The organism is Plantactinospora sp. BC1 (assembly GCF_003030345.1).
In the GTDB taxonomy this organism is placed as follows: Bacteria; Actinomycetota; Actinomycetes; order Mycobacteriales; family Micromonosporaceae; genus Plantactinospora.
Genome location: NZ_CP028158.1, coordinates 3845248 through 4306620 on the forward strand (window position 1 = coordinate 3845248; position 461373 = coordinate 4306620).

The following is a 461373-nucleotide window of genomic DNA, read 5'->3' on the forward strand; positions in this document are numbered from 1 at the left end:
GCGGCGGGCCGCCGCGTAGTCGCCCTGGTGGTAGAGGCAGTTGCCGAGGTTGATCCGGGCGGCCAGCGTGTACGGGTGGTTCGCCCCGGCGACCGCGGTGAACCGCTGCACCATGTCCTTGTTGAGCTCGTACGCCCCGGCCGTCTCCCCGGTCTTGCGGAGGAAGATCGCGACGTTGCTCCCGTACGCGAGCGTGAAGAGGTGGTTGTCGCCCATGATCCGCCGGTACCACTCGTAGACCGGCTGGGCGCGGCGCAGCGCCGCCTCGTCGTTACCGAGGGCGGAGTCGTCACAGGCGAGGTTCATCGCGCAGGCCTGCACGTCGGGATGGTCGGGGCCCTGGAAGAGTCGCCGCGACCGGGTCAGCGTCTCGGCGCTCAGGGCGTGTGCCTGCTCGAACTCCCCGATCTTCCGCAGTGTCACGGCGTAGTTCTTGATCGCCCGCAGCGTCTCCGGGTGCTCCTCGCCGAGCACCTCCCGGTGCGCCTCCACGGTCTGCTCCAGCACCCGGCGCGATTCGCGCAGCTCGCCGGTGTCGCGCAGGTCGCGCCCGTAGTTGCCGGCGCTGTAGAGCGTGTTGGGGTGCCGGTCGCCGAGTACGGCTCGGCGCCGGTTGAAGGTGTCCTCGTCGAGTTGCAGGGCCCGGCGCAGGTCGCCGACGAGTCGCAGCGACACGGCGAGGTTGTGTGCCGCGTTCAACGCCAGCGGGTTGAACTCGCCGAAGACGTCCCGGGCCAACGGCTCGGTCTGCTCGTCGAGGTCGCGCGCCTCGACGAAGCGGCCCAGCGCGCGGAGGTCACCGGCAAGGCTGCCGGCCGCCATCAGCGTGTAGGGGTGGTCGCCGCCGAGGGTACGGAGCAGCCGCTGGTGCACGTCCTGGTCGATCTCGTGCGCCGCCGGGTACTGCGCCCGCAGCCGCAGCGCGTTCGCGAGGTGGAAGCGCATCAGCAGCGTCTGCGGGTCGTCCGCGCCGAAACGCTGCTGCCACTGGGCGATGCTGGCGGTGGCCAACTCCTCGCAAGTGGTGTAGTCGACGCGTTTCCACAGGTAACGGGCCATGTCAAGGAGCAGTTGGCGCACCTCGGGCTGCTCGGAGTCCATCGTGCCCGGCGGCACGATGTGCGGCCAGAGGTCCGAGTAGAGGCTCCAGTTCTCCGGGCGGTCCGGGTCCTTCCGGTTCGCCGCGGCGAGGATCGCGTGGACGTGCTCGCGGTTGCCGGCCGCCTCCTCGGACGGTAGCGAGGCCCGGATCACCGCCTGGACCAGCGGGTGCAACTGGATGCTCGTCTGCCCGGAGTCGTCGGATTCGCCGCCTCGCCGCCGCTGGTCGACCCGTACGCCGGACCGCCCGGCCTCGATACGGGCCAGCGCGTACCGGCCGACCTCCCGGATCGCCCGCGCCATCAGCACCGGATCGCGCAGCGTCGGGTCGTACGGCACCAGTACCGAGACGAACCGTTCGCTGTATACCAGCCACATCGGGATCGGCTCGGCGGCGAAGAACGCGCAGACCTCGAGCAGCTTCGCCGAGGCGGGGCTCCGCTCGCGCAGACTCTCCAGCGAGACCAGCCACGGCTGCGCGCCGGTCTCCTGGTAGTCGGGTGGCAGCTCCTCGGAGAGCATCTGCGGCAACTGGCGTTCGAGCCGGTCCAGGTACTGCTGCACCGGCTCGACGGTGGTGGCCAGCCAGGCCCCGGCCTGCTCGACGGCGAGCGGCAGGTCGCCGAGGCGCTCGGCGACCACGGAGGCCTCGGACTCGGAGAGATGCTTCGCCCGCCGACGCAGGAAGGCGATGCTCTCCATCCGGCTGAAGACCCCGACCTCCACGGTCTTCGCCTTCTCGGCCCACGCCTGGTTACGGGTCGTCACCAGGGTGTGTCCGGGACCCTGCGGAAGGATCTCCCGCAGCTCGGCCGGATCCTCCGCGTTGTCGAAGACGATCAACCACCGCCGGTACGGCTGGCCACGGCGGAGCGCGTTCAGCACGTCGGTCACCCGCTCGGAGACGCTGCTGCCGGCCGCCACGCCGAGCTGCTCGGCGAGTTCCGCCAGTGAGGCGCGGACCACGCTCGGCTGCCGGGCGGAGATCCACCACACCACGTCGTAGTCGGCGCGGAACCGGTGCGCGTATTCCAGGGCGGTCTGGGTCTTGCCGACGCCGCCGAGGCCGTGCAGCGCCTGCGGCATCACCACGGTCTCCGCGGCCGACAACCGGTTGCGAATGTCCTCCAGTAGTGCCCGGCGGCCGGTGAAGGCGACGTTGCGCGGGGGTACGTTCCAGATCGGCGGCTCGGAGTTGGGGAAGCGGTGCCGTTGCGCGGCACCCGCCTCGGGTAGGGACTCGTCCCGGCGCCGCGGCCGGGGCCGGTCGAACGCCTCCATGAGCTGCTCGCGGGCCCGCTCCTCGCCCAGCCCGGCGAGCTCGATCGGGTCGCGTTCGACGAACGGCACGGGCACCCGGGCGTTGTCGAGCCGGACCGCGACGAGGTAGCGGCGGCTGTCCATCGGCTCCCGGTCGATGGTCTTGTTCCACAGCTCGGCGGCGTTGGGGGACTGCACGTAGTCCTGGGAGAGCAGCACCATGATCTGCCCCGCGCCCTCCGGCCCGCTGACGTCCGCCTCCGCGCCGACGGAGGAGAAGTCCACCTCCCGCATGACCACCCGCAGGCCGGTCTCGGTCAGCTCACCGGCGATCCACTCCGCCCACATCCGGTCGACCGCCGCGTAGCTGATCAGCAGGTCCGTGCCGGTGCCGGCGCGTACCCGCTCGAAGGCCGGCAGCCAGCGTCGGCGCTGACGCTCCTCCATCGGGGTCAGCTGCGTCACGCGGCCGTTGCTGAGTTCCCGGGTCAGCCGCTCGTACGCGGCCAGCAGGGTGCCCTCCTGTCGGGGCCGGTCCCCGAACGGCGCGAGGATCTCCTCGTAGGCGTAGAAGGGCTTGTACGGGATTTCGATGTCACCCCAGTACCGGTCGCTCTCCTCGGCGGTCAGCCGGGGCAGGAAGGGCGCGAAACTGCGCCGGGCGTGGTCCCGGCCGGCCTCGAGCTTGACCTGCTCGGCGTCCTCCACCCGCATCGGCACGGGCAGCAGCCGGATCGCCCCGTCGTCGCGCTGGCGCATGATCGAGCGGGCCACCGCGACCGCACCGTCGATGCTCTGCTCGTTCATCGTGAAGGAGGCGACCACGGTGTCGGGCAGCCGGATGGTGCAGATGCCGGCGCCGTCACCGACCCCGGTGCGGCTGTCGACCAGCACGTAGTCGTAGTTGTCCCGCATGCTCCTGGCGAGCGCCGCGAGGAAGGCGTTCCCGCCGAGCCGCTCGAAGAAGGCGGACCAGTCGAAGGTGCCGACCGCCGTCGTGTACGTCGGATCCTGCCGTCCGGCGGGCAGCAGGTCGAGAAAGCCGGCCTTGCGGCGCGCTCCGCCCGGCCCTGGCGGCGGCTCGAAGTTCCAGTCCAGGGAGACCGCGTAGCGCAGCACGTCGGCATAGGTCGAGACCCAGTCCGGGTCCTCGTTGTCGGCGGGTGATTCGAGCATCGCGTCGGCGTAGTCGCGGACCATGTCGATCACCCCGCGCGACGATCGCAGGTGTTTGTCGAGCAGGAAGGGGTGGAAATAGCGGTGCAGGCCCGGCGATTCCAGGTCCCAGTCGACGACGAGGACCCGCTGGCCGGCGCTGGCGAGGATCCAGGCCACATTGGCCAACGCCATCGTCCGGCCGGCACCGCCCTTGTAGGAATAGAACGTGATGATGCTGCCGGAAGGCTTCGGACCGGTCTCCGGCGTGGTCGTGTTCGCGGATGTCACCTGCACACCTTCTGTCAGCTCGGATTCATCCAGGGGCCGTCCACCCGTGCGTGTTCGGTGCTCACCGGTCCCTCCAGCGTGCGTTTCACCGTACCGACGCTGTGCACGCGGTTCCGGGCGGCTTCGAGGACATCGGGAAGTGCGTGGCCGAAGGCCATGTGGGTCGGAATCGCCGAACGGTAGAGTTCGTCGTCGTTGGCCAGCTTTCCGAACAATTCTCGGCACGCCATCGACAGATCCGGCCACCGGCGCCGGGTTTCCGGATCGTCCCGGCTGTTCGGAATGAGCACGGCGGTGATCGGCACCCGGTCGCCGCCCCTGCTCGTCAGGGCCCGCTGCACCTCGTCGACCTGGGTCACCCAGGCGTCGACGAGCAGCACGATGATCTGGTTGTGCTGGTGCGCCTGCGCCGCCCGGACGGCAAGCTCGTTCAGGTCGGCCACCCGGGAACGGAAACTGTGCGTCTCCGCGATGTTGCAGGCGTATTCCACGAGGGGGCTCAGCAGCGGTGGCCGGTAGGGAGCCCAGTCGAGGGCCTGGTCGCCGTAGACGTCGAGTTCGGTGCGTACGGCAGCCATGTCGGGACGGGGCAGCGCCACCACCACGATGTGCGTGGTGAACGGCTTGTCGTCCAGACCGGAGTCGCCGCCGGGCTCCGTGACGTTGCGGTGGAAGGCGCTGGGCAGGGCGGAGAAGTCGGCCGCCGCCACGCCCTCGGTGAGCTGGTGCGCCTCGACGCTGTTGACGACCTGCTCGGCCAGTTCGAACGTGAAGGCGCGGTAGTCGTCCTCGAGCCGCCGGAGTCGCATGAGCTGTCGGATGCCCAACTGCCGGTAGGTGTCGCCGAGCCGGTCGGAGAAGTATTGGATCGGCTCGGCGACCCGGTGCATCTTCGGCGGGGCGGTGGGGACCCACATGAGTGGTTTGAGGAGCGACGAGTCGACCTTTGCCGCCGACTCGTAGCGGTGCGCCCGGTCGGCGAACACCTGCCATTCCTGACCGCAGGACCGGCTCTGGAAATAGCGCGGCGACATCAGTGCGAGAAAAGATCGGCATGTGGAGAGCGCCTCGGAGAGCTGCCTCGGCCAACGCTCGCCGACCCGGATGCTCCGGTCGACGAAGCCGACCACTTCGTCCCGGGGCAGACCGGCCAGTAGCCGCACTTCGGTGCTCAGATCTTGAAAGAAGCGCTGAACAAGTTCATCCTCGTCACCTCGGGCGTAACTGAGGAAGAAGTAGAGCACTTGACCTCCGAGGTGCTTGGCCCGTGGCCGGGCGGATCTGGATTGGTGATCCATCCTTGTGTACTGGGGAGGGTCGTGGCGCCGAGTATAGAGGGTCCGGTCACCGGGTACGGGTACACGAATTGATCAATGACGGCTGGTGAAAGAACGAACTGAAACGGATCAAGAAGAGGTTGATCGGCGGGATCAGGAATCGCTCTTGCGCCGGACCGATGTGGACCTTCCGGGTGATCCGTGGGATGAGGCATACCCACCCGTGGCATCCGGCTGCGCCCCGCCGGATCCCTCGATCGCGTCGCCGACCGGCGCCGCCCGCGCAGTTCGCCGGGCTCACGGCCAGACCGCTACCTCGACCGCCACTATTGCCATAGTGTGGCAGGAGCACTCTCTTGGCAGAACTGGGAAGGAAGCTCCGGATGGCCGTCTACACGCTCCCCGACATGCCCTACGACTACGGCGCCCTCGAACCCGCCATGTCCGGCGAGATCCTGGAACTGCACCACAGCAAGCACCACGCCGCGTACGTCAAGGGCAGCAACGACGCCCTCGACCAACTCGCCGAGGCCCGCGACAAGGGCGACTACGGCACCCTCGTCGGGCTGGAGAAGACCTTCGCGTTCAACCTCTCCGGCCACGTACTCCACTCGATCTTCTGGAACAACCTCTCCCCCGACGGCGGCGACCGCCCCGACGGAGACCTCGCCGCCGCCATCGACGAACACTTCGGATCCTTCGACAAGTTCTCCGGACAGCTCTCCGCCGCCACCAAGAGCGTCCAGGGCTCCGGCTGGGGCGTCCTGGCCTGGGAACCACTCAGCCGCCGCCTCATCGTCGAACAGGTCTACGACCACCACGGCAACGTCGGCCAGGGCTCCACCCCGATCCTCGTCTTCGACGCCTGGGAACACGCCTACTACCTGCAATACCGCAACGTCCGCCCCGACTACGTCGACCGCCTCTGGAACCTCGTCGACTGGACCGACGTCACCGCCCGGTTCGACGCCGCCCGAACCAGCCAACCCAAGATCTGACCACCGGTGGGCCACCCCGACCCGGTCCACGCCGCCGAAACGGTCCAACGCGCCGCCGGAGTCATCGCCGCACGCCGACGCGGCGACCTCGACGGCGCCGAAGCCCTCCTCGCCACCTTCCCCACCGAAACGGCGAAAACCCTCGGCTTCTATCTCCTCGCCGACCTCGCCCTCGGACTGTTGCAGGCCCAGTCCGGGCAGTCAGTGGACGACCTTGTCCGGGAACTGGCCCTGCACCTCGCCACCGCCGCCGAGCAGCCACCGTCGGGAAGCCGGTAGCGGCGGGCGGGCAGCTCACGGTCGTGTACGGGCCGGAAAGGCTCCCTTTCCGGCCCGTCGGGCGGGATCTCAGGTGGCCGGGTGGGTAACGGGAACGCGCGGACGCCTGCGCTGGCGTTGGTCGTGACCTGCGCGAATATTCGAGCGCGTAGAGCAGCGTCCCGAATCCGCCACCAGGACAGCCACCAGGGAGGCGCATTTGCCTGCTCGTCGCCTCCCCGGTCCGCGTCGGGCGCCTTCTCGGCTCGACGACAGCCGGGGCGCTACCGTGGCACGGTGACCCGGAACTTCTTCTCAGGCGGGCGGCGGTCGGCGGCATCGACCGGGTCTTCGAACCGCCTGCTCGCCATCGCTGCCGCTCTGCTCGCCTCGATGCTCGTCGTCGTCTCACCGGCGAGTCCGGCCCACGCGCACACGGAACTGAGCCGTACGTCGCCGGCGGCCAGGAGCACGGTCAGCAAGGCGGTGACCGCGGTGACGCTGACCTTCAGCGGGCTGATCAAGAAGCCCGGGACCACCGTGGTGGTGACCGGCCCGGACAAGGTCTCCTACAGCGACGCCGACGCGCAGGTGCTGGACAAGACGATCACGCAGAAGGTGAAGCCGCTGCCCGTCGGTGCGATCACGGTCGTCTGGCGTACCGTCTCGGCCGACGGTCACACGATCAAGGGCAGCTTCACCTTCACCAACAGGGTCGCACCGCCCACCCCGACCGCTGCGGCCACCCCGACGGCCGAGCCGACGCCGACCGTGGAACCGACGACGCCACCTGCCGCGTCGCCCGCCGCAGTGACCAACACCGATGGTGGTGGATCGTCGCCCGCGGTCTGGTGGGCGGTGGTTCTCGGCGCCGTGCTCGCGGTCGCGGTGCTCGGGGGCCTGCTGCTGCGTCGCCGGCGATCGACCGGCGCCTGACGCCGTCGCACCCGACACAGCCGGCAGGCGTGTCCGTCGCCTGCACGAGGGTCCTCATCGGGCAGCCTTCTCGGCGGCGCGGGTGGGTGGCGTCAGCGGCGGTCTCGGCGTCGGCGCGGCGGGCACGACGCTCGCCGCCGACTGATCCCTGCCAAGGGCACGGGAGCCGGCGCCGGCCACGGCGGCGGCCAGGGCAGCGAACCCGGCGGCGATCGTGAACACGACCGCCGCCGACGCGTCGGCGGCGGAGAGCAGACCGGCGACGAGGTTGCCGAGCGCCGACCCGGCGAAGGTGGCGGTGATTCCCCACGCGAACGCCTCGGTGAGCGTTCCCCTCGGCGCGCACCGGCCGATGAGTTCGAAGTTGCAGATCACCAGCGGGGCCAGGAAGAGGCCGGCCGCCACCGACAACCCCACCAGCACCGGCACGGTCGGGGCCAGCGCCAGTGACGCGACGCCACAGGCGTACCCGGCGATGATCACCCGGATCCGTACGGCCGCGTCCGCCCGCCAGGAACGGGCACCGTAGAGCAGCCCGCCGAGCAGACTCCCGGCGCCGAACGCTGCCAACGCCAGGCCGCCGGTAGCCGGCGTGGATTCGCGATCGGTGAACTCCACGAAGCCGAGCCGGAGCATTCCCAGCAGCGCCCCGGCCAGGACGGAGACGGCCAGCAGCACGACTATGCCCGTCGAGCGCAGCGGACCGGCCAGACTGCCCCGGCGGCGGGCCGGAACCCAGGACCGCGACGGCGGCAGAACACTGAACCACAGCGTGCCGCCGAGCAGCACCACGGCGCAGCCGGCCAGGGCCCAGCCCGGCCCAGCCAGCACGCTGAGGGCACTGACCAGCAGCGGACCGACCACCAGGGCGAGGTCGAGGACCATGGCGTCCACCGCCAACGCCGTGCGGCGGATGTCGTCGTCGGGGATCGCCTGCGACCACAGCGCCCGGGCTGCGGCGGCCACCGGGGGCAGCGACAGCCCCACCGCCGCCGACCAGACGGTCAGGGCCACCGTCGTCGGCCGTACCTGGGCGGTGACGAGCAGTCCGGTGAACGCGACAGCGTTGGCTCCGGCGGCGAGCAGCAGTGGCCAGGTCTGGCCGTACCGGTCGACGAGCCGTCCGTGCACCGGCACACCGACCGCGTAGCCGACCCCGGTCGCGGCGGTCACCACCCCCGCCGCCGGGTAGGTGCCGGTCCGGTCCACCGCCAGCAACAGCACCGCGAAGACGTACGCCTGCAGCGGCACCCGGGCGCAGACGCCCACGAGCAGCAGTGACGGCACCCACCGGTGCCGCCACAACCGCCGGTACGCCGACACCGAACCGCTCACCCGCTGGTGCCGCCGGCGCGCCCGTCCGTCGGATGTGGCGCGACGAGGCGGGCCGGGTCGGTGAGCCGGGCCCGGGTGATCCCCGCCGGCATCCCGGTCTCGGCCAGCACCGGCACACCAGCACCGAACATGTAGAGGGATCCCTCGGCGAAGCCGTCGACGCCGAGCGCGGCGTCGAGTTCCTCGTCGCGGAACGCGGCACTCTGCCACCCGCCCAGCCCCACCGCGGTCGAGGTGAGCACGAACGTCTGCCCCAGATGCCCCGCCGACAGCAACGTCACCCGCAGCGCCCGGGAGTGCCGGTACTTGTACATCGTCCGCGCGAACACGACGGTCACGAAGCAGACGAACGCCGACGGCGTGCACATCTCCGACTCGTACGTCAACCGGTGCAGCCGGCCCCGGTCGAAGTCGGGATCGACCAGTTCGAGCGCGTGCGCCTCGGCGTTGTAGTGGTACAGCCCCGGCGGCACGTCCTGCACGTCGAGGACGGCGACGTAGCCCTCCAGTTCGTGCCGGGCGCCGCCGCACGGGCTGGTCCGCAGCATCAGCGTGCCCAGGTCACCGGCGTCGTAGAGCTGCATCGGCGCGAAGGTGTAGAACAGCACCGTCGACAGCTGCGCCAGGCTCGTCGGCTCGCCGGTGAACACCCGGTGCGTACGGCGGCGGGTCAACACCTCCCCGAACGGGTCGGCCAGCGGCAGGAACGCCCTCGGCAGGTACACCCGTGGCGCGTCCGGGTACGACTTGAAGATCGCCGGAGGGGTTCCGCCGGTCTCCCGTACCCAGCGGGCGTCGCTGCGGCGTTGCTCGAGGCTGTCGCCGGTGTAGATCGTGTTCCGGGTGCCGAAGTGGAAGAAGCGGGCCTCCTCACCCCAGTTCTGCCAGGCCCGCAGGAACTGCTCCTCCCGCTGCGCGCCGACCCGGTCGAGCAGCAGGCCGGCGTCGACCAACGCCCCGACCGCGTCCTGCACGGACTCGCGGTCGTACTCGCCGAGGCCGGCCGCGACCTTCTGCACCGTCGACCAGTCCGTGAAATGCTCCAGCAGTTCCACCGCCTGCCCGTCGACGGCCACCGCGTTGTCGGCTTCGGTGTCGGTGGAGCGACTCTCCAGGTAGTTCTCGGCCGTCAACTCCCCCTCATGCCAATACATCATCAACGTCTGCGCCCGCCGGAACTCCGCCTGCGTCATGCGTTCTCCCTGCCGAAGAAGCCGCGATCGTTCTCTCTGCCGAAGAAGCCGCGATCCGAATCCGCTCGGTCGCCGCCGGAGGAGCAACTCCGGCGGCGACCTTCTTGCCTGCTGGCGACCTGTCAGCCGTGGTTGTTCAACAGCCGGCTACGGGTCTTCTTCCGACGCACCACGATCTTGAGCGGCTTCTTGACCATCGTCGGTCCTCCTCCCCCGGAAGCACCTCGGCTCCCGGATCTGGACAGCAGTTGATCCAGTAGTCGCCCCGCAACAGATAGTAGTTCCCGGCAATTCTGGAATGTCGATATCTGATCAATCCAGAGGCCGATGCGGATCAGTCGGACGCTGCCCGCACGCCGCCGTAGAACAGCGCCGGTACGCGGCCATCGGCGTAGCTGGAGAGGTACTGGTGGAACTACAGGTACCGGTGGCCACATCGAGTTCGAGCCACGGGCGTTGGATGGCCACGACCCAGGCGACACCCTTTGTTCGAAAATCATCGATGGAACGTCGGGAACCAGACCGATGTCCCGGCCGACTATCTCCCTGGCGTGTCACGACTGTTCGGGAGGTGGGACGGATGGAACACAGGCACTTCGTGGTCGGGGTCGGGGTCGACGCGACGACGGCCGACACAGGGCGGCCCGCCACCCCAACAGTGACCCCGGCGCCCTGGTCACCGCGGCCGGCATCGCGTTCGGCCTCGGACTCGCTCTGCACATGGTGCGGCGGGAGGCGAACGCCGACATAGCCGTCCGCGCCGAGGGCGTACTGGAGTACGAAGCCCGCGACGCCGTCTGGATCCGCTGACCATCACCCCATCCTCTTGGAGCCTCCCGTGTCAACAACCGCGACGCCGGCGTCGGAGCCGGAAACCCCGCTCGCACCAGTCGCCGCCGGCGCACCGCCGGGGACATCGGCCGGACGGCGGCGGTCGATCGGGCCGCTGGTGCTGCGGCTGCACTTCTACGCCGGAGTTCTGATCGCGCCGTTCCTGGTCGTGGCCGCGCTGACCGGTCTCGCGTTCGTCTTCACACCACAGCTGGACAGCCTCGTCTACGCCCACGAGCTGCGCGTCGACGCGGGTACCGCACCCGCCCGCCCGTTGGCCGAGCAGGTGGTGGCGGCCCGCGCCGCCCATCCGGACGGCGAGCTGGCGTCGGTGCTCCCACCGGTGGAGGCGACCGACACCACCCAGGTGGTGTTCAACCTGCCGTACCTGGGGGAGAAGCAGCACACCGTCTACGTGGACCCGTACACCAACGAGGTGCGCGGCACCCTGACCACCTGGTTCGGCGAGACGCCGCTGATGACCTGGCTGGATGACCTGCACCGCAACCTGCATCTCGGTGTGGTGGGGCGGCACTACTCCGAGCTGGCGGCGAGCTGGCTGTGGGTCGTCGTCCTCGGTGGTCTGTTCCTGTGGCTGCGCCGCCAGTGGACCGGTCGACGCAAGCTGCGCCGCACCGTGCTGCCCGACCTTGCCGCGAACGTGGGTGTGCGCCGTACCCGCAGCTGGCACGCGGCCACCGGGGTGTGGTTGGCGATCGGGCTGCTCGCGCTCTCCGCGACCGGGTTGACGTGGTCGCGCTACGCCGGCGGGAACTTCGACATCGTCCAGAACGAGTTCAACGCGCACAGCCCCACCCTCGAAACCGCCCTGCCCGGCGCCGCCCCGGGCGGTCACGCCGATGGTGGCGGGCATCACGGCGGCGGTACCACGACCGGAGATTTCGATCCGGCCGACGTGGACAGGGCCACGTCGATCGCCCGCGAGGCCGGCGTGGACGGGAAGGTGATCGTCACGCCACCCGCCGAGCCCGGTACGGCGTGGGTGGTGGCGCAGGACGACCCCTTCTGGCCGTACGGCTGGGACCGGGTCGCCGTCGACCCGGCCGCCGGGAGCGTCGTGGCGCGCTCCGACTTTGCCGACTGGCCGCTGCTGGCGCAGCTGTCCAAGCTGGGCGTCGCGTTCCACATGGGTTTCCTGTTCGGGATCGTCAACCAGATCCTGCTCGCCGCGCTCGCCGTCGGGCTGCTCTGCGTCATCGTCTGGGGATACCGGATGTGGTGGCAGCGCCGTCCCACCCGCGCCGACCGGCGCGCACCCCTGGGTACCCCGCCCGAGCGCGGCGCGTGGCGGCAGACCCATCCACTGGTCGCGATCGTCGCGCTGCTGGTCGCGGTGGCGGTGGGCTGGGCGTTGCCGACGCTCGGTGTCACGCTCGCCGCGTTCCTCGTCGTCGACGTGATCCTCGGCGTGCTCCAACGCCGGCGGGCGCGGCGGGCGATACCGACCTCGCCCGCACCGACCCGAAACTGACGACCGGCCGGCCGGCATCGACGTGCCGGCCGGCCCGACTCACCGTCCGACCATCCGCTGGCATCTACCGCAGCAGGGTGACAGCGGCGAACCGGCCGACGAGGAGCGCGAGATGGGGCCAATGCCCAACGTGTACGCGGAGTCTCGGCGTTGACCGGACGTTCCTGCGGGCCGGGTGTCTCACCGCCCGGTCAACCATTGACTATCCTCGATGCGCCGGGTTTCCTGGAGCCCACCCCTCGGCCGCGAGGGCGGCCGAAACACGTGAGAGTTCCGCTCCGTTGGGTGCCACGGCGCCCGTGGACATGGGCGAAATGAGGGATCACGGCGCGATGACCAGTATCAGCGGCGACCCGACCGTCACCGAGTTGGCCCTTGCCGCCGCCCGTGGGGATCGGCAGGCGGCTGCGGCGTTCGTGGCGGCGACCCAACGGGACGTGTGGCGTTTCCTGGCCCACCTGTCCAGCCCCGCCGAGGCGGACGACCTGACCCAGGAGACCTACCTGCGGGCGCTACGGAGCCTGCCGACGTTCGCCGGCCGGTCCTCCGCCGCCACCTGGCTATTCACGATCGCCCGCCGGGTCGCGGTCGACCAGGTCCGCGCCGCCGCGGCCCGGCCCCGGCTGGTCGCCGGCAGCGACTGGCAGAAGGCCGCCGACACCGACCGGGCCGACGAGACGTCGCGGTTCGAGGAAGGCGTGATCCTGCGCCACCTTCTCGACGGCCTGGCGACCGAGCGGCGGGAGGCGTTCGTCGCCACCCAGGTGCTCGGACTCTCGTACGAGGAGGCGGCGCGGGTCTGTGACTGCCCGGTGGGCACGATCCGGTCCCGGGTCGCCCGCGCACGGGAAGACCTGGTCGCCGCGATGGCCGAGCCGCCGCGCAGGCTTCGCGCCGTCTGACCTCAGGCGACCCGGCGTACGTCGGCACGAGTCTGCGCGGTTCTCGTTGACCGGGTCCGGCCGGGAACCAGCCGCAGGGGTGGCACCGGTGACGGGTCGGCGTCGAAGGTGGCCCGCCAGCGCCGCCACGGCTGCTGCCGACCGGCCAGTGGCGCCTCGGGGTCGCCACCGATCCGAGCCATGATCAGGATGACGATGTAACCGACGGCGATGATGCCGTGGCTCAGCACCCGGGCGATGTCGACCCGACCGGCGATCAGATCGTTGACGGTGAGCAGGCTCAGTACGCCGACGAAGACGGTGAGCATGGGCACGAGCCCGGCCGGGCGGGTGCGTCGCAGGGCGATCCAGGCGAAGCCGGCGCCGACCGCGACGTTCCAGGCGGCGGACTCGTGCCAGAGATGGCCGCCCGCGCCTACGCCCGCGCTGTGTAGGTGTCGCGCGGCGGCGGTGCCGCCGATCTGCGCGGCGCCGAGAAGGAACTGGGCGATGCCGAGCACGCCGAGGAGGATCCGCAGCGCGGCCGGCAGTCGGGCCGGGGTCGGAAGCGGTGCCGCGTCGAGGACCGCGTCGTCGACCCGGGCCCCTGCCGGGGCGGGGCTGGTGCGGGCCACGCGGGTGACCATGGCGGCGGCCTCGTACCAGCGGCGGCAGTCGGGGCAACCGGCCAGGTGGCTGTCGGCGGCGGCGCGTTCGGCCTGACTGTCCTCACCGTCGAGACACGCGGACAGCGACTCCCGGAACTGCTCACACCCCATGCACCGGTAGTCGGCCGACAACACCACCGGGTTCCCACCACCATCGTCGGATGCCGGACAACCAGCGGCAACGCCGAAACCGCCCACACCGCGGACCGCCCGCCCGCGCCCTGGTGCGGACGCTGCCCGGCCCGAGCGGCGGAACCCGACGGGAACCAACCACCAGTCCACGACGACCAGTAGTAGAACGAGGATCGAGCAGCGGAGGACGTGCACATGCGCAGGTCGGCATCATCCGGCGTACGGGGCTGGGCGGCGAGGTTCGGCGTGACCGTGGTGGCGGTACTCGCCGTCGCAGGTTGCGGCGGGGCCGACGACACATCGGGGGCCGCGCCCAGCCCGGCCCCGTCGGCGACCACCGACAGCGCCACGTTCACGGTGCGGGACCCGTGGATCAAGGCGGCCGACAAGGGGATGACCGCTGCCTTCGGCACCCTGGTGAACAACACCGGCGCCGACGTCACCATCACCGGCGTGAGCACCTCTGTCTCGCCGATGGAGGTGCACGAGATGACGATGAAGGACGGCAAGATGGTGATGCAGCCCAAGACCGGCGGCATCGCGATCAGGGCCGGCGGCAGTCACGTACTCGAGCCCGGCGGCGACCACCTGATGCTGATGGACCTCACCAAGCCGGTCCGGGCCGGCGACGAACTGAGCTTCACCCTCACCTTCGCCGACGGAAAGACCACCGAGTTCACCGCGGTGGCCAAGCCGTTCACCGGTGCCGAGGAGAGCTACGACCCGAGTTCGGGCATGCCGATGAGCCCCGGGCACCAGCCGACGCCGAGCCCCGCGTCGTGACCGACCGTGCCGCAGCCCGCCCGGTGAGCAGGCGTCGGCTTCTCACCGGTGGTGCCCTGGGTGTCGGCGGCGCCGTCGCCGGTGCGGCGGCAGGGGTCGCCGCGACCGCCGCCGGCCGGCAGCCCTCGGCACCGGCCCCGGTCGACCTGGGCGCCGCGACCGCCGTCGGTACCGATGTCGTGCCGTTCCACGGCGCCCGGCAGGCCGGGATCGCCACCGACCCGCAGGCGCACGCGTCCTTCGTCGCCCTCACCCTGCACCGGGGCGTCGACCGGGCGGCGTTGGGCCGGCTGATGCGGCTGCTCACCGACGACGCCGCCCGGCTGACCCAGGGCCGGGCTCCGCTGGCCGACACCGAACCGGAACTCGCCGTGCTGCCGGCCCGGCTCACCGTCACCTTCGGGTTCGGTCCCCACCTGTACGCGGCGGCCGGCCGGGACGACCGCCGCCCGCCATCCGTCGCCCCGCTGCCCGCCTTCGGGATCGACCGGCTGCAACCGGCCTGGTCCGGGGGTGACCTGCTGCTCCAGATCTGCGCCGACGACCCGCTGACGGTCACCCACGCGCAGCGGATGCTGGTCAAGGACGCCCGGCCGTTCGCCGCCGTCCGCTGGGTGCAACGCGGCTTCCGCCGCAGCCGGGGCGCCCAGGCCGACGGGCACACCCAGCGCAACGTGATGGGACAGCTCGACGGCACCGCCAATCCCCGCCCCGGCACCGCCGCCTTCGAACAGTCGGTCTGGATCGGCGACGGCCCGGACTGGCTACGCGACGGCAGCACCCTGGTACTGCGACGCATCCGGGCCGAGTTGGAGACCTGGGACAAGCTCGGCCGGGCCGACAAGGAACTCGCCGTCGGGCGGCGGCTGGACACCGGCGCGCCGCTGAGCGGCCACCATGAGCGGGACGAGCCCGACTTCTCCGCCCTCAACGAGGCCGGGCTGCCGGTGATGCCGGACTTCGCGCACGTGACCCGGGCCAGGGTGATGGACGACCGGCTGAAGATCCTGCGCCGGCCGTACAACTACGACGCGGCGCCGGACGCCGCCGGACGGGCCGACAGCGGCCTGATCTTCGCCGCCTACCAGGCCGACATCACCCGGCAGTACCTGCCGATCCAACGCCGGCTCGCCGAACGGGACCTGCTCAACGACTGGATCACCCCGATCGGCTCCGCCGTCTTCGCCATCCCACCCGGCTGCCAGCCCGGCGGCTGGATCGGTGAACAGGTACTCGGATGACCGGCACAGTACCGCGCAACCCGGAAGGACGGTCGGTGCGGCGCATCGGAATGCGGCTGGCGACGGTGGTGGCCGCACTCGCGGTCACCACCGCGTCCGGCGGGCTGCTGAGCGGCAGCCCGGCATCCGCGCACGCCCAGCTACTGGGCAGCGACCCCCGGGCCGACTCGACCGTCACCACACCACTGGACGAGATCACCCTCACCTTCAACGAACCGGTCCGGGGCAACTTCAGCACCATCGTCGTCACCGGACCCGACGGCACCCGGCACGGCGCCGGCCAGCCACGGACGATCGACAAGCAGGTACACCTGGCCGTAGAGCCGGTGCGGTCCGGCGGCTACCGGGTCGCGTACCGGGTCGTCTCCGCCGACGGACATCCGATCCAGGGACAGTTCCGGTTCACCGTCACGCTGTCTCCGGCGCTGGAACCGACGGCCGCCCCGGTCGCTCCGGCCGCATCCGACGGACCATCGGCGTCCCCCGCCGCTGGAGCGGCGAACGGAGACACCGGCGGCGCCGGGCTGCGGCAGGTCGGTGCGGTCGGGCTCGGCGTCGCCCTGGTCGGCGCCGGGTTCCTCCTGCTACGCCGACGGCGCCGGACCGCGACCCGGTGACAACCGGATCACGGCCGCGCACGGCCGTTCCCGCTCCGCCCGACGCCGGCCCGACCCGCCGGGTTCACTGGCTTCCCGTCGCTGCGGGGGTGGCCGGGCTCGGCGTGCTCCTGCTCGCGCTCGGCGCCGGGAACGGTTTGACCAGTACCACGGTCACCGGCCTGCCCGACCCGGGCCCGGTCACCAGCTACGGCCTGCCGGTGATACGACTGCTGCTCGACGTACTGGCCACCCTTACGGTCGGGCTGGCGGTGACCGCCGGGTTCCTGCTGCCCGGCGACGGGCCCAGCGTCTCCGCACCGGGATACCTGTTGCTGCGCCGGGTCACCGCCTTGGCCGCCGGCTGGGCGGCCACCGCCCTCGTCCTGATCGTGCTGACCGTCTCGGACCTGCTCGGCGCCCCGCCGTCACAACTCGGCGTCGCCACCGTGGTCAGCTTCGCCACCTCGATCTCCCAGGGACAGGCGCTGCTGCTCCAGGCCGGACTGGCCGGGCTGGTGGCCGCGCTGTCCTGGGTCGGGGTGTCCCGAGCGGCCGCCGCGACCACCGCCGTACTGGCCCTGCTGGCGGTGCTGCCGCCCGCGTTCACCGGGCACGCCGCCGGTGCCGGCAACCACCAGGTCGCCGTGACCAGCCTGGCCCTGCACGTACTCGCCGCCACCGTCTGGGTCGGCGGGCTGGCCGCACTGCTGATGGTGCGCCGGCACCGCCTGCTCGCTGGCACGGCCGCCCGGTACAGCCGGCTCGCCCTGGGCTGCTGGGCCGCCGTCGCGGTCAGCGGCCTGACCAACGCCTGGGTACGCCTCGGCGCCTGGGACCAGCTCTGGCAGTCCCGCTACGGCTGGCTGGTCGTCGGCAAACTCGCCGCCCTGCTGCTGCTCGGCGGACTCGGCACCGCACACCGCCGCCGTACCCTCCCCGCGCTGCACGCCGGGCGGCGCGCCGCGTTCACCCGGTTCGCCGCCGGGGAACTGGTGCTCTTCGCCGCCACCTTCGGCCTGGCGGTGGCGCTGTCCCGCAGCCCCACCCCGATCCCGACCGACCCGGTCGAGGCGGACCCGCTGGTCGAACTGCTCGGCTTCACCCCACCCGCCCCGCCCACCCCGGCCCGACTGCTCGGCGACCCGCTGCCCGACCTGTTCTTCCTCACCGTCGGCGTCCTCGCGGTGGCCGGATACCTGGCCGGGGTGTGGCGGCTGTACCGCGTCGGACACCGCTGGCCGCCGTCGCGCACCGCGAGCTGGCTGGTCGGGGTACTGCTGCTGACCGCGATCACCAACCTCGGCGTCGCCCGCTACGCCTACGCACTCTTCAGCGCGCACATGGTGCAGCACATGGTGCTGTCGATGGCGGTGCCGATCCTGCTCGTCGGCGGCGCCCCGATCACCCTGGCGTTACGGGCACTGCGCCGCCCCGCCGACCGGCAGATGCGCGGCGCCCGGGAATGGCTGCTCCTGCTCATCCACAGCCGGCCACTCCGGCTGCTCACCCACCCACTCGTCGCGCTCGGCATCTACACCGCCAGCCTCTTCGGCCTGTACTTCAGCGACCTGCTCGGCACCCTGATGCGCTACCACCTCGGCCACCTGGCCATGTTGACCCACTTCGTCGTCGCCGGATACCTGCTCTTCTGGGTACTCATCGGCATCGACCCCGGGCGGCCACGACCCGCCCCACCCCTGCTGGTGATCATCCACTTCGCGGCCATGATGGCGCACGGCTTCTTCGGCCTGGTCCTGATGCAGTCCACCACCGTCATCGCGCCGGACTGGTACACCGCCGTGCATCCCGACTGGGCGTCGCCCCTGCTGGTCGACCAGCGCCTCGGTGCCGGCATCGCCTGGGCCTTCGGCGAACTCCCCGCCGCTGTTGTCATGATCATCCTGGTCCGGCAGTGGATCCGCGCCGACCAGCGTGAACAGGCCCGACTCGACCGGGCCGCCGACCGCGCCGACGCCACCGGCGAGGAGGACGACCTGGCCCGGTACAACGCCTTCCTGCACGCCACCGCACAGGTCGACGGCGGCCAGGGCGACGACGGCCAGGCTCCCGGCCGGAACGGAGGCGTTGGCCGGGAGCCGCACTAGCGGGCGTTCGCCGCGTGACCAGGATCCGCCCACGTTAGGCAGAACGCGGAGGCCCGTTCCTGACGGCTACCGGGCGGCGTCGGCGAGTAGTTTGAGCGCCAACTGCTGGAGTTCCGGCCCGGCCTTCTCCGGACTTCCGGTGTCGTAGGGCGGCTGCGGGTCGTACTCGACCCGTCGTAGAGCAGGGTCGCGATCCGCAGTCCCTGCCGCGCAGGAACGGTCAGCATCTGGGTGCCGGCCGCGCTGGAGACCGTCTCGGGGCGGTGGGATCATCCGGGCTGCGGAGGTCGGGACGTCGCCGGGCCGGTCGGACAGGCCGGTCCGACTGACCGCACGCGTTCCTAGGCGCTGCTGACGAGGTCACGGCGGCGGAATGCCGCCACGGCGGTCTGGACGAGCAGCCCGGCGAGTAGCGTCAGTACCAGGACCGCGACCACGTTGACATCCTGCAGTGGGTACTCGCCGATGTGCTCGAACGGTGAGAGGCGCAGCGCCGTGTCGGGGATGTCGAGGATCGGGGCGAAGTAGCCGGCGATCAGCCCGTAGCCGAGCACCACCCAGATCGCCGGCAGCGTTCTCGGCGCCGCAGCGTAGAGCAGGGTGGCGGTGGCGAGGACGAGCCAGACCGCCGGGGTGTGGGCGAGGTGGCCGAGCAGCAGCTCACCGATCAGCGTCCCGTCGCCCGTGCTCGCCGCTGCCCCGATCCCCATGCCGAAACCGCTGACAAGCAGCAGCCACGGTACGCCGACGGCCGTCACGGCGGCGTGGCTGCCGATCCACCGTGGGCGGCTCACCGCCGTGGCGAGGACCGGTTCGAGGCGTCCATCGGCTTCCTCGGCGCGGAGCGCCTGCACGGCGAGCACCGCGTACACCCCGACGGTGAGGGCCATGGTCAGGCCCATCATGCCAAGGTAGCCGGCCAGGAGGTTGTCCGAGCCTCCCATGATGGCTATCAGGTCGTCGGGTGCGTCGGCGAAGCCGTCGAGCAGTGGCTGGGTGAAGGAGCCGTAGGCGAGGCCGGCGACCAGCAGCGCCGCGCTCCAGCCGATCAGGCTGGCCCGTTGTAGCCGGAACGCGAGGGCGAACGAACTGGCCAGCCAGGCGGCGGCTCGTGGCGCGCCCGGTCGGGGCGGCACCAGGCCGGCGCCGAAGTCCCGGCGTGCCGACAGGGCGTAGCCGGCGGTGGCGGTGGCGGTGGCGAACGTCAGTGAGATGACCAGTGGCCACCAGCGGTCGTGGACGAACGGTGCGGTCTGCTGGGACCAGCCGATCGGGGACAGCCAGGACAGCCAGGACGGGCCGCTGCCCTGCACCGCTGCCATGTCCCCCAGTCCGCGCAGCACGAACGCGGCCCCGAGCGCGGCGCCGGCCATTCCGGAGGCGGCTCGGGGATATTCCGACAGTTGGACGGTGACCGTGGCGATGCCGGCGAAGGCCAACGCCACCGCCCCGATAGAGACACCGAACAGCAGCGATCCGCCGGCGTCGAAGCCCCGACCGATCATCATCGCGCCGATCAGCATCGCGACCAGCACCGCCATCACGGCGGTGAGCGTCAACGCGGCGGTGAGCTGGGCGTACCGGCCGACGACATTGGCCCGGATCAGCTCGGCCCGGCCGGTACGTTCCTCGACGCGGGTGTGTCTCACCACGGTGAGTAGGCCCATCAGGCCGGCGCCGATCGCGACGTAGAGGCCGTACTGGCCGGCGAGGAACCGTTCGATGGTCAGGTCGTCGAAGCCGAAGCCCGGTCCGCCGAACAGCGCCCCGGCCGGGCTGCCGGAGAAGCCGCTCAGCCCTTCCAGATCCTCCGGGCTCTGCACGATGGCGTCCAACGCGGTGGCGAAGTACGTCATCAGCAGCGACAGGCCCAGCGTCCACGCGGGGAAGCGGATCCGGTCGCGGCGCAGCATGAACTGCAGCAGAGTCCAGGTCCCGGTGACGGTGGTTCCGTGGCTGGCCAGGGCGGACGTCGGCCGGTTGACTGTCGTCGTGGTCATTGCGCCACCTCCGCCGCACCGTTGTGCGCGCGCTGGTCGCCGTAGTGACGCAGCAGCAGCTGCTCCAGGGTCGGCGGCCGGACCGCCAGTGCCTGCACGCCGAGGTCGCCGAGCTGGCGGACCACAACGGCAAGGTGGTCGCCGTCGACCTCGAAGCGGATGTGGCCGTCCTCGGACCGCAGTCCGTGCACGCCGGGCAGGTCGGCCAGCGCGTCCGCCGGCCGGTTGGTGACGGCGTCGACCGAGGTACGCGTCAGGTGACGCAGATCGGTCAGGGAGCCCGTCTCGACGATCCGTCCCTGACGGATGATCGAGATCTGGTCGGCCAGCACCTCGACCTGGGCGAGGATGTGGCTGGACAGCAGCACGGTGCGGCCGGCGTCCTTGGCCTCGCGGATGCACTCCTGGAACACCGCCTCCATCAGCGGGTCCAGCCCTGCGGTGGGCTCGTCGAGGAGCAGCAGTTCCACGTCGCTGGCGAGCGCGGCGATCAGGGCCACTTTCTGCCGGTTGCCCTTGGAGTAGGTGCGGCCCTTCTTGCTCGGGTCGAGGTCGAAGCGTTGGCACAGTTCGTCACGGCGGACCGGGTCGGTGCCGCCGCGGAGGCGGGCGAACAGGTCGATCGCTTCGCCGCCGGTGAGGTTGGGCCACAGTTCCACGTCGCCGGGGACGTACGCGAGCCGGCGGTGCAGGGTCACCGCGTCCGCCCACGGGTCACCGCCGAGCATCCGGGCGTGGCCGGCGTCGGCGCGCAGTAGTCCGAGCAGGATCCGGATGGTGGTGGACTTGCCGGCGCCGTTGGGGCCGAGGAAGCCGTGCACGGTGCCGGTTTCGACCTGCAGGTCGAGCCCGTCGAGGGCCTTGACTCGGCCGAAGGACTTGTCGATGTGTTGGATGTCGATTGCAGGCGTCATCGTCGTTGACCTCGTTTGAGGAAAGCCCAGGTCAGCCTGGGACCCGATGTCGTGGAGCCGCGAAGGTTCGCGGAAGGAGAACGGCCCCGCCGAGGGGGCGCGGTGGCTAGCGTGCGGCGTTGCCTGCGTCGCCTGCCGTCGGCGGATCCGGCACGTACATCAGGTATTCGTCGAGCATCGACCGGTCGACCAGCAGACCCTGCGTGAACAACTCCAGCGCCGGCAGTGCGAGATCCTCCATGTACCGGCGGAAGAGGATCGGGAACTCTTGCGGCGTGGCGGCGGCCCCGTGCAGGGTGAACCACAGCACCATGCTGCCCGTCGCCTGATAGGCCAGGTACCGCGTCCGGGCGGCCCGGTCCCGGCTCGGCCGGATCACTCCCGCCGCCTCACCCGCGGACAGGTACTCCTCCGCGTCGGCGATCATGTGATCGATCAGGCTGAGCGCCAGATCCCCGCCCGCCTGCATGCTGCGCAGCACGTACTGCACCATCGGCGCGAACTTCTCAACCTCGGCCATCTGCGCCAGCAGCATCGCGCCGGTGCCGTCGGTCAACGCCTTCGCCTTCTCCTCACGCATCACTGCGAGCACGTGCTCGTCACAGCCGCGACGCAGCCCGTCCTTCGAACCGAAGTGGTGAACGACCAGACCGGCGGTGACACCAGCGTCGGCGGCGACGGTACGCAGCCCGACGCGAAAGCCGTCCCGAGCGAATCGTGCGATGGCGGCGTCACGGATTCGGCTCACGGTGGTGAAGTCACCATCGTGACTGTCCGACCTCACGCCGTTCGACGCCACGACACCAGATTAAACACTCGTTCAACGTGCGCGCAACGCCCTGTCCGTCGGCCTGTTGTCGGGGCCCGCACTGCCCACACAGCCGTTCGGCCCGAGGCCCGCGCCAGCGGAAGACGTCCGGCGAGGTGCCGTCGGGCGGCCAGCGGATGACGACCAGCGCCGACCGCCGCCTCGTGTGCCTGGGACGAGTGCTGGGGTTGTGCCCGGCGGCTCGTCCGCTGGTGCCGGCTTCCACCCTCTGATGGACGATTGTTGCGCCGAAGGCGTTGGCGGCGGGGTCGGTACTTCGTCATGCACTCGAGGGAGACGTCGAGCGCGATCGTGCCGGCTCTGGGGACGCATCGACGCCGGCCCTGGTGGTTGCCAGGGCCGGCGTCGGGTGTCGTGGAGTCACGGGGTCGCCGCGATGCCCTCCATCCCGTTGAGGATGCCGCCGTTGTTGGTTGCCTGGGGGAGTCCGGTCGTGGTGTTGACCAGTTTCAGGGAGCCGTCGTCGAGGACGTCGAAGCCCTGGACGGTACCGGCGGCGCCGTTCTGCACGTAGAGGAAGCCCCCACTGGTGGTCATGTCGATCGTCCCGCCGTCGCCCTTGGCGGCGACCGCGGCGACCAATACGACCTGTCCGTCCTCGTCAATGCGGTAGCTGCTGAGGGTGGAGCTGCCGGCGTTGGCGACGTAGTAGTAGTCGCCGACCCGCTGGATCCAGCAACTAGCCATCTGGCCGTTCGGGACCGCCGGGCCGACCGCGGTCAGTTTGCCGTTCTCCTCGTCGAGCCGGTAGCGGATCACCGCGTTCGTCGCGGCCAGGGTGACCATCAGGCCCCCGCGGTGGTCGAAGGTGAAGCCGAACGGCATGCCCTCAGCCGGGTTGCTGACCGGCTCCTCCGACAGGCGACCGCCGCGCTCGATGCGGAACGCGTCGATGATGTTGTGGCTCTTGGTGCTGACCAGAACCACCTCGCCCTCCGGGTCGATGCCCACCTGGGCCGGGGCGTCGCCGAACGGCGGCGGGTTGGGGTTGTCCAGGCCGAGCGACCGCTGGGCGCCCCGAATCGGTTCCAGTTCGTAGTCGTCGAGGCGGTAGCCCTGGACGACGCCCTCGCCGCCGGCGTTCAACACGTAGACCAGGTCGTCGCGCACATCCAGGCTGACCGGCAGCAGGCCACCGGACCAGATCACCTGGAGGCGTTCCAGTTCGGAGCCGTCGACCCGGAACAGGGTCACCGTGTTACTGCCGGCGTTCACCGCGAAGAGCAGCCCGTCGCGGTAGACTAGGGAGCTCTGTGAGGCGAGCGGGTCGACCGGTGGGTTGAGGGTGGAGCCACCCAGTCCGCCGGTCTCGAACTCGCCGGCGAGGCTCAGTTCGCCGCCGTCGCCGCGCTGGTAGACCCGGATCGTGTTGCCGAGCGGCTTGTTCGTCTGGACGAAGACCAGGCCCTCCACGCGTTCGTGTCGGTGTGGTTCGTCGCTGGCGGACCCCGGAGCCGCGGCGACGGCGCCGCCGATCAAACTGACGAGGGCAGCCGCCAGTATCATCCTCTTTCGAAGCATGATTACCCTTCTTCCGCTCCGCGAGTAATACGAGTATTTTTTCCCATTTGGGAGGCTACCGAGCCGCTGCGGCGGTCGGCGCCATTTGCGCTGCTCCAGCCCTGCAAACACCCGTGCGGCGGAACTAGCCGGAAGATGCCGCCCACAGACGGAAAGGCGTGCACCCGAAGGGTCTCGTCGCCTGCCTGCCCGCCCTACTTCCTCGCCCGGGAGGCAGACGGCCTGGCGTGGCGGGCCAGCAGCGGAGTAACGCCCTGCGCGGTAGCACCCGAAGGGCAGGCCGGCTCTCGCGGACGGGGGTTGATCCAAATCGGCGAGGGGTAGGCGGTGGTGTGCCGGGAAGTCTGGTCGGCGGCTCATTTCCCGACCGCCTCGGAGGCACTCGATGGTCCAGCCCGGCAGCGGCCCGCCGCATCGCGGTCATCGCCCTCAGGTGGGTGAACTCCCCGTGGGCAGAGGCTTACCGGTCATTGGGCGCCTTCCAGATCGGCCCTACCGCCCTGCATCTGGATCTGACGCTGGCGCAGTGGGCCGCCGACGGCCTGCTGGCGATCTTCTTCTTCGTCGCCGGACTGGAACTCAAGCGGGAGTTCGTCGCTGGCGATCTGCGTGAACCTCGCCGGGCGGTGCTGCCGGTCGCCGCCGCGCTCGGCGGAATGATCGTCCCCGCCCTGATCTACACCCTGGTCAACGCGGGCGCCAGTGGGGCGTTGACCGGGGTGGGCGATCCCGACCGCGACGGACATCGCGTTCGCACTGGCGGTACTCGGCGTGATCAACACGCATCTGCCGGCGGCGATGCGGACGTTCCTGCTGACCCTCGCCGTGGTCGACGACCTGCTCGCGATCGTGATCATCGCTGTGTTCTACACCAGAGCCCTGCACTTCCTGCCACTGTTGTTGGCGCTGCTCCCGCTGGCGGTGTTCGGGCTGCTGGGGCGGCGGGGGTCCGGTCCTGGCGGCTGTTGCTGCCGCTGGCGGTGGTCACCTGGGCATTGGTACACGCCTCCGGGGTACATGCCACGGTCGCCGGAGTGCTGCTCGCGTTCACGGTTCCGGTGATTCGCCGCAAGCCAGAGCCCGGCCCCGGGCTGGCCGAACGTTTCGAGCACCGGTTCCGACCGTTGTCGGCCGGTGTCGCGGTGCCGGTGTTCGCGTTCTTCGCCGCCGGAGTGTCGGCCGTCGGCGCGGGTGGGCTCGGGGCGAGCACGACCGACTCGGTCACCGTGGGGATCGCCGTCGGGTTGGTCGTCGGTAAGACGGTGGGTGTGCTGGGCGCAACGTGGCTGGTCCAGCGGTTCACCCGGGCCCGCCTCGCCGAGGGGCTGAGTTGGTGGGACGTGTTCGGGCTGGCACTGCTGGCCGGGATCGGGTTCACCGTGTCGCTGCTGATCGGGGAACTGGCGTTCGGGGCCGGCAGCGAACGCGACGAACACGCCAAGATCGGCGTCCTGCTCGGGTCGGTGTTGTCGGCGGTGCTGGCCACCCTGTCCTGCGGGCCCGCAACCGGCACTACCGACAGATCCGCGCCGTCGAGGAACGCGACGCCGACGCCGACGGGGTGCCGGACGTGTACGAGGCGGACGCGTCGCGGGGGTGACGCCGGCAACGCCGCTTGTGACCCACCGCCTCCTGCTCGTCGGATGGGCTGCCGTCGAGGAGATCCGTACGCCGATCGGTCAGATGGCGCCGATCCGACGGGTGACCGGCGGCCTTCCTCATATCGACGGGTGGGCGTAGGCTCTGCCCTGGTGCGCCGGGAAGTCTGGTCGGCAGTCGTGACCGCTGTCGATCTCGGAGGCTTCCGTGGATACCCCTGCCATTCGCACCGCAGCCCTGACCAAACGCTACGGCCGAGTGTCCGCGTTGGACGCGCTCGATCTCACCGTCCCGGCGGGCGAGGTGTTCGGATTCCTGGGCCCCAACGGCGCGGGTAAATCCACCACCATCCGGCTCCTCCTCGGCCTGGCCCGACCGACCGCCGGCCACGCCTGGATCTTCGACACCGACGCGAGCGACGTGGCGGTAGCGCACCGGTCGATCGCGCACGTGCCTGCCGATGTGGCGCTGTGGCCCACGTTGACCGGCGCGGAAACACTGGAGTTGCTAGGTCGCACCGGCCCTGGCGTCGACCGCGCCTATCGCGACGAACTGGTGGACCGGTTCGCGTTGGACCTGTCGAAGCCCGGGCGAGCGTACTCGACCGGGAACCGACAGAAGGTCGCGCTGGTCGCCGCGTTCGCGGCCCGAGCCCCACTGCTGATCCTGGACGAACCGACCAGTGGCCTCGATCCGTTGATGGAACGCGAGTTCCAACATGCGGTCGGGCACGCCCGGCAGCGCGGGCAGACGGTTTTTCTCAGCTCTCACCAGCTGGCCGAGGTCGAAGCGGTGTGCGATCGAGTGGGGATCCTGCGCGCGGGGCGCCTGGTCGAGGTCGCCGGTGTGCCGGACCTGCGTCGGTTGCACCGCAGTCAGGTGGAGGTGACCTTCGCCGGCACGGCACCGGAGGTGTCGCAGGTGCCTGGCGTCGAGGGTGTCGAGGTGGTGGGACCGTCCCGGCTCCGGTTCACTCTCACCGGCCCGCCGGCACCGGCGCTGCGGGCGCTGGCCGCGGCGGAGGTGACCGCGTTGCAGGTCCACGAGCCGACCCTGGAAGAGATCTTCCTCGACTACTACGCGCACGGTTCGCGGTGACCGCCGTCGGAGCCCGCATCGGACAGACCCCGGTGGTGCCCGCGACTCGAACGGTGGGTTGGGCGATCACTGGGCTCGCCGTACGGCAGGTCCGGCCTGGTGGCATGATCGTCATCGCGGTGCTGGCCGGCATGTCCGCCATGGTGGCCGCCACCTACACCAGCACCGTCGGCAACGCGCTGGACGCCGAGGCGCTCGCCGCGCTGGCCGACAACCCGGCCATCCGCACCCTGTTCGGTGAACCGGTCGCCCTCGACGATGCGGGCGGGTTCACGGTCTGGCGCACCGGCACGGCCCTCGGCGTGCTCGTCGGCGTCTGGGCGCTCCTCGTCGCCACCCGGATCACCCGTGCTGAGGAGGACGCCGGCCGGTGGGACCTGCTGGCCGCGGGCCGTCTCTCGCTCGCCTCGATCGTGGCGCGACACCTGACCGTCGTACTCGCCACGGCGCTGCTGGCCGGGTTGGCGGCGACGGGGACCCTCACCGCGGTCGGTACCGCACCCCAGGGTGCCCTGCTGCACGGGGCAGGACTCGCGTTGACCGGGATGGTCTTCGCCACCACCGGCGCGCTGACGGCTCAGGTCTTCGCCAGCCGCGGCGCGGCAACCGGCGCGGCGGTCACGACGCTCGGTGCCGGCCTGATCGTGCGGATGATCGGCGACGGCGTCGACGCCCTGGGATGGCTGCGTTGGCTGTCACCGTTCGGGCTGGTCGCACTCTCCCGACCGTACGAGGCGAACCGTGCGCTGCCGCTGGTGGTGCTGGCGGTCGCCGCCGCGACACTGATCGCCGCCGTCACGGCGATGGCAGCCCGCCGGGACGTCGGCGGCGGCTGGCTCGCCGCCTCGGCGAGCCGGCCGCCACGGCTGCGGCTGCTCGGCTCGGTACCCGGATTCGCGACCCGACGCCTGTTACGCCCCCTCCTCGGGTGGGCGACCGGAGTAGGCGCCTACTTCCTGCTCATCGGCCTGCTCGCGGTATCCATGACCGGGTTCCTCGCCGACAATCCACGATTCGCCGACCTCGCCGCGCAGGCCGGATTCGACGCTCTCGGGTCGATCGAGGGCTACGTGGCGGCACTGTTCGCGCTACTGGCGATCCCGGTCGGCGTCTTCGCGGCCATCCGTATCGCCGCCCTCGCCGCCGACGAAACAAACCGGCGGCTCACCCTCCTGTACGCCCAGCCCGTCACCCGCACCCGACTGCTCACCGCCGAGATGACCGTCACCGCCTGCGGGACAGCGATCCTCACCATCGTCACCGGCCTTGCCACCTGGGCCGGGGCGACCACCGTCGACGCACCCCTGCCGCTCAGCGCCGCCCTCACCGGCACGGCGAACGTGCTCCCCATCGCTCTGCTCTGCCTCGGCGCGGCCGTACTCGCCCTCGGCTGGCTACCCCGCGCGGTCGCGCTCGTCGGCGCGCTGCCCGCAGCCAGCGGATTCCTCCTCCAGGTCACCGCCGACAGCACCGGCGCACCGCCCTGGGTCGGCCGGCTGTCCCCGTTCGCCCACCTCGCCCCGGTCCCCGACCAGCCACCGAACTGGCCGGCCACCATCACCATGCTGATCCTCGCCGCCGCGCTCACGGCCCTAGGCGCCATCGGCTACCACCGTCGTGACCTGCGCGGATAGCCATCACGCACCACAGGACACCCCATCGCGCCGGGATACGAGGACATCGCATGCGACCGCCATTGGGGCCATCTGCGTGATCCCGAAGCTTGCGCAACAGAAATTGAAAGGTCGAGGGTTGTTGTGGAGGCTGCTCGGCGTGTCGTGCCGAATCGGCCGGGTTGATCTACTAGACCGGTAAAGTGAGTTATCCCGATCGCGGTGGTCTGAGTGCGGGCCGCCCGGCAGCGCCGAGAAGCGGTAGGTCGCCAGGCGGCCGAGATGCTCGCCCAGGGTGAGCCGACCGTAATCGCGCAGCGGTTGCGGGTGTCGGAGAATTCGGTACGGCAATGGCCGCAGGCGTGGAGTACTGGCGGAGACGAGGTGTTGGCCTCGACCGGGCCGGGCGGGTCAACGTGCAATTTCACCGACGAACAGCTTTATGCCGCCGCCCCCGCCCTCGCCACCCATGTCCCGCTGAGTGCCACCACAAACACGAGAGCGGCAAGCATCCAGGCGAGCCAGGAAGGACCGCCAGGACGCACCACGGTCCATACAACGATCAAGGACCCGATCACCACGACCGTCAGGGCTACCAAGAAACCGATGCCGGCAACGCTGGCCGGGACAGGCAGACGAGTTCCCGAGGCTTTGCCCGCGAGGCGGCTAGTAATTGCCACGAGTAGGGCTGCGGCAGTGAGAGAGGGACCTGCGATCTGCTGCGGCAGAAGAGCAGTCGCCGCGACCGCAGCGCCTGCGATTACGCCGGTTATCGCGTGGTACCACCACGAAACAAAGATCCGGCGGTTAGTCACATTCGACCGGGCTAACGATTCTTGTTCTTCTGCTGAGGTCATATCCGTAAGTCAACATCGGGCCCCTTGCTCTGTCAAGCGCCCTAGTAGCGCAAGCCAATCGAGCAGCCTCTACAACAGAGGCCGTCCTTTTCTAACTTTGTATCGCTGTCAGAACTGTCCTGTCGCCAGCAGATGCGCTGCTCATCGTCCAGGGCGGAACAGCCTCGCGGACCTGTCTGGCTCGTCCGGGTCCACGGTGATCAAAATTTCGTCTCCCGACCGCAGGACGGTGTCCCGGTTGACCGGGACCGCTTCGCCGTCGCGGGTCAGCAGGCTCACCCACACGCCCTCGTCGCGGCTCAGGTCCCGTACCGAGCGTCCAACGGCCGGCGAGCCCTCGCCAACGTGGTACCGGTGGGTTCCCTGTGGCTCGTTCCGAACCCGCAATCCGACCGTCCACGGCTGTAGCGGCAGTGCCCGCATCGGCACCCGGCACAGTCGGGCCACGACGGTCACCAGCCCGCCCTGCACGATCACCGAGAACGCCACGACCACGAAGATGATGTCGAACAGCCGCAACTGTTGAGAGAGATCGCTAGTCAGGATGAAGGTGCCGAGCAGGATCGGCACCGCACCCTTCAAGCCGGCCCAGGCCACGAAGATCCGCTCTCCCCACCGCAGCCGGGCCGGTAGCAGCAGCGTCCCGACGACCAGCGGCCGCACCACCAGGGTCAGCAGCACCGCCAGGACCAGCCCGACGAGCCAGGCGTTGCCCTCCGGCAGGCTCCGCAGCGACACCACCAGCCCGAGCACGGAGAACGCGACGATCTCCCCGAAACTCGCCAACACCTCATGGAACCGCTCGATCTCCCGCTTGTACGGCGCCCGCGCGTCACCGACGAGGATGCCGGCCAGGAACACGGCGAGAAATCCCGACCCGCGAGCGACAGTGGCCAGGCCGTAGATCGCCAGGCCGGCGAAGAGCACCTGCAACGGGTAGAGGCCCTCGCCTGGCAACGTGACCCGACGCATCAGCAGCACCAGCAGATACCCGCCGATCACACCGACCAGCAACCCGACGACGATCTGTAGGGCGAACTCGCGTATCCCCATGCCGATCGCACCCCAGCCGCTGGCCGAGCCGGCGGCGAGCAGGCTGAGCATCAACGCGATACCGACCGGGTCGTTCGCCCCCGACTCCCCCTCCAGCAGCGTGCCGGTCCGGCCCAGGATCTCCCGCCGGCCCAGCACCGAGAAGACCGCCGCCGGATCCGTCGGCGCCAGCGCCGTACCGATCAGCAGCGCGGCCAGCCAGCCAAAACCGAAGATCCAGTGAGCGAGCCCGGCGAGTACCAGCGCGGTCAGCACCGTGCCGAGCACACCTAGCCAGAGCACCGGCGCCAGCGCGCCGCGTAGCCGGCGCCAGCCGATGTTCATGCCGCCGTTGAACAGCACCAACACCAGCGCGACGGTCACGACGTGCCGCACGGTCCCGGTCGACAGCTTGCCGAGCTGGGGGAAGAGATCCGACAGTGCCGCGGCCACGAGCAGGAACACCACCGGCGCGGGCACGTGCAACCGGTCGCTGACCCGATGCGACAGTACTGCGGCGATCGCGGCCAGCGACAGCAGGGCGACTACCCAGGCGAAACCGATCATCCCGGGTCCCCTCCAGCACACGCGACCCGCGATGGCCCTACCCGACAACAGGACCGACAAACCGGTCCCACTGGCGCCACGGTTCTGCGGCTGTGGTCATGATTCGGAAGACTCCCGAACGCCGTACGCGCCCGCTGGCAGAAGCTCGGCTCGCCAGGCCCCGGGACCCGGAGCAGGCAGGAACGAGACGATCAGCTACAGACAGTTGGCGGCCGGTGGTGCGGTCAGGCACGGCGCCTACATCCCCCGTTCGATCACGCCGTAGGTCAGTGGCTCGGGGGCCGTAAGGGTTTTGCAAGATGCGTTGGGCGTTTCCGCAGGTGCAGTCCCCGTAGATTCGACGCATGTGGAATCGGGTCTTCAGATCACCGTTCGCTTGGGCTGGTGTGGTGGTTCTCGGCATCGTGGCGGCGTTCGGCCTGTACTGGTTCCAGCCGTGGAAGCTGGTCACGGACAGCCGTGTCGATGACGCCCTTCCCGTCGCGCCCGTGACGGCATCGCCGGCACCGGACGCTTCCGGTGCGACTCCGGCCTCTGCCGGATCCGACCCGCCAGCGTCGAACCAGCTACTGGCCGCGGGTATCTTCATCACCCACGAGCACACTACGACGGGACGAGCGGAGATCATCCGACAAGCCGACGGTCGGCATCTGCTCGTGCTACATGATCTCGACACGTCGAATGGGCCGGACCTGCGGGTCTGGTTGACCGACCAGCCGGTGGTGGCGGGTACGGCAGGGTGGCGGCTGTTCGACGACGGGAAGTGGTTCGAGGTGGCGCGGCTCAAGGGCAATCGCGGCAACCAGGTGTACGAACTTCCGCGCTCGTTCGATCCGGCGGACTTCCGCAGCGTCTCGATCTGGTGCAAGCGCTTTGCGGTCTCGTTCGGGGCAGCGGAACTGCAAGCCACCTGACCTGCGACATCTTCACGACCTAGACGGCCGGCGGTCGGCCCCGGTTGATGGATCAGGCGGCCGGCAGTCGGACGACGAAACGACACCCGTCGGCGGTGTTGTGTACCTCCACTCGGCCGCCGTGCGCATCGACCAACCCGTGGACGATCGCCAGTCCCAGTCCGCCCGAAGCGCCCGCGTTCGTCTGCCGGGGAGTGCGGGCCGGTTCGCCCCGGAACGCCACCTCGAACAGGCGGGGCAGATCCGCCGGTGGGATGCCTCCGCAGGTGTCGGAGACCGACAGCCAGGCGGATCCACGTTCGCGGCCTGCCTCGATGCGGACGGTACCGTCCTGCGGGGTGTAGCAGACGGCGTTGACCAGCAGGTTGGCCACCACCCGGGTCAGTTCCGGTTCGCTGGCCGACACCGTCGGCCAGCCGGTTTCGGCCGCGACCAGCCGGATCCGTCGTGCGGCGGCCAGCGGCGCCGTGCTGGACAGCACGTCCGAAACGACCTCGCGGAGCGAAACCGCGGTCAGGGACAGGGCGAGCGCCCCGGCGTTGATCCGGGACAGTTCAAACAGGTCGTCGACAAGGCGGGTCATCCGGTCCGTCTCGGTTCGGATTCGTCGGTGGTACTCGCCGGTCGTCGCCGGGTCGCTGACGACGCCGTCCTCCAGCGCCTCCGCCATCGCCCGCAGCCCGGCGAGCGGGGTGCGCAGGTCGTGCGACACCCAGGCGATGAGGTCGCGGCGCCCCTTTTCGAGGTGCCGTTCCCGATCGCGGGCCTGGTTCGCCCAGATTGCCGCGGCGGCCAGTCGCCGTCCGAAGTGCCAACCCACGGCGAGGCTCACCGTCGCTGCCGCCGCGACGGTGATCAGGACCACCTCCAGGTCGTGCGGTGACAGAAACATCGCCTCCGCGACGGCGGCCACGCCAACGACGACCGCGATGACCGTGACGGTCAGCAGGACACACAGGTGCACGGTGATTGAGCTGCGCCGGAGCAGACGAAGCAGGACCGCGCCGGCTGTACCGACGACGACCGCGGCGCCGAGGGCGATCACGAAGATCAGCGCGAGGTCACGCATCGGCGGGATCGTAGCGGTAACCGACGCCCCACACGGTCACGATCCGCCGCGGCGCTGCCGGCTCGACCTCTATCTTCTCCCGGAGCCGCCGTACGTGCACCGTGACCGTCGAATGGTCACCGAAGTCCCATCCCCAGACCCGCTGCAGCAGTTCGGCACGGGTGAACACCTGAGCCGGTTGCCGCAGGAAGTGCGCGAGCAGGTCGAACTCTCGTAGGGTCAGCGCCAGCTCGGTGTCGTTCAGGCGGGCCACCCGAGGTCCGGTGCGCAGCACCAGGCCGCCGTCGGTCAGGACCTCCGACCGCCCGAGTGGTGGTTCCCCGCTGGCGCGGCGGAGCACGGACCGCACCCGGAGCACCAACTCCCGGGGCGAGAACGGCTTGGTCAGGTAGTCGTCCGCGCCGAGTTGCAGGCCGAGGATCCGGTCGGCTTCGTCGCCGAGCGCGGTCAGCATGATGATCGGCAGGCTGTCCGGTCGTGCCCGCAGCTCGCGACACACCTGAAGCCCGCTGACCTTGGGCAGCATCAGGTCGAGTACGACCAGATGTGGTGCCTGCCGCGCGACGGCGGTCAGGGCCGCAGCGCCGTCCCCGACGTGGTTGACCTGGTAGCCGGCGTGCTCGAGGTAACGGCAGATCACATCACTGACGGTCTGGTCGTCGTCGACCACCAGGACCCGGTGTGTCACCGATGGTCTCCACGCACGCCTGTCCGATCGACCGTGTTCGTCGCCATCGGGCCAGGGTAGCCACCGGCCGGCAGAAAGCAGAGGCTGCGGACCCTTTCGAAGTGCTTACGGCGATCGGCTTCCGGAGCCCGTCAAAGGTCGACCAGCGGAATCGGTCGAACCGGCGACCGGCCGTTGACTGTTGCAGCCCATCAGCTGGCTGGGGCCTGGTGGGACCGCAGATGTCCGCGCGTGGCGGGTGACAGACCGGTCGGCCCCTGCGGATGCGCCCTGAGATTACGAGGGCCTTACGGAAAGGCCCGCGTCCTCGCGATCCCCGCCGGAGGCGTCGACGCTGATCCCCATCGACCCACCAGGGAACTGTGTTCGTGAAGGAGTATCCATGAGGATCTCGATGCGACGCCGGACGCGCGTCATGGCGCTCGGGGTGGTGCTGGTCAGCCTGGCCGGGGCGACACCGGCCCAGGCAGCCCCGAACTGGCGGGTGGCGGCTCTGCCGCAGTTGGAGCTTTCGAGCCGGCTCGTGGACGTGAGCGCGACCGGCCCGGACGGCGCGTGGGCCGTCGGCTACCAGGGCGCCAGCTACGGCGCACCGCCACCGCCCCGGCCGTACGCGTTGCTGCAGTGGAACGGAAACAGCTGGACCGAGCGGCTGCTGTCGGATGACGTCAGCACCCTGTCGGGGGTGAGCGCGACCACCGCATCGGACGTGTGGACCGTCGGACAGGACCGGCAACTCGCCCCGTACGCCGCACGATGGAACGGCTCGGCCTGGCAGGGATACCGACCGCTGGGCCAGGACACCGCCTCGACGCTATTCGACGTGGCCGCCGACGGTGGGCGGGCCGTGCTCGTCGGCGGGAACGCCCATCCACTCATCCTGGAATGGGACGGCCAGCGCTTCACCAGGGCGACGGTGCCGGGCGCCGACGCGTGGCCCGGCACCCTCTACGGAGTGACGACCGCCCCGGACGGTGCCACGTTCGCCGTCGGAGCCTGGCACGTCGAGGACGCCGCCTACCCGGAACCGATGATCGTGCAGCGCACCGGCTCGGCATGGCAGGTGGCGACCCTGCCGACGGTGCCCAGCGCGCGCCTGCTCGGCGTCTGGGCCCGCTCCGCCACCGACGCGTGGGCGGTCGGCACCGCCGACTACGACAGCGCACCGAAGCCGCTGATCATGCGCTGGAACGGCACCACCTGGCGGCGGGTGACCGCACCGGTAGCCGCGGGCAGCCTCGGCGCCGTGGCCGGCGACCAGGCCGGCAACCTGTGGATCAGCGGAGCGAACCCCGTACCGCCGTACGTCGAGTATCCCGGGTCGCTGTTCCTGCGATACACCGGCGGACGGTGGAGCGCGGCCTACGGACCGAAGGTCAACAATGCCGACCCGTACCTGTCGGCGTTGACCAACATCCCGGGCACGTCGACGTTCTGGGGCGTCGGCGCCGTCTGGGACCCCGTTGCGGAAAGCAGGGCACTCATCGAACGCATCGGTTGATGACAGGGGCGGAGCTGCGACCGAACGCTGTATTGGAGGCAGCTCCGGCAGCCGAACTCCTCGCCTGCGGAACAACCGGAGTCAGGACGACGAGAGCCACGAGCACCAAAGCGAGGACCAAAGGGGCCGGCCAGGAACGCACCAGCAGCTGGTAGGCGACCCGCCTGTCACCCCACATCGACCCGTACTTCACCTTTGCCTCGAGACCCGGCCCCGCGACGGACCGGCAGTCCGCCTCGCTCCCAACAGCCCGGCCGAGAATGTGACCAGCGCTCACATTTCATCGGATTCCGGGCAACAGGGAGACGCCATGGCCGGTTTAGGCAAGACCTACAAGCGCTGCGGCTGCCGCGCCACCAGCACGAAGAAGCGGCTGGAGAAGGACTGTCCCCGACTGCCGCAGCGAGGCCACGGCACCTGGTACTTCGACTGCTCCGCCGCCGACGCGTTCGGCAAGCCCGCCCGGGCGTGCCGAGGCGGCTTCCCGTCCAAGGCCGCCGCCAGCAGAGCCCGGGACGAGTGGCTCACGTGTTTACCCGAAGCGACGGTCTGCCACTGCACTCCGGCTACGCCACACTTCACTTCGCCCGGCTCGTCGCACGCGTCGACCTGCCGCCGATCCGTCCCCAGTATGATTACAGAGAGTAACGACACCATATGACAGCCAGACGGCACCAGGGTCCACGCAGGACGAGCAACAAAAAACGCCTGACCGCGTTCCCGCAGGTCAAGCGTCTTTGATCTTGCGCGCCCGAAGGGATTCGAACCCCTAACCTTCTGATCCGTAGTCAGATGCTCTATCCGTTGAGCTACGGGCGCAGGTGCCGGGTCAGTCTACACACCGACCTAAGCGCGGAGACTCCGGGATTCGAACCCGGGAGGGGCTTTAAGACCCCAACCGCATTAGCAGTGCGGCGCCATAGACCAGACTAGGCGAAGTCTCCCCGTGGTCTCACCAGACCACGTCGGTCGAGGATACAGGGCGGCCACCCGGCGGAGCAAAACGACTTCCCGGGTACGCCCGGCCCGCGTCGGCCCCGCCCGCCAGACCGGCGTTACGACCTCCGCCGATTCCTGTTCGGTGCCAATCAGCCACCGAGACTAGGCTCACATGGTATGGAGGAGCAGCCACCCACCGAGCCGCCACGACGCCGCCCGGAGCCGAGGTCCACGCGCCGCTCCGGCCCGACCAAGGCCACCTTCACCCCTGCTCCGGACCCGGAGACCGCCACAGAGGCGGAGACGGGCGACCGGCCTCCGACGCCGCCCCGCCCCCGCGCCCGCAAGACGCCTCCGACGGTGCTCTTCCAGCCGCCTCCCGAAGTCGAGCCACCGACGTCCGGGCGACCGCCCACCCGACCCGCCCGGGCTGCGGAAAGCCCCGCTCAGACGTCGGGAAGCCCCGCTCAGACGTCGGGAAGCCCCGCTCAGACGTCGGGAAGTCCCGCTCAGGCGCCGGGAAGCCCCGTGCGGGCCCCCGAAACGCCCGCACAGCCGGGTCCCGCCGCACCGCCCTCGGCCGCACGACGGGCCGACCGGGTTCCGTCGGCCACGGTGCCACCGCCGACCCACCCGCAACCCACCGACCCGGCTCCGGCTCCGGCTCCGGCTGAGGGATCCGGCGCGGAGACCACGAACGAAGGGGCCGTCCCGGCACCCGAGCATGTCGCCAGCACAGGCAGGGACACCACCGTCGACGGGGAGACCACGGCCGACGCCGGCCCGCAGGGCGGCACCGCGAGGGCAACCGCCGCGTCCAGGGCCGCCGTCAGGAAGACGGCCGGGATCAAGGCCACCGCGCAGAAGATCGACGCGGCGAAGAAGGCAGCCGCCAAGAAGGCCAGCACCGCCAAGAAGGCCGCCGCAGCGAACGAGGCACCCGCCAAGAAGGCCGCCGCAGCACGCGAGGCACCCGCCAAGAAGGCCGCCGCAGCACGCGAGGCACCCGCGAAGAAGGCCGCCTCCGTGACGAAGGCCACGGCGAAGAAGGCCCGTACCGCGAAGAAGCCCGCAGCCGAGGAAGCCGCCGCAACGCCGTCGCCCGAGCCCGCCACGACGGACCCCGCCGGGAGTACGAGTACCAGTACGCCGGTACTTGCCGCCGCCACCGCGCCACCGACGACGACGGCACCGCCCCCCGCCACCGACGCCGTCGACCCCTCCGTGAACAGAATCCCGACTCCCGAGCCGACCGGCATCGGTACGTCACAGCCGGGTGGCGCACCCGACGAAACCGTCCCGGCCGATCGGGCGGCTTCGGGGCGTACTCCTGGGCGGGAGGGTCGCCGCTCGACGGTCCGGCAGCTTCTCGACCACCCGGGGTACGCACCCGAGCTGCTCGCCCTGGCCGCCGTACGCGGATTGGGCCCGGAGGCTCGCGCCTGGGCGGACTGGGTCCGGGCCACGTACCCGGGTGCCACCGCCGACGGCCTGGTCCGGCTGGCCACCCGGCGGTACGTCCGGCTCGCCGCTACCGGCGCCGCCCTCTCCACGGTGACCGGGCTGCTGGCGCCGCTCGCCGAGCTGGCCGCCGTCACCTGGGCGCAGGCCGGCCTGGTGCTGCACCTGGCCGCCGCCCACGGCCATGATCCGACCGGGCCGGAGCGGGCCGCCGACGTGCTGGTGCTGACCCGGGTCCACCCGGACCTGGCCAGTGCCCGGGCCGCGCTGGCGGCCGCCGAAGCCGCGATCGCGGAGGGCGGCCACGACCCAGACCGAGCCACAGCGGCCACCCCACCCGCAACGGACAACACCCTGCCCACGACCGACGACGCCTCAAACGAGGACGAGGAGGACGCCGACGCCGACGTCGACGCCGAGCTGGGTCGGCTGGTCGAGGCGGGCTGGCGGCTGGGGGCGCCGATCGTCGCCCGGACCGCGAACTGGCTTGTGCTGCGGCTGGCCGTACGGCGCCTGCCCGGGGCGATAACGCTGGCCGCCGCGATGCTCGGTTCCGCCGACACCGAACGGCTCGCCGCCCGGGCCGTCGGGTACTACCGCTCGGAAGCGGGCCGGTCGGATCTGGCCGTACGTCCGGCGGTGGCCGTCGGGAACGAACAGGCCACCTACAACCAGTCGAACCATTCCCGGGGCAGCAGCGCGTAGCCGACGAAGGCGACCACGTCCAGCAGGGTGTGCGCCACCACCAGTGGCAGCACCCGCTTGGTACGCAGGAAGAACAGCGCGAAGAGCACTCCCATGACGGCGTTGCCGACGAACGCCCCGAAGCCCTGGTAGAGGTGGTAGGAGCCGCGTAGCAGCGCGCTGGTGGCGATGACGGCGCCGACCCGCCACCCCAGGTCCCGGAGCCGGGTCATCAGGTAGCCGACCACGACGACCTCTTCGAGGATCGCGTTCTGCGCGGCCGAGAGGACGAGCACCGGGACCGCCCACCACAGGTCCGGCAGGCTCGCCGGGACGACACTCGCGTTGACGCCGAGATGCGCGGCGATCCAGAAGAGGCCGAGCCCGGGCAGGCCGATCGCGGCGGCCAGCGCCGCGCCCCAGGCGAGGTCCGGACCGGGCCGGCGCCCGTCCAGGCCGAGTACCTCCCGGGCACCGCCCCGACGCTGCCCGGGCAGCGCGTCCGGGGCGAGCAGCCCGTCGCGGTCCAGGGTCCGGTCCCGGTTCAACAGGTGTACGGCGAGCAGCACCGGCACGAGGGCGAAGAAGATCCCGAGGAGCTGGTACGTGAGGTCGAGCCAGGGCCGCGCCGACTGCGAGGCGTTCAGCGTGGCGGTCTGCTGGGACAGCGGCCGGTCGGCGGTGAGCCGGGCGATGATCGTCACCGCCGAGTAGACCGCGGACTGTCCCAGGGACAGGCCGAGGACCAGGAGCACCTCGGTGCCGAGTACGCGGCGGGAGAGCGGGCGGGCGAGATCAACCGTCACCCGACAACTGTGCCCGATCGGCGATCACATTTCCGGCCGGTTCGCAGCCATTCCGGTGCCGACCGGAGTCGGTTCTCCGACAACGGCCGATCGACAGTCAATCGCACACTCTGTGCGACCGACACTGACTCACGGTATTCATTCTTATCCGCGCAGTGGCCCCGACCGAGAAGGTGTCATGGACAACCTCGCGCAGCTGTTGAAGGAGAGCTGGACCCTCGTCGAAGACCGACGGGACAAGATCGGGGGATACTTCTACGCCCGGATGTTCCTGTCCGACCCCGCCCTGCGCACATTGTTTCCGGTGCAGATGAGCGGCCAGCGGGACCGCCTGCTGGAGGCGATCGTGACCGCCGTCCAGACCATCGACGACCCGGAGAACTTCGACGACTATCTCCGGTCGCTCGGCCGTGACCACCGCAAATACCACGTCCGGCCGGCGCACTACGACACCATGGGCACCGCGCTGCTGGCCGCGTTGGCGGAGGTCGCGGGTGAGCAGTGGACCGTCGAGTACGACCAGGCGTGGCGGGACGCCTACCGGGTGATCGCCGAGCGCATGCAGGCGGGCGCGGCCGACGACCCGAACCCGCCGTTCTGGCACGCGGAGGTGGTCGGCCACGAGCGCCGGGGCAGCGACGTCGCCGTACTCACCTGTCGGGCGCTCCAGCACCCGTTGCCCTACCGGGCCGGGCAGTACGTCAGCGTCGAGGTGCCGCGGTACCAGCCGCGCCTGTGGCGGACGTACTCGATCGCCAACGCCCCACGCCCGGACAACACGCTCGAGTTCCACGTCCGGGCGGTCGGTGCCGGGTGGGTCTCCAGTGCCCTGGTACGCCGGGTCAAGGTCGGTGACCTGCTGCGGGTGGCCGCCCCGATGGGCGGGATGACCCTGGACCGGGCCTCCACCCGGGACGTGCTCTGCGTGGCCGGCGGCGTCGGTCTCGCCCCGATCAAGGCGCTCGCCGAGGAACTGGCCGGATACAACCGCACCCGTTGGATGCACGTCTTCGTCGGCGCGACCAACCGGGACGAGCTGTACGGGCTGACGGAGCTGCACCAACTCGCCGCCGCGCACCCCTGGCTGTCGGTCATCCCGGTGTGCAGCGCCGATCCCGGCTTCGACGGCGAGCGGGGCGAGATCACCGACGTCTTCGCCCGGTACGGCCCGTGGACCACCCACGACTGCTACGTCTCCGGATCGGCCACCCTGGTCCGGTCCGCGCTCCGCGCGCTCGCCGCCGACGACGTGCCCCCGGAGAACATCCGGTACGACGCATTCGGCGACCTCTAGACACCCTCCCTCTCCCCCCAAAGCCGGGTCTCCGTGCCCTCCTCTCCGTAGGGCACGGGGACCCGGCCCCCGTTTCGAGGGCTGCCGCCGGGCGGGGTCAGTAGCGCCAGGGGTTGCCGGTGTCCCGGTATTCCTCGATCGGCACCAGCGGGACCTCCGGGTCCATCCGGTCGACGTAGAGCCGGCCCTCCAGGTGGTCGATCTCGTGCGCGACCAGTCGGGCCATGGCGAGTTCGAACGACGTGATCATGCGCCCGCCGTCCCAGCGCGCGTGCTCGACGTCGAGTCGCAGCGGCCGGGCGACCAGGCCACGGAGGTCGAAGAGGGAGAGGCAGCCCTCGTACTGCTCGTCGGTCTCCAGGGCGGCGTCGACCACCCGGGGGTTGAGCAGTACCACCGGTTCGGCGTCCCGGTCCGGTGGGCGTACCACGGCGGCGGCCCAGGGCAGCCCGATCTGCGGGGCGGCGAGCCCGACCCCCTTGCTGAACGGGTGCAGCTCGTCGAGGCGTTCCAGGGCGGCCCGGAGCCGGGCCACCACGTCCCGGGCGTTGGCGTCGTCCCGGGGCAGGTCGAAGTGCCGGGCCGGCTGGCGGAGCAGGTCCGCGCCGAGCTGCACGATGCCGGCGGCCCGCATCCGGTCGCTGGCCCGGCCCTCCGCCGATTCGGCCGGCGGGGTCGCGGGGGTGGCCGGCTGGGCCCGGTAGCGCCACTCCAGGCGGTAGCGGGCGTTCAGCGGCGGGTCGTCGGTCGACCACTCGAAGAGGGCCCGGCCGCCCTCGTCGTGCCGGACCAGTGGCGTACGCAGCGGCCCCTCCTCGGCCGAAAGCGACGTCTCCACGCCCCAGACCTGCGGGTCGAGGTCGAGTGGCAGGTCGAGCCGGAGCGCGAGGCGGCGGGTGGGCAGCCGTACGGCGCGCTGAAACCACTGCCCCCACTTGTCCTGGTTGACCCGGTAGGAGTATTCGGTGGTCACCCGCTCGCCCGGGTACAGCGGAAACCGGCCGTCGCCGTTCTCGAAGAGCAGCCAGACCTCCTTGAACGCGTCCCGGTCGTGCTTCTTGCGCCACTCCATCGGCTCGCGGCTGCCCTGGTCGTCGCAGAACGCCTGGAGGTCCAGCTCGGCGAAGGTCAGCGGGTTCTCCCGATGGTGCCGGTTGGACCGGGCCGGGTCGTTCGGATAGCGGTCCACGGCTATCCGCACCAGGTAGCGGGTCACCGGCTCCGTACCGGCGTTGTAGAGCGCCCGCCGGATCACGCAGCGGTACGCGCCGTCGTGGTAGGCGAGCGTCGCGGTCTCCTGCTCGACGATCAGGCCGGTGCCGGGCGGCATCCACTGCTCGGGTACGGGCGGATCGCGGTGCGCGACCGCGCTGGAGCGGGCCTGCCGCAGCTCGTCGTACTCCTGGAAGCGCTGCCAGATCGCTCCGGCGGCACCGAGTACGGCCTCCGCGCGCCGGGCGAAGTCCTCGGTCGGCCGGTGTCGCCGACCCTCGACATGGCTGACGTAGGAAGGGTCGAACCCCATCCGGGCCGCGAGCTGTTTCTTGGTCATGCCCCGCTCGACCCGCCGACGGGAAAGCTCGGCCGCGAACGAGTCGGCAGCCCGCTCGATTGGCGTGGTCATCAGGTTCCTCTGGCCGGGAATCTCAGTTTGCTGGCCGAGCCGGCCAGTCTGACAGAACTGGCGCGTTAACGACAATGGCTTGACATTCCGGTCTCCGTGGATGATCCTCCCTCGCCCACCCGTGGCGTACCGGTCAGATCTTCGACGCGTCGGGGCGAACATGGCGGGTCGGGATGCGCGGGTCCCCAACTCTGGTTAGCCTTGCCTTAGTAGGCTATGGTGACGGTCGGTGTCAGACATGGGGGGTTGATCCAGGTGTTCCCGAGGCAGACCAGTCCGGTTGCGGCCGTCGTGCCGGGCGCCTGCCCGTCGGCCGGAACGCCACGAAACGGCAACCCAGCGTGACCATCCTGATCGGCGACCGCGCCGCCGCACCACTGGCTCCGGTCACCGCGACCCTGCGGGCCGCCTTCGGCACCGACGAGCTGCCCGGCCTCGCGACCGGCCTGCTGGTCTCCGACGAGACCGGCTGGGCTCCGGCCACCGAACTCGTCGACGGCACCCGGCTGCCCGAGCTGCTGGCCGTCACCCGGCAGCGCTGGGGCGCCACCTCGCACGCCGCCGCCGCACTCGCCTGGAAGTCCTACACCTACTGGCTCCTGCTGCCCGTGGTGCTCGGTTGGGCCTCCGCACGCCGGGTGCCGCTGCTGCGCCCCTCCGACGTGCTGGTCCGGTTCGAGGAGAACCGGCCGCTACTCACGCTCGGCATGCGTCGCAGTACCGAGATCGCGGTGCTCCCCTCGGACCCGCTGGCCCTGCACGGCCTGCCCGAGGTACGGGTGGTGCTCGGCGAGGCCGAGCTGCTCGCCGCGCTGCGCGCGTCCCTGCTCGACGCGCACCTGACCCCGATGCTCGACTCGCTGCACCAGCAGGTCCGGGTCGGCGCCCGGACGCTGCTCGGCTCGGTCGCCTCCGGCGTGGCGCACGGCGTGCTCCGGGCCGCCGACGCGCTGCCCGGCGGCTCGGCCGAGACGATCGGGGCGCTGCTGGAGACCCTGGGCGTGGCCGACCTGGTCGACCTGGTGCCCGGTCCGACCGGCGAGCTGACCGTGCAGCGCAAGACCTGCTGCCTGGCCTTCACCCTGCCACAGCCGAAGGTCTGCGCCGGCTGCTGCATCCGCACCCCCTGAGCACACCGTCAGCGCTCGGAGCCACGTTGCACCGCATCCGACGATCCGCGGCGTCACCGACGGATTCCACAGCGTGGCGGACGGCCAGGAGATCGACACTGGACTGTTATCCCCGCGTCACGTCCGCCCAACGTCCTGGGGCTATGTTCGGGTGGTCTGTAACGAAAACGCCCCCGAACTGGTCACAACCGATGCCTGAAGTCACGAGTTCGGCTCGCACGAGTGCCCCAATTTCCCTACGGTCGTCGTAGATGGTTCACTCTGTCGGTCCAGTGCAGGTCGAGTCAGAGCGTGAGGGATCTACGCATGGCAGAAATAACTGGAGATCAACGCATTCAGGAAGAGGTGCTCGAGGGCCTCGCCACCGCCGTCAACCACCGACGCTGGTTCGTCGAGCTGGCCCTGCCCTACCTGGGCAACAACCCGATCGAGATCGGCAGCGGGCTGGGCGACTACGCCATCGAGTGGGCGCCGTTCCTGGAGCGCTTCACCGCGACCGAGGCTGATCCGGACCGGCTGGTCGCGCTGAAGGAGCGCCTCGCCAGCGAACCGACCATCGAGGTGCGGCAGATGCTGCTGCCCAACACCGAGCAGGGCGACTACAGCGCCGCCGTCTCCTACAACGTGCTGGAGCACATCGAGGACCACGTCGGTGCGCTGCGGAGCATGCGCAACCTGGTCCGGCCCGGCGGAGCGATCGTGCTGATCGTGCCGGCCTTCCAGTTCGCGATGAGCCCGGCCGACATCGCCACCGGGCACGTCCGGCGCTACACCAAGAAGACCATGCGGGCCGCGCTCGAAGAGGCGGGCCTGGAGGTCGAGACGCTGCACTACGCCAACGCGCTGGGCCTGATCGGCTACTACATGGCGACCAGCGTCTTCCGGCTGATGCCGAAGGAAGGGCCGATGGTCAAGGTGTACGACAGCCTCGTGCTGCCGGTGACCAAGGCCGCCGAGCGGGTGGTCCGGCCGCCGTTCGGCCAGTCGGTCTTCGCGGTAGCCCGAGTGCCCGCCTGACGCCACCGCGGGCCCACGGGCCGGCATCATCGGCTCGAATCGCCGGATGCCGGCCCCGTCGCCAGCCTCAGCCCTTGACCTGGTACGTCGGTCGGATCACCGCTCGGGCCAGGGTGTGGAAGGTCAGGTTGAACCCGACGTACGCCGGGCTCGCCTCCGGGGTGAGGTCGAGCTTCTCCACGTCCAGGGCGTGCACGGCGAAGACGTACCGGTGCGGGCGGTCTCCGGCCGGCGGCGCGGAACCGCCGTACGTCTGCTCGCCGTAGTCGTTGCGCACGCTGAACGCCCCCTGGACGCCCGCCGACGACTCCTGCCCGGCCCCCCTGGGCAGCTCGGTCACCTCGGCCGGCACGTTGACCAGCACCCAGTGCCAGAATCCGCTGCCGGTGGGCGCGTCGGGGTCGTAGCAGGTGACCGTGAAGCTCTTGGTCTCGGCGGGGAAGCCCGTCCAGGCGAGTTGCGGCGAGAGGTTCCCGCCGCCGACGCTCGGGTGGGCGAACTCGGCCGCCATCGGCTCGCCGTTCTGGACGTCGTTACTGGTCAACGTGAATGCCGGAACGCTCGGCAGCATCTCGTACGGGTCGGGTGGAACGGGTCGGTCGAGAGTCATCGCGATGTCCTTTCCGCACAGCGGGTGGCTCGGGCCGGGCAACCGGCGCCGTGCCCTTTCTACCCGTTCGACGGGTAACCACCCGTGCGGACCTCACCGGGCCGGTACGCCGGCCGCCGGTGCCGCCGCTACGACTCGGCGTCCTGCGGCACCGCGTCGGCGGCGATCCGCAGCGCGGTGGCGGTGATCCCGGGCGGGGGTACCGCCGCGCGGCGGTGGATCTCGACCACCATCGGGCGCCGCGGCTCCTCGACCCGGGCCAGATAACCGCGTGCCGCCGCCAGCGCCTCACAGTGCAGGACCCCGCAGATCCGGCAGATCCCCTCGGCGTCCGAGGCATGGTCGGCGACGATCCGCCGGGCCACCAGGATCAGTCGGTTCCGCACCTGCACCGGGGTGAGCCGCAGCTCCATGGCGCCCTCGCTTCACTCCGTACGCCCACCCGGGCGTGACTGTCGCCAGCGGCCCCGTACCGCCGATTTCCGCAGAAGTTGTGCACGCATAATCACCGTGCGATTACTACGCGTAGAGCGTAGGGGTACGCCCCGCGTAGCCGTCAACAGAGTGTGGGACATCTCCCAGGTAGCGGACCAGACCCCGCACGGACAGATCCACAGCGGCAAACACGGAGACACTGGTGGGGAGTCTCTCCGCCGCCGAGTGTGTACCGTCCGAAGTGGTGCCCCCGCAGGTCAGGCCCGAGCCACCACCCACCCAGCTCCAACCTGGGACGGTCCCCATGTACGACGTCGACCCGTACTTCGGCCCGCTTCTCCGCCGACCGCGGCAGGAGCGAGGACTCTCGGTCCGCGCCCTCGCCCAGCTCGTGGACGCGACCGACGTCAGCGCCGAGGTGCTCAGCGCCGTCGAGTTGGCCGTCGATGACCTGGCGAGCGCGTACGCGACCAGTCCGCCAGGCGAGCTGCTCGACCCGATCCGGCAACAGCTCGCCCGGATCGGCCGGCTGCTCGACGCCCGGGCGACGCTCGACCAGCGCAGACGCCTACTGGTCGCCGGTGGGTGGCTCAGTCTCCTGCGGGCAACCGTGCACATCGATCTGCGCCACCGCGCCGCCGCAACCGCGCACCTGGCGATCGCCGAGCAGTTGGCACAGCAGACCGAGCACCGGGAGATCCAGGCGTGGTGCCTGGAGACGGTGGCGTCGGACGTGCTCACCGCAGGCGACTACCGACGGGCGCTCAACCTGTCTCGCCAGGCTCAGGAGGTGGCGCCGCGCGACAGTTCGGCGTACATCCAGGCGACCGCGCAGGAAGGCCGGGCATGGGCCCGGATCGGCGACCAGCGGGAGACGCGCCGCACGTTGTCCCGACTGTCCCGGCTGGTGTCCCCGCTGCCGGTGCCGGACCGGCCCGAGCACCACTACCGGTACGACCCGGCGAAGGCGCTCTCGTACACCGCGACGACGCTCGCCTGGGCCGGTGAACCGGCTGCCGAGGACTATGCCCGAGCGGCGGTCGCGGAACTGAACGGATCTGCCCGGCCCCGGCGCACCGCGTCGGCGCGGCTGGACCTTGGCCTGGCGCTGGTCGCTGCCGGGAAGCCAGACGAGGCCAGCGTCACGGCTCAGGCGGCGATCACGTCCGGCCGGGTGGTGGCGTCGAACTGGTGGCGGGCGTCCGAGGTGGTTGCGAGCGTCGAGGCGACCGGCATCAGCGAAGCCCGGGACCTGCGTGACGCGTACGAGGCGTACCGGCCGTTGCCGGAGTAGCGGAGAGCGCGGCGTCGCAGCGGACTTCGGCCTACTGGACCGCTCCCGCCGTAGTCGCGGTTCGGCTATCGGGATGGTGTGACGGAACAGGGACGATGGCGTGTTCCTGCCTGAATGTCTGTCACGTCGCGCGGAGGGCGTGGGATTCGAACCCACGAAGAGGATCACTCCCCTTACCGGTTTTCAAGACCAGCGCCATCGGCCACTAGGCGAGCCCTCCGGGGCCGTGGTCGTCGATCCAACGGCGGTCACGGCCGTGCCTAGTGTGCCATGACCGGCGGTCGGCCGGGCGTATCAGCCCGGGGACCGCCGACGGATCGACGGGCACAGCCGGCCGAGAGCCATGGGACCACCGGAACGATCACGGGATCGCGGGTCGGGGCTTGGGGCGGAAGGGAGATCGGGTAAGACTGGAGCGATGAAGGCGATCACGATTCCCGAGCCGGGTGGACCCGACGCGTTGGTCTGGGCCGACGTGCCCGAGCCGACTCCCGGACCGGACGAGGTGACGCTCGACATCCGGGCGAGTGCGGTCAACCGGGCGGACCTGCTGCAACGCCAGGGGCACTATCCGCCGCCGCCGGACGCTCCGCCGTACCCGGGTCTGGAGTGCGCGGGCGTGGTCAGCGCGGTCGGCGCCGAGGTGACCGGCTGGAGCGTCGGCGACCCGGCCTGCGCGCTGCTCAGCGGCGGAGGCTACGCCGAGCGGGTGGCGGTGCCGGCCGGGCAGCTCCTGCCGGTACCGGAGGGGGTCGACCTGGCCGACGCGGCGGCGCTGCCCGAGGTCGCCTGCACGGTCTGGTCCAACGTGGTGCAGCTGGCCCGGCTCGGCATCGGGGAGACGCTGCTCGTGCACGGCGGCGGCAGCGGTATCGGCACCTTCGCGATCCAGCTCGGCGCGGCTCTCGGCGCCACCGTGCTGGCCACGGCCCGGGGCGGCAAGCACGACCAGCTCCGCGAGCTGGGCGCCAGCGGTCTGGTCGACTACGCCGAGGAGGACTTCGTCGAGGCGACGAAGCGGCTCACCGACGGCCGGGGCGCCGACGTGATCCTGGACATCATGGGCGCCTCCTACCTGGGGCGTAACGTCAAGGCGCTGGCCACCGGCGGTCGGATCGTGGTGATCGGCCTCCAGGGCGGCCGCAAGGGCGAGCTGGACCTGGCGGCGCTGCTGGCCAAGCGGGGTTCGGTGGCGGCGACCGCGCTGCGCTCCCGGCCCGCCGCCGAGAAGGCCGCGATCGTCCGGGGCGTACGCGAGGAGGTCTGGCCGCTGATCGAGTCGGGCTCGGTCCGCCCGGTGATCTACCGCCGGCTGCCGATGTCCGAGGCGGCCGAGGCGCACCGGGTCGTGGAGTCCAGCGACCACGTCGGCAAGGTGCTGCTCACGGTCGACTGAATCACAATCACCCGGTCCCGTCGGCCGGGCCCGGCTCCAGGAGCGGGGACGGGGACGGGGGTGCGGGCGGCTCCGGGTGCACCACGGCAGGTGGCGGGGCGGGCAGCATCCTGCGCGGGCCGGTGCCCTGGGCGGCCAGTTCGTCGCCGGGGTTGTAGAGGTTGCAGCTACGCAGCGACAGGCAGCCGCAGCCGATGCAGTTGCTCAGGTCGTCGCGGAGCCGGGTCATCAGCTCGATCTTCTCGTCCAGCCGGCGACGCCAGCGCGCGGAGAGCCGCGCCCAGTCGGCCTTGGTCGGGGTACGCCCGTCCGGCAGCTCGGCGAGCGCCTCCCGGATGTCCTCCAGTGAGACGCCGAGCTGTTGCGAAATCCGGATGAACGAGACCCGGCGCAGTTCGGCCCGGTCGAAACGTCGCTGGTTGCCTCCGGTACGCCGGGCCCGGATCAGCCCGAGCCGTTCGTAGTAGCGCAGCGCCGAGGTCGCCACGCCGGAGCGGGCGGCCAGTTCCCCGATGGTCAGGCCCTCCTGACGCACGTCGATCCTCCCCTGTCTCCGAAGGGCTTGAGTTGAAGCGCACTTCAACTTGCAGGGTAGAGGCATGACGACCACAGCCACCCCGCCGGGGCGTACCCGCCGATCCGCGCCGCAGCCACGGCGCTCCGAACTTCCGGCCGAACTCTGGCCGCTGCTTCGCCGGCTGACCGGCGACGAGAAACACGCGCCCAGTGCACATTCGACCCTCGACGTGCTCTGGGTGCTCTACGACCGGGTCCTGCGGGTCTCCCCGGCGACCGCCGACGAGCCCGACCGGGACCGCTTCCTGCTCTCCAAGGGGCACGGACCGGCCGCCTACTACGCGGTGCTCGCCGCCAAGGGTTTCATCCCGGAGCACTGGCTCGACGACCTGGCCGGCCCGGAGAGCCGGCTCGGCCACCACCCGGACCGGGTACTGGTCCCCGGGGTCGAGATCGGCACCGGCTCGCTCGGCCACGGCCTCGGGCTGGGCGTCGGCACCGCGCTCGGGCTGCGCGCCCAGGGCCTGGACCGACCCCGGGTGTACGTCCTGCTCGGCGACGCCGAACTCGACGAGGGGTCGAACCACGAGGCGATGGCGTACGCCGGGGCGACCGGGCTCGGCACGCTCACCGCGATCGTGATCGACAACCGGTCCGCCAGCCACGGCTGGCCGGGCGGGATCGCCAGCCGGTTCACCGTGCACGGCTGGACCGCCAGCACCGTCGACGGCCGCGACCACGACGCGATCGAGGCCGCCCTCACCGCAACCGGATCCGCCACCGGATCCGCAACCAGGACCGCCACCAGATCCGCCGCCCGACCGGATCGGCCGCACGTGGTCGTCGCGGTCGTCGAGCCCAAGGAGTGACGGACGATGCGGGACACCTTCATCGACACCGCCACCGCGCTGCTTGACGACGATCCGCGTACCGCCGTCGTGCTCGCCGACATCTCGGCGTCGAGTTTCGCGCCCGCCGCCCGGACGCACCCGGATCGGGTACTCAACGTCGGCATCCGGGAGCAGTTGATGGTCGGAGTGGCCGGCGGGCTCGCCCTGACCGGGCTGCGCCCGATCGTGCACTCGTACGCCACCTTCGCCGTCGACCGGGTGTACGAGCAGCTCAAGCTCGACCTCGACCACCAGGGGGTGGGTGCGGTGGTGGTCAGCGTCGGCGCGTCGTACGACGGGGCGAGCATGGGCCGCACGCACATGTCCCCGGGCGACGTGGCCCTGCTGGACACCCTCACCGACTGGACGGTGCACGTGCCCGGGCATCCGGCCGAGGTGCCCGGGCTGCTCCGGGCCGCCGCCCGGCACGACGACCGGGTCTATCTGCGGCTCTCGGCCCAGGTCAACGAGGCGCCGCTGCCCGGGGCGGGACGGCTGACGGTGCTTCGCCGGGGCTCGGCCGGCTCCGCCCTGGTGGTGGCGGTCGGCCCGATGCTCCGGCCGGTGCTGGCGGCGGTCGCCGGGCTGGACGTGACGGTCGCGTACACCCACACCCCGCGCCCGTTCGACGTGGTCGGGCTCCGGGAACTGGCCGGTACCGCCACCTCGGCCGGCGCCGCCCCGGCGGTGGTACTGGTGGAGCCGTACCTGGCCGGCACGTCGAGCGCGCTGCTCGGCGCGGCGCTGGCCGGGGTACCGCACCGGTCGCTCTCGCTCGGCGTGGGCCGCTCCGACCTGCGGCGGTACGGCGAGCCGGCGGACCACGCCCGGTGGCACGGCCTCGACCCGGCGGGCCTGCGCCGGTCGATCGTCGAGTTCCTGGACTGACCACCCGCCACGGCCGCGCCCCTGACCCGTCCCCGGGTCGGGGGTGGGGCCGGGCGGCCGGTCAGCGCCGGCCGGCGCGCTCCCGCCGGCGGGTACGCTCCCGGCCGAGGATCAGCAGCGCCTCGACGCCGTCCTTCCAGGTGATCTTCTTGCCCTCTTCCCGGTTGCGGGCCCGGTAGCTGATCGGCACCTCGTAGGGGCGGATCCGGCGGCGCAGCAGCTTGCCGGTCACCTCCGCCTCCATCCCGAAGCCCCGGGAGCGGACGTCCAGCGAGCGGTAGAGCGCGACCGGCATCAGCTTGAAGCAGGTCTCCAGGTCGCCGATGTAGGAGTTGAAGAGCACGTTCGCGGCGGTGGTGACGGCCTTGTTGCCCATCACGTACCAGAAGCTGTAGGCGCTGTGGCTGCCGAAGGTCCGATTTCCGTAGACCACCGTGGCCCGGCCGTCCAGCACCGGGGCGAGCAACTTCGGGATGTCCTGCGGGTCGTACTCCAGGTCGGCGTCGAGGATCACCATGTACTCGCCCTCGGCGTTGTCCACCGCCGTCCGGATCGCCGCACCCTTGCCGGCGTTGCGGGGATGGGTGATCACCCGGAGCCGGGTGTCGTCGGCCCGGTCGAGGATCTCTCCGGTACCATCTCGGCTACCGTCATCGACCACGACGAGTTCGATCTCGCACGGATAGTCGACCGCGAGGGCCTGCTTGAGGGCGTCCGCGATGCGTTCTTCCTCGTTGTAGACCGGCATGAGGATCGAGAGCTTCACGGGAGTCTCCACGGTGCCGACGACAAATCGGCCCTAGCCTAGCCTGATTACCGGCCTGGGCCATGCCTGGCATCCGCTCCGGGCCTCGCCGGTCACGCGCGTTCGGCGGGATCGGCGTGGGCCGGCGGCGGGGTCGCCCGGGCCGCCGGCGGGACCGCAGTAAGGGGCGCCGACCCCTGCGACCGGTGACCGGTCCAGGGTCCGGCCGGTAGCCAGACGGTGAACCGGGCACCACCCTCCGGCGCGTGCCCGGCGGTGATCCGGCCGCCCAGCCGGCGCACCAGACCGGCGGCCAGGGCCAGCCCGAGACCACTGCCGACCTTGCGTACCCCCTGGTAGCGCTGGCGCAGCGCGCCGCGTTCGAAGGCCACCGCGAGATCGTCGTCGGTCAGTCCCGGCCCGCCGTCCCGGACCTCCAGCACCCCACCCGGCGCTTCGGCCGGCCCCGCCGGGCGTACCGCGAGCACGATCGCCGCGCCCGGCGGTACGACCCGGAGCGCGTTCTCCAGCAGCCCGTCCACCACCTGCCGGATCCGGCCCGGATCGGTGTGCACCGAGGTCGGCCCGGCCGGCACCTCGGCCCGGAGTACGACGCCGAGCGCGGCACAGCGGGCGCTCCACACCTGCGCCGCGTCGGCGGTCAACTGGTTGAGGTCCACCGGCACCGGCTCCAGGGCGAAGTCCGCCGCCTCCAGCCGGGCCAGCGACAGCAGGTCGCCGATCAGCCGGTCGAGGTGTTCGGCCTCGGTCAGCATGGTCTGCCCGGCCCGCTGGGCACCCTCCGGACCGACCACCCCGTCGGCGAGCGCCTCCGCGTAACCCCGGATCGCGGTCAGCGGGGTGCGCAGCTCGTGCGAGACGGAGAGCAGGAACTCCCGCTGCCGCCCCTCGCTCTGGGCCAGCGCGGCGGCCAGCTCGTTGAGCGCGTACGCCAGGTCGGCGGCCTCCTCCGGCGGCTCCACCGGCAGGCGTACCGCCCGGTCGCCGGAGCGCAGCCGGGCCGCCGCCGTGGCCGCGTGCCGGATCGGCCGGGCGAGCCGGCGGGCCAGCAGCGCCCCGGCCACCACCCCGGCGGCGAGCCCGGCGAGCAGCGGCAGCCAGAGCAGCCCGGCGACGTCGCCCCAGAGCCCGGTGGTGGCCGGCCGGGCCAGCACGACACCGTTGCCGCCGGGCAGCCAGCGCCCCTCGACCATCGCCGGCTGGCCGGCGACGGTCCGCCGCCCGGAGAAGTTCCGGCCGGCGGCGACTCGCTCGACCACCTCGGCGGGCAGGCCGGGCCGGTCGGGGCTGCCGGCCCTGATCAGGTACGCGTCGATGCCCTGGTTGCGCAGTTGCCGGACGATCCGCTCCTCGTCGGCGGCCCGACCCCGGTCCAGCCGGTTGCGCAGCGCCTCGGCGGCGAGCCGGGCCTGGGCGGTCAGCGCCTCCCGGGCCTGCCGTTCCGCCGAGCGGGCGGCCAGCGGTACCGCGACGACGGCGGTCACCAGTACCGACACCAGGGCGACAGCACAACTGACCGCGACGGCGCGGGCGGTCAGGGTACGCCCGAAGCGGCGGGACCGGTTCCGCTCCGGTGCGCCGCCGGCCGGGTCCGCCGCCGGCCGGTCCGCCCCGGGCGCCGGGTCAGCCGGCACAGGCGTACCCGACGCCGCGATGGGTGCGGATCACGTCGGCGGCCGGGCCGAGCTTGCCGCGTACCTGCGCGACGTGCACGTCGACGGTGCGGGTGCCGGTGTGCGCGGCGTACCCCCAGACGCTGGCCAGCAGCTCCTCCCGGGTGAAGACCCGGCCCGGCCGGCCCATCAGGTGGGCGAGCAGGTCGAACTCGGTCGAGGTGAGCTGCACCGGGTCGCCGGCCACGGTGACCTGCCGGCGTACCGGATCGAGGGTGACCGGGCCGACCACCCGGGGTTGCTCGGCGGCGTCCGGCGCGCCGCCGGTGCGACGCAGCACCGCCCGGATCCGGGCGACCAGCTCGCGCGGGCTGAACGGCTTGGTCACGTAGTCGTCGGCGCCGAGTTCCAGCCCGACGATCCGGTCCACCTCGTCGTCCCGGGCGGTCAGGAAGATCACCGGCGTCCAGTCCCCGGCCGCGCGCAGCCGGCGGCAGACCTCGGTGCCGGGCAGGCCGGGCAGGGCGATGTCCAGTACGCAGGCGACCGGCCGCAGCCGGCGGGCCGCGGCGAGTCCGGCGTCGCCGTCGTGTTCGACGTGTACGCCGTAGCCGTCCCGGGTCAGATAGAGCCGGACCAGGTCGGCGATGGACCGTTCGTCCTCGACCAGCAGGACGAGGCCCCGGTGCGGGGAGGTGCCGGGTTGCGCGGTGTCGACGGCCACCGGCCAATGATGTCCGATCGCCGGCCCGGTGCCCCCGCCGGCAACGTTCGGATCCGGTACGGGTCCGCCGTGGCCCGTCGGGAGGCTGGTCGAGCGGCCGGCCCGGCCGGCGACCGTGGTGCTGACCGGCGGCTCAGACGGCTACGACGGGGCTCAGTCGCGGGGCGCGGGCCGGGGCGGTCAGCCGGGCCGGCGGGGTCGCCGCCGCCACCGTCGGGACCGGGTGCTGGTGCGGGGTGCCGGGCACGGCCGGGCGGTCGAGGGGTACGGCGGGGTCCGCCACCCGGGACCGGGCCGCCATCTTCGGCCGGAACACCTGGCTGAACAGGGCGTCGAGCTGCCACATCTGGCTGGGCCGGTCGGCCCGGATCAGAAACCGCTCGCGTACGCCGTCGACGGCGGTCGCGGCCAGCTCGACCATCGAGGCCCGGGGGTCGGGGTTCCAGGCGACGTTGTTGAGGTGCCGCAGCTCGGTGTTGAGGTGCAGCCGCAGCCGGTGCAGCAGCCGGGTCTGCTCGGTCACCACCAGCCGGCGGGTGGTGAGCAGCAGCAGGCAGCCGTTCGCGGGCTGTTCCGGACGGGTGCACCGGGTCACCAGTACGGTGACGTCGCCGGCCGGTACGCAGTTGCGCAGCACCGGCAGGTGCCGACTCACCGTCGGGCTGGCCACCCCGGTCTCGGCGGCGGCCGGCAGAAACGTTCGACAGAACACATCCACGCCTTCTCCAACGAGATCCGGCCGGGGATGACGCGGCCGAGGCATGGATGAGAATGAAATTATAGAAGTTCCACGATGGTTGCGTTGGCCATCCCGCCGCCCTCGCACATCGTCTGGAGGCCGTACCGGAGGCCGTGGTCGCGCATGTGGTGCAGCATCGTGGTCATGATCCGGGCACCGGAGCCGCCGAGCGGGTGACCGAGGGCGATCGCCCCGCCCCGGGGGTTGAGCCGGGCCGGGTCCGCCTCGGTCTCGGCCAGCCAGGCGAGCGGCACCGGGGCGAACGCCTCGTTGACCTCGTACACCCCGATCTCCTCGATGCCGAGCCCGGCCCGGCGCAGCGCCCTGGCGGTGGCCGGGATGGGTGCGGTGAGCATCAGCACCGGGTCGTCGGCGGTGACCACGGCGGTGTGGATCCGGGCCAGCGGTCGCAGGCCGTTGCGCCGGGCCCACTCGGCGGTGGTCACCGCGAGCGCGGCGGCACCGTCGGAGATCTGCGAGGCGGAGCCGGCGGTGACCACCCCGTCGGCCCGGAACGGGGTCTTCAGCCCGGCCAGCCGCTCCAGGCTGGTGTCCCGGCGGATTCCCTCGTCGGCCTGCACCTTTGCACCGTCCGGTACGACCACCGGGACGATCTCCGCGGCGAAGGCACCGGCGTCCTGAGCGGCGGCCGCCTTCTCGTGACTGGCCAGCGCGTACTCGTCGAGCTGCCGTCGGGTCAGCCCCCACCGCTGGGCGATCAGCTCCGCGCCGACGCCCTGGTTGAACGGCACCGGATCGTCGGCGGCGAAGCCGGGCGTACCCCGGTAGCGGTCCCGGACCAGGTCGCCGTAGGGCAGGCCGGTGCCGGTCGAGCCGCCGGGGGCGATGCTGCTGCCCATCGGCACCCGGGTCATCGACTCCACGCCGCCGGCGACCACCAGGTCGGCCTGGCCGGAGGCGACCGCCGCCGCCGCGAAGTGCAGCGCCTGCTGGCTCGACCCGCACTGCCGGTCGAGCGTGGTGCCGGGCACCGACTCCGGCCAGCCGGCGGCGAGTACGGCGTTGCGGCCGACGTTCCAGGCCTGCTCGCCGACCTGGGAGACGCACCCCCAGATCACGTCGTCCACCTGCGCCGGGTCCAGTCCGGCACGTTCGGCGAGCGCAGTGAGCACCCGCGCCGACAGGTCGACCGGGTGTACGGCGCCGAGTGCTCCGCCGCGCCGCCCGACCGGGGTGCGTACCGCACCGACGATGACCGCGTCCGCCATGTCTACTCCCCAGTAACTTGGCTACCCTCGATACTACGTCGTCGCCGGCCGTCCTCCCGAAGAGGTCCCGCTCCGCCTCCCGAAGAGGTCCCGCCCGGCCTCCCGAAGAGGTCCCGCCCGGCCGCGCCGGTGGCCCGGTGACCGAACCCCGGGCGGTCGCCCCGGCGGCGGAACCGGTGGCGGTGGCATCCTGGACGCGTGCACTCCGAACCGGACACTTCCGTACGGCACTGGCGGGTCGAGACCGCGCTGCCGGTGTGCAAGCTCGGCGTCGCCGTCCTCTTCGTGGCGCTCGGCGTCCTCTTCGCCGACGGCGACCCGGTACGCCTCGGCGCCGGACTGCTGGTCGGGGCGGTCCTGCTCGGCTGGGGCGTACGGGACCTGGTGGCACCGGTCCGGCTCGCGGTGGACCCCGGCGGGGTCACCGTGATCCAGGGCTTTGCCGGACGGCGGCACATCCCGTGGTCGGAGATCGACGGGATCACCGTGGACACCCGGTCCCGCCTCGGGCTGGCCACCGAGACGCTGGAGATCGACCGGGGCGCCTCGCTGCACCTGTTCAGCCGGTACGACCTCGGGGTCGCGCCGCGCGAGGTGGCCGAGGTGCTGCACGCCGTACGCCCGGGTGGCCCGTCCGGCGGCGGCCCGGCGTACTGAGCCGCCGGGCCGACCGGGTCAGGCGAGCAGGGCGGCGGACTGCATCAGGGTCAGCCCGGCCAGCACCAGGCCGATCAGCGCACCGCCGCCGATCTGGAAGAGCGTGCGGCGGGACCGGGGCGCGTAGGCGAGCACCACGGCCATCGCCGCACCGGCGGTCAGCCCGCCCAGGTGGCCGGCGATGGAGATCCCGGGTACGGCGAAGGTGAAGACCAGGTTGATCACGAGGATCGGGATCACCGACGAGGTGTCCCGGCCCAGCCGACGCATGATCACGAAGAGCGCGGCGAAGAGCCCGAAGATCGCGGTCGACGCGCCGACCGTCCTGGCCTGCGGCACGCTGAACAGGTATGCCGCGACGTTGCCGCCGAACCCGGCGACCAGGTAGAGCGCCAGGAACCGCAGCGGCCCGAGGGTGGCCTCCAGGGAGCGGCCCAGCACCCAGAGCGCCCACATGTTCATCAGCAGGTGCAGCAACCCGTAGTGCAGGAACATCGCGGTGAAGAGCCGATAATATTCACCGGCCGCGATGCCCTCCTCGACGCCGAACGGGCCGACCCGGTCCAGGCCGAGCACGGCACCCCAGTCGGTCAGCGGCGTCGCACCGCCGAGCAGGCCGCCGAAGCCGGCCCCGGCCACCGCGTCGCCGCCCCGGGCGGTGTAGATGGAGAGCAGGATCAACGCGACGTTGATCGCGATCAGCGCCTTGGTGACGTAGCCGCGGTGGCCGGCGGCACCGCCACCGAAGACGGTGCGCGCCGGCCGCTGCCCGCGGCGACCCACCGCGACGCACTCCGGGCACTGGTGCCCGACCGATGCCTCCCGCATGCAGTCCGGGCAGATCGGCCGGTCGCACCGGGTGCACCGGACGTAGGTCTCCCGGGACGGGTGGCGGTAGCAGACCGGCGTGGTCGGCGGAGACTCGCTCATGCCGGCACTCCGCGCAGCCGCGCGCCGGTATCAGACGCGTCGACGCGCAGCCGCCTGATCCGCTCGCTCATGCCGGATCCCCGCCGCGCCCGTTCATTCCCGACCTCCGCCCGCTACGAGTCATGCAGGCAAAGGTACCCGGGATCGACGTCAGCCGTCCTTACGCTCGATCTCGACGCGCTCGATGACCACATCCTGGAGCGGTCGGTCCTGGGCGCCGGTCGGGGCGTTGGCGATCGAGTCGACGACCTTCGCCGACTCCTCGTCCGCGACCTGGCCGAAGATGGTGTGCCGGTTGTTCAGGTGCGGGGTCGGCGCGACGGTGATGAAGAACTGCGACCCGTTGGTGCCCGGCCCGGCGTTCGCCATCGCCAGCAGGTAGGGCCGGTCGAACCGCAGGTCCGGGTGGAACTCGTCGGCGAAGTTGTAACCGGGACCACCCCGGCCGGTGCCGGTCGGGTCACCCATCTGGATCATGAATCCGCTGATCACCCGGTGCGAGATGGTGCCGTCGTAGTACGGCCCGCTGCCCGGCTGGCCGGTGCGCGGGTCGGTGTACTGCCGGGTTCCCTCGGCGAGTTCGACGAAGTTCCGCACCGTCTTCGGGGCGTGGTTGGGAAACAACTCCAGCCGGATCGGACCGGCGTTGGTGTGCAGGGTTGCGTAGGCGGCCTCGGCCACGGGTACTCCTCGCTCGACAGGCCGCCGGCCGCGAGGTGCCGGCCGGCGGGGCGGTCCGCCGGCCAGGAGGCGCAGGCCGGCGCTGGTAGGTGGTTCTATGCGGATCCTCCCATGTGCCCGTTCTGGCAGTGCGGGCGCATCCGAAGGTGCAGGATGACTGGGGAACAACACCCAAGGAGGTGGGGACCGGTGTTTGGATTCGGGGGGCGCAGATCCCACAGGAAGCTCGTCAAGGCCGAACTGGGCGAGAGCTTCGATCACCTGATGCGCGCGGCCACCCACGCGGCGTCCGGGGTCGGGGCAACGGTGGGACCGCGGGCGTACGCCGCCCAGGCCTATCTCGCGCCGACGGCGACCAGGGTACGGGCGACGGCGTCGGACGGCTGGGAGTCGGCGATGACCAGGTTTGCGCCGCTGGCGACGGCCGCCACGGACGGCGCCCGCCAGGCCGGCTCGGTCGCCCGCAAGGCGAGGTCGAAGAAGATGAGAGCGATGCGGAAGAAGAACTCGATGATGCGTCGACGCTGGCCGGTCCTGACCGGGCTGTTGGTCGCGGGGGCGGTGGCCGGCGCCATGGGCGCGGTCGTGGTGCGGCGACGCGGGCAGCGCCCGTGGGACGAGTACGACCCGGCGGCCACGCTGGACGCCGTACGCGACGACGCCGCCACGATCATGGACAGCTCGGCCGGCGGCACGACCCGGGAGACCACCGGGGACAAGTCCGTGCCGACGGAGAAGGTGAAGGACCGTACGGCGACGGCCGGCGAGAAGATCTCGACCGGGCCGATCACCGACGGGGCCCGGAAGGTGTCGACGAAGAGCGGCGACCGATCCGACGGGTTGCTCGGTACGGCCGCGTCCCGCAACAGCGGCAACTGAGCGGCGACCGCGGGTCGACGTTCGGGGACCGTCACGGCGGTGTGGGGCCGGAAGCGCCCCGCGCCGCCGTGACCGTCTCCGGCGGCGGGCTCAGAGCCAGCGGTTGCGGCGGAACCAGCGGTACAGGCCGAGCGAGATCGCCAGCATCAGCGCGAGTACGACCGGATAGCCGTACTTCCAGCCGGTCTCCGGCATGAAGTCGAAGTTCATCCCGTAGATGCCGGCGATGGCGGTCCAGACCGCGGCGATCGCGGCCCAGGCAGCGATCTTGCGCATGTCGTTGTTCTGGTCGACCGTCACCTGGGCCAGCCGGGCCTGGAGGATCGAGTTGAGCAGGTCGTCGTAGGAGTTGACCTGCTCGACCGTGCGGGTCAGGTGGTCCTGCACGTCCCGGAAGTAGCGCCGGATCTCCTTGGGGATCTCCCGGTTGACCTGGGCGGTCAGCGTCATCATCGGCCGTTGCAGCGGCACGACCGCCCGCTTGAACTCGACGAGTTCCCGCTTCATCTGGTAGATCCGCTGAATCCGGCCGTGCGCCTGCCGGGCGAAGACCTCGCCCTCGAGTATGTCCAGGTCGTCGCCGACCTGGTCGGTCACCTCCAGGTAGATGTCCACCACCCGGTCCATCACGGCGTACGCCACCGCCCACGGTCCCTGGCGGAGGATCTCCTGCCGGGCCTCCAGCTCGGAGCGGACCGGTGCCAGCCGGCAGGCGTCCCCGTGCCGGACGGTGAGCACGAAGTTCGGCCCGATGAAGAGCATCATCTGGCCGGTCTCGATCACGTCGGAGTTCTCGGTCAGCTCGCCGTGCCGGACATACCGGACGGTACGCAGCACCAGGAAGCTGACCTCGCCGAAGCGCTCCAGCTTGGGGCGCTGCTCCGCCTTGACGGCGTCCTCGACGGCGAGTTCGTGCAGCCCGTACGCGGCCGCGATGCCGGCCATCTCGGCCTGGCTCGGCTCGTGCACGCCCAGCCAGACGAAGGCGCCGGGCTGCTGCCGCGCCGCGTCCAGCGCCTCGGCGTAGCCCGTCTGCCCCGGCTGGCGTACCCCGTCGACGTAGAGCCCGCAGTCGACGATGCCCAGCCCGTCCGGCCGGGAGTCGGTCGGGGTCCGCCCTCCACCGGCCTCGGTGCTCAGCATCCGGGTCACCGCCGCCCGGACCGGCGCCGTCCAGGCCCGGGGTCTCGGTCGGCTGTTCCCACTGACCGCCACTCGGTCGGAATCGGTTTGATCCGGCATCGCCACCGCCCCCTTTCGGCCCGTTCGGGTGCGCGTTGCAGCGTACGCCGCCGATGCTCGGCACCGGACATGTCGCGGATCACCCCTGGTGGCGCCGCCGGTGGCGGCACGGCCCCCTGGATGGCGCGGTGAAAAGTGGCGCCGGGTGGACCGTCCACGTCGGGGGGTAAGGTGCGGACGGCCCACCCGGCGCCGTGGGGGCGGGGGTTCTGCTCGTGGGCGCCAGCCACGGCCGGAGACTCGCCGTCCGGTGCCGGAACGGGTCGCCTCCACGCGAGTGGCGCTCGCAGCATTGTGGGCCGGCTACCGGCACGTAGGAAGCCCCGAATTCGCCATCCGCCACTATTGTCAGATATCTGACAGAAGGTTCCCTTGAAGGGCCTGGTCAGCTAAGCGGCGGTTACTCCCGCACCGCCCGTACCGCGTCGGCGAGCCGGCGGACCCCCTCCTCGATCTGGTCGGTGGTGACCCCGGAGTACGCCAGCCGCAGCGCGTGCCGACCCCCCTCGACCAGGAAGTCGCTGCCCTTGACCACCGTGACGCCCCGCTCGGCCGCCGCCGGTGCCAGCCGGTCCACGTGCACGTTCTGCGGCAGCTCGATCCAGAGGAAGTAGCCGCCGTTCGGCTCGGTGAACCGGGCGTCCGGGATGTGCTCCCGCAGCGACGCGGCCAGCGTGGCGGCCCGCTCACCGAGGGCGGTGCTGACGGTCCGGATCGAGCGCTCCAGGTCGCCGTTGACGCAGAACTGGTGCACGATCCCCTGCGCCACCAGGCCGGGCGAGATGTAGAGGTTGGTCGCCTCCTTGGCGATGTGGGCGATCAGCCGCGCCGGCCCGACCAGGTAGCCGACCCGGACCCCCGGGCAGACCGTCTTGGTGAAGCTGGAGGCGTGCACCACGGTGCCCTCCCGGTCCAGCGAGAGCATCGAGGGCAGCGGCTCGCCCCGGAACCGGACGTCCGCGTACGGGTCGTCCTCGAAGATCGTGAAGTCGTACTCGGCGGCGAGGTCGAGCAGGGCCTGCCGCTTCTCCTGCGACAGGGTCACCCCGGCCGGGTTCTGGAAGTTGGGGATGATGTGCGCCAGCTTCGGGCGTACCCCGGATTCGAGCAGTTTGCCCAGCTCGTCGGTGTCGATCCCGTCCGGCTGGATGGTGACCGGGTGCAGCTCGGCGCCCTGGCGTTGCAGGTTGAGCAGGGTCCGGTCGTAGGTCGGCCGCTCCACCACCACCGGGTCGCCGGAACGCACCAGGTGCTGGAAGAGGAAGGCGTCCGCCTGGAGCGATCCGTTGGTGACGAGAACCTGGTCGACCTCGACGCCATGCTTGTCGGCGATCCACTTCCGCAGGGGCGGGTATCCGACGGATGTCCCGTACCCGGTGATGCCGGCCGGATCGGCGTCGAAGGCGCGTACGGCCGCAGCCTTCAGCCCCTCGATATCGACGATGTCCAGCGACGGCGCCCCACGGGCGAAGGAGATCAGCTGCTCGACAGTCATGACTACCCAGCGTACGGGCGCCGCCAGCGTCCCGGGCGGAGGCACGACAATGTCCGTATCTTGGACGGCTGAAACCGCCGGGCGGGCGATCCGCCGGGTTGTGGCCGATGGCGACGGCCGCCGGACGGGGGGACTCCGGTCAGATCGAGGCGACCGCCGGGGCGCCGACCCAGACCCGGACGATGTCCCGGACCGAGATCATCCCGACCACCTCGTCGTCGTCCAGCACCACGAGGTGCCGGAAACCGCCCCTGGACATCGCCTCGGCCGCCTCGTGCACGGTCCAGTCCGGTCCGGCGTAGACCACCTCCGGGGTGAGGTGCGCGGCGGTCCGTTCGACGTCGACGTCGAGGCCGGCGCCGACCGCCTTCAGCACGTCACGTTCGGTCATGATGCCGACGCCCTCGGAGTCGGGGTCGACGACGACGGCGGAACCGACCCCGCGCTGCGCCATCATCTCGGCGGCCTGTCGGAGGGTGTGCTCGGGACCGACTATCAGGACATCGCCGGACATCGCTTCACGTACCCGCATCACTCATCACATCCCTGGGACGGGGACACCGGTCACGGACAGACTGGACGCTCCCCGGGGGAACCACAAGCGGCGGTGTGGGCGGCGGGACCGGGGTGGCTAGTCTCGACCCGTGTCCACAGAGCCCCTACGCTGCGCCGGAGCCCTGATCGTCGACGACGAGGGCCGGATCTTCTTCCAGCGAAGGTCCCCCAACCGGAAGCTCTTTCCCAACACCTGGGACATCGTCGGTGGTCACCTCGAAACCGGCGAGACGGTCGAGGAGGCGCTGTTCCGTGAGGTCACCGAGGAGACCGGCTGGACGGTCTCGCTGGTGCTGGGCACGGTCGGCGAATACCGCTACACCCCCGACGACGGCATCGAGCGGATCGAGACCGACTACCTGGTCCGGGTCGACGGCGACCTCACCCGCCCCCGGCTGGAGGCCGGCAAGCACACCGAGTTCCGCTGGCTCGCCGAGGACGAGATCGCACTGCTCGACGAGCACCGCGACGTCAACGACGGGCTGATCCGGCGGATCGCGGAGGACGGTTTCCGCGCCCTGCACCTGATCGGCCTGTGAACGACTCCGTCCCGCTCGCCCCGCACCAGGCCGCCGCGCTGGTCTGGCCGGCAGTCGACCGGGTCTTCCGCGGTGTCATGGCGACCGCCCGGGTGCGGGGTGGCGCCGAGCTGGTCCAGAGCTACGGCGGCCCGGCCGCGACCGGCTTCCTGATCGACTTCCGGACCAGGCTCGCGACCCCCGGCGGCACCATCGACAGCGTCGCGCTGGCCGCCCTGCTCCGCTACGGCGACCCGGCCGAATGCCAGCGCGTGCTGGACAAGCAGGTCGCGCACGGGATGCTGCACCGGCAGCCGGACGGCGGCATCCTGGCCACCGAACGCGGCCGGGCCTTCCTGGCCGAGCTCGCCGAGGTGCACGCCGAGGTGACCGGCGAACTCTGGGCGGCACACCCCGAACGGGTACGCCGGCTCGTCGGCACCCTCGGTCTGCTGCTCTCCGCCGCGCTCGACGAACTGCGTCCCGCCCAGATCCCGGCAACCGGCGTCGGGCAGGGTCACCTGCCACCCGCTCCGGTCGAAACCGGCCCGGTCGAGGGGCCGACCGACGGACGGGCCTTCGAGGCGATGGCACCGCCGTACGAGCCGGACGGCAGCCCGCCGGGCGTACTGCTGCTCAACCGGCTCGGCACGCTGCGCTACCACCGGGCCGACGCGCACGCCGCCGCCTGGCAGGCCGCCGGGCACACCGCCCGGAGCATCGCCGAACTCGCGGCCGGGCCGGAACGGATCGCCATCGAGCTGGAGACGGATCGCCGGGCGGCCGGCCCGTACGCCGTACTGACCCCGGCGGAGCGGCTGCGGCTCCTCGCCGACCTGGCCGCACTGCCCGGCTGACCTCCCCCGGTCCGGTAACCGCCCGCCTGGGCGGTTCGCACCCGGGCACCCGCCGTCGCATCGACATGGGTTGGCCCGGCGTTCTCCGGGAATTCGTACTCCGGACACGCGGCGCTATCCTCCCTGCGTCGGACGTGTCGCGAGGAAGGACCCGGAATGATCGGTGTGGTACTGGCCGCGGGGGCGGGTCGCCGGCTGCGGCCGTACACGGACACCCTGCCCAAGGCGCTCATTCCGGTCGACGGCGAGACCACGATCCTCGACATCGCGCTGCGCAACCTGGCCGAGGTCGGGCTGACCGACGTGACCGTGGTGGTCGGGTACGCCGCCGAAGCGGTCGAGTCCCGCCAGGCCGACCTCCAGAGCCGGTACGGGGTGCGGCTCACCCTGGTGCACAACGACAAGGCCGAGGAGTGGAACAACGCGTACTCGCTCTGGCTGGCCCGGGAGCACTTCGCCCAGGGCGCGCTGCTGGTCAACGGCGACACCGTGCACCCCGTCGACGTGGAGAAGACCCTGCTCGCCCGGCGCGGCCCCGGCATCCTGCTCGCGGTCGACACCGTGAAGAAGCTCGCCGAGGAGGAGATGAAGACCGTCTTCGACGACTCCGGCCAGCTCGTCCGGATCAGCAAGCTGATGGACCCGGCGCAGGCGTACGGGGAGTACATCGGGGCGACCGTGATCGAGTCCCGGGTCGCCGGTGAGCTGGCCGACGCCCTGGAGGCGACCTGGCGGCGCGACCCGAACCTCTACTACGAGGACGGCTACCAGGAGTTCGCCCAGCGCGGCGGCGAGGTGCGTGCGGCACCCATCGGCGACCTGCCGTGGGTCGAGGTCGACAACCACGAGGACCTGGCCCGAGCCCGGGAGATCGCATGCCACTACTAGCCCGTACCGTCAACACCCCGCTGGTGATCGACGTGCGCCGCGGCGCGGTCGCGGACCTCGGCGCGCTGCTGGCCGACCGCCGGATCTCGGCCGGCGGCGAGGTGGCGGTGGTGGTCGGCCCCGGGCAGGGCGAGCGGATCGCCGAGCTCTGCCGGCCCGGCCTCGGCAACGCCGACGTCTTCACGGTGACCGGCGGCACCCTGGACGCCGCCCAGGAACTCGGCGAGCACCTGCACCGCCGCTCCTACGACGCGGTGGTCGGGATCGGCGGCGGCAAGACCATCGACACCGCCAAGTGGGCCGCCTCGCGCTACGGCATCCCGATGGTGACCGTGGCGACCAGCCTGGCGCACGACGGGATCGCCTCGCCGACCGCCTCGCTCGACCACGACGGCGGCAAGGGCTCCTACGGGGTGCACATCCCGATCGCCATCGTGGTCGACCTCGACTTCGTGGAGAACGGCCCGGACCGGCAGACCCAGGCCGGCATCGGGGACGCGCTGAGCAACCTCAGCGCGATCGCCGACTGGGAGCTGGCCCATCGGGTACGAGCCGAGCCGATCGACGGGCTCGCCGTCACGCTGGCCCGCTCCGGCGCCGAGGCGCTGCTCAACCACCCCGGAAAGATCACCGACGACGCCTTCCTCACCACCCTGGCCGAGGCGCTGATCCTGGGCGGGATCGCCTCCTCGATCTGCGGGTCGAGCCGGCCGGCCAGCGGCGGCTGCCACGAGATCTCGCACGCGCTGGACCGGCTCAACCCGGGTACCGGCTCGCACGGCGAGCAGGTCGGGCTCGGTGCCCTCTTCTGCACCTTCCTCCGCGGCGACCTGGAGCGGTTCGGCCAGCTCGCCTCCTGCCTGCACCGGCACGGCCTGCCCACCACCCCGGCCGAGCTGGGGTTGACCGACGAGGAGTTCGTGGCCGCCGTCCACTATGCCCCGCGTACCCGGCCGGACCGGTACACGATCCTGGAACACCTCGACCTGCCTCCTGCCGCGATCGGTGAACGGCTGGCAAACTACGTCGATGCAATCCGTGAACATCTCGGCTGACCCGGTGTCCCCGCCCACCACCGCCGACTTCTACCGGGTCAACCGGGGTGGTGGGCTGTTCAGCGAGGCGATCAGCCAGCGGATCGGTGCCGCCCTGGCCCTGGCCGCGCACCGGACCGGCCTGCCACCCACCGCGCTGACCATGGCCAACCTGGTGCTCGGGCTGGCGGTCTCGGTGACCGTGGTGACCCTGGCCGGGCCGGTCGCCGCCGGGGACGTGCCGGCCTGGGCGGTCGGGCTCGCCGCGCTGCTCGGCTGGCAGCTGGCGTACGCCCTGGACTGCGCCGACGGGCAGCTCGCCCGGGTCACCGGCCAGGGCAGCCCGGCGGGCGCCCGGGTGGACATCCTCTGTGACGTGGCGGCGCAGATCGCGCTGGTCACCGCGCTGTCGGCGACGGCGGTGGCGCAGCGGCCCTCGGCGCCGATCTGGCTGGTCGCGGCCTTCGCCGGCACCTGGATGGTCAACCTGGTGACCTCGGTGATGGCGGCCGGCCCGAACGCGGCCAGCATGGTCACCTCGACCTCGCTGCCGGTACGGCTGGTGAAGCTGATCCGGGACTACGGTGCGGTGATCTTCGTGGCCGGGCTGGTGCTGACCGTCGTGCCGGAGTGGACGACCTGGCTGGTCGCCGCGTTCACGATCGTCAACGGCGGCTTCCTGCTGGCCAGCATCGCCTTCTCCGCCCGCGCCTCACTCCGCTGACTCCGGGCGGTGCTGACTCCCGGCGGTGCTGACCGCGATCGGCGGGCGGGTCAGCGCCGGGCCATCCCGGCGTAGACGTCCAAGAGCTGCTTGGTGACCACGTCCGGGTGGAAGGTCCGCTCGTAGCGGGATCGGGCCAGCGGGGCGACGGCGGCGGCCGCCTCCCGGGCGGCGGGCAGCGCCCCGGCCAGCGCGGCCGGGTCGGCCGGTACCAGCCAGCCGGCCGCACCGGCCGGGTCGTCCGCGCCGACCAGGTACGGGATGCCGCCGAGCGCGGTACCCAGCACCGGGCGGCCCGCGGCCAGCGCCTCGATCACCACGGTCGGCAGCACGTCGTGCCAGGTCGGTACGGCCAGCACCACGGCGGTGGCCCGGAGCGCGGCGGCCACCCCGGCCCGGTCCAGCGGGCCGAGGAACTCGACGTCGGCGCGTTCGGCCGCCGCTGCCTCGGCCAGCGGCCGCAGCTCGCCGTCCCCGGCGATCCGCAGCGGCCCGAGCGCGCCGTCCGGGTGCCGGCGCCAGGCGTCGAGCAGCAGCCCGACCCCCTTCTCCGGGGAGAGCCGGCCGAAGAAGAGGAAGCCCTCGCCGAGCGGGGCCGGCACGCCGGGGTCCGGGATGCCGTTCGGCTTGACCACGATCCGGTCGGCCGGGATGCCGTAGTCGCGCAGGTGCGCGGCGATCCCGGAGGTGAGCGCGATGTAGCGGTCCACCGAACGCCAGGTCGGCCGGTGTACGGCCAGGGTGGTCGCCATCAGCGCGCTCTGCGCCCGGGAGCCCCGGTAGCAGCGGTGCACGATCGCCGGCACGCCGAGCGCCCGGCCCCGGCAGTCCTGGCAGATCTTGCCGTCCCGGAAGTAGAGCCCGGAGGAGCAGACCTGCCGGTAGTTGTGCACCGTCTGCACCACCGGCACCCCGTGCCGGTGCGCGGTCCGGACCACCCAGGGCGAGAGCAGCGGGTACGGGTTGTGCAGGTGCAGTACGTCCGGCCGGTGCTCGGTGATCAGCCGGCTCAGCTCCTGCTGCGCCTTCGGCGCGTAGATCGGCGAGACCGGCAGCAGCGCCTTGGCGGCCGGGGAGAACTCCGCGATCTCGTCGGAACTGCGCAGGAAGGGATGGACGGTCACCCCGGCGGCCCGGAGCTGGATGATCTCCTGGTCGACGATGGTGTTCTCGCCGGACGGCTGCGCCTCGCGGTAGCGGTTGTGCGCCACGATCACCTGCACGCCGGTCGCCCCTCCTCCATGATCGCGTCCTCCCCCGTTCCGCGCGTTCCGCGCGTGGCCGGGATTGAACGCTACCGTTTATGTCGTGCCCGAGTTACCTGAGGTGGAGGCGCTCGCCGGTTACCTGCGCGAGCGGGCGGTCGGCCGGCGGGTCGACCGGATCGAGGTCGCGGCGATCAGCGCCCTGAAGACGTACGACCCGGCGCCGACGGCGGCCGCCGGGCGGGAGGTCGTGGACGCGGGCCGGCACGGCAAGTTCCTCGACGTGACGCTGGCCGGTGACGGCGGGCCGGAGCTGCACCTGGTGACCCACCTGGCCCGGGCCGGCTGGCTGCACTACCGGGAGTCGTTCAACTCGGCGGTGCCGCTCAAGCCCGGCAAGGGCCCGATCGCGCTGCGGGTACGCCTCGACGACGGGTCCGGTTTCGACCTGACCGAGGCCGGTACGCAGAAGAAGCTCGCCGTCTACCTGGTGACCGATCCGACCCAGGTGCCCGGGGTGTCCCGGCTCGGGCCGGACGCGCTCGCCGCCGACCTGCCCACCTTCGCCGAGCGGCTGCGCGGCCGGAAGGGCCAGGTGAAGGGCGTGCTCACCGACCAGGAGGTGCTGGCCGGGGTCGGCAACGCGTACTCGGACGAGATCCTGCACACGGCGAAGCTGTCGCCGTTCGCGCTGACCAACCGGCTCACCGACGCGCAGATGGCGGCGCTGCACGAGGCGACCCGGCAGGTGCTCGGCGATGCCGTGGAGCGGTCGCTGGGGCAGCGGGCGGCGGAGCTGAAGGGGGAGAAGCGGGCCGGGTTGCGGGTGCACGCCCGGACCGGGCTGCCCTGTCCGGTCTGTGGCGACACGATCCGTGAGGTGTCGTTCGCCGACTCCAGCCTCCAGTACTGCCCGAGGTGCCAGACCGGCGGCAAGCCGCTCGCCGACCGCCGCCTCTCCCGGCTGGTGCGTTGACGCGTTGAGTGATCGGGTTCGCCCGCTGCGTGGTCGTGCTTGTAGGTTGAGCGATCCTGCTTGTACGTTAAGTGATCCCGGCTCGTACACCGGGTCAAAAACGCCCACTGGGCAAGAAACCGGCAACCGCCGGGCTCTACCGCCACGGTTGTCCGTCGGTATAGTGACCCCGGTCTGCGACTCCGCGGCCTCCGGACCGAATGAGGATCGGGGCCTGCATGGGAGAGACTGAGACGGTGGGCGACCCGAGCCCTTACGGCAAATGGGCGGCACGTGTCACGCGGGAGGACGTGGGTGAGGTGACGACAAGCCTCCAGCGCCCGGTAGGCAGCGGCCGACCGAGTACTCTGCGTCACGTCGACAGCTTCGAGATCCAGCCACCGACCACTCCGCAGACGAACGGGGTACCCCGTTCGGCGTGGGCGCGGGCGCGGCGGCGGGTCTCCCGTTGGCACCGGCCCTACATCGCGATCCTGCTGCTGCTCGACTTCGGGGCGGCGGTGCTGGCGAGCTGGACCGCGATCCAGTGGTTCGACCAGGCGGCGGCCGGCTTCACCGACGCGGACAAGGACCCCACCTGGTTCCACACCGTCTCCTATCTGCTGCTCCCGCTCGGCTGGCTGATCGTGCTCTGGGCCAACGGCGCCTACGACCGCCGCTACCTGGGGCTCGGCACCGACGAGTTCAAGCGGGTCACCCGGGCCGGGGTGGCGGTCGCGGCCAGCGTCTCGTTCCTGGCCTTCGCCACCAAGACCGACCTGTCCCGGTGGACCGTCGGCACCGCGCTGCTCGGCACCCTGCTGCTGGTGCTCCTCGCCCGCTCCGCCGCCCGCCTGCTGCTGCACACCGTGCGACGCCGCGCCGGCCAGGCCGCGCAGCGGATCGTGCTGGTCGGCACCCTGCCGGAAGCGCTGGAGGTCTACACGGCGATCAACCGGGTGCCGGCGGCCGGGCTGATCCCGGTGGCGATCCATCTCACTGACGGTTACGCCGCGGCCCGGGGCATCGAGACGCCGATCCCGGTCTACGCCGGCCGGGACATCCTCTCGCTGGTCCGCGAGGTCGGCGGCGACACCATCGCGGTCTGCGGCTCGGCCAGCACCGAGCCCGGCGAACTGCGCCGGCTGGCCTGGCAGTTGGAGGGCTCCGGCGTCGACCTGATCGTGGCGCCGCAGCTCACCGACATCGCCGGCCCCCGGGTGCACATCCGGCCGATCGAGGGCCTGCCGCTGCTGCACGTCGAGGAGCCGACCCTCTCCGGCCCGGCGCTGCTGGCGAAGAACCTGCTCGACCGGTTCGCCGCCGGGCTGGGGCTGCTGCTGCTGGTCCCGCTCTTCGCCGCGATCGCGATCGCGATCCGGATCTCCGACCCCGGCCCGGTCTTCTTCCGGCAGCCCCGGGTCGGGCACGAGGGCCGGACGTTCCGGGTCTGGAAGTTCCGCACCATGTACGTCGACGCCGAGCAGCGGCTCGCCAGCCTGGTCGACCAGAACGAGACCGACGGCATGCTGTTCAAGATCAAGGAGGATCCCCGGGTCTTCCCGGCCGGGCGGTTCCTCCGGGCCAGCTCGCTCGACGAGCTGCCCCAGTTGATCAACGTGCTCTGGGGCGAGATGTCCCTGGTCGGTCCCCGCCCGCTCCCCGCCGACGACGGCGACTTCCTCGGCGACGTACGGCGCCGGCTGCTCGTCCGGCCCGGCATCACCGGGCTGTGGCAGGTCTCCGGCCGCTCCGACCTCTCCTGGGACGAGGCGGTCCGGCTGGACCTCTACTACGTCGACAACTGGTCGCTGGCGTACGACCTGAGCATCCTGTGGCGGACCGTCGGGGTGGTACTGGCCCGCAAGGGCGCGTACTAGGCGACATCGGGACCGGCCGGTGACGGATCCGGCCGGATCGGTGGCTTGGCGAACCGGTCGACCAACCGTCAGGATCTCTGGGTGGGGTGGCCCAGTCTGTCCACGGCGGTCGCCGTGGTGGCGATGATCAGTGCGTTGGCGGCTGCCCTCTTCGCCGTCGTCCGGCTGCGGGCCCGGCAGGGCATCGCCACCGCCACCCAGCGGGCCACCTACGACGTACTGCACACCGCCGGACTGGCCGCCGAGCCGCTGCGCGCCGGACTCACCCCGGCCGGCGCGGCCAAGGCGGTACGCCACCTGCGTACCCTGGTCGGCTCGGCCGGGCTCGCGCTGGCCGACCGGAACCGGCTGCTCGCCCTCGACGGGCGCGGCGGCCACCACGGCGAGCAGCTCCTCGCCGCCGCCGTCAACACCATCCGGACCCGGCGGTCGACCGTGCTCGGCGAGTCGGAGCTGCGCTGCGACCGGGTCGACTGCCCGGTCCGGGGCGCGGTGATCGCACCGCTGACCGGGCCCGACGGCCGGGCCGGGGCGGCGCTGGTGGCGATCGCCGACGACCAGCCGGCGCCCGGGCTGGTGCAGGCCGCCCTGGAGACCGCGCACTGGGCCGGCGCCCAACTCGCGCTCGCCGAACTCGACTCGTCCCGGGAGCGGCTGGCCCGGGCCGAGGTACGCGCGCTGCGGGCCCAGATCAGCCCGCACTTCATCTACAACGCGCTGACCGCGATCGGTTCGTTCGTCCGGACCGACCCGGAGCGGGCCCGGGAGCTGATCCTGGAGTTCGCCGAGTTCACCCGCTACTCGTTCCGGGCGCACGGCGAGTTCACCACGCTGGCCGAGGAGCTGCGCTCGATCGACCGCTACCTGACCATCGAGCGGGCCCGGTTCGGTGACCGGCTCCAGGTGAAGTTGCAGATCGCCCCGGAGGTGCTGCCGGTCAGCCTGCCGTTCCTCTGCCTGCAACCGCTGGTCGAGAACGCCGTCCGGCACGGGCTGTCCCGCAAGCCGGGAGTGGGGATGGTCAGCATCGAGGCCCGGGACGCCGGGGCGGAATGCCACATAACGGTCGAGGACGACGGGGTCGGGATGGACCCGGCCGTGCTGGCCGCCGGCATCGCCGACGCCGCCGCCGACCCGGCCGACGACTCCGGCCAGCACGTCGGCCTCTCCAACGTGGACGAGCGGCTCCGGTCGGTCTTCGGGGACCAGTTCGGCCTGGTCGTCGAGACCGACCTCGGATCGGGTACGAAGGTGAGCATGCGGATACCGAAGTTCCACCGCCACGTCCGGGCGAGCGCGTGACCGGCTGCCCGCACCCGCACGCGGACGGGCGAGCGACCCGGAGGGGTGCCCCGTGACCGGTTTCCTGCGCGTCCTGGCCGTCGACGACGAGCCACCCGCGCTCGACGAGCTGGCGTACCACCTGCGGGCCGACCCACGGGTCTCCCGGCTGCACACCGCCGGGGACGCCACCGAGGCGCTGCGGGTGCTCCGGGACGCCGACGTCGACGTCGTCTTCCTGGACATCCGGATGCCCGGCCTCGACGGCATGGAGCTGGCCCGGGTACTCCGCCGGTTCGCCCGGCCACCGGCGATCGTCTTCGTCACCGCGTACGACGACGGGGCGGTCGACGCCTTCGACCTCGGCGCCACCGACTACGTACGCAAGCCGGTCCGGGCCGAACGGCTCGCCGAGTCGCTGCGCCGGGTGGTCGGCTCCCGGGTCGTCGCCACCCATCCGGCGGCACTGGCCCGGGCCGAACCCGACCCGACGATCCCGGTCGAGCTGGCCGGCACCACCCGGATGCTGCCCCGCTCCGCCGTCCGCTGGGTCGAGGCGCAGGGCGACTACGCCCGGCTGCACACCGCCGACGGCTCGCACCTGGTCCGGGTGCCGCTGGCCACCCTCGCCGAGCGGTGGGCCGACGCCGGTTTCGTCCGGATCCACCGCTCCTACCTGGTGCAGCTCCGGCTGATCGCCGAACTCCGGCTCGCCAACTCCGGGTACGTCGTGGTGGTCGACGAGACCGAGCTGCCGGTGAGCCGCCGGCACACCCGGGAACTGAAGGACAAGCTGGTCCGGGCCGCCAAGCAGGACTGGAACCGCTGACCCGTCGACGCGTACCCGGTCAGGGGCGCCGCCGGGCGTCCAGCTCGGCGGCCCGGGAGGTCAGGTGGCGGCGCTCGGGCAGGCTCGCCGTGCGCCGGGCGGCCTCCCGGTAGTCGGCCGCCGCCCCGGCCGGGTCGCCGGAGAGTTCCCGCAGTCGGGCCCGGGTGGCGAGCAGCCGGTGGTGGGTCGCCATCCGCCGGTCGGCGGCGAGGGTCTCCAGCAGGGCCAGCCCGGCGGCCGGGCCCTGCACCATGGCGACCGCGACCGCCCGGTTCAACGTCACCACCGGGCTCGGCGCGAGCTGTTCCAGCAGGTCGTAGAGGGCGAGGATCTGCGGCCAGTCCGTCTGGTCGACGTCTTCGGCCTCGTCGTGCAGCGCCGCGATCGCCGGCCGCGACCCCCGCACCGCGCACGGCTGCCGCTGGCTCCACTACGACCGCAGCCCGGCCGGCCGGAGCCGATGGTGCACCATGGGCATCTGCGGCAGCCGGGCCACGACGCGCGCCCACCGGCAACGGGCCCGCTGACGGCCGCACGGAACACGGGCGGCCCGCCGCCCGCGCAACTCAGCAACGGGGGAAAGAAGAATGGCACCATCGCGTCCGACCGTCACCCGCCGGGCCCTGCTCGGCGCAGTCGCGCTAGCGCCGCTGACCGGCTGCGCGAGGGGCACCACGACAGCACCGCCGCACGCCTCGGCTCCACCGCCCAGCACGGCCCCGGCCAGCACGTCTCCGGCCACCGCCGCTCCGCCACGCCGGCACGACCAACTGCTCCGGTTGGAGCGCGAGTTCGACGCGCGGCTCGGGGTGTACGCCCTCGCCACCGGCACCGGCACCGTCGTCGCGCACCGGGCGGACGAGCGGTTCGCGTTCTGTTCCACGTTCAAGGGACTCGCCGCGGCGGCGGTACTGGCCCGCAACCCGCTGACCCACCTGGACACCGTCGTCCGGTACGCCAGGCGTGACCTGACGGCGAACGCGGTCATCACCAGGCGACACGTCGACCGGGGGAGGATGACGATCCGGCAACTTTGCGACGCCGCGGTCCGGTACAGCGACGGTACCGCCGGGAACCTGCTGGTGCGGGACCTCGGCGGGCCGGCCCAGTTGACGGCGTACGCGCGCAGTCTCGGCGACACGGTCACCCGGATGGACCGGATCGAACCGGCGATCACCCAGGCGACCCCGGGAGATCCGCGCGACACCACCTCCCCCCGGGCGATCGGCACCGACTACCAGAAGATCCTGCTGGGCGACGCGCTCGTACCCGAAAAGCGCGCCTTCCTCCGCGACCTGCTGGAACGCAACGCCACCAGCGTCGGCGCCCGGCGCATCCGGGCCGGTGTGCCGAAGGGTTGGACGGTGGCCGACAAGACCGGGACCGGCGGCTACGGCACGGTCAACGACATCGGCGTCGTCTGGCCACCGAACTCCCCGCCGCTGGTCATCGCGATCATGTCCAGCAGGGCCGCCCGGGACGCCGACCACGACCAGGCGATCATCGCCAGGGCCACCGAGTACGCCGTGGCGACCCTGACCCGAGGCTGAGCCGGCCGCCCGCCGGCTCGCCGGCCCGACCGGGCGGTTGCCGCGCGGTGCGACAATGCACTACTTCGACCGCGCGATCTGCTGCCCCGACCTGCCGAGGCGCACCCGGCGCGGCGAAACCGACAGCAGCGCACCGGCCGCGCCGTGCGGCGGGCCGGCGCGCCACACGGGGGGAATCTTCAGCGATGCTCGACTCCGCGACGACCCAGGTACTCGAACCTGTGCCGCCTCCACCGCCGAAGCGGCGTCGCACCCGCAGCCACTGGCTACTGATCAGCGGACTGCTGATCGTGCTCCTGGCCGGCGGTACGCTCTTCGCGATCGCGCCGCTGCGCGACCCGCTGCCCGCCGCGGCCGTCACCCGGACCCTGCCCGAGTCGACCACCATTCCCGGCAGGGCGCCGGTGGTGCCGTGGCCGAGGACCGGGCAGGCGGCGCTCTCGGTCGATCCGGTCGGCTCGCTCGGCACGTCGGGCGGCAGCGAACCGGTGCCGATCGCCAGCGTGACCAAGGTGATGACCGCGTACGTCATCCTCAGGGAGCACCCGCTCGACCGGGGCGAACACGGGCCGAAGCTGACCGTCAGCGCCGCGCAGGCCGCCGCGTACCCGGCGGAGCTGGCCCGGGGTGAATCCCTGGTGCCGGTCGTCGCGGGCGCGGTCTTCACCGAACGCCAGGCACTCCAGGCGGTGCTGCTGCCCTCGGCGAACAACATGGCCCGGATCCTCGCCGCCTGGGACGCCGGCAGCGTCCCGGCGTTCGTCGAGAAGATGAACGCCACCGCCGACGCCCTCGGGATGAAGGACACCCACTACACCGACCCGTCCGGCCTCGATCCGGGCACCGTGAGCACCGCCGTCGACCAGGTGATCCTGGCCCGCGCCGCGATGGAGCTGCCGGCGTTCGCGGAGATCGTGGCGCAGAAGAAGGCGACCCTGCCGGTCGCCGGCACGGTGCAGAACTACAACTCGCTGGTCGGCCGGGACGGCGTGGTCGGGATCAAGACCGGCTCCACCGACGAGGCGGGCGGCTGTCTCGTCTTCGCCGCCGTCGTCAAGGTCGGCGGCAAGAAGATCACCATCGTGGGCGCGGTCCTCGGGCAACCCGGCGCGAACACCCCGGTGCAGCTCGATCGGGTGTTCAAGGCGACCCGTCCGCTGGTGCGCACCGCCACGGCCGCGCTCGGGGTGCATCCGGTCGTCCGGGCCGGCGACCAGGTCGCCACCGTGCGGGGGCCGCTCGGCACCGGCACCACGATCCACGCCGGCAAAGACCTGGCCGTGGTCGGCTGGCCCGGCATGCGGGTACGCCTGGACGTCGACGTGCCGGCCGTACCGGCCCGGCTGCCGGCACAGACCGCGCACGGCCAGCTGACCGCGGTCGCCGGTGAGGGTGCTCCGGTCACCGGCGCACTGCACAGCGGGGCGCGGTTGGCGCCGCCGAGCAACTGGGAGCGGATCCGCCGGCACCGCTGACCGGCGCCGTACCGTCCCGGTCGGTCACTTGGTGCGATCCGGTCTGCGAACGTCGAAGGCCCCGGTCGGGACGCGTGTCCCGGCCGGGGCCTGCCGTGGATGGCGGATGGCGGCACTATTTCGACTGGGTGAAGCGGATGCTGTTGCCGAAGGGGTCGCGCAGGCCGCAGTCGATGCCGTACGGGCGCTCGGTCGGCTCCTCGGTGAACTCGACCCCCCGGGCCAACAGCGTCTCGTACGTCTTTCGGCAGTCGTCGGTACTGAAGATGAGCCAGCCGCCCGTGGCCCCCTTGGTGACCAGCTCGCGGACCTGCTGCGCCGTCTCCTCGCTCAACACCGGCGGGCCCGGCGTCGTCAGCAGGATCTGCCGCTCCGGCTCGCCGGGGATGTTGACGGTGAGCCAGCGCATGAATCCGAGATCGGTGTCGGTGTTGACCTCCAGGCCGAGCTTGCCGACGTAGAAGTCAAGGGCCTCGTCCTGGTCGAGGACGTAGATCTGCGAGTGCGTGATGCTGTTGAACATGTCCCTCACGCTACGGCCGGGGCCGGCCGAAAACTTATCCAAAACTGATCAGTGTGCGGGGGCGTACCGGCAGGTCAGCGCGGTCAGGAACTCGGCCGCATCCAGGCCATCGTGAAGCAGGTCGGGACGTCGACCGCCACCGTCTCCTTCCGGTACGCCCTCGGCGAGCGGCCGACGATGTCCCGGAACGTACGGCTGAAGGTGCCCAGGCTGCCGAAGCCGACATCGAAGCAGATGTCGGTCACACTGCGCTCGGTCTCCCGGAGCAGGAACATCGCCCGCTCGACCCGACGCCGCTGGAGGTAGCGGTGCGGCGTCTCGCCGAAGGTCGCCCGGAAGGTACGCGCGAAGTGCGCCTCCGAGACGTGCGCGATCCGGGCCAGCGCCGGTACGTCCAACGGCTGCGCGTACGCCCGGTCCATCGCGTCCCGTGCCCGGAGCATCCGGCGGTTGCTCTCCTCCACGGCACGGCGCACGGCTCCATCACACCACGGTGCTGCCCCGTGACGTCCGGCAGCCCGCGATCGGACCCGCCTCGTCAGCGCATCCGGCCCGGTATGTCGATACCGAGCCGCTCGGCGAGTTCGGCCGACTCCGGTACGCCCAGCTCCTGGTAGAGCCGATACGCGTCCATCAGGAGTCCCCGGGCCGCCGGATCGCCCGTCGACTCCGCCGCGGCGGCGAGGGCGACGAGGGCCCGCGCCCGCAGCACCGGCACCTGCTGGTCGGTCCAGTAGCGCAGGGATCGGCGGAGACGGCCGACAGCGTCTGCCCCAGCACGGCGTACCTCGATCTCGCCGAGACTCAACTCCGCCAGGGCGAGGCCCCAGTCGTTACCCCGGTCGCGGAAGATGACCACCGCGCTGGCCAGCGCCTCCTGGGCCTCGGCCGCGCGGCTGGCGTCGTGTGCCAGCGCCTCCCCCACGGCGCGCAGGCTCTGCGCGGTACCGATCGGATCACCGATCCGCGCGAAGAGTTCGGCGGCCTTCCTGGCCGGCTGTTCCGCCTCGCCGTCCCGGCCGGCGGCCAGCAGCGCACCGGCGAGGCCGCGCAGGCCGCACGCCTGGAGAAACCTGTCCCGGCACGACCGGGCGATCGCGATCGCATCCCGGATCACCCGTAGCGCCTCGTCCGTGTCACCGCGTTGCCGCAACACGAACCCGAGACTGGTGAGGGTCAGGGCCCTGGTCCGGCGCTCGCCGACCCGTCCCAGTGCCGCCACGGCAGCGCGCAGCTCGGTCTCGGCCTCGGCGAGCCGGCCGGTCAGGCCGAGGACGAAGCCGATGTCCCTACCCGTCATCGCGGCCCCGGCCTCGTCGCCGAGGTTCGCCGCGGCCCCCCGTGCCGCCCGCAGCGTCGACAGCGCCGCGTCGGGATCGTCGAGTTCGACCAGGCAACTGCCGAGCCCGCGGAGCACCACCGCCTCGCCGGGCCGGTCGCCGACCCTCCGGCAACAGTCCAGCGCGGCAAGCATCCCCCGACGCCAGTCGTCGTAGTAGCCACGTAGCTGGTAGAAGTCGGCGCTGCATCCGGCGAGGGCCCGGGTGACGGCGGCCAGGCCGGCCTCGGCGGAGGCGGGCACCAAGGCAGCCAGCGCTTCCCGTTCGGCCTCGAACCACTCGACGGGCCGGCCGGTGGCGACGGCGACGGCCCGCTGGTCGACGTCGACCGCCGGATGGCTCCGGTCGTCGAGGTGGAATCTCCGGCAGTCGAGTCGGTCCTGGGCGTTGCGGGCGAGAGCCAGCCAGCCCGACACGGTCCGCTCCAGCGCGCCCGCCCATTCGGCGCGGCTGATCCGGTCCTGTTGGCGCTCACGCGCGAACAGCCGGGTCAGCTCGTGGAACCGGTACCGCAGCTGACCGGCCTGGTCCGGACCGAGCGCGTCCAGCAACCGGGCGTCGAGCAACTCTTCGAGTACGGCGGCGCCGACGTCCGGGGAGGAATCGAGCAGAGTGGCGACCGGCCAGCCGGGGAACGTCGGCACGTTCAGCCCGCCGAGCAGTGCGAACGCCCGGGCGGCGGCCGGCGTCAGCCCCTGGTAGGCGAGCTGGAGACCCGGCCGTACGGCGAGGTCACCGTGCCGGAGTTCGTCGAGCCTGTGCCGCTCGTCGGCGAGCCGCTTGCCGAGCATGCCCGCCGTCCAGTGCGGGCGAGCGGCGAGCCGCGCCCCGGCGATCCGGATCGCGAGTGGCAGCCCGCCACAGGCGTCGACGATCTCGGCGGTGGCTGGTTCGTTCCGCACCCGGTCCCCGCCGGATACCCGGCAGAGCAGGTCGATCGCGGCGGCGGTGGGGAGTGGTCGCAGGTCGATCGCGGTCACGCCGGAGAGTCCGGTGAGCGAAAGACGGCTGGTCACCATGACCGCCGTGCCCTCGGGGGGCAGGAACGGCTCGACCTGACGGTGGCCGTGCGCGTCGTCGAGGAGGAGCAGGACCCGTCGCCCGGCCAGCCGCGTTCGGAACAAACCCGCTCGGGCGTCCAGCCCGGTCGGCAGTGCCGAACCGTCGGCGCCGAGCGCCCGCAGCAGAGAGGCCAACACCTCGGCAGGATCGACCGGTTGGCCCTGGGTGTCCCGCAGCGCCGCGTAGAGCTGTCCGTCCGGGAAACTACCGGCGAGCGAGTGCCCCGCGTGTACGGCCAACGCCGTCTTACCCACACCCGACGGCCCGGAGATGACGACCAGCCTCGCGGCTCCGGATGTCGGCGCGAGCACCCGGCGGAGCAGGCCGACCTCGTCCTCGCGGGCGACGAAGTCGGAGAGGTCGGCGGGTAGCTGCCGCGGTGCGGCGGTGGCGATCGGGGCAGCTATCCGCGACCGGCCGGAACTGGGCTGTCCAGGGTTGGGCTGGCCGGCGTTGAGCTGGCCGGGGTTGGGCTGGTCGGGCCTCGGCTGGCCGGTGTTGGGCTGGCCGGGTCTCGGCTGGCCGGGCCGATTGGCCCAGAAGAGCAGACGTCCGGCGAGGACGAACTCGTCTCGGGCGGTCCCGGTGAGCGCAAGTGCCGTCGCCAGCCGCTCGACCGTCCGTGGTCGCGGGCTGCGCCCCCGGCCGCGTTCCATCTCCCGGACGGAACGGGAGCTGATCCCCGACCCTTCGGCGAGCTCTTCCTGAGTCAGCCGGCGGTCGAGCCGGTGCTGCCGGAGCAGCGCAGCGAACTCCGTCTCTGGTGCCATCTGACCCCCGTCCAGTCACCAGTAGCACAACCGTACGTCCGGCAGAACGTCCGGTTCAAGATCCTGGACCGGCGGGGACCGGCCGCCTTTGATGAATGCACTGGTCAGCACTCTCACGGCCAGCCCTCCGGAGGAGGTCGATGCCGACAGGACGTCCGCGCCGGCTGCCGACCGGCCGCCGAAGACGCTGTGATCGCCTCCGCCAAGGCAGCTCACCCCCGGGCCAGTCAAGGAGCACAGATGCTAGAAACCGCATGGGCGACCCTGCGTTTCGGTACCTCCATGGTGTTCAACAGACCCTTCCACCGGCGCTCCCTCGACCGAATCATGACGGCCATGCGGGCCACGTACGAGGAACTCGGCCCGATCACGAGCACCGGCGGGGACATGCTCGGCGGACCTTCTCTCGACGAGGAGACCCGGAAGGTCGTACAGAGTCGGCGGTTCCGTGAGCAGGCGGTGCGGGCCGCCCGGGAGACCTCGTACTACGCCGAGGTGTTCCAGCGCACCGGGCTCGATCCGCGCCGCATCCAGTTCGACGACATCGCGTCGGTGCCGGTCACACCGAAGGAGGCGCTCCGGGACGACCCCGAGGCTTTCGTCCGCAGTGGAGCCCGGCCGCATCACCGCAGCACCACCACGGGTACCACCGGCTGGCCCACCACGGTGTGGTTCTCCGACGACGAGTACCACCTGATCGGCGTCCTCTCGGCCATCACCTTCCTCAACCGGGAGATCATCACTCCCGAGGACTTCGTACAGGTGTCGATCAGCACCAGGGCGCGGCTCGGCGTACACGGGGTGTCGTTCGCCGCCGGGGCGATCGGCGCGGTGATGCACGCCGCCGGGCTGGTCAGCCCCGAGCACACGCTCGCGCTGCTCTCCGAACGGCACCGGTTGCCCCGGCACAAGCCGTACGTGAGCGTGATGTCCACGTACCCGTCGTATCTCGGCCAGTTGATCGAGGCTGCCCGGGAGGGCAACTACCAGCCGAACGACTTCGGTCTGGAGCGGATCCTGATGGGCGGCGAGATCATCACCGCCGGCCTGGAACGTCGCGCCCAGGAGGTCTTCGGCCCGATCACCCTGCTGCAGAACTACGGGATGACCGAGTTGATGCCGTTCGGCGCCAATCTCTGCAACCAGGCTCACCTGCACTACGAGCCGGCGGTCGGACTCGCCGAGTTCCTCGACCTGGAGGGCACGGGCAGGCCGGTGGGGGCGGACGAACCGGGGGTGGTCGTCGCCACCCCGCTGCCGCCGTTCCGGGACACCACCGTGCTGCTGCGCTACAACACCGAGGACGTGGTCCGACCGGTAACGGGTCCGTTGACCTGCGACATGCGACGCATTCCGGCCAGTACCAATCTGCTCGGCAAGCTCAAACTGGCCGTCCGGCACGACGACGGTTGGGTGTTCGTCCGGGACGTGGTGGAGGCCCTGGACTCGGTCGACGCGGTCGTGCTGCCCGCCCGGTACGGCTTCTGGGCGGTCCCCGGCGGCGTCGCCGTCGAGGTGGTGGCCCGCGCCGACGACGCGGCCACCCGAGAGGCCATCGGCACCGCGCTGGAGGAGCGCGGGGTGCCACTGCGCGACCTCCGGGTCATCACCGACCGCGCGGACCTCCAACATCCGCGACCGCTGCGCTGTGACCTGCGGGAGGGGTCGATGGCCAAGCTCGCGGAGAAGCCGAAGGCCCCGACCCGGAAGCCGGTTGCCCAACCGGCCCTCGCGGGCGCGAACGGGAGGCCGTGATGCCTACGTCGTTCTACGTCGTCATCGGCATCGTGGCCGCCACCGCGTTCGCCGGCTGGTGGTTCTACCGACGCTTCACAGTGGACCGACCCCCGATCGGCGTGGTCACGCGCAGCGACATCGCGATCCTCCTCGCGCTCCTCGTCCTGCTGCCGTACCTCTACCTGAACCTGCCGATCGCCGTGGTGACCGTGGTGCTCGCCGTCGGCACCCTCGCCACCATGTACGTCACCCTCGAGCCGATGCTGCGGTACGGCTGGCTGGCCCTCACCGTCGGTCTGGTGCTGATCGGGGCCGACATCGCACTCGGCGTCCTCGACGGGGTCACGGCCACGTCGTTCCTGGTCGTGAACAACCTGGTCATGGTCATCGCCATCGTCGGGGCGACCAACCTGTGGGCGCAGAGCGGCGCGAAGGCCCGGGACATCGCGCTGCTGGCCGCCGCGCTGACCGGGTACGACGTCATCGCGACGTGGCAACTCTCCGTCATGACCGACGTGATGGAACGGCTCGCGACCGCACCGCTCGTACCGATCATCGGCTGGGACCTGGGCAACCTGGCGACGGGCCTGCGGATCGGGCTCGGTGACGTCCTGATCCTGACGGTCTTTCCACTCGTGATGCGCAAGGCCTACGGGCGGGCGGCTGGACTGGTCGCGCTCGTCCTCGGCCTGACAATTCCGCCGATCCTCTTCGCGCTGCTGGTCACCGGAGTGGTGACGGCGACCATCCCGGCGATGGTGGTCATCGGTCCGCTCGTCGTCGGCCAGTACTTCTGGTGGCGGCGGCGCGCGGGTGGTCGGGAGCGAACGACGGTCGAGTACCTGCGGGCCGAACCCCTCACCTCGCAGGCCGCGACATGACCGCGCCCCCGCCCATGAACGGCGACCACCAGGTCGCCATCGGACTCGGAGACTGAGGGAGGTGTAAAGATGATCAAGGTGCACCTGCAGTACTGCCGGTACGCGCTCACCGCGCTCTCGGCGGTTGGCTTCTCGCTCTGCAAGTCGACCTGAGACCGGTAATGGCCCGGACAACAGACGCCGGTTGCCCGCAGGGTGCGGGCAACCGGCGTTCGCCATGCGCGGGCTCGGCGACGGGTTCGACCGCCTTCCGTCCGGCAACGCGCCACGGGTAGCTTCGGTTCGATGATCGTGTGGCTCAACGGCACCCACGGCGCAGGCAAGACGACGACCAGTGCACTCGTGCAGCAACTGCTCCCGGACTCACGGGTGTTCGACGCCGAGAAGGTCGGCGAGACACTCATGGACATCACGCCGGGGCTGCCTGCGACGGACAACTTCCAGCACTGGCCGCCATGGCGACAACTCGTCGTCGAGACTGCCCGCCGCGTACTCGACTACACCGGCGGCACCCTGGTGATTCCCATGACTGTCCTGGTCGAGCAGTACTGGCGCGAGATCACCACAGGCCTCGCCCACCATGCCATCCCGGTGAGGCACTTCGTCCTCCACGCTGACCAGGACACCCTCCGTCGGCGGATCGCGGGGGAACACGCCATCCCCTCCCCGTTCCGCCTCAGATACCTTGAGCCGTACGCGGAGGCGGCTCGCACGTGGCTACACGACGAGGCCGAGGTCGTCGACACCGCGCACCTCACGCCCGCCCAGGCCGCCCTGCAGATCGCAGAGGCCGTGAGGAGTTGAGCCTCGGCCTACCCGCCAGACGCCCGCCGATCCGGCCGGCGACACGACGGAGGACAGGGAAGGGTACGCGGGGCGACGACATTGGACCGGGCTGGGTCCTGGTACGGCGTTTCCCCTGGTCGACGCGGTTCTGGGATGGAGCTGGTTCGGCCTGGAGTCACACCGGCTCATGGCCCGTGGATGGCCCGGCGCCTTCGTGCTCCTCGTCGGCAGGTCGCAGGTGCTCCCACTGAGGGTCGTAGCAGACAAGACCGTGCTCAGCGGCCAGTCTGGCAGCTTCGGCTGACAACTCCCTCGATCTGCCGTAGGGCATTGTCAGATAGATCATCAGCCCGGAGGCGTCGTCGAGCAGGGGACCCCACTCAGACGTCGCACCGCCAGTCAGCTCGGCCCAGCGCTCGGCCAGCACCGCAGCGTAGACCCGGATGCGCGGGGTCGGATCGAACGCCTCGTCCTCCATGAACTCCTGATAGAGCCGCTCGTACACAACGCCGCCGTCGACATCGTCAGCCGGAGGAGCGCCTTCCCACACCGCAAGGTCGTAGCTCATGCCGGCAGTGTGCCGCCCTGTGCCGACATCAAGTCGGTCGAGGGTCCACGCATTGGATGAGGGCCGTCTTTTGTCAGCGACCGCCTATCGCCGACGCGCTGAGCAAGCTCGTCGAGGACGCGCGCAAGCCCACCGACGGCACCGGCAACGGGGACCAGAACCAGGCGCCCGCCGACCCGGCCGGCGACGCGACGGAGGGCGCGGAAGGGCACGCGAAACCGGAGGGGCACCCAGGGGCACGACGCCCGGATAGAGATCGAATACGACGAAGGCCCAGCGTCAGGAGTTGTCCTCTGACCTAGGCCTTCGAGTTGGAGCGGGTGACGGGAATCGAACCCGCACTGTCAGCTTGGGAATTGCCGATGGGCGCCAGGTCGTGGGGCCGGCGGCCTGGTCACGGCGGTCCCTGGTGGCCTGGGTTGACCCCGGCTGTCCTGCCCTAATGGCACGCTAATGGCACGGGCTACCCGTCCTCGAAGGGCTCGTCGTGCCAGCGGAACCCGGCCTCGTCGTCCTCGATGCTCAGCAGGAACTCGGCCACCGGGCGGCCGTCCGGGTGGGTCATCGTGAGGGCGGCCCGGATCTCGTCGTCGATCCGGATCATGGCCTCGTCGTCGTTCGCATCGAGGGCGGCGCTCCGGGCGACGAACAGCGGGCGTAGCGGCTCGAACCCCGGCAGCGGGCGGAACCGGCCGTACGTCCAGGGAAAATCGTGACTCTGCTCGTCGATCTGGCCGACCAGCTCGCCCCGGTGGTACAGCCGCCACACCCTGCCCGCGTCCATCGCGACAGCGTAGGCGGACCCGGTGTTGGTCGGCTCCGGCGCGGCGCGGGGTGGCCTGGGAGGACCGAGGGCAAGCCGGCGAAGCCGGCGCGGCAGCCGATCGCCAGAAGCTCGACGGCGGCCAGCCACGCTGGCGATCGTCACGGCCTGGTCGTGGTCGTCATCCGGATTCGGGATGCTGCAGGCGCGGCAGCCCGTCGGCTGTCGGCGGCTTCCCGCCCCGGCGTCGCAGACGGCCGGGGCGGCTTGCCGCCGGACGGGGCCACCGCGCCCACACCGCGCGCAGCGCGGTGCCTTGATCCCACAACAGGGCTATTCGGCAGTTGCCGATCAAGCATCGGTTGACGACAGGCAGAACGCGGAGCCGTGCCTCGACCTCTCGCTTACAAGCTCTGTGCGCCTTGTGCAGTGATGTCTACCCCCGTCCGCGACGTCGGACGTTCGTCGACGCGCCGCCGTCGCCCGCTGTCATGGTCCCGGCTCGTTGCTGTCAACGCTGTCGCTGGCCCCACCGCAAAGGGTTAAGAAGGGGCTCGCGCCACCGGCGCTGCCTTGCGTCCTACCAGGACGTACGTTGAACGACCCCACACTGATGCACCTGATCATTTGGCGCATGTTCCGGATCTTGCCATACGGACGACTGACCACTTGGCAAGGCCTGTGCACTCATCGACAGACACAAACCCGGTGATCGCTGGTGTCAGATCCTTGACAATGGCCAAGCCCTGCGCAGTACAGTGGACAATGATCGACTCCACGCAGCGCGCCGGCGAGGGAGTGGTGTATGACCTACAAGAATTTGCGACCGGCCCAAGTCGTCCTCGATTCCCGGAATCCACGGCTTCCTGATGGAACCTCAAGTGACCGTGACGCGATCAACCGTCTTCTAGACGAAGGTGCGGACGCTCTAATCAATCTCGCGCGCGACATGGCCAAATCTGGACAGACCAACCCCGCAGAACTTCCCATTGCCATTAAGGATGGATCGAAGTATATCGTCCTTGAGGGAAACCGTCGCTTTGCCGCGCTTAAGCTGCTGAACGATCCAGCGCTAGCCAATAACGAGGAGCATGAAGCAGCGTTTCGACGTGCTCGCGCCCTCGGCGCGCCGCCGAAAACAGTCTTTACACTAATTTCTGACAGCCGGGAAGAGGCAGACCATTGGATTGTGCTTCGGCATACGGGCGAGAACAACGGCCGGGGCGTTAAGCGCTGGAGCACGGCTCAGGCCGCAACCCATGCGCGACGCGCAAATAAGTCGTCAATCGATAGTGGCACATTGCGGTCTATTGCCATCGCGGACGAGGTAGAAGCAGCTTACGCGGGAGATGCAGAGCTAGTTGCACTGGTTCGTCAAGTGCGTAGGGAGAAGCTGACGAATATCGGTCGACTATTCTCGTTGGACGTGCTGAATCGCCTGCACTTCTCGGTGCAGGTTGATGAGGGAAGCGCGCTCCGTGAACGAATCTTGCTAACGAGGCACACTCGCGGCGACCTGAGAGACTTATTCGTTTGGGCGTTCTCGCTAATCCTAGACAAGTCTGTTGACGTCTTCAAAAATCCGGAGAAGCGCCGCGAGCTATTGTTAACAATCCCGCACCTTCTTCCCAATGACGCGGATGCGTCCGCGACGCCATTTCGACTTGCGGAAGACTCGGTCAACACTTCTTTTTCCGCTGCCAACCGTTCGAACGAGCCTGACGACGAACGGACCGAATTCGACGGCGAGAACGATGCCGATGATGGATCCAATTCGGGCAATGGGGATTCCGGACAGGCCGGCACGACGTCGAGCGGCACGACTACGAGCGGGACAGGCGACGCATCCCGTTCGAGTTCGAAGCGACGGGAGTCGCGTCCGGAAAGATACTTGCTGCAAGGTTTAAAGCTCCCCAATCATCCGGATCGGATACAGAAACTCTTGCAGGAATGCAGGCGACTGGAGATCGAGGTATTTCCGAGCATCGCCTGCGTAATGATGCGAGTAATAGTCGAGCTGTCGGTGTCCAGCCCTTCGGCCCTCGTCCTTACGGGCAAGAGGGAGGGTGACCCCCTAAAAGACAAGATCGTTAGTATGCTAAAGTTCCTTGACCCAGATATCGAGCACAGCCGAAGGCGGGACAAGGAATTGGAGCAGGCGTATATCGAGGTAACGGGCGATTCGACTGCTTCGAACGCCCCGGCAGGACCCGGCATGCAGTACTTGAATGGCTTCGTTCATAACCCAGGAGTCAACCCGGATCCACACCTTGCGCGCCGCTTCAGCACGGCATTTCGTCCGCTCCTCATTCAGATCGACAACAAGCTGTGAAGACGGCATTCATCTCGCCTTTGAGGTATCCGGGCGGCAAGGGCAAGCTCGGCCCCTACTTTGCTCGACTGCTAGCTGATCAGACAGCTCGGATCGACACTTATGCCGAACCTTATGCTGGTGGAGCCGGCGCCGGGTTGTACCTTCTGTCGGAAGGTTACATAGATAAGCTCCTGATCAACGACCTCAACCCAGGTATTGCCGCATTTTGGCGAGCCGTGCTTTATCGGAACAAAGAGTTTGCTGAGAGAGTCCACGAGGCCGATGTAAGCATCAATGCTTGGCATCGCCATAGGCAGGTCTACCTAGACCCCGGAGAGCATGACGACTTCGAACTCGGCTACTCAACCTTCTTCCTCAATCGGTGTAACCGGTCTGGCATTTTGACTGCTCGACCTATTGGCGGTCTTGATCAGGCAGGCAAGTGGAAGATTGATGCACGGTTCAATAGGACGAACTTGTCCCAGCGGATTCGAAAGCTAGAGGCACTAAGCGACTCGATTCAAGTTACCCAAAAGCCTGCGCTTAGCTTCTTAGGCTCTCTATCCAAATCAATCAAACCCATTCTTCTGTATGTCGATCCTCCCTATCTTGTCAAAGGCGAGGAATTGTATATGAGCGCCCATTCGTGGAGCGACCATGAAGAACTTGCGGAGACGCTTGCGAAATTGCGCCATCCGTGGGTTCTGACTTACGACGTCGACGAGCGCGTCCGCAATCTATACCCGCTGAACCGCTGCATCCAATACAGCATCTCGCATACGGCGCAGACTCAGAAGGTTGGTCGCGAGTTCATGCTCTTCAGTAGAGGTCTCCGGATTGGGGACTTAGCTGTATCGTCTAATCGTCATGGCGTCTGGATCGCGTGAAGCCCAGCCATGCAAACGTCCACCGAGCCATCCCGTCTCCCATCGACCCGCCCATTGTGGGAGCGGGCTGCCACCCGGCCCGCCATGTCAAGCTGACCTTGACGGCTCGTACCGACGCCTCCGCGAACTAACGGCAGTCGCGGAGCTGCGGTATTGCGCCCCCGGCAGGCCGACGTCCGCTTCCCTACGCCGCACGGGCTCGTGGCCGTGCGCCCGGCCGGCAACCGGCCCACACTCGTCAATGCCCTGTCGTTCTGCGGTGGCCCCTTGGGCTTCCCGCTTCCGCGCCAGCCGCCGGGTGTACCCGTGACGGCCACGTACGACACGTCACGCGCCCAGGCGGCCGCGTACGGCCCGTTGTGCGCCGCCTTGAAGGCGTCTAGAAGTCTGGACGGTTGGATATGGAGAGCTATGCCCGGATCTCGTACTCCAAGGCGACACGGTCCGCAGGGAGCACCATGCTGCTGGCAACCTCGACTATTTGGGCTTGAGCGTACGTCCGGCGGATCACGGTGAGGACCGGCACGCCTATTGGTAGGCGGAGGGCCGTGACCTCGTCGATTGTGGGCACACGTGCCCGTACAACTTCTTGTACCTTCGTCACCGCGACGCCGAGTGACTGCAGCTGTGCGACATGGCCACCTGGCCATGGTTCACGGCCTGGATCGGCAACTGGTGTCCCGGCGACCATGTTGAGCAGGTAGTACGCGATGGTCAGCTGCTGTGGCACCCCGTAGGCGCTGGTCAGTAGACGGCGTTTGAGCAGCCCACTTCCAGGTTCGACCTCGAACATCTCGGCGAGTTCGGGATCCGCCGAGACTTCGTGATACTCGGCGTCGACCTGCTCATCGGAAAGTCGATCACTTTCCGGCCCGGTGCCCTCGTCTCCTGGCTGCGGGAGTCGGTTCAGGTAGCGCTCGGGGCCGAGTCGACGTATGGGCAGGTTGGGACGAGCGTAGGTCCCTCGACCGTGTTCGGTGACGACCAAGCCCTCACTGCGAAGCACGTTGATGGCTTCGCGAATGGTTCCTCGGGCGACGCGGAACTCTGCGGTAAGTGCGCTCTCGGAGGGGATGAGGGCGCCGGCTGGGATCGCACCTGCGGTGATGCGGCGTCTGAGTTCGTCTGCGATGGCACGGTACCGGGGCTGTCTGTGCGGGGCTGGCACGGGCATCACCGTACCTGTCTGCCGTGTTCTCGGCGGCCATTCATCGCCATCATGGATGTATAGACAAGCTGCCTGGTTGTAGGTACCTTTCAGGGGTGCGGTCGGGGTGGCTGGTCTGGCAAGGGGTTGGCATGCCGTCGCCCCGGCCGCACATGCAAAGTGCACTGACGCGCTGAGCAGTGGTTCGACGCGTCCCCACGCGTGTGCCTGAGCGGGCACGGCAATACCCGACGCCGCTCTCCGGGCGGTGCGCCGTGCCGTCATCGGGCCGGTGGCCGGTCCAGCCTCCGCCAGGAAGCCGGCCATCGGCTCTCTCAATCACCCTGCAAGGAGGTCGTGATGCGCCGTGTTCGCTTACCTGTCTGGCTCGCGTTCTGGCGGTCGCCTGAGCGCCACAGTCGACGGCCAAGGTCGGCGCCGTCCACACGCCGAGTCGTGGCCTACGCGACTCCTCGGCCCGCTGTGCCGTCCTGGGCTACGGCTCGAACGCGTGAGTACGTCTGTTGGCGAGAGGTGCCGTTGTTGACGCTCGGGCAGGAGTTCCGGGGACGTGGCGGGAGGTGGTCCCGGTGAGCAGGGCGCCTCGACAGCGGCCCGAGGTAGCACATCCGTCGTGGTGCGTGCCTCAGCGGTGTGAGTTCGTGGTGCCGCCGCAGACGCAGCACCCGCTTCGCCACCACAAGGGGCCGGTACGGAGCTTCGGCGACCGGCGCGGCGGTGGCAACGTCGTCGTGTACCTGTTCGCCGGGCAGGCAGGCCAGCCGATGATCGGGCTTCATGCTGTCGGCCGGTGGCGGGGATCCGGCGGGGCGGTGCTTCGGCTGGCCGAGGTATGGCGCCTCGCTCGGCACCTGGACGAGCTGCTGCACCAGGCCGGATTCACTCCCCCACGGAAAGACGACGATGGCCGGGAATGACCACAACGCCGCAGGGTTGCCGTGGACGAGGGACCTGCGGCGTGACGCCTGCCCCGTCTGGTGTCAGGGCTGCGTGGCGGCGGACACGAGGCACCGTAGCCGGATGGCGACCGTCGGCCGGGAGGGCAGCGGCTGGCTCAGCGTCCAACTCGTCGCCGATCGCGGCGCCGCGCACGCTCCGCTGTTGAAGGTCGACGTCACGCGCCACGGGTCTACCGAAACCGTGCTGCTCACGTTCGCGCAGACCGGCCGCATCCTCGCCGAGATCATCCACCTCTCGCACCCGGTCGGAGCCTGGCAGCTTCGAGAAGATCCGCTGCTTGGGGACGAGGGCGGTGACTGACCGGCGCGACAGGTCGACGGCCCGGCAGACGTATCAACGTCTAGGCGGTAGCGTAAGCGCCGTGAACTCTCGTGACTGGCGTCCGCGCTACCTTCAGCTTGCGGAGGATCTGCGCGCCCGGATCGAGAGCGGCGAGCTTCCCCGGGGTACGGCCATGCCGAGCGAGACGGAGTTGGCCGACTCGTCCGGCCTGTCCCGGACCAGCGTGCGCAACGCCATTCGGCAGCTTCGGGAATGGGGCCTGGTCCGGGCCGAGCAGGGTCGGGGCACCTACGTGCGGGCGCCTCGGCAGCGGGTCCGCCGGCGCAACACCGAGCGCTACCAGTGGGAGAAGGACCGGGTACTACTCGACGAGGCCGAACGGCGACGGACCGGCGGCACCGAGCATGACACCGGCCTGACGGTCGATGACCTAAAGTTCCACGCCGAGTACTCGCAGGTGAAGGCCGACGAGGAGATGGCGGCAGCGTTCGGGTTGCCGGTCGGTGCGCCACTGCTGCGCCGGGTCTACTGGACCAGTTCCCGACACGAAACCGCGCCGCTGTCGGCGTCGTACTCCTACCTGCCGTATGACCTGGTGAAGGGCAACAAACAACTACTGTCCGCCGACTACGAACCCTGGCCCGGCGGCACCCAACATCAGCTCTCCACCGTCGGTATCGAGCTGGACCGGATCGAGGAGGTCGTACAGGCCCGGCCTCCGCTGCCGGACGAGGCGGAACTACTCGACATCGAAGCCGGGGTTGCCGTCCTGGACGTGCGCAAGACGTCCTACGACATTCGGGATCGCGTGGTGGAGATCGCGGACATCGTTTTCCCAGGTGACCGGACGGAACTCTGCTTCACCACGAAGCTGAAGCGGTGGAACGCTTGAGTCGACTCGTCTCGGTCGTCACTCCGGTTCACTGGCCCAGCGTCGGCTACCTCGCCGACGCCTACGGGTCGTTGGCCGGGCAGAAGATGCCGGACGGGTGGGACTGGCAGTGGCTCGTCCAGGAGGACGGGCAGGACGGGCTACTGCTCGACCAGCTCCCCGATGATCCCCGAATCCTTGCCGGCAGCGGCCGGCCCGGCGGCCCAGGCGTCGCCCGGACTCTCGCCCTGGCACGGGCGGAAGGCGAGCTCGTCAAGGTCCTCGACGCCGACGACCAACTCACCCCGGACGCACTCGCCCGAGACATCGCCACGCTCACCGACAACCCACACCTCGGCTGGGTCACGTCACGCGTCCTGGACCTACACCCCGACGGGTCAACACACGGATGGGACAAGGACCCACCCGACGGACCCATCAGCCGCGGTGCTGTCCTCGCCTTCTGGAAGGCCAACGACTACCGGGCACCCGTACACCCGGCGACCCTGTGCATGCGCCGGGATCTCCTCCTGGCCCTCGGCGGCTGGATGGCCCTACCCGCCTCCGAGGACACCGGCCTGCTCATCGCGGCCAACGTCGTCAGTGACGGCTACTTCATCGCCGAACCCGGGCTGTACTACCGCAAGTGGCCCGGCCAGATGACCGGCCAAGCTGCGCACCGCGACCCGGCCGAACACACCGCACGAATGCGGATCATCGAAGCACGGGCCGAAGCCCTGCGGTCGCTCCTGTCGGCCTCGCCGTCGTCGTCCGCCTCGGGCCTGCCGACTTCCTGACGTCCCGCCTCCGCCGGGCTCGGCCTCCCTCGACGCGCCCGTAGGGACTTTTCTGTCCAAAGCAGACGACTTCCGATCGACTTGTTGACTTGTCTGCCAAGTCGCCATACCTTCGAAGCTCATACATGGCAGCCAAGTTGATTACTTGGCAGACAAGCTTCGGAGGTCTGGGCAATGGCTCTGCGTGGTGGGACCCGGTTCGCGGTCCGGTGTGAGGACGTGTTCCCGGCGGGGTGCGCGTTGGTGCCCGAGTCGCTGGGTGAGGTGGAGGACTACGACGAGAAGACCGGGCGGCGTACCCCGGCAAAGGACAAGGTGACGGGTCAGCGGGTGTGGCAGGTCCGGGTGATGGACCTTGACCCGGAGCTGGGCAAGCGGTCGCGGGAGACGACGGTCAAGATCTCGGCCGACGTTCAGCCGGTGCCGCCGACGGGCGTGCCGTTCGAAGCGGTGGAGTTCGACGGCATGACCGTCACGCCGTACGTGACGAACAACAACCGGATGGCGTACTCGCTGCGGGCGACCGGAATGCGTGCCCCGGCCGGCGTCAGCCGTGACTCGTCGTTGACGGCGGCCTGACCGCTGCTGGGTGGGCGGGGCTGTCTGGTCTTGGCGGACGGCAGCCCCGCCCCTCTTTGCCAAATCCCCCTGCTCATGGTGAGAGAGGCACTTGACGTGTCCAAGCGTAGGCGCCGTACGGCCCAGGTGCGGTCGCGGTGTGGTGTGTGTCAGTCCCGATTCGACCCGACCGACAGCGCGGACGGCCGTTGCCCGTTGTGCGCGGATCAGCTCGTCCTGCCGCTGCCGGCGGTCCGGGACGCGTCGGGCCGGTTCGTGTCGCTGCGGGGTGTCCGATGATCGGGCGGCCTCGGGGTGAGGTGGTGATGACCTCGGCCGGTGACCTGATGGTGATCCGGCCCAAGCGGCTCGAATTGCCCTTGTGGCTGGTGATTCCCGGCCTGCTGCTCCGCTGGGGCTGGCGGGCGCTGTGGTGGTGCTTACGCCACCCCGTCGCACCGCGTCGACAGCGTTCCTCCTCGCCGTCTACCTCGACCACGGCTGGCAAGGTCTCGTCAGCCTGCTGGTCCTCGTCGGCGGGGTGTCGGCGGTGTGGCGATGGCGGCACGAAGCATCGTGGTGGACCTGGTTCGCCGGTCCGCTGCTCGGCTGGTTCCGCCGGGTGACCGTCTACCGCCGAGTGTGGCGGGAGGCTATGACCCTGTGCGGGCTGGCCGAACGGTTCGACCATCAAACGGTCCTGCCCCGGCTGCTGTCGGTGCGCTCTGATCCGGCGTTGGACGTGCTAGCGGTCCGGATGGTGCGGGGTCAGACGCCGGAGGACTTCCAGCGGGTCACGTCGAACCTGGCGTACGCGTTCGGGCGCCGGCATGCCCGGGTCTACTCCGAGCACCCTGAGGACCGGCCAACCCGGTCGGGGCGGTGGGCGTGGCTGCTCCGCCTGGTCGATGCCGTTCGGTTCCGCGACCGGCCCAGCGTCGTCTACCTGGTCCTGGTCCGCACTGACGCGCTCCGCGCTGTCGTCCCGCCGTTCGACGTCCCGGCCGTGCCGGACTTCACCGCGTTGCCGCTGGCCAGGCGGGATGACCTGAGTACCTGGTGCCTGCACCTGCTGGCGACTCACGTCCTGGTCGGCGGCGCCACCCGGCGCGGCAAGGGCTCGGTGCTGTGGTCCCTCGTCCGCGCACTCGGCGGCGGGATCGCCTCCGGTCTGGTCCGGCTCTGGGTCATCGACCCGAAGGGCGGGATGGAGTTCGCCATCGGCCGGCCGATGTTCGCCCGGTTCGCCTGCAAGTCGTTCGAGGCCATGGCCGACCTCCTGGACGAGGCAGTCACCGTCATGCGGGAACGGCAGGCCCGGCTTGCCGGCGCCGTCCGGATCCACACTCCGACCGTCGCCGACCCCCTGGTCGTGGTCGTCATCGACGAAATGGCCGCGCTTACCGCCTACCTCCAAGACGTCGAGCTGCGCAAGCGGATCGCCGCGTCGCTCGGACTCCTGCTGTCCCAGGGTGCCGGGGTCGGCGTCCTGGTCGTGGCGGCGTTGCAGGACCCGCGCAAGGAAGTCCTGCCGTTCCGGGACCTGTTCCCCACCCGCATCGCGCTCGGCCTCACCGAGGCGTCGCAGGTCGACATGGTGCTCGGCGACGGTGCCCGGGACCGGGGCGCGCTGGCCGACCAGATGCCGCGCTGGGCCAAGGGCGTCGGGTACGTCATCCTCGACGGTACTCCCGAACCCGCCCGGGTCCGCTTCTCCTACATCTCCGACGACGAGATCCGGGCCATGGCCGCGCGCTTCCCGGCTCCGGTCGATGCGGCGGACATCCTGGCCCAGGTCGGCCGGGAAACCGCCCCCGAACCCACCCGGCCGTCGCTGCCCCGGCCGCGCTCCTCCGGGCCGCTGCTGCCTGACGCGCTCCTCAACCTCCTCCGGCAGGACCCGGACAAGGACGGGGGTGAGCAGGCATGACCGAGCCGACCGGGCGGCGGTTCTACCGCCTCCGCACCCCGAACGACAACGGGCAGAGCACGGCCGTATCGGTCCGCGTCGACCCGGACCGGCCGGACCCGTACCCCGTCTACCTCGCCGTAGGCGCCGGCCGTCGCCGCATGTACCTCACGCCCGATGAGGCGTGGGCGCTGTGGCGCTGCCTGTCCGAAGCCGTCGCCACCCTCGGCGAACCGCCCGACAACATCCGCACCACCATCCGACCGGCCCGGAGGTGACCAGCCATGACACCCCTCAACCGCATCGCGGCTGCGTTCCGCCGGCCGCTACGCATCCGGCTCGTCGCGCCGCCCGACAAGGCGGCGGCTGCCCTGCGCGGCCTCGCTGCCTTCCTCCACCACCGCACCGAGCTGCGGTACCGGCGCATCCGCATCGACCTGACCATCCGGCCCGACGAGGAGGGCAACCGATGAACCCGTGCACCCTCCACCCCGGCGAGTCGACCTGCGACCGGTTCGGCCTGATCGAGATCGAGCACGGGACCAGCGGCCGTGCCTGGACCTGCGTCGAACACGCAATCCGCGCCATCTGGACCATCGACGGTGCCCACGTCGTCCGCGACCTGCGCACCGAGCAGACGGGGGCGGGCCGATGACGCGGGTACGCCTCGAAGCCGCTGCCCGGCTGCTGATCCTGCTCGCCATCGGCGGGATGGCCGGCGCAGCCGCGTTCACCCACGTACATGACCTGACCGTCGCGCACGGCCAACCCGACTGGATCGGCTGGGCCAACGCCGTAGCCGTCGAGCTGATGGCCATCTACCTCGGCCTGGAGATCCGTGCCCGGCGTCGCGCCGGTCGTCCAGTCGGGTTCGTCGCCGTGCTCCTCGTCGGCTTCGCCATCCTGTCCCTCGCCGCCCAAGTCGCCGAAGCCGAACCCTCGGTCTGGGGCTGGATCGTCGCCGCGGTTCCCTCCCTCGCCTTCCTCGCCCTGGTCAAAGTCGTCCTGTCCAGCGCACCGGCCACCATCGCGGCCACCGAAGACGAAGCGCCGGCCATCGTCGACGAACCCGAACCGGAACCCGTCGCCGTCGACCCCGAACCGGTCCAGGACCGTACGCCGGTCGTCTACGCCCCGGTAGCGGCATCGCGGCCGGGATCGTCGGCGGTACTGCCTCCGCTCGGCGTCGTCCACCCCACCCGTACCGCCGGGGTCGCCCGATGACGGCACCGACCCTTCCCGGCCTCGACCCGTCCGCCCCGACTCCGGAGCAACCTCGTCCGGGGTCGCGGGCGGCACGAATGGGCCTACCCCGCGCCGTCGACGTCCTCAAGGACGTCGCCACCGAATACGGCGTCTGCATCCGCCCTCTCGCCATGCGCCGAACCGACCTGAACACCGGGCAGACCGAGGTCATCGACCTGCCCTGCGGCGCGACCCGGGAGGACAAGTGCCCGGCCTGCGCGAAGAAGAACCGCCGGCTCCGGCAGGCACAAATCCGGGAAGGCTGGCACCGCACGGACGAACCCCTACCCGGCCCGGAACCCGCGACCGAGGAGCAAAAGGCGCTGATCGTGCTGCGGGCGCACCTGGAGTACGGCCGCGACGAAGCGGCCCGCGCCTCCGAGTGGGAGCAGATCGAAGACCTCGACGAGGCCATCCGCGAGGTGGAAGAGGCGATCACGGCCGAAGGGCTGCGCGGTCGGGTCGGTCCGCCTCACCAGTCCGGCGACGACGCCCAGGGCGACGAGGACACCGGCCGGCGCCGCAAGCGGTCCACCAGGCGGCGGCAGGACGCACCCGACCTTCCCCGACGCAAGGTCGAGCGGCGCACCGTCGGTAAGGTCTACACCGCCCCGGACGGCTCGACCTACCGGCCGTCGATGTGGCTCACCCTCACTCTCGACTCGTACGGGCCGGTGCTCTCCGACGGCACACCGGTCAACCCGGACCGATACGACTACCGGCGGGCGGCCTGGGACGCCGTCCACTTCCCGCGACTCCTCGACCGGTTCTGGCAGAACCTCCGGCGCTGTGAGGGCTGGAACGTCCAGTACGCGGGCTGTGTCGAGCCGCAACGGCGACTCGCCCCACACGCGCACTTCGCCATCCGGGGCACCATCCCCCGTGACGTGCTGCGCACCGTGGCAGCGGCCACCTACCACCAGGTGTGGTGGCCGTCCGTCGACGTTCAGCTCTACACCCGCGACCGGCCACCGGTCTGGGACGAGCAGGCGGCGGCGTGGGTAGACCCGGCCACCGGGCAGCCGCTGACCACCTGGACCGAAGCGCTCGACGCCATCGACCAGGACCCGGAAGCCGAACCCGTGCACGTCGTCCGCTTCGGCAAGCAGGTCGACGCGCGCGGCGTCATGCCCGGCACCGACGACGCAGAACGCACCATCCGGTACGTCACGAAGTACATCACCAAGGCCACCGGCGACTGCCACAAGATCGCCACCGACCGGCAGCAACGCCACCTCGACCGGCTCTGGCAGCAACTCCAGATCACGCCGTGCACGGACCGTTGTGCCAACTGGCTGCTGTTCGGCGTTCAGCCGAAGAAGGCGCACGCGAAGCTCAAGCCGGGTCGGTGCAAGGGCAAGGTGCATCAGCGGGAAACCCTCGGCATCGGCGGCCGGCGCATCCTCATCTCCCGCGACTGGTCCGGCAAGACCCTCGCCGACCACAAGCACGATGCCCGTGCCTGGGTGCGGGCACTCCTGGGCGTCACCACCGACCTTGCCGGCGTCGACGACGCCCAGGGCGCCACCACCGAACCCGTACGCCACGCCTGGGAACTGGCCCGGCCCGACGACCCGGACGTCGGCCCGATGGCGCACCGGCTCATGCGCGCCATCTCCGAACGCGCCCGATGGCGTACCGAACTCCTCGCCGCGAAGGACCGGGCGGCCCAGGGAGCGACGCCCGACCTTTCGGCAACCGCAGACAGCACAACAGTCAACGGGGAGGACTGAGCACAGTGGATGAGGTTCTGACCATCGAGCAGGCGGCGGCCCGAATCCAGATGAGTGAGCGGTACGTGCGGCGGCTCGTCGCGGAACGACGCATCCCGTTCCACAAGCTCGGCCGGTGCGTTCGCATCAAGGCGGTCGACCTGGCGGCGCACGTCGAGTCCGGTCGGGTCGAGTCGATCAGCCGTACCGACGTGTGGCGCGGCCTCGGTCGGGTGGCGTGATGGCGGCCGGTCGTCGGCATTTCGGCAGCATCCGCAAGCGGGAATCCGGCCGCTACCAGGTGCGCTATCCCGGACCGGACGGGCGGCAGCGGAATGCGCCCGACACCTTCGCCCGGAAGAGGGACGCCGACCAATACCTGTCGATGATCGAAGCGCAGATGATGCGCGGGGAATGGATCGACCCGGAACGCGCGAAGGTCACCCTTGGCGACTACGCGGAACGGTGGATCGCCCAACGGCCGAACCTTCGTCCCCGGACAGTTGCGCTCTACCGGTGGTTGCTCGGCAAGCACATCGCGCCCTACCTCGGCGACACCGAACTCGGCCGGCTGGACACGCCGCTGATCCGGGAGTGGCGGGCGGAACTGCTCGGCAACGGCGTCTCGGAGAGCATGGCGGCGAAGGCGTACCGGCTGCTGCGCGCCGTGCTGATGACGGCGGTCAACGAAGACGAACTACTGCGGAAGAACCCGTGCCGGATCCCGGGTGCCGACCAGGAGAAGGCGCCGGAACGGCCGGTACTGACCATGGCCCAGGCGCTCAAGCTGGCCGAGCTGATGGAGGACCGCTACCGCGCCCTGGTCCTCGTCACCACCTTCGCGTGCCTGCGCTGGGGTGAGGTCTCCGCGCTGCAACGGCAGGACATCGACGCCGACGCCGGGCTGATCCGCATCCGGCAGGCGTACACCGAGGTTCGGGGCATCGGCCTGGTCCTCGGCCCGCCGAAGTCCCGGGCCGGCGTGCGTACCGTCTCGGTGCCGGCGGCCGTCATGCCGGCGCTGCGCGACCACCTGGCGGCGTTCGTCGACGACAACCCGAACGCGCTGGCCTTCACCGGGCCGAACGGGCGGCCGATCTGGCGCGGCAACCTCAACAAGCTCATCGGCTGGTCGGCTGCGGTCAGCAAGCTCGGCGTGCCTGGGCTGCACTTCCACGACCTCCGACACACCGGGAACACCCTCGCCGCCCGGACCGGCGCCAGCACCCGCGAGTTGATGGCGCGGATGGGCCACGACTCGCCGCAGGCGGCGATGATCTATCAGCACGCCACCGCCGAAGCCGACCGAGCCATCGCCCAGGCGGTCAACGTCGCGATGAAGGCCGAGCGGAAGAAGGCAAATAAGGCGGCGGCCGGCGACGCGCCCGCGAAGTCGAAGGGCAAGGGCGGCAAGCCGAAGAAGAGCGACGCATCGAAGAAAAGCGACGGGTCGAAGAAGGCGGGCAAGGGCAAGCGGCGCGGCGACGACCTGGACGACGGGATGGCCGGCGCGGTGGCCCGGCGGCGCTAATGGCCCGTGGATGGCCCGAAGCATGATCGCGGCCCGGAACACATCGAAGGCCCTGGCTGGGACTGATGTCCTGACCAGGGCCTCCGGGTTGGAGCGGGTGACGGGAATCGAACCCGCACTGTCAGCTTGGGAAGCTGATGTTCTGCCATTGAACTACACCCGCGAGCGGACCCCACTGTACCCGGTCGGGTCCGATCATGCACTCACCCTCCCCCCGGGTACGGCTGAACCGGCCTGTCGCGCCTTCAGATCCCACGCGAACCACGCCGCGCCGCCTCGTTTGCAACGCTGACCGCAGCTAGTAACGTCCGCCTCACCTGCAACTATGGCTCTGTGTCATCGCAGAGCCACTCTCCGAAAGCAAAGGGTGTGGCAATGGCGTTTCGTGGACTGTGGTTGTCGTCGCGTTCCGGCTTGACCGGCATGGCGAGCATGTTTCTCGTCCTGCTGCTCGGAGCCGGCCCGGCGGTGGCGGCGCCTCCGGGCTCGGCCGGACGAACCGGCGCACCGGACTGCGCCGAGACGACCAGCGGCCACCCGAACGCCGCGATCCCGAACGCCAAGGCCAGACCCGGGGCGCCGCACGCCGCCGAGCCCAACGAGCTGACCCCGGCCGAGGCCGCCGAACTGGACCGAGCGGTCGACTCGGCGTACGCGCAACGGGTCGGGGTGGCGCCGCTGGGCGTACCGGGCAGGCTCAGGATCACCATCGACGTGGTGTTCCACGTCGTCAGCGAGAAGCGGAGCCGGGCGGACGGGGACATCCCACTGTCGCTGATCCAGGCCCAACTGAGGGTGCTGAACGACGCCTTCGGTGGGCGTACCGGTGGGGCCTGGACGCCGTTCCACTTCAGGTTGAAGAAGGTGAACCGGGTGGTCAATCCGGCCTGGTACCCGATCGTGGCGGAGAGCCCGGCGGAGACGCAGATGAAGCGTGCGCTGCGGGTCGGCGGCAAGCACACCCTGAACATCTACACGGGGCTGCTGGACGACGAGTTGCTCGGCTGGGCCACTTTCCCGCAACGCGAACTCGACCCGTACGACGGGGTGGTGGTGCTCGCCGAGTCGCTGCCGGGCGGCACGGCGGCGCCGTACAACGCCGGTGACACGGCGACGCACGAGGTCGGGCACTGGCTGAACCTCTACCACACCTTCCAGCAGGGCTGCTCCGGTCAGGGCGACCACGTCTACGACACGCCCGCCGAGGCGGAGCCGGCCTTCGGTTGCCCGGAGCGACGGGACACCTGCACGACGAAGCCGGGCCTCGACCCGATCCACAACTTCATGGACTACTCGGTCGACGCCTGCATGTACGAGTTCACGTACGGTCAGGTGTTCCGGATGCTCAAGGCGTGGAAGGCGTTCCGGGAGCCGTAGGTCACGGTGTCGGGACCGGTTCCGCCTCGACGGCCCGGCGCCGGCCGCGTCGCTTCGGCCCGGCGGCGGTGCCCCCGCCCGCAACGCCCTCGCCAGTGGTGACGGCGCCGGCCGGGTCGAGCCAGACCTGCACGGCAGGGCGCTCGGACCGGTCTCCGGCGGCGAGCGGGGTGGCACCGTTGCTGCCGTGCCGGGCCACCATCGCCACGTCGACGGTGAACTCGAAGAGCCGCCAGTCGACCTGCGGTGCGGCCCGCAGGTTGCCGGCGAGCTGGTCCACCCGGGCCTGGTCGGTCACCGGGCGGGCCCGACCGGCGACGTAGGCCTCGTCGTCGCTGTCCTCGGGTGGGAAGGAGTGCAGCGCGTAGCGCCCGTCCCGTTCGAGGTCGCGCCGCTTCGGGGAGTCGACGACGAAACAGAAGAGTCCCTCGTCGGTGATGACCGGGGACACCGGGTGCACCCGCGGCCCACCGTCGGCGCGCACGGTCGCCAGGTAGCCGAGACCCGGACCGTACTGCTGGATGAGGACGCGGATCGCGTCGGCGAGTCGAGGCTCGTCAGAGGCGAATTCGGACCAGGATGCCATGGGTACATTCTATCGAACACATGTTCGATCACCTACCCCGAACCCACCCCGATCCCACCCTTCGGCGAGGTCGCGGCCAGCCGGCCGCACCCGACCGCTAAGGTGATCCGGTGCTGCTCTCCGACCACGACCTAGTGATCGAGATCAAGGCGGGCACCCTCGCGCTGGAGCCGTTCGAGCCCGCGCTGGTGCAGCCGTCGAGCATCGACGTACGCCTGGATCGGCTCTTCCGGGTCTTCAACAACCACCTCTACACGCACATCGACCCGGCCGTGCAGCAGGACGAGCTGACCTCGCTGGTCGACGTGCCGGACGGCGAGCCGTTCGTGCTGCACCCGGGTGAGTTCGTGCTCGCCTCCACCCTGGAGGTGATCTCGCTCGGCGACCAGCTCGCGGGCCGGCTGGAGGGAAAGGCGTTGGCCGTGGACACGCCCATCCCGACTCCGGCAGGGTGGCGGGAGATGGGCGACCTGAGGGTGGGCGATCTCGTCTTCGATGATCGGGGCCAACCGGTACGGATCGTGGCTGCGACTGACGTGATGACCAACCGTCCCTGCTTCCGGGTCAGTTTCTCGGACGGTGAGTCGATCGTCGCCGACGCCGATCATCGGTGGATCACCACCACGAAGCTGGAGCGCAAGTACATCGCCCGCGGCACGCTCGCGGCCGGCTCGGTTCGGACGACCGCCGAGATTGCCGGCGATCTTCGCTACGGTGACAAGGAGCGAAACCACCATATCCACGTCACCGAGCCGGTCCATTACCCCACCCGTGACCTGCTCGTGGACCCCTATGTTCTCGGTGCGTGGCTCGGCGACGGCACATCGGCCAGTGCCGAGTTCACCTGCGCCGACGAATCGATTCTCGACGAGATCCGACGTGCCGGCTACCCGGTCTCGAAGGTCAGCGGTCGCTACCGGTACCGGATCGGCGGGGTAGGCCACACACGCGACGCCAGCAGCGGTCGGTATTCGGCGAACGGGTCGTTGTCGAGCCTGCTCAAACAACTCGGCGTCGTCGGCAACAAGCATGTGCCGGCCGAGTACCTCACGGCCGATGTCGACCAGCGCACCGCGCTGTTGCAGGGCCTCATGGACACCGACGGCCACATCGACGATCTGGGCCGCTGTGAGTTCGTCAGCACCAGGGAAAGGCTTGCGGACGCGGTGGTCGAACTCGCCGCAAGTCTCGGACTGAGGCCGGTGAAACGGAAGAAGCGGGCGGTCCTGAACGGCGTGGAGTGCGGGGTGGCGTTCCAGGTCAAGTTCACGCCACACCTACCGGTCTTCCGGCTGCCCCGGAAGCTCGCACGACAGAAGGCTGGCCGGTTCCACCGTTTCCGTGCGGTCGACGACGTGCGGCCCGTGGAGTCCGTCCCGGTCCGCTGCATCCAGGTGGCGGATCCGCGTGGGATGTTCCTCGCCGGCCGGACGTTCGTGCCGACCCACAACTCCAGCCTCGGCCGGCTCGGCCTGCTCACCCACTCGACCGCCGGCTTCATCGACCCCGGGTTCTCCGGGCACGTCACGCTGGAGCTGTCGAACGTGGCCAACCTGCCGATCCGGCTCTGGCCCGGGATGAAGATCGGCCAGCTCTGCATCTTCCGGCTCTCGTCGCCGTCCGCCCACCCGTACGGGTCGGCGGTCTACGGGTCGCGCTACCAGGGGCAGCGCGGCCCCACCCCGAGCCGCTCCTGGCAGAACTGGCGCACCTGGCCCACCCGCTGACGCCCCGCCCGCGCGGCGGCGACACGGACCGAACGGAGGAACCCCCGCCGCAGGTGCGCGACGGGGGTTCCTCCGTTGACACGGTCGATCGGGGAGAGGTCAGCCGGGTCTGCCGAAGCTGTGGATCTCGCCGTCGTCCATCCGCTTCATCTTCACCGGTTCGCCGGCCCGGGACGCGTGCACGATCCATCCGCCGCCGACGTACATGCCGACGTGGCTGAGGTCGGCGTAGTAGAAGACGAGGTCACCGGGGCGGAGCTGGGAGCGGCTGACCGACTTCACCTGCCCGCGCTGCGCCCGGGCGTTGTGCGGCAGCCCGACGCCGCCCTTCGCCCAGGCGGCCAGGGTCAGGCCGGAGCAGTCGTACGAGCTGGGGCCTTCCGCACCCCACTTGTACGGCTTGCCGATCTGGGCGCAGGCGAACTTGACCGCCTGGCCGGCCGGGCCGCCGGGGTAGGTCGCCGGGCAGGGCGCGGGCCGCAGCGGGCCGGCGGAGCCGTTCCCGTACGCCTGGATCCGCAGCTTCTGCAACCGCTCGACCTCGGCGTCGATCTCCTTCTTCTTCGCCGCCAGCTCCGCCTCGGTCTTGGTCAGCTGGCTGACCAACCGGTCCAGCGGGGCCTTCTGGGCGGCGTACTTGTTCTTGAGGTCGACGACCGCCTGCACCTCGCGCTGCTGCTGCCGCGCGAACTGGTCGAGCACCGAGAGCTGGCCGACCAGCGCGGTCGGCGACTTCGTGGTGAGCAGGGCGTTGACCGCGGACGCCTTGTCGCCCTTGTACGCCTCCACGGCGAAGTCGCTCACCCGGTTCATCGCGGCGTCGATCTGCGACTGGAGCGGGGCGATCTTCTTCTGCAGGGCGGCGGCCTGCTTCTTCTTCGCGGTCAGGTCCTGCCGGGTGGCGTTGTGCCTCTCGACGACCGGCTCCAGTTTGCGCCAGGCGGTGTCGATCTGCTGCTCGATCTCGGCCACCGACGGTTCGGCGAGTGCCGGCGTCGTGCCGGTGAACAGCACGGCGGCGCTGGCCAGGGCCGTGAGCGCGATGGCGAGAATGGACCTTCGAGGGCGCGGTTTCGCGTTCCCGGCGTCGGCGGAGGCCGATCGGAGGGATGGCGACCGCGGCGGGGCAGGGGGAGCCACCGGGGTCCGTACTCCTTCTTCCGTAGCCCGCCTACCGGGTTAGCTGACGGGTTCGGGCGGGAAGATTGTCGCCCTACCGCGTGAGACGCGGATTCACCCCATGAAGCTCGGGTCCCCGGTTCGCTGAGTGTGACGATTCGGCGGTGTCGAGACGTCGCCGCCCGGCTAGGCGGCCTGCCGTCGGCTCGACGGTCCCCAACCTTAGAGAAGGGTGTTATCCAAACGCAACCCCGTGATCTGAGTCGATTCGTTATGTATCGGATCGGTCGCTGACGGTGGGAGCATTCGAACCCGCGAACCGAAGGATCGAACCCGCCGATCACACTCGGTATATGTGAAAGATTCCTACATAGTGACGACCTTGGCCGGCAGGTATTGACCAGCACCGGTCCCGGGTGGAGGGTGATCACCAGGCCCACCCCCGGCTCATGGAGGTTCGATGCTTCCCACGAAACAGCCGCTGAGCAGGAGAATCGCGATCGGGGCCGCAGTCGTCGGCGCCGCCGCGCTGCTGCCGGCCAGCCCCGCGCCCGCCACCGCCACGTCCGCCGACAGCCGGCAACAGGAGTACGCCGCCGCAGCGGCCGAGTTCGGCGTACCCGAGAGTGTGCTGCTCGGCGTCTCCTATCTGGAATCCCGCTGGGACACGAACGCCGGCACGCCGAGCACCACCGGCGGGTACGGCCCGATGCACCTCACCGACGTCGCCGGGCTCGCCACCGGGCCGGAGCACCCCGAGCACGGTGAGGACCGACGCGGCGACCCGGCCCGACCCGCCCGCCCGGCACCCGGACCCGCCGGCCCACACCTCGACCGGAGCGCCGACGCGCCGCCCGGCGGGCAGACCCTCGACGCCGCCGTCGCGCTGACCGGAGTCGACGAGCACCTGCTCCGCTCGCAACCGGCGGCGAACATCCGGGGCGGGGCGGCGCTGCTGGCGTCGTACCAGAAATCGCTGGCCGCGCCGACGGGCCCGGCCAGCGACCCGGCGGCCTGGTACGGCGCGGTGGCCCGGTACGCCGGCAGCGACCGCGCCGACGCCGCGGCGGCCTTCGCCGACGAGGTGTACCGGACCATCGCCGAAGGCGCCAGCCGGACCACCGACGACGGCCACCGGATCACCCTCCCCGGCCGACCGGGGATCGCCCCGCAGCGCTCCTGGCTGGACCGGCTCGGCCTGCCCGGCACCCCCCGCCCGGACGGGCTGGAGTGCCCGCGCGACATCTCCTGCGAGTGGATCCCCGCCCCCTACCAGGCGTTCGGGGACGGCGACTACGGCAACCACGACCTCTCCGACCGGCCCGCCCGACAGAAGATCGAATACATCGTCATCCACGACACCGAGGGCAGCTACGACACCACGCTGCGGCTGGTGCAGGACCCGACCTACGTGAGCTGGCAGTACACGCTCCGCTCGGCGGACGGGCACATCGCGCAGCACGTCAAGGGCAAGGACGTGGCCTGGCACGCCGGCAACTGGTACGTCAACGCCAAGGCGATCGGCCTCGAACACGAGGGCTTCGCCGCCCAGGGCACCTGGTACACCGAGGCGATGTACCGGACCTCCGCCAAGCTGGTCCGCTACCTCGCCGACCGGTACGACATCCCACTCGACCGCGACCACATCATCGGGCACGACAACGTACCCGGCATCCTGCCGGCGAACGTGCGCGGCATGCACTGGGACCCCGGCCCGTACTGGGACTGGTCGCACTACTTCGACCTGCTGAAGGCACCGTTCCGGGGCATCGGCATCCCGGCCGCCGGCCTGGTCACCATCGACCCGGACTTCGCCACCAACCGGCCGGCCTTCACCGGCTGCGACACCGCCGGGGTGCCCTGCCCGTCGCGCGGCTCCTCGTCGGTGATCCTGCGCAGCGCCCCGGCCGTCGACGCGCCGCTGGTCAACGACATCGCGCTGCGCCCGGACGGCACCCCGAACACCATGCACATCTCCGACCACGGCGCGCGGGCCTCGGCCGGGCAGACCTACGCGCTCGCCGGCCGGCAGGGCGACTGGACCGCGATCTGGTATCTCGGGCAGAAGGCGTGGTTCCACAACCCGAGGAGCAACCCCACGGCGAAGTGGACGGTCGGGCTGGTCGCGACGCCGAAGCCGGGCCGGGCCACCATCCCGGTGTACGGCCGGGCGTACCCGGAGGCCGACGCCTACCCGGCCGGCGTGCCGGTGCAGGCGGTCACGCCGTTGCAGTACACCCTCGCCGCCGGGCAGCGCTACGCCGTCGGCAACATCCTGCCCAGCGAGTACTACCGGGCCACCACCTTCGACGGCTCGTCACCCGGTGACTGGACGGTGATCCGGGGCGACCTGCGGTACGTCCAGATCCAGTTCGGCCACCGGATCATGTTCGTGAACGCCGACGACGTACGACTGCTGCCGTCGCCGATCGGCGCGCCGGGCTAGACCTGACCGGCGGCCGGCGCCGGCTGCTGCGCGGTGCCGGTGGGGTCGGTGGCCGCCCCGACGACGGCGGTGAGCACGTCGTCCAGGGTGACCACCCCCATCGGCACCCGCCCGTCGCTGACCAGCACCATGTGCCGGCGCTCCCGGCGCATCGACAGCAGCAGGTCGGCGAGGCTGCGCTCCGGCGGCACCACGGCCAGCGGCCGGAGCAGCTCCGTCGGCACCGGCGCCCGGCGGGCCGCACCGGAGTACCCGAGGACGTCCTTGACGTGCACGAAGCCCAGCACCCGGCGGGTGGCCCGCTGCACCACCGGGAACCGGGACCGGCCGGTACGGGTCGCCAGCACCTCCAGGGAGGCCGGAGAGACGTCCTCGGCCACCGTGGTGACCGTGGCCCAGGGTCGCAGCGCGTCGGCGGCGGTACGCCGGTTCAGCGCCAGCGCGCCGGTGATCCGGGCGTGCTCCTCGGAGCCGAGCAAGCCCTCGGTACGCGCCTGCGAGACCAGCCCGGCCAACTCCTCGGCGGTGAAGACCGTCTTCACCGCGTCGGCGGCCTCGATCCGCCACAGCCGCAGGATCCGGGCCGACGCCCACTTCATCGCCAGCAGCAGCGGCTTGGTCGCCACGCAGAACGCCAGCATCGCCGGCCCGAGCCAGAGCGCGGAGGGCTCCGGCCCGGCCAGGGTGATGTTCTTCGGCACCATCTCACCGATCACGGTGTGCAGGAAGACCACCACGCCGAGCGCGATCACGAAGGCAACCGGGTGCACCGCGCGGTCCGGCAGCCCGACGGCGTGCATCGGCTCCTCCAGCAGGTGCGCCAGGGCCGGCTCGGCGATGGCGCCGAGGCCGAGCGAGCAGATGGTGATGCCGAGCTGGGCGCCCGCGATCATCAGCGGGATCTGGTTCATCGCCGACAGCGCCCACCGGGCCCGCTTCGACCCGGCCGCCAGCGGTTCGAGCACGGTACGCCGGGACGCGATCAACGCGAACTCGCTGCCCACGAAGAAGGCGTTGCCGAGCAGCAGCCCGAGGGTGACCAGCAGGTTCATTCGGCGGCGTCCTCGGGCCGGACCACCCGGACCTGCTCGATCCGGTGCCGGACCACCTCGACCACGGTGAACTCGAAGCCCTGCTCCTCGACGGTCTCGCCGGCCACCGGGATGTGGCCGAACCGGGCCAGCAGGAACCCGGCCAGCGTCTCGTACGGGCCCTCGGGCAGCCGGAAGCCGACCTGTTCGACCAGCTCGTCCTCGCGCAGCACCCCGTCGACCAGCACGGTGCGTTCGCCGCCCGGCACCGTCAACTCGACCGGATCCTCCACTCCGGACCCGGCGGAGCCGGCCGCGTCCGGGGTGAACCCGTCGACGACCGGGTCGAACTCGTCGGCGATCTCCCCGACCAGCTCCTCGACCAGGTCCTCCACCGTGACCACGCCGTCGGTGCCGCCGTACTCGTCGACCACGATCGCCAGGTCCGCACCGGCGCCGCGCAGCGCCGCGAGTACCCCGTCCAGGTCCAGGCTCTCCGGCACGTACACCGGCTCCCGGGCCACCGCGGCCACCGTGGTGAAGGACCGCCGGTTCGGTGGTACGCCGAGCGCGTCGACGACCCCGGCCACCCCGGTGACCAGGTCGACGGTCTCCTCGTAGACCGGGAACCGGGTCCGGCCGGTCTGCTGGGACAGGGCCAGCAGCTCGGCGACGGAGGCGCTGGCCCGCAGCGCGACCACGTCGACCCGGGGCGTCATCGCCTCGGCGGCCCGCTTGTCGCCGAACCGGATCGTCCGTTGCAGCAGCATCGCGGTCTCCCGGGGCAGCGCCCCGGCCTGCGCGGAGATCGCCGCCAGCAGGCCGAGTTCCTCCGGCGACCGGGCGCTGGCCAACTCCTCCTGCGGTTCGACGCCGAGCCGGCGGACCAGCCAGTTGGCCGAGTTGTTCAGGGCCCGGATCAGCCAGCCGAAGATCCGGGAGAAGGCCCGCATCGGCCCGGCGGTGGCCAGCGCCGCCGGCATCGGCCGGGCCAGCGCGGCGTTCTTCGGCACCAGCTCGCCGAAGAGCATCGACAGCAGCGTCGCCAGCGCCAGCGCGAGCAGCGGGGTGACCCGTCCGGTGTTCTCCCCGGCGACCGGCCGGAGCAGCGGGGCGAAGAGCTTCGCCAGCGCCGGCTCGGCGAGATAGCCGGTGAGCAGGGCGGTGATGGTGATCCCGAGCTGCGCGCCGGAGAGCTGGAAGGAGAGTTCCCGCAGCGCCTTGCGGACCGTACCGGCCCGCCGGTCGCCGCCGGCCACCCGCCGGTCGAGTTCCGCCCGGTCGACGGTGACCAGCGCGAACTCGGCCGCGACGAAGAACGCGTTGCCGCCGGTCAACAGGACGAAGCCGGCCAGCGGCAACAGGGTGCTGAGGAGTAGAGCGTCGATGATGGGTTCACCTCGACCGTGGTTGCGTCCCGCCCGCGAATATCGAGCACAGTACCGGCCCGACCAGGCGACGGCTGCCCGGTGCGCGGGGCGGTCGGCCCCCGGGACTCAGCGCCGGAAGCAGCGCCAGCCGAACGGGTCCCGGCCCTCCCGGTTTTCCGCGAACGCGCCGTCGCCGTAGGTGTCCCGGCAGGCCCGGTCGATGTCGATGGTCCGGGACGACAGCAGCAGCCGCTCGCACTCCCAGCCGTCGCCACGGGTATCCGCCCAGCTCGCCCCGCCCACGTGCTCGTCGCAGTAGCGGTCCATCATCCGGGCCAGCCCGTCCCGGCCGTCCGGACCGAGCAGCACGGGCTGGGCGGGCGGCGGGGGTGGCGGCGGTGCGGCCGGCGAGGACGGCGGGGCGGTGGTCGGGGGCGGCGTCGGTACCGCCGCTCCCGCTTCCTGAAGCGGTGGCCGCGCCGGCGTCGACGGTGCGGGTGGGGGCGACGCCGGAGCACCGCCGGCCCGGGAGGTCGGGCCGGGAGTCGCCGTCGGGGTCGCGCCGGGGGTACCGGTCGGCAGCGCGGCGTCCGGGGTCGGCTCGGCCACCGGCGATCCCGGTGCCGGCGGGTCGGCCACCGCCACCGGTACCCCGACCTCCGGCTCGGTCCCGCCACCCCAGAGCGTCGTGCGGAGCGTCTCCGCCCCGAACGGGATGGCGAGGAGCAGCAGCCCGACTCCGAGCCCCACGGTGGAGATCAGCCGGAGCCGCCGGCCCGACCGGTCCCGCCGGTCGGCCGACCCGGTCCTGCGGTGCCGTCCGCTCGACTCCGCCGCCATCCGGTGTGGTGCGCTTTCCGCCACGCGGCGCCCGCCTCCTCGCGGTCTGAGGGGCCGTCGTCGGCCACCATCGCCTGGTTGGAGACCGCCGCGCGGCGGTCCAACATCGACAGGTACGAACGAACGCCGTATGTGGTTCACCGCAGTCCGTGACTGTGGCGGCCCGGCGGATCATCGGGCGCCGCTCCACAGGGTTTGGACAGGTGGCACCGGCTAGCGTCGGATTCATGATCGATGATACGGCTCCGATGGCCGCCGAACCCACCCCGCTGAGCGGGATCGCCGAGTGGGCGACCGACCTGATGGACACGCTCGGCGCCCCCGGAGCGGGCCTGGCAGTGGCGCTGGAGAACCTCTTCCCGCCGCTGCCCAGCGAGATCATCCTGCCGCTCGCCGGCTTCGCCGCCAGCCGGGGCGAGATGAGCCTCTGGTCGGCGATCTTCTGGACCACCCTCGGCTCGGTGGTCGGCGCGCTGGCGCTCTACTACGTCGGCGCGCTGCTCGGCCGGGAACGTACCCGGGCCATCGCCGCCCGGCTGCCGCTGGTCAAGCTCGCCGACGTGGACCGTACCGAGGCGTGGTTCGTCCGGCACGGGGTCAAGACGGTCTTCTTCGGCCGGATGATCCCGATCTTCCGCAGCCTGATCTCCATCCCGGCCGGCATCGAACGGATGCGCCTCGGCACCTTCCTGCTCTGCACCGCCCTCGGCAGCCTGATCTGGAACACCGCCTTCGTGCTGGCCGGCTATCTGCTGGGCGAGAACTGGCACCTGGTCGAGGAGTACGCCAGCCTCTTCCAGAAGGTGGTGATCGTGGCCGTGGCGCTCGCGGTCGGCTGGTTCGTACTCTCCCGGCTCTCCCGGCTCTCCCGGCGCGACCGGCCGCGCAGCCGCCACCGGATGTGACCGGCGCCCGGCCCGGGTCGTCCCCGCCCGGCGGCCCGGGTCCGGTCAGCCGCCCAGGTAGCGGAGCACCGCCAGCACCCGCCGGCTGTAGCCGGTGACGTGCGCCAGGTCGAGCTTGTCGAAGATCGCGTTCACGTGCTTCTCGACGGCGCTCTGCGAGACGTGCAACTGCGCGGCGATGGCGGCGTTGGTGTGCCCCTGCGCCATCAGGTCGAGCACCGCCCGCTCCCGTACGGTCAGCCGGCTCAGCGGGTCGGTGTGGCTGGTCCGGGCGAGCAGTTGGCGTACCACCTCGGGGTCGAAGGCGGCCCCGCCGTCAGCCACCCGGGCCAGCGCGTCGAGAAACTCGCCGACCTGGGCCACCCGGTCCTTCAGCAGGTAGCCGACCCCGCCGCTCTGGCTGGTCAGCAGCTCCACGGCGTAACGCTTCTCGACGTACTGGGAGAGCACCAGGACCCCGACGGCCGGCCAGCGGCGGCGGATCTCCAGTGCGGCGCGCAGCCCCTCGTCGGTGTGCGTCGGCGGCATCCGTACGTCGACCACCACCGCCTCCGGTGGATCGGCCGTGACGGCCGCGACCAGGGCGGTCGCGTCCCCCACGGCGGCGGCGACCCGGTGCCCCTCCTCGGCCAGCAGCCGGACCAGCCCCTCCCGGAGCAGGGTCGAGTCCTCGGCCAACATCACCCGCATGGCAGCTCCGCGACGACGGTGGTGGGGCCGCCGACCGGGCTCGCCACCCGGAGGCGGCCGTCGAGGGCGGCGACCCGGCGGGCCAGCCCGGAGAGGCCGCCGCCGGTCGGGTCGGCCCCGCCGACGCCGTCGTCGACGACCGTCACGACCAGCCGGTCGTCCCGGACCGCGACCTCGACGTCGACCCGGCTGGCCCGGGAGTGCTTGGCGGCGTTCGTGACCGCCTCCGAGACCACGAAGTAGGCGGCCGTCTCGACCGCCCGCGCCGGCCGGGCGGTCAGCCGGTGCTCGATCCGGACCGGCAGCCCGGCGTGCTCGGCGACCCGGGCCAGCGCGTCGGCCAGCCCGAGGTTGTCCAGCGCGGTCGGATAGACCCGCCAGGCGACCTCGCGGAGGTCGTCGATCACCCGGCCGGACTCCTCGTGCGCCTGCCGCAGCAGCTCCGCCGCCCTGGCCGGGTCGGTGGCCCGGCGGGCCCGGCCGACCAGCATGCCGAGCGCGACCAGCCGCTGCTGTACGCCGTCGTGCAGGTCCCGCTCGATCCGGCGCCGCTCCGCGTCGACCGCCGCCACCACCCCGGCCCGGCTGGTGGCCAGCTCGGTGATCCGGCGTTCGAGCGCCTCCCGGCCGTTCGGCCCGAGGAACCGCCGGGCCAGCCGGCGGTCCAGCGCCGCGACGCCGAGCACCCCCTGCACGGCGAGGAAGAGCAGGACCAGGGCGAAGACGCCGAAGTACACCACGATCAGCGGGGTGGCCTCGATCCCGTCGACCGGGCGTCCGATCGCCCAGCCGACCACCACGGCGCAGGCCACGACGGCGCCGTACAGCATCATCCCCAGCACGATCCCGCCGAGTACCCCGACCGGCAGCCGGGCGGCGAGGTAGCCCACCGCGCGGGCGTCGGTGATCACACCTGCGGGGCTGTCGCCGAAGTACCGCTCGACCCGTCGCCGGTCGTACTCGGCGAGCCGGCGGGCCAGCCCGCCCAGCCACCGCCGGGGTCGCGGAAAGCGGGCCGGCACGGCGTGGCCGAGCAGCGTGCCGACCAGGTGCCCCAGGCTGACCGTCGCGGTGACGGCGCCGAGCAGCACCCCGGTGGCGACCCGCAGCCAGGCACGGAACGACCACCAGGACGGGCGGCTTTCCGGACGGTCCCACGACGGCACCCGGCCGGCGGTCTCCTCCGACCCGCCCGGCAGCGCGTCCGTGGTCCCGATCCCCTGCTGCGGCACGTGTCGAAGGCTACCGTTGTGGTTTTCCACAGCCTGCCGGCGGCGGAACTCCGCAGCCACCTGGCCGACCCGGGACCACCGACCGGCGGTCGGCCGGCCGGGCGGGTGGTCAGGCGCCCGGCTTGACCGAGCGGAGCAGCACGGTGGCGACGTCGACCACCTCGACCTGGTCGCCGGCCTCCTTGCCGTTCACCCCGTCGTTCAGCATCGTCGAGCAGAACGGGCAGCCGACCGCGACGGTCTTCGCGCCGGTCGACATCGCCTCCTCGACCCGGTCGACGTTGATCCGCTTGCCGATCCGCTCCTCCATCCACATCCGGGCACCACCGGCGCCGCAGCAGAAGGAACGTTCCTGGTTGCGGGGCATCTCGGTGATCCCGTCGGCCGCCGCCGCGCCGAGCACCTCACGGGGCGGGGTGAAGACCCGGTTGTGCCGGCCCAGGTAGCACGGGTCGTGGTAGGTCAGCCCGCCGTCGACCGGCTGGACCGGGGTGAGCCGTCCCTCGGCGACCAGGTGGGCCAGCAACTGGGTGTGGTGCACGACCTCGAACTGGCCACCGAGTTCGCCGTACTCGTTGCCGAGGGTGTTGAAGCAGTGCGGGCAGGTGGCGACGATCTTGCGCTTCGCCGGCTCGCGGTCGCCGAAGGCCTCGTTGAGGGTCTCGACGTTCTGCTGGGCGAGCATCTGGAAGACGAACTCGTTGCCGATCCGCCGGGCCGGGTCACCGCTACAGGTCTCGCCCTCGCCGAGGATGGCGAAGTTCACCCCCGCCTCGTGCAGCAGGGTGGCCACCGCCCGGGTGGTCTTCTTGGCCCGGTCCTCGAACGCACCGGCACAGCCGACCCAGAAGAGGTACTCGAAGTCCTCGACCTCGCCGACCCGGGGCACCTCGAAGTCGAGGCCCTTGGTCCAGTCCTCCCGGGTGTTCGGCGGGGCGCCCCACGGGTTGCCCTTGTTCTCCAGGTTGCGCAGCATCACGCCGGCCTCGGAGGGGAAGCTCGACTCGATCAGCACCTGGTAGCGGCGCATGTCCACGATGTGGTCGACGTGCTCGATGTCGACCGGGCACTGCTCGACGCAGGCGCCGCAGGTGGTGCAGGACCAGAGGACGTCAGGGTCGACCACCCCGAGCTCCTCGGCGCCGCCGATCAGCGGCCGGTTCGCCTCGGCCAGCGCCAGCACGTCCAGGTGCGCCAACTGGGCCTCGGTCGCCTTCTCTTCACCGGTCAGGTCCTTGCCGCCACCGGCGAGCAGGTACGGCGCCTTGGCGTACGCGTGGTCGCGCAGCGACAGCACCAGCAGCTTCGGCGAGAGCGGCTTGCCGGTGTTCCAGGCCGGACACTGCGACTGGCACCGCCCGCACTCGGTACAGGTGGTGAAGTCCAGCAGCCCCTTCCAGCTGAACTGCTCGACCTGGGCCACCCCGAACTGGTCGGACTCCGGGTCGGCCTCCTCGAAGTCGAGCGGCTTGCCGTTGCTGGTCATCGGGCGCAGCGCGCCGAGCCCGGAGCCGGTCCGGCCGGGGTCGCGCTTGAAGAAGATGTTGGGGAAGGCGGCGAACCGGTGCCAGGCGACGCCCATGGTGACGTTCAGCGAGATCACGATGACCCAGGTCATCGAGATCGCGATCTTCACCAGGGCGGTGACGCTGGTGCCCGCGTCCCAGGCCGGCAGCAGCGCGCCGACGGCGTGGCTGACCGGGGTGGCCCAGGCCGGGAACTCGAAATGGTCGGTGGCGACCTTGAAGCCGCGGATCAGGAACCCGCAGACCAGTACGGCCAGCACCACGGCCTCGACGAAGTAGCCCTGCCACATGGTCGAGCCGGTGAACCGGGAGCGCCGGGCGGGGTTGCTCGGCCGGTTGCGCAGCCGGATGCCGATCAGCACCAGGATCCCGACCACCCCGAGGATCCCGATCAGCTCGGTGACCAGTCCGTAGCCGACCCAGTGCCCGATCAGCGGCAGTCCCCCGGTCGGGGTGACCACCTCGAAGTACGCCTCCAGCACCAGCAGGGAGAGGACGAGGAAGGCGACCATCACGAACCAGTGCGCGGCGCCCACCACGCTCCAGCGCAGCATCCGGGTGTGGCCGAGCGTCTCGACCAGCATGTTCCTGGCCCGCAGACCCCGGTCGGTGAACCGCGTCGGGTCGGGCTGGCCGAGCCGGATCACCGCGGTCATCCGCAGCACCGCGCGCGTCGCCAGCCACACCGCGACCGCGGTGATGCCGGCGGCGAGGATCGTGGTGACGATCTGGACGCTGCCCATGCCTGTTGGCCCTCCCCGTCCTGCTGTCTGACCTCGTCCGCCGCCGGCCGGCCGTCGACCGGCGGCGCCGATGCACGAAGCCTACGCGGCGAGGTTACTCGTTGGTAACGTGACTATCCTCGCATCGACAGTCAGCAGGGCCGAAATGGGCGGCGAGGCGTTCGCCACCGGCAGCCGCCCCGGGGTGCGGGACCGCCGGGGTGGGATGTCGGACCGGAGTCAGCGCCAGCGGGAGAGCAGGCCCAGCGAACCGACCATCGCGCCGAAGCCGATGGCGAGGTTCCAGTACCGCCAGGTGGCGACGGGGTATTCCATGTCGGACAGGTAGAAGACCACCAGCCAGCCGATGCCGAAGACGATCAACCCGACCGCCGTGGCCGGCAGCCACACCGGGCTAGGCTTACGGGTCGCCGCGGTGGACGTCGGACGGACGTCCGTCGGCGGGGTGTACACCTTCTTCTTACGTACCTGAGACTTGGGCACGGCGCTCTCCTGAGGGGGTGGTGATCCTCGTCCGGCCTGACAACCGGACGCAAGGGCGACGGTCCATGGCCAATAATGTTCGACAGCTAGCGTAGTCGCGAGAACCCGTTCAGGCCACGGACCCGGGCATCTGGGTACGGACGGTTGAACGCCCGGATCGCCTCGGTAATTCCCGCGATTAGGACATAATTACCAGATCGGTATGATCGTGAGGGAGAAGGCTCGATGGAGTACACCTCCGGCGTCGCCTCCTGGCGGAAGGTACTCCGCCGCGCCGCCGTGGGGCTGCTGCCCCGGCGGTCGGCCGAGCGCCGCCCCGGGTGGTCCGTGGGCGTACCCCTGATCGCGCTCGCCGCCGGACTGCTCTTCACCACCACGGCGACCACCGCCGGGGGCACCTCGCTGCGCGAGGACCGCCGCCCCGAACTCGCCCAGCTCATCGAGGACCGCCGCGACCAGGTCGCCTCCGGGCAGGAACGGGCCGCCGCACTCCGCGACGAGGTGGAGAGCCAGGCCGAGGCGCTCGGCGGCTCCGACGGCCGGGTGGCGGCCCAGCGGGACCGGGCCACCGGCAGCCGGGAGGCGGCCGGGTTCACCGCGTTGGCCGGCCCCGGCGTCACGGTCGAACTCGACGACGCACCACAGCAGGGCGACGGCAAGCTGCCGGCCGACGTCAGCAACGACGATCTCGTGGTGCACCAGGGCGACGTACAGGCCGTGGTCAACGCGCTCTGGGCCGGCGGCGCCGAGGCGATGACCATCATGGGTGTCCGGGTCCTCTCCACCAGCGCGGTACGCTGCGTGGGGAACACCCTGCTCCTGCACGGCCGGGTGTACTCACCACCGTTCAAGATCACCGCCATCGGCAATCCCGCCGCACTACAGCGAGCGCTCGCCGCGTCCGAGGGGGTCCGGTTGTTCAGGGACGCGGTCACCCACTACCACCTCGGATACCGCGAGACAGTGGAGCCCAGCGTGACGGTTCCCGCGTACGACGGTCCCGGCGGACTCCGGTCGGCCAAGGTTCCGGGGTGACTCCGGTGGCCGGCGACCCGAACTCCGCCCGCAACGGTCGGCACCGCGCCCCGGACGGCGACGACCCGACGATGTTCATCCCGCGACTGCCGGAGGACGACGAGCCACCGGCGGCCGACCGGGCACCGCGGTCGGCCCGCCCGGAGCCGGCGGAGCCGGTCGGCCGCCGCCCCCGGATCACGGTCGACCACGTCGTGCCGGCGCCGCCGGGCCGGGGACCGCGCACACCCGAGCCGCCTCCGCCGGCCGCACACGACACCGTCGGCCCGCCCGCACCGGAACCCCGTCCGGGAGAGCACGGTCGGTCCGGGGACCGTCGCGGCCCGGCCGACGGCTACCGACCGCAGCCCTACCCGCCGGCCGACTCCGAGTTCCGGCAGCCCTACCAGCCGGCCGAGCCGGAGTTCCGCCAGCCGCACCAGCCGGTCGAGCCGGAGTTCCGCCAGCCGCACCAGCCGGTCGAACCCGAGTTCCGGCAGCCCTACTCGCCGGTTGAGCCGGAGTTCCGGCAGCCGTACCAGCCGGCTGAGCCGGAGTTCCGGCAGTCGTACCAGCCGGCCGAGCCCGAGTTCCGGGTCGCCGGTCCGCCGTCGGAGCGCCGGGAGCTGGCGCCACCGGCCGGCCGACCCGTCGCGTCCGCCGAGCCCGAACCCTGGTCGCCGGCTCCGGAGAGCGTCCCGGAGCGGCGGGAACCGGCGCCCGCCGTCCGACCGGGCGCCTGGGAGCCGACCCCGGCCACCGCCGAATCCGATCGCTGGCAACCCGCCGAGCCCGGCCACCGGCAGCCGTCCCCGGACGACCTCGGCCGTCGGGCCAACGGGGCGGGTCGCGTCGACAGCCCGACCGCGCTCATCCCGACCGTCCCCCCGGCGGACCCCGAGACCACCGCGCCGATCCCGCCGATGTCGCAGCGGGCCGCCGGCACGCCCGTACCGCCGCACCGCACCGCCGCCGCCGAGGCCACCACCGCGCTGCCGCAGGTCCGGCCCGCCGCAGTGCCCCGCCAGGACGACATCGAGGCGACCGCGCTGATCGGCGCGATCCCACCCCCGCCGGCCAGCGACGACGCGGGCGGCTCAGCCGACCCGGACGGCGCAGCGGACGCCGACCAGCGCCCCCGGCGCGGCGAGCGGGTCGTCCAACTCCGCCCGGAACAGACCGGCGAGGGCTACAAGAGCGTCTACTCCGAGCTGACCCGGCCGTCGCTCGGCTCCCGGATCCGGACCGGCATCCGGGCCACCGGCGAGGTGCTGATCACCTTCGGCCTGGTCGTCCTGCTCTTCGCGGCGTACGAGGTCTGGGGCAAGTCCACCATCGTCAACGCACACCAGGACGACCTCGGCCAGCAACTGGCACAGCAGTGGGACGAGCCCGACCCGACGGTCGGCCCGACCCCCACCGCCACCCCGAAGCCGGCCAAGCCGGTGCAGGGCAAGCCGATCGCCGGGCTCTACATCCCCAAGCTGGACAAGCACTGGGTCGTGGTCGAGGGCGTCACCCAGAAGGACATCCGGTACGCCCCCGGCCACTACCCGACCAGCGCCCTGCCCGGACAGGTCGGCAACTTCTCGGTCGCCGGCCACCGGAACCGGGCCACCTTCTGGCGGCTCGACGAACTCGACGACGGCGACTCGATCGTCGTGGAGTCCAAGGAAGCCTGGTTCGTCTACCACGTGTCGGAGACCCGGATAGTCAGGCCGTCCCAGGTCGAGGTGGTCGCCCCGGTCCCCGGCAAGCCCGGTGCGAAGCCGAAGAAGGCGATGCTGACCCTGACCACCTGCAACCCGAAGTTCGACAACTACCAGCGGTTGATCGTGCACGCCGAGCTGATCCGTACCGAGCCGAAGACGGTCGGCTCGCCCCGCCCGCCCGAGTTGGACGGCTGACCCCGCCATGTACGCGTGGATCTGGCGCAAGCTGCCGTTCGGGGTACCGGGCAAACTGATCGGCTCGCTGCTGATCGTCGCGAGCCTGCTCGCCCTGCTCTGGTACGTCGTCTTCCCGTGGGCCGAGCCGCTGCTGCCGTTCGACGACGTCCAGGTGACCCAGGACAACGGAGTCCCCGGGGGGCCGGCCGATGAGCCCGGGGTCGAGGGCGAGGATCCGGGCGTCGGCGGCGAACCCTCCGGTGACGAGCACGAGCTGCCGTACGACACCACCCGGAACAACACTCCGCCCCCGAGCCCCACCAGGTAGGCCCGATGCGCGTCCTCGTGATCGACAACTACGACTCGTTCGTCTTCAACCTCGTGCAGTACCTCGGCCAGCTCGGTGCCGACTGCGAGGTACGCCGCAACGACGAGATCGACCTCGCCGAGGTGGGCCGGCTGGACGTGGCCGGAGTGTTGCTCTCGCCCGGCCCCGGCACTCCGGACCGGGCCGGCGTCTGCCTCGACGTGATCCGCGAGTACGCCGGCCGGCTGCCGATCCTCGGTGTCTGCCTCGGTCACCAGGCCATCGGCGCCGCCTTCGGCGGGACGGTCGAACGGGCACCCGAGCTGCTGCACGGCAAGACGTCCGAGGTCCGGCACCGGGGTGTGGGCGTACTGGCCGGGCTGCCGGACCCGTTCACCGCGACCCGCTACCACTCGCTCGCCGTACCCCCGGAGACCCTGCCGGCGGAGATCGAGGTCACCGGCTGGACCGAGTCGGGCGTGGTGATGGCGATGCGGCACCGCGAGCTGCCGGTCGAGGGGGTGCAGTTCCACCCCGAGTCGGTGTTGACCGAGGGCGGTCACCTGATGCTCGCGAACTGGCTCGCCGGCTGCGGCCTGCCGGCGGCACTGGACCGGGCTCCCGCGCTGGCCGCCGAGGTCGACGCCCGACGTCGGGCCGCCTTCGTCACGGTCTGAGCCGACGTGACGCCCCGAGAAGGGGCGTCACGGTCCGAGCCCGGGCGTGCGGCCCTGGAACTGGGCGTCACGGTCTCAGGCTGGCCGGCCCGGCGCGTGGTCGCCGACGACCCCGGGCGACTCCGCCGGAGGGTGGTGCGGGCGCGGCGAGGTCAGCCTCGCCGCGCCGCCGCGATCACCGTGATTCGGGTCGGGTGACCGGCGGGTTCACCGGTGGGAACAGTCCGCCACCGCCACCGCCGCCGCCGTCGCCCGGCCCGGTGGGCGTGGGAGTGGGGGTGGGGGGAGTCGGTTCGTCCTCCTGCGCCACGCTGACGGTGATCGTCACGGTCGTACCGGTCGGCTTCTTCTCCCCGGCGGACGGGTTCTGCCGGGTCACCTCGCCGGCCTCGGCCGGCGGCACCGGCTCACCGTCGACGACCCTCACGTCGAAGCCGGCCCTGTCCAGCCGCTCCCGCGCCTCGTCCTCCTGGAACCCGAGGACCCTCGGCACCTCGACGACGTTGCCCCGGGAGACCGAGACGGTCACCGTGCTGCCCTTGGCGACCTTCCTGCCCTCGGCCGGGTCGACCTCGGTGACGGTGCCCTTGTTCCTCTCGCTGTTCACGTCGGTGCGCTTGACCGTCAGGCCCTGCTCCTTGAGCCGGATCTCGGCGGACTCGAAGGTGCCGCCGACCAGGCCGGCCGGGACGGTGACGGTGCCGGGGCCGGTGCAGACCCGGATCTCGATCTCGGTACCCGCATCGACCTTGGTGGTCGGCGGCTGACTCTGCGAGGTGACCTGTCCCACCTTGCACTCGTCGCTGGTGTCCGGGTCGCCGACCTTGGCGGTCAGCTCCGCCTGTTCGAGGGCGTTCCGGGCCGCCGCCTCGGTGCTGCCGACCACGTTCGGCACCTCGACGCTGGCCGTGGCGCCCGGGTCCTGGTCGTTGTTGAGCATCAGCGCGGCGACCAGGGCGATCACCGCGAGCACCCCGAGGCCGCTCAGCGTGGCGATCACCCAGGCGGAGGCCTTGCGGCGCCGCGCGTCACCGACCCGGGCCGGCGGCATCGGCCGGCCTCCGCCGGCCTGGATCTGCCGGGTGGTGGCGGTGTGCGACATCGCCATCGTCTCGTCCTCGCGCAGCACCGGGGTGGCCATCACCGGCCGGCCGGCCGCCGCACGGAGCAGGTCGGCACGCATCTCGGCCGCGCTCTGGTAGCGGTTGAGCGGGTTCTTCGACAGCGCCTTGAGCACGATCGCGTCGATCGGCGGGGTGACGTCCGGGTTGAGGTCGCTCGGCGACGGCGGATCTTCCCGGACATGCTGGTAGGCGACGCTGACCGGGCTGTCACCGACGAACGGCGGATGGCCGCAGAGCAGCTCGAAGAGGACGCAACCGGCGGCGTAGACGTCCGACCGGGCGTCCACCGCCTCGCCCCGGGCCTGCTCGGGGGAGAGGTACTGAGCCGTACCGATCACCGCGCTGGTCTGCGTCATCGTGGTGGCGCCGCTGGCCAGCGCCCGGGCGATGCCGAAGTCCATCACCTTGACCTGGCCGGTCTGGGTCATCATCACGTTGCCGGGCTTGATGTCCCGGTGGATGATCCCGTGCCGGTGGCTGAACTCCAGCGCGGCGCAGACGTCGGCGGTGATCTCCAGGGCCCGACGGGGCATCAGCCGTCCCTCGGCGGCGAGCACCTCCTTGAGCGTCCGGCCGTTGACGAACTCCATCACGATGAACGGCAGGGTCTCGCCGGTGGGCGCGATCTCCTCGCCGGTGTCGTAGACGGCGACGATCGCGGGGTGGTTCAGCGAGGCGGCGTTCTGCGCCTCCCGCCGGAAACGCATCTGGAAGGTGTCGTCACGGGCCAGATCGGTACGAAGCATCTTGATCGCGACATCGCGGCCGAGCCGGAGGTCGCGCCCGCGGTGCACCTCGGCCATGCCGCCGTAACCGAGCAGCTCGCCGACCTGGTACCTGCCACCCAGCAGGCGGGCCTGCGCCGTCATCTCGTCTGTCGTCCTTCGCTCATCTGGTCACCCCGCCGGGGTATCCGGTCCGTTCCACCTGACGGTACGGCGCACCGGGCGGTGCGTCGCGTCCGGCTTCCGGCCGGAATTCCGATATCGCCGTCTGGGGCGCTGACATGCCGCTGTTGTTCTGGTTCTCTTTCCAGTTGAAGGCAACCACGCCCGAGCAGATCAGTACCAACAGGCCCAGCACAACGAAGAGCGCGATCAGCAAGGAGCGGTTCCCGGGCGACGGCGGCGGTACGGCCGGACGCCCCGGATACGAGTATGCGGCCTCCGGGCGAGGCCGGACCGGCTGCGGCACCGGGGCCGCGCCGCGGTTGTAGCCGGCGGGCCCGACCGGCGCCGTACCGGCCGGCGGGCGGGCCACCGGCGCGACGGCCGGCGAGTGCGGCGCCACCCGCGCGGCGGCGGGTGGCACCCGGGGCGCGGGCGGCACCGAGGTCGGCCGGGGCGGCATCACCGGCGCGGCCGGCGGCGGCGCGGGACGCTGCGGCGGCACCGGCAGCGATCCGACCGGCCGGCCGGGCTGGTTGGCCATCCCGATCGTGGCGGCGGCCTGCCGGGACACCGCGGCCAGCTCGGCCGCGCTCTGCCAGCGGGCCTTCGGGTCCTTCGCCATCGACCGCTCGACGATCGCCCGGATCGCCGGTGGGATGTCGCCGGGAAGCTGCCGGGGAGTGTCCCGGACGTGCTTCATGGCGATCTCGATCGCACTGTTGCCCTCGAACGGCCGCCGGCCGGCGAGGCACTGGTACGCGACCACGCCGAGCGCGTACACGTCGGAGCAGGCGGTGGCGACCTCGCCGGCGGCCTGCTCCGGCGAGATGTACGACGCGGTGCCGAGTACCGAACCGGCGGCGGTGAGCTGGCCGACCAGGGCCGAGCGGGCGATGCCGAAGTCGGTCAGCACCAGCGTGCCGTTCGGCCGGACCAGCAGGTTGCCCGGCTTCACGTCCCGGTGCACGATGCCCTTGTCGTGCGCGGCCTGCAACGCGTCGGCGGCCTGCGCGACGAGTGCCATGGTGCGGGCCGGGGTGAGCCGGCCGACCCGGCTCAGCGTCCGGGAGAGCGCGTCGCCCTCGACGTACTCCATGACCAGGAAGGCGATCTGCTGGTCACTGCCGTAGTCGTAGACGTCCACCACCCCGGGGTGGTTGATGGTGGCCATCGTCCGGGCCTCGCCCCGGAACCGCTCGGCGAAGCCCGGCTCGTCCAGCAGCGCCGGCAGCAGGATCTTGACCGCCACCGTACGGCCGAGCACCTCGTCGGTGCCCCGCCACACGTCGCCCATGCCGCCACCGGCGATCCGCTCGTCGAGGCGGTACCGGTTACCAAGCAGCACTCCGGGCTTCAGCATGTCAGCGGCCTCCCCGGTCCTGGATGACCGCCCGCATGATCTGCTGGCTGATCCGCGCCGCCTCGCCGCTGCCGCCCGAGCCGGCGTTCTCCAGGAAGACGCAGACCGCCGAGACCGGCTTGCCGGCGCTGTTGATCGCGAACCCGATGAACCAGCCGTGGTCGGCGTTGTCTCCGCCGTTCTCGGCGGTTCCGGTCTTGCCGCCGACCCGGTAGCCGTTGATCCGCGCGTTGGTGCCGGTGCCGTTCTGCACCACGCTGACCATCATCTCTTCGAGCTGGCTGGCCACGTCGGCGCTGATTGGCTCGCGCAGCTCCTTGGGGACCGCGGTGTAGTAGTCGGTGGTGCGGTCCGGGCCGAGCTGCTGCTGCACCAGGTAGGGCCGCATCTGCCGACCGTCGTTGGCGACGGTCGCCGCGATCATCGCGCCCTGGAGTGGGGTCATCCGGACGTTGTTCTGCCCGATCGAGGACTGCGCCACCTGCGGTGGGTCGTCGTTGCCGTCCGGGGTGGCCATCTCGCCGGTACGGCTGGCCGCCGCCTTCTGGCCCGAACCGTTCAGCCGGCCGACGCTCAGCTCGTCGTCCTCGAAGCCGAACTGCCGGGCCTCGTCCTTGAGCTTGGCGGCGCCGAGCTTGACCCCGAGCTGGGCGAAGCCGGTGTTGCAGGACTCGGTCAACGCCTGGGTCAGCGTGACCTGGGCCTCCGGGCAGATGCCCGGCGACGCGTTGCGGATCGGCGCCCCGGCGGTCGGCGCCAGATAGCTCGGGCCGGCCGGAATCCGGGTGCCGGGGTCGTACCCGTTCTCCAGCGCCGCCGCCGCGGTGATCACCTTGAAGGTGGAGCCCGGCGGGAAGGTCTCGGAGAGCGCCCGGTTCTTCAGCGGCCCGTCCTTGGCCGCGTCGAGCTGGTTGTACGCGGCCTCGGCCTTCTTGGTGTCGTGGTCGACCAGCGGGTTCGGATCGAAGCTCGGCATCGAGACGAGCGCCTGGATCGCCCCGGTGGTGGGGTCGAGCGCCACGGCCGCGCCCTTGGTCACGTCGTTGCGGTTGTTGGTCAGCTCGCGGTAGGCGGTCTCCTGCGCCCGGGGCGAGAGGGTGAGCAGGATGTTCCCGCCGGCGGTCTGGTTGCCGGTGAAGAGGTCCCGCACCCGGTCCCCGAAGAGCTGGTCGCTGGTGCCGGCGAGGAACTCGTTCTCGCTCTTCTCGATGCCGGTGTCGGCCAGGTTGACCGGCTTGTAGCCGAGCGCGTGCGCGTACACCTCGCCCTTCGGGTAGGTGCGGAGGAAGTTCAGCTTGCCGCCGGTCTCCTTGCTGGTCGCCAGGGGCGTACCGCCGGCCTCGATGATTCCGCGCTTGCGCTCGTACTCGGCGACCTGGACCCGGCCGTTGTAGTCGCTGTTGCGATATTCGTCGGCCTTGTACGCCTGTACGTAGTTGAGGTTGACGAAGAGCAGGCCGAACAGGACCATCACGACGACGCCCACCTTGCGCAGGGGTGCGTTCACGGTCTGATCACCTCCGTCGTGGCGCCGTGCAACTGTGCCGGTGGACCGGCGGGAACCCCGCTCGGCCGGGCCGGTGACGCGGTGTCAGCCGGCCGGCGCGCGGCGTCGGAGATCCGGAGCAGGGCGGCGACCAGCAGCCAGTTCGCCATCAGCGACGAGCCACCGGCGGAGAGGAACGGCGTGGTCTGGCCGGTGAGCGGGATCAGGCCGCTGACGCCACCGATGATCACGAAGAGCTGGAGGCAGACCGTGAAGGAGAGACCGCCGGCGAGCAGCTTGCCGAACGAGTCACGCACGGCCAGCGCGGCCCGCAGCCCCCGCTCGATGATCAGCAGGTAGACCACCAGCAGGGCGGAGAGCCCGAAGAGGCCGATCTCCTCGCCCAGGCCGGCGAAGACGAAGTCCGTGTGCACCTCGGGAATCTCGGTCGGCTGCCCGGCGCCGGGGCCGGTGCCGAAGAGCCCACCGGTACCCAGGCCGAGCAGCCCTTGCAGGGTCTGCCAACCGCTGCCGTACGGGTCGCCGTACGGGTCGAGCCAGATGTCGACCCGGGTGTAGAAGCTGGCGAACGGGCCCCCGACGGTGCTGCCGAGATACCAGGCGAGCACGGCACCGCCGAAGAAGAGCAGCAGACCGATGATCAGCCAGCTGACCCGTTCGGTGGCGATGTAGAGGGTGACCACGAACATGCCGAAGTAGAGCAGCGAGGTGCCGAGGTCCTTCTGGAAGACCAGCACCGCGAGGCTGATCAGCCAGACCACGATGACCGGACCGAGGTCCCGGCCGCGCGGGAAGTCGATGCCGAGGAAGCGCCGGCTGGCCAGCGAGAGCACCTCGCGCTTGCGGACCAGGTAGTAGGCGAAGAAGACCAGCAGGGCCAGCTTGGCGAACTCGCCGGGCTGGATCGTGAACCCGCCGAAACTGATCCAGAGCTTGGCGTCCGACTGCGGGTTGACCTGCGAGTACTTCGCGGGCAACAGGGCCGGGGTGATCACCAGCACGATGCCGGCCAGCACCAGGGTGTAGGCGTACCGGCTGATCGCCCGGTGGTCCCGGATCAGCACCAGCAGTCCGGCGGCGAGCGCCACCGAGAGCAGCGTCCAGGCGAGCTGCCGTCCGCCGGTGCCGGAGAACATGGTGAGGTCGGCCCGCTCGTCCGGGGTGGCCCTGGCCAGGTCCAGCCGGCGCAGGAAGGCGACGCCGAGGCCGTTGACCAGGGCGACCGCCGGCACGAGTACCGGATCGGCGTACGGCGCCAGGAACCGGACCACCACGTGGATCGCCAGGAAGACGGCGGTGATCGAGGCGATCGGTACCCAGAAGTCGAAGGTCACCGTGTCGAGCAGGTTCGCCTCGGCCGTCGCCGCGTACGCCGCCACGACGACCATGGCGAGCAGCAGCAGCGCCAACTCGGCGTTCCGCCTGGACCTGGCGGCGACTCGGACACGTGGCAACTCGCCCGTGGGTGCGGGCGTCGATGCCGATCCAGGCGGGGCGGTCACGTGAGTTCCCTCGGATCGTCGGAGCTGACGCTCACTCGATCGACCGGCATCCCGCAGGGTCGGTGACCGGCGGGATCGGGTCGGACGGTGGCGCGTCGGGCGTGTCCGCCGGAGTGGCGGTCGCCCGCACGGTCTGGCCGGGGGTAGGAGTGGGTGTGGTCGGGGTCGCCGGGGTGGCGCTCGGCGTGGGGGTGGGGCCGGCCGTGGCGCTCGGCTGGCAGAGCGGCTTCAGGTTGGGGTTGCCGGGATCCTCGTTCGTCAGCTCCGCGAGCCGGCGTTCCGCGTCCGGCTCGTCGTCGGCCTGGATGCCCTGCTTCACCTGCTCCTGGGCGGCGTCGGTCAGGTCGTCCAGCTTCGTCGGGCTGGTCGCGTGCACGTTCGACAGTTCGAGCCCGGCGATCCGGCCCGGAATGCCCTGGAAGACCGCGAGCTGGCCGTCGTCGGTCGCGCCGACGTAGTACTGCCGCTGGGTGTAGTCCCAGCCGAACCAGAGCCCGGCGCCGACCACCCCGAGCAGCGCCACCACGAGTACGGCGGTGCGCAGCGGGTGCCGGCGGGGCCGCTCGGACTCGTCGTCGGCGGAGGACTCGGGCTCGGCCGGCTCCGGACTGGCCGGACGCGGCGGGGAGAGCGCCGAGGCCCGGGCGGCCGGTGTCGAGTCGTCGGCCGAGGTCGCCATGCCCCGGTCCCGGGAGGCCGCGCCGCCGACGATCGGGGCCGCCTCCAGGATGTCCTGGTCGCTGGCGTCCGCGATGATCACGGTGATGTTGTCCGGGCCGCCGCCGCGGAGTGCGAGCTGCACCAGCCGCTCGACGCACGCCTGGGGATCCTTGACGTTGCGCAGCGTCTCCCCGATGGTCTCCGCGCTCACCACGCCGGAGAGACCGTCGCTACAGATCAGGTAGCGGTCGCCGGTGCGCACCTGACGTACGGAGTATTCGGGGTCGATGTCGCGGCCGTCCAGCGCCCGGGTGAGCAGCGACCGCTGCGGGTGGCTGCTCGCCTCCTCCAGGCTGATCCGGCCCTCGTCGACCAGCATCTGGACGTACGTGTCGTCCTTGGTGATCTGGGCGAACTCGCCGTCGCGGAGCAGGTAGGCGCGGGAGTCACCGATGTGCACCATGCCGATCTTGCTGCCCGAGAAGAGCAGGGCGGTGAGCGTGGTGCCCATCCCCTCGAGATGCGGATTGGCGTCCACCGTGTCGCGCAACTGTTGGTTGGCGGTGTCCACGGCCGATCGCAGCGCGTCGACGAGGGCGTCACCCGGGACGTCCTCGTCGAGCGGGGCCATGGCACCGATGACGATGTTGCTGGCGACGTCACCGGCGGCCATCCCGCCCATGCCGTCGGCCACGGCGAGAAGCCGCGGCCCGGCATAGACGGAATCCTGGTTGCCGTCTCGGATCAGCCCGCGGTCGCTGTGCGCCGCGTAACGCAGGGTCAGAGTCATGGCCGTAATTCGAGAGAAGTGCGGCCGATCCGGATCGGCACGCCGAGGGGGACGGGGGTAGGTCCGGTGACCTTAGCGCGATCGAGGTAGGTCCCGTTAGTCGAGCCGAGATCTTCGACGAACCACTTCCCGGACCGGGGCACGAGCCGGGCGTGCCGGGCCGAGGCGTAGTCGTCGGTGATCACCAGCGTCGAATCCTCCGCCCGGCCGATGGTGATCTGTGCTTCGCCGAGCGTGATCCGTGTGCCGGCGAGTTGGCCCCCGGTGACGACCAACTGGTGCGCCGCCCGGCCCCGTTTGACCTTCGCCGGTTTGTTCTGTCCCAGCGCGGCCCCCACCCCGCGCGGCGCGGCGACGAGGCGACTCGACCTCGCGCCTGCGAAGAGGTCCCGACGGATCACCCCGACCACCGTGAAGACGAAGATCCACAGCAGGACGATGAAGCCGATCCGGGCAACGGTGATGACAAATGGGGGCAAGGTGGTTAGCCGTCCACGCGGAAGGTCAGGGTGGTGGTGCCGAGCTGGATCATGTCGCCCGGGTTGAGCGCCACGGCGGAGACCCGCTGCCCGTTGACCATGGTGCCGTTGGTCGACCCGAGGTCGGTCAGCACCACCTGGGCGCCGTCGAAGTCGAGCCGGGCGTGCCGGCGGGAGATGCCGACGTCCGGCAGCCGCAGGTTCGCCTGGTCGCCCCGGCCGATCACGGTCGAGCCCATCTGCAACGGGTAGGTGCGGCCGTCGCCGGAGACCAGCCGGATGTTGCGACCGCCCGCGCCGTGCCCCGGCGGCGGGCCGTAGCCGCCACCCTGGTCGTACGGCGGGTAGCCGCCGGGCTGCTGGTCGTATGGCGAGGAGTGCACCGGCGCCACGTCGCCACCGGTGTAGACCTCGGCGGTGACCCGGAACATCCCCGTGTCGAGGCCGTCCCCGCGCTCGATCTCGACGATGACGTCGCCGTAGACCGTCCACGCCTGCTCGCCGATGAACTCCGCCTGCGACTGGGCCAGCTCCTGGGCCAGCGCGGCGGCGTACGGCGCCAGCCGACTGTGGTCGTACGGTGAGAGATCGATCACGTAGCGGTTGGGTACCAGAGTGCGCCCACCGGCGAGGATCGCCTTGTGCGCCTCTGCCTCCCGCTGCATCGCGTTGAGGATCTCGACGGGGTGCACGACCCCTTTGAACACCTTTGCGAAGGCCCCCTCGACCAGGCCCTCCAGACGCTTCTCAAAGCGTTGCAGCACGCTCACCGGCTCCTCCTCGGGTTCCGAGGACATGATGGTATCCGGCCGCCGCACGTGCGGCTCGCACGCCGCTCGGCCGCCTGCATCCGGCCTCTCCTCAGTGGCCGGGGATAGTCGTGCTACTCTTCCATCCGCTGCGAGCGGTAACGCCCGCAGCGGCAGTAGGGACAGCGTAGTATGTCCCGGCACATGCCGAAGAGTGGGCTCCGGACATGATTGTTATTGTCCTGTGGCGCGCTCGGGGGATGAGTCGGGTTGTCCCGGGCCTTTCGTCGGGAGGGCACGGGGCGACGCGGGTCACGCCTCGCAAGGGGAAGTGGCGGAATGGCAGACGCGCACGGTTCAGGTCCGTGTGCCCGAAAGGGCGTGGGGGTTCAACTCCCCCCTTCCCCACCGCTTCGAGGGGCTCCGTGGTGACACGGGGCCCCTCGTTCATATCGGGGCAAAGGCGCCATCGCGCTATGCTCCGGTGGTTTTCCGACCCGAGGGCAGACCAGGAGTGCGTGTGACAGTCGCGTTGGTGACCGGATCCGGCGGCCTGATCGGCTCGGAGGCGGTCCGGCACTTCGCCGGGCTCGGCCTGGACGTGGTCGGAATCGACAACGACATGCGGCGGCGCTTCTTCGGTGCCGAGGCCTCCACCGCGTGGAACGTGCTGCGGCTCACCAGTGACCTCGGTGACGCGTACACCCACCACGACGTCGACATCCGCGACCGGGACGCGCTGGCGGGGATCTTCCGGCGGTACGGCCGGGACATCGGCGTGGTGATCCACACCGCCGCGCAGCCCTCGCACGACTGGGCCCTGCGCGACCCGTTCACCGACTTCGACGTGAACGCGGGCGGCACGCTCAACGTCCTGCAGAACGTCCGCGAGCACTGCATCGACGCGCCGGTCATCCACTGCTCCACCAACAAGGTCTACGGCGACCGGCCGAACAGTCTCCCGCTGATCGAGCAGGAGACCCGCTGGGAGCTCGCGGCCGACCACCCGTACTTCGACGGCATCAAGGAGGACATGTCGATCGACGGCTCGCTGCACTCGGTCTTCGGTGCCTCCAAGGTCGCCGCCGACGTGATGGTGCAGGAGTACGGCCGCTACTTCGGCATGAAGACCGCCTGCTTCCGGGGCGGCACGCTGACCGGCCCGGCGCACTCCGCCACCGAGCTGCACGGCTACCTCGGCTACGTGATGCGCTGCAACATGGAGCGCCGGACATACAAGATCTTCGGGTACAAGGGCAAGATGGTCCGGGACGCGATCCACAGCCACGACGTGGTCGCCGCCTTCGAGGCGTTCTTCCGGGAGCCCCGCTCGGCGGCGGTCTACAACCTCGGTGGCGGGCGGCACTCGAACTGCTCGCACCTGGAGGCGTTCGCGCTGGCCGAGCAGATCACCGGGCAGGAGATGGTCACCGAATACCACGAGGCGAACCGGGTCGGCGACCACCAGTGGTGGATCGGCTCGAACGCCGCCTTCCAGCGCGACTACCCGCACTGGAAGCAGATCTACGACGTGCCGATGATCCTCCAGGAGATCTACGCCGCCAACGTCGACAAGTGGATACCGCAGGGCGGGGAGAAGGCGTGATCTCGCGGGGTAAGCGGAACGTGCTCGGCGTACTGGTCGACGCGGTCGACTACGAGGCCGCGACCGAGCAGGTGGTGGCCGCCGGGCGGGAACGCCGGCCGATGGCGCTGACCGCGCTGGCCGTGCACGGCGTGATGACCGGGGTGCTCGACCCGGCGCACAACGCCCGGCTCAACGCCTTCGACGTGGTCACCCCGGACGGGCAGCCCGTGCGGTGGGCGCTCAACCTGCTGCACCGCGCCGCCCTGGCCGAACGGGTCTACGGCCCCGACCTGACGCTGAGCGTGCTGGCCAGGTTCGCCGACGAGGGGATGCCGGTCTATCTCTACGGTTCCACCGACGCCACCCTGGCCCGGCTGATCCCGGAGCTGGAGCGGATGTTCCCGGCGCTGAAGATCGCCGGGGTGGAGTCGTCGAAGTTCCGGCCGGCCCGACCGGGCGAGGACGCCGAGATCGCCGACCGGATCCGTGCCTCCGGGGCCCGGCTCGTGCTGGTCGGGCTCGGCTGCCCCCGGCAGGAGGTCTTCGCGTACGCGATGCGGCCGCTGCTCGACATGCCGCTGATGGCGGTCGGGGCGGCCTTCGACTACCACGCCGGTCTGCTCCGCAAGCCTCCACCGTGGATGCAGCGGGTGGGCCTGGAGTGGCTGTGGCGGTTCGGGCTGGAGCCGAAGCGCCTCTTCCACCGGTACATGGTGCTCAACCCGGCGTACGTGGCCCGGCTGACCGCGCAGCGGCTCGGCATCTGGAAGGCCACCCCGCCGGCTCCGGCGAACGACCGCCCCGCCACCTTCGCGGTCTGACCGGCCCGTACCCGGCCGGGTAGGGCGGGCCCCTACCCGGGAAAGGCCGGCCGCCGGGAGTGTTTCGGGGTGCCCGGTCCGATTGACTCGCTGCCATGGACGCGGTGCGGCTGGCGGAGGTCAGCAGAGGGTACGGTTCGGGCGAAGGCGCGGTGACCGCGCTGGACCGGGTGACCCTGGGCTTCGCCAGCGGCACCTTCACGGCGGTGATGGGTCCGTCGGGTTCCGGCAAGAGCACGCTGTTGCGGTGCGCGGCCGGCCTGGACCGGCCGACCGCCGGCAGCGTCACGATCGGCGACGTCGACCTGGGCGGGCTCTCCGAGACCCGGCTGACACTGCTGCGCCGGGACACCATCGGCTTCGTCTTCCAGTCCTTCAACCTGCTGCCCGCGCTCACCGCCGAGCAGAACGTGGCACTGCCGCTGCGGCTGGCCGGGCGTCGGCCGCACCGGGGCGACGTCCGGGCCGCACTCGCCGCGGTGGGGCTGGCCGGACGGTCCGGGCACCGGCCGGCCCAGCTCTCCGGGGGACAGCAGCAGCGGGTGGCGATCGCCCGTGCGCTGATCACCCGGCCCCGGGCGGGCCGGGTCGCGCCGTGCTGACGCTCGCCGGCCAGACGTTCCGGAGCCGCTGGACCGCGTTCGTGGGTACCTTCGTCGCGCTCTGTCTCGGCGTCTGCCTGCTCGCCACCACCGGGCTGGCCCTGGCGTCCAGCGTCGGCGGGACGGACCGGGCCAGCCGGTGGTACCGGAACGCCGACGTGGTGGTGGCCGGAGCGGATTCGGTCAGCGTCAGCACGGGTACCGGCGACGAGCGGTACACCTCGACCACGGACACCCGGCATTCCCGGCCGGTACCGGCGGAGTTGGCGGCCCGGCTGGGCACCGTGCCGGGGGTCGCGGTGGCGGTACCCGACCGTCAGGTCCCGGTCGACCTGGCCGGTACGCCCGGGATCGTCCGCCCCTGGTCCGCCTCGGCACTGGGCGGGTACGGCGCACTGGTGGGTGAGCCGCCCACCGTGGACGGTGAGCTGGTCTCCACCTCGCCGCCGCGCCCGGTTCCGGGTCCTCACCGGTGACTACCGGCGGGCGGCCGAGCCGGATCCGGACGACGACGCGCTGGCCCTCGCGGCGTCGTTGCTGGGTACCACCGCCGGGGTGGCCACCTTCGTCTCGGTCTTCGTGGTCGCGGGTACCTTCTCGTTCGCGGTCGCCCAGCGTCGGCGCGAGTTCGCCCTGCCTGGTCGCCCTGCTCGGTGCCGGGGTGGCGGCCCGGCGGGCGGCCCGGGTACGCCCGGTCGAGGCGCTGCGCGAGGCGTCGGTCGACACCCGGGTGATGGGCTGGGGACGGTGGCTCTTCGGACTGCTCTTCCTCGGCGGCGCCGTGCTGCTGCTCGCCGCGCTGCCGGAGATCGGGGTCTCGGACGGCCTGGCCATGGTGATGCTGGTCGCCCAGCTTGCCCTGGTCGCCGCCGGGCTGCTCGCGCCGGTGCTGATCCGGGTGCTGGTGCCGCTGCTCGGTGCTCCGCTGCGCGGGCAGACCGGTGCGATCGCTCGGGCGAGCGCGCTGAGCGCGCTGCGCCGCACCTCCGCCACCGCCGCGCCGATCCTGGTCACCGTCGGCATCGCGGCCACCACGCTGCCGCTGACCGCGACGCTCTGGCAGGCGGAGCAGAGCGCCGCCCGGGAGCGGGTCACCGCGAGCGCGGTGGCGACCGCGAGCGGTCCGGTGGGGTTGGCCGAGCCGACGGTCGCGGCGCTCGGCCGGGTCGCCGGGGTGCGCGCCGCCGTGCCGAGCCGGCAGACCGAGGTGTACGTGCGCAGCGACGACTACCCGGAGGAGTACTCGGCCCGGTACGTCGGTGCGGGGCTGGACCGGGTGCTGCGGCTGCCGGTGGTGGCCGGTTCGCTCGACGGGTTGACCGGTACCGACACGGTGGCGGTGAGCCGGTCGATGGGCTGGCGGGTCGGTGAGCGGGTCCAGATGTGGCTCGCCGACACGACGAAGGTGCGGCTGCGGGTGGTGGCCGTACTCGACGACTCGCTCGACCTGGACCGGACCCTGCTGCTTCCCTGGGAGCTGGGTCGGGCGCACCAGCCCGGTGGTGCCGACGTCGTCTATCTGGACGGCGGTGACCCGGCGGCGCTCGACGCGGCGGCCGTTGCCGGCGGTGGGCGGGTGCTGCCGACCGCCGAGCACCTGGTGGCGGGGGACGCGGTGCAGTACGAGCAGAACCGGGTGGCCCTGCTGGCGGTGCTCGGGATGGCGCTGCTCTACACCGGCATCGCGGTCGCGAACACGCTGGTGATGGCGACCAACGACCGGCGCCGGGAGCTGGCGGTGCTGCGGTTGACCGGGGCGACTCCCGGGCAGGTGCTGCGGATGGTCGGCCTGGAGGCGGTGCTGGTCGGGCTGGCCGGCACGGCGCTGGCCGGGCTGGTGGCCGCCGCGATGCTGGCGGGGCTGCGGGCCCGGTTGGCCGAGCTGGTGGCGCAGCCGCAGATCAGCGTGCCGTGGACGCCGATCGCGCTGATCGCGGCGGGCTGCCTGCTCGCCGCGGTACTGGCCAGCCTGGTGCCGACGGCGCTGGCGCTGCGTACCCCGGCCGCCCAGCTCGCGGGGATGCGGGAGTAGGTGTGGTGGCCCCCTGTTGCTCGGGATAGCGCTTTCCTATGCTGGGCCGATGATGAGGATCGACCAGGGCCTTACCCCGTCCGCGCTGCTACCCAAGATCGAACGACTCTGGGAGGCCTCCGCCCAGAAGATCGACTCGATCGAGAAGACCTGCCCGCCCGGCGCCGCCTCGCCGGTCTTCACCGTCGACGGGCAGTACACCGCGCGGGGCTGGACCGAGTGGACCCAGGGCTTCCAGTACGGCGCCGCGCTGCTCCAGTTCGACGCCACCGGCGAGCGGCGGTTCCTCGACTCCGGCCGGGAGCAGACCGTGGCGGTGATGGCCAGCCACGTCAGCCACATCGGCGTACACGACCACGGGTTCAACAACGTCAGCACGTACGGGAACCTGTGGCGGCTGATGAACGAGGGGCGGATCCCGGCCGACCGCGCCGAGCGGGACTTCTACGAGCTGGCGCTCAAGCTGACCGGCGCGGTGCAGGCCGCCCGCTGGCGTACCACGGCGGACGGCACCGGCTACGTCTACTCGTTCAACGGGCCGCAGTCGCTCTTCGTCGACACCATCCGGTCCTGCCGGGCGCTCGCCGTGTCACACCTGCTCGGGCACGTGCTGATGGGCGAGCGGGACGAGCGGATCTCGCTGCTGCGCCGGCTGGTCGAGCACGCCGGGAACACCGCCCGGTGGAACGTCTACTACGGCGAGGGCCGGGACAGCTACGACATCCTCGGCCGGACCGCGCACGAGTCGATCTTCAACGTGAACGACGGAAGCTACCGCTGCCCCAGCACCCAGCAGGGGTACTCGCCGTTCAGCACCTGGACCCGGGGGCTGGCCTGGGCGATGCTCGGCTTCCCGGAGCAGCTCGAATTCCTCGCGACCGTGCCCGACGACGAGCTGGCCCCGTACGGCGGCCGGGCCGAGATCGAGGCGACGATGCTGCGGGCCGCCACCGCCACCTGCGACTTCTACCTGGCGCACACCCCCACCGACGGCGTGCCGTACTGGGACACCGGCGCACCCGGCCTGGTCCAGCTCGGCGACTACCTGGACCGGCCGGCCGACCCGTACAACGCGCACGAGCCGGTGGACTCCTCGGCGGCGGCGATCGGGGCGCAGGGGCTGCTCCGGCTCGGCCGCCATCTGGAGCGGGCCGGCCGGACCGAGGAGGGCCGGAAGTACTGGCAGGCCGGGCTGACCGTCGCCGACACGCTCTTCGGCGAGCCGTACCTGAGCACCGACGCCCGGCACCAGGGCCTGCTGCTGCACTCGGTCTACCACCGGCCGAACGGCTGGGACCACGTACCGGCCGGGCAGCGGGTGCCGAACGGCGAGTCGAGCATGTGGGGCGACTACCACGCCCGGGAGCTGGCCCTCTATCTCCAGCGGGTCGCCCGGGACGAGCCGTACTACACCTTCTTCGGCCCGGTGCGCGGCGAGGTGGCGGCGTGAGCGGACGTCCGGTGGCGGTGGTGACCGGCGGGTCGCGGGGGATCGGCCGCGGCGTGGTCCTGGCGCTGGCCGGTGCCGGCTACGACGTGGTGGTCAACTACGCCAGCAACGCCGACGCGGCGGCGGAGGTCGGCAAGGAGGTCGAGGCCCGGGGCGGTCGGGCCCACCTGGTCCGGGCCGACGTCTCCCGGGCCGAGGACCGGCGGCACCTGGTCGACGAGACGACGGCGGCGTTCGGCCGGCTCGACCTGCTGGTCAGCAACGCCGGGGTGGCGCCGAGCGTCCGGGCGGACCTGCTGGAGGCCGGGGAGGAGTCCTTCGACCGGCTGGTCGACATCAACCTCAAGGGGCCGTACTTCCTGATCCAGCTCGTCGCCAACACCATGATCGCGCAGCAGGCCGCCGGCCGGGTGGAACGGCCGAAGATCGTGGTGATCTCGTCGATCAGCGCGTACACGGCGAGCGTGAACCGGGGCGACTACTGCGTCACCAAGGCCGGACTGGCGATGACCGCCCAGCTCTACGCCGCCCGGCTGGCCGAGCACGGGATCAACGTCTACGAGATCCGGCCCGGCGTGATCGAGACCGACATGACCGGCCCGGTCAAGGCCCGGTACGACGATCTGATCTTCAACCAGGGCCTGACCCCGATCCGGCGCTGGGGGCAGCCCGACGACGTCGGCCGGGCCGTCGTGGCGGTCGCCACCGACCTGCTGCCGTTCAGCACCGGCCAGGTGATCGACGTGGACGGCGGTTTCCACCTGCGTACCCTCTAGCCGCCCCGACGACGAAGCGGGCCCCCTCCCAGACTGGGAGGGGGCCCGCTCGCGGTGGGTCAGCGCACTAGAGGGTCAGGGTCCAGGCGTTGATGTAGCCGGTGTCCCCGGAGTAGACGTCCCGCACCTGCAACCGCCAGAGACCGTTGGCGGTCTCGGCGGAGAGGTTGACGGTGTACGTCGCGTTCACGTTGTCGGCACCGTCGACGATGCTGCTGTTCTTCAGCCGGTAGCCGCTGCCGTCCGGAGCGATCAGGTCGACGACCAGGTCACCCCGGTAGGTGTGCACGATCTCCACGGCCACCGTGGAGGTGTTGGAGGCGCTCCGGTTGCAGCCGGAGATGGTGATCCCGCTCGTCACGTTGACGTTGGTGTCCGGGATGGCCACGTCGGCCGCGTTGCTGGCCGTGCAGCCGGTGCTGCTACCGGTCACCGTCAGCGTGAACGGGGTGCTCCGGGTGGCCGACGTCCCGCTGCCGGTGATGGTCAGCTGGTACGTCCCCGGCGGGGTGGCGGCGGAGGTGGCGATGGTCAGCGTGGCCGAGCCGCCCGAGGTGACCGTGGCCGGGCTGAACGTGGCGGTGGCGCCGCTCGGCAGGCCGCTCGCCGAGAAGGTCACCGACTGCGCCGAGCCGGCCGTGGTGGCGGTGGCGACGGTGGCCGACACCGAGCCGCCCGGCGTCGTCGACCCGGTGCCCGGCGAGACCGAGACCGAGAAGTCGTTGGCCGGCGCCTCGTTGACCACGTAGAGCAGCCGGTTCGGGGTGCCGGTGCCCACGTTGGTCACCACGTTGGGGGTCGAGTTGTTCACCAGGTAGTCGCGGACCTGCTGCGGCGACCAGGTCGGGTTGGTGGAGAGCACCATCGCCGCCGCGCCGGCCACGTGCGGCGACGCCATCGAGGTACCGCTGATGGTGTTGGTCGCGGTGTTGCTGTTGTACCAGGCGGAGGTGATGCCGACACCCGGCGCCAGGATGTCGACGCAGGTGCCGTAGTTGGAGAAGCTCGCCGCCGCGTCGTTGCTCTGGGTGGCGCCGACCGTGATGGCGTTCGGCACCCGGGCCGGGGAGTAGTTGCAGGCGTCCTGCCGCACGCCGAGCGTGTTGCCGTTGCCGGCCGCGACCACGTAGGTGATGCCGGCGTTGATGGAGTTGTTGACCGCGGTGTCGATCGCGCTGTCCGCCGAGCCGCCGAGGCTCATGTTGGCCACCGCCGGGCGTACCGCGTTCGCGGTGACCCAGTCCATCCCGGCGACCACCTGGGCGGTGGTCCCGTTGCCGGAGCAGTTCAGCACGCGTACGCCGTAGATCCGGGCCGCCTTGGCCACCCCGTACGAGGTGCCGCCGACCGTACCGGCGACGTGCGTGCCGTGCCCGTGGCAGTCGTCGGCCGTGCCGCCGTCGATCGCGTCGTACCCGCTCACCGCCCGGCCGCCGAAGTCGTTGTGGCTGAACCGGATACCGGTGTCGATGACGTACGCGTTCACGTTCGACGCCGTGTTCGGGTACGTGTACGAGCTGTTCAGCGGCAGGTTCCGCTGGTCGGTCCGGTCGAGGCCCCAGGACGGGGGGTTCGGCTGCGTACCGCTGACCTGGAACGTCTTGTTCTGCTCGACGTACGCCACGCTCGGGTCGGCGGCGATCCGCCGCGCGGCCTGCGCGGAGGCGCTGATCTCGAAGCCCCGCAGCGCGGCGCTGTAGGTGCGGCCGACCTTGCCGCCGTGCTTGCCGATCAGGCTCCGGGCCGTCGTCGACACGTTGGTCCGGGCGACGGCGGTGTCCTTGAACACCACGATGTAGCTGTCGGCGACGGCGTTCGCGCTGCCGACACCCCGGACCGGCGCTTCCGGTGGAGCCGCGACGGCCGGTACGGCGGCAGCGGCAATCATGGCCAGAGTGGACACTCCGACGACAACGGACCTACGAGGGAGACTCATCTCCCCTCCTCCCCTCCGATCGGTGCACGACCGCCCGCCCCCGTTGAGTGGCGGGTCAGCACGACCGATCGAGCTGACACTAGTCAGAAGCCTTGCGGAACAGTAGATCCCGAACGTTCTATCTCAACGGAAAGATGGCCGTCGTTGCCTGGACCGCCGGCTCCGCGCCCCCTACGGGTGACTTCTCCGGGAATCGGTGGGGGCGGGCCCGGATTCGCCGAAACGGAAAACGGGCAAGGCTGTTGGCATGGACACCGACCTCGTCATCCTGCTCGCGATCGCCGCCGTCTGGCTGGCGGCCGGTCTCGTCGTCGAGGGGCTGCCACAGCTGCGGGCGGCGCGACCGCTGCGCCGGCGTACCGGACTGCTGCTCGGGCTGGTCGGGTCCGGCCTGGCCGGGCTGGCCGGGGTACTGCTGGCCGGGCTCGTGCAGGCGGAGCCGACGCTCGCCGACCGGACCTCGGTCGGGCTCGCGCTGCCGGCGGTGCCCGCGGTGGTCGTCGCGGCGGTGACCGTACGCCGGCTGCGACAGCTCTGGGGCGGCGCGGGCGCGTTCGCCTCGGCGCCGGAGACCCCGGCCCCGCCCGCGCTGCGCGCCGCCGCCGCGCACCCGATGATCGCCCTGCCGGTGCAGGTGACCGGTCTGGTCATGCTGCCGGCACTGGTCACCGCCACCGGTCTGGTGCCGCTGACCAGCCCGGGGATGATCGGCCTGGTGCTCACCGTGGCGGTGCTCGCGGTCGGCACCATCGGGGTACGGCACGCGCTGCGGCACAGCCGCCTGCTGGAGCGGGCGGTCACCGTACGGTCGCGCTCATCGCGTACGGCTGGCGTCCTGCACGTATAGCAGTTCCAGGATCGCCCGGGCGGCCTCGAACCAGCGGTCGAGCCAGAGCGAGTTCGGGATGCTGCCCTTGGGCGGCAGTTCCAGCAGCAGTCCGCGCAGTAGCGGATGGTCGACGAGCGGCTCGGTCGGCGGCACGTCCGGCCAGCCGGCCGGCGGGAAGACCGGCTCGGTCAGGCCGCCCATGTCCAGCGACGGAAGCGTCGGCGTACGCTCCGGCGGGCTCGCCGACGTCAGGCCGGTACCCAGATCGGTGACCCGATCCGCCGGGGCACCCTCGGCCGGGCCGAGGTCGGTGTCGACCGGCGCCTCCTCCACCGTGGCGCCGCTGTCCCGGCGGGCACCCCGGTACTTGCCGCCGAACCGTTCCGGCTTGCCGGTGCCGTTGCCCAGATTCTCCGACCCGATCGTCATCCGTCTCGCCTGCCTCGCTCGGTTTGCGAACCCCCTGCGGCGGCCGGTCATGCCGACTCTCGCCGTCTGGTACAACGACGCGGCCGGTCACCGGCGACGGCCGGCCGGACCCGCCGCCCGGCCGGAAGCTCCACCGACGCGGGCCAGCGCGGCCATCCGGGCAGCTTCGCGGGCTGGCCGGGTGACCGCGCTGGGTTGTCCGGGACCGTCAGGTCAGGTCGAATTCGCCGTCCTTGGCACCGCCGACGAACGCGTCCCACTCGTCGGGCGTGAAGATCAGGGCGGGCCCGCTCGGGTTCTTCGAGTCGCGTACCGCGATCGCGCCGCCCGCGAAGGCCACCTCGACGCAGTTGTCACAATTGGGTCCGCTACGCGAACTCTTGTGCCACGCTGCCCCGCTCAGGTCGACGCGGTACCCCTTTGTCTCCACTTCCACAATGGCTCCTCTGCCAACTTCGAAATCAGCGCGACGGACTCCTCCGGGCGTAGGGCTGCCGCTCGGATATGATCGAAGATGAATATGTATTTCTGCAGCTCATCCCGCTTCTCCAGAAAAAGCCCGCCCGTGGCATTTTCGGCGTACACCACATCCGGATCACCCGGTTCCGGGAAGCCGAGGATGGTGAAAGTGCCGTCCATGCCGGCGTGCGCACCGGCGTCGAACGGCAGGACCTGGAGCGTGACGTTCGGTAGGTCAGCGGCCTCTACCAGCCGCTCCAACTGGGCCCGCATGACCGCGTCGCCGCCCACCGGCCGGCTGATCACCGCCTCATCGAGCACCACCCACAGATCGATCGGATCGTCCGGGTCAAGTAACGACTGACGACCCAACCGGACACGGACCCGCTGGTCGACTTCCTCGGCGACCCAGTCCGGCCGGGCGGACCGGATCATCGCCTGGGCGTACTCCTCGGTCTGCAACAGCCCCGGCACGGTCTGCTGCTCGTACGCCCGGATCGAGGCGGCCGCCGCCTCCAGCCCGACGTACGCCCCGGCGAGCACCGGGCTGTACGGATGCCACCAGCCCTTCTGCCGGGCCTCCCGGGCGATCTGGATCAGCTCGTCGCACTCGGCGCCCGTCACGCCGTAGATGCCGAGCATGTCCCGTACGTCCCGGACGGTGGCCGTGGTGTGGCCGGTCTCGATCCGGGACACCTTGGACGCGGAGCACTCCAGCAACTCGGCGACGGCCTCGATCGTGACTCCGGCCTTCTCCCGGCGCTGGCGCAGCTCGGCGCCGAGCCGACGGCGGCGGATGGTCGGGCTCCGGCGCTCGGTCACCGGGTCACCTCCGGACGATCAATTAGAGAGTCGGGACCGCCGCGCCTTCGAGACCGCCGATCGGCGGGGGATCATTCGCGGCGGATGGAGCGATGACCCTGTCGGCCACAGGGGCCGAAACCGGGTCCAGTCTGCCGGTTCCACGCGCGGCGCATCAAGCGCCGTACGACCCACTATCGCCATGCCGGAGCAAAGGGCAAACTGCAACTTGCATTGATCATGTTCTTGATGCACCCTGTCCGTATGGCTCGGGCTACGCAGCGTTCCCCTCTGGTCAGGCGACGCAATGCTCCCCCATTCTCGCCTGACCGTGGAGACGGCCGTGCCGGCGGTACGGCAAGAAGCCCCGCTCCGGGGTAAGAGCCCCCGCCGCTGTATGCCAGGGCCGCTACGGCGGCTGGCGCGTCCCGGAGTCGACAGGTGTCGGCCGGGGCGATGTGATGGCAACGACACATCGCCCCGGCCGACGCCCCACTCCGACCGGCCCTGGTGCGCGCCCGAACGACCGCGTCAGGCCCCACCACCAGACCCCCGCCCGCCACTTTCGCCGGCCCCCCGGCGCCAGTCGGACAGGAGCTGATGTGCCCCTTCCCCGCTCCGGTGACGTGCTCCATGTGACCCGCGCGGCGAGCGTCCAGTTCGCCGAGCCCATCTACTTCCGGGTGATCCGGGTGCACGACTGGCCGACCTACCACGGCTGGGTCTGGCTCGACGGATACGAACTCAACCCGAGCGGCGACGCGGTCGAGCGACGGTCGATATTCGTGCAGATCAACGGGTTGCGACACCTCCAGACCAACGCCGGGCGGCACAACTATCCCCAGGCCCGCAGGCCCGCGCTGACCAACTCCAGCACGCTGGCCGCGCGGGTCCGGGTCGGCTGAGGGGATCTGCGGCAAAGGTCGGGCGACAGCCCCGGGCACCGCCCTAGACTGGGCGTATCCACCCCAGGGTTGACCAACCCGCACGTCGTCGAGGGCCCCGAACCTGGGAGCCGCCGATGGCAGTTGAGACCTCCGACCGACACCGGACGACGTGTCGGAGCATGCGGGTCAGCGTGCTGCTGATCCTGATCACGGTCGGCCTGCCCGGCTGCGCGAGCGCCACCGGCAGTGGCCGTCCACCATCCGTACGACACCCGGTCGCCAACCCGACGTCGCCGGCCGAGGCGGGGGGTAGCGAGCCCGACCCGGGGCTCGTCGACCCCTCCGGACACGGCGCGGCGGCCGTACCCGCATCTCCCACCGACGCCGAACGGGGTTGGCCGGGGCGGCGCTTCCAGCCCTGGCACCGGCTGCCGGCTCAGGGCGACCGGGAGGAACCGGACGGCGTCAACATCCCCGACCCGGCCACCGACCCGGCCGGTGCACCGGAGCACGACCGGGAGGGCTACCCGACGCCGACGAGCCCGGACCGGTCACCGGCCGGCACCGGGGAACAGCGGGCCGGCCCGGCGCCGCGCACCGACGGACCGCCGCCGGGCTATCAGCGCTCGCTTGCGTACTCCGGCCTGTTCGGCCTGGTCATCTCCGCGGTCGGGCTGGTCATGGTGGGCACCAGACGCCGGTACTGGTGACCGCCGGCCCCGGCCCGGGTTCGGGTACTCCGCCGTCCCGCCCCGCTCCGGCACCGGCCCCCGCCGGTCCCCGCCCCGGCAGACCCGTTCCCGAGTCGTGCCGGTGCCGGACGGTGAGATCAGCCCTCCGGGGTGGGCTGCGGCGGGCCGGTCGGACCGGGCTCGGTGCTCGGCGGCGGGGTCGGCGGCTCGGCGACCACCAGCAGGACCTCGCTGCCCGGCTCCACCTCGGTACCGGTCGACGGCTCGGTGTCCAGCACCGTCCCCGGCGGCCGGGCGGAGGTACGCGGCTCGATCCGGGCCACCAGCCCCAACCGTTCCAGTTCCGCCACCGCCTCCTGCTGGGAGAGCCCGACGAGCGGGGGCAGCGGCACCGGCGCTCCGGTGGTGGCCGCCGGGGTGGGGCTCGGTGTGGTGGCGGCGGTGGTCGGCGCGGGCGTGGTCGGCGCCGCCGAGGTGGTCGCCACCGGTGTCGGCGAGGTGGGCGTGTCGCGCCGACCCGCATCGACGATCGCCCAGCCGGCGACGACCAGAGCGCCGAGCAGGAGCAGCGCCACCGTCCCGATCAGGATCGGCATCCACCAGCGCCGGTCGTCCGCCTCCGGGCCGTAGCCCCAGTCGGGCTGCGGCTGCCGGGGCGGGGGCGAGCCCGGGGGCGGCACTCCGGCCCGGCCGGACCAGGCCGGCTCGCGCGGCGGCATCGGCCTGGTGGCATCCGGTGCGCCGGGTTGCCGGTGACTCCCGGCGACCCGGGTGGCATCGTCCCGGCCCGCACCGGCCGCCGTGCGCGGACCCGGTGCTGTGGGCGGACCAGCGGCCGTCGGCGGACCGGCCGCCGTGGGCGGACCGGCTGCCGTGGGCGGAGCGGGGTCGCCGGCCCTCGGCCCGTCATCGGGTACGCCCCGGTCTCCGTCCACACCCCGGTCGTCCGGAGGCTGCCGCGGATCGTCGGCCATGCCACGTCCTCTCGCCATCGGATGGGACCGGGCGAACCGCCTCAAACCTATCCGGCGGGACGTGCCGCGGCCATCGTCGCGAGTCCGGGCGTGTCTGCCCGATCGGCGCCGCGTCTGCGGGCTATGGCGTCGGCGTCCCGCCCGGCGCGGGACCGTCGGAACAGTAGAGCCGGACCCGCTCGTTCCAGTGCAGCACCGTCCCGCCGGGCGGCTCCTGGCTGCGCACCTCGCCCCGCTCGCCGGTCGGATAGTTCGGATAGAGGCCGTCGTCGACGAGCCGCCGGGCCGCCTGCTTGCAGGACTCGCCGACGAGCGCGGGCACCACCACCTCCGGTGCCGCACCGACCACGGTGACCCGTACGGTGATGCCCCGCTTCACCGCCGTACCGCCCCTCGGGTTGGTACTGGCGACAGTGGGGTCGTCACCGACCCTGCCGAAGACGAACTGCACCCCGAGGCCGAGTCCGCGCAACTGCTCCCGGGCCTTCTGGAAGTCGTCGCCGACCACGTCCGGCAGGATCATCTGGCCGATCGGCGGCGGCGTGCTGCTCGGTCGACGGCTCGGGGTCCGGCTCGGCGTACTCCGTGGCGATTTGCTCGTGGCCTCCACCGTCGGGGTGGTGGTGGCCCCGGCGTCGTACGGCCCCTCCCGCTCACCGCCGTCGCCGGCCAGCAGGTAGCCGCCGAGGGCACCGACGACGGCACAGACGACCAGCCCGACCGCCGCGCCCGCGAACAGGCCCGTCCGGTTCGAGGGACCGCCGCCCTGGTCCGGGTGTCCCGCCACAGCCTCATCCGTCATGCCGACCCTGCCTCACCATCCGGCGTACGAAAGCCACGCCGTTGTTCCGTCCGCCCGGTGCACGTGTGTGCCCGACAGCATCGGTGGCCCGGCCCTCGGAGCGCAACCGGCCACGGTTCGTGTCGGGACGGCTCCCCCCGGTTGACGGCTCGCCCCCGGCGTCGGATGGACGCTACGCTGCCCCGCATGGCCGCACGAGGCTGGGGAGGATCCGTCGCGACGGCGGTCGGCGTGGCCGCCGGCGCCGGCGCCGCTCAACTGGGCTTCGGCTACGGGCTCGGCATCATCGCCTGGGTGCCGGCGGCCGGCGCCAGCGCCGAGGCGGCCTGGGTGGCCAGCCTCACCTGGGCCGCCTGGATAGCCGCCACCTCGACCGTGGCCGGCGCGGTCTGCGCGCACCGGCTCGGCGGGGGCGGCCGGCGATCCACCGGGCGTGCCGGCGATCCGCCGCCGACCCTGGCCACCCTGCTCTGGCGGGCCGCGCTCGCCGTCTCCAGCGCGATCGGCGCGCTGGTGACCGTGGTACTGGTCGCCGTGCCCGCCCGGGCGGCGGTCCGGGTCGACACCTCCGCCCCGCAGACCGTCGCGGCCGGCTACGCCATCCTCGGCGTACTGCTCGGGCTGGTGGCGGCGATCTGGGCGATCTCGTCACCGGCCGTCGCCAGCAACGTGCTCGGTACGGTCTGCTGGCTCTGGGCGCTCGCGGTGATCTCGGTCGTCGACGGCGTACTCTCCGGGCGCGGGCTCTCCGCCGCGCAGCTCGGGGTGTGGCAGTTGACCTCCGACGGCGAGCGCTTCTGGTTCCGCGAGTACTTCTACTGGCCCGGTGCCGCCCTCTCCCTCGGTTCCGCGCTGCTGATCGGCGCGCTCGCCGCCCGCTCGGCGGCACGCCGGCCGGCGACCCGGGTCGGTGCCGCCGTCTCGGGGATCAGTGGGCCGTTGCTGGTGGCGGTCGCCTACTTCCTCGCCGCGCCCCGGCTGGTGGGCATCCGTCCCGAGCAGGTGTCGGCGCACCTGATGGCGCCGTACGCGGTGGTTGCCGGTCTCGCCGGGTCGGCGCTGGTGGCGGCGCTGGCGCAGCGCGCGGAGACGATGGCCCGGCAGGCCGAGACCCCGGAACCGGGTACCGCACCGCACTCCTCCGGTACCGGGCCGGAGGCGCGGCCGACCGACCGCGGCCCGGCGGCGCGACCGGCCGAGACCGGCGGCTCGGCAACCGGTGTCCGGCACCGAGCGCGACCGACCGACACCCCCGACCGGATCGCCGACACCGACACGTCCCGAGACCCGGACCGGACCGCCGACCTGGCCAGCGGACAGACGAGCGGCGGACCGACGGAGAGCGGACCGGCGGAGAGCGAGTCGGCGGGCAAGCGCGGCCGGTCCGGGCGGCTGCCCGCCCAGCCGACCCGCGCGACGCCGCGCGGCGGTGACGAGTCCGACACCGCCACCGGCGGCGATTCGACCCCGGCAGCCGCCAACGCCGACACCGCGGCCTCGAACGGATCCACCGAGTCGGAGGAGCCGGCCGAGCAGTCCGAGCAGTCCGCCGAGGGCGGTGCGAAGGGCCGGCTCGGCCGCCTCGGCCGCCGCTTCCGCTGAGCGCGGGCGCTCGCTCGTCCGACGCTCCAAGCCGAGGAGAGCCACCGCCGACGCGGTGCTGGACGAGCGGCCGGTGTTCCGGACTCCGGCGCTGGACACGGCTCCCGCCGACCGTGGCCGCTCCCGTCGACGGGTGCGGTCAGTCGACCGGCCAGGTGTGCACGGGCTGGTCGGTCCGCTGGAGTTCGCCGTACCGGCGCAGCATGTGGTGCAGGGCCTCGGACCGGTTCATCCCCCGACCGCGTTCGGCGGCCTGCACCGCCTCGACCTGCCACACCGCGCCGTTGCGGCGGGTACGGCAGCGCTGCTCGATGATGCCGAGCAGCCGGTCCCGGTGGTCGGCACCGACCCCGAACCGGTCCAGCCCGGCCGCCGCCCTCGGCAGCAGTACGTCGAGGACCAGCTCGGTCACCTTCACCTCGCCGAGCCGGGGCCAGGTGACGGCGGCGTCGATGCCCCGCCGGGCGGCGGCGTGGAAGTTCTCCTCCGCGGCGCTGAAGGTGAGCTGGCTCCAGAGCGGCCGGTCGCCCTCGGCCAGGTCACGGGCGAGCCCGAAGTAGAAGGCGGCGTTGGCCAGCATGTCGACCACGGTCGGGCCGGCCGGGAGTACCCGGTTCTCCACCCGCAGGTGCGGGCGGCCGTTCATGATGTCGTAGACCGGCCGGTTCCACCGGTAGACGGTGCCGTTGTGCAGCCGCAGCTCGGAGAGGCGGGGGATGCCGCCGTTGTGCAGTACCTCGACCGGGTCCTCGTCGTCGCAGATCGGCAGCAGCGGCGGGAAGTACCGGACGTTCTCCTCGAAGAGGTCGAAGATCGAGGTGATCCACCGCTCGCCGAACCAGACCCGTGGGCGTACCCCCTGGGCTTTCAGCTCGTCCGGGCGGGTGTCGGTGGCCTGTTCGAAGAGGGCGACCCGGGTTTCGGCCCAGAGCTGCCGGCCGTGCAGGAACGGCGAGTTGGCGCCGAGCGCGACCTGCACCCCGGCGATGGCCTGGGAGGCGTTCCAGTAGTCGGCGAAGCTGTCCGGTGCGACCTGGAGGTGGAACTGCAGACTGGTGCAGGCGGCCTCGGAGACGATCGAGTCGGTGTGGGTCTGCAACCGTTCGACGCCCCGGATGTCCAGCTCGATGTCCTCGCCCCGGGCGGCGACGATCTGGTCGTTGAGCACCTGGTAGCGCTCGTTGCTGGAGAGGTTGTCGCGGACCAGGTGCCGGGGGGTGAGGGTGGGGAGGATACCGATCAGGATGATGTTGGCGTCGGACTTGACCGCCAGTTCCTCCGCCCGGCCGAGGCTGGCCCGCAGGTCCTGCTCGTAGTCGGCGAAGCCGGCGCCCTCGATCAGCCGGGGCCGGGCGTTGAGTTCCAGGTTGAACTGGCCCAGCTCGGTCTGGAAGCTGGGGTCGGCGAGGTTGTCCAGCACTTCCGCGTTGCGCATCGCCGGCTCGGCGTCCGCGTCCACCAGGTTCAGTTCGATCTCCAGCCCGGTGGTCGGGCGGTCGGCGTCGAAGCCGAAGTCGTCCAGCATGAGCGCGAAGACGTCCAGACAGCGGCGTACCTTCTGCCGGTATCGGATCCGGTCCTCCCGGGTGAAGGGGACCTCCGACACGTCCTCGCCCATCGACCCCTCCCGCCGTGCGGCGCTGTCCGCGCAATCCGGAGGGGCTTGCCCAGCGGAAGCGTGTTCCAATCATCACCGTGGGAGCGCCTCGCGCACGCGCGGCCACGGTCACGGCGCCCGCCGACCCCTCGGTGAGCGGGCAACGGCGCCGCGTCCACGATCGCACACGATCGAGCTGCTCTTTCCATCGGGAGCATTACCCAGCGAGGCGCCCCGGTCACCATGTGATCGGTGACCGGGGCGTCCTGGTGCCGACCCGGCGGGTGGCCGGGCGACGGAAGTCAGGCCTGGCGGATGGCCTCGCCCTCGATCTCAATCTTGATCTTCTTGCCCACCAGTACGCCGCCGGTCTCCAGCGCGACGTTCCAGGTCAGCCCGAAGTCCTCGCGGTCGATCTCGGTGGTCGCGGTGAAGCCGAAGATGTCCTGGCCGAACGGGCTACGGCCGGCACCCTCGAACTCGACCTCCAGGTCGACCTGCTTGGTGACGTCCTTGATCGTGAGGTCACCGGCGAGCACGAACCCGTTGCCGCTGTGCGACTTCACCCCGGTGCTGCGGAACTCCAGGGTCGGGTACTTCTCCGACTCCAGGAAGTCGCCGCTGCGCAGGTGGTTGTCGCGGTCATCGGCGCCGGTGTCGATGCTGGCGGCCTGGATGGTCGCGGTCACCGCGGACTCCAGCGGGTTCTCCGCGACGGTGATCGTCGCCTCCGCCTCGCGGAACTGACCGCGGACCTTGCTCACCATCATGTGCCGGGCCACGAACCCGACGCGCTTGTGCGCCTGGTCGAGCAGGTAGGTGCCGGCGGTGGGGATCGTCAGCCCTTCCCACGTACGGGTGGTGGCGGACTCGGCGCTGCTGGTCATGGTGATGCCTTCCCAGGAGATAGGTTGTGTGACCGATGACTGACTCAGCAACTATAGACATAGCAATATTCCCCGTGTCAATCACTGCTACGATGGCAGCGTGACCAAGAACCTGTACGACGACGCCCGGATCACCGCGGTCGGCCTCGTCATGGAGGTGTACGCGGGGCTCGCTGGGAGATTCGCCGCCCAGTTCGAGGAGCACGGGCTGTCGACGGTCGAGTTCGAGGTCCTGATGCGGCTGGCCCGGTCGCCCGAGCACCAACTCCGGATGACCGACCTCGCCGCGCAGACCTCGCTCTCCACCAGCGGCGTGACCCGGGTCGTCGACCGGATGGAGCGGGACGGCCTGCTCTGCCGCCGCGCCTGCCCCTCCGACCGACGCAGCGCGTACGCGGTGGTGACGGAGTCCGGCATGGCGCGACTCGAGGAGACGCTGCCCGGCCACATCCAACTGATCCAGGACTGGTTCATCGGACAGCTCGAACCGGCCCGGCTGGAGAACCTGCTCGACTCGCTGCGGATCGTCCGGGACGCGGTCCATCCCGGCGCCACCGCCGGCAGTCTGGGCGCGACCGCCGGGGCGACCACCGGCTGTTGATCTCCAGACACGGAGTGCCAACAATCGCCACGGATCCTGATTATCACCTCAGGAGCGGACGAGCGATACCTCCGGGGACCACCGGCAGAAAGACCGGCAGAAGTCAGCCGCATATCGGCACGTCATGCGTTAATAAGAAAAAACGGGCACCGGAGCCTGGTTAATCTTCAGGCAGCCGGGGGGCTCTGGGGACGTGGCGCGAGCGGGGATCAGTGAGGGCTCTGTCGGGGGGCTGTCCCGCTCGCGCCACGGCCCCAAGGTGACGGAATCCCCGAGGCCACCACCCGGTCAACTCTCCGCCGGGTCCACGCCCGCCGCGTCGACCAGCGCCCGCTCCCGGGGCAGCAGGACGATGGCGCCCTCCCGGCAGACCTGGTCGAGACGCCGTACCGCCGCCGCCCGCGCTGCCGGCTCGTCGGTGCTCGCCACCAGCCCGACCAGCGCCTCGGCCACGTCCCGCAGGTCACGGGAACCCTCGCAGGCGCGTACGGCCGCCGCGTACCACTCGGCGGCCCACTCCCGGTCACCCCGCCACATCGCCAGGCTGGCCTCGATCAGCGCGCAGATCCCGTCGTCCCGGGGCGGCACCTCGTCCGCCCGAGGGGAGCGTCCGGACTCCAACTCGGCCGGACCGGCACCGTCGACCGACTTCCGGGCCCGCAACTCGGCGAGTACCGCCGTCGCCTCGTCGATCCGCCCGTCCTGGGCGAGCGCCAGACCGACCGTACCGAGCGCCCGCCGACGGTGTCCGGGGTCGCCGAGGTCGGCCGGCGCGGCCACCACCTGCCGACCGTGCCGGACCGCGTCCGCGTACCGGCCCTCCAGGCGGGCCGCCTCGGCCAGGTTCGCCCGGGCGAGCACCCGGAGCCGCTCCTCGCCGCACTCCCCGGCGAGCCGGTCCACCGCCGCCAGCCGGCGTCGGGCGGCCGCGAGGTCGCCGACCCTGATCTCGTGCCAGGTCAGGTTGTTCTGCGCCACCGCCATGTCCCGGATCCGTCCGGCACGGGTGGCCAGCTCCAGAGCCGCCTCGCCGTGCCGGCGCGCCTCGTCGTGGCCGCCGATCGCGGTCCAGAGTCCACAGAGCACGTTCCGGGCCGCCAGTTCACCGGATACGTCGGACAACCGCTGGAACGTCGCCACCGCCGCCTCGGCAGCCGGCAGCTCCTGCGGCCCGGCGCCGTGCTCCTGGGCGAGCTGCGCCACACCGACCTCCGCCCACGCCCGGGCCGCCGGGTCGGCGTCACCGGTACGCGGATCGTCCAGCAGCCGGCGCAGCCACTGCCGGCCGGCGACGTCCCGTCCCCGGTAGCGCCACCAGCGGGCCAGGTTGCCGGCCAGCCGCAGCGCGGTGTGCGGATCGTCGTTCGCCGAGTACGCCAGCGCGGTCCAGAGGTCACCGGCGACCTCGTCGAGCCGGCCGACCGCCTCGACGAGCCGGGCACCGGCCAGGTCCGGCGCGACCCGGGCGGCCAGCGCGGCGAAGACCGAGGCGTGCCGTCGGCGGATCGCGGCGAGTTCACCGTTGGCGGTGGCCCGCTCGGCGGCGAAGTCCCGCACCACGTCCAGTACCCGGAACCGCAGCGGTCCGGTACCCCGTGAGTTGATCAGCCCGTGCGCCAGCAGCCGGTCCAGGAGACGTACCGGATCGACCGGGCCGCTCCGCTCGTCACCGGCACCGGCACCCCCGGCATCCTCGGCACCGGACGGTGCGTCGCCGCCCTCGGCGAACCCCGGTCCACCGGGCGGGGTCGGGTCCTCGGCCGGTACCGGGTCGGGGGCGAGCATCGCCTCGGCCAGCTCCACGGACCAGCGGTTGCGCAGCACCGAGAGGCGGCGCAGGGCGGCGCGCTCGTCGGCGTCGAGCAGCCGGTAGCTCGCGGCCACCGTGTCGCGCAGGGTCACCACCGCCTCCCGACCCACCGGCGGCCGGCCGAGGTCGAGCAGGCGGTTGCCGTACCGGTCGAGCAGCTCGTTGAGGTTGAGCACCCGGCCGTGCGCAGCGGCCAGTTCGATGGCGAGGGGCAGCCCGCCGAGCCGGCGTACCAGCTCGACCAGCGCGACCACCTCGTCGGGCTGCGGCGGCTCGCGGCCGATCTGACGCAGCCGGGCGAGCAGCAGCGCGACGGCCGGATAGTCGGCCACCACCGCGAGGTCGGCCGGTACGTCGGCGGGCGGCACCTCCAGCGGGGTGACCGGCCGGACCCGCTCGCCGGAGAGCCCCACCGGGTGCCGTCCGGTGGTCAGCACCCGCAGCGTCGGCGCGATCTCGGCGAGCCGGTTCAGCGCCTCGGCGGCCGCACCGGGAGCCCGCTCCACGGCGTCCACCAGCAGCAGCGACGGCGTGTCCGAGAACCGGCCGGCGAGGTCGCTGGCCCGGCCGACGCCGAAGACGGTGGCGACGACCGACAGGACGTCGCCCTCGGTGGAACCCTCGATCATCACGATCCCGCTGGTGCCGCCGGGAAAGTCGTCGGCCACCTCCCGGGCCACCTTGAGGGCCAGCCCGGTCTTGCCGACTCCGGCGAGACCGACCAGGCTGACCACGCCGCGCGCCACCGGTGGCTGCTCGGTCAGCATCGCGGCCAGGTCGGCGACGTCCCGGTCCCGACCGATCAGCTCACCCGGCTCGGGGAGCCCGAAGCCGCGCGGCGGCCAGCGCCGGGACGGCGGAGCCGGTGCCTCGCCGCCCGCCTCCACCGCCGGACCGGCCTGGCCCCGGGAGAGCGCGACGAAGTCGGCCCGGTCCTGACCGGCCAGACCGAGCGCGGCCGCGAGCAGCTCGACCGTCGTCCGCTGTGGACGCGACGCCCGGCCCCGTTCGAGGTCACGGACTGTACGGATCCCGACGGCGGCCCGTTCGGCGAGTTCGGCCTGGGTCAGCCCGGCCGCCAGCCGGCGCCGACGGAGCAACTCGGCGAAGCCACCCGGAACCCGGTCAGCGCCATGATCCGGAGTCATGGGCAGGAAGACTACGCAGCCCGGTACGGCCCCGGCAGAGATACGTCGCGCTACCGACGGAAGAGGACATAGATATCCGACAGATCACTGATGCCCGATCCGGCCGGTAACCGAACCCTCACCGTTCGGCGGAAACCGGTACCGGAGCGGCCGGCGATCCGGCGGCCGGCGATCGCTCAGCGTCACCGGAGTACCGCTGGTGCAGCCGGCGCAGCGGGGCCGGCGCCCACCAGTTCCACTCGCCGAGCAGGCTCATCACCGCCGGCATCAGCAGCCCGCGCACGACCGTGACGTCGAGGAGTACCGCCACCGCCATGCCGAAGCCGATCTCCTTGACCGCGGTCAGGTCACCGAGCAGGAAACCCAGGAAGACGATGGTGATGCAGACCGCCGCCGAGGTCACCACCGGACCGGTCCGGGTGATCCCGGCGAGTACCGCCCGCTGCCCCGCCCGGGTCCGGGCCGCCGGGGTACGCAGTCCCGACCAGCGGCGCCACTCCTCCCTGATCCGGGCCAGCAGGAACACCTCGTAGTCCATCGACAGCCCAAAGACGAAGACGAAGAGCAGTACCGGGGTGGTGAGGTCGATCGCCCCCCAGGACTCCACCCCGAGCAGGGCCGCCCCGACACCCCACTGGAAGACCACGACCAGTACCCCGAGGGTGGCGAGCAGGGTCAGTACGTTCATCACCAGCGCCTTGACCGGGATGACCAGCGAGCCGGTGAGTACGAAGAGCAGGACGGTGGTGACCAGCAGCAGCACGAGCACGGCGTACGGCAGCCGTTGCGCGACCGACGACCGGTAGTCGACCAGTTCGGCGGCGGCCCCACCGACCAGCAGCGGCAGTGGCTGGTCGAGGGCGCGCACCGCGCGTACGAGTTCCCGGGACTCAGGGCCGCCGGTCGCGCCCTTCGGAGTCAGGTCGATCACCACCGCCGGGCCGGGTACGTCGGGGCGGGGCTGCATCCGGATCACCTGGGGCAGGGTGTTGAGCTGGTTCATCAGGTCCCGCACCTCGGCGCTGGCCGGATCCGCCTCGACGACGACGGTGACCGGGGCGGCCCGGCCCGCCTCGAAGTCGCGCAGCAGCACGTCGTGCACCTGCCGCGCCTCCATCGACCGGGGCAGCGCCCGGGCGTCGGAGTTGGCCAGGTTGGCGCCGGCCAGGAAGGGCAGGGCCAGCAGCAGCAGGCCGGCGGAGACCCCGAACGCCACCGGTCCGGGCCTGCGCTGCGCGTACCCGGCGAGCCGGCCGAGCAGGCCGGGGCGGGCGGCGGGGCTACCGGAGCGTCGGAGGGCCGGGACGATGCGGCGGGCCGGGCGGGCGGCGGCGCCCAGGGCCCGGCGCACCCAGGTCCGGGCGCCGGGGGCCGGGATGTGCCGGTGGGCGACGGCGACCAGCGCCGGCAGCAGGGTCAGCCCGGCCAGCGTGGCCAGGGCCACCGCGAGCGCGCCGCCGAGCGCCATCGCGGCGAGCAGCGGCTCCGCGAAGGCGTAGAGGCCGACCATCGCGGCGGCGACGGCCAGGCCGGAGATCAGCACGGTACGGCCGGCGGTCGCCATCGTCCGGGCCAGCGCCTCGGCGGGATCGCCGCTGCCCGTCCCGCCGCCGCTGCCCGGCCCGCCGCCGCGCTCCTCGCGGAACCGGGCGATCAGCAGCAGCGCGTAGTCCACGGTCAGGCCGATGCCGAGCAGCGTCACCACGTTGACGGTGAACTCGCCGACCCCGGTGACCGCGGTCAGGCCGTAGAGGCCGAGCAGGGTCACCGCGACGGCGGCGAGCGCGGCGAGCAGCGGCAGTACCCCGGCCAGCAGGCCGCCGAGGATCACCACCAGCGCCACCAGGAGTACCCCGAGCGCGATCGACTCCCCGACGGCCGCGTCGTCGATCGCCTGCTCCGCGAAGGCCCGCTCCGCCAGCTCCTCGCCGCCGACCAGCACCTGCGGGGCGTCGATGCCGCGCAGCAGGGCGGCCACCCGGTCCTCGGCCGCCTCCCGCTCGGCGGTGGGCAGTCCGTCGGCCAACTCGACCCGGACCAGGGTGCTGCGGTTGTCGGCGCCGATCCGGCCGCCCGCCGTGTTGTAGAGGTCCTCGACCTCGCTGACCCCCGGTACGGCCTGGACCTCGGCGCGTACCCGGTTGACGCTGGTCACCAGCGCCGGGTCGTACGGGTCCCGGTCCCGGACGATCGCCACCACGGTCGGCCCCTCGGGCAGGAGTTCGGCGATCCGACGGTCGGCCCGCTGCGACTCGGCGTCCGGACGGAGGTTGTCGGTGTCGACCAGCCGGTCGAAGACCTGCCCGCCGAGGGTCGCCCCGGCGAGTACGAGTCCCAGCCAGCCGACCAGTACCGGCCAGCGCCACCGCCACAGCCACCGTCCGAACCCAGCGAACATGCCCCGAACCTCCCCTGAGGCGACGCCCGCTCGTCGCCCTCGGCGCACATGCAAACACCCTGAGCAGTCGGGCGTCAGCCGCTATCCGGTCAGAATCGACTGTCCGGTGTGCCGGGTCGGGCCCGGTCGGCGCTCCGATGTGCCGGGTCGAGACCGGGACCGGGGGCGAGTCGAGACCGGGACCAGGGGCGGGTCGAGACCGGGACCGGAGGGCGGGAGCAGCCGGGCTCGGTGGCCGGGTCAGCCGCGTCCGGTGGCGCGGCGGGCCCGGAGGCGTTCGGCGAGCGCGCCGAGGGCCGGGGCGGCGTCGGCCAGTTCGGCCCGCTGCTCGTCGCTGATCTCGGCCATCGCGTCGGCGAAGATCCTGGCCCAGGCGTCCTCGATCCGGGCCGAGCCGTGCGCCGCGTCGACGGTGGCGTGCAGCCGTACGGCCCGTCGGTCGTTCGGGTCGGGTTCGCGGCGGACCAGGTTGCGGGCCACCAGGGCGCGGACGGTCGCACTGACGTTGCTGGCGTGCAGGCCGAGGTCACGGGCGAGGGTGCTCACCGAGACGCCGGGGCTGTCGGCGACGTACCGCAGCACCTCCAGCTCGGAGGGGGGCAGTTGGCCGAGCCCGGCCGCGTCGACGCCGTGCAGCCGCATCACCCGGCTCAGTTGGTACAGAACTGGTACGAGTGTCCTCGCCTGCCGGAGAACCGTCTCGTCCGCCATGGTCACTCGTTTCACTTCACGAGAATAACGCTAGACATAGTTATATAGGTATAGTAATTTGCGGTCGTGACTTCCGCCCCCTCCCGGACCGACGAGTCCAGCCCACCCCCACCGCCAGAGACAACCGGCGAGCCGCCCGGCAGGAAACGCCGGCTGCTGCTCCCCGCCCTGGTGCTGCTGGCCTTCGTGCCGCCGATGGGCATCGACATGTACCTGCCGGCCTTCCCCCGGATGGCCGACGAGTTCCGCACCGACCCCGCCGGAATCCAGCTCACCCTCACCGCGTTCGTGATCGGGCTGGCCCTCGGGCAGCTCGTGCTCGGCCCGCTCTCCGACCGGTACGGCCGCCGGCTGCTCATCCTCGCCGGCACGGCGGTCTGCGCCGCCTCCGCCGCCGCCTGCGCGTTCGCGCCCACCCTGGAGACCCTGACCGCGCTCCGGTTCGTGATGGGATTCAGCGCGGCGGCCGGGGTGGTGGTCGGCCGGGCCGTCATCTCCGACACCGCCCAGGGGCCGGCCGCCGCCCGGATGTTCGGCATCCTGATGGCGCTCAGCGGCATCGCCCCGATCACCGCACCGCTGATCGGTGGCGTGGTGACCAGCGCCGCCGGCTGGCGCGCGGTCTGGGTCACCCTCGCCGTCGGGCTGCTGCTCACCCTGCTGGTCGCGCTGGTCGGCGTACCCGAAAGCCTGCCGCCGGACCGCCGGCACGCCGGCGGGCTGCGCGCCACCCTGGCCACCGCGCGGTCGTTGCTGACCGACCGGGTCTATCTCGGCTACATCTTCGCGTTCGGCTTCGGGTTCGCGGCCCTGTTCTGCTACATCGCCGCCTCACCCTTCTTCCTCCAGTACGTCCTGGAGCTCTCCGTCCGGCAGGCCGCCGTCGCCTTCGCCGCCGGTGCGTTGGTCGCCACCCTGAGCAGCGCGGTCAACGCCCGGGTCGTCGGCCGGGGCGCCTCACCGGCGCTCCTGCTCCGGATCGGCCTGGCCGTCATGCTGGCCACCACCGGCGGCCTGCTCGCCGTCACCCTGGCCGGGCGCCTCGACCGGGCGTTCGCGGTCGTGCTGCTGCTCTTCTTCGTCGGGCTCGGCATGATCATGGGGAACGCGACCGCGCTGGCGATCCAACGGGTACCGAAGGCGGCCGGCAGCGGATCGGCGGTGCTCGGCACCCTCCAGGGCGTACTCGCCGCGGTGACGGCGCCGCTGATGGGGCTCGGTGGCCGGGACAACGCCGTGGCGCTCTTCCTGGGCATGACCGTCTGCGTCACGGTCGCCTGCCTCGCGCTGCTGCTCACCCGGGGCCACCGCCCCGCCACCTGACACTGGCATCCGCTCCTCCGGAGCGTGCGTCCACCAAGATTCTTGGCGAGTTATGGTTCGGCACGCGCCATAATTCGCCAAGAATCTTGGCGAACCTGCGCCGCGCGGCGAGTGCCGGGCGTCGGGCGGGCGGGTCCGATATCCGAACCTGCCACCCGTACGGATGACGACGACTACTCTCCGGAGTATGACCCGACGGTTGCTCGTACTCAGAGTAGCCAGTGCTCTCCTGGTGCTGCCGTGGGTAACGCTGGGCGGCGCACCCGGAGCCGCGATGGCGAGGACTCCGACCCAGGCCCGAGCGGCTACGCCGGCCCCAGCCCGAGCGGGTACGCCGGCCCGGCCCTGCCCGACGCCGAGCCCGCCGGTGCCCCGCCCCACCCGGCCCGCCCCGCCCCCGCTCGATCCGGCGAATGCGGCGGTCGGCGGTCCGGCGCTGGCCACCGCCGGTCTGGTCACCCCGTCCGGCGTCGCCGAACCGCCCAGGGTCACCGCCACCTCGTGGCTGGTCGCCGACCTGACCAGCGGCGCCGTACTCGGCGGCTGCGGCCCGCACGAGTACGGCGTGCCGGCCAGCGTGCAGAAGCTGCTGCTGGTGGCGGCGGTGCTGCCGCACCTCGACCCGCACCAGGTCGTCGAGGTGACCGAGTCGGACCTCGACTTCGAGCCGGGCAGCTCGGCGGTGGGGCTGGTCCGGGGCGGCCGGTACTCCGTCGAGACGCTCTGGCTCGGCCTGATCCTCAACTCCGGCAACGACGCGGCGAACGTGCTGGCCCGGCTCGGCGGCGGTGCCGCAGGCCAGGCCGGCGGGGTCGCGGCGATGAACGCCGAGGCGGCCCGGCTCGGCGCGCACCAGACGCACGCCGCCACACCGTCCGGGCTGGACGGTCCCGGGCAGTACACCAGCGCCTACGACCTGGCGCTGATCGCCCGCGCCTGCTTCGGGCACCCCGACTTCCGGCGGTACGCCGGCACGAAGATCGCGCAGGTACCGGCGCAGGCGGCGAACAACACCAAGGGCTATCCGATCTGGAACGACAACCAGCTGCTCCACCGCTATCCCGGCGCGCTCGGCGGCAAGACCGGCTACACCGACCTGGCCCGGCACAGCTTCGTCGGGGCGGCCGAGCGGAACGGGCGTACCCTGCTGGTCACCCTGCTCGGTGCGGAGTCGCAGCCGCAGCGCGGCTGGGAGCAGGGGGCCGCACTCCTCGACTGGGGATTCGGTCTGCCCGCCGACGCGACGGTCGGCCAGCTCGTCGCGGCGGGTCAGGACTCCCGCGGCCAGATCTCGTCGCCGGCGGCCGGCGCCACCCGGGTACCCCCGGACCGGGGTTCCCGCACCGACTGGCTGCTCGGCACGGCCGCCCCGGTGATCCTGGTCGGTACCCTGCTGGTGCTCCTGGTCCGGCAGCGGCGCCGGGCCGCCCGCCGACACGACGGCGGTGACCCGGGTTCCCGCTAACCCGCCGCAGGTGGCGGTTGGACCTCGGAGACCTCCAGGACCCGGGCGGCCAGCTCGACGCCGGGCAGCTCCTCGGCCCGGTACGCCGCCCGGCGCGGATCGGCCAGATAGGAGTCGTAACCGTCCCGCCCGGTGAACGACAGCAGGTGCACCTCGGTCCGGCCGTCGCCGGTACGCAGCCGCTGCTCCAGCCGGCCACCGTGGCCGGCCAGCAGGGCCAGCACCCGCTCCTCGTAGCGGGCGAAGGCGGCGAGGTGCTCCTCGGGGACGTCGAGCACCGCGACGACCCGGATCCGGGACCGGGGTTCCGAGCCGTCCAACCGCTTGATGAAGTGCAGGTCGGCGTACCCGCCGGGGAAGCCCTCGCTGCGACCGACCTGGACGTAGCCGTGCCGGCGGTAGAACGGCGGCGCCTGGAACTCGAACGACGAGACGATCATCCGGTCGCAGCCGCGCCGCCGGGCCTCCTCCTCGGCGGCCCGCAGCAGCCGGCCGCCCACGCCGCGCCGTCGGTGGTCCTCGCGGACCCAGAGCATGTTGATGCCGCCGCAGCCGCCCCAGGTCCAGCCGGTCAGGCCGCCGACCAGCTCGCCCGCCCCGTCGGTCGCCCGGACCGAGAGGTCGGCCTCGTCGTCGGCGCCGGTCGCCGCGTTGTTGAAGGTCGTCAGCTCCGCGCTGAGCCGCCCGGAGAGCTCCGGGTCCTCCCCGCCGACCGCGACCGCCAGCCCCGCATCAGGTTCCGTCGTCATCCGGGCAGTATCCGCAACGTGTGCCGGGCGCCGCGTCCCTATTCCGGCCCGGCCGGGTACGGTCCGCCCGGGTGTTCCGCTGCGAGATACGCTGCTGACCGTCGGGCAGGGTCGACCGGGGAGGCGGGGATGGGCCGGTACGCCGCACTCCTGCGGGCCGTCAATCTCGGCTCCCACAACCGGATCGGCATGGCCGACCTGCGCCGGATCGTCACCGACCTCGGGTACGACGACGTCACGACCTACCTACAGAGCGGGAACGTCGTCTTCGGGGCCGGCGACGACGCCGGGCCGGAGCGGCTGGCCGACGAGATCCGGCGGGCCCTCGCCGACCAGTTGGGTCTGGACGTGGCGGTGATGGTCCGGAGCGGACCGGATTTGGCGGCGCTGGCCGACGGCAACCCGTACGCGTCCGGGCAGCCGGACGAGGTCAAACTGCTGGTGGCCTTCCTGGCCGAACCGCCCGGGGCCGACCGGGTGGCCGAGTTGTCCGTGCCCGGGGCCGAGACCGCCGAGTTCACCGTCGCCGACACCGGTCGGGACCTCTACCTGCACTACCCGGACGGGTACGGCCGGAGCAGGTTCAACAACGCCTACCTGGAGAAGCGGCTATCCGTCGCCTCCACCACCCGGAACTGGAAGACCGTCCGCGCCCTGGCCGGGCTGACCGCGACCGGTTGAGCGGCGGGCATCGCGGAAACCAACCGGCCGTCGCGGAAACCGGCCGACCATCGCGGAAACCGGCCGACCATCGCGGAAACCGGCCGACCATCGCGGAAACCAACCGGCCGGCCGACCGAGCCGTGCATGGGCCGGCCGGAGTCTTCCGGGCGGCTAGAGTCCCAGGTCGCGGGCGATGATCATCCGCTGCACCTCGGAGGTGCCCTCGCCGATCTCCAGGATCTTCGAGTCCCGCCAGAACCGGGCCACCGCGAACTCGTTCATGAAGCCGTACCCGCCGTGGATCTGGGTCGCCTCCCGGGCGTTGTCCACCGCGCACTCGCTGGCGTGCAGCTTGGCGATCGCCGCGTGCCGCTTGAAGTCCTCGCCGGCCAGCATCCGGGCCGCCGCGTCGTAGTAGGCGAGCCGGGAGGTGTGCGCCCGCCGCTCCATGTCGGCGATCTTGAACTGGATGGCCTGGAAGTTGCCGATCGGCTGCCCGAAGGCGTGCCGGTCCCTGGCGTACCGGACGGACTCGTCGACGCAGCCCTGGGCGAGGCCGACGGCGAGCGCCGCGATGGCGATCCGCCCCTCGTCGAGGATCCGCAGGAACTGGGCGAAGCCCCGACCGCGCTGGCCGAGCAGGTTCTCCGCCGGTACCCGGCAGTCGTCGAAGGTCAGCTCGTGGGTGTCCGAGGCGCACCAGCCCACCTTGGAATAGCCGGGCGCGACGGTGAAGCCCGGCGTACCGGACGGCACGATGATGGTGGAGAGTTCCTTGGAGCCGTCCGGGTTGGTGCCGGTGACCGCGGTGACCGTGACCAGGGCGGTGATGTCGGTACCGGAGTTGGTGATGAACGCCTTCGAGCCGTTGATCACCCACTCGTCGCCGTCCAGTACCGCCCGGGTCGCCGTGCCGCCCGCGTCGGAGCCGAAGCCCGGCTCGGTCAGCCCGAAGCCGGCCAGCGCCTCGCCGGTGACCAGCTTCGGCAGCCAGCGGGCGCGCTGCTCGTCGGTGCCGAACCGGTAGATCGGCATCGCGCCGAGCGAGACCGCCGCCTCCAGGGTGATCGCCACGCTGGAGTCGACCCGGGCGATCTCCTCCAGGGCGAGGCAGAGCGCGAAGTAGTCGCCGCCCATCCCGCCGTGCTCCTCCGGGAACGGCAGGCCGAACAGCCCCATCTTGCCCATCTGCGCGACGATCTCGTACGGGAAGGTGTGCCGCTCGTAGTGTTCGGCGATGGCTGGCGCGACGACCTCGCGGGCGAAGGACCGCACGCTCGATCGCAGCGCCTCGTACTCGTCGCTGAGCCGGAAGTCCATGGGTTCCTCCATCGGGTCGGTACGCCGGGAACGCTCGTGGCGCGCCGGGCGGGGCGGTCGGGGCGGGGTCGCGGACGGGCCGCTAGACGGGTGTGACGCCGTGCCGGCGCCGGGAGAAGCTGCGGTCCTTGCCCCGGGCGGCGGCGAACCGCCGGACCAGTTCGGTCCGCAGGTCGGCCGGCTCGACGATCGCGTCCACGACCAGCTCGCTGGCCAGCCGGACGACGTCGATGTCCTGCTCGTAGGCGGTGCGCCGCTCCGCGACGAAGGCCGCCCGCTCGTCCGGGTCCTCGATCGCGGCGATCTTGTTGGCGTAGACGGCGTTCACCGCCGCCTCGGCGCCCATCACCGCGATCTTCGCGGTGGGCAGCGCGATCGTGGCGTCCGGCTCGAAGCCGGGCCCGGCCATCGCGTAGAGGCCGGCCCCGTACGCCTTGCGGACCACGACGCAGATCTTCGGTACGGTCGCCTCGCTGATCGCGGTGATCATCTTGGCGCCGTGCCGGATGATGCCCTGCTTCTCCACCGCCGTGCCGACCATGAACCCGGGTACGTCGGAGAGGAAGAGCAGCGGCACGTTGAAGGCGTCGCAGAGCTGCACGAACCGGGTCGCCTTGTCGGCGGAGTCGACGAAGAGCACCCCGCCCTTGAACATCGAGTTGTTCGCCACCACGCCGACGACCTGGCCGTCGAGCCGGCCGAAGCCGACCGTCAGCTCCTTGGCCCAGAGCGCCTGGATCTCCAGGAAGGAGTCGGCGTCGAGCAGGCCCTTGACGTACCGGCGCATGTCGAACGCCTGCCGCTCGCTCGCCGGCACCAGCGCGGCCAGGTCGACCTTGTCGGAGGCGGCGACGGCGGGGGCGGCCGGCGGCGGCTGCGTCCAGTTCGCCGGCAGGTACGACAGGTAGCGGCGGACCACGTCGAGCGCGTCCGCCTCGGTCTTGCAGAGGAAGTGCCCGACGCCGGACTCGGCGCAGTGCACCCGGGCCCCGCCCATCTCCTCCAGTGTGGTCTTCTCCCCGGTGACCATCTCGACCATCCGGTCGGAGCCGAGGTACATGCTGGCGTTGCCGTCCACCATCGCGACCACGTCGCAGAACGCCGGAATGTACGCCCCGCCGGCCGCGCTGGGTCCGAAGAGCGCGCAGACCTGCGGGATCGAGCCGGAGGCGCGTACCTGGTTCCAGAAGATCTTTCCGGCGCCGCGCCGGCCGGGGAAGAGGTCGACCTGGTCGGTGATCCGGGCGCCGGCCGAGTCGACCAGGTAGACCATCGGCTGGCCGTTCGCGTACGCCCGCTCGATGATCCGGATGATCTTCTCGACGGTACGGGCGCCCCAGCTCCCGGCCTTGACCGTCGAGTCGTTTGCCATCAGGCAGACGGGTCGGCCGTCGATGCTGGCCTGGCCGGTGACCACGCCGTCGGCGGGGAGCCCGTCGGCGAGCGCGTTGGCGTAGAGCCCGTCCTCGACGAACGATCCCTCGTCGACCAGCAGCGCGATCCGTTCCCGGGCGAAGAGCTTGCCCTTGGCCGCGTTGGCGGCGTGGTATTTCTCCGCTCCGCCGGCCCGGACCCGCTTGCCGAGTTGTTCCAGCGCCGCACCGTCGAGTGTCACGCCGACCCCCTCGCCCGCGGCGGGACTTCGCGCCCCGCGCCAACCGACCTGAACGATCGTTAGGCTACTGCATCCGACCCACCCGGGCCAGCCGACCACCCGTCATACCGAACGACCACGTATCCGGACAGGATGTTGTAATAGACATTTGTCTATAACTACGCTGCTGGCACCCCCAACGGACCACCGGATCGGAGAGTGAGCCATGACCTCACGCATCAGCCGGCTACTGGTCGCGTTCGTCGCGACGACGGGTGCCACCCTCGGCATCACGCTGGCCAACCCCTCGCCCGCGTCGGCCGCCATGACCATCTGCTACAACACCAGCCAGGCGCCCAGCTACGCCAGCATCGCCAACCAGGCCGCCTCGATCTGGAACAACGCCACGTCGAACCTGACGCTCTCGGCCAACTGCGGCACCAACCTGCGGATCTACCAGATCACCGGCGGCGGCTCGTACGCCGTACGGACCAGCCTGGGCAACGGCCGGGTCTACATCGACACCCGGCAGGCGGCGCAGTACAGCCCGCTGCGGATCATGACGCACGAGATCGGGCACATCCTCGGGCTGCCCGACAACTACAACGGCAACTGCTCGCTGCTGATGTCCGGCGGCAGCGCCGGTACGAGCTGCACCAACCCGTACCCGAGCACGGCCGAGGCCAACCGGGTCACCCAGCTCTTCGCCGGTACCCGGGTCGGGCCGGCGCGGACCGCCGACGTCGACAGCCAGATCTTCCGGGACAGCTGGCCGGCGACCACGATGCTCGCCCCGATCGGCTGAGCCGCCGCCCCGGCGGCGACGCGTGACGGAGGGGCCGGTGGACGCCGGCCCCTCCCGCCGTCCACCCGGCCCGGTCACGACGCAGGCGGGCGGGGCCGGTCAGTCGAAGGTCACCGACTGGCCGGGCGGGATCCGGGCGTACTCCGTCTCGGCCTTCTGCTCGAACCAACGGTCCACGATCGGCGCCCCGCGCTCGCTGACCACCGCGTCGTGGATCGAGTACGCCCGGCGAGGCTTGACCGCCCGGACGAAGTCGAGCGACTCGGAGACCTTCAGCCACGGCGCGCTGGTCGGCACCAGCAGGGTCGCCACCGGCAGGTCCGGCACGAAGAACGCGTCACCCGGGTGGTAGAGCCCGCCGCCCGTCGATCCGACGTCGACCACGAAGCCGAGGTTCGGGATTCCGGGCAGCCCCTGGTAGATCTCGGCGTGGTCCCGGCCGACCGCCCGCACCCGGAACCCGCCCGCGTCGAACTCGTCGCCGGAGGCGACCGGAACCAGCGCCGGACCGAGGTCGGCCAACTGCCCGGCCACGTCGGCGTGGGCGTAGATCCGCAGCGCCGGATTGGTGGCCACCGCCCCGCTGATCCGCTCGGTGTCCAGGTGGTCGGGGTGCTCGTGCGTGACCAGCACGTGGTCGACCGAGTCCAGCGCCTCGGCCTCGGTCCAGATGCCCGGATCGATCACCAGCGACCGTCCGTCCGCCTCCAGGCGTACGCAGGCGTGGGTGTACTTGATCAGCCGCATTTGCCGAGCCTATCCCTGTTCGGCGGCGCTCACCGCCGTTACGCCGCCAGTCCGCCGCGCGGTCGTCTTTCGGTGGCTATCCCCTCGACCAGGGCACCATTCGGTACGGGAAGAGCCGGTCCACGGTCGTCGGCGGGCGGACCGACTGACGGCTGGCCGACGGCTCGGCAGGTGGCTCGACAGCCGGGCAGCCCGCCCCGCGCGCCGGGAGCGTACGGTCGATCAGATACCGCTCGATGGCGTCGTCGGTGCACTCGCTGCGGCCGTACACGCCGTGTCCCCAGCCGTGATAGCTGAACAGGACCCCGTCCCGGCCAAGCTGCCGGGTCACCCCGAGCGCCTGGTTGTATCCGGTCGCCGGGTCGTGCAGCGCGTTCGTGACCAGCAGCGGGGTGGCGCTGTCCCGGACCCGGAGCGGGTGTTGCGGGTTGGCGATCCGGGCGGGCGAGCCGAGGCAGGCCGCGGTCAGGGCGGCGGCGGCCGGCGAGTAGCGCAGGTCCGGCGCGATCCGTTCCGTCCGGCGCAGGTGCCGGGCCCACTCCCGGTAGTCGCGCACGGGCAGGCTCCAGTCGTTGCAGAAGATCGCGACCTGCGGGTACTCGGTCTCCTCGGGCAGTTCCGGACCCGGCTCCCACGGCTGCGCGTCCCCGGAGTCGAGGTCGACGAGGAAGTCGGCCAGGAAGGACCACTCCGGCCCGTAGAAGGCGCGGAAGACGAACCAGATCAGAATCTCCGGCCGCAGTGCGACGTCCGGGACGAAGGGGGACGGGATCTCACCCCGGTCGACCCGGTCGAGCAGCCGGTGCCAGAAGGCCCGCACATCCCGGCCGTGCAGCGGGCTGGTCGGCGTCCGGTCACTCCACCTCACGAACTCGTCGAAGGAGTCCTGGGCACTGGCCGCCTGGGTGTCGAGGAAACCGGTCGTGCCGAGGCTGTGGTCCAGGTTGCTGTCCGAGACGATCGCGCGTACCCGGTCTGGAAAGAGTTCGGCGTACTGCTGGGCGTTCAACGAGCCGTAGGAGAGGCCGTAGAAGGTGAGTTGCCGGTCCCCGAGCACCGCCCGGACGTGATCCATGTCGCGGACCACGCTGAGCATGTCGGCATGGTCGACGATCGGGCCGCTGCGCGCCCGGCAGTCCGCCCGCAGCCGGGCGTTGAAGGCCAGCCTGGCGTCGAAGTCGGCCTGGCTGCGCATCACGAACGACGGCTCCTGGTCGAGCAGGTCCTGCGAGCAGCGGATCGGGGTGCTCAGACCGACGCCTCGGGGGTCGATGCCGACGATGTCGAAGCGGCTGCGGATCTCCTCGCCGAACCGGTCCGCCCCGAAGATGGCCATCAACCTGCCGGAACCACCGGGACCGCCCGGGTTGATCTGCATCGAGCCGATCCGGCGGCCCGGATCGGTGGCCGGGCGCCGGGCCAACGCCAGTTCGATGGTCGGTCCCGACGGATGCGACCAGTCGAGGGGCACCCTGAGCACGCCGCACTGGGCGGTCTCGTCCTCCGGACACGGCGACCAGTCGATCGTGCCCGGCCGATCGGTGGACGGGGTTGCCGCCGCGACGTCCGGGACGGCGACGGGCAACCCGAGTGTGGTGACGACCAGCGCGGTGCTGAACAGCGACTGTGCGGTCCGCACGAATCCTCCATCCGTCGCGGCGACCGACGCGGCCCGACCCTTCGCGTCTCCGCGAGGCCCCGTCGACGAGACGAGTGACGTGACGGATGCAAATCTAGCAATGCGTCTCGAATGTGGGGAGGTTTCGGCGCGGGGGTTGGGCACCTCCACCAGGGTGCTTGCCGAGGCACACGTCCGCCCCCCGAGCGGGTCGACCCCGGCGACGACCCCGCCCGGCTCAGACCAGCCGGCTACGGCTCAGACCAGCCGGCTACGCGGGCCGGCCCGGAGCACCCCGGAGGGCAGCTCCCGGCCGACGAGCCGCTCGGCGTAGGCCGCCGCCTCCAGCAGCGCGTCCAGGTCGACACCGGTCTCGATGCCCATGTCGTGCAGCATGTGCACCACCTCCTCGGTGGCCACGTTCCCGCTCGCACCCGGGGCGTACGGGCAGCCGCCGAGCCCGCCGACGCTGGCGTCGTACTCGGTGATCCCGAGTTCGAGCGCGGTCAGCAGGTTCGCCAGCGCGGTACCCCGGGTGTTGTGGAAGTGCAGCAGCACCGGGATCTCCGGCTGCCGGTCCCGGACCGCGGTGACGAGTTCCCGGACCCGGCGCGGCGTCGCCATCCCGGTGGTGTCACCGAAGGCGACCCGGTCCGCCCCGTCGGCCACCACCCGGTCGACGATGCCGGCCACCCGGGCCGGGTCGACGTCCCCCTCGTACGGGCAGCCGAAGCTGGTCGCCACGATCACCTCGGCGGTCGCCCCCGCCTCGTGCAGCAGCGAGATCAGCCCGGCGATGTCGTCCAGCGACTCGGCGGTGGAGCGGTTGACGTTGCGCCGGTTGTGGGTGTCGCTGGCCGAGACCACCACCTCGATCTCGGTGAAGCCGGCGGCCAGGGCCCGCTGGGCACCCCGGGAGTTCGGCACCAGCGCCGAGTAGCGCACCCCCGGCACCTGCACGGCCTGCGCCCACACCTCGTCGGCGTCCGCCATCTGCGGAATCGCCTTCGGATGCACGAAGGAGACCGCCTCGATCCGGCGTACGCCGGTGCTGCCGAGCAGCTCCAGCAGGCGTACCTTCCCGTCGGTCGGTACCGGCTCCTCGTTCTGTAGCCCGTCGCGCGGTCCGACCTCCCGGATCGAGACCGCACTCGGCAGGTCGGCACTCACTTGTCGGCTCCCATCCGCTGCTCGGCTCCCATCCGCTGCTCGGCTCCCATCCGCTGCTCGGCTCCGATCGGCCCGGTCACTTCTTCGCCCGCATCCGGCCGACGATGCCGGTGTCGTAGTCGCCGCCGAGGAACTCGGGGTTGTCGAACAGCTCGGTGAAGAACGGCAGGTTGCACTTGGGTCCGGCGATCTCGAAGTCGGCCACCGCCGTACGGGCCCGGTCGATCGCCTCGGCCCGGTCGGCGCCGTACACGATCAGCTTCGCCAGCAGCGAGTCGTAGAACCGGGTGACGGTGGTGCCGAGGGAGTATCCGGAGTCGACCCGTACCCCCTCGCCGGTCGGCTCCGTCCACCCGGTCACCGTGCCCGGGCCGGGCAGGAACCGCAACGGGTCCTCGGCGTTGACCCGCAGCTCGATGGCGTGCCCGCGCGGGGCGAGCGCGTCCGGGTCGAAGTTCGGCGCCAGCCCGGCGGCCACCCGCAACTGCTCCTCGACCAGGTCGACGCCGTAGACGAGTTCGGTCACCGGGTGCTCCACCTGGAGCCGGGTGTTCATCTCCAGGAAGAAGAACTCCCCGGTGGCCGGATCCAGCAGGCACTCCACGGTGCCCGCGTTGCGGTAGCCGACCGCCTCGCCGGCCCGGACCGCCGCCGCCAGCATCCGCTCCCGCAGCGCGGCGTCGACGGCCGGCGACGGCGACTCCTCGACCAGCTTCTGGTTGCGCCGCTGCACCGAGCACTCCCGCTCGCCGAGCGCCACCACCCGGCCGTCGGCCAGGCCGAGGATCTGCACCTCGACGTGCCGCACCCGGGGGAAGTACCGCTCGATCAGCACCGAGCCGTCCCCGAACATCCGCTCGGCGAAGGCGCGCACCCTGTCGTACTCGGTGCGCAGGCCGGCGGAGTCGGCGGCGACCGCCATGCCCATCCCGCCGCCCCCGGCGGCGGCCTTGACCATGACCGGAAAACCGATCTCCTCGGCGGCGGCGAGCGCCGCCTCGACCGTGCCGGCCGGCTCGGTGGTGCCGGGCGCCACCGGCACGCCGGCGGCGGCCATCAGGTTACGAGCATTGATCTTGTCGCCCATCGCGCTGATCGCGTCGGCGCCGGGACCGACCCAGACCAGGCCGTTCGCCTCGACGGTACGGGCGAAGTCCGCGTTTTCCGACAGGAAGCCGTAGCCGGGGTGGATCGCCCGGGCACCGGTCGACTTGGCGGCGGCGAGGATCGCCTCGGCGTTGCGGTAGCTCTGCGCCGGGTCGGCCGGCCCGACGCAGACCGCCTCGTCGGCCTCGCGGACGAACGGCAGGTCGGCATCCGCCTCGGAGTGGACCGCGACCGTCCGTACGCCGAGTCGCCGGGCGGTCCGGATGATCCGGCGGGCGATCTCACCTCGGTTGGCGACGAGCAGAGACTCGATCATGCGCTACCTCCCAGTACTCGACCGGCCGTACCTCGTCGTACGGTCGTCCGCGACCCCGCTCGGTGAACCGCTGCCAACCTCCCCCGCCGGCACGGCGGACCGGAGGGTCGGACGCGGCGCCCGAGCGCCACGCGGCTAGGTTAACGAACGTTCAGTCGTCCGGGAACTACGGTTCGGTCGCCCGGGAACGACGGTTCGGTCGTCCGGGGAACGACGGTCTAGTCGTCCGGGTCGGCGAGCAGCGCAGCCAGGGTGGCGGCCCGGAGCAGCGCGGCACGGCGCTGACGGTCCACCTCGCCACCGAGGAACGGCGTGGAATTCATCAGACCGAACGCGGCATGGGCCAGCACCCGCGCCTCGCCCGCCGACAGTTTCGGGTGCAGCGCGGTCAGCACCCCCACCCACTCCTCGACGTAGAGCCGCTGGAGCCGCCGGATCTGCCGCCGGGGCTCCTCCGGCAGCCGGTCCAGCTCGTGCAGGTGCAACGCGATGACCGCCGGGTTGGCCAGGGCGAAGTCGACGTGGAAGTCGATCAGGGATTCGAGAGCCGCCCGGGCGTTCTCCGGATGCTCCGCGACCCGCTGCCGGCCGCCGGCCAGCAGCCCGTCACTCACCGGCATCAGCGCGGCGATCAGCATCGCCTCCTTGCCGGCGAAGTGGTGGTAAAGGGCCGGACCGGTCACCCCGGCGGCCGACCCGATGTCGTCCATCGAGACCCCGTGATATCCGCGGGCCGCGAAGAGGCCGACCGCGATCTCCAGAATCTCCTCGCGCCGGGACCGCCGTCGCCGCACGCCGCTGGCGGGCGCGCCGGCCTCCGTCGCCATCACCTGCTCCTTCACCGTCACCCGACCAGCCTAGTCAGCTGTCAATCGCTGACCCCCCGCCGAGTGTCGGCCGCCACTGGGCGGACAGACCCCCGTCCGACCGGGGCGGACAGGCCGGGCCGATCCGCACCGAAGCGGAACGGGCCGGACTGGGCCGGCAGCGCCGCCCGGTCGGGCGGGGACCCGCGCCGGCTACTCGTCGTCAGGGTCCAGGGAGTACCTGGCGCGCAGGGCGTCGGCCTCCGCCGTACGGCCGAGGGCGCCGAGCGCGACACTGAGCAGCCAGGCTGCCCGGAGTACCGCCTCAGAATGCTCCGGCAGGCTGTTCAGGGTGGCCCGGAGCAGTGGTTCGGCCTCCGCCGGCCGGTCCAGCCGGAGCAGTAGCTCCCCGGTGAAGAGCTCCACCAGGAGCGCCTCACCGAAGGCCTGGATCGACCGCAGCGCGTCGGCGACGCCGTCCAACCTGGTCAGCGCCTCCTCCGGCCGGTCCGCGCCGAGCAGCGCCCGGGCCGCGACGTCGGCCAGCATCGCCCGCTCCCACCGCACCGCCGGCTCCACCTCGGCGTCGTCCGGCTCCGGTCCCGCCGACCCGTCGGGCAGGGCCGCCGCCACCCGGTCGGCCACCTCCAGCGCGGCCAGCGCCGCCGCCGGGTCGCCGGCCCAGTGCCGGGCGGCCACCTCTCGACGCCGTACCCGCAACTCGTCCAGCGGCAGCCCGGCGAGCCGGAACGCGGTCGCGGCGGCGGCGAACCGCTGCGCCGCGAGGTTGTCCCGGTCCTGGGCGTAGAGCAGCTCGCCGGCCTCCTCCAGCACCCCTGCCCGGGCGGGTAGGTTGTCCGGGCCGTCGAGGTTGTCGGCAAGCTCGTCCAGCAGGGTCAACGCCAAGCCGTCCTCGCCGAGCGACCGGTAGACGGTGGCGAGCAGGTGCCGGCACTGGTCCGCGTCGGCCTGCCGGCCGAGCCGGTCCAGCTCGCCCACCGCCTCCTCCGCCGCCTCGGCCGCCTCCACCGCCCGGTCCGCCCGCCGGTAGGCGTCGGCCAGCTCCCAGCGCAGGTAGGCGGCCCCGTCCACGATGCCCCGCTCCACGCAGAGGGCGACCGCCTCCACCAGGTCGTCGACCGCCTCGCCGGGCCGGCCGGCGGCGACCAGCGCCCGGGCCCGCCCCGTCCGGGCCGGCAGCGCGAGCTTCTCGGTGGCCAGCCGCACCGCCTCGTCGTACGCCGAAACCGCCCGCTCCGGGTCGTCCAGCGAGTTGGCGTAGCCGAGACTGGCGACCGCCCGGTGTTCGGGCAGGCCGAGCTCGTCGTAGAGGTCCCGGGCCCGCAGCGCCGCCTCGCCGGCCTCGGCACCCCGGTCCAGCGACTCCAGCACCCGCACCCTGGTCAGCGCGATCCGCGCCACCAGGTGCCGGTCGTCGGCACCGGCCGCCTCGGTCGACGCCCGCTCCACCGCCGCCAGCGCCTCCGCACCCCGCCCCCGCTCGGCGTACGCCACCGCCAGCCGGTCCTGCGCGGCGGCCCGATACCAGGGGTCACCGTGCGCCATCAGGTAGTCGGCGGACTCCTCGACCAGCGGCAATCCCTCGTCCGGCTCGCCCGACATCACCAGCAGTACGCCCAACCGACCCGCCACCACCTGGGCGCGAAGCGGATCCGGGAGCTGCTGGTACAGCGCCAGCGCCTCCCGATTCGCCGCCACCGCCCCGGCCAGGTCGCCGGCCACCTGCCGCTCGACCGCCCGGAACTCGCCCCGGCGGGCGACGACGGACCGCTCCTGCGGCTGCCCGCCGAACCGTTCGTCGAAGACCGCGAGTACGGCGAAGAGGTCGTCGTCGCGCTCGGTGCGCCAGGCCGCCTCGGCCAGGTCGAGCAACCGCTCCGGGCCGGCGTCCGACGGTATGTCGAGCGGAGCCGGCGGCCGGGCCGACACCGACGGTACGGACGCGGCCCCCGATCCCTCGCCGACCCCTTCCGGCTCGACGGACGGACCGGATCCGGGCTCGGTGGATGGGACGGCCCCCGGCTCGGTGGGCGGAACCGCCCCCGGCTCGGTGGGCGGAACGGATCCGCCCGGGGCCACCTCGACGGTGCCGGATGCTGGGGCGGTGCCGGATGCCGGGGCGGTGCCGGTTGCTGGGGCGGGGGTGGGGCGGCGGCGGGCGGTCGGCGACAGCGGCAGGTAGCCACCGATCGGTTCCCGGCCGAGCAGCTCGGCGACGGCCGCCGACTGCGCCCCGGTGCCGTTGCGGGCGTCGAACCGGGCGGCCAGTTCCCGGGCCGTGCCGGCCAGCTCGTCGGCCAGCGCCGCCACCGGCACCTCGGCCGCCGGCCGATCGAGGTGCCCGGGGCGCTGCACCGGCAGCTCTCCGTGGCCCTCGGCGGTCAGCCGGTGCAGCAGCAGCGCCCCGCTGGCGGCGAAGGTCATCGCGTCGGCCGGCGACGGCGGCTCGTCCAGCCACCCGAGATGCCGTTCCAGCAGCTCCAGCCCGCGCGCCTCGTTGCCGGTCAACGCGCAGAACGTCAGGTGGTCACCGACCAGCGACATGTTCGCGATGTTCGTCCGGTGCCGGCGGTACGCCCGCAGGTGCGCGTCCCGCGCCTGCTCCCGCCGGCCGGTGTGCAGGTACGGCAGCAGCAGCGCGGTGAGTACGCACTGCGGCTGCTCGACACAGCCCAGCCGGCCGGCGAGTACCGGCTCGGCCAGCGCCACCGCCTCCTCGTACCGGCCGAGCGAGGCGAGGTATTCGATCTGGTCGGTCGGGTCGCAACCGGCACAGTCGGAGAGTTCGTCCCGGGGTGCGGTGGTCCACCGGCGGTACCACTGCGCGGCCTCGTCCGCCGCGCCGACGTGCACCGCCACCTGGTGCCGGTATTTGTAGACCATCTGGAGGCTGTGGCCGCCGCTGCGATAGCGCCTCTCCATGTCGTCGAGTACCGCCATGGTGCGGTCCAGCGGGATCTCGGGAAACTCGAGCAGGCCGCTGACCATGTGCTTGAAATACCAGAGCAGGGTGTGCAGGTGCCGCTGCTGGTAGGGCCTCGGGTTGCGGTCGAACTCGGCCAGGCACCAGGAGAAGGTGACGAACGACCGGGCCGGCTCGCCGCCGTAGTAGTAGGCGGCGGTGGCGAGCATCCGGGCCGCGAACCCGAGCTGCTCGTCGCCGGTGGCGTCCACCTGCCGGAGCAGTGCTTCGGCGGCGGCGACCTGACCGCTGTCGTACGGCATCTCGCCGACCCGGTCGATCGTCCGCCAGAGGTCGTCGGTGTCCCGGCCCATCGTCACTCCTGTCCTGGTACGGCGCGGCCGAGCAGGCCGAGGAACGAGCTGTTCAACAGGGCGGCGTCGGCGGGGCGGATCGGGTGGTAGCCGAGCAGCAGCGCCTGACCGTACAGGGCCTCGACGGCGAGCCCGACCAGCGCCGGGTCGCCGAGCGCGCTGACCCGGCGGACCAGCGCGTTACGGTGGTTGAGCACCAGCTGCGGGCGCTCGGCCGGGCCGGAGGCGGCGAGCGCGTCGAGCACCCCGGCCCAGGTCTCGTCGGCCCGCTCCCGGGTCGACCGGAGCTGCTCCTCGAAGGCCGCCGACCGGCTCACCAGATAGAGCGCCGGCAGCGACGCCGGGGCGTACGACCGGAGCACCACCTCGACACCGAGCCGGTCCAGGGCACGCTGCGCGGCGACGACGAACGGCCGCAGCGCCAGCTCCGTCCCCGGGTCGAGGGCGTCGAATCGGGTGGTCAGGTCGTTCGGCTCCAGCCGTTCGACCAGCACCGACCGGTCCACCGTCGGCAACCGCTCGATGATCTCGGTGTCGTACGTGTAACCGGCGTTGACCACCGCCAGGTCCTGCGCCGCCGCCACCCCGGCGAGCTGGCGGAACTCGTCGATGCTGGCCGCGTAGCGGATCAGCCCGTGCCGCTCGCGGAACTCGGCCAGCGTGGTCTGCCCGGTGTTGGTCTCCATCGGCCACCAACGCTCGACCAGCCGCAGCATCTCGTCGTCATGCAGGGCCAGCGCCTTCACCCCGAGATGGTGCACCTGGAGGAACTCGGCGAGCCGGCGCGGCGCGCTGCCGGCCAGCCGGACCAGCCAGCCCCGAAGCTGGTCGCCGAGCGCCTCCCGGGTCGCCTCCAGCAGACTGTCCTCGTAGAGCGCCTCCCGGCTGGCCGTCGGGCGCAGCTCGGTGGAGTCGACGACGCAGCGGGCGAAGAACGCCCAGTCCGGCAGCAGCCCCTCGGCGCCCTCGGTGAGCAGCATCCGCTTCAGGTAGACCCGATGACCGGCCCGCCCCGCCGGGTTGACCGGGGTGGGCAGCACGAACGCCGCGCCGGTCAACCCCGCCTCCGGCACCGACAGCGGTACGACGTCGAACGGGGTGCAGCCGAGCGCCTCGCGGGCGTACCCGACGAGGTTGTCCCGGCGGGCGGACGGCGAGGTGCCGGCGGTGGCCGACCACGGCGGTGGCCCGGTGGTGGTCTCGACGTCGCCGACCAGCACCCGGATCGGCAGCAGCGAGCCGAAGAGCCGGGCCAGCTCGGTCACCGTCGGCCGGGTCAGCCACTGGTCGGCGTCCCGGCGCGGGACCAGCGTGACGCTGGTGCCCGGCTCGGCGCGCTGGTTGTCGGCGGCGGCCAACTCGACCCGGTAGCGGCCGTCGGCGAACCCGGTCCAGAGCACGGTCGGCTCGCCGCCGTGCCGGGTGCACACCCGGACCTCGTCGGCGACCAGGAAGCAGGAGAGCAGGCCGATGCCGAACTGGCCGAGGAACTCGTGGCGGGCGAAACCCAGCTCGTCCCTTTTGGAGCTTCGTCCGATGGTGGCGAGCAGCTCGTGCACCTGGGACTCGGTCAGGCCGATCCCGGTGTCGTGCACCCGCAGCGTGCCGTCTCCGGTCAGCTCCGGCGGCTCGATCCGGACCACGGCCGGCGCGCCGGGCTCGGTGGCCCGGCGGGCGGTGATGGCGTCCACCGCGTTCTGCAACAGCTCCCGCACGTAGACCCGGGGACTGCCGTAGAGGTGATGGCTGAGCAGGTCGACCACGCCGCGGAGGTCGACCTGGAAGGTCCGGTCCACGATCTCTTCACTCACTCCCGTCCGGTGACGGCGCTCACGGTACCGGCCCCGGGCGACACGCCGCTTCCGGCTTTTCCGCCGACTTTTTCCGGCATCCGGCGGGCGTTCGGCTTGACCCTCGACCCGATCGAGACCGCAGGCTCGCCCGGTCGTCCGGTGCCGCGACGGCGAATCGAGCAGAGACGCCGCTACGGCGCGAGCCGAGGAGAGGTGGTCACCCCGATGTCCGGAACGACGGCGAGGTCGGTTGTGGGCTCCGCCCGGCGTACCCGGGTCGGCGGGTTCTGGACACTGTGGACGGCGACCGTGCTGTCGCGGCTCGGCGACGCGCTGCGTACCCCGGCCCTGGCGTTGCTCGCCGCGTCGGTCAGCCGCGATCCCCGGGTCGTCGCGTCGGTGGTGGTCGCCGGCCAGCTCCCGCCGCTGCTCTTCGGCCTGCTCGGCGGCGTCTACGCCGACCGCTGGGACCGGCACCGCACAATGGCCACAGTGGACGGACTGCGTGCCGTCCTGGTCGCCGGCTTCGCGCTGCTGGTCGGCACCGGCGACGTCGGGATCGTCGCGCTCGTCTGCTGTGCCCTCCTGCTCGCCACCCTCGGCGTCGTCTTCGACGCGGCGGCGTTCGCCGTACTGCCCGGCATCGTGCCCGCCGACCGCCTGGCGGTGGCCAACGGCCGGCTCCAGGCGGGTACGGCGGTGGCCGGCGGCTTCGTCGGCGCACCGCTGGCCGGGGTGCTCTTCGCGGTCGCCGCAGCCCTGCCGTTCGCCGTCGACGCGGTCACGTTCGCGGTCGCCGCCCTGCTGGCGCTGACCCTCCGCCCCACCCCGCCAACACCACCGGGCCCGATTCCCACCCCGCCACCGACCCCGACTCCCACTCCGATCTCGCCGCCGCTGCCGTCCACGCCGCACCCGATGGCGTCCACGCCGCGTCCGCTGCCGTCCACGCCGCGTCCGCTGCCGTCCACGCCGCGTCCGCTGCCGTCCACGCCGCATCCGTTGCCGTCGACGCCGCGTCCGCTGCTGTCCATGCAGCGTCCTGTCGGGGGGCGGGGTGCCGCCTGGCGAGCGGCCGGGGACGGGCTGCGCTGGATCTGGCGGGACGCCACCCTGCGCCGGATCACCGGGCTCACCGTGGTCACCAACCTCGCCACCAGCGGCCTGATCGCGATCATCGTGCTCTACGCGCTGGAGGTACTGGCCGTGCCGGCCGCCGGCTACGGACTCTTCATGGCGGCGGCGGTGTTCGGCGCACTGGTCGGGGGACTCTGCGCCGGCCGGCTCGCCACCCGGCTCGGCACCCTGCCCGGGTTGCGCTGGGTGCTGGTGGCCGAGACGCTCGCGGTCGCCGCGCTGGCCATGGCCCGGCACCCGGTGCCGGGAGCGATCGCACTCGCCCTCTTCTCCGCCGGCACCGCGACCTGGAACGCGCTCTGGTCGGCGTACGGGCAGCGGAACGTCCCCGCCGAACTGCTCGGCCGGGTCGGCAGCGCCCAGCGTACGGTCGGACTGCTGGCCGCCCCGGTCGGCGCGATTCTGGCCGGAGCGCTCGGTTCCGCCGCCGGCCTACCCCCGGTGCTCTACGCCGCCACCGCCATCTTCGCCCTCACCACCGTCGCCTCCTGGCACTCCCTCCGCCCCACCCCGAGAACCACCGTCGAGGCGGAGCGTTCGGCTCGCCATGATCTGCCGAACGCTACGTCCTGACATGATGCGCGGGTGCGTGCGTCGGTGGGGGTGGTGCGGGAGCTGGTGACCGGAGTCGTGCCGTGGGACGAGGTGGAGGCGGAACACCGGTCGGCGACGCTGCACTGGCTGAGCGGCACCGACGACGTGTTCCGACGGGTCAAGCCGGCAACCCCGCCCCGGCACCTCGTCTCGTACGTCGTACCGGTCGATCCGGCGGACGGCAGCGTGCTGCTGGTCGACCACGTCAACGCGGGGCTGTGGCTCCCGCCGGGCGGGCACGTCGACCCGGACGAGCATCCCGCCGAAACCGCCCGTCGAGAGGCGTGGGAGGAGCTGGGTGTACCGGTCGTAGCTGGCCTCGTCGGGGAGGAGCCGGTGTTCGTCACCGTGACCCGTACCGTCGGGATCGACGCCGGGCACACCGACGTGAGTCTGTGGTTCGTGCTTCGACTCGACCGGCAACACCCGCTCACACTGGACAGCGGCGAGTTCCGGGAAGCCCGCTGGTGGTCACCGGCAGAGCTACGCGACGCCGATCCCGCCCGCTTCGACCCACATTTCACCCGCTTCTGCGCCAAGCTCCAGCGGATGCACTGCTGAGGGGGCGGGTAGGGCGCCGACCGTCAGCGGGCCCGAGCCTGCCGGACGAACGAGCGCCACGCCTGCGGGGCGAAGACCAGGGCCGGACCTGTCGGATCCTTACTGTCCCGAACCCCGACCACCCCCGGCAAGTTGTCCGCCACCTCCACACATGCGCCGCTGGCCCCATTGCTGCGACTGCTCTTGCGCCAGACTGCTGCTGTCGTCAGCTCCATCGCTCCGCCACTTCTGAGATCAGCTTGGTGGACTGGTGGTGTGGTAGCGCCTCGCTCCGGATGGACTCCCACACCTTGGCTATCCACATTACGTCGGCTGCGTCCTGCACCAGTTGGCCGCGCAGATAGTTGTCCAGGAAGGCGATGTTTTCGTCGCCGGGCAGCGTGGCGACGATGAACGGCCCGGTGAGGCCGCCGTAAGCACCGACCGAGGTCGGCACAACCTGTATCCGAAGGTGCGGCATCGCGGCGGCGATCCTCACCAGGTGCGACAACTGTTCTCGCATGACTTCCGGGCCACCAACCGGCCGGTGCAGCAGACCTTCGTCCAGTACCGCCGTCAGCTGCGGAGGTTTCTCCTGCGTGAGCACGGTCTGTCGCTCGATACGAGCGGCAACCCTGGCAGCCACCTCGTCGGCGGTGAACACTCCCATGCTGACGAAGATGGCCCGCGCGTATTCCTCGGTTTGCAACAGTCCCGGTATCACCGCGTTCTCGAACCAGCGGAACGACTCGGCTTTGCGTTCGATCTCGATCCATTCGCGCAGCCAGGAGGGCTCGCCGTCGAGCTTGAGCTTGATCACCATGCGTTCAAAGAGGCCGCCCGTCTTCAACGCCTTGTCGGCGCCTCGGACGTATTCCCGGGTCAGCGCGCGGGTACCGGTCTCGACGGCACTCACCTGGGACGCCGAGAAGCTGGCGCCTCGACCAAACCTGTCCTGGGTCATTCCGGCGGTCACCCTCGCTCGGCGAATCTCGTCGACGATGAATTCGATCATCGATTGCCGCGCCTCTGTCATACAGCCCTCCACAGGTCAATGGATCGACTCCACAGCTCGCCTCGGTTCGCCACCACCGCCGGGACGTTCATGCAGGTCATGACGGGTGCGATGCACGCCTATCGAGGTTAGGGGGCAGCCGTCCAGAGTGGAAGAGAGCGGGACCGCACCCCCGCAAATCGCATTCCGGGAACGAACAGAGAGGGAAGGCCGATGTCCAGACGTCATCGCCCAGCCATCCGGCATTACCGTGCCTGGTACTTCCTCTGGATCTTCTGTTCCTGCGGCCGCCGCTGGCGCTGCCCGCGTACCCTTCCGACACCGCATCGGCCGGGACCACCGCCGGCTCCTCGTCCGACGCTGGTCCGAATCCCGCCGGACCCGCCACCGGCCCGGGCCCGACACCGCAACACCCGACCGGCCTGGGAAACGCCTGTCCGGGCCGAACACCGTGACCGGAGCGGGCGGACCCGGCAGGTCGAGTACCGATGACTGGTCAACCCCGATGTACGGCCCTCACGCGCGGTTCCGTCCGCACACACCCGCCCGCCCGTCGTTCCGGTGCCGGACCTGCGGCGCGCCCTGGCCCTGTCAACCGGCCCGGCTCAGCCTGCTGCACACCTACCGCGACGACCGGATCGGGCTGCTGGTCTATCTCGCCAGCCAACTCGACCGCGCCCTACAGGATCTGCCCAACGCCGACCCCAAGGAACTAGCCAGCCGAATCCTCCACTGGCCGAACCGCCGGAGCCATCAAGATTCTTGTTGAATTGAGGCGCGCTGCTAACCACGGTTCTACAAGAATCTTGGGGGACACCTGCACGACGGCGCCGGAACCGGCCCGAGGCGTCACGCCTCTACCCGGCATGACGACGACGAGGCGGGACGTGTTGCGGATGACCGGCGCGCTGCTGGCCGGCTCCGCCGGGATCGGGGCGGTCACGGCCAGCGGCGGCTGCAAATTCCGGGCCGACGACCGGGCCGACGACCGGGCCGACGACCGGGCCGACGAGGACGCCCGCCGCGGGCTGGCCCCGGCTGACGCGCTGGTGGTGGAGCTTGCCGACGGCAGGTTGGCGGTGGTCGACGCGGCGACCGGCCGGATGCTGGTCCAGCCCGCCCCGGCGGTGGTCAGCGGCGACGGGCGGCGGCTGGTCCGGGTCGAGCGCCCGGACGGCGGTACCAGGTTGACCAGTCATCAACTGCCGGACGGCGCGGCTGTCAGCGCCGGCACCCTGACCGGGGCGCTCACGGTCCGGACCACCTCGGCCGACGGCGGCCTGGTGGCACTCGCCGACGACGCCGGTCCGGGGCACACGCCGTACCGGCCGGGGCCTCGGGAGCGGACGACGATCGTGGTCGCCGACGGTGCCGGCCAGCGGCGTCGGCTGGAGTTGCCCGGCAACCTCGAACCGGAGGCGTTCGACACGACGAACCAGGCGCTCTTCGTCCTCGACTATCTGCCGCCGACCGCACCGGACCGGTACCGGGTGCGGGTCGTCGACCTCGCCTCCGGTCGGGTGGAGCCGCTGCTGACCCGGGTGAAGGCGGTGGTGCCGGCGGGTGCCGAGGAGGAGATGCGCGGCGAGGGCCGGCAGGCGGTCTACGACCGGCAGCGCAACCGGCTCTTCACGCTCTACACCCACCAGCCGGACCACGTGCACACCCGGGACCGGATCGCCGCGACGGCGGACCCGAACGGTGCCGGGGCCCGGGACGACGCCCCGCACGTGCACGCCTTCGTGCACACCCTCGACCTGACCGAACGCTGGGCGTTCTGCGTCGACCTGCCGGCACCGTTCGGCGAGCGTGCGGCGACCGGGCACACGATCGCGCTGAACCGGGACGGCAGCCGGCTCTACGTGGCCGACACCGGCACCGGTGCGCTGGCCACGATCGACCCCGACGGGCTGACCGTGCTGGAGAGCATCCGGTTCGACGCGCCGGCCGGCACCGCCGGCTCGACCGGCGCCGCGCCGGCCGCCGCGGCCTTCGACGGCGCCGGGACGCTGCTGGTCGGGGCCGGCCGCGAGGTGGCCGGGATGGCGGCCACCGCTGGCGACGGCGCGGTGCCACGCTGGTCGACCCCGGCCGAGGTACGCGGCCTCGCCGGCCCGCCCGACGGCTCCCGGCTCTACGTCGGCCAGCCCGACGCCGTACTCCGGGTCGACCCCGGCAGCGGGACGGTACGGCAGCGTATCGACGTACCCGGGCTGGTGGCCCTGCGACAGGTGGTCCCCGCCGGGCGGGAGAACGGGCGGTAGGACTAGCCGAGGCCGCCCGGCTGGTCGCCCTGGACCACGGGTGCCCGGACCAGGTTGCCCCACTCGGTCCACGAGCCGTCGTAGTTGCGCACCCGCGGATAGCCGAGCAGGTGCCGCAGCACGAACCAGGTGTGGCTGGACCGCTCGCCGATCCGGCAGTACGCGATCACGTCGTCGTCCGGCGAGAGCCCGAGCTGGTCGGCGTAGATCGCCCGCAGCTCGTCGGGGCCCTTGAAGGTGCCGTCGTCGTTCGCCGCCGACTTCCACGGCTTGCTCAGCGCACCCGGGATGTGGCCGCCGCGCAGCGCGCCCTCCTGCGGGTACTCCGGCATGTGGGTCAGCTCGCCGGTGTACTCCTTCGGCGAGCGGACGTCGACCAGCGGCCGGGCCGCCGCGATGTGCGCCAGCACCTGGTCCCGGTACGCCCGGATCGGCGCGTCGTCCCGCTGCGGCGTCGGATAGTCCGCCGGAGGCCGCTCGGTCTTCTCCCGGGTCAGCTCCCGCCCCTCGGCGACCCACTTCTGCCGGCCACCGTCGAGCAGCCGCACGTCGGGGTGCCCGAAGAGGGTGAAGACCCAGAGCGCGTACGCCGCCCACCAGTTGAAGTTGTCGCCGTAGAAGACGATCGTGTCGTCCCGGCCGATCCCCTTCGCCGCACAGAGCTTGGCGAACGCCTCGGCGTCGAGGTAGTCCCGGGTCACCTGGTCGTTCAGCTCCAGGTGCCAGTCGACCTTGACCGCGCCCGGGATGTGCCCGGTCTCGTAGAGCAGCACGTCCTCGTCCGACTCGATCACCACCAGCCCCGGCTGGCCCAGGTGTTCGGCCAGCCACTCGGTGGTGACCAGGCGCTGCGGGTCGGCGTAACCCTGGAGGCTCGGTGCGGGATCGCTCGGCATCGGCATGATCCCCACCGTACGCCGGGCCGTCGGTGGAGGAGGCCGGCTCTCCTCGGTTACCGTCGTCACATGGCGGAGCCGACCCGGACAGGCGTACGACACGAGGGTCGGACCTTCCGACGCGAGGACTGGTACGGCGACGAGTTCGTCGAGCACGAGTACGTCGACTGCGAGTTCTTCGACGTCGACCTGACCGAGGCGACCCTGGAACGAACGAGCTTCACCAACTGCGCCTTCGGCAACGTACGGTTCAACGCCTCCCGGCACACCGACTCGGCGTTCCTGCGCTGCACCTTCACCCGGTGCAACTTCTTCGAGGCCGAGTTCGCCGGCTGCAAGCTGGTCGGCAGCACCTTCGTCGAGTCGTCGGTGCGGCCGCTCACCGTGCTCGGCGGGGACTGGTCGTTCGTCGGCCTGCCCGGCGCCGACCTGCGCGGCGTCACCATCCAGGGCGTACGGATGCGCGAGGCGGACCTGACCGGCGCCAACTGCACCGACGCGATCCTGACCAACGTCGACCTCTCCGGCGCGCAGCTGCGCGCGGCCCGGTTCGTCCGATCCGACCTGCGCGGCAGTGATCTCAGCACCCTCGACCCGACCACCGTCGAACGCTCCGGCGCGATCGTCGACCAGAGCCAGGCGATCGTGCTCGCCCAGGCACTCGGCTTCCAGGTCGGCTGAGCACCGCCCCGGCGGAGGTCAGTCCACGAAGGGCTGGCGTTGCCGGTACGGCTCCAGCACCGGCCGCTTGGCCGTGATCGTGTCGCCGGACGACCGGCCGGTGATCCGGCGCCTGATCCAGGGTGCGAAGTGCTGCCCCACCCAGCGCAGGTCGGCGCCCCGGGCCGCCAGCCACGGCGTCGGCGCGGGCCGGGGCGGCACCACCAGCCAGCCGTCGTCCGGTACGACGTCGAGCGCGGCCAACACCCGGGCGGCGACCCGGCGGTGCCCGGCGGCCGACAGGTGCAGCCGGTCGGGGCTCCACAGCGCCGGGTTGTGGAAGACCTCGTCGGCGAAGAGGTCGACCAGCTTGGCCCCGTGCCGCTGTGCCGTCTCGCCGACCGCCCGGTTGAGCATCGCCACCCGGGGGGCGACCAGCCGCTGCCCGGGCAGCCGGGCCATCACGTCGGCGAACCGGAACAGCAGCACGTCCGCCCCGGTGGCGCGGAACTCGGCGACGACCTTGTCGAAGCGCTCGATCAGGGCGTCCGGGTCGAAGTTGCGGCGTAGTACGTCGTTGCCACCGGCGGCGAAACTGACCAGCTCGGGGCGCATCGCGAGGGCGGCGGGCACCTGCTCGGCCACGATGTTGCCGAAGAGCCGGCCCCGGATCGCCAGGTTGGCGTACCCGAAGTCCGGCCCGGCCTCGGCGGCCAGCGTCGCGGCCACCAGGTCGGCCCAGCCGCGGAAGCTGCCGTCCGGATACGGGTCGTCCAGGCCCTCGGTGAAACTGTCCCCGACCGCCACGAAGTTGCGCCAGCGCACGTCGCGCCTCCCCTGCACCGCTCTGTCCACCCGATCGACCCTCCCCGCCCGATCGACCGGGAGCCAGTCTGTCAGCCCGGCACCGTCCCGGGTACGCCCGGCGCGGGAAGGTGACCGGGACCGCACGATGCGCGGCGAGGGCGCCGCCGAGCAGACGCACCCGTCGGCGGACAATTCCGGTGCTTCGCTCCCGCCTGCGGGTCTACGCTGCCCGGATGCTGCTACGGATGTCCACGCTGTTTCTGCGTACGCTGCGCGAGGACCCGGCCGACGCGGAGGTGCCGAGCCATCGGCTGCTGCTGCGGGCCGGTTACGTCCGTCGCGCCGCCCCGGGCGGCTACACCTGGCTCCCGCTCGGCCGGCTGGTGCTGGACCGGGTCACCGAGGTGGTCCGGGAGGAGATGGTAGCGATCGGCGGCCAGGAGGTGCTCTTCCCGGCCCTGCTGCCCCGGGAGCCGTACGAGACGACCGGCCGGTGGACCGAGTACGGCGACGACATCTTCACCCTCACCGACCGGCGTGGCGCGGAGTACCTGCTCGGGCCCACCCACGAGGAGATGGCCGCCCTGCTGGTGCGGGACACCTTCACCTCGTACCGGGACTTCCCGGTCTCGATCTTCCAGGTGCAGACGAAGTACCGCGACGAGGCGCGGCCCCGGGCCGGGCTGCTGCGCGGGCGGGAGTTCCTGATGAAGGACTCCTACTCCTTCGACCTGGACCGGGCGGGGCTGGCGGCGGCGTACGACCGGCACCGGGCGGCGTACCAGCGGATCTTCGACCGGCTCGGGTTGACGTACACGATCGTCGCCGCGACCTCGGGCGCGATGGGCGGCTCCGCCTCGGAGGAGTTCCTCGCCTCGACCCTGGTCGGCGAGGACACCTTCGTCGGCTGTACCGCCTGCGACTACGCGGCCAACACGGAGGCGGTGACCACCCCGCCGGCCCCGGCCGGCGACGTGCGGGCCCACCCGCCGGCGCAGGTGTACGACACCCCGGACACGCCGACCATCGAGTCGCTGGTCGCGCTCGCCAACGACCGACGGCTCGGCGGCCGGACCGACTGGACGGCCGGCGACACCCTGAAGAACGTCGTCGTCGAGCTGCGCCGGCCCGGCTCGGACGAGCCGGAGTTGCTGGTCGTCGGCATCCCCGGGGACCGCGAGGTCGACCTCAAGCGGCTCGGCGCGGTGTTGAGCCCGGCCACCGTGTCGATGTTCGACGGCTTCGCCGACCGGCCCGAGCTGGTCCGCGGCTACCTCGGCCCGCAACTGCTGGCCAAGCTCGGCATCCGCTATCTGGTCGACCCCCGGGTGTCGCCCGGCACCGCCTGGCTGACCGGCGCCAACGAGCCGGGCCGGCACGCCACCGACGTGGTCTGCGGGCGGGACTTCACCCCGGACGGGACGATCGAGGCGGCCGAGGTCCGGGCCGGTGACCGCTGCCCGGCCTGCCGCCCCGGGGTGTTGACGATCCGCCGGGGTGTCGAGATCGGGCACGTGTTCCAGCTCGGCCGCCGCTACACCGACGCGTTCCGGGTCGACGTGCTCGGCCAGGACGGCAAGCCGGTCCGGCTGACGATGGGCTGCTACGGCATCGGGGTGTCCCGGGCGGTGGCGGCGATCGCCGAACAGCACCACGACGACCGGGGACTGGTCTGGCCGGCGGCGGTGGCGCCGTGCGACGTACACCTGGTGGCCGCCGGCAAGGGGCCGCAGTTGGAGGCGGCGCTGGAACTCGGCGGGCAGCTCGCCGGGCGTGGCCTGCGGGTGCTGGTCGACGACCGGACGCACGTCTCGGCCGGGGTCAAGTTCGCCGACGCCGAGCTGATCGGCATCCCGCGCGCCGTCGTGGTCGGCCGCCGCTGGTCCGACGGGTACGTCGAGTTGCGCGACCGCGCCACCGGGGACCGTACCGAGCTGACGGCGGCGGACCTGCTGGCCCGGCTGACCGCTCCGGACGGCGTCTAGTCCGTCGGCCGGACGGCCCGGCCGGAGCGCTGTGCCTGATAGAACCGCTGGCACTCCGCGTAACTCGGCAGCAGGTCGGCGGCGCGCAGCTCGGCCAGGCCGGGCGCCTCGGCGTCGCGTTCGGAGAGGATCGGGTCGAGGTCGGTCGGCCAGGGCAGTGCCAGTTCCGGATCCCGGACGTGCACGACCCGCTCCCGGGCCGGGGCGTACCGGGCGGAGCAGAGGTAGCTGACGATGCTCTCCTCCTCCAGCGCGACGAAGGCGTGGCCGAGCCCCTCGGGCAGATAGACGGCGCGGTTGTCGATGGTGTCGAGCCGGGTCACCTCGTGCCGGCCGAAGGTCGGTGAACCGACCCGCAGGTCGACCACCATGTCGAGTACGGCGCCGCGTGGGCAGTAGACGTACTTCGCCTGGCCGACCGGCACGTCGGCCCAGTGCACGCCCCGGATGACGCCGCGCCGGGAGACGCTCTGGTTGGCCTGCGCGACGTGGAGTTCGAAGCCGAGCGCGTCGGCGAAGACCTCCGCGTCGTACCAGACGAGGAGCCGGCCCCGGTCGTCGCCGAACTGCTGCGGGAGGAACTCCCAGGCGCCGGGTATGGACAGCTCGGTGGCCTTCACTCGCACCTCACAGCGTCGCTCGGATCTCTCCGGCTTATCGGGGCCAACCGCACGATACCGTTCAACAACCCAGAGTGGCCGATCGGAAACCCGACATGGTGTTAGCGTGCCGGCCAGGGGGTAGCAGGTGGTATCGGGAATTCGGGGGTTCGGAGGCACACCGTGACTGAGGTCAGAGTCCGTGACGTGATGACCAGGACGATCGTCTATCTGCCCGCGGCCACCACTCTGGACGAGGCCGCCCGCGCCATGCGGGACGCCGACATCGGCGACGTGGTGGTGACGGACGGGCCGAGCCTGTTCGGCATGGTGACCGACCGGGACATCGTGGTCCGGGCCGTCGCCGAGGGCAGTGACGCCCGGCAGACCACGATCGGCTCGGTGACCTCCCGGGAGATCGTGATGATCGAGCAGAACTCCACCGCCGCCGAGGCAGCGGCGCTGATGCGGGAACGGGCCGTACGCCGGATCCTGGTCTGTGACAGCGACCGGCAACTGGTCGGCATCGTCTCCCTCGGCGACCTGGCCGTACGCCTGGACCCGTCCTCGGCGCTGAGCGAGATCAGCGAGGCCAGCCCGCGCCCGTGAGGCACCTCGGTAGCCTGGGGTCCATGCCGCAGTCGATGCCACCGAAGCTCGCCGAGATCGTGGCGGAGTTCGCCGCCGCTCCCCGGGACGTGGTCCTCGAAATGCTGCTGGAGTTCGCCGACGCGGTGCCACCGCTGCCGGCGGAGTTCGCCGGCCACGCCGGGATGGAGCAGGTCCCGGAGTGCCAGACGGCGTTCTTCCTGCGTGCCGAGGTGGCCGCCGACCGGACCGTGACCACCTGGTTCGACTGTCCGCCGGAGGCGCCCACCACCCGGGCCTTCGCCGGGATCCTCGCCGAGGGGCTGGCCGGGGCGAGCGCCGACGAGGTGTTGGCGGTGCCGGACGACCTCTACCAGCGGATGGGGCTGGCCCAGGCGATCAGCCCGTTGCGGGTACGCGGCGGCAACGCCATCCTGGCCCGGCTGAAGCGGCAGGTCCGGGAACAGCTCGACTGAGCCGGGATCCGAGGGCCGGCAGGGTGGCCCGGGAACGTTTCACGTGCAACGGTATCGACGGTCGTCTCTCAGGCTGTCGCTCCGGCCGCCCGTTCCACCTCGGCCAGCATCAGCCGCAGCGACAGGCTGTGCCGCTCCGGCGGCAGCCGGTCCAGCGCCCGCCGGGCATAGCCGAGACCACCGGCCGCGTCCCCGGCGGAGGCCATCATCAGGCCCCGGTGCAGCTCGATGTGCGTGGCGAACCGGGGCAGGCTGGCCGGCCGGGTCCGGTCCGCCGCGTCCTGGGCGGCCACCGCTCCCGGGTGGCCGAGCCGGGACAGCAGCATCGACTCGAAGGTGTGGAACCGCCACAGCGGCACCGCGAAGTCGGAGATCTGCTCCGCGCTGCCGGCCGTGTCGAAGACCCGCCGGGCATCGTCCAACCTGGCCAGAGCGGTGCCGGTCTCGCCCCGGCAGGCGGCGACGTGCGCCTGCGCGGTCAGCGCGTTCAACCGGCCCAGGGTCGGCCGGTCGGAGAGCCCGGCGGCCTGCTCGGCGAAACGGGCGGCCACCGGCAGGTGCGCACCCTCGTACGCCAGCGCCAGGGCGGCCCGGCCACGTACCCAGACCCGGGCCTCCAGGTCACCGGAGCGGTCCGCCGCGATCGCGGCCATCTCGTACGACCGGATCGCTCCCCGACCGCCGTCGTTGCCGGGCAGGGTCTTGCCGTGCACCGTCATCAGCCGGGCGGCGACGCCCCACAGGTGCGGACTGTCCAGCTCCTGTTGCAGTACCACCAGGTCGGCGGCGAGCCGGCCCTGCAACTCGGCGGCGCCGAGCGACATGTAGTCCTGCCCGTACCCCTCGGCCCGGGCGACCCACTCGTCGACGTCCCGGCGTGGCCCGATGGCGGCGGCGAAGCCGTGCTGCACCAACTCGGCCACGGCGGACGAGACGACGACGGTCGCGGCGATCGCCAGGGCACCTCTGCGGTTCACGCTGTCTCCCAACACCCGCTCGTAGGCGAGGACCAGGTCCGGGGTGGCCGGCCGCTTGCCGAGCTCGACGTTGCACAGATGACTCTTGCTGTAGTTGGTGCGGGCCGCCATCTGGGTCAGGGTGACCTGGGCGTCCGTACGCGCCACCCTCAGCCTTGCGCCGACGTGATCCATCCGTCTACCGCCTGTGCGCTCCGGAAAACACCTGAAAACCGCGCCTACTATCGGTAGTTCTCTGGTTACGGGAATGTGGGGATGTGGATCGCTTCAGTTCGATGTGGCACCGATCAATGTTTACCGCTTCCGGGCGCAGATCGTAAGCCTGGGGTGACCTCGGGATCGATGCCCGGACCGGAGTTCCACGGCCCGCGGGTATGACACGGCTCGACCTAATCGGCCTCCAGGTCGGCTCGTGATCGGTCCACGCGGGACCGGGGCGCGTACCCCGCTGTCTTCCCCTGGGAAGCGGGCGGCGCCCTGCCGGGTGCGGCGGCCGTGCCGGCGGCCGCCGCACCTCCCGGGCAGCTCAGGAGGCGACTCGTGCCTGCGAGTACGGCGGTGCGCACCCCCGGCGGACGCCGGAGGCGTGGCGGGCGGAGATGACCGGGGCCGCCGCGCGCCGGATACGGAATCGGATGGCGCTCTCCGCCCGACTCATCGTGATCGACCACTGGCCGCGCGACGACGGCCGTTGCCCTATTTGCAAACTGCCGTCCTGCCGGGCACTGGCGACGGCACGCGCTTATTTAGAAATGGTGAACGATCCATTCGTACCCACGCATCCGCTCGTCGATGTGGTAGACATCGACAGCCGTGCCACCCCAGCGGAGGGGACGACCAGCGTCGAGCCGGTCGGCGGGGGCGAAGGGGAGTGTCCCGGATGACCGAGACGACGCTGTGCCTGCCGTGCGCGCTCGCCCTGCGCCCACCGGTCACCGAGCCGCCCCACCACTGCCCCGGGCAGGTACGCCTGGTCTCCGGCACCGGCCAGGTCCGGGTCGTCCTCTGCGAATGCCGGATCTGCTGGCCGGACCGCGCCAAGGAGCAGCCGCCGCGACAGCCGCTGGAGCAGTCGCCGCAGCAGCCGGCGCGACAGCCGCTGGAGCAGTCGCCGCAGCAGCCGGCGCGACAGCCGCTGGAGCAGTCGCCGCAACAGCCGGCGCGACAGTCGCCGGAGCAGCCGCCGGAGCAGTCGATCGACCGGTCGGCGGGGTCGTCAGCCGACCTCTCGGGCGAGCCCCTCGACGACCTCGGCGTTCGGCAGCAGCCCGAGGGCGGCACCGGGTAGCGCGATCTTGCTGTGCCGGACCCCCGACCCGACAATCACGTACGGGGTGTCGAGCACCCGCGAGTCGACCAGGATCGGCCATGAGCCGGGCAGCCCGATCGGGGTGATGCCGCCGTACTCCATGCCGGTCAGCTCGACCGCCTCGGCCATCGGGGCGAAGCTCGCCTTGCGTACGTCGAGGTGGCGGCGTACCACCCCGTTCACGTCGGCCCGGGTGGTGGCCAGTACGACGCAGGCCGCGTACCGGACGCTCCCCTCCCGCTTGCCGGCCACCACCACGCAGTTCGCCGAGACGTCCAGCCCGACGTCGTAGGCGGCACAGAAGGCGGCGGTGTCGGCCAGGGTGGCGTCGATCGGTGCGACCAGGATGTCGTCGACGCCGACCGGGGAGTCGGCGGGCCAGCGGTGCAGGGCCTCGGTCACCGGCGGTGCGAGCAGATCCTGGCGGGTCCGGGCCGGCTCCGTCTTCAGGGTTCCCATCACGCCCGTGATCCTCGCACCGCCCGTGCCGGCCGGGCACACCGACCGCGCCACGAGGTGTCGATCCGGCGGGGAGGGGAGTCGCCCACCGGCGACGGGCGCACCCCTGAGCGGCTCAGCTGCCGGCGAGGAAGGCGTTGTCCGGCACGAGGGTGCGCTCCCGGAGCCGATCCCGTTCCGGTGCCTCGGCGGCCCGCTCCCGCCGCAGCTGGACATCCTCGATGCCGTGCCGGACGGCGAACCGGATCACGCCGTAGAGGAAGACGAAGCCGCAGACGTACATCATCGCGGCCAGAGCCATGTAGATCATGCGTTCGAGAGTAGGCGGTGGATCCGGAGATTTTTCGCGTTCCGGGCGCGGTCGCCCGGTCGGGTGGCGGGTACCCCGATCAGTCGGACCGGGCGGGCGGCTCCGGCGCCGGATGCCGCAGTACGGCGTCGAAGACCTGGGCCAACTCCGCCGCGTCCTCGCCCGCGTGGTGGGTGTGCGGGATGCCGGTCAGGCCGAGCGCGTGCTTGATCCTGCCCTTGTGCGTACCGGCCCACTCGGAACCGGTCCGGCCCATCCAGTAGCTGCGCAGGTCCACCCCCGACCCGGTCGCCCCGAACGGGCTCCGGCCGGTGAACCGGACGAAGTACCAGTGCACGAACATCCCGTCCCAGACGGCGGGCGCGGCCAGGAAGACGGGGCGGCCCTGCTTGCGTAGCCCGTTGACCCACCTCGCCGCGGCGGTCATCGCCTCCTCGGCCGGCGGCGCCTCCCGGAGCAGCCGCTCCCGGTCCAGTCCGGAGACGGCGAGCGCCTGGGGCACGAACTCGTCGGAGATCGGGCGCAGTTCGGTGTAGAAGGTCAACTCGGGCCGCCCGGCCACCGCCATGCCCAGCGAGATCATGCTGTACGGCCCCGGGATCGGCCCGTCCGCCTCGACGTCGACCGCGACGTACAGCTCGGGAAGATCAGCCACGGGATCAGCTTGCGGTCGCGGGCCGACCGGGTCCACCGAATTCCGCCCGCCGACCACCGGATGCGGGACACGCCACACCTGAACATTAGTTGAGGTACCGGAGCTATCCTCGACCGGTGACCGAACCCGCACACACCCTCACCGTCGGACAGCTCGCCGAGCGCAGTGGTGTCGCCGTCTCGGCCCTGCACTTCTACGAGGCCAAGGGGCTGATCACCAGTACCCGGACCAGCGGCAACCAACGCCGCTACGCCCGCGACGTCCTGCGCCGGGTCGCCTTCATCCGGTTCGCCCAGCGGGTCGGTGTGCCGCTGGCCCAGATCCGGGAGGCGCTGGCCAGCCTCCCCGAGGAACGCACACCCACCCGGGCGGACTGGGCCCGGCTCTCGGCCGGCTGGCGCGGGCAGCTCGACGAGCGGATCCTCGCCCTGCAACGGCTCCGCGACGACCTCTCCGACTGCATCGGCTGCGGCTGCCTGTCGCTGGACCGGTGCGCGCTCTCCAACCCCGGCGACGTGATGGCCGGCACCGGCCCCGGTCCGCGCCACCTGCTCGCCGGCCTCACCGGCCCGACCGCACCGGAGGACGCGGCGACGGCGGCCGACAACCCGGCCGCGACGCGGGCCCCGGCGGCACCGGACCGCCCGGCCGCGACGCACGCCCCGGCCGGCGGGGGCGCGAGCTGCGGTGGGCCGGAGGTCTGCGCCCCGGACGGCTCCGTCGATCCGGCCATGGCCCGGGTCTGACCCGGTCACGCCGGTCGGCGGCGGGTCGGAGATCTCGCCCGGAAAGGCGCATAAGGCCGCGCCGACCGGGAAGGCAGGGCCGATCCACGGCTCTGGGAGGGTGAGATGCGTTACCCGAGTGCGGCCAGCGACAGCGGCCCCGCCGCACGGCGGACCGGCCGGCCTGCCGGCGGCTCCGGTCGATGACACCACTCGGGCTGAGGATCCCCGGCGTGGATCTGCGCCGCCTCCAGCTGCCCGCCCTGCCCGCCCTGCCGGAGGCGCTGTCGCCTCGCAGCGTGCCGCAGCTCGTCGCCGGGGTCGCGCACAACGCCGAGTCGATGGTGGGCCGGGCCGCCCGGGCCGCCGGACTCAAGCGCCGGGCGATCTGGTCCCGGCCCGGCCGACACCACATCGAGGTGCACGGGATCGCCCAGCCCGGCGGCGAGCGGCTGGCCGCACAGATCGAACAGGCACTGGAGGGGCTCTCCGGGGTCGAGTGGGCCCGGGTCAACGCCCCCTCCGGGCGGGTGGTGGTGGCGGTCGGCACGCCCGCGCCCCGACTGCGGGCGCTGATCTCGGTGATCGCCGCCGTGGAGCGTGCCGACGGACGGGAGCCCGACCCGGACTGCGTGGAGCCGCATCCCCCGGAGGAGGGTCCGCGTACCCGACGGGCGATGACCAGGATCGCGACCGACGCGTTCGGGCTCGGCCTGTCCGCCGCCGTCCGGATCCTGCCGTTCACCCGGGCACCGGGCGAACTCGCCGGCCTGCTGCGGGCGGTGGACCTGCACCCGAGGCTGCACGCGCTCGCCGGGCGAGGGCTGCGCGGTGACCACCGGGCCGACTCCTGGCTGCCGCTCGCGACCGTACTGGCGCAGGGCCTTACCGGCGGCTGGGCCGGGATCCTGCTGGACAGCGCCCACCGGATCCTCCAGTGGGGCGAGGCGCGGGCCCAGTTGGCCGCGTGGGAGCAGGCCGAGCCGCTGCTCGCCGGCACCCCGGAACGGGCCCGGGCGGCACCGCCGCAGGACGAGCGACCGCGCGCCAAGCCGGACGGCCCGGTCGAACGGTATCTGGCCCGGGCACTCGAGTCCGGCACCGTCGCCGGTGCCGCCGCGCTCTCCCTGGCCGGGCGCAAGCGGGCGGCCGCGCTGGCCCTGTCCAGCATTCCGAGCGCGGCCGTCGCCGGCCGGGAGGCGTACGCGGCCCGGCTCGGCTGGCTGCTCGCCCGTCGGGGCGTGATCGCGATGGACCGTACGGTGCTGCGCGAACTGGAGCGCCTCGACGTACTGGTGCTGGACGCCGCCGCGCTGCGCTCGGCCCGGGGCGTCCTCGCCGACCTGGCACCGCTGCCCGGCGCGGATGCCGAGGAGGTGGCGGCACGGGCGTTCGACCTCTTCGACCCGGAGACCCCGGACCGGGTACGCGACGCCGACGGGTGGAAGCTCGGCCCGCTCGCCTCGCTGCGCCTGCCCGACGGGGTGGGTGCCGAGCAGATCGACCGGCTCGGTACGGACGGCGGAACCTTGCTCGGGCTGACCACCGGCGGCCGGCTCGCCGCGGTGGTACGGGTGGCCGCCGAACCCGCCCCGGGCATCGACGCGCTGCCGGCAGCGGCCCGGCGGGCCGGCCTGCGCCTGCTGGTCGCCGAGGACGACGCCAGCGACACCAGCGACGCCGGCAACAGCGGTAGCGCCAGCGACGCCAGCAACAGCGGCGGAGAGCACGACTTCGCGGACGGGTTCCTGCCCGGCGGGCCACGACTCGCCGGGTCGATCCGGACGTTGCAGGCCGAGGGGGCGATGGTCGCGGTGGTGTCCAGCGATCCGCGCGCGCTGGCCGCCGCCGACTGCGGCCTCGGGGTGTGGCGGCCCGACGGACGGCCGCCGTGGGGCGCGCATCTGCTGGTCGGCTCCGACCTGACGGTGGCGGCACTGGTGGTCGAGGCCGTCGGCATGGCCCGTACGGTGGCCCGGCAGAGCATCGCGCTGGCCGCCGGCGGCAGTGCTCTCGGCGCGCTGACGGCGTTCACCGCGGCACCGGCGCAACTGCCGGCACGGTCGATGACGGCGGTCAACGCCGCCGCCGGACTGGCGATCGGGCACGGCGTCTGGCGGGCGGGTCGGCTGCCGCCCCGGCGTACCTCGACCGCCGCCCCGCCTACCCCGTGGCACCTGATGCCGGTGCGGACCGTACTGGAGCGGCTCGGCACCGACCGGGCGGGCCTCTCCACCGATGAGGTGGGTCGGCGCTGCCGGCCCACCTCGACCGGGTCGGCCGAGAGCCTCGACCTGCCCCGGGCGTTCGTCGAGGAGCTGGCGAACCCGCTCACCCCGGTGCTGGCCGGCGGTGCCGGGCTCTCCGCCGCGGTCGGCTCGGCGGCGGACGCCGCGCTGGTCGGTGGCGTGATCGGACTGACCGCGCTGATCGGTGCCGCGCACCGGGTCTCCACCGAACGGTCGCTGGCCGAACTCCTCTCCCGGTCGGCGGTGACCGCCCGGGTCCGGCGGGACGGCACCGAGCGGGTGGTCGCCGCCGGTGAACTGGTTCCCGGCGACGTCGTCGCGCTGGATCCGGGCGACGCCGTCCCGGCGGACTGCCGGGTGGTCGAGGCGGTCGGCCTGGAGGCCGACGAGTCGTCGCTGACCGGGGAGTCGCTGCCGGTGACGAAGACCAGCCAGCCGGTGGTGGCCGCCGCCGTGGCGGAGCGCCGGTCGATGCTCTACGAGGGGACCACCGTCGCCGCCGGTCGGGGCCTCGCCGTGGTGGTGGCGACCGGGGCGGACACCGAGGTCGGCCGGGGCATGGCGCTGGCCGGCGAGGCCGCACCGACCAGCGGGGTGGAGGCCCGGCTCGGCCGGCTGACCAAGCTGTCGATCCCGCTCGCCGCGAGTTCGGCGGTGGCGGTCGCCGGGGCCGGGCTGCTCCGGGGCGTACCGCTGGTGGAGTCGGCCGGCACCGCCGCCAACCTCGCGGTTGCCTCCGTACCGGAGGGGTTGCCGTTCCTGGTCAGCGCCGCGCAGTTGGCGGCCGCGCGCCGGCTGGCCGAACACGGCGCGCTGGTGCGCAACCCGCGCACCATCGAGGCGCTGGGCCGGGTCGACGTGCTCTGCTTCGACAAGACCGGCACGCTGACGGAGGGCGAACTGATGTTGGCCGGGGTCGGCGACGGCGAGCGGTACGCCGACCTCGACGGGCTGGACAAGCCACTGCGTGGCGTACTCGCGGCGGCGCTGCGGGCCACCCCGGCGGCCGAGCGTCCGGAGGAGGTCAGCCAGCAGACCGACCGGGCCGTACTGACCGGGGCCCGGCGGGCCGGCGTCGGCACCGGTACCCGGACGCACCCGTGGCACCAGGAGCACGCGCTGCCGTTCGAGCCGTCCCGGGGCTACCACGCCACGGTCGGCCGGCACCGGGGCCACCATCTGCTCAGCGTGAAGGGCGCACCGGAGACGATCCTGCCCCGGTGCACCCGGCACCGCGACCGGGATCTGGACGAGGCAGGCCGGCAGGCCCTCCAGGAGACGCTGGACCGGCACGCCGGGGCCGGTCAGCGGGTACTCGCGGTCGCCGAACGGGAACTGCCGGCCGACACGGTCACCGAGGACGACGTCGACGGGTTGACCTTCGTCGGCTTCCTGGCCCTCTCCGACGGGGTACGCGAGAGCGCCGCCCCGGCGGTGCGGCGGATCCGACAGGCCGGGGTGCACACCATCATGATCACCGGTGACCATCCGGCCACCGCCGAGGCGATCGCCGCGATCATCAGTACCGACGACACCGACCAGCGGGTGGTGACCGCCGCCGAACTCGACCGGCTCGACGACGACGCCCTCGCCGATCGGCTGGCCCGGACCGACGTGGTCGCCCGGTGCACGCCGACGCACAAGGTACGGATCATCCGGGCGTTGCAGAAGTGCGGGCGTACGGTGGCGATGACCGGGGACGGTGCCAACGACGCGCCCGCGATCCGGCTCGCCGACGTCGGCATCGCGCTCGGCCAGCGGGGTACCCCGGCCGCCCGGGCCGCCGCCGATCTGGTGGTCACCGACGACCGGCTCGAAACGATCATCGCCACCCTGGTCGAGGGCCGCGCCATGTGGTCCTCGGTACGGCACGCGCTGAGCATCCTGGTCGGCGGCAACCTCGGCGAGATCGCGTTCAGTGTGCTCACCGCCGCGCTGACCGGCCGGTCCGCGTTGAACGGCCGGCAGATGCTGCTGGTCAACCTCCTCACCGACCTGGCTCCGGCGATGGCGATCGCGGTCCGGGCACCCCGGGCGGAGAGCATGGACGGCCTGCTCACCGAGGGGCCGGAGACCTCGCTCGGCGCCAGCCTCACCCGGGAGATCGCGCTGCGGGCCGGTACCACCACCCTCGGCGCGACCACCGGCTGGACGCTGGCCCGCTACACCGGCACCCGGCGTCGGGCCGGGACCGTCGCGCTCGCCTCGCTGGTCGGTACCCAGCTCGGCCAGACCCTGCTGGACGGCGGGGCGAGCCCCGGCGTGCTGGCCTCGACCGCCGTCTCGGTGGCGGTACTGGCCGGGGTGATCCAGACGCCGGGGCTGAGCCACTTCTTCGGCTGCACCCCGCTCGGGCCGGTCGGCTGGGGGATCGCCGCCGGCAGCGCGCTGAGCGCCACCCTCACCAACACCGCCGTCGACCGCCTGATCGCCCCACCCGCCGCCGACGGCAACCCCGACGGAACCGACGGAACCGAAACGACCGGCAACAACACGGATCGGGCCGGCAACACGGATCGGGCCGGCAACACGGACGGGGCCGGCGGTGCGTCGACGGCCGGTGGTGCCGTCCCGGATCGGGACGACAGCACCGCCTCCCGGCCTCCCGGTGGCTGAGTCCGGCCGTCTTTCGCCAGCTGCGGTCAGGAGCCCCGGGGCCAGACGAACTCCGCCGCCCGGGCCCGCGCCGGCAGTTCGGTGACCGTGTTGACGGCACCGGTCGCCGGATCGAGCACCTGGAGCGCGTCACCCTGCCCGTCGGCGGTACGCAGCCGCAGCAACACCCCCTCCGGCAGGTAGCCGAGCGGCTCGGTCCACCAGTCCCGAGCCGCCGCCGGGCTCGGGCTCGCCGCCGCCGGACCTGGCCGGTCGGAGTGCGGCAGCGGGATCCGGCGTACTCCCTTGCTGGTCAGGTCGACCCGGATCAGGTCGCCGCCGTGGTCCAGCCCCGGCATGCCCTGCTCCGGATCCGCCACCTCGACCACGCTGAACAGCAGTGCCCGGCCGTCCGGAGAGATCCTCGGCGTCTCGGAGCCCAGGCTCTCCGCCGACCGCAGGTGGCGGCGCAGGTTGAGCTGGAGAAGGGTCGGCTCGGTGCCGCCGACCACCTCGAGCTGTCGAAGATCGACGTCGGTCCGCCGGACGGGTTCGTCGGAGGTCCCGAGGAACAACACCTCGTCGCCGGGTAGCACCGCGAGCGGCTGCCAGCGCTCGCCGTCGAGGCCGGTCACCGGCCGCTGGTCTCCGGAGGTCACGTCGAGCCGGACCGGCGCCGCCTCCTCGTGCAGGTTGTCGGCCAGCAGCAGCCAGCGGCTCTCCGGCGACCAGGCGACCGGGGAGAATCCGTCCGGGAGCCGGTGCCGGGTGGTGCCGGTCAGGTCGCGGACGACGTACCGCCCGTCGCGCTGTTCACCGAGCCAGCGGCCGTCGGGTGAGAGGGTCGGCCGGGTGTGCGACAGGCCCGCCGCCGAGGTGACCGGCTCGGCCAGCCGGTGCTGCCGGCCGTCCTCGGTGAGCAGCACCGGCGGGGGCGCGCCGGGACGCAGGTCGGCGTAGACGAGGACACCCGGGCCGACCGGGCCGCTGGCCGGCAGGGCATCCGGCCCGGACGCCGGCAGGTCGAGCCGGTCCGGCAGCCAGTCGACGGTCGGTACCGCGACGACCGTCTGCGCGACGGGCGGGTCCGGCCGCAGTCCGACGACCGCGACGGTGCCGAAGGCGACCACGGTCGCTGCCGCGGCCACCGGGGCGAGCCGGGCGGCCCGGCGGCGGCGCCGGGCGACCCGGACGGCACGGCCGGTGACGTCGTACACCTTCGCCTGCTCGGCGATCTCATCGAACATGTCCCTCAACCCGCTCATCCGACACCTCCATCGGTCCACTCATCAGGTCGGCGAGTTCGGGGGCGAGGGTCCGCAGCCGACCGAGGGCATGGCTGGTCTGGCTCTTCACGGTGCCGGTCGAGCAGCCCAGCACCGCCGCCGTCTCGGCGACCGAGAGGTCCTCGAAGAACCGCAGCACCAGCACCGCCCGCTGTCGCCAGGTGAGCCGGGCGAGGGCGCGTTCCAGGAGAAGCCGGGAAACCACGCCGTCGGCCGCGTCCCCGGCCGGCCCGATTTCGGGTACGCCCTCGGCAGGCTGCACCACCTGCCGGCGCCACCTGCGCCAGGACAGGATCCGCTCGTTGTACATGACGCGCCGGACGTACGCCTCGGGGTCGCCGGTCGCGGCGACGCGCCGCCACCGTGCGGCGACCTTGACCAGCGCGGCCTGCAACAGGTCCTCGGCGTCGTGGTGCCGCCCGGTCAGCAGGTAGGCCACTCGGGACAGTCGGACCAGCCGTGCCTCGACGAACTCCCGGAAGCCAACCTCGTCCTCCACGATTCCTCCCACGACAACTCGCTCTGCCGGATACATGCCGGCCAGGCGCGACAGGTTGGAACCGACTCTGGAAAACAACCGACAGGCGTACTCAGATATGTCGCTGCTTCTATTAATTTCCCTTCGAGATCAGTAGCGTCACGTTAGCCATCGGTGGCGGGGGCCACCGGAGTGATGGCATGACGGAGGGGGATACATGCGTCGAACGATCGCGATCCTGGCCGCCGGAACATTGGCGGCGACAGGGTTGACAGCGACCGGCGCCCAGGCTCGGCCGAGTACGGACGAGCGCAGTGCGGGCGTTGTCACCAGCGCCCCGGCCATCGGCCTCGCCAAGGTGAAGCCGAGCGCCGCCAAGCAGCCAGCCGGACCGAACCCGTTCCTCGCACTGCTGCCGGACCCGGCCAAGGCGGACTACGTCGGGTGGAAGAACTGGCTGGCCAAGCAGGGCGACCAGCGGGCCGGGCTGCGGGCGCAGCAGCGGGCGGCGGCCGCCGCACCGGTACTGGCCGACGAGGAGGAACCGGCCGGCATCCGTGGCGGCAACGACACTCCGGCGAACGCACAGCGGATCACCGGATTCGGTACGGGCGGTGAGGACAATCCCCGGCTGCGGATCGTCGGCAGCCTCTCCCCGGAGCAGGTGGACGCGACCGAGATCGGGCCGAACCCGGAGGACGACGGCGCCATCCCGCTGGCCGGCGAGACCGGGGTCGGCACCACCGAGCAGGCCGTCACCACCACGGCCGCGATCGGGGACGGCCCGCACGGCAGCGCGGCCAGCGGCAGCGGCGACTTCGACTTCTACGAGGTCACCGGCGTCGCCGGCCGGACCCTGACGGTCGACGTCGACACGCCGGCCGGTGAACTCGACTCGGTCGTCCTGCTCTACGACGCCGAGGGCGAGTTGATCGCGCTCAACGACGACAGCCCGGAGGGACTGGACAGCCTGCTGGTGCACCAGTTCGCCGCCGACGGCACCTACTACGTGGCGGTGATCGGCTTCCCGACCCTCCCGGCCGACCCGTTCGACTCGGCCAGCGGCGGGGGTGCCGGCAGCGAGGGGCCGTACCAGGTCACCATCGGCACCGCCGAGCAGGACACCGACTTCTTCGCCGTGAAGCTGCGGCCGGGTGACGTGGTCGGCGCCTCGGTCGAGGGCTCGGCCGCCAAGATCACGGTCTACGACCCGGACGGCCGCGAGGTGCACGGGTCCGACCAGGACGCTTCCTCCCTCTACCCGCCGAACAGCCCGCTGCCGGGCGGCGGCAACGCGGTCACCGAGCACGTGGCCGACAAGGCCGGCTGGCACTACGTCGGGGTGAGCCTCGGCGACGGCATGTACGACATCACGGTCGAGGCGTACCGGTCGGGGCAGCAGCCGCGGCAGACGCTCTTCCTCGACTTCGACGGTGCCCGGATCAACACCGCCATCTTCGGCGGCCCGGGCGTGCGCACCCTGAGCCCGATGCGGGCCTTCCTCGGCCGGTGGGGGCTGACCGCCGCCGACGAGGACGCGGTGATCGACGGGATCATCGCCGGGGTACGGGAGAACCTCCGGCACGACATGATCGAGAGTGGGCTCAACCCGCGCTTCGACATCCGGATCCTGAACAGCCGGGACCACGCCGACCCGTTCGGGCAGGCGAACGTCAGCCGGATCATCATCGGCGGCAGCATCGAGGAGTCGGGCGTACCGACCATCGGTGTGGCGCAGTACATCGACCCGGGCAACTTCGGCACCCAGGACTCCGCGCTGGTACTGCTGGACGTGCTGAGCGACCCGGCCGGTGAGGAGCCGTCGCTGAACACGTACATCACCGAGGCCAGCAACCGGGTCGAGTTCGTCGGCCGGGCGGTGGGCAACGTGACCGCGCACGAGGCCGGGCACTTCTTCGGCAACTGGCACGTCGACCAGTTCAACGAGCAGGCGAACATCATGGACCAGGGCGGTAACTTCCCGCTGATGTTCGCGGTCGGCCCGGACGGCGTCGGCGGCACCGCCGACGACCCCGACGTCGACTTCGGCGAGGACACCTTCAACCCGGGCGAGGGCTTCACCGGTACCGAGGACACCCTCAGCCGGATCGTCTTCGGCGTCACCCGGTGACCGACGGCTAGCTCGTCGACCGTTCACGGCGGCCCCTTCCGGTTGCACCTCGACCGGGAGGGGCCGCCGGCCGTCCGGGGGAGTGCGCCGGTCCGGGCTCGCTGACCGGATCGTTCCGGAGCCGGGCAGGATGGTGTCTGCCGTCGTCGACGTCGAGCGGAGAGGATCGGTGGCATGTCATCCCGTGCACTCGTCGTCATCGACGTACAGGAGTCGTTCCGGCAACGGCCGATCTGGGCGGCCACCTCGAACCCAGACCTCGTCGACCGGGTACGCCGGCTGACCGAAGCGTTCCGGGCCTCCGGTGATCTCGTGGTCTGGGTGCTGCACACCGAGCCCGGCACCGGCACCGTCTTCGACCCGGCGCTCGGTCACGTCCGGCTGATCGCCGGCCTGGAGCCCGAGCCCGGTGAGCCGGTGCTGCACAAGACCTCGCACAACGCGTTCACCACCACCAACCTCCAGCAACTGCTGACCGGGGCGGGGGTGGTGGAGGTGGCGGTCTGCGGGATCCGTACCGAGCAGTGCGTCGAGACCACCGCCCGACTCGCCAGCGATCTCGGCTACCGGGTGACGTTCGTGACCGACGCGACCGCGACGAATCCGATCGAGCATCCCGACGCCCCGCCCGGCCGTACCCTCGCCGAGATCCTCGCCGACCCGCGCACGCTCGGCGTCGACGAGATCGTCGCGCGTACCGAGTACGCGCTCGCCGGCCGCTTCGCCACCATCCGTACCGTGGCGGAGCTGACCGGCGGGAGTACCGGAGGCGACCCGGCGGTCGTCGACCGGGCCGCCGTGCCGGAGCCGGCCGGGTGACGAACGTCCTCTTCCTGCTCGCCGCCCGGCTGCACCTGCTCGACCTGGCCGGCCCGGCGCAGGCGTTCTCCACCGCCGCCGACCTCGGCGGCGGCTACGTCCTGCACTACGTCGGCGAGCAGGAGGAGGTCGACACCACCCAGGGCGTACCCCTGCGGGCCCGGACCGACTGGCCGGAGCTGGGCCCCGACGACCTGATCGTGGTGCCCGGATGGCGGCCCGCCGACCGGCCCGGCCGGGCCGGTCGTCCCGGGTTCACCGCCGCGACCCTGGAACGGCTGGTCCAGCACCACCGCCGGGGCGGCACGGTGGCCAGCGTCTGTGCCGGGGCGTTCGCGCTGGCCGGCGCCGGGCTGCTGGACGGCCGGCGCTGCACCACCCACCACGACCTCTCCGACGAGCTGGCCCGTCGGCATCCCCGGGCCGTCGTGGTCCGGGACGTGCTCTACGTCGTGGACGACCGCGTGGTCACCTCGGCCGGCATCGCCAGCGGGATCGACCTGGCCCTGCACCTGCTCGCCGTGCGGCACGGCCCCGGGTTCGCCGCCCGGGTGGCGCGGGAGATGGTCGTCTACGCCCGGCGCAACGGCGACGAGCGGCAAACCAGCGCGATGCTGCGACACCGGGGCCACATCAGCGACGTGGTGCACCGGGTGCAGGACGTCATCGACGCCCGCTTCGCCGACCGGCTGGCCCTGGCCGACCTGGCCGCCGCCGTCGGGGTCAGCGAACGGACCCTCACCCGGGTCTTCGTCCGGGCCGTCGGGGTGACGCCGCTGCGCTACCAGCAACTGCTCCGGGTCGAACGCGCCGAGCACCTGATCGGGCACGGCGCCACCGTCGAGGCCGCCGCCCGAGCGGTCGGCTTCGGCGACGCCCGGATGCTGCGCCGGCTGCGCGGCCGGGCCGGGTCCGCCCCGGCCGGCGGCTAGCGCGGGCGTCCGGGGTTCCCCGGTGACCCCGCCCGCCGGTACGTTGCCGGGGCCCGGTGCGCGCGTCGGGCAGGACGACGGACGAGGCGAGGAGTAGAGATGCGGTACGTACGGCTGGGCGGCTCGGGGCTGGAAGTGTCGAGCGTCGTCCTCGGATGCATGAGCTTCGGCGACCCGCAGCGCGGCACACACTCCTGGTCGGTCGGCCTGGACGAGGCGCGCCCCTTCTTCCGGCAGGCCGTCGAGGCCGGGATCACCACCTTCGACACCGCCAACGTCTACTCCCTCGGCACCAGTGAGGAGATCACCGGCCGGCTGCTCGGCGAGTTCGCCCGGCGGGACGAGGTGGTCATCGCCACCAAGGTGCACGGCCGGATGGGTCCGGGTCCGAAGGGCGGCGGGCTGTCCCGGGCGGCGATCTTCACCCAGGTCGACGAGAGCCTGCGCCGGCTCGGCACCGACTACATCGACCTCTACCAGATCCACCGGTACGACCCGGAGGTGCCGATCGAGGAGACGATGGAGGCGCTGCACGACCTGGTACGGGCCGGCAAGGTGCGCTATCTCGGCGCATCCTCGATGTGGACGTGGCAGTTCGCGCAGGCGCAGTACACCGCCGACCTGCACGGCTGGACCCGGTTCGTGTCCATGCAGGACCAGTACAACCTGATCATGCGGGAGGAGGAGCGGGAGATGCTGCCGTTCTGCCTCGACCAGGGCGTCGGGGTACTCCCCTGGAGCCCGCTGGCCCGGGGCCGGCTGACCCGGGACTGGGACGTCAACACCGCGCGCAGCGAGACGGACATCTTCGGCGGCACGCTCTACAAGCAGGCCGAGGAGGCCGACCGCCTGGTCGTCGGCGCCGTCGCCGAGGTCGCCGCCGAACTCGGGGTTCCCCGGGCCCAGGTCGCGCTCGCCTGGCTGCTGCACCAGCCGGCGGTGACCGCCCCGATCGTCGGGGCGACGAGGCCGGAGCACATCACCGACGCCGTCGCCGCAGTCGAACTGGCGCTCGGCGAGGACGAGCTGCGCCGGCTCGGCGAGCACTATGTGCCGCACGCCCCGGAAGGCTTCTGACCCTTCCGCCGGACGCCGGGCGGCGGTCGGCACCGTCGACCCGACCGACCCGGCGACCGGTACGGTGATCAAATGCTCTCTCCGGGAGTCGTGCTCAACGACCGCTACCTGCTCGGGAACCGGGTCGCGACCGGCGGCATGGGAGACGTCTGGTCGGCCACCGACACCCTGCTGAAGCGGCGGGTCGCGGTGAAGGTGCTGCTCCCGGCGCTGGTCTCGGACACCGAGTTCATCACCCGGTTCCGCACCGAGGCCCGACTGATGGCCGCGCTGCGGCATCCCGGCATCGTCGGCGTCTACGACTACGGCGAGGACGCGGTGGTCGACGGTCGCCGGGTGGACTACCTGGTGATGGAGTTCATCGACGGGATGTCCCTGGCCAAGCGGATCAAGGCGGTGGGCCGGCTCGGTGTCGCCGAGACCCTCTCCGTGCTGACCCAGGCCGCGCAGGCGCTGCACGTCGCGCACCAGGCCAGCATCGTGCACCGGGACGTCAAGCCGAGCAACCTGCTGGTGCAGCCGGACGGTTCCGTCGTACTGGTCGACTTCGGGGTGGCCCGGTCGGCGAACGTGACCAGCATCACCGCCAGCAACATCGTGCTCGGTTCCGCGCACTACATGGCCCCGGAGCAGATCGCCGGCCGTCCCGTCTCGGCGGCCACCGACGTGTACGCGCTCGGCGCCGTCGCGTACTGCTGCCTCACCGGTCGGCCGCCGTTCACCGGCGGCAACCCGCTGCACATCGTGACCCAGCACCTCCAGGAGGCGCCGCCCGCACTGCCGCCGGACGTACCGGCCCCGGTGGCGATGCTGGTCAACCGGGCCCTGGCAAAGGAGCCGGCCGACCGGTACCCGAGTGCGGCGGCGTTCGCCGAGGCCGCCCGCGCCGCCGGGTATGCCATCTCGTCCTCCTCCACGGTGCCGCTGCCGTCGCCGGGCCCGCTGCCGGTGTCCAGCCCGCCGCCGCCACCGTCGACCACGCCGCTGCCTGCCGGCGCCCTGCCGCCACCCGGGACCCAGTCGCCCACTGGCGCACAGTGGTCCGCCGGGACCCTGCCGTCGGCCGGTGACCGGTCGCCGGGCGGGTCGCCCGGCTGGCCGGCCGGGCCCGGTCACACCGGGCCGACCCTGCCCGCCGCCGGCCCGGCCGGCCCACCGACCGGCGGCGGCAGGCGGCGCCGCGTGGCGGTGCTGGCCGGGGTGGCAGCCACCGTCGTCGCGGTGGTCGGCCTGGTCGCGCTGCTGATCGGGCGCCCCGGACCGGAGCAGACGGGGGCGGAGCCGCAGAACCGGGCACGAATCGCCACGTCCAGCGGCGAGGCCTCGGGCGGCGAGGTCGAGGAGACCGAACCGGCGGCCCAGGCGAGCGCGAGTGCCGGGCCGAACCGGCCGGCGAGCACGGCCGGCGGGCCGGGCCGCTCACCCGAGGCCCAGCCCGCCGAGCCGGGCGGCGGCGGAAAGCCGGCTCCGGGGCCGGGCACCACCCGTCCCGCGCCGGAGAAGAACCCGCACACCCCGGGCAAGGTCTGCGGCGGCGGCTACCAGGTCGTCGACTCGGCGACCCTGACCGGCCCGAACGGCGCCCAGCTGGCCCGGGTGTACCTGCTCTACAACAACAGCAACGGCAACAACTGCACGGTCGCCCTCAAGACCAGCTCCGTCGGCGTCGCCAGCCAGGTCTCGGTGTACCTGGAGGTGCAGGGCGCGAGCCGGCGCACCGACAGCGGGGCGTACGAGTACTACGCGGGTCCGGTACGGGCCAAGGCCGCCGGGGTCTGCGTCAGGTGGGGCGGGTCGGCCGGCGGAGTCAGCTACAACAGCTCCTTCGAGCACTGCGGCTGAGCGCCCGCATTTCGTACCCATCCGGCTCGGCCTCGTCCGCGCGATGCTGGACGTCGGCAGGTGGCAGGCTGGTCAGACCGCCGAGTTGCGGGCCGGGTCGGCAGAATTGTCGAGGCCGGATGCTCCGCTCCGATCTCTGGGAGTCGCGCGGGTGACCGACGCCGGACTCTGCCGGTCGCTGCCCGGCCGGGCAGCGACCGGCCGGGCGGTGGGATCGGCCGGGGCTGCGATCGGCCGGGTGGCCCGGGTGACCGGGCGGCGCGGGCGGGTGGTCGCGGGCGGGTGGTCGCGTCGACGCATCGGAGATCGCGATCGGAGAGGTGAGGAGTCGGGGATGAAGTACATGCTGCTGATCCACAGCAACCCGCAGAACTGGGGTCATCCGACCTTCCTGCACACGGCGGAGGCGCAGGCGATGTCGCCCGAGGAACGGGCCGAGCTGTCCCGGCAGTTCGAGACGCTGCTCGCGGAGATCGTCGAGTCCGGGGAGCTGGTGACCGCGGAGGCGCTGCCGGATCCGGCCCAGACCCGGACCGTCCGGGCACCCGACGGCGTACCGGCGGTCACCGACGGGCCGTTCGTCGAGGCCAAGGAGCAGTTCGCCGGCTACTTCATCGTCGACTGCGAGAGCCCGGAACGGGCCACGGAGATCGCCGCCCGGTTCCCGGACGTCCGCTTCGGCGGCGCGGTGGAGGTACGCCCGATCATGGAGCGGTCCGGCCAGGAGATGTGAGGACCGGACACCGCCGTGCAGGCTGAGGAAACCACGGAGGACCTGCTGCGCCGGCTGGCGCCGCGGGTCCTCGCCGCGCTCGTCCGGCACTACGGCAACTTCGAGGCCGCCGAGGACGCCGTCCAGGAGGCGCTGCTCGCCGCCGCGACACAGTGGCCCGGCAGCGGGGTACCGGAGAGCGCGCTGGGCTGGCTGATCCGGGTCGCCTCCCGCCGGCTGACCGACGAACTGCGCAGTGACCTGGCCCGGCGGCGCCGGGAGGCGACGGTGGTGGCCCACACCGGGCCGGGCCAGCTCTTCGCACCCGCCGCCGACGTCGCCGACCCGCAGGGCTCGGACGACACGCTGACCCTGCTGCTGCTCTGCTGCCATCCGAGCCTCACCCCCGCCTCGCAGATCGCGCTGACGCTGCGGGCGGTGGGCGGTCTGACCACGGCCGAGATCGCCAGGGCCTTCCTCGTCCCCGAGACGACGATGGCGCAGCGGATCAGCCGTGCCAAGCAGCGGATCAGGGCGGCCGGGGCCCGCTTCCACCTGCCGCCGGAGGAGGAGCGGGCGGAGCGGTTCCGCGCCGTGCTGCACGTGCTCTACCTGATCTTCAACGAGGGCTACACCGCCACCGCCGGCCCGGACGTGCACCGTGCCGACCTGGCCGCCGAGGCGATCCGACTGGCCCGGACGGTCAACCGGATCCTGCCCGACGACGGCGAGGTCGCGGGACTTCTCGCGCTGATGCTGCTGACCGACGCGCGGCGTCCGGCGCGTACCGGCCCGGGTGGCAGCCTGGTGCCGCTGGCCGAGCAGGACCGGAGCCGGTGGAACCGGGAGTACGTCGACGAGGGGATCGCACTCGTCACGCGTACGCTCTCCCGCGCGCCGATCGGGCCGTACCAGGTCCAGGCCGCGATCGCCGCCGTGCACGCGGAGGCGGAGCGTGCCGAGGAGACCGACTGGGCGCAGATTCTCGCGCTCTACCAGGTCCTCGAACGCCTGGCGCCGAACCCGGTGGTGACGCTCAACCACGCCGTGGCGGCGGCGATGGCCCGGGGTCCGCAGGTCGGACTGGCTCTGCTGGCACCGCTCGACGCCGACGAGCGGGTCGCCGGTCACCACCGTCTGCACGCCGTCCGAGCCCATCTGCTGGAGATGGCCGGCGAGCCCGAGAGTGCCCGGGAGAGTTATCTGACCGCTGCCCGGTTGACCACCAGCCTGCCGGAGCAGGAGTACCTACAGAACCGGGCGGCCCGGCTGACCTCGCCCGACGGGTAGGCCCGACGAGGTTCCCGGTGCTGGCCGTGCGCGGCATGTCGAGACGGCACGGCCGGCTCCGATCTCCGACGAAGTCGTACGCCCAGGGAGGGGATCGCGGATGGATCCGGAGAAGATCTTCGAGTGGACGGTCGCGGAACGGCTCAGCCTCGCCGACTTCCTCGACGGCCTCGACGAGCACGAGTGGCAGGTGGCGTCGCTCTGTCCCGGATGGACGGTGCATGACGTACTGGCGCATCTGACGCTCGGCACCCGGACCACCGTCCGCGACCTGCTGGTCGGGTTGGTCCGCTCGGGTGGCGGCTTCAACCGGATGGAGGCCAGGATGGCCCGGGACCGGGCCGCCCGGTTCAGTCCCGCCGAACTCGTCGCCCAGTTCCGGTCCAGTGCCGCCTCCCGCCGACGTTCCCCCGGCTCCGGGCCGCTGGATCCGCTCGTCGACGCGCTGGTGCACGGCCAGGACATCGCCCGGCCGCTCGGCCGGATCCGGAAGATGCCGCCGGAGCCGGCGCTCGCCGGCCTCGAGTCCGCCCGGAAGAGTTCCTTCTACGGTGCCCGCAGGCGCTTCCGGGGGATCCGGTTGGTCGCCACCGACCTGGAGTGGTCCGCCGGAGACGGCCCCGACGAGGTACGCGGCCCCGTCGCCGACCTGCTCATCCTGGCCACCGGCCGGTCAGCCGGCCTCGCCACGCTCTCCGGCCGGGGCGCCGAACGCCTCGCCGGCACGAGGTGGCCGACGGCGCCGGTGGTACTGCGCCGGTGGTACTCCGTCCGGCGGCCGTAGTCTCGACCCCGTGCCGGAGGACGACGTCAGGATCACGCTCACCCACGACCAGGCCGCCGTACTCTCCGACTGGCTCTATCGCATGATCGGCACGGCGCGGTTCGACGCCCTCGTCGACGAGGACCCTGCGGTCTGGTCGCCCCTGCACACCATCGGTGGCGTACTCGAAACCAGCCTCCCGGAGATCTTCGCCGCCGACTATCCGGTACGGCTGGACGCGGCCCGGGGACGTCTGCTGGAGTCCCTCGGCGACGGGTTCGTGGAGTCGGTGGCCGAACGACGTGCGCGGGCCGCGGAGCGGGGCGACGGACGGGTCCGGCGGGACGAGGTGTGAACGACGCGGCGGGTTCCGGCGCTACGACCCGGGGACTCGGCCAAGGTCAAGAGGAATCCGGGGTCGAGAGGAATCCGACGTGGAGAGGAATTGGTGCTGCTGGAGAGGAATTGGTGCTGGTGGAGCCGAGGGGACTCGAACCCCTAACCCCTGCCTTGCAAAGGCAGTGCTCTGCCAGTTGAGCTACGGCCCCGGGCGGGACGATGCCGCCCCGGGGATGGCGGTCCGGCCGACGTCCTACCGCAGGTCGGGAGCGGTGGTGGCCTCGTGCCAGAGGGCGCGCTCGTCGTTGGACTCCCTGACCTTCTTGTAGACCAGGGCCGCGACGCCCACCACGCCGACAACGAGCAGGATCTTCTTCAACATGGACGTATCCTCACGCTCGACGAGCCGTCGGACGGTATGAAGTGGGGCTAGATGGAATCGAACCATCGACCTCAGAGTTATCAGCTCTGCGCTCTAACCGACTGAGCTATAGCCCCCCGTTGCGACGAGCAAGGTTACCGTACCTCCGGCGCCGAACCCAACTCGGGGGCGGCGGTTCGGGACCGGACCCGTCGTACCAGCTATGACGCAGACCGTACCCGAACGGCGAACGCCGGGGCCACCGCTTTGCGGCGCCCCGGCGTCGGCGAGGTTGCTGTGCTGTCGTTCAGTCGCGCTCGGCGAGGGTCAGCTCGACGCCGCCGACCAGGTCGGCGCAGACGTTGTAGATGAACGCACCGAGGGTGGCGAGCGCGGTGAACAGCACCACGTTCACCAGCCCGATCAGTCCGGAGGTGAGGATGACGCCCTTGGCGGTGATCTGGAAGGTGCTGCCGCCCTGGCCGCCGCTCGCGCTGATCATGTCGGTCAGGGTGCCGTTCACGCTGTCGAAGACCCCCATGGCGTCGAGCGCCAGGTAGAGCACGGAGGTCGCGACGATCACCACGATGAAGAGCACCAGCGAGACGGCGAAGGAGAACTTCATCACAGACCAGGGGTCGATCCGCTTGAGGTTCAGCCGGGCCCGCCGGGGGCCGCGCGAGGCGGCGGAGCTGACGGTACTGCGGGCGGCGCGGACCGCCTCGGTCACCCGGGCCGCACCGACCGCGCCGGTACCGGCGGCCGCGCCCGGGCCGGCAGCGCCGACACCCGCGCCCGCGGCTGGGGGAGCACCGGTCGCGGTACGCGCCGCCGCGCCGCCGAGACCGAACCGGTTCGTACCCGACGTCTGGGCAGCGCCACCGGCCCGCCCCGGCCGGAACGCGCTCTGCGCAGCACCGCTGGAGATCGGTTGGGTCGCCTCGGCGCCGGTCGTGGCACCGGTGGAACCCGGCCGGCCGGGAATCCGCTCGGTACGGTTCGCCTCGCCGGAGGGTTCCAGCCGGCTCGTCACGGTCGAATCGCTCTTGCCCGTCTGACTGTTGCCCGCCTGATCGGAGCGGTTCACCCCGGAGCTGCCTCGGGAAGCCGCGCCGGTCGCCGCCGGAGACGTCGCGGCGGGCGTGGCTTCCCCGGTGGCAGCCGCCGGTTTGCCGGCCTCGGCTGCCTCGGTCGACGGCGTGGTCGACCCCTCGGGCAGCTGGTCGGGTGGCGGCGGCATGCCCGGCGCCCGGGTGAACTTGGGGGACGGCGTGTCGGCGCTGACCATCGCCCGGCCGACGGCCGCGCGGCCGGTCGCGGATGCACCGCCTGCGGCGGCCTCCTCGTCGACCGGGTTGGTCGAGGTCCCCGCAGCCCCCGACTTCGCCTGTGTCTCCGTCATCAACTAGTCCTGTTCGTCAGGCTCGTCGGCATTGCGAGCAATCGCCACAATAGTCACGCCGTCTGGTAGGTCCATGAGTTTGACCCCCATTGTGTTCCGGTCACGCGTTCGGCGTACAGGCTTCACTGGAGTCCGGATCACACCGCCGTTGCTGGTGATGGCGAACAGCTCGTCGTCCGGGCTGATGACGACCGCGCCCACCAGACCGCCACGGCGCTCTGTGATCTTCGCGGTCAGCACCCCTTTACCTCCCCTACCCTGCACGGGGTATTCCTCGATCGGGGTACGTTTCGCGTAACCCCCGTTCGTCGCCACGAGGACATCCAGGTCCATGCCCTCGCGGACCACCTCCATCGCCAACAGCACGTCGTCGTCGGTGAACCGCATCCCGATCACGCCCGAGGTGGCCCGACCCATCGGCCGGAGCGCCTCGTCGGTGGCGTTGAACCGGATCGCCTGCGCCTTCTTGGAGACCAGCAGGAGGTCGTCCCCGGGCCCCGCCAGCGCCGCTCCGACCAGCTCGTCCTCGTCGCGGAGGTTGATCGCGATGATGCCGCCGGAGCGGTTGGAATCGAACTCCTCCAACCTCGTCTTCTTCACCAGACCGTTCCTGGTGGCCAGTACCAGGTACGGCGCGACCTGGTAGTCCGGAATCTCGATCACCTGGGCGATCTGCTCGTCAGGCTGGAAGGCGAGCAGATTGGCCACGTGCTGGCCTCTCGCCACCCTACTGGCCTCCGGCAACTCGTACGCCTTGGCCCGGTACACCCTCCCCTTATTGGTGAAGAAGAGCATCCAGTCGTGCGTGGAGCAGACGAAGAAGTTGCTGACGATATCGTCCTGACGCAGCGTCGCGCCACTGACCCCCTTGCCGCCCCGGCGCTGCGAACGGTAGAGGTCGACCTTGGTCCGCTTGGCGTATCCGGTCCGGGTGATGGTGACGACCACGTCCTCGCGGGCGATCAGGTCCTCCATCGAGACCTCGCCCTCGAAGGGCACGATCTTGGTCCGCCGCTCGTCGCCCCACTTGGCCACGATCTCGCCGAGTTCCTCGGAGACGATCTTCCGCTGCCGCTCCGGCTTGGCCAGGATGTCCTTGAGGTCGGCGATCTCCAGCTCGATCTTGGCCAGCTCGTCGATGATCTTCTGACGCTCCAGCGCGGCGAGCCGGCGGAGCTGCATGTCCAGGATCGCGGTGGCCTGCACCTCGTCGATGTCCAGCAGCTGGATCAGGCCCTGCCGGGCCTCCTCCACCGTGGGCGAGCGCCGGATCAGCGCGATGACCTCGTCGAGCGCGTCCAGCGCCTTGACCAGACCCCGCAGGATGTGCGCCCGTTCCTCGGCCTTGCGCAACCGGTACGCCGTCCGCCGCCGGATCACGTCGATCTGGTGGTCCACGTAGTGCCGGATGAACTGGGCCAGGTTGAGCGTGCGCGGCACCCCGTCGACCAGGGCCAGCATGTTGGCGCCGAAGGTCTCCTGGAGCTGGGTGTGCTTGTAGAGGTTGTTCAGCACCACCTTGGCGACCGCGTCGCGCTTGAGCACCAGCACGATCCGCATACCGGTACGCCCGGAGGACTCGTCCCGGATGTCGGCGATCCCGGCGAGCTTCCCCTCCTTGATCAGCTCGGCGATCCGCTCGGCCAGGTTGTCGGGGTTGACCTGGTACGGCAGCTCGGTGACGACCAGGCTCGTCCGGCCCTTCTTGTCCTCCTCGACCTCGACCACCGCGCGCATCCGGATCGAGCCCCGTCCGGTCCGGTACGCGTCCTGGATCGGGGTGGTCCCGACGATCAGCCCGTGGGTCGGGAAGTCCGGTCCCTTGACGATCCCGATCAGCTCGTCGAGCGTCGTCGCCTCGTCGGCCTCCGGGTTCTCCAGGCACCACTGCACCGCGGCGGCGATCTCCCGTAGGTTGTGCGGCGGGATCTTGGTGGCCATGCCGACCGCGATGCCCTCGGAGCCGTTCACCAGCAGGTTGGGGATCCGGGACGGCAGGATCGTCGGTTCCTTGGCCCGGCCGTCGTAGTTGTCCTGGAAGTCGACGGTGTCCTCGTCGATGTCCCGGAGCATCTCCATCGCCAGCGGGTCGAGCTTGCACTCGGTGTTGTGGCTGACGAAACCGTCGCTGACGAAGGAGTGGTCCTCGGTCTCGACCCGCAGGCTGTAGACCGGCCGCACACCCGCGTCGGCGACCTCGGCGACCTCCGCGTAATAGAACCGGCCGTCCACCAGCGGCTCGACGACGTCGCGCACCTCCCGCTCGGTGACCCGGGCCAGAATTTCGCCCCGGTCCTGCTCCCAGCGCTCGATCCGGTCGACGTTGTGCCGGCGCAGCCAGTCCCGCTCGGTCCGGCCCTGCGCACCGTGCTCGCGGATGAACTCGCCGACGTACGGCACGTGGTCGCTCGACAGCGCCGTGCTGTTGGCCGGCACGCCGGCCAACTCGGACTCCAGCTTCGCCTGCTTGCGGCCGAGGAAGCCGACGTGCTGCGCGAAGAGCCGGGCGTCTCGCCGGTTGGTCACCACGACCTTGATCTCGCCGTTGTCGTACCGGCACTGCCGGCTGACCACGCCGAACTCCAGCAGCAACTGCTGGACCTCACGGGCCAGCCGCTCGCTACGGGTCGAGTACGAGATCTGGATGGTGTTGCGGGGCAGCAGCGACGACGAGCCGTCGCCCTCGAAGAGCGCCTGGAGGAAGGCGCGCTTGACCGCTGCCGGCCCCTGCCAGACGAACTCCGGCACGAACTTCGCCGCACTCCGCGCCCCGAGAACCGCCGCCTCCACGTGTTCCAGCGTCGGGTAGCCGATCTCGTCCGGCACCGTCCGCTGGAGCACCACCCGGTCACCGGGGCGGACCTCGGCGAGCAGCTTCCAGAGCAGGGTCGGCACGCCGGCCACCTGCACCAGGCAGAGCACCGGGTGGTTGTGCGTACCGGTCAGCTCGTAGCCCTCGCGGGTGCGCAGCCGCAGCGTCGGGTGCTCGCCGGAGTGGAAGAACTTCGAGGCCCGGACCAGGTCGCCGTTGCGGTCCCGGACCTTGAGGTCGATCTCCGTCTCGGAGCTGGGCACCGCGCCGGGGACGACCTGGTCGATCCGTACGGTGCCGTCAGCGGTACGAATCCGGGCATCGCCGGTGAGGCAGTAGCGCATCGCGGCGGCCGGATCGTTGCCCGGCGAACCGAAGTTGCCGTTGCCGTCGACCAGCGGGTAGCGCAGCGACCAGGTCTGGGCCATCCGGACCAGCGCGTCGTAGATCGCCGAGTCGCCGTGCGGGTGGAACTGACCCATCACGTCGCCGACCACCCGGGAGCACTTCACGTACCCCCGGTCGGGGCGGTAGCCGGAGTCGAACATCGCGTAGAGGATCTTCCGGTGTACGGGCTTGAGCCCGTCCCGTACGTCCGGCAGCGCCCGTCCGACGATCACGCTCATCGCGTAGTCGAGGTAGGAGCGCTGCATCTCCACCTCGAGCCCGACCGGTTCGATCCGGTCGTGCTGGGCCACCGCGCTCGCGGCCGCTTCCTGCTCCGGCTCGTTAGCGGAGGACTCGGGAGTATCCGTCACTGTCAACCCTTATCAGACTCAAAGCCGCATTCCGCTGTGGATAACGGCTGTGGAAACCGTGGAAGCTGTGGATAACTGTGTGGAACGGCGGTCCCGGCTGGCCGTTCGGCCGAGGCGGGAGCCGCCGTACCGCCACTAGATGTCGAGGAACCGGACGTCCTTGGCGTTGCGCTGGATGAACGACCGGCGCGCCTCCACGTCCTCGCCCATCAGGACGCTGAAGAGTTCGTCGGCGGTCGCCGCGTCGTCCAGGGTGACCTGGCGGAGGGTACGCGTCGCCGGGTTCATCGTGGTCTCCCACAGCTCCGGGTAGTTCATCTCGCCGAGACCCTTGAACCGCTGGATGTCGTCCGGCTTGGCGTTCGGCTTCTTCTGCTGGCGCAGCGCGATCAGCCCGTCCCGCTCCCGGTCGGAGTAGGCGTACTGGGCGTCGTCGCCCTTCCGGTTCCACTTAATCTTGTAGAGCGGCGGCGCTGCCAGGTAGACGTGCCCCAGCTCGACCAGCGGCCGCATGAACCGGAACAGCAGGGTCAGCAGCAGGGTCTGGATGTGCTGGCCGTCGACGTCGGCGTCGGCCATCAGCACGATCTTGTGATAGCGCAGCTTCTCGATGTCGAAGTCGTCGTGGATGCCGGTGCCGAGCGCGGTGATCAGCGCCTGGACCTCGTTGTTCTTCAACACCCGGTCGATCCGGGCTTTCTCCACGTTGAGGATCTTGCCTCGGATCGGCAGGATCGCCTGGGTACGCGGGTCCCGGCCCTGCTTCGCCGAACCACCCGCCGAGTCGCCCTCGACGATGAAGACCTCGGACTCGCGCGGGTCGGTGGACTGGCAGTCGGCCAGCTTGCCCGGCATCGAGCCGGACTCCAGCAGCGACTTGCGTCGGGCCAGCTTGCGGGCCTGCTGGGCCGCGATCCGGGCCCGGGCCGCCTGGGTCGCCTTGGTGATGATCAGCTTGGCCTCGGCCGGGTTGCGGTCGAACCAGTCGACCAGCCACTCGTTGCAGACCCGCTGCACGAAGCTCTTCACCGGGGTGTTGCCGAGCTTGGTCTTGGTCTGCCCCTCGAACTGCGGGTTCGTCAGCTTGACCGAGATGATCGCCGCGAGCCCTTCCCGGATGTCCTCGCCGGAGAGCTTCTCGTCGCCCTTGAGCAGCTTCTTGTCCGTGCCGTACCGGTTGACCACGCTGGTCAGCGCGGCCCGGAAGCCCTCCTCGTGCGTGCCGCCCTCGTGCGTGTTGATGGTGTTGGCGAAGGTGTAGACCGACTCGCCGTACGACTCGTTCCACTGCATGGCGATCTCGACCGACATGCCCTCGCTCTCCTCCTCGGCCCCGAACTCGACCACGGTCTTGTGGATCGGGTTCTTCGAGGCGTTGAGGTGGCGGACGAAGTCGGAGATGCCGCCCTTGTAGCAGAAGGTCACCTCACGCGGCTTGCCGTCCTCCTCCTGCACCCGCTCGTCGCGGAGCTGGATGGTCAGCCCCCGGTTGAGGAAGGCGTACTCCTGGATGCGCCGGTAGATCGTCTCGAAGGCGAAGTCGACGGTCTCGAAGACCGACGGGTCCGGCCAGAAGGAGACCGCCGAACCGCTGCGGTTGGTCGTCTCACCCTTCTCCAGCGGCGAGGGCTTGGAGTTGGCGTAGCTCTGCCGCCAGACGTACCCGTCCTTGTGGATCTCCACGAACATCCGGGTGGAGAGCGCGTTGACCACCGAGACACCGACGCCGTGCAGGCCGCCGGAGACCGCGTACGCCTTGCCGTCGAACTTGCCGCCCGCGTGCAGTACGGTCAGCGCCACCTCGACGCCCGGCTTCTTCAGCTTCGGATGCAGGTCGACCGGGAAACCCCGGCCGTTGTCGGTGACCCGGACGCCGCCGTCGGCGAGCAGCACCACCTCGATGGTGTCGCAGTAGCCGGCGAGCGCCTCGTCCACCGCGTTGTCCACGACCTCCCAGACCAGGTGGTGCAGACCGCGCTCACCAGTCGATCCGATGTACATACCGGGCCGCTTGCGGACGGCCTCCAGGCCCTCCAGAACGGTGATCGACTCGGCGCCGTACTCCTGCTTCTTCTGCGCTGCCACCTTGGCCACTTTCTCGCGTCTCCCGCGCCGTGCGGCGCGGGAGCGCGGGTTTGGTGGGCGGCCTGCGACCGTGCGCGCGGGCCGACACCACGAGGAACTCCGGGGTACGGTCTGAACGCGCCGGTCGCCGTGGCTGCCCACGGATCGCGATCGGCTCGGACCCGGTGCGGCGCCGGCCGGACCGTTTCGGGCCCGGGTCCCGCTCCACACCGTGTCGTCGTCTCGCCGTCAATCCTACTGTGCCCGGATGACACATTGGGTATGCGGCACCCCTGCGCGGCGCCCTCAGACCCACGTAGACGGCCGTACCCCCTCGCCCACGACTCCCCCCACACGCCTGAGATCGAATCGGGGGCCGTTTCCGGCATCGTCCCGTCCTCACCTGCCGACACCACCCAGCCTGGTCGTTCCCGCCCAGCCGGGGCGAGCCCGGACGGACGTCCCGGGACCACCCGGGCCGGGGGTCGCGCGGAGGGCGAGCGGTGCCGTAACTTGGCGACGCCGGAAGTAAGCTCCGTCGCCAGGATGCCCGGTAAGCGCATCGGACGGTCCAACCGACCGGTTTCGTCAGGTGCATGGAGAGGTGACGCCCGATGGGGCTGGACAACGTCGCGGTGCGCTGGCCGCGGACCGGCCGCTTCTACGACCCGGTCGCCCCGGCCGAGTTCGTCGACTTCGGCGAGCTGGCCGACGTGCCCGAGGTGGCCGCGCCGACCGCGGCGCTCGCCGGATACATCGCCAAGAACGGTTCGGTCCGGGCGACCGCCTACACCGAACTGGTCGACCTGCTGCTCGGGCTGGACGGGGTGCTCTACGCCACCGAGGCCGCGGCCGAGGACGAGGATCCGGTGATCGACCCCGACGGCTGCGCCTGGATCGCCGGCGGGCTGGAGCGGTTCGTGGACGGGCACCGGGCGCACGGCGAGTCGGTGACCTTCGACACGGTCAGTGCCGTACTCCGGGCCGCGCTCTCCGACGGCCGCCTGGCCGAGCAGCAGCTGCGCTGGCTGGACAGCCGCCTCGACGCGCTGCGCGACGAGTCCGGCGCTCCGCCGCAGTGGAGCTTCCCGCGCTCGGAGCTGGCCGTGCTGGCCGGCTTCTACCGCAGGTGCGCCGAACGCGGCTTCGCCGTCTACGCGGACTCCTGACCGCCGAGCTGCTGCCGGCCACGACGCGTCGCGGGCCACCGTCGTGCGACTCGCGCCGCCGGTCGCCCGGTCCGCCGCCGGTCGACGCCGGATCGCGGTCAGCCGGTCGCCCGGCGCCTGCCGTCGGGCCGGCTCAGCCGTAGGTGTCCCGGGGGCCACGTCCTCGTACCCGCCGTGGACCCCGCGACCAGGACGGTGCCGTCGGGCCGTGCACGTGCAGCCGACGAACCACGCCGTGCCCGACCTCGGCGGCGATCCGCCGCAGCAGCGAACCGGCGAGCAGCCGAAGCTGCGTCGCCCACGCCGTCGACTCCGCCTCGACCGTGAGCTCGCCGTTCTCCAGCTTCACCGGTCGGCTGTGCTCGGCCACGTCCGGGCCGACCACCCGCTCCCAGGCACCGAAGACGGTCGCCTCGGCGGCCGGCTGCTGCCAGCCCCGGGCCTTCACCAGCCGGGCCAGCACCGTACCGAGCAGTTGCGGATCCCGGGGATCCGGCCCCGGGCCGGAGTAGCCGCGCGGCCGGCGTCGCTGCCCGCCCGGCCGGCCGGCCGTCGAGCCGGCACCGCCGGGCCCGCCCGCCGCGCCGTCGGCCGCCGGCTCCGCGTCCAGGTCGGCTCCGCCAGGGGTACGGCGACGCGGGCCGGGCCCCTTCCGTTTGGCGAGCGCGGCGTCGAGGACCGCCCGGGCCAGCGCCGGACCGGCCAGTTCACCGTCTCCGGCCGCCGGTGTCGGACCGCTCTGCGCCTTTGCCGGCTCGGCCGGGCCGGGTGCACCGCGCCGGGGTTTCCCCCCGGTCGCCGGCGCATCCGTCGGGCGGGGTGTCTCGGGATCAGTCGGCACGGCGCACCTGCCCGTCGGAGACCTCGTAGCGGGCGCCCCGCAGCGCCTGTGGCACGTCGTCGGCGACCGCGCAGGTGACCAGGAGCTGACTCGCCCCGGCGACCAGCTCGGCCAGGCGTTCCCGGCGGCCGCTGTCCAGTTCGGCGAAGACGTCGTCCAGCACCAGCACCGGTTCGACGCCGTCGGCGCGGAGCAGGTCGTAGGCGGCGAGCCGGAGCGCCAGCGCGTACGACCAGGATTCGCCGTGGCTCGCGTACCCCCGGGCCGGCAGGGTGCCCAGGGTCAGGGTCAGCTCGTCGCGGTGCGGCCCGACCAGTGTCATGCCGCGGTCGATCTCCGCCGGCCTGGCCTCGGCGAGCGCGGCCGACAGGGCTGCCTCCAGGGTCGACCTGTCCGGCACCGGGTCGGCCAGCTCCACCGACGGCCGGTACGCGATCGAGGCCGCACCCCGCCCCGCAGCCACCGCGTCGTACGCCTTGGTCACGTGCGGGCCGAGCGCGGCGACCAGTTCCAGCCGGCCGGCCAGCAGCTCCGCCCCGTGCCGGGCCAGGTGGGTGTCCCAGACCGCCAGGGTCGACAGGTCACCGCCGCCCTCGGCCGGCCGCTCGGCGTCGGGCCGGGCGGCCCGCCCCCGCCCACCGGCCGTCTTCCGGGCCAGATACGAGGTACGCAGCAGCGCGTTGCGCTGCTTCACCACCCGCTCGTAGTCGGCGCGGACGGCGGCGTACCGGGGCATCCGGGTGACCAGCAGGTCGTCGAGGTAACGCCGACGCTCGGCCGGGTCACCCCGGACCAGCTCCAGGTCCTCGGGGGCGAAGAGCACCAGCCGCAGCGCGCCGAGCACGTCCCGGGCCCGCCGGGCCGGTGAGCGGTTCAACCGGGCCCGGTTGGCCCGGCCCGGGGCGATCTCCAACTCGACCAGCAGCTCCCGACCGTCGTGCACGATCGCGCACCGCAGCACCGCCGTCGCGGCGCCGGCCCGGACCAGCGGGGCGTCGGTGGCGACCCGGTGGCTGTCCAGCGTCGCCACGTAGCCGAGCGCCTCGACGAGGTTGGTCTTGCCCACCCCGTTCGGGCCGACGAGCACGTTCCCACCCGGCTCCAGGTCGACGCCGACCCGCTCGTACGAGCGGAAGTCGACCAGTTCGAGCCGGCGGACGTACACCGGTCAGTGCTTGCGTACGGCGTGCCCGCCGAACTGCTGACGCAGTGCGGAGACGGCCTTCAGCGCGGGCGAGTCGTCCTGGCGGGAGGCGAACCGGGCGAAGAGCGAGGCGGCGATGACGTTCAGCGGCACGGCGAGCCGGACCGCCTCGTCCACCGTCCAGCGGCCCTCGCCGGTGTCCTCGGTGTAGTCGCTGAGCTGGGATAGCTCCGGGTCCTCGTCGAGGGCCCGGTCGAGCAGGTCGAGCAGCCAGGAGCGGACGACGGTGCCTTCCCGCCAGGACTTGAAGACGCCCGGCACGTTGGTCACCAGTTCGGAGGCGGTGAGCAGCTCGTAGCCCTCGGCGTAGGCGTGCATCAGGCCGTACTCGATGCCGTTGTGCACCATCTTGGCGTAGTGCCCGGCGCCGACCGGCCCGGCGTGCACGAAGCCGAACTCGCCCTCCGGCTTGAGCGCGTCGAAGATCGGCATCAGCCGCCCGACGTGCTGCTCGTCGCCGCCGACCATCAGGCCGTAGCCGTTCTCCCGCCCCCAGACGCCGCCGGAGACGCCGACGTCGATGTAGCCGAGGCCGTGCTGGTCGAGCTTCTCCGCCCGGGGCAGGTCGTCGCTGAACCGGGAGTTCCCGCCGTCGATCACGATGTCTCCGGCGGAGAGCACTCCGATCAGCCCGTCGACGGTCGCCTCGGTGTACTGCGCCGGCACCATCACCCAGACCGCCCGGGGCGCGGCCAGCTTCTCGGCCAGCTCGGCCAGGCTGGCCACGTCGGAGAGCGCTGGGTTCTGGTCGTAGCCGATCACCTCGTGTCCGGCGGCGCGCAGCCGTTCGCGCATGTTGCCGCCCATCCGGCCGAGCCCCACCAGGCCGAGTTGCATGAACTTTCCTTCCAGAACCGTGCGATCAGCGGGTGACCCGGATCGGCATGATCAGATAGCGGTAGCCGGGGATGATCTCCCCGTCCTCGCCGGAGGGCGAGATCACCGCGGGCTTGAAGGCGTCGACGAAGGAGAAGACCGCCAGTGCCGAGCCAAGGTTCTGGAGTCCGTCGATCAGGTACTGCGGGTTGAAGCCGATGGTCAGCGGCTCGCCGGTGAACGTGGCGTCCATCGCCTCGCTCGCCCGGGCCTCCTCGGTGCTGCCGGCCTCGACCACCAGGCCGTCGGAGCTGAAGTTGAGCAGTACCGGCGTGGTCCGGCCGCCGACCAGCGACACCCGCTTGACGACCTCGACCAGCGCGGCGACCGAGACCCGGGCCTCCGCGTTGGAGCTGGCCGGGAAGAGCGAGCGCACCGGCGGGTAGTTGGCGCCGTCCAGCAGCCGGCTGGTGGTCCGGCGGGTGCCCCCGGCGAACCCGATCAACCCCTCACCGGCGGCACCCTGGGAGAGCGCCATCGTGACGTCGCCACCGAGCGGGCCGAGGGCCTTGGCGGTGTCGTGCAGGGTCCGGGCCGGCACCAGCGCGTTGATGCTGACCTCCGGGTCGTCCGGCCGCCACTCGATCTCGCGCAGCGCCAGCCGGTAGCGGTCGGTCGCCAGCATCGCCAGGGTCGAGCCGTTCAGCTCGATGCGTACCCCGGTCATCATCGGCAGCGTCTCGTCCCGGCCGGCGGCGATCGCGACCTGGCCGACCGCGGCGGCGAAGGTGGCCGCGTCGATGGTGCCGGCGCTGCCCGGCATCTCCGGCAGGGTCGGGTAGTCCTCGACCGGCATCGTCGGCAGGGTGAACCGGGCGCTGCCGCAGACCAGCTCCAGATGCGCCCCGGCGGCGGCGATGTCGACCGGCTTGGCCGGCAGCGCCTTGGTGATCTCCGCCAGCAGCCGGCCGGAGACCAGCGCGGCGCCCTCCGCCTCGCTCTGCACGTCGACGGTCACCTGGCTGGAGACCTCGTAGTCGAAGCCCGAGACGTGCAGCCCACCCTCGCCGACCCGCAGCAGCACGCCGGCGAGCACCGGCACCGAGGGACGGTTGGGCAGACTCTTCGCGGTCCACGCCACGGCGTCGGCGAGCGCGTCACGCTCCACGCGGAACTTCATGCCATGCCTCCGGATCGACGTCAGCGACAACTGTCTCATGCCGGCGGCCGCCTTCCGGCCCCGCCAACCGTGCGGGTCTGCATCGCACCTTAGGACCCGGCCGCATCGGCTGTGCGCCCGACCCCGGTACTTCGACAGATCCTGACCCATGGGTACGACGGATCAAAAGAGTCCACAGGATGCCCAACGCCGATGATTGGTTTTTGTTCTCTTGAAGAGATAACTCAATCGTCTTCATCGGTGCTGTGCAAACTGTGGAGAAGTGGCCTCTGCGCTGGTCAGCGGCTTGTCCACCGGTGTGCGAGGTGTGGACAACCGGGGTCGGAACCGGGCTCGCGATCCACAGCCTCCGTCGGCGGCGGAGTTATCCACGCTTGTCCACCGGTCGTCCACCGGGTTACCCACCGGCTTTTCCCCATCTGTGGGCACAGCCCTCCGAAGATCGACGAGCACCGTCCCCAGAACCTTCAACAGGGCGTACACAGCTCGCCGCCATCGGTGGAAAACTTTGTCACGTTCGGTAACTGTCCACACACGTTTCCCCAGCCTCTGTCCACAGGTTGTGGGTTCCGGGTGCGAGCCGACCCGAAGGTTATCCACCGACGGTGGACAACCGGCTGTGGACAGCCTGGGTACAACGAGCGGCCCCGGGCCCGGCTGAGGGCCGGATGACCTTCGACACGCCTCCCCCGGATGCGACCGAGGGCCGGGTACGACCGCCGAACGGCGCGTACCCGGCCCTCGTCGGCCCGGTCGGTGGGTCAGGTGTTCTGCTTGATCCGGTTCGTCAGCTCGGCGATCTGGTTGTAGAGCGAGCGGCGTTCCGCCATCTGCTGCCGGATCTTCCGGTCGGCGTGCATCACGGTGGTGTGGTCGCGCCCGCCGAACGCCTGGCCGATCCGGGGCAGCGACAGGTCGGTCAGCTCCCGGCACAGGTACATCGCCACCTGGCGGGCGTTGACGAGCACCCGGGACCGGGACTGCCCGCGCAGGTCCTCCAGGCTCACCCCGAAGTAGTCGGCGGTGGAGATCATGATCTGGTCGGCGGTGATCTCCGGCCCGGAGCCGTCCGGGATGAAGTCCCGGAGCACCTCCTCGGCGAGCGAGAGTTCGACCGGGGACCGGGTCAGCGAGGCGAACGCGGTCACCCGGATCAGCGCCCCCTCGAGTTCCCGGATCGAGTTGGCGATCCGGGAGGCGATGAACTCCAGTACGTCCGGCGGGGCGAAGAGCCGCTCCTGGGCCGCCTTCTTCTGCAGGATCGCGATCCGGGTCTCCAGGTCCGGCGGCTGGATGTCGGCGAGCAGGCCCCACTCGAACCGGGTACGCAGCCGGTCCTCCAGCGTCGCCAGGTCCTTCGGCTTCCGGTCCGAGGTGATCACGATCTGCTTGTTGGCGTTGTGCAGCGTGTTGAAGGTGTGGAAGAACTCCTCCTGGGTCCGCTCGCGGTTCTCCAGGAACTGGATGTCGTCGATCAGCAGGATGTCGACGTCGCGGTAGCGGCGCTGGAACGCACTCGTCTTGTCGTCCCGGAGCGAGTTGATGAAGTCGTTGGTGAACTCCTCGGTCGAGACGTACCGGACCGAGCGGGCGTTGCCCAGCGTCGTCGCGTAGTGCCCGATGGCGTGCAGCAGGTGGGTCTTGCCCAGCCCCGAGCTGCCGTAGATGAACAGCGGGTTGTACGCCTTCGCCGGTGACTCGGCGACCGCGACCGAGGCCGCGTGGGCGAACCGGTTGGACGAGCCGATGACGAAGGTCTCGAACATGTACTTCGGGTTCAGCCGGTTGCCGCTGACGTCTCCGGCCCCGCCGACCCCGCCCGGCCGCCGGTCGTCACGTCCGCCGGGCCGGTGCTCGGGATAGGCGCCGCCCCGACCGGGACCGTTGTCCGGGCCGCCGTCCCGACCCGGCCCGAGTCGTCCGGCACCCCCGTCCCGGCTGTCGTGGTAGCGCCGGTCGACCGGCCGGTGGTCGCCGAACTGACCGAGATTGCCGGTGTCGGCCCCCCGCTCGTCGAAGCCGCGCCGTTCCTGCTGTGGCGGCGCCGGCCGATACGGCTCGGGGTAGGGCGCGCTGAAGAGCGTCTCCTGGCCGTCCCGGCTGTTCGGGATCAGGTTCCCGCGAGCGGTGTCGGGTCGCCCGGCCGGCCGCCCGGCACCGCCGGAGGGCACCTGCGCCGAGCCGGTGAACGGCGGCGGCTTGCGACCGCCGGCCTGGTCGGGCACCGGGTTGCGGTGTTCGGGTACCTCCGGTCCGGCGCCGGCCGGGAACTCCTGCTCCGGTCGTACCGGATATTCGCGCTCGGCGTCGCCGGGAAAGCGGAGCGGCTCGGCCCGGTAACCCGGGGCCGGATCGGGGTCGGCGTATCCGGCGGGCTCCCGGTCGGCATACCCGGCCGGGTCGGGGTCGGGGTAGCCGCCCGGCGGGTCGGTGTCGCCGTAGCCGCCGGCCGGGGGCGGGCCGACGGGATAGCCGGGCGCGCCGCCGGAGACCGGATAACCCGGGGGTACGCCGAGTCCGGCCGGTTCGGGTCCGGCCGGGTAGCCGCCACCGGCCGGGCGCGGCTGCCCGTCCTCCGGTGGCCGTACGGTGACCGCCACCTGGACCGCCCGGCCCAGCCGGCGGGAGAGCGCCTCGGTGATCGCCGGGCGGAGCCGCGACTCGATCACGTCCCGGGTGAAGGCGTCCGGTACGGAGAGCAGCGCGGTGTCCTCGATGATCGTGTGCAGACGGGTCAGCCGGAGGTAGGCACGCTGCTGAGCCGAAATGATCTCGTCGGCCAGTTCCTCGGTCGTCGCCGCCCACACCGCGCCAAGGTCGATCGTGTCGGCCACCGTCGCGCCACCCCCATCGCCTCTGCGTCTCCGGCCGCCGTTGCCGTCCCGGTCGACCGTTCCAGGCTTGCTGACGTGCTCGAACAGGCACGACGCGGCGCTCGGCGGTCGCCGGCGCCGTCCACAGGTTATCCACAGCCTGTGTATCGACCGAATTGTGTCGCCCGGCCGGGCGTCCGTGTCGCCTGCCCCCGGCCCGACCGGCGTTGACGCGGGTTCATCTGTCGAACGATCGACGAGCTTGTCCGGTTTTGCCCGTCAGCGGCATCCCCCACCCCCTGACGCTGACGTGCAATCGGGCACGCTAACAGCGTTGTCCACAACCCTTCAACCGTCGGATCCACCCGGACCTTGTCGACATCAGTGAAAAACCCCGCCGAACCGCCCCTTGCCGGTCCCGCGCACCGGACCGGCCCGACGGGCGATCATGATGTTTGACGACCGTTCTCGGGCTGCGTAGGCTCCAACGGTTGCTCTGTCGCCCTCTGCTAGGGTGATGGGAGACTGTTGACCGCGGCCCGGCACGGGCCGTGGCTGATGCCTGGACGGCATCGACACCCGGCCGTCCCGGCGGTCGACGCCAGACAATCACACGACCCCGCTGTCGCACGACCGGGGCGTACGACGACGGAGAGCCTGACGTGAGCAAGCGCACCTTCCAGCCGAACAACCGCCGGCGCGCGAAGACCCACGGCTTCCGGCTGCGCATGCGCACCCGGGCTGGTCGCGCCATCATCGCGGCCCGCCGTGGCAAGGGTCGCACCCGCCTGTCGGCCTGACGGCTGGCAAGGCCGGTCCGGGGATGTAGGCAGTCGTGCTGGCGGCCGCACAGCGACTGCGGCGCAGCAGTGACTTCGCCGCGGCGATCCGGGGTGGGCGCCGCGCCGGTCGAGGATCAGTGGTGGTACATCTCGATTCGGCCGGTACCCCGGGTCCACCTTCTTCCCGGACGACCACGACGGCATCGCAGCCGGTTCGGAGCGCCGGTGCGGGACACGAGCCCGCGCCCGCCCGGGCCGGCTTCGTCGTCTCCAAGGCCGTGGGTGGCGCGGTGGTCCGGAACAGGGTCCGGCGTCGGCTGCGGCACCTGGTCCGTGACCGGCTGCCGGGCCTGCCGCCCGGGACCACCCTGGTGGTACGCGCGCTGCCCGGCGCCGCCGACGCCTCGTACGCCCGGCTCGGCACCGACCTCGACGCCGCGCTCGCGGCGGCACTCGCCCCCCGGAAGTCCCCCCGGCGGCCCCGATGACGGACTCCACCGGCGGTACGTCCGGGATGACGGTCGGTGCCCGAGTGCTGGCGGGAGCCATCGTCGCGTACCGTCGTTGGATAAGCCCGGCGCTGCCGGCCCGCTGTCGGTTCTACCCGTCGTGCAGCGCGTACGCCCTGGAGGCGGTCGCGGGACATGGTGCGCTCCGGGGAGCCGTCCTGGCGGTCCGGCGGCTGTTGCGCTGCCATCCCTTCCACCCCGGTGGATATGACCCGGTGCCGGAGCCGGGCGCACGCCGCCATGCCGATGTGACTGGAGCCCCGAATTGAGTCTCGACTGGATCTACTGGGCGATCTCGTGGATCCTGCTGCTGTGGCACTCCGCCTGGGACGCCATCGGGGTGTCCGCGGGGGCGGTCCTGGGCACGAACTGGTCCTGGATCCTGGCGATCATCTTCCTGGTGGTCACCCTGCGGGTGATCCTCTTCCCGATCTTCGTCAAGCAGATCAAGTCGCAGCGGGCGATGCAGGCGATCCAGCCTCAGCTCAAGGCGTTGCAGGAGAAGCACAAGGGTGACCGGGAGACGCTCCAGAAGGAAATGATGGAGCTGTACCGGAAGGAGAAGGCCAACCCGCTGATGGGCTGCCTTCCGATCTTCCTACAGGCTCCGGTCTTCATCGGCCTCTTCCACGTGCTCCGCCGGCTCGACCCGGCCAACCAGGGCAAGACCCGGTACGGCTGGACCGCCGAACAGTTCGAGAGCGCCACCCACGCCCGCCTCTTCGACGTGCCGATCGCCGGCAAGTTCGGTTCCACCGCGGCCGAGCTGGCCCGGCTGAACGCCAGCGGCGCCTCGGTCAAGATCCTGGCCGGCGTACTCGTGGCCATCATGATCGCCACCACCTACCTGACCAGCCGGCAGATGATCCTCAAGACCGGCTGGGCCGAGGACCCCCAGCAGCGCATGATCCAGCGGCTGATGCTCTACGGCATCCCCGCCTCGCTGCTCGTCTCCGGCGCGATCTTCCCGATCGGTGTGGTCATCTACTGGGTCACCAACAACCTCTTCACGCTCGGCCAGCAGCAGTGGGTGCTGCGCAAGTACCCGCCGCCGCAGACCGCACCCCGGCTGCCGAAGCCCGGCGAGTCCGCTCCTCGGCGTACCAGCGGAACCGGAGCCGGCGGCGGCCGACGGGGCACCGACTCCCGCAACCCGGTGCAGCCCGGCAAGCCGGCCAAGCCCGCCGGCCGGTTCGGCCGGGCCAAGGCCAACGGCGCGCAGCCGGAGAAGCCGGCCGTCGACACCAAGGCGCTCGCTCCCAAGCCGGGCGCCAAGCCGGTCAACCCCAAGAAGGGGCGTCCGGCGAAGCGTCAGGGTTGACGCGGACCGGCCACCGGCCGCAACTGTCGGTCGGTGGCCCGGTAGGACTTCGGGCCGTGCTGCCACCAGTGCTGGCGCCGGCCGGAATCCGCCGCGCCCCGCGACGACGGGCACCGTTGCCCGAGCAGACGTGCCCGTGGCACTCGGCGATCTCCCGCCGGGCCCCGGGGAACCAGCGGGACCGTACGGTCCGGCCGAGAGAGTACGGAGATGAGACGGTGACCGACACCAGTATTCCGCGCGCCGAGCAGCCCATCGGCGACACCGAGCCGGTCCTGCCGGCGGGCCCGCCCGCGGACGCCGAAACCACCGAGGCCGTCGCGGTTGACGGGGCGGGCGCGGACGCCGGTCCGGAGCAGGACGACGACGTGGCCGGCGAGGACGACGGCGACGAGGAGGACGGCGACGAGGTCGAGCAGGCCAGCAACGGCGGCCGGCCGGCCGCGGCGACCAGCGACGCCGACCTGTTCCGGCAGAGCGAGATCGCCGCTGACTACGTCGAGGGGCTGCTCGACATCCTCGACTACGACGGCGACATCGACGAGCTGGTCTCGGCCGGACGCCCGGTGGTCGAGGTGGTCGGCGGGCGCCTACAGGCGCTGGTCGGGCAGCGCGGCGCCACCCTGGAGGCGCTCCAGGAGCTGACCCGGCTCGCCGTGTTCCGGCAGACCGGGACGCCGAGCCGGCTGCTGCTGGACGTCGGCGGCTACCGGGCGACCCGCCGCAAGGAGCTTTCCGCCGTCGCCAAGAACGCGGTCGAGAAGGTCAAGCAGCACGGCGAGGCTGTCCGGCTGGAGCCGATGTCCGCCTTCGAGCGCAAGTGCGTACACGACGTGGTCAACGCCATCGCCGGGGTGGAGAGCGAGTCCGAGGGCGTCGAGCCGAACCGGCGGATCGTCGTACGGCCGGTCGACTGAGCGGTCGATGACGCACCGATCCGTATCCGGCCCGGGTGGTGAACCGCCGCCCGGGCCGCTGCCTGTCCGGGCCGGGGACGACACCCCACCGGCCGTACCGCTTCCCGCCGAACTGGCCGAGCCGGCCCGTGCCCTCTTCGCGGAGCGGCTCCCGCTCGCGGCCTCGTACGCGGAACTGCTGGCCGGCCCCGGCGTGCTGCGCGGCCTGATCGGTCCCCGTGAGACGCCTCGGATCTGGGACCGGCACCTGCTCAACTGCGCCGCGATGGTGGAGCTTCTCCCGGTCGGCGCCTCCGTGGTGGACGTGGGCTCCGGGGCCGGACTTCCCGGAGTCGTCCTCGCCATCGCCCGGCCGGACCTGACGGTCACCCTGGTCGAGCCGCTGGCCCGGCGGGCCGTCTTCCTGGCCGAGGTGGTCACCGCGCTCGACCTCGGCGACGCCGTCACCGTGGTCCGGGCCAGGGCGGAGGAACTCGCCGCGAGCCGGCGGGAGGGTGCCGGTGGCCGGCGCCGCCGTACCGGCAGGAGCGGACGGTCCACCGGGCCGGTTCCGGCCGAATCCGGTGTACCGGTCGACCTGGCCAACCTTCCCGACGAGCTGCGGGTACCGGCCGACGTCGTGACGGCCCGTGCCGTCGCTCCGCTCGACCGGCTGGCCGGCTGGTGTCTTCCGCTCGCGGTGCTCGGCGGGCGCCTGCTGGCGATGAAGGGATCCAGCGCCGCCGAGGAGGTGGCCGAGCACGCCGAGGCGGTACGCCGGCTCGGCGGGTCGTCGCCGGTGGTCCGGCAGGCCGGCCTCGGCGTGGTCGACCCGCCGACGACCGTCGTCGAGGTGGTCCGGGAGCGCCCCGGTCGCACACCGGCCCGGGGTACGTCGGGCGGCCGGCGGGGCGGAACGGCCCGGTAGCGGCGGAGCGGATTTGCCGCGTTCAGGGCCGTCTGCCTGGGCTGCTGGCATTTGCTGGTTCCTGCTCCTATTCGCTGGTCGTGCGGCACTTTCTCCTGGCCGGCCCGGCTTACTGCTTCCGTCCTGGCCGCCCCGGTCGCTGCTCTCGTCCTGACCCACCCGGCTCGCTGCTCTCGTCCTGACCCACCCGGCTCGCTGCTCTCGTCCTGACCCACCCGGCTCGCTGCTCTCGTCCTGACCCACCCGGCTCGCTGCTCTCGTCCTGGGCCGTGACTCGGTGGAGGGTGGACCGGCTATACCCTGTGCCGGTGATGCTGCCCCTGCCGTCCGGCGACTTCCGCGCCTACCTCTTCGACTGCGACGGCACCATCGCCGATTCCATGCCGTTGCACTACATCGCCTGGCAGCGGGCCCTTGCGGAGTGGAACTGCGTCCTGCCGGAAGACCTCTTCTACGCCTGGGGCGGCCGGACGGTGATCGACATCATCGTCACGCTCAACGAGCGGCAGGGTCTCGCCATGCCCGCGGAAGCGGTCGCTCGGCGCAGGGAGGAGCTCTATCGCGAGCTGCTGCCACGGTTGACGGCCGTACCGGAGGTACGGCAGCACGTCGAGCAGGCCCACGGACGACTTCCGCTCGCTGTCGTCTCCGGCAGCACCAGGGCGTCGGTCACCGCCTCTCTGGAGACGCTCGGTCTGCTGGCGAAGTTCGACGTCCTGGTCTGCGCCGAGGACTACACGACGGCCAAGCCGGATCCGGAGGGTTTCCTGCTCGCCGCCCGCCTACTGGACGTACCGCCGGAAACCTGTCTGGTGTTCGAGGACACCGAACTGGGCATCCAGGCGGCCACGGCGGCGGGGATCGCGTCGGTACGCGTACCGACGCCGTGGCAGCGTCGGGCGGTCGGCCGCCAGCGGGACCGGCTGGGTGAGGCGTCGGCGGCGCGTTGACGACACCTTCCCCAGTCCACCGTGACAAGTCGGCGCCAGGAGAGCGGGTGCCAGTGGGCCCGTACGGAGGGTTGGTCCGGCACCGGAGGCGGCGAATAATCCGCAAGCCGAGCAGGAGGCGTCGTATCCGCTGATCAGACAGGTCTGTCGGGACGGAACTCCGGAACGGCCGGTTTTCATCCTACGGACAGCCGTGGCCCTATTTGCCCAGCGGCCGTAGGCTGACCGCGCGTCGATAGTGTAGACCGGGCAGCGGGTGGCGCCTCAGGCCTTCGCTGCTTCTTGCCGGACCGCACGCTACGCCCGAGACGCGGGCATGGGCGCTGACCGGGCCGACACCATCCGAAGCTGGCAGGGATGACACGGTGCATGACAACGGTAGGTATGACGATCCAGAGATGACGGACTCCGGGGGATACCACTCCGGCGGCGCCGATGTTTCACGTGAAACCGAGTACGAAGGCTGGTCCGCGAGTGGCCGGGCCCGTCCGCCGGGACGGGGTGACGACTCCGACGGCCAACCGACCGGGTACGCCGGCACACCGTCCCGTAGTCCGAGCCGGGGTACCGCCCGGGTCACGCCGCCGCCCGGCCCGACCGAGCGCGGTGGGCCCGGGTACGCCCCGGTGACTTCGCCGTTCGCGGCGGAACCGGCGGGCCCAGTGGTGGCGCCGGAGCCGCCCCGCCAGCCGGTGCATCGGCCGGGACAGGAATCGTCCGGGCAGAGTGCGGAGCAGCCGAGACCGGCGGGGCGGGCGATGGCGCCGACCTTCTCGGCGCCGCCGGACGTACCGCAGCAGCCGGCGGCGCCGCATGCCGGCGTTCAGCCCTCGGTCGTGCCCCCGGTCGCGGCGCCGGCCGTGCCTCCAGCCGCGTCGCCGGTCACGTCGCCGGTCACGTCGCCGGTCAGCACTGAGGCACCGGTCCCGAGTCGAGCGGCGGCCCGGGTGCAGGCGGACGGGGTACGCCCGCCGAGCCGCCCGGTTGCCGTCGAGCCCGAGCCGCCGGCCGACACGCCGTCGGCGGTACCGGAGACCATCCCTGAGGACGCCGCGTCCGACGCGTACGTTTCACGTGAAACCCCGTCGCGCGAAGAGGACGATCCCCCGTTGGCAATGGAGGCAATGCGCGCTGTGCAAATCCTGAACCCGAGTGGCGAGGTGACGATGCCGCGTCCGGACCGGCCACGGATCATGTGTGTCGCGAACCAGAAGGGAGGCGTCGGCAAGACCACCACCACGGTCAACCTGGCGGTGGCCCTGGCGCTGCACGGCAACCGTGTTCTGGTCGTGGACCTCGACCCGCAGGGGAACGCCTCCACCGGGTTGAACGTGCCGCACCATGCCGGCGTCCCGGACGTCTACGACTGCCTGATCGACAATGTGCCGCTCGCTGAGGTGGCCCAGGGCGTCGAGGGGATCCCCGACCTGTGGTGCGTACCGGCCACCATCGACCTGGCCGGTGCCGAGATCGAGCTGGTTTCGGTGGTCGCCCGGGAGTCCCGCCTCGCTCGCGCCATTGCCGGCCACCCGGCGGAGTTCGACTACGTCTTCATCGACTGCCCGCCGTCACTCGGCCTGCTCACGGTCAACGCACTCTGCGCCGCCCAGGAAGTGCTGATCCCGATCCAGTGCGAGTACTACGCACTGGAAGGGCTGAACCAACTCATCAACAACATCAACCTGGTACGCCAGCACCTGAACCCGACCCTTGAGGTCTCGACGATCCTGCTCACCATGTACGACCGGCGGACCCGGCTGGCGGACGCGGTGGAGCAGGACGTCCGGAACCATTTCGGCGACAAGGTGCTCCAGGCGGTGATCCCGCGCAACGTGCGGGTGTCGGAGGCTCCGAGCTACGGCCAGTCGGTGATGACCTACGATCCCGGTTCGCGGGGCGCTACGAGCTACTTCGAGGCGGCCCAGGAGATTGCGATGCGCGGGGTCAAAGAGTCTGTTGGCCGCAATGCATAGCTCGGTTGATGCGTCGGGAGGCGTGGCATGAAGAACCGTCCGCGGGGCGGGCTGGGTCGAGGACTGGGCGCGCTGATTCCCACCACCGCACCGGAACCGGCTGCCGGGGTGGTGACGGCGGAGCCTCCAGCCGGTCGACCGGAGGCGGCGCCATCTCTGCCCGCCGAATCCTCCTGGTCCACGCCGGTGCCCCCGGCTCCGGCCCAGCCGACCGGGCCGGAGCTGGCGCCCGTTCCCGGAGCCCGGTTCGCCGAGATCCCGCTCGACGCGATCGTGCCCAACCCGAAGCAGCCACGGCAGATCTTCGACGAGGAGGCCCTGGAGGAACTCAAGCTCTCGATCCAGGAGGTCGGCTTCCTCCAGCCGATCGTGGTACGCCAGCTTCCCGACGACCGGTTCGAACTCGTCATGGGCGAACGGCGCTGGCGGGCGGCGCAGGCGGTCGGTCGGGACTCGATCCCGGCGATCGTCCGGGACACCCGGGACGACGCGATGCTCCGGGACGCGCTGCTGGAGAACATTCACCGGGCCAACCTCAACCCGCTGGAAGAGGCGGCGGCGTACCAGCAACTGCTGGAGGAGTTCGGCGCGACGCACGAGGAACTGGCGCGCCGGATCGGCCGCAGCCGCCCGCAGATCTCGAACACCATCCGGCTGTTGAACCTGCCGGCCGAGGTACAGAAGCGAGTGGCGGCCGGAGTGCTCTCCGCCGGGCATGCCCGGGCGTTGCTCAGCCTGGAAAGCTCGACCGCGCAGGAGGAACTCGCCCGCCGGATCGTGGCCGAAGGGCTGTCGGTACGGGCCACCGAAGAGGTGGTGAAGCTCGCCGAGAACTCCCCGAGCCGGCCCAGCCCGGCGAAGCGGCGGGCGAAGGTACACGCCCCCGGGCTGACCGATCTCGCGGACCGGCTGTCGGATCGGTTCGACACCCGGGTGAAGGTCGACATCGGGCGTAACAAGGGGAAGATCACCATCGAGTTCGCCACCGTGGACGACCTCGAACGGATCGTCGGTCTGATCGGGATGACGGGCTCGGACGCCGAGTCGGACGAACCAGCCTGATCCCCGGACCGCTCCGCCCGTCCGGCGCGACGGCGGGCGGACGGCGTACTCGACAGAGCGGCAACGGCCACGCCCCCGAGTGACTGGGGTCGTGGCCGTCCGCGTCGCTGCCGTTGGAGTCGCGGCCGGAGGCGGTGTGCCGGTTTCACGTGAAACCAGCCGCCAGCCGCCAGCCGCGCCCGCCATCGTCTACGGTGCGCGTCAGCGCCAATCACGCCGCTTCACGCCGCTCGCGGTCGGCGCCCGCTCGCTACCCTTCCCGCTCGCGACCGCCTCGTGCTCGCTAGCGAATCCACGCGCTGCCGCCTCGCGCTTGGCGCCGCCTCGCCTGCCGTTGACCGGCGTGCCACCTTCTCTTCCATTCGAGCCGTCGGGTCTCGGCACCGTTCGCTGCGGGCCGACCGCCCGCAGACGCGATTTGCTGCGGGGCGGCCGCATCCCGCCCACGCATCCCGCCCACTGCCGTTTGCGCCAGCCGGCCGAGATCTCACCCGCCGACGGCCCGCCGCTCGACTCCCGCCGCTCGACTCCCATCGTTCGATTCCACGGGGTGCCGTGGAGCCAGCCACGATCTCTTCACTTGTCCAAGGGTGCCCGGGAGCAGCCGATGAACGGCACGATTCGCTAACCCGCCTTTCGACGTGCGGGTGTCCCGTCAACGAGCGCGGCTGACCAGTAGGAGCCGGGGTGGGACCTACCGGGACTTCCGGAGGTTGCTCGGTGACTCGGTCGATGTCGGCGTCGGCTGCCGGCCGCGCAGAGCGCTCGGCGTGAAAGCCTCTGACGCCCCCGGCAGCCCCGCCACGCGTCCGCAGGAACGGCTCAAGGGGTTGTCGCTCCAGCGGGGATCTCGGCGGTCTTGAGAGGCATCTGAGGCGCTGTCTGCCCGCAGGGCGGATCTGATCTTCCGGGGAGCCACCGACCCCGGCCGCCTAACCCAGAACGATTGGCCGAGGGGCGTCGGACTCCCGCCGCCGGGTAGTCCCCACACCGTGCGCCGCGTGGCCCAAGTTTCGGATACCGATTCGCGTCGGCCCCCGGGTTTGCCGCGTTGCCTGGGATGGCGAAAGTAATCCACAGGGGTTGTCCACAGGCACCCCCCGTTTCACGTGAAACAGCGCGTGGAACGCGGTATCAGCCTGTGGATGACGGCGGTGAAATCCGCACTTCGAAGCTTCCGGAAGGCTGAACGACAGCCCAGTCGAGCCGATCAGCGGTCGGGTACGAACTGACGCGGTAGCCGTTCGAGGGTCGGAAATGGGTGTTCGGCGTGAACCGGCGCGACGCCTCCGGACCGAGCAATCCGGGCCCACCCATCCGGCTGTCCGGAGGCGGCCGTCGTGGCTCCGAGGCCGGGCCGACATGTCGATGATCGGCAGCCAAAACAGGGTAGGGACAGCGGTCCGGAACTCGGTTAGGGTCAGCGTCGTGCCCCACACCCCTCCCGCGGTACCAGACTTCACCAGGTGGCCTTCGTTCCCCTTCGAAGGCGAGTTCCGGGTCAAGCAACTCGACGAGCCCGTCGCGGTCGAGCCGCCGCGCAAGGGCGAGGGCTCCGGCGAATGCCACTCCTGCAACGCTCCCGACGACGCCTACATCTGGGTCAGTGAACGCTGGCGGGTACGCGCCATGGACCGGCCCACCGGGCTGCCGATGGTGCTGATCCTGGAATCACGTTCGCATCTGGACCTGGGCGATCTGCCCAACCTGCTCGCTGCCGAACTCGGGGTGATGACGGTACGGCTGGAGCGGGCCGTACGGTCCCTGGACGGAGTCGCCCGGGTGCACGTCAACCGCTGGGGCGACGGCGCCGCACACCTGCACCTGTGGTTCCTCGCGCGGCCGTACGGGCGCCTCCAGTTGCGCGGTACCTTCCTCTCGCTGTGGGACGACATCCTGCCCCCGATCCCGGAATCGCAGTGGCGGGAGAATCTGGCGCTCGTGGCCGCCTGGCTCGCCGAGTTCGGCGGGCGTCCGCTGGCCGAGCCGCCCCGCATCCAGTGGCAGGCGCCGTCGAGCCTGGCTCAACAGGGTGCGGCGGAGTCGGCCGCCGCCGTGTCGTCGACGGGCGCCCCGACGACGCCGACCGAGCCGACCGCCTCCTCCCGGACTCCGGCTGCAACGACCGAGCCGAAACCGGAACCCGAGCAGGAACGGGAACCCCAGCAGGAACCGGAACGGAAGCCGGGAGGACAGGAGTCGGCAGGACAGGAGCCGGGAGGAGAGGAGCCGGCGGCAGGGCGGCAGGGAACGGAGGTGGCGGACTCGACGGACGCTTCCGATTCGCCCGCCCGCCGCGAATCCTACGGCGATCCGGCCACCCGGGCGTACTGACCGAGCGGGCCCGCCCCGGAGCCGGGGCGGGTCAGGGGCGGCCGGGGGTGCGGCGCTGGGCGGCGCGGGCGACCAGCGTGCGCAGCAGCTCGCCGAAGTCGAGCCCGGCGGCGCCCACGGCGAGTGGTAGCAGCGAGGTCTCGGTCATCCCGGGCGAGACGTTGACCTCCAGCACGTGCGGCCGGTCGTCCTCGTCGACGATCAGGTCCACCCGGGACAGGTCGCGGAGCCCGAGCGCGGCGTGGGCCGCGAGGGCGGTCTCCGCGACCCGGGCCGCCGCGGTGGCCGACAACCGGGCCGGGGCGTGCCAGGTGGTGAGCCCGGCGGTGTAGCGGGCGGCGTAGTCGTAGACGCCGTTGCGCGGGACGATCTCGACGGCGGGCAGCGCGCGCGGGCCGTCGCCCAGGTCGACCACCGAGACCGCCACGTCCATTCCGGGTACGAAGCGCTCCACGAGCGCCGTCGAGTCGTACGCGAAGCAGCCGACCATCGCCGCCGGAAGTGCGGCGGGGTCCCGGACCACGGCGGCGCCGAGACCCGAGCCGCCCTGGGCCGGCTTGATCATGAGTGGCAGTCCGAGCCGGTCGACGATCCGGTCCAGCACCGCCACCGCCCCGAGTTCGGAGAACCGGTCGTGCGGCAGCGCCACCCAGTCCGGGGTGGGGATGCCGTCCTCGCGGAGTACCGCCTTCGCCGACGGCTTGTCCCAGGCCAGTCGGGACGACCGGGCGTCACAGCCGACGTACGGCACGTCGCAGATGTCGAGTACGCCGCGCAGCGAGCCGTCCTCGCCGGTCGACCCGTGCAGGGCGATCACCACCGCGTCCGGGGGATCGTCCCGGAGCAGCGGCAGCAGCGAGACGTCGGCGTCCCGCAGCTCCGCCTCCACTCCCACCGAGCGGAGCGCGTCGAGTACCCGTCGACCGGACTTCAGCGACACGTCCCGCTCGTAGGAGAGTCCACCGGCGAGTACGAGTACCCGCAGCTCCGCCGTGGCCTCCTGTGGTACGAGGTCCGGCCATTCGGCGGCGAGCAGCGGATCGTCGGCGGAGTGGGTACCCATGCCGGAGATCATGCCAAGTCGGGACCTGGCACGTCCGCGCCGGCCTGCCCACGACGGCGGGACGGGGCAGCCACGGTGCCGAAGACCTCGCGCATGGCGGTCTCCTGCTCCATCACGCTCGCCAGCCGGCGCACGCCCTCGCGGATCCGCTCCGGCGGCGGGAAGGAGAAGTTGAGCCGCATGTGGCCCGCGCCGGTGCCGTCGGCGAAGAATCCGGTGCCGGGCACGTAGGCGACCCGGGCCGCGATCGCCCGCGGCATCATCGCCTTGGCGTCCAGGCCGTCCGGCAGCGTCGCCCAGACGAAGAGACCGCCGCCCGGCTCGGTCCAGCTGGTGCCGGCCGGCATGTAGTCGGCGAGCGCGTCGAGCAGGGCGTCCCGGCGCTCCCGGTAGACCTCACGGTAGATCTTGAGCTGCTGCCGCCACGGCATCGTCGACAGATAGGTGGTGACGGCGGCCTGGGCGAAGGCGCTGGGGCAGAGGATCTGCGCCTCGCTGGCGATCACCAGCTTGTCGCGTACGGCGTGCGGGGCCAGGATCCAGCCCACCCGCAGGCCCGGCGCGAAGGTCTTGGAGAAGGTGCTCAGGTAGAAGACGCCGTCCCGGCGGCGGGCCCGCAGCGGCAGCGGCGCCTCGCAGTCGAAGCCGAGCTGGCCGTACGGGTCGTCCTCGACCACCAGCAGGCCGGCCCGTTCGCAGATGTCGAGCACCCGCTCCCGGCGCTCCTCGGTCAGCGTGACGCCGGCCGGGTTCTGGAAGGTCGGGATCGTGTAGAGGAACTTCGCCCGGCGACCCGAGCGGGCGACCTCGGCGATGGCCAGCTCCAGCGCCTCCGGGATCAGGCCGTCGGCGTCCATCGGCACGTGCACCACCTGGGCCTGTGCGCTCTGGAAGACGCCGAGCGCGCCGACGTAGGTGGGCCCCTCGGCCAGCACCACGTCGCCGGGGTCGAGGAAGAGCCGGGCGATCAGGTCCAGCGCCTGCTGCCCGCCGACCGTCACCACCACGTCCTCCGGGGAGGCGCCACAGCCGACGTCGATGCCGGAGAGCGCCATCACCTCGCAGATCCGTTCCCGCAGCTCCAGGGTGCCCTGGCCGATGCCGTACTGGAGCGTCGTCGCGCCCTGGTCGGCGGCGAGCTTGTTCAGCATCTCGCCGACCGCGTCCAGCGGCAACGCGGCGATGTAGGGTGCGCCACCGGCCAACGAGACGACCTCCGGACGGCTGGCGACGGCGAAGAGAGCTCGGATCTCCGATGCCGTCATCCCGCGTACCCGCCGGGCATAGCGGTCCGTGTAGTCGTCCAGCGTCGTGCCGGTCATGCCGCCTCCTCGCTGTGCTCTTTCCGCGCCACGACGTCCGCGGCCGGGCGCCGGATGATGCCGGCGTCGCACCCGCTCATCCCGCCTCCCCGCGCGCTCGTCGTGCCTCCGTGATGGTGGCCGGGACGGTCACCGAACCGCATTCCCGGAAACAGGTCGCTTGATCCCGCCCGGGTGCCCTCGGCACCTCGAACGCCGCGCCCGCGATCCGTCCCGTCCGTTCGAACCCCCGCCTTCACGGGCGGGTCGGTGGGGCTGGCCGGCAACTCCGCCGGTCGGCGCTCGTCGCTCGATGGTAATCCGGATCACCCGGTATCGCCCTCCGCCCAGCGGCCCGTCCACATGTCGGACCGGTTGACCTGCCCGGTCGCCCACCGACCCGCCGCAACGGTCCGTAGTCGACCCGTCCTCTCCCGGGCCGCGAGGTTCCGGCGTACGATCGCTCGTTGGGGGTAGGGACCGGAGATGGCGATGTTTGCGGCCTTTATACCTCCGGGATGATTTGTGGGGATGCGCCGATGTCGCGACGTCTGGTCAGTCTGACCCTCGACACTCTCGAAGACCTGCCCCGGCCCTGCCGGCGGTGCGTCTACTGGGAGCTGGATCCGGTGGCCGCCGAACGTGCCCGCGAGGCGGGTGACCCCGGCCTGGAGAAGGAGGCCTGGGTCTCGCAGACGCTGCTCGAATGGGGCTCCTGCGGAAAGCTGGCATACGTCGACGGCATGCCGGCCGGGTTCGTGATGTACGCCCCGCCGGCCTACGTGCCCCGGTCGATGGCGTTTCCCACCTCCCCGGTCTCGGCCGACGCCGCACTGCTGACCACGGCACACATCGTCACCACCTTCGCCGGTGGCGGGCTGGGCCGGATGCTCGTCCAGGGGGTCGCGCGGGACCTGACGAAGCGGGGCATCAAGGCGATCGAGGCGTTCGGTGACGCGAAGTTCGGCGACGCGGGTGAGGGTGCCGGCGGCTGCGTCGCCCCGGCCGACTACTTCCTCTCGGTCGGCTTCAAGACGGTACGGCCGCATCCGCGCTTTCCCCGCCTCCGGCTGGAGTTGCGGACCGCGCTCTCCTGGAAGTCCGACGTCGAGTACGCGCTGGAGAAGCTGCTCGGCTCGATGAGCCCGGAAGGGCTGCTCCGGCCGGTACGCCCGGCCACCCGCTCGGCTGCCGGCTGACGGCGCACCCGGGGCTCCGGGCCGGTCAGTCCCGGGCGGCGGCGCCGGCCGCCACCATCGCGCGCAGCTCGCTGACGTCGATCGAGCCGGTCGGCACGTCCTCCTCGACCGGGAAGTACATCCGCTGCACGGCGGCGACGATGGCGTCCACGACCCGGTCCCGGAACCGGGGGTCGATCAGCCGCGCCCGGTCGGTGGGTGAGGTGAGATAGCCGACGTCGACGCGTACCGCCGGCATCCGGGTCAACCGGAGCAGCTCCCAGGTCTTCGCGTGGGTCTGGCAGTTGCGCAGCCCGGTCCGGGCCACGATCTCGCGCTGCACGAGCCCGGCCAGCCGCTCGCCGACGCTCGACGTCACCCCGTTCGAGGTGCCGTAGTGGTAGGTGGCGACCCCGTCCGCCTCCGGATTCGCGTGCCCGTCGATGTGCAGCGAGATCAGCAGGTCACCGCCGAGTTCGTTGGCCAGGTCGGCCCGGGTGAGGTCGGCCAGCGGTGCCGCCGGAGCCGGGCCCCGGGTGAGGTGCACCCGCATGCCGGCGGCGGCGAGCCGGCCCTCCAGCCGGGCGGCGAGGTCGAAGGCGAGGTCCGCCTCGGTCCACCGCATCGTGCCGTCCTGCACCACGAAGCCGGGATCGAAGGGGTCGTGACCGGGGTCGACGACGATGACCTTGCCGACCAGGTTCGGCCCGGACTGGCGGAACGCGTCGGACTCGCGCAGCAGGGTCGGACGGCCGCCGACCACCTTCCGGCCGAGCCGGCGCAGCGCGTTCATGGTCTGCGGGCCGCAGGCGCCGTCCGGAGGCAGCCCGACCTCGCGCTGGAACTGGGCGACCGCGCGGGCCGTCCGGGCGCCGTAGACGCCGTCGGCGCGGCCGACGTCGTAACCCATCTCCAGCAGGCGCTCCTGGAGGGTACGCACGTCCTCGCCGATCAGCGGGTCGGGAATCGCCTGGTAGAGGGTACGGGCGCCGAGGCGCCAACGGGCCGCGTCCAACGCCCGCCAGGTCTCCGGACCGACCTGACCGTCGACGCTCAGCCCCCGGTCCTGCTGGAAGGCGCGTACCGCGCGCTCGGTCTCCGCGTCGAACTCGTCGGCGCCGGGCGGCCCACCGGCGGGCAGCAGGCTCAACCCGACCAGGACGGCTCGGATCTCGATGACCGCGCGTCCCCGGTCACCACGTCGGATCGGACGCACGGACGACCTCCCTCTGCGTGTCTGCGGCTGTCTGCCCGGTTGTCGGGCGGTGCCGGATCGACCCTGCGACCGGTCCGGCGGTGGACGGTTCGTGGTTCCTCCGCCGGGCCCGGCGGACCGCTCGACGGGGGTCCGACCCGGTGGCGCCGACCCACCTTCGCGAGGAGGAACGCTTCCGGAGCGTACCGTGGCGCTCTGGCCCCCGCCCGTCGTTGACCGTACGGCATCCGGCCAACGCCGGCGCCTGGCTGCGGATATACCCGTTCGGTCGGTAGGCCAGACGCGGCTGGACGTACCGGTGGTGTCAGATCCGCCACGGGACGGCCGTCCGCGGTCCGGTCCTGTCGTCGCGGCCGGCTCCCGTCACGGGCCGGAGACGCCGACGCGCCCGCGTCCGGATCCCCCGGAGGCGGGCGCGTCGGCTGGCTGTGGCTCCCGCTACAGCGCGGTCTCGATGAGCTTGAGCAGATCGCTCTTGGGCCGGGCCCCGGCGATGGACTGGACCGGCTCGCCGCCCTTGAACATCGTCAGGGTCGGCACCGAGAGCACCCGGTAGGCACGAGCGGTCTCCGGGTTGTCGTCGATGTTGAGCTTGACGATCCGGACCTTGTCCCCCATCTCGCCGGCGATCTCCTCCAGCAGGGTGTCGACCTTGCGGCACGGTCCGCACCACTCGGCCCAGAAGTCCACCAGTACCGGCGTATCGGACTGCAGCACGTCACTGGCGAAGTTGGCGTCCGTGACGGCGCTTGTTGCTCCCACTAGTCCTCCTCGGGGGGTTGCTACGTGCGTTGGAATTCAGTCTTCTTCGAGCGTCGCGAGGAACCGCTCGGCGTCGAGGGCGGCGGCACAGCCGGTGCCGGCCGCGGTGATCGCCTGGCGGTAGGTGTGGTCGACCAGGTCACCGGCCGCGAACACGCCGGGGATGTTGGTCCGGGTGCTCGGCGCCTGGACCTTGACGTAGCCGTTCTCGTCCAGCTCCACCTGGCCCCGGAACAGTTCGCTGCGCGGGTCGTGGCCGATCGCCACGAAGACGCCGCTGACGTCGAGCGTCTTGGCCTCGCCGGTGTGCGTGTTGCGCAGGCGTACCCCGGAGACCTTGCCGTCGTCGCCGAGCACCTCCTCGACCACGCTGTTCCACTCGACCTGGATCTTGTCGTTCGCCAGCGCCCGGTCCGCCATGATCTTGCTGGCCCGGAACTCGTCCCGGCGGTGCACGATCGTCACCTTGCTGGCGAACTTGGTGAGGAAGGTCGCCTCCTCCATCGCCGAGTCCCCGCCACCGACCACCACGATCTCCTGGCCCCGGAAGAAGAAGCCGTCACAGGTGGCACAGGACGACACACCGTGCCCGAGGTACTCCTGCTCGCCCGGCACGCCCAGCGGCCGCCAGGCCGAACCGGTGCTCAGGATGACGGCCTTCGCCCGGTACGCCGTCTCGCCGACGTACGCGGTGCTGACCGCGCCGGAGCCCGGCACGCCGGTGTCGGCCAGCTCGACCCGGGTCACGTCGTCGGTGACGAACTCGGCCCCGAACCGCTCGGCCTGCTTGCGCATCGCGTCCATCAGCTCCGGACCCATGATGCCGTCCGCGAAGCCGGGGAAGTTCTCCACCTCGGTGGTGGTCATCAGCGCACCGCCGGACTGCACACCCTCGATGACCAGCGGTTTGAGATTGGCGCGCGCGGCGTAGACCGCCGCGGTGTAACCGGCCGGCCCAGAGCCGATGATGATCAGGTTGCGGACCTCGTCCACTGCCGTCTCCCGATGTGTGTCTCTGCGCCACCGACGCCATGCGCCGACGGCGGTCCGAGCGCCGGCCACGTACGGCACCGGCACCTGCAAGCCAGAACGTCATCGTACGAACCGGGGATTCCCGAGCCGGTCATCCGGTGGGTCATGTCACTGCGCCGACGAAACAGCCGATGAGGCGTTGTTTCACCCTACCCGGCTCTGATAGGTGACGTCGGCACCGGCGGCCGGTGAACCGCAGTTCGGGCCGGTCACCCAGGCCCAGCGGGCGCCCGACGGATCGGTGAAGACGACGACGAGCGCGGCCTTGCCCTGGAAGGTGGCGTAGTCCACCAGCTCGACCGCGACCGGGCCCTGGGCGTGCTCGGCCGCGATCGCGTCCAGGCAGGCGGCGAGTACGGACCGGTCGCCCAGTCGCTGTAGGGACTTGTCGGCCCCCGTCGGCAGGCAACACGGCGAGGCGGCGGTCGCCGGGTTCGGGCCGGTGCTCCGGACGCCCGGGTCGGCGTCGTCCTCGCGTACCGGGCCGGAGCTGCGGACCTGCGGCGAGGACCGCGGCGGCGCGGTGGTCGAGACGGCCTGCCTGGCCAGGTTGGAGACGGTGTCCGGCAGGGAGTCGGGGGTGTAGTCGGTGCCGGTGGAGAGCAGCCGCTCGGCGGAGGGTTCGACCACCGTCCGGGGCGGGCCGGAGCCGAGGATCTGCGGCACGCCGGCGTCCTCCTCGGAGTTCATCGCCGTACCGGCGGACTGGTCACCGGCGCTGTCCCCGCCATCCACCAGCCCGTTGAGGGCAAATCCGGCGAAGCCGGCGACCACGGTCGCGAGCAGGATGGGAGCGGCCATCCGCCGCGCCCAGCGCCGTCGCCGACCGGGTGTGCCGGGGCGCTGCGTGCCGCCGCCGGGCCGGGTCGGCTCCGCCGGCTGTTCTCGACGGGGGCGGCCGGCCGGACGCGTCGGCCCGCCGGGTGCGGACCCGCTCACCGGGCCGGTCCCGGAGTCGGGGGTGACGCCGGGCCGGCCACCGGCACCCGGTGCCGGAACCTCGCCCGGCTCCGGCGGCACTCCGGGAACGGGTACCGGCACTCCGGGAGCCTCCGCCGGCACTCCGGGAGCCTCGGCCGGCTGCGCCGGAGCCCGGTCCGACTCCGCCCCGGGAGCTTCGGCCGGCTCCGCCGGTGTCCCGGGAACCTCGGCGGGGCTCGTGCCGGTGGACGGTCTCGTGCCGGTGGACGGTGCGGTGCTGTCGGGCATGGCCGCGTCGGCCAGTGCCGTGATCAGCCGGTCGAGCACCGGGGACGGCATCGGGGTCGGTTCGGCGGCCCAGGCCGCGAGATCGAGGCGTACCGCGTCGAGCCCGGCGGTGAGCGCGGCGTACGCCTCGGCCCAGGCCGGGTCCCGGTCGACCAGCCGGGCGATCTCGGTCTCGTCCGGGGTGCCGTGCAGCGCGCCACCGACATAGTCGGCCAGCAGGTCGAGATCGACCTCCCGGAACTGGCCCCCGGTCACGATTCCTCCTGGTCCTGGTCGGTCCGGCCACCACGCCGGCCCGGTGCCACCTGCTTGTCCGTCCCCAGCCGGATCGATTCCGATCGGACGCCGCCGCCGGAGCCGAGGTTCCCGCTGGTGACCGACGGCACCCTCGGGCTCGGCGCCGGGTCGCGGCCGGTACCCGCCGGTCGGAGGTGGCCGAGCAGGAGGGCGAGCCGGGCCCGTCCCCGGGCGCACCGGCTCTTCACGGTGCCCTCGGCGACACCGAGGATCTCGGCCACCTCGGCGACCGAATAGCCCTGTAGGTCGACCAGCACCAGCGCGGCCCGCTGCTCGACCGGGAGTTCCGCGAGCGCCTGGCGTACGACGAGCCTGGTGTCGTGGTCGGTGGCCGGCGCGGCCGGCTCGACGCCGCCCTGCCAGCGGGCGGTGTCGAGCGGGCGGGTGCTGTCCGGCAGCGGCACGGTCGGGTGGGCCTGCCGACGGCGGATCCGGTCGAGGCAGGCGTTCACCACGATCCGGTGCAGCCAGGTGGTGACGGCGGCCTCGCCCCGGAACCGGGCCGCCGAGCGGTGCGCCGAGAGCAGGGCGTCCTGTAGGGCGTCCGCCGCCTCCTCCCGGTCGGAGACCGTACGCAGTGCCACCGCCCAGAGCCGGTCCCGGTGCCGGTGCAGGAGGGTCGCGAAGGCGTCCCGGTCGCCGTCGACATGCGCCCGGAGCAGTTCGGCGTCGCTGCGCTCCGGATCGCCGGGCGATCCGCCGCCGCCCGGGCCGGTGCCGTCAGCCGCGCCGGCCGCCTCCGCCGAGCCTGTGCCGTCGGCCGAAGCTGTGCCAGCAACCGGGCCTGTGCCGTCGATCGAGGCTGTGTCGTCGACCGGGCCTGTGCCGTCGATTGAGGCTGTGCTGTCGACCGGGCCTGTGCTGGCGGGTCGGGCGGTCGGGTCGAGCCGGACGGAACCGGGCGGCCGGGGCGCCGTACCGTCGGGCCGGCCCGGGGCCTGCGACCCGGGCGGCTCGACGTCGCCCAGGGCCGGGCGCGCCGGCCGGGCCGGGTCGGTCGACGCCCAGGGGTGGACGGGGGACGAGCCGGCGCGGCCGGCGGCGTCGGAGCCCAACCCGCCGGTCATGGCCGCACGATAGCCGAATCGCGCACGTGCGGGGACGACCGGTGGCTCACCGGCTCTGGACCGTGATCTCCTGAACCCCGATCTTCCACCGGGCGGCGCCCGGCTCGGTCTCCGGCAGGTCGGTGATCCACAGCATCAGGTACTGGTATTTCTGGCCCGCCACGAAGTTGCTGAACAGGACCCTGGTGCTGTCGGTCTTCTCGTACGCGTTGCCGATCCGGTTGCTGTACGCCTCGACGAGCGCCCGGTCGCCGCTGGCGTTCGCCGGGAAGTCCTTGCTGCCGGAGCGAAGCTCGGCGGAGACGCCGCTCTCCGAGAAGTCCACCTGGACGCTGGTGACCTCCCTGGGCTCGCCCAGGTTGATCAGGATGCCCATCCCGTCCTTCTTGTTGCCGAACTTCGAACCGTTGCGGTAGGTCTCGGTCTCCCAGCCCTCGTTGACGTCGCCGTCGACCGCCTTCTCCACGTCGTCCAGCTCGCTCCGGGTGCCGTCCGGGTCGATCACCCGGACCTGGTCGCCCTTGAGGTTGACCTTGCGCGGGGTGGCGGCCGGTGGCTCCGGGTCTCCGGCGACCGCCGGCTCGGTGCTGGTGCCCGCGCTCGGGGCCGGCCCGGCCTGGCCGTCGGACGGGTCCCGGTCGCCGACCAGCGCGTTGATGCCGAGCGAGAGCCCGACCAGCGCGATCACCAGCAGGGCGGCGATCCCGATCAGCATCCTGCGGTTGCTCGGCGTCGGCAGGTCGGGGCCGCCGTCGTCACCGGAGGTGAAGCGGAGCGGCCCGCTGTCGAGGTAGTGCTCCTCGGCGGCGGCGTCGAGCCGGCCCAGCTCGGCGGCGAGGACGTCCGAGGACGGCACCGCGAGCTGCGAGTCGAGCAGGTCCATGGTGAGGTCGTCGAGGTAGGCGGGTACGCCGGCCCGGACCTGCCGGGGGGCCGCGATGGTGCCGCTCGCGTCGCGTACCGCGTCGGGCAGCGGAGAGCGGGAGCGCCGGGTGGAGCCGGCGGTGAGGGACGCCTCGGCGTGCGGCCAGTGGCCGGTCAGCGCGTAGTAGAGGATGCCGCCGACCGCCCGTACGTCGGTCTCGGGGGTGTCCGCGCCGTCGGTACGCGCGTCGGCGAGCACGACCCGGCCGTCGTCGCCGACCATCACGGTGCCGGGGTGCAGGTTGCCGTGCACCATGCCGGTGGCGTGGATGGCGGAGATCGCCCCGGAGACGGCGTGCGCGATGCTGGTGGCCCGGGCCGGGTCGAGCACCCCCTCGGCGACGAGTTCCCGCAGGGAGTGTCCGTCCACCCACTCGCGGACGACGTACGCCCGGTCTTCCTCGTCGATCGCGTCGTAGACGCCGACCAGGTTGGGATGGATCACCCGGCTGGCCGCCACCGCGGCCTGGAGCATCTCCTTCGCGGAGTCGCCGCCGGGATAGCGCAGCACCACGGCGACCGGTCGGCGCAGCACCACGTCGACACCGCGCCAGACCTGCCGGCCCGCGCTGTCGTCGTTGATGTGTTCGGCAAGCTCGTACCGCTCGGCCAGGATCTCACCGACGGCGGGGGCACCGAAGGTCATCACGGACGGAGCTGCCTCGTCCGCCTCCTGACCTTCGCCGACCTGGGTCACCCGTCCTCCCTCGGTGATCGTGTCGATCGATGGACCCGTGCTGCTAGGCATCTGGCTTCCCGCTCCGCCTTCGAAGGAATCGGACGGCCACCGGCACTCCTAGCCTAGGCGCTCGCCGCACCCGTCGAGAGCGACCTTACCCGGGTCTGACTGATCCCCGACACGTCATCTTGCGGCCGTGCGCCGACCTGCTGGGCGGATGTGTCGGGAAGCGCGCTGGATCGTCCGCTGTCAGCCACCTTGATGGCCCGTGCATTTAGCAATCTATAGGTTAATTTCAACAGTTTGCTACGGGGTCGGTGTGCCGGCCCGCCGCCCCCGCCCGGCACCCTTGTCGTCCGGGACGTCGGCATGCACCCGGCACCTTCCCCTGTGCGCCGGAAGTATGCCGGACGCACGAGGTCGAGAGCATCCGGGTGGGGCGCGCAACGGCGGTCACGTCGATCACATCGCGGACAGTACGACCCGGTCGCACCGTGACAGTCGGTCAGCCGTCGTCCACAGGGTGTGCGCGGAGGTCCGAGCGGGACGCGCCGGGTTTTCCACAGGTACGTCCCCAGCCCGCACCCCGACCGGTCGCCGGTGGCTCACCGACCGAGCCGGCGCCGGACCATGCCGACCACCGTGGTTATCTCCCGGATCCGCAGCAGCAGGGCGAGTCCGAGGTACGTGGCGCCGATCGCCGCCCCGCCGATCGCCACCTCCAGGAAGCCCAGCCAGCGGTTCTCGATCGCCGAGCCGGGCAGCAGGACCACCACCAGCAGGCCGACCAGGGTGGCGCCGAGCGCGGCCACGACCACCCGGCCGAAGGTGTTGAGCATCGCGCCGAGCCCCATCCGGCCGATCCGGGGGCGCAGCAGCCAGGCGGAGATCACCGCCGCGGCGACGTACGAGACGGCGTTGCCGACCATCATCCCGGAGGCGAGTACCGAGGTGGAGAAGACGGCGAAGACGAGGATCTGCACCAGGATCCGGACCAGTACCACCGGGATGTTGATCAGCGCCGGCATGCGGGTGTCGGGCAGCGCCCAGAACGCGAAGGTGAAGACCTGACTGACCGCGAACGGGATCAGCGCCAGCGCGGCGACCAGCAGCACCGGCGAGATCGCCCCCGCGTCGCCCCGGGCCGCGCCGTAGTCGAAGAGGCTCACCGCGATCGGTTCGGCGAGTACGGCGTAGCAGACCGCGATCGGCGCGAGCACGGCGGTGACGGTCCGGACCGTACGGGACAGGTCGGTCGCCATGTCCTCGAACCGGCCGTCGGCGGCGGCGGCACTCATCCGGGGCATCAGCGCGGTGATGATCGAGACCGCGATGATGCCGTGCGCCATCATCAGCAGCAGGAAGACGTTGTTGTAGATGGCCGGTCCGGCCGACTCGCCCTCGACCTGGTTGAGCAGGTTGAAGAGCACGATCAGACCGATCGAGTTGACCGCCACGTAGCAGAACATCCAGCCGCCGAGCCGGCCCAGCTCGCGCAGGCCCAGCGCCCGGAAGTCGAACCGCCACCGCCAGCGGAAGCCGACCCTGCGCAGCGCCGGCAGCAGGCCGACGGCCTGGACGACTATCCCGAGCAGGGTGCCGCCGCCGAGCAGCAGGATCCGACCCGGGCTCATCTCGGCCGGGTCGATGAGTTCGGTGCCGTAGATGGCGATGTAGAGGGCGCAGGCGGCGATGATGACGAGGTTGTTGAGGATCGGTGTCCACATCGGCGCCGCGAAGTGCCCACGGGTGTTGAGGATCGCGGCGACCAGCGCGCTCAGCCCGGAGAAGAAGATGATCGGCAACAGCAGCCGGGAGAGCGTGGTGACCAGCGAGTGGTAGTCGCCGCCGCGGCCGCCCGCGTAGATCGCGGTCAGCAGCGGGGCGGCGGCGATCGCCAGCACCGCGGCCACGCCGAGGGCCAGCACCGCGAGGGTGAGCAGGCGTTGGGCGTACGCCTGGCCGCCGTCGGGGTCGACCCGGCGTCGGCGTACCAGCACCGGCACCAGCACGCTGGTCAGGATGCCGCCGAGCAGGAACTCGTAGACCATCTGCGGGATGATCAACGCGGTCGCGTACGCGTCGTTGACCGCGAAGGCGCCCAGCGCGGCCGTGACCATCAGGGTGCGCAGGAAGCCGGTACCCCGGCTCACCAGGCTGCCGATCGCCATGATCGCGCTGTTGCCGGCGGCGCTGCCGGCGGTCTCCGGCGGCGGCGTGGTGCTCTCCAGGGCCGGCTGCGCCGAGATCAGCGTGGCGCCGTCCTGGGGCGGCGGGACGCCGTCGGGCATGGCGTTCGCGCTGCGGTACAGCCCGCCAGCCATGTCAGCCTCCCAAAGGGGTACGGCGGGCAGGGCACCCGCCGGCACCTTGGAACCTTAGTCAACCCGGTCATCCGCCCGCCCGGCCCCGTCACCGGTCGGCCGGCGTGCCCGGCGCCGGTCGGTGCCGGACGGTTCAGTAGGCTGGCGATCCCATGTCCGAAACATCCGCCCCGAACAGCGCTCCCGCGACGCCGTCCGCCAGCCGGTCGGCCCTGAGTGCTGCCCAGCGCAACGCCGTCACGGAACTGCTCCGGGTCTCGCCGGTCGCCGACGAGTTGGGGCGCCGGTTCGCCCGCGCCGGTCACGAGCTGCACCTGGTCGGCGGTTCGGTCCGGGACGCCCTGCTCGGCCGGCTCGGCGAGGATCTCGACTTCGCCACCGACGCGCACCCGGACGAGACGCTGCGACTGCTGAAGGGCTGGGCCGAGGCGACCTGGGAGACCGGGCGCGAGTTCGGCACGATCGGCGCACAGCGGGACGGGCTGCGGCTGGAGATCACCACCTTCCGGGCGGAGTCCTATGACCAGGTGAGCCGGAACCCGGTCGTCCGGTACGGCGACAACCTCGCCGACGACCTGCGGCGGCGCGACTTCACCATCAACGCCATGGCGGTCAGCCTGCCGGGGCACGACTTCACCGACCCGTACGGCGGGCTCGACGACCTCGCCGAGAAGGTGATCCGGACCCCGGGCACCCCCGCCGAGTCGTTCGGCGACGATCCGCTGCGGATGCTCCGGGCCGCCCGGTTCGCCGCGCAACTGCGCTTCGCCGTGGCGCCGGAGGCCCGGGCGGCGATGCGGGCGATGGCGACCGACCTCGACCGGATCACCGCCGAGCGGATCCGGGACGAGTTCACCAAGCTGCTCTGCGGTGCCGACCCGATCACCGGGCTGCGGCTGCTGGTCGACACCGGCCTCGCCGACCGCTTCCTGCCGGAGCTGTCCGGGCTGAAGCTGGAGATCGACGAGCATGCACAGCACAAGGACGTCTACGAGCACACCCTGATTGTGGTCAGCAACGCCGTCCGGCTGGAGGAGGACGGTTGCGACTTCGTACTCCGGATGGCCGCGCTGATGCACGACGTCGGCAAGCCGGCCACCAAGGCGGTCGGGCCGGACGGCCGGGTCAGCTTCCACCACCACGAGGTGGTCGGCGCCCGGCTCACCAAGCAGCGGATGAAGGCGCTGCGCTATCCCAAGGACGTGATCGGCCAGGTGGTCGGGCTGGTCGGGCTGCACCTGCGGTTCTACGGGTACGGGCGGGGCGAGTGGACCGACTCGGCGGTGCGCCGGTACGTCACCGACGCCGGTGACCTGCTGCCCCGGCTGCACAAGCTGACCCGGTCGGACTGCACCACCCGCAACCGCCGCAAGGCCGCCGCGCTGGCGGCCGACTACGACGCGCTGGAGGAGCGGATCGCGCGCCTCCAGGCGGAGGAGGACCTCGCCCGGGTACGCCCCGACCTCGACGGCAACGCCATCATGGAGCTGCTCGGGGTGCCGCCGGGGCCGATCGTCGGTCGAGCCTGGCGGCACCTGAAGGAGCTGCGCCTGGAGCGGGGCCCGCTGGACCGGGACGAGGCCGAGGCGGAGTTGCGGCGCTGGGCCCGGGAACAGGGCGCCATCGACTGAACGCCGGCCGCGCGGTCAACGCAGCGCCGAGCGGGCCGTCGGAGCCAGCCGCAGCTGTCGCGGCGGCCCGGTGAGCGTGGCGGAGAGTTCGGGGAGCACCTCGTGCCGCCATCGGGTGGACCGGTCCAGCCACCGGAGGTGCTCGTCGAGTTGCGCGTCCCCGGCGAACCGGGTGAGCCAGCAGGCGACGTGTTCCCCGGTGCGCACCGGCAGGGCCGGGTAGGTGTTCTCGGCGTACTCGGTGGAGAGGCAGCCGAGCGGCGCGGCGCCGGCTTCGACGAGCAGCGGCCCGATCCGCCGGTGGTAGAGGGCGGTGAACGCCTGGTCGACGGGTTCGGCCCGGTGGCAGAGCGTCAGCAGGACCCGCGAGGCGGGCTGGTCGCGGTGGCCGACCGCCGGGCGTGCGGCCGGGGCCGGGAAGCCGGACCGTTCGTCGAGCGGGCGGAGCAGGAGTACGTCGTCCGAGTCGACCATCGTGGCGTTGGCCCGCTCCCGGTGCCGCTGCCAGACCGGGCCGCCGTAGAACCGGTGCAGTGCCTCGGCCCGGCGGGACATGTCCGGGAAGCCTCGGAGCCAGACGAAGCGATCCGGGTCGGCCAGGTCGTGGAACTGCCCGATCACCGCCATCCCGGCCGCCTCCTGCGGTTCGACGAACTCGCGGTCGAAGAGGTCGACAAGTGTGTCGCGGGCGCCGCTGTGCAGGGTGTACTGCCGCAGTTCGACGATCGGGTGGCGTACCTCGGTCATTCCTGTCCCGTCTCCAGTGTCTCGTGCAGCACGTCGGCGATCGACGTGGCCGCGAGTTCCCGGCGCAGCGCCCGGTCGACGTCGCCGTAGAACCGCCCGAGGGCCGGGCGGATGCCCCTGCCGACCGGACACTCCGGGTTGGGCTCGCTGCGGTGCAGGGCGAAGAGGGGCTCGCGCTCGACCGCGACGTAGACGTCGAGCAGGGTGATCTCCTGCGGCGGGCGGGCCAGGCTCCAGCCCGCCCCGACGCCGTGCCGCACGGTGACCAGGCCGGCCTGCCGAAGCTCGCCGAGGCTCCGCCGGATGATCACCGGATTGGTCCGCACGCTGGCGGCGACCTGGTCGGAGGTGAGCACCTGCCGGCCGCGCCGCTCGGAGAGCGCCATCCAGGTCAGCACGTGCACCGCGATCGTCAGTCGACTGTTCGCCGCCACCCGTCCGCACCGCCCTCCGCTGGCTGTAACAGACTCTGTTACAGCCAGCCGGTCTGTCAATGCCCGAACGGACGGCTCGCCCGCCGCGCCCGCTGGCGATAGCGTGCTATCCGGCGTACGACGGGCGGGGAGGTGACCGTGGCCCTCTCGGGTCGGCCGGGCGAACGCTCCTTCCTGGTGCCGATGGTGGCGCTGCTGTCGACGCTGGTGGCCCTCGTCGTGGCCATCGTGCTGGTGCTCGTGCTCCGCGACGACGGGTCGCGGGACCCGGTCGGCGCCGGCTCGACGGGCGCCGACCCCGCCACCGGCGGCACCCGGCCGGCGGGGAGTACGCCGAGCGGCGCAGCACTCCCCGACGGGGCCGGCTGCCTGACCGGCGTCTGGCGGGTGACCTCCCACGAGGAGCAGGTGGACGTGCCCGGGGTGGGCCGGCTGGCCTTCACCGGCGGCACCGGCTCGACGCTCTCGCTCGGCGCCGGGGGCACCGGGATCGCCGACTACGGCGACGGCACCTCCTTCGCTGGCAGTTACGCCGGCCAGGAGGTCGTACTCGAACTGCGCGGCCGGGTCGACTACCGCTACGCCGTGGTCGGGGACCGGATCGAGCTGCGGGACGTACGCTCCGCCGCTGAGGTACGACTGCGGGTCGGTGCCGGTACGCCGGGAGCCTGGCGGTCCTTCACCGCCTCCACCGCCCCGGCCAACTACACCTGCGTCGGCGACCGGCTGACCCAGAAGTCCCTCGCCTACACCACCCACTACACCCGCTCCCGATAGCGGGCGGGCCGGGGCAGCGGGGGGAGCCCGGAGCGGTAACGGCAGGCGGCCCGGCACCGGAGCGGCAACTCCGGGCCGGGCCGCGGGGTGGAACGTCCCCGGGTCAGCTCTTCGGCTCGACCGCCTTGCCGCCGTTGGTCAGCGTGCCGTCGACGACCTGGTCGGCGCCGCCCCGGGCCGCGCCGAGCCGGGCGAGCAGCCCGGCCAGGTCGACCCCGGTCAGGTCGGTGCCTAGCTGGAGCCCCTGGGCCACGTTGGCCGCCACCGACTTGGTCAGCGAGGAGGCGCCGTCGGTGGAGATCACCGTGATCTTGTCGATCGCGCCGACCGGGGCGCTCGCCGCCTCGACCACCTGCGGCAGTACCTTGACCAGCAGGTCGAGCACGGCCGCCTCGCCGTACGCCGAGAAGGCCTCGGCCTTGCGCGACATCGCCTCGGCCTCGGCCTGGCCCCGGGCGAGGATCGCCGCCGCCTCCGCCTGGCCCTCCCGCTCGACCGCGTCGGCGATGGCGGTACGCCGGCGCTGCTCGGCCTCACCCTCCTTGGCACCCTCGATCGCGTTCGCCTCGGCCAGCGCCGCCCGGCGGGCCCGCTCGCCCTCACCGGTCAGCCGGGCCTGCTCGGCGGCGGCCTGCGCGGCGGCGATGGTGGCCTGCCGCTCGGCGTCGGCGGCCAGCACCGCCGCGTTACGGGACGCCTCGGCCTCCTGCTCCACCTTGTACCGGGCGGCGTCGGCCGGCTTGCGGACCTCGGTGTCGAGCTGGCGCTGCTTCAGCTCGGCGTTGCGCTCGGCGACCTTCTGCTGTTCGGTGAGGATCGCCTGGTCCCGCTCGGCCTGGGCCAGCGGGCCGGCGGCGGCGGACTTGGCCTTGGCGGCGTCGATCTCGGCCTGGATGCCGGCCTGCTTCAGCGCCAGGTTCCGGTTCGCCTCGGCGATCTTCTCCTCGGCGAGCAGCCGCTCCGTCTCGGCGACCTGCCGGGCCCGGGCCTCGGCGATGGCCGCGTCCTTGAGCACCCGGGCCGCCTCCGGCCGGCCCAGGTCCTGGAGGTAGGAGCCCTCGGCCAGGATGTCCTGGAGCTGGAAGGTGTCCAGCACCAGACCCTGGTTGGTCATCGAGTGCTCGGCCTCCTCGGCGACCGCGCTGGCGAACGCCGCCCGGTCCCGGATGACCTCCTCCACGGTGAGGCGGCCGACGATCGAGCGGAGCGCGCCGGCCAGTACCTCGCGGGTGAAGCTCTCGATCTCGTCCTGCTGGTGCAGGAACCGCTGCGCCGCGGCGCGGATCGCGTCCTCGGTGCCGCCGACCTTGACGATCGCCACGCCGTGCAGCTCGGCCCGGATGCCCTGCTTGCTGACCGCGCCCTTGATGCTGACGTCGATCCGCCGGCTGGAGAGGTCGAGCGACTGGAGCTTCTGCACCACCGGCAGGACGAAGACCGAGGCGCCGAGTACGACCTTCTGCCCGGACATGTCGGTCGAGCGGCTCCCGTCGGCGCTCTGCGTCGTACGGCCCTTGCGGCCGGTGACGATGAATGCCTCGTTCGGCCCGGCGACCTTGATCCGGGAGAGCACGAACATGACGAGGATGAAGGCCAGGAGCACTGCTCCGCCGATGGCGATGAGGATCAGCATGACACCGTCCATTCCGGATTGGGGGTTGACGTGCGCGGTCGACTGTCGACGTTCGTGGGTGGCGGATGGGGTGTGTCCGGTGCGCCGTGCCGGGGTCCGAGCGGCGGCACGGGCCCGCGGAGCGGTCCGGGGTCAGTAGGTCTCGACCAGGACGCTGGTCTCGGTCAGCGCCTCGACGACGAAGATCTGCGCGCCGAGCGCGATCGGCCGCTCGGCCCTGGCGTTGAGTTTCACCGGCTGGCCGCCCACCCGGACCCGCACCTCGCCGTAGCCGGCGGTGGGGATCGGGGTGACCACCACCCCGAGGGAGCCGACCAGGTCGTTGCGGGTGGGGGTGGCGTCGGTCCGCATGTTCCGGGCCGCCCGGGAGATCCGGGCCGCGAGCCAACCGGCCGGCACCGCCGCCAGCGCGCCCAGGCCGCCCGCGGCGACGACCTGGCCGAGGGTACGACCGCCGAGCAGTTCGTTGGCGATGGCTCCGCCGAAGCCGAGTACGCCGGCGAACGCGGCCATCGCCTCCAGGCTGACCGGACCGTCGATGTCGGGGTTGCCGATGTGCGCCAACTCCGTACCGAGCAGGGCGAGCACCAGCACCGCGACTCCGGCGCCGCCGATGATGAGGAAGATCAGGGTCCCCGCTGCCACGACTGCAAGGTAACCGGTCCAGGCAACCTGGGAATCCGCTGAGCGTGGGCCGGGATGCCGCGCGTCCACAGTCGACGGAGCCGGACGGCCAGCCGGAGCGTGCGCGGCAAGCCCTGCGCGGGGCGGTTCGGACGCCGGCCGGTGGGCAGCGGATCGGGGCCTGGTTCACCGCACCCACCCCGGCCGGACGTCCGTGCGACATTAGCCGTTCGCCATCCGGAATGGGGGTGAAACTGCCCCGATCCGGGGTGCACGTACCGGATCGTTACCCGGTGCTCACCGCACCGCGACCGTGATCTCGTCGCTCCTGCCCAGTTCGGCGGGGAGGTCGACCCGCTCGTGCTCCACCCCGGCCGGATCCAGGAGTACGGCGGTGAGCCGGCCGGACCGGGCCATACCGTCCACATAGAGCAGTCGGTCGGCGGTGAGCCACGTTACGTCGGCAGTCGGCAGTCGGCGTACCACCTTGCCGGTCTGCACCGAGACGAGCTGCCCGGTCACCTGCTCACCGCCGGACGGAATCGGGTTTCCCCGGCCCGCAGGCCCGGGCTCCCCGGAGACCACCACCAGCGCGCCGTCCGGCGACCACGCCCCCGAGCTGGTGACGTCGCCGTGCACCGGCGCGGAGCGGGTCGGCATACCGTCGTCGGCCGCGAAGAACTGTAGGCCGGGTCGGGAGGACGTGGCCGCCCCCGGGGGGTTCACGACCGGGTCGGCCTGCGACACCGCCACCTCCCGGCCGTTCGGCGTCCAGGTGAAGCGGCACAGGCCGGCGCAGCTCACCGGGCGCGCCTTGACCGGATGGAACTGGAGCGTTCCCTCCCCGAGGACGAAGAGCCCGATCGAGGCGACCCCCTTCTTGTCCCGGAGGCTGACGAGCAGCCGTCGCCCGTCCGGCGACCACTCGACGCCCGCGACGGTGGCACCGGTCTCGAACCACTGCGGCTTGCCGGTGGCCAGGTCGTAGAGCCCGATCTCGGTGGAGCGCCCGGAGTGGCGTACCGCGGCCACCGGGTGGCGCGGAGACACCCGTACCGAGGTGTAGGTCTCCGGGACGCTGACGTAGCGCCGCCGATTGGTGTCGTACGCCCAGGTCGGGCCCTTCGACCCGGCCGGGCGCGCGCTGAGCAGCAGGGCGCCGCCGGGCAGCTCCACCGGTCCGTCGTGCCAGTCGCCCGACGGGTTCGGCTGGGGGGTCGGCGGACTCGTCGACACCGCTGCCGGTGTCGTCGTCGCCGCCGGTGGGCCGCCGACCGCCAGGCCCGGCGGCTGCGGGTCGGGCCGGAGCCAGACGTACGGTGCCACGATGGCGGCGACCGCGACGACCGACGCCGCGGCCGCGATCGTCTGCCGGCGTCGGCGCATCCGCCGTCCCTGCACGACGGCGGCGGCCGCGAAATCGGGCGGCTGGTGCGGGCTGCCGGCCAACTCGTGTACGGCCTCCCGCAGCAGCCGGTCCGCGCGCTCGCTCATCGCAGTGCCTCCGCGCGCTCGCTCATCGCAGTGCCTCCGCGCGCTCTTTCATCGCAGTGCCTCCGCCGGTTCGGTCAGCTCGGCGAACTCCGGCACGAGTTCGCGGAGCTTGCTCAGGGCCCGGGACGCCTGGCTGGCCACGGTGCCGGGGCGGCAGCCGAGCGCGGCGGCGGTCTGCTCCACGGTCTGGTCCTCCAGATAGCGCAGCACCAGTACCGCCCGCTGCCGGGGTGGCAGCATCATCAGCGCGTCCCGGAGCATCATCCGGACCGCCGTGTCGTGGTCGTGCTGGGTGTCGGGGGCGGGTGGTTCCGGCACCTCGGCGTGCGGCACCTCGGCCCGCCGTCCGCGCCGCCGCCAGGCCGAGACCTGGTCGTGGTAGAGGATCTGCCGGACGTACGGCTCCGCGTCGCCCCGGATCCGGGGCCACCGGGCGTACGCCTTCGCCAGCGCGTTCTGCAACAGGTCCTCGGCGGCGTAGCGGTCACCGGCGAGCGCCTGGGCGACGCGGAGCAACACGTCGCCCCGCTCGTGCACGAATGCGGTGAACTCCCGCTCGGACGCCCGACCCACGACACACCTCCCGCCTCCTCAGACGTCGGGGACGGGGAAAAGTTTGCCTCGTTCGAAAAACGTGGGCTGCCACCGCCCCGCTGGAGGGTGGTGGCAGCCCACGGTCGGGCGGTGGTCAGACCCGGGCGGGGGTCCGGTCGGGTTCGGCGTCGGGGGCGAGGTGCTGGCGCAGGCGTTCGCCCTCGATGTCGACGTTGGGCAGCAGCTTCGACAGCCAGCCCGGCAGCCACCAGGCGCTCCGGCCGAGCAGCGAGATCACCGCCGGCACGATCGTCATCCGGACCACGAACGCGTCGATCGCCACCCCGATGGCCAGCGCGAAGCCCATCGACTTGATCACCGGGTCGTCGAGCAGGACGAAGCCGGCGAAGACCGAGGTCATGATCAGCGCGGCGGCGGTGACCACCCGGGCCCCGTGCCCCATGCCGTTGATGGTGGCCTGGGTCGGGGTGTCGCCGTGCACGAAGTCCTCCCGCATCCGGGAGACCAGGAACACCTCGTAGTCCATCGCCAGGCCGAAGAGGATGCCGATCAGCAGGATCGGCAGGAAGCTGACCAGCGGACCCGGGGTGTCCAGCCCGACCAGCTCACTGAGGTGGCCCTGCTGGAAGACGAGCACGGTGAGCCCGAAGGTGGCCCCGACGGTGAGCAGGAAGCCCAGCGCCGCCTTCAGCGGTACCAGCAGCGACCGGAAGACCAGCATCAGCAGCAGTACCGACAGCCCCACCACGAGCAGCAGATACCACGGCATCGCGTCGGCGAGGGTCTCCGAGACGTCGATCCCGACCGCCGTCTGGCCGGTCAGCGCCACGTCGGTGCCGGCGACCCCGTCGATCGGGCCGACCTTCTCCCGGATCTGGTGCACCAGGGTCTCGGTCGCCGGGTCGGTCGGACCGGTCGTCGGGATCACCGCCAGCAGGGCGGTCAGCCGGTCCTGGCTCAGGTTGGGCGGGCTGACCGCGAGCAGGTTCTCGGTGCCCTGGAGTACGGCGGTGACCTCCTGGGCGACCGTGGCGGTCCGCTCGGGCGACTCGCTGGAGACCACCAGCGCCAGGCGGTTGTTGAATCCCGGCCCGAACCCCTCGGTGATAAGGTCGGCGGCCTCGCGCTGCGGCGTACCGTGCGGAGCGGTGCCGTGGTCCGGCAGCGCGACCCGCATGTCGACGGCGGGCAGGGCGAGCGCGCCGAGCCCGAGCACGGAGACCAGGATCAGCGGTATCCGGAGCCGGATGACGAGCCGGGCCCAGCGGAACCCGAAGCCCTCGGCGGCAGCGGCGGCCGACTCCGGACCGGTGGTGCTGTTGCGCAGCCGGCGCGGCAGCACCCGCCGGCCGGCGAAGCCGAGCAGCGCGGGCAGCAGCGTCAGGGCCACGAGTACGGCGACCGCGACGGTTCCGGCGGCGGCGAGTCCCATGATGGTCAGGAACGGGATGTTGACCACGGCCAGCCCGGCGAGCGCGATGACGACGGTGACGCCGGCGAAGAGCACCGCCGAGCCGGCGGTGCCGATCGCCCGTCCGGCCGCCTCCTCCGGCTCCAGCCCCTCCAGCAGGTTCTGCCGGTAGCGGGAGGTGATGAAGAGCGAGTAGTCGATCCCGACCGCGAGGCCGAGCATCAGGGCGAGGATCGGAGCGGTACTGGTCAGCTCGATGACGTTGCTGAGCGCGTACAGGCCGGCCATTCCGGCGGCGACCCCGATCAGCGCGTTGAGCATCGTCATCCCGGCCGCGACCAGCGAGCCGAGCGTCACGACCAGTACGACCAGTGCGACCAGTACGCCGATCGCCTCGGTGCTGCCCACCTCGGGCACGCTGGACATCACCTCGCCGCCGTGTTCCACCCGCAGCCCGGCCGCCGTCGCGGCGGAGCCGCTGTGCTCGTACGCCTCGCGCTGCGCCTCGGTGACCTCGTCGGCCTGCTCGGTGAACTGCACCTGCACGAGCGCGTACCGGCCGTCCTGGGAGAGCGCCCCGGTGGTGAACGGGTCGAGCGCGCCGACCGCGCCGGGCAGGGTGGCGGCCTCGCGTACCAGTTCGGCGACTGCCGCCCGCCGCTCAGGGGTGCCGAGCTGCTGGCCCTCGGGCGCGGCCACCACGATGGTGCCGGTGGCGCCGCTCGCCTCCGGGAACTCCCGCTCCAGCGCGTCGATCGCCCGCTGTGACTCGGTGCCGGGGATGGAGAAGTTGCTCGAGGTGGGGCCCATGAACGCCACCGCTGCCCCGCCGAGCGCGGCCAGCAGGACGAGCCAGAGGACCACCACGAGCCGGCGGCGCCGGAACGATGCCCGGCCTAGTCGGTAGAGGAGTGTCGCCATGTTGGTCGCTTCCTTGGTCGTCGGATCGGGTGTCTTGCGGGGTTGGTGGTCGGTGCCCTGCGACGTGGCCGGCAAACCGGGGATCAGGTGCGGTCTGCGGAGATCGGGGCCGCTGCCGGGTGGAGTAGTGCCCGCCGGGCGATCCGGACCAGCGCGGAGCGGAGTTCGACCGCGTCGTCGTCGGGCCGGTCGATGACGACCGCGGTGATCCCGGCGAGCTGCACCTGTGCGGCGATCTCGTCGGCCGGGTCGGTCGATCGGCCGGCGAAGGCCGAGATCAGCCGGGCGGTCGCCGGTTGCAGGTCGGCGAAGGCCGGATGCTCGAGCAGGTACGGCAGGTCGTGGTAGATGAGCGCGACCTCCCGCCGGTACGTCACCACCAGGTCGACGAAGCCGTCTATGGCGGCCTCCCGCGCGGCGTCGGCATCCAGCCCGCCGAGCCGCGCGTCGAGTTCGACCAGCTCGCGGGCGGCCGGGGCGACCAGGGCGAGGAGGATCGCCTCCTTGCTGTCGAAGTGGTAGAGCAGGGTGGCCTTGGAGCAGCCGACCTCGACCGCGATGTCGTGTAGGGACGTGCCCTTGAATCCGGCGTGCGCGAACCGCTCGCCCGCCACTGCCAGGATTTCCGCCCGGGTCCTGCCACGTGCCACTGCGCTCCCACCTCCGCGTCCCAGCGTGCACTGACCGATCGGTCAGTAACTAACCGATCGGTCAGAATGTGAGCCGGATTACGGAACCGGGGGTCAGGTCGCGGGGGTGGAGAATGGCGGGATGCGCTGGACCGTACTCGACTCCCCGATCGGGGAGCTTTCCGTCGGAGTCGACGACGTCGGCGTCTGTGGCGTGCACTTCGGGCCGGTGGAAGGGGCGCTGCCCGCCACCGCCCTGACCGGGGCGGTCGACCCGGACGCCGCCGGGCTGACGACGGCGGTGACGGAGCTGCGGGCGTACTTCGCCGGGGAGTTGACGGAGTTCGCCGTGCCGCTCTCGGTACGCCGGGGCTCGGAGTTCGAGCGGGCGGTCTGGACGGAGATGTCGAAGATCCCGTACGGCGAGACGCGCACCTACGGCGAGGTGGCCGCGGCGGTCGGCGACCCCGGGGCGGCCCGGGCGGTCGGGGTGGCCTGCAACCGCAACCCGATCCCGGTGATCGTGCCCTGTCACCGGATCGTCGGTGCCGGCGGCAAACTGGTCGGCTTCGGCGGTGGGCTGCCCCGCAAACGCCAGTTGCTCGAACTGGAGGCACGGATCGCCTTCGAGCGCGCCTGGGCCTGATCCCGACTCTCTCCGTACGGCCGCCCTATATATAGGTGTCGTACCCGGTCGACTCAGCGTGCCGGCGGGACCAGTCGTACCCGGCGGAGGAGTTGGGCGTTCAGCGCCACGACGATGGTGGAGCCGGACATCAGTACGGCGCCGACCGCCGGACTCAGCGCGATCCCGGCCCAGGCGAGCACCCCGGCGGCGAGCGGCAGCGCCACCACGTTGTATCCGGCGGCCCAGGCCAGGTTCTGGATCATCTTCCGGTACGAGGCCCGGGAGAGCCGGATGACGCCGGTGACCCCGCGCGGGTCGGACGAGGCGAGCACCACCCCGGCCGACTCGATCGCCACGTCGGTGCCGGCGCCGATCGCGATGCCGACGCTGGCCCGGGCCAGTGCCGGGGCGTCGTTGACCCCGTCGCCGACCATCGCCACCGTCGCGCCCCGGCGCTGGAGGTCGGTCACCTTGTCGTCCTTGTCCGCCGGAAGCACCTCGGCGAAGACCTCGTCCACCCCCGGTCGGAAGCCGAGCCTGTCGGCGACCGACTCGGCGACCGGCCGGGCGTCACCAGTGATCATGGCGATCCGGCGTACCCCGGCCGCCCGCAGCTCGGTGAGCGCCTCGGCGGCCTCCGGGCGTACCTCGTCCTCCAGGGCCAGTGCGCCGAGCACGCGCGGCCCGGCGTCGTCCGGGCGTACCAGGTAGAGCACGGCGGCACCGCGCGCCGACCAGCCGGCGGCGACCCGTTCGAGGTCGGCGCCGGGCCGGGCGGCCAGCTCGCGCAGCAGCGCCGGCCCGCCGACCGCGAGGTCCCGCCCCTCGACGGTGGCCCGCACGCCCCGGCCGGTCAGCGACCGGAAGCCGGTGGCGGTCGGCACGCCGCCGCGCTCGGCGGCGGCCGCGACGATGGCCCGGGCGAGCGGATGCTCGCTGTCCGACTCGACCGCGGCGGCCAGCCGGAGCACCTCGTCCTCGGCGCCCGCCGTTCCCGGGTCGGCGGCGACCGCGGTGACGGTGTGGGCGCCTCGGGTCAGGGTGCCGGTCTTGTCGAACAGCACGGTGTCGACGGTGCGCATCCGCTCCAGCGCCAACCGGTCCTTGACCAGGATGCCGGCCTTGGCGGCCACGGCGGTGGAGAGCGCGATCACCAGCGGGATCGCCAGGCCGAGCGCGTGCGGGCAGGCGATCACCAGCACCGTCACGGTACGCACCACCGCCTCGTCGACGTCGCCCAGCGCGGACCAGACCACGAAGGTGGTCAGGGCGGTGGCGGTGGCGACGTAGAACAGCCAGCCGGCGAAGCGGTCGGCGAGCACCTGGGCGCGACCGCTGGACCGCTGCGCCTGGGCCACCAGCCGCTGGATGCCGGCGAGCGCGGTGTCCTCGCCGACGGCGTCGATCCGGACCCGGATCGCGGAGTCGGTCGCCACGGTGCCGGCCACCACCCGGTCGCCGGGGGTACGGGAGACCGGGCGGGACTCGCCGGTGATCATCGACTCGTCCAGCTCGGCGGTGCCGTCGGCGATCCGGCCGTCGGCCGGTACCCGGGCGCCGGGGCGGACCAGCACCACGTCGCCGACGCGCAGCTCGGCCAGAGGCACCCGGCGTACGTCGCCGTCGGCCGCCACCCGTTCGGCCTCGTCCGGCAGCAGCGCGGCGAGTGCGGCGAGGGCACCCCGGGCCTGCCCGATGGCCTTCATCTCCTGCCAGTGCCCGAGCAGCATGATGGTGACCAGGGCGGCGAGTTCCCACCAGAAGTCGAGGTCGAACGTGCCGAGGCTGGTGGCGAGCGAGGCGACGTAGGCGACGGTGATCGCCATCGAGATCAGCAGCATCATCCCCGGCGTACGGTCGCGCAGCTCGTGCAGCCCGCCGACCAGGAACGGCCAGCCGCCGTAGAGGAAGACCACCGAGCCGAGTACCGGTCCGACCAGCGAGATGCCGGGGAAGTCGAGCGAGTAGCCGAACCAGTCCATCACCATGTGGCTGGTCAGCACGATCGGCACGGTCAGTGCCAGGCTCAGCCAGAACTTCCGGCGGAACGCCTCCGGATCGTGCCCGGCATGTTTGTCGTGTCCGCCGTGCCCGGGCTCTGCCTCGTGGTGCTGGTGGTCGTGGCGCACGATCGATCACCCCCTCGGGAGGAAATATACCCCCCGGGGGTAATTCGGCAAGCCGCATCGGGCCGGCCGGTGGGCTCAGTCCGGGGCGGGCAGGCAGCCGCCGTCCCGGATCGGGGTGCCGATCTCGACCGTGGACGCCGGCCGGCCGTGGGTGCCGAAGACGCAGGCGTGCCCGGTCCAGCCGGCGAAGAGCAGCCCGGCACCACCCGCCGGGTCGAGTCGGCCGGGTGGGCGGACCTCGACCTGGGTCAGGCGGGTCCGGCCGAGCGCCTCGGTGAGCGACGTCACGTCGTACCGGCCCAGTCGGCGTAGCCGATCCAGCTCGGCGCGTACCCGGATCGCGCAGCCGGCCGCGTCGGCGGCCGCCGCGTCGGCAAGCCGACCCCGGGTCCGGAAGCCCTCGTTGGCCTCCTCGTTGCGGTGGAACTGCTCGGCCAGTTCCTGTTCGGTCGGAGGTCGGGTGGTGGCGCCCAGGGAGATGTCCGGCATCGGCCCCGGGCTCCGGGTGCCGGCCGGCGGCGCCGGTGTCACCCGGGCGGCGGCAGAGGGCGCCGGCGGGCACCGGTAGGGCGGTCGGGAGGGGCTGCCGGCCGGAGTCGGCCGGACCACGTCGGTCGGGGTCGGTGCGCCGCCCCCGGCGTCGGCGCCGGGTCGCGCGCAGCCGAGCCCGACGACCAGGCCGAGCAGGAGCACCGTCCCGGAAAGCGCGAGCGGGGCCGGACCGTTTCCGGTCCGGCCCCGCTCACCGGGTCTCACCCTCAGCGCTCGATGGTGCCGGCGATGAAGTCCTCGACGGCCTGGTGGGCGTCGTGGTCGGCGTACTGCTCCGGCGGCGACTTCATGAAGTAGCTCGACGCGGAGAGGATCGGGCCCCCGACGCCCCGGTCGAGGGCGATCTTCGCGGCCCGGACAGCGTCGATGATGACGCCGGCCGAGTTCGGCGAGTCCCAGACCTCGAGCTTCAGCTCCGCGTTCAGCGGGACGTCACCGAAGGAGCGCCCCTCCAGCCGGATGTACGCCCACTTGCGGTCGTCCAGCCACGGCACGTGGTCCGACGGCCCGATGTGCACGTCGCCCTTGTTGATCTCGTGCGGGATCTGGGAGGTCACCGACTGGGTCTTGGAGATCTTCTTCGAGACCAGACGGCTGCGCTCCAGCATGTTCATGAAGTCCATGTTGCCGCCGAAGTTGAGCTGGTACGTGCGGAGCAGCTCGACACCCCGGTCCTCGAAGAGCTTCGCCAGCGCCCGGTGCACGATGGTCGCGCCGACCTGGCTCTTGATGTCGTCACCGACGATCGGCAGCCCGGCGTCGACGAACTTCTGCGCCCACACCGGGTCGGAGGCGATGAAGACCGGCAGCGCGTTCACGAAGGCGCAGCCCGCCTCGATCGCGGCCGTGGCGTAGAACTTCGCGGCCTCCTCGGAGCCCACCGGCAGGTAGCAGACCACCACGTCGACCCGGGCCTCGCGCAGCGCCGCGACGACGTCGGCCGGCTGGCGGTCGGACTCCTCGACGATCTCCCGGTAGTACTGGCCCAGCCCGTCCAGGGTCGGGCCGCGCTGCACGAGCACGCCGGTCGGCGCCACGTCACAGAGCTTGATGGTGTTGTTCTCGCTGGCGACGATCGCCTCCGCGAGGTCCATGCCCACCTTCTTGGCGTCGACGTCGAACGCCGCGACGAACTCCACGTCCGATACGTGGTAGTCGCCGAAGGTGACGTGCATGAGACCCGGGACGCGGTCGTTGGGGTCGGCATTGCGGTAGTACTCGACGCCCTGGACCAGGGACGAGGCGCAGTTACCCACACCGACGATGGCGACGCGGACGGAGCCCATCGCGTTTGCCTCCTTTGTGTTCATCACGGCCGCTCCGACTCATTCCTGGACTGTCCAGGCGGAGGCGGGATGTTCTTGTCTGAAGAACCCGGGGCGGTGCCCGGGGTGGACCCATCCGGGGTCCGGCCGGAGCGCTCGTTGGCGATGAGCTCCTCCAACCAGCGGACCTCGCGCTCACAGGCGTCGAGGCCGTGACGTTGAAGTTCGAGCGTGTACGCGTCGAGCCGTTCGGCCGCCCGGCTCAACACGTCGCGCAGGCCCTCGCGACGCTCCTCCACCTTGCGGCGCCGGCCCTCCAGGATGCGGAGTCGGGTCGCTCGGTCGGTACGGGCGAAGAATGCGAAGTGCACTCCGAACCCGGTGTCCTCGTAACTCTCTGGACCGGTCTGGGCGATCAGTTCGGCGAACCGTTCCTTGCCCTCCGCGGTGATTTTGTAGACCACGCGCCCGCGACGGCTGGTCAGTGCCGGGATCTCCTCGGCGGTGGCCGGTGTCTCGGCCGCCTCGGTGATCCAGCCGGCCGCCTGCAACCGACGCAGGGTCGGATAGAGCGAGCCGTAACTGATCGCTGCCCGGATCGCCCCCAGCTTGGCGGCGAGTTCCTTGCGGAGCTCGTAGCCGTGCATGGGGGACTCCTGTAGGAGACCGAGGATGGCGAGCTCGAGCACGAGCACCCCTCTCCGTGTCTCCGTCGGATCCCGGTGGCTTCCCGCCGTTGGGAGCCCGTTCACCGGCCCGATGTATCGGCCCGATACATCGCACCGTAGACCCTCCGGGGCGGCGAGGCAAACCCCCACACGGCACAGGTTCGATTACAGTAAGTGACGGTGGTCGCCTCGTCCGGCCGGACCCAGTACTCTTCTGCCCATGCGTTCGCAGCGCCAGGTCGTCGACTACTCGCTACAGAAGCGAGCGGTGCTGCGTGAGGTGCATTCGGGTCGGGTGGGGACGTACGAGGTGTGCGACGCGTCGCCGTACCTCAAGAACGCTGCCCGGTTCCACGGTGAGCCGACCGAGACGCTCTGTCCGGTCTGCCGACGGGAAAATCTGACCCACGTCCACTACATTTACGGTGATGAACTCAAGCAGTCTGCCGGCCAGGCCCGCACCCGAGCGGAGCTGTCGGTGCTGGCGATGACCCTGCGTGAGTTCCAGGTCTACGTGGTGGAGGTGTGCCGCGGCTGCGACTGGAACCATCTCGTCGAGCAGTTCCTGCTCGGCCGGGACGGCGTCTCCGGTGACGACAGCGTCGGCGCCGCCGAGCCGGCCGCGGGTGCGGCCGTGGCCGCGTCGAACGGCACCTCGGTCAGACGAAGGCGTGAGGCGCGCCGGTGACCCTGACTCGCTCCCCGGCCTTCGGGATCGTCTCCCGGCCAGAGGACGAGTCTTATCCAGCAAACCGGAAAAGTCCGGTTTTTTCCGATGTCGCATCATCCGTGGATCGGCGTCTCCGATCCGGGGTGGAGCGTGTCCCAACTCACGGCAACCCGGTGGTGGCGCACATGGCCATCACCGCGACCGGCAGGGTGTGACGAATGAACTCGTACGGCGATCCTAGTTCCGCGCGCGGTCGGGCCCAGTACCCGGGCGCGAACGGCGACCACGGACCAGCGGACGATCCATACCAGCGCCCGTCCTGGGACGACCCGGGAGCCGCTCGCCGCTCGTCCGACGGTGACCGGGGTGGCTGGCCCGCCAACAACAACCGGGCCGGCGGCGCGTCGGCCCGGGCCAGCGTCAGCGGCCGGGCCCCCTCCGGCCGGGCCACACCGCCCGGGCGGGGCTCCGCCGACGGCGGTTGGGCCGCGCCGGTCTCGCCCGCCTCCGGCTCCGCGTCGGTCGGCTCCGCCTCTCCCGGGCGGGCCCGGGTCGGTGGCCGGGCCGGCGTCGGCAGCGCCTCGGTTCCCGACGCGCCGGGCTCCGGGGGTGGCTACGGTGCCGGCCGGGCCTCCGCCGGCCGGGCCAGCGTGGGTACCGCCTCGGTCAGTGGCGGCGGTGCGAACGGCGCCGCCGGTCGGGCCCGGGTGGGCCGGGCGGTCGTGCCCGTCTCGCCGGCCGGTCCCGGCGGACCGGACGACCCGGACGGCCCCGGCGGCCGGCGGGGTCGTCGCGGCACCGGTGACCTCGACCCGGCGGCGAAGAAGCGGGCCAGGAAGCGCAAGCGGGTCAACATGCTGATCGCCGCCTTCGCCGTCTTCATCATGCTGGCCGGCGGCGGTGTGGTCGCCGCGACCTGGTATTCGACGAGCGTCCCGATGCCGGACCAGCTCCCGCTGCCGCTGGCCACCACGGTCTATGCCGCCGACAAGAAGAACATCGTCGCCAAGCTGGGCGACGAGAACCGGCAGATCGTCACGATCAAGCAGATCCCGGACCACGTGCAGAAGGCGGTCGCCTCGGCCGAGGACCGCAACTTCTACACCCACGACGGGGTGGACTACGTCGGCATCGCCCGGGCCGCCTGGAACAACTTCACCGGCGGCAGCAAGCAGGGTGCCTCGACCATCACCCAGCAGTACGCCCGCAACGCGTACGAGAACCTCCAGGACGACAGCTACCAGCGCAAGGTCAAGGAGGCGATCCTCGCCTCCAAGTTGAACGACCAGTTCGACAAAGACGAGATCATGCAGCACTACCTCAACACGATCTACTTCGGTCGGGGTGCGTACGGCATCGAGATCGCGGCGCAGACCTACTTCGCCAAGTCGGCCTCCAAGCTCACCGAGGCCGAGGGCGCGGTGCTGGCGGCGGTGATCAAGCAGCCGCAGGTCGACACGGCGACCGGGCACAAGGGCTTCGACCCGGCGGACAACCCCGAGGAGGCCAAGGCCCGTTGGGAGTACGTCCTCAACGGCATGGTCGAGAAGAAGTGGCTGTCACCGGAGAAGCGGGCTCAGCTCACCTACCCGGAGATTCAGAAGAGGAAGAGCGCCAACGAGGCGTTCGGGGTGAAGACCCCGCGCGGCAACGTGATCAACTACGTCAAGGCGGAGCTGGCGGAGCGCGGCCTCTGCACGCTCGGCCCGGCGACGGCCGACAAGGTCGACTGTTCCAGCGCGCTCCGGGACGGTGGTTACAAGATCCAGACGACCATCAACTGGAAGATGCAGATGGAGGCCGAGAAGGCGGCCCAGCGCAAGAAGGGCTCGCCGCTCGACGGCCAGCCCGACAACCTGATGGCCGCGCTGGTCTCGGTCGAGCCGAAGAGCGGCAAGGTGCTGGCCTACTACGGCGGCGACAGCGGCGCGGACTACGACTACGCGGGTCTGAACACCAACGCCGGCGTGCTGAGCGGTGGCCACCCGCCGGGCTCGAGCTTCAAGGTCTACACCCTGGCGGCCGCGATCAACGAGGGCATCTCGATCGATTCGATCTGGGACGCCAGGCCGTTCACGGTCAAGAACACCAAGATCAAGGTGCAGAACGCCGGCCGCGACGTGCGGGAGACCTGTGACCAGGCCTGCACGCTCAAGGAATCCACCGTCAGGTCGTACAACGTGCCCTTCTACCACGTGACCGAGAAGATCGGCGCGGACAAGGTGCTGTCGATGGCCCGGCAGGCCGGCGTCCGGACCATGTGGGAGACCAAGGACATCCCGCCGAAGTGGCACGACCTGACCAAGGAGAAGCCGGAGGATCTGGCGCCGGAACCCTTCTTCAACGTGGTGGCGTACGGGCAGTACCCGATCACCGTGCTCGACCACGCCAACGGGCTGGCCACGCTGGCCAACGGCGGCGTCTACAACAAGGCGCACTTCATCGAGCTGATCGAACAGCAGGACCCGGAAACCGGCCAGTGGAAGAAGATCGGCGGGGCGAAGGCCGATCCGAAGCAGCGCATCCCGAAGAACGTCGCCGACGAGGTCACCGCGGTCCTGAAGGAAATTCCCAAGGCGAACAACGGCAACCTCGAAGGCCGGGAAGAGGCCGGCAAGACCGGCACCTGGGAATACGACCAGAAGGACAACGCCCACGCCTGGATGGTCGGCTACACCCCGCAGGTCGCCACCGCGGTCTGGGTCGGCAGCAAGGACCCGAAGAAGCCCCAGATCAAGACCAAGGGCGGCCAAGACGTCGGCGGTAGTGGGCTGCCGGCCGACATCTGGCAGCAGTACATGAGCAAGGCCCTGGCCGGCAAGGAGGCGATGCCCCTGCCGGACGCCAAGAAGATGGGCGACAAGGAGGCCGGCAACGGCAAGGAGCCGGTGCAGACTCCGCCGCCGGTGCCCCCCAACCCGGGTCCCGGTGGCGGCAACCCCGGCGGCAACCCCGGTGGTAACCCCATCTGCCAGGGCCCGAACCCGCCCCCGCTGATCTGCCCGCCAGCCGGCGGCGGCCCGGGTGGAGGTGGTCCGGACCTTCCGCCCGGAGATGACGACGACGGCGGCGGTGGCGGAAACGGCAACGGCCGAGGCGGCGGTGGCGGCTAGTCGCCGACTCCCACGCCCCACCTCGGGGCAGTGAGCTCCATCGATCGATGCGGCCGGCGGCCGGGTTCCACGACCCGGCCGCCGGCCGTCTTTTCGACTCCAACCGCCGACACGGTGGACCGGGCCGGACGGAACCCGACCCGGTACGGCAGGATGCCTGTTCATGAGCGCGCAGTCGCCGGCTGGCATCGACGAACCTGAGAAGGCTGACCACCCCTCCCGGTCGGACGGCTTCGTCCGTGGGCTCTCCGAGGCCATCGGCGGCCCGATCGGTGCGCACGCCAGCGGTGTCGAGCGCCGGGGCACCCAGGCCAGCGGCCGGTTCTGGACGGCCGCCCGGATCGTGCTGGCGCTGACCTGCCTCACCCTGGCCCTGCACTGGGTGCAGAAGTCGCCCTGCCAGGACGGCGCCTGGCAGAACAACGTCCAGTACACCCGGTTCTGCTACACCGACGTGCTGGCCCTCTATTACGCCGAAGGGCTCAACGAGGGCAAGGTGCCCTACCGGGACCACCCGGTGGAATACCCGGTGGTCACCGGCTACTTCATGGGTGCGCTCGGCCTGCCGGTGCACAACATCGGAGTCGACCGGCCCGAGATCAACCAGCCGCAGTGGTTCTACAACCTGAACGCGCTGGTCCTCGGCGCGCTCGCGGTGGCCACCGTGGCGATGATCCTGGCGCTGCGCCGCCGCCGCCCCTGGGACGCGGCGATGTTCGCGCTCTCCCCCGCGCTGCTGGTCACCGCCACCGTCAACTGGGACCTGCTCGCCATCGGGCTGGCCGCGATCGGCATGTACGCCTGGGCGAAACGACAACCCCTGGCCGCCGGCATCCTGCTCGGCCTGGCCACCTCCGCGAAACTCTGGCCGCTCTTCGTGCTCTGGCCGCTCTTCCTGCTCGGGCTGCGTACCGCCCGGGTGAAGGAGATGGCGGTGACGATCGGCTCGGCCATCGTCACCATCGTGGCGGTGAACCTGCCGATCGCGATCCTCTACCCGGAGAACTGGCGACGCTTCTTCGACCTGAACAGCGAACGGGCGGTCGACTGGGGCACCCTCTGGTATATCGGCCGTTACCTGGACAGCAAGTGGAACAGCGGCGGCGCCGGCGACGAGGGCCCGTTCCAGTGGCTCAGCAACAACATCCCGACCCTGAACCTCCTCTCGTACGCCCTGATCACCGTCGCGTTCCTCGCCATCGGCGCGCTGGCGCTCTTCGCCAAGCGCCGGCCCCGGCTGGCCGCGCTGGTCTTCCTGATGGTCGCGGCGTTCCTGATCTTCAGCAAGGTCTGGTCGCAGCAGTTCAATCTCTGGCTGCTGCCGCTGCTGGTGCTGGCCCGGCCGCGCTGGGGGGCCTTCCTCGCCTGGCAGTTCGCCGAGATCGGCTACTTCGTCGCGTTCTACGGCGAACTGCTCGGAGCCGGCGGCAAGCAGGTCTTCCCGGAGGGCGTCTTCGTGCTCGCGGCCACGCTGCGGCTGACCACCGTCGTGGTGCTCTGCGTGCTGGTCGTCCGGGACATCCTCCGGCCCGAGGGCGACCCGGTCCGGAACACCTACCTCGACGATCCCGACGGCGGGATCTACGACGGCGCTCCGGACGCCTCCTGGCTCACCCGTCTCAGGGGCCGGCCAACACCGGTCGAACCCGCCCCCGCCACCACCTGACCGCGGCGGCCCCGGCGGCGGGACCGCAGCCGCCGGGGCGGGGCCGGATCAGAGCCGGTAGACGACCGTCTCCCCGACGTCCTCCCGGCTGATCCCGAGCGAGTCGACCGGCAGGTCGACGGTGGTCTGCAACGGGGTACCGGCGACCCGGTCCCGGAGCACGATCACCGTTCGCACGCCCATGTTTCGCAGGAAGTCGATGCTCGCCTGGTCGGGGAAGTTCGCCGTCGCCTGGCGCACCTCGGCGAGCCGGTTCGGGGTGAACCCGCTGCCGCCGTTGACGATGTCCTGGAACCGGCTGGTCGACCAGAGCATCACGTGCTGGTCGGTCTTCTGGTCCGAGGGGAGCACCAGGATCGGTCCGGTCGCCACCCGCATCGACGCGGGCTGCACCGGTACCACCGGATGTGGCGTGGTGTTCAGCCCCTCCACCAGCACCAGCACGATCGGCAGCAGCGTGACCAGCCGCAGGAGCGGACCCGGCCGGGGCGGCACCCGTTCGACGGCCGAGATCTCCCGGGCCCGCTGCGCGAACGCGCCGACCGAGCCGGCGGCGAGTACGCAGAGCAGCAGGGTCACCCAGATCATCAGCCGGCCCGGCGTACGCAGGCCGTCCCAGCCGGGCAGGTGCTCGAAGAGCGGAAGATAGGTCCAGGTACCGCCGAAGAACCGGCTGCCCATCGCCAGCACCCCGGTGGCGAGCACGGCCGCCAGCAGCAGCAGGCGCTGGCGTACCGTCCAGATCGAGAAGAAGAGGCCGCCGAGGGCGAGCGCGAAGAGGACGTACCCCGGCAGCAGGGTGGTCTCCGGCAGCCCCGGCAGCCCGGCCCGGACCGGCTCGTGCAGGTCCCCCCAGATCAGCGACTCCGGCGGAGCGGTGAGGAAACCACCCGGCGGCGGGGAGTAGTTGTGCAGCTCCTCGGCGGTCCGCCGGGCGTTGGGGTGCAGCTCGGCGACCTTGAAGTACGGGATCGCCAGCAGCGCACCGGTCGCGGCGAAGATCGCGCCGCCCCAGAAGTCGGCGAGCAGCAGCCGGAACCCGAACCACTGGCGCCGGGGACGGCGCAGGATCCGCCGGACCGGCCAGCCCAGCAGCACCACGACCGCGATCAGACCCATCACGTACGCGAAGACGAGGCCGATGCCGAAGCCGAGACTGAGCTGCCAGGCGGCGACCAGCCAGCCGGCGAACGCCCAGCCGGAACGTCGACGTTCCGGGCGGTAGCCATGCCGCAGCGACCAGCCGTGCCCCCGGGCCAGCATGGCCAGGGCGAGCGGGATACCGCCGTTGGAGAGTACGTGCAGGTGACCGGCCTGGCCGAGCAGCCACGGCGCGTACGCGAAGCCGATCCCGGCCACGGCGGCGCCGATCCGTCCCGCCCCGAGCTGCCGCACCAGCGCGTACGCCCCGAGCGCGGCGAGCGCGTGGGCCAGGACGAAGAGGATGTTGTAGCGGAGGATCGCCGCCTCCGGGCCCTGACCGATCATGCCCGCCGGGGCGTACCCGAGCAGGGTGTCGGAGAAGGCGAAGGTCCAGGTCTCCGGGAAGAAGGCGTTGCTCTGCCAGAGCTGGGCCGGCTTGGTCAACAGGATGTGCCCGGACCAGGCGACCTGCCAGGCCTGGAGCGCCGGGTCCCAGTAGTCCTGCGGCAGGGTGTGCCGGGGATAGCGCAGGGTCGGCCAGGTCATCAGGACCGCCAGCGCCAGGGCGGCGAGCCCGGCCAGCGTCCACTCGTGTACCAGCCGACGGCCCACCGCCCGGCCGATCCGCCGGAACCGTCCCGGTACCACCTCGGGGGCCGGCGCGAACGCGGCGAACGGGTCGGCGGGCTTCGCCGGCTCCGTACCGCCGGCCGACTTCTCCGTCCCGTCCCTGCTCTCCTTCTCCTTGCTCTCCTTCTTCTTGCTGTCGTTCCCCGCGTCGTCCTTCGCCTTGCCGTCCGCTGGCTCGGACTTGCCGTCCGCCGACTTAGCCTTGCCGTCCGCTGGCGTCTTGGCCGCGTCGTCCTCCGGCTCGTCCCCGGTGACCTCCGCGTCCTTCGAGGAGGTGTCCTTGGCGCTGTTACCGCCCTCGGCGGGGTCGTTCCCGGTCGCCCCGGCGTCGCCGGTCTTCGCGGCCTCGTCCTGGTCGGCCGGTGTCGCCCCGCTGGCCGGGGCTCCGGTGACTGCCGCCGCCTGCGTCGTCGTCGGGCTCACCTCGGCTGTCGGGCTCGCCGCCGTCGAGGCACCGACCGTCGCGGCCGCCGGCCCGGTCGTGGCCGCAGCCGGGTCCGGGGCCGCAGCGGGGTCCGGGGTCGCAGCCGGGTCCGGGGCCGGGTCGGCGGAGCCGGTCGGCGCGCTGGACCGGGTTGTCTCGTTGGCGTTGGACTGGTCCGTCGACATCGGGTCCTCGCCCCTATCGGCCTACGCGGTCGCGGAGGTAGGCGATGTCCGCGGCCTGACCGTCGACCCCGCCGGGCGTCTCGACGATGACCGGTGCGCCGGCCGCCCGCACCACCGCCACCACCAGTTCGGGGTCGATGGTGCCGCCGGTCAGGTTCTCGTGACGGTCCCGGCCGGAGTCGAAGCCGTCCTTGGAGCCGTTGGCGTGGATCAGGTCGATCCGGCCGGTGATCGCCAACACCCGGTCGACGATGTCGAGGAGGTCCTCGCCGCCGGCATGTGCGTGACAGGTGTCCAGACAGAAGCCGACGTTGTAGTCGCCCACCGCGTCCCAGAGCCGAGCCAGGTTGTCGAAGCGCCGGGCGCAGGCGTTGTCGCCTCCGGCGGTGTTCTCGATGAGTACCGGAACGTCGTGCCCGCCCGAGTCGGCGGCCTGGGCGAACGCCTTGCGCCAGTTGTCGAAGCCCTTGGCGATGTCGTCGCCCGCGTTGACGTGCCCGCCGTGCACGACCAGGCCCTTGGCGCCGACCGCCGCGGCGGCGGTGGCGTGCCCGAGCAGCAGCTTCCGGCTGGGGATGCGGATCCGGTTGTTGGTGGTGGCGAGGTTGATGACGTACGGGGCGTGGATGTAGACGTCCACCTCGGATTCGCGCAGCCGGGCGGCGTCGGCCCGTGGCTGTGGCGTCTTCCAGTCCTTCTGCGGATCGGCGAGAAAGAACTGGACCGCGTCCGCCTTCCGGAGGGCCGCCTCGTCCAACGGGTCGGTGGCGTCGACATGGGCTCCGATACGCATGGAGGCGAGCCTACGTCGCGCGGGTCGGTCGGGCGGGGACGGGCGTACCACCGGATCGGGCGGCCCGACGGCGTACGGCCCCGGGACGGCCCGCGTCACCGCCCGGCGGGTGGATCGTTTCTCCAGGTGAGATCCGTTCGCCCGGCACAGGTGAGATCCGCTCGCCAGGTGTCCGGGACGGATCGGTCCACGAGTCGTACCGGAAGAGGAAGACGTGATCCTGTCGCTCCGCCGCCAGGCCACCGTAGCGGTCGCCGCGCTCGTCGCGGGCGCGTCACCGCTGCTGTCCGGCGTCGCGGTCGAGGCGTCGGGGTCGCTTTCCGGGGCCGGCACGGCGCCGGTCCGGGTTTTCCCCGCCGGGTCGGTCGGGCGAGTCGAGGTGGGGTCGGTGCCGCATGGTCCCGATGTGGCCGGCCCCCGGAGCGCCAGGGCGCCGCAGGAAGCGGCGCCGGGCAGCTACCCTCCGCCGCCCGACCGACTCGGCGGGGCTACCGCCCCACGGGTGGGGCGGGCCGACCCGGTCCGGCCCGCCGGACAGGTCTCGCTGCTGGCGCTGGTCGCCACCATCTGTGTGGTGGGCGTCTCGGCAGGAGCAATTCGGGCGATTTTCGCTCAACGCACAACACAGACTGTTATCGCGTAAGATGACAATACAATAGGCTCCGCGGGGCGCCTTCCATCCAACTCATCGGTGTGGTCGTTCCTCCCCAGGTCCCACCCAAAGAATGCGGACGGGATGCGCCCCGCGGCTCTGCGTCGAAGAGCCTCCTCCGGACACGCTCCGGAGGAGGCTCTTGGCGCCGGCCCGGCGAAGGCTCTCCCTGTCGGCCCGGCGAGGCTCTTGACGCCGGTCCGGCGGAGGCTCTTCGTACCGGCTCGGCGGAGGCCGCACCGGTCCGGCGACCGGGGGCCGGCCCACGCCGGCCGGCCGGTGGGGTACGGGGGTCCGACGACGCCCGACGCCGGTGGACCGGGTATTCTGCTCAGGTTGTCCGTGGCGCGACGGGATCCCTCCCGAGACCGCGCGGCAACGACGCATGACCTCCTGCCACGGAAGGACCGTGGCCGCTAGCCCAGAGGAGGTGAGCACGTCTTGCGTCATTACGAGATCATGGTCATCCTCGATCCAAGCCTCGAGGAGCGCACCGTCGCCCCGTCGCTCGACACGTACCTCAACGTGATCCGGACCGCGGGTGGCTCGGTGGAGAAGCTCGACGTGTGGGGTCGTCGGCGCCTCGCGTTCGAGATCGACAAGAAGGCCGAGGGGATCTACGCCGTCATCGACCTGCAGGCTACGCCTGCGGCGGTGGCCGAGCTGGACCGGCAGCTCCGACTCAACGAGTCCGTGCTGCGCACCAAGGTCATCCGGCCGGAGACGCGCTGACGCGTTTCCGGCACGCCCGGATCAGCCTCATCCGTCCTGTCGTACTGCTCTGGCAGCCTTTCAGGAACTGATGAGTGCGCGAGGAGATGGTCATGGCAGGAGATACCACCATCACGGTCATCGGCAACCTGACCGATGACCCCGAGTTGCGTTTCACCCCGTCCGGCGCAGCGGTCGCCAAGTTCCGGGTCGCCTCGACGCCCCGGTTCATGGACCGGACGACGAACGAGTGGAAGGACGGCGAGCCGCTCTTCCTCTCGTGCACCGTCTGGCGCCAGGCCGCGGAGCACGTCGCCGAGTCGTTGCAGCGCGGCGCCCGCGTGATCGTGTCGGGCCGGCTCCGGCAGCGGTCCTACGAGACCCGCGAGGGCGAGAAGCGCACCGTCATCGAGCTGGAGGTCGACGAGATCGGCCCGTCGCTGCGGTACGCCACGGCGAAGGTGCAGAAGATGTCGCGCTCCGGCGGCGGCGGGTTCGGCGCCTCCGGCGGTGGTGGCGGTGGCCAGGGCGGCGGTGGCGGCGGAGGCAACTTCGACGACCCGTGGGCCACGGCGGCTCCGGCCTCCTCGCGCTCGTCCGGTTCGGGCGGCGGCAACTTCGACGACGAGCCCCCGTTCTGACCCGCGTGCCGAGCACACGGGATCGCAAACCAGGAGCAAGAGCAATGGCAAAGGCTGCGGCACTGCGCAAGCCGAAGAAGAAGGTGAACCCGCTCGACAAGGACGGGATCACCTACATCGACTACAAGGACACCGCGCTGCTGCGCAAGTTCATCTCCGACCGCGGCAAGATCCGCGCTCGGCGGGTGACCGGGGTCACCTCCCAGCAGCAGCGGCAGATCGCCCGTGCGGTCAAGAACGCCCGCGAGATGGCGCTCCTGCCGTACACGGCCACGGCCCGCTGAGAGGAGGCGCCGACATGAAGATCATCCTGACCCAGGAGGTGTCGGGCCTCGGCAGCCCCGGCGACATCGTCGAGGTCAAGGACGGCTACGGCCGTAACTACCTGCTGCCGCAGGGCTTCGCGATCGCCTGGACCAAGGGCGCGGAGAAGCAGGTCACGGTCATCCAGCGGGCCCGCGCGGCCCGGGAGATCCGCGACCTCGGTCACGCCAACGAGGTGAAGGCCCAGCTCGAGGGCCTCAAGGTCAACCTGACCGCGCGCGCCGGCAACGGTGGGCGGCTCTTCGGCTCGGTCACCCCGGGCGACGTGGTGGACGCGGTGAAGGCGGCCGGTGGGCCGTCCCTCGACCGGCGTCGGCTGGAGCTGCCGGGCGCCATCAAGTCGATCGGCAGCCACCAGGTGCGGGTCAAGCTGCACCCGGAGGTCACCGCGCGGTTCGACCTGAAGGTCGTACCGGGCAAGTAGCCGGCCAGGCGACAGAGCAAGTTCCGGGGTGCCGTCCACTTTGACGGCACCCCGGAATCGTTCTGCCCGAGCGGGTCAGCCCTCAGCCGACCGGTTGACCACTGATCGCACTGAAGAAGACGGTGGAGAGCCCACCACCGACAACCGCTGCCGCGAACCCGACGGTCACCGCCCGCCAGGTGCGGTTGAACCAGCGCATCAGGGCGGCGACCACCAGACCGGTCGCCAGCGCCGCGAGGAACCGGGGCACCCCGGCCAGCAGCGCGGAGATCGCCTGGCCGCGCTCCGACTCACACGCACCGGAGACCCCGGGTACGCAGTCCACCGGCACACTCGCGTCGAGGGTGAGTACCCAGACGAAGACGGCCAGTACGGCGACCGCGTACCAGGCGACGGTGTAGAGGACGGCGGTGAGCGGGCCACTGGGCCGGGGATCGAGCAGGTCGTCTTCGAGTCGTCGACTCAACGGGCTGGGCCGCCCCGTCCGGGTCGCCGAGGTCAGCAGGCCACCGCTCGGGGGGCGTCGGGTGGTCGTACCCGCCCCGCTGACGCTGCGGGCCGAGCCGGGCGTACCGGCGCGACCAGCGGTGCGACCGCGACCCGGTGCCGCCGCCGGCCGTCCCGTCGGTGGGCTGGGCTGACTCGCTCGGCGGGCCGGCGACACCGGCCGGGCCGGCGGCGGGTACGCGACCGCCGGAGAACGCGGCGCCGAGTCCGGAATGCCCATCCAGCGCGGGTCGTCCCCGGCCAGTCTGGTCCCGGACCAGAACGCGTCGCCACCGTCCGACTCGGTACGCTCCCTGCCCCGGGCACCGCTGTCGGCGGCGGTGTCGCGCCCACTGCCGGCGTCCCGGGCCAGCCCGGCGAGTTCGCCGTGCCGCCACTCCGTGGTGTCGGTGAACCGGTCCCACTGGCCGGTGTCCGTGGACCGGTCCCACTGTCCCGTGTCCGTCGACCGGTCCCACTGTCCCGTGTCCGTCGACCGGTCCCACTGTCCGGCGTCGGTGGACCGGTCCCAGCGTCCCGGGTCGGTGTTCCGGTCTCGGCGGCGGCCGGTGCCGGCGGCTCCCGGCGGCTCACCGTCGGTGACCCGCTCCAACATCCCGGTGTCGGTGAACCGGTCCCATGGCCCGGCATCCGCACCCCAACCCGCGCCGGCCGCGTCCGAGCGTGGACCCGGCCCGGAATCGGCGTGCCGGCCCCGGTCCGCCCGCTCCTCGCCGGCCCGGCGTACCGGCCCGGCGTCCCGGTAGCGGCGGACGGGCTCGGCGTCCGGCTCGCGTTGCCGCCGACGGGCGCCGGTGCCGGCGGAACCGGGCAGCGGGTTCTCGCCGCGCCACCGTCGGCTGCTACCGCCGCCGGATTCGGTCTGCCCGGGCGACCGGACCCAGCGGGCCCCCGCCGTCGACTGGTCGGTCCCCGGGTCCGGCTCGGTCGAGGGGGTGACGTCCGACCGCTCCGCGAGCTGCGTCGGCTCCTCCTCGGCCCGGTGCCGGGAGCGCCGCCGCCCGACGGACGCGACCCGGTCGCCCGGATCGTCGGACTCCCATCGGGCCGGCTCGGCGCGGCGTCGACGTCCCTGCGCCGGCAACGCGGGGTCGTACGCCGGGTCGGGCTCCCGCTCGGCGGCCCCGCCCCACCGGCCGGACGCGGAATCGTCGGTCCGCCCGCGCCAACCGACGGTGCTGTCGGTCGGGTCGCGGCGGCCGGTCGCGGTGGAGGGCGAACCGGTGGCTCCGACGCCCCACCCCGAGGTGGACCCGGGCGTCGGGTCATCGTCCGGGTCGGCGCGGCGTCGTCGGCCCGTCCCGGACCTGGCCGGAGGCTCGCCGAGCAACCCGCTGTTCGCACCGGCACCGGTGGTGGGCGCGGCGGCGGCCCATCCGCCGGAGGTGGGTGCCTCGGAGATCCATCCCCTGGTCGGGGTGCCGGCACCGGCGCCGGTGGTGGGAGCGGCACCGACCCAGCCGCTGGTGGGTGCGGCGGAGGCCCAGTCGTCGACCTCGTCCCGGTGTCGATCGGCAGCGGCGCGACGCCTGCCGCGCCGCCCGGTCGCCCGGGGCTCGGCGGTCTCGTCCCGCATGCCTCCGGCCGCGTCGCGCGCCGCGCTGCCGGTCGTGTCGCGCCAACTGCTCCCGGTCGTGTCGCGTGGCGCGCTGCCGGTCGTGTCGCGTGGCGCGCTGCCGGTCGTGTCGCGTGGCGCGCTCCCGGTCCTGCCGCGCCACGTGCTGCCGCCCGCCTCGCTCCGCCAACCGACCGGGTCGCCGGTACCGCGCCAGTGGTCACCGGCGCTCTCGCCGCCCGGGGCGTCGTCGGCCGCGCCACTCGGACCGCGCCAGTATTCGCCGGTGCTGTCCCAGGTCACCTCCGGGGCGACCCGCCGACGGTCCGGGCGACCGCTCTCCGTGGCCGGCTGCGCCGACATGTCGGGGCGATGGTGCCGGCCACCGTCACCAGGGTCCAGGTCGGAGTCCGAGGTCCGCTCGGAGGCGTCGGTGGCCCAGCCGGAACTGCCGGTGTACGTCCGGGGGGCGCCGGGCTGGAGCGGCTCGGTGGACTCCCGGGCCCAGGACGGCGTGTAGTTGTCCACCGGCTCGGGTGCGCCACGGTGCCGGGCTCGTCGTCGGCTCGGGGTGCGGTAGGTGACGTCGGAACGCGAATAAGGATCACCTGGCCAGGGCGGCGCCGGGTCGCTCCGGCCGCCACTGTCCTGCCACTCATGTCGGGCGAGCTCACCCCGCCCCCGATCCCGATGGTCCACAGCCGAGGCGTGACCTTTCTGGTTAGTCGATCGCGAGGAGTCTGGTAGGTCGTTCGCGAGTACCGTACGCAGATTGCCGTCGCCCGATGATACGCCGTCCCGGTAGCCCGAATTTGACCTGTTTCTTTCCTCCACATGGTGGGGATCGAGTCGGCGCAGGTCAGGCACGCTCCAGGCTATCTTCCCCAATCGTTATCCACAGCCTGTGCACAGGGCCGCACACACCCCGTCCGGAAACCGTCCACAGGTTGTCCCGAGCTCCGTCCACCGGCCTGCTTGAGAGTCTGACCTCGACGTCCGTATCGTTGCGCCCTGACCCTGCCACCCGTGCCGACATCCCCCGGTCAAGCGGCTGGCCAGGGCCGGCCCGGCCCGCCGGCCGAGCGGAGCCGTGGGTCAGCCGGGAAATGTCGTACGTCGGCGGTTCGCTAGGAGTCAGCCGGTGTGGCGGAGGGGGGATGCCTGTGTCGATCACCGATGACGTCCGTGGAGAGTCGCGACCGTCGCGTGGGGAGTCGCGACCGTCGGTGCCGCCGACGGACGTACCGGCACCCCGCGACGGGCAGTTCGACAAGACCCCGCCGCAGGACATCGCGGCCGAGCAGTGCGTGCTCGGCGGCATGCTGCTCTCCAAGGACGCGATCGCCGACGTGGTCGAGATCCTCCGGACCAACGACTTCTACCGGCCGGTGCACTCGACCGTCTTCGACGCGATCCTCGACCTGTACGGCCGGGGCGAGCCGGCCGACGCCATCACCGTCGCCGCCGCGCTCGCCGACTCCGGAGACCTGGCCCGGATCGGCGGCGCGCCCTACCTGCACACGCTGATCGCCAGCGTGCCGACGGCCGCCAACGCCGCCTACTACGCCCGGATCGTCGGCGAGCGCGCGGTGCTGCGGCGCCTGGTCGAGGCGGGTACCCGGATCGTCCAGCTCGGCTACGGCTCCACCGGTGGCGGCGGGCGGGACGTCGACGACGTGGTGGACCTGGCGCAGCAGGCGATCTACGACGTGACCGAGAAGCGGGTCAGCGAGGACTTCGCGGTCCTCGCCGACATGCTCCAGCCGACGCTCGACGAGATCGAGGCGGTCGGTGCGCAGGGCGGCGTGATGACCGGGGTACCGACCGGCTTCACCGACCTGGACCGGTTGCTCAACGGCCTGCACCCGGGGCAGTTGATCATCGTGGCTGGGAGACCTGGTCTGGGCAAGGCCCTCGCGCTGGACACACCGCTGCCCACTCCCGACGGCTGGACCACGATGGGTGAGATCCGGGAGGGAGACCGGCTGCTCGGTGCGGACGGTCGGCCGACCCGGGTGACCCACGCGTTCGAGATCATGCACGACCGACCGTGTTACGAGGTGGAGTTCTCGGACGGGTCGACCCTCGTCGCCGATGCCGAGCACCTGTGGAAGACGACTACCAGGGCGAGCCGTCGGCAGGGCGGGGAAACGCCTCGGCGACGCTACCGGCCCGACGAGTCCACGAACCGGCTGCGTGAGGTCGGCAGGACGTTCCGAGAGTCGTCACCGAGGTCGACCCGCAACTTCACCATGCACACCGCCGGGCGGCGGGTCGGCGTGACCGGGCGGGTCCTCCATCTGGCCCAGCAGGTTGGAGGCAGCCGGAACTGGTCGGCTCCGGCGTACGACGGCCACCGGCTGGCGGCCGAGATGATCGCAGTTGCCGAGCCTCCGATGCACAGCGCGACCACCGCGACGCACGACAACGTCGTCACCACCGAGCAGATCAGGGCGACCCTGCGGACCACCGACCAGGATCGGCGCCTCAACCACGCCGTCGAGAACTGCGCGCCCCTGGAACTGCCCGAACGCGACCTGGCCATCCCGCCGTACACCCTGGGGGTGTGGCTCGGCGCCGGTCACGGCGCCGCCGCCCGGCGGTACGGGTCCTTCCTCGGCGCGTTGCGGGCGCTGGACGTCCTGGACGACAGGCATCTGCCCGCCGCATACCTGCGGGCGTCCGAGGCTCAGCGCCGTGCCCTGCTCGCCGGTCTGCTGGACACCGACGGCACGGTCGGGCCGACCGGACACCTTCGGTACACGTCGACGTCGCACCGGTTGGCACTCGACGTGGCGGAGTTGGTGGTCAGCCTGGGCTACCACTGCACGATCGCGACCAAGCGGGTGAGGGGCGGCAGCGAGGAGACGGCGACCGCCTACACCGTCGACTTCAGCACGCCGGACGAGGTCTTCCGACTCGAACGGAAACGCCAGGCGCATCGCGACCGTCGCCGGGCGACCAACACGACCACGTCGGGCGCCCGATACATCGTCGCCGTACGGCCGGTGCCGAGCGTGCCGGTGCGTTGCGTGACCGTCGACAACGCCGACCACCTCTATCTGGCGGGTCGGTCGATGATCCCGACGCACAACTCGACGGCGTCGATGGACTTCGCCAGGAACGCCGCGATCCGGCACAACTGTGCGAGTGCCATCTTCTCGCTGGAAATGAGCAAGGTCGAGATCGTGATGCGCCTCCTCTCGGCGGAGGCCCGGGTGCCGCTGCACGTACTGCGCAGCGGGCAGCTCTCCGACGACGACTGGACCAAGCTGGCCCGCCGGATGGGCGAGATCAGCGAGGCGCCGCTCTTCGTCGACGACACCCCGAACATGAACCTGATGGAGATCCGGGCGAAGGCCCGACGGCTCAAGCAGCGGCACGACCTCAAGATGATCGTTGTCGACTATCTCCAGCTGATGAGTTCGCCGAAGCGCACCGAGAGCCGTCAGCAGGAGGTCGCGGAGCTGTCCCGAGGGCTGAAGCTGCTGGCCAAGGAGGTCGAGTGTCCGGTGATCGCGGTCAGCCAGCTGAACCGTGGCCCGGAGCAGCGTACCGACAAGCGTCCGCAGTTGTCCGATCTGCGTGAATCGGGATGTCTGACCGCCGAGACCCGGCTCATCCGTGCCGACACGAACGCAGAGATCACGCTGGGCGAGCTGTTGACACAGGGCGTACGGGACATACCTGTCTGGGCCTTGGACGAGAAGTTGAGGTACACCGCCCGGACTCTCACACATGCGTTTCCCAGCGGAACTCGTCAGGTTTTCCGGCTGACTCTCACCTCGGGCAAGCAGATCGAGGCCACTGCCAATCACCCGTTTCTGACCTTCGGCGGCTGGGTTCCGCTTCGGGAGATCACGGTCGGCGCCCGGGTCGCGACGCCTCGGCACATACCCCCGCCACTGACCACCCGACCCTGGCGAGAGGCGCGGGTGATCATGCTTGCACACCTGCTCGGGGACGGATCCTTCGTGCGGAGGCAGCCCGTCCGGTACGCCAGCCAGGACGAGGAGAACCTCGCCGCCGTAACGGCAGCGGCGCAGGACTTCGGCATCACCGCGATTCGGGATGACTACGCGGCGGCACGGGTCAGCACCCTCCGTCTTCCCGCCCCCTACCGTCTGGCTCGGGGGCGGCGGAACCCGATCGCCGAGTGGCTGGATGGCCTAGGGCTGTTCGGCCTGCGCTCGCACGAGAAGTTCGTACCATCCGAGGTTTTCTCGCTACCCAAGGAACAGATCACACTGTTCCTGCGGCACCTCTGGGCGACGGATGGGTCGGTCACGGTGAACAAGACAGGACGAGGCGGGCGGATCTACTACGCGTCGACCAGCCGTCGGATGCTCGAAGACATCTCCCGCCTGCTGCTTCGCTACGGCATTACGGCGCGGCTGAGGGCGGTTCCGACCAAGACGCACCGGACCCAGTACACGCTGGATATCTCCGGGCGGGACGATCAGCTCCGGTTCCTGCGTGAGATCGGAGTGCACGGCGAACGGGCTAGGGCGTGCGCTCGACTGATCGCGGCCATCCAGTCCACGGTCAGCAACGCCAACGTCGACACCGTCCCCCGTGAGGTGTGGAGCCGAGTGCGGGAGGTGCTGACCGAGCGGGGCATGACGCATCGCGAGTTCGCCGTTTCGCTGGGGACCCAGTTCTGTGGCAGCACGCTGTGGAAGCGTGCGCCGAGCCGTACCCGACTTGCCAAGGTCGCGCAGGTGCTGGATTCCGCAGACCTCGAGTTGCACGCCACCAACGACGTCTTCTGGGACGAGGTGCGGCACATCGAGCCGTTAGGTGAACGCGACGTGTACGACGCGACGGTGCTCGGCGTACACAACTTCATCGCGAACGGGATCGCCGTGCACAACTCGATCGAGCAAGATGCCGACGTTGTCATATTGCTGCACCGCGACGACTACTACGACAAGGAGTCGCCCCGGGCCGGTGAGGCGGACTTCATCGTCGCCAAGCACCGGAACGGACCGACCGACACCGTCACCGTCGCCGCGCAGCTGCACCTGTCCCGGTTCGTCGACATGGCCATCGTCTGAGCCCGTCCGGAGACCGAGCCGCTGGGCCGCCCGGAGACCGAGTCGCCGGCCGGACACCGTCGCGGGTGGCTCAGCCGAGCAGGGGGAACCAGCCGGCGGCCTCGCCGAGCACCAGCCGGTCGTGCGCGCTCAGCGGGAGCCGCCCGGTCCCCTTCAGCAGATAGTCGGTGTCCGACCAGTCGGGTGGACGGATCGCCTCGGCGCTGAGCAACCCGTCCAGGGTCGCCACCGCGATGGCGACGCCCGCAGGCTCCGGCTCGGGCGCGTCCGCAAGGTCCACCGTCAGGTCGAGATGGTGCACGACCGCCTCGGTGACCAGGGTGGCGAGGAATTCCGGTACCGCCAGCACGTGACCCTGGGTGCTGACGTACCCGAGCGGGTCGGCCGCGGCGGCGGCCCGGACCGCCGCCGGTGCGGTGTCGGTCCAGAGCCGGACCACGCCGCGCGGCCGGTCGAAGGCGGCGGCGGACCGGCGTACCCAGGTGGCGTGCCGCCCCTCGTCCGGATCGCTCGGCGACAGCCAGTAGCTGACGCCGTCCACGTCCGCCGGCCCGACCGCCGGGCTGGCGAGCGTGACCAGGGCCCGCTGGGCGTCGAGGACCAGATGTAGCAACAGGTCGACGACGAACCAGCCCCGGCAGCGGGTCGGCCGGAGCAGGTCGACATCGGCGAGGTCGCCGACGGTCGCGGTGATCAGGTCGTACGCCGCACCGAGCGCCCGTTGCGGCCCCGCCGCCCGGGACGCCTCACTGCCCGCAGCCGCCCCGGGCACCTCCGCACGCCCCGCCCGGGACGCGTCCACGCCGTCCAGCCGACCCACCTCCGTCCAGCCGACCCCATTGCCGCAAATGGCGAATCCCCGCCCCCGGCGACGTACGCCCGCCCGTCGACGACGCGCGAGGTTCGTTGCCCGGGCACGGGGATCCGTGAAACTCCGGTCAACCGGCCGATCCGGTGGCCGGTCTCCCAGCGGAGACTGGAACCGTCCTGCCGGCGGGGCCGGTCAGTCGAAGAAGTCGTTCAGGAAACCCTTCCGCTTCTTGTGCCGGTAGTGCCCGTGGTAGCCGTAGTGCGGCTGCCCGTGCTGCCCGTACGCCGGGGCCGGCGCCGGCGGGTAGCCGTGCGCGGGCGGTGGCGGCGGCGGGGCGTGGCTCGGACCGCCGTAGGCGGGCTGGTGCGGGGCCGGCGGCGGCGGAGGCGGCGGGTATCCGGCACCCGAGGCGGGCGTGTGCTGCGGCGCCGGCGACTGCTGCTGGCTCCAGTTGGCCTCGGCCTCGAACAGCTTCTCCAACTCGCCCCGGTCGAGGAAGATGCCACGGCATTCGGTGCACTGGTCAACCGTGACGCCGCTGCGCTCGTACTGGCGCATGTCGCCACGACACTTGGGACAGGTCATCTGCATCACTCGACGGTACCCGGTCGAATCACCGAGTTCCTGTCAGCGCGGCCACCACTTCGGCATCCGATACCTCGTGGAAGTCGGCGTAGTAGCGGCTGACGGCGCCGAAGTCCGCCGGGAGTTCCGGGCAGAGCACCTCGTCGGCGGTCTCGCCGAGCACCTCGTACGCCTGCGGCGCGCCGACCGGGACGGCGACGACCACCCGGCGGGCGCCCAGTTGCCGGGCGACTCCCACGGCGGCCCGCGCGGTGGCCCCGGTGGCGAGCCCGTCGTCGACGATCACGGCGATCCGGCCGTCCAGCCGCAGCGGCGGCCGGTCCTTGCGGTAGAGCCGCTCGCGTCGTTCCAGCTCGGCGGTCTCGGCCCGGACCACCGCGTCCACCTCCTCCGGCTCCAACCGGTCGGCGATCTCCTCGTTGAGCACCCGCAGCCCGCCCGGTCCGACGGCACCGAAGGCCACCTCGGGCGCCTCCGGCAGGCCCAGCTTGCGGACCACGAGTACGTCCAGCGGTGCGCCGAGCGGCTCCGCCACCGCCGCCGCCACCGGTACGCCGCCCCGGACCAGTCCGAGGACGACCACGTCGGGGTCGCCGGAGATCGGGGCGAGCCGGTCGGCGAGTACGGCTCCGGCCTCGGCACGATCCCGATAGGTCGCGTTCATGCCTCAGGTTTACGCCCCGTCGGCCGACCCCGCTCGGCAGACGCCCGAGAAAGCCGTCGGATCGCCGCCGGAGGCCGCCGGACCGGCTGGCCCGCGACGTGGCACCGCCGGTCGCCGCCTCAGGGGCGACGCAGCGCGCCAACACCCGGCGGCGAGGCGCGGGGTGTCAGCCAGCGCGAGTGAGGCGCGGCTGTCAGGCCAGGCCGGCTGAGGTGCGGGTGTCAGGCCAGGCCGGGTGAGGTGCGGGTGTCAGGCCAGGGCGGTGGTGCCGAGCTGCCAGCCCAGCGCGGCGGCGCCGAGCCCGACGGCCAGGGTGGCGAGGACGTTCAGTCCGCCCCGTCGGCACCCGCCCGGCCCGCTGCGCAGTAGCTGCACGGTCTCGTAGCCGAACGTCGAATAGGTGGTCAGCGCGCCGCAGTACCCGGTGCCGACCAGCGCCCAGACCCAGCCCGGCAGCGCGGCGGAGAGGCCGGCGAAGAGGCCGAGCACCAGCGAGCCGACGACGTTGACCGTGAACGTCGCCCAGGCGGCCGGGCGGGACCGGCGCTCGACCAGCCAGTTGACCAAGAACCGGCCGACCGCGCCCACCGCGCCGCCGACCAGCACCGCCGCCCAGGTCAGCATCGTCGTACCGCCCGTCCGGTCACGATCGCACCCGGTCCGCCGCCCACATCCCGAGGCGTACCGCGACCAGCGCTCCGGCGAGCGTGCCGAGCAGGTACCCGACGGCGACACCGGGGCGGCCGGCGGCGAGCAGTCCCCGGGTCTCCACCGCGTACGTGGAGAACGTGGTGTAGCCGCCGAGGATCCCGGTGCCGAGGAACGGCCGGACCAGCCGGTGCGGGGCGGCGGCGGTGGTGACCAGCCGCATCAGCAGGCCGATCAGGGCGCAGCCGGAGAGGTTGGTGACCAGGGTCGCCCACGGTACGCCGGTGGGGGCGTGCGGCCAGAGCACCGCCAGCCCGTACCGGCCGGCCGAGCCGAGCGCACCGCCGAGGGCGACCGCGGCGAGGACGTCCCAGCCGGGCCGACCCGGCAGCGCGGCCGGCTCGTCGGGTTCGTCGGGCCCGAGTGGCTCGGCAGGACGGGACGGGTTCACGGGACGGGACGGCTTGCCGGGGTGGCCGACGGTGCCGAGGTGTGATCGGCGGCCGGTCCACCCCGCCCCGGGCTGCCGGCGAGCCGGAGCGCGGGGACCCAGCCGAGGAAGGCGACCGGGTAGAGCAGGTACCCGAACCGGGTCGACGGCATCAGCAGGATCGCGGCGAGCAACCCGTACCCGCAGAAGAGCGCGGCGGAGGCAGCCGTGCGGGGCGGGCGGCGCAGCAGCAGGACGGCGATCAGCGCTCCGGCCGCGACCAGCAGCGCGGCGGCGACCACCCGGCCGGCCGGCAGCGCCTGCGCGATCAGGTACCCGGGGAACGGCGACGCGGCCGGGCTGCTGACCAGGCCGTGGCCGAGCGGGAAGCGCAGCACGTTCTCGACCAGCGCCGCCGAGTCGACGAGCTGGGCCGGGACGAGCGCGACCAGCGGCAGGCCGAGCGCCCCGACGGCCAGCCGCAGCCCGGTCCGGCGGCCCCGGACGGCGGCGTGCACCAGCAGGACCAGCGCGACCGGCCAGGCGAAGAGTTTCAGTGCCGCCGCCAGCCCGACCGCCAGCCCGGCGGCGAGGAAGCGGTCCCGGGCGGCGCAGGCGAGGGCGAGCAGGCAGAGGGCGAGGACCGGCAGGTCGTCGCCGCCGGTGGCCAGGGTCAGCGCGCAGACCGGGAGTACCGTCGCGAGCTGCACCGCCCGGACCAGCGCGGCGTCCCGGGCGCCGGCCCGCTCCGCCGACGGCGCCGCGCGGCCGGCGGAAACCGCCGTCGGGCGGCGCAGCAGCAGCACGGCCAGGCCGAGTGCGACGGCGGTGGCGACGGCGAACCAGATCCGGGCGTCCGTCCACCAGGCGGTGCCGGCGAGGGCGCGGGGCAGCCCGAAGAGGGCCATCCCCGGCTGGTACGGGGTGTAGCCGAGGAGTTGCTCCGCACCCGGCAGCGCGGCGATGGCGTCCCGGGTCAGGTACGGCGTGCCGTGGTCGAGCAGTCGGGCGCCGGAGTGCTCGACCACCACCACCTCCTCCTGGGCCCGGTCTAGCCGGCCGCCGACCCGTTCGACCGCCTGCCAGACCAGCGGCAGCAGGGCGGTGGTGGCCCAGGTGACGACGGTCAGCCCGCCCCGCGCGGCGGTACCGGCCAGCCGGGAGTCGGGCCGGCGACGCCGGACGAGGAGCTGACCGAGCACCAGGATCGTGGCGACCAGGTAGCCGACGGCGGCGACGCCGCCCCAGGCCCGGTGCGGCAGGAGTGTGGAGGTGGCCGCGGTGACGGCGGCGAAGCCGGTGGAGAGGAGGTAGAGCACCAGGTCGGCGGCGAGCCCACCGGCCGCCCGGTCGGCCCGACGCCAGTGTCCCCGGCCTTCCGGCGTCCGGGTGGCCGGCGAGGTGTCCAGTTCGTCCGTGGCACTCACGCGGGCAAGTGTGGCAGACGCCCGGCAGCGGGTGCGGCGGTTACGCCGGCAGGTGCGGCAGGCGTTCGGCGCGGCGCGGGCCGGGCCGGCGGCCGGGGGAGAGTCGGACCACCGCGCCCTCGTCGTGCAGCGCGGGGGCGAGCGTGCCGGGCCGGCCACCCGCGCCCTGGTGCAGGGCGGCGAGCAGCCGGGCGGCCGGCATCGGCCGGGCGAAGAGGTGGCCCTGCCCGGCGGCGCAGCCCAGCTCCCAGAGCGCGCGGCGCTGCGGCTCGCTCTCCACCCCCTCGGCCACCACGCTCAGGTTGAGGCTCCGGCCCAGGTCGACGGTGGATCGGATCACCGCGGTGGCCTCCGCCGAGGTTTCCATCGCGGTGACGAAACCCCGGTCGATCTTCAATTCGTGTACGGGGATCCGGGACAGCACCGACAGCGACGAGTACCCGGTGCCGAAGTCGTCGAGGGCGAGCTGGATGCCCGCGTCGCGGAGCTGCCCGAGTACCTGGTCGACGACTTCGAGCTGGCTGAGCGTCAACGTCTCGGTCAGTTCCAGCACGAGCCGGTCCGGCGGCAGGTCGTGCGCCCGCAACCGGGCCAGTACGGAGCCGGGGAACCGGGCGTCGAGCAGGCTGCGCGGCGAGACGTTGACCGCCACCGGCAGGTCGAAGCCCGCCTCCCGCCAGGTGTTGACGGCGATCAGCGACTGGTCGAGTACCGCCTCGGCGAACGCCGGCAGCAGCCCGGACCGTTCCACCGTCTCCAGGAACCGGAGGGGGTCGATGGTGCCCCGGGCCGGGTGCCGCCACCGGGCGAGCGCCTCGGCGGCGACCACCTCGCCGCTGCCGAGGTCGACGATCGGCTGGAAGTTGACGGTGAACTCGTGGTCGGCGACCGCCCTTGGCAGGTCGCCGCCGAGCGAGAGTCGGCCGAGGTCGGCGGTGTCCCGGGTCGGGGCGTACGTGGCGATCCGGCGTCCGGCCCGCTTGGCCTGGTACATGGCCACGTCGGCGCGGCGCAGCAGCTCGGTCATCCCGCCGCTGCTCGGCGCGACCGCGATGCCGCCGCTGGCCTCGACGCTGATCCGCATCCCGTCCAGCTCGATCGGCTCGTGCAGCGCGGTGAGCAGCGTCTCGGCCCGGTGCGCGGCGACCGCCGGGGCGGGCAGGCCGTGGAAGAGCACCGCGAACTCGTCCCCGCCGAGCCGGGCGACCAGGTCCTCCCCGTGTACGGCACCGCGCAGCCGCTCGGCGACCTGGATCAGTACCCGGTCGCCGGCCGCGTGCCCGAGGGTGTCGTTGACCTCCTTGAAGTGGTTGAGGTCGATCAGCAGCAGCGCGACGACTCCCTCGGTGCGGCGCTGGCCGAGTTGCTCGGCGCCCCGGTCGAGCAGTTGTCGCCGGTTGGCCAGCCCGGTCAGCGCGTCGTGCGCGGCGGCGTGCGCGTGCTCCTCGGCCACCCGGTTCAGTTCGGCGTACGCCGACGCGTTGCGGACCGCCGTGCAGAGCGCCGAGGCGAAGGTACGCAGGGTGTACTGCTCCCGCTCGGAGAGCTTGACCGGGCCCCGGAAGCGCAACCGCAGCATCCCGATGTGGCTCGTGCTGTGTCCCTCGAGGGGTACCGGGATGACCAGAGCCGCGTCGTCCGTGGCCGTGCCGGGCGGCCCGTCGTAGGTGAGCGCCTTGGTCGTGCCCCGGACCAGCCGGCCCGCCTCGGTCAACTCGATCTCCACCTCGTCGGCGGAGAAGAGTTCGGCGCCACCCGTCACCGCCGTCCTCAGCACGGTGTCGAGGTCCACGGCGTTGAGCGCGTCGGTCGCCCGAGCCAGACGCTGCCACGCCTGCTGCTCGGTACGCGCCCGGATCCGTCCCGAGTACGCCAGGTGGAGACTGAGGATCAGGGGTGGGATCGCCGCCAGCAGCCGGATGTCCGCCTGGAGGATCACCAGGGTGCCCAGGATCAGGAAGAACCGGGCGACGACAGTGGCCAAGCGTAGATTCCAGTTCTCCCTGAAGAGGTGGCTCGCCTTCGTACCTGTCGCCAGGGCGATGATCGGCAGCGACAGCAGTTCGTCCAGCACCGCGTTCACCAGGTACGCGACCGCGAGCGGACCGATCAGGTCGGCGACGGAGACTTCTCCTCCTCCCTGGTGGCCGAGGAGGAGCAGCGTCAACGCACTGACGCTGACCAGCACCATCTCTTTCGCGACGGCGAACACTGTCTTGATCCTGGCTCGTTTGGCGATGACACAGGTGATGCCGACGCCGAGTCCCGTACTCAGCACGACCCACGGAGCGGGGGCCACCGCGAGGCCGACCATGAAGGCGCTCTCGATCCAGCTGAAGCCGTGCGCGGCTGACCGGATGCGGATCTTCACCGAGGCTGCGGTGCCGACCGCGACCAGCGCGACCAGCGTCGCCGCCATCTGGAGGTTGGAGCCCGTCGCGGAGTCGTTGCGGATGATCGCGTGTACGCAGATTCCGGCCGAGACGGCCGCGAAGACGACGACGGGACCGACAGCCAGCCACAGCCGGTCGGTCCCAGTGTCATGTTCATCAGGACGAGTCACAACCGTTTCCCGGGTATGCGGAGGATGCGTCTCGCCAGACTACGGTGAGTCGCCTTTCGGCGACACCTACGTCACTCCCAGGTGTGCCCGCGCATGATCGCTCTCCATTCAGCCTCTGGCTGCTTCCGGGCTACCGGTCTCCGGTAATCCGTTGCTGCCAAACCGGTTCGGTTGATGGGAGCAGCCTAAGGGGAGAGTGCGGCGGATAGATACAAAAAATGTCGCTATGCTCACTATTAGCCAAGGCTCGACACATTCGCTACGTTCTGTCCATGTATGGAGACTGACTGGCGATGATCGACATGCGTTCATGGAGCGGGGATGCCGGCTCTGATGCTCGCGGCCCTGGTGGGGTTGATCGCTTTCTCCGACGACGGTCGACAGACACCCGCGGACCGCCATGGTGGTGGTTGCGGTCGTTCGGCAACTCGATTGTCGTCAAGTCTTGGCGGTGCAGTTGCCAGACCTCCATCGGGTGACCTGGTAGAACTCGCTTCGTGTCCATCTGTTGACCCTGGGTTCAGTTGTCGGGGGGCGCCGTTGATCTTGGACGATTGCGTCATTACAGACGAACCAGGTGGAGCTTGACCCTCGGCGGGCGAATGACGCTGGTGAATGTATCTGTGCGCTGGTCGATACACTGCGAGGGGTCACTGGTCAGCTCGTCCTTTTTGCGCGTCTTGGGGCCGTAGATGATTGAAATTCGGCTTTTAGGGCCGATGCAGCTCCTCGTAGGCGGATCGTCGTTGCCACTCGGTACCCCGAAACAGCAGACCGTGTTGGCATTGCTGGCGATCCGACCGGGGCGGATAGTCACCCTGGAGGAGTTGATCGACGAGCTGTGGCCGGATGCGGCCCCCGCATCGGCTGTCGCGAACACCCGTAGCTACGCGGCACGTCTCCGGCGAGCATTCGACGAGGTGGACGGAACCAGGGGTCTGTTAGCTCGCAGCGGTCCCGGCTACGAGTTCCGGATACGTCCGGACGACGTGGATCTGCTCGCCTTCGAAGATGAGTGCCAACGAGCCGGTGAGGCTCTCGCCCGCGCGGACGCCTTCGGCGCGGAGGATCTGATCCGCCGGGCCGAGGATCGCTGGCGGGGACCGATGTTGGCCGGTGTGCAGCTTGGACCGGTGTTGTCGGCCCGCCGAACGGCGGTGGCGACCCTTCGGCTCGGCCTGATCGAGCAGCGCGCCGAGCTGCACATGACCGCAGGACGCCCCCGCCTGGCGATCGGGATGCTCAGGGAGCATCTGCGAGCTCACCCCCTGCGGGAACGTGGTCATGCTCTGTTGATCAGGGCACTCTACGAGGATGGCGACGTGCCCGGTGCCCTGGCGGCGTTCGCCGCCGCACGGGCGGAACTGGTCGACCAGCTCGGCATCGAGCCCGGCGACGAACTGCAACAACTGCACAAGGCGGTACTCAACCGCGACCCTGCACTCGGTCGCCCCCGGGTGACCGTTGCAGGTCCGCAACCCGGACCGCCGTCGAAGCCAGGGCCGCCCGCCGGCCCCCTCGATTTCCCTGACCAGCAGGTGGCGGTGCCGTCCTGCTGGCTGCCCCGACCGGTCGTCGATTTCACCGGACGGACCGAAGCGATACGTCGGCTGACCGAGGCCGTGGAGCGGGCGGAACCTGGCGGGCCAGTGATCCGAGTGATCAACGGGATGGCGGGGATCGGCAAGACCGCGCTCGCGGTACACCTCGCCAGCCGGCTCACCGACCACTACCCCGATGCCCAACTCTTCATCGACCTGCAAGGCCACAGCAGTGTGAGCCCAATGCAGCCCTCCGCCGCGCTGACAACCCTGCTCCGGCAACTCGGCGTACCGGCCGGACGGATTTCGACGGAGCTTGATCAACGTATCGCGCTGTGGCGTTCGGAGCTGGCCACCCGGAGGGTCATCGTGCTGCTCGACAATGCCGGCAGTAGAGCCCAGGTCGAGCCGCTGCTGCCGTCTGCCCCCGGCACACTGGTGCTGGTAACGAGCCGACGGCGCCTGTTGGGAACCGACGGAATCATCCCCGAGTCATTACCTGTCCTTGCCCCGGACGAGGCCGTGGACCTGTTGGCGAGGACCGCCGGAGCGGACCGGATCCGGGCGGAGCCGGAGGCCGCCGCAGCGGTGGTACGACAATGTGGACACCTTCCGCTGGCGATCCGGCTGGCGGGCGCCCGCCTCGCGCACCGCCCAGGCTGGAGGGTGGCGGATCTGGCGGACCGGATCGACCGGAGCAGTCGGACGCTCGGCGAGCTCTCTGCGGAGGACCGGAGCATTGCTGCCGCCTTCGACCTGTCATACCAACCACTCCGGGAACCCGTGCGCCGAATGTTTCGGCTGCTGGGCCTCTATCTTGGCGAGTTCTTCCACATCACCACAGCGGCGGCACTGACGGGGTTGCCGTTGCCGGACGCCAAGTTGGCTCTGGCCGAATTGGTTGACCACCATCTCGTGGAGGAACTGAGCGCCGACCGGTTCCGGCTACATGATTTGACGCGCCAGTACGCGGCCGACCTCGCCGTCGCTACCGACGCGGCGGACGAGCGCGAGGCGGCGTTGGGTCAGCTGCTCGACCACTACCTGTTCGCGGCGGCTGTCGTCTCGGAAAGACTGGAACTGCCGTATCACCGTATATTGCGGCTCTCGCATGGACCGCAGCGTCCCGAGTTGGTGGAGGCGGTGGCACCGGACACGTCGTGGATGGAGCGGGAACGAGGGAACATCCGATCGCTGATCCGTCTCGCCGCAGAAGGTGCGCATGCCCACTATGCGTGGCAGCTTGCCCGATATACCTGGCGGTTCAACTATACCCGTGGTTACTCGGAAGAGATCATCGAGACCCATCGTGTCGGGTCGGCCGCGGCTATTCGTCTGGGAGACGTCGCGGCCACGGCGACGATGCACAATTACATAGCCTCTGCGTATCTCAATATCACCGACTATCAAACTGCGATGCGGCATTTGCAGAGGTCGGCCTGCCTGTCGAGCAGCCTCGGGGATGTGCTCGCGGCACGGGCCAGCGAGGCCAACCGCGCCGTGGTGTTGACCAGAATGGGGCGTCTAGCCGAAGCTGTCGAGATCTACCGACGGGTGCGGCGGGCCGGGCTGCTCAGCGTCGGCACCAATATGGGAATTCCGCTCATGTTACTTGGAATGTGCGAGGAGGCCCTGCGGGTTCAACGCACATCCCTGTTCCTCGCTATCGAGCTGAAAAAGAGCTTCGCGATCGCTCAGGACCTTGGGAATCTCGGGGCGATACGCCTCCGAATGGGCCAGTTCAGTCAGGCCGCCCGCCTGATCAGTGCTTCGCTCGCACTCAGGGCCCGGATCCGTAACCGGCGTGGTGAACCGGGGGCGATCAACGACCTCGGCAGCGCGTACCGCCATCTGGGCCGGCTCGACGACGCGCTGCAACTGCACCGGCGAGCGATAGCCGCCGCAGTCGATGCGGGCGAGCGGGACGTGGAGTCGGCAGCGTTGAACGATCTCGGCCTCACTCTGTCGGCGGCCGGTCGGGCGGAACAGGCATTCGAGGTGCACCGCCAGGCGCTCGAACTGGCAACCCGGATCAGCCACCCGTACGAGCAGGGGCGGGCGTTGGCTGCCATGGCTGCGCACCGGGAACCGCAGGATCCGGCCGAGGCGCGGCGGCACTGGGAGCGGGCGTTGGCGATCTTCGGAAAGATGGGCGTGCCGGAACGCTTCGAGGTCGAGCGCGAGCTGGCTCGGCTGGCCCTGCCCGTCGAGCGGTGACCGGTCGAGTTTCTCGATCGCGGTGACGCCGTTCCCGTCCGCGAAGGACCGGCAGGTGTCCGAGCCGGGCCGGTGCACCGGACGTATCGACCGTCTATCGAGTTTCTATCTCCGCCGCACCTACGGTTTTCCGCATCGGTCATGTCGTTGGTCGAGCACCGGGGGAATCGGCAACGAGACCGGCTGCGGTGGTCGCCCCCCGATCACCGCTGCGGTGAGGGTGAGGAAGTGGTACGGCTGTCGCGACGCACCCGCGACAGGTTTCCAGGTTGCATCCGCTTCCTCACCCGAACCGCTGTCCCGGCGAGTGGCGGTCGGAGCAGGTCCCGACGAGTGGCGGCCGGAGCAGGTGCGGCTGGTGGAGCCCGGCGGAGGATCCGCCTTCCTCTAAGCTCGCCGTGCGACCGATAAGCTCGCCGTGTGACCGAGCCCGCGCATCTCACCCACGTCGACTCCGCCGGGTCGGCCCGGATGGTCGACGTCTCCGCCAAGCCGGTCTCGGTGCGCCGGGCCGTCGCCGCCGGCCGGCTGCGCACCACGGCCGAGGTGATCGAGCTGCTGCGCCGGGACGGGCTGCCGAAGGGCGACGCCCTGGCCGTCGGTCGGCTCGCCGGCATCATGGGGGCGAAACGCACCCCGGACCTGATCCCGCTCTGTCATCCGATCGCCCTGCACGGCGTCACCGTCGAGCTGGAGCCCGGCGACGACACGGTCGAGATCACCGCGACGGTCCGGACCGCCGACCGGACCGGCGTCGAGATGGAGGCGCTGACCGCCGTCGCCACCGCCGGGCTCGCGCTGATCGACATGGTCAAGGCCGTCGACCCGGCGGCCTCGATCGAGGGGGTACGCGTGCTGCGCAAGGAGGGCGGCAAGACCGGCGACTGGACCCGACCGGCGGACCGGCCGTGATCCGGGCCCGGGTGGTGGTCGCCTCCAACCGTGCGGCCACCGGCGTCTACGCCGACACCAGCGGCCCGCTGCTGGTGGAGGGCCTGACGAAGCTCGGCTGCCAGGTCGACGAGCCGGTGGTGGTGCGCGACGGCGACCCGGTCGGCGCCGAGTTGCGCCGCGCCGCGGCCGAGGGCGTCGACGTGGTACTGACCAGTGGCGGCACCGGCATCAACCCGACCGACCGGACCCCCGAGGTGACCCGGGCACTGCTCGACTACGAGATCCCGGGCATCGCCGAGGCGATCCGGGCGCACAGCCGGGACAAGGTACCGACGGCGGCACTCTCCCGTGGCCTGGCCGGGGTGATCGGCCGGACGCTGGTGGTCAACCTGCCCGGCTCCACCGGCGGCGCCAGGGACGGGCTCGCCGTACTCGGGTCGATCCTCGGGCACGCGGTCGACCAGCTCCGGGGCGGCGACCATCCGCGTACCGACTGAACTCGTCGGCGGGCGGTCGCACCGCGAGGATAGGCTCGGACGGTGAACGTGAGGAGCGCGCAGCAGGAGGCTCTACCCGGAGCGGGTGGGGCGGCGTGAGCACCGAGACCGCCGTCGCCGCCGATCCGTCGGCCGGTCCGCCGACGCTGGACTGGGCCGAGGCGCGGGCCCGGGTCTACGGGGCCGGCCGTGCCGCCGCACCGGAACCCGTCGAGCTGCCGGTCGCCGAGGCGGACGGCCAGACCCTGGCCGAGCCGCTGACCACCCTCACCGACCTGCCCGCCTTTCCGACGTCGAGCGTGGACGGCTGGGCCGTACGCGGCGCCGCGCCCTGGCGGATCGTCGGCCGGGTCCTCGCCGGCAGCACACCGCCGCCGCTGACCGAGGAGGGCACCGCCGTCGAGATCGCCACCGGGGCGATGCTGCCGGCCGGTGCGGCCGGGGTGCTCCGGGTCGAGGAGTCGACGCGTACCGCCGACGGGCTGGTCGCCGGCACGCTGCGGCCGGCGCCGGAGTGGCGCGCCCCCGGTGAGGAGGCGCACTCCGGTGAGGAACTGCTGCCGGCCGGTACCCCGATCGACCCCGGGGTGATCGGGCTGGCCGCCTCGTGTGGCTACGACACCCTCCGGGTCCGGCGGGCGCCCCGGGCCGCCCTGATCATCTTCGGTGACGAGCTGCTCACCGCCGGCCGTCCCGGCGCCGGGCGGGTACGCGACTCGCTCGGCCCGGCCGTCCCCGCCTGGCTGCGCCGGTACGGCTGCACCATCACCGCCGCCGACGTCGTCGGACCGGTGGCCGACACCCTGGAGGCGCACGTCGAGGCGCTCCGCCAGGGGCTCGATCGCGCCGACCTGGTCTGCACCACCGGCGGCACGATGCACGGGCCGGTCGACCACCTGCACCCGGCGCTGCGCGAACTCGGCGCGGAATACGTCGTCAACACCGTGGCCGTACGCCCCGGATTTCCGATGCTGCTCGCCCGGGTGACCGGGCCGGACGGCCGGGGCCGGTTCGTCGCCGGGCTGCCGGGAAATCCACAGTCGGCGATCGTCGCGACCGTCTCCCTGGTCGCCCCGCTGCTGGCCGGGCTGCGTGGCCGGGTGATGCCGGAGCTGCCCCGGGTGACGCTGGCCGAGCCGGTGGCCGGGCGGGGCGACTTCACCCACCTGGCGCTGGTCCGGGTCGACCCCGCCGACAACACCGCCACCCCGGTCCGGCACGTCGGCTCGGCGATGCTGCGCGGGCTCGCCGGGGCGGCCGGGTTCGCCGTGATCGCCCCGGGCACCAAGGGCGGACCGGGTGACCGGGTGCCACTCGTACCGCTGCCGCTGCTGCCCGGAGAGCGCCCCCAAGGAGTGTGAGATGAGCGTACGGAGCGAGCCGGCCGTCGACGCCGGAGGCGGGCCACCGACCGGCCGGTTGCATGTCGCCGTCGGCACCGCCCCGCTGGACGTGGCCTTCCACGAGTCCGTGGTCGCCGACGCGGCCGCCGGTGCGGTGGTCTCCTTCCAGGGCGTGGTACGCGACCACGACCACGGCCGGTCGGTGCTCCGGCTCGAATACGAGGGCCACCCGAGCGCGGCGGACGTGCTGCGGGAGGTGGCCGCCGAGATCGCGGCCGATCCGGACGTACACGCGGTGGCGGTCTCGCACCGGCTCGGCCCGCTGGAGATCGGCGACGTCGCCCTGGTGGCGGCGGTGAGCACCGCGCACCGGGCGGCGGCGTTCGCGGCCTGCGCCCGGCTGGTCGACGAGGTCAAGGCCCGGCTGCCGGTGTGGAAGCGGCAGCTCTTCGCCGACGGCACCGAGGAGTGGGTGAACTGCCCCTGACCCCTCGGGACGGGTCGATCCCGGGACGGGCCGATCCCGTTACCGGTGACCGGCCGATCTGTCAGCGGTGACCGGCGAGTCGGCGGTCGAGTCGGCCGTGCTCGACGTAGAACGCCGGCTCGGCACCGGGCCGCCACGGCAGCGCGGCGACCAACAGGATGATCGCCAGGGCGAGCGAGTTCTCCATCAGCGCGCCGAAGAAGCCGTCCTGGTAGTGCGACACCTCCGGCAACTGGTGCTCGTACGGCCAGATCGGCGAGATCAGGAAGAGCAGGTAGAGCCCGAGCGCGGCCACGCCGTGCCGTAGGCCGGTCAGGGTGGGGAACCAGATCGGTGTGCGCAGCCCGGTCATCCCGGCCGGACCGGCACCGGCGGTCGAGTGTGGCGGGCGCGGCCACGGGCCCCGGCTGGCCGTCCGGCGTCGACTCGCGGCGTCGGCGAGGATCAGGATCGCCGGGATCACCCAGACCAGGTGGTGTGACCAGGAGATCGGGCTGATCACGTTGGTGGTGAGCCCGACCAGGGTGAAGGCGGTCAGCTCGTCGCCGTCGGCGTGCGAGTGCGAGGCGCGGGAGAGTCCGAGCGCGAGCAGCAGCATCGCGAACGCGAGCCAGAGCAGGGTGGGGGTCTCGATCGAGTCGTACAGCCGGGCGAGCACGCCGGCCAGCGACTGGTTCGGCGTCATGTCCGCCGCGCCGACCCGCTCGGTCTGCCAGAGCACCGACATGAAGTAGGTGGTCGACTCGCGGCCGGCGATCGCGAAGGTGCCGACGGTGACGGCGATCGCGGTACCGACCGCGGTGGCCGCGGCCCGCCACTGCCGGGTGATCAGCAGGTAGACGACGAAGAGCGCCGGGGTGAGCTTGATCGAGGTGGCGAGGCCGATCCCGACCCCGGCCCAGGCGCCGCTGAAGAAGAGCCGGCGCAGCGGGCCGTCACCGGCGCTGATCCGGCTGCCGCGCCGGGCCCGCCAGCGCAGCGCCACCAGGTCGGCCATGACCAGACCGAAGAGCAGCAGGTTGACCTGGCCGTAGCCGAGCGTCTCCCGGGCCGGCTCGATGGCGACCGCCATCGGCACGGCGAGGCCGAGGGTGAACCAGAGCGACCAGCCGAGCCGGTCGGTGATCGGCTTGAGCAGGGCGGCGAGCACGACGGCCAGGGTCGCGACGCTGGCGACGATGTTGGTCCAGCCGGCGAGACCGAGCGGGATGCCCGCCATCGGCAGCATGACCAGCCCGGCGAAGGGTGGATAGGTGAAGCCGAGGGTGGTCCTGGGCGCGATGAAGTCGTAGAGCTCGTGTCCGCCCGCCCACCAGACCACCGCGCCGTGGTAGATCTTCATGTCGAAGAAGTTGTACGGCCGTCCGAACGTGGCGATGGCGAGCCACGCGGCGTAGCAGACGACGGCGACGACGCCGATCCGTACGACTGCTCGACGGTCGATCCCACGAGCAAAGCGGCGGACTGGGGCGAGGCGGCCTAGCCGTCTTTCGACGGTCGCCGGCATGGCGTGGCCACCCCCGTACCAATGTCGGTCTTCCGCCCAGGTCCTCCGAGGAGCCTAGAACGGTGGGTCACTCGAATGCCTCCTGCGTTATGCGACCGTGTCCGATCCCACACTGGTTCGCGACATTTCCACCGCGTTAACGCAGGGAGTGCGGTTCAGGTGATTCACAGCCGCTCAGTCAGGTGAAACTAGCATATGTCCGGCATGGAGCGTGGCCCGATCGACGATCCCGGGCACCGCCCCGCAGGCCGGCGACTCACCTCGGGCAACCGACGGCGGCGATCCCGCGGCCTGGCCGGGGTGGGTGGGATCAGCCGGGCAGCTTCCGGGCCGCCGCCGCGGAGCGTACGGCGATCCGGGCGTCCCGGCGGGCGGTACGCACCACCCGGCGTACCCGTCGACGGCCGCCACCCACCGCGTGGCTGGCCCGCCAGCCCAGCCCGGGCCGACCCTCGGTGTCCGCCGCCGCGAGCAGCAGCCCGCCCATCAGCCCGAGGTTCTTCAAGAAGTGGACCTGGTGCAGGCGGCGCTGCGCCGGGTCCTCCTGCTCCCAGAACCGGTGCCCGGCCATGGTGGTCGGCACCAGCGTGCCGGCGAGCAGCGCCGCCGCCGGTCGGGTGAAGTGCCCGGTGGCCAGCAGCAGCCCGCCGAGGAGCTGGGCGGCACCGTTGGCCCGGACCAGGCTCGTCGGATCGGTGGGTAGTCCCTCGTGGATGCCCTGCAACATCGGGGCGACCTTGTCCGTCACCCGCTTCGCCCGGTCCACGTGCAGTTCGGGGTTGGCCACGGCGCGGGCGCCGCTGACCACGAAGATCGTGCTCAACAGGGTACGGGCCACGGTGCGTACGGGTTTCATGGCTCAAGTCTTACCCGTTCGCAACGTTCTTCACCCCTCGAAGTGGGAGACTGGACGGCGCGGTCGCGGTACCGTCGCGAGCTGTGACGACCGTGCGGCTCCGCGCAGAGGGTCCGGCCGACGCCGTGGCGATCCGGCAACTTGTCGCCGAGGCGTTCGCCAGTCCGGACACCCGGCTGCCCCCGGAGGTGCAGCTCGTCGAGGCGCTGCGGGGCAGCGACGCCTGGCTGCCCGAGCTGTCCATGGTGGCCGAGGTCGACGGCGAACTGGTCGGCTACGCCCTGCTCAGCCGGGTCGAGGTGTGGCCGGGCGCGGTTCCGGCGCTGGCGCTCGGCCCGGTGGCGGTGCGGCCGGCCCGGCAGCGTCGCGGTTACGGCCAGGACGTCGTCCGGGCCGCGCTCGACGCCGCCGCCGAACTCGGCGAGCGCCTGGTGGTGGTGCTCGGCAACCCCGCCTACTATCGCCGGTTCGGGTTCGAGCCGGCCGCCCGGTTCGGGCTGACCAGCCCGTGGTCCGGGCTCGGCGACCCGTGGCAGGTGCTGGTGCTGCCGTCGGTGGACGGCTCCGACGACCCGGTGCCGAGCGGCGAGGTGACCTTCCCGCCGCCCTGGTCACAGGTCTGAGGATCCGCCAGCGTGTCGGGTGGTGCCGGTCGCGGGGGCGCCGGGGCGGTGCCGGTCAGGCCGGCTGGGTCCGCAGGTACCGGCCGAAGTGCGGGACCGTGAAGGCCACCGTCCCGCGCTCGCCCGAGTAGATCAGCCCCTTCTTGATCAGCGCGTCCCGGGCCGGCGAGAGGCTGGCCGGCTTGCGCCCCAGCGAGCGGGCGATCTCGGCGGTGGAGACGGCGGCGTCCATGTCGTCCCGGGGGCCGCCCCCGGCGACGTCGTCGCCCTCCGGCGCCTCGACCAGCGAGAGCGCCGCCATCGCCCGCATGTACTCCCGTTCCGCCGGGGTCGCCCGCTCGAAGCGGGACCCGAAGAACCCGACCGCCAACTCGGCCTCGGCCTCGGGCGCGGCGACCCGGACGTCGGCGGCGGTCACCGGGGAGCGGGGCGCCGAGTCCCAGGTCGCCTTCCCGTACGCCTGGACGAAGTACGGATAGCCGCCGGACTTCTCGTAGAGCAGGTCGAGCGCCTTCGGCTCGTATTCGACCTGCTCCCGGGCGGCGGGGGCGCAGAGCGCCTGGTCGGCGGCGATCCGGTCCAGCCGGTCGATGCGCTGGTAGCGGAAGAGCCGTTCCGAGTAGGACTTGGCGGCGGAGAGCACGGCCGGCAGGTGCGGCAGCCCGGCGCCGACGACGATCAGCGGCGCGCCGAGCTGGGACAGCTCGTGGCAGGCCGCGCAGAGCCCCGAGACGTCCTCGGGGCCGAGGTCCTGCATCTCGTCGAGGAAGACCGCGACCCCGGTGCCGACGTCGGCGGCGACCTCGGCCGCGTCGGTGAAGAGTTCGACCAGGTCGATCTCGATGTCGCCGGAGTCCGCCCGCCCGCTCGCCGCCGGTACGTCGATGCCGGGTTGCCAGCGGTCCCGCAGCCGGCTCGCCCCGGCAGCCCGCCCCGATCCGGCCGGGGCCGAACGCAGCGCGAACGCCTTGAGTACGCCGAGGAAGTCGTCGATCCGGTCGGGTGCCCGGTGCCGGGGTGCCAGCTCCCGGATCGCCATGTGCAGGGCGGCGGCGACCGGGCGGCGGATCGACTGGTCCGGCCGGGCCTCGATCTTCCCGGTGCCCCAGAGTCGGCTGATCGCCTGGGAGCGGAGCGTGTTGAGCAGTACGGTCTTGCCGACTCCGCGCAGGCCGGTGAGGACCAGGCTGCGTTCGGGGCGGCCTCGGGCGATCCGCTCCAGGACGATGTCGAAGACCTCGAGTTCCCGCCCCCGCCCGGCGAGTTCGGGCGGGCGCTGGCCGGCGCCCGGCGCGTACGGGTTGCGGACCGGATCCACGTATCGCACGCTATCGGGCCGTCTAGCCGGGGCGCTAGACATCCGTAGACCGGGGTATTCGTGTCGCGCCGTCGTCGGATCGTCGAGCAGAAACTAGGACCGTCTAGCGTGGATGCTAGACAGTCCTAGTTTTGCCTACCGAAGCCGATCCGGGCCGGCCCGGTCAGCGCCGCTTCAGGCAGAGTACGAAGTCGCCCAGGTCCAGCGGATCGTCCTGTACGTAGTTGGCGTCCGCCTCCGGCGAGCCGAAGACCGGGTCGTTCTTGCACTGGTCCGCGTCGGTGCTGAACGGGATCCGGGACAGCACCTCGTAGGTGTCCGGTCCACACGGCACCTTGCGGAGTTCCGGCTCGTCGTCGGTGCCGTCGTTGACCACGCAGTCTCCCTTGGCGAACCGCTCCGACGAACTCGACGGGGTGCCGGCGGGACGGCTCGGGGTCGACCCGGCCGAACCGCTCGGGGCGGGTGCCCCGACGCCCGGCCCGGAGTCGTCGCCGGCCCGGTCGACCAGCCACCACGCCCCGCCGCCCACACAGGCGCAGAGCAGCAGCAACACGATGCCGCCGACGATGAGGCCGATCTTCAGCCCACGACCGGACTTCGGCGGGGCGCCGGCCGGACCGTACGGCGCGGCCGGCCCGCCGGGAGCGCCGTACGGGGTACCCGCCGGGTACGGCCCGCCGCTCGACGGCGGCTGACCCCACGAAGGACCCGGTGCGCCGCTCGGCTGCCCATGCCCGGCGCCGACGGGCGGCGGGTAACCGGACGGCGGGTAACCGGGAGTCGGTGGCGGCGGCGGGTAACCGGCGTCCGGGGCCGGCGGATAGCCGGGACCCGGCGGCGGAGTGCCCGGCGGCGGAGGCGGATCGCCACCGGCCGGCGGGCCCGACGAGGGGGACCGGGACTGGTACGGGTCTTCCGGCTGCCCTCCGGCAGGCGTTCCGTAAATCGACATGCTTCTCCAGGGGCGGGCGCGCGCGCCGACCACGTCACGGAAACCCTGGGGTGGCTGACGCAGGGGTCGGGCTGGGCGCGGATCCTACGCGGCAGGTCGCTCGGACCTCCGCCGGTCTCGTCGGAATGCCGGGCGGCGACACTCCGCGCGGCTATCGTTTCCGAAGACAGAGCACGAAGTCCAGTTCGTCCAGCTCGCTGTTGAAGAAGTAGAAGTTCGTGTAGTTCTGCACCTGGGCGCATTTGGTCTTAGCGTCCGGGGCGCCGGTGGTGACGCCGTTGTAGCGGGCGAGCACCTCGTAGGTCTGCGGTGCACAGCCCGTGATCGCCAGCTTCGGCGCCGCCTCCGTACCCTCGTTCCGGACGCACTGACCGGCCTTGACGAACCGCGCATCAGTGGAGGACGCGTCCGGCGCAGCCGGGACGCTGGTCGGGGTCGGCTCGGTCGGGGCGCTGGTCTGCTCGGCCGGCTCCTCGGTCTGCTCGGTGACCGGCGGCTGGGCGTCCGGCTGTGCCTCGTCACGGCCGAGCAGGTAGACGCCGAGCGCCGCACCGCCGAGGACCAGCACCGCCAACCCGACCAGGACGGCGACGAAGCCCCGGTTGCCACCACCCTTCGGCATCGGGTCCGGTGCCGAGGTGGACCACGACGGGTCCGGAGACGGCGTCGCCCACACCGGATCGGCGTCGGAGGCGTTCCAGCCGCCCGGCGCCGGGGCGTACGGCGCGCCGGGGTGCTGCGGTGCCGGGGCGTGGCCGGCGTCGTGTCGCCGGGTCGGTGGATGACCGGCACCGGGTGCACCCGAGGTCGGCGCGGCGCCGGGGCCGGCCGGCCCGGGGTAACCGGCCGGATAGCCGGGGTGGCTGACCGGGGAACCGGGGCCACCCGGTGGCGCCGACGGCTGCCCGCCACCCCAGTGCCCCGCCCCGGCCGCCTGGTCCTGATCGCCCCAGGGGTCGACCGGCTGGCCGTACTCGTCGGTGGTCTGCCGGTCCGGGTCGTTCCACGGCTGCGACGGACCGGGATACGGTCCGCCGGGCGGTCCGTAGTTGGCCATCGACTGTCCTCCTGGTACGGATCGGTGAGAGGCTCGCCACTCGCCTGGGACGTGCCTGCTGTGGTCACCGTAGCCTGACCCCCCGATGAGCTCACCTCCCGGAAGCGCGCCAACTTCGCCGGCCGGCGCCGCGCCGGTCGAGCCGGAACGCGCCGCGCCGGTCGAGGCGGAACCCGTCGCTCCGGTCGGGCCGAGACCCGCCGCGCCGGTCGAGGCGGAACCCGCCGCTCCGGCGCCGTCGGCCCGCTCGGCACTGATCTGGACCGCGCTCGGCGTCGTCTACCTGGTCTGGGGCTCCACCTACCTCGGCATCCGGGTCACCGTGGAGACCCTGCCGCCGCTGTTCTCGGCCGCCGCCCGGTTCGCGGTCGCCGCCGCCGTGCTGGCGGTGGTACTCCGGCTCTGGCGCGGCCCCGGCGGGCTGCGGGTGACCCGCCGCCAACTGGGCAACGCGGCGCTGGTCGGCGTACTGCTGCTGGCCGGCGGGAACGGGCTGGTGGTACTGGCCGAGTCGGGGCCGCCGTCGACCGCGGTCTCCTCCGGCGTCGCCGCGCTGCTCATCGCCATCGTGCCGCTGCTGGTGGTGATGCTCCGGGCCGGCACCGGGGACCGGCCCGGACTGGCCACCCTGCTCGGGGTGAGTGCCGGCTTCGTCGGCCTGGTGCTGCTGGTACTGCCGGCCGGCGGCGTCGGCGCGGCCCCGATCGTCGGGGCGCTGACCGTGGTCGGTTCCGCCGTCTCCTGGTCGGCCGGCTCGTTCCTCTCCGGCCGGCTCGACATGCCCGGTGACCCGTTCGTGGCGACCGTCTACGAGATGGTCGCCGGCTCGGCGGCACTGGCCGTGCTCGGCCTGGCCCGGGGCGAGATGCGCGGCTTCGACCTCGGCGCGGTGAGTACCCGCTCGTGGCTGGCGCTCGGCTATCTCACCGTGGCCGGGTCGCTGGTCGCGTTCACCGCCTACGTCTGGCTGCTGCACCACGCGCCGATCTCGCTGGTGGCGACGTACGCCTACGTCAACCCGGTGGTCGCGGTGACCCTCGGCGCGCTGCTGCTCGACGAGCCGGTGACCGGGCAGGTGCTGCTCGGCGGTGCGGTGATCGTGTTCGGCGTCGCGCTGGTCGTCTCCACCGAACGCCCACGCTCCTCGGCCGGTGCACGCCCGGCCCGCACCGCGAACCTGAGGCAGGGCGGCGGGACGTGACACCGGGCGTGGTGGCGGCGGCCGGGCTCCTCGGAGTCCTGCTCGGACCGCTGCTGCGCCGAGAGATCTTCCGGTACGCCGTACCCGCCGCCGGCCCGCCGGAAGAGTCCCCGCCGCGCCCCGACGTCCCGGTCGGCCGGTCGGTCCGGCGGAGCTGTCCGCACTGCGCGGCGACGATCGGCGCGCCGACCCGGCGCAACCCGCTCGGCGTGCTGCCGCCGACCGGGCGCTGTCCGCGCTGCCGGGGAGCCGTCGGTCCGCGCGCCGGGCTGGTCGAGGTCGTCACCGCGACCGTCTACGCCGCGCTCGCCGCCCGGGTCGACGACGTACTCCCGCTGCTGGCGTACGCCTGGATCGCCGGTTTCGGCATCGTGCTCGGCTTCGTGGACGTCGCGGTACGACGGCTTCCCGACCGGCTCACCCTGCCGGCGGGGGCCGGTGTCGCCGGGCTGCTCGGCGCGGCCACCCTCGCCTCGGGCCAGTTCGGCCGGTACGCGGTGGCGGTCGCCTGCGCGCTGGCGCTGGCCGGGGCGTACCTCGGGCTGCTCCTGCTCTCCCCCGGCGGGCTGGGGCCGGGCGACGTCAAGCTCGCGCTCGGGCTCGGCTTCGCCACCGGCTGGTACGGCTGGAGCACCGCCCTCTCCGGCGCGCTGGCCGGCCTGCTGCTGGCCAGCGGGTACGCCGCCGTGCTGCTCCGGCTGCGCCGGGTCGGCCGCCGCGACCACCTGCCGCACGGCCCGGCGATGCTCGCCGGCGCACTCGGCGCCGTGCTCCTCGCCGCCTGACCGACGAGGAACCCGACGCGCGGGCGGGACGGCTCAGAGCAGCCGGAGCTGGCGGTCCTTCGGGCGACGGGGCACGTTGTCGCCGAGCCGTTCGAAGAGTCCGGCGTCGATCGCGTCGAGGAACGGCGACGGGACGCAGTCCCGCTCCTGGCCGTGCCGCAGCCGCCGGCTCACGTGACTGAGGTAGAGCCGGTCCTGTGCCCGGGTCAGCCCGACGAAGAAGAGCCGGCGCTCCTCCGCCACCTCCTCCTCGGTCGGCGTCGAGCCGGGCCAGCGCAGCGGCAGCAGCCCGTCCTCGCAGCCGGGCAGGAAGACCACCGGGAACTCCAGCCCCTTGGCGGCGTGCAGGGTGAGCAGGGTGACCGCCTCGGCGCGCGGGTCGAGGGCGTCCACCTCGGCACCGGTGCCGAGTTGCGACAGGAACAGCTCCAGGTCGTCGCCGCAGCGCCGGGCGAGCGGGGTGAGCAGGTCGGCCGCCGTCCAGATGTCGTCCGGGCCGATCCCGCCGGTGGCGTCCAGGGTGGGGGTGGCGTGCCGCTCGGCGAGTACCTGCCCGGCGAGGCGTACCCGGGCGGCGACCGAGCCGCCGAGCCCGTCGGCGTGCCGCAGCTCGCGGGCGATCACCGAGACGCCGGGCCGGTCCCGCAGCCGGTTGTGCGAGCGCTTCTGCACCGGGATGTTCGCCCGGGCCAGCGCGTCCAGGATCGGCGCCGCCTGGGCGTCGGTGCGGTACAGCACCGCGATGTCGGAGAACGAGACGTCGGTGTTCCGGCCGTCGATCCGGCCGGAGTCGAGCGAGCGGTGCGACAGCCCGCCGACGAGTTCGTCGACGGTGCGTACCACGAAATCGGCCTCGTCGGCGACGGAGGCCGCCGGATAGCGGCCGACCAGCGGTGCCTCCGGGTCGAGCCGGGCCGGGTCGAGCCGCCGGCCCCGGACCAGCGTGCTCGGCGCGATCGCCTGCACGGCGGCGGCGAGGATCGGCGCCGACGAGCGGTAGTTGCGGGTCAGCCGGACCAGCCGGGCGTCCACGAAGTCCTGCGAGAAGCGCAGGAAGTAGGCCACGTCGGCGCCCCGGAACGAGTAGATCGCCTGGTCGGGGTCGCCGATCGCGCAGAGGTTGCCGTCGGCCGGGCTGAGCAGCCGGAGCAGCTCGTACTGCGTCGCGTCGACGTCCTGGTACTCGTCGACGAAGATCCACCGCCACCGGTCCCGGTAGCGTTCGACCAGCTCCGGGTCGTCGCGCAGCAGCGCCACCGGCAGGCCGACCAGCTCGTCCAGGTCGACGAGGTCCTGGCCGCGCAGCAGTTTGACGTAGGTGGCGTCGTCGTCGCCGGCCTCGGCCCGCGCGGTCGCCCGCTCGGTGTCGTCGGCGATCCGGAAGTTCTCCGGCAGCCCGGCGGCCCGGGCGTTCTCCCGCAGGATGGTCAGGCCGAGCGAGTGGAAGGTGCCGACGGTGACGTCCTCGGCGACCGGCCCGAGCAGCCCGTCCAGCCGGTGCCGCAGCTCCTCGGCGGCCCGCCGGGTGAAGGTGATCGCCAGGCAGTGTTCCGGATAGACGTTCAGCTCGGCGCAGAGGTAGGCGATCCGGTGGGTGAGGGTGCGGGTCTTGCCGGTGCCGGGGCCGGCGACGATCAGCAGCGGCCCGCCGGGTGCGGAGGCGGCGACCCGCTGCATCGCGTCGAGCCGGTCGAGCAGCCCGGTGCCGACCTCCTCCATGCCGGCGAGCATCGGCTCGAACGGCTCGTGCGGCGACGGCGGCGGGGCGAGCGGCGGTGCGGGTTCGGCCGGCGGGGCGGCGGCCCGGGTCCGGCGGCGCGGCTCCGCCGGGGTGGCCGGCGTCGGGGCCGTCGACCGGGCGGGCCGGGCCGGCGCCTTCGGCTCCGCGGGCGGTCGCTGTCGCGGCACGGGTACGTCGAAGAGCGCGTCAGCGAAGAGCGTCTCCGCCTGCCCGGCGCCGCCCCGGCCACCACCGCCGGAGCCGGACGACAGTTCACCGGGCTCGAAGAGAGTGATCACGCCGTACTCGCCGTCGTAGCCGGGGATCCGGCGCACCTCGCCGCGCCGGAGTCGGGTGATCGCCTCGGCGAGCGGTTCGCCGCCGACCCGGCGGATCTCGTCGACCGGCGTGACGGTGAGGATGTCCAGCTCGGCACCGAGCCCGGCGACCAGGGTGTTGAGCTGCCCCTCCACCGTCTTCGACTTCGGCCCCACACTGTTGATCTCACCGAGGATCTCAGCGAGCTGGATCAGGTGGGTGACCTGCGGCGCGTTCGCCGGCCGGTGCCCGTCCGGCCGGTCGGCGAGGTCCTCGACCCGGCTCAGTACGCCGACCGTGAGCGGCTTGCCGCACTCCGGGCAGCGCCCGCCCGCCTCCCGGGTCCGCTGCGGTTCCCAGTTGACCCCGCAGAGCCGGTGCCCGTCCGCGTGGTACTTCCCCTCCTCGGGGAAGAACTCGATCGTCCCGGCCAGCCCGTCCCCGGTACGCAGCGCTTCGCGTACCGCGTAGTAGTCGAGGTCGGTGGCGAAGAGCGTCGCCTCCCGGGCCAGCGCGGGCGGCGAGTGCGCGTCCGAGTTAGAGACCAGCCGGTAACGGTCCAGGCTGGACACCCGCCAGTTCATCTCCGGGTCGGAGGAGAGCCCGGTCTCGACCGCGAAGATGTGCTCGGCGAGGTCGGCGTAGCAGTCCGCGATCGCGTCGAAGCCGGACTTCGAGCCGAGCGCGGAGAACCACGGCGTCCAGATGTGCGCCGGCACGAGGTAGCCGTCCGGGCTGGCCTCCAGGGTGATTTCCAGCAGGTCCCGGGAGTCCAGACCGAGGATCGGCCGCCCGTCGGAGCCGATGTTGCCGATCCGGCCGAGCGTGGCGTTGAACCGGGCCACCGCGTCCAGGTCGGGCAGGTAGATCAGGTGGTGCACCTTGCGGGTCCGGTCGTCCCGCTTGTAGATGGTGGAGATCTCGACGCTGAGCATGTAGCGCATCGGACTCGCCTCGGCGACGCTGGCCAGCCGGGGTGGGAGCCGACGGGCGATGTCCCGTTCCGCCTCCGGGCTGAGCCGATAGAGGCCCGGCTCGGCCGGGTGCAGCGTCTCGCGCAGGTGCTCGTACCAGGCGGGGTGGGTGAAGTCACCGGTGCCGAGCAGGCTGATCCCCTTGCGCCGGGCCCACCAGGCGAGATTCGGCATCGTCAGGTCACGGCTGCACGCGCGGGAGTATTTCGAGTGGATGTGCAGGTCCGCGACGAAGGGCACGGCGGCGGAGGGGGAGCCGTCAGCGGGTGCGGCGCGCAACGGAGACACGCCGCATCCTGTCATGACCTTCCCGGCGACCGCGTGCCGCCACGCGCGAATGTGATTTCCGCACCCGCCGGGGTGTGGGGTCAGGGGGAGCGGAGTTCGACGAGGGTGACCTGCGGTGGGGCGCCCACCCGGACGGGTGGGCCCCAGAAGCCGGCGCCGTTGGTGACGTAGAGCTGGGTGCCGTCGATGGTGGCGTGCCCGGAGACGACCGGCTGCTGCAACCCGACCACCAGGTTGAACGGCACGATCTGGCCGCCGTGGGTGTGCCCGGAGAGTTGCAGGTCGACGCCGTGTCTCGCCGCCTCGTGCACGTTGATCGGCTGGTGGGCGAGGAGCACCACCGGACGGCTCGGGTCGCGGCCGCCCAGCGCGGCGTCGAAGTCGGGGCCGGTCGCGAACCCGAGCCCCTCACCGGCCGGGTCGTTGACCCCGGCGAGGTCGAGGGCGCCGCCCCGGGCGAGGATCTCCTCGCGGCGGTTCTGCAACACCCGCAGCCCGATCCGGTCCAGCTCGACCACCCACTCCTCGACCCCGGAGTAGTACTCGTGGTTGCCGGTGACGAAGAAGCTGCCGTACCGGGACCGCAGGTCGCGCAGGGGCGCGGCGGCGGGGCCGAGTTCGCCGACGGTACCGTCGACGAGGTCACCGACCACCGCCACCAGGTCGGCGTCGAGCCGGTTGATGGTGGCCACGATCCGCTCGGTGTGCGCCCGGCCGGTCAGTGGTCCGATGTGGATGTCGGAGACGGTGGCGATCCGCAGCCCGTCCATGCTCCGGGGGAGTTTCGCCAGCGGGATCCGGACCCGGTCGATCTGCGGCGGGCCGAGGGCGGTGCGGACGCCGTACCCGACGACTCCGGTCGCGGTGAGCCCGGCGAAGATCGCGGCGCTCCGGGCGAGCAGCAGCCGGCGGCCCGGGTCGTGGTCGGGCGCGGGTGCGGGTGCGGGTGCGGGCGTGGCTCCGATGTCCGTGCCGGCGACACCGCCGGGTGCGACGTCCGTGCCGCCGACACCGCCGGTCAGGGCGCCCTCCGACTCGACACCGACCGGGGTGGCCGCCGGTACGACCGCCCGGATGCGGCGGCGCAGCGCCAGCCTGGCCACCAGCATCGGGATCTCCAGCACGGCCAGCAGGACGAGCAGATAGAACATGACGGCGAGCCAGAGGTAGCCCGGCCAGGCCAGCCAGTAGAAGCCCTGCCGGGTGCCGACCAGTGTCGCCGGGGTGAGCAGGGCCAGCACCAGCACGGTCACGCCGCCGGCCCGGCGCCAGCGCCCCGGCCGGGTGGTGTCCCGGACCAGCCGCTTCCAGAGGTAGAGGTGGATCAGGCCGGTGACCAGCGCCAACGTCCCGACGAAGCCGAGCACACCGATCACGGGTGCCTCAGCCGCCGGCGAACGGCGGCAGGACGTCGACCGTGGCGCCGACCGGCAGCGGCGCCTGCCGGTCGTGCCAGGTGACGCCATCGACCAGGAAACTCGCCATCTTGAGCACGGTGGCCAGCCGCTCGCCGTGCCGGTCGACCAGCTCACCGGCGAGCTGGTCGAGGCTGCCGCCGCCCGGCACGGTCTCCTCGGGTACGCCGGCCGCGGCCCGCGCGGCGGCGAAGTAGCGTACGACCAGGGTCGGTGTGGAGTCCACGGTCATCCTCAGCCGCCGATCGCCGACATCGGCCGGGCCGGTTGCAGGAACGTCGGGTCGTCGATGCCGTGCCCGGCCCGCTTGCCCCACATCGCCACCCGCCACCGTTCGGCGAGTTCGTCGTCGGAGGCACCGCCGCGCAGCGCGGCCCGCAGGTCGGACTCGTCGGTGGCGAAGAGGCAGTTGCGCACCTGCCCGTCGGCGGTGAGCCGGGTCCGGTCGCAGTCGCCGCAGAACGGCCGGGTCACGCTGCCGATCACGCCCACCCGGGCCGGTCGGCCGGTGGCGTCCGTCCAGCCCTGCACGAGCCAGGTCTCGGCCGGTGCCCCGCCCCGCTCGGCCGGATCCGGCAGCAGGGTGAACTCGGCCCGCAGCGCGGCGAGGATCTCCTCGGCGGTGATCATCGTCGACCGGTCCCAGCCGTGCTGGGCGTCCAGCGGCATCTGCTCGATGAAGCGGAGCTGATAGCCGTGCCGCAGCGCGAAGCGGAGCAGCTCCGGGGCTTCACCGTCGTTGACCCCGCGCATCAGTACCGAGTTGATTTTCACCGGGGCCAGTCCGGCGGCAACCGCCCCGGCCAGCCCGGCCAGTACGGCGTCCAGCCGGGGTCGCCGGGTCAGCTCGGTGAAGCGGGTCGGGTCGAGGCTGTCCAGCGAGACGTTCACCCGGTCGAGCCCGGCCTCGCGCAGCGGCCCGGCGAGCCGGTCCAGCCCGATCCCGTTGGTGGTCAGCGAGATGACGGGCCGGGGCGAGAGCGCGGCGACGGCGGCGACGATCTCCGGCAGCCCGGGGCGGATCAGCGGCTCGCCGCCGGTGAACCGGACCTCGGTCACCCCGAGCAGGCGTACCGCGATGCCGACCAGGCGGACGATCTCGTCGTCGGTCAGCACCTCCGACTTCGGCAGCCAGGGCAGCCCTTCGGCCGGCATGCAGTAGGTGCACCGCAGGTTGCACCGGTCGGTGAGCGAGACCCGCAGGTCGGTCGCCGCCCGGCCGAACCGGTCGACGAGGCCCCCGACGTCCGGCCGGTCCGCCGACGTCCGGTCCGGTACTCCCCCGGATCGAACGGGAATGGTCATCGCTCGACGGTAGCGCGTCAGACCGACAGTGCGGCGCGAGCCGCCCTACCTACCGCATCCCGGTACGCCGCACCGAAGAGCGCGGTGTGCACGAGCAGCAGGTGGAGCTGGTGCACCGGTACCCGTTCCCGCCAGCCGTCGGCGAGTGGCCACACCTCCTGGTAGGCGTCCACGATCGTCTCCAGGTGCGGGGCGCCGCCGAAGAGCGCGAGCTGGGCCAGGTCGGTTTCCCGGTGCCCGCCGTGCGCCGCCGGGTCGACCAGCCAGGCCCGCCCGTCGGCGCCCCACAGCAGGTTGCCCGGCCACAGGTCGCCGTGGATCCGGGCGGGCGGCTCGGCGCCGCCGTACCCGTCGATCCGGGAGATCACCAGCTCGACCAGGGTGACCTCGGCCGCGGAGAGCGCGCCGTTGTCGACCGACTGCCGCAGGTAGGGCACGAGCCGGTGCTCGCCGAACCAGACCGGCCACGGGCCGGCGGACGGGGTGTTGTCCTGCGGCAGCGCCCCGACGAAGCCGGGCCAGTCCGCGCCGAAGGTGTCGGCGCCGGCCCGGTGCAGCGCGGCCAGCTCGGCACCGAACCGCGCGGACGCCGCCGGGGTGGCCTCGCCCGGCTCCACCCACTCCAGGGCCAGCAGCTCCGGCAGCGCCGCGATCACCTCCGGCACCGGGACCGCGCCGGCCGCGCGCAGCCAGCGCAGCCCGGCCGCCTCGGTGGCGAAAAAATTCTCGGGTACGGCTTCGGCGGCCCCCTCCGGCCAGGACTTGGCGAAGACGGAGTTGCCGTCGTCCAGGGTGAGTCGGGTGGCGGTGCAGATGTCGCCACCGGGCACCGGCGTCTCCCGGATCCGCTGGTGGGTGAGGAATAGCGGAAGCTGCCCGGGATGCTCCCGCAGGTACGCCAGGTCCATCTGGGCAAGGTAGCTCTTCGTCGACCGCTCTTGGCCAACCAGGTGTCGCGGCGCGGCGATGGGGAGTAGATATGAGAACGTGGCCGCCACCGCGATCCGACCGTACCGGCCGGCCGACCATCGGGCCGGTCGGCGGCTCTGGGCCGAGTTGGCCGAGCAGCACCGCGAGCTGTACGAGGATCCGACCTTCGGCGGCACCGACCCGGGCGCGGCGTTCGAGGAGTACCTGACCCGGCTGGACCTCTCCGGCGTGTGGGTGGCGGAGCGGGGCGATGCCGGCGTGGTCGGGCTGGTCGGTCTGATCATGGACGGCCGGGACGGCCGGGTCGAGCCGGTGGTGGTGACCGCCCGGCTCCGGGGCCAGGGGATCGGCCGGGCGCTGCTCGACCAGGTGGCCGAGGAGGCTCGGCGGCGCGGGCTGGCCCGGCTCACCGTGAAGCCGCAGTCCCGCAACGTGGAGGCGCTGCGCTGCCTGCGCGGCGCCGGCTACGACGTGCTTTCCGCGATCGAGTTGACCGTCGAGCTGCGGCCGCGCTCGGGTGCCCGCCGTGACCCGATCGAGCTGCACGGGCAGCAGTTCCACACCTGACCCGGAGGGCGCAGAAGGTTCCGAATGGTCAACCTCTGCCGTGCGCCCACGGCCTCTCCACACCAGGGAGAGGCCGTATTCACGTTGCGTCCTGGCGTGCACCTAATACGCTGCGTGCTGCCGGCAACACAGCGGCCCGCGCCGACCGGACTATCGCGGTCCGGCCGCACGTCTACGGGGAGGACACATGGCTGCTGCGCGTCTTCGCGCAGTCTCACGCATCCTGGCCACCACCACAGCGGCCACGGTGCTACTCGGGGCGGCGGCCGCACCGGCCGCCGCGGCGGCGAAACCGAAGATCACCTTCTCAGGCATCGCATTCGCGACGGACCAGGTCGACACCACCACCGGTGGTACGGCCGTCACCCTGAACTGGACGGTGAACGATACGTCGACCACTGCCCGCGACCTCAGCGGCAGCATCTACGTGCAGCGTTACAGCGGTACCACCGCGATCGGGCCGGTCGAGCAGATTCGGTTCGGTCTCAACGGCGGCTGGCCCGTCGTCGGGCCGCACACGGGCGGGATCGCCAGCTCCTCCTACGCGTACGACTTCCTCGTGACCGAGTACGGTCCGGCTGCGCCGGTGACCTACCGCGTCACCAAGATCACCGCGACCGACGACCAGGGCACCACGCGGACCCTGTCCGGCGCCAAGATCGACCCAGCGGCCGTGCTGGCCGCCACCCAGACCCCCGACACCGCGCCGCCGGGGATCGAGATGGTCTGGCTCGACCCGCCAACCAAGGCCCACATGTACGACGACGGCTCCGGTACAACCCTGCGCTACGGCGTAAACATCAAGGACGACCCGGGGGCGGGCTTCTGGAAGGGCCGCATCGTGCTGGACGGTCCCGGCGCCGCCGAGATCGTCGCGCCGATCACCCTGTCGTACAGCAACCAGGGCGGAATGCTCTGTGGGGACAGGCAGAACTGGGAAATTTGGCACGTTCAGTGCCAGGTGCCGGTGACGCTGCCGCCGGGTAGTCCCACCGGCGAATGGAGGGTGAAGGCGGTCAACCTGACCGACCGGGCCGGCAACACCAAGCGCTACACCGGCATCGACGTGCCGACGGTGCGGGTCACCCGCAACGAGGCGATCAGCGCCACCGGATTCGCGCTGAACCCGACACAGGTGAACAACTGGCGCGAGCCGGCGACGACCACGCTGACGTTCACCGCGAGCGGAGTACAGGGCGAGTTGACCGCCACGGTCGAGACCACGACCTGCTCGACCTGGAACCAGGTGCTGACCGAGGGACCGGCTGGCACGTACTCGCTGCCGGTGGTGATGAGCCAGCTAAGCGACTCATGCACCATCGACGGCATCCTGTTCACCGACACGGCCGGTTCGGTCTCGGTGTACGGCACCCACTACGGGGGGCCGGCGCTCGACCTGCGGGCCACTCGGGTGCCCGACCCGACCCGGCCGGTGGCGATCGCGGCGGCACTGAGCCGCACCGAGGCCGCTCCGGGGGAGGTGGCCCACGGCATCAGCGTCCATGTCACCATCGACGACGTAACGCTCGCTCCGGTGGATGGGTTCTCGACCACCATCTACAACTCCCTCGGCCACTCGGTGGGCGGCGCGTACGGCGGCATCAACGTCGGGTCAGACGGGCGCCTCTCGCTGCCCGTCAGCTTCCGCAGCCTGCCGCCGGGGACGTACACGGTGGGCTTCACACTCACCACCTCGGCCGGCAACAGCGCATCGTGGGGCTATCCCAACGGCGGTACTCCGGCACCGTCCGGGCCGCTGGTGTTCACCAGCCTGCCAGCGGCCTGACCTACCACACAGCGGTAAGTGCGGCCTGCTCCCCGTTCGGGAGTGGGCCGCACCTTTTGGCTATTCGAGTGCCGGCCGTTGTCCTGGCCCGCGCTACCGCCGGTGTGTGATGCCCGCGACGAAGGCGTGCCAGGCGGTGGGGGTGAAGGCGAGGTTGCCGCCGTCGCGGTCCTTGCTGTCCCGGACGAGTACGCGGCCGGGCAGGTTGTCCGCGACCTCGACGCAGTCCCCACCGTTCGGGGTGGAACGTGTGCTCTTGCGCCAGGCGGCGTCGGTCAAGTCCATGACTTTGCCACTTCCTTGAGGAGGTCCAGGGATTGGCGAGCTGGCAGTGCGACTGCGCTGACACTATCCCAGACCTCGTGCAGCGTGGCGACCTGGTTTGGGCTGGTCACGGTCTGCCCCACCAGGTGGTTGTCGAGGTAGCCGACGTCCTCGGCATCGGTGAAGCTCGCGAGTGCCAGAGGGCCACCCCAGCCGAGATGCGCCGGGGCGTCGGCAGGAATCACCCGGATGGTGATGTTGGGCCGCTCCGTGAGCGTGATGAGGTGCCGGATCTGCTCCGACATGATTTCCGGCTCGCCGCGTCGAAGCGCCAGTTCCTCGATGATGGCAGAGACGCGAGGCGGGTTGGTGCGATCAAGAATGTCCTGGCGGCTCACCCGGAGCTGAACCTTGCGCTCCAACTCGTCGGTTTGCAGCGGACTACATGAGAGAACCATTCGCGCGTACCGCTCGGTTTGGAAGAGTCCGGGGATCACCAGTGCGCCGTAGAGCCGTAGGGCGGTGGCCTTCTCCTCGTACTCCAGCCAGGGGCGCAACCAGACCGGGGCGAGTTCCTGCTTGACGAAGCTCTCGTAGAAGACCGCCAGCGACGTGCCGAACTCGTTGTCGACAGCCTGGAGATAGTCGAGCTTGACCGGCCGGGTGCCTCGCTCGACGGCGCTGACGTGCTGCGGCGAGAAGTAGAGGCGTGATCCCCACTCGTCCTGGCTGAGCCCCTCGACCGTCCTCCGGCGCCGCAATTCCCATAGCAGAAATTCGCTGGCTGACATGTTCATTCGCACTCTCCGACTCTCTACGAGGGATGCCCGATTCTCTACGTCCGAATACCTCCGTGGCCGGTCTGACCACCCGACCGTCGCCCATCTTCCCCAGTCCGTCATCCGGAGTCCAGAGTGGAAGGCAGGCGCATTCGTCCGGATCCGTAACGCGATCCCCCCGAAAGGACGGGCGGATGTGCGCGGGGGTGCATCGGTGTGTACGCCACCGATGCACCCCCGCATCCAACGCGTCGCAGCGGGCGGAGGAAGGCACCATGGAATGGCGATCACGATCGAATTCGACACACCGTCGGGATTGGCGCAGATGGTGGCGCTATTGCCGGTGCGGGCTCCGTTGGCGTTGCCCCGACTCGGCCGCGCCCGCGCCGTTCCGCGTGCCGCGCCTGCGGGCCAGGAACTCACGGTGGTGAGCCGCCGGCCGTACGCCCGGTTCCGGCCGCACACGCCGATCCGGCCGCCGTTCCGTTGCCGCGAGTGCGGCGGACCCTGGCCGTGTCAGCCGGCCCGGCTGGTGCTGCTGGCGATGTACCGCGACGACCGGCACCGGTTGGCCGTCTTCCTGGCCAGCCGGCTGCTGGCGGCGATCGAGGACCAGCCCGGCCGGGAACCGATGGATCTCGCCGCACGGTTTCTGGGTTGGCTTCCTCCGATATCGACTAGGTTCGATGCAACTGGCGGCGGGTCGCGTCCGGCGGCTGAGCAGCCGAAATACGGAGAGTAGCTGTGGATAGCTTCGGGCGTGTCATCCACAGGGGTCCCGGCCGGGCTGCCCGGCTCGGCACGCTGCCCGCTATGACGCCGATCGATCGAGCCGTCCTCGCCGTCCGCTCGACCACCGACCTGCTCGCCGCCGTGCCCTACCTGCTGGGCTTCCACCCGGCCGACAGCGTGGTGGTGATCGCGCTGCGCGGCAACCAGGTCGTCTTCGTCGCCCGTGGCGACCTCCCCGGTGGCACGGCCGGGCCGGCGGCCGGCGGCGAGGTCGACGAGGCCGCCGCACAGGTCGCGGCGGTCGTCGCCCGGCAGCGGGTCGAGACCACGACCGTCATCGGGTACGGCGAACCGGCCCGGGTCACCCCGGCGGTCGACGCGGTGACGGCCGCCCTCGGTCGGGTCGGGCTGCCGGTGCTCGAAGCGCTCCGGGTGACCGGTGACCGCTACTGGTCGTACCTGTGCGGGGACGCCGACTGCTGTCCGGCCGACGGGCGCCGGTTCGACGCCTCGACCAGTCAGTTGGCGGCGGCGGCCACCTTCGCGGGCCAGGTCGCGCTCCCCGACCGGGACGCCCTGGCCCGGCGGATCGCCCCGGTCGAGGGTCCGGCCCGGGAGGCGTTGCGGGAGGCGGCCAGACGGGCGGAGTACCGCCTCGGCACCCTGCTCGGCAAGGCCCCGCCCGGGGATCCACAGGGCCGCCGGGCGCTGCGCCGGACCGGCCGTACGGCGGTGCGCAGGGCGCTGCACCGGCACCGTACGGGCGGTCAGCTCACCGACGACGAGGTGGCCTGGCTCGGCCTGCTCCTGGTGCACCTGCCGGTCCGGGACGACGCCTGGCAGCGGACCGGTGGCGAGGAGTGGCACCTCGCGCTCTGGACGGACGTGCTCCGGCGGGTCGAACCCGACCTGGTGCCCGCCCCCGCCAGCCTGCTCGGCTTCGCCGCCTGGCGGGCCGGCCAGGGCGCCCTGGCCGGCGTGGCGGTGGAGCGTGCGTTGCAGGCGCAGCCCGACTACTCGTTCGCAAAGCTCCTGTCCGAGGCGTTACAGGCCGGGATCGGCCCCTCCGTACTCGACGACTGGCCCGGATCCGACCGCGCCGAGCCACCGCCCCGGCCGGGTGACGAGCCCGGATGACGATGCTCGCGGCCCTCGGAGCAAGGGCCTGCCCACCTGCGGGCTCGGCTCAGTGTCGGGGTCGTCGCGGACGCTGACGTTGGGTGAGGACGATTGGCCGCCGATCGGCATGTCGATACGCAGGGTGACGGTAGCCTGATCACGTGACCTTGCTCGGACGCCGCCTCCAACCTGTGCGCCTCCTGTTCGCGCCTGCTCAGTGCAGCCCTGGCGATCGGAGCCGACATGGTTGACCCGGACGGGCGGTACCTCGGCGGACTGGCCGCCGACCGCCACGGCACGGACGACGACGGCCGGCCGCCGCTGGTCCTGCTGCACGGCCTGACCTACGACCGGCGCCAGTGGGGGCCGGTCCTGCGTGAGCTGGCCGCCATCGACCCGGACCGGCGGGTGATCGCCGTCGACCTGCCCGGGCACGGCGATTCGCCGGGCCGTGAGTCGTACGACACGGGCGAGGTCGTGGAGGTCCTGCACGGCGCGGTGACGGAGGCCGGCCTCGACCCGCCGATCGTGGTCGGCCACTCGCTCGGCGGGATGCTGGCAACGATCTACGCCGCCCGCTACCCGGCCCGAGGCGTGGTGAACGTGGACCAGCCGCTGCTGGTCGGCGCGTTCGGCACGGTGGTGCGCCGAGCCGAGCCGGTACTGCGCGGGCCGCAGTGGCAGCAGGTCTGGGAAACGATGCTCGCCCGGATGGACATCGACCTGCTGCCCGAGCCCGCCCGGGAACTCGTCCGTACGGCGACCACGCCACGGCAGGATCTGCTGCTCGGCTACTGGGGCGAGGTCCTGGTGCACAGCGCCGAGGCGCTCGGGGAGGAGCGGACCCGGGACCTGGCCCAGATCCGCTCCCGCGGCATCCCGTACGACTACGTGGTGGGCAACGAGCCGGATCCGGCGTACCGGCGGTGGCTGGAGTCGGCGCTGCCCGATGTCACGATCACCGTCGTACCGGAGAGCGGTCACTTCCCGCACCTCGCCCGGCCTGCGGAGGTCGCCCGGATCCTGGCCCGCTGACCCGTGGCGGGTCAACCGGGCTCGCAGGCCAGCGCGACGGCGAGGCTGTCCTCGTAGACGTGGTGCCGGACGATCAACCCGTCCTCGACGGTGAGATGGAGCGCGAACCGGGTGTTGAACCGCTTCCCGGTGGCCCGTACGGTCTGCGCGGTCTCGCCGATCACCACCGCGTCCGGGCCGTCCACCAGGATCCGTTCGATCGTGGCCGAGCCCTGCCCCGGCACGCTGCTCGCGGCGAGGGTCCGGTGGTGGTCGACGACGTCCGCCCGGCTGCTCCGGGGCCGGATCCACGGCACCGCCGGGTGGGTCGGCTCGGGCCAGTTGACCTTCCAGTCGACCGCCTCGGCGTAGAGCGCGGCGGTCCGCTCCGGGTCGCCGGCACCGATCCGGCGCAGCAGTTCCTCGACGGTGGCTCGGGTGTCCATGACATGCCTCCAGTGCCTGATCACGCTTGCCGGTCGAGACTGCCAGCGCGCACGTCCGCTGGCGATTACCTGGCAGGTAGGGCGGCAGGGGTGGAGACGGGCGCGGGTGCCGGTCAGACGGTGATCCGGGCGTCTCCGGCGTACACGTTCATGGTGCCGCCCCGGAGGAAGCCCACCAGGGTCATCCCGGCCTCGGTCGCCAGCTCGGCGGCGAGGGTGCTCGGCGCGGAGACGGCGGCGAGCAGCGGGATGCCGGCCATCCACGCCTTCTGGGTGAGTTCGAAGCTGGCCCGTCCGGAGACCAGCAACAGGTGCCCGCGCAGCGGCAACCGCTGCTCCCGGACCGCCCAGCCGATCACCTTGTCGACCGCGTTGTGCCGGCCCACGTCCTCGCGGAGCACGACGAGTTTCCCGTCGGCGGTGAAGAGCCCCGCGGCGTGCAACCCACCCGTCCGGTCGAAGCCGCGCTGCGCGGCCCGGAGCTGGTCGGGCAGGTCGGCGAGGGTACGCGCCGGCACGCTGACCGGGTCCGTCGACACGTCGTGCCGGGACCGGGTACGGACGGCGTCGATGCTCGCCTTGCCGCACACCCCGCACGAGCTGGTGGTGTAGAAGTTCCGGGCCGGATCGGTGGCCGGTGCCGGTACGTCGTCGGCGAGGACGATGTCCACCACGTTGTAGGTGTTCGGGGTGTCGGTACCGGCACAGAGCTGCGCCGTGCGTACGTCGTCGGCGGTCCGGACGATCCCCTCGGTGAGCAGGAACCCGATCGCCAGGTCGATGTCGTCGCCGGGGGTACGCATGGTGACCGCCAGCGGGGCGCGCCGGTTCGGCCCGGCCGGACCCACCCGGATCTCCAGCGGCTCCTCGGCGGCGAGATTGTCCTGCCGGCGCACCGAGACCCGGCCACCCGCCTCCGCCGAGTCGAGGTCTATCCGCAGTACGCTCCGCCGACCACTGGCTCGTCCCATGCCCCAATCCTGCCTCGCGGCCGGCGGTATCCCGCCGTAGCCCCGGTTACCGTTACCGGATGACCGCAGCCGGGCCGCCCGCCGAACCCCGCCCAGCCGGCGGAACCGCGCCGCCGGTCGAGCCCCGGCCGGCCCAACTCTCCGCCGGGCCCCGGCCGGGCCGACTCTCCGGCGGCCAGCAGCCGCCCGGCTTCGCAACGTTGGTGCTGGCCGGTGGGGCGGCCCGCCGGATGGGTGGGGTGGACAAGCCGGCGCTGCCGGTGGGCGGTCGCCCGATGCTGGACCGGGTGCTCGCGGCGGTCGCCGACGCCGACCTCCGGGTCGTGGTCGGCCCGGCCGGCGAGCTACCGACCGGGGTACGCGCGACCCGGGAGCAGCCGCCCGGCGGCGGACCCGTCGCGGCGGTCGCCGCCGGCCTGGCCACCCTGCTCCCCGACACCGCCCCGCCCGACACCGCCCCGCCCGACACCGCCCCGCCCGACACCGCCGACGCAGGGGTCGTCGCGCTGCTCGCCGCCGACCTGCCGCTGCTCACCGCCGACGCGGTACGCCAGCTCCGTACCGCGCTGTCCCGGGCTCCCGGTGCCGACGGCGTGGTCTACGTCGACGACGCCGGCCGGGCGCAGTTCCTCTGCGGGGTCTGGCGGGTCGGCCCGCTGCGGGCCGCGTTGGCCCGGCTGGCCGCCGGCCGGGGCGGCGTCCTCACCGGTACGTCGATGCGCGCCCTGGTCGCCGAGCTGACCGTGACCGAGGTGGCGTGGCGAGGCTCGGGCCCGCCGCCCTGGTTCGACTGCGACACTGACGACGACCTACGCCGGGCCGAGGAGTGGATTCGATGAACGTGATGGACCGTTGGCTGGCGGCAGCCTGTGCCGAACTGCGCCTCGATCCGGCCGAGGTCGACGTGCGTCAGGTGCTCGACCTGGCCCGCGACGTGGCCCACAACGTGCTCCGGCCCGGCGCGCCGGTCACCGCGTACCTGCTCGGGGTCGCGGTCGGTCGTGGCGCGGACCCGGCGGTCGCGGCGGCCGGTCTCGCCGCCCTCGCCGGCCGCTGGCCGGCGGAGCAGGCCGACGCCGATCCCAGAACCGGAGCCGATTCCAGAACCGAAGCCGGCTCCAGAACCCACGTCGATCCCAGAATCGAGTTCTCCGACCCGGGTGCGTGACTTTTCGCGCCCGTGAAGGTCTTCCTCAACGTCCGGTGACGTTCTCGGGACAGGGGAGGACACCTGCGACGGAAACCCACCCGATGGAGCGGTGGCCCGTTGGTCACCGCAATCGCCGGGCCGGGGTGCTACCGGGACGACTCACGCCGGAGTCGGGCGAGTTCGCTCATCCGCTCGGCCATCCAGTGGCACCAGCGGATCCGGGGCGGTGTGCCGGCCAGGGCCAGTTCCAGGGTCGCGAAGGCGCCGAACTGCGGATGGAGTGGATCGTCCGCGTGCCGGGAGAGCAGGTCGGCGTGCTGTTCCTGGAAGGCGTCCAGCCGGCGCCGGTACGTCTCGGCCTCGGCGAGATAGAACTCGCGCATCCCCTCCGGGTCGGCGGCGGCCAGCGCGTACGTCCTGAGGAGCGTCTCGTCCCGGAAGGCCCGGGGTGCGGGCGGCTCGACCAGCCAGGCGGCCAGCGCCTCCCGGCCGGCGGCGGTGAGCCGGTGGGTCTTGCGCTGCCGTGGGCCCGGACCGGTCTCGGCGTCGTGCTCGATCAGCCCGCTCGCCGACAGCCGGGCCAGCTCGGGATAGATCTGGCTCTGCTGGGCGGTCCAGTAGTAGCCGATCGGTTTGCGCATCCGCTGCACCAGGTCGTAGCCGGTGAGCGGGCCTCGGTGGAGAGCACAGAGCAGGGCGTAACCCAGTGCACTGACGGTAGCCAAACTGTTATCTCCCGCCACGACATCACTATGTCAATTTTGACATAGTCTCCCGACCAGCAACCGCACATCGAACGGGGAACTGATGCGCAGCGTTGGACGATCCATCCTGGCAGCGATCGCCTTGACGGCGGTCATCGGCACGACGACGGCCTGCGGTGCGGCGGACGACGCCGGCAGCGAGACCGACCCGAGCAAGTCCCGGGCCGCCCGACCGGCGGTCTCACCGGCACCCGGCGACCACACCCTGGCGATCGACTGGGCCGGCCAGGAACGGACCTGGGCGGTGCACGCACCGTCGGGTTACCGCCCCGGCCCACCCATCCCGCTGGTGGTCGCCCTGCACGGCACCGACCAGAGCCCCGACCGGCTGCGCGACACCAGCGGGCTGAACGCCCTCGCCGACGCCGAGAACTTCCTCGTCGCCTACCCGAAGGCGCTGAACAGGCAGTTCAGCCGGGTGGCCGAGCAGGGTGACGACATCAACTTCGTGCGGGCGCTGGTCGACAAGATGGTCAAGGAGTGGTCGGTCGACCAGGGCCGGGTCTACGCGACGGGCTTCTCCTCGGGCGCCGAGCTGACGTACGCGCTCGGGGTCGAGGCGGCCGAGGTGTTCGCGGCGATCGCGCCGGTCAGCGGGGCCTTCGCCGGTGGGCCGGCCGCCAGTGACCCGAACTACAAGCCCGGCAAGCCGGTCTCGTTGATCACCTTCGTCGGCCGGGAGGACCGCAACTCCTCCCGGATCTACAGCGGGCTGTCCCGCTGGCAGAAGAACCTCGGCTGCACCGTCGGGACGCCGACCTGGGTCGACCCGGGCAGGACGGTGAACCGGACGGCCAGCACCTGCCCGGACGGCAGCCAGGTCGTCGACTACACGGTGAACGGAATGGGTCACGCCTGGCCGTCGGCGAGCGGCTACCGGACCGCCGTGGACGCCACCGCCGCGATGTGGGAGTTCTTCGCCGCGAACCCCCGCCGCTAGCGTCGGCCCGCGCCGAGGGGCTGTCCTCCGGAGTACTCCGGGACAGCCCCTCTAGTGTCCGATCGGGGTCCGCACTGTCCCGGCCAACCGGTCGGCTGGGTAGGGTGTGCGGTGCCCTGACGGACGGAGGCGGTTATGGCGGCTGACAAACCTGCGGCGCCGCGGGACGAAGTGGCCGAGGGGAACCCGGCCGAGCACCACGAGTCGATCCTGCTCGACGAGCCGACCACCGCGGACCTCCGGGTCAAGGTGACCGAGGCCTGGCAGGAGTTCGCCCGGGCGCTCGCCGAGCAGCTACGCGGCCTGCCGACCGGTACGCAGATCGCGCTCACCCTCGACCCGACCGCCTCCGGCACCGGGGACGCCGTCTACTCGGTGAGCATCGAGATCGGCGAGGACGACCGGATCGACCTGCGGGCCGTGGGCAACACCGCCCTGCCCCAGGGGTACCGGCTCGACCGGGCCGCGATCGCCGACATGATCGCGCTCGGCTGGTCGCCGCCCGGGGTGGTCGAGGGTTCCGGCGGGCACTTCGGGATGCGGGCCAGCACGACCGAGGCGGGTCGGCTCGCCACCACGGTCTCGCGGACCCTGCGCGACGTCTACGGCGCACCGCACCCGGCCTTCCTCGTCTTCCTGGTCCACGACGAGTCCGACGAACCGGTCGCGGTCGAGCCGCTCGGCACCGCCCGGCCCGAGGTCGCCGCGGATCCGACCGCCGACCTCGACCTCGACGAGGCGCTCGCGGCGGCCCGGGCCGCGCAGAGCGGCAACGACGCGCTGGCCCTGGAGGACCGGGTCCGCACGGTGGTCTCGGCGATGTTGAAGTCGTCGGCGGACCAGCTCCAGGTCGACTCCGACGGCGACATCGGCATCCGGGCCGGTTCGGCGATGGTCTTCGTCCGGGTCCGGGACAACCCCCCGCTGGTCGACGTCTTCTCCCCGGTACTCACCGAGGTCGAGCCGACCGAGCAGCTCTACGTCAAGCTCTCCGAGCTGACCAACCGGATGCCGATCGGCCGGCTCTACTGCACCAACGACACCGTCTGGGCCTCCATCCCGGTCTTCGGCCGAAACTTCCAGCCGACCCACCTGATGCTCGCCGTCCAGGTGATGACCGGGCTCGCCGACGAGCTGGACGACCGGCTGCACGGCGAGTTCGGCGGCCGGCGGTTCTTCGGCGAGGGCGACAAGGCGCAGCACCGGGAGACCGGCGAGCACCGGACCGGGATGTACCTGTAACCCCCTCGGAAGGGTCACCGGTAACACCCGGTCCGGGGCGCGCCGCGCCCGGCTAGATCCGGATCACGCCCAGCGTGCCGAGGGTGCCGAGGTCGGTCGCCTTGATGGCGCCGTCGGAGACGGTCCAGAGCACCCCGTCGACCATCAGCGATCGGCGGATCATCCCGCTCGACTCCGTCGTCCGGACCTCGGCGTGCTCGACCAGCCCGGATTCGGTGAAGCCGCCGTCGGCGACCCGCAGCACCAGGGCGCCGCCGCCGGGTTCGACCCTGCCGTCGATGCCCGCCTGCGCGTACGTGGTCAGCGGCACCACCAGGGTGTTCGTGGCCGGCCAGTAGAGGAAGGCGTGCGGGTCGAACTCGGCCTCGGAGTGGCCGTACCGGACGTGGTGCTGGGCGATCCGGGTCGGCTTCGCGGGATCGGAGACGTCGAAGAGGGAGACCTGGGTGCCCTCGGTCCGCCCCTGCCGGCTCGCCTCCTGGCCGATCCCGATCAACCGTCCACCGCCGATCGGGTGCAGGTACGACGAGTACCCGGTGATCTTCAGCTCGCCGGTCACCTTCGGGGACCGGGGATCGCGCAGGTCCACGGTGTAGAGCGGATCGGTCTGCCGGAAGGTCACCACGTAGCCGGTCCCCTCGGCGAACCGCACGCTGTAGATGCGTTCGCCCTTGCCCAGCCCGGTGACCCGGCCGGTCTCGGTCAGCGTCCGCCCGTCGGCGCGCAGCACGTAGACGGCGGAGCTGGACTTCGGGTTCTGTCCCCAGGTACGCCCGCTGGTGGTGGCCACCCGCAGGTGCCCGTCCCACTCCGAGAGCGCGTACTGGTTGATCAGCCAGCCGGGCACGGTGGCGGCGGTGACGTAGCGGGGCCGGTCGGAGCCGGAGATGTCGAACTGGTAGATGTCGGTCTGCTCGTCCTTCGGGTCGGGCGCCCGGTCGTCGGCGGTCAGCGCCGGCAGCACCCGCCAGCGCTGGTCGCTGGCGAGATAGAGCCGCGATCCGTTGCTGTAGACGGTGTCGCCGTCGGCGGCGACCGCCACCGGGTCGCCGTCGCCGAGGCCGGCCGCGTTGAGGTCGAAGCTGAGCAGGGTGACCAGCGAGGTACCGGAGTAGACCGCCGGCCGGCTCAGCCGGTCGCAGCCGACCCGCCCGGTGCTGGTCTGCCCACCGGTGCTGGTCTGGTAGCGGGGCAGCCAGGCGTCGATCGGCGCCTGGTCGATGATCTTCCGGTTGGCGGCGAGGTTCTTCTTCTCGTCGGCCGGCCCCGCCCCCTTGTTCAGCGGGAAGTCGAGCCGGGGCCAGGAGCGGACCACCACCCGGACGGTCGGACCGACCTGGCGGGCGTCGACCAGGCCGCCGTCGATCCGGTAGTCGCCGACGATCTTCGGCGGGCCGGCCAGGTCGACCAGGATCAGCCGGGGGCCGACGATGGCCTGCTGCCGGTCGTCGGCGGGCGGCACGCCGGGCCGGCCCCGCCGGATCGCCCCGGGCTCGACGGCGCCGTGCTCCCGGGCCAGCACCAGCGCGCGGTCACCGTGCAGCAGCAGGTTGGTCTCGGCCCAGCCGACGTCCGGGCCGGAGTCGAGCTTCAGCGTGCCGGTCAACCGCCGGCTCGCCGGATCGACCACCCGCAGCGTGCCCCGGCTGACCGTGACGATGCGCCGGCCGTCGGTCTTCACCAGGTCGGGCTCGTCCACCCCGGCCTCGTGGGTGTTGGTCCCCGAGTAGCCGGACCCGGCATCGGGGGCGGCGGCGTTGTCCCGGGTCAACCCCGCCGCGTCGGCCCCGGCGGCCCGCTCGGCGCCACCGTCGTTGCCCCGGAACGTCTGTTCCATTCCACCGCCGGCGAAGCCGTACGGCCCGACGTACGCCCTGGCGGCGGCGCGGAGCCCGGCCAGCGCGCTCGGGCAGGAGTCGAAGGCGACCAGTCGCAGCCCGCTGGCCGGTACCCCACTGTCGCGCGGGGGTGCCGGCGGAGCGGGATCCGGCCCGGAGGTGCAGCCGGTGAGCAGCGTGCCGGTCAGCGCCAGGCCGGCGACGAACGCCGTACCGACGGCGGCGCCGGATCGAGTTCCCCGTTCGGGTGTCATGCCCGGTTCGACGCGCCGACCCGCGCCCACGGTTCCCGACCGGTGGCTCCCGGTCCCCATCCGCGAACCTGGTGCGGCCGACGTCGGTCGACCGCACCAGGTCCCCTACCGCTGCTGCCGGGTCAGATCCTCCGGTGGAGCAGGGCGAGAGCCGTCCGGGGAATCACAGCGGCGGGTAGGCGTTGCGGAGCAGTTCCTGGAACTGGGCCTCGAACCAGTGCCCGGAGAGCGGGGCGTCCGGCAGGGCACCGGACATGTTGTACTGGTTGCGCGGGTTGCCCTCGTACGTCGGGTCGCACATCCGGTCGAAGCCCTTGCCCTCGTCGTTCTGGATCTCCCGGCTGGCGCCGTCCGACTCGCCCGGGGGCTTGATCCAGACGTACGCGTCGATGCCGTCCTCGGGAGCAGCGGTCGGCCGCTCGCCGATGCCGGCACCGGCCTGGTTGCACCAGTTGCCGAGGTGGATCCGGCGGTCGATGCGCGACTCGTTGACGAAGATCTCCGGGTCGGTCGAGCTGCTGGCCCGGGTCGGCCGGTCCGGGCCGCCCCAGCCGTTGCGGGAGGTGTCGATCAGCATCCCGATGTCGTCGTTGAAGCCGACCGAGATCAGCTCGTCCCGGTACGCCTGGGCGTAGGACAGCTCGTCGACGTACCGGTTCCAGTCGACGAAGGTGCTGGCCTCGCGGACCGGCCGGCCGCCGACCACGGTGTTGGCGTCGAAGAACTCCTCGCGCAGTACGCCGTAGTTGGCGGTGTTGCTGATGAAGCCGTGCACGTCGTCCACGGTGGCGCCGGCAGCGGTCGCCGCCTCGTGGAAGAGTTGTGCGGCCGGGCCGAAGTTGTCGTCCCAGCCGAGCCAACCGTGGTGACCGATGTCGATGTAGTTGTAGGTGTTCGGCAGTGATCCGAGCTGGGCCAGCGCGTAACCGACGCCCTCGACGTAGTTGCCGTTGGCCAGCATCTCGTCGCACTCCGGCGTCGCGGTTTCCCGCGAGCCCACGTTGGTGATCAGGTTCGGCAGCGAGTCGATTTCGATGATGTTGACGATCCGCAGTTCGGCGTAGGCGGGATCGCCCATGATCTCGACGATCGGGTCGATGTACTCGGACTTGTAGACGTCGATGTCGTCCGGACCCAGTTCGCCGTTGGAGGCCAGCGCGGCGCAGTCCCGGCCGGGCAGGTTGTAGATGACGATCTGGATCAGGTCGGCGCCCTGCTCCACCGCCGTGTCCAGGTGCTCGCGCAGGCCACGGGCGCCTTCGGTGCCGGTGATCGCGGCGCGGCGGTCCATCCAGACGCCGGTGGGCTGGTCGGCGATCGCCGCACCGCCGCTGGCGGTGGCCTTCGCGGCCCAGTCCGGGTTCACGTAGACGGTGGCCCCCTCGTAGGGGTTGTCCACCCTGGGAGCGGCGCTGGCCTGGCCGGCCGGGGCCAGCAGCAGACCGGTGACGAGGGAGAAGGCCGCGGCGGCGGCCAGCCCGCGACGGGCCGGCGACCACTTACCCCGGGATAAGGGGTTGGTGTCCATCTTGATTACTCCTCGCGACGATGACGTCCGCCGTTCCGGCCCTGGTGGGGCACTACGGCGGCTCGTTCGGATCGGGTGGTGCGGTACCGATCGCCCGCCTCCGCGGTAGCGGGTTCCGGCGTCGCGGTCGCCCATTTCCTGATATCGGCTGCCCTGGGCGACGTAATGTTCTTGCCCGGCTCGCGACTCAAGTACCAATTGATGGCCATCATTACATGGGCACGCTCCCACCGCAACCGTAAGGAAACAGGGCAGAAATATCAACGTGATCGAATGCCGCATCTGCGCCGGTCAGTCGCAATATGGAGCGACTCGAATTCGATCGTGATCAAGTCCCGCTAAAGGCACGCCGCGTCGTACCCGACCCGCCCGGCTACGCTGAGTAGCGCACGGGGTGGGTCGTCCGTCCGACGGTCGGCGACGGCGCCGGGCAGGTCGCGCCGACACCGCAGCGGGCGCCGACGACCGCCGTGCCCGCCTCCGGTCAGGCCGGGGCGGGGACCACGGTGGGCGAGTCGACCAGCCGGGACAGCACGATCATGCTCCGGGTCGAGGTGACGAAGGGCTCGGCCCGGAGCCGTTCGAGGGCCTGCTCCAGGTGGGCGATGTCGGCCGCCCGGAGGTGGACGAGCGCGTCCGCCTCGCCGGAGACGGTGTAGGCGGCGACCACCTCGGGATGCCGCCGGGTCGCCACGGTGATCTGGGTCGGGGTGGTCCGCCCGGTGCAGAAGAGCTCCACGAACGCCTCGGTGCTCCAGCCGACCGCCGCCGGGTCGATGACGGTGGTGAATCCCCTGATCACGCCGGCCGCGCGCAACCGGTCGACCCGCCGCTTCACCGCCGGTGCCGAGAGCGAGACCCGGGCGCCGATCTCCGCGTACGAGGCGCGGGCGTCGGCGACGAGTGACGCAATGATTCTCTGGTCCACGCCGTCGATCTGCAACGTTCCGCCTCTTCCAGGCAACACTTCTGGCTGTTAGTAAAGCTGTACCCTACCTACCCTTGGATCCGTGAACCAGCCGAGGATCCCAAGAAAGCGGACATATCTCATGTGTCCGCCGGAGTACTTCACCGTGGAGTACGCGATCAACCCGTGGATGGACACCAGCACCCCGGTCGACCGGGAGCTGGCCGTCAAGCAGTGGCACGGGTTGCGGGAGACGCTGCTCGGCCTCGGTCACACCGTGCACGAACTCGGCCCCGAACCCGGCCTGCCGGACATGGTCTACGCGGCCAACGGCGCCTTCGAGGTCGACGGCACCGTCTACGGCGCCCGGTTCCGGCACCCCCAGCGGGCCGCCGAGGCCGGCGCGCACCGGACGTTCCACGAGGCGCGGGGAGCCCGGTTCGTGGCGCCCGCCGAGATCAACGAGGGTGAGGGCGACTTCACCTACCTGCCGGAGGCGCACGGCGGGCTGATCCTCGCCGGGTACGGCTTCCGGACCGAGCCGGCCGCGCACGCCGAGGCGCAGGAGGTACTCGGCCGTCCCGTCGTCTCGCTGCGCCTGGTCGACCCGCGCTTCTACCACCTCGACACCGCGCTGGCCCCGCTCGACGACGGCAACATCGCGTACTTCCCGGAGGCGTTCTCGGTCTCCGCCCAGCGGGTGCTCGCCCAGCTCTTCCCGGACGCGGTCCGGGCCGACGAGGTCGACGCCTTCGCGTTCGGGCTGAACCTGGTCAGCGACGGCCGGCACGTGGTGCTCAACGGCGAGGCCAGCGGGATGGCCGCCAAGGTCGCCGCCGCCGGCTACCTGCCGGTCCCGGTCGAGCTGGCCGAGCTGAAGAAGGGCGGCGGCAGCGTCAAGTGCTGCGTCGCCGAACTCCGCGACTGAGCCGGCCGGCCCCGCCGCCCCGGCCGCACCCCGGGGTGGCGCCGGCGGCCCGGGTGGCTCAGCCCAGCGTCGCCAGCTCGCTGATCAGGACGTTGGAGAGCACCTGGCCGTCCGGCTTCACCTCGCGCAGGTACCACTTCTGCTGCGGCGTACGCGGCTGGTTGAACTGCCACGGGCCGCGCGGGCTGTCGATCTGACCGATCCGGCCCAGCGCCAGGTTGAGCTGCAACGGGGTGAGGTTCCCACCGGCGATCCGGATCCCCTTGTCGAGCACCTGCGCGGCGTCGTACGAGGCCATCGCGTAGGTGGTCGGGGTCGAGCCGTGCGCCTTGCGGAAGGCGGAGGCGAACCGCCGGTTGGCCGCGTTGTTGAGGTCGGCGGAGTAGTTGAGGGAGGTCACGATCCCCTGGGCCTCCTGCTTCCGGAGATTGTCCAGCACCGGCCCCTCGGTCAGGAAGCCCGGCCCGTAGATCTGCTTGCGGTAGCCGGCCAGGCGCAGCTTCTTGAGGAACTCGATGGCGGACTCGCCGGAGAAGAAGCAGTAGATCGCGTCCGGGTCGCGGTCGACCAACTGCTGAATGTACGGGGCGAACCCGTTCCGCGCCGGCTTGCCGGGGAAGTACTTCGTCCAGATCACCGGGGCGGAGATCCGCGCGTCGGACTCGCCGAAGCTCTGCCGGAAGCCCTGCACCGAGTCGCGGCCCGCGTCGTAGTCCGGGGCGATGATCGACACCTTGCCGTTCGCCCCGATCTCGTTCTTGACGTACGGCGCCAGTGCCCGCCCCGGCTCGTCGTTGATGTACGACGTACGCCAGATGTAGACCACGCTCTGCAACGTCGACGGGGACGCGTTGGAGCTGATCAGGGGGATCTTCGCCTGCTCCACGGCGTCCCGCAGGCCGGTTATCACCGCCGAGTTGACCACTCCGGTGAGCGCCAGCACCCGCTGCTTGACCAGCTGGTCCAGGGCGGCCCGGCCGGACTCCGGGGTCTCGCCCTCGTCGGCGACGACCAGGTCGACCGGATGACCGCCGAGCCGCTGGTCGTTCAGGTCGAGATAGAGCTGGAAGCCCCGGAGCATCTCGTCGCCGATCGGCCGGTACACGCCGGACTGCGCGGTGATCATGCCGATCCGTACCGGCTCGTCGCTGAGCGGCTCCTCGGCCTCCAGGCCGTCGTCCCGGCCGCACGCGGCGGCCAGCCCGGTGGCGCCGAGCGCGCCGAGCGAGCCCAGCAGCTTGAGCGCTCGTCTGCGGTCCATCTGCGACACGGATCCCTCCCGGGGCGGCGGTGAAGTGCGCAGCCCTCCCGGGGTTCTACCGGGAACGGGATGCTGCGTCAATGCCGCCTGATCTTCCAGCTAGCCAATGTAACTCGGCCAGCACCGCTGGCCACGCCCGGGACAGCGGGTCGATCAGCCCGAAATGCTCGCACTCGGGCAACTCGACGAACCGCAGGTCGGCGTCGTGCGCCCCGGCAGCGTACCGGCGGGTCGCCGCCACCGGTACCTGCCGGTCCAGGGTTCCGTGCACGATCGAGATCCGGACCGGGGGTGCCGCCGAGCGGGCCGGGTCGGCGGCCGCGTAACGCTCCGGGACCTCGTCGGGGCCGCCGCCGAGCAGTGCGGCCACCGCGCCACCGTCCAGGTCGAGCCGGTACGCCTCGGCGAGGTCCAGCACCGGGGCCAGGGCGAGCACCCCGCGTACCCGCTCCGGGGCGCGCAGCGCCGCCCAGAGCGCGAGGTGTCCCCCGGCGGAGTGCCCGAGCAGGATCGGTGGGCCGGGTGCCGTCCCGCCGGCCGGGAGCACGGCTTCGACCAGCCCGGGGAGCGCGGCGATCCCGGCCGCGACGTCGTCGAGGGTGCCGGGCCAGCCGCCACCCGGCTGCCCCGTCCGGCGGTATTCCACCTGCGCCACCGGGTAGCCCCGGCCGGCCAGGTCGGCCGCGAGCGGCCCGGTGTGCCGGCGGTCGTACTCGGCCCGCCAGAAGCCGCCGTGCACGACCACCACCAGTGGCCGGGCCGGCCCGGTGACCCCGGCCGGCAGGCGCAGGTCGGCGACGTGCTCGGGATCGGCGCCGTACCGCAGTCGCAGGTCCGGCGGCGGCGCCGGCCGCCCGAGCACCTCCCGTGGATCGGCGGGTGGTACGGCGCTGCCGTCCTCGGTCATGCTGCCGACCGTACGGTGCCGGTGCGGCCGCAGCTCCCGAGGGGCCGGTGCCGCCGGTGACCGGGGGGTGGGGGGCGCGTGTCGGCGGGGGTGGTTGCGGGAAGATGGTGGACATGACCCACGTGCCACGTTCCCAGGAAGAGAACGACGACTCGGCTCCGGCGGAGAAGCGCCCCGGCGGCGCCGTGCTGGTGGTCGGCCCGGACGGGCGCCCGGTCGGCACCGTGCCGACCGACGGCGAGACGCCTGGCGAGGACCCGGCGCGGTTGATCGAGCAGCCGGCGAAGGTGATGCGGATCGGCAGCATGATCAAGCAGTTGCTGGAGGAGGTCAAGGCCGCGCCGCTCGACGACGCCAGCCGGCACCGGCTGCGGGAGATCCACCAGCGGTCGATCGTCGAGCTGGAGGACGGGCTCGCCCCGGAGCTGCGGGACGAGCTGGAGCGGCTCTCGCTGCCGTTCGGCGAGGACGCCGCGCCGAGCGAGGCGGAGCTGCGGATCGCCCAGGCCCAACTGGTCGGCTGGCTGGAAGGTCTCTTCCACGGCATCCAGGCGGCACTGGTCGCCCAGCAGATGGCGGCCCGGATGCAGTTGGAGCAGATGCGGTCCGGCGGTCGTCCGGCGCTGCCGATGGGCCCCGGCGGCGCACTTCCGGGGATGCCGGGCGGCAACGCCGGGCAACCCGGTGAGGGCCCCGGCCCCGGCCAGTACCTGTAACTCCCCGGCACCGACCGTTCCCGGCCGGGCGCGACCAGCCCGGCCGGGCCGGAGGAAACGGGCGCGGCCGGTCAGGCCGAGCCGGCGATCCGGTCGCCGGACCGCCCGGCCGGTCCGGCGACGTCGGCGCCGTCCGGCTGGTCGGAGTCGAGCAGCGCCTCCAGGTACGCCGCCACCCCGTCCTCCTCGTTGCTCGCCGTCACCTCACCGGCGATCTCCAGTACGGCGGGATGCGCGTTCGCCACCGCCACCGCCCGGCCGACCCAGGTGAGCATCGGTACGTCGTTCGGCATGTCCCCGAAGGCGACCACGTCGGCCGCGTCCACCCCGTGCCGGGTGCAGTACCAGGCCAGCCCGGCCGCCTTGGTCACCCCGGCCGCCGAGATCTCGATCAGCCCGCTGTACGACGAGTGGGTCGCCTCGGCGAGCCCGGCCAGCGCCCCGGCCACCACCTTGACGAAGACGTCCGGGTCCTGGCCGCCGGCCCGGGCCAGCAGTTTCACCGCCGGCAGGGCGTGCAGGTCGGCCGGGGACTCGATCATGCGGATGTCCGGGTAGTCCCGGTCCCACCGCAGCGGATAGTCCACCTCGTGCCGGAACTCGCGGCCGTCGGTCACCTCCACCGCGAAGCTCACCCCGGGCACCTCGGCGCGGAGCCGCTGGACCACCTCGGCGAGCAGGTCGGGCGCGAGCGGATCGGCCCGGAGCACCTGGTCGGTGACCGGGTCGTACACCACGGCGCCGTTGGCGCAGACCGTCGGCAGCGGCTGGCCCAGTTGCTCGTAGACGCGGGAGAGCCAGCGGATCGGGCGGCCGGTCACCAGCACCACGCCGGTGCCCTGGGCGGAGATCCGCGAGATCGCCTCGACCGTACGCGGGCTGATCGTCTGGTCCGCCCGGAGCAGCGTGCCGTCGAGATCCGTGGCCACCAGCCGGGGTAGTCGTCCCATCAACGCGAGAGTAGTCGATCGAGGTAGACCGCTACCCCGTCGTCGTCGTTGCGCAGCGTCACCTCGTCGGCGGCCCGCCGTACCGTGGGGTGGGCGTTGGAGACCGCGACCCGGGCCCAGCCGGCCCACTCGAACATCGGCAGGTCGTTGGGCATGTCCCCGAAGACCAGCACCTCGGCCGGGTCGACGCCGAGGGTCTGGGCCACCACCGCCAGCCCGGTCGCCTTGTCCACCCCGGGCGGGCAGATCTCGATGAAGCCGAGGCCGGCCTGGGTGATCGAGGCCAGCTCCGCCGGTACGATCCGGCGAGCCGTCTCCAGCAGGGTGTCCACGTCGTGGTCGGGGGTCCGGGCGAACGCCTTGATCACGTCGCCGGCCAGGCAGTCGATCCGGGGCCGCGCCTCGAACCGGTCCTGGTAGGGCCAGGTCGCGTCGAAGTCACCCCAGAGCGGCGAGCCCGGGGCGTCCATCGCCTCGACCATCACGGTCAGCGGACCCACCTCGGCCTCCAGCAGCCGGAGCAGCTCGGTGAGGGTCGCGCCGGGCAGCCGCTCGTCCCGGAGGACCACCGGCCCGGCCGGGTCGGTCTGGTCGACCACCCGGCCGCCGCCGGCCATCACCAGGAAGTCGGCGGCCCGGATGTCGTTGCGGGTGAGTTCGGCGAGCCTGGGGCCGCGCCCGGTGGCACCCACCACCGGAATGCCGGCGGCCCGAACCCGGTCCAGCACCTCGTGGGTGTACGCCGAGACGGTCTCGTCGGTGCGCACCAACGTGCCGTCGAGGTCGGTGGCGATCAGCTTCGGCAACCCGGGTCGGGGCATGGCTCCTCCTCCACCCCGCCACCCGCCGCGCTCGACAAGACTGCCGGTTCCGGTCACTGCCGGCCTCGGCCGGCGGTGACGGGGCAGCAACCGTATCTCACCTTCCGAGGTCGCTCCATGACTTTTGTGTGAAGTGCTCTTCACCAGAGGGGATCACTTCGGTTCGAGCACGTCCCGGCCGCCGAGGTACGGCTGGAGGGCCTTGGGGACCCGTACCGAGCCGTCCGGTTGCTGGTGGTTCTCCAGGATCGGCACCAGCCACCGGGTGGTGGCCAGGGTGCCGTTCAGGGTCGCCGCCATCTGCGGGCGGCCCTGATCGTCCCGGTATCGCACGTTCAGCCGCCGGGCCTGGAAGGTGGTGCAGTTGGAGGTGGAGGTGAGTTCCAGGTAGCGGCCCTGTGACGGCAGCCACGCCTCGCAGTCGTACTTGCGGGCCGCGCTGCTGCCCAGGTCGCCCGCTGCCACGTCGAGCACCCGGTACGGCAACTCGACCTTGGCCAGCATCTCCTCCTCCCAGGCCAGCAGCCGGAGGTGCTCGGCGTGCGCCTCCTCGGGGCGGCAGTAGGAGAACATCTCGACCTTGTCGAACTGGTGCACCCGGATGATGCCCCGGGTGTCCCGGCCGTACGAGCCGGCCTCCCGGCGGTAGCAGGACGACCAGCCGGCGTACCGGACCGGCTCGGCCAGGTCCAGGATCTCCCCCGAGTGGTACGCGGCCAGCGGCACCTCGCTGGTGCCGACCAGGAACAGGTCGTCGGCCTCCAGCCGGTAGACCTCGCTGGCGTGCGAGCCGAGGAACCCGGTCCCCTCCATCGCCTCCGGCTTGACCAGCGACGGGGTGACGGTCGGGGTGAAGCCGTATTCCACCGCCTGGGCGACGGCGAGTTGCAGCAGGCCGAGCTGGAGCAGCGCGCCCACCCCGGTCAGGTAGTAGAACCGGCTGCCGGAGGTCTTCGCCCCGCGCTCGACGTCGATCGCCCGCAGCGCCTCGCCCAGTTCCAGATGGTCGCGCGGGTTCTCGATCTCGGGCCGGGTGCCGACCTCGCGGAGGACCACGAAGTCGTCCTCGCCACCGGGCGGAGTCCCCTCCTCGACCACGTTCGGGATCGCGTACTGCGCCCGGCGCAGCGCCGCCTCGGCCGCGCCGACCGCCGCCTCGGCCGCCTTCACCTCGGCGGAGAGTTCCTTGGTCCGGGCGAGCAGCCCGGCCTTCTCCGCCGGGTCGGCCTTCGGCATCCGCTTGCCGAGCTGCTTCTGCTCGGCCCGCAGCGCCTCGAAGCGCCCGACCGCCGCCCGCCGCTCCTCGTCGGCCCGGAGCAGGTCGTCGACCGCGGACTCGGACTCGCCACGGGCACGCTGGCTGGCACGTACGGTATCCGGATCGTCGCGGAGCAGACGCAGGTCAATCACGGGAACCGAGCCTACCGGTGCGCGGCCGGCCAGGTGTATCGAGATACGCCCGCCAGAACCGCCGCCGGTCCGGACCCGTGCCGACCCCGGCCACCCGGCCCGGCGACCGAGGACCTGCTCAGGGCGCGAACGGCTTGGTGGGGGTCACCGTCAGGTCGATCGGCGGCGGCCGGCCGTCGTCATCGTCGGGTACCTCCGGCGCGCCGGCCGTCCGCGGGCGGCGCCACGGCCAGTCGGACTCCTCCGGCGGCCCGGGCTGCCCAACCGGCACGCCCGGCTCGGCGGCCGGTGCCCGGTCGACCGCGCCGCGTCGGACGAACCGCCCGGCGAGCAGCAGGGCCAGCCCGAGCCCGCCGACACCGAGGTACGCCAGCACGAGGCCCTGGCCGTACTCGATGACCATCCCGTCCAGTTGGCCGTACATCTGCCAGCGGTCGGCCAGGGTGTCGAGCGAGCCGGTGGTGGCGAGGAGCACCGCGAGCACCGCCCCGGCCACGGCCAGCCCGACGACCCGGGCGTTGTGGCGTACCCCGGGCGAGCCGAAGACGACCAGCGCCAGGCAGCCGAGTACACCGAACACCCCGACCAGGTACGCCGTGCCGAAGCCCGACATGTCCGCCACCCCGCTGCCCAGCGCGACCGCGTTCTCGGCCCCCTCGACCGTCATGCTGGTGACCGCCCAGTCGCCGATCAGCGAGGCGAAGGCGGCCGCCGCTCCGGCGGCACCGACCACCGGCACCAGCCGGCTGTCCCGGCCGAGCCGGTGCAGGGCGAGCCCGGCCCGTCCGCCGGTACGCGGGCGGTCGCCCCACGACACGATGCTGGCACCGTCCGGTGTGGTTTCCGCCTCGTCGCCCGACCGCGCCGGATCCTCCCGGCCGCCGGCCCGACGGGCGTCCGGCGGGTCCTGGCGGGGGATGGAGACGTCGTCGGGCATCGCTGACCCCTTCCACGGCGGGCTCCTGGATCGATGATGGCACAGCACCCGCGCGCCGGACCCGTACCGAGGGTGCGGTGCTTCCGCGTCTTGGCCGGGTCGTCGCGCCGCCGGTCGGCATGAGCTAGCGTCGGCAGCATGCCTATCCGCACCGCATCCGCCCGCTGGCAGGGCAATCTCACCGAAGGTTCCGGCAACATCCGCACCGGCAAGGGCGGGTTGCAGGGGAACTACTCGTTCAAGTCCCGCTTCGAGGAGGGCGAGGGCACCAACCCGGAGGAGCTGATCGGGGCCGCCCACGCCGGCTGCTACTCGATGGCCTTCTCCAAGGCCCTGGCCGACGCCGGGTTCACGCCGACGTCGGTCGAGACCACCGCGAAGGTGCATCTCGACAAGACCGACGCGGGGATGACGGTGACCCGGATCGACCTCGACACCGTCGGCGACGTGCCGGGGATCGACGAGGCCGAGTTCAACAAGCTGGCCGAGGCCGCCAAGGCGGGCTGCCCGATCTCCCGGCTGCTCTCGCCCGGGGCCGAGATCTCGCTCAACGCCCGCCTCTCCGCCTGATCCTGGCGGGACCTCCCAACCGTTTCCCGGTCGCGGTGGTCAGGGCGGATCTCCGGTACGTCGCCGAGCGCGGCGCCGTCGGCCCTGATCATCGCGATCGTCGACCCCGGTGGCCCTGATCGTCGCGGCGCAGGTGCGGCACAATTGGGCGGTGCCGGTCGAGATGAGCCGCGAGCGTTTTGAGGAACTGGTCGCCGAGGCGCTCGACGAGGTGCCGGAGGAACTGCTCAACCTGATGAGCAACGTCGTCATCCTGGTCGAGGACGACTCGCCGGAGGACGGCCCGGAACTCCTCGGCCTCTACGAGGGCCACGCGCTGACCAGCCGGGGCTGGGACTACGCCGGGGTGCTGCCCGACCGGATCTTCATCTACCGCCGGCCGATCCTGCGGATCTGCGACGACGAGGACGACGTCGTCGACGAGGTCGCGATCACGGTCGTGCACGAGATCGCCCACCACTTCGGCATCGACGACGACCGGCTGCACGACCTCGGCTGGGCCTGACCTGCGAGAACGGCACCCCCCGGAGGCCGCCTGGTTGCGCCGGTTGCCTACCCTCGGTCCTCCACCCGTCAGGAGGAACGTGATGCGCAGCTCGCTGTTCTCGGCAGAGAACCTGGAGAAGGAGTCACACCAGCCCGGCATGCGGCTGCAGAACTCCAAGATGCTGAAGATCGAACTCAACGGCGAGGCGATGGCCCGGGTCGGGTCCATGGTCGCGTACCAGGGGCAGGTGCAGTTCCAGGCGTTGGGCTCGGGCGGGCTCGGCAAGTTTCTCAAGCAGAAGCTGACCGGCGAGGGTGTCCCGCTGATGAGGGTCAGCGGGCGGGGCGACGTCTTCCTCGCCGACTACGCGGCGGACGTGCACATCATCGACCTGGAGCACGGCGACGCGCTGTCGATCAACGGTTCCAGCGTGCTCGCCTTCGACTCCACCCTGCAATACGACATCAAGATGGTCGGCGGCGCCGGCATGATGTCGTCGTCCGGCCTCTTCAACTGCGTCTTCACCGGGGCCGGCCGGATCGCGATCACCACCAAGGGCACCCCGGTGGTGCTCAACGTGGACGCGCCGACGTACGTCGACCCGCAGGCCGCGGTCGCCTGGTCGGCGAGCCTGCAGACCGGCTACCACCGGGCCGAGCAGCTCGGCCTCGGCACGCTGCTCGGCCGGCGTACCGGTGAGGCGTTCACGATGAGCTTCGCCGGCCAGGGATTCGTGATCGTCCAGCCGTCGGAGGAGCCGCCGATCCAGGGCATGGGCCGCCAGGAGCAGAGCGGTGGCGGCGGCGGACTGCTCAACCAGCTGTTGGACTGACCGGGTGCCGGAGGCGCCCCGCCCGGGACGCCTCCGGCCCGCGTCGGTGGTTCAGAACCGGCCGTACCGCCCGGCGGTGACACCGGTCAACACCCGGGTCGCGCCGTTGATGCTGCCGCTGGCGTAGTAGCCGCCGATGCCGGTGCCGCTCACGCTGCCGCCGGTGTAGACGTCGTACTGCTGACCGTTGGTGATCCGGTTCGACGAGAAGACGACCTCCCGGATGGTCCGGCTCGACCGGTACGACGCCAGCACCGTGCTGCCGGAGACGACGTGCACGATGGTGTTGGCCGCGAGGGTGGTGTTGAACCGGGGAGCGACCCAGCCCTGGCCGGTGTTCGGCACCGGCCGGAACACGGCCAGCGAGGTGAGGCCGGCGCCCACCACCGTACCGGCGGTGAAGGTTATCGGCCCGTCGGCGTCGAAGGCGCCCTCGCCGCCGCCTATGGTGCTGGAGCCGTTGGCCACCACCGTGCCGCCGGCGAAGGTCAGCTCGCCGTTGGAGTCGAAGCCGTCGGTTCCGCCGGTGACCACCACCGTGCCGCCGGTGACCCGGACGAACGCGATGGTGGAGGGGACCATCTCGCCGAGGCCCTCCTCCACGGCGTTGATCGCGTCGTCGCTCGCCACGGCGTTGACGGTGCCGCCGCTGATCGTCGTCCGCAGCCCCTCCACCGCCTCGTACGACCGGGTCACGTTGATGGTGCCGCCGGAGATGTTCACCGCGTTCTCGCCCTTGATGGCGTCGTCGGCGACGGCGGCGGTGATGGTGCCGTTGGTGATGGTGACGATGCCCTTGCCGGCCTCGGTGTCGTTGGACTTGAGCCCGTCGCCGCCGCTGGAGGTCACGTTGATGGTGCCGCCGTTGACGGTGAGCGAGTCCTTGCCCCGGATGGCGTCGTCCACCGAGTTCACCGTGATGGTGCCGGAGCCGATGACCAGGTCGTCCTTGCTGACGATCCCGTCCGCGAAGTTGGCGCGTACGTCCAGCGACCCGGTGCCGCCGATGGTCAGGCCGGCCGCGCTGAACAGCGCCGCGTCCGGCTCACCGGTGTTGGTGTACGTCGACGCGTCGGTGAGTCTGTTGCTGGTCCCGGCGGCCAGCGTGAGGGTGACCGCGCTGGCGTCGGTGACGTAGAGCGGGGCGGATCTGGAGTTGGTGATGGTGGCGCCGCTGAGGATGATTTCGACGTTTCCGGTGGCGGCGCTCGCCACGTTGACGTAGCCGTCGTTCAGGGTGCCGCTGATCTGGTAGGAGCCGGGGGCCGTGATGGTGACGGCGCTGCCGGAGACGGTGACGTTGCTGCCCGTGACGCTCGCGCCGGACCCGGTGAGGGTGATCGTGGCGGTCGGGGCGGCGACGGCCGCGACGGCGAGCGGGCCGGCCAGCAGGGCGGTGCTGAGCCCGCCGGCGAGGGTGGTCCGGAGTACCGCGGATTTCATGAGCGGTCCTGTCTGTCGGGGACGGAGGCTGGGACCGAGGCGTGGTGGGGGTTGCCTCGAAGCACCGGCGGCCGATCATGAACCGCTGGTGAACGGGGGCTATCCATCGACGAGTGTAAATGAATATGGCGCCTCGGGCGATGCGGAACGCACCGCCGGATGTCCCGACAGACTCAGCTGAGTTCGCCGGCCCGCAGCCGGGTGAGCCAGGCCGCCGCGTCGGCGTAGTCGACGTCGGAGAGCCCGGCCGGCGCCGGGACCGGCCGGTCCGCCACCGCCGTGGTCCCGCGATGCCTCGGGTACGACCCCAGGAAGCGCACCTCGGCGCAGATCCGGCGCAGCCCCTGGAGCGCCTCGCCGACCCGGTCGTCGGCGACGTGCCCGGTGCAGTCGAGGAAGAAGGCGTACCGGCCGAGCGCCTCACCGGTGGGCCGGGACTCGATCCGGGTCAGGTTGACCCCGCGTACCGCCAACTCCATCAGCACGGCGAGCAGCGCGCCGACCCGGTCGTGCGCGATGTAGACGGCGAGCGAGGTCAGGTCGTCCCCGGTCCGGGGCGGCGGCGGCCCCGGCCGGCTGAGCAGCACGAACCGGGTCACCGCGTCGTCGTGGTCGGCGATCTTGTCGGCCAGCACGGCCAACCGCTGCCGGCTGGCGCCGATCGGCGCGCAGATCGCGGCGTCCTGTTCGCCGTCGACCGCGGCGAGCGCCGCCGCGGCGTTGGAGAGCACGTCCACCACGACGGCGTCCGGCAGGTGCTCGCGGAGCCAGCGACGGCACTGGGTGGACGCCTGCGGATGGGCCGCCACGGTCCGCACCTCGGCGAGGGTCCGGCCCGCCGGGGCGGCGAGGACGAACTCGACCGGCAGCACCACCTCGCGGGTGATCACCAGCGGCTCGCCGTCGACCATCTCGTCCAGGGTCACCGCCACCGCGCCGCCGATGGAGTTCTCCAGCGGCACCAGCGCGGCGTCGGCGTCACCGGCCCGGACCGCGTCCAGCGCCTCCGGGACGCTGCGCGCCGGAGTACGGGAGCCGCGTTCCGCGGCCGGGATGGTCCGCAGCGCCTGCTCGGCGAAGGTCCCCTCGGGCCCCAGGTAGACGAAGCGGGTCGGCGGTGTTCCGGGCATGCCGTCAGCCTACAAACCGCCGAAGAGCGGCGGGGGTGCGTCACACGCCGCCGTCCGGAGTGCGGGCGGCGCCTCGGCCCGGACCGTGATGGTGCAGACGTCGGTGCCGGCGGTGACCAGCCGCAGGTTGCCGGGACGGCCCCGGGTCACCGCCTGCAACGGCTCCCGGTCCGCCACCGTCACGACGCTGTACTGCCAGTCCTGCACGCAGAGCGGCCCGGTCTGGAAGGTGACCCGGCCGGACCGGGGCAGGTTGGCGGTACGGCGCAGCAGCGCGGTCACCTGGTCACGGCTCGGCCGGCCGGCCGGGCAGGCGACCAGGGCGGTGGGACTCGGTGCCGGCGTCGGCGACAGGGTCGGCGCGGGCGTCGGCGTACCGGTGGGGCCGACCGTCGGCGTCGGGGTCGAGCGGGTGGGGGTGGCCCGGGGCTCCTGGAGTTCGGGCGGCACACCGCAGGCCGCCAGGGCGAGACAGCCGGTCAGGGCGAGACAGCCGGTCAGGGCCAGGCGACCGAGCAGGGCCAGGCGACCGAGCAGGGCGCCGGCGCGGAGCCGGGCTGCGGTGGGGTCGGGCGACGGGAGACGGGGCACGGCCGGATCCTCGGGCATAGGTGGCTGCCGTGGGTGGTGCGGCGGATGGCCCCGCCAATGGTAGGGCGTCGGCATGATCGACCACCCCTCAGGTGGTGATCCGGTGTCCGTACTGCCGCAGCGCCGCGAGCGCCTCGACGAGCCGTACCGAGGGGACCAGCAGATAGTCCGTGTCGAACGTCGAGAACGCCACGATGTTGACCCGGGCGTCGGCCAGCGGGACGACCAGGGAGGCGAGGATCCCGGTCAGCGCCAGGTCGAGCGGGCCGGCCACCCGGAGACAGCGCCACGGGGTCTCGACGGTGGCGTCGGCCGGGACGTGGTCGGCCCGGCAGATGATCGACAGTTCGTCACCGCTCCGGGTCACCGACAGGACGCCGGAGTCCGCGGGAGGGCTCAGCAGGCCGGCCGGCACCGTCGAGTCGGCGGGCAGCCGGCACACGGCGTACTCCTCCGGCAGCAGAGCGATGTCCAGCATGAGGAGACCTTACGGTGGGTACGCCGCCCGCCCAACACCGCGGCCCGCCGGAAGGCCCGATCGCGACGCGCGTCACCTGCCCGTGGTCGCCCGGGTGACCGGTACGTCTCGGGAAGCTGTCCGACGGGTGACCGGCCTACCTCGCGATCCGCCCCCGGACGGCGCCGGCCCGGAGACGTGCCGGTGCCCGGCGCGGGCAGCTCGGAGAGGCGCTGGTCACACCTCGGCGAAGAAGGTGAGCGAGCCGGCGACCCGGCCGTCGGTGAGGATCGGCGTGGCGATCGCGTCCACGGTGGTGGCCTCCGGCCCCTCGGCCTCGGGGCAGCGCACCCGGAGCAGGCCCCGGGCGAGCCGGCCCGAGTGCAGGGCGAGCAGCGGCGGGATCTTCTCGACCTCCTGCTCGGTCAGCTCACCCCGGGCGGCGGTGAAGTCGAGCAGCCGCAGGTGGCTGCCGAGCAGCGGGAGGCCGAGCGCGTCGAGCGGGGCACCGAGGCCGAGCAGTTGACAGCAGGACGGCGAGACGGCCGCGATGGTGGTCTCCCGGTCGATCAGCAGGCACGGCTCGGCGGCCGTCGAGACCGTCTCGGACCAGCGGGTCAGCCCGTCGAGGTGGACCCGCCCGTCGGCGTCGTCGAAGCCGGTGGACCCGTGCCCCAGCGACGGGGTCGCCGGCGTCGGGAACGCCTCCGAGATCGAGAGTTCGACGTGGGCCACCGCGCCTCCTATTTGCCACACCATGCCCCACGCTAGCCGGTGGTCACCGGGGCCGCGACCCCCGAGATCGCCGGCCGGTCGGGCATCCCGCAGACCCCCGTCGGCGCGGCCCACCCCGCGCGCCCGATCGGGCGGCGACGGGGCGCCGCCCGACGGGTGGCGTCGGCTGGTGACGCTACCGGCGACCGGCGTGCTTGTCAGCGGCCGTTCGGCCCTCCTCGTACCACCGGTAGTCCGCCGCCGACCGGTACGGCGCGTTCAGCCAGGTGGCGGGGGACTGGGCGACCCGGGACAGCTTCTCCGCCGTGGCGGCGCTGATCCGGTTGCCGCCCGCGACGAGCAGCCGGTCGAGTTCCCGGTGGGTCGCCACCAGGCACTCCTTGGGCAGTCCGTAAACGCTGATCACCCCGGAGCCGACGAAGGTCAGTACCGGGGTGACCGGGATGGTCAGGCCGACCGCGTTGGAGAGCGCCTTGGCGGCCCGCTTCGCGTCCCGCCGCGCCTCCGACACGTACGCCGGTCGCTTGCCGTTGATCTGCACGACGTCCCCGGCGATCAGGACCCGGGACCGACCGTGGTCGGCCACGGTGACCGCGAAGAGGCCACTGGGACCGATCGCGAGGAAGCCCGCGCGCTCGTCCCGGGAGCGGTAGTCGAGGTCGAGCATGCTCGCCTCGGTCAACTCGGTACGCGGCCACTCGACCACGTGCCACGATGGACCGAGGTGGTCGAGCCGGCTCAGTGCCCGCGCCCCGGCCGCCTCGATCCGGCGGGCGTCCCGTTCCGCGCGGCGCCGACGGGCCCAGTCCATCGGCGTCGGCCGGACGGCCTCCAGGGTGGGAAGTGGGTTGACCGGCGCGGGAGGGAGGGCCCGCGCGGCGGGAACCGCTGAGCGTGCAGAAAAGACAGTCATCGTGACCTCCGGCAAAAGGTCCCTCGAAGTTATCTCCTCACTACGGTACGTGGCCAGACCTAGGGAGCGGCAAGTCGAAGCGCCGGAGTGAGTGTGGATGAATGCCCCATTCATCCGAAGCCCTTTTTCCCGGATGGTGCCAACTGCTGTCCTACGCTGCGAGGATGACCCATTTCGTGGACAGCGAGGTCGGCCGGCTCGGCACCGTACTTCTGCATCGTCCGGGGCCGGAACTCGCCCGACTCACGCCCCGGAACAACGACTCGCTGCTCTTCGACGCGATCCCGTGGGTCGGTCGGGCGCAGGAGGAGCACGACGCGTTCGCCGCCGCGCTGACCGAGCGTGGCGTCGAGGTGCTCTACATCGGAACCCTGCTCGCCGAGACGCTGGCCGTGCCGGACGCGCGGTCCGAGATGACCGAGCGGATCCTCGCCGACACCCGTCTGGGTGACACGCTGCGCGGGCGGGTGGCCGAGCACCTGTCGTACCTCGATCCGGCCGCGCTGGCCGACGTGCTGATCGCCGGCCTCGCGCACGAGGAGTTGCGGCTCGGCGGCGACCGGGGCGGCGGCCTGGTCTACCGGCTGATGGACCGGCTCGACTTCGTGATCGACCCGTTGCCGAACCTCCTCTTCACCCGGGACTCCTCCACCTGGATCGGCGACCACGTCGCGGTGACCAGCCTGGCCATGCCGGCCCGGGGCCGGGAGACCAGCCTGACCAACGCGATCTACCGGCACCACCCCCGGTTCGCCGGCACCTCCTTCGTGTACGGCCCGGGCCTGGAGCATCTGGAGGGCGGCGACGTACTGCTGCTCGCCCCCGGGGTGCTGGCGGTCGGGGTCGGCGAGCGCACCACCCCGGCCGGGGCGGAGCGGCTGGCCCGGCGGGTCTTCGACGCCGGCCTGGCGCACACCATCCTGGTGGTGCCGATCGCCCAGGAGCGCGCCACTATGCACCTGGACACCGTCTGCACGATGGTCGACGTCGACGCGGTACTCATGTACGCGAACATCGCCGACACGCTCTCGGCGTACACGGTGGTGGCCGGCACCGACGGCGATCTCCAGCTCGACGGGCCGGCGCCGTTCCTGCGGGCGGCGGCCGACGCGATGGACCTGGACACGCTCCGGGTGATCGACACCGGCCTGGACCCGGTGACGGCGGAACGCGAGCAGTGGGACGACGGCAACAACACCCTGGCGCTCTCGCCCCGGCTCTGCGTCGCGTACGAGCGCAACGTGGAGACCAACGCCCAACTGGAACGCGCCGGCATCGAGGTGATCCGGATCGCCGGTTCCGAACTCGGCTCGGGCCGGGGCGGCCCCCGCTGCATGTCCTGCCCGCTCGTCCGGGAGCCACTGCGGGCCGGGGCTACTTCCCGGACGTAGTGCCGTCCGAGGCGCGATGGAGGCACTACTACCCGGAAAGAGCGTCGGTTGGTGGCGTCAGCGGGTGGCGGCGGCGACGAAGATCGGGAGGGCGACCAGCAGCCGGGCGGTGGCGGCCCGACGGGTCTGCTCGGCGATCCACGCCTCGGCCTGCTCGGCGCTGACGGCACCGGTCTGCCGGGCGGCGTCGGCGTGCCCGGCAAGCATGGGTCGCATCGCGGCGTCGGTGAACACCAGGGTGTGCACCTCGACCTCGACGTCGTGGAAACCGCTGTCGAGCAGCAGGTTGCGGTAGGCACGGGCGATGCGCGGGTGCGGCACGGTGTCGGCGCGGGCGTGCACGATGCGGCGGGTCAGCTCGGGCTGGTCGGAGTCGATGACCAGGGTGTCCCAGTCCTGGCCGAGCAGCACGATCCGACCGCCGGGGGCGAGGACCCGGCGGGCCTCGGCCAGCGCGGCGGACGGGTCGGGCAGCACGTGGTACACCTTGTCGGCCCGGTACCCGTGGGCCTGCCCGTCCGGCAGCGGCAGCTCGGCGGCGTCCGCGGCGCGTACGTCGAGGTCGGGGAACCGGCTGCGGGCCGCGGCCAGCATCGCCGGGTCGAGGTCCACCCCGATCGCGCGGGCGCCCTGACGGGCGAGTTCGGCGACGGCACGACCGGCGCCGCAGCCGACGTCGAGCACCGTCGCGCCGGGGTACGGCCGTAGCAACTCGTAGCTGCGGGCGCGTAGCGTTACGGCGTCGGGCGTGTTCTCGGCGGCGTCGAGCAGGCGGATCAGGTTTTCGGTGTCCGTGTAGGCGGTGTGCGTCTCTGGCATGCGCCCGAGTCTGCGACTTCAGGTGGACCTGAAGTCAACGCTGAGCCAGTCAGGTGGACCGAGTTCGGTGGGATGGTCGATGGAGTACTCGATCGGGGAGCTGGCGGCCCGTTTCGGTCTGGCCACGCACGTACTCCGGCACTGGGAGGACGCGGGTCTGCTGTCACCGGCACGGCGGGTGGCGGGCCGGCGGACGTACGGCGCGGTGCACGTGACCCGGGTGGCGGAGATCCTGCTGGGCAAGGAGGCCGGGTTCAGCCTGGAGCAGTTGCGGGAGCTGTTCGCCGCCCCCGATCGGGAACGGCGGCAGGATCTGCTGCGTGACCAGTTGGTCCAGGTGCGGGAGCGGATCGCCCGGCTCACCCTGTCGCAGACGCTGTTGGAGCACGGACTGCGCTGCCGGCACCCGGACTACCAGGCGTGCCCACGGTTCCAGGAGATGGTCCTAGGGCGGCTGGACGGGGTCGACCTGGCGGAGGCACTGGACCACGACTGACCGCCCGATCCCCTGACCGCAGGGTGGGGACGGTGTCAGCCGGTGATGAGGGTGGCGACGGCACCGCCCGAGGTGACCGTACGCCCGGTCGTGCGCTGGTAACGCCGGACCAGGTCGTGCCCGCGTGACCGCTGGCCGATCCGGCGTTCGGCGCGCAGCAGCGGGTTGCGCGGCGGTGGCGGGAAGGTGTCGGCCAGCTCCGCGAGCAGGGCCGGGGTCCGCACCCCGGCGGTGTTCAGCACCCAGGCCGCGCCGGGGTCGAGGGCGACGAGGACGAGGGCGAGATGTTCGTGCCGGTGTTCGCGGTCCCGGCGGGCGAGCGCGAGCCGGAGTGACGCCTCGTAGGCCGCCTGGGCGTCGAGCCCGAGGGGCGGGTTCGTCCGGGCGCAGCGCCGTCGTGCCGCGACGGCTCCGAGCGGCAGCAGCGGCTCGGGTGCGGTCGGCCGGTCCAGGACGGCCGGGGTCAGCCGCGACAGGATCTGCGTGACGTCGATGCCGAGCGGTGCCAGGGTGTCGCGGTCGGCGGCGGCCCCGGCGCCGAGCGGCGCGGCCCGGCGTACCGCTTCCCGGATGGTCGGCTCCGTGCCGCCGTGCCGGCCGAGGATGGTACCGACGACTCCGCCCGTCGCGGTGAGGGCGAGCAGGAGATGCTCGCTGCCGGTCCGGGGATGGCCGAGGTCACGGGCCACGGCCAGGGCGTGCGCCACCGTACGGCGGAGGTCGGGGTGATCGCCTCGGAACATCAGACCTCCTGGTCGCGATGGTGTTTCCGGTGCACGGTCTGCTTGGTGACGCCGAGCCGGACGGCGATCTCCTGCCAGGACCAGCCGGCCCGTCGGGCCGCCGCGACCTGCTCGGCCTCCAGTTGCTCCACGAGGCGGCGGAGGCGGGCGACCGCCCGCAGCGCGGCGTCGGGGTCGCTGCCGTGTGCGGCACGGTCGAGGTCGGCGATCGCGGACATGGCGTCAGCATATGCTGACGACGACGGGTCGTCAACATATGCTGACGCGACGAAGGGCGGGCGACCCGACGGGCTAACGGAGCGTCAGTTGGCGGCCGAGCAGGCCCTGCTTGGCACGGCGGCCGGCGGCGTCCAGCGGGGCCGGCTCGGCGAGGGCGGCGCCGTACCGCTTCGCGAAGTCCGCCAGCGGGGCCTCCCAGGAGTCCGGCGCGGCGTCGCGGGGAATGTCCCAGACGGGTACCAGCCGACCGTGTGCCCGGAACATCCCGGCGAACCTGGTCTGCGGCCCGAGCAGCAGCTCACCGGCGGCGGAGAGCCGGGAGAGGGCGTCCAGCGCGGCGTCCTCGTCGTCGGGGAGTACCCAGCGGACGTGGCTCTTGTCGCTGACCTGGCACCAGTACGCGGCCGGCGCGGCGGCGAGCCGGACCGTCGGGTAGATGGAGGCGTCGGCGCGCTCCAGCGACGCCTTGACGTTGGGATCGTCGGCCGCACCCGGGTCGAGCCAGAACTCGAACCCGTCGTGCAGGGTGATGTCGAGCGGCCCGTCGACCAGTACGTCCGGCAGCCGGGGACCCTCACCGGGCAGCGGCGGCACCGAGACGGTCCCCCCGGGCTCGGTACGCAGCGCGCAGAGCAGCGCCTCGGCCAGGTCCCGGGAGACGTCGCCGGACTGCACGTGCCGCTGGAGGCCGATCATGATCCGGCCGTCCGCCTTGGTGATCGCCGGTGTGGCCATCGGCAACACGGTGGCCAGGGTGACCGGGCGGTCGCCGTACTCCTCGACCAGGTGCGGTGCGAGGGTCAGCGGAGCCGAGGCGGCCGGCACCAGCTCACGCAGAGCGATCCACTCCACCTCGTCGGTCAGCCCCTCGAAGGGGCGGGGTACGAAGACGTCCCGTACCTTCTGCCGCTTTCCGGTCTGGCTCTCCCCGCTCGCGGAGCTGCTGGCGCCCGCCGTGGCGGACCGGGAACTCTTTCGACGCTTGCCCACGGCGAGACAGCCTAGGCGCAACCGAGCGGGCCCGGACACCCGGCGGCGCTACCGGCGGGTCACCTGCGGTCGGGCCGGCCGGGCGGGCGACGGTGCGCGATCACCGGGCGGCGACGGTCTGCCGGACCGGGTGCACCAGCCTTGCCCAGACGCTCTGGCCCAGCCCGTCGCGCTCCACTCCCCAGTCGGCGGCGAGCGCGGCCACCAGAAAGAGTCCCCGACCGTCCGTCGCCTCCGGTCCGACCTGCCGGATCCGGGGCGGGCCGGTGGCGCCGCCGTCGGTGACCCGGATCTCCACGACCTGGGCGGTCGGGCCGGTACGCAGCAGCCAGTTCAGTCGGATCATCCCGCCGGGCAGCGGCGGGGCGTGCCGTACGGCGTTGCCGAGCAGTTCGGCCGCGACCATCTCGGCGTCGCCGAGCAGCGCCGCCGGGACCGTACCGTCGAGTTCGGCACCGAGCCGGTGCCGGGCGGTACGGGCACCCTGGGCGTGCTGCGGCACCAGCAGGCACCACGACCGTTCGGTCGAGATGCTCGACAATGAACCTTCTTCGACCTCCCCTTGCTGTCCGACGGACCGCAGGGTCGGACGCGGCGGGTGGGCGCCGCGCGGTTCGGGTCGAAAAAGGTTCACTCCAGGTGCCTCCTCGACGGACCGACGGACTCCAGGTGACTCCTCGACGGGCCACCCGGGCACGGCACCGCCGGACGACCTCGGTTCAGCCTCGGGGCAGCCGCACCTCTGCGACCGTACCGCCCCCGTCGCGCGGACGGAGCGAAACCCACCCATTCTGTCGTTCGACGATCCGGCGTACGAGGTAGAGGCCCAGGCCGGCGCCGGGATAGCGGCGGCGGTCACCGGACTCCCCCTGCCAGAACCGTTCGAATGCGCGCTCGACATGCTCAGGACGTACCCCGATTCCCCGGTCGCTCACCCGGAACGCCACCGTCCGCCGGTCGGCCTCCGCGGTGAGCAGCACCGGCGAGCTGTCCGGCGAGTACTTGCCGGCGTTGGTGGTCAGCTCGGTGAGTACCGTCGCCAGGCTGGCCCGGTCGCCGAGCGCCTTCGGCAGGTTCTCCGGGAGCTGGATGACCAGCCGGTGGCGCAGCTCGGCGGGGAGGTCGGCGGCGGCCGCCCGGAGCGCGTCGAGCAGGTCGAAGGGGACCGGCGGGGCACCGCCGACCGAGCCGGCGTCGTTGGTGGTGGCGAGCAGCCGGTCCACCAGGCGGGCCAGTTCACCGGCGCGTTGGCCGATCACGCCGGCCGCCTGCCGCCGGTCGGAGTCGGAGAGCGACTCCCAGTGCGTGCCGAGCGTGTCGGCGTACCCCTTGATCACCGTGACCGGGGTACGGAGTTCGTGGCTGGTGACCGCCACGAAGAGGTCCCGGTCGTGGTCGCGGATGTGCTGGTCGCTGCTGTCCCGGAAGGTGACCACCCGGGAGGCCGCCGTACCCGGCAGGTCACCAGAGGTGATCTTGAGCCAGCGCCCGTCCGGCAGCCGGTGGTCGAGCACCTGCCCCGGCGGCGGCACCGGAAACGGCAGCGGCCGGTCGAGCAGTTCGGCGGCGCGCAGCCCGGTGACCTTCTCGGCGGCCGGGTTCCAGAGCTGGACGGTGCCGTCCCGGGTGACGATCGCCAGCCCGTCGGCCAGCGCCGCGACCACCGTGCCGTCGCCGTGCACCGGCAGGCCGGCCTGGTCGCCGTACATGTGCGCGGCGGTGGCGGCCAGGAAGCCGAGCACCGAGCGGTGTTCGGGGTCGTCGGGGCGCTCGGGGTCCGGGTAGAGGGCGTAGAGGTTGCCGATCGTCAGCCCGCCGATCTCGACCCGGGCGGCGAGCATGTGCCGCAGGCCGCGCCCGTCCAGCTCCTCGGCCAGGTCCGCCGGGAGGACGTCGACGCTCATCGCGCGCACTCCCGGGCCGCAGACCAGGTCGTCGGCCGGCTGGTCGAGGATCGGGATCGGCCGGCCGACCGCCCAGTCCAGCTCCCCGTTGCCGGAGACCACCCGGCCGCCGTTCGGGCCGAACTCGACGAAGGCGACACCCGGCGCCCGGAGCGCCCGGCCGGCGACCCGCAACAGCCGGTTGAGCACCGGAAGGCCCACCTCGCCCGCGTTGAGCATCCCCAGCACCTCGGCGTGGCCGGCGACGAGGCAGGGGTAATCGGGGTGTTCCGGCATGCTCCGAGTCTGCCCGTTCGGCGGGTCTTTCGGCAGTACCGCCATTGCCGGCGCGCGCCGGCCGACGTCCGACCGGACCCGGTCCGGCGGCCCGACCCGGTCGGCCGGCCCGGCGGTGGGTCGGTTCAGCGGTTCAGCCGGTCGAGGACCATGGCGGGCCGGTCGGTGATGATGCCGTCCACCCCGTGGGCCAGGGCCAGGTCCAGCTCGGGGCCGTCGTTCACCGTCCAGACGTAGACCCGGTTGCCCGCCCGGTGCAGGGCCGGGACGAGCTGCGGGCGGGTGCGGAGCAGCTTGAGGCTCGGGCCGGCGATCCGGGCGCCGAACGGCAGCCGGCCCCGGCGCAGTCCGGGAGGCGCCAGCTCCAGCAGCAGTACCGTCGGAAGTCGCGGTGCCAGCCGGCGGATCTGGCGTACCGCCAGCGGGGAGAAGGACATCACGGTGGCCCGTACCGGATCGTCCGGCCGGGGGTCGGCCAGCCCGTGCCGGTCCAGCAGCGCGACCAGGCGGCGCTCGACGCCCGAGCCGTACCGGGCGGGGTGTTTCGTCTCGATCAGCAGCTCGACCTCGCGGTCGGCGGCCCGCACCGCCCGGAGCAGGGCGTCGAGGGTGAGCAGCCGGGTCCGCTCCGGAGCCGGCGGCAGGTCGTCGTCGGGGGCGGCCCCGCGGTGCCACGAGCCGTAGTCGAGCCGTTCCAGCTCGGCCAGGGTGTACGCCCCGACCGGTCCCCGCCCGTTGCTGGTCCGTTCCAGCCGCCGGTCGTGTACGCAGACCAGATGCCCGTCCCGACTCAGCCGTACGTCGCACTCCAGCCCGTCCGCGCCCTCGGCCAACGCCTGGAGGTACGCCGCCAGGGTGTGCTCCGGCATCATCGCGGAGGAGCCCCGGTGCGCGAAGACCAGCGGGCGACTGCGCGGTTCCGGCACCCCGCCGGCCCCGGGCCGCCGCGGCGATCGTGCCCCGCCCGGCGCGTCGACCGGTCCGTCGCGGCACGCGGCTCCGGAACCCGGCTCACTCCTCGCGCTCATGGCTGCCGACCGGGGGCTAGATGACCCGGGCCGGCTGCCCGTCCTCGCTGGCCAGCGGGCGACCGGCGGCGGCCCACTGCCGCATGCCGCCGTCGAGGTTGCGGACGTTGTCCCAACCGTTGCTCATCAGGTAGCCGACCACCTGGCCGGAGCGGCCGCCGGAGCGGCAGACCACCACGACGTCGGCGTCGGTAGGGATCTCGGACATCCGCGCGGGCACCTCCATCATCGGCAGGTGGTGGGCGTCGGGCGCGTGCCCGGCCGCCCACTCGTCCGGCTCCCGTACGTCGAGCAGGTAGGCGTCGGCGGGGACCTCGGCGGCGGTCACGGAGGGAATGTTGGCTGCGAACACGGTTACCAAGGGTAGAGCCTGGGCGGGACCGTGCCGGAATCTACAGCCGGTTGACCCACTTCGGGTGCTGCTGTGCCCAGGTGTCCAGGTCGGCGGCGTGCATCGCGTCGAACAGGGTGTTCGCCGGCTCGTCGATCAGGACGTACGAGACCTCGTCGATCATCTCGGAGTGCGAGGGGAGCTGGATGCCGCGCAGCGCGTCGGAGCGGATCCGGCGCAGGGCGAAGATCAGGTCCTCCAGCGGTACGCCGTTGGTGTCGACGGTGAACGACGAGCCGACGGCCCGGATCACCTGGTCCAGCCGGAGCGGGTTGCGCAGCATGTCCGAGGTGGTGGCCTTGTCCATCATCGCCCGCAGCAGTTGCTGCTGGTGCCGCTGCCGGTCGAAGTCCCCGTTCGGCAGGTCGTACCGCTGGCGGGCGTAGTCCAGCGCCTGTGCGCCGCTCATCTGGTGGCAGCCGGCCTCGAAGACGTGCCGGGTGTGGATGGACCGGACCGGGGTGTCGACGCACATCCGCACCCCGCCCAGCAGGTCGATGGCGCGCTGGAATCCGGCGAAGTTCACCAGGGCGGCGCCGTCGAACCGGATCCCGGTGAGCCGGCTGAGGGTGGCGGAGAGCAGTCGGGTGCCGCCCTGGCCACCGCCGCCGTACTGGAACGCCGAGTTGATTTTGTCGGAGCCGCCGGGCCAGCCGCTGCCCGGCGCGGGCGGGATCTCGACCAGCAGGTCCCGGGGTACCGAGATCAGGTAGGCCCGGTCCAGTCCGGCCGGCAGGTGGGCGATCATGATGGTGTCCGACCGCTGGTCCGCGCCGGGGCTGGCGGCGGGTCGCTCGTCGGAGCCGACCAGCAGGTAGTTGAGCGGCCCGGAGACGTCGCCCCGACTTCCCCGGGCGGCCGGGTCGAGGAGCAGTTGCTTGACGACGCTGTTGTCGTAGCGGTTGGCCAGCATGTGCAGGCCGGCACCACCGGCTCCGGAGACCAGCAGCAGGACCAGGCCGAGCCCGATCGCGACCTTCGCCCAGACCGGCGCCTTGCGGCGGTGCCGGGGGCGTCGCGCGGGATCCGGTCCACCGGTACGACCGGCGCCGAAGACGCGTCCTGGCCGCCCGGGTTGGCCCGGGACCGCCCGCTTGGGTGTGAACGTGACCCCTCCCCGGACCGGCTGAGTGAAGCTTTCTCACCCAGGCTAGGGGCCCGGTTTGAGCGTCCAGTGGCTTTTGGGATTTTCGTTGGCGAGGAGCCCCGGGCCGCTACTTGCTCGGGGCGAGCACGGTCGGATTGTTGATGATGAACTCGTCCAACCTGTCGTTCTTGACCGCCGTGAACATCTGCTGACTGATCGGCTTGAGCGTCTCCCGGCCGTTGCCGTTGCCGGCGAAGTTGCCGTCGTTGGTGCGCAGCAGCACCAGGTCGTTGGCGGCCACGCCACGCATGGTGAAGATGAAGTCGGCGATCGGGGTACTGCCGGTGTCCAGGATCAGCGCCTCGCCGGCCGCCTTCATCAACTCGTTCAGCTTGCCGATGTCGGTCATCACGCCGTCGCTCATGGCCTTCTTGGCCATCGCCTTGATCAGTTGCTGCTGGTTCTGCTGGCGGTCGTAGTCGCCGTGGGTGAGGCCGTAGCGCTGCCGCGAGTAGTCCAGCGCCTCCCAGCCCTCCATCTGCCGGCAGCCCTTCTTGTGCACCACCGGCTTCTTGACCCCGCTGACCTTGTCGGCCTCGTGGTTCCACATCGGCTTGCCGTCGACCAACTTCATGTGGTGCGACTTGACCTCCTGGCGCACGCACATCGGGATGGTGCCGAGGGCGTCGATGATCTTCTTGAAGCCGCTGAAGTTGATGATCGCGGCGCCGTCGAAGCTGATCCCGGTCAGCTTGTTGACCGTCAGCGCCATCAACTGCGCGCCGCCGGCGAGGCCGCCGCCGTTCTGCGCGCCGTGGTAGAACGCCTCGGTCGCCTTGGCGGTGCCGCCGCCGTAGTTGCTCTTCTTGAACGCCGGCACCTGCACCTCGGTGTCGCGCGGGATGGAGAGCAGGTACGCCTGGTCGTGGGTGGCCGGGATGTGCAGCACGATGATGGTGTCGGCCCGGACGTTGTCGGCCTCCAGCCGGGCCCGCGCGTCGATGCCGAGCAGCAGCAGGTCGATCGGGCCGTCGAGGTCCTTGCCGCCCTCGGCGTCGGACTTGCTCGCCGCACCGAGCAGGTTCTCCTGCTGGATGGTGCTGGTCGCCTGGTCGATCACGGCCTGCATGCCGACGATGGCCACCCCGCTGGAGAGCATGAGTACGGCGCCGAAGACCAGCGTCAGGCGGGCCCAGAGCGGCGTCTTCCGGCGCCGGGCGCTCTTGCCGCCCCTGCCCTTGCTCGCCTTGCCCCTGCTCCCCCCGGCCTTGCCGCCGGAGCCGTTCGGCGCCTCCCAGTCGTCGAGCGGCGCACCGCCCACCGCGGCGGTCGCCCGGGTGGGCGGGACCGTCGAGGCGGGCCGTGGGGGACGTCGGCGGGATTGCACCGGCATGCCTGCTCCAGGGTCGGGGGTGAGGGCGGGACGCGTGACATGGTGCGGACACCCGCCAGTCGCCCCGAATTCAATTACGTTACCTGCTCCTGTTCATCTACGGGTACGCGCGCCGATCGGTTCAACCGCCGTTGGCCGGTGTCGGGGTCGGTGCGACGTTAGCCGCGACCCATTCGTCCATTGTGTCCGCCGCCATCGCACGGTACATGCCCAGCGCCTTCTCCCGGTCCGACACCACCACCGACTCGCCGTTGATGGTCTCGCTGCCGTTGTGCGGGCTGGTGATGAACCGGAGGTTGTCGCCGCGCAGGTTGCGGAACTGGATCGCCATGTCGACCAGCGAGAAGCCCTCGTCGACGGTGACCGCGTTGGTGACCGACTTGAGGAAGGCGTTCAGCTTGCCGGGGTTGGTCAGCGTGCCGGTACTGGCCGCCTTGTCCATCAGTGCCCGCAGGAACTCCTGCTGGTGGCGCATCCGGGCGAAGTCGCCGTCCGGGAACTGCTTGCGCTGCCGGATCCAGTCCAGCGCCTCGGCCCCGTTCATGTGGTTGACGCCCTTGGTGAACTTCCGGTACGGCTTGTGGATCGAGGTGATGTTCCGCTCGACCTTCAGGTCGACCCCGCCGAGGGCGTCGGTGACCTCCTTGAAGCCGGCGAAGTCGATCGCCATCACGTGGTCGATCCGGACGTCGGTGAAGCACTCCACGGTGCGTACCGCAAGCGGCAGGCCGCCGAACGCGAAGGCCGCGTTGATCTTGCCCCGTTCGCCGCTGCCGCACTCCGCCTTGGCGTTCTCCGGAATCGGCACGTAGAGGTCGCGGGGCACCGAGACCAGGTACGCCTTGTCGTGGCTGGCCGGAATGTGCATCACGATGATGGTGTCGGCCCGCCACTTGCTGGCCTCGTTGATCGGGGCGTCCGGGTCCCGGGAGTCGCTGCCGACCAGCAGGATGTTCAACGCGCCGCTGACCGACTTCGGCCGCCCGTCGGCCAGCTCGGCGAACGGGTCCGTCCGGGCCAGGTCCTTGTCGAGCCCCCTGACGTAGAGCCAGAGGCCACCGCTGGTGAGTAGGCCGAGCACCAGCACCGCGACGCCGACGACCAGTGCGATCCGGCCCCACCGGGGGCGTGGGCCGCGCCGGCCGGGGTCGCCGGGCAGACCCGGGCCGCCGGGACCGCCCGGGCCACCGCCGCCGGGACCGGCCGGCGAGTCGAATGGACGGGCCTGACCTGGTACGCCGGACACCTGTGCCCGGCCGGAGATCCGGCCCGGTCCGGTCGCCCGGCCCTGGCCGGGCACGGAGGACCGGCCGGCGGATCCGCCGGTCGTCATCCGGTACGAACTGCCGGTCGCGTTCGGGGGAGGGCTTGCGAACATGCCCTCAGGGTACGTAGCGGAACCAAGAAACCGCTGTGTGCCACGGCCCGGCTGGCGCGAGCCGGGTATCCTCCGCTAGCCCGCCAGCCGCTGGCTGAAGTGCTCGATCGTCCGGCGCAGCCCCTCGGCCGGGGTCACCTCGGGTTCGTAGCCGAGCCGCTCCCGGGCGAGGGTCAGATCCGGCCGGCGCATCTCCGGGTCGTCGGCGGTCCGGGTGACATAGGTCACCTGCGAGCCGCTTCCGGCCAACCCGGCGATCGTCTCGGCCAGCTCGCGCATCGACACCTCGTGCTCGGTGCCGCAGTTGATCGGGCCGGTCTCGGTGGAGTCGAGCAGCAGCAGGATGCCCCGGACCAGGTCGCTCACGTAGCAGATGGACCGGGTCTGCGCGCCGGTGCCGTGCACGGTCAGCGGCTCGCCGCGCAGCGCCTGGGTGATGAAGGTGGGGATCGCCCGCCCGTCGTCCGGCCGCATCCGGGGGCCGTACGTGTTGAAGATCCGGACGATGCCGACGTCGAGCCCGTGGTAGCGGTGGTACGCCATCGTGCTCGCCTCGGCGAACCGCTTGGCCTCGTCGTAGACGCTGCGTACGCCGATCGGGTTGACGTTGCCCCAGTACGTCTCGACCTGCGGGTGCACCTGCGGGTCGCCGTACGCCTCGGAGGTGGAGGCCAGGATGAACCGGGCCCGGTCGGCGACGGCCCGGTCGAGCAGGTGCAGGGTGGCCAGCGAACCGACCCGGAGGATCTCGATCGGCAGCGTGGCGAAGTCGGTGGGGCTGGCCGGCGAGGCCAGGTGCATGATGGCGTCGAACCGCTCGGCCATCGCCGGGTGGTGCGCCGGAAGCCCTTCCGAGACGTCGGCCTCGACCAGGGTGAACCGGGGGTGCTCCGCCAGGTGGGCGACGTTCTCCTTGGAGCCGGTGACGAAGTTGTCCACCGCGACCACCGTGCAGCCCCGCGCGATCAGCGCGTCGACCAGGTGGGATGGGACGAATCCGGCACCGCCGGTGACGAGGATCCGGTGTTCCGCTCCGAAACGCTGGGCTACCACCATAGGCCCAGCCTACCCAGAAGGCTGATCTCCGGCTGGCCGAGGGACCCGGCCGGAGATGGTCCGCACGGGAGGAGTCGAACGGGTGGTGCCGGGCCACTTTCGGCCCGACACCACCCGTTGTGCGGATCTGACTATCCGTGATCTTTTCCGGAGTCGCCGGTCAGTGCGCCCCGGCGCCGGTGAGGGAACGGACCTCCAGTTCGGCGTACTTGTCCTCGTCCAGCTCCTTCGAGATGATCGTGCCGATCCAACCGCAGAGGAAGCCGATCGGGATGGAGATGATGCCCGGGTTGGAGAGCGGGAACCACTGCCAGTCGTGGTCCGGGAACATCGCGGTGGGCGCCCCGGAGACCACCGGGGAGAAGAACACCAGCCCGACGGCGCTGATCAGACCGCCGTAGATCGCCCAGACCGCACCCGAGGTGTTGAACCTGCGCCAGAAGAGGCTGTAGAGGATCGCCGGCAGGTTGCCGGAGGCCGCCACCGCGAAGGCCAGCGCCACCAGGAACGCCACGTTCAGGTTCTGCGCGAAGATCGACAGCACGATCGAGATCGCGCCGATGATCAGGGCCGAGACCCGGGCGACGTTGACCTCCTGCCGCTCCGACGCCTCGCCGCCCTTGATGACGTTGGCGTAGAAGTCGTGCGCCAGGCTGGACGAGGAGGCCAGGGTGAGCCCGGCGACCACCGCGAGGATGGTGGCGAAGGCCACCGCCGCGATGACCGCGAGCAGGGCGGCCCCGCCGACGTCGCCGCCGAAGAAGTCGACCCCGAGCGCCTCGGCGAGCTGCGGTGCCGCGGTGTTGCCGGCCGCGTCCTGCGCGGTGATCGCCTCCCGGCCCACCAGGGCCGCCGCGCCGAAGCCGAGGGCCAGGGTGAACAGGTAGAAGGTGCCGATGATGCCGATGGCCCAGAGCACGCTCTTCCGGGCCGCCTTGGCGGTCGGCACGGTGTAGAAGCGGATCAGGATGTGCGGCAGGCCGGCCGTACCGAGCACCAGGGCGATGCCGAGGGAGAGCAGGTCGACCTTGTTGTAGAAGGTCTTCGTCGCGTCCCCGGCTACCTCGACGCCGTACCGCAGCCCCGGTTCGAGGAACGCCTGACCCTTGCCGGAGGCGTTCGCCGCGTCGCCGAGCAGGTTGGAGAGGTTGAACTTGTAGTGCGCCAGCACCAGGATCGTCATCACCAGGGCGCCGCCCATCAGCAGGAACGCCTTGACGATCTGCACGTAGGTGGTGCCCTTCATGCCACCGACCGTGACATAGATGATCATGAGAGCGCCGACCATGATGATGGTGGCGATCTTCGCCGCGTCCGCGTCCATGCCGAGGAACGTGGTGCCCGGCCGGATGCCCAGCAGCAGCGCCACCAGGGCACCCGCGCCGACCATCTGGGCCAGCAGGTAGAAGATCGAGACGGTGATCGTGGAGACCGCCGCCGCCGTCCGGACCGGCTTCTGCCGCATCCGGAACGCGAGCACGTCGGCCATCGTGTAGCGACCCGAGTTCCGCAGCAGCTCCGCCACCAGCAGCAGGGCGACCAGCCAGGCGACCAGGAACCCGATCGAGTAGAGGAAGCCGTCGTAGCCGTACAGCGCGATGATGCCGGCGATGCCGAGGAACGACGCGGCCGACATGTAGTCGCCGCCGATCGCCATGCCGTTCTGGAAGCCGGAGAACGAGCGGCCACCCGCGTAGTAGTCGGTGGCCGTCTTGGTCTGCCGGCTGGCCCAGATGGTGATCGCCAGGGTCACCGCGACGAAGACTAGGAAGAGCGTGATGGTCAGGGTACGGGCGGTGCTGCTGCTCCCCGCCTCCGCCGCCAGGGTGAACCCGGCGAGGACGTCTCGACTCATGAGGCCGCCTCCTCCTTCCGCTCGTCCGTCACGCCGTTGAGTTCCTCACGGATCTTGTCGGCGGTCGGGTCCAACCTCCGCTCGGCGTACCGGGAGTAGAGCCAGGCGATCAGGAAGGTGGAGACGAACTGCAACAGCCCGAAGACGAGGGCCACGTTGATGTTGCCGACGATCTTGGTGCCCATGAAACCGCGCGCGTACGCCGAGAGGATCACGTAGAGCGCGTACCAGAGAAAGAACGCCACGGTCATCGGAAAGACGAAGCCGCGCAGCGCCTTGCGCAACCCGACGAACTCGTCCGATCGCTGTGCGGCGACGTACCGGTCCGGGGGTGCGCTGGCCGGTGCGGGAGTGTCCGTAGACATGCTGGTCTCACCACCTTCGCAGGGGCAGGGGAGTTTCCGCGCACCGTATGGAGCCGTCCGGATATCGGAAAGCAGTGATCCGGAGCCTGGTCGGCGGCTGCGCCGAACGGGCCGGTGGCTGCGCCCAGTGACCCCGGTCACGCCGCTTGGCGACACGCCCGCAGCCTGCGACGGTGCGGAAAGCGCGCCCCCGGTCGTCCGCCGAGGCGCGCCGTCGACCCGCCGGGTGAAACGTGAACCGGCCGGGTGAACCGCTAACCGGCCGGGTGAACCGTCAGCCGGCCAGGTCGCGGTAGCGGCCGCGGTGGTGCAGCAGCGGTGCCGCCGCCTCGGCCAGCTCGACCGTCTCGATGGTGGCCTCGACCAGCAGCGCCCAGCCGTACTCCCGGGCCCCGTCCAGCCGGCAGCCGGCCCAGCCGCCGATCCCGGCCCGCGCCCCGCCCGGCACCGGCCCGTACGGCGTACCCGTCCACTCGCCGGAGGCGAAGAGCCCGCCCGGGGCCGGGAACAGCCCGGCGAACCGGTCGGCGAGCTGCCGGTGGGCCGGGCCGAGCAGCGTCACCGCGAACCGGCCGCTGCCGGACGCCGCCGCCCACAGCTCCGACTCCTCGTCGACGAGTCCGAGCAGTCGACCCGGCTCACCGTCGGCGACCAGGGTGGACGAGACGGTCAGCCCGGCCGGACCGGTCGGCTCGCCGGTCGGGGTCGTCCCCGCGTACGCCGTCCAGAGCGTCACCGGCGCCGGCAGCCGGCCGCGCAGCCGACGCACCGGGGAGCGGTCCCGCTCCGGGGTGGCGAACGGGTCGGTGTGATGGATCTGCCCACCCGGCGACTCGGCTCGGTTCACCGCCCCATTGTGCCGGCGGTCCCGCCCCGGCGGCGGCGATGCCCGGACAGCGTCACAGCCGCAGCGTCTCCGGGGCGTGCAGCCGCAGCATCGTCGCGGCGATGTCGGTCGGCGCCCGGCGCCGGGTGGCCAGCGAGACGGTCACCATCACGGTGAAGGCCAGCGGCACCGTCCAGGCGGCCGGCTGGGCGATCAGCACGGCGGGCCAGCCGGCCAGCTCCGGCCCGACCACGGTGAAGAGCACCGCCCCGACCGCCGCGCCCCCGCCGGCCAGGATCCCGGCCGCCGCCCCGGCGTCGGTCAGGCCGCGCCACCAGATGCCGAGCACCAGCAGCGGGCAGAAGCTCGACGCGGCGACCGCGAAGGCCAGCCCCACCACCTGGGAGACGTCCAACCCGGAGACGTTCAGCGCCAGCACCATCGGCACCAGCCCGCCGACGACCGTGGCCAGCCGGAAGTCGCGTACCGAGCCACGGCCGAGCACGTCGGTGGAGAGCACCCCGGCCACGCTGGTGAGCAGGCCGGAGGAGGTGGAGAGGAAGGCGGCGAACGCACCGGCGGCGACCAGGGCGGCCAGCAGCTGCCCGGTCAGGCCGTCGCCGAGCGCCGCGCCGGGCAGCAGTACCACCACCGCGTCGGTCCGCCCGGTCAGCAGCAGTTGCGGGGTGTAGATCCGGCCGAGGACGCCGTACAGGGTGGGGAAGAGGTAGAAGGCGCCGACCAGGGCCAGCACCACCAGGGTGGTGCGGCGGGCCGCCGCGCCGTCCGGATTGGTGTAGAACCGCACGAGTACGTGCGGCAGTCCCATCGTGCCGAGAAAGGTCGCCAGGATCAGCGAGTAGGTGGCGAAGAGCCCCCGGTCGTCGTTGCCGGCCATGCTCGGCAGCAGCCAGTCCGCTCCCCTGGCGGCCTGCACGCCGGAGACCTCCGGCACCGGCTCACCGGCCGCGAAGCTCAGCTCCTCGCCGGGGCGTACCTCCCGGAAGGAGCCGTCCGGCAGGGTGAGCCTGGCCGGCTCCTCGACCACGACGGTGGTCGCGGCCGGGAAGACCGGACCACCGACCGGGGTCACCGGCGGTCGGGCGTCCGCCTGCCACTGCAACACCAGGAAGATCGCGGGTACGGCCAGCGCGGTGAGCTTCAGCCAGTACTGGAACGCCTGCACGAAGGTGACCGCGCGCATCCCGCCCAGCGCCACGTTGGCGGTGACCACGGCGCCGACCAGCAGCGCACCCAGCTCGTACGGCCCACCGGCGACCGTGGTCAGGGTCAGCCCGGCCCCCTGCAACTGTGGCACCAGATAGAGCCAGCCGATGAAGACCACGAAGGCGGTGGCCAGCTTGCGCAGCCGGCGGGAGCCGAGCCGCAGCTCGCAGAAGTCGGGCAGGGTGAACGCCCCGGAGCGGCGCAGCGGCGCGGCCACGAAGAGCAGCAGCGCCAGGTAGCCGGCGGCGAACCCGACCGGATACCAGAGCACGTCCACGCCGTACTTGAGGATCAGGCCGGCGATGCCGAGGAACGAGGCGGCAGAGAGGTATTCCCCGCCGATCGCCGCCGCGTTCCAGGTCGGGCTGACCATCCGGGACGCCACCAGGAAGTCCGAGGTGGTCCGGGCCAGGGTCAGCCCGTAGAAGCCGATCGCCACCGTGACCAGGGTGACCACGATGATCGCCGGCACGGTGTAGACGTTGCCCACCTCAACGCTCCGGCCGCTGCACCACGTCGGTGAAGTCCTGCTCGTTGCGCTCCGCCAGGTGCACGTACGCCCAGCCGACCGCGACCAGGAACGGGAAGGCGGCCACCCCGAGCAGCAGCCAGGGCAGGTTGACCCCGAAGAGCTTCGCCGTGCCGACCTCCGGGGCGATCGCGAAGAGCAGCGGCAGCCCGCCGAGCCCGATCCCGACCACCAGCGACAACCGCAGCGCGAGGGCGAGCTGGGCGCGGATCAGCCCCCGCAGCAGCGCCTCGCCGACCTGGGTCTGCTGGGTCAGCTCGGCCCGGGTCCGCTCGGCGCCGGTGCCGCTGCGGGCCACCTCGGCCAGCACCACCCGGGTCCGGCGCGGCGGTCCGGGCGGCCCCGGCTCCGGCTGCGGATCGATGGGGATGGCCACCTCGGCAGTCTCACCGGCTGGCCGGGAATGTCAAGTCACCAGCGGGGCTGGGTGACCGGGCAGAACGTCCGGTTGGCGGGCGGGCGCTCGGCGATGATCCGCCGGGCCTGGATCCGGGCGAGGTTGGTCTCCCGCCAGTCGTCCGGCGGCAGGTCGTCCTCGTACTGCCACAGCGCGCAGTCGCGCAGCTCGCCCGGCAGCCGGTCCAGCGCCGGTACGGCGTCGGCGGAGAGCCCGGTGAGATAGTCCACGTCGATCCGGCCGGTCCGCTGGTACCGGTCGACGTTGTGTTCGGCGATCAGCCGGTCCGGGTTCGCCAGCGCCAGGGCGAGCAGCGCGAGTACCGCCGTACCGACCGCCACCCCGGGCAGCCAGCGGGCGGCCAGCCGTACCCCGGCCACCGCGACCAGCAGGAAGAGCAGGCCCAACCACGCCTCGCAGACGGCGACGAGCAGCCGGAGCCGGGTCGCGCCGTACGCGTCGGCGTAGACGTCCATCCGGAACAGCGCCGAGGCCACCACCACCAGGCTGAGCAGGGTGAGCCCGCCGAGCAGGATCCGGATCAGCGCCCGGTCGGCCCGGCTCTCCCGGGGCGCCCAGCGGGCGGCGGCACCGATCACCAGCAGGGTGAGCAGGGAGACCGCGAGCAGTTGCCAGAAGCCGCGCCGGGCGTACTCGGCGTAGCTGAGCCCGGCGGTGCGCAGTACGTGGTCCGAACCGCCGAAGAGGGTGGTGACCTGGACCGCCACGAACCCGGCGAAGAGTACGACGAGCAGCCCGATCGGCAGTACCCACTCGGCCCGGCGCAGCCGTCGCCGGCTCGGGCCGGACGCCATGCCGGTCAGGTCCGGCGGGGCCGCGAGCACGTACGCCGCACCGAGCAGCGCCGCGCCGACCGCCCCGAAGACGAACACCCAGCGGAACACGGTGGCGCCGGACAGTTCCGGCAGGAGCCGGTCCACCAGCCCGGCGAAGGCCGCGTCGGCGGAGGAGAAGAGCAGGCCGAAGAGGACCAGCAGGCCGATCGAGACCAGGACGCTGACCAGGGTACGGCCGATCGCCGGTCCCCGGCCCGATCCCGAGGCCCGGGCCAGCCCCTTGGCCAGCCACGGCATCGACCGGATCACGGCCGTCGGCGGGACCAGGGCGGAGAGCAGCATCGCGCGTACCGACCGGCCGTCCGTGAGGGTCAGCGTCGCGGTGACCGCCGAGGTGAGCAGGCAGAGTACGAAGAGCCAGCCCGCCGCCCGGATGGTGCCGACGCCGAGCAGCGCCACGGTGGTGGCGGCCCAGAACGGCCGTAGCCAGCCGATCCGCCGCCACCCACCGGCCTGCCTGGGCGGTGCTGCGGTTGCCGGTTGAGGCTGCGGGCTTGCCGGTTGGGGCTGCGGGGTTGTCAGGTGGGGTTGCGGGGTTGCCGGTTGGGGCGGCGCGGTTGGGTGGACGCCGTGGGAGCTGCTCCCGGCAGGTCGGCTGGGCCGGGCGGCGGTGACCAGTGCCGCCGTTCCCGCCGCACCGGCGACCAGCCAGCCGAGCCCGGGACGGGTCAGCGGGAGGCTCACCGCGGCCACGGCGGCCGCCGCGGCCACTCCGACCAGTACCGGCTGGGCCGGGCCGCCGGCGGGTCCGGGCCAGCGGGTCGCGATCCAGGACGGCGGAGGCGGCTGCGGCGGCCACGTCGGCACCGCCCAGCCACCGGGCGCGGCGGGATGGTACGCCCCGGCCTGACCGGGCGGCACGGGTCGGCCCTGTGCCGCCGGCCGGACCTGGGCTGAGGGCTGGCTCTGGGTCGGGGGCTGGCCCTGTGCTGGAAGCTGGCTCTGTGCTGGGGGCTGGCCCTGGGTCGGGGGGTGGTTCTGCGTCGGCGGCTGGCCCTGGGTCGGGGGGTGGGTCGGATTCCCGGGGGCGACCGGTGCCGCTGTCGTCGGCGTCGGGGTCGGCGTGGAAGTCGTCGGTCCGGTCGGCCGGTCGTTCATCGTCGGTTCCACCTCGTTCAACGTTGTTCCACCAGTAGGGCGGAGTGGTCCCCGTCGGGCGGCGCCACCATCGGCAGGCTCACCCGGATCTGGCAGCCGACCGGACGGTCGGCGCGGTTCGTCGTACCGGGCTCGATCAGGGGACGGTCGGCGACGGCGATGCTGCCGCCGTGCAGTTCCACCACCCAGTGCGCGATCGCCAGGCCCAGCCCGGTGCCGCCGTCGCTGGTCCGCTCGCCCCGGGTGAAGCGTTCGAACACCTCCGGCCGGAGCCGGGCCGGGATCCCCTCGCCCTCGTCGGTCACCTCGAACCGCAACTCGTCACCGACCCGCTGCGCGGCGACCAGTACCCGGCCGCCGGGTGGACTGTGCCGGGCGGCGTTGTCCAGCAGGTTGGCGAAGACCTGGTGCAGCCGGCGCGGATCGGCCTGCACGGTCAACCGGGCGGACTGCTGGCGTACCTCGAACCGGACGTTGCGCCCCGCCCCGGCCGCGGTGACGGTGGCCTGTTGGATCACCTCGTCCAGGAACTCCGCCACGTCGACGTTCTCCCGGCGTAGTGGCAGCACCCCGGCGTCCAGGCGGGACAGGTCGAGCAGGTCGGCGACGAGGTGACCGAGCCGCTCGGTCTGGGCCAGTGCGACCCGCAGCGTCGGCAGGTCCGGCTCCGCCACCCCGTCGACGATGTTCTCCAGTACGCCCTGGAGGGCGGTGATCGGGGTACGCAGCTCGTGCGACACGTTCGCGATCAGCTCGCGGCGGCGCCGGTCGGCCTCGGCCAGGTCCCCGGCCATCTGGTTGAACGCGGCGGCCAGGGTGCCGACCTCGTCCCGGGAACTGGCCCGGACCTGCCGGGTGTAGTCGCCCCGGGCCATCGCCCGGGCCGCCGCCGTCATCTCCCGCAGCGGTGAGGTCATGCCGTGGGCCAGCACCTGCGAGGTGAGCAGCGCCAGCCCGATGGCCGTCCCGGTGGTCCAGGGCGGCAGCCAGCCGATGCCGATGATGAAGACGGTCATCCCGGCGGCACCCGAGCCGACGATCAGGATGCCGAGCTTCAGCTTTATCGACCAGATCGGGTCCAGCGGTCGGGGCAGCGCGTCCATCGTCCGGTTGACGCCGGTCCAGAAGCTTGTCACGGCCGTACCTCCAACGCGTAGCCGACTCCGTGCACGGTGCGGATCAGATCGGCGCCGAGCTTGCGGCGCAGCGCCTTGACGTGGCTGTCGACGGTTCGGGTGCCCGAGCTGTCGGCCCAGCCCCAGACGTCGGCGAGCAGCCGCTCCCGGGGCAGTACCATCCGGGGCCGGTTGGCGAAGTGCGTCAGCAGGTCGAATTCGGTCGGGGTCAGGTGCGCCTCGACCCCGTCGCGGCGGACCCGTCGCTCGGCCTGGTTGATTTCGAGGTCGCCGAGCCGGAGGATCTCGGCGCCGTTGCGGGCCGAGGTCGCGGCCCGGTCGACCCGGCGCAGCAGCGCGTGCACCCGGGCGGCGAGTTCGCGCAGCGAGAACGGCTTGGTGAGGTAGTCGTCGGCACCGACGGCGAGCCCGACCAGCAGGTCCGTCTCGTCGTCCCGGGCGGTCAGCATCAGCACCGGTACCGGCCGGTCGGCCTGGATCCGTCGGCACACCTCCAGGCCGTCGAAGCCGGGCAGCATCACGTCGAGGACGACCAGCTCCGGCCGGCTGTTCCGGAACGCCTCGACCGCGCCCGGCCCGTCCCGGGCGATCTCCACCACGAAGCCCTCGGCTCGCAGTCGGGCAGCCACCGACTCGGCGATGGTGCGCTCGTCCTCCACGACCAGGATTCGGCGTTCCGTCATGGCCTGACTGTAGAAAGCCTGCGTGCGGGAACCTCGATCACGTTGTGAACAACCTGTGGAGAACCGCGTCGCGCTTGTGGATAACCGTCGTACCAGGAGAAATCGCCTCCCGGTGCCGCCGCTGTGCACACCCGGGAGCGAGCGTCCGGGAGTGCTGCCGGTCGGCTCAGCGGTCCAGGTCGGCCGGGGTGAGCAGGCTGTCGAGCCGCAGTTCCGCCGCCACCTCCGGCGCTGCCTCGGTGACCAGGCAGGTCGTGCCGAGCACGGTGGCTCCGCGTAGGGCGGCGATCTCGTGCAGGGCGCGTACCTGGGCGCCGCTGGCCACCCAGTCGTCCACCACCAGTACCCGGTCGCCGGGTCCCAGGTGCCGGTTGCGTACCCCGAGAGCCAGCCGGCGGCCCCGGTAGTCGGACCCGGTCCACGCCCAGGTGGTCGGCTCGGCGATCCGCCGCTCGCCGGTGTTCTTGTAGGCCGGGACGAACCCGACGCCCAGCGCGGTCGCCACCAGTGGCCCGAGCAGCAGGCCGGTGACCTCGGGCGCGACCACGACGGTGGGTGGGTCCGCCCGGAACGGTTCGGCCAGGGCGGGGCCGAGCCCGGCGAGAATCGTCCCGTCCCGCCACCAGCCGGAGACGTCGCTGACCAGGTGCGTGCTCTCCGGCCCCGGGTCGGTCCACCGGAACGCCTCGACCAGCCGCCTGCTCAGCTCAGCCCGCACGGAGACCATCTTGCGGCATCGCCGGTGTACTCCGGGTACGGGCACGACCTACCCACTCCGGGTCGGATGATCGGCTACACGTTTCACCACATAACCGGGCGAAAGCAGATGATCACGTTGACTTCCGAAGTGCCAACCTCGTTACGGTCCGACCCGATCTCTGTTGTTCCTTCGAGAGGACGGTGCGGTGGCTGGGAAGCATGCCCGAGTTCGGATCCTGCGCTGGCCGACCGGCGTGGTGGCGGCCGGTGCGGTCGCCGTCGCCCTGGTCGGGGCGGGTGCGGCCGGAGTGGTGACGTTCGGTACCGAGCCAACCGCCAACTCCGCCCCGGCCCTGGTCGACGTCACCACGCCGGCCACCCCGGACGGGCCGGTGACGACGTCGCCGACGCCCACCCCGGACGCGGTCACGCCCACCCCGACGCGGTCGCCGGAGCGCGCCTCGCGGGCCAGTTCCCGCCCCTCGCCGAGCCAGAGCCGCAGCGCCACCGCGAAGAAGCCCGCCAGCAAGCGGCCGGCGACCAGCCCGACGACCCGGGTGGTGCAGACCGGCTCGTGCGGCGCCTCCTACTACGACCAGGGGCAGGTCACCGCGAACGGTGAGTCCTTCAACCCGAACGCGTTGACCGCCGCGCACAAGACGCTGCCCTTCGACACCCGGGTCCGGGTGACGAACCCCGACAACGGCCGGTCGGTGGTGGTCCGGATCAACGACCGGGGGCCGTTCATCGAGGGCCGCTGCATCGACCTGTCCCGGGCCGGCTTCGAGGCGATCGCCGCGCTGAGCCTCGGCGCCATCGACGTACGGTACGAGGTCCTCGGCTGAGCGGTACGACGGCTCGGTGACCGGGCGAACGCGCGATGTGAGGTACGTGATCCAAGAATGTTCATTCGACTTGCAACGGTTGGCTGACTCGCCGACAAGATCCGGCGGATCCGGACCGGTGGGATGCGCCAGGTGGCCAGAACGCGATCGGACGAGGAGTCAACTTCGTACAATCGCGGTCGTCGATCAGGCATGCTGTTCCGCGTACCCATGCGACTGATGCCACCGGGCCCTCGCCCGCTGAGCCAAGGTTCCCGCGCCGGTCTCGGCGCGGCCCTCGTGCTGCTCGCGCTCGTCTCGGTGGTCGAGTTCGCGGACGATTCCAAGGTCAACTATGTCGGCCTGGTCGCGGCGGCCCCGTTCCTGGCCGCCGCGTTCGCCTCCTGGCGGGTGGTGCTCGCGGTCGGCGTGATCGCCACCCTGCTGGCCGCCTCGCTGGCCTGGGACGGCCGGGTCGTGCCGCTGGCCACCACGGTCAACCTGATCGGCGTGGTGTTGGCGACGGCGATCGCGGCGCTCTTCGCGGTGATCCGGCAGCGGCAGGAGGAGCGGATCGCCGAGCTGTCCAAACTCGCCTCGGTGGCCCAGCAGGCGGTGCTGCGCCCGGTCGGCCCGCAGGTCGGCAGCCTGGCCGTGGCCGGGCACTACATCTCGTCGACCGCCGCCGCCGACATCGGCGGTGACCTGTACGAGGCGATCGACACCCCGTACGGCGTGCGGATCATCATCGGTGACGTCCGGGGCAAGGGGCTCGACGCGGTCCGGCTGGCCAGCATCGTGCTCGGCTCCTACCGGCACGTGGCGTACGAGCGGGCCGACCTGCGGGCCATCGTGGCCGACCTGGACCGGGCGGTGGCCCGCAACGTCGGCGACGAGGACTTCGTCACCGCCGCGCTGGTGGAGGAGCGGGGCGGCACGCTCACGATCGTCAACTGTGGTCATCCGGCTCCCCTGCTGCTCCGGCGCGGTCAGGTGATTCCGATGGAGCCACCGGCGCCCGCTCCGCCGCTCGGGTTCATGCCGGTGGTCCGGCCCCGGGTGGAGCGGCTCGAACCGGGTGACCGGCTGCTGCTCTTCACCGACGGGCTCGGCGAGGCCCGCCGGGACGGGGAGTTCTTCCCGACCGTGGACCGAGCCTGGCGGCTGCTCGGGCACGGCACGGTCGCCGACGGCCTGGCCTCGCTGGAGACGGCCCTGGTCGAGTGGGTACGCGGCCGGCTCGACGACGACATCGCGCTGGTCCTGATGGAATACCCGGGACCGCACTCGGCAACCGCGTCGCCGGTGCCGAGCTGGGAGGTCGGCGCCCCCGACAACTGACCGGATTCGGCAACCGCGTCGGCGGTTGCGAGGCGGACGTCCGGTCCGGCACCTTGCGTAAGGTTGCTGTCACTGTGGTGCGGGTCACTGGTACCGGCGCTCCGCAGTGACTTACTCGCTAGTAATATAACTCCTGTTACTGCCGGGTAACCTGTGTTTGCGAGTCCGGGGGGCAGAGGCGTATGACCCACTACAGGAGCAATCGGCGAGACCTCGAGTTCAACCTCTTCGAGGTCTTCGGCGCGGACCAGGCGTTCGGCGCCGGCCCGTACGCCGAACTCGACGCCGACACCGCGCGGAGCGTGCTCGCCGAGGTCGAGCGGATGGCCCGGGAGGACCTGGCCGCCAGCTACGCCTCCAGCGACCGCAACCCGCCGGTCTTCGACCCGGCCACGCACACCGCGCCGCTGCCCGAGCCGTTCAAGAAGTCCTACCACACGATGATGGGCTCCGAGTTCTGGCGGATGGACCTGCCGGCCGAACTCGACGGCACGATGGCGCCCCGCGCGCTCTGGTGGTCCGCCGCCGAACTGATCCTCGGCGCCAACGCGCCACTGTGGATGTACGCCGGTGGCCCCTCCTTCGCGCACACCCTCTACCGGGAGGGCACCGAGCAGCAGAAGAAGTGGGCCAAGCTCTTCGTCGAGAAGCAGTGGGCCGCGACCATGGTGCTCACCGAGCCGGACGCCGGCTCGGACGTCGGCGCCGGCCGGGCCCGGGCGATCCCGCAGCCGGACGGTTCCTGGCACATCGAGGGCGTCAAGCGCTTCATCACCAGCGGTGAGCACGACCTGACGGACAACATCATCCACTATGTCCTGGCCCGGCCGGTCGGGGTCGAGGGGGTCGGCGGGCCCGGCACCAAGGGTCTCTCGCTCTTCATCGTCCCGAAGTTCCACTTCGACTCCGAGACCGGGGAGCTGGGCGAGCGCAACGGCGTCTACGCCACCAACCTCGAACACAAGATGGGGCTGAAGGTCTCGAACACCTGCGAGATGACCTTCGGCGAGCACGGCGTACCGGCCAAGGGCTGGCTGCTGGGCGACGTGCACGACGGCATCCGGCAGATGTTCCTGATCATCGAGTACGCCCGGATGATGGTCGGCACCAAGGCGATCGCCACGCTCTCCACCGGCTACCTCAACGCGCTGGAGTACGCGAAGAGCCGGGTGCAGGGCGCCGACCTGCTCCGCTCGACGGACAGGAACGCCCCCCGGGTGACCATCACGCACCACCCGGACGTGCGCCGTTCGCTGATGCTGCAGAAGGCGTACGCCGAGGGCCTGCGTGCGCTGGTCTGCTACACCGCGACCTGGCAGGACCGGATCAACATCGCCGAGGCGAACGGTGACGAGTCGACCGCCAAGCTGGCCAAGGGCGTCAACGACCTGTTGCTGCCGCTGGTCAAGGGTGTCGGCTCGGAACGCGCCTACGAGCTGCTCGGCCACGAGTCGTTGCAGACGTTCGGCGGCTCCGGTTTCCTCCAGGACTACCCGCTGGAGCAGTACGTCCGGGACGCGAAGATCGACACCCTCTACGAGGGTACGACCGCCATCCAGAGCCTCGACCTCTTCTTCCGGAAGATCGTCCGGGATCGCGGTACCAGCCTGATGGCGGTGGCCGGCGAGATCGCGGCGTTCGTGGAGGCCGGTGGCGCGGAGTCCGCCGCGACGGACTCGGCCGAGCCGGGCGACGGGCAGCTCAAGGAGGAGCGGGCCGCGCTGGGTCGGGCGCTCGGCGAGGTGCAGGCGATGGTCGGCACGATGACCGGGTGGCTCGGCGACGCCCAGGGCGGCGATGCCCGGGCGCTCTACAAGGTCGGGCTCAGCAGCCGGCGCTTCCTGCTCGCCGTCGGCGACCTGGTGGTCGGCTGGCTGCTCCAGCGGCAGGCCGAGGTGGCGCTGCGGGCGCTGAGTGGCGAGGTGACCCCGGCGGACAAGGCGTTCTACACCGGCAAGCTGGCCGCCGCCCGGTTCTTCGCCCGCGAGGTGCTGCCCCGGATCGGTGCCGACCGGCGGATCGTCCAGGCCGCCGACCTGGAGCTGATGGACCTGCCCGAGGAAGCCTTCTAGTCGGGCGGAATCGGGAGCGCTTTTTCGGCGGCCGGGGAGCTGTTGCTCCCCGGCCGCCGCGCTATTGTTGAGGCGGTGCTAGGAGCAGTTTGACCTGATTTGTCATGAAAGCCCACGACCCATCGCACGGGGGAGTGCAGCGGACATGGGCATCGGTACGGGAATTTTCCTCATCACCCTGGGGGCCATCCTGACGTTCGCGGTCAGGGCGAACGTCTGGTGGCTCGACCTTCGAGCGGTCGGCTGGGTCTTCATCCTGGCCGGGGTCGCGGTGCTGGCCACCACGCTGTGGTACTGGCAGGACCGCAAGAAGCGGGCGCGGACCCTGATCGTCGAGGAGAACAGGCTGTCGCATCCGACGGCGATGATGCCGCCGCCGCCGGATCCGCCGCCGCCGAGCGCACCACCCACCTGACATCCCCGGTGCCCGACCCGGTGGCGACGTCACCGGGCCGGGCACCGGCTCGTCCGGTACCCGACCGGTCGGCCCGCGAGGCCGGTCAGCCCCGGGCGGTGTGCCACTTCACGATCGGTCCCGCCTGGGCGCGTACGTCCGCCCACTCGCCGTCGATCCGGTGGATCACGATTCCGCTGGTACGCAGCCCTTCCGGGTCCGCGTGCACCGGATCGAGCAGAGTGGACAGCTCCGAGATGGCCGGGTTGTGCCCGATCAACAGCAGCGTGTCCGCCGCCGGATCCGTACCACGGACGAGTTCGAGCAGGTCCGCCGCGTGCCCGTGGTAGATGCGCTGGTCGTACCGGACCGCCGGTACCGCGCCACCGCCGGCCGGACCGGTCCCGGCGGCCGCGGTCGGTGCCGGGGCGGTCTGTCCGGCCGGTACGCCGAGCGGGCGGATCGGCGGTGCCGCCATGCCCAGCGCGACGTCGTGCCAGGTCTGCCGGGTGCGCTTGGCGGGCGAGCAGAGCACCACCGTCGGCAGGTAGCCGCCGTGCCCCAGCCAGGCGCCCGCGGCGGCGGCGTCCGCGTGCCCACGGGCGGTGAGCGGGCGGTCCGCGTCCGGCGCGGTGGTGGGCCGCTCGGCCTTCGCGTGCCGGAGCAGCACCAGGCTCCGTCCGGGTACCTCCGGCCGCCGCGCGCCGCCCGGATCGCCGTCTCCACCTGTCCCGCCGGCCGCGCTGGTCTGCGTCACGTTGGTCTCCCTGGTCGCCTGGCGTCTGCGTCCCGTCGGTCCGGTACCCGGTCGGCGGCGCCCCGTCCGGTCCGGCCGCCGTCCTGCCGGTTTCGCACCGACCAGGACCCTCCTACCAGCTTGCCGGATTCGGATTTGAAACGCCTGGGTATGTCGATGGATGCCGCGACCGTAGCCGGGACACCGGCGCGACCGGTACCAGTCGACAGCCTAGGAGGGCGATCCAGTGGGCATCGGTGGAAGCATTTTTCTCATTGCTCTCGGCGCGATCCTCGCCTTCGCGGTGAACGTCGAGACGGGCTGGCTCAACCTCAACGTCGTCGGCCTGGTGCTGATGCTCGCCGGAGTGGCCGGGCTGGTGATGACCAGCTACCTCTGGCGCAACCGGCGCCGTACCGTCGTCACGCCGGTGGTCGACCCCCGGGTGCCGGGGCGCGAGGAGCAGATCGTCGAGGAGTACCACGAGGTGCGGCGTCCCGGCCGCCCGCTCTGAGCGGGCGGGCCGGTCGACCGACCTCTGACAGTGAGGATGTAGGAGCGGGTCACCCGGCCGGTCTGACTCAGCCTCTGACTGACCTTGGGTGTCTTCTAGGGGATTCGTCGGTCTGCCCGGGTGACCCGTTCCTGCACTCACCGACCGGGCGCCGCTTCTACGGCAACCTCACCCAATCCCAAATCGCCGAACAAATCGGCGTCTCCCAAATGCACATCAGCCGCCTCCTCACCCGCGCCCTCACCAAACTCCGCGGCCAACTCGCCGACACGTACTGACCGGTGCGCCCGGCCGCCCGACCCCGGGCGGCCCACCGGCCGGTTATCCCCGGGGCGGACCGGCCGACGTCCGGTACTCTGTACGGGCTAGCGGGCTGTTAGCTCAATCGGCAGAGCAGCGGACTTTTAATCCGCGGGTTCTGGGTTCGAATCCCAGGCGGCCCACCACAGACGACCCGGACCGACCCCTCGGACGGCGGGCCGGTGGACGACCGGGGCCGGGCGGACAACCGGCGGCGATGCGCCGTCGCGGCCTCCGTCAGCCGAGGGGCAGCCGGTCGACCAGCTTGTCGAGCTGGATCGGCAGGGTACGCAGCCGCAGCCCGGTCGCGTGGTGCACCGCGTTGGCGACGGCCGCCGCCGAGCCGACGATGCCGATCTCGCCCAGCCCCTTGACGCCGAGCGGGTTCGCGTGGTCCTCGTCCGGCACCCAGTACGCCTCGATCCGCTGCACGTCGGCGCAGGCCGCCACGTGGTAGGTGGCGAGGTCCCGGTTCACCCAGTCACCGAACCGCTGGTCGAGCACCCCCTCCTCGTGCAGCGCCATCGAGAGCCCCATCGTCATCCCGCCGATCAGCTGGGACCGGGCGGTGGTCGGGTTCACCACCTGCCCGACGGCGAAGACCCCGAGCATCCGGGGCACCCGGATCTCGCCGGAGTCGACGTTCACCCGGGCCTCGACGAAGTGCGCGCCGAAGGAGTACCGGGGGGCCGAGGGGAGCGCGGCGGCCTCCTCGGAGGTGTCGAGCCGTACCGCGAGACCCTCCGGCGGGACGCTGCCGGCGTACCGCTCGTCGAGCTGCCGGCGCAGACTCCGGCAGGCCCGGTCCACCGACAGGCCCCAGCCGGCGGTACCGGTCGAGCCGCCGGCGACGTACGCCGGGGGAAGGTCACTGTCGCCGATGCTGATCGTGACCCGCTCGCCGGGTACCCCGAGGGCGTCCACGGCGATCTGCCAGAGCGCGGTCCGGGCGCCGGTCCCGATGTCGGTGGCGTTGATCCGCACCCGGTACGTCCCGTCCGGGTCGGCCGCCGCCTCGGCGGACGCGCCCGGGGTCCGGGCCGGGTAGATCGCGCTGGCCATGCCCGTGCCGACCAGCCACCGGCCCTGCCGGCGTACGCCCGAGGCGGGGTCGCGGTCCGCCCAGCCGAACCGCCGGGCCCCGTCCCGTAGGCAGGCGGCCAGGTTGCGGCTGCTGAACGGTACGCCCTCCTCGGGATCGATCTCGGTGTCGTTGCGCAGCCGCAACTCGACCGGGTCGACCCCGCAGGCGATCGCCAGCTCGTCCATCGCGCACTCCAGGGCGAAGGATCCGGGGCATTCCCCGGGGGCGCGCATCCAGGACGGCGTCGGTACGTCGAGCCGGGCCAGCCGGTGCGTCGTCCGGCGGTGCGGTGCCGCGTAGAGCGCCCGGGTGAGCACGGCGGTCTGCTCGGCGAACTCGACGCTGGTGGAGGTCTGGCTGATCGCGTCGTGGCAGATCGCCGCCAGCCGGCCGTCGGCGTCGGCGCCGAGCCGGATCCGCTGGATCACCGGCGTGCGGTACCCGACCGGGCCGCAGATCTGCTGGCGGGTCAGTGCGAGCCGTACCGGCCGGCCGACCTGCCGGGCGGCCATCGCGGCCAGCACCGGCGTGCAGCGGGGACTTCCCTTGCTGCCGAAGCCGCCGCCGACGTGCTCGGCGGTGACCCGGATGGTCTCGACGGGCAGGTCGAAGAGGCGGCCGAGGGCGTGCTGGACGTCGGTGCTGCCCTGGCTGGAGTCGTGCACCAGCAGCCGGCCGTCCGCCCAGGACGCGGTCGCGGCGTGCGGCTCCATCGGGTTGTTGTGGTACGCCGGGGTCCGGTACGTCTGGTCGAGCCGCACCTCCGCCGCCTGGTAGCCGCTGTCGAAGTCGCCCACCGAGGTGTCGGTGGGGTAGGCCGGGTTGACCTGGTCCGGCTTGTAGAGGCTCGGGTGCCGTTCGGTCAGTACGCTGCTGTGCGGCTCGGTGTCGTAGTCGATCCGGACTCCCCGGGCACCCTCCCGGGCCGCCTCCAGCGACTCGGCCACCACCAGCGCCACGATCTCGCCCCGGTAGCGGACCCGGGGCTGCTGGAGCAGCAGCAGTTCGGCGCTCTGCGTGGGGTTCAGCCGGGGTGCCGTCTCGTGGCTCAGCACCGCCAGCACCCGCGGTTCGCGCATCGCCGCCGTGGTGTCGATCCGGACGATCCGCCCCTTCGCCACGGTGGCCTGCACCGCCCAGCCGTAGGTCAGGTCGTCCGCCGGATGCTCCGCCGCGTACCGGGCGGTGCCGGTGACCTTCTCCCGGCCCTCCAGCCGGGGGTGTGCCCGGCCGATGGCGGCGGCCGGCGCGCTCACCGGGTCACCTCGGCGGGTCCGCTCATCGGTCCCGCTCCGTCGGGCCGGTGCCGTCCTCGACAAGTTCCACCAGGGTCCGCACGGTCAGGTTGCGGATCAGTGGGATCTTGAAGGCGTTGTGCGCCAGCGGCCGGGCGGCGGCGAGTTCCTCCTCGGCGGCGAGCCGGAAGGTCTCCTCGGTCGCCGGCTGCCCGCGCAGCGCCGCCTCGGCCAGCCGGGGCCGCCACGGCCGGTGCGCGACCGCACCCCAGCCCAGCCGGACGTCCCGGACCAGACCGCCGTCGAGGTCGATCGCCGCGGCCACGGAGCCGGCGGCGAAGGCGAACGAGGCCCGGTCCCGTGCCTTCCGGTACGCCGAGCGGCGCGCGAACGGCAGCCCGGGGACCCGTACCGCCGTGACCAGCCCGCCCGGGGCCATCGTGGTCTCCTGGTCCGGCCGCTCGCCGGGCAGCCGGTGGAACTCGGCCAGCGGGATGTCCCGGGCGCCGGTCGGCTCCAGCACCTCCACCACGGCGTCGAGGGCGACCAGCGCGACCGCCATGTCCGAGGGGTGGGTGGCGACGCACTGCGGGGACCAGCCGAGGATGGCGAGTTCCCGGTTCTGTCCCTCCAGCGCCGAGCAGCCGGCACCGGGCTCGCGCTTGTTGCACGGCCGGCTGACGTCCTGGAAGTAGAAGCAGCGGGTACGTTGCAGCAGGTTGCCGCCGACGGTGGCCATGTTGCGCAGTTGCCCGCTCGCCCCGGCCAGCAGGGCCCGGGCCAGCACCGGGAAGTCCCGCCGGACCGTCGGGTGCGCGGCCAGGTCGCTGTTGCGGACCGTGGCGCCGATCCGGAGCCCGCCGTCGGGCAGCGACTCGACCGAGTCCAGCGGCAGCCGGGTGACGTCGACCAGCAGCCCGGGCTGGGTCACCCCGAGCTTCATCAGGTCGACCAGGTTCGTGCCGCCGCCGAGGTACGTCGCGTCGGGCTCGCCGGCCACCAGGGCCACCGCCCGGCCGGGGTCGGTGCTCCGCTCGTACCGGAAGCTCCTCATCGGACGTCTCCGGCCGCCGCGGCCTCCCGGATCGCCGAGACGATGTGCGGGTACGCGGCGCAGCGGCAGATGTTGCCGCTCATCCGTTCCCGGATCTCCGGCTCGGTGGGCCCGGTCGGCCCGGCGGTCAGGTCGGCGGTGACCTCGCTCGGCCAGCCCCGGCGTACCTCGTCGAGCATGCCGAGGGCGGAGCAGAGCTGGCCGGAGGTGCAGTAGCCGCACTGGAAGGCGTCGTGCGCGACGAAGCAGCTCTGCAACGGGTGCAGTTGCCCGTCCTGTGCCATACCCTCCACGCTGAGCAGGTCGGCACCGTCCGCCGCGACGGCGAGGACCAGGCAGCTCTTCACCCGCCGGCCGTCGAGCAGCACCGTGCAGGAGCCGCACTGGCCGTGGTCGCAGCCCTTCTTCGCGCCGGTCAGTCCCAGGTGCTCGCGGAGCGTGTCGAGCAGGCTGGTCCGGTTGTCGAGGTCGAGTTCGTACGGTCTGCCGTTGACGGTGAGCCGCACCGGCGACCGGTGCGGCAGATCAATGTCCGGACTGGTTTGCACCATATGTCGAGATTACCGAGTGCGGCCCCCGGTGCGGGACCAATCCGGGCCTTTCCGGTACCCGCCCCTCATCGCCGCGCGGCCGACCCCGGCGCGTACCGCCAGACCCGGATGACGCCGTCCCCGGTCCGGCAGGCGAGCAGCCGGGCGGTCCACCGGCAGGAGGAGAGGGCGTACGGCAGCGGGCCCAGCGGGCGGATCGCCGTACCCTCCGGATCCAGCAGGCCCACCCAGGTCCGGCTTCCGTCGCCGGCATGCCTGAGCAGCAACATGGGCTCGGACTCGGTCAGGGTCGGAACCCTGGTCCAGCCGGTGAGGTCCACCACGGTACGCCCGGAGCGCGGGTCCACCGCCCGGCGGACGGCGCCGTTCCCGCCGACCTCCACCAAGTGCCCGCCGTGCCCCCGCAGCGACACCTGCCCGGCGTCGTGCCACGCCGTACCGCCGGTGACCGGGTCGATCACCTCGACGCCGGCCCGCCCCTCCAGACAGAGCATCGACCCGCAGGCCCCGACCTGTCCCCGGTCCGTCGACAGTGCCCGGATCCACCGGCGCTGCCACCGGTCCGCCGAGTAGACGGCGAGGTGCGAGTCCGACCGCACCAGCACCGAGTCCCCGGCCGGCTCCGCGTAGAGCGGCGGACCGCCCACCGGGTCGAGCGGTTGCCGGACCGCCCCGGTCCGGGGGTCGCGCAGGTCGAGCCGGCCGTCCGGGCGCCCGGTCAGCAGCGCGGCGGGCCGTCCGGCGACGGCCGGCACGGCGGCGACGCCGGTGAGCAGCGGCGAGGTCCAGAGTTCCCGGCCGGTGTCGAGGTCGAGCACCCGAACGGTCTGCCCGATCGGCGCCGCCGTGTACATCCCGGCACCCCACTGCGGGTGGTGGATCGGGGTGCCGACCGGCGGTGGGTCGTCCGGATCGACCCGCGAGCCCGGTGGGAACACCTCCTCGACGACCAGCCCGATCCCCGCCCTGTGCAGCGTCGCGAACTGGCTCGACGTCGACCAGCGCGTCCGGCCGGTGCCGGGATCCAACGCCGTGCTGCGGTACGGGCCGTTCTGGACGCCCCCCTCCACCAGCAGCAGCAGGCCGTCCTCCTCGACCAGTGCCGCCTGCTGGTGCTCGGTCCGGTACGTCTCGTTCCAGACCTGTCGCCGCCGCCCCACCTCGTACGCGCTGACCCGGTGTCCGCCGGTGAGCGGCTCGGCGACGAAGAGCCGGTCACCGGCGAGCAGGAAGTATCCGGTGTTGCCCACCTGGTACACCTCGGCGAGCTGCGGTACGCCCGGCGGCGCCGCACCGCCGGTACCGGCCACCAGCGCCGCGACCAGCACCAGCGCGGGCGTCCGGAGCCGACGTCGGCGCGAGCGGCGGGACGGGGCAGGGTCGGGCGGCGGGGCGTAGCGCTCCTCGCCGAGTTCGATCAACGCCACGGCCTCACCCTTCGCCACCGGGGCCGGTCGGGTACCGAGGCAATTATCCGGCCTCGCCGCCACCCGGCAGGGGCGACCGGGGGCCCCGGGTCTGCGCCGGCGGCCGGCCAGCGACGCGACCGGAGGGGGCTATTCGGCGGTGACGTCGGCCACGACGAGCGTCACGTTGTCCGGGGCACCTGCCTGGTGGGCGAGTTTCACCAACTGCCTCGCGCACTCCTCCCGGTCGGGGAAACCCGCCAGCGTCGCGGCGATGGCGTCGTCGTCGACCACGTCGGAGAGGCCGTCGCTGCACAGCAGCAGCCGGTCACCCGCCTGGGCGATCAGCGCGATCGTGGCCGGTTCCAGCGGGCCGCCCTGCACCACCCGGGTGACCAGGGACCGCTGCGGATGCCGCCGGGCCTCCTCCGGAGTCAGCCCACCCTGGTCGACCAGCGCCTGCACGAAGGTGTCGTCCCGGGTGAGCTGCGCCAGCCGGCCGCCGCGCAGCAGATAGCCCCGGGAGTCGCCGACGTGCGCCACCGCGAGCCGGCGGCCGGCGAGCAGCATCGCGGTGACGGTGGTACCCATCCCCTCGGTGGCCTGGTCCGCCTCGGTCACCGCCCGGATCCGGCCGTTGGCCGTAGCGATCGCCTCCCGCAGGGCGGTCACCGGTTCCCCGTCGGGCGCGGACCCCTCCACCGGGGCGAGGGTGCTGATCACGATCTCGCTGGCCACCTCGCCGGCCGGTGCGCCACCCATCCCGTCGGCGACGGCGACCAGGCGGCTGCCGGCGAACGCCACGTCCTCGTTGTTCGGCCGGACCAGGCCAGGGTCGCTGACGGCCAGGCTGCGCAGGACAAAGGTCATACCGTGCAGCTTGCCCCGAGATCCACGGCAAAGTCACTACGCAGTACTGCGTAGGGTTGACTCATGATGCCGGTCTCGATGGTCGGGCGTGCCGGCGAGTTGGCCGAGTTCGCCGCCGCCTGGGCCATGGTCACCGGTGGCCGCCCCCGGACCGGCTGCGTGGTGGTCACCGGCGCCGCCGGGGTGGGCAAGAGCCTGCTGATCAGCGCCGCCCTCGACGGCCTCTCGCCCCGACCGGTGACCATCCTCAGCGGTACGGCCCGGGTGCACACCCCGGCGCCGTACGACTGGCTCGCCGCCGCGCTCAGCGGTCGGGACACCGGCGACCTGCCGCTGCCGCCGGACGCGCTGGCCTGGCTGGCCCAGCACCCGAACGCGCCCCGCGAGCGGTACGCCCCGGACGCGCTGTTGCGCCTCGCGGTGCGCACCGTACGGGCCCTGGTCGGTGCCGGGCCGGCGGTACTGGTGGTGGAGGACCTGCACGCGCTCGACCCGGCCAGCCTCAACCTGGTCGGCGAGCTGGCCACCGCGCCGGACCTGCCGGCCCTGCTGCTCGTCGGCAGCCGGCCGGCGGAGGAGGCGGTGTCGCCCCGGCTGGTCGCGGCCACCCTGGCCCGGCTCTCCGGCGCGCCCGGTGCGATCCGGCAGCACCTCGGGCCGCTGGGCCGACCGGACGTGGCCGCGGTGCTCGGTCAGGTCTATCCCGGACCGCCGGTGCCCCCGACGGTCGTCGACGCGGTCTGGCGGCGTACCGGCGGCAACCCCTACCGGCTGGTGGAGCTGCTGGTCGCGGAGCGCGGCCGCCGGCCGGAGGAACTCGTCGCGCCGGCACCCACCGCCGAGCTGACCGGCCGGGAGATCGAGGTGCTCTCCTGTCTGGCCGCCGGCATGTCCAACAAGCAGGTGGCCCGGTCGCTCGGCATCTCGGTACGGACGGTCACCGTGCACGTCTCCAACCTGCTCCGCAAGACCGGCTCGGCGTCGCGTACCGAGGCGGCGCTCTGGGCGGTACGCCAGCAGCTCACCGACCCGGCCCGGCAGGGCTGATCCGGCCCGGGTGCCCCGCCCGGACACGACGTCGCTGGTGAGCGGCTCGGCGAGCTGTTCCGCCCGCCTTGACGCGTACGCCATCATTGATGGATAGGCCCGAGATGCGAAGGGGGTGGCCGCGGTGAAACGTGGCACCACTGTGGAAAGGCCGACCAGTCCGGCGTTGACCAGCATCTTCCTTTGATCGCACCCGGTCGTGGAGCCGGGGCTGCCGCAGCCGGTCGGTCACGTCTCTATCATCGAGGCGCGTGCGGGAGCCATCCTGGACTTCCCGACGCACAACATGAGTGCCGCTCGACCTAGCCGGTGTTTTTCGCGGATGGTGGTGCACGATAGATGAGGATCCAGCCCCGTCAGGAGCTCCTGGAGATCTGGGCGGCCACCGTCCGGACGAGCTGGCAGGACGGAAAGTGGCAGTGGGGCGGGCGGGACGGGCCCAATTCGATCAGTGACGCCGAGCAGTTGCTCTGCATCCTGCTGCCGGCGACCCAGGCGGACTTCGGACTGGACCGTCCGGACGAGACCGCCGAGGAAATGATCAGGGCGCTGCGCCCGCTCGGTACCGCCACCCAGATTCCCCGGATCCTGATCCAGGTGTTGACGGAGTATTACCAGCGTTACACCGACAAATCCGGGACGCCGGTCTTCTCCGGCCGGACATATTTCCAGACCGACGGTGGCGAGCCCTCCGAACAGCAACTCGATCTCGACATCGTCGACTCGTTCGCCATGTCGATCACACTCTCCCTGGCCGCCATCGGTTTCGCCCGGGTCTTCCGCACGGCGGTACGCCGGGAGGAGATCCTCCGGGAGATCGACGAACTGGAGAGCATGGCGAGCGCGCGGCTGACCGCCGCCATGGTGGGTCTGCTGCGCAGCTTCGCGGTGAACGTCTTCGACGTCGACTCCGACGAGGGCCAGGCGCTGGTCCGTACCCTCAACCAGAGCAACCTGCCGCAGCGGCAGATCGTCGCGCAGTTGCGCCGCCGGCTGCGGCAGACCATCGCCAGCTTCCGCGAGGTCATGATCGGTTCCGGCCAGGTGGCCGACCTGGACAGTCCGAACCGGCTCTTCGAGTGCGGCTGGTCCTGGGGCATCGTCCGGGACGCCCCGGACGTCGAGACGACCGAGCCGGTCGGCCAGCAGCCGGTCGGCGTGGCGCCGGAGGAGCCCTACCTCTACTTCACCGTCATCGCGATCGACGCGATCGAGGAGCTCTTCACCGAGCGGACCCGGATCCTCGGTCTGCTCAACGAGGAGCAGCAGCGGCTCTCCCGGGCGCTGCAACTGCGCTGGGACCTGACCCGGGGCTACTGGGCCACCGTCGCCACCTTCGGCGACGGGCACCGCTGGCCGCTGGAGGACATCCCCTGGCGGACCACCGACCGGGACGCGACCGACTACTACACCCTGCTGGTGACCTCGCTGGCGGTCAAGGGTCTGGTGGTCGAGCGCGGCGCCGACGCCGAGCTGGGCCGGGTCGGTGCGGTGTTGGAGGAGCTGGCCAACCGGGCGCGGATCACCCGCCGACCCTTCGACCAGGATCCGGCGCTCGCGCTGCACTCCCCGGGCGTACGGATGACGTTGCAGAACAGCGAGAAGCTGGGCGGCCCGACGCTGCGCTGGACGGTGACCGAGTTCTCCGCCCTGCTGTTGCAGCGCACCGTCTACATCGCCGGCCTGCTCAGCGACGCCGAGCAGCGGGCCAGGATGTTGGACCTGGCCGACCTGGTCTGGGACCATCTGGTGCTCCGCCGCCTCGAACGCGGCAGCGGCCGGAGCCTCTGGGACCAGCCGGCCCGGGTGTTCCGGCAGTTCGACGAGTTCCACGACTCCCCGTCGTGGTATTACACCGAGCGGGTGGTGCAGGGGCTGGTCACCACCGTCCGCGTGCTGCGCCGGCCACCGCTGCGCAGTGAGCGGCTCACCATGCACGCGCTGGACCTGCTCAACGAGGCCGAGCACCTCTACGACATGGAGCTGCTGGCCGGTGCGGCGGAGGCGGGTCCGAAGATGCAGCAGACGCTCCAGGTGGTCCGGGTGAACCTGCGGCGGGCCAGGGAGATCGTGCACGAGCGGCCCGGTACGGCGGCGGCGCTGACCAGTTCGGTGTTGCGCTGGCTGGACGAGTTGAACGCGGCCCGCCGCGACGTCGCGGAGGCTGGCTGAAATGTTGATCTTCGCAGCCTCCGACAAGGGCGGCACCGGGCGCTCGGTCACCAGCAGCAACATGCTCTACCGGAGCGCGTTGCAGGGCAGCGACGTCTGCTATCTCGACTTCGACTTCGGGTCGCCGACGGCCGGCGCGATCTTCAACATCGACTCCGCCGTGCACGGCACCACCCGGGGCGGGCTGCACGACTACCTCGACGGCGCCCTGGCCGAGCCGCAGCGGATCGAGGTCTGGACCGAGTCCGACCGGCCCAGCCTGCGCAACCGGCCGCCCGGCGCCGGCCGGCTGGTGCTGCTGCCCGGCGACAGCGGCGGCGGGGAGTTCCCGGCCACCCGGGAGCGGATCGAACGCTGCGCCCGGCTCTTCCTGCGGCTGGAGGAGGAGTTCGACCTCAGCCTCGTCGACCTCAGCGCCGGCCGGTCGTACGCCACCCAGATGGTGCTGGCGGCCACCGCCATGCCGGAGCTGAAGTCGGTACGGTCGCGCTGGCTGGTCTTCCACCGCTGGACCCGGCAACACGTCCTCGCCGCCTCCGGCCTGGTCTACGGCACCCGCGGCATCCTGGACGCCGGCACCCTGGTCGGGCACGACCACGACGAACTGGTGAACCGGCTCCGGTTCGTGCGGACCGCCGTGGTCGACCCGGACTCGCCGGAACTGGAGGGGCTGCGGCCGGCGCAGGTCGCCTGGCTGCGGGAGTGCAACCAGGACCTGCTGGAGCTGGCCAGCAACAACCGGGTGGGCCGGACGATGCTGATCGGCTCCGTACCGCTCGACCCGGTGCTGCAATGGCGCGAGCAGCTCATCTCCGACAACGACGTGTACGCGCGCAAGATCGCAAACCTGGAGACCGTGGAGGCCTTCTCGGCACTGGCAAAGCTCATCGTGGACGACGCGGCCTGGGAGATGCTGTGATGAGACCGGATGTGACCTTCGAGGAGACGGCGGCCAGACGCAGTGTCGAGTCCGTACCGCTCTCGCACCTCTCCGTCGAGCTGGGGCACCTCTACATCGAGGAGTTCGCCGGCGGCATCGACCAGCTCCGCCGGCACTTCGCCCGGGTCGCGCCCTGGGCGGCGGCGGCCCGGCAGGCCTGCGCCGACCGGCTGCCGGGTGGCCGGCCCCGGATCAGCACCTGCTTCCTGATCGACGACTACTTCACCCGGTTCAGCACCCCCCGGGTGGTGATGGAACAGGTCCGCGAGGCCGCGCAGGACACCGGGCTGGTGATCGACTACTTCGCCCGGGAGGCCGGCTGCGCCCAGGCCGACGACATCCCGCTCGCCGAGCTGGTGCTCACCCAGCTCGTCTCCGATCCGGTCCCGGAGACCACCGGTGACCGCCCGCCGACCACGGAGACCGGCTGGCTCTGCAACGGCAGGCGGTCGCCGACCTCCGGCCCGGGGCAGGCGATGAGCGCCGGCCGGACCTGGCAGCCGCCGGTGCAGAACGCGGCGAACCGGCACTCCATCTTCATGGACGTCGAGCTGTGGGACTACGAGGACGACGGCCAGCGGCGCTGGTCCTGCCCCTTCCTGGCGGCCGTCTGGCAGCTCATGCGGCTGGGTCTGCTCCGGCACGAGGGCGAGGGCGTCACCAATCCCTACCAGCTCGACGACTGGCCGGACGACTGGGACGAGATGCCGGCGGTGGTGAAGCTCAACCCGCACGCCGCGCCGTTCAGCGCGTACCGGACCTTCTCGGTGCTCGGCTCGCGCTTCCTCCCCATCGAGCACGCCGTCCGGACGATCCTGAGCCAGGTCTCGATCAGCCCGGCGGTGCTGGACCAGATCCAGACCCGCAGCCGCAACGAGCACATCGACCTGCCCAAGGACCTGGTCGAGCGGGCGGACTACGTCTTCGTCGGCGACTGACCGCACGCCGCTCACCGCCGTACGTCCGGCAGGTGGTCGGGGTCCGCGTCGGGTAGCCAGGTGAGCACCTGACCGGCCCGGCGCCGGAAATCGGGGTCCGGGTCGTCCCGGGCGAGTTCGGTGAGGAGTTCCCGGGTCTGGCGGTCGTCGCCGAAGTGGGTGCCGAGGGCCTGCACCGTGGCGGCCCGCACCGACCAGTCCTGGTCGCGCAGCCGCTCCACGAAGAGGGTACGCACCTCCGGATGCTCGGCGAGGCGTTCACCGAGCACTCGCAGCACCTCCCGGCGCACCTGCACGTCCTTGTCGTTGCCGGCCCGCTCGATCAGCAGCTCGCGTACGGCCCGGTCGGCGCCGAAGTGCTCGCCGAGGATGCGTACCGCCACGGTGCGGATCTGCGGGTCCTCGCCGGTGGCCCGGGTCATCAGCACCTCGCACTGCTCCACGTCGGTGCCGAGCCGGGTGGCGAGTTCCACGGCGGCCTCGTGCACGAGTTCGGCGTCGGGATCGTGCCGGATCCGTTCCAGCAGCGCCTCCCGGACGTCGGCGTCGACACCGACCCGCTGCACCAGCAGGCGTACGGCGGCGAGCCGGACCCGGGCGTTGCTGTCCCCGTGTACCCGACCGGCGAGCAGGTCGTGCACGTCGTCGCGGGAACCGCCCCGTTCCATCACCGCGGTGGCGGCGAGCGCGAAGACGGCGGCGTCCGGGTCGTGGTGCGCCCGGTCGACCAGCACCTGGTGGACCTGGTCGGAGAGCTGCGGCTCCCGGGTCAGCGCCCGGAGCGCGGCGAGCCGCACCTCCGCGTCGGAGTCGGTACGGGCCCGGTCGAGCAGCACCTCCCGGGTGGCCGGATCCCGGCGTACGGTGTCGGCGAGGGCGTTGACGGCGGCGAGGCGTACGGCCGCGTCGGAGTCGTCCCGGGCGAGCCCGGCGAGCACCTCGGAGACGGCGGAGTCCATCCCGACCCGCTCGATCAGGGCCCGGGCGGCGACCAGCCGGATCCGGGCGTCCCGGTCCCGCAGCGCCAGCTCGCCGAGCGCGGCTCCGACCGACGCCTCGGCGCCGATCTCGTCGGTCAGCGCCCGGGCGGCGAGCAGCCGTACGTCGGCGTCCCGGTCGTGGCGGGCGGTGGTGACCAGCAGGTCGATCAGGGCGGTGTCCCGGTCGAAGTGCTCGACCAGCATCCGGAGCGCGACCAGCCGGACGGCCTCGTCGATGTCCCCGCCGGTGCGGCTGACCAGCAGGTCCCGGGTGGCGGTGTCCGGCCCCTGCTGGTCGATCAGGGCGCGGGCGGCGGCCCGGAGCACGCCCGGGTCACGGTCGACCCGGACCCGCTCGACGAGCACCGACCGGACCTTGGCGTCGCCGGCCAGCCGCTCGCCGAGCACCCGCACGCTGGTCCGCCGGGTCACCGGGTCGGTGTCGTCGCGGGCGCGCTCGATCAGCAGGTCCCGGACGTGCCGGGTGGCGGCGAACCGCTCGACCAGGACGTGCGCGGCGGTCCTGGTCACCTCGGCGTCGGTGTCGGTGCGCAGGCACTCCACGAGTACGTCCCGGAGTTCGTCGTCGCCGCCGTACCGGTCACCGAGGGTCTGGATCGCGGTACGCCGTACGCTGGCGTGCTCGTCGGCGTGCGCGCGTTCCCGGAGCAGGTCGCGGACGTTCGGCTCGTCCCGGAAGCGTTCCCCGAGCGACTGCACGGCGGCGAGCCGCACCCCGGCGTACCCGTCGGCGCGGACCCGCTCGATGAGCAGGTCGCGGGCCTCCGGATCGGTGCCGAACCGCTCCCCGAGGGCCTGTACGGCGGCGAGCCGCACCCCGGCGTGGTTGTCGGCCCGGGCGCGCTTGATCAGCCGGGTCCGGGCCCGGGCGGCGGCGGCCTGGTGCGCGGGGCTGTCCACGGCGTTGGTGGCGAGCTGGGCCAGCTCGGCCAGGCCGGCGACCGAGGCGTAGGAAGCCGGGCTGTCGTCCATGCTGGCGAGCACGTCGTCGAAGAGGTCGTCGATCCGCTCGGCCGGGGTGGAGAGCATCGCGGCCAGCCGGGCGGCGTGGGTGGAGACGGGGTTCCAGACGACCCGGACGCCCCGGCGCCGGTACCAGGAGAGGTAGATCTTGCGGCCGGGCCAGTTCGGACCGATCGCCTTGGCGGCCGGCAGGATCTCCTCGTCGATCAGCCGGGCGGTCTCCCGGTCGTCGATCGAGACGCAGTGCTCCAGCAGCAGGATGAGCTGCCGCAGCAGCGTCTCCGCCGGCTTGGCGGCGGCGCTGTGCAGGTTGCGGACCTCGGCCAGGCACTGCACGGCCAGCGCCAGGTTCCACGGCGGCGGGGCGAAGTCGGCCGGCGGCCACGGCTGGTTGACCTCGGTGGTGAGCAGCTGGATGAGCTGCGCGGTGTGGTTCTGGTGCAGCGCGCCGGCGAGCAGCCGGAGCACCTCCCGCCAGGACAGGTCGGCCCAGTGCTGCCGGAAGAGGTCCTTGAGCTGTTCGAAGGAGAGCACCTGGTCGTGCTGGAACTTCGCCAGGATGGCGTCGGCGCAGAAGAACTCCAGGAAGGTGCGGTGCACGAAGCCGTAGACCTGCGGGCCGTACCGGCTGAGGATGAAGTTCCGCTCCCGAAACTGGTCGATCATCGCCAGCGCGATGCTCCGGGCGGTGGCGGCGTCCCGCCGGTAGCGCTCGACGAGATATTGCTCGAAGACGTCGCTGAGTTCCGTCCGGTCGATGTAGTTGACCGTCAGGCCACGGTCGGCGGACTGCATCCGGTACGCCAGCCGGCGCAGCAGCTCCTTCTTGTCCTCCGGGTCCAGGAAACCGGCGACCGAGGACTGCTCCCGCAGGTGCCGGTCGGTGTCCCACTGCGCCACCAGCACGGTCGCGGCGTGGTCGTAGAGCTTCCAGCGTTCCCGGGGGAGCGGCTGGTGCTTGCCGATGATCGCCAGGATGGTCAGCAGCAGCGGGTTGCCGGCGAGTTCCCGGATCGCGTGCGAGTGCCGCATCGCGTCCAGCAACCGGGCCCGCTGGGCGCGGGCGTCCTCCGGCCGGTCCCGGATCGCCAGCCGGTACCAGCTCGACAGGAAGTCGCCGGTCTGCTCCTCGTCCAGGTCCTGCAAGGTGTAGTGCACGAAGCCGACGCTGGTCAGGATGCGCCGCGAATAGCCGATGATCCGGGACGTGACGATCATCCGTACCTGCGGGTGGTTGGCGGCGAAGCCGGCGATCTGCCGGGCCACCTCCTCCCGGCGGTGCCGGTCGAAGACCTCGTCCAGACCGTCCAGGATCATCACCGCCCGGCCGCCGACACCGAGGTGCCGCAGCAGCGCGGCCCGCTCGATGCCGAGCCCGTCGGTGCCGGCCCGGTGGTCGAGATAGTCGACGAAGTTGTCGCACTTCCCCTCGGCGACCAGGGTGATGAAGGAACGCAGCTCGATCAGCAGCGGCAGGTGGTCGGCGAGCGCGGTCAGCCGGTCGTCGACCGGACCACCGGTGAGGCTGAGCGTGACGTACCGGGCCGCGGTCGACTTGCCGGAGCCGGGATCGCCGAGCAACACGATCGCCCGCTGGTCCGGCGCGCCGAGCACGTCGAAGAGCCGCTGCAACGGCTTCGCCCGGTACGACTCGTGCAACTGCACCAACTCCCGGGGATCGACCTCCTCCGGTACGTCCTCGGTGCCGATCCGCCCCTCGGACTGCATCCGGCGCAGCCACTCCCGGGGCAGCTCGGCCGGGGGCGGATCCTCGCGTACCCACTGCTCGACGAAGACCGACATCAACTGGATCCGCAGGTAGTCCTCGGTCTGCTCCGGGGTCAGCGCGTCCAGGTCCAGCACCCCGTAGTGCTGCCGCAGCCGGAGCAGATACTGCTTCAGGGTTTCCCGGCTCAGCGCGTGCATGCCGTCGCCGATCGGCACCCCGGCGTCGGTGAGACAGTTCGCCACCGCCGCCGTCACCATCGCGGCCAGGTCGGCCGGGTCCCGGAAGGTGCTGCACATGTGCCGGTCGGCCAGCTCAGCCCGGAGCGCCTCGATCTTCTCCGCGTCCCGTCCCCGGTCCACGAAGCTGCGCGGCCAGGGCGCCTCCTCGTCCAACAGGAAGATCAGGCACGGCTTGCCGCCGGTGAGCGCCTCCCGATATTCGAGTTCGGTGATCGAGCGGTCGTAGCCGGCCGGGATGAAGCCGTACCGCCAGGCGAAGATGCCGACGTAGACGTCACATTCGGCGACGTCGGCGAGGCAGCGTTCGAGGGGACGCCGGTCCTCGGCCACGTACGACTCCATGGCCATGTCCTCGACCCGCAGCCGGCGCAGCGCCAGTTGCACGGCGGCCCGGCAGTCTTGCAGATCCCGGAAAGTGGCCGAGACGTAGACCTTGGTCACGGCGGCTCCTAGGGGGCGGCGTGAGCGGCGCGTAACGCAACCGTATCAATAGGACGCAACAGCCTGATTTGCGCTGGTGGGAGGCGGTGGGCACCGGGTACCGGACGTTCGCCGACAGACCCTGCCGAATTGCTGCCGACCGATCACCGTCCCCGGCGCGAACATCGGTTACCGTGACGCTGTCACGGCGACCCGGCCCGGTGATGCGGTCACGGTGCCCACGAGGTTGCGGAGGAGCACATGCTCACCCTGGGCGAGGTCCACACCGGACTTCTACAGAACTCCAGCTCGCTTTCGCTGGAGAACACCGCCCAACTCCTCGACCTCCTGGTCGGCCAGCGGGTCCGCCGGTCCGAGCGCCCGATCGCGTACGCGGTCTCGCCGGATCAGCTCACCGGGGTCGACTGCAGGCTGCCGACCCGGACCGGCAGCCGTACCCGGGGCGTGGGGACGGTGGTCTCGCACGCGGCGGTGACCGGCGGGCACGTCCTACAGGGCTCCACCTACACCCGGCTGGACCGGGCGGCCAGCAACCGCCGGTTGATCTGGTCGCACTACCTGTCCCGGCCCGGCTGGGTGGAGACGATCGGCAAGGTCGACATCCGGGACGTGGCGCAGGGCTTCCTCGGCCCCACCTACCAGCCGCAGACGCTCAACCTCGGTGCGATCAGCGCCCGGCTGATCGACGGGGTGCAGAGCTCCTCCCGGCTGGACCGGCGGCCGCCGTTCCGGACCAAGCGCACCCGGCTGCGCTGGGCGGTGCTGCCGGCCGCCGAGCCGGGGACCGAGGCGCACGGCAAGTTCCGGATCGAGTCCGACACGCTGCGTACCCTGGAGTTGACCGCGCCGCAGGAGGCGGTGCCGGCGCTGGTGGAGTTCTGTGAGGACCTCGCCCTGCACGACTGGCTGCTCACCACGCTGCTGTCGCTGATCGAGTTCAGCCTCACCGGGCCGGGCACCCGGACGCAGAAGATCGACCGGCTGCGACCGGCAATCGACTGCCTGCTGCACCTCTGGATGCCGGCCGCCCGGCTCGACGAGTCGGTGCTGCCGGTGTGGCGGGACCTCGAACACCGGCCCGGGTTCACCCGGCAGTGGCAGACCTCGGTGACCCGGATCCGCGACCAGGTGACGCTGAGCACCATCGCCCTGCTGGAAGCGCCGTCCCGCTGACCACGGGCGCCGTCCCGCCGACCGTCGGCACCGCTGCGTCGAGCCGGGCGGTCGGTCATCGGGCGCCGGGCGGCCGGGCGGAGAGTTCCCGCCAGGTGTCGGGCCCGGTCAGCAGGGTCCGGACCACGTCGTACGCCGCCTCCTCGCTGTCGAACTCGTAGAACCGGGAGATCCCCTCGGCGCCGCCCGCGCGCTGCTCCACGTGCCACTGGTCGGCATCCGCCCGGAGGTAGACGTCGCGCCGGGCCAGGCGCCCCCACTTGCCGTTCCACCAGTGCTTTCGTTGCTCCATGCGGGGACCTTATCGAACGTACGTTCGAGAAGATCGCCGGGTGCCGGACCGTCACCCTGGCAGGTGACGGTCCGGGGGCTCAGGGGCGGCGCGGAGCCGGCGGGTACTGCTGGCCGAACCGCTCGTCCGGGCCCTCCGGGTGCCGGTTCGGCGCCCGGCCGGCGGCGACCAGCGCGTCACGGATCTCGGTGAGCAACTTGATCTCCTCGCTCGGCGCGGCCGGCTCCGGCTCCTCACCCCGGCGGCGCCGCTCGGCGAGCCTGTTCAGCGGAAGGACCACCAGGAAGTAGAGCACGGCGGCGGTCATCAGGAAGGTGATGGTGGCGTTGACGAACGCGGCCCAGTCGACCTCCGCCTTGTTCGGCAGTGTCCATTTGCCGGCGGTGATGCCCTCCTCACCGCCGAACATGGTGATCAGCGGCTTCAGGAACGAGTTGGTGAACTGGGTGACCAGGCCGGTGAAGGCCGCGCCGATCACCACGCCGACGGCGAGGTCGACGACGTTCCCCCGCATGATGAAGTCTTTGAAGCCCTTGAGCATTGGCGTCTCCAGGTTGCCGGATTCGTGTCGGTCGACAACCTAGTGCCCAGTGCGGGGGAGACGAAAAGCGGCGGGCGGCCGGCGCGGGACCGGCGGGTGACGCCGTCAGTCGGTGGCGACGGGGCCGCCGGCCACCGCCTCGTCCACCGTGGCGTGCGTCTGGAGCACCTCCACCAGGCCGCTCACCTCGAGGATGCGCAACACCCCCCGGCGCGGCGCCGCCAGCCGGACCATCCCGCCGGCCTCGTCGGCGCTGTTCCGGGCGCGGACGAAGACGGAGAGTCCGGTGGAGTCGCAGAACGTCAGCTCGGCCAGGTCGAAGACCAGCCGGGCGTGCCCCTTCTCCAGCAGGTCCGTGATCTGGTCCTGCAGTTGCGGCGCGGTGGCCATGTCGAGTTCGCCCGCGACCGACACGACGACGACGTCGGCCCGCTCCTCGGTGTGCACCGTCAGGGACATTCGCGACCTCCTGGGATATCGGTCGAACCGTACTCCACAACCGGCCCGGTATGCATGACGGGCGGCGGAAGTCGACCGTCGGACCGCCGTACCGGTGTCGGCGACCGTACTCCGCTCTGCGCGAACAGGGGTTACCGGAGACCGCCCGCGCCGGGCACCATCGCCGGATGCGAATCCTCGTCCTCGGCGGCACCGTCTTCCTCGGCCGGGCCGTCGCCCGGCACGCCCTCGCCGCCGGCCACGACGTCACCTGCGCCGCCCGGGGCTCCTCCGGGGACCCGGTGGACGGCGTCCGCTTCGTCCGGGTGGACCGGGCCGACCCGGCCGGCCTGGCCGCGCTCACCGGCGACTTCGACGCGGTCGTCGACGTGGCCCGGCACCCCGGGCACGTCCGGCACGCGGTCGCCGCGCTTGCCGGCCGAGTGGGGCATTTCACGTTCGTCTCGACCGGCTCGGTGTACGCGGACACCGCCACCGTCGGCCAGCGGGTCGACACCGCCCCGCTCCTGGCACCGGCGCCCCCGGACGCGGAGGACCCGGAACTCTCCGCCGAGTCGTACGGCGCCTGCAAGGTGACCTGCGAGCAGCTCGTGACGGAGGCGTTCGGTGCCGACCGGGTCTTCGTCTGCCGGGCCGGGCTGATCGTCGGGCCGGAGGATCCGAGCGGACGCTTCGAATACTGGGTCCGGCGGGCGGCCCGGGGTGGCGAGGTCCTCGCACCCGGCTCGCCCGACGACGCGGTGCAGTTGGTGGACGTACGCGACCTGGCGGCCTGGATCGTCGCGGCCGCCGAACGCGGGCTCACCGGCACGTACGACGGCACCGGCGCGCCGACGACCAGGGCGGCGCTGCTGGCCGACGTAGTCCCCGACGGTGCCGAGCTGAGCTGGGTGCCCCAGGAGTTCCTGGCGGAGCAGGGGGTGCAGCCCTGGTCCGGCCCGCGTTCGCTGCCGCTGTGGCTGCCTCTGCCCGAGTACGCCGGTTTCCTCACCCGGGACGTCTCCCCGAGCCTGGCGGCGGGGCTGCGGACCCGGCCACTGGCCGAGACCGTCCGGGACACCAGCGCCTGGCTGGCCACCGCCGGCCCGGAGGCGGGCCGGCGGATCGGTCTCACCGAGGCGGAGGAGGCCGAGGTCCTCGCCGCCTGGCGGGCCCGCTGACCCGGCCGTACCCGCCGGGCGGCTATCCGGTGCGGACCTGGATCCCGGGCGAGGTGGCGGCGGTACGCAGCCGGAGCCGGACGATCCGGGCGTCCGGCGGGATGTCGTAGACCACCGCCCCGGTGACCCGGTTGCCGGGGTTGATCTCGCTGAGGAAGCTGACCTGGTCGGCGTTGGCGAGCAGTCCGGCCGAAGTGTCGACCCCGAACCGCTGCCCCGCCGGTCCGTACGCGATCTGAAGGCTGTCCTGGAAGGTCACCGGTCGGGCGCCCAGGTTGCGTACCGCGAGGTCGACCAGGCAGAACTGCCCGACCGCGAGCTGGCTGACCAGCGGGTCGCCGACCTCGGTGAAGCCGCAGCGCACGGAGTGCACCTGGAATTCGAGGTCGCCGTCCCGGGCCGGCTGGTTGAGGCCGACGATCCGGGGGGCCGGGTCGCGCAGCCCGGTGTAGAAGTCCGGCCCCCAGGCGAGCGCGATCACCGCGGCGGCCACGCAACAGCAGGAGAGCACCGCGGCGACGAGACCGAGTACGAACCACCACCGCCGGTCGGTCTGGCGTACGAACTCGGGAGTCCGGGCGGGTCCGCCGGGCGGTGGTCGGCCCGCCTCCGGCCCGGTTCCCGCCTCCGGTGCGGCCGGTTGGGATGCCCAGATCGGCGGCTGCGGTGGCTGCGGCGGGGGGTAACCGCTCAGCGGCGGAGTGCTGACCCGGGTCTCCGGCGTGGACCAGTCCGGTGGTGGCGGCCCCTCGGGGCGGGGTGGGGAGGGCGGGCCCGCGCCGGGGGCGACCGTGTCGGGGAAGCGGCCGGTCAGCGGGATTGGATCCGGGATCTCGTCGACCGAGGACCCGGCCGCCGGATCCGGGGTCGGCTCCCGGGTCGGCCCCTCCGGCGGCGGCGGGTCGATCGCCCAGTCCCACGACCGGGGGACCGGCTCGGCCGGGCGGTCCCCGGCCGGCGGTGGCTCGCCGGAACCGCCGCCGGGCCGGTACGGCTGCTCGCCGGGCTGGTCGGGGCTGGTCATCGCGATCCTCGTATCCTCCGGGGCCTCTGAGGAATAGTAGGCTTTAGCCGTATTCATCCCGGTAGGGATCGTCATTCTGATACCCGCGGAGGCGGGACGGGGCCGGCCGAGCCGCCGCTCCGGGCCACCGTCGGAGCCGCGGTGGCAGGATGATCGGGTGGTTGATCTCGTTACCGTCGACGACGTACGGGCCGCAGCGGGGGACCTGACCGGTGTGGTGCTGCGTACGCCGTTGCTGCCCTGCCGCTGGGACGACCGGCTCTGGCTGAAGCCGGAGAGCCTGCAACCGGTCGGCTCGTTCAAGCTGCGCGGCGTGACGCACGCGGTGGCCCGGCTCGACGCCGAACGGCGGGCCCGGGGCGTGGTCACGCACTCCTCCGGCAACCACGGGCAGGCGCTCGCCTACGCCGCCCGGGCCCGGGGCGTGCCGTGCACGGTCGTGATTCCCGAGGGCGCCACGGCGGCAAAGGTCGACCAGGTACGCGCCCTCGGTGCCGAGGTGCGCATGGTCGCCCCGGCCGACCGGCTGCCGGTCGCCGAGGCGATCGCCGCCGAGCAGGGACGGACCCTGATCCCGCCCTTCGACAACCGGCGGATCATCGCCGGTCAGGGCACCATCGGGCTGGAGGTGCTGGCGGACCTGCCGGAGCTGGACGTGTTGCTGGTGCCGGTCGGCGGGGGCGGGCTCTCCTCCGGGGTCGCGACCGCGGTCAAGGCGCTGCGCCCGGCAGCCCGGGTGATCGGGGTCGAGCCGGCGCTCGCCGCCGACGCCGCCGAGTCGCTGCGCAGCGGCGAGCTGCGGCAGTGGGAACCGGCCCGTACCTACCGGACCAGCGCGGACGGGCTGCGAACCAACCTTTCGGCGCTGACCTTCGCCCACCTCCGCGCCCGGCTGGACGGCATCGTGACGGTCAGCGAGGAGGAGATCGCCGCCGCGACGACCCGGCTGGTCCGGGACGCCCGGCTGGTGGTGGAGCCGAGCGGCGCGGTGGCCACCGCCGCCCGGATGTTCCACGCCGCCGAGCTGCCCGCCGGGCGTACAGTGGCGGTGGTGAGCGGCGGCAACGTCGACCCGGCGGTACTGGCGGCCGCCGCCGGCCGCCCCGACCCGGGCTGACGGGGTGACGATCCGAGCTGGCGGCGCGACGAGGCGGCGCCACCGAGCCGGTCGGCGGTGTTCCCTACATTGGAACCATGGCTGACCGGACCGGTGCGAGCGCCTCGGACAAGACGTTCGCGGTGTTGGAGGCACTGGTCGAGCACAGCCGGCTGACCGACATCGCGGCGGCGACGAACCTGCCGAAGGCAACCGTGCACCGGATTCTCCAGGTGATGGTCGAACGCGGGCTGGCCCGGCCCGCCGGCAACGGGGACTATTTCACCGGCCCCCGGATGCTGGCGCTGGCCGGCCGGGTGATGCACCGGCTGGACCTGCCCGCCCGGGTACGCCCGGAGCTGGAGGAGCTGCAACGGCGCACCGGCCGTACCGTGCACCTGGCGCTGCTGCACGGTGACGAGGCGGTCTACGTGGCCAAGGTGGAGGCGGGCAAGCCGTACCAGCTCGCCTCCCGGGTCGGGATGAGCCTCGACCTGCACAGTACGTCGATCGGCAAGGCCGTCCTGGCGACCCTGGACGACGACCGGGTGGTGGCGCTCGCCGAGCGGACCGGGCTGCGCCGGCACACCCCGGGGACGATCGTCGAGGTCGGGAAGCTGCTCGCCGAACTCGCCACGGTCCGGTCCCGGGGCTGGGCCGAGGACCACGAGGAGAACGAGCCCGGGGTCTCCGCGACCGGCGCGGCGGTGTACGACCACGCCGGGCACGTGATCGGCGGGGTGAGCGCGGCGACGCTGAGCTACGAGGCGGCCGACCAGCCGGCGGACGAGGTGGGCCGGCAGGTGGTCGAGGCCGCCGGCCAGGTCTCCCGGGCCCTCGGCGCCCGCACCGTCCCGGGCTGACGGGGCGCCTGACCACCGGGTGCTGCTGCCGGTGGTGTCGGTCGTGTCGGTCGCACCGGTTGGCTGGGGTCCGGTCGGCCCGGGACGAGTGTCTGTCGGGCGCCCTTTAGAGCTGGGTGCACAGCCGGGGCGGGTGGCCGGCTCGTGGTCGAGTCCGGTCGGGCCCGGGCGCACAGACGGGGCAGCTCGACAGGCTGTTGAAGAAGTGGTGGCAGCCCCGGCTCGGCAGCGAATTGTTTCCATCCGGTTGCGTCGCTCGACGTTACAGGCCAGACTGTGACGAAGGTAACTGTGGAACGGCGTTCCGCAGGACGGAACGACCGTGCTCTGGGGGTGACACCAGATGGCGCACGGCGAGGACCGCGACCAGACCGGCGACCGGGCGACGGCACACCGTTCGCCGTCCTGGTCGACCGTGCCGACCAGCCGCGCGCCGGACCAGCCCGCAGCGGGGGCCGACGACGGGGTGACCCCGGTCGCCGTACCCGCCGACGAGCTGGTGGAGATCGCCGCCCGGATCCTCGCCACCGCCGGCAGCCCGGAACCGACCGCCCGGACCGTCGCCGTCTCGCTGGTCGAATCCGACCTGGTCGGGCACGACTCGCACGGGGTACGCCGGCTGGTCCCGTACGTCGACGCGGTGCGCGGGGGCATGATCGATCCCTCGGCCGACCCCGTCGTCCGACGCCGGCACCGGGCCACCGCCGTCGTCGACGGCCGGCGCGGATTCGGCCAGCTCGCCGCCCGGCTGGCCGTGACCGAGGCCCGCGACCTCGCCCGGGAGTACGGCGTCGGCGTGGTGACGATCGGCAACTGCAACCACATCGGCCGACTCGGCGAGTACGTGCAGACGCTCGCCGAAACGGACGCGGTCGGGCTGGCGTTCTGCAACATCGACCCGACCGTCGCCCCGTACGGCGGCCGGGAGCGCCGGCTCGGCACCAACCCGCTCGCCTGGTCGGCGCCCCGGGCCGACGGGCGGCCCCCGGTGGTCGTCGACTTCGCCACCTCCGCGATCGCCGAGGGCAAGCTCGCGCTCTCGCTGGCCCGGCAGGAGCGGGTCGGCACCGGCCTGCTGGTCGACGCGGAGGGCCGCGACTCGACCGACCCGGCCGACTTCTACACGGGAGGCGCGCTGCTGCCGTTCGGCCAGCACAAGGGCTACGGCCTCAGCGTGATGATCGAGATCGTCGGCGGGCTGCTCTCCGGCGCCGGAGTGTCCAGCCTGCCCGGCTACGACAACACCAACGGCACCGTACTGATCGCCATCGACATCGAGACCTTCGTACCGGTCTCCGGATTCCGGAGCCGGTCGGAGGAGTTCTGCCGACTGCTCGGCGACACCGCGCCCGCCGTCGACACCGACCCCGGCCCGGACGGCGTGCTGGTGCCCGGCGAGAAGGAGGCGCGGACCCGCGCCGCCCGGATCTCCGAGGGGATCACCCTCGCCCCGTCCACCTGGCGCGAACTGGCCGAGCTGCCGGGCGGACCCGAGCTGCCCGGCGTACCCGTACCCGTACCCCACCCCCGAAGCCGCGCCGACGGCGCGGCCCCCTCGCCCGAGGAGAACCCTGATGACACCGGTGGACCCCGCGCCCCCGCCTGAGCCCGAAACCACCTCCGCTCCCTCCGACCAGGAGCGCACCCCACCCGCCGAGCTGCGCCGGGTCGTCTCGGCCTCGCTGGTCGGCACCGCCCTGGAGTGGTACGACTTCTTCATCTACGGCACCGCAGCCGCGCTGGTCTTCGACGAGATCTTCTTCCCGGACGCCGAGCCGGCGGTCGGCACGCTCGTCGCGTTCGCCACCTTCGGGGTGGCGTTCCTGTTCCGTCCGGTCGGCGGCTTCTTCTTCGGCCGGCTCGGTGACCGGATCGGCCGGCGCTCCACACTGATCATCACCACCCTGGTGATGGGCATCGCGACCGGGCTGATCGGCCTGCTGCCGACGTACGACCAGATCGGGGTCTGGGCGCCGATCCTGCTGGTACTGATGCGGATCTGCCAGGGGCTCGGCGCCGGAGCCGAGTTCGGCGGCGCGTCGACCCTGCTCGCCGAGCACGCCCCACCGGAGCGGCGCGGCTACTACGCCTCGTACGCCCAGACCGGGGTGCAGATCGGTCTGGTGCTCGGTACCGTCTCGTTCCTGCTGGTCGGGATGCTCCCCGACGACCAGCTCGAATCCTGGGGCTGGCGGATCCCGTTCCTGGCCAGCTTCCTGATGATCTTCGTGACCGTCTACGTACGGCTCCGGGTCACCGAGTCGCCGGTGTTCCGCCGGATGGAGCGCAGCCGCACCGTGGTCCGGACGCCGATCCTGGACACCCTGAAGATGTACCCCCGCAACTTCCTGGTCGGGATCGGGGCGCACATCTGCGACACCGCGATCGTCTACATCTTCGCCACCTTCAGCGTCGCCTACCTGACCAACGAACTCGACCAGCCGCGCTGGGTGGCGCTGACCGGCGTGATCCTGATGGGGCTGGTGGTGATCGCGGTCCAGCCGATCTACGGCGCACTCTCGGACCGGATCGGCCGCAAGCCGCTCAACGTGTTCAGCGTGGTCTTCACCGCCGCCTTCGCCTTCCCGTACTTCTGGCTGCTCAACACCGAGGTGACCGCGCTGATCTGGCTGGCACTGATCATCGCCGGTGGCATCGGCTTCGCACCGATGATCGCCGTACAGCCGGCGTTCTACGCGGAACTGTTCGGTGCCGGGGTCCGCTACACCGGCTTCGCCGCCTCCCGGGAGATCGGCGCCGCCATCTCCGGCTTCTCCCCACTGGTCGCGGCGGCACTGCTCGGCGCCGCCGACGGCTCACCCTGGCTGGTCGCACTCTGGATCATCTTCACCGCCGTCGTGTCGCTGGTGGCGTTCCTGGTCGCCCGGGAGACCCGGACGATGGACATCAACGCCGTGCACGCGTACCAGGAGGGACCGGAAGCCGGTCCGGGAGCGACGCCGCCGACGGCCTCCACCCCGGTGGAGACGGCGCGATGAACCTGGAGAAGACCGTCGCCGTGGTCACCGGCGGAGGCACCGGGATCGGCCGGGCGGTGAGCCTGGCGCTGGCCCGGGCCGGCGCGGACGCCGTGGTGGTCAACTTCAGCCGGTCCCGGGCCGAGGCCGAGGAGACGGCGGAACGGGCCCGGGAGCGGGCCGGCCGCTCCCGGGCGTTCGCCGCCGACGTCACCGACGACGCCCAGGTACGCGCGATGGCCGAGCAGGTGGTCGCCACCTTCGGCCGGGTCGACGTGCTGGTCAACAACGCCGGTGGTACCCGGGCGGTCGAACACCCCGACCTGGACGGGCTGACCGACGACATCTGGCGGGACGTGCTCGACCTGAACCTGCTCGGCGCGTTCCGCTGCGCCCGCGCCTTCGCGCCCGCGCTGCGGGAGACCGGCGGGGCGATCGTGAACATCTCGTCGATCTCCGGCTACCGGGCCGGCGGCTCCTCGATCGCGTACGGGGTGAGTAAGGCGGCGATGCTCCAGCTCACCCGCAACCTGGCGGTGGCGCTCGCCCCCGAGGTACGGGTCAACGCGGTGGCGCCCGGCACGGTGCAGCACACCCGCTGGCAGCCCGGCCTGCACGGCGAGGAGGGTTTCGCCCAGCGGAGCGCCCAGGAGCGGGAGCTGGTGCCGCTGCGCCGGACCGCCGACCCGGAACACGTCGCGCAGGCGGTGCTCGGGCTGCTCGGCATGGACATGGTCACCGGCGAGGCGGTCATCGTGGACGGCGGCAAACACGTCGTGTACTAGTTCGCCGGGCGGGGTGGAGTTAGCTCCACCCCGCCCCGGGACCTGACGCTCCTGACCGGGCGGCCCGGCGCTGGTGTGCTCGACTGGTGACCACAGCCACCGCCGTAACGGCCCCCCGGACCCGCATCCCCGACCTCGACGCACTGCGCGCCTTCGCGCTGCTCGGCATCCTCGTCGTCAACATCACCTTCGTGGCGACCGGCTACAGCCTGAACGTGACCGACCCGGCGTACGACTCGTGGCTGGACGACGCGGTGCGCTGGGCCAACCTCAGCTTCTTCGGGATGAAGTTCTACCTGCTCTTCTCGTTCATGTTCGGCTACAGCTTCGTGCTCCAGACGGAGGCGGCGGCGCGGGCCGGGGCGGCGTTCCGGCCCCGGATGGTACGCCGGCTGCTCGGCCTGTTCGCCCTCGGCGCGGTCAACGCGGTCTTCCTGATCAGCGGCGACATCCTCACCGTCTACGCGCTGCTCGGCGCGGTCCTGCTGGCGATGCGCGGGGTACGGGACCGTACGGCGCTGATCGTCGCCGCCGCGCTCTACGGCTATCTGCTGCTGAGCATCGGGTCGAGCATCCTCTTCCTGGACATGTCGAGCTACTTCGACCACGCGGGTCAGGTCGCCGCCGCACAGGAGTCGGCCGCCAACCTGGCCGGCGGGTTCGGCTCGGTGGTGCACGAGCACATCGCGATCCTGCCGCTCTACGCCCTCTCCCAGTTGACCGTGCAGGGTCCGACCACGCTGGCGATGTTCCTGCTCGGCATGGTCGCCGCCCGGCGGCGGGTACTGGTCGGGCTCACCGGCCGCGAGTCGTGGCTGCGGATCGTCCAGCTCGTCGGTTTCCCGGTCGGCATCGTCGGCGGCGCCGTCTACGCCTCGCTCGGCGGCAACGGCAACACCCTCGGGGTACTCGTGAGTGCGATGACGGCGCCGCTGCTGGCCGCCGCGTACGCCGCCACGCTGATCCGGGTGGTGCACAGCGAACGCGGCCGCTCGCTCGGTACGGCGTTGGCCCCGGCCGGCCGGATGGCGCTGTCGAACTACCTCGGCCAGTCGGTCGCCACGCTGCTGATTTTCACCGGTGTCGGCTTCGGCCTGGTGGGTCAGGTGTCCCCGCTGGAGATGATGCTCTTCGCGGTCGCGATCTTCGCCGGCCAGGTCGTGCTCAGCCGCTGGTGGCTGGCGCGGCACGGACACGGCCCGGCCGAGTGGCTGCTGCGCTGGCTCACCAACGCGGAACGCCCCGCCTGGCGGCGTCTGCCCCGGCCGGTCGGCTAGTCATCGCGTCGACGTCGCCGCGCGCTCGTCGTACCTGGTACGGGCGGCGGCGATCTCGTCCAGGTGGGATTCGGTCCAGTGCACCAGCGACTGGATCGTGTGGTGCAGGGTGACGCCGAGCGGGGTGAGCGCGTAGTCCACCCGGGGCGGTACGACCGGGTGGACGGTGCGCTGGACGAGTCCGTCGCGTTCGAGCTGGCGCAGTGTGACGGTGAGCATCCGTTGGCTGATTCCGTCGATCTCCCGGCGCAGTTCGGTGAAGCGCAGGCTCTGCCGGTCGAGCAGGGCGATGACCAGCAACGACCACTTGTCGGCGATCCGGTCGAGGATCTGGCGTACCTCGCAGTCCTCGCGCCCGTCCCACTGCCGGGCCGTGTAGTCGCCCTCGGTTCCCGTGCAGTAACCGGGTGACTTCGAAGTGCCTTCTTCCACGATGGTCAAGCCTGACCGACGATTTCCTTGGTTACAAGAGGGAACTGACCAGCCGGGTGGTAACCGAACGACGCGCCCCGGCCGTTCCCTCGCGCGGTCCCGCCTGTGCTGAGGAGCCGTTCCGTGTCCAGTCCACCGACAGTCCAGCAGTCCACCGGTACGCACCGGCCCGACGCGCGCACCTGGGGCGTGCTCGTGGTCATGTGCGGGGCGATCTTCCTGGAGGGCATCGACGTGGCGATGCTCAACGTCGCCCTGCCGTCGATCCGCGCCGACCTCGGCCTCTCCACCGGCACCCTGCAATGGGTGATGAGCGCCTACGTCCTCGGCTACGGCGGCTTCATGCTGCTCGGCGGTCGCGCCGCCGACCTCTACGGGCGGCGTCGGATGTTCCTCTGCTGGCTGCTCGTCTTCCTGCTCTTCTCCGGACTCGGCGGGCTGGCGACGCAGAGCTGGATGCTCGTGCTGGCCCGGTTCGTCACCGGCGTCGCCGCCGCGTTCATGACCCCCGCCGGACTCTCGATCATCACCACCAGCATCCCCGAGGGACCGCAGCGAAACCGCGCCCTGCTGGTCTACGCCGGGATCGCCTCCGGTGGGTACTCGCTCGGGCTCGTCGTCGGCGGCCTGCTGACTGCGATCGACTGGCGCTGGGTCTTCTTCGCCCCGGTACTCTTCGCGCTGGTCCTGCTGATCGCGGCGGTACCGCTGGTGCCGCGATCGCCCCGGCCCGCGCCGACCGGCCAGGGGGTCGACCTGGCCGGCGCGGTCACCGTGACCGCCGCGCTGCTGCTCTTCGTCCTGACCGTCGAGCGGGCCACCCACACCGGCGTCGCGCAGACCATCGGTACGGCCGCCGCGTCGTTGGCCCTGCTCGGCGCGTTCCTCACCATCGAGGCACGGTCCCGTACCCCGCTGGTCCGGCTCGGCATCCTCCGCTCCGCGGCACTGGTCCGGGCGAACGTCACCGGGCTGCTCTTCCTCGCCGCCTTCGCCGGCTTCCAGTTCATCGCCGTGCTCTATCTCCAGGAACTGCGCGGCTGGTCGACCCTGGAGACGAGTCTCGCCCTGCTGGCCGTCAGCGTGGACGTCGTACTCGCCCCGTTGCTGACACCCCGGCTGGTCGCCCGGTACGGCAATCCTCGGGTGATCCTCGGCGGCCTGCTCCTCGCCGCCGTCTCGTACGCGCTCTTCCTGCGGATCGGCCCGGAGACGACGTACCCGGCGATGTTTCCGACGGTGATCATCCTCGGCGTGGCGTTCGCGCTGGTCTACGGGCCGCTCACCATCGCCGCCACCGACGGGATCGCGGAGCGGGAACAGGGCCTGGCCGGCGGGCTGCTCTACACGTCGATCCAGTTCGGAACCGCCCTCGGCCTCTCCGTGGTGACCGCCGTCAACGTCGCCGCCACCGGCACCGACGGCGGCCCGGCAGCGATGCTCGACGGCTATCGGGCGGCCCTGCTGGTGCCGCTGGCCGCCGTCGTCGTCGCGGCCGTGGTCACCGCCTTCGGGGTACGCCGCCGCATCTCCTCCGGGGATGTCGAGCCGGGGGACGGGGCCGACCTGTCGACCGCCGTCGTCAGGGCGCCGGCGGAACCCGTCCGCTGACCTCCCGACGGGTACGGGTCAGCCTCGGTTTCGCGGCTGGCCCGTACCCGCTGCCGGTGACGGGCCTATATCCGCCGGATCGGAAGGCGGCCGGTCCGCCCGCCGGCACCACCCGGCGCGGCTTCGGTGGGCGCCGTCCACACCGCCGCACGTCGTGCCAGCGACGACCGGACTCTGGCTCGGGCAGTCCGGGCCGTTCGTGATCGCGTCCTTTGAGGAGGGTCCGGACGTCGCGTTCCTGGAGGACCACCTACAGGGGCGGGTGGTCACGGATCCCAGGGCGGTTGCCGCCCTACAGCGGTCGTGGGAGATTGTCAGGGCGGTAGCGCTGCCGCGTGACCTCTCTCGGGACCTGATTCTGAAGCTGGTGAACGAATTGTGAGTACCGAGCCGCGCTGGAGGAAGTCGAGCCGAAGCAACGCCGGCTCCGCCGAGTGCGTGCAGGTTGCCGACGATCTGGGCGGGGCGGTCGGCGTACGGGACTCGAAGGATCCGGACGGGCCGGTGCTGGCCTTCGCGCCCGGGGCGTGGCGGGCGTTCGTCGCTGGTGTACCGGGCCGACGACGGTGGTGACGCCGCGGCTAGCCGGCCGGGCCGCGTAGGTGGTGGCTGACGTCGCCGAGGAGATCCGTCCTGATCCACCGTTCCGTGAAGCGCCAACCGGCGTCGCGCCGCTCGAAGCGGTCCCGGCACCGTCCACTCGCCACCACCTGGAGCGGAAAGTCGGGTAGCGCCTGGAAGACCGTGACGTACGAGCTGGACTGGGCGCTGCCGGCCGCCTCGTCGACCTCTACGACGAGGTTGCTGGCCACATGCCTGGTACGCGGCGTCCCGTCGTCGTAGAGCACCAGCGTGTCGTGGACCAGCCGCTCGACCGCGTCCCGGCCGTCCAGGGGTGGGCCGCCGTCGAGGGTGACGCTGGCGTCCGCGACGAGGTCGGAGAGTCCGGCGAAGTCCCCGGTGTCCAGCAGTTCGTAGTACCGGGCGATCAGGTTCTCGATCGCCCGGTGGCTGGGCAGCTCGACGGGTGGGGCGTCGGCGAAGCGGTCGGTGTCCATCTGGCTGCCTCCGGGCAGGTGAAACGCCGGGCGGAGGTGGCCGGGGTCAACTCTACTGTCGGGTGCCGGGCTCGGCGGTGCGGAACTGGCAAGACCGGTGGGCGGGCCGGCTGGGCAGTTCGCCGATCACTGGGTCGCGGTCGTGCTCGATGTCGTCGGCGTGGCCGCTCCGGCGAGTGCGGCCAGTACGGCCGCGACGGCGGGCGGGTCGGGTGGTTCGCCGTAGGTGGCGGCGTGGATCTGGCGGCGGAAGCCGGTGAGTTCGCTGGCGTGGATGTCGGGCCGGCGATGGGCCTGGAGCGCGAGGCCGGGCAGGATCGCCACGCCTGTGCCGGCGGCGACGAGGGCTTGCACGACGACCATGTCGTCGCTGAGTGAGGCGATCCGGGGGGTGAAGCCCGCTCGCCGGCACGCGGCGGTCAGCTCCTCCTGGCACCGTGCGCACCCGCCGATCCAGGCGGAGTGGCGGTGGTTCGCGAGGCTGTCGTCGGGGCGCTGGCTGATGAGGTGGATGGGGTCGTCGGCGAGGTGGCGGAGGCGGAATCCGTCGTCCTCGACCGGGGCGTCGGCGTGTCGGAAGACGAGTGCGACATCGATCTCGCCGTGTCGCAGCATCTGCAACGCCTCGACCGGGTGGCGGTCGATCAGGCTCAGTTCGAGTCCCGGGTGCGCCTGGGCCAACGTGACGGCCGCCCTGGGCACGATTGTGCTCAACGCCGACGCGTCGGCTGCGGTCCGGGCGGGTCCGGCTGGCCGCCAGACCTGTGCGGCGAGTTCGCTGGTCGCCGCGTCGACCCGTCCCACGATCTCGGCGGCCCGGTTGGCCAGCAGCCACCCTTCCGGGGTCAACCGGATGCCACGACCGATCCGCTGCACGAGCCGGACGCCGATGGCCGCCTCCAGGCGGGACAGGTGGTGGCTCACCGACGGTTGGGAGTAGTGCAGCTCTCTCGCCGCTTCGGTCACCGACTCGTGCCGGGCCACCGCAGCCAGGACCTTGAGGTGGACCAGACTCAGCATTGATCAAAGATATCAATGAGTCTGCCACAGGATTGGCATTGGACGTCATGTCACGGCTGCTGAATGCTGATGTCCCGGACAGGAACCGCACCGCGAGGGCGACGCCAGGTCGCGCCAGGAGGACAGGCAATGACCGCACATATCGGCAAGGTGGTCTGCGGCATCACGATCTCGGCCGACGGGTACTCGGCCGGGCTCAACCAGACCGAGGAACGCCCGTTCGGCGAGGACGGCGGCGACGGCTGGGGCGACAAGCTGCACGCCTGGTTCACCGACGCGCCCGAGGAGAGCAGGGCCGAGATCGACCAGATGACCGCGGCCAAGGCGTTCATCATGGGCCGCAACATGTTCGGCCCCGTGCGTGGCGAGTGGGATCGGCAGTGGAACGGCTGGTGGGGCGAGAATCCGCCGTACCACGCACCGGTGTTCGTGCTCACCCACCACCCGCGCGAGCCGCAGCCGATGGAGGGCGGCACCACGTTCCACTTCGTCACCGACGGGATCGAGTCGGCACTGGCACAGGCGCGCGAAGCGGCCGGCGACGGCGAGGTCGCGATCATGGGCGGCGCGACGACCGTCAACCAGTACCTCGCCGCCGGCCTGATCGACGAGTTGCGGCTGCACATCGCGCCGCTCACGCTCGGCGCCGGTACGCGGCTGTTCGAGGGCGTCCCGCCGCTGAAACTGGAGCAGGTGACGTCACGGGCGACGAGCCTGGTCACGCACGTGACCTACCGCGTGCTCTCCTGAACTGGCGGGCGCACACCCCGCCTACCAGCGGTGCGACGGCGCGGCCGGTTCGGCAGGGCCGGAGAAACGGCGCCGGCCCCGCACCGGGGTTCGGTGCGGGGCCGGGGTCGCGGCGGGTCGGCGTTCCGCCGCGCGTCTGACTCGTCAGGCGCGTCGCCACTTCTGGTTCGCGCCGCCCGTGCACTCCCAGAGTTGCAGCTTGGCACCGTTGGCGGTGCTCCGGTCGCGTACGTCGACGCACTTGTTCGCCTGCGGGTTCACCAGGTCACCGGCCGCGCTCAACACGAACTGCTGGGCGGGGTTGCCGTTGCAGCCGACGATCTGGATGTTGGCGCCGTTGGCCGTCGAGCCGTTCGCCACGTCCATGCACTTGCCCATCGCCCGGACCGTGCCGCCGGTGAAGGTCCAGCTCTGCGCGGCGGTGCCGTTGCAGTCCCAGATCTGCAACTGGGTGCCGTCGGCCGGGTTGGCGCCGGGGATGTCGATGCACTTGTTGCCGATCCCGACGATCTGGTTGCCGGTGCCGGGGTTGCCGCCGCCACCGGTGTTCCAGGCCCAGACCCGGACGTAGTCGACCAGCATCTGCTGCGGGAACGTGGTGCTGGCGTCGGGGTAGCCCGGCCAGTGGCCGCCAACCGCGATGTTCATGATCATGAAGAACGGGTGGTCGTAGACCCAGCGGTTGCCGTTCAGGTCAGCCGGGGTCTTGCGGCCGTACTGGATGCCGTCGACGTACCAGGTGATCGAGTCCGGTGCCCAGTCCACGGTGAAGGTGTGGAAGGCGTCGGCGAACGCCTGGCCGCCGGGGAGCGTGTAGCGGGAGCTGATCGCGCTGCCGCCGGAGTAGCCGGGGCCGTGCAGCGTGCCGTACACGTTGCCGGGCTCCCGGCCGATGTTCTCCATGATGTCGATCTCGCCCTGGTCCGGCCAGGGCATGCCGCCGAGCATCCAGAACGCCGGCCAGATGCCCTGGCCGCGCGGCAGCTTCATCCGGGTCTCGAACCGGCCGTAGGTCTGGCTGAAGCGGTCCGCGGTGAGCAACCGGGCCGAGGTGTACTGGCAGCGGCCGTAGTGGCACTGGTAGTTGGCCGGGTTCTCCCGGCGGGCGGTGATCACCAGGTTGCCGTTGCCGTCGTGCGCGGCGTTGCTGGTGCTGTTGGTGTAGTACTGCTGCTCGTTGTTGCCCCAGCCGCTGCCGCCGATGTCGTACTTCCACTTGCTGCCGTCGGGCGGGGTGCCGGCTGCCGCGTTGAACTCGTCGCTCCAGGTGAGCGCGCCCGGCTCAGCGACGGCCGGGCTCGGTGGGGTTACCACCAGCGTCGTGGCCAGCAGGGCCAGGACGAGGGTGGCTCGGCGTGTACGCATGCAAATGTTTCTACGCCAGAGAGCGCTTTCTTGCAAGGTTGTTAACTGAAACGGCTCTGCTTGACCTTGACACAGTGCAAAGGTCTGCACTGTGTCAGGAGGTGGTCTGCGATGGCTGGGCCGGAGAAAGACGCGGAGACGGTTGGAGCCCTGCGAGGGCTGGAGCACAGCGACCCGTCGGTGCGGCTGCGGTCGGCGTTGGCGGTCGGCACGACCCCGGACCAGCGGCTCGTCGACAAGCTCATCGAACGATGCGCGACCGAGCCGGAATTCTACGTGCGGGAGATGCTCACCTGGGCACTGATCCGCCACCCAGCGTCAACAACGGTGCCGAAGCTTGTCGACGAACTCCGCTCGCGACGGGCACAGGCACGGAGCCAGGCGTTGCACACGCTGTCCAAGATCGGGGATCGGCGAGCGTGGCCAGCGATCACGCGGGACCTGCTGACCGATGCCGAGGACGAGGTGGCGCGGAGCGCCTGGCGAGCAGCGGTCGCGCTGGTGCCCGACGGCGAGGAACCCGAATTGGCCGCAGTGTTGGCCACCCAGCTCGGGCGCGGCAACCATGAGACGCAGTTGAGCCTCAGCCGGGCGCTGGTCTCACTCGGTGAGGTGATCACGCCGATCCTGCACGCGGCGACGACCGATCCCGATCCTCGGGTGCGTCAGCACGCGCTCGCCACGGAACGGCTGTTGCGCGACCCGGATGCCGGATTCGGGTTCGCGATCGAGGAGGCGAAGCGCATAGTGGCCCTCGGCACAACTCGCCAGGAAAGGTGACCGGCAGTGTTGATCGGTGAGGTGGCCCGACGGTCCGGGGTGAGCGCCCGCATGCTCAGGCATTACGAGTCACTCGGCCTGATCTCGCCCACGGGTCGTACCGGAACCGGTTACCGCGAGTACTCCAGCGAGGACATCCGGCGGATCTTCCATATCGAGAGCCTGCGGTCACTGGGCCTGTCGCTGCGTGACGTCAGGCGCGCGTTCGATGATCCCGACTTCGCGCCAGCGGAGCTCGTCAACGACCTCATCCGCCGGACGCAGGAACGTGTCGCGGCTGCGACGGAGCTGCTCACGCGACTCCAGCGAATCGGGGCAGCAGAACCCGCAGACTGGGCGGATGTGCTCCAGACCGTCGCACTCCTGCAGCAACTGGGGTCGGAGAGCGCCGGTACGCGCCTGCGTGCGGCGCTCTCCTCGATCCAAGAGGTTCCGGCGCCAGCGGAAGCACTGGCCGAGGCAGCACTGAGCGAGACGGACCCGAACGTCGTCGGAGCCCTTCGGTGGGCCCTGGCGCAATCTGGCGACGGCGGGTTGGCGCTGCTGGCACAGGGACTCGACTCATCAGTGGCTGAGGTGCGGAAACGCGCCGTTCAGACCATTGCGGAGATCCCGGACGGCGCCGCGACCGCACTGCTGCGCAACGCTCTCACCAACGCCGACATCGTGGTCCGCAGGTACGCCGCTCTGGCGCTCGGGGCACGTGGAGTGACCGATGCGGTTCCGACACTGCTGGAAATGATCGTCGATGCGGCGAACGACATCGACGCGGCCGACGCACTCAGCGCGCTGGCGACTGATCCTGCGTGGGCGGACCAGATCGCCAGCGGCCTGGTCCACCGCCTCGACCGCGCCACCGAGTCGGACACACGTCGACGGCTGACGCAGGCGCTCGCGGACATCCCGGGGATCACCGCCGCTCGGGCCCTCGCAGAACTGTCACATGACGAAGACCGTGCAGTCGCGCTCACCGCGACCTACATCCTCGAACTCCGCGACGCCCGATGACACCGACCGGTACGGCGTACAGCGGCGCTATGCCGTGACGCGCAGCCGGTCGAGGATCCAGGCCGCGACGAACGCCTCCTCGCGCCAGGAGTCGTAGCGCCCGCTCGGACCGCCGTGCCCGGCACCCATCTCCGTCTTGAGCAGGTACGACCCCTGCGGGGCGACCGCCCGGAGCCGGGCGATCCACTTCGCCGGCTCGTGGTAGAGCACCCGGGTGTCGTTCAGGCTGGTGACGGCGAGGATCGGCGGGTAGTCCTGCGCGGTGACGTTCTCGTACGGCGAATACGACTTCATGTACGCGTACACCTCGGGGTCGGCCAGCGGGTTGCCCCACTCCTCCCACTCGGTGACGGTCAGCGGCAGCGACGGGTCGAGGATCGAGTTGAGCGGGTCGACGAACGGCACCTGCGCGACGATCCCGGCGAAGGCGTCCGGGGCGATGTTGGCCACCGCGCCCATCAGCAGCCCGCCGGCCGAGCCGCCCCGGGCGACCAGCCGGTCCGCCGAGGTCCAACCGGCCTTGACCAGGTGTCGGGCGGTGGCCACGAAGTCGGTGAAGGTGTTCTTCTTGGCCAGCAGCTTGCCGGTCTCGTACCACCGGCGGCCCAGCTCGCCACCGCCGCGCACGTGCGCGATCGCGAAGACCACGCCCCGGTCCAGCAGGGAGAGCCGGGGGATCGAGAACCACGGGTCCATGCTGGCCTCGTAGGAGCCGTAGCCGTAGAGCACGCAGGGCGCCGAGCCGTCCCGGGGCGTGCCGACCCGGCAGACCAGCGAGATCGGCACCCGGGTCCCGTCGTCGGCCAGCGCCCAGTCCCGGTGCTGCTCGTAGTGCGCCGGGTCGAAGTCGCCGAGCACCGGCTTCCGCTTGCGCAGCACCATCTCCCGGGTGACCAGGTCGAAGTCGTAGACGGAGTCGGGGGTGGTCAGCGAGGCGTAGTGCAGCCGTACGCTGGTGGTCTGGTATTCGGGGTTGCTGTGCAGCCCGACGTCGTAGAGCGGCTCCGGAAAGTCGATGTCGTACGACTCGGTACTGCCGACCGGCAGCACCCGGATCCCGGTCAGCCCCGCCGTGCGCAGCGACACCACGATGTGGTTGGCGAAGGCGTCGACCGCCTCCAGTCGGGTACCGGGGGTGTGCTCGATCATCGGCACCCAGTCCCCGGGCGCGTCCGCCGAGGTGTACGCGAGCGCGAAGTCCTCCGCGCCGTCGTTGTGCAGGATCAGGAACCGGTGCCCGTGGTGCTCGATCGAGTATTCGATGCCCTGCCGCCGGGGCGCGATCACCGCCGGCTCGCCGGTCGGGTTGCTGGCCGGGATGACCCGGACCTCGCTGGTGACCTTGCTCTGCGAGTCGATGACGACGAAGTTCTCCGAGCGGGTCAGCCCGACGCCGACCCAGAACCGCTCGTCGTCCTCCTGGTAGACGATCTCGTCGGCGTCCGCCGACGTGCCGACGGTGTGCCGCCAGACCCGGTAGGGCCGCCAGCTCTCGTCGACGGTCAGATAGAACAATGTGGAGCCGTCGGCCGACCAGGCGCTGCCGTAGAACGTGTTCGGCACCTCGTCGGCGAGCACCTCGCCGGTGCTGAGGTCCTTGACCCGCAGCGTGAACCGCTCGTCACCGGCGAAGTCGGTGGAGTAGGCGAGCCAGCGCCCGTCCGGGCTGACGCCGTAGGTGCCGAGGGCGAAGAAGTCGTGCCCCTGCGCCAGCGCGTTGCCGTCGAGCAGGATCTCCTCGCCGGGCAGCGGCAAGCCGTCCTCCGGCATCGACGGGGTCGCCTCGCCGTCGCGTACCGCCCGGCGGCAGTGGATGCCGTACTGCTGGCCTTCGACCGTCCGGGTGTAGTACCAGTGGCCGTTCTTGCGGCTCGGCACCGATAGATCGGTTTCTTTGGTCCGCCGCTTCGTCTCGTTGAACAGCGTCTCCCGCAACAGACCGAGTCGGGCCGTGGTCTGCTCGGTGTAGGTGTTCTCCGCGGTCAGGTAGCCGATCGTGTCCGGGTCGTCCTTGTCGGCGAGCCAGGCGTACTCGTCGATCACCGTGTCGCCGTGGTGGGTGCGCTCGGTCGGCACCCGCTTGGCGACGGGGGCGGCGGTCGTCTCAGTGGTCACCCGGTCACGTTACCCGTCCCGACCGCTCCGACGGCGGCCGGTCCGAGCCGGACGTTGCCGAAAATTAGCACATGTGTACGATGACCAAGGTGGGGGAGATCTCGATAGAACGGCGCGGGGGCGCTGACATCGCACGGCGGCTGGCGGGCATCTGTGGTGCCCACTTCGCCCGGCCGGCGGGGGCGGCCGACGGCGTGGCCGGCACGGTGGCCCGCTGGGTCGCGGCGCCGGGCAACCCGGAGGCGGTCACCGAGGTGGTCCGGCTCGCCGCCGAACACGACCTCTCGGTGGTGCCCCGGGGGGCCGGCACCAAACTCGACTGGGGCATGCCCCCGTCGCAGGTCGACATCGTGCTGGACACCGGGCGACTCGCCGGGGTCTGGCAGCAGCCGGAGGACGAGCTGGTGGCCGAGATCGGTGCGGGCACGCCGGTCCGGGCCGCCGAGGCGATCCTGGAGCGGACCGGGCGTCGACTGCCGATCGACGTACCCTCGGTCGGCGCCACCCTGGGCGGCGTGGTCGCGGCGAACGAGAGCGGCCCGCTCCGGCACCTGCACGGCCGCCCCTGCGACCAGCTCGTCGGGGTCAGCTACGTCGACGCCTCGGGGGTGCTCGCGCACGCCCGGGCCGGCGCGGCCGGCGACTCCGGGGAGCGGTCCGGCCAGGTGCCGGCCGACCCCGACGTCGCCCGGCTGCTCTGCGGGTCGCAGGGCGCGCTCGGCGTGCTGGTCTCGGCGACCCTGCGGGTGCAGCCGATCCCGGCCAGCCGGGGTTGGGTGGTCCGTTCGGTCTGGACCCCGCTGGAGGTGCACGACCTGGTCCGGGCCGTCCTCGACGCCGAGCTGCGGCCGACCGCGATCGAGGTCGACCTGCCCGGCGGCCGCACGCAGGCGGCCGGGCGCGGCCCGCGGAGCCTCGGCTCCGGCGGGCACCTTCCGCCGGACGGTCCGGGTGCCACGGGGGCACCCGGCCCGTCCGGCCGGTCGTCGGCGCGAGGCTGGTTCGAGACGCCGGTCCGGCCCGGCGTTCCGGCCCGCCCCGTCGGCGGTTCCGGCGACCGGGCGGAACCCGGGTCGGGTCGGGCGGCCGGGCCGCGCGGTTGGTCCGGCGAGCCCGGCGCCGGCACCCTGGCCGTACTCCTCGAAGGCGGGCCGGCCGAGGTGGCCGAGCGGGCCGGCCGGTTGACGGCGCTGCTCGGCGGCGACGCCCGGGCGGTCGGCGCGGCACCCGGGTGGTGGCGCCGTTATCCGTTCCGGCCGGACGACGTCGCGCTGCGCATCGAGGTGCCGATCGGTGACCTGCACGCCGCCGTCTACGCGCTGCGGGACGCCGCCGGGGCGCCGGTGCCGGTACGCGGCTCGGCGGGGCTCGGTGTCGTGCACGCCGCGCTGCCGTCCGACTCGTCGCCGGAGCGGGTCGGCGCCATCCTCGACGGCGTACGGGCGGTGCTGCGCGCCCGCTCCGGCCGCTGCGTGGTGGTCGCCGCTCCGCCCCGGATCCGCGAGGCGGTGGACCTCTGGGGGGAACTGCCCGACCTTCCGCTGTTGCGCCGGGTCAAGGAGCGCTTCGATCCGGCCCGACGACTTGCCCCCGGGCGCTATCCGGGCGGCATCTGACCCCTGGGCGGGGGTGCGCCCGGCCCGGTCGGTGTGAACCGGCCGGGCCGGGCCTGGGGTCAGCAGTTCGGCACCCCGGGCAGTTGTGCGGCGGGATGGTCGATGTAGATGTTGGTCATGAAGCCGTTCTGGTCCCGCAACCGGGACCACCAGTTGTTGGTGTAGCCCTCGGCGCTCACCGTGTCGCCCTGCTTCTGACAGAGCACGTAGACCAGGGTGGGTCCGGCCAGTGTGGTGACCGTGGGTGCGGCGAGCCGGGCGTCGGAGCGTACCCGCACCCCGCTGCCCCAGGTCCAGAAGGCGGTGCCGCCACCGCACCCGTTGTCGCTGGTCAGATGCCGCTGGTTGTACGAGCCGGGATAGGGGGCGAGCGAGCCGCCGTTGATCACGATGGTCTGCCCGACCCCGTTGTAGAGCTGCTCGTAGTGGATGTGTGCCCCGGTCGAGTTGCCGGTGCTGCCGGTGGTGCCGATCTGCTGGCCCTGGCCGACCGTGGCCCCGTCGGCCACCGAGAACGCGGCGAGGTGGAAGTAGTACGTCGTCCAGCCGCCGCCGTGGTTGATCACGATGTAGTTGCCGGCGCCGCCGGCCTGGTAGTAGCGCCGGGCGGTGCCGCCGGCGGAGGCGAGCACCGGGGTGCCGGCGGTGGCGCCGCCGTCGGAGCGGACGAAGTCGAGCGCGAGGCGTACCTCGGCGCTGTGGTGGCTGTAGGTCCAGCGCTGTCCACAGGGGAACGGCGCCTTGAAGACCGGGGCGGCGTGTGCGGGGGTCGCCGCCACCAGTGTCGCGGCGAGCGTGGTGCAGACGGTTGCCGTCAGGACGATGAGTAACCGGATCGATCGCAAGGGTTCCGTCCTTCCCGAGCGGGGGTGGGGGAACGGCCGGCCTTTGCGTACGCAACGGAATGCTATCGAGCGGATCGGAACATGTAAATACTTACCCTAACGAATGTTCAGGCGTGAAGGTTTCCTTCAGTCCTGTGCCTCGGCGCGGATGGCGATCAGCCGACAGAGTCGTTGCGGAGTACCAGGATCGCGATGTCGTCCCGGGGCGACTCGACCGAAAAGTTGATCGCCGCCGCGCGCAGCCGGGCCGCCACCACGTCCGCCGAATAGCCGGCCAGCGGCGCCGCCGCGTCCCGCAGCCGCTCGGTGCCGAAGAGTTCCCGGCCGCGCCGCCGCTCGGTCACCCCGTCGGTGTAGAAGACCAGCGCGTCACCGGGGTCGAGCCGCACCTCGGCGACCGGCGAGGCGATCGAGTCGAGCAGGCCGAGCGCGGTACCCCCGGAACCCACGAACGACGCCCGCCCGTCGGCCCGGACCAGCACCGGCCGGTCGTGGCCGGCCAGGTAGAGCGAGACGGTGAGCCGGCCGGCCGGGTCCCGGTCCACGGCGGCCAGCGCGAGCGTGCAATATCGGCCGCCGCCCCGCTCCACCAGCGTGCCGTTGAGCCGGTCCAGCGCCTCCGGCAGCGGCTTGCCGTCACCGACCAGCACCCGGATCACGTCCCGGACCAGCCCGGTCACCGCCGCCGCCTGCACGCCCTTGCCGGAGACGTCCCCGACCACCACCAGCCAGCGGTCCTCGGCCAGCGGTACGACGTCGTAGAAGTCGCCGCCCACCTCGGCCGCGTCCCCGGTCGGCACGTACTCGGCGGCGAACCCGATGCCGTCCACCACCGGCAGCACCGGCGGCAGCAGCGACTGCTGGAGGGTCTGCGCCACCTTGCGCCGCTCGTCGTGGATCCGGGCGTTCTCGATGGCCAGCGCCGCCCGCCGGGCCACGTCCTCCAGCACGGCGATCTCGTCCGGATCGTGCCGGTGCCGCTGGTGCCGGCCGACCGCCAGGGTGCCGAGCCGCTGCCCCCGGGCGACCAGCGGGATGGCGAAACCGTCCATCGGAGCGCCGATCGGCACCTGCCCCTGGCTGCGCGACGCCTCGCGCAACCGGGACTGCACCGAGTCGGGACCGTCCTCGGAGAGCATCTTGTGCAGCTGCGGCAGCACCGCCTCGTCGGCGTGGGTGGCGGCGGCCAGCTTCAACCGCCCCCACTCGTCGGTGACGTGCACCGCGCACCACTGCCCGAGCCGGGGCACCACGAGCTGCGGGATCAGCGCCATCGTCAGCTCGACGTCGAGCGACTGGGCGAGCAGTTCGCTCGCCTCGGCGAGGAAGGTCAGCCAGGTCTGCCGGCGTACGTCGGCGCGGCGCAGCCGGTCGTTCTCCAGGTGCAGGGAGAGCCGCTCGGCGACGAGCGCGGCGAGCGGGCGGGCGTACCCGGAGGGCGCGGCGTCGAGTTCCAACTCCCCGGCGTACGGCCGGTGCACGGTCAACGGCACCCGGATCAGCTCGTCGCCGGGGCGGGGCTGCCGGCCGTACCTGGCGAGCAGTTGCCAGCCGGCGCCGTCGCCCCGGTCGAGGCGTACCGCACCGCCGGCCGCGCCGACCATGTCGCCGACCCGGACCAGCAGGTCGGCGGCGAAGGTGGGCAGCGGATCGTCGGCGTACGGGTCGGGGGCGGTCTGCATCAGCGCGCTCATCGCCCCGGCGGTCGGCGCGGACGGGCCGGGCGGGGCGCCGACGCCGCCGGCCATGCCGCCGACGACGCTGTGCGCCACCGTCTCCGCCGGGTGCTTCGTCGGGTCGGCCGGGCCCTTGCGGTCCAGCCGGAACCAGACGCCCTTGCCGGTGGCCTGGTGGGTGGTGCCCCACCGGCTGGCGAAGTGGTCGACCAGGAGCAGGCCCCGACCCCGCTCGGAGACCTGCGAGATGTCCGTCAGGTCGTTTCTGGGCCGGGCCGTCACGTCGTCGATCGGTCCGGCCGCGAAGTCCGAGACCGTCACCGTCAGGCCGGAGGAGTCCGCGACGACCTCGATGTCCAGTTCGGTGCGGGCGTGCTCGACCGCGTTGGTGGAGAGTTCCGTGGTGAGCAGCAGTGCCTCGTTGAGCAGTTCCTCGAGCGCCGCCTCGGCGAGTACCGACCGGACCAGGGCGCGCGCAGCCGCCGGGGTACGCCGGTCGGCGGGTAGCCGTACCCGGCGCAGTTGCTCGCCCGTGCCCCCGCTGTCCGTCCCGCCGGTGCCCGTGCCGCCCGCCTCCGCTGACACCCTTCGTATCCTCCAGCGATCCGAGATCCAGGCCACCCTATCCGGGGCCGGGCAGGTCCGCGCCCCGCTCATGCCGGGCAGGCGGTCGCCGCGGGACCGCGCTAGGCTGGACGCTGCCCTACTTGACCGTTCTGCCCGCTTTGCCGCCTGGTTGGTCCCGTCGGTCGCCACCCGCGACCTCCGGCGTGCGCCGAGGGTGGCACTGGATGGACGAAAGGCACAATGATGGTGTGGCCGCCGCCCGTACGGAACCGCGGGGGGTGCGGCGGAGCGGATGTGCCGACCACCTGGCGGCGCGGGCCGGCGGACCGGCCCACCTCCTTCGAAACCTGAGCGAGGAACGATGACCACGGCGAAACAGATCTCTGCCGAGGAGCGGTCCACCGCCGAGGACGCGGTGCTGCTCAGCGAGCTCGCCGAGGCGTTGCGGCGGGTCCGTCGCGGCGATCTGAAGGTACGGCTGCCGCGCCGGGCGGGTGTCGCGGGCGAAGTGGCCGACGCCTTCAACGAGGTGGTGTCGGTGCAGGAGCGGCAGCACCTGGACCTGCGCCGGATCAGCCGGATCGTCGGTCGGGACGGCCGGCTCACCGAGCGGCTGGACGAGGAGGGGCTGGACGGCGCCTGGGCCGAGGGGCAGCGGGCGATCAACTCGCTCATCGACGACCTCGGCCGGCCGACCACCGAGATCGCCCGGGTCATCGTGGCGGTGGCCGACGGCGACCTCTCCCAGCACATGGCGCTGGAGATCGACGGTCGCCCGCTGCGCGGTGAGTACCTCCGGATCGGCCGCACGGTCAACACCATGGTCGACCAGCTCTCGTCCTTCTCCAACGAGGTGACCCGGGTGGCCCGGGAGGTGGGCACCGAGGGTGAGCTGGGCGGTCAGGCCGACGTACGCGGTGTCGCCGGCACCTGGAAGGACCTCACCGACTCGGTGAACACCATGGCGTCGAACCTGACGTACCAGGTGCGGTCGATTTCCCAGGTGACCACGGCGATGGCCCGGGGCGACCTGTCGCAGAAGATCACCGTTTCCGCCAAGGGCGAGGTCGCCGAGCTGGCGCACACCATCAACGGGCTGACCGACACGCTGCGGCTCTTCGCCGAGCAGGTGACCCGGGTGGCCCGGGAGGTCGGCACCGAGGGCAAGCTCGGCGGTCAGGCGGACGTGCCGAACGTCGCCGGCACCTGGAAGGACCTCACCGACAGCGTCAACTCGATGGCGTCGAACCTGACCGCCCAGGTCCGGAACATCGCCCAGGTCTCGACGGCGGTGGCCCGGGGCGACCTGAGCCAGAAGATCACGGTGGCCGCACAGGGCGAGATCCTGGAGCTGAAGGACACCGTCAACACGATGGTGGATCAGCTCTCGTCCTTCGCCGACGAGGTGACCCGGGTGGCCCGGGAGGTCGGCATCGAGGGCAAGCTCGGCGGCCAGGCCCAGGTACGCGGCGTCTCCGGCACCTGGCGGGCGCTGACCGAGAACGTCAACCAGCTCGCCGGCAACCTCACCTCGCAGGTCCGGAACATCTCCCAGGTCTCCACCGCCGTCGCCAAGGGCGACCTGTCGCAGAAGATCACCGTGGACGCGCAGGGCGAGATCCTGGAGCTGAAGTCGACGGTGAACACGATGGTGGACCAGCTCTCGTCCTTCGCGGACGAGGTGACCCGGGTGGCCCGGGAGGTCGGCACCGAGGGCAAGCTCGGCGGTCAGGCCGAGGTGAAGGGGGTCTCCGGTACCTGGCGGGATCTCACCGACAACGTGAACTCGATGGCGTCGAACCTGACCGCCCAGGTCCGGAACATCGCCTCGGTCACCACGGCGGTGGCGAAGGGTGACCTGTCGCAGAAGATCACCGTCGACGCCCGGGGCGAGATCCTGGAGCTGAAGTCGACGGTGAACACGATGGTGGACCAGCTTTCGTCGTTCGCCGACGAGGTGACCCGGGTGGCCCGGGAGGTCGGCACCGAGGGCAAGCTCGGCGGCCAGGCCCAGGTACGCGGCGTGGCCGGCACCTGGCGGGACCTGACCGACAACGTGAACTCGATGGCGTCGAACCTGACCGCGCAGGTCCGGAACATCGCCCAGGTCTCGACGGCGGTGGCCCGGGGCGACCTGAGCCAGAAGATCACCGTGGACGCCCAGGGCGAGATCCTCGAACTCAAGCAGACCGTGAACACGATGGTGGACCAGCTCTCGTCGTTCGCCGACGAGGTGACCCGGGTGGCCCGGGAGGTCGGCACCGAGGGCAAGCTCGGCGGCCAGGCCCAGGTGAAGGGGGTCTCCGGTACCTGGCGGGACCTGACCGACAACGTGAACTCGATGGCGTCGAACCTGACCGCCCAGGTCCGCAACATCGCCTCGGTCACCACGGCGGTGGCCCGGGGCGACCTGTCGCAGAAGGTCACCGTCGACGCTCGGGGCGAGATCCTGGAGCTGAAGGGCACCGTCAACACGATGGTGGACCAGCTCTCGTCGTTCGCCCAGGAGCTGACCCGGGTCGGCCGCGAGGTCGGCGTCGAGGGCAAGCTCGGCGGTCAGGCCCAGGTCAAGGGCGTCTCCGGTACCTGGCGGGACATCACCGAGAACGTCAACCAGCTCGCCGCCACGCTGACCACCCAGCTCCGGGCGATCGCCCAGGTCTCCACGGCGGTGACCACCGGTGACCTGACCCAGCGGATCGCCGTACAGGCGCAGGGCGAGGTCGCGGAGCTGAAGGACAACATCAACCAGATGATCGTCACGCTCCGGGAGACCACCAAGAAGAACGCCGAGCAGGGCTGGCTCGACTCCAACCTGGCCCGGATCGGCGGCCTGCTCCAGGGGCAGCGCGACCTCGGCGAGGTCTGCCGCATGATCATGACCGAGGTGACCCCGCTGGTCGACGCGCAGCTCGGCGCCTTCTTCCTCGCCGACACCGACGAGGCGGTGATGCGGCTGCGGCTCACCGCGTCGTACGGCTACGTGGCCCGGCACCACGACGTCACGTTCGGCCCCGGTGAGGGGCTGGTCGGGCAGGCCGCGCTCTCCCGCCGGACGATCCGGGTCGGCGCCCCGCCGAACGGCAGCCTGACCGTCCGCTCCGGACTCGCCGCCACGCCGCCGGCCGACCTGGTCGTGCTGCCGGTGCTCTTCGAGGGGGAACTGCTCGGCGTCATCGAGTTCGCCAGCGTCTCGCCCTTCTCCGACCTGCACCTGGCCTTCCTGGAGCGGCTGGTCCTCACCATCGGCATCGCGGTGAACACCATCCAGGCCAACCGGCGTACCGAGGAACTGCTCTCGCAGTCCCAGCGGCTCGCCCACGAACTCCAGGAACAGTCCGCCGAACTCCAGCGCACCAACGCCGAGCTGGAGGACAAGGCGCAACTGCTCTCCGAGCAGAAGGGCAACATCGAGACCAAGAACCGGGAGATCGAACTGGCCCGGATCGGCCTGGAGGACAAGGCGCAGCAGTTGGCCCGGGCCTCGGCGTACAAGTCGGAGTTCCTGGCCAACATGAGCCACGAGCTGCGTACGCCGCTCAACTCGCTGCTGCTGCTGGCCCGGCTGCTCGCCGACAACTCGGAGAACAACCTCACCGAGAAGCAGATCGAGTTCGCCCGCACCATCCACAGTGCCGGCTCCGACCTGCTCTCGCTGATCGACGACATCCTCGACCTGTCCAAGATCGAGGCGGGTCGGATGGACGTCGAGCCGACCGAGGTGCGCTTCTCCGAGATCCGCAGCTACGTCGAGCAGGCGTTCGCGCCACAGGCCGAGGAGCAGGGCCTGGACTTCCAGGTACGCATCTCCAAGGAGCTGCCGGCGACCCTGGTCACCGACGCCCAGCGGTTGCAGCAGATCCTACGCAACCTGCTCTCCAACGCGGTCAAGTTCACCGACAACGGGGCGGTGACGCTGCGGATCGGTCCGGCGCCGGAAGGGGCGTTCTTCGACGTACCGGCGCTGGCGACCGCGCACCAGGTGGTGGCGTTCACCGTCATCGACACCGGCATCGGCATCTCGGACGACAAGCTCGGGCTGATTTTCGAGGCGTTCCAGCAGGCAGACGGGACCACCAGCCGGCGGTACGGCGGCACCGGGCTGGGGCTGTCGATCAGCCGCGACCTGGCCCGGCTGATCGGCGGCACGATCACGGTCTCGTCGGCACCGGGGCAGGGCTCGACGTTCACCCTCTTCGTACCGGACGTACTGGCGCCGGACGCGGTGGTCGCTCCGGTGCCGGTGCCCCCCATGCAGACGCCCCGGGGCGGGTTGCCGGCGATGCTGCGTGGCCAGAACGAGCCGGACCGGCCGATCACCCCGGCGGCCCGGCAGCTCGACGGCGCCACCGTACTGATCATCGACGACGACGTCCGCAACGTCTTCGCCCTGACCAGCGCGTTGGAGCTGCACGGCATGACGGTGCTCTACTCGGACAACGGGGTGGACGGGGTACGCCTGCTCGCCGAGCATCCGGAGGTGGACATCGTGCTGATGGACGCGATGATGCCCGACCAGGACGGTTACGAGACGACCCGGGCGATCCGCCGCAACCACCGCTTCACCGACCTGCCGGTGGTCTTCCTGACCGCCAAGGCGATGCCGGGGGACCGCGAGTCGGCGCTCGGTGCCGGTGCGAGCGACTACATCACCAAGCCGGTGGACCTGGACGAGTTGATCGAGCTGATGGCCTCCTGGGTCAACGGGGGCGGACGGGAGGTCGAGGGTGACCGCAGGTGATACGGGACTGATTCGCGGCGGGGGGACGATCGGGTGAGTGAGCTGGCCAAAGCCCTGCTGGTCGACGACCGGCGGGAGAACCTGATGGCGCTCGAGGCGATCCTCCAGGGGCTTCCCGTCCAGGCGGTCGCGGTGGAGAGTGGCGAGGCGGCGCTGAAGCAGCTCCTGGTGGAGGACTTCGCGGTGATCCTGCTGGACGCCCAGATGCCGGACATGGACGGCTTCGAGACCGCCAGCCACATCAAGCGGCGGGAGCGTACCCGGCACGTGCCGATCATCTTCCTCACCGCCGCCGACCGGGACGCCCAGCTCGCCCTGCGCGGGTACGCCGTCGGTGCGGTCGACTACCTGACCAAGCCGTTCGACCCCTGGGTACTCCGGGCGAAGGTCTCGGTCTTCGTCGAGCTGTGGGTGAAGACCCGGCAACTCGCCGCACAGTCCGAGCTGGTCCGGGAGCGGGACAACCAGTGGCGGACGATGACCGAGGCGGTGGACGACGCGGTGGCGCTGCTCCGCTCGGACGACCCGGAGGGTCGGGACCGGGCCGTGGAGCTGCTGGAGCAGGCGCGTTGGGGTGCGGTGGCCTGACCGGTGCGGCGCCCCCGCCCTGCGGCCCGGCGGTCAGCGGCCCGGTGGGTCAGCCGGTGGCCTGCTCGTTGCGGATCATCAGGGCGGAGCGCAGCCCGGTGATGTCCAGCACCCGGAGCAGGAATTCGCCGACGTTGGTCAGCACCAGCAGGCTCTGCGCGTGGCTGGCCTTGCGGCTGAGCACGACCAGGGTGCCGAGGCCCTGCGAGTCGCAGAACGTGACATCCGCCAGATCCAGCACGATTCGGGACGGTGCGTCGCTGAGCACCTCGTTGACGACGCTGGAGAGCCTGGCGGCGGTGAGCATGTCGATCTCGCCGGCGAGGGCCAGCGTCACCTCGTCGGTGCCGCGCTGCACGCCGATGGTCAGGTCCGCCCGGTTCACCCGATCAGCCTATCGCGACCTACCCGAACCGGCCTGTCGATGGCGATCCGCCCCGCCGTTCGGCGCGGGTACCGGCGCCGGGCGTGGCGCTGTCACCGGTGCCGGTGCGGTGGTCGGGTCGGCGTCCGGGCGTGACGTGGACGACGGCCCGAGGGGTGGGTGCCGGGCGCACAGGTACCGCTGACAGAATGGCGACACCGTGAGTGAGACGTACCCCGCCGGCCCCGGTCGCTATCCGGCCGCGGCACCGGCCTCCCAGGCCCTGTTCGACCGCGCCCGCACCCTCGTGCCGGGCGGGGTGAATTCTCCCGTGCGCGCATTCCTGGCCGTCGGCGGCACGCCGCGGTTCATGGCCAGGGGCGAGGGCGGGTGGCTCTTCGACGCGGACGGGCGACGCTACGTCGACCTGGTCTGCTCGTGGGGACCACTGATCCACGGGCACGCCCACCCCGAGGTGGTGGCGGCGGTGCAGGCCGCCGCCGCGTACGGGACCAGTTTCGGCGCACCGACCGAGGCGGAGGTCGAGCTGGCCGCCGAGATCGTCGCGCGTACCCCGGTCGAGCAGGTCCGGCTGGTCAACTCGGGGACCGAGGCGACGATGTCGGCGATCCGGCTGGCCCGGGGCTTCACCGGGCGGGGGCGGATCGTCAAGTTCGCCGGCTGCTACCACGGGCACGTCGACGCGCTGCTCGCCTCGGCCGGGTCCGGGGTCGCCACGCTCGGCCTGCCGGACTCGCCCGGGGTGACCGGTGCGGCGGCGAGCGAGACGGTGGTGCTGCCGTACAACGACGTGAGCGCGGTGGAGGCGGTCTTCGCGGCCCAGGGGTCGGAGATCGCGGCGGTCATCACCGAGGCCGCGCCGGGGAACATGGGCGTGGTGGCGCCACGGGACGGGTTCAACCAGGCGCTGGCCCGGATCGCGCACGCCCACGGCGCGCTGCTGATCGTCGACGAGGTGATGACCGGCTTCCGGGTCTCGGCGGGCGGCTGGGCCGGGCTCGACCCGGTCGACGCCGACCTCTACACCTTCGGCAAGGTGATGGGTGGCGGTCTGCCGGCGGCGGCGTTCGGCGGCCGGGCCGAGGTGATGGGGCGACTGGCTCCGGCCGGCCCGGTCTACCAGGCCGGCACGCTCTCCGGTAACCCGCTGGCCACCGCCGCCGGGTTGGCCTCGCTGCGGCTGGCGGACGCGGCGACGTACCAGCGGCTCGACTCCACGGCCGCCACCGTGGGCAAGCTGGCCAGCGACGCGCTGGCCGCCGCCGGGGTGCCGCACCGGCTCTCGTACGCCGGGAACATGTTCTCGGTCTTCTTCACCGACGCGGACGTCTACGACTACGACACTGCGCGGACCCAGGACGTCGCGGCGTTCCGGGCGTTCTTCCACGCGATGCTGGCCGGCGGGGTCTACCTGCCGCCCAGCTCCTTCGAGTCGTGGTTCGTGTCGACGGCGCTGGACGACGCCGCGCTGGAGCAGGTCGCGGCGGTGTTGCCGGTCGCGGCGCAGGCTGCGGCGGCGGCCGGTCACGGGGGGTAGGGAACGTGGGCAGCACAACGGTCGTGCACGTGCTCCGGCACGGTGAGGTGTACAACCCGGAGAAGATCCTCTACGGCCGGCTGCCCGGCTACCGCCTCTCCGAGTTGGGCGTGCAGATGGCGAAGGCGGCGGCCCAGGCGCTCGCCGAGCGGGACGTCACGCACGTGGTGGCGAGTCCGCTGGAGCGGGCCCAGCAGACGGCGGAGCCGATCGCGGCGCAGTTCGGGCTGCCGGTCGGGGTGGACGAGCGGCTGATCGAGAGCGCCAACTGGTTCGAGGGGAAGCGGGTCTCGCCGGGCGACGGCTCGTTCCGGGATCCGCGCAACTGGTGGGTGTTGCGGGATCCGGTCACCCCGTCCTGGGGCGAGGCGTACACGCTGATCGCCGAGCGGATGTTCGCGGCCCTGCACGCGGCCCGGATCGCCGCCGAGGGGCGGGAGGCGGTCTGCGTCTCGCACCAGCTTCCGATCTGGACCCTGCGCCGGTACGTCGAGCACAAGCGGCTCTGGCACGACCCGCGCAAGCGGCAGTGCGGGCTGGCCAGCCTGACCTCGTTCCACTTCGACGGCGCCAAGATCGTCGGTATCGGCTACACCGAGCCGGCCGCGCACCTGGTCGCCATGTCGCCGACCGCGCGGACGGCCAAGGGGGCATGATGAGCCGCCCCCGGCGGGTCGCCGGCCTCGGCGCGCTGCTCGCCGTCGCCGCGACGCTGGCGCTGACCGGCTGCTCGGGCGGCGACGGCGGGAGTGACTGGAAGGACGACTGCACGACGACGGACGGCATCGTCGAGTGCGCGCCGGAGCACCGCCCGGCGGCCCCGGCGGTCTCCGGCGAGCTGCTGGACGGCGGGACGTACGACCTGGCGCAGGAGCGCGGCCAGGTGGTGGTGGTCAACTTCTGGGGTTCCTGGTGCGCCCCGTGCCGCTCCGAGGCGGACGACCTGGAGGAGACCTACCAGGCGACCCGGGACCGGGGCGTACGTTTCCTCGGCATCAACATCCAGGACGGGCGGGACAAGGCGAAGGGCTTCGAGGCCGCCTTCAAGATCAGTTATCCGAGCCTCTTCGACCCGCCGAGCCGGCTGGCGCTGGCCTTCGACATCCCGCCGAACTCGATCCCGGCGACCATCGTCCTCGACCGGGAGAGCCGGATCGCCGTGGTGATCCGCTCCGGTGTCACCCGGGCCGGGCTGGAGCCGATCGTCGCCCGGGTCGCCGACGAGCAGCCGCCGGGCGGGCCGAACTGATGGCCGGGCGGACGAGTACGGGCGGGTCGGGCTGATGGGCGAGACCTTCGCCGAGCTGGCCGAGAGCGGGCCGGTGCTGCTGGCGATCGGGGCGGCCGCGCTGGCCGGCCTGGTCAGTTTCCTCTCGCCGTGCGTGCTGCCGCTGGTTCCCGGCTACCTGTCGTACGTGACCGGGTTGGCCGGCAGCGACCTGGAACAGCGCCGGGCCGCCGCCGACCCCGCCCCCGACGCGCCGGGCAGCGCGCCGGCCGGTGGCGGCGGGGTGGCGGTGGCGACCCGACCGGTCCGGACGCCCCGGGCGGTCCGGGGCCGGGTACTCGCCGGCACGCTGCTGTTCATCGCCGGCTTCACCGTCGTCTTCACCCTCACCGCAGTGCTCGTCACCGCCGTCGGTCAGGCGCTCTTCGCGCAGAAGCGACCGCTGGAGATCGGCATCGGCATCGTGATCATGCTGTTGGGCCTCTCCTACCTGGGGCTGGTCCCCGGCACGCAGCGGGAGTTCCGGATCCGCCGGCTGCCCGCCGCCGGCCTGCTCGGCGCCCCGGTCTTCGGCGCGGTCTTCGCGCTCTCCTGGGTGCCCTGCGTCGGCCCGACCCTCGGCGCGGTGGTCGGGATGGGCACCGCGAGCGGCCAGGCCGACCGGGCCGCCCTGCTCGCCGCCGCGTACTGCCTGGGGCTCGGGTTGCCGTTCGTGGTCTTCGGGCTCGGCTTCTCCCGGCTGCTCGGGCTCTTCCGGGCGGTGCGCCGGAACAGCCGCTGGGTCACCCGGGTCGGTGGGGCGCTGCTGATCGTGATCGGGCTGGCCCTGGTCACCGGCGGCTGGCAGGACCTGGTCATCTGGTTGCAGACCACGTTCGGCGTCGGCGAGGTGGGGATCTGATGTCGACCGAGGAGCGGGAGACCGTGACCGGCCGGGGTGCCGCGCCGGCCGGCGTCGCGCAGGCCGAGCCGCCGGCGGCCGCCGGCCCGACCGGGGACGACGGACCGTCCCGGGTACGCCGTACCCCGCTGCCGCTGGCCCTGCTGCGCAACTCGTGGCGGCAGCTCACCAGCATGCGTACGGCGTTGATGCTGCTCTTCCTGCTGGCCCTGGCCGCGATCCCCGGCTCGGTGCTCCCGCAGCGCAACATCAACATCGAGAACGTCAACCGGTACGCCGTCGAGCATCCCGATCTCTTCCCGATCCTGGACCGGCTCGGCGGCTTCGACGTGTACGCCTCGCCGTGGTTCTCCGCGATCTACGTCCTTCTGTTCACCTCGCTGGTCGGCTGCATCGTGCCCCGGCTGCGCGACCACCTCCGCGCGCTGCGTGCCGCCCCGCCGCCCGCGCCGAAGCGGCTGGACCGGCTGCCCCGGCATGCCGTGCTGACCGACTCCGACGGCGACCCGGCCCGGATCGCGGCGGTGCTGCGCAAGCGGCGCTGGCGGGTGGTGGTCCGCGGCGACACCGTGTCGGCGGAGAAGGGCTATCTCAAGGAGACCGGCAACCTGCTCTTCCACTTCTCGCTGATCGGGGTGCTGCTCGGCATCGGCCTCGGCTCCTGGTACGGCTGGCACGGCAACCGGCTGCTGGTCGCCGGCCCGGACAACTCGTTCTGCAACACGCTCCAGCAGTACAGCGAGTCCAAGCTCGGGCACCGGGTGGACGGCAGCGACCTGCCGCCGTTCTGCCTGGAGCTGACCGACTTCTCGGCGACCTTCCTGTCGACCGGGCAGCCGTCGTCGTTCCGGGCGACGACGCTGGTGGAGCAGGGCGACCGGGCGCCTTACCGGGCGAGTTTCTCGGTCAACGACCCGCTGCGGCTGGACGGGGCCAGCGTCTACCTGCTCGGGCACGGCTACGCGCCGATCCTGCGCTACACCGACCGCAGCGGCGAGACGCAGGAGAGCGACGAGGCGTTCCTGACCATCGACGGCAACCTGACCAGCGAGGGCGTGGCGGCGTTTCCGGACGTCAACCTCGACCCGGCGACCGGGGCGCGCAACCCCGACCTCCAGGTCGCCTTCGAGGGGCTCTACCTGCCGACCGCGCCGGAGGCGCCGCCCTTCGTCCGCTCGACGTACCCGGCGGAGCGGTCCCCGGCGGTGATGCTCTTCGCCTACCGGGGCAACCTCGGGCTGGACGCCGGGGTCCCGGGTTCGATCTACCGGCTCGACCAGCGCCAGGTGAACAGCGGCAAGCTCAAGCAGATCGGCGAGGGCAAGCTGCTGCGCCCGGGTGAGAAGTGGACGCTCGACGACGGCACGTCGGTGGAGTTCGTCGGCACCCGCAAGTACGTCACGATCTCGGTCCGCTCCGACCCGGGCGAGCGGATCGTGTTGATCAGCTCGGTACTGCTGTTGCTCGGGCTGATGCCGTCGCTCTTCGGCCGGCGGCGCCGGGTCTGGTTCCGGGTTTCTCCGGCACCGGCCGACGCGACCACGACAGGTCGTAGTAGTTTGGTGCAGGTCGGTGGCCTGCCGCGTACCGAGTACGCGGGGTTCGCCGAAGAGTTCGACCGGCTCGTCGCCGCCGTGCGATCCGACGGGGCACGGGACGACGGTGCGACGGAAGAGGAGACCGACTGATGGCCGCGCTGTCCGACCAACTCCTGGTGGTCGCGATCCTGGGCTACCTGCTGGCGATGATCTGCCACGCCGTCGAGTACGCCTTCGGCACCCGCAGTGTCATCGGCCGGGCGGCGGCACGACCGGAACGCGCCCGCGTGCTGGTCGGGGCCGGGGTCGGCGCGCCCGGTGGATCCGGTCCGGCGGACGGCCCGGACCCGGTCGTCGGGACCAAGCTCCCCGGCACCGACGGGCCGGCCCCGACCGGCGGGTCGCGGTCGCCCCGGGCGGTGCTGGCCGGCCGGGCCGCCGTCGCGCTCACCGTGCTCGCCGCCGTGGTGCACCTCGCGGTGCTGGTCACCCGGGGCATCGCCGCCGAGCGCATGCCGTGGGGCAACATGTACGAGTACCTGCTCTCGGTCACCTTCGTCGGGGTGGTCGGCTGGCTGGTGCTGCTCTACCGGCGCTCGACGCTGCGGCACCTCGGGCTCTTCGTCGCGTTGGCCATGGTGCTGCTGCTGGCCGTCGCCGGCCTGGTGCTCTACGTGCCGATCGTGCCGCTGGTGCCGGCGCTCGACTCGTACTGGTTCGTCGTGCACGTGGCGACGATCGCGGTCTCCTCCGGCATCCTGCTGCTCGGCGCGGTGCCGGCGGTGATGTACCTGATCCGGCACGGCTACGACCAGGGCAAGCGGAGCTTCCCGTACAGCCTGGGGGCGCGGGTGCCGGCCGCCGACACGCTGGAGCGGCTGACCTTCCGGCTGCACGCGTTCGCCTTTCCGATCTTCACCTTCGCGGTGATGGCCGGCGCCGTCTGGGCCGAGGCGGCCTGGGGCCGGTACTGGGGCTGGGACCCGAAGGAGATCTGGGCCTTCATCTCCTGGGTGGTCTACGCCGGTTACCTGCACGCCCGGGCGACGCCGAGCGTGAAGCGCCCGGTGGCGACCTGGATCGCCGTGCTCGGCTTCCTGACCATGCAGATGAACCTCTACGGCGTGAACATCTTCTTCGAGGGCCTGCACTCGTACGGCGGTCTCGACTGACCTTTCTTCCGACTCCTCCGCCGGGGCGACTTCTTTCATCCTTGACTTATATAAGCGAGGCGTGAAAGATCGGGTCGTACGCGTGATCGACCGCGCGTACCCATCTGCCGCCCCGTACCGGGAAGGAGTCCCGCGAAGTGTCTGCGATCGCGCCCCAGAAGGTCACCACGTTCCTGATGTTCCAGGATGGCAACGCCGAGGAGGCGATGACCTTCTACACGTCACTCTTCGACGGCGGTGAGGTGCTCGCCGTCGACCGGTACGGCCCCGGCCAGGACGGTCCCGAGGGTTCCGTCCGGCACGCGACGTTCGCCCTGGCCGGTCAGCAGTTCATGTGCATCGACAGCAGCGTCCGGCACGAGTTCGGCTTCACCCCGGCGGTCTCGCTCTACGTGACCTGCGAGTCGGAGAAGGAGATCGACCACCTCTACGGCGCGCTCGTCGAGGGCGGTCAGGAGCTGATGCCGCTCGGCTCGTACGGCTTCAGCGCCAAGTTCGGCTGGGTCAACGACCGCTTCGGCGTCTCCTGGCAGCTCACCCTGCCCACCGAGGCAGCCCCGGCCTAGCCCGCAACCCTCTGAACCGGACGCCCCATGATTCTTGTCGAGTTGTGGTCAGCAGCGCGCCACAACCCGCCAAGAATCATGGCGGCCCGGGGAGCCGGGCGGCACGGTCGAGGAAGAGCGTCCGTTCCCGGGCGTTGCGGGTCAGCTCGGCGGCCCGGCTGAACTCGCGTCGGGCCTCGTCGTGCCGTCCCAGCCGGGCCAGCAGGTCACCCCGGACGGCGGGTAGCTGCGGATAGCCCGCCAGGACCGGCTCGGCGACCAGCGTCTCGACGATGGCCAGACCGTCGGCCGGGCCGGTGGCGTTGGCGACCGCGACCGCCCGGTTCAGCTCGACGATCGGCGACGGTGACACGTGCACCAGCACCCGGTAGAGCGCGGCGACGCGTACCCAGTCGGTCTCGGCGGCGGTCCGGGCCCGCGCGTGGCAGGCCGCGATCGCGGCCTGCAGGGTGTACGGGCCGATGCCCAGCGACTCAGCCCGGTCCAGGGCGGCGAGGCCGCGCCGGACCAGCAGCCGGTCCCAGCGCCGACGATCCTGGTCCGGCAGCAGGATCGGCTCGCCGTTCGGCCCGGTCCTGGCCGGGATCCGGGACGCCTGCAACTCCATCAGCGCCAGCAGGCCGTGCACCTCGGCCTGTTCCGGCATCAGCCCGGCCAGGATCCGGCCGAGCCGCAGCGCCTCGGCGCAGAGCGCCGGCCGGGTCCAGTCGGCACCTGCGGTCGCCGAGTAGCCCTCGTTGAAGACGAGGTAGACCACCTCCAGCACCGAGCCGAGCCGGTCGGCCAGCTCGGCCCGGGGCGGCAGCTCGAACGGTACGTGTTTCGCCGCGAGGGTACGTTTCGCCCGGGTGATCCGCTGCCCGACCGTCGGCTCCGGCACCAGGAACGCCCGGGCGATCTCGTCGGTACGCAGTCCGCCGAGCAGCCGCAGCGTCAACGCCACCCGCCCTTCGGTGGGCAGCACCGGATGGCAGGCGGTGAAGATCAGTCGGAGCAGGTCGTCGTCGATCCGGTCGGGGTCCAGTGCGGCGGCCAGTTCCGCCTCGGTCGGGTCCGGCCGGCTGCCCACCTCCCGGCCCAGCTCCTGAAGCTTCCGCTGGTACGTCGTACGCCGCCGGAGCAGGTCGACCGCGCGGTGCTTGGCGGTCGACATCAGCCAGCCGCCCGGATTCGCCGGTATCCCCTCCCGGGGCCACTGCTCCAACGCGGCGACCAGCGCGTCCTGGGCGAGTTCCTCGGCGAGCCCGACGTCCTGGACCAGCCGGGCGACCCCGGCGACGATCCGGGCGGACTCGATCCGCCAGACCGCCTCGACCGCCTGCCGGCCAGCCTCGACAGGCTGCCGGTTGGCCTCGACCGCCTGCCGGTTGGCCTCCGGATGCCCCGCCACCGCCACGACTCCCGATCCAAGCACGCCGCCGCCGTCCGACGGTCCGGACCTCGACGACCTGTTGCCGTTCCGACGACCTCCGCTCAGGCCGGCGGGGCTGCGAAATCCTCCGGCCCGAAGACCCGGAGTACCTCACCCTCGCCCTCCCAGCCCGGCCACATGTCGCGGTGCAGCTTCAGGAACCGGGAGACCCACTCGACAGCCTCCTCCTTGGAGCGCACCTCGTACAGCGCGTAGCTGATCGTCTCCTTCGCCTCGGCGAACGGCCCGTCGGTCACGCTGAGCTTGCCGGTGGCGACCTGGAGGCGGGACCCCTCCGCGCTCGGGGCCAGCCCGCCCTGATCGAGCAGGGCACCGGCGGCGGTCGCCTCCTCGCCGAGCTGCATGATCGCCTCCATCAGCCCGGGCGGCGGCGGTGCCGTGGTCCGGGTGGCCCGCAACAGTGCCAGGTAGCGCATCTCTCGTTCTCCTTCGGTCGGTTGTTCGCTCAGCTTCGTCGTTTCGAGACAGCCGGCTGGCCGGATCAGACCCGGCCGGCGATGCCACCGGTCGGGTCAGGCGGCCGAGGCAGGGGTGGCCCGACGGTAGAGGTGGGCCGCCACGGCCGAGACCCAGGCCCAGGACAGCACGACCGCCCCGGTGAAGGCGAGGTTGGACCAGACGGCTCCGCCACCGGCCGCCATCGCCAGGAAGCCGGCGAGGAAGAGCACGCCGGTCGACCGCGAGAAGGCCGCCCAGCCCCGCCGTCCCTCCGCCGGGAACCGGCGGCCGAGCACCAGGCAGGCCGCGACCAGGCAGGCGAAACCGATGCCACCGGCCAGGAAGTGCAGCGTGCCGTGCCACGTTACCGCCGTACCGGTCTGCGGGGTGCCGATCGGGAAGCCCAGCGCCGGGTCCGCCCGGAACGCCCCGGCCGCGACGAGGCTGATCCCGTACGCCCCGAGCAGCCGGGGCGCCCAGACCGCACCGGTGCCCGGGGCGAGGCCACGGCGCAGTCCGAGCGCGAGTGCACAGGTCATCAACCCGGTCATGACCAGGTTGCCGATCTGGATCCAGCCGAGCCCGCCGTTGGCCAGCAGGCTCCAGGCATGCCGGGTCAGGTCGAATCCGTCCCGGGTGAGTGCCTGGGCCAGCGACACCAGGACGTAGCTCGGCCCGGCGAGCACGCCGTACGCCAACAGCGTCCTCGTGACGCCGCCCGCCGGATCGCAGGGCTGGCCGGCCACCCCGGAGCCGGTGCCCTGCCGCTGCACCGTCGTGCTGGGCGGGCTCGCCGTCGTGCTGTGCGGGTTCGCCACCGTGGTGTGCGGGCTTGCCGTCGTGCTGGGCTGGTTCATCGTCGTCCTCCTCGGGTTCCACCGGTCCGGTTCGGCGCCCGGACCGGCCGCTACCCATGCCTCGAACAGGCGACGGCGGATTCGACAGGTCGGTCGGATTTTCTTCGACGAATTTCCCCGGTACCGGCGGGCACGGCTCTGAACTGGGCATATCCGCCGGTCGCCTGTCGTACGGCGGGTGCGGTCGTAGGCTCGGAATCATGTCCTGGACGACCTATGGCAGCTTCCTGGTCTTCGCGGTGGTGCTGATCGTGGTGCCCGGGCCGGACTTCGCGGTGGTCACCCGGAACACCCTCGCCGCTGGTCGGGGGAGGGGCTGGTGGAGTGCGGTCGGCGTCGCCTGCTCCAACGCCGTACAGGGCAGTGCGGCCGCGGCCGGGCTGGGGGCGGTGATCGTACGGTCCCAACCGCTCTTCCAGACCATCAAGTGGGTGGGGGTCGGCTACCTCGCCTTCCTCGGCCTCCAGGCGCTCCGCTCGGCCTGGCTCGGCCGGTACGCCCCGATCGGCGGGGACCAGCCCGACCCGCCCGGAGCGGCGCTCGCCGGCTGGCGACAGGGGTTCCTCTCCAACATCACCAACCCCAAGGTGTTGGCCTTTTATCTCGCGGTACTCCCGCAGTTCGTCGGGCATCGCGCCCCGCTGGCCGTACTGATGCTGTTCGCGCTGAGCCACGCGGTGCTCTCGCTGCTCTACCTGCTGACCCTGGTCGGGCTGTTGCACCGGGCCCGCCGGGTGCTGTCCCGGCGCCGGGTACGGCGGGCGATGGACGCCGGCACCGGTGTCGCGATGCTCGGCTTCAGCGTCCGGCTCGCCACCGAGCGGGCCTGACCGGCCCCGCCGGCTCCCACCGAGGGCAGTCTTGCTGTTGACAAGATGCCGCCTCGGCAGGCAATCTTGACGGTGCCAAGTTATGCTTCGTCGTGCCGCCCCGGGAGACCCTGATGTCGTCCGCCACCCAGACCACCGCCGCCATCCTGCTGATCACCGTCTCGACCATCGCGTTCGGCGGGCTCTCCCTGCTCATGCAGCTGGTCCGACGGATACCCGGCTATCTGGACAACCCCGTCCGGCGGGCGCTCTGGACCGCCGGACACGCCCACGCCGGCGTACTCGTGCTCTTCGCGCTCGTCGCGCTCCTCTATCTGGACCGGGCCGACTACGGCGAGGGGATGCGGACGCTGATCCGGGTCCTGCTGGTCTCCGCGCCGATCCTGATGCCGATCGGCTTCTTCCTCTCCGTCGTACGCCCCTCGGACACCCGACCCAACAAGCTGATCTGGCTGGTGGGAGTCGGTGGGCTGAGCCTGACCGTCGGCACCCTGCTACTCGGCGTCGGCCTGCTCTGACGCGTCGCCCGGCGGTGGGCCGGAGGGAGGCTCCGGGGTGCGTCGACGGGACCGGTGCCGACGGGAGCCGGGTCACGGTGGGGGACCCGGCCGTGTCGCCCCGACCGGGGGTGCGACAGACTAGCGACCATGGCGGCTCGTGGCTTCCCGTACACCGATCTCCGGGAGTTCCTCACCGCGCTGGAGGGCGCTGGCGAGTTGCGCCGGGTTCCGGTACCCGTCGACCCGACGCTGGAGATCAGCGAGGTGGTCACCCGTACCGTCCGGGCGAACGGGCCGGCCCTGCTCTTCGAGCGCCCGACCCGGGGTGAGATGCCGGTCGCGATCAACCTGTTCGGCACCGAACGGCGGATGGCGATGGCGCTCGGCGTCGACCGGCTGGACGAGATCGGCGAGCGGATCGGTTCACTGGTCAAGCCGGAGCTGCCGGTCGGCTGGTCCGGGATCCGCGAGGGCCTGGGCAAGGTGATGCAGCTCAAGTCCGTACCGCCGAAGAAGGTCAGGACCGCCCCCTGCCAGCAGGTGGTCTACCGGGGCGCCGACGTCGACCTGAACCGGCTGCCCGGCCTCCAGGTCTGGCCCGGCGACGGCGGGATCTTCCACAACTACGGGCTGACCCACACCAAGCATCCGGAAACCGGCAAGCGCAACCTCGGGCTCTACCGGTTGCAGCAGCACTCGCACAACACGCTCGGCATGCACTGGCAGATCCACAAGGACTCCACCGCGCACCACGCCGTCGCCGAGCGCCTCGGCCAGCGGCTGCCGGTGGCGATCGCCATCGGCTGCGACCCGGTGGTCAGCTACGCCGCCTCCGCCCCGCTCCCCGGCGACATCGACGAGTACCTCTTCGCCGGGTTCCTGCGCGGCGAGCGGGTCGAGATGGTCGACTGCCTGACCGTGCCGCTCCAGGTGCCGGCGCACTCCCAGATCGTGCTGGAGGGCTACATCGAGCCCGGCGAGCGGCTGCCGGAGGGACCGTTCGGCGACCACACCGGCTTCTACACCCCGGTCGAGCCCTTCCCGGTGCTGCACGTCGAGGCGATGACCACCCAGCGGGAGCCGGTCTACCACTCGATCATCACCTCCAAGCCGCCGCAGGAGGACCACGGGCTCGGCAAGGCCACCGAGCGGATCTTCCAACCGCTGCTCAAGCTGCTGATCCCGGACATCGTCGACTACGACCTGCCGGCCGCCGGGGTCTTCCACAACTGCGCGATCATCTCGATCCGGAAGCGCTATCCGAAGCACGCCCAGAAGGTGATGAACGCGATCTGGGGCGCCCACCTGATGTCGCTGACCAAGCTGATCGTGATCGTCGACGAGGACTGCGACGTGCACGACTACGCCGAGGTGGCCTGGCGGGCCTTCGGCAACGTCGACTACGCCCGGGACCTGCTGCTCACCGAGGGACCGGTGGACCACCTCGACCACTCGTCGTACCAGCAGTTCTGGGGTGGCAAGGCCGGGGTGGACGCCACCCGCAAGCTGCCGACCGAGGGCTACACCCGAGACTGGCCCGAGGAGATGACCATGTCGCCGGAGATCCGGTCGCTGGTGGACAAGCGCTGGAAGGAGTACGGCATCTCATGACGGCGGTGGCGGAGTCGCCGGGGCGGGTGAAGTCCTTCCTCCGGCTCGTGGCGATCGAGCACTCGGTCTTCGCGCTGCCGTTCGCCTACCTGTCGGCGCTGACCGCGATGCAGCGGCACGGCGGGGAGGTGCGCTGGCTCGACCTGCTCCTGATCACCATCGCCATGGTCGGGGCCCGGACCTTCGCCATGGCGGCGAACCGGATCATCGACCGGCGCATCGACGCGCGCAATCCGCGTACCGCCGGTCGGGAGCTGGTGACCGGCGCGGTGAGCGTCCGGACGGCCTGGACCGGCGCGGTCGTCGCGCTGGCGGTCTTCCTCGGCGCCGCGGCGGCGCTCAACCCGCTCTGCCTGGCCCTTGCCCCGCTCGCCGCGATCCCGCTGGTCGTCTACCCCTACGGCAAGCGGTTCACCGACTGGCCGCACGCGATCCTGGCCCTGGCCCAGGCGGTCGGCCCGGTCGGCGCCTGGCTCGCGGTGACCGGCACCTTCGACGGCTCCGGGCCGGCCTGGCTGCTCGGCGCGGCGGTCGGACTCTGGATCGGCGGCTTCGACCTGATCTACGCCTGCCAGGACATCGAGGTCGACCGCCGGATCGGGGTACGCAGTGTCCCCGCCCGCTACGGTCTCCGGTTCGCCCTGCACGCGTCGACCGTGGCCCACGTCGTGACCTTCGGCCTCTTCTTCTGGTACGGCGAACTGGTCGGACTCGGCTGGCTCTGGTGGGTCGGGCTGGCACTGACCGCGCTCGCCTTCGGCTACCAGCACGTGGTGGTGAGCCCGACCGACCTGTCCCGGGTCAACCGGGCCTTCTTCACCGCCAACGGCTTCGTCGGGATCGCCCTCTTCGTCTTCGCCCTGCTCGACCTGGTGATCCGGCTCCACCTCGCAGGCTAGGCGGCGACGGGTCCGAAGCGGCTGACGGCGGGCCCGGTACAACCGGTCGACCCACCACATCAGACGGAACAGTCGCGGGCACGATGGTCGTCGTTGCCCGGCGGCGTATCGGGCGACGGCAACTACTCGCTAGGACTATCGACACTCCTCCCTGTACGCATCAACAATGACGCCGTGACAAGGAGTGAGCGCACGCGCTGGGTCATCGGCGGGTTGGTACTGGCGGCGATTCTGGTGGCGACCGCCGTCGTCTGGTGGCTGCGCGGCCGTGAGGTGGCCAGCGTGGTCGTCGGGGTCGGCAGCCTCCTCGCCGCGATCGTCGGTCTCGTCCCGCTGCTGGCCGGACGATCCGCGCCCGCGGCGGGTGCCGCGCCGGAATCCGTCACGGTGATCCGGGCCGGCCTGCTCGGCCGGGTACGGCGGGTGCTGGTCCGGGCCGCCAGCGGAAGCCGGAACGAGGTCTCGGCCGGAGCGGGCGGCATCGTCGAGGACACCGGAGTCGAGAACCAGTCGGCACCGCCCCGGCAGTTCGGGCCAACCGGGCAGCTTGCGCCGGCTCCGACGGAACCGGCTGCGCTGGTCGGTACCCCGGCTCCTGCGCCACAGGACGGCGGCACGGTGCAGCCGAGCCAACCCGGCCGCCCCGTAGCGGCGACCGCTCCAACCGCATCGGCGGCCGTCTCACCGGCTGGTCCGGTGCGTGGTCGGCTGGTGCCGGCGGTGGATGGGGGTGCTCGTACCCCGCCAGGTGCCGGCGGCAGCCCGTCCGGCGTGGGGCTGGAAGCCCGGGTGGTCGACGGGATGGTGAGCCGGGACGTCCAGCTCGACCGGATCCTCGAAAAGATCCACAGTGGCGAGACCGGGATCTTCGCGGTGCTCGGCGGGCACGGCATGGGCAAGTCGGCGTTCCTGCGGCAACTGCACGACCGGGTTGCCCGGGACGCGCCGGACGTCCTGCGACTGCCCGCGGAGGGGGCGATGCTCGTCGACAAGTACGGCCTCTCCGAATCGCTCAGTGGCCAGTACGGCGACGGTCTCACCCCGACCGCGGCGGGCCTGCTGCTGGAGCGGTCGTCGAACCTGCTCGGCAACCTGGTCAACGACCTTCTGCCCGAGTTCGGGCTGGCCGGGCCGGGCGGCGGGAACCGGCGGTTCGAGAGGTTCGTCCTGGCGATCGCGGCGGCGAAGACGGCCGGCGACCGTCCGGTGCAGGTCAAGAACGAACTCTCCGCCTTCGGCTTCGGGCGGATGACGGACACCCGGATCGACGTCACCCTCACGGAGACCGCGGCCGCCATCGTCGACCGGGCCCGGAAGGCGCAGTGGCGGATCGACGAGGCGTTCATCGCGGACTGGCAGGCCTGGCTGAACGGCCGACGCGCCGTGGTGATCCTGGACGGGTTCGAGACACTCATCGACGACGCGGTGGGACAGTGGCTGGTCGGGCTCGCCTGGCGGCTGCCGAACACCCTCGTCGTCGTGCCGCTCATCCCCCGCGACTACGCCGAGCACGTCCGGAGCCTGGTGGACCCGAACCGCTCGGAGGAACTGCCGCTGCTCTCCACCGGCGAGGTGTGGGAGTACCTGCGGCACCACCTGGGCGGCGGCGCGACCACGGAGCTGGCCCAGGCGGTGTACGACTTCACCGGCGGCCACCCGTCCGCCGTCGGGCTGGTGCACCGGCTCATCCAGGAGCGCGGCGCGGAAGCCCGGCAGGCCGATCAACTGCGTGGGATGCTGGCGCGCCTCTCCGCCGACGGCGGGCTGAACGTCGCCGGTCTGGTCGAGGCGATCCTCGGCCGTCGGCGGCGGGCGCTGCTGCGGGCGGTCGAGGTGGCCGCGCTGCTGAACTCCTTCGACCCGCCACTGCTGCAACGACTCCTGGAGACCGACGCGGAACCCGACGGGGGGCCGGGCGGTGCGGAGCGGGCGGCATCCGACGCGAGCAGTGTCATCGCGGAGTTCCAGCGGCTCGGCCTCCTCGACCGGGTCACCGACGGGACCCGGTTCCGGGTGCACGAGTTCATCCGTCCGGCCCTCGCCGCCCGGATGGCCCGGCTCTATCCGCAGCGGTGGACCCCGATCCACCGGGCCGCCGCGGCCCACTACTTCGAGCTGATCACCGAGTTCGAGGACAAGACCGACAAGGCGTACGGCTCCTGGTACAAGTACGAGGATCCGGTCTGGCAGGCGTACGAGACCGAGTGGCTCTACCACTGCGCCCAGCTTCCCGACGAGCGCTACCTGACCCGTACCCGGTTCGTGCTCATCTTCATGGAAGCCTTCTGGTGGTGGGGGCTCTACGTCGACTTCCCCTTCTGCCACCACCTGCTGGAGAGCTGGGAGTCGGCGGCCCAGGACGACGACGACCGGAAGCTGCTGCGTCAACTGCACCGGTTCCAGCTCAACTACCTGCCCGGCCCCGACAAGCCAGCCGGTCCACACTGGACGGAAGTGCGTAGGGCGCTGCGGGCGGTCCGCGAGGTCTGCGGGCTGCGCGGCGGCTGGCGGGACCCGCGGTTGCCGGCCGACGTCCAGGAGAGCCAGTTCCGCACCTCGCTCTACCTGCGACTCTTCGACGCGCACGCGCTCTGGTACGACGGCCGGCCGGAGCAGGCCGCCGAGGAGTACCGGAAGCTCGAACCGGATTTCCTGGAGCTGGGCGACGACGTGATGACCGCCTGGTTCTACTACGAGTGGGGCGACATCGGGCTCTCCGCCGGTGATCCGGGCACGGCGGCGACCCGGGTCGGTCAGGCGCTGCGGCTGGCCGGGGAGATGGCCGACGGGCCGGAGGGCGAGGTCGACTCGGAGTTGCTGGCGAATTTGCACCGCTGCCTCGGTGACCTCTGCTGGCCGCGCGATCCGGTCACCGCCGCCACCGAGTACGGGCTCGCGGTCCGGCACGCCTTCCTGTTCCAGCGCACCGACAACGCCCTCGACCGCAGCGTCAACGCGCCCGACGAGTACACCCAGCGCTTCTACCAGGAGATCACGGACCGGGCCACCGCCAGGGCCCGCGAGTCGGCGGACCGGCCCGATCGGGACGAGATCATGGCCGCCCTGGTCGCGCCGACCGGCGGTGCGGCGCCGGGCGACCTCCGGTCAGCGGTGCTGGCCGGACTCTTCCCACGCAACGCGCTCGATGCGGAACTGCATCTGCGGGAGTCGGAGTTCGCCGACTACTGGGGCGACGTGGTGGAGGGGTGGGACCTCGACATCCCCGCCGAACTGGAGCGGGCGATCACCCTCGCCGACCAGATCGGCCCGGAGCAGCCGCCCGGATAGCGCCCGATCAGCCGAGCAGCCGGCTAAACAGCGGAGCAGCCGGCCGGAGAGCGGAGCGGTCAGCCGGTCGGCAGCTCCAGCCGGTCGCTCAGCCACCGCACCTGCCACTCGCGCTCCACCTGGTAGCGATCGACGCCGACGGTCGGGGTGCGGGCCTCGGCGGCCCGCGCCGCGACGTAGCCGAGCGCGGCGACGGGATAGCTCTCCGTCATCTCGATCGCGTCCGCGAGGTAGCCGCAGTTCCGGGCGGCGGCGCTGCGGCCGCGCAGGGCCGCGCGTTCCTGCCGGTCCAGGGCGAGGGCGGCGAGTTCCGCGAGATCGACCGGCCCGTCCTCGGCCAGCCGCTCGGCGGCGGCGGCGAGTGGACCGTCGTCCAGCGCGGCACCGCACTCCTGCGCGGCGTGCCCGGCGATCCGGGCCAGGCAGGCGCGGACGAACTCCCGCCGGGCCTGCGCGTTCCAGCCGTCGACCTGGGCGCGGAGCCGAGCGCGTCCGGCGACCACCTGGCGCTCCAGTTCCAGCACCGGCCCGTCGACCTCCACCTCCCAGAGTTCGTCGTGAATCCAGTACGGCAGATCCGTGACCCGGCAGACGTGCAGCCCCTGCCGGCAGGGCACGATCGCCGGCTCGGAACGCCAGCCGGTCGACCAGGTCTGTCGGGAGAAGGGCCCGGACCGGCCGGCGGTGAGGAACTTGTAGTACCTCACGGCGTCTCCTCTCCCCGCGTCAGCAGGTGCTCCGGGGAGTGCGGTCCGGTCAGGCTCAGCAGCGCGGCCCGCAGGTCGTGCACCTTGCCGACGTAGGCCAGGCAGGGCGGGCAGACCAGCAGGTGCAGCTCGACCAGCTCCCGCTGCTCCGGGTCGAGCGCGCCGTCGAGCCAGTTGCCGACCAGCCGCACGGTCTGGTCACAGCGGAGATAACCGTCCATCCGCCGGCCCTACCGGGCGCTCTCGTCCAGGAAGGCGACGACCTCCATGCGGGCCGCCTCCAGGATCCCGAGGTAGTGCTCCGGCGCCTGCCCGGTCAGTTCGACCGCCTCCGGCAGGGTCAGCCCGACCACGTCGGAGAGGAGCAGGAGGAGCCGGGGCAGCGGCGGCAGGCGGCGTACCGCCCGTTCGAGCCGCTCCGGGGTCGTCACCTCGGCCCCCCAGCTCGGGGGCGTCTCCCGCCACCAGCCCGCCCACGGGTCGGCCTCGCCCGCGAACCAGTCGGCCAGCACCGAGGCGTCGCCCGGCTCGGCGGAGACGAAGACGAGCCCGTCGGCGGAGAGCCGCGCCAGGAACTCGGCGAGGACGGTACGGCGGGGCCGGGGAAGCTCCTCACCGGCCGCCATCCGGGCGAGTACCCGCTGCCACACCTCGTCCAGCAGCGCGACGCCCCGGTCGTCGACGGCGAGCAGCCGGGCGGCGACCGCCGTACCCGGATAGTCCCGCCGCAGCAGTTCGGCGTCGACCCGCAGCGGCGGCACCTCGGCGTACTGCTCGGGGGCCAGCAGGACCAGCGGGTCGGGCTCGTGGTCGAGCCGGGCCAGCAGTCCCGCGTACGCCATGTCCTCGGCCTCGTCGACCGCCTCCGAATCCGTGTAGTACTCGGTGACGAAGTCGCGCAGGGTCTGGCGGGGGAGCGTCTCGTCCCCGGTGGCGGCGAGCAGCAGCATCCCGCCCACCCGTTCGGTGCCGGGCCGGACCCGGGGCTGCACGAACGGGCTCGGCACCAGCCGGAACCCGGCCCGGCCGTAGAACCGCAGCCGCTTGTCCGGGTCGCCGTGCGGCCCGGCCGAGTGAAAGCGGGGGTCCTCGACCTCGGCGACCGCGACGACCGCGTCGGCCCGCTCCCGCCAGGTCGGCAGCACGCGCAGGAGCGTCGAGCCGATCCCGCCGCCGCGCTGGCCCGGCCGGACCGCGAGGTAGCTCAGCAGCAGCACCCGGGAGTCGGGGAAAGAGTCGGCGATCATCACGCCGACCGGTGTGCCGTCGGTGAGGGCCACCGCCGCGAACGTCGAGGGGTCGCCGGAGGCCATCCGGCCGGCGAGGCTCTCCGCCGTCTCCAGCTCGTCGGTGGGAAAGTTCGGTTCGAGAACCTCCTCGTACGCCCGCCGGAACAGGTCGGGATCGTACTCCGCCACGAGGTCGTGGACCTGGACGTGGCCACGGGGGGAGCCGACTGCCGGGGCGCTCACCCGGCCATCCTCCAAGCCGGCTCCGGCGGCCCGCAAGCCCCCGAACGGTCCGACACCCGGGCGCTAGGAGCGGTAGCGGCCGCTCTCCAGGGACCAGTCCATGGTGCCGCGCACCGAGTTGGCCAGCCCGTCCAGGTACTGCCGCAGCGGCCCGTCCAGCGCCGGGCCGAACGACGGTACGGCGGCGCGCAGCTCGACGAAGTGCCGCATGCTCTGCTGCCACCGCCGGACGACCGCCTCGATCGCCGCCTCGACTGGAATCCCCTCCTCCCGGGCCACCGCCAGCACCAGGTTGTGCCCGCCGGAGGTGGCCGCGTCCCGTTCCAGCGACAGCAGGTCGTTGAACCAGGAGAGCAGGTCGTTGGCGGTGTCGGCGACGGCGCGTACCGCCGGGTGGTGGTAGACGGCGTCCGGCACCCGTTGCCCGGTGGCGAACTCGATCAGGGCGTACGAGACGTACGCGGCGGAGGTCGCCCGGCGCAGCGGCACGTACTCGGCGACGCCGGGCAGCCGCCCGTTCGCCTTGTTGGTCGCCTCGGTGACCACGCCGTCCAGGTGGTGCGCCACCGCGTCGACGAAACGGTCCCGCCAGGCCGCCGGCATCCGGTGGCTCGGGACCTGCCAGGCGTCGGCGAGCATCCGCCGGAGCGGTCCGTCGAACGCCTCGGAGCGGGGTGCCGGCCGGTTCGCCGCCCGGCTCTGTGCCGGGGTGGTCAGCCGGGTCGCCGGCTGGTTGGCGGCCCGGGGAGCGGGTGTCGGGGTGGATGGCTGCTGCCCGGGGCGCGGCTGCGGGGCGGTCGCCGGCTGCTGACGGGTCTGCCGGGGTTGCCCCGGAGCGGCGGTCGGCTGCTGTGCCGGGCGGGACTGGGCGGCGCCCGGGTGCCCCGCCCGGCCCGGCCTGCCTACGCACTCGACCGCCGGGTTCCCGGGTCCGGCGGTGGTCGGCACCGGCCGCCCGGTGCCGACCGGTGGCCTCGGCTGTGCCTGCCGGGCTGCCGCTGCGGCCGTTGGCGGTGCGGCCGGTGCCGCTGGTGCCGGTGCCGGCGCGGCCCGGAGCAGCCGCAGCACCCCGTCGCAGAGCGCGGCCACCTCGGCCGGCCGGGGGCGCCGGGCGGCGTCGCAGGCGTCGTCGAGCAGGAAGAACCAGGTGAAGAGCGCGGCGATGACCCGCAGGTCGGCCTCGCTGGCGCCCGGATAGAGCCGGCCGGCGTACCGGGCGACACGGCCGCGGGCGAACCGGTCCCGGCCGGCCGCGTCGAGCGGGCCGACGAGCCGGTCGGCCCAGTCGACCAGCCACTCCTGCACCGCGTCGGCGTGTGGGCAGAGGCGTGCCGGTATCGGACACCTCAGCTCGGCCGCCCACGAGCTGATCCCGTACATGCCCGGCCCCCTTCGTCCCGCTCCGCTCGGGCACAACGTGAGCAGCATTGCAGTTTCGGGCCGGTCTGTGATCGCCGTCGGGTACGTCCTATTTCGCAGTGGGTGATGATCCGGTCGCGCAGCCGGACTCCCCGGCAGGTCACGGCCGGGGGCGGTCGGCGCCGCCCGGGGAGCTTGCGGCAGGCTGGTGGGCATGAGAAGGCCGTGGGTGGTCGGCGTCTCCGGAGCATCGGGTACGCCATATCCGGCCGCCGTGCTCGGCGGGCTCTTCGACGCGGGTGAGCCGGTGGACCTGGTCGTCTCCCGGGCGGCCCGGTTGACGATCCTGGACGAGACCGGCCGCCCCTTCCGGGACGCGCACTGGAAGGACGACCTCGCCGCCTGGCTCGGCCGGGACCTGGCCGACGCCGACGTGGCGTACTGGCCGGCCGGGGATCTCGCGGCCGGGCCGAGCAGCGGGTCGTACCCGACCCGGGGCATGGTGGTGGTGCCGGCGAGTACGGCGGCATGCGCCGGGATCGCGATCGGCCTCTCCAAGGACCTGCTGCAACGGGCCGCCGAGGTGAACCTCAAGGAGCACCGGCCGGTGGTGGTGGTGCCCCGGGAGACCCCGGTCACCCGGAGCCACCTGGAGCACCTGATCACCCTGCACGATGCCGGAGCGGTGGTCCTGCCGGCGAGCCCCGGCTTCTACGGTGCCGGGGCCGCCGCCTCCGCCCGGCAGCTCGTCGACTTCGTGGCGGGAAAGGTGCTCGACGCGCTCGGCGTGCCGCACTCCCTGTTCCGACGCTGGTCCGGCGAGCTGGGGGCCGACCGGGACTGAACCGTCCCGGGCCGGCCCGTACCCACCGGAACCGGCGCGGGATCGCGCCGGGGTCCGTGCGGATCAGTGCTGGGTCAGTGCAGGCCGACGTTTCCGGCGCCGGTCGGGCCGGGGCCACTCGGGGTGGCGGGTCCGGCGTTGCGGGGCCGGTTCGCGATGCCCTCGTCCACCTCGTCGAGCATGCCCTCACCCTCGAGCAGCGCGCGTACCTCCGACTCGCGGAAGCGGCGATGTCCGCCCGGTGTTCGGATGCTGCCGATACGCCCGGCCGCGGCCCAGCGTGTGACGGTCTTCGGATCGACGCGGAAGAGCGCTGCCACCTCGCCCGGTGTCAGCAGACGATCTCCAGTGTCCACAGCCCCCTCCTCGCGTCTACGAAGCCCCCGGACTGGTAGGACCGCCCCCAGAACACATGCTTGCCAGAGCCTTCGTTTAAGGGACGTACGGCAATTACAACACCGCCGGAGTGTCGTGTCCGGCAAACGCGAAAACGTACTGTGTGTGAGGTTAGGCCGGACGATTTACGGCATTTAAGCGCTATGTCAGCAACAATGCTGCCCGCCTCGGGAGCCCGTTCCCACCCGGACTAGGGTCTCAGATCGTGGACGCGATCGACCTGAGCCTCGTCGAGCTGCTGCGCGGCAATGCCCGCCTTTCCTACGCCGAACTGGCCCGACAGGTCGGCCTCTCCGCACCGGCCGTGCACGAGCGGGTGGGCAAGCTGGAGGCGGGCGGAGTCATCCGGGGCTACCGCGCGGACGTCGAGCCGGAGGCGATCGGGCTCGGCGTCACCGCGCTGATCGGCATCGTGCAGGACTCCGGCGGCGACACCGACGACGTACTGGAGGCGATCCGGGGCATGCCGGAAATCGAATCCTGTTACTTCATGGCCGGGGTGGAATCGTTCCTGCTCAAGGCGCGAGTTGGCACAATTGCCGAGTTGGAACAGCTCATCCTGCGGTTGAACCGGACCGCCGGAGTCGCCTCGACCCGGACGGCCGTCGCACTCTCGACGAAATGGGAGAACCGTCCCCAGCCGCTGCCCCCGTCCTGACCCGGCCGGCCCCGAGGACGACTTGCTACGTTCCTGGTCATGGAACAGCTCGACCGGTGCGACGACGCCGAACGCGCCTGGGTCACCGAGGCGATCGCGGCGGTGGAGGCGGACGCGAACCGGTCCGCCGACACCCACCTGCTCTGCTTCCCGCTGCCCCGCGACTGGGGGATCGACCTCTATCTCAAGGACGAGTCGGTGCACCCGACCGGGTCGCTGAAGCACCGGCTGGCCCGGTCGCTCTTCCTCTACGGGCTCTGCAACGGCTGGATCGGGCCGCGCACCACCATTGTGGAGGCGTCGTCGGGCTCGACCGCCGTCTCCGAGGCGTACTTCGCCCGCATGCTCGGGGTGCAGTTCATCGCCGTGATGCCGGCCAGCACCTCACCGGAGAAGATCGCGCTGATCGAGTTCCAGGGCGGCAAGTGCCATCTGGTGGACGATCCGGCCGCCGTCGTGGTCGAGGCCCGCTGGCTCGCCGAGGACCTCGGCGGGCACTTCATGGACCAGTTCACGTACGCCGAACGCGCCACCGACTGGCGGGGCAACAACAACATCGCCGAGTCGATCTACGCGCAGCTCGCCCTGGAACGGCACCCCGTACCGGACTGGATCGTGGTCGGCGCCGGCACCGGCGGCACCAGCGCGACGATCGGGCGCTACCTGCGCTACCGGCGGCTGCCGAGCCGGCTCTGCGTCGTCGACCCGGAGAACTCCGCCTTCTATCCCGCGTGGACCTCGGCCGACTGGTCCGTCACCACCGGCACCGGATCCCGGATCGAGGGGATCGGCCGGCAACGGGTCGAGGCGTCCTTCCAGCCGAGCGTCGTCGACCGGATGGTCCGGGTGCCGGACGCCGCCTCGCTGGCCGCCATGCGCGTCGCGTCGACGGTGCTCGGCCGCCGGGTCGGCGGGTCGACCGGCACCAACCTGTGGGGCGCGTTCGGCCTGATCGCCCAGATGCGGGCCGCCGGTCGGCGTGGATCGGTGGTGACGCTGCTCTGTGACGGGGGCGAGCGATACACCGACACGTACTACTCCGACGAGTGGGTGGCCGGCCGTGGGCTCGACCTGGCGCCGTACCGCTCCACAGTCGAACGCTTCCTGGTGACCGGCGAGTGGTCCGGATGACGGGCGTACGGCGGGCGCGGGTCAGTGCCGGTGCGCCAGCCCGGGATAGTGCAGCAGGTAGCCGTCGGCGTCCAGGGCCAGGTCGGCGGTGAAGTCGCCGCTGCTGAACCGGACGTTGCCCTCCTCCAGCACCGTGTAGGTCTGCTCCGCCGGCACCACCTGGAGGCTGGGCACCAGCACCCAGACCACGACGATCCGGTGCGAGCTGCCCGGGGCGGCGTCGCGCAGCCCGAGGCGGCGTACCGGAAGGGTGTTGAACAGCGGTGAGGCGCTCAGGTCGACGTCGACCGCGTCGGCGAGCCGCTCCGGCTCCTCGGTGCCGGGCAGCCCGGCGCCCGGCTGGCCGGCGGCGGCCAGCGCGGCGTCGAGGTCACCCTGCTCGGCCGTTGTCGCCCGCCAGCGGCCGGCGGCCCGCTCCAACCGCAGGGTACGCAGCCAGCCGGCGCCCTCGCAGCTCACCTCCAGCCCCTCCACCGCCCAGCGTTCGTCGGTGCGGAGCTGGTAGCGGCAGGTGAAGGGGATCGGGTCGACGGCGAGCGCGGTGCCCCGGGCGGTCAGCCCACGGCCGTCGGCGGCGAGGGCGTGATCCGCACCGGGAACATCCGTGCGGCTCCAGAACAACGACTTCGGCATGGTCGACATGCCCATGGACGTTACCGCCGCACGCCGACCGACAGGTCCGACCGGGCGAATCACCCTCCGCCGGCCGAGGCCGCCCAACCCGACCAGGTCCGCGCCGTACTACGACGTCGGCCCTGGTCAGGATCGTGGCAGCGGTCGGCGGTCAGCGGGTCGGGGTGGGGCGGCGGCCGTCGAACCGGTGGTCGCGGCGGCCCCGCCGGTCGTCGGGCCGGTCCCCGGCGGGCCGGTCGTCACGCGGACGCTCGTCCCGGGACCGGTCCCAGGCCGGCCGGTCGGTGTGCGGCCGGCCCTCGTGCCGGAAGCCGCCCTGCCGCCCGCCGGAGCGCCACTCGCCGCCCCGCTCCGCACGGCCGCCCTGCGGCGCGGCGCCGCCGTCACCGAACCGGCGGTCACCGAAACGGCGCTCGCCCTGCGGCCGGTCACCGAAACGGCGCTCGCCCTGGAAGCGGTCGCCGTAGCGGCGCTCACCCTGCGGGGCGTCGCCGTGCCGGCGCTCGTCCCGGGGACGGTCGCCGTAGCGGCGGTCGGTCCGGGGACGGTCGCCGTACCGGCGGCCCGGGCGGGCGCCGGCCGCGCGGCGCGCCGCCGGAGCCTCCTCGACCACCGGTACGCCACTCGGCTCCCGGGCACCGGTCACCTCGGCCAGCGCGGGGTCGCCGGAACGTACCCGGGTCTGCTCCGGCTCCACACCGGCCTTCTGCAACATCGCCAGGGTGGAGCGGCGCTGCTTCGGCAGTACCAGCGTGGCGACCGCACCGGACTCACCGGCCCGAGCCGTACGACCGGCCCGGTGCAGGTAGTCCTTCGGGTCCTTCGGCGGGTCCACGTGCACCACCAGCGAGACGCCGTCGACGTGGATGCCCCGGGCCGCCACGTCGGTGGCGACCAGCACGTTCGTCCGGCCCTCCTTGAACTCGGCGAGCGTGCGGGTGCGTACCCGCTGGGTCTTGCCGCCGTGCAGCGCACCCGCCCGTACGCCGACCGCCGCGAACTGCTCGACCAGCCGGTCGACGCCCATCTGGGTCCGGGCGAACATCATGGTGCGGCCCTGCCGGGCGGCGATCGAGGCCGCCACCGCGAACTTGTCGTGCGGCGGAATCAGCAGCATGTGGTGGTCCATCGTGGACACGGCGGCGGTCGGCGGTGCCGTCGAGTGGGTGACCGGATCGGTCATGAACCGCTTGACGAGCGCGTCGACGTCGTTGTCCAGAGTGGCGGAGAAGAGCAGCCGCTGGGCATTCCCCGGCGTCTTGGCGAGCAGCTCGGTGACGTCGGGCAGGAAACCCATGTCGGCCATCTGGTCGGCCTCGTCCAGCACCGTCACCTCGATGTCGTCGAGACGGCAGACCCCCCGGTCGATCAGGTCGGCGAGCCGGCCCGGGGTGGCCACCACGATCTCCACGCCACGGCGCAGCGAGTCGATCTGGCGGTCGTACGGCACACCGCCGACGGCGGTCTTGAGGAACACCCCGAGCGCCCGGCCGAGCGGCATGAGCGCGTCGTTGACCTGCATCGCGAGTTCCCGGGTCGGCACCAGGATCAGCGCCCTCGGGTGGTGTGCCCGGGCGCGCGGGCCGGCCGCCATCCGGGCCAGCAGCGGCAGCCCGAACGCCAGCGTCTTGCCCGAGCCGGTCTGGCCCCGGCCGAGTACGTCCCGGCCGGCGAGCGCGTCCGGCACGGTGGCCCGCTGGATCTCGAACGGGGTGTCGATGCCCTCCCGGTGCAGTGCCCGGACGAGCTGCCGGGGCAGCCCGAGGGCGGCGAAGTCCACCGGCGCCGAGACGGCGACCTTGGCCTCGACGGCCTCGGGCTCGACGGCTCCGGGCTCGACGGTCTGAGGCTCCACGGCCTCAGGCTTCACGGTCGTCGGCGCGGCGGCCTGCGGCCCGGTGTTCTCGGACCCGGCGGGCTCCGAATCGACCGGTTCGGAAATGGTGTCGTCGGGCGCGGCAATCGCGTCCGGGGAGGCTTCGGCGAACGTGCCGGAATCGTCGGCGGTCGCGAGCGTGCCGGAATCGTCGGCGGTCACCGTGTCGACGGAATCGCCGCGTGCGTCGGCAACAGCCGGCACAGTCAGAACTTCTTGCTCAGCAGACGCGGCAGCCCCGGTGGAAAGGGGACCGGATTGCGCGTCGAATACGGACGGAAACATGCTGGGATCAGCAAAGGTCGTCAAGGATACCTCTCAAGCGGGGCGCATCTTCGCGATGGCCCGCCGCGACAGAGGTCGCCGCCGATTCGCCCGCAAGATCGCCCAGAGGCGCGTGGCACGCGCCAGGTCAACAATCCACCCAAGTGTACGGGGACCAGCCGTGACCGCCACCTCGCCGCGCACGCCAGTGGGCAGGCTCACCACCCGCGACCGCCGGCCCGGGACCCGCCGGGCGCTGGCGTCAGCTGCTCAGCAGACCGTCGAAGAGGCTGCTGAAGGCGTCCCCGACCAGGAGCACCACCAGCAGCCCGACCGCCACCAGGATGCCGAGCCCGATCATCAGTACCAGCACCACCCTGGTGGTGTTCGTCTTCTGCGCTGGGGTGTCCGTCCAGCCCTGGGCCAGGATGTGCCCGGTCAGCGAGCCCGAGTTCTCGACCTGGTTGGTGGGCATCGAGACGGTGACGTGCCCCTCGGGGCCGCCGTACACGGTGCCCTCGGCCCGCTGGTCCCGCGCCCAGTCCCGATAGCCCGGCGAGTGCGGCGTCGTCGTCGGGCCGGTGCCCGACGGGAGCGGCGAGGCCGGGCCGGTACCCGGGGGGCGGCCAGCGGTCGACGGCGGGGCGACCGGTTCGGCGGCGACGGCGGGGCCCGGGTCGGCGGTGGGCAGTGAGTAGCCCGGCGCACCACCGCTGACCGAGTTCGCCGAGGACATCGGGTTGGTCGGTGGTGGCCAGCTCGGCAGGGCGGGCGCCGGAACCACCAGCGGGGTCGGGGGCGAGGGCTCGACCGGCCGGCCGCCCGGCCCGCCGGAGACCGGCATCGGCGGGTACCCCACCGAGGCTGCCGCCGAAGTCGGCGGGTACGGCAGCGGACCCGGGTTCGGCGGGTACGGCCCGGGGCCCGGCGGCACCGGCCCGGGCGGCGTCGGCGGGTACGGGCTGGGTCCCGGCGGTACCGGACTCGGTCCCGGCGGTACCGGGTTCGGGCGGGGCGGTGCCGGAGCGGGCCTGGGCGGTGCCGGCGGGTACGGCGACGGGGCCGGCTCGGGTTCCGGGCTGGGCGCCGGAGGTGCCGGTGCGGGAAACGGGGTGGGGGCCGGTCCCGGGTCTGGCGGTTCGGGTGCCGGTGGCGTCGGCGGGTGGGCCGGCTCGGGTGGGCCGGTCGGCTCCGGAGGACGGGACGGCGACGACGGGTTGGCGGGATCCGGCTCGGTACTCCGGTAGACCTTCGCCACCCCCGGCACCGAGGCCACGGCTGCGGCCTCGTTCGGCAGTACCGGAGACAGTCCCGGTACCGAGGCACTGGCCCGGGTGGTGCCGGCCCGGCCCCGGGTGGCGCTGCGCTGCGGCGGCACCGTGTACGACGGGGTGCCGCCAGCGGGTGAACCGACGTCCCGGGAGGACTGGCCGGGGGCGGCCGACGGTGCTGACAGGCCGGCTGCCGGCGGGGCGGTGAAGTGCACCGCTCCGGGCCGCTCCCGGGGCTGACCTGCCGGCTCGACCGGGGCCGACCCGGACAGGCCGGTGGCGGCCGGCGAGACGGAGGCCGACCCGACGGGTGAGACGGAGGCCGACCCGACGGGTGGGACGGACGCCGAGCCGACCGACGCCTGGCCGGACGGTCCGCTCGGCGGGGACGACGGGGGCTTGACGGCATTGGCGAACGCCGACCACGGAGAATCGAGCGCCGGAGTCTGCGGACGCCGCCGCTGCAACGGCGGGACCGGCGTTCCCGGGGGCGCCGGGGTCGGCACGGGTGCCCGAGAAGCGGCGGCCGGTGCGGAGGCGGCGGTCGCGGACGCGGATGCCGGCGTGGTGACCGCCGGGGTGGCGGGGGTGGCGAGTTCACCGGCCCGGTAGGTGCGGCTCCCCGAGGAGGCGGCGGGCATCGCGGCGATCTCCGCCGCGGTGGGGGTGGTGACCGCGGTACTCACGGCTCGGCCGCGTACCGGCTCGGCCGCGACGCTCTCCCCGGCCGGCTCCGGCACGGCGGCCGGCTCCGACGCGGCCACATCGACGATCTCCGCACCACCGCCGGCGCCGACCGCGGGGCTGTCCGGCGACTCAGCGCCGACTGCCCCTTCAGCCGTGGCTGCTCCTCCAGCGCCGACTGCTCCTCCAGCGGTGGCTGTCGGCTCAGGTCCTTCAGCGGTGGCTGCCGGCTCAGGGCTGGCTCCCGGTTCACGGTCGGCTGCCGGCTCAGGGCTGGCTCCCGGTTCACGGTCGGCTGCCGGCTCAGGGCTGGCTGTCGGCTCAGCGGTGGCTGTCGGCTCAGCGGTGGCTGCCGGCTCAGGGCTGGCGGCCGGCTCAGGGTCGGCTGCTGGCTCAGGGCTGACTGCCCGCTCAGGGCTGTCCGAGGGTCCGGCGCTGGGCGTAGACACGGGTCCGGCTCCGGCGTCCGGTTCGGCGGCGTCCGGATCTGTCCCGGCGTCGGTGTCGGTGTGGTCGGACGCGGTGTCGGTGTGGTCGGACGCGGTGTCGCTGTGGTCGGACGGGGCGTCGGTGCTCGTGCTGGCGTTCGGGCCGGCGAGCGACTCCGGTTCGGTCTCCGCCGGATCGACGTCCGGGACCGGGCTGGAAGCATCCGGGGCCGAGGGCGAATCGGTGGAACCCGGCGGCTCGTCAGCGGGCGGGTCTGCCGGCAGGTCCTGCGGCGGGTCCGCCCAGAGCGCTCCGGCGGCGGGCGGCGGAGGCGGCTGGTACGGCTCGGAAAGCTCCTCCTCGGCCGACGGTTCCGGCAACGCGGTGCCGACCGGCGGTGGCGGCGGCAGCGGAGAGAGTTCGCTCCCGTCCACGCCCTCCGCCCCGGACCCGGTGGCCGCAGTCCGACCGTCAGAGTCCGGGCGCGCCTCCCCGGTAGCCGGTCTGACCTGCGATTCGTCCATTGTTGCCTCCCGCGCCCACACCCGGACCGGTAGGCCGGGTCGGAAGTACGTCAACCCTCACCGTGCCATATCTCAGCACGGGCGCACAGCCGGCCGGGTACCGGCACCCTCAGTCGCTGTCGGGGCTACCGTCCGCAGCCGGAGCCGACCCGCTGGCACTGGGCGTACCGTCGCTCGGCTCGGCGGCCGAGCTGGTGACCGGCGGCGTCGGCGTCCTGGTCGCCGCCGGCGGGTTCGGGGGTGCCGGCGTCACCGGCGGAGTCGCCGGGGGCGTGGTCGGCGTGCTGGTGGGCGGAGTGGCCGGCGGCGTCGTCGGCGTGGTGCTCGGCGGCGGAGTGGTCGGCGGTGGGGTGGTCGGTGGCGGGGTGGTCGGCGGCGGCGTCGTGGGCGGCCGGGTGGTCGGCGGCGGGGTGGTCGCGTTCGGCGCCGGCACCGCCGGGAAGATCCGGGTCGCGGCGTAGAACCGCGACCACCAGACGGTGGAGACCTTGACCACGTCACCGGTGGTCGGCGAGTGCACCATCTTGCCGCCACCGATGTACATGCCGACGTGGTGGATGCTGGTCCAGCTACTGCCGGAGGCGAAGAAGATCAGGTCGCCGGGGAGCAGGGCCTCCCGGGCCACGCTCTGGTTGCGGGTGCCGTTGTACTGGTCGCGCGAGACCCGGGGGATCCGCTTGCCGACCGAGAGATAGGAGGCGAGCATCAGGCCGGAGCAGTCGAACCGGTCCGGACCCTCGGCGCCCCACAGGTAGGGGTCGCCCCGCTGGGCGAGCGCGTAACGCATCGCGGCCCGCGCCTTGGGGTGCGCCATCATCCCGGCGACGCTGTCGCTGCCGATCGTCGCGCCGATGCGCTGCTCGGCGGCCTCCCGGGCCCGCTCGATCGCCTTGAGCTGGTCCGCGTTGTCCCGCTTGAGCTTCACCAGGGCGGCGGAGCGGCTCTTGTACCGGGTGTCCGCCGCGGTGAAGGCGGCGACCTTCTGCTGGTAGGTGCCGGACGCCGCCTGGTAGGCCGCCTCCGCCTGCCGCTCGGCCTGCTGGGCCCGGGCCACCTCACCGGCGGCCAGTTCGGTGTCACCGGCACGCTGCTCACCGCGCTGGATCCGGCCGAGCAGGTCCAGCCCGTGCAGGTCGGAGCCGAACGCACCCGGCGGCAGCCCGGCGGCGTCCTTCAGCGCACCCGCCGCCGCGTTGTCGGCCGCCGTACGGGCGTTGGCCAGCTCCAGCCGGGCCTTCTGGCGTAGGCCGTCGGCGGTGGTCATCTCGGTGGTGGCCGTGTCCCGCTCCTGCCGCAGTTGCAGCAGTTGGTCGCCGAGCTGGGCGACCTCGACCTCCAGCGCCATGATCTGGCTCGCCAGCGGACCGTTCACGCTCGGCGGCAGCGGGTAGGACGGCGTCGTCGGCACGCCGGTGCCGGTGGGCACGTTGGGCGCCCCGACCGGCTGTGGGCGTACTCCGGCGTCCGGGACCGAGTTCGGCAGCGGTGGGTCGGCGTAGACCGGGGTCGCCATCGCGCCCGCCACGATCGCGCCGACCAGGGCCGACCAGACCAGCGGCCGTAACACCGGCGAAACCGCGTGGGGTGTCCGGTCCGGTCGTCCGCGCCTGCTGCTGGCCATGCCGCTCCCGTCCCGTGCACAGCAGCGCGCCCGGCGCGGCTGTGGTATCGCCATACGTGGTGTGTCGCGTCCCACTTTGTCTTACCTCAATGTGCCGGGGATGTCGATCCGACGGCGGGTAACGAGACGCTGAGAAGCTGGTTAAGGGTACCTGGATCCGTGAACCAGGTCGCTGTCGCCGACCGCCTCGGCCGGCGGTCCGGGCACTCCACGTAGGCTCGTGCGGGGATCGTGCCTGGAGGGACGTGCTGCGATGGACGCCGGACACAAGCGTGAGCTGGAAGAGAAGGTCTACGCGGGAGTTCGGCTCAGCCGCGCCGACGGTACGGCGCTGTACGCCAGCGACGACCTGGTCTGGCTCGGCCGGCTGGCGCACCACCGGCGTACCGGTGCGAATGCGGACGACCGGGTGCTGTTCGTCGTCAACCGGCAACTGCGGTTGACCGACTTCTGCGCGGCCGGCTGCGCGTACTGCGCCTTCGGCTCCGGGCGGGGCGCAGAGGGCGCCGCCCCGATGCCGGTCGAGGAGGCCGTACGGCACGCCACCGAGCTGGCCGTCGACGGGCTCACCCAGCTGGATCTGGTCAACCCGCTGCACCCGGCGCTGCCGTGGCGGCACTACCCGGAGCTGCTGCGCGCGCTGACGGCGGCGCTGCCGGACGTCCGGCTGACCGGGTTCGCCGCGACCGAGCTGCACTGGCTGGAGAAGACCACCGGCCTGCCCGCCGACGAGATCCTCGACGAACTCGTCGCCGCCGGGCTGACGTCGCTGAGCGGCGGCGGGGCCGAGATCTTCGACCCCGAGGTACGCCGGAGGCTCGGCCTCGACGACTGCTCCTGGGAGGACTGGTCCCGGATCCACCGGCTCGCCCACGCCAAGGGGATCGGCACCCCGGCGACGATGCGGTTCGGTCACGTCGAGGAAGCTCGGCACCGGGTGGACCACGTGCTGCGGCTGCGTGAGCTACAGGACGAGACGGGCGGCTTCACCAGCTTCCTGCCGCTGCGCTACGAGCACGACCTCGCGGTCGCGTCGGCCGGCGGCGGCGGGCACGGGTCGGGGCAGCCGACCGGAGCCCAGCAACCGACCGGAACCCCGCAGCCGATCGAGACGCGGCAGCCGACCGAGACGGCGTCGCCGGCCGAGTCGCTGAAGACCTTCGCGGTCTCCCGGCTGCTCCTCGACAATGTGCCGCACCTCGGCTGCTGCTGGGCCACCCAGGGGCGGTCGGTGGCGCAGCTCGCGCTGAACTTCGGGGTGGACGACCTGGCCGGCGCGGCGGCCGGAGACCGGGCCGGCCACGACAGGGATTCCGCCGGTACGCCCGCCGCGCTCTCCCGGGAGGAGCTGCTCCAGCTCGTCTGGGACGCCGACTTCCGTCCGGTCGAACGGGACAGCCGGTACGCGGTGCTGCGCGAGTACGACGCTCCGCCGAGCCTGGCCGAGCGTCGGGCCGAGCCGCAGCAGGTCTGGGCCTGAGCCGACTCGATTCGGGAACGGTTCGGCCGGATCGGGAACGGTTCAGCCGAGGGTCAGTTCGGCCCGTACGCCGCCGCCGGGGCGGGGCGTCAGGGTGAAGGTGCCGCCGTGCGCGCGGGTCACCGCGTCCACTATGGCCAGTCCGAGGCCGGCGCCGCCGCTGCCGTACACCCGGTCCTGTCGGCCCCGCCGGAACGGCTCGACCAGCTCACGCAGCCGCTCGGCGTCGACCTGCTCACCGGTGTTCTCGACCACGATCGTCGGCCCGCCGGTGCGGATCCAGACCGTACCCCCGAGGTGGTTGTGCCGGACCGCGTTGCGGACCAGGTTGTCGACCAGCAGCTCCAGCAGGGTCGGGTCGGCCTGGACGCTGCCCGGGGACAGCTCGGCCCGTACCCCGATCGACCGCTCCGCCAGCTCGGCCGCGCGCCGGTCGAGCGCCTCCCGGGCCAGCCGGTCCAGCCGGACCGGGCAGAGCGTGCCTGTGCCGTGCTCGCTGCGGGCCAGCGCGAGCAGCCCGGTGACGATCCGGTCCTGCCGGTCCAGCACCGTGCCCAGTTGACCGGCCAGCGCCGCCAGGTCCGGGCTGGCGCCCGGCGTCGCCGCGGCGACCTCGACGAGCGTGCGTGAGGTGGTCATCGGGGCGCGCAGCTCGTGCGAGGCGTTCGCGGCGAACCGGCGTTGCGCCTCGAACGCCGTCTCCAGCCGGTCCAGCATGCCGTTGAAGGTCTCGGCGAGTTCGCGCAGTTCGTCGTGCGGGCCGGAGACCGGGATCCGCTGGTCGAGGTTGCGTTGGGAGAGCCGGCGGGCCGCGCCGGAAACCAGGTGTACGGGCCGGAGCACCCGACCGGCCATCAGCCAGCCGAGCCCGGCGGAGGCGAGCGTCATCACCCCGATGGTGAGCGCGGAGTTGCGGATCAGCCGCTCCCGCAGCTCCCGGCGGGCCGCCTCCTTGGCCTGGAGCAGCCCGTCCGACCGGTCCAACTCGGCGATCGTGGCGGTGAGCTTCGCCGGTGGCGGCGTCACGTTCTTCCGCAGCTCCACGGCTTTCGGCGGGGGTTGACTCTGCGACGACGGGGCGAAGGTGAGGGTGATGATCAGCGTGGCGACCGCCGCACCGGAGAGCGCGAAGAGGGTGGCGTAGAGCAGCGTGAGCCGGGCCCGCACGGTGAGCCGCATCACGGGATCCGGTAGCCGGCGCCGACCACGGTGTCGATCACCCCGGGCTGGCCCAGCTTCTTGCGCAGCGTGCCGATGGTGGTCCGCATGGTGTTGGTGAACGGGTCCGCGTTCTCGTCCCAGGCCCGCTCCAGCAGCTCCTCGGCGCTGACCACCGCCCCCTCGGCGGAGAGCAGGACGTGCAGCACCGCGAACTCCTTCGGGGCCAGCCGGACGTACCGGGAGTCCCGGGTCACCACCCGCTGCGCGGGGTCGAGCCGGATGCCGGCCCGCTCGATCACCGGCGGCCGGGCCGGTGCGACCCGGCGGAGCAACGCGTGCACCCGGGCGACCAGCTCGGCGAAGGCGAACGGCTTCGGCAGGTAGTCGTCGGCGCCGAGGTTCAGCCCCTCGACCCGGTCGCGCAGCGTCGACGCGCCGGTGAGCATCAGGATCCGGGCGTGCTGTCCGCCGTCGTGCACCAGCCGCCGGCACACCTCGTCGCCGAGCACCTCGGGCAGGTCCCGGTCCAGGACCACCACGTCGTACCGGGTACTGCCGGCCCGCTCCAGCGCCTGCGCCCCGTCCAGGGCCACGTCGACACTCATCGCGTGCTGCCGCAGCCCCCGGGCGATCGCGTCGGCCAGTATCTCGTCGTCCTCGGCAACCAGAACCCGCATGCCACGAGTAAACGCCGTCCGGGTTAAAGACGACCTCAAGAATTTTCCGCATCCTCTGTGCACACCCCGCTCCCGATGCTGGTCCGGCGAATCTCGAACGGGAGGAACCAGCGGATGCGGACCAGAATCGGCGGCGTACCGGTCGCCGCGCTCACCCTGCTGATCGGGCTGGCGCTGGCCGGCTGCGGCGGCGACGACGGCACCGACCCGGACGCCGGTACGGGTACCTTGGCGGCGTCCGGCGGAGCCGACCCGGCCGGCGAACTGCGCACCGCCGCGCTGCACTTCAGCTCCTGCATGCGCGAGCGCGGCTACGACGTACCCGATCCGGTCTTCGACGAACGCGGCTTTCCCGGCTTCGCGGAGCCGGAGCTGCGCGGCGACCCTCGGTACGAGGCGGACCGCGCCGAGTGCCGGGTGGCGCTGGACGCGGCGGCGGTGGCGGCCGGCGCACCGACCAGGGACGAGCTGGCCGAGCAGGTGCTCGCGTTCGCCCGGTGCATGCGGGAGCGGGGTGTCGAGATGCCCGACCCGCCGGCCGAGGGCGGCCTCCGGGTGGACGGCGAAGTGCTCTCCGCCCCGAACTGGCGGCCGGCCGCGCAGGCGTGCCGGGAACACCTGCCGGCCAAGTACGCCGACCTGGTCGACGGGTTGCCGCCCGGACCGAAGGCCACCGGGCGGACGAAGTGACCGCGCCCGCACCGGCCGTTCCGGACCGGTCCGTGGCCGGGCCACCCGGTGCACCGGCTCCCGGGCGGCGCTGGCCGCGCCGGCTGGCCGCCGTCGCCGGTCTGCTGGTGCTGGTCGCCGCTGGGCTGGCCGTGCACCGCTACGTCGACCGCCGGCCCGCCGAATCCCGCCCGGTCGCGGCGACCCTGCCGACCCGGCCGGTGACCCGCTCCGACCTGGTCTCCTCGGTGCAGGCGACCGGCCGGCTCGGCTTCGCCGGGGCGTACCAGCTCGTCGGGCAGGCGGCCGGAACGGTGACCTGGGTGCCCCGGCCCGGCGACGTGGTCGAGCGGGGGGAGCGGATCCTCGGCGTCGACCTGCGCCCGATCCCGCTGCTCTACGGCGCGCTGCCGCTCTACCGTCCGCTCGCCCCGGGCGACAGCGGTGCCGACGTACGGCAACTGGAGCGGAACCTCGTCGAACTCGGGCACGCCGAGCCGGCCGGGCTGACCGTCGACAACTCCTACACCGGGACGACCGCCCGGGCGGTCCGGCGCTGGCAGCGCGACCTGGGCGTGGACGAGACCGGCCGGGTGGCCCCGGGCGACGTACTGGTGGCACCCGGCGCGGTCCGGGTCGGTGCCGTACAGCCGCTGATCGGCCAGCGGATCCAGCCGGGCACCCCGGTGCTGGCCGGTACCGGCACCGGGCACAGTGTCCAACTCGACCTGCGGCTGTCGTACCGGGCGCTGGTCCGGGTCGGTCAGGCGGTCCGGGTGCAACTGCCGACCGGCCGTACCGTCGACGGCACGGTGGCGACGCTGGGCAGTATCGTGCAGGCCCCGTCCAGCCAGGGCCAGCCCGGCGGTACGGCGGCACAGGCCGGTGGGCAGCCGACCGGTTGCCAGGGCAACTCCTGCCCGCAGACGGTGCCGGTCGAGGTGCGGATCAGCGGCCCGGAGAGCCGGCTCGGCGGGGTCGCCGAGGGGACGGTCACGGTCACCTTCCCGGCCGAGACCCGGCGGGGCGTGCTCAGCGTGCCGGTGGAGGCGCTGACGGTCGGCCCCGACGGGGCGTACGCGGTGGTCGTGGTCGACCCGGAGGGCGGCCGGCGGAACGTACCGGTGCGGACCGGGATGTTCACCTCCGGCCGGGTCGAGGTCTCCGGGGCGGGCATCGCCGAGGGCGCTCAGGTGGAGGTGCCGACGCTGTGAACGGACCCGTACTCGAACTGCGCGCCGTCTCCCGGCGGTACGGCGACCTGCCGGTGCTGCGCGACGTCGACCTGCGAATCGACCGGGGTGAACTGCTGGCCGTGGTCGGCCCGTCCGGCTCGGGCAAGACGACACTGCTCCAGTTGATGGGCACCCTGGACCGGCCCAGCGACGGCAGCGTGCACGTCGACGGTCGGGACACCGGCCGGATGCGGGACGCGGAGCTGGCGGCGCTGCGGGCGTACCGGATCGGTTTCGTCTTCCAGCAGTTCTTCCTGACCCCGACCCTCTCGGCCGTCGACAACGTCGCCACCGGTCTGCTCTACACCGGCCTGCCGGCGGCGCGGCGCCGGGAGCGGGCGGTGGCCGCACTGCACCGGGTCGGGTTGGCGCACCGGCTGCGGCACCGGCCCGGTCAGCTCTCCGGCGGCGAGTGCCAGCGGGTGGCGATCGCCCGCGCGGTCGTCGGCGAGCCGGCCGTGGTACTCGCCGACGAGCCGACCGGAAACCTCGACTCGCGCTCCGGCGCCGCCGTGCTGGAGCTGCTGCGCGAGCTGAACGACGACGGCACCACCGTCGTGGTGGTCACCCACGACACCGCGCTCGCGGCCGTGCTGCCCCGCCGGATCCGCCTGCGGGACGGTCGGATCGTGGCCGACGAGCCGGCGCCACCGCGCCGGGTCGAGCCGGCGGCGGTGGCCGGATGACCGGCCCGGCGTCTCCGGCCCGGCTGCCCCGGTCCCGGCTGCGGGCGGCCGACGTGCTGCCGCTCGGCCTGCTCGGCATCCGGGGCCGGCCGGCCCGGGCGGCGCTCTCCGGCCTCGGCATCGCGATCGGGATCGCCTGTGTCGTCGCCGTGCTCGGGATCTCCGCGTCCAGCCAGGCCGGGCTGCTGGCCCAGATCGACGCGCTCGGCACCGACCTGCTCACCGTGCAGCCCGGCAAGTCGCTCACCGGCGAGGAGGCGAAGCTGCCGGCCGAGGCGCCGGCCATGATCGCCCGGCTGCCCGGGGTCCGGGCCACCGCGCACGTCGGCCGGGTCGACGGCGGCGTCTACCGGCACGACCGGATGCCGGCCGGCAACAGCGGCGGAATCTCGATCCTCGCGGCCAGCCTCGGCCTGCCGGCGACCCTGGGGGTGCCGGTGGTCTCCGGAAGCTGGCTCAACCCCGCCACCGAGCGCTATCCGGCGGCGGTGCTCGGCTCGGCCGCCGCGCGCCGGCTGGGCGTCACCGAGGTACGCGGCAGCCCGCAGCTCTTCCTCGCCGGTCAGTGGTTCACCGTGGTCGGGGTACTCGGGCCGGCGGTCCTCGACCCGGCCGTCGACTCGGCGGTGCTGGTCGGGGTACCGGTGGCGGTGCAGCGGCTCGGCTTCGACGGGCTGCCGACCAGGATCTACCAGCGCTCCGCCGAGGAGGCCGTGACCCGGGTCCGGGACCGGTTGCCGATGGTGGCGAACCCGGCCAACCCGAGCGAGGTCGAGGTGAGCCGGCCCTCGGACGCCCTGGTGGCCCGGGCGGCGGCCGAGGCGGCGTACACCGGGCTGTTCCTGGGACTCGGCGCGGTGGCGCTGCTGGTCGGCTGCGTCGGGATCGCCAACGTGATGGTGATCGGGGTACTGGAACGGCGGGGCGAGATCGGGTTGCGCCGGGCGCTGGGCGCGACCCGGGCACACGTACGCCGGCAGTTCCTGACCGAGTCGGTCCTGCTCTCCGTCTCCGGTGGTGCGGTCGGCGCCGTGATCGGGGCGGGGATCACGATCGGCTACGCCGCCGCCCGGGACTGGGCGGTGGTGGTACCGGTCGACGCGCTCGCCGGAGGGCTGGTCGGCAGCCTGCTGGCCGGCGCCCTCGCCGGGCTCTACCCGGCGGCCCGGGCCGCCCGGATGTCGCCGACCGAGGCGCTCCGGGCCGGATAGCCGGGGACCGCTGGTCGGGTACTCCCGGATCGCCGTGCCGCACGGCCCGGACCGGCAGGGGTGGTTCGGCGCCCGCTCACGTACCCTCGAAAGGTCATGAGCGGGCGGAGCGGGCGCGGACCGGCGTCGACGCCGGCCGGCGTGGAGCGCAGCGGAGAGGCGGCATGACCGAGCGGAGCGAGCGGGCGCCCTTTCCCCGGCGGGACGACCAGGGGCGGATCGTGGTCCTGGCCGACCTGCTCGGCGTCGCCCTGGTCGGGGTGGTCGTCGGGCTGGTGGCGCTGCTCGTCATCGACCTCGGCGCCTCGCTGGTCGGGCTGGGCGAGTTCGGCCGGGCGAGCGGGTGGCTCGCGGTGGTGCTGCCGGCATGGATCTTCGTCGAGGAGTTCCGGGCCTGGCGGTTCGGCCCGGCCCGGGTCGCGGCGGCGCTGGTGGCCGCGGCCGTCGGGATCGCCGTCGGACTGCTCGCCGCCGGGCTGGCCGCCTCGGCCCCGCCGCTGGTCTCGGGTGGGCTGGCGGCGGCGGTTTTCGCCATGGCGTACGCGTTGGTGTGGTTTGTCGGCGTCCGCTGGCTCGCCGGCCGGACGAGCTGATCGGAGATGCGCGGATGAGTCCCGCCGTGAAGTACACGCTGGGTCGGATCGGGCTGTTCCTGGCGGTCGCCCTGGCGCTCTGGCCGGTCGAGATGAATCTCTTCCTCAAGCTGATGCTGGCGGTGGCGTTCTCCGCCGCGCTGGCGTTCTTTCTGCTCCGCGGCTGGCGGGACGAGATGGCCCAGCAGTTGGCCGGGGCGGCGGAGAAGCGCCGGGCCGAGAAGGAGCGGCTGCGCGCCGCGCTGGCCGGCGAGGACCGGCCGACCGGCGCGAAGAAGCCGACCGACGCGGAGAAGCCGACCGACAGGTCGTAGCCGGGCCCGCTGCGGCACCGACCCCGCACCCGGACGTCGTTGGCCGGGTACGGGGTCGATGATCCTCCCCAGGTGGGCTGGTGTCGGCGCGGCTACCAGTTGGTCGAGCCGGCCAGCTTCGGCCAGGGCTTCCCGCACGGCTTCATCAGGTACGCGATCCCGCCGGACCCGCCGGAGACCCCGCCACTGGCGTTGATCCGCTTGGTCCGCAGCCAGATCTGCTCGAACTGGTCCCGCCGGTAGACGTTGCGCACCACGTCGTTGCTGGACGACGCCGGATCGTTGACCACCACGTCGCCGTCGGCGGTGAAGCCGACCACCACGAAGAGGTGTCCCGAGGTGCCGTAGTTGGCCCCCTCCAGCTCCTCGGCCAGGAAGGACTGGCTGGTGACCACCGGGATCCCGGCGGCGATGAAGTGCTCCACCTCGTCCAGCGAGTGCAGCCGGGTCACCTTGGCGTCCAGCCCGTACGAGGCGGCGTACGCGGTGTTGAACGGCCAGTTGCCGCAGCCGGAGTAGGTGTAGTCGTAGGTCATCCGGGCGGCGTGGTTGACCGACGGGTCGGGGTAGGCGGGGTCGACCCAGGCGGTCTCCTCGGCGGAGGGTCTCTTGCCCCAGTACTCCAGCACCATCGTGGTGGAGGTCGGCGAGCACCACGCCTGGCCGCCGCCGTCGTATTCCGGGTAGTGCCCGGCGTGGATGTTCTGCGAGTAGCGGGGCACCGGCAGCTCCCGGCCCCAGGCGATCCGGCCGGTGCTGGCCGGCACGGTGAACCGGTCCGGCACCAGCGAACTCATCGCGCCGAGCAGCCAGACCCGGGGTGAGCGGCGGCTCTCCGGGGCGCGGTAGAGGGTCAGCCGCAGTTGGTAGGCCCGCAGCAGCACGCCGTTCGCCACGTCGTCGATCGAGAAGGTGTCGGTCCAGATCGTCGAGTACGGGTCGCCCTGCCGGTTCACCGAGGTACGCCGGATGTCCTGGTCGCCGGCGGCCCACCGGCCCATGACGTACCACGGGGTCAGCGCGCCGGTGTTGTAGGTGCCCTGGAGTTCGATCTGGATCCAGGTGCCGGCCGGGGTGTCGGCGTTCCACGAGGCGACCAGTTCGCTGGCGTCGAAGCCGACCGGGGTGACCGGCGAGGTCCAGGTGGCGTACGACCAGGTGCGGGTGGTGCCGGTGTGTGGGTCGGCGTACTCGGTGGTGCCGGCCGGGCGCAGGATCGTGATCCCGGCCCGCGAGCCGGGGACGGCGACGGTGCCCTGGTGGGTGCCGCGCCGCCAGTCGGAGTAGCTGGAGAAGTCCTGCCAGGTGATCTGCTCGTCGTGCGGCACCGGGCGGGGGCGACCGGGCGCCGAGCCGGCCCGGGCCGGCACGCCGGTGCCGAGCAGGGCCAGGCCGGAGAGGCCGGCGAGGGTGAAGGTGCGTCGGCTGATCGGGTGGTGCGGGGAACTGGCCATCGATGCTCCGCGGGGACGAAGGTCGGGGTCCTGTCGCCACTATTCCGCTTGGCAGGAACTTTCGCCAGATGTCCGAGCCAAGAAAATCTTTGCCGGGAGAAGGGTGCAACTGGCATTGGACGTCAAGTGATCCATATTGATATGACCATGGTACGGATGGTGCAGTGTGCACTACCCAGCGGAGTCCTCCCTACCCCCAGGAGGTTTACATGCCCTTCCGCACCTGGATCTCCGGGCCGTCGATCCGGCACCGGACCCGGGCCGGCACGCTCGCCGGCACGGTCGTGCTCGGACTCGTCGTGGCCGGGATCGGTCCGGCGGCCGGCACCGCCAGCGCCCAACCGGACCGGGCCGGCACCGAACCCGCCACCAGCGCCGAATACCGGGTGACCGGGCCGCGCACCCTGGCCGACCGCAACGCCGTGGCCGCCACCGGTACCAGCATCGACTACGCCGAACACGGCGCGCTCTACGTCACCGCCACCCCGGCCGAGGTGAAGGCGATCACCGCGCTCGGCTTCGAGGTGGCGGCCGTACCGGCACCGCCGGACCGGGGCCAGCACCAGCACGACGGCGACGTCGGGGTGCTCGACTTCCCGCCGGCCGACTCGGCGTACCACAACTACGCCGAACTGAACGCGGTGCTCAACCAGGTCGTCGCCGACCATCCGAGCATCGCCCGCCGGTTAAGCATGGGCACCTCCTACGAGGGACGCGACCTGCCGGTCATCAAGATCTCCGACAACGTCGGCACCGACGAGAACGAGCCGGAGATCCTCTTCAACTCGCAGCAGCACGCCCGCGAGCACCTGACCGTCGAGATGGCGATCTATCTGCTGAACCTCTTCACCGACAACTACGGCTCCGACTCCCGGATCACCAACATCGTCAACACCCGGGAGATCTGGATCGTCCCGACGGTCAACCCGGACGGCAGCGAGTACGACATCGCCACCGGCTCCTACCGGTCCTGGCGGAAGAACCGGCAGCCGAACAGCGGCTCGTCCAACGTCGGCACCGACCTGAACCGCAACTGGGGCTACAACTGGGGCTGCTGCGGCGGCTCCTCCGGCTCGACCTCCTCGGAGACCTACCGGGGCCCGTCGGCGTTCTCCGCCCCGGAAACCGCCCGACTGCGCGACTTCGTCAACAGCCGGGTCGTCGGCGGTACCCAGCAGATCAAGGTCAACATCGACTTCCACACGTACTCGCAGCTGGTGCTCTGGCCGTACGGCTACACCACCGCGAACACCGGGCCGGGGCTCAACGCCGACCAGGAGCGGACCTTCCGCACCCTCGGCCAGCAGATGGCCGCCACCAACGGCTACACCCCGGAACAGTCCAGCGACCTCTACATCACCGACGGGGACAGCCTGGACTGGATGTGGGCCACCCACAACATCTTCGCGTACACCTTCGAGATGTACCCGGGCTCGGCCGGCGGCGGCGGCTTCTACCCGCCGGACGAGGTGATCCCCGCGCAGACCTCCCGCAACCGGGAGGCGGTGCTGATCCTCAGCGAGTACGCCGACTGCCCGTACCGGGTGGTCGGGCTCCAGGCGACGTACTGCGGCAGCGGCGGTGGCGGCACCACCGTCTGGTCGGACACCTTCGAGACCGCGACCGGCTGGACCGTCAACCCGGCCGGTACCGACACCGCCACCTCGGGGGCGTGGGAACGGGGTACCGCCCAGGCGACCAGCTCCAGCGGCGCCAAGCAGCTCGCCCCGTACGCCGGCAGCAACGACCTGGTCACCGGCCGGCTCGCCGGTGCGGCGGCCGGTGACCACGACGTGGACGGCGGCGTGACCAGCGCCCAGTCACCGGCGATCACCCTGCCCGCGAGCGGCACGTTGACGCTCTCCCTGGCCTGGTATCTCGCGCACGGGTCGAACGCCTCGACCGCGGACTACCTGCGGGTCAGCGTGGTGCACAGTGGTGGGACGACCCAACTGCTCAACCAGGCCGGCGCGGCCAGCAACCGCAACGGCAGCTGGACCACGGCCACCGCCAACCTGTCGGCGTACGCCGGGCAGTCGGTGCGGCTGCTGGTGCAGGCCGCCGACGCCTCCGGGGCCAGCCTGGTCGAGGCGGCGGTCGACAACGTGACCGTCACCAGCTCCTAGCGGTGCGACCCCGGGCCCGCTCGGTGGGCGGGCTCGGGGCGCGGCTCACTCCGCGAGGGTGTCCAGGATCTGCTGCCCGTACTTCGCGAGCTTGTTCTCCCCGACACCGTTGACCCGGGCCAGCTCGGCCAGGGTCGTCGGCGGCTCGGCCGCGATCTGCCGCAGGGTCGCGTCGTGGAAGATGACGTACGCCGGTACGCCCTGCTCCTTGGCGGTCGCCGCCCGCCAGGCCCGGAGCCGTTCGAAGACCGGCTCGGCGGTCGGCGGCAGCGCGACGGCGGCGGCACCGGCGGCCCGGGGCTTCCCGGCCCGGCCGCTCGACGCGGCCCGGGGTGCCTCCCGGCGCATCCGCACCTCGCGCCGCTTGCCGAGGACGTCCCCGCTGCTCTCGGTGAGCACCAGCGTGCCGTAGTCGCCCTCGACCGCCAGCAGTCCCTGGGCGAGGAGTTGCCGGACCACCCCGCGCCACTCGGACTCGGTCAGCTCGGTGCCGATGCCGAAGACGCTGAGCGTGTCGTGCCGGTGCTGGATGACCTTCTCGGTCTGCCGGCCGAGCAGGATGTCGATGGACTGGCCGGCGCCGAACCGCTGGTCGCGCTCGCGGTGCAGCCGCAGCACGGTGGAGAGGAGTTTCTGCGCCGCGACGGTGCCGTCCCAGGACTCGGGCGGGGACAGGCAGGTGTCGCAGTTGCCGCACGGCCCGCTCTGCTGACCGAAGTATTCGAGGAGTCGGATCCGCCGGCACTCGACCGTCTCGCAGAGCGCCAGCATCGCGTCGAGGTGTGTGCCGAGCACCCGGCGCCGGGCCAGGTCGCCGTCGGAACCCTCGATCAGCTTGCGCTGCTGCACCACGTCCTGGAGCCCGTACGCCAGCCAGGCGGTCGAGGGGAGCCCGTCCCGGCCGGCCCGACCGGTCTCCTGGTAGTAGCCCTCGATCGATTTCGGCAGGTCCAGATGGGCGACGAAGCGTACGTCCGGCTTGTCGATCCCCATCCCGAAGGCGATCGTCGCGACCATCACCAGCCCGTCCTCGCGGAGGAACCGCTGCTGGTTGGCGGCCCGGGTCGGCGCGTCGAGCCCGGCGTGGTACGGCAGTGCCGGGATGCCGTTCTGGACCAGGAACTCGGCGGTCTTCTCCACCGAGGCCCGGGAGAGGCAGTAGACGATGCCGGCGTCGCCGGGATGCTCGGTGCGGAGCAGGTCGAGGAGCTGCTTCTTCGGCTCCCGCTTCGGCACGATCCGATACTGGATGTTCGGCCGGTCGAAGCTGGCGACGAAGTGCCGGGCGTCCTTGAGGTTGAGCCGGGCCGCGATCTCGGCGTGGGTGTCCGGGGTGGCGGTGGCGGTCAGCGCGATCCTGGGCACCGCCGGCCACCGCTCGTGCAGCATCGACAGGGCCAGGTAGTCGGGGCGGAAGTCGTGGCCCCACTGGGCGACGCAGTGCGCCTCGTCGATCGCGAAGAGCGCGATGTTGCCTCGGTCGAGCAGCCGGAGCACGTGTTCGGAGCGGAGCGCCTCGGGGGCGAGGTAGAGCAGGTCGACCTCGCCCGCCAGGAAGGCCGCCTCGACCAGCCGCCGGGTCTCGAAATCCTGGGTGGAGTTGAGGAAGCCGGCGCGTACCCCGAGGGTGGTCAGCGCGTCGACCTGGTCCTGCATCAGCGCGATGAGCGGCGAGATCACCACTCCGACCCCGTCCCGGACGAGCGCGGGGATCTGGTAGCAGAGCGACTTGCCGCCGCCGGTCGGCATCAGCACCAGCGCGTCGCCGCCGCGCACGACCTGGTCGATGATCTCGCGCTGCTCGCCACGGAAGCTGTCGTAGCCGAAGACCCGGCGCAGCACGTCGAGGGCGTCGCCGGTCCGTTGCTCGGTCTCGTCGGTGTGCTGGTCGGTGGGGAGGGCCATCCGGCGGATTCTACGAGCCCCACCCGACGGAAACGTACCGCTTGCTTCGACCCCCGGTCGAGTCGTACGGTACCAATTAGTTCCGGAACTAGGAGGTACCGAATGGCACGCGACACCCTCACCGTGGCCTTCGCGGCGCTCGCCGACCCGACCCGACGGGCGATCCTGGACCGGCTGCTGCACGGCGACGCCTCGGTCACCGAACTCGCCGAACCGTTCGCGATGACGCCCCGGGCCGTCTCCAAGCACGTCGCGGTCTTGGAGGCCGCCGGCCTGGTCACCCGGGCCCGGGACGCGCAGCGCCGGCCCAGCCGGATCCGAGCCGAACCGCTGGCCGACATCGACGCCTGGCTCGGCGCGTACCGGCGGCTCTGGCAGCACCGGTTCGACCAACTCGACGAGCGGCTCGCCCAACTCCAGGGCGAACCCGCCGACAGGCAAGCACCTGACGACAGACCAGCACCTGACGACAGACCAGAGACCGACGGCGGGCGAGAGCCCGACAACCGGGAAGAGAGCAGGAAACCGTGATGGCAGCAGAGACACCCCGCATTCCGATCGTCCGGGTCTTCGACGCGCCCCGGGACCTCGTGTTCCGCACCTGGACCCGGCCCGAGGAGGTCGGCACCTGGTTCGCCCCGCCGGGTTTCCAGGTGACCCGGTGTGAACTGGACGCGCGGCCCGGCGGACGGTGGCAGGTCGAGTTCCGCTCCCCCGAGGGCGCCACCCACCGGGAGTACGGCGAGTTCCGCGAGGTCGTACCGCCCGAGCGGCTGGTCTTCACGCTGATCCAGTCGGACGATGCCGGCAACACCGGGGCGGAGACGGTGGTGACCGTGCTCCTCGCCGACCACGACGGCAAGACCGAAATGACCTTCGAGCAGACCGGCTTCGAGTCCGTCGCCGTACGTGACGGCAACGCCGAGGGCTGGCGGGGCTGCTTCGACAAGCTCGACGCGCACCTCGTCGACGTGTCCACCGGGAGGACGTCGTGACGCAGACCGGTGCCGAGCAGGAGATCCGCCGGGAGTTCGCGGAGTGGTTCCGGGACTCCGCCGCGAAGGATCTCGATGCGGTGATGACGAAGATCGCCCCCGACGTGGTCTCGTACGAGCACGCGGCCCCGTTGGTGCACCGGGGCGCGGACGCGGTCCGGGAGGTCTGCCGGCAGGGCTTCGAACTGGCCGAGGGCGACTTCCGGTGGGACGTCCCGGACCTGGAGGTCGTGGTCCGGGACGACATCGCGGTCACCTGGGGGCTCAACCGGATGCGCGTCCAGGAGCCGGGTAGCGAGCCGGTCGAGACCTGGTCACGCGGGACCCGGGTGTTCCGGAAGGTCGACGGCCGGTGGCAGATGATCCACCAACACGTCTCGTTCCCGTTCGACCCGTCGACCGGCCAGATCACCACCGGCGGCTGAGTCGGCAGTCGCAGAGCGGCAGTCGGTAGTGCCCGGCCGGGCGGGCGGCCGGGACACCTCCTCCGCTGCCGCCGGACCAATCCTGATCAGCGGGAACGGTCTGCGGATGGCGCTATGCCGCTGCCGGGTCACTCAGCGGATGCGCTACCGTTGCCCCGACCACCCCGCAGCGAAGCCGGTGTGAAACCGGCGCTGTCCCGCAACTGTGATGCCTTCCGCACCGCTGCCCGCCCCTGGCGGCGGCCCCGAACCCGGGCGTGCGGAGGATGAGCCAGGTCGCCTGCGGCGCGGTCGCGGAAAGCGCCTTCGAGGAAGGGCGCCCCGTGGGCGGGGCACAGGCACCTGTCGGCGGAGCACCAGACCTCACCCCGACAGGAGGACCGATGACCCGACGTACGCCCCGACTGCTGGCCGCGTTGCTGGCCGGCGCGGCGCTGGCGCTGACCGGCTGCGCCGCCGACGACCCCGGCCAGGAGGCGGCGCCGAGCGCCAGCGGTGGCAGCTATCCGGTCACCGTCGGCACGCTCACCCTCGACGAGCGCCCCGAGAAGATCGTCGTACTCGGGCCGACCGCCACCGAGATGCTCTTCGCGATCGGCGCGGGCGGCCAGGTCACCGCCGTCGACGACAACTCGAACTATCCGGCCGAGGCGCCGAAGACCGAGTTGTCGGCCTTCACCCCGAACGCCGAGGCGATCGCGGCGAAGAACCCCGACCTGGTGGTACTCACCAACGACCTGAACAAGATCGTGGACCAGCTCACCCAGTTGAAGATCCCGCACTATCTCGCCCCGGCGGCGAAGACGCTGGACGACACGTACCGGCAGATCACCGACCTCGGCGCCCTCACCGGGCACCCGACCGAGGCGGCCGACCTGGTCGGCCGGATGAAGGGCGACATCGGCAAGCTGGTCGCGGAGCTGCCGCAGCGGCCGGCGAAGCTCAGCTACTTCTACGAACTCGGTCCGGAGTACTACTCGCTGACCAGCAAGACCTTCGTCGGTTCGCTCTTCGGGATGGTCGGGCTGGAGAACATCGCCGACCCGGCCGACGCCGACGGCTCCAAGGGCGGCTATCCGC

At 72.0% G+C, this 461373-nt stretch carries 401 protein-coding genes, 8 tRNA genes, 14 pseudogenes and 1 riboswitch (2 of these 424 cut by a window edge); of the genes and pseudogenes, 206 read left to right on the top strand and 217 right to left on the bottom strand.

Annotation, left to right across the window (positions count from 1 at the left end; genetic code table 11):
* Positions 1-3807, bottom strand: partial view of an FxSxx-COOH system tetratricopeptide repeat protein gene (fxsT, locus tag C6361_RS16640; protein ID WP_159079351.1) — the 5' portion only. It extends 243 nt beyond the left edge of the window; 3807 of the gene's 4050 nt are visible here — the first part of the coding sequence; it begins with the start codon at positions 3805-3807; its stop codon lies off the left edge, out of view.
* A gap of 14 nt (positions 3808-3821) precedes the next feature.
* Positions 3822-5051, bottom strand: coding sequence for a TIR-like protein FxsC (locus tag C6361_RS16645; RefSeq protein ID WP_159079352.1), 1230 nt, complete (start codon positions 5049-5051; stop codon positions 3822-3824).
* A gap of 416 nt (positions 5052-5467) precedes the next feature.
* Between C6361_RS16645 and C6361_RS16650 the strand changes: the two genes are divergently transcribed.
* The 3 genes from C6361_RS16650 (at position 5468) to C6361_RS16660 (ending at position 7276) form a co-directional block, all read left to right on the top strand.
* Complete coding sequence (locus C6361_RS16650) at positions 5468-6082, top strand: superoxide dismutase (protein WP_107268281.1); 615 nt, start codon at positions 5468-5470, stop codon at positions 6080-6082.
* A gap of 6 nt (positions 6083-6088) precedes the next feature.
* Positions 6089-6361, top strand: coding sequence for a superoxide dismutase (locus C6361_RS16655; RefSeq protein WP_107268282.1), 273 nt, complete (start codon positions 6089-6091; stop codon positions 6359-6361).
* A gap of 372 nt (positions 6362-6733) precedes the next feature.
* The gene (locus C6361_RS16660; RefSeq protein WP_159079353.1) at positions 6734-7276 is read left to right on the top strand and encodes a copper resistance CopC family protein; all 543 of its coding nucleotides are present in this window, start codon (positions 6734-6736) and stop codon (positions 7274-7276) included.
* A 54-nt stretch (positions 7277-7330) separates the two neighbouring features.
* Here C6361_RS16660 and C6361_RS16665 read toward each other — a convergent pair whose 3' ends face one another.
* Both C6361_RS16665 and C6361_RS16670 read right to left on the bottom strand, forming a co-directional pair.
* Positions 7331-8611 carry an MFS transporter gene (locus tag C6361_RS16665; protein ID WP_159079354.1) on the bottom strand — a complete coding sequence of 427 codons (1281 nt, stop codon included), beginning with the start codon at positions 8609-8611 and terminating at the stop codon, positions 7331-7333.
* Complete coding sequence (locus C6361_RS16670) at positions 8608-9804, bottom strand: SagB/ThcOx family dehydrogenase (protein ID WP_107268285.1); 1197 nt, start codon at positions 9802-9804, stop codon at positions 8608-8610. Before C6361_RS16670 ends, C6361_RS16665 begins: the two co-directional genes overlap by 4 nt.
* A gap of 838 nt (positions 9805-10642) precedes the next feature.
* Here C6361_RS16670 and C6361_RS16675 point away from each other — a divergent pair.
* Positions 10643-12127, top strand: coding sequence for a PepSY domain-containing protein (locus tag C6361_RS16675; RefSeq protein ID WP_234359529.1), 1485 nt, complete (start codon positions 10643-10645; stop codon positions 12125-12127).
* Between the two features lie 341 nt (positions 12128-12468).
* Positions 12469-13029, top strand: coding sequence for a sigma-70 family RNA polymerase sigma factor (locus C6361_RS16680; RefSeq protein ID WP_199853498.1), 561 nt, complete (start codon positions 12469-12471; stop codon positions 13027-13029).
* Positions 13030-13031: 2 nt separating this feature from the next.
* Here the strand turns inward: C6361_RS16680 and C6361_RS16685 are convergent, their stop codons facing one another.
* Positions 13032-13787: a zf-HC2 domain-containing protein gene (locus C6361_RS16685; RefSeq protein ID WP_107268286.1), complete on the bottom strand. Its 756-nt coding sequence runs from the start codon at positions 13785-13787 to the stop codon at positions 13032-13034.
* A 216-nt stretch (positions 13788-14003) separates the two neighbouring features.
* Between C6361_RS16685 and C6361_RS16690 the strand changes: the two genes are divergently transcribed.
* From C6361_RS16690 to C6361_RS16705, 4 genes are all read left to right on the top strand, one after another.
* The gene (locus C6361_RS16690) at positions 14004-14591 is read left to right on the top strand and encodes a copper chaperone PCu(A)C (protein WP_107268287.1); all 588 of its coding nucleotides are present in this window, start codon (positions 14004-14006) and stop codon (positions 14589-14591) included.
* Positions 14592-14614: 23 nt separating this feature from the next.
* Positions 14615-15832, top strand: coding sequence for a Dyp-type peroxidase (locus tag C6361_RS16695; RefSeq protein WP_107270993.1), 1218 nt, complete (start codon positions 14615-14617; stop codon positions 15830-15832).
* A 35-nt stretch (positions 15833-15867) separates the two neighbouring features.
* A complete protein-coding gene (locus C6361_RS16700; protein WP_159079355.1) occupies positions 15868-16449 on the top strand; it encodes a copper resistance CopC family protein in 582 nt (193 codons plus the stop codon).
* Positions 16450-16538: 89 nt separating this feature from the next.
* Positions 16539-18536, top strand: coding sequence for a cytochrome c oxidase assembly protein (locus C6361_RS16705; protein ID WP_234359531.1), 1998 nt, complete (start codon positions 16539-16541; stop codon positions 18534-18536).
* Between the two features lie 341 nt (positions 18537-18877).
* On the opposite strand, the gene C6361_RS16715 is transcribed toward C6361_RS16705, so the two are convergent.
* The 4 genes from C6361_RS16715 to C6361_RS16730 all read right to left on the bottom strand — a co-directional run bounded on the left by C6361_RS16715 (position 18878) and on the right by C6361_RS16730 (position 23692).
* Positions 18878-20536 carry an ABC transporter permease gene (locus C6361_RS16715; protein ID WP_107268290.1) on the bottom strand — a complete coding sequence of 553 codons (1659 nt, stop codon included), beginning with the start codon at positions 20534-20536 and terminating at the stop codon, positions 18878-18880.
* Entirely contained in the window at positions 20533-21450 is a 918-nt protein-coding gene (locus C6361_RS16720) for an ABC transporter ATP-binding protein (protein ID WP_107268291.1), read from the bottom strand. The genes C6361_RS16715 and C6361_RS16720 overlap by 4 nt, the downstream gene beginning before the upstream one ends.
* A 106-nt stretch (positions 21451-21556) precedes the next feature.
* Entirely contained in the window at positions 21557-22249 is a 693-nt protein-coding gene (locus C6361_RS16725) for a TetR/AcrR family transcriptional regulator (protein WP_107263106.1), read from the bottom strand.
* A gap of 390 nt (positions 22250-22639) precedes the next feature.
* A complete protein-coding gene (locus tag C6361_RS16730; RefSeq protein ID WP_159079356.1) occupies positions 22640-23692 on the bottom strand; it encodes a beta-propeller fold lactonase family protein in 1053 nt (350 codons plus the stop codon).
* 545 nt (positions 23693-24237) lie between these two features.
* Between C6361_RS16730 and C6361_RS39225 the strand changes: the two are divergent.
* The 4 genes and pseudogenes from C6361_RS39225 to C6361_RS16745 form a co-directional block, all read left to right on the top strand.
* Positions 24238-24456 (top strand): annotated as a pseudogene (locus tag C6361_RS39225) (Na+/H+ antiporter NhaA); the annotation flags it as partial.
* 115 nt (positions 24457-24571) lie between these two features.
* Positions 24572-25737 (top strand): annotated as a pseudogene (locus C6361_RS16735) (Na+/H+ antiporter NhaA).
* Complete coding sequence (locus C6361_RS16740) at positions 25658-26497, top strand: ABC transporter ATP-binding protein (RefSeq protein ID WP_107263108.1); 840 nt, start codon at positions 25658-25660, stop codon at positions 26495-26497. The pseudogene C6361_RS16735 and the gene C6361_RS16740 overlap by 80 nt, the downstream one beginning before the upstream one ends.
* Before the next feature lie 104 nt (positions 26498-26601).
* Positions 26602-28131: an ABC transporter permease gene (locus tag C6361_RS16745; RefSeq protein WP_199853373.1), complete on the top strand. Its 1530-nt coding sequence runs from the start codon at positions 26602-26604 to the stop codon at positions 28129-28131.
* A 977-nt stretch (positions 28132-29108) separates the two neighbouring features.
* Here C6361_RS16745 and C6361_RS16750 read toward each other — a convergent pair.
* Positions 29109-30566 carry a potassium/proton antiporter gene (locus C6361_RS16750; RefSeq protein ID WP_107268293.1) on the bottom strand — a complete coding sequence of 486 codons (1458 nt, stop codon included), beginning with the start codon at positions 30564-30566 and terminating at the stop codon, positions 29109-29111.
* A 344-nt stretch (positions 30567-30910) separates the two neighbouring features.
* Between C6361_RS16750 and C6361_RS16755 the strand changes: the two genes are divergently transcribed.
* Positions 30911-31480, top strand: a complete 570-nt coding sequence (locus C6361_RS16755) for a DM13 domain-containing protein (RefSeq protein ID WP_107268294.1) — start codon at positions 30911-30913, stop codon at positions 31478-31480.
* A gap of 52 nt (positions 31481-31532) precedes the next feature.
* Here C6361_RS16755 and C6361_RS16760 read toward each other — a convergent pair whose 3' ends face one another.
* Together C6361_RS16760 and C6361_RS16765 are read right to left on the bottom strand one after the other, a co-directional pair.
* Positions 31533-32549, bottom strand: a complete 1017-nt coding sequence (locus C6361_RS16760; RefSeq protein ID WP_107268295.1) for a sensor histidine kinase KdpD — start codon at positions 32547-32549, stop codon at positions 31533-31535.
* Complete coding sequence (locus C6361_RS16765) at positions 32542-33237, bottom strand: response regulator transcription factor (RefSeq protein WP_107268296.1); 696 nt, start codon at positions 33235-33237, stop codon at positions 32542-32544. The genes C6361_RS16760 and C6361_RS16765 overlap by 8 nt, the downstream gene beginning before the upstream one ends.
* Positions 33238-33619: 382 nt before the next feature.
* On the opposite strand from C6361_RS16765, the gene C6361_RS16770 reads away from it, so the two are divergent.
* Positions 33620-34738 (top strand): hypothetical protein, encoded by a 1119-nt coding sequence (locus C6361_RS16770; RefSeq protein ID WP_107268297.1) that lies wholly within the window; start codon positions 33620-33622, stop codon positions 34736-34738.
* Between the two features lie 746 nt (positions 34739-35484).
* On the opposite strand, the gene C6361_RS16780 is transcribed toward C6361_RS16770, so the two are convergent.
* Positions 35485-35557: transfer RNA gene (locus C6361_RS16780), tRNA-Arg, on the bottom strand.
* A 34-nt stretch (positions 35558-35591) separates the two neighbouring features.
* Positions 35592-35682: transfer RNA gene (locus tag C6361_RS16785), tRNA-Ser, on the bottom strand.
* A 610-nt stretch (positions 35683-36292) separates the two neighbouring features.
* On the opposite strand from C6361_RS16785, the gene C6361_RS37040 reads away from it, so the two are divergent.
* Complete coding sequence (locus tag C6361_RS37040; protein ID WP_159079357.1) at positions 36293-37843, top strand: hypothetical protein; 1551 nt, start codon at positions 36293-36295, stop codon at positions 37841-37843.
* Here C6361_RS37040 and C6361_RS16800 read toward each other — a convergent pair.
* Positions 37804-38628: a CPBP family intramembrane glutamic endopeptidase gene (locus tag C6361_RS16800; protein WP_107263115.1), complete on the bottom strand. Its 825-nt coding sequence runs from the start codon at positions 38626-38628 to the stop codon at positions 37804-37806. The two genes, C6361_RS37040 and C6361_RS16800, sit on opposite strands and share 40 nt — an antisense overlap.
* 178 nt (positions 38629-38806) lie before the next feature.
* On the opposite strand from C6361_RS16800, the gene C6361_RS16805 reads away from it, so the two are divergent.
* Positions 38807-39922, top strand: a complete 1116-nt coding sequence (locus tag C6361_RS16805) for a globin domain-containing protein (RefSeq protein ID WP_107263116.1) — start codon at positions 38807-38809, stop codon at positions 39920-39922.
* 97 nt (positions 39923-40019) lie between these two features.
* On the opposite strand, the gene C6361_RS16810 is transcribed toward C6361_RS16805, so the two are convergent.
* A complete protein-coding gene (locus C6361_RS16810) occupies positions 40020-41546 on the bottom strand; it encodes a peptide deformylase (RefSeq protein WP_369931400.1) in 1527 nt (508 codons plus the stop codon).
* Positions 41547-41896: 350 nt separating this feature from the next.
* Between C6361_RS16810 and C6361_RS16815 the strand changes: the two genes are divergently transcribed.
* Together C6361_RS16815 and C6361_RS16820 are read left to right on the top strand one after the other, a co-directional pair.
* On the top strand, positions 41897-42676 hold the full coding sequence (locus tag C6361_RS16815; protein WP_107264506.1) for an IucA/IucC family C-terminal-domain containing protein: 780 nt from the start codon (positions 41897-41899) through the stop codon (positions 42674-42676).
* A gap of 306 nt (positions 42677-42982) precedes the next feature.
* Positions 42983-43693: a class I SAM-dependent methyltransferase gene (locus tag C6361_RS16820; RefSeq protein WP_101368967.1), complete on the top strand. Its 711-nt coding sequence runs from the start codon at positions 42983-42985 to the stop codon at positions 43691-43693.
* A gap of 67 nt (positions 43694-43760) precedes the next feature.
* Here the strand turns inward: C6361_RS16820 and C6361_RS16825 are convergent, their stop codons facing one another.
* Positions 43761-44303, bottom strand: coding sequence for a YbhB/YbcL family Raf kinase inhibitor-like protein (locus C6361_RS16825; RefSeq protein ID WP_107268300.1), 543 nt, complete (start codon positions 44301-44303; stop codon positions 43761-43763).
* A 128-nt stretch (positions 44304-44431) separates the two neighbouring features.
* A complete protein-coding gene (locus C6361_RS16830; RefSeq protein WP_107263117.1) occupies positions 44432-44716 on the bottom strand; it encodes a hypothetical protein in 285 nt (94 codons plus the stop codon).
* Between the two features lie 326 nt (positions 44717-45042).
* Between C6361_RS16830 and C6361_RS16835 the strand changes: the two genes are divergently transcribed.
* Positions 45043-46032: a transcriptional regulator gene (locus C6361_RS16835; RefSeq protein ID WP_107268301.1), complete on the top strand. Its 990-nt coding sequence runs from the start codon at positions 45043-45045 to the stop codon at positions 46030-46032.
* A gap of 131 nt (positions 46033-46163) precedes the next feature.
* Here C6361_RS16835 and C6361_RS16840 read toward each other — a convergent pair.
* Positions 46164-46252, bottom strand: a tRNA-Ser gene (locus tag C6361_RS16840).
* Positions 46253-46450: 198 nt separating this feature from the next.
* On the opposite strand from C6361_RS16840, the gene C6361_RS16845 reads away from it, so the two are divergent.
* Positions 46451-47428: an NAD(P)H-quinone oxidoreductase gene (locus C6361_RS16845; RefSeq protein WP_107263119.1), complete on the top strand. Its 978-nt coding sequence runs from the start codon at positions 46451-46453 to the stop codon at positions 47426-47428.
* A gap of 7 nt (positions 47429-47435) precedes the next feature.
* On the opposite strand, the gene soxR (C6361_RS16850) is transcribed toward C6361_RS16845, so the two are convergent.
* Positions 47436-47963, bottom strand: a complete 528-nt coding sequence (gene soxR, locus C6361_RS16850) for a redox-sensitive transcriptional activator SoxR (RefSeq protein ID WP_234359532.1) — start codon at positions 47961-47963, stop codon at positions 47436-47438.
* A 64-nt stretch (positions 47964-48027) separates the two neighbouring features.
* Between soxR (C6361_RS16850) and C6361_RS16855 the strand changes: the two genes are divergently transcribed.
* The gene (locus tag C6361_RS16855; protein WP_107268302.1) at positions 48028-48813 is read left to right on the top strand and encodes a transketolase; all 786 of its coding nucleotides are present in this window, start codon (positions 48028-48030) and stop codon (positions 48811-48813) included.
* A 6-nt stretch (positions 48814-48819) separates the two neighbouring features.
* A complete protein-coding gene (locus C6361_RS16860; RefSeq protein ID WP_107268303.1) occupies positions 48820-49722 on the top strand; it encodes a transketolase family protein in 903 nt (300 codons plus the stop codon).
* Between the two features lie 61 nt (positions 49723-49783).
* On the opposite strand, the gene C6361_RS16865 is transcribed toward C6361_RS16860, so the two are convergent.
* The 5 genes and pseudogenes from C6361_RS16865 to C6361_RS16885 form a co-directional block, all read right to left on the bottom strand.
* Complete coding sequence (locus C6361_RS16865) at positions 49784-50488, bottom strand: glycosyltransferase family 2 protein (protein ID WP_107263123.1); 705 nt, start codon at positions 50486-50488, stop codon at positions 49784-49786.
* Positions 50489-50682: 194 nt separating this feature from the next.
* A pseudogene (locus C6361_RS16870) lies at positions 50683-52122 on the bottom strand (histidine kinase dimerization/phospho-acceptor domain-containing protein); the annotation flags it as partial.
* Positions 52112-52825: a response regulator transcription factor gene (locus C6361_RS16875; RefSeq protein WP_107268305.1), complete on the bottom strand. Its 714-nt coding sequence runs from the start codon at positions 52823-52825 to the stop codon at positions 52112-52114. The gene C6361_RS16875 and the pseudogene C6361_RS16870, both read right to left, overlap by 11 nt.
* A gap of 133 nt (positions 52826-52958) precedes the next feature.
* Complete coding sequence (locus C6361_RS16880) at positions 52959-53543, bottom strand: hypothetical protein (RefSeq protein WP_159079358.1); 585 nt, start codon at positions 53541-53543, stop codon at positions 52959-52961.
* Positions 53544-53602: 59 nt separating this feature from the next.
* The gene (locus C6361_RS16885; RefSeq protein WP_107268307.1) at positions 53603-54793 is read right to left on the bottom strand and encodes an acetyl-CoA C-acyltransferase; all 1191 of its coding nucleotides are present in this window, start codon (positions 54791-54793) and stop codon (positions 53603-53605) included.
* Between the two features lie 198 nt (positions 54794-54991).
* Between C6361_RS16885 and C6361_RS16890 the strand changes: the two genes are divergently transcribed.
* The gene (locus C6361_RS16890) at positions 54992-55450 is read left to right on the top strand and encodes a PH domain-containing protein (protein WP_107268308.1); all 459 of its coding nucleotides are present in this window, start codon (positions 54992-54994) and stop codon (positions 55448-55450) included.
* A gap of 18 nt (positions 55451-55468) precedes the next feature.
* Here the strand turns inward: C6361_RS16890 and C6361_RS16895 are convergent, their stop codons facing one another.
* Both C6361_RS16895 and C6361_RS16900 read right to left on the bottom strand, forming a co-directional pair.
* On the bottom strand, positions 55469-56380 hold the full coding sequence (locus C6361_RS16895; protein ID WP_107263129.1) for a rhomboid family intramembrane serine protease: 912 nt from the start codon (positions 56378-56380) through the stop codon (positions 55469-55471).
* 150 nt (positions 56381-56530) lie between these two features.
* A complete protein-coding gene (locus C6361_RS16900) occupies positions 56531-57061 on the bottom strand; it encodes a peptidylprolyl isomerase (RefSeq protein WP_107263130.1) in 531 nt (176 codons plus the stop codon).
* Positions 57062-57325: 264 nt separating this feature from the next.
* Between C6361_RS16900 and C6361_RS37045 the strand changes: the two genes are divergently transcribed.
* The gene (locus C6361_RS37045) at positions 57326-57940 is read left to right on the top strand and encodes a hypothetical protein (RefSeq protein ID WP_159079359.1); all 615 of its coding nucleotides are present in this window, start codon (positions 57326-57328) and stop codon (positions 57938-57940) included.
* A gap of 90 nt (positions 57941-58030) precedes the next feature.
* On the opposite strand, the gene corA is transcribed toward C6361_RS37045, so the two are convergent.
* From corA to C6361_RS16925, 3 genes are all read right to left on the bottom strand, one after another.
* Positions 58031-59182, bottom strand: a complete 1152-nt coding sequence (gene corA / locus C6361_RS16915) for a magnesium/cobalt transporter CorA (RefSeq protein WP_107264508.1) — start codon at positions 59180-59182, stop codon at positions 58031-58033.
* Positions 59183-59582: 400 nt separating this feature from the next.
* A complete protein-coding gene (locus C6361_RS16920) occupies positions 59583-60677 on the bottom strand; it encodes a PLP-dependent aminotransferase family protein (protein ID WP_107263133.1) in 1095 nt (364 codons plus the stop codon).
* Between the two features lie 139 nt (positions 60678-60816).
* On the bottom strand, positions 60817-61209 hold the full coding sequence (locus tag C6361_RS16925; RefSeq protein WP_107263134.1) for a cyclic nucleotide-binding/CBS domain-containing protein: 393 nt from the start codon (positions 61207-61209) through the stop codon (positions 60817-60819).
* Between the two features lie 112 nt (positions 61210-61321).
* Between C6361_RS16925 and C6361_RS16930 the strand changes: the two genes are divergently transcribed.
* From C6361_RS16930 to C6361_RS16950, 5 genes are all read left to right on the top strand, one after another.
* Positions 61322-61771 (top strand): NUDIX hydrolase, encoded by a 450-nt coding sequence (locus C6361_RS16930; protein ID WP_107263135.1) that lies wholly within the window; start codon positions 61322-61324, stop codon positions 61769-61771.
* Positions 61768-62607 (top strand): hypothetical protein, encoded by an 840-nt coding sequence (locus C6361_RS16935; protein ID WP_107268309.1) that lies wholly within the window; start codon positions 61768-61770, stop codon positions 62605-62607. Before C6361_RS16930 ends, C6361_RS16935 begins: the two co-directional genes overlap by 4 nt.
* A 156-nt stretch (positions 62608-62763) precedes the next feature.
* On the top strand, positions 62764-63495 hold the full coding sequence (locus tag C6361_RS16940) for a sugar phosphate nucleotidyltransferase (protein ID WP_107263137.1): 732 nt from the start codon (positions 62764-62766) through the stop codon (positions 63493-63495).
* Positions 63483-64550: an iron-containing alcohol dehydrogenase family protein gene (locus tag C6361_RS16945; RefSeq protein ID WP_107263138.1), complete on the top strand. Its 1068-nt coding sequence runs from the start codon at positions 63483-63485 to the stop codon at positions 64548-64550. The genes C6361_RS16940 and C6361_RS16945 overlap by 13 nt, the downstream gene beginning before the upstream one ends.
* Complete coding sequence (locus C6361_RS16950) at positions 64525-65253, top strand: CDP-alcohol phosphatidyltransferase family protein (RefSeq protein ID WP_107263139.1); 729 nt, start codon at positions 64525-64527, stop codon at positions 65251-65253. The genes C6361_RS16945 and C6361_RS16950 overlap by 26 nt, the downstream gene beginning before the upstream one ends.
* Positions 65254-65303: 50 nt before the next feature.
* Here the strand turns inward: C6361_RS16950 and C6361_RS16955 are convergent, their stop codons facing one another.
* Positions 65304-66476 (bottom strand): glycosyltransferase, encoded by a 1173-nt coding sequence (locus C6361_RS16955; protein WP_107268310.1) that lies wholly within the window; start codon positions 66474-66476, stop codon positions 65304-65306.
* 85 nt (positions 66477-66561) lie between these two features.
* On the opposite strand from C6361_RS16955, the gene C6361_RS16960 reads away from it, so the two are divergent.
* The 4 genes from C6361_RS16960 (at position 66562) to C6361_RS16975 (ending at position 71403) form a co-directional block, all read left to right on the top strand.
* Positions 66562-67434 carry an Fpg/Nei family DNA glycosylase gene (locus C6361_RS16960; RefSeq protein ID WP_107263141.1) on the top strand — a complete coding sequence of 291 codons (873 nt, stop codon included), beginning with the start codon at positions 66562-66564 and terminating at the stop codon, positions 67432-67434.
* 290 nt (positions 67435-67724) lie between these two features.
* A complete protein-coding gene (locus C6361_RS16965; RefSeq protein WP_234359533.1) occupies positions 67725-69293 on the top strand; it encodes a sugar transferase in 1569 nt (522 codons plus the stop codon).
* Positions 69294-69416: 123 nt separating this feature from the next.
* Positions 69417-70595, top strand: coding sequence for a sensor histidine kinase (locus C6361_RS16970; RefSeq protein WP_369931433.1), 1179 nt, complete (start codon positions 69417-69419; stop codon positions 70593-70595).
* 52 nt (positions 70596-70647) lie between these two features.
* Positions 70648-71403 (top strand): LytTR family DNA-binding domain-containing protein, encoded by a 756-nt coding sequence (locus tag C6361_RS16975; RefSeq protein ID WP_107263143.1) that lies wholly within the window; start codon positions 70648-70650, stop codon positions 71401-71403.
* A 19-nt stretch (positions 71404-71422) separates the two neighbouring features.
* Here C6361_RS16975 and C6361_RS16980 read toward each other — a convergent pair whose 3' ends face one another.
* On the bottom strand, positions 71423-71809 hold the full coding sequence (locus tag C6361_RS16980) for a hypothetical protein (RefSeq protein WP_199853374.1): 387 nt from the start codon (positions 71807-71809) through the stop codon (positions 71423-71425).
* Here C6361_RS16980 and C6361_RS39230 point away from each other — a divergent pair.
* From C6361_RS39230 to C6361_RS16995, 3 genes are all read left to right on the top strand, one after another.
* Entirely contained in the window at positions 71787-71930 is a 144-nt protein-coding gene (locus C6361_RS39230; RefSeq protein ID WP_369931434.1) for a CGNR zinc finger domain-containing protein, read from the top strand. The genes C6361_RS16980 and C6361_RS39230 overlap by 23 nt on opposite strands.
* A 60-nt stretch (positions 71931-71990) precedes the next feature.
* Positions 71991-72953, top strand: a complete 963-nt coding sequence (gene bla / locus C6361_RS16990; protein ID WP_107268311.1) for a class A beta-lactamase — start codon at positions 71991-71993, stop codon at positions 72951-72953.
* A gap of 185 nt (positions 72954-73138) precedes the next feature.
* Positions 73139-74428, top strand: a complete 1290-nt coding sequence (locus C6361_RS16995) for a D-alanyl-D-alanine carboxypeptidase family protein (RefSeq protein ID WP_107263148.1) — start codon at positions 73139-73141, stop codon at positions 74426-74428.
* Between the two features lie 115 nt (positions 74429-74543).
* On the opposite strand, the gene C6361_RS17000 is transcribed toward C6361_RS16995, so the two are convergent.
* From C6361_RS17000 to C6361_RS17010, 3 genes are all read right to left on the bottom strand, one after another.
* Complete coding sequence (locus C6361_RS17000) at positions 74544-74951, bottom strand: VOC family protein (protein ID WP_107268312.1); 408 nt, start codon at positions 74949-74951, stop codon at positions 74544-74546.
* A gap of 83 nt (positions 74952-75034) precedes the next feature.
* Entirely contained in the window at positions 75035-75427 is a 393-nt protein-coding gene (locus tag C6361_RS17005) for a helix-turn-helix domain-containing protein (protein WP_199853375.1), read from the bottom strand.
* Positions 75428-75489: 62 nt separating this feature from the next.
* Positions 75490-78123 carry a tetratricopeptide repeat protein gene (locus C6361_RS17010; protein ID WP_107268313.1) on the bottom strand — a complete coding sequence of 878 codons (2634 nt, stop codon included), beginning with the start codon at positions 78121-78123 and terminating at the stop codon, positions 75490-75492.
* A 240-nt stretch (positions 78124-78363) separates the two neighbouring features.
* On the opposite strand from C6361_RS17010, the gene C6361_RS17015 reads away from it, so the two are divergent.
* The 3 genes from C6361_RS17015 to C6361_RS17025 all read left to right on the top strand — a co-directional run bounded on the left by C6361_RS17015 (position 78364) and on the right by C6361_RS17025 (position 81545).
* Complete coding sequence (locus C6361_RS17015) at positions 78364-79878, top strand: phenylacetate--CoA ligase family protein (protein WP_159079360.1); 1515 nt, start codon at positions 78364-78366, stop codon at positions 79876-79878.
* The gene (locus C6361_RS17020; RefSeq protein ID WP_107268315.1) at positions 79878-80741 is read left to right on the top strand and encodes a hypothetical protein; all 864 of its coding nucleotides are present in this window, start codon (positions 79878-79880) and stop codon (positions 80739-80741) included. Before C6361_RS17015 ends, C6361_RS17020 begins: the two co-directional genes overlap by 1 nt.
* Positions 80742-81026: 285 nt before the next feature.
* On the top strand, positions 81027-81545 hold the full coding sequence (locus C6361_RS17025) for an AAA family ATPase (RefSeq protein ID WP_107268316.1): 519 nt from the start codon (positions 81027-81029) through the stop codon (positions 81543-81545).
* A gap of 157 nt (positions 81546-81702) precedes the next feature.
* On the opposite strand, the gene C6361_RS17030 is transcribed toward C6361_RS17025, so the two are convergent.
* Complete coding sequence (locus C6361_RS17030; protein ID WP_107268317.1) at positions 81703-82095, bottom strand: hypothetical protein; 393 nt, start codon at positions 82093-82095, stop codon at positions 81703-81705.
* Between the two features lie 463 nt (positions 82096-82558).
* The gene (locus C6361_RS17035; protein ID WP_107268318.1) at positions 82559-82879 is read right to left on the bottom strand and encodes a hypothetical protein; all 321 of its coding nucleotides are present in this window, start codon (positions 82877-82879) and stop codon (positions 82559-82561) included.
* A gap of 784 nt (positions 82880-83663) precedes the next feature.
* Here C6361_RS17035 and C6361_RS37050 point away from each other — a divergent pair.
* Positions 83664-85190, top strand: coding sequence for a hypothetical protein (locus tag C6361_RS37050; protein ID WP_159079361.1), 1527 nt, complete (start codon positions 83664-83666; stop codon positions 85188-85190).
* A complete protein-coding gene (locus C6361_RS17040; protein WP_107268319.1) occupies positions 85187-86059 on the top strand; it encodes a DNA adenine methylase in 873 nt (290 codons plus the stop codon). Before C6361_RS37050 ends, C6361_RS17040 begins: the two co-directional genes overlap by 4 nt.
* 409 nt (positions 86060-86468) lie before the next feature.
* Here C6361_RS17040 and C6361_RS17045 read toward each other — a convergent pair whose 3' ends face one another.
* The gene (locus C6361_RS17045) at positions 86469-87227 is read right to left on the bottom strand and encodes a GntR family transcriptional regulator (protein ID WP_159079362.1); all 759 of its coding nucleotides are present in this window, start codon (positions 87225-87227) and stop codon (positions 86469-86471) included.
* A gap of 641 nt (positions 87228-87868) precedes the next feature.
* On the opposite strand from C6361_RS17045, the gene C6361_RS17050 reads away from it, so the two are divergent.
* From C6361_RS17050 to C6361_RS17110, 13 genes are all read left to right on the top strand, one after another.
* Positions 87869-88144, top strand: a complete 276-nt coding sequence (locus C6361_RS17050; protein ID WP_159079363.1) for a hypothetical protein — start codon at positions 87869-87871, stop codon at positions 88142-88144.
* A 103-nt stretch (positions 88145-88247) separates the two neighbouring features.
* Positions 88248-88487, top strand: a complete 240-nt coding sequence (locus tag C6361_RS17055) for a hypothetical protein (RefSeq protein WP_159079364.1) — start codon at positions 88248-88250, stop codon at positions 88485-88487.
* Positions 88488-88548: 61 nt separating this feature from the next.
* The gene (locus tag C6361_RS17060) at positions 88549-89361 is read left to right on the top strand and encodes a GntR family transcriptional regulator (RefSeq protein ID WP_234359534.1); all 813 of its coding nucleotides are present in this window, start codon (positions 88549-88551) and stop codon (positions 89359-89361) included.
* A complete protein-coding gene (locus C6361_RS17065; RefSeq protein WP_234359535.1) occupies positions 89349-90137 on the top strand; it encodes a glycosyltransferase in 789 nt (262 codons plus the stop codon). Before C6361_RS17060 ends, C6361_RS17065 begins: the two co-directional genes overlap by 13 nt.
* Before the next feature lie 174 nt (positions 90138-90311).
* Entirely contained in the window at positions 90312-90716 is a 405-nt protein-coding gene (locus tag C6361_RS17070) for a transcriptional regulator (protein ID WP_107268323.1), read from the top strand.
* 415 nt (positions 90717-91131) lie between these two features.
* Positions 91132-92625, top strand: coding sequence for an FtsK/SpoIIIE domain-containing protein (locus tag C6361_RS17075; RefSeq protein ID WP_234359536.1), 1494 nt, complete (start codon positions 91132-91134; stop codon positions 92623-92625).
* Complete coding sequence (locus C6361_RS17080) at positions 92622-92882, top strand: hypothetical protein (RefSeq protein ID WP_107268324.1); 261 nt, start codon at positions 92622-92624, stop codon at positions 92880-92882. The genes C6361_RS17075 and C6361_RS17080 overlap by 4 nt, the downstream gene beginning before the upstream one ends.
* A gap of 6 nt (positions 92883-92888) precedes the next feature.
* Positions 92889-93077 carry a hypothetical protein gene (locus C6361_RS17085; protein ID WP_107268325.1) on the top strand — a complete coding sequence of 63 codons (189 nt, stop codon included), beginning with the start codon at positions 92889-92891 and terminating at the stop codon, positions 93075-93077.
* Positions 93074-93259, top strand: a complete 186-nt coding sequence (locus tag C6361_RS17090; RefSeq protein WP_107268326.1) for a hypothetical protein — start codon at positions 93074-93076, stop codon at positions 93257-93259. The genes C6361_RS17085 and C6361_RS17090 overlap by 4 nt, the downstream gene beginning before the upstream one ends.
* Entirely contained in the window at positions 93256-93828 is a 573-nt protein-coding gene (locus C6361_RS17095; protein ID WP_107268327.1) for a DUF2637 domain-containing protein, read from the top strand. Before C6361_RS17090 ends, C6361_RS17095 begins: the two co-directional genes overlap by 4 nt.
* Positions 93825-95582, top strand: a complete 1758-nt coding sequence (locus C6361_RS17100; RefSeq protein WP_107268328.1) for a replication initiator — start codon at positions 93825-93827, stop codon at positions 95580-95582. Before C6361_RS17095 ends, C6361_RS17100 begins: the two co-directional genes overlap by 4 nt.
* 5 nt (positions 95583-95587) lie before the next feature.
* Positions 95588-95803, top strand: a complete 216-nt coding sequence (locus tag C6361_RS17105; RefSeq protein WP_234359537.1) for a helix-turn-helix domain-containing protein — start codon at positions 95588-95590, stop codon at positions 95801-95803.
* Complete coding sequence (locus C6361_RS17110; RefSeq protein WP_107268330.1) at positions 95803-97092, top strand: site-specific integrase; 1290 nt, start codon at positions 95803-95805, stop codon at positions 97090-97092. Before C6361_RS17105 ends, C6361_RS17110 begins: the two co-directional genes overlap by 1 nt.
* Before the next feature lie 89 nt (positions 97093-97181).
* Here the strand turns inward: C6361_RS17110 and C6361_RS17115 are convergent.
* Positions 97182-97255 (bottom strand) — tRNA-Gly (locus C6361_RS17115).
* Positions 97256-97467: 212 nt separating this feature from the next.
* On the opposite strand from C6361_RS17115, the gene C6361_RS17120 reads away from it, so the two are divergent.
* Complete coding sequence (locus tag C6361_RS17120) at positions 97468-98469, top strand: zinc metalloprotease (RefSeq protein WP_107268331.1); 1002 nt, start codon at positions 97468-97470, stop codon at positions 98467-98469.
* A gap of 1 nt (position 98470) precedes the next feature.
* Here C6361_RS17120 and C6361_RS17125 read toward each other — a convergent pair whose 3' ends face one another.
* Positions 98471-99055 (bottom strand): pyridoxamine 5'-phosphate oxidase family protein, encoded by a 585-nt coding sequence (locus C6361_RS17125; RefSeq protein ID WP_107268332.1) that lies wholly within the window; start codon positions 99053-99055, stop codon positions 98471-98473.
* A gap of 110 nt (positions 99056-99165) precedes the next feature.
* Between C6361_RS17125 and C6361_RS17130 the strand changes: the two are divergent.
* The 3 pseudogenes from C6361_RS17130 to dcd form a co-directional block, all read left to right on the top strand.
* Positions 99166-99471: pseudogene (locus tag C6361_RS17130) on the top strand (dCTP deaminase); the annotation flags it as partial.
* 123 nt (positions 99472-99594) lie between these two features.
* Positions 99595-100308, top strand: a pseudogene (locus C6361_RS39235) (LAGLIDADG family homing endonuclease); the annotation flags it as partial.
* Positions 100309-100503: 195 nt separating this feature from the next.
* A pseudogene (gene dcd, locus C6361_RS17135) lies at positions 100504-100782 on the top strand (dCTP deaminase); the annotation flags it as partial.
* 99 nt (positions 100783-100881) lie between these two features.
* Here the strand turns inward: dcd and C6361_RS17140 are convergent.
* Positions 100882-101796 carry an NlpC/P60 family protein gene (locus tag C6361_RS17140; RefSeq protein ID WP_234359538.1) on the bottom strand — a complete coding sequence of 305 codons (915 nt, stop codon included), beginning with the start codon at positions 101794-101796 and terminating at the stop codon, positions 100882-100884.
* Between the two features lie 138 nt (positions 101797-101934).
* Positions 101935-102075, bottom strand: a riboswitch (cyclic di-AMP (ydaO/yuaA leader).
* Between the two features lie 286 nt (positions 102076-102361).
* On the opposite strand from C6361_RS17140, the gene C6361_RS17145 reads away from it, so the two are divergent.
* On the top strand, positions 102362-104347 hold the full coding sequence (locus tag C6361_RS17145) for an N-acetylmuramoyl-L-alanine amidase (RefSeq protein ID WP_107268333.1): 1986 nt from the start codon (positions 102362-102364) through the stop codon (positions 104345-104347).
* On the opposite strand, the gene C6361_RS17150 is transcribed toward C6361_RS17145, so the two are convergent.
* The 3 genes from C6361_RS17150 to C6361_RS17160 all read right to left on the bottom strand — a co-directional run bounded on the left by C6361_RS17150 (position 104344) and on the right by C6361_RS17160 (position 107612).
* Complete coding sequence (locus tag C6361_RS17150; RefSeq protein WP_107263159.1) at positions 104344-105399, bottom strand: hemolysin family protein; 1056 nt, start codon at positions 105397-105399, stop codon at positions 104344-104346. The two genes, C6361_RS17145 and C6361_RS17150, sit on opposite strands and share 4 nt — an antisense overlap.
* Positions 105396-106739: a hemolysin family protein gene (locus tag C6361_RS17155; protein WP_107268334.1), complete on the bottom strand. Its 1344-nt coding sequence runs from the start codon at positions 106737-106739 to the stop codon at positions 105396-105398. Before C6361_RS17155 ends, C6361_RS17150 begins: the two co-directional genes overlap by 4 nt.
* A gap of 135 nt (positions 106740-106874) precedes the next feature.
* Positions 106875-107612 carry a hypothetical protein gene (locus C6361_RS17160; protein WP_107268335.1) on the bottom strand — a complete coding sequence of 246 codons (738 nt, stop codon included), beginning with the start codon at positions 107610-107612 and terminating at the stop codon, positions 106875-106877.
* 203 nt (positions 107613-107815) lie between these two features.
* On the opposite strand from C6361_RS17160, the gene C6361_RS17165 reads away from it, so the two are divergent.
* Positions 107816-108493 (top strand): DedA family protein, encoded by a 678-nt coding sequence (locus tag C6361_RS17165; RefSeq protein WP_107268336.1) that lies wholly within the window; start codon positions 107816-107818, stop codon positions 108491-108493.
* Positions 108494-108538: 45 nt separating this feature from the next.
* On the opposite strand, the gene C6361_RS17170 is transcribed toward C6361_RS17165, so the two are convergent.
* The 4 genes from C6361_RS17170 to C6361_RS17185 form a co-directional block, all read right to left on the bottom strand.
* The gene (locus C6361_RS17170) at positions 108539-109183 is read right to left on the bottom strand and encodes a response regulator transcription factor (protein WP_107268337.1); all 645 of its coding nucleotides are present in this window, start codon (positions 109181-109183) and stop codon (positions 108539-108541) included.
* A complete protein-coding gene (locus C6361_RS17175) occupies positions 109174-110415 on the bottom strand; it encodes a sensor histidine kinase (protein ID WP_234359539.1) in 1242 nt (413 codons plus the stop codon). Before C6361_RS17175 ends, C6361_RS17170 begins: the two co-directional genes overlap by 10 nt.
* A 109-nt stretch (positions 110416-110524) precedes the next feature.
* Positions 110525-112684, bottom strand: a complete 2160-nt coding sequence (locus tag C6361_RS17180) for a (Fe-S)-binding protein (protein WP_107268338.1) — start codon at positions 112682-112684, stop codon at positions 110525-110527.
* Positions 112685-112903: 219 nt separating this feature from the next.
* Positions 112904-113167, bottom strand: coding sequence for a cell division protein CrgA (locus C6361_RS17185; protein ID WP_101368904.1), 264 nt, complete (start codon positions 113165-113167; stop codon positions 112904-112906).
* 225 nt (positions 113168-113392) lie between these two features.
* Here C6361_RS17185 and C6361_RS17190 point away from each other — a divergent pair, with 225 nt between their 5' ends.
* From C6361_RS17190 to C6361_RS17205, 4 genes are all read left to right on the top strand, one after another.
* Complete coding sequence (locus C6361_RS17190; RefSeq protein WP_107263166.1) at positions 113393-114202, top strand: DUF881 domain-containing protein; 810 nt, start codon at positions 113393-113395, stop codon at positions 114200-114202.
* A gap of 71 nt (positions 114203-114273) precedes the next feature.
* Complete coding sequence (locus C6361_RS38210) at positions 114274-116088, top strand: class E sortase (RefSeq protein ID WP_369931435.1); 1815 nt, start codon at positions 114274-114276, stop codon at positions 116086-116088.
* A gap of 7 nt (positions 116089-116095) precedes the next feature.
* A complete protein-coding gene (locus tag C6361_RS17200) occupies positions 116096-116398 on the top strand; it encodes a hypothetical protein (protein ID WP_107263167.1) in 303 nt (100 codons plus the stop codon).
* A 5-nt stretch (positions 116399-116403) separates the two neighbouring features.
* Complete coding sequence (locus tag C6361_RS17205; protein ID WP_107268339.1) at positions 116404-117054, top strand: aminodeoxychorismate/anthranilate synthase component II; 651 nt, start codon at positions 116404-116406, stop codon at positions 117052-117054.
* Positions 117055-117229: 175 nt separating this feature from the next.
* On the opposite strand, the gene pknB is transcribed toward C6361_RS17205, so the two are convergent.
* The 7 genes from pknB to C6361_RS17240 all read right to left on the bottom strand — a co-directional run bounded on the left by pknB (position 117230) and on the right by C6361_RS17240 (position 126163).
* On the bottom strand, positions 117230-119047 hold the full coding sequence (gene pknB, locus C6361_RS17210) for a Stk1 family PASTA domain-containing Ser/Thr kinase (protein ID WP_107268340.1): 1818 nt from the start codon (positions 119045-119047) through the stop codon (positions 117230-117232).
* Between the two features lie 19 nt (positions 119048-119066).
* A complete protein-coding gene (locus C6361_RS17215; protein WP_107263170.1) occupies positions 119067-120428 on the bottom strand; it encodes a serine/threonine-protein kinase in 1362 nt (453 codons plus the stop codon).
* 1 nt (position 120429) lies between these two features.
* Positions 120430-121935, bottom strand: coding sequence for a penicillin-binding protein 2 (locus tag C6361_RS17220; protein WP_107268341.1), 1506 nt, complete (start codon positions 121933-121935; stop codon positions 120430-120432).
* Positions 121932-123323 (bottom strand): FtsW/RodA/SpoVE family cell cycle protein, encoded by a 1392-nt coding sequence (locus tag C6361_RS17225; protein WP_107271003.1) that lies wholly within the window; start codon positions 123321-123323, stop codon positions 121932-121934. The genes C6361_RS17220 and C6361_RS17225 overlap by 4 nt, the downstream gene beginning before the upstream one ends.
* Before the next feature lie 145 nt (positions 123324-123468).
* The gene (locus C6361_RS17230; RefSeq protein WP_107268342.1) at positions 123469-124887 is read right to left on the bottom strand and encodes a PP2C family serine/threonine-protein phosphatase; all 1419 of its coding nucleotides are present in this window, start codon (positions 124885-124887) and stop codon (positions 123469-123471) included.
* Complete coding sequence (locus tag C6361_RS17235) at positions 124884-125366, bottom strand: FHA domain-containing protein (RefSeq protein ID WP_107268343.1); 483 nt, start codon at positions 125364-125366, stop codon at positions 124884-124886. The genes C6361_RS17230 and C6361_RS17235 overlap by 4 nt, the downstream gene beginning before the upstream one ends.
* A 5-nt stretch (positions 125367-125371) precedes the next feature.
* Positions 125372-126163 carry a DUF3662 and FHA domain-containing protein gene (locus C6361_RS17240; RefSeq protein ID WP_101371703.1) on the bottom strand — a complete coding sequence of 264 codons (792 nt, stop codon included), beginning with the start codon at positions 126161-126163 and terminating at the stop codon, positions 125372-125374.
* 277 nt (positions 126164-126440) lie between these two features.
* On the opposite strand from C6361_RS17240, the gene C6361_RS17245 reads away from it, so the two are divergent.
* The 8 genes and pseudogenes from C6361_RS17245 to C6361_RS17275 all read left to right on the top strand — a co-directional run bounded on the left by C6361_RS17245 (position 126441) and on the right by C6361_RS17275 (position 133384).
* Positions 126441-126523 (top strand) — tRNA-Leu (locus C6361_RS17245).
* A gap of 112 nt (positions 126524-126635) precedes the next feature.
* Positions 126636-127721, top strand: coding sequence for an NAD-dependent epimerase/dehydratase family protein (locus tag C6361_RS17250; protein WP_107263175.1), 1086 nt, complete (start codon positions 126636-126638; stop codon positions 127719-127721).
* Entirely contained in the window at positions 127718-128524 is an 807-nt protein-coding gene (locus tag C6361_RS17255; RefSeq protein WP_107263176.1) for a WecB/TagA/CpsF family glycosyltransferase, read from the top strand. The genes C6361_RS17250 and C6361_RS17255 overlap by 4 nt, the downstream gene beginning before the upstream one ends.
* A gap of 95 nt (positions 128525-128619) precedes the next feature.
* Positions 128620-129099, top strand: a pseudogene (locus tag C6361_RS17260) (ABC transporter ATP-binding protein); the annotation flags it as partial.
* A 20-nt stretch (positions 129100-129119) separates the two neighbouring features.
* Positions 129120-129602, top strand: coding sequence for a hypothetical protein (locus C6361_RS37640; RefSeq protein ID WP_199853376.1), 483 nt, complete (start codon positions 129120-129122; stop codon positions 129600-129602).
* Positions 129603-129787: 185 nt separating this feature from the next.
* Positions 129788-131158 carry an ABC transporter permease gene (locus C6361_RS17265; RefSeq protein WP_199853377.1) on the top strand — a complete coding sequence of 457 codons (1371 nt, stop codon included), beginning with the start codon at positions 129788-129790 and terminating at the stop codon, positions 131156-131158.
* 49 nt (positions 131159-131207) lie between these two features.
* The gene (locus tag C6361_RS17270) at positions 131208-132608 is read left to right on the top strand and encodes a hypothetical protein (RefSeq protein WP_199853378.1); all 1401 of its coding nucleotides are present in this window, start codon (positions 131208-131210) and stop codon (positions 132606-132608) included.
* Positions 132605-133384 carry a 3-ketoacyl-ACP reductase gene (locus C6361_RS17275; RefSeq protein ID WP_107268346.1) on the top strand — a complete coding sequence of 260 codons (780 nt, stop codon included), beginning with the start codon at positions 132605-132607 and terminating at the stop codon, positions 133382-133384. Before C6361_RS17270 ends, C6361_RS17275 begins: the two co-directional genes overlap by 4 nt.
* A gap of 67 nt (positions 133385-133451) precedes the next feature.
* Here C6361_RS17275 and C6361_RS17280 read toward each other — a convergent pair whose 3' ends face one another.
* Positions 133452-135320, bottom strand: a complete 1869-nt coding sequence (locus C6361_RS17280; protein WP_107268347.1) for a S8 family peptidase — start codon at positions 135318-135320, stop codon at positions 133452-133454.
* Positions 135321-135567: 247 nt separating this feature from the next.
* Between C6361_RS17280 and C6361_RS17285 the strand changes: the two genes are divergently transcribed.
* Positions 135568-136167: a hypothetical protein gene (locus C6361_RS17285; protein WP_107268348.1), complete on the top strand. Its 600-nt coding sequence runs from the start codon at positions 135568-135570 to the stop codon at positions 136165-136167.
* On the opposite strand, the gene C6361_RS17290 is transcribed toward C6361_RS17285, so the two are convergent.
* The 3 genes from C6361_RS17290 to C6361_RS17300 form a co-directional block, all read right to left on the bottom strand.
* Complete coding sequence (locus C6361_RS17290) at positions 136135-136578, bottom strand: hypothetical protein (protein WP_107268349.1); 444 nt, start codon at positions 136576-136578, stop codon at positions 136135-136137. The two genes, C6361_RS17285 and C6361_RS17290, sit on opposite strands and share 33 nt — an antisense overlap.
* Before the next feature lie 208 nt (positions 136579-136786).
* Positions 136787-137008: a DUF397 domain-containing protein gene (locus tag C6361_RS17295; RefSeq protein ID WP_101368887.1), complete on the bottom strand. Its 222-nt coding sequence runs from the start codon at positions 137006-137008 to the stop codon at positions 136787-136789.
* Positions 136978-137859: a helix-turn-helix transcriptional regulator gene (locus tag C6361_RS17300; protein ID WP_107263184.1), complete on the bottom strand. Its 882-nt coding sequence runs from the start codon at positions 137857-137859 to the stop codon at positions 136978-136980. The genes C6361_RS17295 and C6361_RS17300 overlap by 31 nt, the downstream gene beginning before the upstream one ends.
* A gap of 581 nt (positions 137860-138440) precedes the next feature.
* Here C6361_RS17300 and C6361_RS17305 point away from each other — a divergent pair.
* Both C6361_RS17305 and C6361_RS17310 read left to right on the top strand, forming a co-directional pair.
* On the top strand, positions 138441-138743 hold the full coding sequence (locus C6361_RS17305) for a hypothetical protein (protein WP_107268350.1): 303 nt from the start codon (positions 138441-138443) through the stop codon (positions 138741-138743).
* Positions 138744-138859: 116 nt separating this feature from the next.
* Positions 138860-139435, top strand: a complete 576-nt coding sequence (locus C6361_RS17310) for a hypothetical protein (RefSeq protein ID WP_159079365.1) — start codon at positions 138860-138862, stop codon at positions 139433-139435.
* 119 nt (positions 139436-139554) lie between these two features.
* On the opposite strand, the gene C6361_RS17315 is transcribed toward C6361_RS17310, so the two are convergent.
* The gene (locus tag C6361_RS17315) at positions 139555-140136 is read right to left on the bottom strand and encodes a PASTA domain-containing protein (protein ID WP_107268352.1); all 582 of its coding nucleotides are present in this window, start codon (positions 140134-140136) and stop codon (positions 139555-139557) included.
* Between the two features lie 376 nt (positions 140137-140512).
* On the bottom strand, positions 140513-141193 hold the full coding sequence (locus C6361_RS17320; protein ID WP_107268353.1) for a PASTA domain-containing protein: 681 nt from the start codon (positions 141191-141193) through the stop codon (positions 140513-140515).
* Positions 141194-141379: 186 nt separating this feature from the next.
* On the opposite strand from C6361_RS17320, the gene C6361_RS17325 reads away from it, so the two are divergent.
* The gene (locus C6361_RS17325) at positions 141380-142795 is read left to right on the top strand and encodes a hypothetical protein (RefSeq protein WP_199853379.1); all 1416 of its coding nucleotides are present in this window, start codon (positions 141380-141382) and stop codon (positions 142793-142795) included.
* A 139-nt stretch (positions 142796-142934) separates the two neighbouring features.
* Here the strand turns inward: C6361_RS17325 and C6361_RS17330 are convergent, their stop codons facing one another.
* Entirely contained in the window at positions 142935-144413 is a 1479-nt protein-coding gene (locus C6361_RS17330) for a glutamate-cysteine ligase family protein (RefSeq protein ID WP_107263190.1), read from the bottom strand.
* Between the two features lie 281 nt (positions 144414-144694).
* Positions 144695-145279, bottom strand: a complete 585-nt coding sequence (locus C6361_RS17335) for a YceI family protein (RefSeq protein ID WP_107263191.1) — start codon at positions 145277-145279, stop codon at positions 144695-144697.
* 151 nt (positions 145280-145430) lie between these two features.
* Between C6361_RS17335 and C6361_RS17340 the strand changes: the two genes are divergently transcribed.
* Positions 145431-145880 (top strand): MarR family winged helix-turn-helix transcriptional regulator, encoded by a 450-nt coding sequence (locus C6361_RS17340; protein ID WP_369931436.1) that lies wholly within the window; start codon positions 145431-145433, stop codon positions 145878-145880.
* A gap of 288 nt (positions 145881-146168) precedes the next feature.
* Here the strand turns inward: C6361_RS17340 and C6361_RS17345 are convergent, their stop codons facing one another.
* From C6361_RS17345 to C6361_RS17355, 3 genes are all read right to left on the bottom strand, one after another.
* Positions 146169-148838: a helix-turn-helix domain-containing protein gene (locus C6361_RS17345; RefSeq protein ID WP_107268354.1), complete on the bottom strand. Its 2670-nt coding sequence runs from the start codon at positions 148836-148838 to the stop codon at positions 146169-146171.
* 118 nt (positions 148839-148956) lie between these two features.
* Positions 148957-151236 carry an MMPL family transporter gene (locus tag C6361_RS17350; RefSeq protein ID WP_107268355.1) on the bottom strand — a complete coding sequence of 760 codons (2280 nt, stop codon included), beginning with the start codon at positions 151234-151236 and terminating at the stop codon, positions 148957-148959.
* A 240-nt stretch (positions 151237-151476) separates the two neighbouring features.
* Positions 151477-151962: a MarR family winged helix-turn-helix transcriptional regulator gene (locus tag C6361_RS17355; RefSeq protein ID WP_199853380.1), complete on the bottom strand. Its 486-nt coding sequence runs from the start codon at positions 151960-151962 to the stop codon at positions 151477-151479.
* Between the two features lie 51 nt (positions 151963-152013).
* Between C6361_RS17355 and C6361_RS17360 the strand changes: the two genes are divergently transcribed.
* Both C6361_RS17360 and C6361_RS17365 read left to right on the top strand, forming a co-directional pair.
* Positions 152014-153270, top strand: a complete 1257-nt coding sequence (locus C6361_RS17360) for a multidrug effflux MFS transporter (protein ID WP_199853381.1) — start codon at positions 152014-152016, stop codon at positions 153268-153270.
* 187 nt (positions 153271-153457) lie between these two features.
* Positions 153458-154735 carry a D-alanyl-D-alanine carboxypeptidase family protein gene (locus tag C6361_RS17365; RefSeq protein WP_107268357.1) on the top strand — a complete coding sequence of 426 codons (1278 nt, stop codon included), beginning with the start codon at positions 153458-153460 and terminating at the stop codon, positions 154733-154735.
* Here the strand turns inward: C6361_RS17365 and C6361_RS17370 are convergent.
* Complete coding sequence (locus tag C6361_RS17370) at positions 154732-155484, bottom strand: N-acetyltransferase (RefSeq protein ID WP_107268358.1); 753 nt, start codon at positions 155482-155484, stop codon at positions 154732-154734. The genes C6361_RS17365 and C6361_RS17370 overlap by 4 nt on opposite strands.
* 129 nt (positions 155485-155613) lie before the next feature.
* On the opposite strand from C6361_RS17370, the gene C6361_RS17375 reads away from it, so the two are divergent.
* Positions 155614-156165 carry a DUF1697 domain-containing protein gene (locus C6361_RS17375; protein WP_107268359.1) on the top strand — a complete coding sequence of 184 codons (552 nt, stop codon included), beginning with the start codon at positions 155614-155616 and terminating at the stop codon, positions 156163-156165.
* 153 nt (positions 156166-156318) lie between these two features.
* Here C6361_RS17375 and C6361_RS17380 read toward each other — a convergent pair whose 3' ends face one another.
* Positions 156319-157467 carry an acyl-CoA dehydrogenase family protein gene (locus tag C6361_RS17380; RefSeq protein ID WP_107271005.1) on the bottom strand — a complete coding sequence of 383 codons (1149 nt, stop codon included), beginning with the start codon at positions 157465-157467 and terminating at the stop codon, positions 156319-156321.
* 82 nt (positions 157468-157549) lie between these two features.
* Positions 157550-159082 (bottom strand): acyl-CoA carboxylase subunit beta, encoded by a 1533-nt coding sequence (locus C6361_RS17385; protein ID WP_107268360.1) that lies wholly within the window; start codon positions 159080-159082, stop codon positions 157550-157552.
* A gap of 205 nt (positions 159083-159287) precedes the next feature.
* On the opposite strand from C6361_RS17385, the gene C6361_RS17390 reads away from it, so the two are divergent.
* Entirely contained in the window at positions 159288-159866 is a 579-nt protein-coding gene (locus tag C6361_RS17390; protein ID WP_107268361.1) for a snapalysin family zinc-dependent metalloprotease, read from the top strand.
* A gap of 99 nt (positions 159867-159965) precedes the next feature.
* On the opposite strand, the gene C6361_RS17395 is transcribed toward C6361_RS17390, so the two are convergent.
* From C6361_RS17395 to C6361_RS17430, 7 genes are all read right to left on the bottom strand, one after another.
* A complete protein-coding gene (locus C6361_RS17395) occupies positions 159966-160613 on the bottom strand; it encodes an MBL fold metallo-hydrolase (RefSeq protein WP_107263202.1) in 648 nt (215 codons plus the stop codon).
* Between the two features lie 76 nt (positions 160614-160689).
* Complete coding sequence (locus C6361_RS17400) at positions 160690-162252, bottom strand: alpha/beta fold hydrolase (RefSeq protein WP_199853382.1); 1563 nt, start codon at positions 162250-162252, stop codon at positions 160690-160692.
* A 237-nt stretch (positions 162253-162489) separates the two neighbouring features.
* Positions 162490-163389, bottom strand: coding sequence for a hydroxymethylglutaryl-CoA lyase (locus C6361_RS17405; RefSeq protein ID WP_107264516.1), 900 nt, complete (start codon positions 163387-163389; stop codon positions 162490-162492).
* A gap of 88 nt (positions 163390-163477) precedes the next feature.
* Entirely contained in the window at positions 163478-164824 is a 1347-nt protein-coding gene (locus C6361_RS17415) for an acetyl/propionyl/methylcrotonyl-CoA carboxylase subunit alpha (RefSeq protein ID WP_107268362.1), read from the bottom strand.
* A gap of 218 nt (positions 164825-165042) precedes the next feature.
* Positions 165043-165651, bottom strand: coding sequence for a TetR/AcrR family transcriptional regulator (locus C6361_RS17420; protein WP_107271007.1), 609 nt, complete (start codon positions 165649-165651; stop codon positions 165043-165045).
* A 192-nt stretch (positions 165652-165843) separates the two neighbouring features.
* Complete coding sequence (locus C6361_RS17425) at positions 165844-168927, bottom strand: hypothetical protein (RefSeq protein ID WP_107268363.1); 3084 nt, start codon at positions 168925-168927, stop codon at positions 165844-165846.
* A gap of 2 nt (positions 168928-168929) precedes the next feature.
* Positions 168930-170723 (bottom strand): HSP90 family protein, encoded by a 1794-nt coding sequence (locus C6361_RS17430; RefSeq protein WP_107268364.1) that lies wholly within the window; start codon positions 170721-170723, stop codon positions 168930-168932.
* 222 nt (positions 170724-170945) lie between these two features.
* Between C6361_RS17430 and C6361_RS37645 the strand changes: the two genes are divergently transcribed.
* Together C6361_RS37645 and C6361_RS17440 are read left to right on the top strand one after the other, a co-directional pair.
* Positions 170946-172430 carry an MFS transporter gene (locus C6361_RS37645; RefSeq protein ID WP_199853383.1) on the top strand — a complete coding sequence of 495 codons (1485 nt, stop codon included), beginning with the start codon at positions 170946-170948 and terminating at the stop codon, positions 172428-172430.
* A gap of 12 nt (positions 172431-172442) precedes the next feature.
* Complete coding sequence (locus tag C6361_RS17440) at positions 172443-173012, top strand: NUDIX hydrolase (RefSeq protein WP_107268365.1); 570 nt, start codon at positions 172443-172445, stop codon at positions 173010-173012.
* A gap of 23 nt (positions 173013-173035) precedes the next feature.
* On the opposite strand, the gene C6361_RS17445 is transcribed toward C6361_RS17440, so the two are convergent.
* Both C6361_RS17445 and C6361_RS17450 read right to left on the bottom strand, forming a co-directional pair.
* Positions 173036-173227 carry a DUF397 domain-containing protein gene (locus C6361_RS17445; RefSeq protein ID WP_107268366.1) on the bottom strand — a complete coding sequence of 64 codons (192 nt, stop codon included), beginning with the start codon at positions 173225-173227 and terminating at the stop codon, positions 173036-173038.
* Entirely contained in the window at positions 173218-174027 is an 810-nt protein-coding gene (locus C6361_RS17450) for a helix-turn-helix transcriptional regulator (RefSeq protein ID WP_107268367.1), read from the bottom strand. The genes C6361_RS17445 and C6361_RS17450 overlap by 10 nt, the downstream gene beginning before the upstream one ends.
* Before the next feature lie 484 nt (positions 174028-174511).
* Between C6361_RS17450 and C6361_RS37650 the strand changes: the two genes are divergently transcribed.
* Both C6361_RS37650 and C6361_RS17460 read left to right on the top strand, forming a co-directional pair.
* The gene (locus C6361_RS37650) at positions 174512-174775 is read left to right on the top strand and encodes a flavin reductase (RefSeq protein WP_199853384.1); all 264 of its coding nucleotides are present in this window, start codon (positions 174512-174514) and stop codon (positions 174773-174775) included.
* A gap of 97 nt (positions 174776-174872) precedes the next feature.
* Positions 174873-176270, top strand: a complete 1398-nt coding sequence (locus C6361_RS17460; RefSeq protein ID WP_159079366.1) for a hypothetical protein — start codon at positions 174873-174875, stop codon at positions 176268-176270.
* A 2-nt stretch (positions 176271-176272) separates the two neighbouring features.
* Here C6361_RS17460 and C6361_RS17465 read toward each other — a convergent pair whose 3' ends face one another.
* The gene (locus C6361_RS17465) at positions 176273-177172 is read right to left on the bottom strand and encodes a sulfurtransferase (protein WP_107264389.1); all 900 of its coding nucleotides are present in this window, start codon (positions 177170-177172) and stop codon (positions 176273-176275) included.
* 63 nt (positions 177173-177235) lie between these two features.
* Here C6361_RS17465 and C6361_RS17470 point away from each other — a divergent pair, with 63 nt between their 5' ends.
* Complete coding sequence (locus C6361_RS17470) at positions 177236-177847, top strand: pentapeptide repeat-containing protein (RefSeq protein WP_107268369.1); 612 nt, start codon at positions 177236-177238, stop codon at positions 177845-177847.
* 18 nt (positions 177848-177865) lie between these two features.
* Here C6361_RS17470 and C6361_RS17475 read toward each other — a convergent pair whose 3' ends face one another.
* On the bottom strand, positions 177866-178651 hold the full coding sequence (locus C6361_RS17475; protein ID WP_107268370.1) for an SGNH/GDSL hydrolase family protein: 786 nt from the start codon (positions 178649-178651) through the stop codon (positions 177866-177868).
* 215 nt (positions 178652-178866) lie between these two features.
* On the opposite strand from C6361_RS17475, the gene C6361_RS17480 reads away from it, so the two are divergent.
* A complete protein-coding gene (locus C6361_RS17480) occupies positions 178867-180618 on the top strand; it encodes a proline--tRNA ligase (RefSeq protein WP_107271008.1) in 1752 nt (583 codons plus the stop codon).
* Here C6361_RS17480 and C6361_RS17485 read toward each other — a convergent pair.
* Positions 180615-181238: a dTDP-4-dehydrorhamnose 3,5-epimerase family protein gene (locus C6361_RS17485; RefSeq protein WP_107268371.1), complete on the bottom strand. Its 624-nt coding sequence runs from the start codon at positions 181236-181238 to the stop codon at positions 180615-180617. The genes C6361_RS17480 and C6361_RS17485 overlap by 4 nt on opposite strands.
* Positions 181239-181400: 162 nt before the next feature.
* Between C6361_RS17485 and C6361_RS17490 the strand changes: the two genes are divergently transcribed.
* Both C6361_RS17490 and C6361_RS17495 read left to right on the top strand, forming a co-directional pair.
* Entirely contained in the window at positions 181401-181826 is a 426-nt protein-coding gene (locus C6361_RS17490; RefSeq protein WP_107262461.1) for a CBS domain-containing protein, read from the top strand.
* A gap of 23 nt (positions 181827-181849) precedes the next feature.
* On the top strand, positions 181850-182281 hold the full coding sequence (locus C6361_RS17495; protein WP_107268372.1) for a SufE family protein: 432 nt from the start codon (positions 181850-181852) through the stop codon (positions 182279-182281).
* A 68-nt stretch (positions 182282-182349) separates the two neighbouring features.
* On the opposite strand, the gene C6361_RS17500 is transcribed toward C6361_RS17495, so the two are convergent.
* Positions 182350-183432, bottom strand: coding sequence for a helix-turn-helix domain-containing protein (locus C6361_RS17500; protein WP_107262463.1), 1083 nt, complete (start codon positions 183430-183432; stop codon positions 182350-182352).
* A gap of 706 nt (positions 183433-184138) precedes the next feature.
* Between C6361_RS17500 and C6361_RS17505 the strand changes: the two genes are divergently transcribed.
* On the top strand, positions 184139-184546 hold the full coding sequence (locus C6361_RS17505; protein ID WP_107268373.1) for a hypothetical protein: 408 nt from the start codon (positions 184139-184141) through the stop codon (positions 184544-184546).
* On the opposite strand, the gene C6361_RS17510 is transcribed toward C6361_RS17505, so the two are convergent.
* The 3 genes from C6361_RS17510 to C6361_RS17520 form a co-directional block, all read right to left on the bottom strand.
* Complete coding sequence (locus tag C6361_RS17510; protein WP_107271009.1) at positions 184475-185026, bottom strand: YbaK/EbsC family protein; 552 nt, start codon at positions 185024-185026, stop codon at positions 184475-184477. The two genes, C6361_RS17505 and C6361_RS17510, sit on opposite strands and share 72 nt — an antisense overlap.
* Positions 185027-185141: 115 nt before the next feature.
* Positions 185142-185336, bottom strand: a complete 195-nt coding sequence (locus tag C6361_RS17515) for a hypothetical protein (RefSeq protein WP_101368853.1) — start codon at positions 185334-185336, stop codon at positions 185142-185144.
* A 79-nt stretch (positions 185337-185415) separates the two neighbouring features.
* Positions 185416-185991, bottom strand: a complete 576-nt coding sequence (locus C6361_RS17520) for an exonuclease (protein ID WP_107262465.1) — start codon at positions 185989-185991, stop codon at positions 185416-185418.
* A gap of 116 nt (positions 185992-186107) precedes the next feature.
* Between C6361_RS17520 and soxR (C6361_RS38215) the strand changes: the two are divergent.
* Positions 186108-186545 (top strand): annotated as a pseudogene (gene soxR, locus C6361_RS38215) (redox-sensitive transcriptional activator SoxR); the annotation flags it as partial.
* A 374-nt stretch (positions 186546-186919) separates the two neighbouring features.
* Positions 186920-191556: pseudogene (locus C6361_RS17530) on the top strand (HAD-IC family P-type ATPase); the annotation flags it as partial.
* A gap of 51 nt (positions 191557-191607) precedes the next feature.
* On the opposite strand, the gene C6361_RS17535 reads toward C6361_RS17530, so the two are convergent.
* Together C6361_RS17535 and C6361_RS17540 are read right to left on the bottom strand one after the other, a co-directional pair.
* A complete protein-coding gene (locus tag C6361_RS17535) occupies positions 191608-192825 on the bottom strand; it encodes a PD40 domain-containing protein (RefSeq protein ID WP_107268376.1) in 1218 nt (405 codons plus the stop codon).
* A complete protein-coding gene (locus tag C6361_RS17540; RefSeq protein ID WP_234359541.1) occupies positions 192797-193345 on the bottom strand; it encodes a SigE family RNA polymerase sigma factor in 549 nt (182 codons plus the stop codon). Before C6361_RS17540 ends, C6361_RS17535 begins: the two co-directional genes overlap by 29 nt.
* A 196-nt stretch (positions 193346-193541) precedes the next feature.
* Here C6361_RS17540 and C6361_RS17550 point away from each other — a divergent pair, with 196 nt between their 5' ends.
* The 9 genes from C6361_RS17550 to C6361_RS17590 all read left to right on the top strand — a co-directional run bounded on the left by C6361_RS17550 (position 193542) and on the right by C6361_RS17590 (position 203245).
* Positions 193542-195455: a PPC domain-containing protein gene (locus tag C6361_RS17550; RefSeq protein WP_159079367.1), complete on the top strand. Its 1914-nt coding sequence runs from the start codon at positions 193542-193544 to the stop codon at positions 195453-195455.
* Positions 195456-195629: 174 nt separating this feature from the next.
* Positions 195630-196274 (top strand): cysteine hydrolase family protein, encoded by a 645-nt coding sequence (locus C6361_RS17555; RefSeq protein ID WP_107268377.1) that lies wholly within the window; start codon positions 195630-195632, stop codon positions 196272-196274.
* Positions 196271-197206 carry a GlxA family transcriptional regulator gene (locus tag C6361_RS17560; RefSeq protein ID WP_107268378.1) on the top strand — a complete coding sequence of 312 codons (936 nt, stop codon included), beginning with the start codon at positions 196271-196273 and terminating at the stop codon, positions 197204-197206. Before C6361_RS17555 ends, C6361_RS17560 begins: the two co-directional genes overlap by 4 nt.
* Positions 197207-197305: 99 nt before the next feature.
* Entirely contained in the window at positions 197306-198283 is a 978-nt protein-coding gene (locus C6361_RS17565) for an aldo/keto reductase (protein ID WP_107268379.1), read from the top strand.
* A 72-nt stretch (positions 198284-198355) separates the two neighbouring features.
* On the top strand, positions 198356-200125 hold the full coding sequence (locus C6361_RS39240) for a serine/threonine-protein kinase (protein ID WP_107268380.1): 1770 nt from the start codon (positions 198356-198358) through the stop codon (positions 200123-200125).
* Positions 200126-200459: 334 nt separating this feature from the next.
* Positions 200460-200858, top strand: a complete 399-nt coding sequence (locus C6361_RS17575) for a YciI family protein (RefSeq protein ID WP_107271010.1) — start codon at positions 200460-200462, stop codon at positions 200856-200858.
* Between the two features lie 15 nt (positions 200859-200873).
* Positions 200874-202127, top strand: coding sequence for an RNA polymerase sigma factor (locus C6361_RS17580; protein ID WP_107268381.1), 1254 nt, complete (start codon positions 200874-200876; stop codon positions 202125-202127).
* Positions 202128-202227: 100 nt separating this feature from the next.
* Positions 202228-202911: a maleylpyruvate isomerase family mycothiol-dependent enzyme gene (locus tag C6361_RS17585; protein WP_107268382.1), complete on the top strand. Its 684-nt coding sequence runs from the start codon at positions 202228-202230 to the stop codon at positions 202909-202911.
* A gap of 10 nt (positions 202912-202921) precedes the next feature.
* Positions 202922-203245, top strand: coding sequence for a hypothetical protein (locus C6361_RS17590; protein ID WP_199853385.1), 324 nt, complete (start codon positions 202922-202924; stop codon positions 203243-203245).
* A 117-nt stretch (positions 203246-203362) separates the two neighbouring features.
* Here C6361_RS17590 and C6361_RS17595 read toward each other — a convergent pair.
* The 8 genes and pseudogenes from C6361_RS17595 to gyrB form a co-directional block, all read right to left on the bottom strand.
* Positions 203363-203438, bottom strand: a tRNA-Ala gene (locus C6361_RS17595).
* A 44-nt stretch (positions 203439-203482) separates the two neighbouring features.
* A complete protein-coding gene (locus C6361_RS38225; protein ID WP_234359542.1) occupies positions 203483-203611 on the bottom strand; it encodes a DLW-39 family protein in 129 nt (42 codons plus the stop codon).
* A 42-nt stretch (positions 203612-203653) separates the two neighbouring features.
* A tRNA-Ile gene (locus C6361_RS17600) sits at positions 203654-203727 on the bottom strand.
* A 170-nt stretch (positions 203728-203897) separates the two neighbouring features.
* Positions 203898-204992 carry a DUF3566 domain-containing protein gene (locus C6361_RS17605; protein ID WP_107268383.1) on the bottom strand — a complete coding sequence of 365 codons (1095 nt, stop codon included), beginning with the start codon at positions 204990-204992 and terminating at the stop codon, positions 203898-203900.
* A 3-nt stretch (positions 204993-204995) separates the two neighbouring features.
* Complete coding sequence (gyrA, locus tag C6361_RS17610; protein ID WP_369931437.1) at positions 204996-207914, bottom strand: DNA gyrase subunit A; 2919 nt, start codon at positions 207912-207914, stop codon at positions 204996-204998.
* A gap of 6 nt (positions 207915-207920) precedes the next feature.
* Positions 207921-208148: pseudogene (locus C6361_RS39245) on the bottom strand (hypothetical protein); the annotation flags it as partial.
* Positions 208140-208562 (bottom strand): annotated as a pseudogene (locus C6361_RS39250) (DNA gyrase subunit A); the annotation flags it as partial. The pseudogenes C6361_RS39250 and C6361_RS39245, both read right to left, overlap by 9 nt.
* Before the next feature lie 135 nt (positions 208563-208697).
* Positions 208698-210647, bottom strand: coding sequence for a DNA topoisomerase (ATP-hydrolyzing) subunit B (gene gyrB, locus C6361_RS17615; protein WP_107264391.1), 1950 nt, complete (start codon positions 210645-210647; stop codon positions 208698-208700).
* A gap of 593 nt (positions 210648-211240) precedes the next feature.
* On the opposite strand from gyrB, the gene C6361_RS17620 reads away from it, so the two are divergent.
* A complete protein-coding gene (locus tag C6361_RS17620) occupies positions 211241-211795 on the top strand; it encodes a hypothetical protein (protein ID WP_107262480.1) in 555 nt (184 codons plus the stop codon).
* Positions 211796-211928: 133 nt separating this feature from the next.
* Here the strand turns inward: C6361_RS17620 and C6361_RS17625 are convergent, their stop codons facing one another.
* The 5 genes from C6361_RS17625 to dnaA form a co-directional block, all read right to left on the bottom strand.
* Positions 211929-212501 (bottom strand): DUF721 domain-containing protein, encoded by a 573-nt coding sequence (locus C6361_RS17625; RefSeq protein WP_107271011.1) that lies wholly within the window; start codon positions 212499-212501, stop codon positions 211929-211931.
* A gap of 124 nt (positions 212502-212625) precedes the next feature.
* Positions 212626-213801, bottom strand: a complete 1176-nt coding sequence (gene recF / locus C6361_RS17630; RefSeq protein ID WP_107268385.1) for a DNA replication/repair protein RecF — start codon at positions 213799-213801, stop codon at positions 212626-212628.
* A gap of 3 nt (positions 213802-213804) precedes the next feature.
* On the bottom strand, positions 213805-214677 hold the full coding sequence (gene gnd, locus C6361_RS17635) for a phosphogluconate dehydrogenase (NAD(+)-dependent, decarboxylating) (RefSeq protein ID WP_107262483.1): 873 nt from the start codon (positions 214675-214677) through the stop codon (positions 213805-213807).
* Between the two features lie 25 nt (positions 214678-214702).
* A complete protein-coding gene (gene dnaN / locus C6361_RS17640) occupies positions 214703-215836 on the bottom strand; it encodes a DNA polymerase III subunit beta (RefSeq protein ID WP_107262484.1) in 1134 nt (377 codons plus the stop codon).
* A 761-nt stretch (positions 215837-216597) separates the two neighbouring features.
* Positions 216598-218670 carry a chromosomal replication initiator protein DnaA gene (gene dnaA / locus C6361_RS17645; protein WP_159079368.1) on the bottom strand — a complete coding sequence of 691 codons (2073 nt, stop codon included), beginning with the start codon at positions 218668-218670 and terminating at the stop codon, positions 216598-216600.
* A gap of 641 nt (positions 218671-219311) precedes the next feature.
* Between dnaA and rpmH the strand changes: the two genes are divergently transcribed.
* The 10 genes from rpmH to C6361_RS17695 all read left to right on the top strand — a co-directional run bounded on the left by rpmH (position 219312) and on the right by C6361_RS17695 (position 229404).
* Entirely contained in the window at positions 219312-219449 is a 138-nt protein-coding gene (gene rpmH, locus C6361_RS17650) for a 50S ribosomal protein L34 (RefSeq protein ID WP_101368834.1), read from the top strand.
* Between the two features lie 35 nt (positions 219450-219484).
* On the top strand, positions 219485-219919 hold the full coding sequence (gene rnpA, locus C6361_RS17655) for a ribonuclease P protein component (RefSeq protein WP_107268386.1): 435 nt from the start codon (positions 219485-219487) through the stop codon (positions 219917-219919).
* Positions 219920-219945: 26 nt separating this feature from the next.
* Positions 219946-220209: a membrane protein insertion efficiency factor YidD gene (gene yidD / locus C6361_RS17660; RefSeq protein ID WP_107264393.1), complete on the top strand. Its 264-nt coding sequence runs from the start codon at positions 219946-219948 to the stop codon at positions 220207-220209.
* On the top strand, positions 220206-221261 hold the full coding sequence (gene yidC / locus C6361_RS17665) for a membrane protein insertase YidC (protein ID WP_107268387.1): 1056 nt from the start codon (positions 220206-220208) through the stop codon (positions 221259-221261). Before yidD ends, yidC begins: the two co-directional genes overlap by 4 nt.
* A 218-nt stretch (positions 221262-221479) precedes the next feature.
* Positions 221480-222178 carry a protein jag gene (locus tag C6361_RS17670; protein ID WP_369931401.1) on the top strand — a complete coding sequence of 233 codons (699 nt, stop codon included), beginning with the start codon at positions 221480-221482 and terminating at the stop codon, positions 222176-222178.
* 7 nt (positions 222179-222185) lie between these two features.
* Entirely contained in the window at positions 222186-223085 is a 900-nt protein-coding gene (locus C6361_RS17675) for a 16S rRNA (guanine(527)-N(7))-methyltransferase RsmG (protein ID WP_107268388.1), read from the top strand.
* A 311-nt stretch (positions 223086-223396) separates the two neighbouring features.
* Positions 223397-224035, top strand: coding sequence for an HAD family hydrolase (locus tag C6361_RS17680; protein WP_369931438.1), 639 nt, complete (start codon positions 223397-223399; stop codon positions 224033-224035).
* Between the two features lie 758 nt (positions 224036-224793).
* Positions 224794-226008 carry a ParA family protein gene (locus C6361_RS17685; RefSeq protein WP_304598542.1) on the top strand — a complete coding sequence of 405 codons (1215 nt, stop codon included), beginning with the start codon at positions 224794-224796 and terminating at the stop codon, positions 226006-226008.
* Positions 226009-226035: 27 nt separating this feature from the next.
* The gene (locus tag C6361_RS17690; protein WP_107268389.1) at positions 226036-227070 is read left to right on the top strand and encodes a ParB/RepB/Spo0J family partition protein; all 1035 of its coding nucleotides are present in this window, start codon (positions 226036-226038) and stop codon (positions 227068-227070) included.
* Between the two features lie 1428 nt (positions 227071-228498).
* The gene (locus C6361_RS17695) at positions 228499-229404 is read left to right on the top strand and encodes a hypothetical protein (protein WP_234359543.1); all 906 of its coding nucleotides are present in this window, start codon (positions 228499-228501) and stop codon (positions 229402-229404) included.
* A 31-nt stretch (positions 229405-229435) separates the two neighbouring features.
* On the opposite strand, the gene C6361_RS17700 is transcribed toward C6361_RS17695, so the two are convergent.
* Positions 229436-230467, bottom strand: coding sequence for a D-alanine--D-alanine ligase (locus tag C6361_RS17700; protein WP_107271014.1), 1032 nt, complete (start codon positions 230465-230467; stop codon positions 229436-229438).
* An 8-nt stretch (positions 230468-230475) separates the two neighbouring features.
* A complete protein-coding gene (locus C6361_RS17705; protein WP_107268390.1) occupies positions 230476-231789 on the bottom strand; it encodes a PLP-dependent aminotransferase family protein in 1314 nt (437 codons plus the stop codon).
* A 518-nt stretch (positions 231790-232307) separates the two neighbouring features.
* Here C6361_RS17705 and C6361_RS17710 point away from each other — a divergent pair.
* Entirely contained in the window at positions 232308-232967 is a 660-nt protein-coding gene (locus C6361_RS17710) for a GNAT family N-acetyltransferase (protein ID WP_107262490.1), read from the top strand.
* A 25-nt stretch (positions 232968-232992) separates the two neighbouring features.
* On the opposite strand, the gene C6361_RS17715 is transcribed toward C6361_RS17710, so the two are convergent.
* From C6361_RS17715 to murJ, 7 genes are all read right to left on the bottom strand, one after another.
* Positions 232993-234162 carry an N-acetylmuramoyl-L-alanine amidase gene (locus C6361_RS17715; protein WP_107268391.1) on the bottom strand — a complete coding sequence of 390 codons (1170 nt, stop codon included), beginning with the start codon at positions 234160-234162 and terminating at the stop codon, positions 232993-232995.
* Positions 234163-234600: 438 nt separating this feature from the next.
* Positions 234601-234924 carry a thioredoxin gene (trxA, locus tag C6361_RS17720; protein ID WP_107262492.1) on the bottom strand — a complete coding sequence of 108 codons (324 nt, stop codon included), beginning with the start codon at positions 234922-234924 and terminating at the stop codon, positions 234601-234603.
* A gap of 36 nt (positions 234925-234960) precedes the next feature.
* Positions 234961-235917: a thioredoxin-disulfide reductase gene (trxB, locus tag C6361_RS17725; RefSeq protein WP_107262493.1), complete on the bottom strand. Its 957-nt coding sequence runs from the start codon at positions 235915-235917 to the stop codon at positions 234961-234963.
* Between the two features lie 183 nt (positions 235918-236100).
* Entirely contained in the window at positions 236101-237420 is a 1320-nt protein-coding gene (locus tag C6361_RS17730) for a hypothetical protein (protein WP_107268392.1), read from the bottom strand.
* Positions 237417-238259 carry an RNA polymerase sigma factor SigM gene (sigM, locus tag C6361_RS17735; RefSeq protein WP_107271015.1) on the bottom strand — a complete coding sequence of 281 codons (843 nt, stop codon included), beginning with the start codon at positions 238257-238259 and terminating at the stop codon, positions 237417-237419. The genes C6361_RS17730 and sigM overlap by 4 nt, the downstream gene beginning before the upstream one ends.
* A 316-nt stretch (positions 238260-238575) precedes the next feature.
* Positions 238576-240201 (bottom strand): protein kinase family protein, encoded by a 1626-nt coding sequence (locus C6361_RS17740; RefSeq protein ID WP_107268393.1) that lies wholly within the window; start codon positions 240199-240201, stop codon positions 238576-238578.
* A 536-nt stretch (positions 240202-240737) separates the two neighbouring features.
* Positions 240738-242456 carry a murein biosynthesis integral membrane protein MurJ gene (gene murJ / locus C6361_RS17745; protein WP_107268394.1) on the bottom strand — a complete coding sequence of 573 codons (1719 nt, stop codon included), beginning with the start codon at positions 242454-242456 and terminating at the stop codon, positions 240738-240740.
* Positions 242457-242608: 152 nt separating this feature from the next.
* On the opposite strand from murJ, the gene C6361_RS17750 reads away from it, so the two are divergent.
* Positions 242609-244087 carry a CCA tRNA nucleotidyltransferase gene (locus tag C6361_RS17750; protein WP_107268395.1) on the top strand — a complete coding sequence of 493 codons (1479 nt, stop codon included), beginning with the start codon at positions 242609-242611 and terminating at the stop codon, positions 244085-244087.
* Between the two features lie 15 nt (positions 244088-244102).
* On the opposite strand, the gene C6361_RS17755 is transcribed toward C6361_RS17750, so the two are convergent.
* Positions 244103-244834, bottom strand: a complete 732-nt coding sequence (locus C6361_RS17755; RefSeq protein WP_107268396.1) for an NIPSNAP family protein — start codon at positions 244832-244834, stop codon at positions 244103-244105.
* Positions 244831-245268 (bottom strand): Rrf2 family transcriptional regulator, encoded by a 438-nt coding sequence (locus C6361_RS17760; protein ID WP_107268397.1) that lies wholly within the window; start codon positions 245266-245268, stop codon positions 244831-244833. The genes C6361_RS17755 and C6361_RS17760 overlap by 4 nt, the downstream gene beginning before the upstream one ends.
* 138 nt (positions 245269-245406) lie before the next feature.
* On the opposite strand from C6361_RS17760, the gene C6361_RS17765 reads away from it, so the two are divergent.
* Positions 245407-246045, top strand: a complete 639-nt coding sequence (locus tag C6361_RS17765; RefSeq protein ID WP_159079369.1) for a hypothetical protein — start codon at positions 245407-245409, stop codon at positions 246043-246045.
* 103 nt (positions 246046-246148) lie between these two features.
* Here the strand turns inward: C6361_RS17765 and C6361_RS17770 are convergent, their stop codons facing one another.
* From C6361_RS17770 to C6361_RS17795, 6 genes are all read right to left on the bottom strand, one after another.
* Complete coding sequence (locus C6361_RS17770) at positions 246149-247678, bottom strand: flotillin family protein (protein ID WP_107271016.1); 1530 nt, start codon at positions 247676-247678, stop codon at positions 246149-246151.
* A gap of 132 nt (positions 247679-247810) precedes the next feature.
* Entirely contained in the window at positions 247811-248323 is a 513-nt protein-coding gene (locus tag C6361_RS17775) for a hypothetical protein (protein WP_107262501.1), read from the bottom strand.
* A gap of 276 nt (positions 248324-248599) precedes the next feature.
* Positions 248600-249796 (bottom strand): WD40 repeat domain-containing protein, encoded by a 1197-nt coding sequence (locus C6361_RS17780; protein ID WP_107268399.1) that lies wholly within the window; start codon positions 249794-249796, stop codon positions 248600-248602.
* A gap of 48 nt (positions 249797-249844) precedes the next feature.
* Positions 249845-250369 (bottom strand): SigE family RNA polymerase sigma factor, encoded by a 525-nt coding sequence (locus C6361_RS17785; protein ID WP_107262503.1) that lies wholly within the window; start codon positions 250367-250369, stop codon positions 249845-249847.
* A gap of 115 nt (positions 250370-250484) precedes the next feature.
* Positions 250485-252683: an MMPL family transporter gene (locus tag C6361_RS17790; RefSeq protein WP_107264399.1), complete on the bottom strand. Its 2199-nt coding sequence runs from the start codon at positions 252681-252683 to the stop codon at positions 250485-250487.
* An 83-nt stretch (positions 252684-252766) separates the two neighbouring features.
* Entirely contained in the window at positions 252767-253333 is a 567-nt protein-coding gene (locus C6361_RS17795; RefSeq protein WP_107262504.1) for a TetR/AcrR family transcriptional regulator, read from the bottom strand.
* A 121-nt stretch (positions 253334-253454) separates the two neighbouring features.
* On the opposite strand from C6361_RS17795, the gene C6361_RS17800 reads away from it, so the two are divergent.
* The gene (locus C6361_RS17800; RefSeq protein ID WP_107268400.1) at positions 253455-253958 is read left to right on the top strand and encodes a methylated-DNA--[protein]-cysteine S-methyltransferase; all 504 of its coding nucleotides are present in this window, start codon (positions 253455-253457) and stop codon (positions 253956-253958) included.
* 53 nt (positions 253959-254011) lie between these two features.
* Here the strand turns inward: C6361_RS17800 and C6361_RS17805 are convergent, their stop codons facing one another.
* From C6361_RS17805 to C6361_RS17820, 4 genes are all read right to left on the bottom strand, one after another.
* Positions 254012-256069 (bottom strand): heavy metal translocating P-type ATPase, encoded by a 2058-nt coding sequence (locus C6361_RS17805; RefSeq protein ID WP_199853387.1) that lies wholly within the window; start codon positions 256067-256069, stop codon positions 254012-254014.
* A 75-nt stretch (positions 256070-256144) separates the two neighbouring features.
* Positions 256145-256825 (bottom strand): hypothetical protein, encoded by a 681-nt coding sequence (locus C6361_RS17810; RefSeq protein ID WP_107268402.1) that lies wholly within the window; start codon positions 256823-256825, stop codon positions 256145-256147.
* Positions 256826-256827: 2 nt separating this feature from the next.
* Entirely contained in the window at positions 256828-257907 is a 1080-nt protein-coding gene (locus tag C6361_RS17815) for an inositol-3-phosphate synthase (RefSeq protein ID WP_107262508.1), read from the bottom strand.
* A 23-nt stretch (positions 257908-257930) separates the two neighbouring features.
* Positions 257931-258575, bottom strand: a complete 645-nt coding sequence (locus C6361_RS17820; protein WP_107264400.1) for a PadR family transcriptional regulator — start codon at positions 258573-258575, stop codon at positions 257931-257933.
* Between the two features lie 199 nt (positions 258576-258774).
* Between C6361_RS17820 and C6361_RS17825 the strand changes: the two genes are divergently transcribed.
* The 3 genes from C6361_RS17825 to C6361_RS17835 all read left to right on the top strand — a co-directional run bounded on the left by C6361_RS17825 (position 258775) and on the right by C6361_RS17835 (position 264003).
* Positions 258775-259242: a DUF5318 domain-containing protein gene (locus C6361_RS17825; protein ID WP_107262509.1), complete on the top strand. Its 468-nt coding sequence runs from the start codon at positions 258775-258777 to the stop codon at positions 259240-259242.
* 200 nt (positions 259243-259442) lie between these two features.
* Positions 259443-262337 (top strand): transglycosylase domain-containing protein, encoded by a 2895-nt coding sequence (locus tag C6361_RS17830; protein ID WP_107268403.1) that lies wholly within the window; start codon positions 259443-259445, stop codon positions 262335-262337.
* A 163-nt stretch (positions 262338-262500) separates the two neighbouring features.
* The gene (locus C6361_RS17835; protein WP_107268404.1) at positions 262501-264003 is read left to right on the top strand and encodes a glycosyltransferase family 87 protein; all 1503 of its coding nucleotides are present in this window, start codon (positions 262501-262503) and stop codon (positions 264001-264003) included.
* Positions 264004-264051: 48 nt separating this feature from the next.
* Here the strand turns inward: C6361_RS17835 and C6361_RS17840 are convergent, their stop codons facing one another.
* Both C6361_RS17840 and C6361_RS17845 read right to left on the bottom strand, forming a co-directional pair.
* Positions 264052-266385 carry a hypothetical protein gene (locus tag C6361_RS17840; protein WP_234359544.1) on the bottom strand — a complete coding sequence of 778 codons (2334 nt, stop codon included), beginning with the start codon at positions 266383-266385 and terminating at the stop codon, positions 264052-264054.
* 13 nt (positions 266386-266398) lie between these two features.
* Complete coding sequence (locus C6361_RS17845; protein WP_101368800.1) at positions 266399-267178, bottom strand: deoxyribonuclease IV; 780 nt, start codon at positions 267176-267178, stop codon at positions 266399-266401.
* A 214-nt stretch (positions 267179-267392) separates the two neighbouring features.
* Here C6361_RS17845 and C6361_RS17850 point away from each other — a divergent pair, with 214 nt between their 5' ends.
* The 5 genes from C6361_RS17850 (at position 267393) to rplI (ending at position 269930) form a co-directional block, all read left to right on the top strand.
* Complete coding sequence (locus C6361_RS17850) at positions 267393-267821, top strand: hypothetical protein (protein WP_107268405.1); 429 nt, start codon at positions 267393-267395, stop codon at positions 267819-267821.
* A gap of 450 nt (positions 267822-268271) precedes the next feature.
* A complete protein-coding gene (rpsF, locus tag C6361_RS17855) occupies positions 268272-268562 on the top strand; it encodes a 30S ribosomal protein S6 (RefSeq protein WP_101368798.1) in 291 nt (96 codons plus the stop codon).
* A 74-nt stretch (positions 268563-268636) separates the two neighbouring features.
* Positions 268637-269182: a single-stranded DNA-binding protein gene (locus C6361_RS17860; protein ID WP_199853388.1), complete on the top strand. Its 546-nt coding sequence runs from the start codon at positions 268637-268639 to the stop codon at positions 269180-269182.
* Positions 269183-269226: 44 nt separating this feature from the next.
* A complete protein-coding gene (gene rpsR, locus C6361_RS17865; protein ID WP_007073789.1) occupies positions 269227-269466 on the top strand; it encodes a 30S ribosomal protein S18 in 240 nt (79 codons plus the stop codon).
* A gap of 14 nt (positions 269467-269480) precedes the next feature.
* Entirely contained in the window at positions 269481-269930 is a 450-nt protein-coding gene (gene rplI / locus C6361_RS17870) for a 50S ribosomal protein L9 (RefSeq protein ID WP_101368797.1), read from the top strand.
* An 82-nt stretch (positions 269931-270012) separates the two neighbouring features.
* Here the strand turns inward: rplI and C6361_RS37055 are convergent, their stop codons facing one another.
* Positions 270013-272520, bottom strand: a complete 2508-nt coding sequence (locus C6361_RS37055) for a hypothetical protein (RefSeq protein WP_159079370.1) — start codon at positions 272518-272520, stop codon at positions 270013-270015.
* A gap of 791 nt (positions 272521-273311) precedes the next feature.
* Here C6361_RS37055 and C6361_RS17890 point away from each other — a divergent pair.
* Complete coding sequence (locus C6361_RS17890) at positions 273312-277049, top strand: replicative DNA helicase (protein ID WP_369931439.1); 3738 nt, start codon at positions 273312-273314, stop codon at positions 277047-277049.
* Positions 277050-277119: 70 nt separating this feature from the next.
* Here the strand turns inward: C6361_RS17890 and C6361_RS17895 are convergent, their stop codons facing one another.
* From C6361_RS17895 to C6361_RS17925, 7 genes are all read right to left on the bottom strand, one after another.
* Positions 277120-277869, bottom strand: a complete 750-nt coding sequence (locus C6361_RS17895) for a maleylpyruvate isomerase N-terminal domain-containing protein (RefSeq protein WP_234359545.1) — start codon at positions 277867-277869, stop codon at positions 277120-277122.
* A gap of 183 nt (positions 277870-278052) precedes the next feature.
* Complete coding sequence (locus C6361_RS17900) at positions 278053-278454, bottom strand: zf-TFIIB domain-containing protein (RefSeq protein ID WP_107262516.1); 402 nt, start codon at positions 278452-278454, stop codon at positions 278053-278055.
* A gap of 19 nt (positions 278455-278473) precedes the next feature.
* Entirely contained in the window at positions 278474-279109 is a 636-nt protein-coding gene (locus C6361_RS17905) for a phosphoribosyltransferase (RefSeq protein WP_107268410.1), read from the bottom strand.
* 249 nt (positions 279110-279358) lie between these two features.
* The gene (locus C6361_RS17910) at positions 279359-279733 is read right to left on the bottom strand and encodes a CrcB family protein (RefSeq protein ID WP_234359546.1); all 375 of its coding nucleotides are present in this window, start codon (positions 279731-279733) and stop codon (positions 279359-279361) included.
* 19 nt (positions 279734-279752) lie between these two features.
* On the bottom strand, positions 279753-280208 hold the full coding sequence (gene crcB / locus C6361_RS17915; protein ID WP_199853389.1) for a fluoride efflux transporter CrcB: 456 nt from the start codon (positions 280206-280208) through the stop codon (positions 279753-279755).
* A complete protein-coding gene (locus tag C6361_RS17920; RefSeq protein WP_369931402.1) occupies positions 280205-281614 on the bottom strand; it encodes a glycosyltransferase 87 family protein in 1410 nt (469 codons plus the stop codon). Before C6361_RS17920 ends, crcB begins: the two co-directional genes overlap by 4 nt.
* Positions 281615-281654: 40 nt before the next feature.
* Positions 281655-284177, bottom strand: a complete 2523-nt coding sequence (locus C6361_RS17925; RefSeq protein ID WP_199853390.1) for a bifunctional diguanylate cyclase/phosphodiesterase — start codon at positions 284175-284177, stop codon at positions 281655-281657.
* A 692-nt stretch (positions 284178-284869) separates the two neighbouring features.
* On the opposite strand from C6361_RS17925, the gene C6361_RS17930 reads away from it, so the two are divergent.
* From C6361_RS17930 to C6361_RS17950, 5 genes are all read left to right on the top strand, one after another.
* Positions 284870-287935: a BTAD domain-containing putative transcriptional regulator gene (locus C6361_RS17930; protein WP_107268411.1), complete on the top strand. Its 3066-nt coding sequence runs from the start codon at positions 284870-284872 to the stop codon at positions 287933-287935.
* 420 nt (positions 287936-288355) lie between these two features.
* A complete protein-coding gene (moaC, locus tag C6361_RS17935) occupies positions 288356-288847 on the top strand; it encodes a cyclic pyranopterin monophosphate synthase MoaC (protein WP_107268412.1) in 492 nt (163 codons plus the stop codon).
* On the top strand, positions 288844-289326 hold the full coding sequence (locus C6361_RS17940; RefSeq protein WP_107268413.1) for a molybdenum cofactor biosynthesis protein B: 483 nt from the start codon (positions 288844-288846) through the stop codon (positions 289324-289326). The genes moaC and C6361_RS17940 overlap by 4 nt, the downstream gene beginning before the upstream one ends.
* Positions 289327-289421: 95 nt before the next feature.
* Positions 289422-290687, top strand: a complete 1266-nt coding sequence (locus C6361_RS17945; protein WP_107268414.1) for a molybdopterin molybdotransferase MoeA — start codon at positions 289422-289424, stop codon at positions 290685-290687.
* Between the two features lies 1 nt (position 290688).
* Positions 290689-291156, top strand: a complete 468-nt coding sequence (locus tag C6361_RS17950) for a molybdenum cofactor biosynthesis protein MoaE (protein WP_107268415.1) — start codon at positions 290689-290691, stop codon at positions 291154-291156.
* A 61-nt stretch (positions 291157-291217) separates the two neighbouring features.
* On the opposite strand, the gene C6361_RS17955 is transcribed toward C6361_RS17950, so the two are convergent.
* Together C6361_RS17955 and C6361_RS17960 are read right to left on the bottom strand one after the other, a co-directional pair.
* Positions 291218-292663, bottom strand: a complete 1446-nt coding sequence (locus C6361_RS17955) for a glycosyltransferase 87 family protein (protein WP_107262523.1) — start codon at positions 292661-292663, stop codon at positions 291218-291220.
* A gap of 310 nt (positions 292664-292973) precedes the next feature.
* Positions 292974-293519, bottom strand: a complete 546-nt coding sequence (locus C6361_RS17960; RefSeq protein WP_107268416.1) for a DoxX family membrane protein — start codon at positions 293517-293519, stop codon at positions 292974-292976.
* Between the two features lie 83 nt (positions 293520-293602).
* Here C6361_RS17960 and C6361_RS17965 point away from each other — a divergent pair, with 83 nt between their 5' ends.
* Complete coding sequence (locus C6361_RS17965) at positions 293603-294142, top strand: GNAT family N-acetyltransferase (RefSeq protein WP_107268417.1); 540 nt, start codon at positions 293603-293605, stop codon at positions 294140-294142.
* Between the two features lie 55 nt (positions 294143-294197).
* Here C6361_RS17965 and C6361_RS17970 read toward each other — a convergent pair whose 3' ends face one another.
* Entirely contained in the window at positions 294198-295460 is a 1263-nt protein-coding gene (locus tag C6361_RS17970; RefSeq protein WP_107268418.1) for an ATP-binding protein, read from the bottom strand.
* A gap of 163 nt (positions 295461-295623) precedes the next feature.
* Positions 295624-296016 (bottom strand): hypothetical protein, encoded by a 393-nt coding sequence (locus C6361_RS17975; RefSeq protein ID WP_234359547.1) that lies wholly within the window; start codon positions 296014-296016, stop codon positions 295624-295626.
* A gap of 13 nt (positions 296017-296029) precedes the next feature.
* On the opposite strand from C6361_RS17975, the gene C6361_RS38840 reads away from it, so the two are divergent.
* On the top strand, positions 296030-296158 hold the full coding sequence (locus tag C6361_RS38840; protein ID WP_255416225.1) for a hypothetical protein: 129 nt from the start codon (positions 296030-296032) through the stop codon (positions 296156-296158).
* 408 nt (positions 296159-296566) lie between these two features.
* On the opposite strand, the gene C6361_RS38230 is transcribed toward C6361_RS38840, so the two are convergent.
* Positions 296567-297472, bottom strand: a complete 906-nt coding sequence (locus tag C6361_RS38230; protein WP_234359548.1) for a flagellar basal body protein FliL — start codon at positions 297470-297472, stop codon at positions 296567-296569.
* Between the two features lie 85 nt (positions 297473-297557).
* On the opposite strand from C6361_RS38230, the gene C6361_RS17990 reads away from it, so the two are divergent.
* Together C6361_RS17990 and C6361_RS17995 are read left to right on the top strand one after the other, a co-directional pair.
* Entirely contained in the window at positions 297558-298673 is a 1116-nt protein-coding gene (locus C6361_RS17990) for an EamA family transporter (RefSeq protein WP_107268419.1), read from the top strand.
* Positions 298670-299458 (top strand): prepilin peptidase, encoded by a 789-nt coding sequence (locus C6361_RS17995; RefSeq protein ID WP_234359549.1) that lies wholly within the window; start codon positions 298670-298672, stop codon positions 299456-299458. Before C6361_RS17990 ends, C6361_RS17995 begins: the two co-directional genes overlap by 4 nt.
* Before the next feature lie 33 nt (positions 299459-299491).
* On the opposite strand, the gene C6361_RS18000 is transcribed toward C6361_RS17995, so the two are convergent.
* From C6361_RS18000 to C6361_RS18020, 5 genes are all read right to left on the bottom strand, one after another.
* The gene (locus C6361_RS18000; RefSeq protein WP_234359550.1) at positions 299492-302758 is read right to left on the bottom strand and encodes a UvrD-helicase domain-containing protein; all 3267 of its coding nucleotides are present in this window, start codon (positions 302756-302758) and stop codon (positions 299492-299494) included.
* 80 nt (positions 302759-302838) lie between these two features.
* Positions 302839-304134 (bottom strand): metallophosphoesterase, encoded by a 1296-nt coding sequence (locus C6361_RS18005; RefSeq protein ID WP_107268421.1) that lies wholly within the window; start codon positions 304132-304134, stop codon positions 302839-302841.
* Between the two features lie 7 nt (positions 304135-304141).
* Positions 304142-304405 carry a MoaD/ThiS family protein gene (locus tag C6361_RS18010; RefSeq protein ID WP_107268422.1) on the bottom strand — a complete coding sequence of 88 codons (264 nt, stop codon included), beginning with the start codon at positions 304403-304405 and terminating at the stop codon, positions 304142-304144.
* A 2-nt stretch (positions 304406-304407) separates the two neighbouring features.
* Positions 304408-305478, bottom strand: a complete 1071-nt coding sequence (gene moaA / locus C6361_RS18015) for a GTP 3',8-cyclase MoaA (protein ID WP_107268423.1) — start codon at positions 305476-305478, stop codon at positions 304408-304410.
* A gap of 17 nt (positions 305479-305495) precedes the next feature.
* The gene (locus tag C6361_RS18020) at positions 305496-306386 is read right to left on the bottom strand and encodes a fructosamine kinase family protein (protein ID WP_107268424.1); all 891 of its coding nucleotides are present in this window, start codon (positions 306384-306386) and stop codon (positions 305496-305498) included.
* Between the two features lie 58 nt (positions 306387-306444).
* Between C6361_RS18020 and C6361_RS18025 the strand changes: the two genes are divergently transcribed.
* Together C6361_RS18025 and C6361_RS18030 are read left to right on the top strand one after the other, a co-directional pair.
* Positions 306445-306975, top strand: coding sequence for a GNAT family N-acetyltransferase (locus tag C6361_RS18025; protein ID WP_234359552.1), 531 nt, complete (start codon positions 306445-306447; stop codon positions 306973-306975).
* A 187-nt stretch (positions 306976-307162) separates the two neighbouring features.
* Positions 307163-308761 (top strand): hypothetical protein, encoded by a 1599-nt coding sequence (locus C6361_RS18030; RefSeq protein WP_159079371.1) that lies wholly within the window; start codon positions 307163-307165, stop codon positions 308759-308761.
* Between the two features lie 93 nt (positions 308762-308854).
* Here C6361_RS18030 and C6361_RS18035 read toward each other — a convergent pair whose 3' ends face one another.
* Both C6361_RS18035 and C6361_RS18040 read right to left on the bottom strand, forming a co-directional pair.
* Positions 308855-309046: a DUF397 domain-containing protein gene (locus C6361_RS18035; RefSeq protein WP_107268426.1), complete on the bottom strand. Its 192-nt coding sequence runs from the start codon at positions 309044-309046 to the stop codon at positions 308855-308857.
* Positions 309037-309822, bottom strand: a complete 786-nt coding sequence (locus C6361_RS18040; protein WP_159079372.1) for a helix-turn-helix transcriptional regulator — start codon at positions 309820-309822, stop codon at positions 309037-309039. Before C6361_RS18040 ends, C6361_RS18035 begins: the two co-directional genes overlap by 10 nt.
* Before the next feature lie 262 nt (positions 309823-310084).
* Between C6361_RS18040 and C6361_RS18045 the strand changes: the two genes are divergently transcribed.
* The 3 genes from C6361_RS18045 to C6361_RS18055 all read left to right on the top strand — a co-directional run bounded on the left by C6361_RS18045 (position 310085) and on the right by C6361_RS18055 (position 312690).
* Positions 310085-310546 carry a hypothetical protein gene (locus tag C6361_RS18045; protein ID WP_234359553.1) on the top strand — a complete coding sequence of 154 codons (462 nt, stop codon included), beginning with the start codon at positions 310085-310087 and terminating at the stop codon, positions 310544-310546.
* A 71-nt stretch (positions 310547-310617) separates the two neighbouring features.
* The gene (locus C6361_RS18050) at positions 310618-311673 is read left to right on the top strand and encodes a DUF4192 domain-containing protein (RefSeq protein WP_107268428.1); all 1056 of its coding nucleotides are present in this window, start codon (positions 310618-310620) and stop codon (positions 311671-311673) included.
* A 225-nt stretch (positions 311674-311898) separates the two neighbouring features.
* Positions 311899-312690 (top strand): alpha/beta fold hydrolase, encoded by a 792-nt coding sequence (locus tag C6361_RS18055; protein WP_107268429.1) that lies wholly within the window; start codon positions 311899-311901, stop codon positions 312688-312690.
* A gap of 11 nt (positions 312691-312701) precedes the next feature.
* On the opposite strand, the gene C6361_RS18060 is transcribed toward C6361_RS18055, so the two are convergent.
* On the bottom strand, positions 312702-313115 hold the full coding sequence (locus C6361_RS18060; RefSeq protein ID WP_107268430.1) for a nuclear transport factor 2 family protein: 414 nt from the start codon (positions 313113-313115) through the stop codon (positions 312702-312704).
* 113 nt (positions 313116-313228) lie between these two features.
* Positions 313229-314086 (bottom strand): formate dehydrogenase accessory sulfurtransferase FdhD, encoded by an 858-nt coding sequence (fdhD, locus tag C6361_RS18065; RefSeq protein ID WP_107268431.1) that lies wholly within the window; start codon positions 314084-314086, stop codon positions 313229-313231.
* Positions 314087-314145: 59 nt separating this feature from the next.
* Here fdhD and C6361_RS18070 point away from each other — a divergent pair, with 59 nt between their 5' ends.
* Together C6361_RS18070 and C6361_RS18075 are read left to right on the top strand one after the other, a co-directional pair.
* Positions 314146-314925 (top strand): molybdenum cofactor guanylyltransferase, encoded by a 780-nt coding sequence (locus C6361_RS18070; protein WP_107268432.1) that lies wholly within the window; start codon positions 314146-314148, stop codon positions 314923-314925.
* A complete protein-coding gene (locus tag C6361_RS18075; protein WP_234359554.1) occupies positions 314922-315254 on the top strand; it encodes a DUF6457 domain-containing protein in 333 nt (110 codons plus the stop codon). The genes C6361_RS18070 and C6361_RS18075 overlap by 4 nt, the downstream gene beginning before the upstream one ends.
* A gap of 128 nt (positions 315255-315382) precedes the next feature.
* On the opposite strand, the gene C6361_RS18080 is transcribed toward C6361_RS18075, so the two are convergent.
* Positions 315383-315961: a PadR family transcriptional regulator gene (locus tag C6361_RS18080; RefSeq protein WP_159079373.1), complete on the bottom strand. Its 579-nt coding sequence runs from the start codon at positions 315959-315961 to the stop codon at positions 315383-315385.
* Between the two features lie 82 nt (positions 315962-316043).
* Here C6361_RS18080 and C6361_RS18085 point away from each other — a divergent pair, with 82 nt between their 5' ends.
* Both C6361_RS18085 and C6361_RS18090 read left to right on the top strand, forming a co-directional pair.
* Positions 316044-316940, top strand: a complete 897-nt coding sequence (locus C6361_RS18085; protein ID WP_107268434.1) for a PHB depolymerase family esterase — start codon at positions 316044-316046, stop codon at positions 316938-316940.
* Positions 316941-317075: 135 nt separating this feature from the next.
* Complete coding sequence (locus C6361_RS18090; protein WP_107268435.1) at positions 317076-318182, top strand: hypothetical protein; 1107 nt, start codon at positions 317076-317078, stop codon at positions 318180-318182.
* Between the two features lie 52 nt (positions 318183-318234).
* On the opposite strand, the gene C6361_RS18095 is transcribed toward C6361_RS18090, so the two are convergent.
* The 3 genes from C6361_RS18095 to C6361_RS18105 all read right to left on the bottom strand — a co-directional run bounded on the left by C6361_RS18095 (position 318235) and on the right by C6361_RS18105 (position 322745).
* Positions 318235-320274 (bottom strand): beta-propeller domain-containing protein, encoded by a 2040-nt coding sequence (locus tag C6361_RS18095; RefSeq protein ID WP_107268436.1) that lies wholly within the window; start codon positions 320272-320274, stop codon positions 318235-318237.
* Between the two features lie 163 nt (positions 320275-320437).
* The gene (locus C6361_RS18100; RefSeq protein WP_107262547.1) at positions 320438-321802 is read right to left on the bottom strand and encodes a glycoside hydrolase family 6 protein; all 1365 of its coding nucleotides are present in this window, start codon (positions 321800-321802) and stop codon (positions 320438-320440) included.
* A gap of 484 nt (positions 321803-322286) precedes the next feature.
* Positions 322287-322745, bottom strand: coding sequence for an Lrp/AsnC family transcriptional regulator (locus tag C6361_RS18105; RefSeq protein ID WP_107262548.1), 459 nt, complete (start codon positions 322743-322745; stop codon positions 322287-322289).
* A 106-nt stretch (positions 322746-322851) separates the two neighbouring features.
* Here C6361_RS18105 and ddaH point away from each other — a divergent pair, with 106 nt between their 5' ends.
* Positions 322852-323637 carry a dimethylargininase gene (gene ddaH / locus C6361_RS18110; protein ID WP_107262549.1) on the top strand — a complete coding sequence of 262 codons (786 nt, stop codon included), beginning with the start codon at positions 322852-322854 and terminating at the stop codon, positions 323635-323637.
* Between the two features lie 58 nt (positions 323638-323695).
* Here ddaH and C6361_RS18115 read toward each other — a convergent pair whose 3' ends face one another.
* Together C6361_RS18115 and C6361_RS18120 are read right to left on the bottom strand one after the other, a co-directional pair.
* Positions 323696-324907, bottom strand: a complete 1212-nt coding sequence (locus C6361_RS18115) for an ABC transporter substrate-binding protein (protein WP_107262550.1) — start codon at positions 324905-324907, stop codon at positions 323696-323698.
* Between the two features lie 46 nt (positions 324908-324953).
* Positions 324954-325805, bottom strand: coding sequence for a S9 family peptidase (locus C6361_RS18120; RefSeq protein WP_107262551.1), 852 nt, complete (start codon positions 325803-325805; stop codon positions 324954-324956).
* A gap of 113 nt (positions 325806-325918) precedes the next feature.
* Between C6361_RS18120 and C6361_RS18125 the strand changes: the two genes are divergently transcribed.
* The gene (locus C6361_RS18125; RefSeq protein WP_107264412.1) at positions 325919-326521 is read left to right on the top strand and encodes a bacterial proteasome activator family protein; all 603 of its coding nucleotides are present in this window, start codon (positions 325919-325921) and stop codon (positions 326519-326521) included.
* 71 nt (positions 326522-326592) lie between these two features.
* Here C6361_RS18125 and C6361_RS18130 read toward each other — a convergent pair whose 3' ends face one another.
* The 4 genes from C6361_RS18130 to C6361_RS18145 form a co-directional block, all read right to left on the bottom strand.
* Positions 326593-327471 (bottom strand): HAD family hydrolase, encoded by an 879-nt coding sequence (locus tag C6361_RS18130; protein ID WP_107268437.1) that lies wholly within the window; start codon positions 327469-327471, stop codon positions 326593-326595.
* Positions 327471-328292 (bottom strand): HAD family hydrolase, encoded by an 822-nt coding sequence (locus C6361_RS18135; protein ID WP_107268438.1) that lies wholly within the window; start codon positions 328290-328292, stop codon positions 327471-327473. The genes C6361_RS18130 and C6361_RS18135 overlap by 1 nt, the downstream gene beginning before the upstream one ends.
* Positions 328293-328445: 153 nt before the next feature.
* A complete protein-coding gene (serS, locus tag C6361_RS18140) occupies positions 328446-329702 on the bottom strand; it encodes a serine--tRNA ligase (protein WP_107268439.1) in 1257 nt (418 codons plus the stop codon).
* A 118-nt stretch (positions 329703-329820) separates the two neighbouring features.
* The gene (locus C6361_RS18145) at positions 329821-330639 is read right to left on the bottom strand and encodes a hypothetical protein (RefSeq protein WP_107268440.1); all 819 of its coding nucleotides are present in this window, start codon (positions 330637-330639) and stop codon (positions 329821-329823) included.
* A gap of 138 nt (positions 330640-330777) precedes the next feature.
* Here C6361_RS18145 and C6361_RS18150 point away from each other — a divergent pair, with 138 nt between their 5' ends.
* The 3 genes from C6361_RS18150 (at position 330778) to C6361_RS18160 (ending at position 332528) form a co-directional block, all read left to right on the top strand.
* Positions 330778-331209, top strand: a complete 432-nt coding sequence (locus tag C6361_RS18150) for an OsmC family protein (RefSeq protein WP_107262556.1) — start codon at positions 330778-330780, stop codon at positions 331207-331209.
* A 163-nt stretch (positions 331210-331372) separates the two neighbouring features.
* Entirely contained in the window at positions 331373-331714 is a 342-nt protein-coding gene (locus tag C6361_RS18155) for a metallopeptidase family protein (protein WP_101371675.1), read from the top strand.
* A gap of 82 nt (positions 331715-331796) precedes the next feature.
* Entirely contained in the window at positions 331797-332528 is a 732-nt protein-coding gene (locus tag C6361_RS18160) for an AIM24 family protein (RefSeq protein WP_107262557.1), read from the top strand.
* Positions 332529-332579: 51 nt separating this feature from the next.
* Here the strand turns inward: C6361_RS18160 and C6361_RS18165 are convergent, their stop codons facing one another.
* From C6361_RS18165 to C6361_RS18190, 6 genes are all read right to left on the bottom strand, one after another.
* Complete coding sequence (locus C6361_RS18165) at positions 332580-333971, bottom strand: carbohydrate-binding domain-containing protein (protein ID WP_107268441.1); 1392 nt, start codon at positions 333969-333971, stop codon at positions 332580-332582.
* A 173-nt stretch (positions 333972-334144) separates the two neighbouring features.
* Positions 334145-335101: a prephenate dehydratase gene (gene pheA / locus C6361_RS18170; RefSeq protein WP_107268442.1), complete on the bottom strand. Its 957-nt coding sequence runs from the start codon at positions 335099-335101 to the stop codon at positions 334145-334147.
* Positions 335102-335110: 9 nt separating this feature from the next.
* Complete coding sequence (locus C6361_RS18175; RefSeq protein ID WP_234358881.1) at positions 335111-335692, bottom strand: hypothetical protein; 582 nt, start codon at positions 335690-335692, stop codon at positions 335111-335113.
* Positions 335693-335780: 88 nt separating this feature from the next.
* A complete protein-coding gene (locus C6361_RS18180) occupies positions 335781-336170 on the bottom strand; it encodes an ACT domain-containing protein (protein WP_107262561.1) in 390 nt (129 codons plus the stop codon).
* Positions 336171-336386: 216 nt separating this feature from the next.
* Positions 336387-336884 (bottom strand): hypothetical protein, encoded by a 498-nt coding sequence (locus tag C6361_RS18185; protein ID WP_107262562.1) that lies wholly within the window; start codon positions 336882-336884, stop codon positions 336387-336389.
* 175 nt (positions 336885-337059) lie between these two features.
* Positions 337060-337797 (bottom strand): hypothetical protein, encoded by a 738-nt coding sequence (locus tag C6361_RS18190; protein ID WP_107264413.1) that lies wholly within the window; start codon positions 337795-337797, stop codon positions 337060-337062.
* Positions 337798-337961: 164 nt separating this feature from the next.
* Here C6361_RS18190 and C6361_RS18195 point away from each other — a divergent pair, with 164 nt between their 5' ends.
* The gene (locus tag C6361_RS18195; RefSeq protein ID WP_107268443.1) at positions 337962-339188 is read left to right on the top strand and encodes an arginine deiminase; all 1227 of its coding nucleotides are present in this window, start codon (positions 337962-337964) and stop codon (positions 339186-339188) included.
* Positions 339189-339245: 57 nt separating this feature from the next.
* Here the strand turns inward: C6361_RS18195 and C6361_RS18200 are convergent, their stop codons facing one another.
* The gene (locus tag C6361_RS18200) at positions 339246-340007 is read right to left on the bottom strand and encodes a methyltransferase domain-containing protein (protein WP_107268444.1); all 762 of its coding nucleotides are present in this window, start codon (positions 340005-340007) and stop codon (positions 339246-339248) included.
* Positions 340008-340086: 79 nt separating this feature from the next.
* Here C6361_RS18200 and C6361_RS18205 point away from each other — a divergent pair, with 79 nt between their 5' ends.
* Positions 340087-340503: a MerR family transcriptional regulator gene (locus tag C6361_RS18205; protein ID WP_107268445.1), complete on the top strand. Its 417-nt coding sequence runs from the start codon at positions 340087-340089 to the stop codon at positions 340501-340503.
* 35 nt (positions 340504-340538) lie between these two features.
* On the opposite strand, the gene C6361_RS18210 is transcribed toward C6361_RS18205, so the two are convergent.
* From C6361_RS18210 to C6361_RS18305, 20 genes and pseudogenes are all read right to left on the bottom strand, one after another.
* Positions 340539-341246 (bottom strand): Clp protease N-terminal domain-containing protein, encoded by a 708-nt coding sequence (locus tag C6361_RS18210; RefSeq protein WP_107268446.1) that lies wholly within the window; start codon positions 341244-341246, stop codon positions 340539-340541.
* Entirely contained in the window at positions 341246-341464 is a 219-nt protein-coding gene (locus C6361_RS18215) for a helix-turn-helix domain-containing protein (protein WP_107262566.1), read from the bottom strand. The genes C6361_RS18210 and C6361_RS18215 overlap by 1 nt, the downstream gene beginning before the upstream one ends.
* Before the next feature lie 73 nt (positions 341465-341537).
* Positions 341538-342455 carry a DUF5926 family protein gene (locus C6361_RS18220; protein WP_369929998.1) on the bottom strand — a complete coding sequence of 306 codons (918 nt, stop codon included), beginning with the start codon at positions 342453-342455 and terminating at the stop codon, positions 341538-341540.
* A 100-nt stretch (positions 342456-342555) separates the two neighbouring features.
* Positions 342556-342963, bottom strand: a complete 408-nt coding sequence (locus C6361_RS18225; RefSeq protein ID WP_199853505.1) for an ATP-binding protein — start codon at positions 342961-342963, stop codon at positions 342556-342558.
* A gap of 211 nt (positions 342964-343174) precedes the next feature.
* Positions 343175-344635, bottom strand: coding sequence for a PAS domain-containing sensor histidine kinase (locus C6361_RS18230; protein WP_107271026.1), 1461 nt, complete (start codon positions 344633-344635; stop codon positions 343175-343177).
* Positions 344636-344760: 125 nt separating this feature from the next.
* Complete coding sequence (locus C6361_RS18235; RefSeq protein WP_304598495.1) at positions 344761-345561, bottom strand: glycerophosphodiester phosphodiesterase family protein; 801 nt, start codon at positions 345559-345561, stop codon at positions 344761-344763.
* Positions 345562-345679: 118 nt separating this feature from the next.
* Positions 345680-346015, bottom strand: a complete 336-nt coding sequence (locus C6361_RS18240; protein WP_101368731.1) for a rhodanese-like domain-containing protein — start codon at positions 346013-346015, stop codon at positions 345680-345682.
* 40 nt (positions 346016-346055) lie between these two features.
* Positions 346056-347003 (bottom strand): LCP family protein, encoded by a 948-nt coding sequence (locus C6361_RS18245; RefSeq protein WP_199853506.1) that lies wholly within the window; start codon positions 347001-347003, stop codon positions 346056-346058.
* A gap of 265 nt (positions 347004-347268) precedes the next feature.
* Entirely contained in the window at positions 347269-348534 is a 1266-nt protein-coding gene (locus C6361_RS18250) for an LCP family protein (RefSeq protein WP_107262572.1), read from the bottom strand.
* Between the two features lie 121 nt (positions 348535-348655).
* Entirely contained in the window at positions 348656-349912 is a 1257-nt protein-coding gene (locus C6361_RS18255) for an LCP family protein (protein WP_107268450.1), read from the bottom strand.
* Between the two features lie 75 nt (positions 349913-349987).
* A complete protein-coding gene (locus C6361_RS18260) occupies positions 349988-350968 on the bottom strand; it encodes a GDP-mannose 4,6-dehydratase (protein WP_107262574.1) in 981 nt (326 codons plus the stop codon).
* Positions 350969-351128: 160 nt separating this feature from the next.
* Positions 351129-352823, bottom strand: coding sequence for a cation acetate symporter (locus C6361_RS18265; protein ID WP_107262575.1), 1695 nt, complete (start codon positions 352821-352823; stop codon positions 351129-351131).
* Entirely contained in the window at positions 352820-353188 is a 369-nt protein-coding gene (locus C6361_RS18270; protein ID WP_107262576.1) for a DUF485 domain-containing protein, read from the bottom strand. The genes C6361_RS18265 and C6361_RS18270 overlap by 4 nt, the downstream gene beginning before the upstream one ends.
* A gap of 274 nt (positions 353189-353462) precedes the next feature.
* Positions 353463-354017: pseudogene (locus tag C6361_RS18275) on the bottom strand (flavin reductase family protein); the annotation flags it as partial.
* Positions 354018-354087: 70 nt separating this feature from the next.
* Positions 354088-355731 (bottom strand): cation acetate symporter, encoded by a 1644-nt coding sequence (locus tag C6361_RS18280; protein WP_107268451.1) that lies wholly within the window; start codon positions 355729-355731, stop codon positions 354088-354090.
* 1 nt (position 355732) lies between these two features.
* Positions 355733-356140, bottom strand: a complete 408-nt coding sequence (locus C6361_RS18285; RefSeq protein ID WP_369931440.1) for a hypothetical protein — start codon at positions 356138-356140, stop codon at positions 355733-355735.
* A gap of 41 nt (positions 356141-356181) precedes the next feature.
* On the bottom strand, positions 356182-357885 hold the full coding sequence (locus tag C6361_RS18290; RefSeq protein ID WP_234358883.1) for a DUF4153 domain-containing protein: 1704 nt from the start codon (positions 357883-357885) through the stop codon (positions 356182-356184).
* Positions 357886-358139: 254 nt separating this feature from the next.
* Positions 358140-359225, bottom strand: coding sequence for a HAMP domain-containing sensor histidine kinase (locus C6361_RS18295; RefSeq protein ID WP_107264416.1), 1086 nt, complete (start codon positions 359223-359225; stop codon positions 358140-358142).
* A 29-nt stretch (positions 359226-359254) separates the two neighbouring features.
* Entirely contained in the window at positions 359255-359941 is a 687-nt protein-coding gene (locus C6361_RS18300) for a response regulator transcription factor (protein ID WP_107262579.1), read from the bottom strand.
* A 166-nt stretch (positions 359942-360107) separates the two neighbouring features.
* On the bottom strand, positions 360108-360659 hold the full coding sequence (locus C6361_RS18305; protein ID WP_199853018.1) for a phosphoribosyltransferase family protein: 552 nt from the start codon (positions 360657-360659) through the stop codon (positions 360108-360110).
* Positions 360660-360846: 187 nt separating this feature from the next.
* Here C6361_RS18305 and C6361_RS18310 point away from each other — a divergent pair, with 187 nt between their 5' ends.
* The 4 genes from C6361_RS18310 (at position 360847) to C6361_RS18325 (ending at position 365292) form a co-directional block, all read left to right on the top strand.
* The gene (locus C6361_RS18310) at positions 360847-361485 is read left to right on the top strand and encodes a septal ring lytic transglycosylase RlpA family protein (protein WP_107262581.1); all 639 of its coding nucleotides are present in this window, start codon (positions 360847-360849) and stop codon (positions 361483-361485) included.
* 192 nt (positions 361486-361677) lie between these two features.
* Entirely contained in the window at positions 361678-362805 is a 1128-nt protein-coding gene (locus C6361_RS18315; RefSeq protein ID WP_107268452.1) for a PP2C family protein-serine/threonine phosphatase, read from the top strand.
* A gap of 182 nt (positions 362806-362987) precedes the next feature.
* Entirely contained in the window at positions 362988-364877 is a 1890-nt protein-coding gene (locus C6361_RS18320) for an acyl-CoA dehydrogenase (protein WP_107268453.1), read from the top strand.
* 145 nt (positions 364878-365022) lie between these two features.
* Positions 365023-365292, top strand: coding sequence for a DUF6458 family protein (locus C6361_RS18325; protein ID WP_101368713.1), 270 nt, complete (start codon positions 365023-365025; stop codon positions 365290-365292).
* A gap of 85 nt (positions 365293-365377) precedes the next feature.
* On the opposite strand, the gene C6361_RS18330 is transcribed toward C6361_RS18325, so the two are convergent.
* Positions 365378-365944: a histidine phosphatase family protein gene (locus C6361_RS18330; protein WP_234359625.1), complete on the bottom strand. Its 567-nt coding sequence runs from the start codon at positions 365942-365944 to the stop codon at positions 365378-365380.
* Positions 365945-366254: 310 nt separating this feature from the next.
* Between C6361_RS18330 and C6361_RS18335 the strand changes: the two genes are divergently transcribed.
* From C6361_RS18335 to C6361_RS18345, 3 genes and pseudogenes are all read left to right on the top strand, one after another.
* Positions 366255-366521 carry a DUF6458 family protein gene (locus C6361_RS18335; protein WP_107268454.1) on the top strand — a complete coding sequence of 89 codons (267 nt, stop codon included), beginning with the start codon at positions 366255-366257 and terminating at the stop codon, positions 366519-366521.
* A gap of 152 nt (positions 366522-366673) precedes the next feature.
* Positions 366674-366799, top strand: a pseudogene (locus C6361_RS18340) (sigma factor-like helix-turn-helix DNA-binding protein); the annotation flags it as partial.
* A 92-nt stretch (positions 366800-366891) separates the two neighbouring features.
* A tRNA-Lys gene (locus C6361_RS18345) sits at positions 366892-366967 on the top strand.
* Positions 366968-367058: 91 nt separating this feature from the next.
* Here the strand turns inward: C6361_RS18345 and C6361_RS18350 are convergent.
* The 5 genes from C6361_RS18350 to C6361_RS18370 form a co-directional block, all read right to left on the bottom strand.
* A complete protein-coding gene (locus C6361_RS18350) occupies positions 367059-369161 on the bottom strand; it encodes a xanthine dehydrogenase family protein molybdopterin-binding subunit (RefSeq protein WP_107268455.1) in 2103 nt (700 codons plus the stop codon).
* A 22-nt stretch (positions 369162-369183) separates the two neighbouring features.
* Positions 369184-370194, bottom strand: coding sequence for a xanthine dehydrogenase family protein subunit M (locus C6361_RS18355; protein ID WP_107268456.1), 1011 nt, complete (start codon positions 370192-370194; stop codon positions 369184-369186).
* Positions 370191-370745 carry a 2Fe-2S iron-sulfur cluster-binding protein gene (locus C6361_RS18360; protein WP_107261953.1) on the bottom strand — a complete coding sequence of 185 codons (555 nt, stop codon included), beginning with the start codon at positions 370743-370745 and terminating at the stop codon, positions 370191-370193. The genes C6361_RS18355 and C6361_RS18360 overlap by 4 nt, the downstream gene beginning before the upstream one ends.
* A 65-nt stretch (positions 370746-370810) precedes the next feature.
* Complete coding sequence (locus tag C6361_RS18365; RefSeq protein WP_159079375.1) at positions 370811-372172, bottom strand: PQQ-binding-like beta-propeller repeat protein; 1362 nt, start codon at positions 372170-372172, stop codon at positions 370811-370813.
* A gap of 129 nt (positions 372173-372301) precedes the next feature.
* A complete protein-coding gene (locus C6361_RS18370) occupies positions 372302-373021 on the bottom strand; it encodes a PP2C family serine/threonine-protein phosphatase (protein ID WP_107261957.1) in 720 nt (239 codons plus the stop codon).
* Positions 373022-373084: 63 nt separating this feature from the next.
* Between C6361_RS18370 and C6361_RS18375 the strand changes: the two genes are divergently transcribed.
* The 4 genes from C6361_RS18375 (at position 373085) to C6361_RS18390 (ending at position 378118) form a co-directional block, all read left to right on the top strand.
* Positions 373085-374068 carry an AAA family ATPase gene (locus tag C6361_RS18375; protein ID WP_107261959.1) on the top strand — a complete coding sequence of 328 codons (984 nt, stop codon included), beginning with the start codon at positions 373085-373087 and terminating at the stop codon, positions 374066-374068.
* A 339-nt stretch (positions 374069-374407) separates the two neighbouring features.
* Complete coding sequence (locus tag C6361_RS18380) at positions 374408-376240, top strand: SCO2524 family protein (RefSeq protein ID WP_107261961.1); 1833 nt, start codon at positions 374408-374410, stop codon at positions 376238-376240.
* A gap of 1 nt (position 376241) precedes the next feature.
* Entirely contained in the window at positions 376242-377159 is a 918-nt protein-coding gene (locus C6361_RS18385) for an SCO2523 family variant P-loop protein (protein ID WP_107261963.1), read from the top strand.
* Entirely contained in the window at positions 377159-378118 is a 960-nt protein-coding gene (locus C6361_RS18390; RefSeq protein ID WP_107268458.1) for an SCO2522 family protein, read from the top strand. The genes C6361_RS18385 and C6361_RS18390 overlap by 1 nt, the downstream gene beginning before the upstream one ends.
* Positions 378119-378129: 11 nt before the next feature.
* Here the strand turns inward: C6361_RS18390 and C6361_RS18395 are convergent, their stop codons facing one another.
* Positions 378130-382491 carry a HEAT repeat domain-containing protein gene (locus C6361_RS18395; protein ID WP_107268459.1) on the bottom strand — a complete coding sequence of 1454 codons (4362 nt, stop codon included), beginning with the start codon at positions 382489-382491 and terminating at the stop codon, positions 378130-378132.
* Positions 382492-382731: 240 nt separating this feature from the next.
* Between C6361_RS18395 and C6361_RS18400 the strand changes: the two genes are divergently transcribed.
* The gene (locus C6361_RS18400) at positions 382732-383664 is read left to right on the top strand and encodes an SCO2521 family protein (RefSeq protein ID WP_107261968.1); all 933 of its coding nucleotides are present in this window, start codon (positions 382732-382734) and stop codon (positions 383662-383664) included.
* 55 nt (positions 383665-383719) lie between these two features.
* Here C6361_RS18400 and C6361_RS18405 read toward each other — a convergent pair whose 3' ends face one another.
* The 3 genes from C6361_RS18405 to C6361_RS18415 form a co-directional block, all read right to left on the bottom strand.
* Entirely contained in the window at positions 383720-383956 is a 237-nt protein-coding gene (locus tag C6361_RS18405) for a hypothetical protein (protein ID WP_107268460.1), read from the bottom strand.
* 79 nt (positions 383957-384035) lie between these two features.
* The gene (gene mscL, locus C6361_RS18410; protein ID WP_107268461.1) at positions 384036-384497 is read right to left on the bottom strand and encodes a large conductance mechanosensitive channel protein MscL; all 462 of its coding nucleotides are present in this window, start codon (positions 384495-384497) and stop codon (positions 384036-384038) included.
* Positions 384498-384602: 105 nt separating this feature from the next.
* Positions 384603-384956, bottom strand: coding sequence for an STAS domain-containing protein (locus C6361_RS18415; RefSeq protein ID WP_107261974.1), 354 nt, complete (start codon positions 384954-384956; stop codon positions 384603-384605).
* Positions 384957-385123: 167 nt separating this feature from the next.
* Between C6361_RS18415 and C6361_RS18420 the strand changes: the two genes are divergently transcribed.
* Positions 385124-386116, top strand: coding sequence for an NAD-dependent epimerase/dehydratase family protein (locus C6361_RS18420; protein ID WP_107268462.1), 993 nt, complete (start codon positions 385124-385126; stop codon positions 386114-386116).
* A gap of 22 nt (positions 386117-386138) precedes the next feature.
* Here C6361_RS18420 and C6361_RS18425 read toward each other — a convergent pair whose 3' ends face one another.
* A complete protein-coding gene (locus C6361_RS18425; protein WP_107268463.1) occupies positions 386139-387140 on the bottom strand; it encodes a DUF4352 domain-containing protein in 1002 nt (333 codons plus the stop codon).
* 157 nt (positions 387141-387297) lie between these two features.
* Between C6361_RS18425 and C6361_RS18430 the strand changes: the two genes are divergently transcribed.
* From C6361_RS18430 to C6361_RS18455, 6 genes are all read left to right on the top strand, one after another.
* The gene (locus C6361_RS18430; RefSeq protein ID WP_107268464.1) at positions 387298-388257 is read left to right on the top strand and encodes a threonine/serine dehydratase; all 960 of its coding nucleotides are present in this window, start codon (positions 387298-387300) and stop codon (positions 388255-388257) included.
* A gap of 77 nt (positions 388258-388334) precedes the next feature.
* Positions 388335-389099: an IclR family transcriptional regulator gene (locus C6361_RS18435; protein ID WP_107261981.1), complete on the top strand. Its 765-nt coding sequence runs from the start codon at positions 388335-388337 to the stop codon at positions 389097-389099.
* A gap of 343 nt (positions 389100-389442) precedes the next feature.
* Complete coding sequence (locus C6361_RS18440; protein WP_107268465.1) at positions 389443-390705, top strand: Ldh family oxidoreductase; 1263 nt, start codon at positions 389443-389445, stop codon at positions 390703-390705.
* Positions 390674-392098 (top strand): MFS transporter, encoded by a 1425-nt coding sequence (locus C6361_RS18445; RefSeq protein ID WP_107268466.1) that lies wholly within the window; start codon positions 390674-390676, stop codon positions 392096-392098. The genes C6361_RS18440 and C6361_RS18445 overlap by 32 nt, the downstream gene beginning before the upstream one ends.
* A complete protein-coding gene (locus tag C6361_RS18450) occupies positions 392095-392862 on the top strand; it encodes an SDR family NAD(P)-dependent oxidoreductase (protein WP_107268467.1) in 768 nt (255 codons plus the stop codon). The genes C6361_RS18445 and C6361_RS18450 overlap by 4 nt, the downstream gene beginning before the upstream one ends.
* A gap of 86 nt (positions 392863-392948) precedes the next feature.
* On the top strand, positions 392949-394139 hold the full coding sequence (locus tag C6361_RS18455; RefSeq protein ID WP_107268468.1) for a DUF418 domain-containing protein: 1191 nt from the start codon (positions 392949-392951) through the stop codon (positions 394137-394139).
* Here C6361_RS18455 and C6361_RS18460 read toward each other — a convergent pair whose 3' ends face one another.
* Positions 394140-394571 (bottom strand): helix-turn-helix domain-containing protein, encoded by a 432-nt coding sequence (locus C6361_RS18460; protein WP_107261991.1) that lies wholly within the window; start codon positions 394569-394571, stop codon positions 394140-394142. It lies immediately after the preceding gene.
* A gap of 123 nt (positions 394572-394694) precedes the next feature.
* Here C6361_RS18460 and C6361_RS18465 point away from each other — a divergent pair, with 123 nt between their 5' ends.
* Genes C6361_RS18465 through C6361_RS18475 form a run of 3 tightly spaced genes read left to right on the top strand, consistent with a single transcriptional unit; the run spans position 394695 to position 396755 of the window.
* The gene (locus C6361_RS18465; protein WP_234358884.1) at positions 394695-396182 is read left to right on the top strand and encodes an MFS transporter; all 1488 of its coding nucleotides are present in this window, start codon (positions 394695-394697) and stop codon (positions 396180-396182) included.
* Positions 396112-396564, top strand: coding sequence for a Scr1 family TA system antitoxin-like transcriptional regulator (locus C6361_RS39255; protein ID WP_369930017.1), 453 nt, complete (start codon positions 396112-396114; stop codon positions 396562-396564). The genes C6361_RS18465 and C6361_RS39255 overlap by 71 nt, the downstream gene beginning before the upstream one ends.
* Entirely contained in the window at positions 396561-396755 is a 195-nt protein-coding gene (locus C6361_RS18475; protein WP_369930019.1) for a DUF397 domain-containing protein, read from the top strand. The genes C6361_RS39255 and C6361_RS18475 overlap by 4 nt, the downstream gene beginning before the upstream one ends.
* A gap of 8 nt (positions 396756-396763) precedes the next feature.
* Here C6361_RS18475 and C6361_RS18480 read toward each other — a convergent pair whose 3' ends face one another.
* Both C6361_RS18480 and C6361_RS18485 read right to left on the bottom strand, forming a co-directional pair.
* On the bottom strand, positions 396764-397240 hold the full coding sequence (locus tag C6361_RS18480) for a nuclear transport factor 2 family protein (RefSeq protein WP_107268471.1): 477 nt from the start codon (positions 397238-397240) through the stop codon (positions 396764-396766).
* 126 nt (positions 397241-397366) lie between these two features.
* On the bottom strand, positions 397367-398260 hold the full coding sequence (locus C6361_RS18485) for a LysR family transcriptional regulator (RefSeq protein ID WP_107268472.1): 894 nt from the start codon (positions 398258-398260) through the stop codon (positions 397367-397369).
* Between the two features lie 129 nt (positions 398261-398389).
* On the opposite strand from C6361_RS18485, the gene C6361_RS18490 reads away from it, so the two are divergent.
* A complete protein-coding gene (locus tag C6361_RS18490) occupies positions 398390-399010 on the top strand; it encodes a dihydrofolate reductase family protein (protein WP_107268473.1) in 621 nt (206 codons plus the stop codon).
* 144 nt (positions 399011-399154) lie between these two features.
* On the opposite strand, the gene C6361_RS18495 is transcribed toward C6361_RS18490, so the two are convergent.
* Positions 399155-400375, bottom strand: coding sequence for a glycoside hydrolase family 16 protein (locus tag C6361_RS18495; RefSeq protein ID WP_107268474.1), 1221 nt, complete (start codon positions 400373-400375; stop codon positions 399155-399157).
* Positions 400376-400486: 111 nt separating this feature from the next.
* On the opposite strand from C6361_RS18495, the gene C6361_RS18500 reads away from it, so the two are divergent.
* Together C6361_RS18500 and C6361_RS18505 are read left to right on the top strand one after the other, a co-directional pair.
* Entirely contained in the window at positions 400487-401155 is a 669-nt protein-coding gene (locus C6361_RS18500) for a HEAT repeat domain-containing protein (RefSeq protein ID WP_107268475.1), read from the top strand.
* A 6-nt stretch (positions 401156-401161) separates the two neighbouring features.
* A complete protein-coding gene (locus tag C6361_RS18505) occupies positions 401162-402163 on the top strand; it encodes a MerR family transcriptional regulator (RefSeq protein ID WP_107268476.1) in 1002 nt (333 codons plus the stop codon).
* A gap of 27 nt (positions 402164-402190) precedes the next feature.
* Here C6361_RS18505 and C6361_RS18510 read toward each other — a convergent pair whose 3' ends face one another.
* Positions 402191-404278, bottom strand: coding sequence for a S9 family peptidase (locus C6361_RS18510; protein WP_107268477.1), 2088 nt, complete (start codon positions 404276-404278; stop codon positions 402191-402193).
* Between the two features lie 80 nt (positions 404279-404358).
* Here C6361_RS18510 and C6361_RS18515 point away from each other — a divergent pair, with 80 nt between their 5' ends.
* Positions 404359-405894 carry an FAD-binding oxidoreductase gene (locus tag C6361_RS18515; RefSeq protein WP_234359626.1) on the top strand — a complete coding sequence of 512 codons (1536 nt, stop codon included), beginning with the start codon at positions 404359-404361 and terminating at the stop codon, positions 405892-405894.
* A gap of 278 nt (positions 405895-406172) precedes the next feature.
* Here the strand turns inward: C6361_RS18515 and C6361_RS18520 are convergent.
* Both C6361_RS18520 and C6361_RS18525 read right to left on the bottom strand, forming a co-directional pair.
* Positions 406173-406718 (bottom strand): annotated as a pseudogene (locus C6361_RS18520) (M23 family metallopeptidase); the annotation flags it as partial.
* Between the two features lie 176 nt (positions 406719-406894).
* A complete protein-coding gene (locus C6361_RS18525; RefSeq protein WP_369930025.1) occupies positions 406895-409000 on the bottom strand; it encodes a SpoIIE family protein phosphatase in 2106 nt (701 codons plus the stop codon).
* A 343-nt stretch (positions 409001-409343) separates the two neighbouring features.
* Here C6361_RS18525 and C6361_RS18530 point away from each other — a divergent pair, with 343 nt between their 5' ends.
* Both C6361_RS18530 and C6361_RS18535 read left to right on the top strand, forming a co-directional pair.
* A complete protein-coding gene (locus C6361_RS18530; protein ID WP_107262017.1) occupies positions 409344-413723 on the top strand; it encodes a HAMP domain-containing protein in 4380 nt (1459 codons plus the stop codon).
* Positions 413724-413756: 33 nt separating this feature from the next.
* Complete coding sequence (locus C6361_RS18535; RefSeq protein WP_107262019.1) at positions 413757-414311, top strand: two-component system response regulator; 555 nt, start codon at positions 413757-413759, stop codon at positions 414309-414311.
* A 49-nt stretch (positions 414312-414360) separates the two neighbouring features.
* Here C6361_RS18535 and C6361_RS18540 read toward each other — a convergent pair whose 3' ends face one another.
* Positions 414361-414696, bottom strand: a complete 336-nt coding sequence (locus tag C6361_RS18540) for an STAS domain-containing protein (RefSeq protein WP_107268481.1) — start codon at positions 414694-414696, stop codon at positions 414361-414363.
* Between the two features lie 199 nt (positions 414697-414895).
* On the opposite strand from C6361_RS18540, the gene hemL reads away from it, so the two are divergent.
* The 7 genes from hemL to C6361_RS18575 all read left to right on the top strand — a co-directional run bounded on the left by hemL (position 414896) and on the right by C6361_RS18575 (position 421638).
* Positions 414896-416233 (top strand): glutamate-1-semialdehyde 2,1-aminomutase, encoded by a 1338-nt coding sequence (gene hemL / locus C6361_RS18545; RefSeq protein WP_107268482.1) that lies wholly within the window; start codon positions 414896-414898, stop codon positions 416231-416233.
* Between the two features lie 5 nt (positions 416234-416238).
* Positions 416239-416889, top strand: coding sequence for a histidine phosphatase family protein (locus C6361_RS18550; RefSeq protein WP_107262025.1), 651 nt, complete (start codon positions 416239-416241; stop codon positions 416887-416889).
* The gene (locus C6361_RS18555) at positions 416889-417482 is read left to right on the top strand and encodes a TlpA disulfide reductase family protein (protein WP_107268483.1); all 594 of its coding nucleotides are present in this window, start codon (positions 416889-416891) and stop codon (positions 417480-417482) included. Before C6361_RS18550 ends, C6361_RS18555 begins: the two co-directional genes overlap by 1 nt.
* A 34-nt stretch (positions 417483-417516) precedes the next feature.
* Positions 417517-418362 (top strand): cytochrome c biogenesis CcdA family protein, encoded by an 846-nt coding sequence (locus C6361_RS18560; protein ID WP_107268484.1) that lies wholly within the window; start codon positions 417517-417519, stop codon positions 418360-418362.
* Positions 418362-420050 carry a cytochrome c biogenesis protein ResB gene (locus C6361_RS18565; protein ID WP_107268485.1) on the top strand — a complete coding sequence of 563 codons (1689 nt, stop codon included), beginning with the start codon at positions 418362-418364 and terminating at the stop codon, positions 420048-420050. Before C6361_RS18560 ends, C6361_RS18565 begins: the two co-directional genes overlap by 1 nt.
* Positions 420050-421072, top strand: coding sequence for a c-type cytochrome biogenesis protein CcsB (ccsB, locus tag C6361_RS18570; protein ID WP_107268486.1), 1023 nt, complete (start codon positions 420050-420052; stop codon positions 421070-421072). Before C6361_RS18565 ends, ccsB begins: the two co-directional genes overlap by 1 nt.
* A 137-nt stretch (positions 421073-421209) precedes the next feature.
* Complete coding sequence (locus C6361_RS18575) at positions 421210-421638, top strand: VOC family protein (RefSeq protein WP_107262034.1); 429 nt, start codon at positions 421210-421212, stop codon at positions 421636-421638.
* Between the two features lie 76 nt (positions 421639-421714).
* On the opposite strand, the gene C6361_RS18580 is transcribed toward C6361_RS18575, so the two are convergent.
* The 3 genes from C6361_RS18580 to C6361_RS18590 all read right to left on the bottom strand — a co-directional run bounded on the left by C6361_RS18580 (position 421715) and on the right by C6361_RS18590 (position 424365).
* Positions 421715-422935 carry an RNA polymerase sigma factor gene (locus tag C6361_RS18580; RefSeq protein WP_199853511.1) on the bottom strand — a complete coding sequence of 407 codons (1221 nt, stop codon included), beginning with the start codon at positions 422933-422935 and terminating at the stop codon, positions 421715-421717.
* Positions 422936-423111: 176 nt separating this feature from the next.
* Positions 423112-423486 carry a YciI family protein gene (locus C6361_RS18585; RefSeq protein WP_107262038.1) on the bottom strand — a complete coding sequence of 125 codons (375 nt, stop codon included), beginning with the start codon at positions 423484-423486 and terminating at the stop codon, positions 423112-423114.
* Between the two features lie 96 nt (positions 423487-423582).
* A complete protein-coding gene (locus tag C6361_RS18590; RefSeq protein WP_107268488.1) occupies positions 423583-424365 on the bottom strand; it encodes a DUF998 domain-containing protein in 783 nt (260 codons plus the stop codon).
* Between the two features lie 200 nt (positions 424366-424565).
* Between C6361_RS18590 and C6361_RS18595 the strand changes: the two genes are divergently transcribed.
* The 5 genes from C6361_RS18595 to C6361_RS18615 all read left to right on the top strand — a co-directional run bounded on the left by C6361_RS18595 (position 424566) and on the right by C6361_RS18615 (position 431493).
* Positions 424566-425195: a LysE family translocator gene (locus tag C6361_RS18595; RefSeq protein WP_107268489.1), complete on the top strand. Its 630-nt coding sequence runs from the start codon at positions 424566-424568 to the stop codon at positions 425193-425195.
* 113 nt (positions 425196-425308) lie between these two features.
* The gene (locus tag C6361_RS18600) at positions 425309-425713 is read left to right on the top strand and encodes a hypothetical protein (RefSeq protein ID WP_107262046.1); all 405 of its coding nucleotides are present in this window, start codon (positions 425309-425311) and stop codon (positions 425711-425713) included.
* Positions 425714-425842: 129 nt separating this feature from the next.
* Complete coding sequence (locus C6361_RS18605; protein ID WP_107268490.1) at positions 425843-427306, top strand: menaquinone biosynthesis decarboxylase; 1464 nt, start codon at positions 425843-425845, stop codon at positions 427304-427306.
* Positions 427303-428205 (top strand): menaquinone biosynthesis prenyltransferase MqnP, encoded by a 903-nt coding sequence (gene mqnP / locus C6361_RS18610; RefSeq protein WP_107268491.1) that lies wholly within the window; start codon positions 427303-427305, stop codon positions 428203-428205. Before C6361_RS18605 ends, mqnP begins: the two co-directional genes overlap by 4 nt.
* Before the next feature lie 174 nt (positions 428206-428379).
* Positions 428380-431493, top strand: coding sequence for a hypothetical protein (locus tag C6361_RS18615; protein ID WP_159079376.1), 3114 nt, complete (start codon positions 428380-428382; stop codon positions 431491-431493).
* A 59-nt stretch (positions 431494-431552) separates the two neighbouring features.
* Here C6361_RS18615 and C6361_RS18620 read toward each other — a convergent pair whose 3' ends face one another.
* From C6361_RS18620 to C6361_RS18635, 4 genes are all read right to left on the bottom strand, one after another.
* Positions 431553-432200 carry a hypothetical protein gene (locus tag C6361_RS18620; protein ID WP_107268493.1) on the bottom strand — a complete coding sequence of 216 codons (648 nt, stop codon included), beginning with the start codon at positions 432198-432200 and terminating at the stop codon, positions 431553-431555.
* Entirely contained in the window at positions 432197-432421 is a 225-nt protein-coding gene (locus C6361_RS18625; protein ID WP_107268494.1) for an anti-sigma factor, read from the bottom strand. Before C6361_RS18625 ends, C6361_RS18620 begins: the two co-directional genes overlap by 4 nt.
* Positions 432422-432430: 9 nt before the next feature.
* Positions 432431-433672 carry a GNAT family N-acetyltransferase gene (locus C6361_RS18630; RefSeq protein ID WP_159079377.1) on the bottom strand — a complete coding sequence of 414 codons (1242 nt, stop codon included), beginning with the start codon at positions 433670-433672 and terminating at the stop codon, positions 432431-432433.
* Positions 433673-433735: 63 nt separating this feature from the next.
* Complete coding sequence (locus tag C6361_RS18635; protein ID WP_107268496.1) at positions 433736-435052, bottom strand: terpene synthase family protein; 1317 nt, start codon at positions 435050-435052, stop codon at positions 433736-433738.
* A gap of 193 nt (positions 435053-435245) precedes the next feature.
* On the opposite strand from C6361_RS18635, the gene C6361_RS18640 reads away from it, so the two are divergent.
* A complete protein-coding gene (locus C6361_RS18640) occupies positions 435246-435875 on the top strand; it encodes a UbiX family flavin prenyltransferase (RefSeq protein WP_107268497.1) in 630 nt (209 codons plus the stop codon).
* Between the two features lie 74 nt (positions 435876-435949).
* Here C6361_RS18640 and C6361_RS18645 read toward each other — a convergent pair whose 3' ends face one another.
* Positions 435950-436231: a BldC family transcriptional regulator gene (locus C6361_RS18645; protein ID WP_107262064.1), complete on the bottom strand. Its 282-nt coding sequence runs from the start codon at positions 436229-436231 to the stop codon at positions 435950-435952.
* A gap of 245 nt (positions 436232-436476) precedes the next feature.
* Here C6361_RS18645 and C6361_RS18650 point away from each other — a divergent pair, with 245 nt between their 5' ends.
* Both C6361_RS18650 and C6361_RS18655 read left to right on the top strand, forming a co-directional pair.
* Positions 436477-436929: an Lrp/AsnC family transcriptional regulator gene (locus C6361_RS18650; RefSeq protein WP_107262066.1), complete on the top strand. Its 453-nt coding sequence runs from the start codon at positions 436477-436479 to the stop codon at positions 436927-436929.
* 39 nt (positions 436930-436968) lie between these two features.
* On the top strand, positions 436969-438060 hold the full coding sequence (locus tag C6361_RS18655; protein ID WP_107262068.1) for a PLP-dependent cysteine synthase family protein: 1092 nt from the start codon (positions 436969-436971) through the stop codon (positions 438058-438060).
* 21 nt (positions 438061-438081) lie between these two features.
* Here the strand turns inward: C6361_RS18655 and C6361_RS18660 are convergent, their stop codons facing one another.
* The 4 genes from C6361_RS18660 to C6361_RS18685 all read right to left on the bottom strand — a co-directional run bounded on the left by C6361_RS18660 (position 438082) and on the right by C6361_RS18685 (position 445362).
* On the bottom strand, positions 438082-438702 hold the full coding sequence (locus C6361_RS18660) for a putative glycolipid-binding domain-containing protein (protein WP_234358885.1): 621 nt from the start codon (positions 438700-438702) through the stop codon (positions 438082-438084).
* A gap of 142 nt (positions 438703-438844) precedes the next feature.
* Positions 438845-440854, bottom strand: coding sequence for a DEAD/DEAH box helicase (locus C6361_RS18665; RefSeq protein WP_369930043.1), 2010 nt, complete (start codon positions 440852-440854; stop codon positions 438845-438847).
* A 241-nt stretch (positions 440855-441095) separates the two neighbouring features.
* Positions 441096-442868 (bottom strand): hypothetical protein, encoded by a 1773-nt coding sequence (locus tag C6361_RS37060; RefSeq protein ID WP_159079378.1) that lies wholly within the window; start codon positions 442866-442868, stop codon positions 441096-441098.
* A 982-nt stretch (positions 442869-443850) separates the two neighbouring features.
* Complete coding sequence (locus C6361_RS18685; RefSeq protein WP_107268500.1) at positions 443851-445362, bottom strand: C40 family peptidase; 1512 nt, start codon at positions 445360-445362, stop codon at positions 443851-443853.
* A 253-nt stretch (positions 445363-445615) separates the two neighbouring features.
* On the opposite strand from C6361_RS18685, the gene C6361_RS18690 reads away from it, so the two are divergent.
* Positions 445616-446842: a radical SAM protein gene (locus C6361_RS18690; protein ID WP_107268501.1), complete on the top strand. Its 1227-nt coding sequence runs from the start codon at positions 445616-445618 to the stop codon at positions 446840-446842.
* A gap of 42 nt (positions 446843-446884) precedes the next feature.
* Here C6361_RS18690 and C6361_RS18695 read toward each other — a convergent pair whose 3' ends face one another.
* Both C6361_RS18695 and C6361_RS18700 read right to left on the bottom strand, forming a co-directional pair.
* Positions 446885-448021 (bottom strand): HAMP domain-containing sensor histidine kinase, encoded by a 1137-nt coding sequence (locus C6361_RS18695; RefSeq protein WP_107268502.1) that lies wholly within the window; start codon positions 448019-448021, stop codon positions 446885-446887.
* Positions 448021-448680 carry a response regulator transcription factor gene (locus tag C6361_RS18700; protein ID WP_107262082.1) on the bottom strand — a complete coding sequence of 220 codons (660 nt, stop codon included), beginning with the start codon at positions 448678-448680 and terminating at the stop codon, positions 448021-448023. The genes C6361_RS18695 and C6361_RS18700 overlap by 1 nt, the downstream gene beginning before the upstream one ends.
* 114 nt (positions 448681-448794) lie before the next feature.
* On the opposite strand from C6361_RS18700, the gene C6361_RS37065 reads away from it, so the two are divergent.
* The 6 genes from C6361_RS37065 (at position 448795) to C6361_RS18725 (ending at position 453388) form a co-directional block, all read left to right on the top strand.
* The gene (locus C6361_RS37065; RefSeq protein ID WP_159079379.1) at positions 448795-449370 is read left to right on the top strand and encodes a hypothetical protein; all 576 of its coding nucleotides are present in this window, start codon (positions 448795-448797) and stop codon (positions 449368-449370) included.
* Between the two features lie 32 nt (positions 449371-449402).
* The gene (locus C6361_RS37070) at positions 449403-450563 is read left to right on the top strand and encodes an efflux RND transporter periplasmic adaptor subunit (RefSeq protein ID WP_159079380.1); all 1161 of its coding nucleotides are present in this window, start codon (positions 449403-449405) and stop codon (positions 450561-450563) included.
* Complete coding sequence (locus C6361_RS18710; protein WP_107268504.1) at positions 450560-451270, top strand: ABC transporter ATP-binding protein; 711 nt, start codon at positions 450560-450562, stop codon at positions 451268-451270. Before C6361_RS37070 ends, C6361_RS18710 begins: the two co-directional genes overlap by 4 nt.
* Positions 451267-452481, top strand: a complete 1215-nt coding sequence (locus tag C6361_RS18715; protein WP_107268505.1) for an ABC transporter permease — start codon at positions 451267-451269, stop codon at positions 452479-452481. Before C6361_RS18710 ends, C6361_RS18715 begins: the two co-directional genes overlap by 4 nt.
* A gap of 164 nt (positions 452482-452645) precedes the next feature.
* Positions 452646-453074: a hypothetical protein gene (locus C6361_RS18720; protein ID WP_107262090.1), complete on the top strand. Its 429-nt coding sequence runs from the start codon at positions 452646-452648 to the stop codon at positions 453072-453074.
* A 14-nt stretch (positions 453075-453088) separates the two neighbouring features.
* A complete protein-coding gene (locus C6361_RS18725) occupies positions 453089-453388 on the top strand; it encodes a DUF4229 domain-containing protein (protein ID WP_107262092.1) in 300 nt (99 codons plus the stop codon).
* A 92-nt stretch (positions 453389-453480) separates the two neighbouring features.
* On the opposite strand, the gene C6361_RS18730 is transcribed toward C6361_RS18725, so the two are convergent.
* Positions 453481-454842 carry a C39 family peptidase gene (locus C6361_RS18730; RefSeq protein WP_107262094.1) on the bottom strand — a complete coding sequence of 454 codons (1362 nt, stop codon included), beginning with the start codon at positions 454840-454842 and terminating at the stop codon, positions 453481-453483.
* A 209-nt stretch (positions 454843-455051) separates the two neighbouring features.
* Here C6361_RS18730 and C6361_RS18735 point away from each other — a divergent pair, with 209 nt between their 5' ends.
* Positions 455052-456968 (top strand): M14 family zinc carboxypeptidase, encoded by a 1917-nt coding sequence (locus C6361_RS18735; RefSeq protein ID WP_107268506.1) that lies wholly within the window; start codon positions 455052-455054, stop codon positions 456966-456968.
* A 45-nt stretch (positions 456969-457013) separates the two neighbouring features.
* Here the strand turns inward: C6361_RS18735 and recQ are convergent, their stop codons facing one another.
* Positions 457014-458873, bottom strand: coding sequence for a DNA helicase RecQ (recQ, locus tag C6361_RS18740; protein WP_107268507.1), 1860 nt, complete (start codon positions 458871-458873; stop codon positions 457014-457016).
* 102 nt (positions 458874-458975) lie between these two features.
* On the opposite strand from recQ, the gene C6361_RS18745 reads away from it, so the two are divergent.
* The 4 genes from C6361_RS18745 to C6361_RS18760 form a co-directional block, all read left to right on the top strand.
* Positions 458976-459404, top strand: coding sequence for a helix-turn-helix transcriptional regulator (locus tag C6361_RS18745; RefSeq protein WP_107268508.1), 429 nt, complete (start codon positions 458976-458978; stop codon positions 459402-459404).
* Positions 459404-459868, top strand: coding sequence for an SRPBCC domain-containing protein (locus C6361_RS18750; RefSeq protein ID WP_107262101.1), 465 nt, complete (start codon positions 459404-459406; stop codon positions 459866-459868). The genes C6361_RS18745 and C6361_RS18750 overlap by 1 nt, the downstream gene beginning before the upstream one ends.
* A complete protein-coding gene (locus C6361_RS18755; protein WP_107268509.1) occupies positions 459865-460293 on the top strand; it encodes a nuclear transport factor 2 family protein in 429 nt (142 codons plus the stop codon). The genes C6361_RS18750 and C6361_RS18755 overlap by 4 nt, the downstream gene beginning before the upstream one ends.
* 383 nt (positions 460294-460676) lie before the next feature.
* Positions 460677-461373, top strand: the 5' portion of a protein-coding gene (locus C6361_RS18760; RefSeq protein WP_107268510.1) for an ABC transporter substrate-binding protein. 236 nt of this gene lie beyond the right edge of the window; 697 of the gene's 933 nt are visible here — the first part of the coding sequence; it begins with the start codon at positions 460677-460679; the stop codon falls past the right edge of the window.

Coding starts and splice junctions, on each gene's coding strand:
- C6361_RS16650 (WP_107268281.1), top strand. CDS start 5,468: ATGGCCGTCTACACGCTCCCCGACATGCCCTACGACTACGGCGCCCTC.
- C6361_RS16660 (WP_159079353.1), top strand. CDS start 6,734: ATGCTCGTCGTCGTCTCACCGGCGAGTCCGGCCCACGCGCACACGGAA.
- C6361_RS16670 (WP_107268285.1), bottom strand. CDS start 9,804: ATGACGCAGGCGGAGTTCCGGCGGGCGCAGACGTTGATGATGTATTGG.
- C6361_RS16685 (WP_107268286.1), bottom strand. CDS start 13,787: ATGGGGTGTGAGCAGTTCCGGGAGTCGCTGTCCGCGTGTCTCGACGGT.
- C6361_RS16690 (WP_107268287.1), top strand. CDS start 14,004: ATGCGCAGGTCGGCATCATCCGGCGTACGGGGCTGGGCGGCGAGGTTC.
- C6361_RS16715 (WP_107268290.1), bottom strand. CDS start 20,536: ATGACCACGACGACAGTCAACCGGCCGACGTCCGCCCTGGCCAGCCAC.
- C6361_RS16720 (WP_107268291.1), bottom strand. CDS start 21,450: ATGACGCCTGCAATCGACATCCAACACATCGACAAGTCCTTCGGCCGA.
- C6361_RS16745 (WP_199853373.1), top strand. CDS start 26,602: ATGATCGTCATCGCGGTGCTGGCCGGCATGTCCGCCATGGTGGCCGCC.
- C6361_RS16750 (WP_107268293.1), bottom strand. CDS start 30,566: ATGATCGGTTTCGCCTGGGTAGTCGCCCTGCTGTCGCTGGCCGCGATC.
- C6361_RS16755 (WP_107268294.1), top strand. CDS start 30,911: ATGTGGAATCGGGTCTTCAGATCACCGTTCGCTTGGGCTGGTGTGGTG.
- C6361_RS16760 (WP_107268295.1), bottom strand. CDS start 32,549: ATGCGTGACCTCGCGCTGATCTTCGTGATCGCCCTCGGCGCCGCGGTC.
- C6361_RS16770 (WP_107268297.1), top strand. CDS start 33,620: ATGAGGATCTCGATGCGACGCCGGACGCGCGTCATGGCGCTCGGGGTG.
- C6361_RS16805 (WP_107263116.1), top strand. CDS start 38,807: ATGGACAACCTCGCGCAGCTGTTGAAGGAGAGCTGGACCCTCGTCGAA.
- C6361_RS16810 (WP_369931400.1), bottom strand. CDS start 41,546: ATGACCACGCCAATCGAGCGGGCTGCCGACTCGTTCGCGGCCGAGCTT.
- C6361_RS16820 (WP_101368967.1), top strand. CDS start 42,983: ATGGCAGAAATAACTGGAGATCAACGCATTCAGGAAGAGGTGCTCGAG.
- C6361_RS16825 (WP_107268300.1), bottom strand. CDS start 44,303: ATGACTCTCGACCGACCCGTTCCACCCGACCCGTACGAGATGCTGCCG.
- C6361_RS16830 (WP_107263117.1), bottom strand. CDS start 44,716: ATGGAGCTGCGGCTCACCCCGGTGCAGGTGCGGAACCGACTGATCCTG.
- C6361_RS16835 (WP_107268301.1), top strand. CDS start 45,043: ATGTACGACGTCGACCCGTACTTCGGCCCGCTTCTCCGCCGACCGCGG.
- C6361_RS16845 (WP_107263119.1), top strand. CDS start 46,451: ATGAAGGCGATCACGATTCCCGAGCCGGGTGGACCCGACGCGTTGGTC.
- C6361_RS16855 (WP_107268302.1), top strand. CDS start 48,028: ATGACGACCACAGCCACCCCGCCGGGGCGTACCCGCCGATCCGCGCCG.
- C6361_RS16860 (WP_107268303.1), top strand. CDS start 48,820: ATGCGGGACACCTTCATCGACACCGCCACCGCGCTGCTTGACGACGAT.
- C6361_RS16885 (WP_107268307.1), bottom strand. CDS start 54,793: ATGGCGGACGCGGTCATCGTCGGTGCGGTACGCACCCCGGTCGGGCGG.
- C6361_RS16895 (WP_107263129.1), bottom strand. CDS start 56,380: ATGAGCGAGTCTCCGCCGACCACGCCGGTCTGCTACCGCCACCCGTCC.
- C6361_RS37045 (WP_159079359.1), top strand. CDS start 57,326: ATGCGCGCGGCCACCCACGCGGCGTCCGGGGTCGGGGCAACGGTGGGA.
- corA (WP_107264508.1), bottom strand. CDS start 59,182: ATGCCGGATCAAACCGATTCCGACCGAGTGGCGGTCAGTGGGAACAGC.
- C6361_RS16920 (WP_107263133.1), bottom strand. CDS start 60,677: ATGACTGTCGAGCAGCTGATCTCCTTCGCCCGTGGGGCGCCGTCGCTG.
- C6361_RS16925 (WP_107263134.1), bottom strand. CDS start 61,209: ATGCGGGTACGTGAAGCGATGTCCGGCGATGTCCTGATAGTCGGTCCC.
- C6361_RS16940 (WP_107263137.1), top strand. CDS start 62,764: ATGATCGGTGTGGTACTGGCCGCGGGGGCGGGTCGCCGGCTGCGGCCG.
- C6361_RS16945 (WP_107263138.1), top strand. CDS start 63,483: ATGCCACTACTAGCCCGTACCGTCAACACCCCGCTGGTGATCGACGTG.
- C6361_RS16950 (WP_107263139.1), top strand. CDS start 64,525: ATGCAATCCGTGAACATCTCGGCTGACCCGGTGTCCCCGCCCACCACC.
- C6361_RS16970 (WP_369931433.1), top strand. CDS start 69,417: ATGATCAGTGCGTTGGCGGCTGCCCTCTTCGCCGTCGTCCGGCTGCGG.
- bla (WP_107268311.1), top strand. CDS start 71,991: ATGGCACCATCGCGTCCGACCGTCACCCGCCGGGCCCTGCTCGGCGCA.
- C6361_RS16995 (WP_107263148.1), top strand. CDS start 73,139: ATGCTCGACTCCGCGACGACCCAGGTACTCGAACCTGTGCCGCCTCCA.
- C6361_RS17000 (WP_107268312.1), bottom strand. CDS start 74,951: ATGTTCAACAGCATCACGCACTCGCAGATCTACGTCCTCGACCAGGAC.
- C6361_RS17010 (WP_107268313.1), bottom strand. CDS start 78,123: ATGGCACCAGAGACGGAGTTCGCTGCGCTGCTCCGGCAGCACCGGCTC.
- C6361_RS17015 (WP_159079360.1), top strand. CDS start 78,364: ATGCTAGAAACCGCATGGGCGACCCTGCGTTTCGGTACCTCCATGGTG.
- C6361_RS17020 (WP_107268315.1), top strand. CDS start 79,878: ATGCCTACGTCGTTCTACGTCGTCATCGGCATCGTGGCCGCCACCGCG.
- C6361_RS17025 (WP_107268316.1), top strand. CDS start 81,027: ATGATCGTGTGGCTCAACGGCACCCACGGCGCAGGCAAGACGACGACC.
- C6361_RS17030 (WP_107268317.1), bottom strand. CDS start 82,095: ATGAGCTACGACCTTGCGGTGTGGGAAGGCGCTCCTCCGGCTGACGAT.
- C6361_RS17035 (WP_107268318.1), bottom strand. CDS start 82,879: ATGGACGCGGGCAGGGTGTGGCGGCTGTACCACCGGGGCGAGCTGGTC.
- C6361_RS37050 (WP_159079361.1), top strand. CDS start 83,664: ATGACCTACAAGAATTTGCGACCGGCCCAAGTCGTCCTCGATTCCCGG.
- C6361_RS17055 (WP_159079364.1), top strand. CDS start 88,248: ATGGCGACCGTCGGCCGGGAGGGCAGCGGCTGGCTCAGCGTCCAACTC.
- C6361_RS17070 (WP_107268323.1), top strand. CDS start 90,312: ATGGCTCTGCGTGGTGGGACCCGGTTCGCGGTCCGGTGTGAGGACGTG.
- C6361_RS17080 (WP_107268324.1), top strand. CDS start 92,622: ATGACCGAGCCGACCGGGCGGCGGTTCTACCGCCTCCGCACCCCGAAC.
- C6361_RS17085 (WP_107268325.1), top strand. CDS start 92,889: ATGACACCCCTCAACCGCATCGCGGCTGCGTTCCGCCGGCCGCTACGC.
- C6361_RS17090 (WP_107268326.1), top strand. CDS start 93,074: ATGAACCCGTGCACCCTCCACCCCGGCGAGTCGACCTGCGACCGGTTC.
- C6361_RS17095 (WP_107268327.1), top strand. CDS start 93,256: ATGACGCGGGTACGCCTCGAAGCCGCTGCCCGGCTGCTGATCCTGCTC.
- C6361_RS17100 (WP_107268328.1), top strand. CDS start 93,825: ATGACGGCACCGACCCTTCCCGGCCTCGACCCGTCCGCCCCGACTCCG.
- C6361_RS17110 (WP_107268330.1), top strand. CDS start 95,803: ATGGCGGCCGGTCGTCGGCATTTCGGCAGCATCCGCAAGCGGGAATCC.
- C6361_RS17120 (WP_107268331.1), top strand. CDS start 97,468: ATGGCGTTTCGTGGACTGTGGTTGTCGTCGCGTTCCGGCTTGACCGGC.
- C6361_RS17125 (WP_107268332.1), bottom strand. CDS start 99,055: ATGGCATCCTGGTCCGAATTCGCCTCTGACGAGCCTCGACTCGCCGAC.
- C6361_RS17145 (WP_107268333.1), top strand. CDS start 102,362: ATGCTTCCCACGAAACAGCCGCTGAGCAGGAGAATCGCGATCGGGGCC.
- C6361_RS17150 (WP_107263159.1), bottom strand. CDS start 105,399: ATGAACCTGCTGGTCACCCTCGGGCTGCTGCTCGGCAACGCCTTCTTC.
- C6361_RS17165 (WP_107268336.1), top strand. CDS start 107,816: ATGATCGATGATACGGCTCCGATGGCCGCCGAACCCACCCCGCTGAGC.
- C6361_RS17170 (WP_107268337.1), bottom strand. CDS start 109,183: ATGCGGGTGATGTTGGCCGAGGACTCGACCCTGCTCCGGGAGGGGCTG.
- C6361_RS17180 (WP_107268338.1), bottom strand. CDS start 112,684: ATGGGCAGCGTCCAGATCGTCACCACGATCCTCGCCGCCGGCATCACC.
- C6361_RS17190 (WP_107263166.1), top strand. CDS start 113,393: ATGGAGTACACCTCCGGCGTCGCCTCCTGGCGGAAGGTACTCCGCCGC.
- C6361_RS38210 (WP_369931435.1), top strand. CDS start 114,274: ATGTTCATCCCGCGACTGCCGGAGGACGACGAGCCACCGGCGGCCGAC.
- C6361_RS17200 (WP_107263167.1), top strand. CDS start 116,096: ATGTACGCGTGGATCTGGCGCAAGCTGCCGTTCGGGGTACCGGGCAAA.
- C6361_RS17205 (WP_107268339.1), top strand. CDS start 116,404: ATGCGCGTCCTCGTGATCGACAACTACGACTCGTTCGTCTTCAACCTC.
- pknB (WP_107268340.1), bottom strand. CDS start 119,047: ATGACGGCGCAGGCCCGCCTGCTGGGTGGCAGGTACCAGGTCGGCGAG.
- C6361_RS17215 (WP_107263170.1), bottom strand. CDS start 120,428: ATGCTGAAGCCCGGAGTGCTGCTTGGTAACCGGTACCGCCTCGACGAG.
- C6361_RS17225 (WP_107271003.1), bottom strand. CDS start 123,323: ATGGTCGTCGTGGCGGCGTACGCGGCGACGGCCGAGGCGAACCTGCTC.
- C6361_RS17230 (WP_107268342.1), bottom strand. CDS start 124,887: ATGACTCTGACCCTGCGTTACGCGGCGCACAGCGACCGCGGGCTGATC.
- C6361_RS17240 (WP_101371703.1), bottom strand. CDS start 126,163: ATGTCCTCGGAACCCGAGGAGGAGCCGGTGAGCGTGCTGCAACGCTTT.
- C6361_RS17270 (WP_199853378.1), top strand. CDS start 131,208: ATGATGAGGATCGACCAGGGCCTTACCCCGTCCGCGCTGCTACCCAAG.
- C6361_RS17280 (WP_107268347.1), bottom strand. CDS start 135,320: ATGAGTCTCCCTCGTAGGTCCGTTGTCGTCGGAGTGTCCACTCTGGCC.
- C6361_RS17285 (WP_107268348.1), top strand. CDS start 135,568: ATGGACACCGACCTCGTCATCCTGCTCGCGATCGCCGCCGTCTGGCTG.
- C6361_RS17290 (WP_107268349.1), bottom strand. CDS start 136,578: ATGACGATCGGGTCGGAGAATCTGGGCAACGGCACCGGCAAGCCGGAA.
- C6361_RS17310 (WP_159079365.1), top strand. CDS start 138,860: ATGGCAGTTGAGACCTCCGACCGACACCGGACGACGTGTCGGAGCATG.
- C6361_RS17315 (WP_107268352.1), bottom strand. CDS start 140,136: ATGCCGCCGCGCGAGCCGGCCTGGTCCGGCCGGGCCGGAGTGCCGCCC.
- C6361_RS17320 (WP_107268353.1), bottom strand. CDS start 141,193: ATGACGGATGAGGCTGTGGCGGGACACCCGGACCAGGGCGGCGGTCCC.
- C6361_RS17325 (WP_199853379.1), top strand. CDS start 141,380: ATGGCCGCACGAGGCTGGGGAGGATCCGTCGCGACGGCGGTCGGCGTG.
- C6361_RS17330 (WP_107263190.1), bottom strand. CDS start 144,413: ATGGGCGAGGACGTGTCGGAGGTCCCCTTCACCCGGGAGGACCGGATC.
- C6361_RS17335 (WP_107263191.1), bottom strand. CDS start 145,279: ATGACCAGCAGCGCCGAGTCCGCCACCACCCGTACGTGGGAAGGGCTG.
- C6361_RS17340 (WP_369931436.1), top strand. CDS start 145,431: ATGGAGGTGTACGCGGGGCTCGCTGGGAGATTCGCCGCCCAGTTCGAG.
- C6361_RS17345 (WP_107268354.1), bottom strand. CDS start 148,838: ATGACTCCGGATCATGGCGCTGACCGGGTTCCGGGTGGCTTCGCCGAG.
- C6361_RS17350 (WP_107268355.1), bottom strand. CDS start 151,236: ATGTTCGCTGGGTTCGGACGGTGGCTGTGGCGGTGGCGCTGGCCGGTA.
- C6361_RS17365 (WP_107268357.1), top strand. CDS start 153,458: ATGACCCGACGGTTGCTCGTACTCAGAGTAGCCAGTGCTCTCCTGGTG.
- C6361_RS17370 (WP_107268358.1), bottom strand. CDS start 155,484: ATGACGACGGAACCTGATGCGGGGCTGGCGGTCGCGGTCGGCGGGGAG.
- C6361_RS17375 (WP_107268359.1), top strand. CDS start 155,614: ATGGGCCGGTACGCCGCACTCCTGCGGGCCGTCAATCTCGGCTCCCAC.
- C6361_RS17380 (WP_107271005.1), bottom strand. CDS start 157,467: ATGGACTTCCGGCTCAGCGACGAGTACGAGGCGCTGCGATCGAGCGTG.
- C6361_RS17390 (WP_107268361.1), top strand. CDS start 159,288: ATGACCTCACGCATCAGCCGGCTACTGGTCGCGTTCGTCGCGACGACG.
- C6361_RS17395 (WP_107263202.1), bottom strand. CDS start 160,613: ATGCGGCTGATCAAGTACACCCACGCCTGCGTACGCCTGGAGGCGGAC.
- C6361_RS17415 (WP_107268362.1), bottom strand. CDS start 164,824: ATGATCGAGTCTCTGCTCGTCGCCAACCGAGGTGAGATCGCCCGCCGG.
- C6361_RS17420 (WP_107271007.1), bottom strand. CDS start 165,651: ATGGCGACGGAGGCCGGCGCGCCCGCCAGCGGCGTGCGGCGACGGCGG.
- C6361_RS17425 (WP_107268363.1), bottom strand. CDS start 168,927: ATGGGCCGGGACACCGACGACCTCTGGCGGACGATCGACCGGGTCGGC.
- C6361_RS37645 (WP_199853383.1), top strand. CDS start 170,946: ATGTCCGGAACGACGGCGAGGTCGGTTGTGGGCTCCGCCCGGCGTACC.
- C6361_RS17445 (WP_107268366.1), bottom strand. CDS start 173,227: ATGGAGCTGACGACAGCAGCAGTCTGGCGCAAGAGCAGTCGCAGCAAT.
- C6361_RS17450 (WP_107268367.1), bottom strand. CDS start 174,027: ATGACAGAGGCGCGGCAATCGATGATCGAATTCATCGTCGACGAGATT.
- C6361_RS37650 (WP_199853384.1), top strand. CDS start 174,512: ATGTACGGCCCTCACGCGCGGTTCCGTCCGCACACACCCGCCCGCCCG.
- C6361_RS17460 (WP_159079366.1), top strand. CDS start 174,873: ATGACGACGACGAGGCGGGACGTGTTGCGGATGACCGGCGCGCTGCTG.
- C6361_RS17465 (WP_107264389.1), bottom strand. CDS start 177,172: ATGCCGATGCCGAGCGATCCCGCACCGAGCCTCCAGGGTTACGCCGAC.
- C6361_RS17470 (WP_107268369.1), top strand. CDS start 177,236: ATGGCGGAGCCGACCCGGACAGGCGTACGACACGAGGGTCGGACCTTC.
- C6361_RS17480 (WP_107271008.1), top strand. CDS start 178,867: ATGCTGCTACGGATGTCCACGCTGTTTCTGCGTACGCTGCGCGAGGAC.
- C6361_RS17495 (WP_107268372.1), top strand. CDS start 181,850: ATGCCGCAGTCGATGCCACCGAAGCTCGCCGAGATCGTGGCGGAGTTC.
- C6361_RS17500 (WP_107262463.1), bottom strand. CDS start 183,432: ATGGATCACGTCGGCGCAAGGCTGAGGGTGGCGCGTACGGACGCCCAG.
- C6361_RS17505 (WP_107268373.1), top strand. CDS start 184,139: ATGACCGAGACGACGCTGTGCCTGCCGTGCGCGCTCGCCCTGCGCCCA.
- C6361_RS17510 (WP_107271009.1), bottom strand. CDS start 185,026: ATGGGAACCCTGAAGACGGAGCCGGCCCGGACCCGCCAGGATCTGCTC.
- C6361_RS17515 (WP_101368853.1), bottom strand. CDS start 185,336: ATGATCTACATGGCTCTGGCCGCGATGATGTACGTCTGCGGCTTCGTC.
- C6361_RS17535 (WP_107268376.1), bottom strand. CDS start 192,825: ATGAGCGGGTTGAGGGACATGTTCGATGAGATCGCCGAGCAGGCGAAG.
- C6361_RS17550 (WP_159079367.1), top strand. CDS start 193,542: ATGCGTCGAACGATCGCGATCCTGGCCGCCGGAACATTGGCGGCGACA.
- C6361_RS17555 (WP_107268377.1), top strand. CDS start 195,630: ATGTCATCCCGTGCACTCGTCGTCATCGACGTACAGGAGTCGTTCCGG.
- C6361_RS17565 (WP_107268379.1), top strand. CDS start 197,306: ATGCGGTACGTACGGCTGGGCGGCTCGGGGCTGGAAGTGTCGAGCGTC.
- C6361_RS39240 (WP_107268380.1), top strand. CDS start 198,356: ATGCTCTCTCCGGGAGTCGTGCTCAACGACCGCTACCTGCTCGGGAAC.
- C6361_RS17575 (WP_107271010.1), top strand. CDS start 200,460: ATGAAGTACATGCTGCTGATCCACAGCAACCCGCAGAACTGGGGTCAT.
- C6361_RS17585 (WP_107268382.1), top strand. CDS start 202,228: ATGGATCCGGAGAAGATCTTCGAGTGGACGGTCGCGGAACGGCTCAGC.
- C6361_RS38225 (WP_234359542.1), bottom strand. CDS start 203,611: ATGTTGAAGAAGATCCTGCTCGTTGTCGGCGTGGTGGGCGTCGCGGCC.
- C6361_RS17605 (WP_107268383.1), bottom strand. CDS start 204,992: ATGACGGAGACACAGGCGAAGTCGGGGGCTGCGGGGACCTCGACCAAC.
- C6361_RS17620 (WP_107262480.1), top strand. CDS start 211,241: ATGGGGCTGGACAACGTCGCGGTGCGCTGGCCGCGGACCGGCCGCTTC.
- gnd (WP_107262483.1), bottom strand. CDS start 214,677: ATGCAACTCGGCCTGGTGGGGCTCGGCCGGATGGGCGGCAACATGCGC.
- dnaN (WP_107262484.1), bottom strand. CDS start 215,836: ATGAAGTTCCGCGTGGAGCGTGACGCGCTCGCCGACGCCGTGGCGTGG.
- yidD (WP_107264393.1), top strand. CDS start 219,946: ATGACGGTCGGTGCCCGAGTGCTGGCGGGAGCCATCGTCGCGTACCGT.
- C6361_RS17675 (WP_107268388.1), top strand. CDS start 222,186: ATGACGCACCGATCCGTATCCGGCCCGGGTGGTGAACCGCCGCCCGGG.
- C6361_RS17680 (WP_369931438.1), top strand. CDS start 223,397: ATGCTGCCCCTGCCGTCCGGCGACTTCCGCGCCTACCTCTTCGACTGC.
- C6361_RS17685 (WP_304598542.1), top strand. CDS start 224,794: ATGGCGCCGACCTTCTCGGCGCCGCCGGACGTACCGCAGCAGCCGGCG.
- C6361_RS17690 (WP_107268389.1), top strand. CDS start 226,036: ATGAAGAACCGTCCGCGGGGCGGGCTGGGTCGAGGACTGGGCGCGCTG.
- C6361_RS17700 (WP_107271014.1), bottom strand. CDS start 230,467: ATGGGTACCCACTCCGCCGACGATCCGCTGCTCGCCGCCGAATGGCCG.
- C6361_RS17705 (WP_107268390.1), bottom strand. CDS start 231,789: ATGACCGGCACGACGCTGGACGACTACACGGACCGCTATGCCCGGCGG.
- C6361_RS17710 (WP_107262490.1), top strand. CDS start 232,308: ATGTCGCGACGTCTGGTCAGTCTGACCCTCGACACTCTCGAAGACCTG.
- C6361_RS17740 (WP_107268393.1), bottom strand. CDS start 240,201: ATGCCTAGCAGCACGGGTCCATCGATCGACACGATCACCGAGGGAGGA.
- murJ (WP_107268394.1), bottom strand. CDS start 242,456: ATGGCTGGCGGGCTGTACCGCAGCGCGAACGCCATGCCCGACGGCGTC.
- C6361_RS17750 (WP_107268395.1), top strand. CDS start 242,609: ATGTCCGAAACATCCGCCCCGAACAGCGCTCCCGCGACGCCGTCCGCC.
- C6361_RS17755 (WP_107268396.1), bottom strand. CDS start 244,834: ATGACCGAGGTACGCCACCCGATCGTCGAACTGCGGCAGTACACCCTG.
- C6361_RS17770 (WP_107271016.1), bottom strand. CDS start 247,678: ATGCTGATCCTCATCGCCATCGGCGGAGCAGTGCTCCTGGCCTTCATC.
- C6361_RS17780 (WP_107268399.1), bottom strand. CDS start 249,796: ATGAGCGAGCGCGCGGACCGGCTGCTGCGGGAGGCCGTACACGAGTTG.
- C6361_RS17790 (WP_107264399.1), bottom strand. CDS start 252,683: ATGGCGACACTCCTCTACCGACTAGGCCGGGCATCGTTCCGGCGCCGC.
- C6361_RS17800 (WP_107268400.1), top strand. CDS start 253,455: ATGCGCTGGACCGTACTCGACTCCCCGATCGGGGAGCTTTCCGTCGGA.
- C6361_RS17815 (WP_107262508.1), bottom strand. CDS start 257,907: ATGGGCTCCGTCCGCGTCGCCATCGTCGGTGTGGGTAACTGCGCCTCG.
- C6361_RS17825 (WP_107262509.1), top strand. CDS start 258,775: ATGCGTTCGCAGCGCCAGGTCGTCGACTACTCGCTACAGAAGCGAGCG.
- C6361_RS17830 (WP_107268403.1), top strand. CDS start 259,443: ATGAACTCGTACGGCGATCCTAGTTCCGCGCGCGGTCGGGCCCAGTAC.
- C6361_RS17835 (WP_107268404.1), top strand. CDS start 262,501: ATGAGCGCGCAGTCGCCGGCTGGCATCGACGAACCTGAGAAGGCTGAC.
- C6361_RS17840 (WP_234359544.1), bottom strand. CDS start 266,385: ATGTCGACGGACCAGTCCAACGCCAACGAGACAACCCGGTCCAGCGCG.
- C6361_RS17845 (WP_101368800.1), bottom strand. CDS start 267,178: ATGCGTATCGGAGCCCATGTCGACGCCACCGACCCGTTGGACGAGGCG.
- rpsR (WP_007073789.1), top strand. CDS start 269,227: ATGGCAAAGGCTGCGGCACTGCGCAAGCCGAAGAAGAAGGTGAACCCG.
- rplI (WP_101368797.1), top strand. CDS start 269,481: ATGAAGATCATCCTGACCCAGGAGGTGTCGGGCCTCGGCAGCCCCGGC.
- C6361_RS17890 (WP_369931439.1), top strand. CDS start 273,312: ATGCTGCTCTCCAAGGACGCGATCGCCGACGTGGTCGAGATCCTCCGG.
- C6361_RS17905 (WP_107268410.1), bottom strand. CDS start 279,109: ATGAACGCGACCTATCGGGATCGTGCCGAGGCCGGAGCCGTACTCGCC.
- C6361_RS17910 (WP_234359546.1), bottom strand. CDS start 279,733: ATGCTGACCTGGGCGGCGGTGCTGGTCGGCGGCGCGGTGGGCGCGGTC.
- C6361_RS17930 (WP_107268411.1), top strand. CDS start 284,870: ATGATTGAAATTCGGCTTTTAGGGCCGATGCAGCTCCTCGTAGGCGGA.
- C6361_RS17950 (WP_107268415.1), top strand. CDS start 290,689: ATGAGCGTACGGAGCGAGCCGGCCGTCGACGCCGGAGGCGGGCCACCG.
- C6361_RS17955 (WP_107262523.1), bottom strand. CDS start 292,663: ATGCCGGCGACCGTCGAAAGACGGCTAGGCCGCCTCGCCCCAGTCCGC.
- C6361_RS17960 (WP_107268416.1), bottom strand. CDS start 293,519: ATGAAACCCGTACGCACCGTGGCCCGTACCCTGTTGAGCACGATCTTC.
- C6361_RS38840 (WP_255416225.1), top strand. CDS start 296,030: ATGAGGCCGATCTTCAGCCCACGACCGGACTTCGGCGGGGCGCCGGCC.
- C6361_RS38230 (WP_234359548.1), bottom strand. CDS start 297,472: ATGGCCAACTACGGACCGCCCGGCGGACCGTATCCCGGTCCGTCGCAG.
- C6361_RS17990 (WP_107268419.1), top strand. CDS start 297,558: ATGAGCTCACCTCCCGGAAGCGCGCCAACTTCGCCGGCCGGCGCCGCG.
- C6361_RS18010 (WP_107268422.1), bottom strand. CDS start 304,405: ATGACCGTGGACTCCACACCGACCCTGGTCGTACGCTACTTCGCCGCC.
- moaA (WP_107268423.1), bottom strand. CDS start 305,478: ATGACCATTCCCGTTCGATCCGGGGGAGTACCGGACCGGACGTCGGCG.
- C6361_RS18020 (WP_107268424.1), bottom strand. CDS start 306,386: ATGGACCTGGCGTACCTGCGGGAGCATCCCGGGCAGCTTCCGCTATTC.
- C6361_RS18025 (WP_234359552.1), top strand. CDS start 306,445: ATGGGGAGTAGATATGAGAACGTGGCCGCCACCGCGATCCGACCGTAC.
- C6361_RS18030 (WP_159079371.1), top strand. CDS start 307,163: ATGGCTGCTGCGCGTCTTCGCGCAGTCTCACGCATCCTGGCCACCACC.
- C6361_RS18035 (WP_107268426.1), bottom strand. CDS start 309,046: ATGGACTTGACCGACGCCGCCTGGCGCAAGAGCACACGTTCCACCCCG.
- C6361_RS18040 (WP_159079372.1), bottom strand. CDS start 309,822: ATGAACATGTCAGCCAGCGAATTTCTGCTATGGGAATTGCGGCGCCGG.
- C6361_RS18045 (WP_234359553.1), top strand. CDS start 310,085: ATGGCGATCACGATCGAATTCGACACACCGTCGGGATTGGCGCAGATG.
- C6361_RS18050 (WP_107268428.1), top strand. CDS start 310,618: ATGACGCCGATCGATCGAGCCGTCCTCGCCGTCCGCTCGACCACCGAC.
- C6361_RS18055 (WP_107268429.1), top strand. CDS start 311,899: ATGGTTGACCCGGACGGGCGGTACCTCGGCGGACTGGCCGCCGACCGC.
- C6361_RS18060 (WP_107268430.1), bottom strand. CDS start 313,115: ATGGACACCCGAGCCACCGTCGAGGAACTGCTGCGCCGGATCGGTGCC.
- fdhD (WP_107268431.1), bottom strand. CDS start 314,086: ATGGGACGAGCCAGTGGTCGGCGGAGCGTACTGCGGATAGACCTCGAC.
- C6361_RS18070 (WP_107268432.1), top strand. CDS start 314,146: ATGACCGCAGCCGGGCCGCCCGCCGAACCCCGCCCAGCCGGCGGAACC.
- C6361_RS18075 (WP_234359554.1), top strand. CDS start 314,922: ATGAACGTGATGGACCGTTGGCTGGCGGCAGCCTGTGCCGAACTGCGC.
- C6361_RS18085 (WP_107268434.1), top strand. CDS start 316,044: ATGCGCAGCGTTGGACGATCCATCCTGGCAGCGATCGCCTTGACGGCG.
- C6361_RS18090 (WP_107268435.1), top strand. CDS start 317,076: ATGGCGGCTGACAAACCTGCGGCGCCGCGGGACGAAGTGGCCGAGGGG.
- C6361_RS18095 (WP_107268436.1), bottom strand. CDS start 320,274: ATGACACCCGAACGGGGAACTCGATCCGGCGCCGCCGTCGGTACGGCG.
- C6361_RS18100 (WP_107262547.1), bottom strand. CDS start 321,802: ATGGACACCAACCCCTTATCCCGGGGTAAGTGGTCGCCGGCCCGTCGC.
- ddaH (WP_107262549.1), top strand. CDS start 322,852: ATGTGTCCGCCGGAGTACTTCACCGTGGAGTACGCGATCAACCCGTGG.
- C6361_RS18120 (WP_107262551.1), bottom strand. CDS start 325,805: ATGACCGAGGACGGCAGCGCCGTACCACCCGCCGATCCACGGGAGGTG.
- C6361_RS18125 (WP_107264412.1), top strand. CDS start 325,919: ATGACCCACGTGCCACGTTCCCAGGAAGAGAACGACGACTCGGCTCCG.
- C6361_RS18130 (WP_107268437.1), bottom strand. CDS start 327,471: ATGGGACGACTACCCCGGCTGGTGGCCACGGATCTCGACGGCACGCTG.
- C6361_RS18135 (WP_107268438.1), bottom strand. CDS start 328,292: ATGCCCCGACCCGGGTTGCCGAAGCTGATCGCCACCGACCTCGACGGC.
- C6361_RS18145 (WP_107268440.1), bottom strand. CDS start 330,639: ATGCCCGACGACGTCTCCATCCCCCGCCAGGACCCGCCGGACGCCCGT.
- C6361_RS18150 (WP_107262556.1), top strand. CDS start 330,778: ATGCCTATCCGCACCGCATCCGCCCGCTGGCAGGGCAATCTCACCGAA.
- C6361_RS18155 (WP_101371675.1), top strand. CDS start 331,373: ATGAGCCGCGAGCGTTTTGAGGAACTGGTCGCCGAGGCGCTCGACGAG.
- C6361_RS18160 (WP_107262557.1), top strand. CDS start 331,797: ATGCGCAGCTCGCTGTTCTCGGCAGAGAACCTGGAGAAGGAGTCACAC.
- C6361_RS18165 (WP_107268441.1), bottom strand. CDS start 333,971: ATGAAATCCGCGGTACTCCGGACCACCCTCGCCGGCGGGCTCAGCACC.
- pheA (WP_107268442.1), bottom strand. CDS start 335,101: ATGCCCGGAACACCGCCGACCCGCTTCGTCTACCTGGGGCCCGAGGGG.
- C6361_RS18180 (WP_107262561.1), bottom strand. CDS start 336,170: ATGCTGGACATCGCTCTGCTGCCGGAGGAGTACGCCGTGTGCCGGCTG.
- C6361_RS18190 (WP_107264413.1), bottom strand. CDS start 337,797: ATGACTGTCTTTTCTGCACGCTCAGCGGTTCCCGCCGCGCGGGCCCTC.
- C6361_RS18195 (WP_107268443.1), top strand. CDS start 337,962: ATGACCCATTTCGTGGACAGCGAGGTCGGCCGGCTCGGCACCGTACTT.
- C6361_RS18200 (WP_107268444.1), bottom strand. CDS start 340,007: ATGCCAGAGACGCACACCGCCTACACGGACACCGAAAACCTGATCCGC.
- C6361_RS18205 (WP_107268445.1), top strand. CDS start 340,087: ATGGAGTACTCGATCGGGGAGCTGGCGGCCCGTTTCGGTCTGGCCACG.
- C6361_RS18210 (WP_107268446.1), bottom strand. CDS start 341,246: ATGTTCCGAGGCGATCACCCCGACCTCCGCCGTACGGTGGCGCACGCC.
- C6361_RS18215 (WP_107262566.1), bottom strand. CDS start 341,464: ATGTCCGCGATCGCCGACCTCGACCGTGCCGCACACGGCAGCGACCCC.
- C6361_RS18230 (WP_107271026.1), bottom strand. CDS start 344,635: ATGCCGGAACACCCCGATTACCCCTGCCTCGTCGCCGGCCACGCCGAG.
- C6361_RS18250 (WP_107262572.1), bottom strand. CDS start 348,534: ATGCCGGTGCAATCCCGCCGACGTCCCCCACGGCCCGCCTCGACGGTC.
- C6361_RS18255 (WP_107268450.1), bottom strand. CDS start 349,912: ATGTTCGCAAGCCCTCCCCCGAACGCGACCGGCAGTTCGTACCGGATG.
- C6361_RS18260 (WP_107262574.1), bottom strand. CDS start 350,968: ATGGTGGTAGCCCAGCGTTTCGGAGCGGAACACCGGATCCTCGTCACC.
- C6361_RS18265 (WP_107262575.1), bottom strand. CDS start 352,823: ATGAGTCGAGACGTCCTCGCCGGGTTCACCCTGGCGGCGGAGGCGGGG.
- C6361_RS18270 (WP_107262576.1), bottom strand. CDS start 353,188: ATGTCTACGGACACTCCCGCACCGGCCAGCGCACCCCCGGACCGGTAC.
- C6361_RS18295 (WP_107264416.1), bottom strand. CDS start 359,225: ATGGACGCGCTGCCCCGACCGCTGGACCCGATCTGGTCGATAAAGCTG.
- C6361_RS18300 (WP_107262579.1), bottom strand. CDS start 359,941: ATGACGGAACGCCGAATCCTGGTCGTGGAGGACGAGCGCACCATCGCC.
- C6361_RS18315 (WP_107268452.1), top strand. CDS start 361,678: ATGCTGTTCCGCGTACCCATGCGACTGATGCCACCGGGCCCTCGCCCG.
- C6361_RS18320 (WP_107268453.1), top strand. CDS start 362,988: ATGACCCACTACAGGAGCAATCGGCGAGACCTCGAGTTCAACCTCTTC.
- C6361_RS18325 (WP_101368713.1), top strand. CDS start 365,023: ATGGGCATCGGTACGGGAATTTTCCTCATCACCCTGGGGGCCATCCTG.
- C6361_RS18355 (WP_107268456.1), bottom strand. CDS start 370,194: ATGAGGAGCTTCCGGTACGAGCGGAGCACCGACCCCGGCCGGGCGGTG.
- C6361_RS18360 (WP_107261953.1), bottom strand. CDS start 370,745: ATGGTGCAAACCAGTCCGGACATTGATCTGCCGCACCGGTCGCCGGTG.
- C6361_RS18370 (WP_107261957.1), bottom strand. CDS start 373,021: ATGACCTTTGTCCTGCGCAGCCTGGCCGTCAGCGACCCTGGCCTGGTC.
- C6361_RS18375 (WP_107261959.1), top strand. CDS start 373,085: ATGATGCCGGTCTCGATGGTCGGGCGTGCCGGCGAGTTGGCCGAGTTC.
- C6361_RS18380 (WP_107261961.1), top strand. CDS start 374,408: ATGAGGATCCAGCCCCGTCAGGAGCTCCTGGAGATCTGGGCGGCCACC.
- C6361_RS18385 (WP_107261963.1), top strand. CDS start 376,242: ATGTTGATCTTCGCAGCCTCCGACAAGGGCGGCACCGGGCGCTCGGTC.
- C6361_RS18390 (WP_107268458.1), top strand. CDS start 377,159: ATGAGACCGGATGTGACCTTCGAGGAGACGGCGGCCAGACGCAGTGTC.
- C6361_RS18400 (WP_107261968.1), top strand. CDS start 382,732: ATGCTCACCCTGGGCGAGGTCCACACCGGACTTCTACAGAACTCCAGC.
- C6361_RS18405 (WP_107268460.1), bottom strand. CDS start 383,956: ATGGAGCAACGAAAGCACTGGTGGAACGGCAAGTGGGGGCGCCTGGCC.
- mscL (WP_107268461.1), bottom strand. CDS start 384,497: ATGCTCAAGGGCTTCAAAGACTTCATCATGCGGGGGAACGTCGTCGAC.
- C6361_RS18415 (WP_107261974.1), bottom strand. CDS start 384,956: ATGTCCCTGACGGTGCACACCGAGGAGCGGGCCGACGTCGTCGTCGTG.
- C6361_RS18420 (WP_107268462.1), top strand. CDS start 385,124: ATGCGAATCCTCGTCCTCGGCGGCACCGTCTTCCTCGGCCGGGCCGTC.
- C6361_RS18425 (WP_107268463.1), bottom strand. CDS start 387,140: ATGACCAGCCCCGACCAGCCCGGCGAGCAGCCGTACCGGCCCGGCGGC.
- C6361_RS18435 (WP_107261981.1), top strand. CDS start 388,335: ATGGCTGACCGGACCGGTGCGAGCGCCTCGGACAAGACGTTCGCGGTG.
- C6361_RS18440 (WP_107268465.1), top strand. CDS start 389,443: ATGGCGCACGGCGAGGACCGCGACCAGACCGGCGACCGGGCGACGGCA.
- C6361_RS18445 (WP_107268466.1), top strand. CDS start 390,674: ATGACACCGGTGGACCCCGCGCCCCCGCCTGAGCCCGAAACCACCTCC.
- C6361_RS18450 (WP_107268467.1), top strand. CDS start 392,095: ATGAACCTGGAGAAGACCGTCGCCGTGGTCACCGGCGGAGGCACCGGG.
- C6361_RS39255 (WP_369930017.1), top strand. CDS start 396,112: ATGTCGAGCCGGGGGACGGGGCCGACCTGTCGACCGCCGTCGTCAGGG.
- C6361_RS18480 (WP_107268471.1), bottom strand. CDS start 397,240: ATGGACACCGACCGCTTCGCCGACGCCCCACCCGTCGAGCTGCCCAGC.
- C6361_RS18485 (WP_107268472.1), bottom strand. CDS start 398,260: ATGCTGAGTCTGGTCCACCTCAAGGTCCTGGCTGCGGTGGCCCGGCAC.
- C6361_RS18490 (WP_107268473.1), top strand. CDS start 398,390: ATGACCGCACATATCGGCAAGGTGGTCTGCGGCATCACGATCTCGGCC.
- C6361_RS18495 (WP_107268474.1), bottom strand. CDS start 400,375: ATGCGTACACGCCGAGCCACCCTCGTCCTGGCCCTGCTGGCCACGACG.
- C6361_RS18500 (WP_107268475.1), top strand. CDS start 400,487: ATGGCTGGGCCGGAGAAAGACGCGGAGACGGTTGGAGCCCTGCGAGGG.
- C6361_RS18515 (WP_234359626.1), top strand. CDS start 404,359: ATGACCAAGGTGGGGGAGATCTCGATAGAACGGCGCGGGGGCGCTGAC.
- C6361_RS18530 (WP_107262017.1), top strand. CDS start 409,344: ATGACCACGGCGAAACAGATCTCTGCCGAGGAGCGGTCCACCGCCGAG.
- C6361_RS18555 (WP_107268483.1), top strand. CDS start 416,889: ATGAGCCGCCCCCGGCGGGTCGCCGGCCTCGGCGCGCTGCTCGCCGTC.
- C6361_RS18560 (WP_107268484.1), top strand. CDS start 417,517: ATGGGCGAGACCTTCGCCGAGCTGGCCGAGAGCGGGCCGGTGCTGCTG.
- C6361_RS18565 (WP_107268485.1), top strand. CDS start 418,362: ATGTCGACCGAGGAGCGGGAGACCGTGACCGGCCGGGGTGCCGCGCCG.
- ccsB (WP_107268486.1), top strand. CDS start 420,050: ATGGCCGCGCTGTCCGACCAACTCCTGGTGGTCGCGATCCTGGGCTAC.
- C6361_RS18585 (WP_107262038.1), bottom strand. CDS start 423,486: ATGCGCTACCTGGCACTGTTGCGGGCCACCCGGACCACGGCACCGCCG.
- C6361_RS18590 (WP_107268488.1), bottom strand. CDS start 424,365: ATGAACCAGCCCAGCACGACGGCAAGCCCGCACACCACGGTGGCGAAC.
- C6361_RS18595 (WP_107268489.1), top strand. CDS start 424,566: ATGTCCTGGACGACCTATGGCAGCTTCCTGGTCTTCGCGGTGGTGCTG.
- C6361_RS18600 (WP_107262046.1), top strand. CDS start 425,309: ATGTCGTCCGCCACCCAGACCACCGCCGCCATCCTGCTGATCACCGTC.
- C6361_RS18605 (WP_107268490.1), top strand. CDS start 425,843: ATGGCGGCTCGTGGCTTCCCGTACACCGATCTCCGGGAGTTCCTCACC.
- mqnP (WP_107268491.1), top strand. CDS start 427,303: ATGACGGCGGTGGCGGAGTCGCCGGGGCGGGTGAAGTCCTTCCTCCGG.
- C6361_RS18625 (WP_107268494.1), bottom strand. CDS start 432,421: ATGGACGGTTATCTCCGCTGTGACCAGACCGTGCGGCTGGTCGGCAAC.
- C6361_RS18635 (WP_107268496.1), bottom strand. CDS start 435,052: ATGTACGGGATCAGCTCGTGGGCGGCCGAGCTGAGGTGTCCGATACCG.
- C6361_RS18640 (WP_107268497.1), top strand. CDS start 435,246: ATGAGAAGGCCGTGGGTGGTCGGCGTCTCCGGAGCATCGGGTACGCCA.
- C6361_RS18655 (WP_107262068.1), top strand. CDS start 436,969: ATGGAACAGCTCGACCGGTGCGACGACGCCGAACGCGCCTGGGTCACC.
- C6361_RS18660 (WP_234358885.1), bottom strand. CDS start 438,702: ATGTCGACCATGCCGAAGTCGTTGTTCTGGAGCCGCACGGATGTTCCC.
- C6361_RS18665 (WP_369930043.1), bottom strand. CDS start 440,854: ATGTTTCCGTCCGTATTCGACGCGCAATCCGGTCCCCTTTCCACCGGG.
- C6361_RS18685 (WP_107268500.1), bottom strand. CDS start 445,362: ATGGCCAGCAGCAGGCGCGGACGACCGGACCGGACACCCCACGCGGTT.
- C6361_RS18690 (WP_107268501.1), top strand. CDS start 445,616: ATGGACGCCGGACACAAGCGTGAGCTGGAAGAGAAGGTCTACGCGGGA.
- C6361_RS18695 (WP_107268502.1), bottom strand. CDS start 448,021: ATGCGGCTCACCGTGCGGGCCCGGCTCACGCTGCTCTACGCCACCCTC.
- C6361_RS18700 (WP_107262082.1), bottom strand. CDS start 448,680: ATGCGGGTTCTGGTTGCCGAGGACGACGAGATACTGGCCGACGCGATC.
- C6361_RS37065 (WP_159079379.1), top strand. CDS start 448,795: ATGCGGACCAGAATCGGCGGCGTACCGGTCGCCGCGCTCACCCTGCTG.
- C6361_RS18715 (WP_107268505.1), top strand. CDS start 451,267: ATGACCGGCCCGGCGTCTCCGGCCCGGCTGCCCCGGTCCCGGCTGCGG.
- C6361_RS18720 (WP_107262090.1), top strand. CDS start 452,646: ATGACCGAGCGGAGCGAGCGGGCGCCCTTTCCCCGGCGGGACGACCAG.
- C6361_RS18725 (WP_107262092.1), top strand. CDS start 453,089: ATGAGTCCCGCCGTGAAGTACACGCTGGGTCGGATCGGGCTGTTCCTG.
- C6361_RS18730 (WP_107262094.1), bottom strand. CDS start 454,842: ATGGCCAGTTCCCCGCACCACCCGATCAGCCGACGCACCTTCACCCTC.
- C6361_RS18735 (WP_107268506.1), top strand. CDS start 455,052: ATGCCCTTCCGCACCTGGATCTCCGGGCCGTCGATCCGGCACCGGACC.
- recQ (WP_107268507.1), bottom strand. CDS start 458,873: ATGGCCCTCCCCACCGACCAGCACACCGACGAGACCGAGCAACGGACC.
- C6361_RS18745 (WP_107268508.1), top strand. CDS start 458,976: ATGGCACGCGACACCCTCACCGTGGCCTTCGCGGCGCTCGCCGACCCG.
- C6361_RS18750 (WP_107262101.1), top strand. CDS start 459,404: ATGGCAGCAGAGACACCCCGCATTCCGATCGTCCGGGTCTTCGACGCG.